This window comes from Micromonospora sp. NPDC093244 (genome assembly GCF_040683695.1).
Lineage (GTDB): Bacteria > Actinomycetota > Actinomycetes > Mycobacteriales > Micromonosporaceae > Micromonospora.
In genome coordinates, this window is record NZ_JBFBEO010000001.1 from 1,164,210 (window position 1) to 1,619,867 (window position 455,658).

At 71.6% G+C, this 455,658-nt stretch carries 407 protein-coding genes and 3 pseudogenes (2 of these 410 running past the window's edge); 218 read left to right on the forward strand and 192 right to left on the reverse strand.

Features of this window, described 5'->3' with window-relative positions; genetic code table 11:
* Window positions 1–882, reverse strand: the 5' portion of a protein-coding gene (locus AB0N27_RS05110) for a cytochrome P450 (protein ID WP_364363336.1). The gene continues 417 nt to the left of window position 1, outside the view; 882 of the gene's 1,299 nt are visible here — the first part of the coding sequence; it begins with the start codon at window positions 880–882; its stop codon lies off the left edge, out of view.
* 438 nt (window positions 883–1,320) lie between these two features.
* A complete protein-coding gene (locus AB0N27_RS05115) occupies window positions 1,321–3,675 on the reverse strand; it encodes an AbfB domain-containing protein (RefSeq protein ID WP_364363339.1) in 2,355 nt (784 codons plus the stop codon).
* A gap of 189 nt (window positions 3,676–3,864) precedes the next feature.
* On the opposite strand from AB0N27_RS05115, the gene AB0N27_RS05120 reads away from it, so the two are divergent.
* The gene (locus tag AB0N27_RS05120; RefSeq protein ID WP_364363342.1) at window positions 3,865–4,881 is read left to right on the forward strand and encodes a LacI family DNA-binding transcriptional regulator; all 1,017 of its coding nucleotides are present in this window, start codon (window positions 3,865–3,867) and stop codon (window positions 4,879–4,881) included.
* Between the two features lie 3 nt (window positions 4,882–4,884).
* Here the strand turns inward: AB0N27_RS05120 and AB0N27_RS05125 are convergent, their stop codons facing one another.
* The 3 genes from AB0N27_RS05125 to AB0N27_RS05135 form a co-directional block, all read right to left on the reverse strand.
* The gene (locus tag AB0N27_RS05125; protein ID WP_364363345.1) at window positions 4,885–6,294 is read right to left on the reverse strand and encodes a family 43 glycosylhydrolase; all 1,410 of its coding nucleotides are present in this window, start codon (window positions 6,292–6,294) and stop codon (window positions 4,885–4,887) included.
* A gap of 222 nt (window positions 6,295–6,516) precedes the next feature.
* Entirely contained in the window at window positions 6,517–6,789 is a 273-nt protein-coding gene (locus tag AB0N27_RS05130) for a hypothetical protein (protein WP_364363347.1), read from the reverse strand.
* A gap of 13 nt (window positions 6,790–6,802) precedes the next feature.
* Window positions 6,803–7,585, reverse strand: coding sequence for a hypothetical protein (locus AB0N27_RS05135; RefSeq protein WP_364363350.1), 783 nt, complete (start codon window positions 7,583–7,585; stop codon window positions 6,803–6,805).
* A gap of 180 nt (window positions 7,586–7,765) precedes the next feature.
* On the opposite strand from AB0N27_RS05135, the gene AB0N27_RS05140 reads away from it, so the two are divergent.
* Window positions 7,766–8,131, forward strand: coding sequence for a DNA polymerase ligase N-terminal domain-containing protein (locus AB0N27_RS05140; RefSeq protein ID WP_364363353.1), 366 nt, complete (start codon window positions 7,766–7,768; stop codon window positions 8,129–8,131).
* A 9-nt stretch (window positions 8,132–8,140) separates the two neighbouring features.
* Here AB0N27_RS05140 and rox read toward each other — a convergent pair whose 3' ends face one another.
* Together rox and AB0N27_RS05150 are read right to left on the reverse strand one after the other, a co-directional pair.
* Window positions 8,141–9,604, reverse strand: coding sequence for a rifampin monooxygenase (gene rox / locus AB0N27_RS05145; RefSeq protein ID WP_364363356.1), 1,464 nt, complete (start codon window positions 9,602–9,604; stop codon window positions 8,141–8,143).
* Window positions 9,605–9,822: 218 nt separating this feature from the next.
* Complete coding sequence (locus AB0N27_RS05150) at window positions 9,823–10,236, reverse strand: MerR family transcriptional regulator (RefSeq protein ID WP_364363359.1); 414 nt, start codon at window positions 10,234–10,236, stop codon at window positions 9,823–9,825.
* An 86-nt stretch (window positions 10,237–10,322) separates the two neighbouring features.
* Between AB0N27_RS05150 and AB0N27_RS05155 the strand changes: the two genes are divergently transcribed.
* Window positions 10,323–11,246 carry an oxidoreductase gene (locus AB0N27_RS05155; protein WP_364363362.1) on the forward strand — a complete coding sequence of 308 codons (924 nt, stop codon included), beginning with the start codon at window positions 10,323–10,325 and terminating at the stop codon, window positions 11,244–11,246.
* 84 nt (window positions 11,247–11,330) lie between these two features.
* On the opposite strand, the gene AB0N27_RS05160 is transcribed toward AB0N27_RS05155, so the two are convergent.
* From AB0N27_RS05160 to AB0N27_RS05170, 3 genes are all read right to left on the reverse strand, one after another.
* Window positions 11,331–12,212, reverse strand: coding sequence for a fructosamine kinase family protein (locus tag AB0N27_RS05160; RefSeq protein ID WP_364363365.1), 882 nt, complete (start codon window positions 12,210–12,212; stop codon window positions 11,331–11,333).
* 106 nt (window positions 12,213–12,318) lie between these two features.
* Entirely contained in the window at window positions 12,319–13,173 is an 855-nt protein-coding gene (locus tag AB0N27_RS05165) for an NADP-dependent oxidoreductase (RefSeq protein WP_364363367.1), read from the reverse strand.
* A gap of 94 nt (window positions 13,174–13,267) precedes the next feature.
* Entirely contained in the window at window positions 13,268–13,954 is a 687-nt protein-coding gene (locus tag AB0N27_RS05170; protein ID WP_364366074.1) for an HD domain-containing protein, read from the reverse strand.
* A gap of 181 nt (window positions 13,955–14,135) precedes the next feature.
* On the opposite strand from AB0N27_RS05170, the gene AB0N27_RS05175 reads away from it, so the two are divergent.
* The 3 genes from AB0N27_RS05175 (at window position 14,136) to AB0N27_RS05185 (ending at window position 16,122) form a co-directional block, all read left to right on the forward strand.
* The gene (locus AB0N27_RS05175) at window positions 14,136–14,741 is read left to right on the forward strand and encodes a class I SAM-dependent methyltransferase (RefSeq protein WP_364363370.1); all 606 of its coding nucleotides are present in this window, start codon (window positions 14,136–14,138) and stop codon (window positions 14,739–14,741) included.
* Between the two features lie 68 nt (window positions 14,742–14,809).
* A complete protein-coding gene (locus tag AB0N27_RS05180; protein ID WP_364363373.1) occupies window positions 14,810–15,016 on the forward strand; it encodes a hypothetical protein in 207 nt (68 codons plus the stop codon).
* Between the two features lie 167 nt (window positions 15,017–15,183).
* Complete coding sequence (locus tag AB0N27_RS05185) at window positions 15,184–16,122, forward strand: beta-ketoacyl-ACP synthase III (protein ID WP_364363376.1); 939 nt, start codon at window positions 15,184–15,186, stop codon at window positions 16,120–16,122.
* Between the two features lie 54 nt (window positions 16,123–16,176).
* Here the strand turns inward: AB0N27_RS05185 and bla are convergent, their stop codons facing one another.
* Window positions 16,177–17,118, reverse strand: coding sequence for a class A beta-lactamase (gene bla / locus AB0N27_RS05190; RefSeq protein WP_364363379.1), 942 nt, complete (start codon window positions 17,116–17,118; stop codon window positions 16,177–16,179).
* A 116-nt stretch (window positions 17,119–17,234) separates the two neighbouring features.
* Between bla and AB0N27_RS05195 the strand changes: the two genes are divergently transcribed.
* From AB0N27_RS05195 to AB0N27_RS05210, 4 genes are all read left to right on the forward strand, one after another.
* Window positions 17,235–17,924, forward strand: coding sequence for a type 1 glutamine amidotransferase domain-containing protein (locus AB0N27_RS05195; protein ID WP_364363382.1), 690 nt, complete (start codon window positions 17,235–17,237; stop codon window positions 17,922–17,924).
* Between the two features lie 381 nt (window positions 17,925–18,305).
* On the forward strand, window positions 18,306–21,305 hold the full coding sequence (locus tag AB0N27_RS05200; protein WP_364363385.1) for a glycoside hydrolase family 95 protein: 3,000 nt from the start codon (window positions 18,306–18,308) through the stop codon (window positions 21,303–21,305).
* A gap of 305 nt (window positions 21,306–21,610) precedes the next feature.
* Window positions 21,611–23,314 (forward strand): cellulose binding domain-containing protein, encoded by a 1,704-nt coding sequence (locus tag AB0N27_RS05205; protein WP_364363388.1) that lies wholly within the window; start codon window positions 21,611–21,613, stop codon window positions 23,312–23,314.
* A gap of 206 nt (window positions 23,315–23,520) precedes the next feature.
* Entirely contained in the window at window positions 23,521–24,414 is an 894-nt protein-coding gene (locus AB0N27_RS05210) for an SGNH/GDSL hydrolase family protein (protein WP_364363390.1), read from the forward strand.
* A gap of 81 nt (window positions 24,415–24,495) precedes the next feature.
* On the opposite strand, the gene AB0N27_RS05215 is transcribed toward AB0N27_RS05210, so the two are convergent.
* The 3 genes from AB0N27_RS05215 to AB0N27_RS05225 all read right to left on the reverse strand — a co-directional run bounded on the left by AB0N27_RS05215 (window position 24,496) and on the right by AB0N27_RS05225 (window position 27,829).
* The gene (locus AB0N27_RS05215) at window positions 24,496–25,803 is read right to left on the reverse strand and encodes a radical SAM protein (RefSeq protein WP_364363393.1); all 1,308 of its coding nucleotides are present in this window, start codon (window positions 25,801–25,803) and stop codon (window positions 24,496–24,498) included.
* Window positions 25,804–25,863: 60 nt separating this feature from the next.
* Window positions 25,864–26,268 carry a superoxide dismutase, Ni gene (gene sodN / locus AB0N27_RS05220; RefSeq protein ID WP_364363396.1) on the reverse strand — a complete coding sequence of 135 codons (405 nt, stop codon included), beginning with the start codon at window positions 26,266–26,268 and terminating at the stop codon, window positions 25,864–25,866.
* A gap of 196 nt (window positions 26,269–26,464) precedes the next feature.
* Window positions 26,465–27,829, reverse strand: a complete 1,365-nt coding sequence (locus AB0N27_RS05225; protein ID WP_364363399.1) for a pyridoxal-dependent decarboxylase — start codon at window positions 27,827–27,829, stop codon at window positions 26,465–26,467.
* Window positions 27,830–27,962: 133 nt separating this feature from the next.
* Here AB0N27_RS05225 and AB0N27_RS05230 point away from each other — a divergent pair, with 133 nt between their 5' ends.
* Entirely contained in the window at window positions 27,963–28,577 is a 615-nt protein-coding gene (locus AB0N27_RS05230) for a dihydrofolate reductase family protein (protein WP_364363402.1), read from the forward strand.
* A 115-nt stretch (window positions 28,578–28,692) separates the two neighbouring features.
* Here the strand turns inward: AB0N27_RS05230 and AB0N27_RS05235 are convergent, their stop codons facing one another.
* A complete protein-coding gene (locus AB0N27_RS05235) occupies window positions 28,693–30,051 on the reverse strand; it encodes a PHB depolymerase family esterase (RefSeq protein WP_364363405.1) in 1,359 nt (452 codons plus the stop codon).
* A gap of 260 nt (window positions 30,052–30,311) precedes the next feature.
* On the opposite strand from AB0N27_RS05235, the gene AB0N27_RS05240 reads away from it, so the two are divergent.
* The gene (locus AB0N27_RS05240) at window positions 30,312–31,310 is read left to right on the forward strand and encodes a PaaX family transcriptional regulator C-terminal domain-containing protein (protein ID WP_364363408.1); all 999 of its coding nucleotides are present in this window, start codon (window positions 30,312–30,314) and stop codon (window positions 31,308–31,310) included.
* An 83-nt stretch (window positions 31,311–31,393) separates the two neighbouring features.
* Complete coding sequence (locus AB0N27_RS05245; RefSeq protein ID WP_364363410.1) at window positions 31,394–32,212, forward strand: SAM-dependent methyltransferase; 819 nt, start codon at window positions 31,394–31,396, stop codon at window positions 32,210–32,212.
* 100 nt (window positions 32,213–32,312) lie between these two features.
* Here AB0N27_RS05245 and AB0N27_RS05250 read toward each other — a convergent pair whose 3' ends face one another.
* From AB0N27_RS05250 to AB0N27_RS05260, 3 genes are read right to left on the reverse strand one after another with little or no spacing between them, the layout of a single operon-like run.
* Window positions 32,313–33,017: an NAD(P)-binding domain-containing protein gene (locus AB0N27_RS05250; protein ID WP_364363413.1), complete on the reverse strand. Its 705-nt coding sequence runs from the start codon at window positions 33,015–33,017 to the stop codon at window positions 32,313–32,315.
* A 32-nt stretch (window positions 33,018–33,049) separates the two neighbouring features.
* On the reverse strand, window positions 33,050–34,081 hold the full coding sequence (locus AB0N27_RS05255) for an LLM class flavin-dependent oxidoreductase (protein ID WP_364363415.1): 1,032 nt from the start codon (window positions 34,079–34,081) through the stop codon (window positions 33,050–33,052).
* Window positions 34,074–34,526, reverse strand: coding sequence for a hypothetical protein (locus AB0N27_RS05260; RefSeq protein ID WP_364363418.1), 453 nt, complete (start codon window positions 34,524–34,526; stop codon window positions 34,074–34,076). The genes AB0N27_RS05255 and AB0N27_RS05260 overlap by 8 nt, the downstream gene beginning before the upstream one ends.
* A gap of 198 nt (window positions 34,527–34,724) precedes the next feature.
* On the opposite strand from AB0N27_RS05260, the gene AB0N27_RS05265 reads away from it, so the two are divergent.
* The 3 genes from AB0N27_RS05265 to AB0N27_RS05275 all read left to right on the forward strand — a co-directional run bounded on the left by AB0N27_RS05265 (window position 34,725) and on the right by AB0N27_RS05275 (window position 35,953).
* The gene (locus AB0N27_RS05265) at window positions 34,725–35,216 is read left to right on the forward strand and encodes a MarR family winged helix-turn-helix transcriptional regulator (protein WP_364363421.1); all 492 of its coding nucleotides are present in this window, start codon (window positions 34,725–34,727) and stop codon (window positions 35,214–35,216) included.
* Window positions 35,217–35,324: 108 nt separating this feature from the next.
* Window positions 35,325–35,792: a VOC family protein gene (locus AB0N27_RS05270; RefSeq protein ID WP_364363424.1), complete on the forward strand. Its 468-nt coding sequence runs from the start codon at window positions 35,325–35,327 to the stop codon at window positions 35,790–35,792.
* The gene (locus AB0N27_RS05275; protein WP_364363427.1) at window positions 35,789–35,953 is read left to right on the forward strand and encodes a hypothetical protein; all 165 of its coding nucleotides are present in this window, start codon (window positions 35,789–35,791) and stop codon (window positions 35,951–35,953) included. The genes AB0N27_RS05270 and AB0N27_RS05275 overlap by 4 nt, the downstream gene beginning before the upstream one ends.
* A gap of 13 nt (window positions 35,954–35,966) precedes the next feature.
* On the opposite strand, the gene AB0N27_RS05280 is transcribed toward AB0N27_RS05275, so the two are convergent.
* The gene (locus AB0N27_RS05280; RefSeq protein WP_364363430.1) at window positions 35,967–36,302 is read right to left on the reverse strand and encodes an L-rhamnose mutarotase; all 336 of its coding nucleotides are present in this window, start codon (window positions 36,300–36,302) and stop codon (window positions 35,967–35,969) included.
* Window positions 36,303–36,641: 339 nt separating this feature from the next.
* Here AB0N27_RS05280 and AB0N27_RS05285 point away from each other — a divergent pair, with 339 nt between their 5' ends.
* On the forward strand, window positions 36,642–38,030 hold the full coding sequence (locus AB0N27_RS05285; RefSeq protein ID WP_364363433.1) for an RICIN domain-containing protein: 1,389 nt from the start codon (window positions 36,642–36,644) through the stop codon (window positions 38,028–38,030).
* A gap of 74 nt (window positions 38,031–38,104) precedes the next feature.
* Here the strand turns inward: AB0N27_RS05285 and AB0N27_RS05290 are convergent, their stop codons facing one another.
* A complete protein-coding gene (locus AB0N27_RS05290) occupies window positions 38,105–38,875 on the reverse strand; it encodes a FadR/GntR family transcriptional regulator (RefSeq protein WP_364363436.1) in 771 nt (256 codons plus the stop codon).
* 146 nt (window positions 38,876–39,021) lie between these two features.
* On the opposite strand from AB0N27_RS05290, the gene AB0N27_RS05295 reads away from it, so the two are divergent.
* From AB0N27_RS05295 to AB0N27_RS05320, 6 genes are all read left to right on the forward strand, one after another.
* Window positions 39,022–40,284, forward strand: coding sequence for an extracellular solute-binding protein (locus AB0N27_RS05295; RefSeq protein WP_364363439.1), 1,263 nt, complete (start codon window positions 39,022–39,024; stop codon window positions 40,282–40,284).
* A gap of 4 nt (window positions 40,285–40,288) precedes the next feature.
* A complete protein-coding gene (locus AB0N27_RS05300; protein WP_364363442.1) occupies window positions 40,289–41,269 on the forward strand; it encodes a sugar ABC transporter permease in 981 nt (326 codons plus the stop codon).
* Window positions 41,269–42,096 carry a carbohydrate ABC transporter permease gene (locus AB0N27_RS05305; protein ID WP_364363445.1) on the forward strand — a complete coding sequence of 276 codons (828 nt, stop codon included), beginning with the start codon at window positions 41,269–41,271 and terminating at the stop codon, window positions 42,094–42,096. The genes AB0N27_RS05300 and AB0N27_RS05305 overlap by 1 nt, the downstream gene beginning before the upstream one ends.
* A gap of 1 nt (window position 42,097) precedes the next feature.
* Window positions 42,098–43,318 (forward strand): mandelate racemase/muconate lactonizing enzyme family protein, encoded by a 1,221-nt coding sequence (locus AB0N27_RS05310; RefSeq protein WP_364363448.1) that lies wholly within the window; start codon window positions 42,098–42,100, stop codon window positions 43,316–43,318.
* A 67-nt stretch (window positions 43,319–43,385) separates the two neighbouring features.
* Entirely contained in the window at window positions 43,386–44,411 is a 1,026-nt protein-coding gene (locus AB0N27_RS05315) for an alcohol dehydrogenase catalytic domain-containing protein (RefSeq protein WP_364363451.1), read from the forward strand.
* Window positions 44,408–45,166: an SDR family oxidoreductase gene (locus AB0N27_RS05320; protein ID WP_364363453.1), complete on the forward strand. Its 759-nt coding sequence runs from the start codon at window positions 44,408–44,410 to the stop codon at window positions 45,164–45,166. The genes AB0N27_RS05315 and AB0N27_RS05320 overlap by 4 nt, the downstream gene beginning before the upstream one ends.
* 78 nt (window positions 45,167–45,244) lie before the next feature.
* Here the strand turns inward: AB0N27_RS05320 and AB0N27_RS05325 are convergent, their stop codons facing one another.
* Window positions 45,245–48,799 carry a ThuA domain-containing protein gene (locus AB0N27_RS05325; protein WP_364363456.1) on the reverse strand — a complete coding sequence of 1,185 codons (3,555 nt, stop codon included), beginning with the start codon at window positions 48,797–48,799 and terminating at the stop codon, window positions 45,245–45,247.
* A gap of 525 nt (window positions 48,800–49,324) precedes the next feature.
* On the opposite strand from AB0N27_RS05325, the gene AB0N27_RS05330 reads away from it, so the two are divergent.
* The 6 genes from AB0N27_RS05330 to AB0N27_RS05355 all read left to right on the forward strand — a co-directional run bounded on the left by AB0N27_RS05330 (window position 49,325) and on the right by AB0N27_RS05355 (window position 57,310).
* On the forward strand, window positions 49,325–50,836 hold the full coding sequence (locus AB0N27_RS05330; RefSeq protein ID WP_364363459.1) for a sugar ABC transporter ATP-binding protein: 1,512 nt from the start codon (window positions 49,325–49,327) through the stop codon (window positions 50,834–50,836).
* A complete protein-coding gene (locus AB0N27_RS05335) occupies window positions 50,833–51,804 on the forward strand; it encodes an ABC transporter permease (RefSeq protein ID WP_364363462.1) in 972 nt (323 codons plus the stop codon). The genes AB0N27_RS05330 and AB0N27_RS05335 overlap by 4 nt, the downstream gene beginning before the upstream one ends.
* Window positions 51,805–51,806: 2 nt before the next feature.
* A complete protein-coding gene (locus AB0N27_RS05340) occupies window positions 51,807–52,790 on the forward strand; it encodes an ABC transporter permease (protein WP_364363465.1) in 984 nt (327 codons plus the stop codon).
* Window positions 52,791–52,814: 24 nt separating this feature from the next.
* Window positions 52,815–53,987 (forward strand): substrate-binding domain-containing protein, encoded by a 1,173-nt coding sequence (locus AB0N27_RS05345; RefSeq protein WP_364363468.1) that lies wholly within the window; start codon window positions 52,815–52,817, stop codon window positions 53,985–53,987.
* A gap of 6 nt (window positions 53,988–53,993) precedes the next feature.
* A complete protein-coding gene (locus AB0N27_RS05350) occupies window positions 53,994–54,845 on the forward strand; it encodes a sugar phosphate isomerase/epimerase family protein (protein WP_364363471.1) in 852 nt (283 codons plus the stop codon).
* Between the two features lie 68 nt (window positions 54,846–54,913).
* Window positions 54,914–57,310: a ricin-type beta-trefoil lectin domain protein gene (locus AB0N27_RS05355; protein ID WP_364363474.1), complete on the forward strand. Its 2,397-nt coding sequence runs from the start codon at window positions 54,914–54,916 to the stop codon at window positions 57,308–57,310.
* A gap of 310 nt (window positions 57,311–57,620) precedes the next feature.
* Here AB0N27_RS05355 and AB0N27_RS05360 read toward each other — a convergent pair whose 3' ends face one another.
* A complete protein-coding gene (locus tag AB0N27_RS05360; protein ID WP_364363476.1) occupies window positions 57,621–57,992 on the reverse strand; it encodes a metalloregulator ArsR/SmtB family transcription factor in 372 nt (123 codons plus the stop codon).
* A 262-nt stretch (window positions 57,993–58,254) separates the two neighbouring features.
* Between AB0N27_RS05360 and AB0N27_RS05365 the strand changes: the two genes are divergently transcribed.
* Window positions 58,255–59,955, forward strand: coding sequence for a hypothetical protein (locus tag AB0N27_RS05365; RefSeq protein WP_364363479.1), 1,701 nt, complete (start codon window positions 58,255–58,257; stop codon window positions 59,953–59,955).
* Between the two features lie 164 nt (window positions 59,956–60,119).
* Window positions 60,120–60,833: a GAF and ANTAR domain-containing protein gene (locus AB0N27_RS05370; protein ID WP_364363482.1), complete on the forward strand. Its 714-nt coding sequence runs from the start codon at window positions 60,120–60,122 to the stop codon at window positions 60,831–60,833.
* A gap of 210 nt (window positions 60,834–61,043) precedes the next feature.
* Here AB0N27_RS05370 and AB0N27_RS05375 read toward each other — a convergent pair whose 3' ends face one another.
* Genes AB0N27_RS05375 through AB0N27_RS05385 form a run of 3 tightly spaced genes read right to left on the reverse strand, consistent with a single transcriptional unit; the run spans window position 61,044 to window position 63,318 of the window.
* A complete protein-coding gene (locus AB0N27_RS05375) occupies window positions 61,044–61,625 on the reverse strand; it encodes a hemerythrin domain-containing protein (protein ID WP_364363486.1) in 582 nt (193 codons plus the stop codon).
* Window positions 61,618–62,832: a hypothetical protein gene (locus tag AB0N27_RS05380; RefSeq protein ID WP_364363489.1), complete on the reverse strand. Its 1,215-nt coding sequence runs from the start codon at window positions 62,830–62,832 to the stop codon at window positions 61,618–61,620. The genes AB0N27_RS05375 and AB0N27_RS05380 overlap by 8 nt, the downstream gene beginning before the upstream one ends.
* 9 nt (window positions 62,833–62,841) lie before the next feature.
* Entirely contained in the window at window positions 62,842–63,318 is a 477-nt protein-coding gene (locus AB0N27_RS05385) for an STAS domain-containing protein (protein WP_364363492.1), read from the reverse strand.
* Between the two features lie 192 nt (window positions 63,319–63,510).
* Here AB0N27_RS05385 and AB0N27_RS05390 point away from each other — a divergent pair, with 192 nt between their 5' ends.
* Window positions 63,511–64,428, forward strand: coding sequence for a pyridoxal-phosphate dependent enzyme (locus AB0N27_RS05390; protein WP_364363495.1), 918 nt, complete (start codon window positions 63,511–63,513; stop codon window positions 64,426–64,428).
* On the opposite strand, the gene AB0N27_RS05395 is transcribed toward AB0N27_RS05390, so the two are convergent.
* Window positions 64,400–65,038, reverse strand: coding sequence for an HD domain-containing protein (locus AB0N27_RS05395; protein WP_364363498.1), 639 nt, complete (start codon window positions 65,036–65,038; stop codon window positions 64,400–64,402). The two genes, AB0N27_RS05390 and AB0N27_RS05395, sit on opposite strands and share 29 nt — an antisense overlap.
* A 131-nt stretch (window positions 65,039–65,169) precedes the next feature.
* Here AB0N27_RS05395 and AB0N27_RS05400 point away from each other — a divergent pair, with 131 nt between their 5' ends.
* The 5 genes from AB0N27_RS05400 to AB0N27_RS05420 all read left to right on the forward strand — a co-directional run bounded on the left by AB0N27_RS05400 (window position 65,170) and on the right by AB0N27_RS05420 (window position 70,487).
* A complete protein-coding gene (locus AB0N27_RS05400; RefSeq protein ID WP_364363500.1) occupies window positions 65,170–66,165 on the forward strand; it encodes a DJ-1/PfpI family protein in 996 nt (331 codons plus the stop codon).
* A gap of 79 nt (window positions 66,166–66,244) precedes the next feature.
* Entirely contained in the window at window positions 66,245–66,487 is a 243-nt protein-coding gene (locus AB0N27_RS05405; RefSeq protein WP_364366077.1) for a cupin domain-containing protein, read from the forward strand.
* Entirely contained in the window at window positions 66,471–66,650 is a 180-nt protein-coding gene (locus AB0N27_RS05410) for a hypothetical protein (RefSeq protein WP_364366080.1), read from the forward strand. Before AB0N27_RS05405 ends, AB0N27_RS05410 begins: the two co-directional genes overlap by 17 nt.
* Before the next feature lie 62 nt (window positions 66,651–66,712).
* On the forward strand, window positions 66,713–67,225 hold the full coding sequence (locus AB0N27_RS05415; RefSeq protein ID WP_364363503.1) for a signal peptidase II: 513 nt from the start codon (window positions 66,713–66,715) through the stop codon (window positions 67,223–67,225).
* Between the two features lie 85 nt (window positions 67,226–67,310).
* Window positions 67,311–70,487: a BTAD domain-containing putative transcriptional regulator gene (locus tag AB0N27_RS05420; protein WP_364363506.1), complete on the forward strand. Its 3,177-nt coding sequence runs from the start codon at window positions 67,311–67,313 to the stop codon at window positions 70,485–70,487.
* A 1-nt stretch (window position 70,488) separates the two neighbouring features.
* Here AB0N27_RS05420 and AB0N27_RS05425 read toward each other — a convergent pair whose 3' ends face one another.
* Together AB0N27_RS05425 and AB0N27_RS05430 are read right to left on the reverse strand one after the other, a co-directional pair.
* Window positions 70,489–71,316, reverse strand: a complete 828-nt coding sequence (locus AB0N27_RS05425; RefSeq protein ID WP_364363509.1) for an ABC transporter permease — start codon at window positions 71,314–71,316, stop codon at window positions 70,489–70,491.
* A complete protein-coding gene (locus tag AB0N27_RS05430; protein WP_364363512.1) occupies window positions 71,313–72,293 on the reverse strand; it encodes an ATP-binding cassette domain-containing protein in 981 nt (326 codons plus the stop codon). The genes AB0N27_RS05425 and AB0N27_RS05430 overlap by 4 nt, the downstream gene beginning before the upstream one ends.
* Before the next feature lie 567 nt (window positions 72,294–72,860).
* Between AB0N27_RS05430 and AB0N27_RS05435 the strand changes: the two genes are divergently transcribed.
* Both AB0N27_RS05435 and AB0N27_RS05440 read left to right on the forward strand, forming a co-directional pair.
* Entirely contained in the window at window positions 72,861–73,466 is a 606-nt protein-coding gene (locus AB0N27_RS05435) for a hypothetical protein (protein ID WP_364363515.1), read from the forward strand.
* Between the two features lie 157 nt (window positions 73,467–73,623).
* Window positions 73,624–74,415 carry a serine protease gene (locus AB0N27_RS05440; protein ID WP_364363518.1) on the forward strand — a complete coding sequence of 264 codons (792 nt, stop codon included), beginning with the start codon at window positions 73,624–73,626 and terminating at the stop codon, window positions 74,413–74,415.
* Between the two features lie 55 nt (window positions 74,416–74,470).
* On the opposite strand, the gene AB0N27_RS05445 is transcribed toward AB0N27_RS05440, so the two are convergent.
* From AB0N27_RS05445 to AB0N27_RS05455, 3 genes are all read right to left on the reverse strand, one after another.
* On the reverse strand, window positions 74,471–75,406 hold the full coding sequence (locus tag AB0N27_RS05445; protein WP_364363521.1) for an acetamidase/formamidase family protein: 936 nt from the start codon (window positions 75,404–75,406) through the stop codon (window positions 74,471–74,473).
* A gap of 9 nt (window positions 75,407–75,415) precedes the next feature.
* The gene (locus tag AB0N27_RS05450; RefSeq protein WP_364363524.1) at window positions 75,416–76,294 is read right to left on the reverse strand and encodes an alpha/beta hydrolase; all 879 of its coding nucleotides are present in this window, start codon (window positions 76,292–76,294) and stop codon (window positions 75,416–75,418) included.
* A 123-nt stretch (window positions 76,295–76,417) separates the two neighbouring features.
* On the reverse strand, window positions 76,418–76,789 hold the full coding sequence (locus AB0N27_RS05455; protein WP_364363527.1) for a nuclear transport factor 2 family protein: 372 nt from the start codon (window positions 76,787–76,789) through the stop codon (window positions 76,418–76,420).
* A gap of 129 nt (window positions 76,790–76,918) precedes the next feature.
* On the opposite strand from AB0N27_RS05455, the gene AB0N27_RS05460 reads away from it, so the two are divergent.
* On the forward strand, window positions 76,919–77,713 hold the full coding sequence (locus tag AB0N27_RS05460) for a helix-turn-helix transcriptional regulator (RefSeq protein WP_364366083.1): 795 nt from the start codon (window positions 76,919–76,921) through the stop codon (window positions 77,711–77,713).
* 9 nt (window positions 77,714–77,722) lie between these two features.
* On the opposite strand, the gene AB0N27_RS05465 is transcribed toward AB0N27_RS05460, so the two are convergent.
* Both AB0N27_RS05465 and AB0N27_RS05470 read right to left on the reverse strand, forming a co-directional pair.
* Entirely contained in the window at window positions 77,723–78,724 is a 1,002-nt protein-coding gene (locus AB0N27_RS05465) for a hypothetical protein (protein ID WP_364363530.1), read from the reverse strand.
* A 61-nt stretch (window positions 78,725–78,785) separates the two neighbouring features.
* Entirely contained in the window at window positions 78,786–80,204 is a 1,419-nt protein-coding gene (locus AB0N27_RS05470) for a WGR domain-containing protein (protein ID WP_364363533.1), read from the reverse strand.
* A gap of 321 nt (window positions 80,205–80,525) precedes the next feature.
* On the opposite strand from AB0N27_RS05470, the gene AB0N27_RS05475 reads away from it, so the two are divergent.
* Entirely contained in the window at window positions 80,526–81,257 is a 732-nt protein-coding gene (locus AB0N27_RS05475; RefSeq protein ID WP_364363536.1) for a cellulose binding domain-containing protein, read from the forward strand.
* A 61-nt stretch (window positions 81,258–81,318) separates the two neighbouring features.
* On the opposite strand, the gene AB0N27_RS05480 is transcribed toward AB0N27_RS05475, so the two are convergent.
* On the reverse strand, window positions 81,319–82,116 hold the full coding sequence (locus tag AB0N27_RS05480) for an SAM-dependent methyltransferase (RefSeq protein ID WP_364363539.1): 798 nt from the start codon (window positions 82,114–82,116) through the stop codon (window positions 81,319–81,321).
* Between the two features lie 191 nt (window positions 82,117–82,307).
* Between AB0N27_RS05480 and AB0N27_RS05485 the strand changes: the two genes are divergently transcribed.
* Complete coding sequence (locus AB0N27_RS05485) at window positions 82,308–83,051, forward strand: hypothetical protein (protein ID WP_364363542.1); 744 nt, start codon at window positions 82,308–82,310, stop codon at window positions 83,049–83,051.
* Here AB0N27_RS05485 and AB0N27_RS05490 read toward each other — a convergent pair.
* A complete protein-coding gene (locus AB0N27_RS05490; RefSeq protein WP_364363545.1) occupies window positions 83,048–84,412 on the reverse strand; it encodes a serine/threonine-protein kinase in 1,365 nt (454 codons plus the stop codon). The two genes, AB0N27_RS05485 and AB0N27_RS05490, sit on opposite strands and share 4 nt — an antisense overlap.
* Before the next feature lie 79 nt (window positions 84,413–84,491).
* Here AB0N27_RS05490 and AB0N27_RS05495 point away from each other — a divergent pair, with 79 nt between their 5' ends.
* Together AB0N27_RS05495 and AB0N27_RS05500 are read left to right on the forward strand one after the other, a co-directional pair.
* Window positions 84,492–85,013, forward strand: coding sequence for an RNA polymerase sigma factor (locus AB0N27_RS05495; RefSeq protein WP_364363548.1), 522 nt, complete (start codon window positions 84,492–84,494; stop codon window positions 85,011–85,013).
* A gap of 103 nt (window positions 85,014–85,116) precedes the next feature.
* Complete coding sequence (locus AB0N27_RS05500; RefSeq protein WP_364363551.1) at window positions 85,117–86,559, forward strand: FAD-dependent oxidoreductase; 1,443 nt, start codon at window positions 85,117–85,119, stop codon at window positions 86,557–86,559.
* Here the strand turns inward: AB0N27_RS05500 and AB0N27_RS05505 are convergent.
* Window positions 86,543–88,081, reverse strand: coding sequence for a class I SAM-dependent methyltransferase (locus AB0N27_RS05505; RefSeq protein ID WP_364363554.1), 1,539 nt, complete (start codon window positions 88,079–88,081; stop codon window positions 86,543–86,545). The two genes, AB0N27_RS05500 and AB0N27_RS05505, sit on opposite strands and share 17 nt — an antisense overlap.
* 119 nt (window positions 88,082–88,200) lie before the next feature.
* On the opposite strand from AB0N27_RS05505, the gene AB0N27_RS05510 reads away from it, so the two are divergent.
* The 4 genes from AB0N27_RS05510 to AB0N27_RS05525 all read left to right on the forward strand — a co-directional run bounded on the left by AB0N27_RS05510 (window position 88,201) and on the right by AB0N27_RS05525 (window position 92,643).
* Window positions 88,201–88,932 carry a hypothetical protein gene (locus tag AB0N27_RS05510; RefSeq protein WP_364363557.1) on the forward strand — a complete coding sequence of 244 codons (732 nt, stop codon included), beginning with the start codon at window positions 88,201–88,203 and terminating at the stop codon, window positions 88,930–88,932.
* Window positions 88,933–88,934: 2 nt separating this feature from the next.
* A complete protein-coding gene (locus tag AB0N27_RS05515; RefSeq protein WP_364363560.1) occupies window positions 88,935–90,770 on the forward strand; it encodes a hypothetical protein in 1,836 nt (611 codons plus the stop codon).
* A 102-nt stretch (window positions 90,771–90,872) separates the two neighbouring features.
* Window positions 90,873–92,288: an SIR2 family protein gene (locus tag AB0N27_RS05520; protein WP_364363563.1), complete on the forward strand. Its 1,416-nt coding sequence runs from the start codon at window positions 90,873–90,875 to the stop codon at window positions 92,286–92,288.
* Window positions 92,272–92,643: a hypothetical protein gene (locus AB0N27_RS05525; protein ID WP_364363566.1), complete on the forward strand. Its 372-nt coding sequence runs from the start codon at window positions 92,272–92,274 to the stop codon at window positions 92,641–92,643. The genes AB0N27_RS05520 and AB0N27_RS05525 overlap by 17 nt, the downstream gene beginning before the upstream one ends.
* A 130-nt stretch (window positions 92,644–92,773) precedes the next feature.
* Here the strand turns inward: AB0N27_RS05525 and AB0N27_RS05530 are convergent, their stop codons facing one another.
* Window positions 92,774–93,238 (reverse strand): septum formation initiator, encoded by a 465-nt coding sequence (locus AB0N27_RS05530; protein WP_364363569.1) that lies wholly within the window; start codon window positions 93,236–93,238, stop codon window positions 92,774–92,776.
* A gap of 102 nt (window positions 93,239–93,340) precedes the next feature.
* Between AB0N27_RS05530 and AB0N27_RS05535 the strand changes: the two genes are divergently transcribed.
* The 4 genes from AB0N27_RS05535 to AB0N27_RS05550 all read left to right on the forward strand — a co-directional run bounded on the left by AB0N27_RS05535 (window position 93,341) and on the right by AB0N27_RS05550 (window position 96,549).
* Window positions 93,341–94,036, forward strand: coding sequence for a response regulator transcription factor (locus AB0N27_RS05535; RefSeq protein ID WP_364363572.1), 696 nt, complete (start codon window positions 93,341–93,343; stop codon window positions 94,034–94,036).
* Window positions 94,033–95,322: a HAMP domain-containing sensor histidine kinase gene (locus tag AB0N27_RS05540; RefSeq protein ID WP_364363575.1), complete on the forward strand. Its 1,290-nt coding sequence runs from the start codon at window positions 94,033–94,035 to the stop codon at window positions 95,320–95,322. The genes AB0N27_RS05535 and AB0N27_RS05540 overlap by 4 nt, the downstream gene beginning before the upstream one ends.
* A gap of 28 nt (window positions 95,323–95,350) precedes the next feature.
* Window positions 95,351–95,905, forward strand: coding sequence for a DUF5872 domain-containing protein (locus AB0N27_RS05545; protein ID WP_364363579.1), 555 nt, complete (start codon window positions 95,351–95,353; stop codon window positions 95,903–95,905).
* Window positions 95,906–96,012: 107 nt separating this feature from the next.
* On the forward strand, window positions 96,013–96,549 hold the full coding sequence (locus tag AB0N27_RS05550; protein ID WP_364363581.1) for a PepSY domain-containing protein: 537 nt from the start codon (window positions 96,013–96,015) through the stop codon (window positions 96,547–96,549).
* A gap of 85 nt (window positions 96,550–96,634) precedes the next feature.
* On the opposite strand, the gene AB0N27_RS05555 is transcribed toward AB0N27_RS05550, so the two are convergent.
* The 7 genes from AB0N27_RS05555 to AB0N27_RS05585 form a co-directional block, all read right to left on the reverse strand.
* Complete coding sequence (locus AB0N27_RS05555; protein WP_364363584.1) at window positions 96,635–98,527, reverse strand: ABC transporter ATP-binding protein; 1,893 nt, start codon at window positions 98,525–98,527, stop codon at window positions 96,635–96,637.
* Between the two features lie 51 nt (window positions 98,528–98,578).
* Complete coding sequence (locus AB0N27_RS05560; protein ID WP_364363587.1) at window positions 98,579–99,208, reverse strand: hypothetical protein; 630 nt, start codon at window positions 99,206–99,208, stop codon at window positions 98,579–98,581.
* A gap of 120 nt (window positions 99,209–99,328) precedes the next feature.
* On the reverse strand, window positions 99,329–100,579 hold the full coding sequence (locus AB0N27_RS05565) for a DUF222 domain-containing protein (protein ID WP_364363590.1): 1,251 nt from the start codon (window positions 100,577–100,579) through the stop codon (window positions 99,329–99,331).
* A gap of 252 nt (window positions 100,580–100,831) precedes the next feature.
* Window positions 100,832–101,179 carry a thioredoxin gene (trxA, locus tag AB0N27_RS05570; RefSeq protein WP_364363593.1) on the reverse strand — a complete coding sequence of 116 codons (348 nt, stop codon included), beginning with the start codon at window positions 101,177–101,179 and terminating at the stop codon, window positions 100,832–100,834.
* Window positions 101,149–101,541, reverse strand: a complete 393-nt coding sequence (locus tag AB0N27_RS05575; RefSeq protein WP_364363596.1) for a MerR family transcriptional regulator — start codon at window positions 101,539–101,541, stop codon at window positions 101,149–101,151. Before AB0N27_RS05575 ends, trxA begins: the two co-directional genes overlap by 31 nt.
* 134 nt (window positions 101,542–101,675) lie before the next feature.
* Window positions 101,676–102,884 (reverse strand): chitosanase, encoded by a 1,209-nt coding sequence (locus tag AB0N27_RS05580; RefSeq protein ID WP_364363599.1) that lies wholly within the window; start codon window positions 102,882–102,884, stop codon window positions 101,676–101,678.
* Between the two features lie 225 nt (window positions 102,885–103,109).
* Window positions 103,110–104,735, reverse strand: a complete 1,626-nt coding sequence (locus AB0N27_RS05585; RefSeq protein ID WP_364363602.1) for a glycoside hydrolase family 43 protein — start codon at window positions 104,733–104,735, stop codon at window positions 103,110–103,112.
* Between the two features lie 251 nt (window positions 104,736–104,986).
* On the opposite strand from AB0N27_RS05585, the gene AB0N27_RS05590 reads away from it, so the two are divergent.
* The 5 genes from AB0N27_RS05590 to AB0N27_RS05610 all read left to right on the forward strand — a co-directional run bounded on the left by AB0N27_RS05590 (window position 104,987) and on the right by AB0N27_RS05610 (window position 109,912).
* Window positions 104,987–106,279, forward strand: coding sequence for an extracellular solute-binding protein (locus AB0N27_RS05590; RefSeq protein ID WP_364363605.1), 1,293 nt, complete (start codon window positions 104,987–104,989; stop codon window positions 106,277–106,279).
* Between the two features lie 52 nt (window positions 106,280–106,331).
* The gene (locus AB0N27_RS05595; protein WP_364363608.1) at window positions 106,332–107,330 is read left to right on the forward strand and encodes a sugar ABC transporter permease; all 999 of its coding nucleotides are present in this window, start codon (window positions 106,332–106,334) and stop codon (window positions 107,328–107,330) included.
* Window positions 107,327–108,163, forward strand: coding sequence for a carbohydrate ABC transporter permease (locus AB0N27_RS05600; RefSeq protein ID WP_364363611.1), 837 nt, complete (start codon window positions 107,327–107,329; stop codon window positions 108,161–108,163). The genes AB0N27_RS05595 and AB0N27_RS05600 overlap by 4 nt, the downstream gene beginning before the upstream one ends.
* Before the next feature lie 16 nt (window positions 108,164–108,179).
* Complete coding sequence (locus tag AB0N27_RS05605; RefSeq protein ID WP_354828164.1) at window positions 108,180–109,199, forward strand: LacI family DNA-binding transcriptional regulator; 1,020 nt, start codon at window positions 108,180–108,182, stop codon at window positions 109,197–109,199.
* A 167-nt stretch (window positions 109,200–109,366) separates the two neighbouring features.
* Window positions 109,367–109,912, forward strand: a complete 546-nt coding sequence (locus tag AB0N27_RS05610) for a hypothetical protein (protein WP_364363614.1) — start codon at window positions 109,367–109,369, stop codon at window positions 109,910–109,912.
* Between the two features lie 3 nt (window positions 109,913–109,915).
* Here the strand turns inward: AB0N27_RS05610 and AB0N27_RS05615 are convergent, their stop codons facing one another.
* Genes AB0N27_RS05615 through AB0N27_RS05635 form a run of 5 tightly spaced genes read right to left on the reverse strand, consistent with a single transcriptional unit; the run spans window position 109,916 to window position 112,185 of the window.
* Window positions 109,916–110,260: a hypothetical protein gene (locus AB0N27_RS05615; RefSeq protein ID WP_364363617.1), complete on the reverse strand. Its 345-nt coding sequence runs from the start codon at window positions 110,258–110,260 to the stop codon at window positions 109,916–109,918.
* Window positions 110,257–110,538, reverse strand: coding sequence for a hypothetical protein (locus AB0N27_RS05620; protein WP_364363620.1), 282 nt, complete (start codon window positions 110,536–110,538; stop codon window positions 110,257–110,259). Before AB0N27_RS05620 ends, AB0N27_RS05615 begins: the two co-directional genes overlap by 4 nt.
* Window positions 110,517–111,452 (reverse strand): hypothetical protein, encoded by a 936-nt coding sequence (locus AB0N27_RS05625; protein ID WP_364363623.1) that lies wholly within the window; start codon window positions 111,450–111,452, stop codon window positions 110,517–110,519. Before AB0N27_RS05625 ends, AB0N27_RS05620 begins: the two co-directional genes overlap by 22 nt.
* Before the next feature lie 3 nt (window positions 111,453–111,455).
* Complete coding sequence (locus tag AB0N27_RS05630) at window positions 111,456–111,770, reverse strand: type VII secretion target (protein WP_364363626.1); 315 nt, start codon at window positions 111,768–111,770, stop codon at window positions 111,456–111,458.
* A complete protein-coding gene (locus AB0N27_RS05635; RefSeq protein WP_364363629.1) occupies window positions 111,757–112,185 on the reverse strand; it encodes a YbaB/EbfC family nucleoid-associated protein in 429 nt (142 codons plus the stop codon). Before AB0N27_RS05635 ends, AB0N27_RS05630 begins: the two co-directional genes overlap by 14 nt.
* Before the next feature lie 591 nt (window positions 112,186–112,776).
* Here AB0N27_RS05635 and AB0N27_RS05640 point away from each other — a divergent pair.
* The gene (locus AB0N27_RS05640; RefSeq protein ID WP_364363632.1) at window positions 112,777–114,843 is read left to right on the forward strand and encodes a cellulose binding domain-containing protein; all 2,067 of its coding nucleotides are present in this window, start codon (window positions 112,777–112,779) and stop codon (window positions 114,841–114,843) included.
* A 244-nt stretch (window positions 114,844–115,087) separates the two neighbouring features.
* Entirely contained in the window at window positions 115,088–115,513 is a 426-nt protein-coding gene (locus AB0N27_RS05645; RefSeq protein WP_364363635.1) for a hypothetical protein, read from the forward strand.
* A 73-nt stretch (window positions 115,514–115,586) separates the two neighbouring features.
* Here AB0N27_RS05645 and AB0N27_RS05650 read toward each other — a convergent pair whose 3' ends face one another.
* Window positions 115,587–118,388 carry a M14 family zinc carboxypeptidase gene (locus AB0N27_RS05650; protein WP_364363638.1) on the reverse strand — a complete coding sequence of 934 codons (2,802 nt, stop codon included), beginning with the start codon at window positions 118,386–118,388 and terminating at the stop codon, window positions 115,587–115,589.
* 168 nt (window positions 118,389–118,556) lie between these two features.
* Between AB0N27_RS05650 and AB0N27_RS05655 the strand changes: the two genes are divergently transcribed.
* Window positions 118,557–118,916 carry a hypothetical protein gene (locus AB0N27_RS05655; protein WP_364363641.1) on the forward strand — a complete coding sequence of 120 codons (360 nt, stop codon included), beginning with the start codon at window positions 118,557–118,559 and terminating at the stop codon, window positions 118,914–118,916.
* Between the two features lie 3 nt (window positions 118,917–118,919).
* Here AB0N27_RS05655 and AB0N27_RS05660 read toward each other — a convergent pair whose 3' ends face one another.
* The 3 genes from AB0N27_RS05660 to AB0N27_RS05670 form a co-directional block, all read right to left on the reverse strand.
* Window positions 118,920–120,242: a glycoside hydrolase family 18 protein gene (locus AB0N27_RS05660; RefSeq protein WP_364363643.1), complete on the reverse strand. Its 1,323-nt coding sequence runs from the start codon at window positions 120,240–120,242 to the stop codon at window positions 118,920–118,922.
* 150 nt (window positions 120,243–120,392) lie between these two features.
* Entirely contained in the window at window positions 120,393–120,812 is a 420-nt protein-coding gene (locus tag AB0N27_RS05665) for a PPOX class F420-dependent oxidoreductase (RefSeq protein ID WP_354828129.1), read from the reverse strand.
* A 35-nt stretch (window positions 120,813–120,847) separates the two neighbouring features.
* A complete protein-coding gene (locus AB0N27_RS05670; RefSeq protein ID WP_364363647.1) occupies window positions 120,848–121,831 on the reverse strand; it encodes a hypothetical protein in 984 nt (327 codons plus the stop codon).
* 304 nt (window positions 121,832–122,135) lie between these two features.
* On the opposite strand from AB0N27_RS05670, the gene AB0N27_RS05675 reads away from it, so the two are divergent.
* Window positions 122,136–123,020, forward strand: a complete 885-nt coding sequence (locus tag AB0N27_RS05675; protein WP_364363650.1) for an NAD(P)-dependent oxidoreductase — start codon at window positions 122,136–122,138, stop codon at window positions 123,018–123,020.
* Between the two features lie 6 nt (window positions 123,021–123,026).
* On the opposite strand, the gene AB0N27_RS05680 is transcribed toward AB0N27_RS05675, so the two are convergent.
* On the reverse strand, window positions 123,027–124,100 hold the full coding sequence (locus tag AB0N27_RS05680; RefSeq protein WP_364363653.1) for a glycoside hydrolase family protein: 1,074 nt from the start codon (window positions 124,098–124,100) through the stop codon (window positions 123,027–123,029).
* Window positions 124,101–124,291: 191 nt separating this feature from the next.
* On the opposite strand from AB0N27_RS05680, the gene AB0N27_RS05685 reads away from it, so the two are divergent.
* From AB0N27_RS05685 to AB0N27_RS05695, 3 genes are all read left to right on the forward strand, one after another.
* Entirely contained in the window at window positions 124,292–124,699 is a 408-nt protein-coding gene (locus AB0N27_RS05685) for a VOC family protein (RefSeq protein ID WP_364363656.1), read from the forward strand.
* An 85-nt stretch (window positions 124,700–124,784) separates the two neighbouring features.
* Complete coding sequence (locus AB0N27_RS05690; protein ID WP_364363659.1) at window positions 124,785–125,981, forward strand: low temperature requirement protein A; 1,197 nt, start codon at window positions 124,785–124,787, stop codon at window positions 125,979–125,981.
* Window positions 125,982–126,138: 157 nt separating this feature from the next.
* Complete coding sequence (locus AB0N27_RS05695) at window positions 126,139–127,032, forward strand: acetyltransferase (RefSeq protein WP_364363662.1); 894 nt, start codon at window positions 126,139–126,141, stop codon at window positions 127,030–127,032.
* A 148-nt stretch (window positions 127,033–127,180) separates the two neighbouring features.
* Here AB0N27_RS05695 and AB0N27_RS05700 read toward each other — a convergent pair whose 3' ends face one another.
* The 7 genes from AB0N27_RS05700 to AB0N27_RS05730 all read right to left on the reverse strand — a co-directional run bounded on the left by AB0N27_RS05700 (window position 127,181) and on the right by AB0N27_RS05730 (window position 134,329).
* The gene (locus AB0N27_RS05700; RefSeq protein WP_364363665.1) at window positions 127,181–127,786 is read right to left on the reverse strand and encodes a DUF305 domain-containing protein; all 606 of its coding nucleotides are present in this window, start codon (window positions 127,784–127,786) and stop codon (window positions 127,181–127,183) included.
* A 72-nt stretch (window positions 127,787–127,858) separates the two neighbouring features.
* Window positions 127,859–128,752 carry a DUF1996 domain-containing protein gene (locus tag AB0N27_RS05705; protein WP_364363668.1) on the reverse strand — a complete coding sequence of 298 codons (894 nt, stop codon included), beginning with the start codon at window positions 128,750–128,752 and terminating at the stop codon, window positions 127,859–127,861.
* 239 nt (window positions 128,753–128,991) lie between these two features.
* Window positions 128,992–129,651: a C39 family peptidase gene (locus AB0N27_RS05710; protein ID WP_364363671.1), complete on the reverse strand. Its 660-nt coding sequence runs from the start codon at window positions 129,649–129,651 to the stop codon at window positions 128,992–128,994.
* Window positions 129,652–130,288: 637 nt separating this feature from the next.
* The gene (locus AB0N27_RS05715; protein WP_364363674.1) at window positions 130,289–132,169 is read right to left on the reverse strand and encodes a Xaa-Pro dipeptidyl-peptidase; all 1,881 of its coding nucleotides are present in this window, start codon (window positions 132,167–132,169) and stop codon (window positions 130,289–130,291) included.
* A 186-nt stretch (window positions 132,170–132,355) separates the two neighbouring features.
* Entirely contained in the window at window positions 132,356–132,841 is a 486-nt protein-coding gene (locus AB0N27_RS05720; protein ID WP_364363677.1) for a DUF2231 domain-containing protein, read from the reverse strand.
* 103 nt (window positions 132,842–132,944) lie between these two features.
* Window positions 132,945–133,580, reverse strand: coding sequence for a LysE family translocator (locus tag AB0N27_RS05725; protein ID WP_364363680.1), 636 nt, complete (start codon window positions 133,578–133,580; stop codon window positions 132,945–132,947).
* Window positions 133,581–133,582: 2 nt separating this feature from the next.
* Complete coding sequence (locus AB0N27_RS05730) at window positions 133,583–134,329, reverse strand: metallophosphoesterase (RefSeq protein WP_364363683.1); 747 nt, start codon at window positions 134,327–134,329, stop codon at window positions 133,583–133,585.
* 91 nt (window positions 134,330–134,420) lie between these two features.
* Here AB0N27_RS05730 and AB0N27_RS05735 point away from each other — a divergent pair, with 91 nt between their 5' ends.
* Window positions 134,421–135,017 carry an ABATE domain-containing protein gene (locus AB0N27_RS05735; RefSeq protein ID WP_364363686.1) on the forward strand — a complete coding sequence of 199 codons (597 nt, stop codon included), beginning with the start codon at window positions 134,421–134,423 and terminating at the stop codon, window positions 135,015–135,017.
* 9 nt (window positions 135,018–135,026) lie between these two features.
* On the opposite strand, the gene AB0N27_RS05740 is transcribed toward AB0N27_RS05735, so the two are convergent.
* The 6 genes from AB0N27_RS05740 to AB0N27_RS05765 form a co-directional block, all read right to left on the reverse strand.
* Entirely contained in the window at window positions 135,027–136,040 is a 1,014-nt protein-coding gene (locus AB0N27_RS05740; protein WP_364363688.1) for an SEC-C domain-containing protein, read from the reverse strand.
* A 125-nt stretch (window positions 136,041–136,165) separates the two neighbouring features.
* The gene (locus AB0N27_RS05745; protein ID WP_364363691.1) at window positions 136,166–137,002 is read right to left on the reverse strand and encodes an aldo/keto reductase; all 837 of its coding nucleotides are present in this window, start codon (window positions 137,000–137,002) and stop codon (window positions 136,166–136,168) included.
* Window positions 137,003–137,125: 123 nt separating this feature from the next.
* Entirely contained in the window at window positions 137,126–138,958 is a 1,833-nt protein-coding gene (locus AB0N27_RS05750) for a DUF2075 domain-containing protein (RefSeq protein ID WP_364363694.1), read from the reverse strand.
* Window positions 138,959–139,171: 213 nt separating this feature from the next.
* The gene (locus AB0N27_RS05755; protein ID WP_364363697.1) at window positions 139,172–139,507 is read right to left on the reverse strand and encodes a nucleotide pyrophosphohydrolase; all 336 of its coding nucleotides are present in this window, start codon (window positions 139,505–139,507) and stop codon (window positions 139,172–139,174) included.
* Between the two features lie 224 nt (window positions 139,508–139,731).
* Complete coding sequence (locus tag AB0N27_RS05760) at window positions 139,732–139,926, reverse strand: DUF4926 domain-containing protein (protein WP_364363700.1); 195 nt, start codon at window positions 139,924–139,926, stop codon at window positions 139,732–139,734.
* A 4-nt stretch (window positions 139,927–139,930) separates the two neighbouring features.
* On the reverse strand, window positions 139,931–141,088 hold the full coding sequence (locus tag AB0N27_RS05765; RefSeq protein WP_364363703.1) for a DUF6883 domain-containing protein: 1,158 nt from the start codon (window positions 141,086–141,088) through the stop codon (window positions 139,931–139,933).
* A gap of 429 nt (window positions 141,089–141,517) precedes the next feature.
* Between AB0N27_RS05765 and AB0N27_RS05770 the strand changes: the two genes are divergently transcribed.
* Complete coding sequence (locus tag AB0N27_RS05770; protein WP_364363706.1) at window positions 141,518–147,523, forward strand: DUF4011 domain-containing protein; 6,006 nt, start codon at window positions 141,518–141,520, stop codon at window positions 147,521–147,523.
* Here the strand turns inward: AB0N27_RS05770 and AB0N27_RS05775 are convergent.
* Genes AB0N27_RS05775 through AB0N27_RS05785 form a run of 3 tightly spaced genes read right to left on the reverse strand, consistent with a single transcriptional unit; the run spans window position 147,520 to window position 150,860 of the window.
* A complete protein-coding gene (locus tag AB0N27_RS05775; protein ID WP_364363710.1) occupies window positions 147,520–148,290 on the reverse strand; it encodes a hypothetical protein in 771 nt (256 codons plus the stop codon). The genes AB0N27_RS05770 and AB0N27_RS05775 overlap by 4 nt on opposite strands.
* 36 nt (window positions 148,291–148,326) lie before the next feature.
* Window positions 148,327–149,655 (reverse strand): HEXXH motif domain-containing protein, encoded by a 1,329-nt coding sequence (locus AB0N27_RS05780; RefSeq protein WP_364363713.1) that lies wholly within the window; start codon window positions 149,653–149,655, stop codon window positions 148,327–148,329.
* A complete protein-coding gene (locus tag AB0N27_RS05785; protein WP_364363716.1) occupies window positions 149,652–150,860 on the reverse strand; it encodes an FxsB family cyclophane-forming radical SAM/SPASM peptide maturase in 1,209 nt (402 codons plus the stop codon). The genes AB0N27_RS05780 and AB0N27_RS05785 overlap by 4 nt, the downstream gene beginning before the upstream one ends.
* A 268-nt stretch (window positions 150,861–151,128) precedes the next feature.
* On the opposite strand from AB0N27_RS05785, the gene fxsA reads away from it, so the two are divergent.
* The 4 genes from fxsA (at window position 151,129) to AB0N27_RS05805 (ending at window position 157,436) form a co-directional block, all read left to right on the forward strand.
* Window positions 151,129–151,308: an FxSxx-COOH cyclophane-containing RiPP peptide gene (gene fxsA / locus AB0N27_RS05790; RefSeq protein WP_364363719.1), complete on the forward strand. Its 180-nt coding sequence runs from the start codon at window positions 151,129–151,131 to the stop codon at window positions 151,306–151,308.
* Window positions 151,309–151,368: 60 nt separating this feature from the next.
* Window positions 151,369–155,184, forward strand: a complete 3,816-nt coding sequence (gene fxsT, locus AB0N27_RS05795; RefSeq protein WP_364363723.1) for an FxSxx-COOH system tetratricopeptide repeat protein — start codon at window positions 151,369–151,371, stop codon at window positions 155,182–155,184.
* Window positions 155,185–155,196: 12 nt separating this feature from the next.
* Window positions 155,197–156,186: a hypothetical protein gene (locus AB0N27_RS05800; protein WP_364363726.1), complete on the forward strand. Its 990-nt coding sequence runs from the start codon at window positions 155,197–155,199 to the stop codon at window positions 156,184–156,186.
* 101 nt (window positions 156,187–156,287) lie between these two features.
* Entirely contained in the window at window positions 156,288–157,436 is a 1,149-nt protein-coding gene (locus AB0N27_RS05805) for a hypothetical protein (RefSeq protein ID WP_364363729.1), read from the forward strand.
* Here AB0N27_RS05805 and AB0N27_RS05810 read toward each other — a convergent pair.
* Window positions 157,415–159,547 carry an AAA family ATPase gene (locus tag AB0N27_RS05810; protein ID WP_364363732.1) on the reverse strand — a complete coding sequence of 711 codons (2,133 nt, stop codon included), beginning with the start codon at window positions 159,545–159,547 and terminating at the stop codon, window positions 157,415–157,417. The genes AB0N27_RS05805 and AB0N27_RS05810 overlap by 22 nt on opposite strands.
* A gap of 273 nt (window positions 159,548–159,820) precedes the next feature.
* On the opposite strand from AB0N27_RS05810, the gene AB0N27_RS05815 reads away from it, so the two are divergent.
* From AB0N27_RS05815 to AB0N27_RS05855, 9 genes are all read left to right on the forward strand, one after another.
* Complete coding sequence (locus AB0N27_RS05815) at window positions 159,821–161,701, forward strand: RyR domain-containing protein (RefSeq protein ID WP_364363735.1); 1,881 nt, start codon at window positions 159,821–159,823, stop codon at window positions 161,699–161,701.
* A complete protein-coding gene (locus tag AB0N27_RS05820; RefSeq protein WP_364363738.1) occupies window positions 161,698–162,210 on the forward strand; it encodes a hypothetical protein in 513 nt (170 codons plus the stop codon). Before AB0N27_RS05815 ends, AB0N27_RS05820 begins: the two co-directional genes overlap by 4 nt.
* Window positions 162,211–162,399: 189 nt before the next feature.
* Window positions 162,400–163,617: an MFS transporter gene (locus AB0N27_RS05825; protein ID WP_364363741.1), complete on the forward strand. Its 1,218-nt coding sequence runs from the start codon at window positions 162,400–162,402 to the stop codon at window positions 163,615–163,617.
* 92 nt (window positions 163,618–163,709) lie between these two features.
* On the forward strand, window positions 163,710–165,374 hold the full coding sequence (locus tag AB0N27_RS05830; RefSeq protein ID WP_364363744.1) for an ABC transporter substrate-binding protein: 1,665 nt from the start codon (window positions 163,710–163,712) through the stop codon (window positions 165,372–165,374).
* 6 nt (window positions 165,375–165,380) lie between these two features.
* Window positions 165,381–166,337, forward strand: a complete 957-nt coding sequence (locus tag AB0N27_RS05835) for an ABC transporter permease (RefSeq protein WP_364363748.1) — start codon at window positions 165,381–165,383, stop codon at window positions 166,335–166,337.
* Window positions 166,334–167,221: an ABC transporter permease gene (locus tag AB0N27_RS05840; RefSeq protein ID WP_354829143.1), complete on the forward strand. Its 888-nt coding sequence runs from the start codon at window positions 166,334–166,336 to the stop codon at window positions 167,219–167,221. The genes AB0N27_RS05835 and AB0N27_RS05840 overlap by 4 nt, the downstream gene beginning before the upstream one ends.
* The gene (locus AB0N27_RS05845; RefSeq protein WP_364363752.1) at window positions 167,218–168,240 is read left to right on the forward strand and encodes an ABC transporter ATP-binding protein; all 1,023 of its coding nucleotides are present in this window, start codon (window positions 167,218–167,220) and stop codon (window positions 168,238–168,240) included. Before AB0N27_RS05840 ends, AB0N27_RS05845 begins: the two co-directional genes overlap by 4 nt.
* On the forward strand, window positions 168,237–169,238 hold the full coding sequence (locus AB0N27_RS05850) for an oligopeptide/dipeptide ABC transporter ATP-binding protein (protein WP_364363755.1): 1,002 nt from the start codon (window positions 168,237–168,239) through the stop codon (window positions 169,236–169,238). Before AB0N27_RS05845 ends, AB0N27_RS05850 begins: the two co-directional genes overlap by 4 nt.
* Complete coding sequence (locus AB0N27_RS05855; RefSeq protein WP_364363758.1) at window positions 169,235–171,025, forward strand: gamma-glutamyltransferase family protein; 1,791 nt, start codon at window positions 169,235–169,237, stop codon at window positions 171,023–171,025. The genes AB0N27_RS05850 and AB0N27_RS05855 overlap by 4 nt, the downstream gene beginning before the upstream one ends.
* Here AB0N27_RS05855 and AB0N27_RS05860 read toward each other — a convergent pair.
* Entirely contained in the window at window positions 171,022–171,702 is a 681-nt protein-coding gene (locus AB0N27_RS05860) for a GntR family transcriptional regulator (RefSeq protein ID WP_364363761.1), read from the reverse strand. The two genes, AB0N27_RS05855 and AB0N27_RS05860, sit on opposite strands and share 4 nt — an antisense overlap.
* Window positions 171,703–171,769: 67 nt before the next feature.
* On the opposite strand from AB0N27_RS05860, the gene AB0N27_RS05865 reads away from it, so the two are divergent.
* Window positions 171,770–172,486, forward strand: coding sequence for a YoaK family protein (locus AB0N27_RS05865; protein ID WP_364363764.1), 717 nt, complete (start codon window positions 171,770–171,772; stop codon window positions 172,484–172,486).
* 4 nt (window positions 172,487–172,490) lie between these two features.
* Here AB0N27_RS05865 and AB0N27_RS05870 read toward each other — a convergent pair whose 3' ends face one another.
* From AB0N27_RS05870 to AB0N27_RS05885, 4 genes are read right to left on the reverse strand one after another with little or no spacing between them, the layout of a single operon-like run.
* Entirely contained in the window at window positions 172,491–173,117 is a 627-nt protein-coding gene (locus AB0N27_RS05870; RefSeq protein ID WP_364363767.1) for a response regulator transcription factor, read from the reverse strand.
* On the reverse strand, window positions 173,114–174,331 hold the full coding sequence (locus tag AB0N27_RS05875; RefSeq protein WP_364366086.1) for a histidine kinase: 1,218 nt from the start codon (window positions 174,329–174,331) through the stop codon (window positions 173,114–173,116). Before AB0N27_RS05875 ends, AB0N27_RS05870 begins: the two co-directional genes overlap by 4 nt.
* 32 nt (window positions 174,332–174,363) lie before the next feature.
* The gene (locus AB0N27_RS05880; RefSeq protein ID WP_364363770.1) at window positions 174,364–174,816 is read right to left on the reverse strand and encodes an ABA4-like family protein; all 453 of its coding nucleotides are present in this window, start codon (window positions 174,814–174,816) and stop codon (window positions 174,364–174,366) included.
* On the reverse strand, window positions 174,813–175,739 hold the full coding sequence (locus AB0N27_RS05885) for a hypothetical protein (protein WP_364363773.1): 927 nt from the start codon (window positions 175,737–175,739) through the stop codon (window positions 174,813–174,815). The genes AB0N27_RS05880 and AB0N27_RS05885 overlap by 4 nt, the downstream gene beginning before the upstream one ends.
* A gap of 171 nt (window positions 175,740–175,910) precedes the next feature.
* On the opposite strand from AB0N27_RS05885, the gene AB0N27_RS05890 reads away from it, so the two are divergent.
* Together AB0N27_RS05890 and AB0N27_RS05895 are read left to right on the forward strand one after the other, a co-directional pair.
* The gene (locus tag AB0N27_RS05890; protein WP_364363775.1) at window positions 175,911–176,663 is read left to right on the forward strand and encodes a glyoxalase; all 753 of its coding nucleotides are present in this window, start codon (window positions 175,911–175,913) and stop codon (window positions 176,661–176,663) included.
* A 77-nt stretch (window positions 176,664–176,740) separates the two neighbouring features.
* A pseudogene (locus AB0N27_RS05895) lies at window positions 176,741–176,836 on the forward strand (RNA-binding protein); the annotation flags it as partial.
* Between the two features lie 297 nt (window positions 176,837–177,133).
* Here the strand turns inward: AB0N27_RS05895 and AB0N27_RS05900 are convergent.
* Window positions 177,134–179,575 (reverse strand): DUF11 domain-containing protein, encoded by a 2,442-nt coding sequence (locus AB0N27_RS05900; protein ID WP_364363778.1) that lies wholly within the window; start codon window positions 179,573–179,575, stop codon window positions 177,134–177,136.
* 516 nt (window positions 179,576–180,091) lie between these two features.
* Between AB0N27_RS05900 and fdh the strand changes: the two genes are divergently transcribed.
* From fdh to nrfD, 3 genes are read left to right on the forward strand one after another with little or no spacing between them, the layout of a single operon-like run.
* Complete coding sequence (fdh, locus tag AB0N27_RS05905) at window positions 180,092–183,367, forward strand: formate dehydrogenase (protein WP_364363780.1); 3,276 nt, start codon at window positions 180,092–180,094, stop codon at window positions 183,365–183,367.
* A gap of 3 nt (window positions 183,368–183,370) precedes the next feature.
* The gene (locus tag AB0N27_RS05910; protein ID WP_364363782.1) at window positions 183,371–184,414 is read left to right on the forward strand and encodes a 4Fe-4S dicluster domain-containing protein; all 1,044 of its coding nucleotides are present in this window, start codon (window positions 183,371–183,373) and stop codon (window positions 184,412–184,414) included.
* Window positions 184,411–185,418 (forward strand): NrfD/PsrC family molybdoenzyme membrane anchor subunit, encoded by a 1,008-nt coding sequence (gene nrfD, locus AB0N27_RS05915; protein WP_364363785.1) that lies wholly within the window; start codon window positions 184,411–184,413, stop codon window positions 185,416–185,418. The genes AB0N27_RS05910 and nrfD overlap by 4 nt, the downstream gene beginning before the upstream one ends.
* Before the next feature lie 69 nt (window positions 185,419–185,487).
* Here nrfD and AB0N27_RS05920 read toward each other — a convergent pair whose 3' ends face one another.
* The 8 genes from AB0N27_RS05920 to AB0N27_RS05955 form a co-directional block, all read right to left on the reverse strand.
* Window positions 185,488–187,044, reverse strand: a complete 1,557-nt coding sequence (locus tag AB0N27_RS05920; RefSeq protein ID WP_364366089.1) for an OFA family MFS transporter — start codon at window positions 187,042–187,044, stop codon at window positions 185,488–185,490.
* 406 nt (window positions 187,045–187,450) lie between these two features.
* Window positions 187,451–189,031, reverse strand: a complete 1,581-nt coding sequence (locus AB0N27_RS05925; RefSeq protein WP_364363788.1) for an MDR family MFS transporter — start codon at window positions 189,029–189,031, stop codon at window positions 187,451–187,453.
* A 74-nt stretch (window positions 189,032–189,105) separates the two neighbouring features.
* Complete coding sequence (locus AB0N27_RS05930) at window positions 189,106–189,726, reverse strand: TetR family transcriptional regulator (RefSeq protein WP_364363791.1); 621 nt, start codon at window positions 189,724–189,726, stop codon at window positions 189,106–189,108.
* Window positions 189,727–189,767: 41 nt separating this feature from the next.
* Window positions 189,768–190,589 (reverse strand): alpha/beta fold hydrolase, encoded by an 822-nt coding sequence (locus AB0N27_RS05935; protein ID WP_364363794.1) that lies wholly within the window; start codon window positions 190,587–190,589, stop codon window positions 189,768–189,770.
* The gene (locus AB0N27_RS05940; protein WP_364363797.1) at window positions 190,586–191,458 is read right to left on the reverse strand and encodes an SDR family oxidoreductase; all 873 of its coding nucleotides are present in this window, start codon (window positions 191,456–191,458) and stop codon (window positions 190,586–190,588) included. Before AB0N27_RS05940 ends, AB0N27_RS05935 begins: the two co-directional genes overlap by 4 nt.
* Complete coding sequence (locus AB0N27_RS05945; RefSeq protein WP_364363800.1) at window positions 191,448–192,941, reverse strand: NAD(P)/FAD-dependent oxidoreductase; 1,494 nt, start codon at window positions 192,939–192,941, stop codon at window positions 191,448–191,450. Before AB0N27_RS05945 ends, AB0N27_RS05940 begins: the two co-directional genes overlap by 11 nt.
* Complete coding sequence (locus tag AB0N27_RS05950; protein ID WP_364363803.1) at window positions 192,941–193,240, reverse strand: DUF4873 domain-containing protein; 300 nt, start codon at window positions 193,238–193,240, stop codon at window positions 192,941–192,943. The genes AB0N27_RS05945 and AB0N27_RS05950 overlap by 1 nt, the downstream gene beginning before the upstream one ends.
* Window positions 193,237–193,965 carry a TetR/AcrR family transcriptional regulator gene (locus AB0N27_RS05955; protein ID WP_364363806.1) on the reverse strand — a complete coding sequence of 243 codons (729 nt, stop codon included), beginning with the start codon at window positions 193,963–193,965 and terminating at the stop codon, window positions 193,237–193,239. Before AB0N27_RS05955 ends, AB0N27_RS05950 begins: the two co-directional genes overlap by 4 nt.
* Before the next feature lie 48 nt (window positions 193,966–194,013).
* Here AB0N27_RS05955 and AB0N27_RS05960 point away from each other — a divergent pair, with 48 nt between their 5' ends.
* Window positions 194,014–194,904 (forward strand): diiron oxygenase, encoded by an 891-nt coding sequence (locus AB0N27_RS05960; RefSeq protein WP_364363809.1) that lies wholly within the window; start codon window positions 194,014–194,016, stop codon window positions 194,902–194,904.
* Window positions 194,905–194,934: 30 nt separating this feature from the next.
* Here AB0N27_RS05960 and AB0N27_RS05965 read toward each other — a convergent pair whose 3' ends face one another.
* Entirely contained in the window at window positions 194,935–195,534 is a 600-nt protein-coding gene (locus AB0N27_RS05965) for a winged helix-turn-helix domain-containing protein (RefSeq protein ID WP_364363812.1), read from the reverse strand.
* Window positions 195,535–195,729: 195 nt separating this feature from the next.
* On the opposite strand from AB0N27_RS05965, the gene AB0N27_RS05970 reads away from it, so the two are divergent.
* Window positions 195,730–200,142 (forward strand): S8 family serine peptidase, encoded by a 4,413-nt coding sequence (locus tag AB0N27_RS05970; protein WP_364363815.1) that lies wholly within the window; start codon window positions 195,730–195,732, stop codon window positions 200,140–200,142.
* A gap of 70 nt (window positions 200,143–200,212) precedes the next feature.
* On the opposite strand, the gene AB0N27_RS05975 is transcribed toward AB0N27_RS05970, so the two are convergent.
* Window positions 200,213–200,719, reverse strand: a complete 507-nt coding sequence (locus tag AB0N27_RS05975; protein ID WP_364363818.1) for a winged helix-turn-helix domain-containing protein — start codon at window positions 200,717–200,719, stop codon at window positions 200,213–200,215.
* Between the two features lie 238 nt (window positions 200,720–200,957).
* On the opposite strand from AB0N27_RS05975, the gene AB0N27_RS05980 reads away from it, so the two are divergent.
* The 5 genes from AB0N27_RS05980 to AB0N27_RS06000 are packed head-to-tail and all read left to right on the forward strand — an operon-like array spanning window position 200,958 to window position 204,621.
* Entirely contained in the window at window positions 200,958–201,899 is a 942-nt protein-coding gene (locus tag AB0N27_RS05980; protein WP_364363820.1) for a phosphatase PAP2 family protein, read from the forward strand.
* A 28-nt stretch (window positions 201,900–201,927) separates the two neighbouring features.
* Window positions 201,928–202,623: a response regulator transcription factor gene (locus AB0N27_RS05985; RefSeq protein ID WP_364363822.1), complete on the forward strand. Its 696-nt coding sequence runs from the start codon at window positions 201,928–201,930 to the stop codon at window positions 202,621–202,623.
* A complete protein-coding gene (locus tag AB0N27_RS05990; protein WP_364363825.1) occupies window positions 202,620–203,273 on the forward strand; it encodes a hypothetical protein in 654 nt (217 codons plus the stop codon). Before AB0N27_RS05985 ends, AB0N27_RS05990 begins: the two co-directional genes overlap by 4 nt.
* Window positions 203,213–204,079 carry a HAMP domain-containing sensor histidine kinase gene (locus AB0N27_RS05995; protein ID WP_364363828.1) on the forward strand — a complete coding sequence of 289 codons (867 nt, stop codon included), beginning with the start codon at window positions 203,213–203,215 and terminating at the stop codon, window positions 204,077–204,079. The genes AB0N27_RS05990 and AB0N27_RS05995 overlap by 61 nt, the downstream gene beginning before the upstream one ends.
* A complete protein-coding gene (locus tag AB0N27_RS06000; protein ID WP_364363831.1) occupies window positions 204,076–204,621 on the forward strand; it encodes a hypothetical protein in 546 nt (181 codons plus the stop codon). The genes AB0N27_RS05995 and AB0N27_RS06000 overlap by 4 nt, the downstream gene beginning before the upstream one ends.
* Here AB0N27_RS06000 and AB0N27_RS06005 read toward each other — a convergent pair.
* From AB0N27_RS06005 to AB0N27_RS06015, 3 genes are read right to left on the reverse strand one after another with little or no spacing between them, the layout of a single operon-like run.
* A complete protein-coding gene (locus tag AB0N27_RS06005) occupies window positions 204,614–205,618 on the reverse strand; it encodes a D-alanine--D-alanine ligase family protein (protein WP_364363833.1) in 1,005 nt (334 codons plus the stop codon). The genes AB0N27_RS06000 and AB0N27_RS06005 overlap by 8 nt on opposite strands.
* Window positions 205,615–206,757 carry an alanine racemase gene (gene alr / locus AB0N27_RS06010; protein WP_364363836.1) on the reverse strand — a complete coding sequence of 381 codons (1,143 nt, stop codon included), beginning with the start codon at window positions 206,755–206,757 and terminating at the stop codon, window positions 205,615–205,617. Before alr ends, AB0N27_RS06005 begins: the two co-directional genes overlap by 4 nt.
* The gene (locus tag AB0N27_RS06015; RefSeq protein ID WP_364363839.1) at window positions 206,754–207,881 is read right to left on the reverse strand and encodes an acyltransferase family protein; all 1,128 of its coding nucleotides are present in this window, start codon (window positions 207,879–207,881) and stop codon (window positions 206,754–206,756) included. Before AB0N27_RS06015 ends, alr begins: the two co-directional genes overlap by 4 nt.
* Before the next feature lie 148 nt (window positions 207,882–208,029).
* Here AB0N27_RS06015 and AB0N27_RS06020 point away from each other — a divergent pair, with 148 nt between their 5' ends.
* Window positions 208,030–208,899: an LLM class F420-dependent oxidoreductase gene (locus tag AB0N27_RS06020; RefSeq protein WP_364363842.1), complete on the forward strand. Its 870-nt coding sequence runs from the start codon at window positions 208,030–208,032 to the stop codon at window positions 208,897–208,899.
* 85 nt (window positions 208,900–208,984) lie between these two features.
* Here the strand turns inward: AB0N27_RS06020 and AB0N27_RS06025 are convergent, their stop codons facing one another.
* The gene (locus AB0N27_RS06025) at window positions 208,985–211,246 is read right to left on the reverse strand and encodes a catalase (RefSeq protein ID WP_364363845.1); all 2,262 of its coding nucleotides are present in this window, start codon (window positions 211,244–211,246) and stop codon (window positions 208,985–208,987) included.
* Between the two features lie 174 nt (window positions 211,247–211,420).
* Here AB0N27_RS06025 and AB0N27_RS06030 point away from each other — a divergent pair, with 174 nt between their 5' ends.
* The 10 genes from AB0N27_RS06030 to AB0N27_RS06075 all read left to right on the forward strand — a co-directional run bounded on the left by AB0N27_RS06030 (window position 211,421) and on the right by AB0N27_RS06075 (window position 222,813).
* On the forward strand, window positions 211,421–212,311 hold the full coding sequence (locus tag AB0N27_RS06030; RefSeq protein ID WP_364363848.1) for an alpha/beta hydrolase: 891 nt from the start codon (window positions 211,421–211,423) through the stop codon (window positions 212,309–212,311).
* A 132-nt stretch (window positions 212,312–212,443) separates the two neighbouring features.
* Complete coding sequence (locus AB0N27_RS06035) at window positions 212,444–213,226, forward strand: ATP-binding cassette domain-containing protein (RefSeq protein ID WP_364363851.1); 783 nt, start codon at window positions 212,444–212,446, stop codon at window positions 213,224–213,226.
* Window positions 213,227–213,284: 58 nt separating this feature from the next.
* Window positions 213,285–214,007: an ABC transporter ATP-binding protein gene (locus tag AB0N27_RS06040; RefSeq protein ID WP_364363854.1), complete on the forward strand. Its 723-nt coding sequence runs from the start codon at window positions 213,285–213,287 to the stop codon at window positions 214,005–214,007.
* Between the two features lie 30 nt (window positions 214,008–214,037).
* Entirely contained in the window at window positions 214,038–214,916 is an 879-nt protein-coding gene (locus AB0N27_RS06045) for a branched-chain amino acid ABC transporter permease (RefSeq protein ID WP_364363857.1), read from the forward strand.
* The gene (locus tag AB0N27_RS06050) at window positions 214,913–216,025 is read left to right on the forward strand and encodes a branched-chain amino acid ABC transporter permease (protein WP_364363859.1); all 1,113 of its coding nucleotides are present in this window, start codon (window positions 214,913–214,915) and stop codon (window positions 216,023–216,025) included. Before AB0N27_RS06045 ends, AB0N27_RS06050 begins: the two co-directional genes overlap by 4 nt.
* 84 nt (window positions 216,026–216,109) lie before the next feature.
* Window positions 216,110–217,393, forward strand: coding sequence for an ABC transporter substrate-binding protein (locus AB0N27_RS06055; RefSeq protein WP_364366092.1), 1,284 nt, complete (start codon window positions 216,110–216,112; stop codon window positions 217,391–217,393).
* 246 nt (window positions 217,394–217,639) lie between these two features.
* Window positions 217,640–218,251, forward strand: a complete 612-nt coding sequence (locus AB0N27_RS06060; protein ID WP_364363862.1) for a TetR/AcrR family transcriptional regulator — start codon at window positions 217,640–217,642, stop codon at window positions 218,249–218,251.
* Window positions 218,252–218,317: 66 nt separating this feature from the next.
* Window positions 218,318–221,137 (forward strand): AAA family ATPase, encoded by a 2,820-nt coding sequence (locus AB0N27_RS06065; RefSeq protein WP_364363864.1) that lies wholly within the window; start codon window positions 218,318–218,320, stop codon window positions 221,135–221,137.
* A 46-nt stretch (window positions 221,138–221,183) separates the two neighbouring features.
* Window positions 221,184–222,332, forward strand: coding sequence for an acyl-CoA dehydrogenase family protein (locus AB0N27_RS06070; RefSeq protein WP_364363867.1), 1,149 nt, complete (start codon window positions 221,184–221,186; stop codon window positions 222,330–222,332).
* Window positions 222,333–222,348: 16 nt separating this feature from the next.
* The gene (locus tag AB0N27_RS06075) at window positions 222,349–222,813 is read left to right on the forward strand and encodes a MaoC family dehydratase (protein WP_364363870.1); all 465 of its coding nucleotides are present in this window, start codon (window positions 222,349–222,351) and stop codon (window positions 222,811–222,813) included.
* A 51-nt stretch (window positions 222,814–222,864) separates the two neighbouring features.
* On the opposite strand, the gene AB0N27_RS06080 is transcribed toward AB0N27_RS06075, so the two are convergent.
* Window positions 222,865–223,860, reverse strand: coding sequence for an acetylxylan esterase (locus tag AB0N27_RS06080; RefSeq protein ID WP_364363873.1), 996 nt, complete (start codon window positions 223,858–223,860; stop codon window positions 222,865–222,867).
* A gap of 14 nt (window positions 223,861–223,874) precedes the next feature.
* Window positions 223,875–224,912 carry a LacI family DNA-binding transcriptional regulator gene (locus AB0N27_RS06085; RefSeq protein WP_364363876.1) on the reverse strand — a complete coding sequence of 346 codons (1,038 nt, stop codon included), beginning with the start codon at window positions 224,910–224,912 and terminating at the stop codon, window positions 223,875–223,877.
* Between the two features lie 313 nt (window positions 224,913–225,225).
* Here AB0N27_RS06085 and AB0N27_RS06090 point away from each other — a divergent pair, with 313 nt between their 5' ends.
* The 6 genes from AB0N27_RS06090 (at window position 225,226) to AB0N27_RS06115 (ending at window position 234,271) form a co-directional block, all read left to right on the forward strand.
* Window positions 225,226–227,604 carry a glycoside hydrolase family 3 N-terminal domain-containing protein gene (locus AB0N27_RS06090; RefSeq protein ID WP_364363878.1) on the forward strand — a complete coding sequence of 793 codons (2,379 nt, stop codon included), beginning with the start codon at window positions 225,226–225,228 and terminating at the stop codon, window positions 227,602–227,604.
* A 10-nt stretch (window positions 227,605–227,614) separates the two neighbouring features.
* Complete coding sequence (locus AB0N27_RS06095; RefSeq protein ID WP_364363881.1) at window positions 227,615–228,601, forward strand: ABC transporter permease subunit; 987 nt, start codon at window positions 227,615–227,617, stop codon at window positions 228,599–228,601.
* A complete protein-coding gene (locus AB0N27_RS06100; RefSeq protein WP_364363884.1) occupies window positions 228,598–229,506 on the forward strand; it encodes a carbohydrate ABC transporter permease in 909 nt (302 codons plus the stop codon). The genes AB0N27_RS06095 and AB0N27_RS06100 overlap by 4 nt, the downstream gene beginning before the upstream one ends.
* Before the next feature lie 41 nt (window positions 229,507–229,547).
* The gene (locus AB0N27_RS06105; RefSeq protein ID WP_364363887.1) at window positions 229,548–231,185 is read left to right on the forward strand and encodes an extracellular solute-binding protein; all 1,638 of its coding nucleotides are present in this window, start codon (window positions 229,548–229,550) and stop codon (window positions 231,183–231,185) included.
* 163 nt (window positions 231,186–231,348) lie between these two features.
* A complete protein-coding gene (locus tag AB0N27_RS06110; RefSeq protein WP_364363890.1) occupies window positions 231,349–232,038 on the forward strand; it encodes a YesL family protein in 690 nt (229 codons plus the stop codon).
* A gap of 94 nt (window positions 232,039–232,132) precedes the next feature.
* Window positions 232,133–234,271, forward strand: coding sequence for an alpha-glucuronidase (locus AB0N27_RS06115; RefSeq protein ID WP_364363892.1), 2,139 nt, complete (start codon window positions 232,133–232,135; stop codon window positions 234,269–234,271).
* 8 nt (window positions 234,272–234,279) lie between these two features.
* Here the strand turns inward: AB0N27_RS06115 and manD are convergent, their stop codons facing one another.
* The gene (gene manD, locus AB0N27_RS06120) at window positions 234,280–235,488 is read right to left on the reverse strand and encodes a D-mannonate dehydratase ManD (RefSeq protein ID WP_139586859.1); all 1,209 of its coding nucleotides are present in this window, start codon (window positions 235,486–235,488) and stop codon (window positions 234,280–234,282) included.
* A 300-nt stretch (window positions 235,489–235,788) separates the two neighbouring features.
* On the opposite strand from manD, the gene AB0N27_RS06125 reads away from it, so the two are divergent.
* Both AB0N27_RS06125 and AB0N27_RS06130 read left to right on the forward strand, forming a co-directional pair.
* Entirely contained in the window at window positions 235,789–237,135 is a 1,347-nt protein-coding gene (locus AB0N27_RS06125; RefSeq protein WP_364363896.1) for a PHB depolymerase family esterase, read from the forward strand.
* A 113-nt stretch (window positions 237,136–237,248) separates the two neighbouring features.
* On the forward strand, window positions 237,249–238,565 hold the full coding sequence (locus tag AB0N27_RS06130) for an endo-1,4-beta-xylanase (RefSeq protein ID WP_364366095.1): 1,317 nt from the start codon (window positions 237,249–237,251) through the stop codon (window positions 238,563–238,565).
* Between the two features lie 101 nt (window positions 238,566–238,666).
* Here the strand turns inward: AB0N27_RS06130 and sthA are convergent, their stop codons facing one another.
* From sthA to AB0N27_RS06145, 3 genes are all read right to left on the reverse strand, one after another.
* A complete protein-coding gene (sthA, locus tag AB0N27_RS06135) occupies window positions 238,667–240,070 on the reverse strand; it encodes a Si-specific NAD(P)(+) transhydrogenase (protein ID WP_364363899.1) in 1,404 nt (467 codons plus the stop codon).
* A gap of 94 nt (window positions 240,071–240,164) precedes the next feature.
* A complete protein-coding gene (locus AB0N27_RS06140; RefSeq protein ID WP_364363902.1) occupies window positions 240,165–240,803 on the reverse strand; it encodes a response regulator transcription factor in 639 nt (212 codons plus the stop codon).
* A complete protein-coding gene (locus tag AB0N27_RS06145; protein ID WP_364363905.1) occupies window positions 240,800–241,999 on the reverse strand; it encodes a histidine kinase in 1,200 nt (399 codons plus the stop codon). The genes AB0N27_RS06140 and AB0N27_RS06145 overlap by 4 nt, the downstream gene beginning before the upstream one ends.
* Window positions 242,000–242,145: 146 nt before the next feature.
* Between AB0N27_RS06145 and AB0N27_RS06150 the strand changes: the two genes are divergently transcribed.
* Both AB0N27_RS06150 and AB0N27_RS06155 read left to right on the forward strand, forming a co-directional pair.
* Entirely contained in the window at window positions 242,146–242,904 is a 759-nt protein-coding gene (locus AB0N27_RS06150; protein WP_364363907.1) for an ABC transporter ATP-binding protein, read from the forward strand.
* Window positions 242,901–245,435, forward strand: coding sequence for an ABC transporter permease (locus AB0N27_RS06155; protein ID WP_364363910.1), 2,535 nt, complete (start codon window positions 242,901–242,903; stop codon window positions 245,433–245,435). Before AB0N27_RS06150 ends, AB0N27_RS06155 begins: the two co-directional genes overlap by 4 nt.
* A gap of 48 nt (window positions 245,436–245,483) precedes the next feature.
* Here the strand turns inward: AB0N27_RS06155 and AB0N27_RS06160 are convergent, their stop codons facing one another.
* Together AB0N27_RS06160 and AB0N27_RS06165 are read right to left on the reverse strand one after the other, a co-directional pair.
* Window positions 245,484–245,804, reverse strand: a complete 321-nt coding sequence (locus tag AB0N27_RS06160; RefSeq protein ID WP_364363913.1) for a hypothetical protein — start codon at window positions 245,802–245,804, stop codon at window positions 245,484–245,486.
* 67 nt (window positions 245,805–245,871) lie between these two features.
* A complete protein-coding gene (locus AB0N27_RS06165; protein WP_364363916.1) occupies window positions 245,872–246,294 on the reverse strand; it encodes a DUF2000 domain-containing protein in 423 nt (140 codons plus the stop codon).
* 50 nt (window positions 246,295–246,344) lie between these two features.
* Here AB0N27_RS06165 and AB0N27_RS06170 point away from each other — a divergent pair, with 50 nt between their 5' ends.
* Entirely contained in the window at window positions 246,345–247,163 is an 819-nt protein-coding gene (locus tag AB0N27_RS06170; protein WP_364363919.1) for an AraC family transcriptional regulator, read from the forward strand.
* A 302-nt stretch (window positions 247,164–247,465) separates the two neighbouring features.
* Entirely contained in the window at window positions 247,466–249,046 is a 1,581-nt protein-coding gene (locus tag AB0N27_RS06175) for a DHA2 family efflux MFS transporter permease subunit (RefSeq protein ID WP_364363922.1), read from the forward strand.
* 51 nt (window positions 249,047–249,097) lie between these two features.
* Here AB0N27_RS06175 and AB0N27_RS06180 read toward each other — a convergent pair whose 3' ends face one another.
* Together AB0N27_RS06180 and AB0N27_RS06185 are read right to left on the reverse strand one after the other, a co-directional pair.
* On the reverse strand, window positions 249,098–249,559 hold the full coding sequence (locus AB0N27_RS06180; protein ID WP_364363925.1) for a DUF5709 domain-containing protein: 462 nt from the start codon (window positions 249,557–249,559) through the stop codon (window positions 249,098–249,100).
* A 114-nt stretch (window positions 249,560–249,673) separates the two neighbouring features.
* A complete protein-coding gene (locus tag AB0N27_RS06185; RefSeq protein WP_364363928.1) occupies window positions 249,674–250,033 on the reverse strand; it encodes an alpha/beta hydrolase in 360 nt (119 codons plus the stop codon).
* A 240-nt stretch (window positions 250,034–250,273) separates the two neighbouring features.
* Between AB0N27_RS06185 and AB0N27_RS06190 the strand changes: the two genes are divergently transcribed.
* Window positions 250,274–251,038 carry a DUF2071 domain-containing protein gene (locus AB0N27_RS06190; protein WP_364363931.1) on the forward strand — a complete coding sequence of 255 codons (765 nt, stop codon included), beginning with the start codon at window positions 250,274–250,276 and terminating at the stop codon, window positions 251,036–251,038.
* Here AB0N27_RS06190 and AB0N27_RS06195 read toward each other — a convergent pair.
* A complete protein-coding gene (locus tag AB0N27_RS06195; protein WP_364363934.1) occupies window positions 251,032–252,009 on the reverse strand; it encodes an aldo/keto reductase in 978 nt (325 codons plus the stop codon). The genes AB0N27_RS06190 and AB0N27_RS06195 overlap by 7 nt on opposite strands.
* 68 nt (window positions 252,010–252,077) lie before the next feature.
* On the opposite strand from AB0N27_RS06195, the gene AB0N27_RS06200 reads away from it, so the two are divergent.
* The 3 genes from AB0N27_RS06200 to AB0N27_RS06210 all read left to right on the forward strand — a co-directional run bounded on the left by AB0N27_RS06200 (window position 252,078) and on the right by AB0N27_RS06210 (window position 254,921).
* The gene (locus tag AB0N27_RS06200; RefSeq protein ID WP_364363937.1) at window positions 252,078–252,482 is read left to right on the forward strand and encodes a GNAT family N-acetyltransferase; all 405 of its coding nucleotides are present in this window, start codon (window positions 252,078–252,080) and stop codon (window positions 252,480–252,482) included.
* Window positions 252,483–252,539: 57 nt separating this feature from the next.
* Window positions 252,540–253,448 carry a hypothetical protein gene (locus AB0N27_RS06205; RefSeq protein WP_364363940.1) on the forward strand — a complete coding sequence of 303 codons (909 nt, stop codon included), beginning with the start codon at window positions 252,540–252,542 and terminating at the stop codon, window positions 253,446–253,448.
* A 93-nt stretch (window positions 253,449–253,541) separates the two neighbouring features.
* Window positions 253,542–254,921 (forward strand): cellulase family glycosylhydrolase, encoded by a 1,380-nt coding sequence (locus tag AB0N27_RS06210; protein ID WP_364363943.1) that lies wholly within the window; start codon window positions 253,542–253,544, stop codon window positions 254,919–254,921.
* Window positions 254,922–255,032: 111 nt separating this feature from the next.
* On the opposite strand, the gene AB0N27_RS06215 is transcribed toward AB0N27_RS06210, so the two are convergent.
* Both AB0N27_RS06215 and AB0N27_RS06220 read right to left on the reverse strand, forming a co-directional pair.
* Entirely contained in the window at window positions 255,033–255,239 is a 207-nt protein-coding gene (locus AB0N27_RS06215; protein WP_364363946.1) for a DUF397 domain-containing protein, read from the reverse strand.
* Window positions 255,232–256,119, reverse strand: a complete 888-nt coding sequence (locus AB0N27_RS06220) for a helix-turn-helix transcriptional regulator (protein ID WP_364363949.1) — start codon at window positions 256,117–256,119, stop codon at window positions 255,232–255,234. Before AB0N27_RS06220 ends, AB0N27_RS06215 begins: the two co-directional genes overlap by 8 nt.
* Before the next feature lie 322 nt (window positions 256,120–256,441).
* Here AB0N27_RS06220 and AB0N27_RS06225 point away from each other — a divergent pair, with 322 nt between their 5' ends.
* The 5 genes from AB0N27_RS06225 to AB0N27_RS06245 all read left to right on the forward strand — a co-directional run bounded on the left by AB0N27_RS06225 (window position 256,442) and on the right by AB0N27_RS06245 (window position 264,024).
* A complete protein-coding gene (locus tag AB0N27_RS06225; RefSeq protein ID WP_364363952.1) occupies window positions 256,442–259,111 on the forward strand; it encodes a carboxylate--amine ligase/circularly permuted type 2 ATP-grasp protein in 2,670 nt (889 codons plus the stop codon).
* A gap of 98 nt (window positions 259,112–259,209) precedes the next feature.
* Window positions 259,210–260,988 carry an N-acetylglutaminylglutamine amidotransferase gene (locus tag AB0N27_RS06230; protein WP_364363955.1) on the forward strand — a complete coding sequence of 593 codons (1,779 nt, stop codon included), beginning with the start codon at window positions 259,210–259,212 and terminating at the stop codon, window positions 260,986–260,988.
* The gene (locus AB0N27_RS06235) at window positions 260,989–262,824 is read left to right on the forward strand and encodes a prolyl oligopeptidase family serine peptidase (RefSeq protein ID WP_364363958.1); all 1,836 of its coding nucleotides are present in this window, start codon (window positions 260,989–260,991) and stop codon (window positions 262,822–262,824) included.
* A 17-nt stretch (window positions 262,825–262,841) separates the two neighbouring features.
* Window positions 262,842–263,396, forward strand: coding sequence for a hypothetical protein (locus AB0N27_RS06240; protein ID WP_364363961.1), 555 nt, complete (start codon window positions 262,842–262,844; stop codon window positions 263,394–263,396).
* 73 nt (window positions 263,397–263,469) lie between these two features.
* Window positions 263,470–264,024 carry a dihydrofolate reductase family protein gene (locus AB0N27_RS06245; RefSeq protein WP_364363964.1) on the forward strand — a complete coding sequence of 185 codons (555 nt, stop codon included), beginning with the start codon at window positions 263,470–263,472 and terminating at the stop codon, window positions 264,022–264,024.
* An 8-nt stretch (window positions 264,025–264,032) separates the two neighbouring features.
* Here AB0N27_RS06245 and AB0N27_RS06250 read toward each other — a convergent pair whose 3' ends face one another.
* A complete protein-coding gene (locus AB0N27_RS06250; RefSeq protein WP_364363967.1) occupies window positions 264,033–267,071 on the reverse strand; it encodes a BTAD domain-containing putative transcriptional regulator in 3,039 nt (1,012 codons plus the stop codon).
* A 59-nt stretch (window positions 267,072–267,130) separates the two neighbouring features.
* Here AB0N27_RS06250 and AB0N27_RS06255 point away from each other — a divergent pair, with 59 nt between their 5' ends.
* The 6 genes from AB0N27_RS06255 (at window position 267,131) to AB0N27_RS06280 (ending at window position 274,646) form a co-directional block, all read left to right on the forward strand.
* Complete coding sequence (locus AB0N27_RS06255; RefSeq protein WP_364363969.1) at window positions 267,131–267,898, forward strand: alpha/beta hydrolase; 768 nt, start codon at window positions 267,131–267,133, stop codon at window positions 267,896–267,898.
* Between the two features lie 79 nt (window positions 267,899–267,977).
* A complete protein-coding gene (locus AB0N27_RS06260; RefSeq protein WP_364363972.1) occupies window positions 267,978–268,250 on the forward strand; it encodes a GlsB/YeaQ/YmgE family stress response membrane protein in 273 nt (90 codons plus the stop codon).
* Between the two features lie 323 nt (window positions 268,251–268,573).
* Window positions 268,574–270,427 carry an adenylyl cyclase gene (locus AB0N27_RS06265; protein WP_364363975.1) on the forward strand — a complete coding sequence of 618 codons (1,854 nt, stop codon included), beginning with the start codon at window positions 268,574–268,576 and terminating at the stop codon, window positions 270,425–270,427.
* A gap of 341 nt (window positions 270,428–270,768) precedes the next feature.
* Window positions 270,769–270,915: a hypothetical protein gene (locus AB0N27_RS06270; protein WP_364363978.1), complete on the forward strand. Its 147-nt coding sequence runs from the start codon at window positions 270,769–270,771 to the stop codon at window positions 270,913–270,915.
* Entirely contained in the window at window positions 270,915–272,108 is a 1,194-nt protein-coding gene (locus AB0N27_RS06275; protein ID WP_364363981.1) for a putative sulfate exporter family transporter, read from the forward strand. Before AB0N27_RS06270 ends, AB0N27_RS06275 begins: the two co-directional genes overlap by 1 nt.
* A 156-nt stretch (window positions 272,109–272,264) precedes the next feature.
* Window positions 272,265–274,646 carry a discoidin domain-containing protein gene (locus AB0N27_RS06280; RefSeq protein ID WP_364363984.1) on the forward strand — a complete coding sequence of 794 codons (2,382 nt, stop codon included), beginning with the start codon at window positions 272,265–272,267 and terminating at the stop codon, window positions 274,644–274,646.
* A gap of 133 nt (window positions 274,647–274,779) precedes the next feature.
* Here AB0N27_RS06280 and AB0N27_RS06285 read toward each other — a convergent pair whose 3' ends face one another.
* Both AB0N27_RS06285 and AB0N27_RS06290 read right to left on the reverse strand, forming a co-directional pair.
* Window positions 274,780–275,688: an alpha/beta hydrolase gene (locus AB0N27_RS06285; RefSeq protein WP_364363987.1), complete on the reverse strand. Its 909-nt coding sequence runs from the start codon at window positions 275,686–275,688 to the stop codon at window positions 274,780–274,782.
* Entirely contained in the window at window positions 275,681–276,148 is a 468-nt protein-coding gene (locus AB0N27_RS06290; RefSeq protein ID WP_364363990.1) for a hypothetical protein, read from the reverse strand. Before AB0N27_RS06290 ends, AB0N27_RS06285 begins: the two co-directional genes overlap by 8 nt.
* A 137-nt stretch (window positions 276,149–276,285) precedes the next feature.
* On the opposite strand from AB0N27_RS06290, the gene AB0N27_RS06295 reads away from it, so the two are divergent.
* Window positions 276,286–276,579 (forward strand): DUF1330 domain-containing protein, encoded by a 294-nt coding sequence (locus AB0N27_RS06295; protein WP_357982076.1) that lies wholly within the window; start codon window positions 276,286–276,288, stop codon window positions 276,577–276,579.
* A 198-nt stretch (window positions 276,580–276,777) separates the two neighbouring features.
* Here AB0N27_RS06295 and AB0N27_RS06300 read toward each other — a convergent pair whose 3' ends face one another.
* Complete coding sequence (locus tag AB0N27_RS06300) at window positions 276,778–277,644, reverse strand: metallophosphoesterase (protein ID WP_364363994.1); 867 nt, start codon at window positions 277,642–277,644, stop codon at window positions 276,778–276,780.
* Window positions 277,645–277,838: 194 nt separating this feature from the next.
* Between AB0N27_RS06300 and AB0N27_RS06305 the strand changes: the two genes are divergently transcribed.
* Entirely contained in the window at window positions 277,839–278,690 is an 852-nt protein-coding gene (locus AB0N27_RS06305; protein ID WP_364363997.1) for an alpha/beta hydrolase, read from the forward strand.
* 90 nt (window positions 278,691–278,780) lie between these two features.
* On the opposite strand, the gene AB0N27_RS06310 is transcribed toward AB0N27_RS06305, so the two are convergent.
* From AB0N27_RS06310 to AB0N27_RS06335, 6 genes are read right to left on the reverse strand one after another with little or no spacing between them, the layout of a single operon-like run.
* Window positions 278,781–279,797, reverse strand: coding sequence for a methyltransferase (locus AB0N27_RS06310; RefSeq protein ID WP_364364000.1), 1,017 nt, complete (start codon window positions 279,795–279,797; stop codon window positions 278,781–278,783).
* Between the two features lie 42 nt (window positions 279,798–279,839).
* Window positions 279,840–280,469, reverse strand: coding sequence for a hypothetical protein (locus AB0N27_RS06315; protein ID WP_364364003.1), 630 nt, complete (start codon window positions 280,467–280,469; stop codon window positions 279,840–279,842).
* Window positions 280,466–281,872, reverse strand: coding sequence for a selenium-binding family protein (locus tag AB0N27_RS06320; RefSeq protein ID WP_364364005.1), 1,407 nt, complete (start codon window positions 281,870–281,872; stop codon window positions 280,466–280,468). The genes AB0N27_RS06315 and AB0N27_RS06320 overlap by 4 nt, the downstream gene beginning before the upstream one ends.
* 14 nt (window positions 281,873–281,886) lie before the next feature.
* Entirely contained in the window at window positions 281,887–282,618 is a 732-nt protein-coding gene (locus tag AB0N27_RS06325; protein WP_364364008.1) for an ABC transporter ATP-binding protein, read from the reverse strand.
* Window positions 282,591–283,424 carry an ABC transporter permease gene (locus AB0N27_RS06330; RefSeq protein ID WP_364364011.1) on the reverse strand — a complete coding sequence of 278 codons (834 nt, stop codon included), beginning with the start codon at window positions 283,422–283,424 and terminating at the stop codon, window positions 282,591–282,593. Before AB0N27_RS06330 ends, AB0N27_RS06325 begins: the two co-directional genes overlap by 28 nt.
* Entirely contained in the window at window positions 283,421–284,401 is a 981-nt protein-coding gene (locus AB0N27_RS06335; RefSeq protein WP_364364014.1) for an aliphatic sulfonate ABC transporter substrate-binding protein, read from the reverse strand. The genes AB0N27_RS06330 and AB0N27_RS06335 overlap by 4 nt, the downstream gene beginning before the upstream one ends.
* Before the next feature lie 176 nt (window positions 284,402–284,577).
* On the opposite strand from AB0N27_RS06335, the gene AB0N27_RS06340 reads away from it, so the two are divergent.
* Entirely contained in the window at window positions 284,578–285,753 is a 1,176-nt protein-coding gene (locus AB0N27_RS06340; RefSeq protein ID WP_364364017.1) for an LLM class flavin-dependent oxidoreductase, read from the forward strand.
* 19 nt (window positions 285,754–285,772) lie between these two features.
* On the opposite strand, the gene AB0N27_RS06345 is transcribed toward AB0N27_RS06340, so the two are convergent.
* Window positions 285,773–286,180: a hypothetical protein gene (locus AB0N27_RS06345; RefSeq protein ID WP_364364020.1), complete on the reverse strand. Its 408-nt coding sequence runs from the start codon at window positions 286,178–286,180 to the stop codon at window positions 285,773–285,775.
* A gap of 290 nt (window positions 286,181–286,470) precedes the next feature.
* Here AB0N27_RS06345 and AB0N27_RS06350 point away from each other — a divergent pair, with 290 nt between their 5' ends.
* From AB0N27_RS06350 to AB0N27_RS06380, 7 genes are all read left to right on the forward strand, one after another.
* Complete coding sequence (locus tag AB0N27_RS06350) at window positions 286,471–286,773, forward strand: urease subunit gamma (RefSeq protein ID WP_091398934.1); 303 nt, start codon at window positions 286,471–286,473, stop codon at window positions 286,771–286,773.
* Window positions 286,770–287,105, forward strand: coding sequence for an urease subunit beta (locus tag AB0N27_RS06355; protein ID WP_364364023.1), 336 nt, complete (start codon window positions 286,770–286,772; stop codon window positions 287,103–287,105). Before AB0N27_RS06350 ends, AB0N27_RS06355 begins: the two co-directional genes overlap by 4 nt.
* Window positions 287,102–288,805, forward strand: coding sequence for an urease subunit alpha (locus AB0N27_RS06360; protein ID WP_364364026.1), 1,704 nt, complete (start codon window positions 287,102–287,104; stop codon window positions 288,803–288,805). The genes AB0N27_RS06355 and AB0N27_RS06360 overlap by 4 nt, the downstream gene beginning before the upstream one ends.
* Window positions 288,805–289,509, forward strand: a complete 705-nt coding sequence (locus AB0N27_RS06365; RefSeq protein WP_364364029.1) for an urease accessory UreF family protein — start codon at window positions 288,805–288,807, stop codon at window positions 289,507–289,509. Before AB0N27_RS06360 ends, AB0N27_RS06365 begins: the two co-directional genes overlap by 1 nt.
* The gene (ureG, locus tag AB0N27_RS06370; protein ID WP_364364031.1) at window positions 289,499–290,272 is read left to right on the forward strand and encodes an urease accessory protein UreG; all 774 of its coding nucleotides are present in this window, start codon (window positions 289,499–289,501) and stop codon (window positions 290,270–290,272) included. The genes AB0N27_RS06365 and ureG overlap by 11 nt, the downstream gene beginning before the upstream one ends.
* Window positions 290,272–291,027, forward strand: coding sequence for an urease accessory protein UreD (locus AB0N27_RS06375; protein WP_364364034.1), 756 nt, complete (start codon window positions 290,272–290,274; stop codon window positions 291,025–291,027). The genes ureG and AB0N27_RS06375 overlap by 1 nt, the downstream gene beginning before the upstream one ends.
* 83 nt (window positions 291,028–291,110) lie before the next feature.
* Window positions 291,111–291,485: a cupin domain-containing protein gene (locus AB0N27_RS06380; protein WP_364364037.1), complete on the forward strand. Its 375-nt coding sequence runs from the start codon at window positions 291,111–291,113 to the stop codon at window positions 291,483–291,485.
* Window positions 291,486–291,502: 17 nt separating this feature from the next.
* Here AB0N27_RS06380 and AB0N27_RS06385 read toward each other — a convergent pair whose 3' ends face one another.
* Window positions 291,503–291,961 (reverse strand): MarR family transcriptional regulator, encoded by a 459-nt coding sequence (locus AB0N27_RS06385; protein WP_364364040.1) that lies wholly within the window; start codon window positions 291,959–291,961, stop codon window positions 291,503–291,505.
* A 96-nt stretch (window positions 291,962–292,057) separates the two neighbouring features.
* On the opposite strand from AB0N27_RS06385, the gene AB0N27_RS06390 reads away from it, so the two are divergent.
* From AB0N27_RS06390 to AB0N27_RS06425, 8 genes are all read left to right on the forward strand, one after another.
* Complete coding sequence (locus AB0N27_RS06390) at window positions 292,058–293,140, forward strand: substrate-binding domain-containing protein (protein ID WP_364364043.1); 1,083 nt, start codon at window positions 292,058–292,060, stop codon at window positions 293,138–293,140.
* Between the two features lie 410 nt (window positions 293,141–293,550).
* Window positions 293,551–294,795, forward strand: a complete 1,245-nt coding sequence (urtA, locus tag AB0N27_RS06395; protein ID WP_364364045.1) for an urea ABC transporter substrate-binding protein — start codon at window positions 293,551–293,553, stop codon at window positions 294,793–294,795.
* Window positions 294,796–294,870: 75 nt separating this feature from the next.
* Window positions 294,871–295,758: an urea ABC transporter permease subunit UrtB gene (gene urtB, locus AB0N27_RS06400; RefSeq protein ID WP_364364048.1), complete on the forward strand. Its 888-nt coding sequence runs from the start codon at window positions 294,871–294,873 to the stop codon at window positions 295,756–295,758.
* Window positions 295,755–296,888 (forward strand): urea ABC transporter permease subunit UrtC, encoded by a 1,134-nt coding sequence (urtC, locus tag AB0N27_RS06405; protein ID WP_364364051.1) that lies wholly within the window; start codon window positions 295,755–295,757, stop codon window positions 296,886–296,888. Before urtB ends, urtC begins: the two co-directional genes overlap by 4 nt.
* Window positions 296,885–297,775: an urea ABC transporter ATP-binding protein UrtD gene (gene urtD / locus AB0N27_RS06410; protein ID WP_364364054.1), complete on the forward strand. Its 891-nt coding sequence runs from the start codon at window positions 296,885–296,887 to the stop codon at window positions 297,773–297,775. Before urtC ends, urtD begins: the two co-directional genes overlap by 4 nt.
* On the forward strand, window positions 297,775–298,467 hold the full coding sequence (gene urtE, locus AB0N27_RS06415; protein WP_364364056.1) for an urea ABC transporter ATP-binding subunit UrtE: 693 nt from the start codon (window positions 297,775–297,777) through the stop codon (window positions 298,465–298,467). Before urtD ends, urtE begins: the two co-directional genes overlap by 1 nt.
* Before the next feature lie 91 nt (window positions 298,468–298,558).
* The gene (locus AB0N27_RS06420) at window positions 298,559–299,041 is read left to right on the forward strand and encodes a molybdenum cofactor biosysynthesis protein (protein ID WP_364364059.1); all 483 of its coding nucleotides are present in this window, start codon (window positions 298,559–298,561) and stop codon (window positions 299,039–299,041) included.
* 40 nt (window positions 299,042–299,081) lie between these two features.
* Window positions 299,082–299,612 (forward strand): SUKH-4 family immunity protein, encoded by a 531-nt coding sequence (locus AB0N27_RS06425; RefSeq protein WP_364364062.1) that lies wholly within the window; start codon window positions 299,082–299,084, stop codon window positions 299,610–299,612.
* 6 nt (window positions 299,613–299,618) lie between these two features.
* Here the strand turns inward: AB0N27_RS06425 and AB0N27_RS06430 are convergent, their stop codons facing one another.
* Window positions 299,619–299,996 carry a nuclear transport factor 2 family protein gene (locus AB0N27_RS06430; RefSeq protein WP_364364065.1) on the reverse strand — a complete coding sequence of 126 codons (378 nt, stop codon included), beginning with the start codon at window positions 299,994–299,996 and terminating at the stop codon, window positions 299,619–299,621.
* A gap of 167 nt (window positions 299,997–300,163) precedes the next feature.
* On the opposite strand from AB0N27_RS06430, the gene AB0N27_RS06435 reads away from it, so the two are divergent.
* Window positions 300,164–301,690, forward strand: coding sequence for a SpoIIE family protein phosphatase (locus AB0N27_RS06435; RefSeq protein WP_364364068.1), 1,527 nt, complete (start codon window positions 300,164–300,166; stop codon window positions 301,688–301,690).
* A gap of 18 nt (window positions 301,691–301,708) precedes the next feature.
* On the opposite strand, the gene AB0N27_RS06440 is transcribed toward AB0N27_RS06435, so the two are convergent.
* The 3 genes from AB0N27_RS06440 to AB0N27_RS06450 form a co-directional block, all read right to left on the reverse strand.
* Window positions 301,709–302,128, reverse strand: a complete 420-nt coding sequence (locus AB0N27_RS06440) for an ATP-binding protein (RefSeq protein ID WP_364364071.1) — start codon at window positions 302,126–302,128, stop codon at window positions 301,709–301,711.
* A complete protein-coding gene (locus tag AB0N27_RS06445; protein ID WP_364364073.1) occupies window positions 302,128–302,457 on the reverse strand; it encodes an STAS domain-containing protein in 330 nt (109 codons plus the stop codon). Before AB0N27_RS06445 ends, AB0N27_RS06440 begins: the two co-directional genes overlap by 1 nt.
* A gap of 247 nt (window positions 302,458–302,704) precedes the next feature.
* The gene (locus AB0N27_RS06450; RefSeq protein ID WP_364364076.1) at window positions 302,705–303,037 is read right to left on the reverse strand and encodes a nuclear transport factor 2 family protein; all 333 of its coding nucleotides are present in this window, start codon (window positions 303,035–303,037) and stop codon (window positions 302,705–302,707) included.
* Between the two features lie 164 nt (window positions 303,038–303,201).
* Here AB0N27_RS06450 and AB0N27_RS06455 point away from each other — a divergent pair, with 164 nt between their 5' ends.
* Window positions 303,202–303,588 carry a DUF2267 domain-containing protein gene (locus AB0N27_RS06455; protein WP_364364079.1) on the forward strand — a complete coding sequence of 129 codons (387 nt, stop codon included), beginning with the start codon at window positions 303,202–303,204 and terminating at the stop codon, window positions 303,586–303,588.
* 66 nt (window positions 303,589–303,654) lie between these two features.
* Here AB0N27_RS06455 and AB0N27_RS06460 read toward each other — a convergent pair whose 3' ends face one another.
* Together AB0N27_RS06460 and AB0N27_RS06465 are read right to left on the reverse strand one after the other, a co-directional pair.
* The gene (locus tag AB0N27_RS06460) at window positions 303,655–306,489 is read right to left on the reverse strand and encodes a ricin-type beta-trefoil lectin domain protein (protein WP_364364082.1); all 2,835 of its coding nucleotides are present in this window, start codon (window positions 306,487–306,489) and stop codon (window positions 303,655–303,657) included.
* Between the two features lie 268 nt (window positions 306,490–306,757).
* Window positions 306,758–307,582 (reverse strand): copper resistance protein CopC, encoded by an 825-nt coding sequence (locus AB0N27_RS06465; RefSeq protein ID WP_364364085.1) that lies wholly within the window; start codon window positions 307,580–307,582, stop codon window positions 306,758–306,760.
* A 124-nt stretch (window positions 307,583–307,706) separates the two neighbouring features.
* On the opposite strand from AB0N27_RS06465, the gene AB0N27_RS06470 reads away from it, so the two are divergent.
* From AB0N27_RS06470 to AB0N27_RS06480, 3 genes are read left to right on the forward strand one after another with little or no spacing between them, the layout of a single operon-like run.
* Window positions 307,707–308,171: a hypothetical protein gene (locus tag AB0N27_RS06470; RefSeq protein WP_364364088.1), complete on the forward strand. Its 465-nt coding sequence runs from the start codon at window positions 307,707–307,709 to the stop codon at window positions 308,169–308,171.
* A 5-nt stretch (window positions 308,172–308,176) separates the two neighbouring features.
* A complete protein-coding gene (locus AB0N27_RS06475) occupies window positions 308,177–309,517 on the forward strand; it encodes a hypothetical protein (protein ID WP_364364090.1) in 1,341 nt (446 codons plus the stop codon).
* A 36-nt stretch (window positions 309,518–309,553) separates the two neighbouring features.
* Window positions 309,554–310,324: a nucleotidyltransferase domain-containing protein gene (locus AB0N27_RS06480; protein ID WP_364364093.1), complete on the forward strand. Its 771-nt coding sequence runs from the start codon at window positions 309,554–309,556 to the stop codon at window positions 310,322–310,324.
* A gap of 136 nt (window positions 310,325–310,460) precedes the next feature.
* Here AB0N27_RS06480 and AB0N27_RS06485 read toward each other — a convergent pair whose 3' ends face one another.
* Together AB0N27_RS06485 and AB0N27_RS06490 are read right to left on the reverse strand one after the other, a co-directional pair.
* On the reverse strand, window positions 310,461–312,164 hold the full coding sequence (locus AB0N27_RS06485) for a hypothetical protein (protein WP_364364096.1): 1,704 nt from the start codon (window positions 312,162–312,164) through the stop codon (window positions 310,461–310,463).
* A 221-nt stretch (window positions 312,165–312,385) separates the two neighbouring features.
* Complete coding sequence (locus AB0N27_RS06490) at window positions 312,386–313,960, reverse strand: bifunctional NAD(P)/FAD-dependent oxidoreductase/class I SAM-dependent methyltransferase (protein ID WP_364364098.1); 1,575 nt, start codon at window positions 313,958–313,960, stop codon at window positions 312,386–312,388.
* 75 nt (window positions 313,961–314,035) lie between these two features.
* Here AB0N27_RS06490 and AB0N27_RS06495 point away from each other — a divergent pair, with 75 nt between their 5' ends.
* Complete coding sequence (locus AB0N27_RS06495) at window positions 314,036–314,629, forward strand: helix-turn-helix domain-containing protein (RefSeq protein WP_364364101.1); 594 nt, start codon at window positions 314,036–314,038, stop codon at window positions 314,627–314,629.
* Between the two features lie 15 nt (window positions 314,630–314,644).
* Here AB0N27_RS06495 and AB0N27_RS06500 read toward each other — a convergent pair whose 3' ends face one another.
* Both AB0N27_RS06500 and AB0N27_RS06505 read right to left on the reverse strand, forming a co-directional pair.
* Window positions 314,645–315,307, reverse strand: a complete 663-nt coding sequence (locus AB0N27_RS06500) for a response regulator transcription factor (protein ID WP_364364104.1) — start codon at window positions 315,305–315,307, stop codon at window positions 314,645–314,647.
* Window positions 315,304–316,434, reverse strand: a complete 1,131-nt coding sequence (locus tag AB0N27_RS06505; RefSeq protein ID WP_364364107.1) for a sensor histidine kinase — start codon at window positions 316,432–316,434, stop codon at window positions 315,304–315,306. The genes AB0N27_RS06500 and AB0N27_RS06505 overlap by 4 nt, the downstream gene beginning before the upstream one ends.
* Before the next feature lie 144 nt (window positions 316,435–316,578).
* Between AB0N27_RS06505 and AB0N27_RS06510 the strand changes: the two genes are divergently transcribed.
* Genes AB0N27_RS06510 through AB0N27_RS06520 form a run of 3 tightly spaced genes read left to right on the forward strand, consistent with a single transcriptional unit; the run spans window position 316,579 to window position 319,763 of the window.
* On the forward strand, window positions 316,579–317,568 hold the full coding sequence (locus AB0N27_RS06510) for a carboxymuconolactone decarboxylase family protein (RefSeq protein WP_364364109.1): 990 nt from the start codon (window positions 316,579–316,581) through the stop codon (window positions 317,566–317,568).
* A gap of 9 nt (window positions 317,569–317,577) precedes the next feature.
* Window positions 317,578–318,027, forward strand: coding sequence for a DUF6220 domain-containing protein (locus AB0N27_RS06515; RefSeq protein WP_364364112.1), 450 nt, complete (start codon window positions 317,578–317,580; stop codon window positions 318,025–318,027).
* Entirely contained in the window at window positions 318,024–319,763 is a 1,740-nt protein-coding gene (locus AB0N27_RS06520; protein WP_364364115.1) for a multicopper oxidase family protein, read from the forward strand. The genes AB0N27_RS06515 and AB0N27_RS06520 overlap by 4 nt, the downstream gene beginning before the upstream one ends.
* 64 nt (window positions 319,764–319,827) lie before the next feature.
* On the opposite strand, the gene AB0N27_RS06525 is transcribed toward AB0N27_RS06520, so the two are convergent.
* The 6 genes from AB0N27_RS06525 to AB0N27_RS06550 form a co-directional block, all read right to left on the reverse strand.
* Entirely contained in the window at window positions 319,828–321,795 is a 1,968-nt protein-coding gene (locus tag AB0N27_RS06525) for a discoidin domain-containing protein (protein ID WP_364364118.1), read from the reverse strand.
* Between the two features lie 156 nt (window positions 321,796–321,951).
* Window positions 321,952–322,131 carry a hypothetical protein gene (locus tag AB0N27_RS06530; protein WP_364364121.1) on the reverse strand — a complete coding sequence of 60 codons (180 nt, stop codon included), beginning with the start codon at window positions 322,129–322,131 and terminating at the stop codon, window positions 321,952–321,954.
* A gap of 19 nt (window positions 322,132–322,150) precedes the next feature.
* Window positions 322,151–323,029 (reverse strand): carbohydrate ABC transporter permease, encoded by an 879-nt coding sequence (locus AB0N27_RS06535; protein ID WP_364364124.1) that lies wholly within the window; start codon window positions 323,027–323,029, stop codon window positions 322,151–322,153.
* 11 nt (window positions 323,030–323,040) lie between these two features.
* Window positions 323,041–324,015 carry a sugar ABC transporter permease gene (locus AB0N27_RS06540; RefSeq protein WP_364364127.1) on the reverse strand — a complete coding sequence of 325 codons (975 nt, stop codon included), beginning with the start codon at window positions 324,013–324,015 and terminating at the stop codon, window positions 323,041–323,043.
* A 70-nt stretch (window positions 324,016–324,085) separates the two neighbouring features.
* Entirely contained in the window at window positions 324,086–325,408 is a 1,323-nt protein-coding gene (locus AB0N27_RS06545; protein ID WP_364364130.1) for a carbohydrate ABC transporter substrate-binding protein, read from the reverse strand.
* Window positions 325,409–325,585: 177 nt separating this feature from the next.
* A complete protein-coding gene (locus AB0N27_RS06550; RefSeq protein WP_364364133.1) occupies window positions 325,586–326,599 on the reverse strand; it encodes a substrate-binding domain-containing protein in 1,014 nt (337 codons plus the stop codon).
* 81 nt (window positions 326,600–326,680) lie between these two features.
* Here AB0N27_RS06550 and AB0N27_RS06555 point away from each other — a divergent pair, with 81 nt between their 5' ends.
* Window positions 326,681–328,504, forward strand: coding sequence for a glycoside hydrolase family 35 protein (locus AB0N27_RS06555; RefSeq protein ID WP_364364136.1), 1,824 nt, complete (start codon window positions 326,681–326,683; stop codon window positions 328,502–328,504).
* Between the two features lie 76 nt (window positions 328,505–328,580).
* Here AB0N27_RS06555 and AB0N27_RS06560 read toward each other — a convergent pair.
* From AB0N27_RS06560 to AB0N27_RS06570, 3 genes and pseudogenes are all read right to left on the reverse strand, one after another.
* Window positions 328,581–330,405, reverse strand: a pseudogene (locus tag AB0N27_RS06560) (glycoside hydrolase family 15 protein).
* A gap of 22 nt (window positions 330,406–330,427) precedes the next feature.
* On the reverse strand, window positions 330,428–330,904 hold the full coding sequence (locus AB0N27_RS06565; protein WP_364364139.1) for a hypothetical protein: 477 nt from the start codon (window positions 330,902–330,904) through the stop codon (window positions 330,428–330,430).
* 340 nt (window positions 330,905–331,244) lie between these two features.
* Window positions 331,245–332,561: a hypothetical protein gene (locus tag AB0N27_RS06570; protein ID WP_364364142.1), complete on the reverse strand. Its 1,317-nt coding sequence runs from the start codon at window positions 332,559–332,561 to the stop codon at window positions 331,245–331,247.
* A 218-nt stretch (window positions 332,562–332,779) separates the two neighbouring features.
* On the opposite strand from AB0N27_RS06570, the gene AB0N27_RS06575 reads away from it, so the two are divergent.
* On the forward strand, window positions 332,780–333,760 hold the full coding sequence (locus AB0N27_RS06575) for a DUF2804 domain-containing protein (RefSeq protein ID WP_364364145.1): 981 nt from the start codon (window positions 332,780–332,782) through the stop codon (window positions 333,758–333,760).
* Between the two features lie 15 nt (window positions 333,761–333,775).
* Here AB0N27_RS06575 and AB0N27_RS06580 read toward each other — a convergent pair whose 3' ends face one another.
* Both AB0N27_RS06580 and AB0N27_RS06585 read right to left on the reverse strand, forming a co-directional pair.
* Window positions 333,776–335,503, reverse strand: a complete 1,728-nt coding sequence (locus tag AB0N27_RS06580; protein ID WP_364364148.1) for a sulfatase-like hydrolase/transferase — start codon at window positions 335,501–335,503, stop codon at window positions 333,776–333,778.
* 194 nt (window positions 335,504–335,697) lie between these two features.
* A pseudogene (locus AB0N27_RS06585) lies at window positions 335,698–336,387 on the reverse strand (CDP-alcohol phosphatidyltransferase family protein); the annotation flags it as partial.
* A 94-nt stretch (window positions 336,388–336,481) separates the two neighbouring features.
* Between AB0N27_RS06585 and AB0N27_RS06590 the strand changes: the two are divergent.
* From AB0N27_RS06590 to AB0N27_RS06620, 7 genes are all read left to right on the forward strand, one after another.
* A complete protein-coding gene (locus AB0N27_RS06590; protein ID WP_364364151.1) occupies window positions 336,482–337,465 on the forward strand; it encodes a dehydrogenase in 984 nt (327 codons plus the stop codon).
* 2 nt (window positions 337,466–337,467) lie between these two features.
* Window positions 337,468–337,866: a 6-carboxytetrahydropterin synthase gene (locus AB0N27_RS06595; protein ID WP_364364154.1), complete on the forward strand. Its 399-nt coding sequence runs from the start codon at window positions 337,468–337,470 to the stop codon at window positions 337,864–337,866.
* Window positions 337,866–338,945: a glycosyltransferase family 4 protein gene (locus AB0N27_RS06600; protein ID WP_364366098.1), complete on the forward strand. Its 1,080-nt coding sequence runs from the start codon at window positions 337,866–337,868 to the stop codon at window positions 338,943–338,945. The genes AB0N27_RS06595 and AB0N27_RS06600 overlap by 1 nt, the downstream gene beginning before the upstream one ends.
* Window positions 338,942–339,760: a class I SAM-dependent methyltransferase gene (locus tag AB0N27_RS06605; RefSeq protein WP_364364157.1), complete on the forward strand. Its 819-nt coding sequence runs from the start codon at window positions 338,942–338,944 to the stop codon at window positions 339,758–339,760. The genes AB0N27_RS06600 and AB0N27_RS06605 overlap by 4 nt, the downstream gene beginning before the upstream one ends.
* Before the next feature lie 65 nt (window positions 339,761–339,825).
* Window positions 339,826–340,761, forward strand: a complete 936-nt coding sequence (locus AB0N27_RS06610) for a lysylphosphatidylglycerol synthase transmembrane domain-containing protein (protein WP_364364160.1) — start codon at window positions 339,826–339,828, stop codon at window positions 340,759–340,761.
* A gap of 58 nt (window positions 340,762–340,819) precedes the next feature.
* Window positions 340,820–341,503 carry a GTP cyclohydrolase II gene (gene ribA / locus AB0N27_RS06615; RefSeq protein ID WP_364364163.1) on the forward strand — a complete coding sequence of 228 codons (684 nt, stop codon included), beginning with the start codon at window positions 340,820–340,822 and terminating at the stop codon, window positions 341,501–341,503.
* The gene (locus AB0N27_RS06620; RefSeq protein WP_364364166.1) at window positions 341,500–342,201 is read left to right on the forward strand and encodes a dihydrofolate reductase family protein; all 702 of its coding nucleotides are present in this window, start codon (window positions 341,500–341,502) and stop codon (window positions 342,199–342,201) included. The genes ribA and AB0N27_RS06620 overlap by 4 nt, the downstream gene beginning before the upstream one ends.
* Here the strand turns inward: AB0N27_RS06620 and AB0N27_RS06625 are convergent.
* Together AB0N27_RS06625 and AB0N27_RS06630 are read right to left on the reverse strand one after the other, a co-directional pair.
* Entirely contained in the window at window positions 342,168–342,638 is a 471-nt protein-coding gene (locus AB0N27_RS06625) for a hypothetical protein (protein ID WP_364364169.1), read from the reverse strand. The two genes, AB0N27_RS06620 and AB0N27_RS06625, sit on opposite strands and share 34 nt — an antisense overlap.
* Window positions 342,631–343,947, reverse strand: coding sequence for a molybdopterin-dependent oxidoreductase (locus AB0N27_RS06630; protein ID WP_364364172.1), 1,317 nt, complete (start codon window positions 343,945–343,947; stop codon window positions 342,631–342,633). The genes AB0N27_RS06625 and AB0N27_RS06630 overlap by 8 nt, the downstream gene beginning before the upstream one ends.
* A gap of 144 nt (window positions 343,948–344,091) precedes the next feature.
* On the opposite strand from AB0N27_RS06630, the gene AB0N27_RS06635 reads away from it, so the two are divergent.
* The gene (locus AB0N27_RS06635) at window positions 344,092–345,159 is read left to right on the forward strand and encodes an NAD-dependent epimerase/dehydratase family protein (protein WP_364364175.1); all 1,068 of its coding nucleotides are present in this window, start codon (window positions 344,092–344,094) and stop codon (window positions 345,157–345,159) included.
* A 37-nt stretch (window positions 345,160–345,196) separates the two neighbouring features.
* Here AB0N27_RS06635 and AB0N27_RS06640 read toward each other — a convergent pair whose 3' ends face one another.
* Entirely contained in the window at window positions 345,197–346,591 is a 1,395-nt protein-coding gene (locus AB0N27_RS06640) for a hypothetical protein (RefSeq protein ID WP_364364178.1), read from the reverse strand.
* A gap of 145 nt (window positions 346,592–346,736) precedes the next feature.
* On the opposite strand from AB0N27_RS06640, the gene AB0N27_RS06645 reads away from it, so the two are divergent.
* Genes AB0N27_RS06645 through AB0N27_RS06655 form a run of 3 tightly spaced genes read left to right on the forward strand, consistent with a single transcriptional unit; the run spans window position 346,737 to window position 348,780 of the window.
* Window positions 346,737–347,411, forward strand: coding sequence for a glycosyltransferase family 2 protein (locus AB0N27_RS06645; protein WP_364364181.1), 675 nt, complete (start codon window positions 346,737–346,739; stop codon window positions 347,409–347,411).
* Window positions 347,408–348,088 (forward strand): DUF2064 domain-containing protein, encoded by a 681-nt coding sequence (locus AB0N27_RS06650; protein WP_364364184.1) that lies wholly within the window; start codon window positions 347,408–347,410, stop codon window positions 348,086–348,088. The genes AB0N27_RS06645 and AB0N27_RS06650 overlap by 4 nt, the downstream gene beginning before the upstream one ends.
* The gene (locus AB0N27_RS06655; RefSeq protein ID WP_364364187.1) at window positions 348,085–348,780 is read left to right on the forward strand and encodes a class I SAM-dependent methyltransferase; all 696 of its coding nucleotides are present in this window, start codon (window positions 348,085–348,087) and stop codon (window positions 348,778–348,780) included. The genes AB0N27_RS06650 and AB0N27_RS06655 overlap by 4 nt, the downstream gene beginning before the upstream one ends.
* A 7-nt stretch (window positions 348,781–348,787) precedes the next feature.
* Here AB0N27_RS06655 and AB0N27_RS06660 read toward each other — a convergent pair whose 3' ends face one another.
* Window positions 348,788–349,801 (reverse strand): HAMP domain-containing sensor histidine kinase, encoded by a 1,014-nt coding sequence (locus AB0N27_RS06660; RefSeq protein WP_364364190.1) that lies wholly within the window; start codon window positions 349,799–349,801, stop codon window positions 348,788–348,790.
* Complete coding sequence (locus AB0N27_RS06665) at window positions 349,794–350,486, reverse strand: response regulator transcription factor (protein ID WP_364364193.1); 693 nt, start codon at window positions 350,484–350,486, stop codon at window positions 349,794–349,796. Before AB0N27_RS06665 ends, AB0N27_RS06660 begins: the two co-directional genes overlap by 8 nt.
* 99 nt (window positions 350,487–350,585) lie before the next feature.
* Between AB0N27_RS06665 and AB0N27_RS06670 the strand changes: the two genes are divergently transcribed.
* Together AB0N27_RS06670 and AB0N27_RS06675 are read left to right on the forward strand one after the other, a co-directional pair.
* Window positions 350,586–351,047 carry a GNAT family N-acetyltransferase gene (locus tag AB0N27_RS06670; protein WP_364364196.1) on the forward strand — a complete coding sequence of 154 codons (462 nt, stop codon included), beginning with the start codon at window positions 350,586–350,588 and terminating at the stop codon, window positions 351,045–351,047.
* Window positions 351,048–351,117: 70 nt separating this feature from the next.
* A complete protein-coding gene (locus AB0N27_RS06675; protein WP_364364199.1) occupies window positions 351,118–353,739 on the forward strand; it encodes an Hsp70 family protein in 2,622 nt (873 codons plus the stop codon).
* Window positions 353,740–353,749: 10 nt separating this feature from the next.
* Here the strand turns inward: AB0N27_RS06675 and AB0N27_RS06680 are convergent, their stop codons facing one another.
* On the reverse strand, window positions 353,750–354,181 hold the full coding sequence (locus AB0N27_RS06680) for a Rieske (2Fe-2S) protein (RefSeq protein ID WP_364364202.1): 432 nt from the start codon (window positions 354,179–354,181) through the stop codon (window positions 353,750–353,752).
* A 141-nt stretch (window positions 354,182–354,322) separates the two neighbouring features.
* On the opposite strand from AB0N27_RS06680, the gene AB0N27_RS06685 reads away from it, so the two are divergent.
* On the forward strand, window positions 354,323–354,895 hold the full coding sequence (locus AB0N27_RS06685; protein WP_364364205.1) for a nucleosidase: 573 nt from the start codon (window positions 354,323–354,325) through the stop codon (window positions 354,893–354,895).
* Between the two features lie 9 nt (window positions 354,896–354,904).
* Here the strand turns inward: AB0N27_RS06685 and AB0N27_RS06690 are convergent, their stop codons facing one another.
* Window positions 354,905–356,089 carry a low temperature requirement protein A gene (locus AB0N27_RS06690; RefSeq protein ID WP_364364208.1) on the reverse strand — a complete coding sequence of 395 codons (1,185 nt, stop codon included), beginning with the start codon at window positions 356,087–356,089 and terminating at the stop codon, window positions 354,905–354,907.
* A gap of 164 nt (window positions 356,090–356,253) precedes the next feature.
* Between AB0N27_RS06690 and AB0N27_RS06695 the strand changes: the two genes are divergently transcribed.
* The 3 genes from AB0N27_RS06695 to AB0N27_RS06705 all read left to right on the forward strand — a co-directional run bounded on the left by AB0N27_RS06695 (window position 356,254) and on the right by AB0N27_RS06705 (window position 358,822).
* A complete protein-coding gene (locus tag AB0N27_RS06695; RefSeq protein WP_364364211.1) occupies window positions 356,254–357,105 on the forward strand; it encodes a S1 family peptidase in 852 nt (283 codons plus the stop codon).
* A gap of 87 nt (window positions 357,106–357,192) precedes the next feature.
* The gene (locus AB0N27_RS06700) at window positions 357,193–358,233 is read left to right on the forward strand and encodes a sugar kinase (protein WP_364364214.1); all 1,041 of its coding nucleotides are present in this window, start codon (window positions 357,193–357,195) and stop codon (window positions 358,231–358,233) included.
* A complete protein-coding gene (locus AB0N27_RS06705) occupies window positions 358,214–358,822 on the forward strand; it encodes a bifunctional 4-hydroxy-2-oxoglutarate aldolase/2-dehydro-3-deoxy-phosphogluconate aldolase (RefSeq protein WP_364364217.1) in 609 nt (202 codons plus the stop codon). Before AB0N27_RS06700 ends, AB0N27_RS06705 begins: the two co-directional genes overlap by 20 nt.
* A gap of 42 nt (window positions 358,823–358,864) precedes the next feature.
* Here the strand turns inward: AB0N27_RS06705 and AB0N27_RS06710 are convergent, their stop codons facing one another.
* From AB0N27_RS06710 to AB0N27_RS06730, 5 genes are read right to left on the reverse strand one after another with little or no spacing between them, the layout of a single operon-like run.
* Window positions 358,865–359,422 (reverse strand): GNAT family N-acetyltransferase, encoded by a 558-nt coding sequence (locus AB0N27_RS06710; protein ID WP_364364219.1) that lies wholly within the window; start codon window positions 359,420–359,422, stop codon window positions 358,865–358,867.
* Window positions 359,412–361,466: a penicillin acylase family protein gene (locus AB0N27_RS06715; protein WP_364364222.1), complete on the reverse strand. Its 2,055-nt coding sequence runs from the start codon at window positions 361,464–361,466 to the stop codon at window positions 359,412–359,414. Before AB0N27_RS06715 ends, AB0N27_RS06710 begins: the two co-directional genes overlap by 11 nt.
* Window positions 361,463–362,275 (reverse strand): ABC transporter ATP-binding protein, encoded by an 813-nt coding sequence (locus AB0N27_RS06720; protein WP_364364225.1) that lies wholly within the window; start codon window positions 362,273–362,275, stop codon window positions 361,463–361,465. Before AB0N27_RS06720 ends, AB0N27_RS06715 begins: the two co-directional genes overlap by 4 nt.
* A gap of 29 nt (window positions 362,276–362,304) precedes the next feature.
* Complete coding sequence (locus AB0N27_RS06725) at window positions 362,305–363,333, reverse strand: iron chelate uptake ABC transporter family permease subunit (protein WP_364364227.1); 1,029 nt, start codon at window positions 363,331–363,333, stop codon at window positions 362,305–362,307.
* Complete coding sequence (locus tag AB0N27_RS06730) at window positions 363,330–364,352, reverse strand: iron chelate uptake ABC transporter family permease subunit (RefSeq protein WP_364364230.1); 1,023 nt, start codon at window positions 364,350–364,352, stop codon at window positions 363,330–363,332. The genes AB0N27_RS06725 and AB0N27_RS06730 overlap by 4 nt, the downstream gene beginning before the upstream one ends.
* Before the next feature lie 156 nt (window positions 364,353–364,508).
* Between AB0N27_RS06730 and AB0N27_RS06735 the strand changes: the two genes are divergently transcribed.
* The 7 genes from AB0N27_RS06735 (at window position 364,509) to AB0N27_RS06765 (ending at window position 373,952) form a co-directional block, all read left to right on the forward strand.
* The gene (locus AB0N27_RS06735) at window positions 364,509–365,540 is read left to right on the forward strand and encodes an ABC transporter substrate-binding protein (RefSeq protein ID WP_364364234.1); all 1,032 of its coding nucleotides are present in this window, start codon (window positions 364,509–364,511) and stop codon (window positions 365,538–365,540) included.
* A gap of 162 nt (window positions 365,541–365,702) precedes the next feature.
* Window positions 365,703–367,238 carry an aspartate aminotransferase family protein gene (locus tag AB0N27_RS06740; protein WP_364366101.1) on the forward strand — a complete coding sequence of 512 codons (1,536 nt, stop codon included), beginning with the start codon at window positions 365,703–365,705 and terminating at the stop codon, window positions 367,236–367,238.
* Between the two features lie 26 nt (window positions 367,239–367,264).
* Complete coding sequence (locus AB0N27_RS06745; RefSeq protein WP_364364237.1) at window positions 367,265–368,542, forward strand: SidA/IucD/PvdA family monooxygenase; 1,278 nt, start codon at window positions 367,265–367,267, stop codon at window positions 368,540–368,542.
* Window positions 368,539–369,117, forward strand: a complete 579-nt coding sequence (locus tag AB0N27_RS06750) for a GNAT family N-acetyltransferase (protein ID WP_364364240.1) — start codon at window positions 368,539–368,541, stop codon at window positions 369,115–369,117. The genes AB0N27_RS06745 and AB0N27_RS06750 overlap by 4 nt, the downstream gene beginning before the upstream one ends.
* Window positions 369,114–370,940, forward strand: coding sequence for an IucA/IucC family siderophore biosynthesis protein (locus AB0N27_RS06755; RefSeq protein ID WP_364364243.1), 1,827 nt, complete (start codon window positions 369,114–369,116; stop codon window positions 370,938–370,940). The genes AB0N27_RS06750 and AB0N27_RS06755 overlap by 4 nt, the downstream gene beginning before the upstream one ends.
* A 31-nt stretch (window positions 370,941–370,971) precedes the next feature.
* Entirely contained in the window at window positions 370,972–371,460 is a 489-nt protein-coding gene (locus tag AB0N27_RS06760) for an anthrone oxygenase family protein (protein ID WP_364364246.1), read from the forward strand.
* 158 nt (window positions 371,461–371,618) lie between these two features.
* Window positions 371,619–373,952, forward strand: a complete 2,334-nt coding sequence (locus tag AB0N27_RS06765; RefSeq protein ID WP_364364249.1) for a beta-L-arabinofuranosidase domain-containing protein — start codon at window positions 371,619–371,621, stop codon at window positions 373,950–373,952.
* 22 nt (window positions 373,953–373,974) lie between these two features.
* Here the strand turns inward: AB0N27_RS06765 and AB0N27_RS06770 are convergent, their stop codons facing one another.
* Window positions 373,975–374,439 carry a MarR family transcriptional regulator gene (locus AB0N27_RS06770; RefSeq protein ID WP_364364252.1) on the reverse strand — a complete coding sequence of 155 codons (465 nt, stop codon included), beginning with the start codon at window positions 374,437–374,439 and terminating at the stop codon, window positions 373,975–373,977.
* Between the two features lie 138 nt (window positions 374,440–374,577).
* Here AB0N27_RS06770 and AB0N27_RS06775 point away from each other — a divergent pair, with 138 nt between their 5' ends.
* Together AB0N27_RS06775 and AB0N27_RS06780 are read left to right on the forward strand one after the other, a co-directional pair.
* Entirely contained in the window at window positions 374,578–375,138 is a 561-nt protein-coding gene (locus AB0N27_RS06775) for an NAD(P)H-dependent oxidoreductase (protein ID WP_364364255.1), read from the forward strand.
* 98 nt (window positions 375,139–375,236) lie between these two features.
* The gene (locus tag AB0N27_RS06780) at window positions 375,237–376,523 is read left to right on the forward strand and encodes an MFS transporter (protein ID WP_364364258.1); all 1,287 of its coding nucleotides are present in this window, start codon (window positions 375,237–375,239) and stop codon (window positions 376,521–376,523) included.
* A 12-nt stretch (window positions 376,524–376,535) separates the two neighbouring features.
* Here the strand turns inward: AB0N27_RS06780 and AB0N27_RS06785 are convergent, their stop codons facing one another.
* A complete protein-coding gene (locus AB0N27_RS06785; protein WP_364364261.1) occupies window positions 376,536–377,021 on the reverse strand; it encodes a GNAT family N-acetyltransferase in 486 nt (161 codons plus the stop codon).
* Between the two features lie 133 nt (window positions 377,022–377,154).
* On the opposite strand from AB0N27_RS06785, the gene AB0N27_RS06790 reads away from it, so the two are divergent.
* On the forward strand, window positions 377,155–377,817 hold the full coding sequence (locus AB0N27_RS06790) for a fasciclin domain-containing protein (RefSeq protein WP_364364264.1): 663 nt from the start codon (window positions 377,155–377,157) through the stop codon (window positions 377,815–377,817).
* 51 nt (window positions 377,818–377,868) lie between these two features.
* Here AB0N27_RS06790 and AB0N27_RS06795 read toward each other — a convergent pair whose 3' ends face one another.
* Both AB0N27_RS06795 and AB0N27_RS06800 read right to left on the reverse strand, forming a co-directional pair.
* Entirely contained in the window at window positions 377,869–378,882 is a 1,014-nt protein-coding gene (locus AB0N27_RS06795; RefSeq protein WP_364364267.1) for a phosphotransferase, read from the reverse strand.
* The gene (locus AB0N27_RS06800) at window positions 378,879–379,943 is read right to left on the reverse strand and encodes a LacI family DNA-binding transcriptional regulator (protein ID WP_364364269.1); all 1,065 of its coding nucleotides are present in this window, start codon (window positions 379,941–379,943) and stop codon (window positions 378,879–378,881) included. Before AB0N27_RS06800 ends, AB0N27_RS06795 begins: the two co-directional genes overlap by 4 nt.
* 92 nt (window positions 379,944–380,035) lie before the next feature.
* Here AB0N27_RS06800 and AB0N27_RS06805 point away from each other — a divergent pair, with 92 nt between their 5' ends.
* The 7 genes from AB0N27_RS06805 to AB0N27_RS06835 all read left to right on the forward strand — a co-directional run bounded on the left by AB0N27_RS06805 (window position 380,036) and on the right by AB0N27_RS06835 (window position 389,996).
* Window positions 380,036–380,380, forward strand: a complete 345-nt coding sequence (locus AB0N27_RS06805) for a hypothetical protein (RefSeq protein WP_364364272.1) — start codon at window positions 380,036–380,038, stop codon at window positions 380,378–380,380.
* Window positions 380,381–380,421: 41 nt separating this feature from the next.
* Complete coding sequence (locus AB0N27_RS06810) at window positions 380,422–381,573, forward strand: Gfo/Idh/MocA family oxidoreductase (protein WP_364364275.1); 1,152 nt, start codon at window positions 380,422–380,424, stop codon at window positions 381,571–381,573.
* Window positions 381,570–382,724, forward strand: a complete 1,155-nt coding sequence (locus AB0N27_RS06815; protein ID WP_364364277.1) for a dihydrodipicolinate synthase family protein — start codon at window positions 381,570–381,572, stop codon at window positions 382,722–382,724. The genes AB0N27_RS06810 and AB0N27_RS06815 overlap by 4 nt, the downstream gene beginning before the upstream one ends.
* Window positions 382,721–383,524 (forward strand): sugar phosphate isomerase/epimerase family protein, encoded by an 804-nt coding sequence (locus AB0N27_RS06820; protein WP_364364280.1) that lies wholly within the window; start codon window positions 382,721–382,723, stop codon window positions 383,522–383,524. Before AB0N27_RS06815 ends, AB0N27_RS06820 begins: the two co-directional genes overlap by 4 nt.
* Window positions 383,525–384,192: 668 nt before the next feature.
* Window positions 384,193–385,986: a PIG-L family deacetylase gene (locus AB0N27_RS06825; RefSeq protein WP_364364283.1), complete on the forward strand. Its 1,794-nt coding sequence runs from the start codon at window positions 384,193–384,195 to the stop codon at window positions 385,984–385,986.
* A gap of 159 nt (window positions 385,987–386,145) precedes the next feature.
* Window positions 386,146–386,715 (forward strand): hypothetical protein, encoded by a 570-nt coding sequence (locus AB0N27_RS06830; RefSeq protein ID WP_364364285.1) that lies wholly within the window; start codon window positions 386,146–386,148, stop codon window positions 386,713–386,715.
* A 275-nt stretch (window positions 386,716–386,990) separates the two neighbouring features.
* Window positions 386,991–389,996: a S8 family serine peptidase gene (locus tag AB0N27_RS06835; protein ID WP_364364287.1), complete on the forward strand. Its 3,006-nt coding sequence runs from the start codon at window positions 386,991–386,993 to the stop codon at window positions 389,994–389,996.
* A gap of 48 nt (window positions 389,997–390,044) precedes the next feature.
* On the opposite strand, the gene AB0N27_RS06840 is transcribed toward AB0N27_RS06835, so the two are convergent.
* The 5 genes from AB0N27_RS06840 to AB0N27_RS06860 form a co-directional block, all read right to left on the reverse strand.
* Window positions 390,045–390,821 (reverse strand): hypothetical protein, encoded by a 777-nt coding sequence (locus AB0N27_RS06840; RefSeq protein WP_364364289.1) that lies wholly within the window; start codon window positions 390,819–390,821, stop codon window positions 390,045–390,047.
* 109 nt (window positions 390,822–390,930) lie between these two features.
* The gene (locus AB0N27_RS06845) at window positions 390,931–391,137 is read right to left on the reverse strand and encodes a hypothetical protein (RefSeq protein WP_364364291.1); all 207 of its coding nucleotides are present in this window, start codon (window positions 391,135–391,137) and stop codon (window positions 390,931–390,933) included.
* A 22-nt stretch (window positions 391,138–391,159) separates the two neighbouring features.
* The gene (locus AB0N27_RS06850) at window positions 391,160–391,720 is read right to left on the reverse strand and encodes a GNAT family protein (RefSeq protein WP_364364294.1); all 561 of its coding nucleotides are present in this window, start codon (window positions 391,718–391,720) and stop codon (window positions 391,160–391,162) included.
* Window positions 391,721–391,772: 52 nt separating this feature from the next.
* A complete protein-coding gene (locus AB0N27_RS06855) occupies window positions 391,773–392,438 on the reverse strand; it encodes a uridylate kinase (RefSeq protein ID WP_364364297.1) in 666 nt (221 codons plus the stop codon).
* A gap of 54 nt (window positions 392,439–392,492) precedes the next feature.
* The gene (locus tag AB0N27_RS06860) at window positions 392,493–393,617 is read right to left on the reverse strand and encodes an FAD-dependent monooxygenase (protein WP_364364299.1); all 1,125 of its coding nucleotides are present in this window, start codon (window positions 393,615–393,617) and stop codon (window positions 392,493–392,495) included.
* 28 nt (window positions 393,618–393,645) lie between these two features.
* Here AB0N27_RS06860 and AB0N27_RS06865 point away from each other — a divergent pair, with 28 nt between their 5' ends.
* Window positions 393,646–394,362, forward strand: a complete 717-nt coding sequence (locus tag AB0N27_RS06865) for a TetR/AcrR family transcriptional regulator C-terminal domain-containing protein (RefSeq protein ID WP_364364302.1) — start codon at window positions 393,646–393,648, stop codon at window positions 394,360–394,362.
* On the opposite strand, the gene AB0N27_RS06870 is transcribed toward AB0N27_RS06865, so the two are convergent.
* On the reverse strand, window positions 394,349–395,320 hold the full coding sequence (locus AB0N27_RS06870) for a LysR family transcriptional regulator (RefSeq protein WP_364364305.1): 972 nt from the start codon (window positions 395,318–395,320) through the stop codon (window positions 394,349–394,351). The genes AB0N27_RS06865 and AB0N27_RS06870 overlap by 14 nt on opposite strands.
* Before the next feature lie 123 nt (window positions 395,321–395,443).
* On the opposite strand from AB0N27_RS06870, the gene AB0N27_RS06875 reads away from it, so the two are divergent.
* The gene (locus AB0N27_RS06875) at window positions 395,444–396,691 is read left to right on the forward strand and encodes an MFS transporter (protein WP_364364308.1); all 1,248 of its coding nucleotides are present in this window, start codon (window positions 395,444–395,446) and stop codon (window positions 396,689–396,691) included.
* A gap of 121 nt (window positions 396,692–396,812) precedes the next feature.
* Window positions 396,813–397,622, forward strand: a complete 810-nt coding sequence (locus AB0N27_RS06880; protein ID WP_364364311.1) for a hypothetical protein — start codon at window positions 396,813–396,815, stop codon at window positions 397,620–397,622.
* A gap of 30 nt (window positions 397,623–397,652) precedes the next feature.
* On the opposite strand, the gene AB0N27_RS06885 is transcribed toward AB0N27_RS06880, so the two are convergent.
* Both AB0N27_RS06885 and AB0N27_RS06890 read right to left on the reverse strand, forming a co-directional pair.
* Complete coding sequence (locus AB0N27_RS06885; RefSeq protein ID WP_364364314.1) at window positions 397,653–398,867, reverse strand: DUF6596 domain-containing protein; 1,215 nt, start codon at window positions 398,865–398,867, stop codon at window positions 397,653–397,655.
* Complete coding sequence (locus AB0N27_RS06890) at window positions 398,867–399,253, reverse strand: YciI family protein (RefSeq protein ID WP_364364317.1); 387 nt, start codon at window positions 399,251–399,253, stop codon at window positions 398,867–398,869. Before AB0N27_RS06890 ends, AB0N27_RS06885 begins: the two co-directional genes overlap by 1 nt.
* Before the next feature lie 200 nt (window positions 399,254–399,453).
* Between AB0N27_RS06890 and AB0N27_RS06895 the strand changes: the two genes are divergently transcribed.
* On the forward strand, window positions 399,454–400,395 hold the full coding sequence (locus tag AB0N27_RS06895; protein WP_364364320.1) for a DUF1731 domain-containing protein: 942 nt from the start codon (window positions 399,454–399,456) through the stop codon (window positions 400,393–400,395).
* Between the two features lie 27 nt (window positions 400,396–400,422).
* Here AB0N27_RS06895 and AB0N27_RS06900 read toward each other — a convergent pair whose 3' ends face one another.
* Window positions 400,423–401,982 (reverse strand): NAD(P)/FAD-dependent oxidoreductase, encoded by a 1,560-nt coding sequence (locus AB0N27_RS06900; RefSeq protein WP_364364322.1) that lies wholly within the window; start codon window positions 401,980–401,982, stop codon window positions 400,423–400,425.
* Window positions 401,983–402,150: 168 nt separating this feature from the next.
* Here AB0N27_RS06900 and AB0N27_RS06905 point away from each other — a divergent pair, with 168 nt between their 5' ends.
* From AB0N27_RS06905 to AB0N27_RS06920, 4 genes are all read left to right on the forward strand, one after another.
* Window positions 402,151–403,377, forward strand: a complete 1,227-nt coding sequence (locus tag AB0N27_RS06905; RefSeq protein WP_364364325.1) for a hypothetical protein — start codon at window positions 402,151–402,153, stop codon at window positions 403,375–403,377.
* A gap of 33 nt (window positions 403,378–403,410) precedes the next feature.
* A complete protein-coding gene (locus AB0N27_RS06910; RefSeq protein WP_364364328.1) occupies window positions 403,411–403,851 on the forward strand; it encodes a hypothetical protein in 441 nt (146 codons plus the stop codon).
* A gap of 81 nt (window positions 403,852–403,932) precedes the next feature.
* The gene (locus AB0N27_RS06915) at window positions 403,933–404,505 is read left to right on the forward strand and encodes a GNAT family protein (RefSeq protein ID WP_364364331.1); all 573 of its coding nucleotides are present in this window, start codon (window positions 403,933–403,935) and stop codon (window positions 404,503–404,505) included.
* A 42-nt stretch (window positions 404,506–404,547) separates the two neighbouring features.
* Window positions 404,548–404,961 (forward strand): type II toxin-antitoxin system Phd/YefM family antitoxin, encoded by a 414-nt coding sequence (locus AB0N27_RS06920; RefSeq protein ID WP_364364334.1) that lies wholly within the window; start codon window positions 404,548–404,550, stop codon window positions 404,959–404,961.
* A gap of 18 nt (window positions 404,962–404,979) precedes the next feature.
* Here AB0N27_RS06920 and AB0N27_RS06925 read toward each other — a convergent pair whose 3' ends face one another.
* The 6 genes from AB0N27_RS06925 to AB0N27_RS06950 all read right to left on the reverse strand — a co-directional run bounded on the left by AB0N27_RS06925 (window position 404,980) and on the right by AB0N27_RS06950 (window position 410,959).
* The gene (locus tag AB0N27_RS06925) at window positions 404,980–406,047 is read right to left on the reverse strand and encodes an ABC transporter ATP-binding protein (RefSeq protein ID WP_364364337.1); all 1,068 of its coding nucleotides are present in this window, start codon (window positions 406,045–406,047) and stop codon (window positions 404,980–404,982) included.
* Entirely contained in the window at window positions 406,044–406,859 is an 816-nt protein-coding gene (locus AB0N27_RS06930; protein ID WP_364364340.1) for an ABC transporter permease, read from the reverse strand. Before AB0N27_RS06930 ends, AB0N27_RS06925 begins: the two co-directional genes overlap by 4 nt.
* On the reverse strand, window positions 406,856–407,653 hold the full coding sequence (gene modA / locus AB0N27_RS06935; RefSeq protein WP_364364343.1) for a molybdate ABC transporter substrate-binding protein: 798 nt from the start codon (window positions 407,651–407,653) through the stop codon (window positions 406,856–406,858). Before modA ends, AB0N27_RS06930 begins: the two co-directional genes overlap by 4 nt.
* Window positions 407,650–408,066 (reverse strand): TOBE domain-containing protein, encoded by a 417-nt coding sequence (locus AB0N27_RS06940; protein ID WP_364364346.1) that lies wholly within the window; start codon window positions 408,064–408,066, stop codon window positions 407,650–407,652. The genes modA and AB0N27_RS06940 overlap by 4 nt, the downstream gene beginning before the upstream one ends.
* A gap of 182 nt (window positions 408,067–408,248) precedes the next feature.
* The gene (gene smpB, locus AB0N27_RS06945; RefSeq protein WP_355028660.1) at window positions 408,249–408,740 is read right to left on the reverse strand and encodes an SsrA-binding protein SmpB; all 492 of its coding nucleotides are present in this window, start codon (window positions 408,738–408,740) and stop codon (window positions 408,249–408,251) included.
* Window positions 408,741–408,772: 32 nt separating this feature from the next.
* A complete protein-coding gene (locus AB0N27_RS06950; protein WP_364364350.1) occupies window positions 408,773–410,959 on the reverse strand; it encodes a hypothetical protein in 2,187 nt (728 codons plus the stop codon).
* Between the two features lie 182 nt (window positions 410,960–411,141).
* On the opposite strand from AB0N27_RS06950, the gene AB0N27_RS06955 reads away from it, so the two are divergent.
* The 3 genes from AB0N27_RS06955 (at window position 411,142) to AB0N27_RS06965 (ending at window position 416,337) form a co-directional block, all read left to right on the forward strand.
* A complete protein-coding gene (locus AB0N27_RS06955; protein WP_364364353.1) occupies window positions 411,142–412,809 on the forward strand; it encodes an FAD-dependent oxidoreductase in 1,668 nt (555 codons plus the stop codon).
* Window positions 412,810–412,864: 55 nt separating this feature from the next.
* Window positions 412,865–414,322 carry an ATP-binding protein gene (locus tag AB0N27_RS06960; protein WP_364364356.1) on the forward strand — a complete coding sequence of 486 codons (1,458 nt, stop codon included), beginning with the start codon at window positions 412,865–412,867 and terminating at the stop codon, window positions 414,320–414,322.
* 74 nt (window positions 414,323–414,396) lie between these two features.
* Window positions 414,397–416,337 carry an ABC transporter ATP-binding protein gene (locus tag AB0N27_RS06965; protein ID WP_364366104.1) on the forward strand — a complete coding sequence of 647 codons (1,941 nt, stop codon included), beginning with the start codon at window positions 414,397–414,399 and terminating at the stop codon, window positions 416,335–416,337.
* Window positions 416,338–416,365: 28 nt separating this feature from the next.
* Here the strand turns inward: AB0N27_RS06965 and AB0N27_RS06970 are convergent, their stop codons facing one another.
* The 6 genes from AB0N27_RS06970 to AB0N27_RS06995 are packed head-to-tail and all read right to left on the reverse strand — an operon-like array spanning window position 416,366 to window position 421,514.
* Window positions 416,366–416,881, reverse strand: a complete 516-nt coding sequence (locus AB0N27_RS06970) for an NUDIX domain-containing protein (RefSeq protein WP_364364359.1) — start codon at window positions 416,879–416,881, stop codon at window positions 416,366–416,368.
* 33 nt (window positions 416,882–416,914) lie between these two features.
* A complete protein-coding gene (locus AB0N27_RS06975; protein WP_364364362.1) occupies window positions 416,915–417,556 on the reverse strand; it encodes an SRPBCC family protein in 642 nt (213 codons plus the stop codon).
* Complete coding sequence (locus AB0N27_RS06980) at window positions 417,556–417,921, reverse strand: metalloregulator ArsR/SmtB family transcription factor (RefSeq protein ID WP_088948476.1); 366 nt, start codon at window positions 417,919–417,921, stop codon at window positions 417,556–417,558. The genes AB0N27_RS06975 and AB0N27_RS06980 overlap by 1 nt, the downstream gene beginning before the upstream one ends.
* 28 nt (window positions 417,922–417,949) lie before the next feature.
* Window positions 417,950–420,040 carry a xanthine dehydrogenase family protein molybdopterin-binding subunit gene (locus AB0N27_RS06985; RefSeq protein ID WP_364364366.1) on the reverse strand — a complete coding sequence of 697 codons (2,091 nt, stop codon included), beginning with the start codon at window positions 420,038–420,040 and terminating at the stop codon, window positions 417,950–417,952.
* Entirely contained in the window at window positions 420,037–421,020 is a 984-nt protein-coding gene (locus tag AB0N27_RS06990) for a xanthine dehydrogenase family protein subunit M (protein WP_364364369.1), read from the reverse strand. The genes AB0N27_RS06985 and AB0N27_RS06990 overlap by 4 nt, the downstream gene beginning before the upstream one ends.
* Window positions 421,017–421,514 carry a 2Fe-2S iron-sulfur cluster-binding protein gene (locus AB0N27_RS06995; protein WP_364366107.1) on the reverse strand — a complete coding sequence of 166 codons (498 nt, stop codon included), beginning with the start codon at window positions 421,512–421,514 and terminating at the stop codon, window positions 421,017–421,019. The genes AB0N27_RS06990 and AB0N27_RS06995 overlap by 4 nt, the downstream gene beginning before the upstream one ends.
* Before the next feature lie 126 nt (window positions 421,515–421,640).
* Here AB0N27_RS06995 and AB0N27_RS07000 point away from each other — a divergent pair, with 126 nt between their 5' ends.
* A complete protein-coding gene (locus AB0N27_RS07000) occupies window positions 421,641–422,222 on the forward strand; it encodes a nucleotidyltransferase family protein (protein ID WP_364364372.1) in 582 nt (193 codons plus the stop codon).
* Here AB0N27_RS07000 and AB0N27_RS07005 read toward each other — a convergent pair.
* The 5 genes from AB0N27_RS07005 to AB0N27_RS07025 form a co-directional block, all read right to left on the reverse strand.
* Window positions 422,209–422,877, reverse strand: coding sequence for a TMEM175 family protein (locus AB0N27_RS07005; RefSeq protein ID WP_364364375.1), 669 nt, complete (start codon window positions 422,875–422,877; stop codon window positions 422,209–422,211). The two genes, AB0N27_RS07000 and AB0N27_RS07005, sit on opposite strands and share 14 nt — an antisense overlap.
* Before the next feature lie 105 nt (window positions 422,878–422,982).
* Window positions 422,983–424,359 (reverse strand): GH1 family beta-glucosidase, encoded by a 1,377-nt coding sequence (locus AB0N27_RS07010; protein WP_364364378.1) that lies wholly within the window; start codon window positions 424,357–424,359, stop codon window positions 422,983–422,985.
* A 29-nt stretch (window positions 424,360–424,388) separates the two neighbouring features.
* Window positions 424,389–425,228 (reverse strand): carbohydrate ABC transporter permease, encoded by an 840-nt coding sequence (locus AB0N27_RS07015; RefSeq protein WP_357981638.1) that lies wholly within the window; start codon window positions 425,226–425,228, stop codon window positions 424,389–424,391.
* The gene (locus tag AB0N27_RS07020; protein WP_364364382.1) at window positions 425,221–426,213 is read right to left on the reverse strand and encodes a sugar ABC transporter permease; all 993 of its coding nucleotides are present in this window, start codon (window positions 426,211–426,213) and stop codon (window positions 425,221–425,223) included. Before AB0N27_RS07020 ends, AB0N27_RS07015 begins: the two co-directional genes overlap by 8 nt.
* A gap of 70 nt (window positions 426,214–426,283) precedes the next feature.
* Complete coding sequence (locus AB0N27_RS07025; protein WP_364364385.1) at window positions 426,284–427,582, reverse strand: sugar ABC transporter substrate-binding protein; 1,299 nt, start codon at window positions 427,580–427,582, stop codon at window positions 426,284–426,286.
* 234 nt (window positions 427,583–427,816) lie between these two features.
* Between AB0N27_RS07025 and AB0N27_RS07030 the strand changes: the two genes are divergently transcribed.
* The 5 genes from AB0N27_RS07030 to AB0N27_RS07050 all read left to right on the forward strand — a co-directional run bounded on the left by AB0N27_RS07030 (window position 427,817) and on the right by AB0N27_RS07050 (window position 435,008).
* A complete protein-coding gene (locus AB0N27_RS07030) occupies window positions 427,817–429,016 on the forward strand; it encodes an ROK family transcriptional regulator (RefSeq protein WP_364364388.1) in 1,200 nt (399 codons plus the stop codon).
* A gap of 228 nt (window positions 429,017–429,244) precedes the next feature.
* Window positions 429,245–431,878 (forward strand): discoidin domain-containing protein, encoded by a 2,634-nt coding sequence (locus tag AB0N27_RS07035; RefSeq protein WP_364364391.1) that lies wholly within the window; start codon window positions 429,245–429,247, stop codon window positions 431,876–431,878.
* 362 nt (window positions 431,879–432,240) lie between these two features.
* Window positions 432,241–432,597 (forward strand): YciI family protein, encoded by a 357-nt coding sequence (locus tag AB0N27_RS07040; RefSeq protein WP_364364394.1) that lies wholly within the window; start codon window positions 432,241–432,243, stop codon window positions 432,595–432,597.
* Window positions 432,598–432,599: 2 nt separating this feature from the next.
* The gene (locus tag AB0N27_RS07045) at window positions 432,600–433,808 is read left to right on the forward strand and encodes an RNA polymerase sigma factor (RefSeq protein WP_364364397.1); all 1,209 of its coding nucleotides are present in this window, start codon (window positions 432,600–432,602) and stop codon (window positions 433,806–433,808) included.
* A gap of 66 nt (window positions 433,809–433,874) precedes the next feature.
* Entirely contained in the window at window positions 433,875–435,008 is a 1,134-nt protein-coding gene (locus AB0N27_RS07050; RefSeq protein ID WP_364364400.1) for a glutamate--cysteine ligase, read from the forward strand.
* Between the two features lie 12 nt (window positions 435,009–435,020).
* Here the strand turns inward: AB0N27_RS07050 and AB0N27_RS07055 are convergent, their stop codons facing one another.
* Both AB0N27_RS07055 and AB0N27_RS07060 read right to left on the reverse strand, forming a co-directional pair.
* The gene (locus AB0N27_RS07055; protein ID WP_364364403.1) at window positions 435,021–436,805 is read right to left on the reverse strand and encodes an N-acetylglutaminylglutamine amidotransferase; all 1,785 of its coding nucleotides are present in this window, start codon (window positions 436,803–436,805) and stop codon (window positions 435,021–435,023) included.
* A 118-nt stretch (window positions 436,806–436,923) separates the two neighbouring features.
* On the reverse strand, window positions 436,924–437,355 hold the full coding sequence (locus AB0N27_RS07060) for a MarR family winged helix-turn-helix transcriptional regulator (protein WP_364364406.1): 432 nt from the start codon (window positions 437,353–437,355) through the stop codon (window positions 436,924–436,926).
* A 96-nt stretch (window positions 437,356–437,451) separates the two neighbouring features.
* Between AB0N27_RS07060 and AB0N27_RS07065 the strand changes: the two genes are divergently transcribed.
* The gene (locus AB0N27_RS07065; RefSeq protein WP_364364409.1) at window positions 437,452–439,230 is read left to right on the forward strand and encodes an ABC transporter ATP-binding protein; all 1,779 of its coding nucleotides are present in this window, start codon (window positions 437,452–437,454) and stop codon (window positions 439,228–439,230) included.
* A 79-nt stretch (window positions 439,231–439,309) separates the two neighbouring features.
* On the forward strand, window positions 439,310–439,861 hold the full coding sequence (locus tag AB0N27_RS07070) for a hypothetical protein (RefSeq protein WP_364364412.1): 552 nt from the start codon (window positions 439,310–439,312) through the stop codon (window positions 439,859–439,861).
* A gap of 183 nt (window positions 439,862–440,044) precedes the next feature.
* Here AB0N27_RS07070 and AB0N27_RS07075 read toward each other — a convergent pair whose 3' ends face one another.
* A complete protein-coding gene (locus AB0N27_RS07075; RefSeq protein ID WP_364366110.1) occupies window positions 440,045–440,323 on the reverse strand; it encodes a hypothetical protein in 279 nt (92 codons plus the stop codon).
* The gene (locus tag AB0N27_RS07080; protein ID WP_364364415.1) at window positions 440,317–440,535 is read right to left on the reverse strand and encodes a DivIVA domain-containing protein; all 219 of its coding nucleotides are present in this window, start codon (window positions 440,533–440,535) and stop codon (window positions 440,317–440,319) included. The genes AB0N27_RS07075 and AB0N27_RS07080 overlap by 7 nt, the downstream gene beginning before the upstream one ends.
* 259 nt (window positions 440,536–440,794) lie before the next feature.
* Here AB0N27_RS07080 and AB0N27_RS07085 point away from each other — a divergent pair, with 259 nt between their 5' ends.
* Both AB0N27_RS07085 and AB0N27_RS07090 read left to right on the forward strand, forming a co-directional pair.
* Window positions 440,795–441,034 carry a winged helix-turn-helix domain-containing protein gene (locus tag AB0N27_RS07085; protein WP_364364418.1) on the forward strand — a complete coding sequence of 80 codons (240 nt, stop codon included), beginning with the start codon at window positions 440,795–440,797 and terminating at the stop codon, window positions 441,032–441,034.
* Between the two features lie 142 nt (window positions 441,035–441,176).
* Entirely contained in the window at window positions 441,177–442,721 is a 1,545-nt protein-coding gene (locus AB0N27_RS07090; RefSeq protein WP_364364421.1) for an NAD(P)-binding domain-containing protein, read from the forward strand.
* Here the strand turns inward: AB0N27_RS07090 and AB0N27_RS07095 are convergent.
* From AB0N27_RS07095 to AB0N27_RS07110, 4 genes are all read right to left on the reverse strand, one after another.
* Window positions 442,705–443,304 (reverse strand): nitroreductase family protein, encoded by a 600-nt coding sequence (locus AB0N27_RS07095; RefSeq protein ID WP_364366113.1) that lies wholly within the window; start codon window positions 443,302–443,304, stop codon window positions 442,705–442,707. The two genes, AB0N27_RS07090 and AB0N27_RS07095, sit on opposite strands and share 17 nt — an antisense overlap.
* Before the next feature lie 148 nt (window positions 443,305–443,452).
* Window positions 443,453–444,604, reverse strand: a complete 1,152-nt coding sequence (locus tag AB0N27_RS07100; protein ID WP_364364424.1) for a glutamate--cysteine ligase — start codon at window positions 444,602–444,604, stop codon at window positions 443,453–443,455.
* Between the two features lie 47 nt (window positions 444,605–444,651).
* Window positions 444,652–445,815, reverse strand: a complete 1,164-nt coding sequence (locus tag AB0N27_RS07105; RefSeq protein WP_364364427.1) for a M20 family metallopeptidase — start codon at window positions 445,813–445,815, stop codon at window positions 444,652–444,654.
* Between the two features lie 91 nt (window positions 445,816–445,906).
* Window positions 445,907–446,470 (reverse strand): carboxymuconolactone decarboxylase family protein, encoded by a 564-nt coding sequence (locus AB0N27_RS07110; protein ID WP_364364430.1) that lies wholly within the window; start codon window positions 446,468–446,470, stop codon window positions 445,907–445,909.
* Between the two features lie 769 nt (window positions 446,471–447,239).
* Between AB0N27_RS07110 and AB0N27_RS07115 the strand changes: the two genes are divergently transcribed.
* The gene (locus AB0N27_RS07115; protein WP_364364433.1) at window positions 447,240–447,767 is read left to right on the forward strand and encodes a DUF559 domain-containing protein; all 528 of its coding nucleotides are present in this window, start codon (window positions 447,240–447,242) and stop codon (window positions 447,765–447,767) included.
* Between the two features lie 56 nt (window positions 447,768–447,823).
* Here the strand turns inward: AB0N27_RS07115 and AB0N27_RS07120 are convergent, their stop codons facing one another.
* Entirely contained in the window at window positions 447,824–448,612 is a 789-nt protein-coding gene (locus AB0N27_RS07120) for a hypothetical protein (protein WP_364364436.1), read from the reverse strand.
* Window positions 448,613–448,777: 165 nt separating this feature from the next.
* On the opposite strand from AB0N27_RS07120, the gene AB0N27_RS07125 reads away from it, so the two are divergent.
* Genes AB0N27_RS07125 through AB0N27_RS07135 form a run of 3 tightly spaced genes read left to right on the forward strand, consistent with a single transcriptional unit; the run spans window position 448,778 to window position 450,877 of the window.
* Window positions 448,778–450,007, forward strand: coding sequence for a glycosyltransferase 87 family protein (locus AB0N27_RS07125; RefSeq protein ID WP_364364439.1), 1,230 nt, complete (start codon window positions 448,778–448,780; stop codon window positions 450,005–450,007).
* A gap of 59 nt (window positions 450,008–450,066) precedes the next feature.
* Window positions 450,067–450,516 carry a ribonuclease domain-containing protein gene (locus AB0N27_RS07130; protein ID WP_364364442.1) on the forward strand — a complete coding sequence of 150 codons (450 nt, stop codon included), beginning with the start codon at window positions 450,067–450,069 and terminating at the stop codon, window positions 450,514–450,516.
* Window positions 450,517–450,547: 31 nt separating this feature from the next.
* Complete coding sequence (locus AB0N27_RS07135; RefSeq protein ID WP_364364445.1) at window positions 450,548–450,877, forward strand: barstar family protein; 330 nt, start codon at window positions 450,548–450,550, stop codon at window positions 450,875–450,877.
* A 216-nt stretch (window positions 450,878–451,093) separates the two neighbouring features.
* On the opposite strand, the gene AB0N27_RS07140 is transcribed toward AB0N27_RS07135, so the two are convergent.
* From AB0N27_RS07140 to AB0N27_RS07155, 4 genes are all read right to left on the reverse strand, one after another.
* Complete coding sequence (locus AB0N27_RS07140) at window positions 451,094–451,819, reverse strand: HD domain-containing protein (RefSeq protein WP_364364448.1); 726 nt, start codon at window positions 451,817–451,819, stop codon at window positions 451,094–451,096.
* A gap of 157 nt (window positions 451,820–451,976) precedes the next feature.
* Entirely contained in the window at window positions 451,977–453,170 is a 1,194-nt protein-coding gene (locus AB0N27_RS07145; RefSeq protein ID WP_364364451.1) for a Gfo/Idh/MocA family oxidoreductase, read from the reverse strand.
* A gap of 28 nt (window positions 453,171–453,198) precedes the next feature.
* Window positions 453,199–454,692, reverse strand: a complete 1,494-nt coding sequence (locus tag AB0N27_RS07150) for a mannitol dehydrogenase family protein (protein WP_364364454.1) — start codon at window positions 454,690–454,692, stop codon at window positions 453,199–453,201.
* Window positions 454,683–455,658 carry the 3' portion of an enolase C-terminal domain-like protein gene (locus AB0N27_RS07155; protein ID WP_364364457.1) on the reverse strand. It continues 329 nt past the right edge of the window, so the window shows 976 of its 1,305 coding nt (coding positions 330–1,305); the start codon falls outside the window, past its right edge — the gene reads right to left on this strand; its stop codon occupies window positions 454,683–454,685. Before AB0N27_RS07155 ends, AB0N27_RS07150 begins: the two co-directional genes overlap by 10 nt.

Sequence of the window (455,658 nt, forward strand, 5' to 3'; positions counted from 1 at the left end):
GATGGCGGGCGCGAACCGGAGCGTCTCGGTGACGAAGGCGGGGACGAGCCCTGGGTCGGTGGCCATCGCCGACCATCGGTGCGGTGTGGACAGGGCCTGGTCGAGCGCGTGGGCGAGCAGTCCGGCAGTAGTCTCGTGGCCGGCTACCAGGAGATTGAACGCCAGGCTCGCCACCTCGGGCACCGTCAGTACGGCGTCGTCGTCGTCGCGGTAGGTCAGGGCCCGGCTGATGAAATCGTCGCCCCGGTGCCCGCTGTCCATCCGCTGGCGCACGAGATCCTGGCAGTAGTGCCAGAACTCCAGCAGGCCGCGCGCCAGACGTACCTGCTCGGCCGGGTCCGGTTGCCCCCAGATGAGAGCGATCTGACCGTCCGCCCACTGTCGGATCCGGGCGATGTCGGCGTCGGGTACGCCGAGGATGTCCAGGACCACGAGCAGGGGAAGCTCGGTGGCGAACTCGGCGACGAGGTCCACCTGGTCGCCCTGGCGGTCGACCAGCCGGGACACCAGCTGGTCGACCCGGCGGCGGACGATCGCGCCGTACTCGGCCTCGACCCGCTCGGGGGTGTTCGCGAAGGTGGCCCGCAGCGCCCGGCGGGTCCGGGGGTGCACCGGCGGGTCCGCCGCCGCCGTCGTGGGCGGCGCGTCGATCTGCGTGATCACGCTCATCGCCTCCGGGCAGACCTCGTAGACAGGTGCGAGGGTGAGGGCGTTGGCGAACGTCGAGGCGTCGCTGAGAGCCCGCCTGACGTCGGCGTGCCCGCTGATCAACCACATGCCCAGATCGTCGGCGTAGTGCACCCCGTCAGGATCGTCGAGAATGCGGCGCCACAATGCCGCCGGATCGTTGAGATAAGCTCCGGTGAACGGATTCAACCGCATGGAACGCCTCCTGATGCACGCGGCGCGAAACCGGCAGCGCGACTATTTGGCGAACCACGCCGATCGGGCCGACAATGTCACGCATCTGCCATGTCTCTTTACGGTCCGCTAATAGGCCGCGCAAGTCAAGATTGACGTACATCTAATTGATGGACGGTTATTTGCGTGCTGCAACGGATGGCTCATTCCCGGCCGGATGCAAGTTGCGAGCCGGTGCTTGCCCTGAGTTGATTCCAATGCGGCACTTCCCCCATGACCAGGAAACGACACCCGCTACGGCAGGTGACGGTGGTCGGTCACACGGAGCCGACTCAACGGAGAGACGACGCGGTGACCGACGTACCTGAAGGCACGCCGATCGACCGCGGAGGTTCCGGCCCGGCCGGAACCTCCGCGGTCGTCTGTCGGCGGCGACAGCCCGCCGCTGCCTCTGCCCGGTCAGGGCGCCCAGGGTGCGGCGATGGCCCAGGTGCTGTCGGCGGCCCACAACGCCGGCGTGTTGTACGCGTCGCCGCCCGTGCCGTTGCTGAGCCAGACCTCCGAGTCGTAGTGCCGCAGGTACCTGCCCCGGAAGTTGTACGACTCCAGTGACACACCCGAGCCGGTCAGTCCGACGCGCGCGCACCAGGTGGCGTCGGCGCGCATCAGCGCCGAGCCGTCGTCAGGCGAGTTGCGCACCCGGGAGTTCTGGTGGCGCAGGTACTGCCCGGGGAAGTTGACCGACTCGAACGAGTAGCAGCCGGTACCGGCCAGGCCGGCGCGGATGGTGTACGTGGCGTCGGCCTTGAGCAGGCTGGGGCTCGCGGCGTCGACGACCTCGGTGTACGCCAGGCTGTCCTGGTGGCGCAGGTAGCGGTTGGTGTAGCCGGGCGTGGTCACCTGTAGGGACCGCCGGGTCTCGACCGGCAGGGCGACGGGTGCCGAACTGCCGATGGTCTTCGACGCGTTGATCAGGGCGGTGTTGGCGGCGCGGACCCGCGCCTGGTCCATCTTGATCACCTGGCGGTCGTAGGTGACAAAGCCGTTCAGCTCGCCCTCCAGATCGGTGATCTCGGTGTAGACCGAGGCGCTGAGCCCCTTGCCGAGCATCAGGTTCTGGCTGCCCTGCACCAGCCCGACGTACCGGTCGGTGAGCGCTGTCGAACTGGCCTGCCACTCGTACGCGAAGAAGCTGCCGTTGGGGCTGTACTCGTGGCCCGGCGTGTGCAGGCCCAGGCCGCCGAACTCACCGAGCACGGCGATCCGGCTGCTCGACGGTACGGGGGAGTCCGGCCCGAGGTAGACGTGCCAGTCGTCGATGTCGCCGTTGCCGGGGTCGCCGAGCGACTGGCAGCAGTTGTGTCCGCTGTGCGGGTTGACCAGGCGTGTCGGATCCTGGTTCTTGATGTTCTGCGCGACCCGTCGCGTGTCGGCGAGGGACCGCTCGCCCCAGCCCTCGTTGTACGGGGTGTAGGCGACCACGGCGGGCGAGCTGCGGTGCTCGTCGACGATCTCGCGTGCCTCGGCCTCGAACTGCGCCTGCTGGGCGTCGGTGGGGTTGATGTCCTGCGCGGTCAGCGACGGGATGTCCTGCCAGACCAGCAGGCCGAGCCGGTCCGCGTGGTAGAACCAGCGCTGCGGTTCGACCTTGATGTGCTTGCGGACCATGTTGAAGCCCAGGTCCTTGTGCTTCTGCAGGTCGAAGGCGAGGGCGGCGTCGGTGGGCGCGGTGTAGAGCCCGTCCGGCCAGAATCCCTGGTCGAGGGTGCCGACCTGGAACACGAACTGGCCGTTGAGCTTGGGACGCAGCACTCCGTTCACCAGGCCGGTGGTGATCTCCCGCATGCCGAAGTAGTGAGTGGTCCGGTCCACGACGGCACCTGCGCCGTTGCGGAGGGTGACCCGGAGGTTGTAGAGGAACGGATCGTCGGGCGACCAGCGGCGCGCGTTGGGCACCGGCACGCTGAAGTCGGTGAAGCCGCCGGTGGCCGTACCCACCACTGTGCTTCCGTCGAGCGCCTCGGCGAGCACGCTGTGGCCGCTCACGTTTCCGCGGGTGAAGACCCGGACCCGCAGGGTGTTGGTGGTGAGGTTCGGGTAGACGTCCACGCTGCTGATGGAGGCGGTGGGCACCGGCTCCATCCACACGGTCTGCCAGATGCCCGAGCTGGGCGTGTAGAAGATCCCGCCGGGGGTCTTGGTCTGCTTGCCGATGGCGGGCAGGCTGCCGTTCTGCCGCGTGTCCGTGGGGTCCCAGACCTTGACGACGATCTCGTTGGTCCCGGCGGTGAGCTGGGGGGTCACGTCGAAGGTGAACGCGTCGTAGCCACCGGTGTGCGCGCCGACCCGTACGCCGTTGACCCAGACGGTGCTCTGCCAGTCGACGGCGCCGAAGTGCAGCAGGGTGCGCCGACCCGACCAGTTCGCGGGGATGGTGACGGTGCGCCGGTAGAACAGGTAGTTGCGGTTGTCGTTGGCGGCCCGCCCGATGCCGGACAGGGCACTCTCCACCGGGAAGGGCACGTTCACCCGCTCGGGCAGGGTGGTGCCGAACTGCGGGGCGTCGTCGGTGGCCGACTGGCGTAGCTGCCACTCGCCGTTGAGGTTGAGCCAGTCCGGCCTGGTCATCTGGGGTCGTGGGTATTCCGGCAGTGGTGTGCCGACCAGGGCCTGGCCGGTCCAGGGGGTGGTCAGTGGCGGTGTCTTGGCCGGCGCGGCGTGTGCCGCCCGGGTTGGCGCGGCGAGAACGCCGGCGACCAGGGCGAGGATGAGCAGCAGCGGCAGGGCGGGGCGGGTGGTGACCTGACGTGTCATGCCGTCTCCGGGGGGCGAGTCGCCACGGGCGGCGGTACGGCCATGCCCGAAGCGCGTGGGTGGTGGGCGTCGGCGATATTGACATGCATCATCGTCTGTATAACGTTATAGAGCCGCGCGGGCCGCCGCGTCAATCCTTGGTCATCGATGTACCGTCGCTCATCAGTCGAATTCGTGGAGGGTCGGCGGATGGCCGTCAGCCTGAAGGACATAGCCGAACGCGCGGGCGTCTCGCTGGCCACGGTCTCGAACGTGGTGAACGGATACCGGCCGGTGGGGGAGCGGACCCGGCAGCGCGTGCAGCAGGCGGTCGACGAACTCGGGTACAGCCCCAACCTCGGCGCCCGGCACCTCCGTCGGGGGCGTACCGGTCTGATCGCCCTTGCCGTCCCGGAACTGAACAACCCTTACTTCGCCGAACTCGCCGAGATCGCCATCGCCGAGGCCGCCGGGCTCGGCTACACGCTCGTCATGGAGAACACCGCCGCGGACCGGGACGCGGAGCTGGCGCTCCTCGGCGGCTCCCGGCGGCACATCATCGACGGCCTGATCCTCAGCCCGGTGCGGATCGGTCGGGAGGAGGTCCTGTCCCGGACCGCCGACAGTCCGCTCGTGCTGATCGGCGAGGGCGTGTACGACGTACCGCACGATCACATCGCCATCGACAACGTGGCCGCCAGCCACGCGGCGATCCAGCATCTCGTGACGATCGGTCGCCGCCGGATAGCGTTCATCGGCGCCACGCCGGGTGGTGACCGGCAGTCGGCGCACCTGCGGGTACGCGGCTACCGCGAAGCCCTCGCCGCCGCCGGCCTGCCGTACCGCCCACGGCTGGTCGCCCGCACCGACGCGTTCGGCCGACCCGACGGCATGCGGGCCATGCGTGAGCTGCTCTCGCTCGGTGAGCCACCGGACGCGGTGTTCGCCTACAACGACCTGGTCGCCGTCGGCGCGCTGCGGGCGTTGGCCGAGGCCGGCCACCGGGTGCCACAGGACGTGGCGGTGGTCGGCATCGACGATATCGAGGAGGGTCGGTTCAGTACGCCGACCCTCACCACCATCGCGCCTGACAAGAGGGAGATCGGCCGTCTGGCGGTGCGCCGCCTCATCGCCCGCATCGAGGGTGCGCAGGTCGCGGCGCCGCTGACCGTGCAGACGCCGTTCCGGCTCATCCGCAGGGAGAGCACCGGCACCACGGGCGGGTGACGACTACTCCAGGTGGAACGTGGCGGAAGCCCGCTCGGCGCTCGTGCCCACCGCCTCCACATAGAGCAGCCCGTCGCGGTGACGCACGTACCGCCCCGGGTAGTTCTGCGACTCCAGCGAGAGCCCGGCGCTGTCGGCGAGGCCGGACCGGCGCTGGAAGCTCGCGTCCCCGCCGAAGAGGGACGACCCGTCGCTCCTCTCGACGTACAGGGCGAAGCCCCTGTGGCGCAGGTAGTAGCCCGGGAAGTTGGTCGACTCCAGCGACACCGTGCCGCCACCGGCGAGGCCGTTGACGATCCGGAACTGTGAGTCGGCCAGGTTGGCCACGTTCGGCTCGATCCGGGCCCGGTAGTCGTAGTGCCTGATGTAGCTGCTGGTCAGATCATGTGACCGCAGCCGTACCGGTGTGGCTCCGTCGGGCACCGGGATGCCGAAGTTCGGCGTGCCGTCGGCGTTCCAGTACACCTTCTGGAGCCTGGTCCGCCGGTTCGGGTCGTTGAGCGGATCGCCGCTGATGTCCCGGTAGTTACGGTCGTGATAGACCAGGATGTCGCTCTGCCCGTCCTCCGAGACGGTGAACGAGTTGTGGCCGGGGCCGTACTGGCCGGTCGCCGCGTTGCTGGTGAACACCGGAGTGGGGCTCTTGCTCCAGGAGGCGGCGTCGAGCAGGTTCGCGGTGGCGGCGGCGCTCAGCATCCCGAGGCAGTAGTTGGCGTCCGTTGCGCTGGCCGAGTAGGTCAGGAAGAGGCGGCCGTTGCGTTGGACCACACTGGGGCCCTCGGCGACCCGGTAGCCGCGGGTCTCCCAGTCGTACGTCGGCACGACGAGCCGGGTCACCGTGCCCGTGATCTGCCACGGGTTGGCGCCCATCCGGGCGAGGTAGACGTTGGAGTTCGTCGAGATGCCCGGCTCCTGCTGCGCCCAGGTCAGATAACGCACCCCGTTGGCCACGAAGGTCGAGGCGTCCAGGCTGAAGGTGTCCCAGGGGGTCGTGATCCGGCCGCGTTCGGTCCACGAACCGGTGAGCGGGTTCGGGTTCGCGTTCTCCAGCACGTACATCCGGATCCGCCAGACGTCGTCGGTCCGGCCCGCGGCGAAGTAGACGTACCACCTGTTGTTTATGAAATGGATCTCCGGCGCCCAGATGTGGGCGCCCATCTCCCCGCTGGTGTGCCGGGACCAGATGGTCGTCTCCGCCGCTGTGGCGAGCCCCTGCAGCGTGGTCGCCCGTCGCAGTACGAGTCGGTCGTACTGCGGCACCGTCGCGGTCATGTAGTAGTAGCCGTCGGTGTGCCTGACGATGTGCGGGTCGGCCCGTTGGTTCACCAGTGGGTTGGTGTAGGCGACCGCCGGCGCCGCGTGCGCCGGCCCGGCCACCGGGAGGCCTGCCGACACGGCGAGCACGACGAGCATCGCGGCCAGGATCGGTCGGAGGCGTCGGGGGCTGTGACGGCCGACGCGCTCCGTTCCGATGGCGCGGCGGTTGGCTGGACCGTCCGGGTGCGGTGGCATCAGTCCTCCGGAGGGTGTGGAGCGCGGGAGACGCGGTCCCAGTGTTGGCGCTAACATCGACGAAAGTCAAGATAAGGGCACGGCGACGCGCCCCGTCCGGTGTGGACGGGGCGCGTCGTCGTGTCAGCCGGGGACCGGCCGGTCCTCGTCGATGGTCGGCTCCGGGGCGGTGGCCACCTCGATGCGGGGCGACCGGTCCGGCGGCAGGTGGGCGAGGTCGGCGATCACGACGACGTCCACCTCCCCGTCGATCATCGCCTGTTCGACAGTTTCCCACGGTGCCCGGACGATCCCGTTCGATCGGTAGTCGTGCCGGCGGAGGTGGGTGAGACACGCCGCGACGGCGGGCTCCGACGGCTCGATGTCGGCGGGGATCCAGATAACGGCGATTTCCATGACTTTCTCCTGATCAACGTCGTGGACGCGGGTGGGTGATCAGGAGTTGCCGGGGCGGGGGAGGACCCCGCTCCACGGGGCGGCTGGCAGCGCGCATGTCGACGGCGGCGACAGCGCGCCCCCGCCACAGCGGCGAGCTGGGCGGCGGGTCTTCGGTGGTCGATGTCGCGGGATCGGCGCCGCTGACGCCGGTGGCCGCGGTGACGGACGCCAGCGACCGTACGAGCGCGGGCAGCCCCGGCACGGGTCGGGCGGGCGGGGTGGGCGCGGGAGTCCTGGCAGCGGCCACCCGCTTTTTCGCGGGCACACGACCCTCGCGGGCGCGGGACACCGCCGCTGTCGCGGAGGGCGCAGGCGACGACAGCGCCGCGGTACGGCCCTTGGAGGCGGACGGGACGGGTGCGGCTGTCGGTCGGGGCGACGGCCGGGTCCTGGGCGGTCTGGTCGGTACCGCGACGGGCGGCGTGACCGACGTCGGCCTCGGGGCGGTGGTCGTGGGCCGGGGAACGGCCGAGGGCAACGGGACGGCCGACGGCAGTGCGATGGCCGACGGCAGCGGGATGGGGACCGTCAGCGGCGTCTCGACCACGTCCGGCACCAGCGCCTTGATGATCTTCGGCGGGGTGGCGGCCCGCGCCGGCGGGGGACCGGCCGGCAACGGCAGCGGCTCGGCGCCGGCGGGGTCGGCGCCGACGGCCGCGCCGAGCGCCGCCGCCCCGAGGGCCGCCGCGGGCAGGCAGTACCGCAGACGCATCAGTCGAGAGCCGGTGACAGTCGGGTCAAGGGGTACGCGCACTCCGATCCACCCTGTCGGTGCCGCCCGCCGAGCACCTGCTCGTCGCCACGCCGTCGCACCCATGGGTGGTTCTTGCCCCTCGGACGCGGGGGCTACACCTCGCATCGATGTGTCCGGGCAGCGGGCGGCACCCCGGCGTGAGCAGCAAGCGACAGGCGCGAGGGCCGACGATCGCCGACAATGGCGGACGTGGCACCTGCCTTCGTCCTGCACCACCACCGCAAACCACGACCGCACTTCGACCTGCGGCTGGAGGAGAACGGTGTGCTGCGCTCCTGGGCGGTGCCTCGCGGACTGCCGGCAAGTCCCCGCGACAACAGGCTCGCGATCGCCGTACCCGACCACCACCTCGACCATCTGACCTACGAGGACGCCGACAAGTCGATCGCCGACATCGGCACCTGGGAGGAGCACGACCGCACCGACCGCAGGATGCTGTTCACGTTGCACGGCCGCACCGGCCGTCGGCGGTACGCGCTCATCCGGACCGGCGAGGGATGGCTGCTCCACCTGACGAAGGAGCAGCCACCGGACGAGCCTGGATAGAAGCGTCCCTCACACCCGCGCGGGAGCGCCCTCGGCACCGAACCACCTGGTCAACGCCATGGTGAGCGTCTCCTGATCCTCGCCGACCCACGCGACGTGCCCGTCCGGCCGCAGCAGCGCCGCTGGCACGTCCAGTTCCTCGCTCGTGTCGACGACGTGGTCGACCCGATCGGTCCAGCCGTTGACCGAGAGTCGCCCCGTCTGGTCGAGCAGGAGCCCGCTGCCGGTACGCATCAGCTCGAACAGTCGCCCCTGCTTCACCTGGACGTCGCGCAGGCGCCGCCCCAGCAGGGCGTGCCCCTCCCCGAAGTCGTACCGGACACCTATCGCCGTGATCTTCTCGATCAGGAACCTGTTGACGTCCTCGAAGTCCATGAGCTGCGCCACCAACCGTCGGACCGCCTGCGGCCCGGGCTCGTTGGTCGTCAGCTCCATCTGGGCGCGGGTGTTGTCCAGCACGTCGGCGGCCACCGGATGCCGCTCGGACTCGTAGCTGTCCAGCAGGTCGTCGGGCGCCCAGCCGGCGACTGTCGCGGCCAGCTTCCAACCCAGGTTGAACGCGTCCTGGATCCCGAGGTTGAGCCCCTGCCCGCCCATCGGCGGATGGACGTGCGCGGCGTCCCCGGCCAGAAACACCCGGCCGGCCCGGTAGCGCTCGGCCTGCCGGGTCGCGTCGCCGAAGCGCGACAGCCAGCGGGGGGAGTGCGCGCCGAAGTCGGTGCCGGCGTACCTGCGCAACTGCCTCGTGAACTCCTCGAACGTGGGCGGCACCGAGCGGTCCTCGGCCACACCCTCCGCCGGTACGACAACCCGGAACACCCCCGGTCGACCGGAGGGGCCGATACCGAACCGCTTCTCGGTCTTGCGCACCTCGGTCATCACCGCCGTGGTCTCGTCCAGAGACGCTGTCACCTCCATCTCGCCCAGCAGAGTGTCGATCGTCGACGGCTCGCCCGGGAATCCGATGCCGGCCAGTTTCCGAACCGTGCTGCGCCCACCGTCACAGCCGACGACATACCGGGCCCGGAACGTCGTAGGGGTTGCGTCCGCGACGTGCACCGTCACCCGGTCGGCGTCCTGCTCCAGCCCGACCACCGCACCACCGCGCCGGATCTCCGCGCCGACGTCGGCCGCGTGTTCGGCGAGCAGTCGGTCGGTGAGCGTCTGCGCGATGCCGAGTACGTACCCGTGGGCGGTGTCCAGGCCGGCCGGAGCGGGTTTCTCGATCCCCGCGAAGAATCCTCGAACGCCGCCGGCGGTGATCGGATACGTCTTGCCGTTCTCCAGGAACCGCTCCAGCAGGCCTCGCTGATCCAGCACCTCGATACTGCGGACGTGCAGCCCGAGCGACCGCACGAACGGCGGCGGCTCCACCTCCTTCTCCACCACGAGCACGGTGACGCCCCGCAGCCTCAATTCGCTCGCCAACATCATTCCGGTCGGCCCGCCACCGACGATGATCACGTCGAACACGCAATTCCCCATGTCTGCCGATTTTCGCGGTCGGCCGACGATTGTGCGCCACAACCGGGGTCTTGCCACAAGCCCCGGTATGCGGTATATGTTGAAAGTGGCAAGGAGTTCCCCTCCTTGCCTTTGCTGTTTCCGGGGGCCCGTGCTGTTTCCCGGGCCTGTGCTGTTCCCCGGCCCGGCCGGCCCGGCCCGGACGTGGCGCCGGAGCGCCGCGCGGGTCAGGCGACCCGGTGGGCGTGCTCGTCCGGCGTCGACGGCGGTTGCTGCTGCCAGGGGTCCCCGGTGGCGCCGTCGGCGAGGTGCCGTTCGTAGCTGCTCACCTTGGTGTCGATGAGGGCGAGACAGTCGCCCAGCTGCGCGAGTTGCTCGGTGACCCGGCGCCGATGCTCGCGGAGCAGCTGGAGTCGTTCGACCTCGTTGCCGTCGCCCTCACGGACGAGCTGGGCCAGGCGGGCGATCGTCGTGAGCGGCATGCCGGAGGCCCGGAACTTCACGCAGTTCGCCAGCCACTCGACGTCCCAGGCGCGGTAGACCCGCCTGCCTGACGCGTCACGCCGCACGTCGCTGGCCAACAGTCCCTTTCGCTCGTAGAGCCGCAGGGTGTGCACGCTCAATCCCGTACGCTGCGCCACCTGTCCGATGCTCAGGTCCCGGTCCGCCACACCGTCGACAGTAGTCAGTTGACCTAGACCTCGGTCCAGCACCTAGCGTCCGCGGCATGACCAGTCACACGACGCACACGCCGTTCGGCGCCCACAGCACGGCCGGTGACGTCCTCGCCGGAATCGACCTCACCGGCACGATCGCCGTCGTCACGGGTGGCTCGTCCGGTCTCGGTCTCGCCACGACCCTCGCCCTCGCCCGGGCCGGCGCCCGGGTCGTCGTACCGGCACGGCGGCCGGACGTCGCGCAGCGGGCGCTCGCCGGTGTGACAGGGGTCGAGGTCGACCAGCTCGACCTTGCCGACCTCGACTCGGTCCACGCGTTCGCCGAACGTTTCCTGAGCAGGCATCGTGCCCTGGACATCCTCATCACGAGCGCCGGGATCATGGCCTGCCCACTGACCCGGGTGGGCCCCGGGTGGGAGGCGCACTTCGCGACCAACCACCTCGGCCACCACGCATTGACGAACCTGCTGTGGCCGGCGCTCACCACTCCCGGTGCGGCCCGTGTCGTCTCGGTCAGCTCCGGGCGCAACCCGACCTGGCGTATCCGGTGGGACGACGTGCAGTTCGAGCGCGGCTACGACAAGTGGGAGGCGTACACCCAGTCAAAGTTCGCGAACATCCTGTTCGCGCGCCACCTCGACCTGCTCGGCAGGCCGCACGGGGTCCGCGCCTTCTCGGTCAACCCCGGCTGGATCCTCACCGGCCTGCAACGACACCTCGACGTCGAGGAGATGGTCGCCGCCGGCTGGATCGACACGCACGGGACGCCCCGACCGGGCCTGTTCAAGACCGCCGAGCAGGGCGCGGCGACGCAGGTGTGGGCCGCCACGTCACCGCAGCTCGCCGCGAACGGCGGCGAGTACTGCGTGGACTGCCGGATCGCCGGAAGCGCCCCCACCGATAGCGGTGACGCGGCCCGCCTCTGGTCGCTCTCGGCGGACCTGACAGGTCTCGACCTCATCGGCAGAGGCTGAGCGTCCTTGGCGCACCGCCAGACCGCCTGACCGTACGGAGGCCGGCGGTCGTGGGGATCGGGGCGCCGCGCCGTCGAGCGCCTGTCAGGTCCGTTTCCGGAACGGGGCGAGGGTGGCCCGGATGTGATCGGCCGCGCCCCAGTCGTCGTCGAACTGGGCGAGCACGGCGAGGTGTTGGCGCAGTTGGACGATCGGCATGCGAGCCCGCCAGTCCTCGTCGAGCGCGGTCAGCTCCGCGTAGACCTCGAAGAACCGCTGTGCCTCCGGTGGGGGCGAGGTGGACCACACGTGGGCGAGGTCGACCTCGGCCCAGGTGTAGGACACGGCCGGGTCGATGAGCGCGGGCCGTCCGTCCGGCGTGGCGAGGATGTTCTGCGCCCACAGGTCGCCGTGCGTCAGACACGCCGGCCGGTCCGGCAGCAGGTCGGGCAGCCTGTGACACAGCCGCTCCAACGCGGCCCGGTCCGCGGCGTCCAGTGCCGCCTCGACGCGAGGCTGCCCGAGCCACCGGAGCAGCCGATGCTGGGCGAAGAACGCGAAGCCGTCGTCATTCCAGGTGTTGATCTGCCGGCGGCGGCCCAGCCAGTTGTCGTGGTGCCAGCCGAAGCGGGCATGGGTCGTACCCATGTGCATACGGGCCAACTCGTGCGCGAACCGCTCCCAGAAGGCCTCGCTGCGCGGCCTGGGCTCCAGCAGGGACAGCACGAGCAGTTCGCGTTCGGCCAGGATCACCTCCGGGGTCGCCACCCTGCCCAGTTCACGCAGCGCGGCCAGCCCTTCGGCCTCCGCGACGAAGACGTCGTCGCCCGGCGCCTCGGCGAAGGCCTTGACGAACACCGGCGGCCCGTCCCGTCGCGTGGCGGTGCCGGCGAGCGCCGCGAGCCCGCCCGACGCCGGCTCCACTGTGACGATCTCCCGCATCCCCGCCCGGAGCAGGCGTTCCCGCAGCAACGTGGTCGAGCGCATCAGGATGGGTCTCCTCCGCTCCCGGGTGCCAGTGGTGGCCTCGGCGGTGCCGAGAGGCGCACCGGCCGACGAGGAGGTCACCGTATCCGGCCCACCGCCATCGTGATCACCCGACCTTGATGATCGTCTTGCCGGGCGTACGGCGGTCGCGGGCGAACGCGGCGGGCGCTTCGGCAAGTGGTCGCTCGGCACCGACGATGGGCTTGAGCCGCCCGCTCCGGACGCGCTCGGCAAGGTCGGTGAGCCGGGCGCGATCGGGTTCGACGACGAAGAAGACGGCCCGTCCGTTCCTCGGCTGCACGGTCGGTGGCGTGGCGATGGTGACGACCGTGCCGCCCGGGCGTACCAGCGCCGTCGATCGTTCGAGGATGTCCCCGCCGATGACGTCGAACACCACATCCACCTCGCCGACGTCCCGCAGGTCGTCGGCGCCCAGGTCGAGGAAGGTGTGCGCGCCCAGGGCCAGCGCGAGGTCACGGTCGCCGGCTCGTCCGGCACCGATCACGTGGGCGCCCACCTCCCGCGCGAGCTGCACGGCGATCGAGCCGACCCCGCCGGTGGCGCCGTGCACCAGGACGGTCTGACCGGTGGTGAGGCGGCCGTGGTCGAAGAGCCCCTGCCAGGCGGTCAGCCCGGAGATGGGCAGCGTGGCGGCCACGGTGTGGTCGATGTCGGCCGCGAGGGGGGCCAGGTTGCGCGCCTCCACCGCTGTGTACTCGGCAAGCGACCCGTTGCGGGCCCAGTCGGTCAGCCCGAACACCCGTTGACCCACGGTGAGGCCCGTGGTTCCGTAGCCCAGCTCGGCCACGACTCCGGACAGCTCGTGCCCGGGGATGGTGGGCGTCCGGTCCCGGCCGGCCCGATCGGTCCAGGTGGCGGGCCAGTCGAGTTCGCCGGGCGTGAACCCGGCGGCGTGCACCCGGACGATGACGTCGTTCTCCGCGGCGTGGGGATACGGCATGTCGGTGAGGGTGAGACCACTGACACCCGCGTCCCGGTCTCGCACGACTATCGCTCGCATGATCAAAACCTTTCGGGAGGTACGTCGGATCGGGTCAGCTCGGCCAGGGCGAACCGGTTATGCGCTCGACAGTCGTCACCCGTCGCAGGCCGGGGATGAAGTGCTCGAGGATGTCGGAGTTCACTGTGCCGTTGGTGGTTTCGGGGCGGCCCTTCAACCCGTCGACCGTTGCTCGCAGAAACTCGTTGGTGAAATCCCCGCGCGGATGGGCGGCCAAGATCTCGGCCAGCTGATCGCTGTCCAGTCCGTCCAGGCCGAGACCGAGCACGTCGGTCAGGACACCGAGGTACGTGGTCGCGATTTCCGGGCCCATCCGGTCGGGGATGCCAGGCGTGGTGTGCAGCGCGATCGCCGTCCAGACGGTCTCGGCGGCGGCGGCGGAGAAACCCCGGTCCAGGAGGAACCGGCGCGCATGGTCGGCGCCGTCCACCTCGAAGCGCTGCTCGACATCGGAGAAGGGCGTCAGGAGGCCGCTGTCGTGGAACATGGCCGCCAGGTAGAGCAGTTCCGGATCCGGTTTCACCCCGAGCCTGGCGGCGTGGATCAGGCCGAACAGGTAGACCCGGCGCGAGTGGTGGTAGATGAGGGAGCTGGTCGTCTCCTGGATGTGCCGTGTCGCTTCCGCGACCGCCGCTGTCTCAGGAATCTCCCACCCCGCGATGACCTCTGGCATGGTGCATGGCCCTTCCGGAACGTGCGTGGACGCTGTTTCCACGCCCATGCTGCCCACTGATCCTCGTCCGTCGCCGCCTTTGTCTGGCCAGGTTCCCCTCAGATCAGGACAGGGGGCGTGCTACCAATAGACGGTGTCCGGTGGCGCGGACGCACCCGTCCGCGCCACCGTCGCCGCCGCCACGGCGGCGGCGCCGCAGCCGGCCAGATCGAGCCCCTATAGTCGCCAGGTGAACGTGGAACGGGTCCGGCAGGCGTACTCATCGGTCGCGGAGCTCTACATCGGGCTGTTCGGCAGCCGCGAGCAGGTACACCCCGACGACCTCGCCTTCATCGGGCGGCATCTGGCGGGCCGGCCCGGCGCGGTGCTCGACCTGGGCTGCGGGCCCGGCCACCTCACCGACCACCTCCGTTCGCTGGGGGTCGACGCGAGGGGACTCGACATGGTCCCGGAGTTCATCGACCACGCCCGGGCGACGCACCCGGGTGGCAGGTACCAGCTCGGGACCATCGACACCCTCGACGTCGCCGACGGTTCCCTCTCCGGGCTCCTGGCCTGGTACTCACTGATCCACTTTCAGCCGCCGCATCTCGACGGCGTGCTCGCTCGGCTCCGGCGGGCTGTGGCCCCGGGCGGGACGGTGGTGATCGGCTTCTTCGACGCCGACGAGGTGGGCGCGTTCGACCACAAGGTCGTTACCGCCTATCGCTGGCCGGTCGACGAATTCTCCGCGCGGCTGGCGCGAGCCGGCTTCACCGAAGTGGAACGCCTTCAGCGGCCCGGCGATGACACTCAGCGGCCGCACGCAGTCATCGCGGCCACCGCGACCGCCTGAGGATCGCCGACGACGCCCCGCGTCCATCGACGTTTGTGGCACCCGAGTGTCGGGCAACACCACTCGCCATGACGAATGAACGAGTCAGGTCCGTCGGCGGCTACTTCATGCGATTTCTCGGGGGAGTGGCGGTCATCGTGGGCATTCTGGGTTTCTTCGGCACGTTGACCGAGGGCAATCTGGTCGGGTTGATCCTCAGCGTCATCTTCGTCGTCGGCGGGGCCGTCGCCCTCAAGCGCTCCGGCGGGACGCGTCGCGCGAGAGAGGTCGCGTGAGGTATCGCCTCAGGTGACGGCCGGTCGTCAGGTCGGACGGGTGGGACTGTCGTCCAGCATGTGGTTACGGGCCGGACGCCAGGTCCACCGGTGGCATCCTGGGCGGGGAGCACTGTCGCTCTCCCCGTGCCACTCGCACGGTGCGCCGACGATCGGAGCAACAGCCCATGGGTGGCTCACGCATTCTCGCGCTCGGTCACTACCAGCCGGCCGCCGTGCTCACGAACGACGACCTGGCGCGCATGGTCGACACCAGCGACGAGTGGATCCGCAGTCGGGTGGGGATCCGTACCCGCCACATCGCCGACAAGGCCGAGTCCGTCGACCTGATGGCGACCCAGGCGGCCCGGCACGCTCTGGAGAACGCCGGCGTACGGGCCGAGGACGTCGACTACGTCCTGGTCGCCACCTGCACCGCCGAGGACCGGTCGCCCAACATCGCCGCCCGGGTGGCCGCGCGGCTGGGCCTGCCGAGTCCGGCCGCGCTTGATCTCAATGTCGCCTGCGCCGGCTTCACGCACGCCCTCGCCACCGCCGACCACGCCATCCGCGCGGGAGCGGCGCGCACGGCCGTCGTCGTCGGCGCGGAGAGACTCTCCGACTGGACGGACTGGTCGGACCGGAGCACCTGCGTGCTCATCGGTGACGGTGCGGGCGCCGCGGTCCTCACCGCCGCCGAGCAGCCGGAGGTCGGGCCCGTCGTGTGGGGCTCGGTGCCGGAGATGTCCGACGCCGTCCGCATCGAGGGACGCGACGGCACGTTCCAGCAGGCGGGGCAGACGGTCTTCAGGTGGACGACGACCGCCCTTCCGCGCATCGCCATCTCGGTCTGCGAGCGTGCCGGCATCGACCCGTCGGAACTGGCGGCGATCGTCCCGCACCAGGCCAACCTGCGCATCGTCGAGCCACTGGCCCAACGGATCGGCGCCGAGAACGCGGTGATCGCCAGGGACGTCGTCGACTCGGGCAACACCTCGGCGGCAAGCATCCCGCTGGCGCTGTCCAAGATGGTCGCGCGTGGTGAGATCCCCTCCGGAGGCTGGGTGCTGCTGTTCGGCTTCGGCGGTGGCCTGTCCTACGCCGGCCAGGTGGTGCGCTGCCCCTGATCAGCCCGGCTCCGCTCGCCGCCCGGGGGCAGCGCGCGGGCCGTGCCGCGACGCTCAGAGCTGCGCGATCGCCGCTTCGGTGGCCAGGGCTATGAGGGCGTCGTCGGAGGTGGCGTCCTTCTCGTCGCGGCTGGACAGCACGACGAGGACGATCGGGGCGCGATCCGGCGGCCAGATCACGGCGATGTCGTTGCGGGTGCCGTACCCGCCGGTGCCGGTTTTGTCACCGACGATCCAGCCGTCCGGAACGCCGGCCCGGATCAGGGTGCCGCCTGTGGTGTTGCCCCTCAGCCAGCCGATGAGGGTGTCGCGGTCGGTGGGTTCGAGGGCGTCGGCGACGGCGTACGCCCGCAGGTCGTCGGCCAGTGCCGTAGGGCTGCTGGTGTCCCGCCTGTCGCCGGGCGTCGCCTCGTTGAGGCTTGTCTCGTACCGGGAAGCGTCGGTGACCGTGTCACCGATCTTCCGCAGTTCGGCCTCGAACCGCTTCGGTCCACCGAGGTGCCGCAGCAGCAGGTTGCCGGCGGTGTTGTCGCTGTACCGGACTGCGGCGTCGGCGAGGGCGCGCAACGTCATCCCGTCGGCGACGTGCCGCTCGGTGATCGGCGAGTGCGTCACCAGGTCGCTCGCCGAGTACCGCACGACCTTGTCCAGTTCCGCGTCGGTGGTCGCGTCGAGGACCTCGGCGGCGGCGAGCGCCTTGTACGTCGAGGCGTACGCGAACCGCTCGTCGGCGCGGTAGCGCACCGTCCGACCCGTGCCTGTGTCGATGGCGTGGACGCCCAGCCGTGCCCCGTACGTCTTCTCCAGCCGGGGGAAGTCCTGGCTGCGGTCGGGGGTGGGGGAGGCGCTGGCCGGTGCCTCATCACGGTTGCGTACCGGTGCCTCGGCCGGCTCGGGGACGCTGCTGCACGCGGCCAGGGCGGCCACTGCCGCCGCCGCGACGGCCGCCGTCGTCAGACGTCCTGTCGGCCCGGCGTCGGGGCGGGAACGGAACATGACCCGAAACCCCCATTTGTGCTGGTGGCTGACGCTCGCGAACAGGGAGACGGCGGCCATAGTATCGCCCCCGCCAGCCGGGGTACCTGTCAGTGAGACTGCTGATGGGAGCGGACATGACGAAGGTTCTGATGGTGTTGACCTCGCACGACCAGCTGGGGGACACCGGAAACAAGACAGGCTTTTGGTTGGAGGAGCTGGCGACGCCCTACTACCGCTTTCGGGACGCCGGATGGGACGTGACGCTCGCCTCACCCAAGGGTGGGCGGGCGCCCCTGGACCCGAAGAGCAGGGAGCCGGATTTCCAGACGGATGAGACCCGCCGGTTCGAGGCGGACGCCGAGGCGGAACGCCAGCTCGGTTCGACGGTACGGCTCGACTCGGTGTCGGTCGAGGAGTTCGACACCGTCTTCTACCCGGGCGGCCACGGCCCGCTGTGGGATCTCGCCGAGGACGACACATCTGTCGAGCTGATCGAGCGGGTCGTCGCGGCGGGCAAGCCCATCGCGCTTGTGTGCCACGCACCGGGAGTGTTGCGGCGCTGTACGACGCCAGGTGGTGAGCCGCTGGTCGCCGGACGGCGGGTCACCGGTTTCACCGACAGCGAGGAGGAGGAGATGGGCCTGACGAAGGTCGTGCCCTTCCTCGTCGAGAGTGAGTTGACCGCCAAGGGGGCGGAGTTCTCCAAGGCCGGCAACTTCGAGCCGTACGTGGTGGCCGACGGTCTGCTCGTCACCGGTCAGAATCCGGCCTCGTCGGGTCCGGCCGCGGACCAGCTGATCTCCCTGGTCGCCCGGAACGGCTGACAGCAGCGCCGCCTTCGTCCGGTGGGGCCACGACCAGTGGTCCCGCCGGACGGAGTCGCTACACCCGCCGACTGTGACATCTGATGTATGCGCGTGGCGCTATGCGTGTCGGCCCCGCCCGCCTCTGCGGCCGCCAGCGAATCTCCTCTGAATCTTCCTGGTCACTGTGCTGGGGACGACAAGGTCCACATCGATCGATCATTGCCTATCTCGCGACCCCGGTGTAACGTTCGCGAAACACATCGTATGTTTGTCCGTCGATGGGTTGCCCAGGGCCCCACACGGCGACGTCGTGTTGTGGCACCACCGAGCGGATCCACTGTGGCTCTCATTCCTGTCGCGCGCGCGGGGTGGCCGGATCGGTCACCGTTTGGAGGATCGATGTCAGACCTGACCCGACGGCAGGCCCTGAAGATGGGCGCGGCCGGCGCGGGCGGCGCCCTGCTGCCGCTACCGTGGACGGCGGTGGCCCGAGGTGAATCCGCGGCGCCTCCAGCGGTGCTGGCGGCCGGGGATCTGGCGCTCTGGTACGACGAGTCGGCCGGCACCGACTGGCTCCGGGCGCTACCGATCGGAAACGGCCGGCTCGGCGCCATGGTGTTCGGAAACGTCGACTCGGAGCGGCTACAGCTCAACGAGGACACCGTCTGGGCCGGCGGCCCGCACGATCCCAGCAACACCAGAGGCGCGGGAGCGCTGGCGGAGATCCGGCGACTGGTCTTCGCGAACCAGTGGACCCAGGCCCAGAACCTCATCAACCAGAACATGCTCGGCAATCCGGTGGGGCAGTTGGCCTACCAGACCGTCGGCAACCTCCGGCTGACCTTCCCCACCTCGGGCTCCGCCTCGCAGTACGACAGGCAACTGGACCTGACCACCGCGACCACGTCGGTGACGTACGTGATGAACGGTGTGCGTTACCAGCGTGAGGTGTTCGCGAGCGCGCCCGACCAGGTCATCGCAATGCGCCTGACCGCCGACCGGGCCGGGTCGGTCACGTTCACCGCGACCTTCGACAGCCCGCAACGGACGTCGGTCGCCAGCCCGGACGGCACCACCATCTCGCTCGACGGCGTCTCCGGCAACCAGGAGGGGATCAACGGATCGGTCCGCTTCCTCGCGCTGGCCAACGCCACAGTCAGCGGCGGCACCGTGTCCAGCTCCGGCGGCACCCTGCGGGTCACCAACGCCACAAGCGTGACCTTGTTGATCTCCATCGGCTCCAGCTACGTCAACTACCGCAACGTCGGGGGTGACTACCAGGGTCTCGCGCGGGGGCGCCTCACCGCGGCGCGGGCGAGCAGCTACGACCAGTTGCGCGGCCGGCACGTGGCCGACTACCAGGCGCTGTTCGCTCGGGTCAGCCTGGACCTGGGCCGTACCTCCGCCGCCGACCAGCCGACCGACGTGCGGATCGCCCAGCACAACAGCGTCAACGATCCGCAGTTCTCCGCGCTGCTGTTCCAGTTCGGCAGGTACCTGTTGATCTCGTCGTCGCGGCCCGGCACCCAGCCGGCCAACCTCCAGGGCATCTGGAACGACTCGTTGACCCCGTCGTGGGACTCCAAGTACACGATCAACGCCAACCTGCCGATGAACTACTGGCTGGCCAACACGACGAACCTGTCGGAGTGTCACACCCCGGTGTTCGACATGATCCGGGACCTCGCGGTCGCCGGCACCCGTACGGCCCAGGTGCAGTACGGCGCGGCGGCCGGCTGGGTCACCCACCACAACACCGACGCGTGGCGGGCCACCTCGGTGGTGGACGGCGCCTTCTGGGGCATGTGGCAGACCGGTGGAGCCTGGCTGAGCACCCTGATCTGGGACCACTACCTGTTCACCGGCGACATCGAGTTCCTGCGGGCGAACTATCCGGCGATGAAGGGTGCCGCGCAGTTCTTCCTCAACACCCTGGTGACCGAGCCGACCCTCGGCTACCTGGTGACCAACCCGTCGAACTCGCCGGAGCTGAGCCACCACACGGACGCCAGCGTCTGCGCCGGCCCCACGATGGACAACCAGATCCTGCGGGACCTGTTCGACGGCTGCGCCCGGGCCAGCGAGATCCTCGGCGTCGACGAGACGTTCCGCGCCCAGGCGCGCGCCACCCGCGACAGGCTCCCCCCGATGAAGATCGGATCTCGGGGCAACATCCAGGAATGGCTCTACGACTGGGTGGAGACCGAGCGCAACCACAGGCACATCTCCCACCTGTACGGGCTGGCCCCGAGCAACCAGATCACCAAGCGGGGTACGCCACAGTTGTTCGAGGCCGCGCGCAGGACGCTGGAGCTGCGCGGCGACGACGGCACGGGCTGGTCACTGGCCTGGAAAATCAACTTCTGGGCGCGGATGGAGGAGGGAAAGCGGGCCCACGACCTGATCCGCTATCTCGCGACCGCGGCACGCCTCGCGCCCAACATGTTCGACCTGCACCCGCCGTTCCAGATCGACGGCAACTTCGGCGCCACCGCCGGCATCGCGGAGATGCTGTTGCAGAGCCACGCCGGTGAGCTGCACGTCCTGCCGGCGCTGCCGCCGGCGTGGCCGAGCGGCCGGGTGGCCGGCCTGCGCGGCAGGGGTGGGCACACGGTCGGCATCACCTGGGCCAACGGACAGGCCACCGAGATTCTCCTGCGGCCGGACCGCGCCGGTACGGTTCGCCTCCGGTCGCGGATCCTGACCGGCACCGTCACGGTTGTCGACACCGCCGACGGCACGGCAGCCCGGACCACGCGGATCGAGAGCGACCTGATCGACGTCACAGTGCAGGCCGGACGCACCTACCGGGTCACCAGTTCCGGCGCCACCACACCGACGTTGGAGCAGAGCTTCACCAACGCGGGCATCACCAACGACACCAACACGGGCGTCGGCAACTTCGACGGCAACGGGGCCACGCTCTCCGCGCAGGCGCTGGCGCAGGCCGGCGTCACCCCGGGCAGCACGGTGAGCCGCGACGGGGTCACCTTCCGCTGGCCCAACGTCAGCCCCGGAGTCGCCGACAACGCCATCGCCTCGGGCCAGTCGATAAGCGTGACAGGCACCGGTCGTACTCTCGGGTTCCTCCTGGCCGGCACGTACGGCGCGGTGTCGGGCACCGCCGCGGTGGTCTACGCCGACGGCACCCGTCAGACGTTCACCCTGAGTTCTCCCGACTGGTACGGGGGACCGAACTCCGCTGGTACGGCGGCCATCGTGACCGCGTACCAGAACCGGCCCGGCAACCAGCGTCAGGCCACGGCCGCCTGCATCTACTACGTCGGCGTGACGTTGCAGAACAAGGCGGTGGCCCGGGTGGAGTTGCCGAACATCAGTGCCCGGCCCGCATCCGGGGTGCCGACCATGCACATCTTCGCCATCGCGGTCGGCGCCTGACGGCGTCCGTACGCACCTGCCGACCACCCGGCCCCGCGCGTGTCCCATCCGGACGCGAGCGGGGCCGGGTGGCGCTTGACGGGCGACGGACTCATCGGTGAGAGTCTATGGCGCAGAGGTTGGCACGCTGTGGGAGCCCGGTGTGTCATCGGGCAACTGTGTACGCGGGTACGGGTGCGATCGGGCCGCACCTGTTAGCGCTAACAGCGGTGCGTTCACCACCGATCCGGTCGTGGACGGACGCCGATTCTCGTGCGTGACGCGTGTGAAAAAGGCTGCGTCACCCCAGCTCAGGAGAATGCTCTATGAGGAAATCCAGAGGGGCAAACCTCGCAGCGGTGTCGGCCGGTGCCGTTCTGCTGGCCTCGACGGCTGTCGCCATGGCGGTGCCAGCGGGTGCCGCAGCCGCCGGATGCTCGGTGGACTACAGCGTGTCGTCCCAGTGGCAGGGCGGCTTCGGCGCCAACGTCACGATCACCAATCTCGGCGATCCCGTCAGTGGCTGGACCCTGACCTGGTCCTACAGCGCCGGTCAGTCCGTCCAGCAGGCGTGGAACACGTCGTTGACCCAGAGCGGCGCCGCGGTCACCGCTCGGAACGTCGACTACAACGGGGCCATCGCGACCAACGGGACAGCCTCCTTCGGCTTCAACGGCTCGTGGACCGGCAGCAACCCCGCTCCGACCAGCCTCGCGCTGAACGGGGTGGCCTGCACCGGAGACACCGGACCGACCACCCCACCCCCGACCACCCCGCCCCCGACCACCCCGCCCCCGAACGGCCCTGCGGACATCACCGTGAACAGCGCCACCAGGTACCAGACGGTCGACGGGTTCGGGGCCGCGACGCCGATCTGGGGTGGCACCTGGTCGACTGCCGAGACACAGACGCTTGTCGGGATGGGCGCCAACCAGCTCGGTCTGTCCATCGTGCGGACCGGCCTCTCACCGGTCTCCAGTGAGTGGCCGACCCAGGTGAACGCCCTGAAGACGGCGAAGACGTCGGGCTCGGGGGTGAAGATCCTCGCGTCGCCCTGGACGGCGCCGGCCGCGTGGAAGACGAACAACAGCCGGACCAACGGCGGCAAGCTGAAGACCGACTACTACGACGACTACGCCAACCACCTGAACAGCTACGTCCAGTACATGCGTAACCAGGGTGTGGCCATCGACGTCACCTCGGTGCAGAACGAGCCGGACTGGCACCCGGACTACGACTCGATGGACTGGAGCGGCACCGAACTCCGCAACTTCGTCCGTGACCAGGGCGCGAGGGTGCAGAACACCAGGCTGATGGTCGCCGAGGCGGTGAACATGAACTACGGCTTCACCGATCCGACCCTGAACGACACCACCGCCCGGAACAACATCGGCTATATCGGCGGCCACCTGTACGGCACCGAGGACTCGGGTCGGCTGAGGCCGTACTCCCTGGCCGAGCAGTACAACAAGCCGGTGTGGATGACCGAGTGGAACTACCACGAGTCCGACGGCAGCGGCTCGAACATCTGGGGCAACCCCAGCAACCTCGCCGTCTGGAACGAGACGCTCGACGACATCATGCGGACAGTGCACAAGTCGATGGAGTCGAACTGGAGCGCCTACATCTGGTGGTACGGCAAGCGGTACTACTCCTTCATCGGCGACGGTGAGGCGGCGTACGGCACCACGGCCGGCGCCCCGCTCAAGCGCGGGTACGCCTTCTCGCAGTACGCCAAGTTCGTCCGCCCCGGCTACCAGCGGGTCGCCCTGACGAAGAGTTCCAAGGCCTCACCCCTGGAGGTGACCGCCTACCAGGGCGACGGGAAGATCACCCTGGTGATCCTCAACCGGTCGAACAGCGCGGTCAACAACGCGGTGATCCAGGCGCCGCAGAACGTCACCCGGGCGGAGCACTACCTCACCTCCCAGAACGCCAACGCGGCAAGCCAGCCGACGAGCGTGAACGGAGGGCAGGCCACCGTCAACGTCGGCCCGCGCAGCATCTCCACTGTGGTGTTCACCCTCTGACGGACACGCCGGGCCGGCCGGGAGTGCGGGTGTGGCGGATCGTCCGCACCCGCACGCCCCGATCGTGGTCCCGCCGGGGCGGGAGCGGCACCTCTCCGTCCCACACTCCACAGCGATATTTAGTGAGGATCGTCGATATTGACGTGAGCCGTCGGCGGCGACAGGATCTTGGCACCACCCCCACCGTGATCCGTCTGTGAGGCGTCATGACCCGTCCCCGCCTTCCGTTCCTGCGCGCAGCCGCACGCCTGGCCGCCCTCGCCACGGCCACCGCCGGCGTGCTGCTCACCGTCGCCACACCCGCGAGCGCCGCCGTGCCCACCGGCCGCTACGTCGCTCTGGGTGACTCGTACACCTCTGCCCCGCTGGTTCCCACCCAGACCGACCTGAACTGCCTGCGGTCCAACCGCAACTACCCGTCGCTGGTGGCCACGTCCGCCGGCACCTCGTCGTTCGCCGACGTGAGCTGCTCCGGCGCCACCACGGACGACATCCTCTACGGCGGCACCGGCCAGTTGGGCATCACGCTGCCGCCGCAGCTCAGCGCGGTCACGTCGAACACCGCCCTGGTCACCGTGCAGATCGGCGGCAACGACATCGGCTTCGCCGGCATCATCGGCGACTGCGCGGAGGCCAGCCTCAGCAGCCCGCTCGGGCAGCCGTGCAAGGACCGCTACACGGCCGGAGGCGTCGACCAGTTGCAGGCCCGGATCACCGCCACGGCGCCGAAGGTGACGAGTGTGCTCCAGGGGATCCGCCGGGCCGCGCCGGGCGCGCGGGTCGTGGTGCTCGGCTACCCGGCGATCGTGCCGGACAGCGGGTACGGCTGCTGGCCCGTCGTCCCGATCGCCTACCAGGACGTGCCGTACCTGCGTGCCGTCGAGAAGTCGCTAAACGCGATGCTTGCCAACACCGCGGCCGCGAACGGCGCCACCTACGCCGACGTCTACACCCCGTCGATCGGCCGCGACGCGTGCAAGAGCAGCGGCACCCGGTGGGTCGAGGGACTCGTGCCGCAGAACGCGGCCGCCCCGTTCCACCCGAACGCCCGTGGTGAGCAGGGCATGGCCACCGCGCTGCTCGCCCGTCTCAACAGCTGACCGGACACGCGATCGCCCGAGCCGGCCCCCCTTTTTCGCGAAGGCGGGCCGGCTCGGCCGCGTCGGCGCTGGTTCGGGCGATCAGGTGGGTGCGGGCAGGCTGTCCATGAACGAGCTGACCGAGAAGACGGCCCGACCCGCACCGGCCGGCCCGTAACCGGGAGGGCTGGAGAGGCCGTGGGCGTCCATCGTCGCCCGGTAGACCTCCAGCAGGCGGACGTGGTATTCCAGCGGCGCGCCCTCGGGGTTGGCCCGTCCGAGCGGCGTGGTGGGCTCCGGGCACCAGGTGGTGAACCGGGGCGTGATCCCGCGCGACATGAAGTACTCCAGCCCTTCGGCCGTGGAGTCGATCGCCTCCTCGACGCTCGTGAAGCCGTGCGGGGCGGCCATCTCGACGCCCGCCACGAAATTCGGGATCACGTTGCGCGGGCCGAACACCTCCGCGGAGTCGAGGATCCGGCGATGCCACTCCTCCCGGCCGACGTACCGCTCCTTGCCCGGGCAGTACAACTCGAACAACCGCTTGTCCCACACCTCGTAGTTGGGGTGGTAGATGCGGATCCCGTAGTCGTGGAACCGTTGCACGTCGGCTCGGGGGAGTGCCTGTGCCACGACCTTGCCGATCCACCGCCCTGGGAACCGTTCCTCGATCGCCTGCGCGTACTGGCCGTAGAAGTCCGCCTCGGCCAGCCCGCCGACGTGCGAGGTGATGCTGCCGCCGGTGAGGGTGTACGCCTGCGAGACCCGCTCGGTGTCGTACCGGTCGATGATCTCCAGGGCCTCCAGCACCTCGTCGACGGGCTTGACGCCGGTGTAGGGACGACCCGCCTGCTTGTGCTGCCGCCAGTTGTGGTTGATGTCGCAGTACTGGCACTCCTCCTTCGCCCCGAAGTACTGGCAGACCCGGAACGCGGTCAGGTAGATGAGGTAGCCCCACTGGATGGTCGGGGCGACCTCCATCACCGACTTCCCGTTGGCGAGGGTGTGCCGGTAGTAGTTCGGCATCGGCGGTAGTCCGACGTCGGCAATCGGCTGTCCGTCCAGGAACAGCCGCAGCCGCCCGTCACTGTCGGTGCGGACGCGGTACGGAGACCCGGGATTGGTCCGGACCGAGACGACGGTCCGGCGCAGCTCGTACGGCCCACCGGTGAGAACGATCTCCTCGGGCGGCCGGCGCAGCGCGGCGGTCCCCAGTTCCGGAAGCGTCCGGTGGTCGAAGGAGAAGATGAAGTACGACTTCGGCTTGACGTCGCCGTTCTCGTTGTCGGTCAACGCCGCGTCGTCGAAGGCGAGGCCGCCACGCAGCAGGTCCTCTTTGATGACCGCCTCGCGGGGCACCTGCGGGAATCGGCTCATCAGTTCTTCGACGAGGTCGGTACGCGACGTCATGCGGGTCCCTCCGATCGGGGTGCCGGACCGGGTGGCGCGCGGCCACCCGGTTTCGACGGTTCAGCTCTGCTTGGTCTCCCAGAAGATCTTCGAGATCTCGTCGATCTTCGCGAGCAACTGCTCCGCGACGGCCGGGTCCGCAGCCCCCTTCGCGCCGCCGGCGCCGGCGAGCTTGGTGGCCTCGTTGAAGAGACCGTGCAGGTGCGGGTACTTCTCGAAGTGCGGTGCCTTGAAGTAGTCGGTCCACAGCACCCAGAGGTGGTGCTTGACCAGCTCGGCCCGCTGCTCCTTGATGATCAGCGACCGGGTGCGGAACTCCGGGTCGTCGCTGGCCTGGTACTTCTCCGCGATTGCCTTGATCGACTCGGCCTCGATACGGGCCTGGGCCGGGTCGTAGACGCCGCACGGGAGGTCACAGTGTGCGCTCACGACGGTGCGCGGGCTGAACAGGCGGGGCAGATGCATCGGAATCCCTCCAACGGCGAGCAACGTGATCCACGGCGGAGGTTAAGACCTCAACCGCGCTTCATGTCAACCTCCGTCGTCGTCGGCCCGCCGTACACCGATTGTGCGCTCCTGCTCCGGCCGTACCTGGGGGAACCGCGTGTGAGAATCGTCGCCGTGACCGACGTGACGCGGAGCGCCTGGTTCCAGGTCGACGTCACGCGGCGAGGCGGGTGATCGCCGCGACCGACAGGTCCACGTCCGCCTCCGTGGTGGTGGCGTTCGACACCGAGATGCGCATGAGTCGCCGGCCCCGCCACGTCGTACCGCCAGCCCAGCAGGTCCCGTCCGCCTGCACCGCGGCCACCACCCGGTCGGTCCGCGCGTCGTCACCGAAGTCGACAAGCACCTGGTTGAGGACCACCTCGTTGACCACCTCGAACCCGGCCGCGGTCAGACCCTCGGCGAACCGGCGGGCCAGGGCGCAGCAGCGGTCCACCAGGGCCGCGAGCCCGTCGCGCCCCAGCTCGCGCAGGCCGGCCCAGACCGCGAACCCCCTGGCGCGGCGGGAGGACTCGGCGGTGAGCTCCGCGCCCGCCGGCACGCCACCGGAACCGACGAGGTACGCGGCGCTCAAGGACATCGCCGCCGCGTGCGAGTCGGGCCGGGCGCAGAAGGCGAAGGCGGTGTCGTACGGCAGGTTGAGCCACTTGTGGCCGTCGCAGGCCCACGAGTCGGCCAGCTCCAGCCCGTCCACGAGGTGACGGGTGGCGGGACTCGCCGCGGCCCACAGGCCGAAGGCGCCGTCGATGTGCACCCAGGCGCCGTGCCGGTGTGCCAGCTCGCAGGCTTCCCGCAACTCGTCGCAGGCGCCGGTGTTCACGTTTCCGGCCTGGAGGCACACGATGGTGGGGCCCACGGGGCCGGCCCGCAGGACGTCGCCCAGTGCCCCGGGGTCGATCGCGCCGTTCGGGCCGGCCGGCACCGGCCGCACGGCGTCCAACCCGAGGCCGAGCAGGCGCAGCGACCTGTCGATGGTGGCGTGTCGCTCCGCTCCGGCGACCACCCGGACCGGCGGCGCGCCGATCAACCCGCGTCGTTCGACGTCCCAGCCCGCGTCGGCCAGCACCTGGTGCCGGGCGGCGGCGAGCCCTGCGGTGTTGGCGGCCTGTCCGCCGGTGACGAAGCCGACCGACGCGGTCGTCGGGATGGTCAGCAGTTCCTTCAGCCACGCTCCGGCGGTGGCCTCGGCCGCGATGGCGGCCGGCGAGGTGACGGCGTTGAAGGCGAGCTGGTCCCAGCCGACGGCGAGCATGTCGGCGGCGGTCGCCGCCGGTAGCGCACCACCCACCACGAAACCGAAGTAGCGCGGGCCGGCGCTGGCGACCAGGCCGGGCTCGGCCGCGGCGAGCAGGTCCGTCACCACCCGCTGCGCCGGGGTCGGTGCGGCGGGCAGCGGACCGGAGAACGCCCGTGCCAGCCCGGCCTGGTCGGGCGGCGCGACGGGCCGGTCCGGCAGCGACAGTCGGTAGTCGGCGGCGTGGTCGGCGGCCAGGCGGAACAGCTGGGTCAGGTCCTCCATCGACGCACCCTATCCCCGGTCGGGAACCGGTCGACGACCACTGTCGCGGCGAGGTGTCCGTGGCCGGGCGAGGATTTTGCGATGCTGTGGCGGTTCACCTGATGACATCACCCGATTCGAAGGGGGCACCGCGATGGCGAAGGTCATCTCCACGCTGTTCATCTCGGCCGACGGTGTGGCCGAGATCGACCCCGACTGGCACTTCCCGTACTTCGACGACAACATGGGCCGCGCGGTCGGCGAGGACTACGACGCCGCCGACGTCCTGCTCATCGGCCGCGAGACGTACGACAGCTTCGCCGGCGCCTGGCCGGACCGGGAGGCCGCCGGCGGGGAGGACGCGTCGTTCGCCAAGCAGCTCGGCGACGTACGCAAGATTGTCGTCTCCCGCCAGCCGCTGACGTTCTCCTGGCGCAACTCGGAACTGCTGGCTGGTGACCTCGTCGACGTCGTGGCCGCGTTGCGGGCCGACGCCGGCAGCAAGGGTGTCCTGATTCCCGGGTCGATCTCGGTGGTGCAGCAGCTTCTCGCCGCTGGACTGGTCGACGAGTTGCGCCTGCTGGTGCATCCGGTCGCCGCGCGCAAGGGCCGCAGGTTGTTCGACGACGGCGAGACGCCGTACCACCTGAAGGTGACGGCGACCGAGGTGTTCCCGACGGGCGTGATCCGCGTGATCTACGCGCCGACCGCGGCGCCCGGCGCCGTCGGCTACGACGAGGTCAAGGACCAGGTGCCGGCAGGAAACTGACGTCGTCGCCGTCGCCCGTCCCGGCCCGCCGGGCCCCACTGGACGGTGACGGTTCGAACCGGCCCCGCCGCTGTGCGCGACGGGGCCGGTCGGAGCTGTCCGACGCTCGCCGTTGTCAGGCGATCGTGCAGGCCGCGCCGTTGAGGGTGAACGAACCCGGCCCGGCGGTGTTGCCGGTGTGCGTGGCCTGGAAGCCGATGGTGACCGACCCGTTCGGCGGGATGCCGCCGTTGTAGGCGACGTTGCGGGCCGTCACCTGCCCGGAGGTGGGGGAGTAGGTGGCGTTCCAGCCGGAGGTGACGCTCTGCCCGCCGGGCAGGGTGAACACCAGGGACCAGCCGTTGACGGCACTCGTGCCGGTGTTGGTGATGGTGATGTTCTCGGTGAGCCCGGTGTTCCAGGCGTTGATGGCGACACTCACCCGACAGGCGCCGGAACCCGGCGGGGGCGTCGTGGGCGGGGGCGTCGTGGGCGGCGGCGTGGTGGGCGGCGGCGTCGTTGGCGGGGGCGTCGTCGTGGGCGGCGGCGTCGTGGGCGGGGCGGACAGGCCGAAGAACGCGACGGCCGCTGCGGCCATGCCGCTGGCCGGCAGGCTGTGCCCGGCACCCTGGATGCTGTACGCCTCGACCTGGACGGTGCCGCTGGAGTCGGCGTACCTGCGCCGGTTCCAGTTGACCTGCGGCGTGTCGGTGGAGGTAGGTGTCTGGCTGAGCCCGAACACGTTCGTCCACTGCTCGATGGTCTCCTGAAGGAGCGAGTACGGCACGAGCGTGTCGCTGGTGCCGTGCCACAACTGCACCCGTGGGCGGGGGCCGGTGTAGCCGGGGTAGGCCTGGCGGACCGCGTCACCCCACTGCTGCGGGGTGCGGTTCATGCTGCCGCCGGTGCACTGGCTGCTGCCGGGCGGGTAGTCCGCCGCGTTGGCGAAGCAGTTGAAGGGCACTCCCATGAACGCGGCGCCGGCCTTGAACACGTCGGGGTACAGGGCAAGCATGTGGTTGGTCATCATGCCGCCGGACGAGCTGCCGGTGGCGTAGACCCGGTCGGCGTCGGCGCCGTACTGCTGCTGCGCGTACCGGATCATGGAGATGATCGACACCGGGTCGCTGCCGCCGCCGCGACGCTTGGCGGCGTCCGACCAGGTGTCGAAGCAGTTGCCGAACCCGGCCTGCTGGGTCGCGCTCGGGTAGATCACGATGAATCCGTACCTGTCGGCCTGTGCGGCGAACTCGCTGCCGGAGTAGAAGCCGGGGCCGGACCCGCCGCAGCCGTGCATGGCCACCACGACCGCCGGCCGGGCCGGACGGGTGTCCGGCACGTAGACGTGCATGCGCATCCGGCCCGGGTTGTCGCCGAAGCTGGTGACCTCGACCAGCGACGCGGCGTACGCGGGCCGGATGGTGGGAACCATCAGGCCGGCGGCCACCAGCGACACGGCGAGGCCCAGTAGTAGCAGTTTCCTTCTGATTGTCACGGGAACGACTCCTTCGATCACCTGTGCGGGCTGGGACTGGCCGCGCGTTCCGGTCGCGGGTGTGCCCGGCCGCCCGCGTGATCGCGCATTGCCTCGTACGTGTGCATGCCCTGCCGGCTCCGTACGGGATCGCGTAGCAGATAGTGTTCCCTCAGGACGGATAAGTGTCAATCGATACGCCTCGATCAAGAGGGTGGGCGGGTCCGCCGACGTTCGGTTTAGAGTCGGGACAACGTCCCCGAGTCGAGCCCGGAGGGCCTGTGGCGAGCCCGTTCGACATCGAGGAGATATATCCGGACGACGGGGAGCACTCGCTCCGGCTGCCCCGGCGCCAGGCCGGCAACTCGCCCCAGGGCGTCGCGGTGACCCTGCTCGCCGACTACACGGTGCGGACCCGCGCCGCGCTCCCGTCCGCAGCGATCGTCGCGTTGCTCGCCGAGTCGGGGGTGACCACCGCTGGCGCGCGGACCGCGATCAGCCGGCTCTCCCGTCGGGGTGTGCTGGAGGGCAGCCGGCACGGCAGGCGCAGCTCGTACCGGCTCAGTCGTGCCGCCGCCGCCAACCTGTCCGCCGGGGCACAGTGGATCCTGACCTCCACCGCCGCGACGACGCCGTGGGACGGGTGCTGGACGACTGTCGCCTTCTCGCTGCCACAGGACCACGGCGCGCAGCGGCGGGCACTGCGTGGCCAGCTCCGGTGGCTCGGGTACGCGCCGCTGTACGACGGACTGTGGATCTCGCCGTACGAGCTGACCCCTCCGGCGCGGGAACTGCTCGGTCAGCTGTCGGCGGGCCGGGTCACCGTGTTCCGCGGCCGACAGTCCGCGCTCGACACGACAAGCCAACGCGTGCCCATCGAGGCCTGGGACATCGAGGCGATCAGCGGACACTACGAGGTGTTCCTGCGGCGGTGGACGCCCCTGCTCCCACTCGTACGGTCGGGGCGGGTCGACGGCGCCGCCGCGGTGCGGGCGCGTACCGAGGTCATGGACACCTTCCGGCGCTTTCCCATCCTCGACCCGCAGTTGCCGCTGGAACTCCTTCCGGCGAGATGGCCCCGTCGGCCGGCCCGGGAGCTGTTCGCGGCCGTCTACGACGGCCTCGCCGAGCCGGCCGAGCGGCACGTCCGAGCGGTGGTCGCGCGGTTCACCGACGGCGCGGAGCCGGGCGTCCGGGCGCACACCACCACGGACCTCGTGACGGGAGTACGCGGCGACGAGAACCCGGGACATGGCTGCCGGGACGGGACGGCCGGTTGACTATCAGCGGGCCGTCGACAGGGCATCGCGTCGGTGGTGCGCTGTGTACCTTGTGGAGACGAGGTGGCGATGGGAGGCCCGGGGTGACGTTCCGCAGCGGAGAGCTTTCGGCGACAGACCGGATCGACACCACTGTCGCGCACCCCGCCCGCAGGTACAACTACCTGCTCGGTGGCAAGGACAACTTCGCCGCCGACCGGCAGTCCGGCGACGCCCTCGCGGCCGCCATGCCCACCATCCGGCTCGCCGCCGTGGAGAACCGGATGTTCCTGCACCGTACGGTGCGGTTCCTGGCGCAGCAGGGTGTCAGCCAGTTCCTCGACATCGGGACGGGCATCCCGACCGCCGACAACACGCACGAGGTCGCCCAGGCGATCGACCCGACGGCGCGGGTCGTCTACGTCGACAACGACCCGATCGTCCTCGCCCACGCCCGTGCGCTGCTCAACAGCACGCCCGAGGGCCGCACGACCTACCTCGACGCCGACCTGCGTGACCCCGAACGGATCCTCGCCCATCCGGATCTGCGCGCCACGTTGGACCTCACCCGGCCTGTCGCGTTGATGCTGGTGGCCATCCTGCACTTCATCCGCGACGACGAGGGCCCCAGGAGCATCCTCGACCGCCTCGTCGCCGCGCTTCCGTCCGGCAGCTATGTCGTCGCCTCGCACGTGACCTGGGAATATCTGCCGCCCGAGGTGACCGCGAAACTGGAGGCGAACAACCAGGACGGCCGGTTCCAGGCCCGCACCTCCGAGCAGTTCGCGGGCCTTCTCGACGGGTTGGAGCTCGTCGAGCCCGGCATCGTCTCGGTGTCGCGGTGGCGTGCCGACGACGCGCCCCAGCCGCGGCCGTCCGTGCGGGACGTGTCGTTCAACGGCGCCGTCGCCCGGGTCAGGTGACGGGCCGCAACCGATACGCGCTCCAGCTGTCGACCGCGCGCAGGAGGGCTCCGGCGGCTGACCCGTCGCGCTCGCACCGCCCCTGTTCCGGCGGTGTCCGTCACCCGGGCAGGTCGGAGCCGCGCGCGGAGGCGATGACCCGCCCGCGTTCCGACTCGGGAAACCGGTCGAGCATGGCGCACACCTCGGCGGCGCTCACGTTCGCTCCGAACAACTCGCTGCCCGGTTCTAGCCGTACCCCGTCGGCGAGAGCACCGGCGACGACCGGGTCGAAGCCGAGCGCGTCGACGAGGGACGCCACGGCGGCGAGATCAGCGGGGTCGTCCCCGGCGATCGCGATGGCCTTGCGGCCGGCGGCTCCGGCCGGCCGCGCCTCGTCCTCGAGATCGTGGTAGCCCATGTGGTTGAACGCCTTGACGACCCGCGCGCCGGCCAGGAACGCCTGGACGATCTCACTCGACGACGTGCGCGGATCGGTCAGGTCGTCGCGGATGCCGTCGACCTCCCACCAGTAGTTCATCGCGTCGACGACGAGCTTGCCGCGCAGCGCCTCGGCGGGGATCGCCCGGTACTTGCCCAGCGGCAGGGCGAGGATGACGACATCGGCGTCGGCCACGGCGTCGGCCGATGTCGTAGCGGTCGCCCCGGGGGTGAGCACCTCGATGGTGAGGGCGATCTTCGCCGGGTCGCCGGAGCCGGCGACGAGCACCCGGTAGCCTGCGGCGAGCGCGAGCCGGGCCAGGACGGTACCCACCTTGCCGGCCCCGAGGACGGCGAGGGTCTGTGGCCGATCGTTGGCGTTCATGTCTTTCCCCTTCAGGGTGCCGGTGCGGTGGTTCAGCCGGCCAGGATGTCGCGGACCATGGGGATCACCCGGGAGCCGTAGAGCTCCACGGCACGCATCCGGGCGCTCACCGGCTGGGCTCCCGCCGTGTAGATGAGGTCGAACCGGCCGACGCCGAGGCTGCCGATGGCGCGGGCCATCCGGCGGGCCACCGTCTCCGGTGAACCGATGTACAGCGAGCCGTGCTCCACCTCGGAGTCGAACTCCTCACGACGGATCGGTGGCCAGCCCCGCAACGCGCCGATCCGGTTCCGCATGACCCGGTAGTGCGGCCAGAACACCTCTCTGGCCTCCTCGTCGGTGTCGGCGATGAAGCCGGGTGAGTGCATCCCGACCGGGTGCGCGGTGGTGCCGAGCTGGTCGGCCGCCCGCCGGTACAGGTCGATGTAGGGCGCGAACCGCTCCGGAGCGCCGCCGATGATGGCCAGCATGAGCGGGAAGCCGTACTGCGCGGTGCGGACGACGGACTGCGGCGAGCCGCCGACACCCACCCAGGTGGTGAGGTGCCCCGATTCGGTCTTCGGGAAGACGTCGGCGTCCTTGAGGGGCGCACGGAGAGTGCCGCTCCAGGTGACCGGCTTCTCGTCGAGGAGCTTCGCGAACAGCTCGATCTTCTCCTCGAACAGCGTGTCGTAGTCCGCCAGGTCGTAGCCGAACAGGGGGAACGACTCGGTGAATGAGCCGCGACCGAGGATCACCTCGGCCCGGCCGTTGGACAGCGCGTCGACTGTGGCGAAGCGTTGGAACACCCGGACCGGGTCGTCGGAGCTGAGCACCGTCACGCCGGACGAGAGCCGGATCCGCGAGGTACGCGAGGCGATGCCCGCCAGCACGGTCTCCGGCGTCGACACCGAGTACTCCGGCCGGTGGTGCTCGCCGAGGGCGATCACGTCGACGCCGAGGTCGTCGGCCAGCACCGCCTCGTCGACGACCTGACGGATCGCCGCGGCGTGGGAAACCGGCCTACCGTTGTCGTCCTGCGGTACGTCGCCGAAGGTGTCGAGGCCGAACACGAGGTCAGACATGGGTGGGCTCCTTCGCCAACAGCTCCCGGACCCGCGGCGCGACCTTGCTGCCCAGCAGCTCGATGGTGCGCGCGCGTGCCTCGGGAGGCAGGTGCATGATGTCGTATTTGAGGTCGAATCGACTCAGTCGCAGATCACGGGCCATGGTGGCGATCTTCTGGGCGACCGTCTCCGGGGACCCGACGAACAACGCTCCGTTGTCGATTTCGGCCTCGTAGCGTGCGCGGTCCGGTTTGTGGAAGCCGCGCTCCTTGGCGAGCCGCTCCACTGTCGGCTGCCAGTACCGCCACCATGTTTCCACCGCCTCCTCGTCGGTGTCCGCGACAAGGCCGAGTGAGTGCTGCCCGATCGGCTGTACGGGGTTCCCGACCTGCTTGAGTGCCTGGAGGTAGAGGTCGACATGGCCGGCGAACCGCTGTGGCCGTCCGCCGATGATCGCGAGCATGAGCGGCAGTCCGGGGTCAGGGTCCGGTCGCCGTCGGTGGCCACCTCCCCGAACGAGTTCAGCCCCAGTTCGAAGCGTTGAGCCGTCATTGTCTCCTCCTCGGCGCTCCCGCCGGTGACCCGCGGGAAGCGGCCTTCCCTGTTGACGTGTCAATGATGCTAACCTGCCGATTGACACGTCAATTCCATGGAGACTGACATGACCAGCGCCACACCCGAGCGGCGGAGGGGACGCCAGCTGCCGACCGCGGACGAGCTACGGATCTGGCGGGACTTCATCGAGACGACCGAGGCCCTGAGTTCCCAGGTCAGCACCCGCCTCCAGGCCGACTCCGCGCTCTCGCCGGGGGACTACGTGGTGCTGCTCGCCCTCAGTGAGGCGCAGGACCGGCAGATGCGTTCCTCCGCGCTGGCGGCCCACATCGGCTGGGAGCGCAGCCGGCTCTCCCACCACCTGGCTCGGATGGAGCGCCGGGGGCTCATCCGCCGCCAGGACTGCCCCACCGTTCCCCGTGGGTCGGAGGTGCTCCTCACCCCGGCCGGAGCGGACGCCTTCCGGAACTCCACCTTCCCGCACCTGCGCGCCATCCGGGAGTTGTTCGTCGACGCCCTGACGCCGGATCAGCTCCGCGCGGCCGGCGAGATCGCCGCGGCGCTGCGCGCCCACCTCGGCGCATGGGGCGAGGACTGACGGCTACGACGTCGGCGGTGATGCGGTGAACGCGCACCGCGGCAGGGGTGCGGCCAGTAGCGTGGTGATCGTCGGCCGTGACTCCCGCACCCACACCAGGAGGCCGCGATGAGCCCGAAGGCCACGCCGGGCGACGCGAGCGCGATGTCGCGTATCGAGACCCTCGACGTGAAGGTCGAGGTGGTCGTCATCCCCGTGTCGGACGTCGACAGGGCGAAGCGGTTCTACGAGAGCCTCGGGTGGCGCCTCGACAAGACGCCCCCCGGCATCGTCCAGTTCACGCCGCACGGCTCCGCGTGTTCGGTGCAGTTCGGGTCGCAGCTCACGTCGGCGACGCCCGGCTCGGCAACGGCGTACCTGGTCGTGTCCGACGTCGAGGCGACCCGCGACGCCCTGCTCGCCGTCGGCGTCGAGGTCGGCGGCGTCTTCCACGTCGGCCCGGACGGGCCGGTCGACGGGCCGGATCCCGAGCGTCGCAGCTACTTCTCCCGCGCCACGTTCCGTGACCGGACGGCAACACCTGGCTCGTGCAGGAGATCACCAACCGGCTCCCCGGACGGATCGAGGGGGGCGTGACGTCGTACACCTCGGACAGCGACCTGGCGGGCGCGCTGCGGCGCGCGGCCGCCGCCCACGGCGAGCACGAGAAGCGCACCGGTACGACCGACGACAACTGGCCCGACTGGTACGCGGCGTACATGGTGAGCGAGCAGTCGGGGGCGAAGCCGCCCGAGTGATCCGGGCCGGCGGTCAGCCGTCCTTGTCGGCGAGGTGCCACACCTCCGGCACCGGAACCCACCAGTCGTCGCTTCCCTCCGGGGCCAGCGACTCCTGGCACGGCTCGGTCAACTTCCACCACTCCTGCGTCTGCGGGTCGGCGGCGATCCGCGCCTGGTCGGCGGCGTGGTCGTCGCCCACGTACTCGTAGTAGCCGAACAGCAGGTCGTCGTGCAGGAAGATGCTGAAGTTGCGCATGTTCGCCTGCCGCAGGGTCTCCTCGACGGCGGGCCAGACGGCGGCGTGCAGCCGAAGGTAGGTCTCCCGGTGCTCCGGCCGGAGCCGGATGACCATTGCGTGTCGTCGCATCTCACGCCTCCGCGATAGTGGACAGAGGCGTCGCGCGCGCCTGGGCGCACCCGTCCCTGCCGGACGCCGCGACCATACCGACCCGTCCGATGGCCGTCGAGACGCGCGCGGCATATCGATGGCAATCGTTTGACGTATGACGTTGTGAGCGCTAACTTCTGACTCGCGGGTCGCGTGGGCCGCCGGGGGCCCGGATGCGCCGCAGCGTTACACCGGGCCGGCCGCATCCCGCCCGCACCACACCCCCCACCGTGCTGACGCCACCATCGGACGCCGGCACACACGCCAGGGCACGCGCGTGCGTCTCGCCCGTGGGTGACCCCTACCGAAGGAGTGACCATGAAGGCCATCGGTGAGGCTCGTCCCGCCTCTCCACCGAGACGTCGCTGGCGGTCGGCGTCGGCCGCGGCGGCCGCCGCGGTCCTGACCGCCGGCACGCTCGTCGCGGTCGACGCGGCGCCCGCGGCGGCGGCGACCGTGGACACCAACGCCTCGTACGTCCTGGTGAACCGCAACAGCGGCAAGGCGTTGGACCTGTACGGCTCGGCCACCAACGACGGCGCGCGGATCACGCAGTGGACGCGCAACAACGGCGCGAACCAGCAGTGGCAGTTCGTGGACTCGGGAGGCGGCTACTACCGGCTGAAGTCCCGGCACTCGGGCAAGGTCCTCGACGTGTCCAACTTCTCCACAGCCGACGGCGGCGCCATCGTGCAGTGGTCCGACCTCAACGGCACGAACCAGCAGTTCCGGCTGGCCGACTCGGACGGCGGCTACGTCCGGCTCATCAGCAGGCACAGCGGCAAGGCTGTGGAGGTGCAGGGCGCCTCCACAGCCGACGGAGCGAACGTCGTGCAGTACTCCGACTGGAACGGCGCCAACCAACAGTGGCAGCTCGTCCCGACCGGCAGCACCGAACCGCCGCCGCCGTCGGGTGGCAGCGGGTGCGGCAAGGCGCCGACGCTGGCCAGCGGCACGCACACGATCCAGAGCAACGGCAAGAGCCGGACGTTCATCCTGCGGGTGCCCGCGAACTACAACAACAGCAACCCGTACCGGCTGATCTTCGCGTTCCACTGGCGGGGCGGCACCATGCAGGACATCTCCTCCGGCGGCACCAGCGGGGCCGCGTGGTCCTACTACGGGCAGCAGGAGCAGTCGAACAACAGCGCGATCCTGGTCGCGCCGCAGGGATTCGGCAACGGCTGGGGCAACGCCGGCGGCGAGGACATCACCTTCGTCGACGACATGATCAGCCGGATCGAGAGCGGCCTGTGTGTCAACCCGCGGCAGCGGTTCGCCCTCGGCTTCAGCTGGGGTGGCGGCATGAGCTACGCCGTGGCCTGCGCGCGGGCCACCGTGTTCCGGGCCGTCGCGGTCATCTCCGGCGCGCAGATCAGCGGGTGCAGCGGCGGTACGCAGCCCATCGCCTACTTCGGGCTGCACGGCATCTCGGACAACGTCCTGAACATCTCCCAGGGGCGGGCGCTGCGCGACACGTTCGTCCGGAACAACGGTTGCACCGCCCAGAACCCGCCCGAGCCGGCGGCGGGCAGCCGGACGCACATCACGACCACCTACTCCGGCTGCCGGTCGGGTTATCCCGTGCAGTGGGCCGCGTACGACAACGGCCACATGCCCGGACCTGTGGACGGGACGTACGCCGAGAGCGGCATCACGACCTGGACCAAGGGTGAGATCTGGAGGTTCTTCTCGCAGTTCTCGTGACGTCGGTCGGCGTCAGGCGGCGGCGTCCGCTCCCGTGTGCCGGGGGGCGGGCGCCGCCGTACCGTCCGCGACGGTCAGCGCTGGAGGCGGACCGGCTTGCCCGAACCGCTGCGGCGGACCAGCCACGCCTCGGTGATGTGGGTGAACATCGCCTCGGCGGCGCCGTCCGGATCCTGTGCGGCGATGCGCTCGTAGATGCGCCGATGCCCCTTGTTGGAGGCCACGCACAGGGACCGTTCGGTCCGCCCCATGTAGCGGGCGGTGTTGATGACCTGGCTCTCCAGAGCCCGTACGACGCCGCGGGCGATGCGGTTGCCCGACGCCTGCATGATCGTGTCGTGGAAGGCCCTGTCGTGCTCGTGGTAGGTGACCTGGTCGTCGACGAGTTCGTCCATCCGGTCCACCTGGGCGCGTAGCCGCTCGACGGTCTCCGCGTCGGCGAGCCGGGCGGCGACGTTCGCCATGTCGGACTCCAGCACCCGCCGGGTGACGACGAGGTCGTCGAGGATGGCGAGGCTGTCGTCCACGGCGATGGTGGCCGCCAGGACCAGCTCGTCGAGCATGTGCCAGTCCGACTCGGGGGTGACCATGGTGCCGGCGCCCTGGCGGACCTGGACCAGCCCCTTCTCCTGAAGGATCTTCACCGCCTCCCGGACGACGGTGCGGCTGACCGAGAAGGTCTCGCAGAGGATCGGCTCGGGAGGTAGCGACGTCCCGGACGGGTGCACGCCGCGGACGATGCGCTCCACCAGTTCGGCGGTGACCGCCCTGGCGAGGTTGGCCGGTCGATGAACCCACGCCGGGGTCGCCGAGTTGTTCAGGGCTGTCTCCTGCGGTGGCGTCATGTCCCCCTCCGAACTGCTCGCCGTGGCACGACGTCCGGCTCAGTGTACGGCCGACTATTGACGTCACACGTCATACGAGTTACCTTCCCGTCAATATTGGCTCGCGGGACGCCCGCCGGCCACCCCACTTTCAGAGGTGACAACTGATGAGACAGCGAGCAATGTGGTCGGCCGTCCTCGTTGTGAGCCTGGCCTTGGCCGGCTGTGGAAGTGCCAGCGATTCGGGAAAGTCCACCAGTTCGGACGGCAAGCTGGTGGTGTGGGACTTCAAGTCCGGTGAGGCATTCGCCAAATCCTATCTGGACAAGGCGAAGGCGGACTTCAAGAAGAAGCACCCGGACGTCACTGTCGAGTTCGTCGCGCAGCCCTTCGACCAGTACTACACGTTGCTCGGCGCGGCCATCCAGTCCGGCAAGGGCCCGGACGTCATGATGTTCAACGGCGGCGGCCAGATCCGCGACCGGGTGGACGCGCTCGTACCGCTCACCGACTACGTGGCCGAGGACAAGCAGCGCCTGGCCGGCTGGGACGCGTTCACCAAGGACGGCAAGATCTACGGCGGCCCGGTGACGCTGCAGGGCTATCCCATCTACTACAACAAGGGGATCTACGAGAAGGCCGGTCTCGACCCGGCGAGCCCGGCGACCACGTGGGACAGGTTCGTCGCCGACTGCGCCGCCGTCGCCAAGGCCGGCGCCAAGTGCTTCGCCCTCGGCAACAAGGAGGGCTTCGGCATCCAGTTCTGGCTCTCCAGCCTCGGCTCGACCACCCTCACCGCCCAGGAGTACGACGCCTGGATCGCCGGTAAGCGCGACTGGAACTCGGCGAACGTGAAGCGGATCTTCCAGCTCTGGAAGGAGGCCGGCGACCGGAAGATGAACAGCGACGGGGCCAACTCGACGGCCATGTTCAACGACTCCTTCGCGTTCTTCCAGTCCGGCAAGGCCGCCCACGTCATGGGCCTCATGTCGGACGTCGGGCACTGGCAGGACTTCAACGAGTTCCTGACCCCGGAGAAGCTGGGCGTCATGAAGCCGCCGATCGTCACCGCCGGCACCACGCCGAGCCTCCCGTACGACGGGGGCATCGGCTACGCGGTGGCGAAGTGGACGAAGGACCCGAAGGTGGCCGCCGACCTGGTGCGTTCCCTGACGTCGACCGAGGCGCTCAACGCCTTCTACTCCGGCGCGGGCGCGATCGTCGCCGACACCACAGTCGACGTGTCGCAGGCCGGCCCGGCCGCCGCCACTATCGTCGGCGAACTCAAGAGCGGTAAGCCCGCCCTGCACGTGGCGCTCTCCTCGAAGACGCTCGACCTGATGGGACGCCTCTCCCAGCAGCTGCTCAGCGGCTCGATCACCGTCGACGAGGTGGTGAAGCAGTTGGCCGCTTCCGACCAGGCGGGCTGAGCACGTGCCGATCGGAAACACGCACCCGTCGGTCCGTCCGGCTCCGGCCGGGCGGGCCGGCGGGCCCGCGGTCACCTCGTCCCCCCGGCGCGGCGGCGCCCTCCGCCGTCGCGCCGGCGGCGGTTCCGGGGCCGAGCGCCTCGCCCCCTACGTCCTGGTCGCCCCGGCCGTGCTGATCATCGTCCTGCTGCGGCTCTACCCGCTGGTCCTGGGGGTCAACTTCTCCTTCACCGGCGACGGCGCGCAGAACGGGACGGCCGTCGGGCTCGGCAACTACCGGGAGCTGTTCGCCGACCCGCTGTTCCGGACCGCGCTGAGCAACGTCGGTCTGCTGGTGCTGCTGCTGCCGGTGGCGGTGGCCATCCCGGGCCTGCTCGCCACGTTCATCTACCTGCGGGTGCCCGGGCACCGCTTCTACCGCAGCGTCTACTTCTTCCCCGCCGTACTGTCCCCGGTCATCGTCGGCGCGATCTTCAACCTGCTGCTCGCCTTCGACGGCCCCCTCAACGCCGTCCTCGGGGCGGTCGGGGTCGGCCCGATCGACTGGCTCGGCGACCCGGGTGTCGCGATGTTCATGGTGGTCGGCGTGCACATCTGGGCCACCTTCGGCATGGCTCTCGTGGTGTTCCTCGCCGGGTTCGCCACCCTGGACGCCGCGCTGCTGGACGCCGCACGTGTGGACGGCGCGTCGATGCCCCAGGTCGTCTGGCACGTGATCATTCCGAGCCTCTCGCGCACCATCCAGTTCGTCTTCGTGACCACGATGATCGGGATGCTGACCTCGATGTTCGGGCTGCTCTACGTGATGACAAGCGGCGGACCGGAGGGTGCGACGTACCTGCCGGAGTTCTACATCTGGAAGCAGCAGGGCCAGATGAACAGGCCGGCTCTCGCGTCGGCCGCGTCGACGGTCCTCTTCATGATCATGCTCGTCGTGGGGCTGTTGCAGATCAAGCTGCTCGAGCGCTCCGGAAAGGAGGACTGATGCCTCGCCTCCGCCTGGGAGGGTGGCTGATCGCCATCCCCATGTCGCTGCTCGCCGTGGCGACGATCTACCCCCTGCTGTTCACCGCCAACGTCGCGATGAAGACCCGCCGGGACTACATCCTGGACCGGTTCTCCCTGACCGACACCCTGCGGTGGGAGAACATCGACACCGCCTGGAACAGCGTCGGCATGGGCCGCTACTTCGCCAACTCGCTGTTCGTGGTGACCTCGTCGGTGGTCCTGCTGCTGCTGCTCGGGTCGATGGCCGGTTTCGCCCTGAGCCAGCTGCGGTTCCGTGGCTCGTCGACGCTGTTCCTGGGATGCCTGGCCGGACTCTTCATCCCGTTCCAGGTGATCATGGTGCCGCTCGCCAGGATCATGTCCGACACCGCGCTTGTCGACACGTACCCCGGTCTGATCCTCGTCTACGTGGCGCAGTTCCTGCCCTTCACCGTCTTTCTGATGACCAGCTACTACCGGGGCATCCCGCCGGAGATCGTCGACGCCGCCCGGATCGACGGCAACACCGTGTACGGCGTGTACCGCAGGATCATGCTGCCCCTGGGCACCCCCGCGCTGCTGTCGGTCGGCATCCTCAACGCCCTGTTCTGCTGGAACGACGTCCTCATGGCGCTGGTGATGATGCCCTCGGCCGAGCACCGGACGCTGATGGTCGGGGTGACGTCCCTGCGCGGGCAGTACTCCGACAACATCCCCACCTTCGCCTCGGGCGTTCTGATCGCCGCGATACCCGTCCTGTTGGTCTACCTGCTCCTCCAGCGCCAGATCGCCGACGGCGTCGCCGCCGGTTCCACGAAGGGTTGACATGCGGATCACTGGATATCGGACACTCGCCACGGTCCAGGAATGGGGGCGGCCCGTCGGCGATGCCAACGGCGTCTTCGCCGACGGGGTGGTCCCGGTGTCGATCGTCATCGTCGAGACCGACGAGGGCATCTCGGGGGTCGGCCTCGGGCCGCACGTCGAGATCGAGCGGATCTTCGCCGCCGTCGAGGGTGAAGATCCGCGGGCGGTGACCACGCTGTACGACCGCATGCTGCGGCACACCTTCAAGGCGGGCCACGCGGGCCCGGTGTTCGGCACCATCGGCGCCATCGACACGGCCCTGTGGGACATCAAGGCGCAGGCCGTCGGGGAGCCGCTGTGGCGACTGCTGGGCGGGCGCGACAGGCGCGTACCCGCCTACGCGTCCGGCCTCGACATCGGGCTCACCGACGACGAACTCGTCGCGGAGTACGAGGTCTACGCCAGCCACGGCCTGCGGGCCGCCAAGCTCAAGGGTGGCCTCGACATCGAGCGCGACAGGCACCGCCTCGCCCTGGTCCGGGACGTGCTGACCGAGGCCGGGAACGGGCTGCGTCCGGGTCTGATGCTCGATGTGAACGAGGCGTGGACCCGCAAGCAGGCGGTCCGGCACGTGGTGGAGATCGAGCGCGCCCTGGACCTGATCTGGATCGAGGAGCCGGTCCGGCGCTGGGACGCCGAGGGCCACGCGGCGGTCGGCCGGGGGATCAACGCGTCGGTCGCCACCGGGGAGAACCTCACCGGGCTCGAACAGTACCGGCCGCTGATCGCCGCCGGCGCGGTCGACATCGTCCAGATGGCCGCCGTCTGGGGCGTCACCCACTTCCTGCGGGCATCGGCGCTGGCACACGCCCACGACCTGCCGGTCAGCCCGATCGGCAACAGCCCGATCGGGCTGCTGCACGCGGCGACATCGGTCCCGAACCACCTGACCAGCGAACTTCAGGACCTGCGCCCACCGGTCGGCGTCACAGTCGACCACCACGTCGAGGACGGCGCGTTCGTTCTCGCCGACACACCCGGACTGGGAGTCCGCGTCGACGAGGAGCGGATCCGGGCGGCCAGCCGCCGCCCGCACGCGCAGACGGCCGAGAGCCCCAACGTCCGGCCGGAACGGGCCGGGCGCCGGTTGCTGGCAGGAGTCGACGCCGTCTCCGCCCGCAAGGTCCCCGTGGTGCCGCTGAACTCGCACAACGAGGTGTCGTCCACCGCACGTCACTGACAACACGTGAGCTGACCACCCACCCGGTCGGGACGAACGGCGTTCCGACCGCCGAGTTGGAGGATCGATGAAGGCAGTCGTCTACCGGGGCGCACGAGACCTCAGGGTCGAGGAACGGGCACCGGAGGCACCGGGCCGCGGCCAGGTGCGTATCGAGGTGGCCTACACCGGGATCTGCGGCACCGACCTGCACATCTACCACGGAGACATGGACGCGCGGGTCGGCGCGTCGGCGATCATCGGGCATGAGATGTCCGGACGGATCGCGGCAGTCGGCGAGGGCGCCACAGGCTTGACCGTCGGCCAGGCCGTCACCGTCATGCCGACCCGGCCGTGCGGGGAGTGCGCCGCCTGCCGACGCGGGCTCTCCCACATCTGCCACTCCATGAACTTCCTCGGCATCGACTCACCCGGCGCCATGCAGTCCTCCTGGACGGTGCCGACGGACCTGGTCCTGCCGCTGCCCGAGGACCTGCCCCTGGACCACGCGGCGCTCGTCGAACCGGTCGCCGTCGCGGTGCACGACGTCCGCCGGGGGAACGTGAGCGCCGACGACCAGGTGGTCGTGGTGGGCGGCGGTCCGGTCGGAGTGCTCATCGCCACCGTCGCGCGGGGTCGGGGGGCGCGCGTGCTCCTCGTCGAGCCGGACCCGTTCCGCCGCGACGTGGCGGGCAGGATCGGGGTCCAGGCGGTCGATCCGACGACGACCGACGTCGTGGCACTTGTCAACGACCGGACCGACGGCGCGGGCGCCGACGTGGCGTTCGAGGTCTCCGGCTCCGCAGGCGGTGTCGCCACCGCGGTCGACGTCCTCACCACCCGGGGCCGGCTGGTGATGGTGGCGATCCACCCCAGGCCGCGCGAGGTCAACCTGCACCGGTTCTTCTGGCGCGAACTGGAGTTGCTGGGTGCCCGCCTCTACCAGCGCGACGACGTGGTGGAGGCGATCCGGTTGGTCGCGTCCGGCGCGATCCCGGCCCGGCAGCTCATCTCCCGGGTCGAGCCCGTCGAGGCGGCCGACGCCGCGTTCACTGCGTTGGAGGGTGGCGGCGTCATGAAGGTCCTGCTCGACCTGTCGGAGGGAAACCGATGACCCTGTTCGACCTGACCGGACGGACCGCCGTGGTGACCGGCGCCCGGCGCGGGATCGGGCTCGCGATGGCCGAGGCACTGGCCCTGGCCGGCGCCGACGTCATCGGGGTCTCCGCCCAGCTCGAAGCCGACGGCAGCGAGGTGCAACGCCTGGTGCGCGCGGCCGGCCGCCGGTTCACCGCCCTGCGGGCCGACCTCGCCGACCGGGCAGCCGTGCACCGGCTGAGCCGGGACCTCGCCGCCCTCGGCCCCATCGACATCCTGGTCAACAACGGAGGCACGATCGCCCGTACGCCGGCCGTCGACCATCCGGACGAGATGTGGGACCACGTGATCGAGGTCAACCTGAGCAGCCAGTTCGTGCTGAGCCGGGAGATCGGCCGGACGATGGTGGAGCGCGGCCACGGCAAGATCATCTTCACCGCGTCGCTGCTGAGTTTCCAGGGCGGCATCACAGTCCCCGGCTACGCGGCGTCCAAGTCGGGCATTGCCGGGCTCACCCGCGCGCTGGCGAACGAGTGGGCCGGCCACGGGGTGAACGTCAACGCCATCGCCCCCGGCTACATCGCCACCGACAACACCCGGGCCCTGCGCGAGGACCCGGAGCGCGAACCGGCGATCCTCGCCCGGATCCCGGCGGGACGGTGGGGTCGCGCCGACGACCTCGGTGGTGCCACGGTGTTCCTGGCGTCGGCCGCGTCGGACTACGTCAACGGGATCGTGCTGCCCGTCGACGGCGGCTGGCTCGGCAGGTGACGGGAGCGCCCCGGCCGGGCCCGGCTCCGTTGCTCGGATGCCGGCCCCGACCGGGGCGCCTTCGTCAGTGCGGTTTCGTCACACCTGGGTGAACCTCCACTGCTGGTTGCTCGCGCCTTGGCAGGTCCACTGCAGGACCCGGGCGCCGTCCGCCGTGGAGGACCCGTTGACGTCCAGGCAGAGGTTGCTCTGCACGTTGCGTACCCTGTAGACCCCGGACGTCGTCGTGGCCGTGGCGGTGAACTTCTGCTGGTTGCTGTTGTTGCAGGTGGCCTGCTGGAGGAAGGCGCCCGCCGCGGTGGAGCCGCCGATCACCTCGGCGCACTTGCCGCTGTGCACCGCCTTGAGGTAGACCGCGCCACTGCCGGCGTCCACGGCCTGCCACTTCTGGTTGTTGCCCCCGGTGGCCGCCCACTGGTTGATCTGGGCGCCGTCGGCGGTGGAGACACCGCTGACGTCCATCAGCTTGCCGCTGTGCTGCGCGGTGAGCGTCCAGGTCTTGCCCGCCACGCCGGTGCCCGTGCCGGTGCCGGGAACGCCGACCCCTGCCCCGCCGAAGGTGTGCGAGTCGAGGTCGAACCAGTTGTTCGTGCTGCCCTTGAACACCATGTACAGCGTCTGCGTCCCCGCGAGGGCGGCGACACTCACCGGCGCCGTGGACTGGTAGTTGTCCCAGCCGCCGGTGCTCGGCACGGGTGTCGTGGCCAGCAGCGTTCCGGTGGGTGAACCGGCCCGCAGCTCGATCGTGCCGCCACCGGACGGCGACGACAGCCGGTAGCTGACCGTCGAGATGCCGGACAGGCTCATCGGGCTGAACGCGATCCAGTCGTTGTTGGAGATGTCACCGACGCGCTTGGTGCTCTCCGCCGCCGCCTGGTCGACGACCCGTACGCCGGACTGGCTGCTGAAGTACTCCGACTGCTTGTGCTTCGGCTGGAGGATCGCCTGCGCGGTGCCGGTGAGCGGAGCCACGCCACCCGCACCGCCGCTGTCGGTGTACCGCGCGTTCAACACGTAGAACAGGTTGGCGCCATCGGGGTGCCCGCCGAGCAGGTCGGTGGAGATGGTGCCCGAGCAACCCGGGTACTCAGTGGTCTCGTGCGCGTGGTCGTCGTGCCCCAGCGCCGGGTTGAGGAACACCTTCGAGCAGTCGACCGTCCCGCCGTCCGGATCGGTCACGCTGATCTGGTACGGCACCTTGTCACCGAAGGTGAGCATCCCGCCATTGGTCGGGGTGGTGATGGTGACCACCGGCGCGCTGTTGCCGACGGTGATCTGGACGTTGGCGAAGCCTGTCTTACCCGTGTTGTCGGTGACCTTCAACTGCGCCGTGTAGTTGCCGTTGGAGGTGTAGACGTGCGACGGGTTGGCGGCGGTGGAGGTGGTGCCGTCGCCGAACGTCCACTGGTAACTCAGCGTGTTGCCCGGGTCCGGGTCGGCGGTGCCCGCGCTGCTGAACTGGACGGTGAGCGGCGCGCTGCCGCTGGTCGGGGTGCCGGTGGCCTTGACGATCGGCGACCGGCCGCCCTGGATGTAGTCGATCCGGTAGAGCCCGGAGTCGCTGTTGCCGCCACCGAAGTTGGTGCCCCACTCCAGCAGGTAGAGCGAGCCGTCCTTGCCGAACTCCATGTCCATCGGCTTGTTGAAGCGCGTGTTGGGCAGGAACGGGTTGGTCCTGGTCACCGCCGTCGCGGAGTCGAAGTGCACCTCCTTGATGAAGCTGCGGGACCACTCGTAGAAGAAGTGCACACCGTCGTAGTACGGCGGGAACTTGGTAGCGGACGGGTTCGCCGGGTCGTACCGGTAGACCGGCCCGCCCATCGGCGCGGAGCCGCCGGAGCCCAGCTCCGGGAAGGTCGGCGAGGTGCCGTACCCGTACCAGATGTTCGGCGCGACGATCGGCTTGAGGCTGGTCAGACCTGTGTTGTTGGGCGAGTTGTTGACCGGCGCGTTGCAGTTGAACTTCGCGCCGACGACGCCCGTGTCCGGGTTGTACGGCGCGTAGGGCTGGTTGTCACCGTGGCAGAACGGCCAGCCGTAGTTGCCGGCCGACTTGATCACGTTGAGTTCGACGAGCCCCTCGGGCCCGCGGTTGGTGGTGGGCGGGTTCCGGTCCGGCCCGTAGTCGGCCAGGTAGACCCAGCCGTTGGCCGGGTCGATCGAGAACCGGAACGGGTTGCGGAAGCCCATCGCGTAGATCTCCGGCCGGGTCTGCGCCGTACCCTGGGGGTAGAGGTTTCCGGTCGGGATGGTGTAGCCGCCGCTGGCCGAGGGCTTGACGCGCAGCAGCTTGCCGCGCAGGTCGTTGGTGTTGCCGGCGCTGCGGGCGGCGTCGAGGTTGGACTTGCCCGAGCGCCAGTCCAGCGGTGCGTAGCCCTGCCAGTTGGGGTCGAGGTTCGGCGGCGTGTCGTCTCCGGTGGCGATGTAGAGGTTGCCGTCCGGCCCGAAGTCGATGTACCCACCGGTGTGGCCGGGCTCGGGGAACGTGCGGTCGCGGTAGGCGGGGATGTCGATGATCCGGGCCTCGCTGGACAGGTTGAGCGTGTCACCGGTGAGCGTGTAGCGCGATACGCGGTTGACGTCGGTGGTGCTGCTCGCCGGCGAGTGGTACAGGTACACGTACCCGTTGCTGGCGAAGTTCGGATCCAACGCCATGCCGGTCAGGCCGTCCTCACCTCCGGTGTAGACGCTGAGCGTGGCGGCGGTGATGGTGCTGTTTGTCGAGGGCTTGAAGATCTTGACCTGTCCGCCGCGCTGGACGTAGATGACACGTCCGTCAGGTGCCACGGCCAGCGCCATCGGGTCGACTGTGTTGTCGTCGAGGGTCCTCTTCTCGAAGTTGCCCCACACCGTGCCACCGCAGTCGCCGGGGACGTTCCCGGCGGCCCACTTGACACCACCGAGGACGTGGTTGCGGAAGTTCGTCTCGCTGTACGAGTCGATGGCGTGGCCCATCGCGGTCGCCCACACGCGACCGCCGCTGACGTTGCGGCACCAGGAGATCGGGTGGTCCGGGCCCATGGCCCGGGACCCCGGGTTGTACGTCCGCTCGTCGGCGGTCACCAGGACGTGGACGTTGCCGCGCGGGTTGCTGTCGAAGTTGTACCACTCCTCGCTGCGGTTCCAGCGGTCCGGCAGGCCCGCCGTCGACGGGTGCTGCTTGTCGGCGACGATGGCGGTGCCGGGCAGCACGCCGGGGGAGTGCTCGGGCATGTGGGCGCCACCGTTGACGGTCTGGTCCCACCACGGGTACTCCGATTCGATGCCCATGTCGGTGGCGTTGTGGACGCCGACGATGCCTTTGCCGCTGGCCAGGTAGCCCTCGACGGCCTGGCGCTGGGCGGCGGAGGTCCAGACCATGCCGGAGGTCTGGAACATGATGATGACGTCGAAGGTCGCGAGGTTGGCCGGGGTGAAGACGCTGGAGTCCTCGGTCTGCACCAGCTCGAAGTTGTTGGCCGCGGCCTGCTGCTGGAACATGGAGATCCCGGCGGGGATCGAGTCGTGCCGGTAGCCGACGGTCTTGGTGAACAGCAGGGCGCGGAAGGCCGGGGCCGCCGAGGCGGGTGGCGCGAGGCCGAGCGCCAGTAACAAACCGGCGATCATCGCGATGAGCAGTGTGTTGCGACGCATGGGCGTCTCCTAGGTCGGACGGGTAACTGCGATAGCGGCCATGGGCCCCGCGCCGCGCCAGGTTGTGCCTGGACGCGCGCGAGGGCACGACTGTGGTGGTCGGTCCCTCGTGCCGTTCGCCGAAGACGGCAGTCAGAACCGGGGGACGTCACCCAGCGTGATGAAGCTCGCGGGTTTCGTCTGATGATTCACGGGGTCAGGATGAGCCAGCAATAGGTAGCTGTCAATTGATGAACGTCGCCGCCATCCTGCCCAGTGGACGGCGAGCGAGATCGACCCGCTGGCGGAGAGGCCGCCGACGGCTCTACTGTGGCCCCGTCAATCAGCCCCGGTCGAGGATTGCGGACCCCTATCCAAACATCTATCTTCATACGTGTGATGTTTCGGCGATGTCAAGGGGATGTTCGTACCGCAAGAACGTAAGTATCCGTCGATGTCTACGAAAGTTCGATGTTCAGGTCCTTGACGTGACCGTAGGGTCACATCGAATCCTGTTGATGACTACTGTCTGCGAGGGCTTTCGGGATGTCAGACCCACGGCCGGCGCCGCTGCTCACCCTCAGGGGCATCGGCAAGTCCTTCCTCGGTGTACGCGTGCTCGACGGTGTCGACCTCGACGTCGCGCCGGGCGAGGTCCACGCCGTCGTCGGGGAGAACGGCGCCGGGAAGTCCACCCTCATGAAGATCGTGTCGGGCGGGTACGCCCCCGACGGGGGGACCGTGGAACTCGACGGCGAGCCACGTGTGTTCCGTGGACCGCGCGACGCCCAGCGGGCCGGCATCGGGATCATCCACCAGGAGTTCAACCTGCTGCCGGAGCGCACCGTGGCGGAGAACGTCTACCTGGGACACGAGCCGGTCCGCCGCGGGTTGGTCGACCGCCGGGAGATGCTCGACCGCACCTCTCGGCTACTCGCCTCGATCGGGGAGACCGCCCTGCCGGCCGACGCCCGGGTGGGACGTCTCGGGGTCGCGCAGCAGCAGGTCGTCGAGATCGCCAAGGCGCTCGCCCTGGACGCGCGCCTGCTCATCATGGACGAACCCACAGCGGCGTTGGCCGACCACGAGGTCGAGCTGCTCTACGGGCTGGTGCGCCGGCTCCAGGAGCGGGGGATCGGCCTGCTGTACGTCTCGCACCGGCTCACCGAGGTCTTCGACCTGTCCACCCGGATCACGGTCCTCAAGGACGGCCGCCGCGTCACCACTGTGGACACCGTCGCGACCACCGCCGACGAGCTGGTGCGGCACATGGTCGGCCGGGAGCTGTCCAGCTACTACCCCGACCGGGCCGCGCCCGACGACATCGGCCCGGTACGGCTCAGCGTCCGCGACGCGGGGAACCGGAAGCTGCGCGACGTCGGCCTCCAGCTGCGCGCCGGCGAGGTGCTCGGCATCGGCGGCCTCCAGGGCTCCGGACGCTCGGCGCTGGCCCGCGCGCTCTTCGGCGTCTCCCCGTTCACGACCGGCGACGTCACGCTCGACGGCCTACCGGTCCGGCTCCGCTCTCCGCGCACCGCGATGCGGGCCGGCATCGCCTACGTCACCGAGGATCGCAAGGGCGAGGGGATCGTGCCCCGGCAGTCGGTGCTCGACAACGCGCTGCTCGCCAGCCGGGCTGTCTTCGCGGCCCGGTCCGGTCACGCCGCCCGCACCGCACGGGTACGGGACCTGCTCGCCGCCGTGGAGATCCGCGGCGCAGGTGACGACCAGGAGATCCGCTTCCTCTCCGGCGGCAACCAGCAGAAGGTCGTCCTGGCCCGGTGGCTCGCGCTCAACCCACGGATCCTGCTCTTCGACGAACCGACCCGCGGCATCGACGTGGGAGCGAAGTCGGCCATCCACGACCTCGTCCGCCGTCTGGCCCGAGACGGCGCGGCCGTGCTGATGATCTCGTCCGATCTTCCCGAGCTGCTGGGGATGAGCGACCGCATCGTCGTCATGCGCGACGGCCGGATCGCCGGCGAACTGCCCGCCGGCGCGAGCGAGGAGGACGTCATGGCCCTGGCCGTCGGCACCGTACGCGAGGCCGCCGCATGAGTGCCCTGTCGCTGCTGCCGGCCCGACGCCCCGTGCCGGGCGTGTTCGTGGCCCTGACCCTCACTCTCGCCATCGGCTGGCTGGTCGTCCTCGTCGACGGTGGTCAACTGTTCAACCAGTCCACGACGGTGAGCCTCCTGCACGTCGCCGCCGGCCTCGGGCTCGTCGCCGTGGGTCAGACCCTTGTCATCCTCGGCGGTTCGCTCGACCTCTCCGTGGCGTACGTGATCAGCCTCAGCACCCTTGTCGCGGCCGAGACGATGAACGGCAGCGACGGCGCGCTGCTGCCGGCGATTCTCCTGGCGCTCGGGGTCAGCGCGGCTGTGGGGCTGCTCAACGGGCTTCTGGTCACGAAATTCCGGGTCAACGCGTTCATCGCCACCCTCGGCGTCGGGCTGCTGCTCAAGGGTTACCTCGACAGCGGCTACGACGGCCCTGCCGGCACCACCTCGCCCACGCTGGTGCAGACCCTCGGCTACCAGCGGATCGGTCCGGTGCCGTTGTCGTTCCTGCTGCTGGTCGCCGTGACCGGGGCGGCCTGGTTCGCGCTCTCGCGGACCCGCTTCGGCCACCACCTGGTCGCGGTCGGCGGTGACCCGGAGGTCGCCCGGCTCTCCGGCGTCCGCAACGACCGGGTTCTCGTCGCCGCCCACGTGCTGTGCTCGCTGTGTGCCGGGCTCGCCGGGATCTACCTCGCCAGTCGGCTCGGCTCGGGCGCCCCGCGGGTGGGCACCGAGGGCCTGTACGACCTGGAGTCGATAGCCGCTGTGGTGATCGGCGGCACCGCCCTCGCCGGTGGGCGCGGCGGTGTCGTCGGCACCGTCGGAGGCGTGCTGCTGCTCGCCAGCATCGACGCCATCTTCAACCAGCTCGAGGTCGACGCCTTCTTCAAGCAGGTGATCCGGGGCGCCATCATCATCGCCGCGGTCGCCGTCTACGCCCGCCGAGCCATGCGAAAGGCGGCCTAGCCATGCAGACCGTCCAGCCCCGTACGCTGCCGCTGCGGGTGCTCCGGCTCCGGCCCGGTGGTGTCCTGCCGATCCTCGCGATCCTCGCGGTGCTGCTGGTGCTCGTCGGCATCCGGCAGCCCGACTTCCTGGCCCCGTCGTCGCTGATGTCGTTCCTCGGTCGGTCAGCGCCGATCATCCTGCTCGCTGCCGGCCAGTACTTCGTGATCGTCTCCGGCGAGTTCGACCTCTCCGTCGGCTCGCTGGTCACCGCACAGGTGGTCGTGGCCGCCCGGCTGATCGACGGCGATCCGGCGCGTACCTGGCCGGTGGTCCTGCTGCTGCTCGCCTTCGGGGCGGTGGTCGGGCTGGTCAACGGCCTGATCACGACGCGACTGCGGGTGCCGTCGTTCATCACCACACTCGGCATGTTCCTGATCCTCGTCGGCGCCGTCTACCTGTGGTCCGACGGTGCGCCGAAGGGCCAGCTCTCCGAGGAGTTCCGGCGCTTCGGCAGGCGTGCCGTCGAGGACGTGCCGGTGCTCGGCCGCCTGCCGTACGCCCTGCTGGTCCTGCTGGTCCTCGCGGCCCTCGCCGTGCTGCTCATGCGGTCCGACTTCGGCCGGACGCTCGTCGCCGTCGGCGACAACCCGCGCACCGCCGAGCTGAGCGGAGTACGCGTCTGGCGTACCCGGACCATCGCCTTCATCCTCAGCGGGCTCGCGGCGGCCGTGGCGGCGATCCTCCTGGGTGGCTACAGCGGCGTCTCGTTCCAGGCCGGCGCGGGCCTGGAGTTCGGCGCGATCACCGCGGTCGTCCTCGGCGGTGTGGCCCTGGGTGGGGGTCGCGGCTCCGTCGTCGGCGCGATGCTCGGCGCGCTGACCCTCGAACTGCTGTTCGCCCTCATGAATTTCTACGGCGTCTCCGGCGCCCTCAGGTCGACCGTCCAGGGCGCGATCATCCTGCTCGCCGTGGCGGTCTCGGCAACCCGTTCTTCGTCGAGATAAGGGGAAACCATAGTGCGACGTTCCATGGCGGCTCTGGCCGCCGTCACCCTGCTGTCCCTCGCGGCGTGCGCCACGGACGAGCCGGCGGCGGGCCCCTCGGGCAGCGCCTCCGCCGCCGCCGGGTCGGGCACCGGGGACCAGTCGAAGTTCTTCGTGCAGGCCGACTACGACGCCGAGCTCGCGTTGCTCGACGCGGCCCCGACCGGCCCGGCCGACAAGCCGTGGGAGCAGGTGCTCAACCCGACGATGGTGGACACCGCCAAGTTCAAGAAGAACGGCCCGCACAAGATCTGCTTCTCGAACGCGGCGCTCAACAACCCGTGGCGGCAGGTCGGGTTCAAGACCATGCAGGCCGAGGTCGAGGCGCAGAAGAGTCGCATCAAGGAGTTCGTGCACGTCGACGCCGAAGGCAAGGACCAGAAGCAGATCGCGGACATCAACGACCTGCTCGGCAAGGGCTGCGACGCGCTCATCGTCTCGCCGAACACCACCGCCACCCTCACCCCTGCCGTCGAGGCGGCCTGCCAGGCGGGGCTGCCGGTCGTCGTCTTCGACCGTGGTGTCAACACGAAGTGCCCCGTGACGTTCATCAACCCGATCGGCGGCTACGGCTTCGGTCACGTCGGGGCCGAGTTCGTCAGCCAGAAGATGAAGCCCGGCGGCAAGGTCCTGGCCCTGCGGATCCTGCCCGGTGTCGACGTCCTGGAGACCCGCTGGTCGGCGGCGAAGGTGGCGTTCGACAAGGCGAAGGTCGACGTCGTCGGCGTCGAGTTCACCGACGGCGACCCCGCCAAGACCAAGAAGATCGTCGACGACTACATCCAGCGGTACGGCACCATCGACGGCATCTGGATGGACGCCGGAGCCGTCGCCGTCGCCGCCGTCGAGGCGTTCCAGGACGCGGGCAAGCCCGTTCCGCCGATCAACGGCGAGGACCAGCTCGACTTCCTGAAGATCTGGAAGGACAAGAAACTCACCGCCATCGCGCCTACCTACCCGACCTACCAGTGGCGTACGCCGATCATCGCCGCGCTGCGGATCCTCGACGGCGAGCAGGTCTCCAACCCCTGGAAGCTGCCCCAGCCGACCATCACCCAGGACAACCTGGACCGGTACCTCGACCCGAACATGCCACCGCTGCACTACGCGATGTGCGGCTGCACCGACCTGCCCGGTTACCCGCAGCGCTGGAAGTAGGTTCCGGTGTACGCCATCGGCGTCAACCCCTGGGTGTGGGCCTCGCCTGTCGACGACGAGGCCCTCGCCGAGCTGATTCCCCGGATCGCGTCGTTCGGCTTCGACGCGGTCGAGCTGCCGATCGAGCAGCCCGGGGACTGGGATCCGATCCGTACCCGGGACCTGCTGGCCACGCACGGTCTCGTCGCGGCCGGGGTCTGCGCGGTCACCCCGCCGGGTCGGGACCTGGTGGACGCCACCCCGGCCGTCGTCGAGTCGACAGTCGCGTACCTCATGGGGTGTGTGGCGAGCGCGGCGGCCGTCGGGGCGCCGTGCGTCGGCGGTCCCGTGTACGCATCGGTCGGCCGCACCTGGCGGATGTCGCCAGCGGCTCGCGCGGCCTGCTACGCGGACTTCCGGCGAGCCCTGGCGCCGGTCGCCGAGCAAGCCGGCGAGCTGGGCGTGAGCATCGGTGTCGAGGCGTTGAACCGCTACGAGACGAGCGTCGTCAACACCGTCGAACAGGCCCTCGACCTGATCGACGGACTGCCACCGAACGTCGGCCTCATGATCGATACGTACCACATGAACATCGAGGAGTCCGATCCCTACGCGGCCCTCGCCGTCGCCGGCGGGCACATCAAGCACGTCCAGGTCAGCGGCACCGACCGCGGTGCTCCCGGCACCGACCACTTCGACTGGCCCCGCTTCTTCACCTTCCTGTGCAACACCGGCTACCGGGGCGCCGTCTGCATCGAGTCGTTCACGGCGGAGAACGAGACCATCGCCACCGCCGCGTCGATCTGGCGACCGTTGGCACCCTCGCAGGACCGTCTCGCCACCGACGGTCTGCGCTACCTGCGGGAGGTGCTCGCCTGATCCGCCGCCGTGCTCGGAACCCGCGCCGTCCAGACGCCGCGCCCCTCTCACGTCAGGAGAACCCTCCCGTGCCCGTCCCGTCCATCGCAACGCCACGCCGGTTGCTGGCCGGCGCGGCCGCGACAGCGTTGACCGCGCTGGTCGCGGTGACCGCCTCGGCGTCCCCGGCCCAGGCGGCCACCACCACCCTCTACGCGTCACCCGCCGGCACCGGCACCACCTGCTCGGCCAGCCAGCCGTGTTCGCTGTCCGCCGCGCAGACCGCGGTACGGGCGGTCAACAGCGCGATGTCCGGCGACATCGGGGTGGAGTTGGCGAACGGCGCGTACCGACTCTCGTCGCCGCTGCGGTTCACCGCTGCCGACTCGGGCACCAACGGCTACCAGGTGATCTGGCGGGCGGCCTCCGGCGCACGTCCGACCATCACCGGCGCCCGGGCCGTCACCGGCTGGTCGCTCGTCGACTCCGGGAAGAACATCTGGCGGGCCAACGTTCCCGCCGGGCTCGACAGCCGTCAGCTCTACGTCAACGGGGCAGTCGCCACGCGGGCGCGCACCGCCGTGAACCGGTCCGACTTCACCTTCACCACGAGCGGCATGCGGTTCAGCGCCAGCGCGCTCAGCTACCTCAACAGCCTGGGCAACCAGAACCGCGTCGAGGTGGAGAGCGTCGGCTCGTTCACCGACCGGTACTCGCCTGTGCAGAGCATCAGCGGGAACGTCCTCACCATGCAGCAGCCCGCGTGGAACAACAACACGTTCGGCTTCGACACGCTCTCCAGCCCGCACCGGGCCGGGCCGTTCTACCTGACCAACGCGTACGAGTTCCTGGACTCGCCGGGGGAGTGGTATCTGAACCCGGGCAACGGCCAGCTCAACTACATCCCGCTCGCGGGGCAGAACATGAGCACCGTCGGCGTCGAGCTGCCGCAGTTGCAGTCCCTGGTCGCCATCGGCGGCACCTACGACGCGCCGGCGCACCACATCTCGTTCAGCGGCATCACCTTCACCGGCACCAGCTGGCTCGGCCCGAGCAGCAGCAACGGCTTCGCCGACCAGCAGACCGGCGCCCACATCACCGGCACCTGGTCCCGCCCGTCCGACGCACTGACGTCCTGCCAGGCCGGCTGCCCGCAGTTCGAGGCCACCCGGCCGAACTGGAACCAGATGCCCGCCGCCGTGCAGGTCTCCGCCGCCAACACCATCACCTTCGGCGACTCCCAGTTCGTCAACCTGGGGCAGACGGCCATCGGGATCGGTAACGACGCCAACGCCCACGCCAGCGGTGTCGGCCTGGGGGCCAGCAACATCACCGTCACCCGCTCCGAGATCGCCCGCAACTCGGCCGGCGGCATCGTCGTCGGCGGCGTGCGTGCCGACGCCCACCACCCCAGCGACCAGCGGATGGTCAACCGCAACATCACCATCAGCAACAACCGGGTGCACGATCTCGGGCTGGAGTACCGGGGCGTGGTCTCGATCCTGACCACCTACGTGAACACCGCGCTGGTCTCGCACAACGAGGTCTACAACATGCCGTACACCGGCCTGTCGGTCGGCTACGGCTGGGGCGCGAACGACGCGGGCGGCAGCCAGCACTACGCGAACCGGGGCCTCTACAACTACCAGCCCCGCTACACGACGGCCACCACCGCGGCAAACAACCAGGTGATCGGCAACTACGTGCACGACGTCATGCAGCAGATGACCGACGGCGGGTGCATCTACACGCTCTCGGCGAACCCGGGCGGGACGATCAACGAGAACCACTGCCTGCGTACGAACGGCTGGTTCGGGCTCTACTTCGACGAGGGCTCCCGCTACTACACCGCCCGCAACAACGTGTTCTCCTCCACCGGCACCTGGGCCACCGCCAACTACTGGTACGCGGAGAACATGGGCAACTTCACCGTCACCAACAACTGGGCGACGAACAACAGCACGAACGTGACCAACGGCGACCGCGGCAACGTGGTCAACGGCAACGTGACGGTCAGCAACGGCAGCTGGCCGGCCGGCGCGCAGACGGTGATCAACGCGGCTGGTGTGCAGAGCGGGGGCAGCACCAACCCGCAGAACGTACAGCTCGTGGGCGTCCAGTCGGGTCGCTGTGCCGAGATCGGCGGGTCCAGCACGACGAACGGCACGCAGGCCCAGATCTGGGACTGCATCAGTGGCGCCACCAACCAGCGGTGGACCGCCACCGCCAGCCGGCAGCTCGTGGTCTACGGCACCAAGTGCCTGGACGCCTCCGGCCAGGGCACCAGCAACGGCACCGCTGTGGTCATCTGGGACTGCAACGGCCAGGCCAACCAGCAGTGGACCATCAACGCCAACGGCACGATCACCGGGGTGCAGTCGGGCCTGTGTCTGGACGCGAACGGCGCCGGGACGGCGAACGGCACCAAACTGATCCTCTGGTCCTGCAACGGCGGCGCGAACCAGCAGTGGCAGCTGCGCAGCTGAGGTAGGAGCCGGAGACCGGCAGGTCCGGGCTCGGGGGGCGCACCCCGGCCCGGACCTGTCCGGTTAGCGCCCGCCGTTCGCCCGCGTCGGTTCCACGACCAGCCCGGTCGAGGCCCGGTACCGCACGGAAACGGGGTCGGTGAGCCCTCCGGCGGCGATGGTGGTGACCGCGCGTACGTCGACCCCAGGCATGGCGGTCCGCGCCCACGTCCTCGCGCACGAGCGTCTCGGCGCTCAGTAGGACCACGGCGGCGAGAGCGGCGCCGCCCACGATGGCGGGGCCGCTGTACGGAGGTGCTGCGTCAGGTGCTCAACGGGCCCTCTTCGTCGGCCGCTTACGCGGCGGCGTCAACAGGTCGGCGATCGCCCCGATCGCGGACGGCACCAGACTGTAGTACGCCCAGACGCCGCGCTTGTCACGCTCGAGCAGGCCGGCCTCGGTGAGGATCCGGAGGTGATGGCTCACGGTCGGCTGGGAGAGGCCCAGCGGCGCGGTGAGGTCACTCACCGACGCTTCGCCCTCCGGAGCGGACTGGATCAGGCTGAGAAGTCGCAGCCGAGCCGGGTCGGCGAGTGCCTTGAGCACCCCCGCCAGTCGCTCGGCGTCGACGCGCTTGATCGGCTCGCCGACCAGCGGCGAGATAGCAGGCATATCGGTTTTCGCAGCTCCCACGTATCCCATCGTCCCACCAACACCAGGGATAGACGGGTGGAACCGCCACGAGTACCTCGAAGGCGTCATCAGGTGGTGTCCACGTCGGCCACCGGACGCGCACGGGCGACGCACTCGTCGTCACGTATCGGATCGCGAGACCTGTAGCATGCGGCGGACGACGGGCGGCGGCCGGAGCGCGTTCCGGCACGACTCGCCGCGACCGTGCCGAACCCGGCGGTCGCGGCGCCGGTGCGGCCGGGGGTCGCAGTGAGAGAGGAACCTGCTCGGCGTGTTCCAGGAACCGGACCGGAGTCAGATGACCGGCGGAGAGCCACTCAACGGGACGCGCCGCGGCGCGTCGGACACCCCCACACCGGAGGCGTGGGACGCGGAACTCGCCCGGGCGGTACGGCGGGTCGCCGTGGTCCGTACGGGGTTCTACGTCGTCGTCCTGCTTGTCGCCCTCGGTGGCCAGGTGTCCGGGGCGATGGAACGGCTCGACATGCCCTGGTACGTCGCGCTCCCCGCCGTCGGCGCGCTGGAGCTGGGCGGTGTCGTGGTGCTGGCTAACGCCGACCTGCGGCGCCGGCTCGGCGAACAGGCGATCCTGTCCCGCGTGCTGTCGGCAGCCATCGCCGTCGCCGCCGTGGCCTTCAACTGGCTCGCGCACAGCAACCATCTCGAGGGCGGCTTCTACGCCGGCATGTCCCTGCTCGGCTATCTGGTCTGGCTGATGAATACCGGGAACCAGCGGCGGGACCGGCTGCGCGCCAAGCGGCAGCTGCCGCCCACGACGCCGGCGTACGAGCCGGTCGGGCACTGGTTGCGGCACCCGTGGCTGACCCGCCGTGCCCGCTCGCTGGCCAAGGCCGACCCGGGCCTCGGGCTGTACGCGTCGCTCGACGCGGCCCGTGCGCAGATCCGCGCGGAACGGCGGCAGGCCGCGCTCAGCAAGGTGCTGCACCGCAAGATCACCCGAGCGTTGGACGCCACCACAGCCGACATCGCCGTGGCGGTGTACGACCTCGACGAGATCGCCAGGCGGCTGGCCGAGCACGCGGACTACGACGGGCTGACGGCGCTGATCGCCGCCGATCTGGCACCCGCGCGGGTGCTGGCCGGAAACCTGCCGACGAACCGCCGCCGGCGACTGTGGCGTCGCTCGGCCCAACCGGACCCGGTCGCGCTGGCGTCGGCCGTGCGGCTGCTCGCCGACGCCCCGGAGCGGTTGCTCCCCGCCGTCCCCGAGCCGGTCGTGGTCGCGGCCCCCGAGCCCGTCACGCCCCCGGTCGACGCCGACCGGGACGGGCCGCCGGCTGACCTGTTCGAGCGTCCCACGACCATCGAGCGGGTCGGCGACGGCGCCGATCGACCGACGGCACGGCGCTCCCGGGCGACACCGGACCGTGGCGGCCAGCCGGCGACCCGATCGGAGAACCCGGACCGGGCCGCCTCGACCGGCGATCAGCCCGATCCGCCCCGCGCCTCGGACTGGGCCGCGCTGCACGCGGAACTCGCCCCGCTCCTGCCGGCCGCCGCGCCGCGCCGAACGACGCGCAACACGCCGGACCGATCGGACGCCAGCCGGCCGGAGGTGCCGCCCACCACGGACGCGGGGGTGGCCGAGGCAGCGCCCGCCGCCACAGCGCCGGCTGCGGCGAACCGTAGCGCCACACCGACGGCGCGAACCGCGACCGGACGGGCCCGGGTGGCCCGCGTCGTCGACCCGGTGGGGGAGCCGGGACCGCTCGCCGCACACACCCGGGAGCTGCCCCTGGTGGTCGGGCGGGACCTGCCGGACCTCGTGGACGCCGCGGCGAGCCGCGTCACGCCACCCACCGCGTCGTCCGACCCGGCGCAGGGTGCCACCGAGCAACGACCGGCGCCGCGACCCCGGCAGCGCCGGCGCGACGACGCGGATCCGCGACCGGCCTCGGAGACCCCTCGCCGCCGCGCGAGCACCCAGTCGGCCGAGGCCGGCCGAGCCTGACACGCGGTCGGCGCGAAGGCGGGCGGGTGTGAGCGGAGGACCCGAGGGGTAGGGACAACAGCCACGACGGCCGCTCCGGCGAGATGCTGCCAGACATCTGACGGGTGGTCGCCGGCCCGTGGCCCCGACCTGCCGGCGCACGCCGGCCGACAAGGACTTCCGCGATGACGCAGCCGAGTTTGGATCCGGCCGACGCGCTGGCCGAGTTGGGCCGGATCAGGCTTGACGAGACCAGCCTCGACGACATGTTGAGCCGCACCGCCGAGCTGGCCAGCCGGAGCGTTCCCGGTGCCAGGGAGGTGTCGGTGACGCTCGTACGTGGTCGGGCGGGTTGGACTGCGGCATTCACCGGTGACCTCGCGCGTGAACTGGACGAGTGGCAGTACGAGCAGAACCGGGGCCCGTGCCTGGACGCCTCCGCCAGCGGCGACACCATCTCGGTGCCGGACATGGTCGCCGAGCAGCGCTGGCCGACCTGGGCGGCCGTGGCCCGCACCGCGGGAGCCGGGAGTTCGCTGTCGATCGGTCTGCCGATCCAGCAGTCGGTGGTGGGTGCGCTGAACGTCTACGGTGCCGCACCGAACGCCTTCGACCCGTCGGCGATCGCCGTCGCGGAGGGCTTCGCCGCGTACGCGGCGGTGGCGCTGGCCAACGCGCACCTGTACGACAGCGCCGCCACGCTCGCCGAGCAGATGCGGGAGGCGATGCGGAACCGGGCGGTGATCGAGCAGGCGAAGGGGATCATCATGGGTGAGCGCCGGTGCTCGCCGGAGGAGGCGTTCGCGCTGCTGTCGAAGATCTCCCAGGACACCAACCGTAAGGTGCGAGACGTCGCTGAGGCGCTCGCCGCGAGGGCGGCGCGGGGCGCCCGGGTATGAGGGCGAGCCCGGACCAGCGATCCGATGACCTGTCGGAGGCGCTGCTCGCCCTCGCCAGCCTGCCCGACGACTCCGCGGCGCTGCCGGTGCACCTCGGCACGATCGTCCGGCTGAGCGCGTCCGTCAGTACGCGCATTGACGCGGGTGTGGTGACGGGCGAAGGGCCGACCGTGCGGGAGCACGGGCGGCCCTTCGCCGGATGGCCTCGGGTCAGCTGTCCGAGGGCCTGCGCACGGCGTCACGGACCCGGTCGATGACGGCGAGCGCCGGACCGACGGCCAGGTTGCCCGTCGCCGACTGGGTGCCGGGATGCGGCCGGGTCGGCGCGGTCTTCTCCGCCGCCCGGACGGCGGCGGCGAGGCTCCGCAGCCGCTCGGCCGGAACGTGCTGGCGTAGCAGGGGGAATTCGTAGCGTTCCTCGTAGCGGGCGTGGGTGAGGACCGCGTCGCGCAGCAGGATGATGCCTGTGTCGAAGCCGTCGGCGTCCACACCGCCCGCGATCAACGTCCGCAGTGTCTCCTTCGCCTGCCGCTCCTCCTCGAGCCGGTCGTCGACCATGGCGTCACCGCCACCGCCCGGCAGGCCACGCGAGAGCGGATGGATGACCTCCTCCTCGGCGGTCTCGTGCGCGGCGAGCAGCTTCACCAGGTCGTCGAAGGCCTCCCGGCGGGCGTCGCCGGTGCTGCCGATGACCAGCAGGAAGAGCTGCTCGACCTGAGCGTGCTGGGCGAGCAGGAGGTCCACCACGTCCTCCTCGGGACCCGGCGTGGCAGGGATGCCGGTCTCAGGCATGGCTGCCTCCCGTGGGACGCAGCGACTCGACCGGGTGCGGCCCCTCGGTCTCGATGCGGTACTCGTCGCCGAAGCGTTCCCGGTGCATGTCGATGACCTGCTCGCTGGGCGGCTTCTGGCCGTCGTGCAGCTGCTGCTGCATCCACTCGAAGCGCTCGTGGGCCTCCCGGACGTAACCCTCACCGAGCTTGTTCACGTCGATCTGGGTGGCCAGCAGGTGCCGCAGATAGTCCTTGTTGGGCTCGAACGTCAGCGGCTCCGGCAGTCCCGCGCTGCCGACGATCTCCTCGGGCTCCCGGCCGTCGTGTCGGCGCAGCAGGTCGGCGGCCTGCTGGAGGTGGGCCAGCTCCATCTGCAGGTGCAGCTCCCAGACCGCCTTGATCCGGCTGTCGCTCTCCTGCTCGAGGAACGAGTAGTAGAGCCAGCACTCGTTGTACTCGTGGGTGAGCAGCCGCTCCCACCAGTTCTCGCCCGGGTCCAGCAGCGACTCGTAGTGGGTGACGTGCTCCTGCTCGATCAGGCTGATCTCCTGGTAGAGCTGGCGTGCGATCGGCTCCATGTACTGCGGGCCGACGTTCATGTAGTAGAACATCACCTGCTGCTCCGCCGAGAGGATCGTCAGCGCGTGCAGCTTCGAACGCGGGTCCACCGAGTTGCGGTCGTACGGGGTGCGGACCTCGTCGAAGGGGTGCCGGTGCTCGACGATGGTCGGTCGCCCCGGCATGACCTCGGTGAGACCGTTGACAATCTTCTCCGCCTTGCGCCGTTCGACCATCTCGTAGAGGTTGGCGTAGCGGTACAGGTGGTCGAAGTCCTCGAGCACGCCGAACTCGTATGCCTGCTTCAGGTACGGGTCCGGCTCGTGCCGGGCCACCCAGGCGGTGAGGTCGACAGCCACCTGCTCGTAGCCGAGCGTCGTCTCCAGGACACTGGCGACACCGGGAAGCAGCCAGTTCACCACCCGCTGTTGCTGGCTCTCCACGTACCGGACGTAGGCGAGCTGCCGGCGGACCTCCTGGTCCGGACAGTTGCGGGCGAACTGGTGCTGGAAGTTGATCGCCTCGACCTCGATGCCGTTCATGGTGATGATCCGGCAGCGGGTGTAGGGGTCGACGGCCTCGGGGTCGATGGGCTCGACGTTCAGCTCGCGCCAGTTGCGGATCTGGCTCTCCAGTGGGATCCCCTTGTGATCCAGTGGATTGAACATGTCTCTCCTCTATCTGGGGGAATACGGGCGCTGTCCGGCCGCGCGGTTCGAGGACGGTCGCACCGCTGGGCGGCGGGCAAGCCGCAGGACGACGTCAGGGAGCGCGGCGCCGCGCGGAATGGGGGCGTCGTCGAGGGCCAGGTGACGCATCACCCCGGCCGCGCCGAGGACGCGGAGCACGAACGGTGAGGGGTCACGCAGCGTGAGCCGGGCTCCGGCCGAGGTGACGAGTTGGCTTGCCTGGAGCAGGGCGGTGATGCCGTGTGCGCCGAGGAAGCGGACCGCCGACAGGTCCACAGCGATCAGGGGTACGGGTGACTGGCACAGGAACTCCACCAGCTCGGTGAGCAGGTGGGAATTGCTCATGTCGATCTCACCGGCGACGGTGATCAAACTGGTGGAGTCGTCGCGGCTCCAGGCCAGGGACATGATCGGCGTGTGCAGGCCCGGTGGCAGCTGCCGGCGATCGGGGAATGGGTCTGTCACATGCTGTCTCCGCCCTCGACGAGGGTGGCCCACCCGCCGGGCGTGTGCCGAGGCAGGGGTGACCACTGGAGGGCGCATGTCTTGACCCGACAGTCACCCTACCCGCCGTCTCCGGAGGTGAAACAGCCGGTCGTCGGGGCGGCGTGTCGCCGACGGAGGCGCGTACCCCGGCCGGGGTGATTAGCTGTGTGGATGACGACCCCGGTCTCCCTCGGTACGTGGCCGACCCCCCTGGAGCCCGCGCCGCGCCTCGCCGCCCGGGTGGGGCTGGCGGAGTTGTGGTTCAAGCGCGACGACCTCAGTGGGCTCGGCGGAGGTGGCAACAAGGTCCGCAAGCTGCGGTACACCTGCGCGGAGGCGGTGGCCCTCGGTGCCACCACGGTGATCACCTCGGGTGGGCCGCAGAGCAACCACGCGCGGCTGACCGCCGCGGCGGCCGCGCGGCTGGGCCTGGCCTGCGTGCTGGTGCTCGCCGGCCCGCCCGCTCCGCACCGGCGCGGAAACCTGCTCCTCGACGAGCTGACCGGTGCGGAGATCGTCTGGTGCGGGGACCGCCCGCTCGCCGAGGTAATGGCGGTCGAGGCCCAGAGGCGGTCGGCGTACGTCATCCCGTTCGGCGGCAGCTCGCCCGCATCGGTCCAGGGGTACGTGGACTGCGGCCGGGAGTTGCGCGCCCAGGTGCCGGACATCGACGGGGTCGAGGTCGTGGTGGCGGTCGCCTCCGGCGGCATGATGGCCGGGCTGGTCCGTGAACTGGGCGCCGAGCGGGTGATCGGCGTGGACGTCGGCGCGGTACCCGATTCCCGTGCCGCCGTCGCCGGGCTGCTCGACGGCCAGGTCGAGCCGGCCGCGTTGCGCGTCGACGGATCACAGGTCGGCGCGGGTTACGGCACGTTCACCGACTCCGCGCGGGCGGCCCTGTACGCGACCGCCCGCGAGGAGGGCGTGTTCCTGGACCCGACGTACACGGGTCGGGCGATGGCGGCGTTGCTGGAAGGCAGCTTCCCGCACGGCGACCGGGTCGTGTTCGTGCACAGCGGTGGACTGCCGGGACTCTTCGGTCATGCCGAGGTCGGGGACCTCACTCCGGCCAGTCCGACTCCTCGATGACCCGGACGAAGTCGATGTGGCGGTAACCGGGCACGCGGTGCTCGAGCACGTCGCCGTTGACCGTCCCGAACGTGGTGTCCGGTCGGTGCCGGAACCCGTCGGCGAACGCGTCGACGATGGCGCGCTTGAAGTGCGGCCGTGGGTGCGCCGCGACCACCGCGGCGATGTCGGCGGGGGACAGTTCCCGGTAGCCGATGCCGAGCACGTCCGTCTCGACGCCGGCGCTGACGAGGGCGACCTCGGGCTCCAGCCGGTGCGGCACCTCGGGCGTGGTGTGCAGGGCGATCGCCTCCCACACGAGGCGCGTCTCGGGCTCGCCGATCCCGTGTGAGCGCAGGAAACGGCGTGCCTCGTCCGCGCCGTCCAGCTCGAAGCGCTGGTCGTCGCGACGGTACCGCGCGGTCAGGCCGAGGTCGTGGAACATCGCCCCCACGTAGAGCAGCTCGGGGTCGGCCGTCAGACCGAGCCGCCGGCCCTGGAGGGTGCCGAAGACGAAGACCCGGCGGGAGTGGTGGAACAGCAGGTCGTCGGTGGCGGCCCGGACCAGGTCGGTGGCCTCGGTGGCGAGGGGCGAGTCGGGGATCTTGACCCCCGCGATTGTCTGGATCATGGATGTCCTGTCGGTCCGGGGAGCCCGTGGCGTGCTCCGGTGCGTCAAGCGTCACGCCGGGAGGCCGTCCGCGGCCCTGTCCTGTCTGCCATGCTTCCCTCAGATCGGGACACGTCGGGGAGGGGCGCACGGTGACGGACCACGCGGAACGGGCGCACCGGGTCTGTGCCCTCGTCTTCGACGGGATGAAGATGCTGGACCTGGCCGGGCCGTTCGAGGTGTTCGCGGAGGCCGCCAGGTTCGGTGCCCGGTACGAGCTGGAGGTGCGGTCCGGCGACGGCGCTCCGGTCCGCTCCTCGACCGGCCTGCGCGTCCCCGTCGACGGGGACGTCGAGTCGGCGACGGATGTCGGAACCGCCCTGGTGGTCGGCGGTGACGACCTGCCGACGACGCCGATCAGCTCCGAGCTTCGGGCCGCTGCGGTGTCGCTGTCGCGCCGCGCCTGTCGTACCGCGTCGGTCTGCACAGGCGCGTTCCTGCTGGCCGAGGCCGGCCTGCTGGACGGCCGTCGGGCCACGACGCACTGGCGGCACACACGGCTGCTCGCCGCCGCCTTTCCGCGCGTGCGGGTGGAGCCCGACGCGATCTTCGTGGAGGACGGGACGATCATCACCTCCGCGGGCGTCTCCGCCGGCATCGACCTCGCCCTGGCGCTCGTAGAGCGGGACCACGGAGAGGAGGTGGCGCGATCGGTCGCGCAGTCGCTCGTGGTGTTCCTGCAACGGCCCGGCGGCCAGTCGCAGTTCTCGCCGTCACTGACCCTGCCCCGGCCGAGCAGCCCCGTCCTACGGCAGGTGACCGACGCGGTGGCCGCCGACCCGGCCGCCGACCACTCGGTGCCGGCGCTCGCCGCCCGCGCGCATGTCAGCCCCCGGCACCTCTCCCGGATGTTCCGGCAGGAGACCCGCAGCAGCCCCGCCAAGTACGTGGAGGGTGTGCGGGTCGACGCGGCCATCCGGCTGTTGCACGCCGGGCACTCGGTCACCACCTGCGCGCAACGGGTCGGCGTCGGCAGCCCCGAGACACTGCGCCGGATGTTCCTCGCGCGGGTCGGGGTCTCGCCGAGCGCCTACCAGCAGCGGTTCCGCACGTCGACGCGCGGCGCGGCGCCGGACGACGAGGACTGACCGTTCCCCGCCCGGTCGAGCCCGGAACGCAACAGATGGAGCCCAGACCCCGCAGCGCTTCCGTGGCGGGTCGGTCCGCATCACCGACTCGACCAACTTCGCCGCGTCCACCACGACCGCCGCCGCCCTCGTGGAGGTCGAACCCGGGAGGATACGCGAGCTGCACTGGCATCCGACCACCGACGAGTGGCAGTACAACATCTCGGGCACCGGACGGATGGGCGTGTACGCGGCCCAGGCCAGCGCCCGGACGTTCGACTTCCAGGGGCGACGTCGGCTACGTACCCTTCGCCTACGGCCACTACATCGAGAACACCGGTGACGAACCTCTGGTGTTCCTGGAGATGTTCAAGCATCCCCGGTTCGAGGACATCTCGGTGATGCAGTGGATGGCGAACACACCTCACGAGATCATCGCCGACACGATCAACGTCGAGAGGTCGATCATCGACGAGCTGCCGGCCACCAAACAGACACTGATCTGACGTGGGCGGGTGCGAAACTCTCCTGGTGGTGGGGCCCGAGAGTGACCGGCTAGGGTTCCGCTGTGTTCCGCATCGTCGTGATCATCGCCGCCGTGGTGCTCGCCGTGGACCAGGCGACGAAGTTCTGGGCCGAGTCCGCGCTCTCCGACGGGCAGGCCGTCTCCCTCGTGGGTGACCTCCTGCAACTACGGCTGGTCTACAACCCGGGCGCCGCCTTCTCCATCGGCTCGTCGTACACCTGGATCTTCGGGCTGACGGCGGCCGCGGCGGTCGTCGCGGTGACGGTCGTGGCGCGACGGGTCACCTCACGTCAGTGGGCCGTGGCACTGGGGTTGGTGCTCGGCGGGGCGGCGACCCATCTGCTGGACCGCCTCTTCCGGGAGCCCGGGTTCGCCCGGGGGCACGTGGTGGACTTCATCGACTACGCCGGGTTCTTCATCGGCAACGTCGCCGACATCGCGCTCGTCGTCGGTGTCGGCATCGTCCTGCTGCTCAACCTGCGGGGCGTACCGCTGCGGGCGCCGGCAGTGCCCGACGACGCCCGCGCCGACGAGCGGGCACTGCCGAATCCCTGACGTACGCATCGGCACGGCACCAGCTGACCGGCACGTCCCACGGGTTGCCGGCGGCCGGTGAATGTTGGTGGGGGATGCTTGTCGCGTGCAGATCACGATCCTCGGCCCGCTCGCCGTCGACGGTCGACCGGTCCGGGGCGAGCGGCTGGCGGCGGTGGTGCGCGCCCTGGTCGACGCGCGTGGGCGGGCGGTCTCCACCGCGCTGCTCGTGGACGCCGTGTGGGACGGCGTCCCGCCGGACGACGCGACGGGCGCCGTCCAGGCGCTGGTGTCGCGGGCACGCCGTCTCGGGCTGCCGGTCGTCGCGGTGCCGGGTGGATACCGGCTGCCCTCCGACGAGATCACCGTCGACGTGGTCGAGGCGCGGGCGCTTGTGGAGCGGGCGAACTCCGCGCTCCGGGACGGGGATCCGTCGGCCGCCCGGGACATGGCCGACCGGGCGCGGGCGCTGTTCCCCGAGGTCCCGGATCTCGACACCACCGAGGACGCCCGCCTGTTCGCCGACGTCGCCGCGCTGCGCGCGCGGGCGGCGCTCGCCGGTGCGGCGCCCTTCGACGAGGCGGACCTGCGCCGGCTCGCCGCGCGTACCCCACCGGACGAGCCGTCGGCCGCGCTGCTGGTCCGGGTGCTCGCCGCCCAGGGCCGCGACGCCGAGGCCCTGGAGGTGATCGAGCGGCTGCGCGCCGAACTGGCCGACCGGTACGGCACCGACCCGTCGCCGGTGATCGCCGAGGTCCACCTGGCCCTGCTGCGCGGCGAACTCACCACCCCGACCGTCGTGGCGCCGCCCCGGCAGCCGGCACGGATCACGCTGCCCGCCGCGTGGCGTCGGCCACTGACCGCCCTCGTCGGGCGGGAGCGTGACGTCGAAGCCGTCGCCGACGCGCTGACCGGGACGGCGCTGGTGACGATCGTGGCGACCGGCGGCGCTGGCAAGACCCGCCTCGCCGCCGAGGTGGCGCGGCGCGCGGCGGCGGCCGGGCAGGCGGTACGGGTGATCGAGCTGGCCGGCCTGCGCTCACCCGACGAGGTGCTGCCCACGGTGCTCGCCGCGCTGGGCGGTGCGGACACGACGGCGACCGGCGGCAACCTGGGCCTGGAACGGCGCGTCCTGAGCCCGGTGCAACGGCTGCGGGCCGTGGCGCCGGACCTCGACGGGCTGCTGGTGCTCGACAACTGCGAACACATCCTGGACGCGGCGGCCACCGTCGTCGCGGACCTCGTCGCGGTGGCGTCGCCGGAGGTCGCGGTGCTCGCCACGAGCAGGGCACCGCTCGGCCTGGCCGGCGAACTGGTGCACCGGCTAACCGCCCTGCCGGACGCCGACGCGCTCGCCCTGATCGAGTCCCGGGCGCGGGCCGGAGGCGCGGTGCCGACCTGGGACGACGAACGGGCACTCGCCCTGTGTCACCGGCTCGACAACCTGCCGCTGGCGCTCGAACTGGCCGCCGCCCGGCTGCGGCACATGCCGATCGACGACGTGCTCGCCGGTCTGACCGACCGGTTCGCGCTGCTCGACGACGCGCTGCGTGGCCTGCCGGAGCGGCACGCGAGCCTGTGGGCGATGGTCGACTGGAGCCGCGAGTTGCTCGCCCCGGCCGACCGTGAGCTGCTTCAGCGGGTGGCTGTCGTCCCCGCCGCGTTCACCGCCGATCTCGCCGCCTCGGTCGCGGGAACCTCTGACGTGCGGCGCGGTCTGGCGACGCTCGTCGAACAGTCCCTGCTGACCCTGGTCCAGGGGGAGGGGCCGCCGCGCTACCGGATGCTCGAGACCGTCCGCGAGTACGGCGAAGCGCGGCTCGACGCGGCAGGTGACCGGGACCGCACCATGGCCGGACTTGTCGACTGGGCGCGGGAGCGCGCCGTCGACCTCGGCGGCCGGTTCGTCGGCCCCGGCCAGGTCGAGGCGCTCGACGAATGCGCCACCGAGCAGGACAACCTGATCGCGGCTCTGCGCTGGGCCCTCGGGCACGACGACGAACCGGCCGCGGTCGACATCGCCACCGCGCTGCTGCACCTCTGGACGGTGCGCGGCCTGCACCTCGAGGTCACCGGGTGGGCGCGGGGCCTGCTGCACGTCGACGACCCGTGGCGGCGGCGACGCTCGGCGATCCAGGGCCGGGCCGTCGACCGGCCACTGCCCGACGCCGACCGCCTCGCCTGGCTGTCCCTGCTGATCGGGGTGAATGCCGGCATCAGCGGTGAACTGCGGCTCGCCGGACTGGCCCGGCGGGTCCTGCGGAGAGTCCTGGCCGAGCGGCCCGGCGAGTTGTCGCCCCGGATGACCGCGCTCGCGTCGGCGTTGCCCGGTTTCGACGAGTCCGACCTGGACAAGAGCCTGGAGAGCGCCACTGAGATGATCGCGCACCCGGACCCGTACGTGCAGGGGCTAGGCCTCTTCGCGCGCGCGGCGGTACGCGAGAACGGCGGCATGCCACAGGCGTCGATCGCCGACGCCGAGCGGGCGTACCGCCGATTCGAGGCGGTCGGCGACCACTGGGGCATGGCCATGGCGGCCGGAGCCGTGGGGCAGTTCGTGATGCCGGCCGGGGAGGTCCGGGCGGCCGACTGGCTGGCGCGCAGCGTCCAGCACATGGAGATGATCGGGGCCACGCAGGACGCCCGGTCCATCCGGGTGCGACTGGACATGCAGCTCGCCCTGACCGGGGACGCGGAGGCCGAGCGGCGGTTGACCGAGACCGCCACCTCGGGCCAGGCCGAGCAGATGGACGCCGCGCAGGCGCATCTCGGTCTGGCGCACCTCGCCTGGCAGCGGGCCCGGTACGACGAGGCGCTCGCCCACGCCGACGGCGTGGTCCGCACACTCAGCCGGGACGTCGGGCCGCCGCCGCAGCCGCGTGCCCTGCTCCGGGTCGCGGTGGCGATGCTGTGGCTGCGAGTGGCCGAGGTGTGCCGGACTCCGGCGGACGAGGTCGATCCGCGGGTGGCCGCCCTGTTGGCTGTCGCCGCCGACGACGCGCTCGCCGCACGGGACCTGCCGGTGATCGGGGCGTGGGCGCTGGGCGGGGCGGAACTCGCCGCGTACCGGGGCGACACCGGCATCGCCCGCGAGCTGTCCGCCCTCGGGACGCGGATCGGCAGCCACGTCGAGATGTTCTTCCCGCTCGGACGCGGCGAACGGCTCGACGCCGCCCTCGGGGACGAGGAGCAGCGTGAGCCGTTGCTTGCCGCGTGGCGCGGCCGACCGGTCGCCGTCGTGGTCGCCCGCATCCGCGAGTTGATGGACGACCTGCTGGCGTAGGTCAGATCTTCCTGCGGTACGCGCGCAGCGCCAGCGGCATGAACACCGCCACGAAGCCGACGCACCAGGCGAGGGTCCACCACACGTGCGCGCCGAGCGGAGTGCCGAGGAACAGCCCGCGTACCGAATCCACCAGGTGGGTCATCGGGTTGACGTCCACGAAGGCCTGCATCCAGCCGGGCAGGGTGTCGGCGCCGACGAACACGTTCGACGCGAAGCTCAGCGGCATGATCAGCGCGAACATCAGCCCCTGCACGGCGCCCGGGGTGCGGACCTTCATCGACACGTAGACCGGCAGCCAGCTGAGGCAGAGCGCGAACAGCACCGCGAGCAGGCAGCCGGCGATCGCCCGGAACGGGTCGGTCTCGATCCGGAACCCCATCAGGTAGCCGATCGCCAGTGTCGAGACCGTGACGATCACGTACCGGACGACGTCGCCCAGGACCGCGCCGACAAGCGGCGCGGAGCGCGGGATCGGCAGCGACCGGAACCTGTCGAAGATGCCCTTGGCGATGTCGGTGTTGAGGTTGACGCCGATCGCGATGGCCCCTGTCGCGATGGTTTGCGCCAGGATCCCGGGCAGCAGGAACTGTAGGTAGTCGTGGGTGGAGCCGGCGACCGCGCCGCCGAAGACGTACACGAAGATGACGAGGAACAGCACCGGTTGCAGCGTGACGTCGACCAGGGCCTCGGGCGTACGCCAGGTCTTGATGAGACTGCGCTTGGCGAGTGCCAACGAGTGTCGTACGAGCCGGAACGGTCGTGGGTTCGGGGCGACCGTCGACAGGGCGGAACTCGCCGTGGGTGGTGCGCCGACCAGGGTGCTCATGCCGCGACCTCCGTGCGGTGGGTGGTGTCGTCCTCGGATGCCGTACGCCCGGTGAGGGTGAAGAACACCTCGTCGAGGCTCGGCAGGTGCAGGGAGAGTTCGGTGACCGCGATGCCGGCGGCGGCGAACCGCGCGACGCTCCCGGTGAGCGCCCGGTCGTCGGTGACCGGTACCGCGAGTACGCCCTTGCGGATCTCGTCGGCCTGCGCGCCGGAGCCGACCTCGGACAGGATCGCCGCGATCCGGGGCAGGTCCGCGAGGTCGGACGGCCGGACCTCCAGGGTCTGCCCGCCGACCACCCGCTTGAGCCCTTCGGGGGTGTCGTGCGCGATGACCCTCCCGTGGTCGATCACCGTGATCGAGTCGGCGAGCGCGTCGGCCTCCTCCAAATACTGGGTGGTGAGCAGCACCGTCGAGCCGTTGGCGACGAGCGACCGGACCACCTCCCACATGTCCTCGCGCTTGGCCGGGTCGAGGCCCGTCGTCGGCTCGTCCAGGAAGATCACGTCCGGTGATCCGACGAGGCTGGCGGCCAGGTCCAGCCGCCGGCGCATGCCGCCGGAGTACGTCTTCGCCGGTCGGCCGGCGGCCTCGGTCAGGTCGAACCAGTCGAGCAGTTCGGTGGCCCGCCGCCGGGCGCCGACGCGGCCCAGCTCCAGCAGCGTCCCGAACAGTTCCAGGTTCTGCCGTCCGGTCAGGTCCTCGTCGACGGAGGCGTACTGGCCGGTGAGGCCGATGCTCTGGCGGACCCGCTCGGCGTCGCGGACGACGTCGAAACCGCCGATCCGGGCGGTGCCGGAGTCCGGGGTGAGGAGCGTGGAGAGGATGCGTACGGCGGTGGTCTTTCCGGCGCCGTTGGGTCCGAGGACCCCGAGCACAGTCCCCCGGGGTACGGCGAGGTCGACGCCCTGCAACGCCCTCGTCTTCCCGAAGTTCTTCACGAGGCCCTCGGCCTCGATCACCAGGTCAGCTGTCATGTCCCACAGCCTGCGCCGGGCTCCTGACACCGCGCCGACACGGCACCGACACCCCACCGATGCGAGGGCCGCGATACGATGACGGCGGTAGAGCGCCTGCCCGCGCCCGATGTGGTGGCCCACGCCAGACCACATGCTGGGGCCAAGAGTCACCGACTCCGCGCCGTCGTGTCGATCCTCGGCGTGCCCGTACGCCGGCTGTTCGGTGCCAGTGCGTGGGGCTGCACCGGAGGGCGTCATGTCTGAGCACGATCCACGCCGTGCCCGGGGCCGTGCCCGCAAGCGCGCCATCCGGGAGCAGGCCGCTCGCGCGGGAGTCGCCTACTCGGTGGCCGCGCGGCAGATCGAGTCGGTCGGTCTGCAACCGGGGAGACCCTCTCGACGTACGGGCGGACGATCTATCCGATCGGCGGCGACCCCCACCGCCAACTGCTCGTCGAACGCCGCGAGCGGCGTTCGCTCGAGGAACGGGCGGCGGACCTGCGGCGGGGCGCCAGCCTGCCGGACGGCCGCGCCCGGCACCTCGTCGAGCGTTTCCCGCCCGGCCGGGGGCGTCCGGGTACCGGCGTGGGTCCGCTCTACCACGGTGCGGATCGCGAGGACGTGCTCGCGCTGCTGTACATCGTGGTCGCGGCCGAGTCGCCAGGGCTGCTGCCGGCGGTGGGCGACCTCGTGTGGATCGCGGAGTTGGGTGAGGAAACCGCCCTCGACATGGCGTGCGCCGACGTCGACCGGGAGGTCCGCCGGCTGCTGGACCGGGAGCCGGTGCTGCTGTGGCCGGCGGTCGAGAAGGCGTTGGCCGCCGCCGAGCGCAGCGCGGACTGGCAGATCCGCCGGTCGGCGATCCGATACGACGCGATCCTTCGCGCGACGAGGACTCCACGGGTGGGACCGGCGGGTGAGCCGTACGTGCCGGAGCCGTCGATCAGCGGAGTCCGGCAGATCCTCGACGCGCTGCTCATCGTGGCCGACGACGGCCATGCGCCGGGCACGCGGGTACGCCTGCTCGGCGAGTCGAGCGAGGCGCGGACGGCCACCATCGTGGGCGCCTGCTGGGGTCGGTCGGGTCCGCCGGAGGGCTATCTCGTCTGGCTGGACGGGGCGGGCGCGTCGGTGCCGGCGCGCCCCGACGAGCTTGTGGTGCTGGCCGACCAGGAGTCCGTGGCGCGGTGAGCCGGACTCCGCTGCGGCGGGACCGGCGGCGGTGACCCATAACCCGGGGAGTACGACCCAGAGGGGATGACCCGCAACATCCACAGCAATCAATATGATGACCGCTATCCCGATCTGGTGCGCTCACGGGGCGCGCCGTAGCGATGCGGAGGAATGCATGGTTCGCTGGCGCACCCTCACCGGCCTGTTGGCCACCGCGCTGGCCGCGGTGACCGCGGGCAGCCTCACGCTCGCGGCCCCGGCCGCCGCCGACAGCCCGATCACCCCGAACGTCGTCGGCGGCACCCGCGCCGCCCAGGGCGAGTTCCCGTTCATGGTGCGTCTCTCGATGGGCTGCGGCGGGGCGCTGTACAGCCCCCGGCTGGTGCTCACCGCGGCGCACTGCGTGGGCGCAACGGGCACCAACACCAGCATCACCGCGACCCTCGGCGTGGTCGACCTCCAGTCGTCCAGCCGGATCACCGTCCGGTCGAACTACGTCTACCGTGCCCCCGGCTACAACGGCAGTGGCCGGGACTGGGCGCTGATCCGGCTGGCCACCCCCGTCACCGGCTTGAGCACCCTGCCGATCGCCAACACGACCGCCTACGACAGCGGCACCTTCACCGTCGCCGGCTGGGGCGCCGCGCGCGAGGGCGGCAGCCAGCAGCGCTACCTGCTCAAGGCGACGGTGCCGTTCGTCAGCGACTCGACCTGCAACTCCTATTACGGCGGCGACATCATCGCCGCCCAGGAGATCTGCGCCGGGTACGCCAGCGGCGGCGTCGACACCTGCCAGGGTGACTCCGGTGGCCCGATGTTCCGCCGCGACGCCAACAACGCCTGGATCCAGGTCGGCATCGTCAGCTGGGGCAACGGCTGCGCCCGACCCAACTACCCGGGTGTCTACACCCAGGTGAGCTACTTCGCCTCGACTATCGCCTCGGCCGCCGCGAGCCTCGGCGGCTGACCCGTACGGCCCAGCGGGCGGTCCGGACCACGCGGTCCGGGCCGCCCGAGGGTCGTCACCCGGGAAAGTGCAGCGCGTCGTCGCGCAGCACCGCGTGCGCGCCGACGGTCTCGTTGACGATCTGCGTCACCCGTACGTCGACCGCCACGCTGGCCAGCGCGGCGGCGTCCGCGCGGCTGACACCGTGCGACAGTTGCAGCAGGGTGAGCATCGAGTCCAGGGCCATGAACGTGGCGTCGTCGAGGGACGCGCCGACGCCGAGCGTCAACCAGGCGTCCGGGGTACGGGCCACGGGGCCGGTGATCGGGAAGTCGTCCCGCACGTCGAAGGTCAACGTCACCTCCTCCATCGGACACTCGATCGCGGTGCCGCCGACCTCCCCGTCGCCCTGCGCGGCGTGCCCGTCCCCGACCGAGAACAGCGCGCCGTCGACCGGGATCGGCAGCAGCAGGGTGCTGCCGGCCGTCAGGTCCCTGCAGTCCAGGTTGCCGCCGTGCGGTCGGGGTGGGGTCGTCGAGTGCAGTCCCGGCTCGGCCGGCGGCATACCGAGCACCCCCATGAACGGGCGGAGCGGGATCGTGTGGCCGTGCTGGTTGCGGCCGGTCATCGTCACCGGGTCCAGCTCCCACGAGTGCACCACCTGCTCGTGCACGACGCCGTAGCGCTCGTTGAAGCCGCTTGGCCAGCCACCGGCCACTGTGGTGCCCCAGGTGCCCGGGGTGATCGCGTCGACGCGTACCTCAAGGGTCTGACCGGCGCGGGCGCCGCGCACCGCGACCGGGCCGACCAGTGCGTGGCCGTGGTCCGGCTGGCGCTGCGGGACACGGGGGCGGTCGCGGTTGTAACCGCCGGGGTACGGGCCGGCCGACCACCAGCAGTCCAGGGTGCGGTAGGTGACGGTGTCGCCGGGGTCGATGGTCAGCACCGGCGGGAAGTCGACGGAGAAGTGACCGTGCAGGGTGTCGTCGTCGGGGGTGAGGGTGTGTCGCATCTGGGCAGGCTATGCCCCGCCGTCCAGGACGTCCCGCAGTCGGGCGGCGAACTCCTCGGGCTTGCCCGCGTACCCGGACTCGCCGCCGAGGAACCCGCCGTGGTGGCTGGGGAACACCACGGCCTCCTGGCCGAGCAGCGCCGCGGTGCCCAGGGCGGTACGCGCGGTGTACGTCCCCGCCGACTCCTCGCCGACGGCGATCACGATCCGGGTCGGGGCCGCGGTGAGCACTGTGGCGTCGGGACGGTAGTCGGTGATCGCCGACGATTTCCTCGACAGCAGCGGGTCGTCGCGGGTGCCGTCGTCCTCGGCCGGCAGCCCGAACATCGCCGGGTCGGGGGCGGGCTGGGCGAAGTAGGCGTCGGTGAACTCGCCCTGCCAGGACGTCATCGCGATGAACGAGGCCATTCCCGCGCCGCGACCCTTGGCCTGGTAGGCCTCGTGGCAGCCGGCCTGGGCGCGCTCGGCGGCAGTGGCGTCGGGAAGGACCGCGTTGATCGGTGGCTCGTGGGCCACAAGCGTGGCGACGTCCTCGGGGTGGGTGGCGACCAGTTCGAGTGCGGTCACCGCGCCGCCGCTGCTGGCGAACACGTCTACCGGCCCGGCGCCGAGCGCCTCGATAAGCGCGTGCAGGTCGGCCGCCTGCTGCTGTGGAGTCTGGTCGGACCGGCCGTCCGTGCGGACGCTGCGACCCAGGCCACGCGGGTCGTAGGTGAGGACGGTGCGGTCCGTGAAGTGCGGTGCGAGCGCTCCGAAGCCCTCCGCCGTCATCGGCTGGCCGATCATGAGCAGCGGACGGTGGCCGCCGGCGGGGGGCAGTGGGCCGCGTACGTCGTAGACGAGGTCGACGCCGGGGATGGAGAGGGTGTGCGTCCGGATGTCCGTCATGCGGGTGAGACTACGTCCGGCTGCTCCCGTTCCGGAGTGCGACGGGCGCGTGGCGCGCTGTTTTCGGCGCTGGTGCGCGCCCGTGGGCCGCGGAGGTGTCCGCGCATCCGCGGCCCACGGGAGTCACGACGTCGTGGGTACCCGGTCCAGGAAGCCCAGCACCTGGGTGAGCCTCCCGTCGTCGTCGGTCACCGCGACGTCGAATCCGGCGATCGGCGCCTCGCCGTTGTCCGGTCCGAGTTCCCAGGTGAAACGGGTCTGGTTGTGGTGGGAGTCGACAGGTCCGACCAACCGGAACGTCATGCCGGGGAACTGGCTCTGCACGGCGGCGATCGTCGCGTCGATCGCGTCGCGGCCCTCGGCGACGACCATCGGGTCGACGTAGCGCCCGTCGGGGGCCCACAGGTCGTCGATGTCGCGGCGCCGCTGCGCGGGGTCGGTCTCGTTCCAGGTCGCCATGTACCGCTCGGTCAGCTTGTCGAACGTGGTCGCCATTGGTTTCTCCTCGTCAGCCGGAATGGTTGTTCCGGTGATGAGCTTTCCCGTGCCGTGGTGGGCTGTCGATTACGTCGGAGGTAATGGCCCAGGCGTCGGCACGGAACTAGGGTCGGAGAAGTGACGATCATGACCAGGACCGGGCGACCGGTGGGGGAGCTGCTCCGTGACTGGCGTCGGACCCGCGGGCTGAGTCAGCTCGACCTGTCAATCGAGGCGGGAGTGTCGGCCCGGCACCTGAGCTTCGTCGAGACCGGCCGGTCCCGGCCGAGCCCGGACCTCATCCTGCGGTTGGCGGAACAACTGGACATGCCGCTGGCCGAGCGCAACACGATGCTGCTCGCCGGCGGCTACGCGCCCGCGTACCCGAGCCACGAGCTGAGCGATCCCGAGTTGGCGCCCGTACGTGCCGCCGTCCGGCAGATCCTCGACGGGCACCGCCCGTACCCGGCGCTGCTCGTGGACCGGCACTGGCACCTCGTCGACGCGAACCCCGCCGTGGGCCTGTTCACCGCGGACGCGCGGCCCCACCTGCTCACGCCACCCGTCAACGTGTTGCGGCTCAGCCTGCATCCCGACGGCATGGCGCCGCGCATCCTCAACCTGCCCGAGTGGCGCTCCCACCTGCTCAACAGGTTGCGCCAGCAGGTCGACGTGACCAACGACCCGGTCCTGTCCGACCTGTACGAGGAACTCCTCGGCTACCCCGGTGCCGACGCCGGCACGGCACCGGTCAGCGACGCCCTGTCCCGTGTCCTCGTTCCTCTGCGCTACCGACACGACGACCGGGAACTGGCCTTTGTCAGCACCACGACCCTCTTCGGTACGCCGTTGGACGTCACCGTCGCCGGGCTGGCCGTCGAGGCGTTCTTTCCCGCCGACCCGGTGACCACCGAGGCGCTGCGCGCTCTCGCCCCGTCGTGAGCCTCACCCCTACGGATCGCGCTGGCTAGGCAGCGGCTGGCGGAGTCGGTCGTCGATGATTCCCGGCATCCGCCGCGCCACCCCCGCGAGGAGGTCCGCGACCTGGACGCGCGGGTCGTCGCGGGAGTCGACCATGAGCAGGCCGGCCAGGGGTGACACCCCGGGCGGCAGCGCGTTGGCCACCGAAGCGCCGGCCAGTGCCCGCTGGAGACGGGTCAACCGGTCGGCGGTCAGGGCGCTCTGCTCGTCGTGCGTCACCAGCACCTGCCGCCGGCCGTCGCTCCACGACAGGACCGTCTCCGCCAATGCCGGGAGCAACGGCTCCAGCGGCGGGGGGATCGACCTGTCGTCCCCGTCGAGCCGGGCCACCAGGGCCCGCACGCGACGGGGGTCGAGCCCGTCGAGGACGGCGTCCGCCGCCGTGCCGAGCCGGTGACCCAGCAGCGCGTCCCGGGCCTCGAAGAACCGCCGCGCCGTCCGGTCGACAGGCAACCGCCGCTTCATCCGGACGAGATCGACGAACGCCGACAGGAAGAGCGCCCAGTCACTCCCGGCCGAGCGGCCGGCCTCGTGCAGCACGACTGCGGTCTGATGGTGGTCGCGGGCCAGGCGGGTGCCGGCCGCGTACGACGGCTCGGTCAGCATGAGGTCGACGATCCGGGTGACGAGGAAGAACTCCTTGTCGATCAGGTGGACGTGTGCGCGACCGGTCAACGCCGCGAGGAACCACTCCAGGGCCTCGTCCGCACCCGGTCGGCGCAGGAAGTGCCCGGACTTGAACTCGTGTGGCGAGAACCGGAACCCGGACCGCAGCGCGGTGATGAGCGCGACTGCCTCGTCGACGGCCAGGTCGACACTCGCGTGCGTGATCACCGGGGCGGTCGAGTGCAGCAGGTTGGTGCCCGAGAACCCCGACTCGTCGCAGGCGATCTGCACGACCGCGCCGACCAGCGGGCCGCTCGGCGGGAGCCCGCCCTGAAGTGGCGACCGCACACCCGAACCCCCGCCCATGCCGCCATGCTCGTCCGCACACCCGCGGCGGACAAGCCGATTGTGCACGGGGGGCCTGGGATCAGCGGAGCCGGCGGATGTCGCCGTACGCCCGGTAGAAGCCACCCCGGCCGGACTCGCGGACCTCGGTCACCAGGTAGCGGGCGCCCGGCTCCCGGATGCCCTTGGGGAACTGCACGGCCCAGTCCCGCCGATAGCCGTCTGACATCACCTGCACCCGCAGCCGTCCCCGGTCGTCCAGGCACTGCACCACGACCCCGGCGCCCGAGTCGCCGGTCACCTCGACGATCGTCGGCTGCACGGTACGCGGCGTCTCGCGGGGGGCCTTGATGTCGCGCACCTGCGGCACGTCGCCGACCTGGGCTGCCCGGATCGCCGGCTCGCTGGCGTCGACGCAGGCCAGGTGACCGCCGGTGGTCACCACATAGAGCCGACCGTCGTGGTACTGCATCGAGTACGCCGAGCCGCAGCCGGTGCCGAGCTTCCACAGGCGGGTGCCGGCCGCGTCGAAGCAGTAGATCGAGGACTGGCTGTCGCCGGCGAAGACGTACTCCCCGCCCTGGGCCGTCGCGCAGGAAAAGACCGGGGCGTCGCACCGGTAGCTGCGCTCGACGCGGCCGTCCTTGGCCAGGCGTACCACCTCACGGGTGCCCGTCCCGGCGAACACGCTGCCGCGCTCCTGCCAACCGAACAGCACCGAGCCGGTCCTGGTGTGCCACAGCTCCCGGCCGGTGCGCCAGTCGAAGCCGGTCACGCCCTGCGAGTGGCCGTGGTAGAGCGCGTCGGCGTCGCAGCGCACCATCCAGGCCGAGCGGCCCCGCCCGGGACGACGCCAGAGGAACTCGTCCTCGTGGTCGATGGCGGCGATCCCGCCGTCGGCGTCCGAGACGCCGAGGACGCCGTCGTGGATGTCGAGCCAGTAGATGTCGATCTCGGGGGCGATCGCGTAGGCGACCCGGGGCACCTTGCCGGAGAGGTCGTAGACGTTGCCGTCGTCGCAGCCGGCGTAGACCCAGGCGTCGTCGGCGACTATGCATTTCACCCCGTCGGGCAGGCGGACCTGGCCGCGCACCTGCGCGTCGTGCCCGAGGGTGGTGATCACCCCGTGTTCGTTGCCGACCATGCAGTGCTCGTCGTCGACGAAGATGCCGAAGGCGGGCGCACCGGAGTCGTACCGCCAGAGCACTGGCGCGGTGTGCGCAGTGGACCGGGTGCTGACGATCTGCCGCCGCGAGACGCTGCGCTTCTGGCGGACGCCGGGGACCGCCGGCGCGTACCCCTTGCGGACCTTCTCTCCGATCTTCTTCGCCGCGGCCGCGCGGGCGCGGGCGTTGTCCGGGTAGGCGCTCGCCTTGACCTGCCCCTGGTCGCCGATCCGGCCGTAGCGCACGGTCAGCGTGGCGTTGTCGACCACGACCTCGTAGAACTTGTGGGCACCGTCCACTTCGGACAGTTCGAGGTAGGTCGTCTCCTGGGACATCTGGGCCTCCGAGGGGGGTTCAACTACCGGCCCGACGTGGCCGGCGCGGCGACAGTGCCCACACGCTAACCGCCACCCCCGACAAGATCCGGCGCGCCGACGGCACCCCGGGTGACTGCCTTGTATCGATGGATGTCGACTGCCATGCTGAGGCTCGGTCGTGCTCGGGAGCCAGCGCGCACCGCGTCCTCTCCGGCCCACGGGACGTACGAGGTGGCCACGCCACCCGTACCGGGCAGTCCTCGTCGGCGGCCGGACACCCGTCTGCGGCACCGGCCGCCAGTTCGGTCGCCCGGTGCCCGGCAACCACCGGAGGTACCGATGCTCCGCATGTTTCTCGCCGCCACCACCCTGGCGCTGGCCGCTTGGACACCGACGAGCAGCGCCACCGAGGCGACGCCCACGCCCACGCCGTCGGTCACGCCGACGCCGACGCCCACGATCACCTGCCCGCCGGTGCTGCCCATCACCGCCACCGTGGCCGGGGCGACCACCACGAGCCTGACCATCTCGTACTCGATCTTCTTGGGGCCGCCCTGCGGCTACGACCCGCCGATGACCGTCCAGCTCTTCGCCAGCCGGGACGATGCCATGAAGCGGCTGAACCCGGTGGCCGAAGCGGTGTCCGGGCCGGAGCGCAACGGGACCGTCACCATCGGCCGGCTGACGCCTGATACCGAGTACTGGTACCGGTTCGGCGACGTCGAGGGCCGCCGCGACCCGTACATCGTCGGTGGGCCGGCCCGCACCCTCGCCGAGTCGACCTGCCGTGCCACGGCCACCATCGACGCCCGCTGGGGCACCGGCTTCGTCGCCACGGCCACCGTCCGCAACACCGGAACCGAGTCGATCGACGCGTGGCGGGTCTCCTGGCGCTGGTCCGGGGACGAGCGCGTCCAGACGGTCTGGGGCGGTGTGGCCGACACGGCCGGCGCCGACGTCACAGTGCGCAACGCCCCGTACAACGGGACGCTGGCACCCGGCGCCGCCACGACGTTCGGGCTGCTTGTGTCGACGAGCGCGGTGCCCGACGGGCTGACGCTCACCTGCTAACGGGTGAACGACGCCGCCCCGCTTCCGCCGTCGTGGCGAGAGCGGGGCGGCGGCACATCGGTCAGGGCTTGCGGGCCACCGCGCCGTACGCGTCGATACCCTCCGCGTCGGCCGCCTCGGGGCGCCACAGCGGGATCGGCACCAGGCCGGGCTCGACCATCGTCAACCCCGAGAAGCAGCTCGCGAGGTCCTGCGGGCTGCGCAGGATGTACGGCACACCGCCGGCCTGCGCCAGCCGTTCGGCCCCGGAGACCACCGACGGGCTGGTGTTGGTGCCGTCCCACAGCACCAGGTGACTGCCCGACGGCATCGCGTCCATCGTCCGCCCGACGATCGAGCGCACCACGTCCAGATCCGGCTCGTAACCCATCACGCCCATGTACATCACGGCGATCGGCTCGTCGAAGTCGAGAGTCCGCGCCGCCTCGGCGAGGATCTTCTCCGGGTCGTGGTAGTCGGCGGGTACGTAGGTGGTGACACCCTCGGACGTCGCGCTGGACAGCAGCGCCCGGGCGTGCACGAGGACCATCGGGTCGTTGTCGACGTAGACGATCCGCGCGTCGGGAGTGATGCCCTGGGCCACGGCGTGCGTGTTCTGCATGGTGGGCAGGCCGGTGCCGATGTCCAGGAACTGCCGGATGCCGGCCTCGGCGGCCAGGTAGCGCACCGCCCGCACGAGGAACACGCGGGACTGCTGCGCCATGAGGACGATCTCGGGGTAGACCTCGGCCACGGCGTCGCCGGCCGCCCGGTCGGACTGGAAGTTGTCCTTGCCGCCCATCCAGTAGTTCCAGATCCGCGCCGCGTGCGGCACGTCGGGCTGAAGCTTCGCGGCGAGTTCGGCATCCGGGCCGGCCATGCCAGGCTCCTATCGAGGGGTCGACGAAGGGACCTACAACAGACCGGGATCGTACCCCCCGTCGTCCACTGTCGACGTCCGTGTCGAAGACGAGTTGGCGGGAACCGACCGCGGGCGAGAAGCGGCGTGAACCGGCACCCGATCTGGGCCATCCAACTCTCTGACAGATCCACCAGAGGAAGGGAACGCCCATGCGCGCAAGACTGCTCGCCGGTGTGCTGTCCGGCCTGACAATCCTCGCCGGGTGCTCGTCGCCGATCGATCGTCTCGGCGGCGACGCGGCGCCAGCGGGCTCGCCACGCGGCACCGCCACCCTGTCGCAACCCTCGGCGTCGAGTGCGCCGGTGCCCGGTGCCACCGAGCCGAGTGCTTCGACAACCGATGGTTCCAGGACGGGCACGCCGGTAGCCCGCAGCGCCACCCCGGGTGCTCCTACCCCCGGCACCCCCCGCGCGGGTGTCCAGGCGAGCGACATCCGCGAGACCGACTGGCGCAACGCCGTGATCAGCAACCTGGGCTTCTGCGGGGCGCCGGGCGAGACTGTGACCTTCCGAGACGGGTCGAACGGCTACGACATACCGTGCACGATGCTGCCCGGCGGTGCGCAGCCGGTGTACGCCGAGTTCGTGGCCGAGGAGCCGGCCAACGCGCCGTCGACGGAGGACGCACTCGTGCTCATCGAACTGGGCAGTCCCGACGCCGCACGGCAGCAGGCCCTCGTGCCGGTCCAACTCTCAGACGACGGGCGGGGTCGGTACGCGTGGCCGATCATCAAGGGGGACAGGTCCAGTTCGACCGGCGCCCAGGCCATGACGTTCCTCTCGTACCGGGTGGTGGGGCAGAGCGTGGAAGCGACAGTCCGCACGCTGGACGGGAGCACCGAGACCCGTCGGTGGCGCAAGGCCGACGGCAGCGGGAACTGGGAGCGGTACTAGCTTTGTGCGGCCTCGGAACGGTCCACGCGCAACGTACTGAGGACCTCGTCGGTGCGATCCGTCTCCCCGATCTGTTTGACCTGGACGTAGACCCCGAAGGAGCCCTCGGCCGCGACAAGGGTGACCTCGCTGAAGGAGGTGGCGGTGTCACCGCACCGCGTCCACCGCCTGACGCTGCCGCTGAGGGTGCCGATGGTGATCTCGCGGTCGGCCTGACGGATGCAACCGCTGTGGTCGGGCAGCGTCGGCCGGTCCGCGTCGGTGAGGGACCGGCTCACCCCGGCGAAAACTCCGGACGTCTGGCTGTCCACGTCGGGCCAGACCCTGAGGTCAGGCCCGACGAGCAGGCCGGGTTCGCGTCCACCGGGCAGGCCGACCACGGCCGGGTTCCAGCCGGCATCGCGCAGTTGCCTGGCCCAGTCGTCGGGAACGGCGACGGAGACGGCGCCTGTCACGTCGCTCACCCGCATCCAGCCCGGTGGCGCCGGGGGAACGGCGGACGACCCTGCCGCGAGCAGCGTCGCGGCGACGATGCCGACGGCGGCGACGAGCCGGCGGGTACGCCGCAGCAGTGGCCGGGCCGGGACCCGCTGAGCCGCGAGCAGCTCCTCAAGCGCGGAGGCGTACGCGGTCGCGGTCGGCCAGCGGCGGTCCGGATCGCGGTGCAGCGCCCGACGTACGACCCGTTCGACGGCGGCCGGTGCGCGTCGCGCCGTCACCGCAGTCTGCCCCGGCGGCAGACCTGTCACCATGTGATGGGTCAGGGCGCCGATCGCGTACACGTCGGCCCGGGCGTCCAGCCCTCCGCCTGGGACGAGCTGCTCGGGCGCCATGTAACCGGGTGTGCCCGCGACCATCGTGAACCCGGAGGCATGCGCGAGTGTCTTGGCCAGGCCCAGATCGGCGACCAGCACCCGGCCGCCGGCGGCAGCGGTATCGAAGAGGACGTTGGAGGGCTTGAGGTCGCGGTGCAGCACTCCGGTGTCGTGCAGGACGGCGACCGCCCTGGCGATGTCCACGGCGATGCGCAGCGCCTCGTACACCGGCAGCGGGCCGCCGGTCAGCCGGTCGGCGAGAGTGCCGCCGCCGGCGTACGTCATCACCAGGTACGGCCGGCCGTCGGGCAGCTCGCCGACGTCCAGCACACGGACCAGGTGATCGGAATCGGCCTGTCGCATGAACCGGGCCTCCTGGCGGAAGCGCGCCCGGATGTCGGCACGCTGCGACCAGTTGTCGGCCAGCACCTTCACGGCAACGGGGGACTGCAACTCGTCGTCGTACGCCAGCCACACGGTGGCGAACGCTCCGGAGCCGACGGAGCCTACGACGCGATACCGGCCGACCTGTGACGGGATGGACACGACCGTATTATCCGATGACCGGTACGCCGGTGACGCACGAGCGGGGGCGCGGGTGGCGGACGGGTATGGCATCGAGGACATGGCAGCAAGGGCGGCGGCCGGCGACGGCGCGGCACTCGACGAGCTACTGGCCGTGATCGGGCCGCAGGTGCTCGACCAGTGTGCGCGGTTCCTGCCCTGCCGGCAGGACGCCGAGGATGCGGCCCAGGACGCGTTGATGCAGGTGGCCCGCCACATCGGCCGGTTCGAGGGGCGGTCGCTGTTCTCGACCTGGCTGCACACGGTGGTGGCCAACTGCGCCCGCCAGACCTACCGGTCGCTGCGGCGCCGAGCAGCCGAGCGGCCGAGCGCGCTGTTGCCCGTCGCGGTGGCCGACCCCCGTACGACGAGTGTCATCGCCGGATCGCGCCTCGATCTGCTCGACGCCCTGGAGCGGTTGGAGGCCCACCGACCGGAGTTGGTGACGGCACTGGTGCTTCGTGACGTGTGCCAACTGGACTACCAGGAGATCGCCGCAGAGCTCGGCATCCCGGTCGGCACGTTGAAATCCCGCATCCATCACGCCCGCAGACACGTCCGCACGACGTTGCAGGGCGGGTGAGCGTCGCCGGTCATGCCGATCGTCAGCGGCTCGGGCGGTGACTACTGGCGCGGAACTGGCTACGGTCGGGTGCCTGCTCTCCGCCCCATTCAGGAGTGACCGCATGCCGCTCTCCCCGTCCCGGGTGTTCTCGCAGCTGACGACCGCCGAACGACCGGCGCGGACGAGCGTGGTGATGCGGCGTGCGGTGGTGCTCGGAGGCAGCATCGCCGGCCTGATGGCCGCGCGGGTGTTGAGCGACCACGCCGAGGAGGTGCTGATCGTCGAGCGTGACCCGTCCGATGCCGACGGCGGCCCACGGCCCGGCGTTCCGCAGGGCAGCCAGGTGCACGCCCTGCTGCCCGCCGGCCAGGTGCAGTTGGAGCGCTGGTTTCCCGGCTTCGCCGAGGAGGCGCTCGCGCTCGGCGCGCCGCAGCCGCCGAGCGACGGCGGCGCCCGGGCGAAGATCTTCGTGAACGGCGAGCTGGGCCTGCCGCCGGCGCCGTCCGGCGCCGGACCTGCGCTGATCACTACGCGGCCGTTCCTGGAGGCGCTGGTCCGCCGGCGGACCCTCGCCGTCGACAACATCACGATGGTGTACGGCCGGGCCGACGGCCTGGTCTTCGCCGACGGACGCGTCACCGGCGCCCGGTACGTGCCCGAGGGCGGCGCCGAGCCGGTCGTCGAGTCAGCCGACCTGGTGGTCGACGCGATGGGGCGGTCCAGCCGACTGAGCGACTGGCTGGCCGACAACGGCTGGCCCCGGCCGCCGATGCGCCGAATGCCGATCAGACTGAACTACGCGACGGCGCTGTTCAGACGCGACGAGACGGTCAGCGACGCCTGGGTGGCGGTCTACCACACCATGGCCGGCAAGGGCCGTACCGCGCGCATCGGCGGGATCAACTCAGTCGAGGGGGACCGTTGGATCATGCTGGTGGCCGGCTACGACGAGGACCGGCCCAGCCGCGACGTCGCCGATTTCGTCACCCGCTGCCGCGAGCGCTATCCGCAGATGTTCGGCGACATCGCCGAGCGGGGGGAGATGCTCGGCGGCGTGGTCACGTACCACCAGGCCGACAGCCGACGGCGTGACTTCGACAAGCTCGACCGGCTGCCGGCCGGGCTGGTCGCGGCCGGCGACGCCGTCGCGTCGTTCAACCCGGTGTACGGCCAGGGCATGACCTCCGCGACGCTGCACGCCTCCTGCCTGTCCGCGTACCTGCGCTCCGGCCCGGCACCGCACGAGCAGCCGGCGCGGGCGTACTTCGAGCAGGTCCGCGTGGTCGTCGACGCCGCCTGGCAGATCTCCACGTCGGCCGACATCGAGCTGCCGCACGTCGACGGGCCGTACCCGCCTGGTTACCGGATCACCAAATGGTTCGGTGACCTGCTGTTCCGCACGTCGCTCACCGATCCGGTGCTCAACGACCGGCTGGGTCGGGTCACCACCATGCTGGAGCATCCGGCGACCCTGAGCCGCCCCGGCACCCTGCTGCGGGCGTTGCGGCTCGGCCTGTTCCGGCCGCGTCCGGCCGCGACGGCCGTCGTCACGGCTCCTCGGTGAGGGGCCGCCGGGCGATCCCCAGCAGGTGGGTGTCCGGCCAGTCCAGCGGCCGGCCGTCGGTGTCGGTAAGCGTTGCCACCGGGGCGATCCGGTTGTCGATCACCCAGTCGTTCCGCAGCGGCGCGGACGCCGGGTCGACCTCGAATCCGGCCTCGGCCAGCAGCTCCAGCCACTCGTCGAAGCCGAGGCCGCAGAACTGCTCACGTGTCTCGGACAGCCAGTTGTCGACGTAGTCCTTGCGGGTCAGGTAGTCCATCGCCGAGCCGAGTTCGAGCCGGACGGCGCTCTCGTCGACAACCTCGTACGCGAAGGGGAACGCGAAGTCGACGGCGAACTGGTCCAGCCGCGCCCGTGTCGACAAGCCGCCGACGTACCGCCTGACCTCGCCTTCGGAGAGTTCGGCGAGGTCGTGCCGCGGGGCCGGGGGGTTGGTGCCGTCCTCGGTGGCCAGGCGCAGGACCACCTGGCGTCGCCGGTCGGCCGGTCCGCACACGTCGCTGTTGATCCAGACTCCGCCCGGCACGGTGTGGTCGTGGATGCGGCGGGCGAACTGCAACAGCGACTCACGCTGACGCCCGTACGACCAGATCTCGTGGGTCAGGGCGAAGGTGAGCGTGGTGTCCACGGAACGGTCGGCGAAGATCGCGCCGCCGAGGACGTTGCGCTGGTAGAAGTACACGTTGGCGTTGCGGAAGACGCCCTGCGCCTTCTTGTGCACGCACTCCTGGTAGAGGTGCCGGGCGACCTCGACGCCGATCAGGTCACTCTCGTGCAGCGCGGCCTCCCGGTCGGCCAGCTCCAGCACGGAACCGGCGCCACAGCCGATGTCGACGATGCGCCCGGGCTGCACGTGCCGGCGCACGGCCGTCCATTTGCGCTCGGCGGCCTCGGTGAAGGCGTCGACGTACGTCCGGTAGTCCCGGGTGGCGGTGAGACCGCCCTCGTCACCGACGAGCGGATCGTTGACCACCGACCGGACCTGCTCGACCAGGCGGTAGCGCTCGAAGACGTCGATCGTCGCCGGGTGGGCCAGTGTGCGCCAGGCCGGGTCACCCGAGGCCAGGCGGAGCAGCACGTCCCAGGGGCGTTCGGGGACGGCGTCCAGCTCAGGGTCGGCCTCGACCTGTGCGATCGGGAAGCCGATCCGCTCGTAGAGCTTCGCGACGGCGGGCGTGGAGCAGGCCACGACGGTGTCGGCGGGGGTGAGGTCGAGGCCCGTGGCGACGGCGATGGTCTTGAGGGTCACCTCGGCGAAGGCGTCGGTGGGCGCGGTGTCGAAGACCGGCACGACCAGCGAACGCAGCCCGGTCAGCGCGCTGAACCGCTCGATCGCTGCCTCGCGACGGTGGTACGGAACCGGGTTGCGCCTGGTGTTGTCGTGGTTGGCGGAGGTCACCGCCCAGACGATCGTGGTGTCGCCGGAGCGGGCGAGTCGACCGAGGTAGTCCGCCTGGAAACGGGTCAGCAGATGGTGACGGCCCGGGAAGAGCACGAACCGTGGCGGCAGGCCGATCGTGATCACCCCATGTGATGCGGAGCCGAGTGGGACGCACGAGCATAGCGAGTCGGTACCGCGCGTCGCCTGAACGGGGGAGCACCGCGGGACCTCGCCCACGGCATCATGGCGGAGTGCGGCGGCGAATGAGGCACATCCTCGCGGACCTGCGGCACCGTCGGTTCATCGACCTGTACGCCACCACAGTCGTCGCGTTCGTCTTCGCGGCGTTGCTGCTGGTCGGCGCGGATCTGCCGGACAGCGTCCGGTGGTCGCTGCTCTTCGCCGCGTTGGGATTCCTGCTGCTGCGGCTGGCGTTCGCCAACCACCGGGAGGACCGGTTCCTGGACCGCAGTGACTACGACAGGAACCCGATCACCGAGGACCTCCGCACGGCCCGGGATGTGTGGATCTTCGCCCCGGTCGGTTCGAACTTCCTCACCGAGGAGCGCTGCGACGTGCTGCGCCGGGGCCCGCTCGCGCGGGCCGACGGCACGGTCCGGATCGTGGTGTTGCAGGAATTCGACGCGGGCGACCCGATTTCGGAGCAGCTCGACGCGCTGCTCGACTTCCCGGTGCAGCGGGCCGCCGACTCGCTGCGCGAGACCAGGGCGCGGCTCGCGTCGATGCGGCAGTGGACGGTGCAGGGCACCTTCGCCTGGGGCGAGATCGGATTCAACCCCGGGTTCAGCCTGGTCGCGGTGAATCCCCACGCCGCCGGCGGGTACGCGAACGTCGAGTTCCACGGCTTCCGCAACGACGCCATCCGCTCCCGCATGCACATCCACCTCACCCGCGACGACGGCCAGTGGTACACGTACTGGCTCGACCAGTTCGAGGAGATCTGGCGCTCGACCCTCGAAACCGACGGGTCGTGACTGTGGCTGGGCCCCGCGTCGCGCCGGCCGCCGTATTCACCGGGGCGGGCATCAGCGGTGACGAGCCAGCCGCCCTGCCCCGCGGGTTCGGCCTGCGCGACGACGTGCTGGCGACGATGCACCAGGCGGCCCGCCGTCGGCTGGCCGGCCTGGTCACCGACGTGCAGCTCGAGGCCGTGCGCGCGGAGTCGTACAAACTCGAGGTGGTCCTCGGCCGGCTCTGGGGCACCGTCGGGCCGGACGCGCTGAACTGCGTCTTCGCGCTGCGGGTGAGCGTACCCAACGAGGCGCACCTGCTGGCGGCGCTGCACCTGTTGCATGGTGGCACCCACGTCACCGTCAACTTCGACGTGGGGATCGAGCTGGCGTACGACCTGATCTGCGGCCGCGCGGACCTGCCCGCCGACGCGCCGCACGACTATCACGCCGCTCTCCCGGCCTGGCGGGCGCTCGCGCCGCCCGATCCGCCGGCGCTGCTCGCGGTCTCCAGCCACGAGGAGTTCGCCGACTGGCTGCGCGCCGGTCGACCTCCCGCGCTGCTGAAGGTTCACGGCGGCCTGGACCGGCGGCAGAGCACGCTCGCCGACGTGGTGGTGGTGGACATCGAGGAACTCGCCCAGCTCACCGCCGAACGGGCGGCGGCGGTCGAAGGTCTCGGCGACGCCGATCGTCTCCTCATCACCGGGTACTCCGGCGGCGACCCGGACGTGTACGGCCCGCTGCTGGCGGCGGGCGCGCGCACGCCCACCACCTGGTGCTGCCTGAGCCTGCCCGCCGCCTCGACAGTCCCGGCGGACGCGCGCCGGCACGGTATCGACCTGGTGCAGGGGGCGCCTGACGGACTGGCGGTCACCGCGCTGCGAGGGCTCCTCGGCGGGGTTCCGCCGCCGGCCTGGCCGTCGGTACGCCTCCCGGGCGACGGCTACCAGGTGCGCTTCGAGAGGTGGAGGCGGGGACTGCGAGCGGCGCATCCGGACGAGCTGGTCGCGCAGTCCTGGGCGTGGCTGATCGCCGACATCGGCGACCTGGACGCCGCCGAGGCGATGCTCAGCGCCCTGCCCGAGGACGCGCCGGGCGCGCGGCTGCGGCACGCGGAGATCCTCTACAACCGGGCCCGCGGCGACGACCGGGTCCGAGCCGGCCGGATGTTCCGCGCTGTGGCGGCCGGCGCGGCGGACGCGGCGACCCGGCTGCACTGCCTACTGCGGCTGGGCGACATCGCGCGGGGTCGGGCGGCGCGCGACGCCAGAGGCGTACGGATCGTGTCGGACCTGGTCGAGGCGTACGCGAGGCCGGCGCACGTCATCGTCGTCACCCGCAACGGTCGCCGTCAGCCGGAGGAGGCAGGCGACGCGTACCGGGCGCTGCAGCAGACATCACTGCGCCTGCTGGAACGACTGGTGCTTGTCGCGCCACGGCCGACCTGGCCTGTCGTCGCCATCCTCTGCCGGGGCGCCGCGGTCCTGGGTGGACAGGCGGCGCGCCTGGCCCGTAACGGCAACCGCCTCGCGCTGGTCCGGCAGCATCGGGGGCTGCTGCGGGCGCTGGCCGCCCTGCTAGGGGCCCGACCCGGCCCGGTGGACGTTCGCGACGACATGCGCGCGCTACGCGCCACCTACCGGGCCGCCGACGACCTGCCCGGCGCCGCCGGTTGTGCGGTCACCCTCGCCGTGCTGGCCGCCGCCGACGGTGACCTTTCCGGAGCCCGCGCCCTGGTCGCCGAGGCCCTTCGCGACTACGTCGCCGGTCGGCCCGACGGACGGCCCCTGTTCGCCGGTGAGGCGCTTGTCGACGTCGCGACCCGACTGATCGACCGGCTCGACGGCGTCCGGCCATAACGGACAGTTGGTCTCGCCGAGGGCAACTTAGTTACCGATAGGTATTGTTCGCCGTCCGAAGATCCAGACCAGCGCCGCTACTATGACGGCAGCCTTGCACAATTGATCAAGGTTGACGCGGAGGTTCCGGTGAGCCCTTACCTTCGGAACGAGATCGTGGAAGCAATCAGGCGCGGCGACGCGATCTTCATCGTCGGCGCGGGCGTCTCTCTGCTCGCCTCGGACGGCGCGGAAAGCGCGTCGTGGAAAGGGCTGATCCGGGCCGGCGTCGACCGATCCGCCGACCTCGACCAATCCCTTTCCGGGCGGTGGCGGTCGAGCAAACTGAAGGCCCTGTCGTCCACTGCCGACAGCACCCAGATGATCAGTGTGGCGCAGGAGGTGGAACGCCACCTCAAGCAGATTCCCGGTAACCACTACGGCAAGTTTCTCGCCGAGACGGTAGGCAGCCTGCCGATGGTCCGCCGGGGCATCATCGACGTCCTGAAGGACTCGGGAGCGCCGGTCCTGACGACGAACTACGACAGCCTTCTGGAACAGGGCACCGGTCGGGACGCCGCCACCTGGCAGCGGATCTCCCATCTCCAGGACGAGATCAAGCAGCCGGGCCGATTCATCGTCCACCTGCACGGGCACTGGCGTGAGCCGGAGACGATCGTCTTCGGTTACGAAAGCTACGCACGGGTCATCGGTGACTCGGAGTCGCAGGCGATGTTGCGCGCGTTGCTGGCCACCAAGGCGATCGTCTTCGTCGGTTTCGGCCAGGGTCTGGAGGACCCGAATTTCGCAGCCCTCACGACGTGGCTGACATCCACCCTCGGGTCGAGTGGTATCGCACCCGCTGTTCTGGTCAGAAACAGGGAACTCGCGTCCGCGCAGTCCCGATTCCGGGCGCTCGGTGTGAACGCTCTGGCCTACGGCGACGCGTACGACGATCTGGAGCTGTATCTGGCCGACATCGTGCGAGAGGCCAACGCGGTCCCGACACCGGGTATCAAGGAGTTCACCTGGGAGTCGCTGGCCCCCAAACTGATGCGACTTCACCGACGTATCGCGAGGAGTTTCGCCCCCGACTTCGTGGTGGCGATGTCGGGTCCGGGAAACTTCGCTCCGGCGTACTGCCTGGCGCACTCCAGCGAGGATCCGCCGCTGCTGGCGGCGGTGACGTTTCCCCGCCGACCCGATCGCAGCCGGCACAATCTGGCGTTCGAGAAACTGGCGTCCAACGGCGGCTGGCTCCACCACGAGTCCGACAAGTGGGACGTGTTCCTTCCCAATGTGATCCGGGACTTCCCGGCGGGCTCACGCGCCCTCATCTTCGACGACCGGGTTGTGGGCGGGCGGGTGCAGCACGCGATCGCCGAGATGCTCAAGGGCTTCGGCTACGAGGTTCGCCGTGCCGCCCTGGTGGTCGATCCCCGGCAGACATCCGCAGTGGACTTTTATGAGGAGGTAGTCGATGGAGACTTCGTCTTTCCCTGGGGTGGCAAGCACGGCAGGGGTGAGCCAGCTTCTTGAGCGGGCCGAGGCCGGCCTCGCCGCGATGCAGGAGGCACAGCGGGCGTACGACGACGCGATGTGGGACATCGAGGACCCCGCCTTCGCGAAGTTGCGCCACGTCCACATCCACCTGTCGGTCACGGTCGGAAAGATCGCCAAGCTCGTCGAGCCGGCGGACCACACGAACCACCGTGGCGAGCCGGTCGAGGTCGGCGAGCTGCGTGAGTCGCTGGCGTCCGCCGTCGCGGACCTGCTCATGCACTCGGCCCAGATCGCGAACCTCGTCGACGGCGACCTGGGGGAGTTCCTGCGGAACCGGTACCGGCAGAACGCGGCGCGCTTCGCGCCCGACTCGGACTTCGCCGCGCTGTAGGCGTCGCGCTCCGGGGAGTTGGAGGCGTACGCCAGCTGACCCTGCACGGCGACGGGACCGGCACGGAGTCTTCCGTGCCGGTCCCGTCGGCCCCGGCAGTGTCGAACGCCGTTCGCCTGACGCGGCGGGCTCAGTCGTCGGCGACCGCCACCGGTTCCGAGCCGATGCAGCGCACCTTCAGCTCGTGCTCTCCGGCCGACCCCGCGAAGGTGACCTCGACGTCGTCGTCCGGCCCACGGTCGACGTCCCGGACCCGGTAGCCCTGCGCGGGCGCCCAGGAGACGAGGCGTACGCCGCCGGTGCCGCACTCTGCCACCGCCGTGCCGCCGTCGGTGGCGAACACCCGGCGGACTCCGGAACTGGTGCTGGGCGCGACGGTCCCGGTGGACGTTCCGGGCGAGGCGCCGCCCGTGGCCCCGGTCGGCGCCGCCTCGGGCGAGGCGAGCGCCCGTTCGATCTCCGCCTCGCTTCGTACCCCGCCTGGGGTGCCGGTGATGCTCTCGCCGACCAGACGGATGGCGCCCAGCCCGATCAGGGTGGCGACGGCGGCGGTGGCCACCCACCCCGCGGTCATGAGGATCGAACGACGGCCCATCACCTGACTATCCCCGATCCACAGTTGTCGCCGGCACATCCGGACGCTAAGGCACGGTTAACGTGCGCCTCGCCGCCCGCGGTAGCGGTTAGCCTGCCACCTGTGGCCCGCCTACTGCTCGTCGAGGACGACCTGACGATTCGTACCCCGCTGATCCGGGCGCTGCGCGAACGCGGGCACGCGGTGGCCGCCGCCTCGACAGCGATGACCGGCCTCCGCGACGCCCTGGACGACCGGCCCGACCTCGTCGTACTCGACCTGGGCCTACCCGACCTGGACGGACGCGAGTTGCTGCGGATGCTGCGCGCGGTCAGTTCGGTGCCGGTCATCGTGGCCACCGCCCGCGACGACGACGCCGAGATCGTCCGGGTGCTCGACGCCGGTGCCGACGACTACGTGGTCAAGCCGTTCACCGCCGCGCAGCTCGACGCCCGCGTACGGGCGGTGCTGCGGCGTGGCCCCTCCGGCACCGACGGGCAGGACCCGTCGCTCGTCGTCGGCGGGCTGCGCGTCGACCCCCGGTCCCGGCAGGTCACCCTGGACGGGGTGGCGGTCGAGCTGACGCCCCGCGAGTTCGACCTGCTGCACCACCTCGCCGGCCGTCCCGGCCAGGTGGTCACGAAACGCGAGCTGCTCACCGAGGTCTGGCAGATCCCGTACGGCGGTGCCGACAAGACAGTCGACGTGCACCTGTCCTGGCTGCGCCGCAAGCTGGGCGAGAACGCCCAGCAGCCCCGCTACCTGCACACCGTCCGTGGCGTCGGGGTACGCCTCGAAGCGCCGGCGGCGCAGCCGTGAGGGCACGCCTGGCGCTGCTGGTCGCCGCCGTGAGCGTGCTCACCCTCATCGCGTTCCTGGTGCCGCTGGCGTTGCTCGTGCGCACCGTCGCGGAGGACCGGGCCACCGTCCGGGCCACCGCCGACGCGCAGAGCCTGGTGCCGGTGGTCGGCACCGCCGACGCGGCCACCATCCGCCTCACCGTCGAGCAGCTCGCCGCCGAGTCCGGTCGACCGGTGAGCGTCTTCCTGCCCGACGGCACGGTGCTCGGCGCGCCGGCGCCGCGTACGCCCGCGGTGGCCCTGGCCGCGCGCGGGCAGAGCCTCACCGGTGAGTCGGCGGCCGGGCGGGAGGTGGTCATCGCCGTGCAGGGCAGGGCGGACGGCACCGGCGTGATCCGTACCGTGGTGCCCCGGAACGAGCTGACCGCCGGCGTGACCAGGGCGTGGCTGGTGCTGGCCCTGCTCGGTGTGCTCCTGGTCCTGATCGGGCTGGCGGTGGCCGACCGGCTGGCGCGCACCCTGGTCCGGCCGATCAGCGACCTGTCCGCCGTGTCGCACCGGTTGGCCAACGCCGAACTGGACGCCCGTGTCACACCCGCCGGCCCGGCCGAGCTGCGCGAGGTGGCCGGTGCGCTCAACCACCTGGCCGGCCGTATCCAGGTGCTCCTGGTGCAGGAACGCGAGCAGGTCGCCGACCTGTCGCACCGGTTGCGTACACCGTTGACGGCGCTGCGGTTGGAGGCGGAGTCGCTGCGCGACAGGGACGACGCGGCCCGGATCACCGCCGCCGCCGACGGACTGGAACGCGCGGTCACCGGACTGATCAGGCAGGCCCGGTGGCGTCACTCACCGGCGGTGGCGCCGGCCGGTTCGGACGCGGCGGCGATCGTCGCAGAGCGGGTCGCGTTCTGGTCGGTGCTGGCCGAGGACACCGGCCGGGCCGTCACGCTCGACCTGGCCGCCGGGCCGCTCCCCGTCGGCGTACCGGCCGACGACCTGACCGCGGCCGTCGACGCCCTGCTGGGCAACGTCTTCGCGCACACCCCCGACGGGACGCCGTTCGCGGTCCGGCTCGCCCGGGAGGCGGGGGAGGTGGTCCTCACCATCGCCGACGAGGGGCCCGGAATGCCGGACGGCGCGGTCCGGCGGGGCGCGAGCGCGGCCGGGTCCACGGGTCTCGGCCTGGACATCGCCAGGCGTGCCGCGCAGGCCGGCGGTGGTCGCCTGGAGGTGCGGACCGGCCCGCGGGGTGGGGCGCAGGTGTTGCTTCGGCTCGGCCCCCCGACGTCGCGCCCGCAGGCATAGGCGCTGCGGTGCCGGGTAGCTGGCCCCTATGGCGCGGTATACGAAACCCGAGCTCAGAGAGCAGATCAAGGAAGAGATCAAGGCTTCCGACAAGGGCGGCAGGCCGGGGCAGTGGTCGGCGCGCAAGTCACAGCTGGTCACTCAGGAGTACAAGAGGCGCGGCGGGGGATTTCTCGGCGAAAAGGACGAGCGGCAGAAGGCACTCCAGCGCTGGGGCAACGAGAAGTGGCAGACCAAGGAGGGCGACACCCGGGCCCGCAAGGACGGTACGACGAGCCGTTACCTGCCCAAGAAGGCCTGGGACGAGATGTCGGAGAGCCAGAAACGCGCCACCGACACCAAGAAGCGCGAAGCCTCCCGGACGGGCAGGCAGTACGTCGCCAACACCGGGCCCGCCAAGCGAGCACGCCGGGACGCCACCACGGCCGGCCGCATGTCGGAGATGTCGGTGGCCGAGGCCGCCAAGCTGGTCCGTGGGCTCGATACCCGGCAGCTCAGGACCGCGCTGCGCAACGAGCGCGCCAGCAAGGACCGCAAGACGCTCGTCCAGCGGCTCGAAGCGGAACTCAACAGGCGCGGCTGACGTGCCCGTCGACCGCCTTAACCCGGCCTTAGCGTCCCGACAGCGCGCTGCTATCCCGATTTGACCGATCCTCGGAGTCGACAACCGAGGAAAGGTGGACACCCCCCATGAAGCGCACCAATCTGCTTCTGGCGACGGTCGGCGGTTCGGCGGTGCTTGCGGTGGCCGGGGTCGCGCTCGGCGTCAACGCCGCGAACGGCTCGCGGACCGGCGGCACGGCACTGGCCGCGGCGACCGTCGCGCCGACGGCCACGGACGCGCCCGGGGCCAGCGGTTCGCCGTCGGCCAGCGGCACGCCCTCGGCGGGCACCCCGTCGGGTACGTCGTCGGCCGGAACGTCGTCGGCCAGCACCTCGCCGGCGGGCGGCGCCGTCGACGAGAAGCGTGCCGGCGAGATCGCGCTCGCCAAGGCCGGCGGCGGTCAGATCGTCGAGATCGAGTCCGAGCAGGAGAACGGTCGACAGGTGTGGAGCGTCGAGATCGTCGCTGGCGACACCGAGCACGAGGTGGACGTCGACCGGGACAACGGCTCGGTGGTCAAGGCCGAGCAGGAGCCGGTCGACGACGACGATGACGCCGACGACAACGACGACAACGACGACAACGACGACGACAAGGACGACGACGACAACGACGACGACTGACCGTCCGGCGCCGCCGCCCGTCACGGGGATCCCCGCGACGGGCGGCGGCTCTGGTCCGGCAGCGGGCGCGCCCGGTGCGCCGGCTTCAGATGGCGACCCGTTGCTCCTTGACCGTCGGCTGGTCCTGGTCGAACTGGGTGCGGTACAACTCCTGGTACCGACCGCCGGCGGCGAGCAGGTCGCCGTGTCGCCCACGCTCGACGATGCGTCCGTCCTCGACGACGAGGATCTGGTCGGCCGCCCGGATGGTGGAGAGTCGGTGTGCGATGACCACGCTCGTACGGCCGGTCAGGGCTTCGGCGAGAGCCTCCTGAACCGCTGCCTCGGAGGTGGAGTCGAGATGCGCCGTGGCCTCGTCGAGGATGACCACGCGCGGGCGGGCCAGCAGCAGTCGCGCGATGGTGAGCCGTTGCCGTTCCCCGCCCGACAACCGGTACCCGCGTTCACCGACGACTGTGTCCAGCCCATCGGGAAGTGTGCGGATCAGGTCGTCGAGGCGGGCCCGCCGCAGGACCTCCCACATCTCGTCCTCGGTCGCGTCCGGCCGAGCGAACGCCAGATTGGCCCGGATGCTCTCGTGGAAGAGATGCCCGTCCTGAGTGACCACACCCAGCGCCGTCCGGATCGACTCGGCCGACAGGTCGCGTACGTCGACGTCGGCGAGCCGCACCGCACCGTCCTCGACGTCGTACAGGCGGGGGACGAGCTGCGCGATCGTCGACTTGCCCGCCCCGGAGGAACCGACGAGGGCGACCATCTGCCCCGCCTCGGCGCGGAACGACACACCGTGCAGCACTTCCTCGCCGCCTCGGGCGTCGAGCTTCGCCACGTCTTCGAGAGACGCGAGCGACACCTTGTCAGCTGACGGGTAGCCGAACCGAACGTCGTCGAACTCCACAGCGACCGGCCCGTCGGGAAGCGGCCGGGCGTCGGGCCGGTCAAGGATCAGCGGCTTGATGTCGAGGATCTCGAACACCCTCTCGAAGCTCACCAGCGCGCTCATCACCTCCACCCGGGCGCTGGCCAGCGAGGTCAACGGCGCGTAGAGGCGCGACAGCAGCAGCGCCAGGGCGACCACCGTCCCGGCGTCGAGGCTGCCCCCCAGGGCGTAGAGACCGCCAAGCCCGTAGACCAAGGCCAACGCCAGCGAGCCGACGACGGTGAGCGCGGTGATGAAGACCCACTGGAGCATGGCGGTGCGGATGCCGATGTCCCGCACCCGACGCGCCCGCGCCGCGAACTCGGCCGACTCCTCGGCCGGCCGCCCGTACAGCTTGACCAGGGTCGCGCCGGGCGCGGAGAAGCGTTCCGTCATCCGCGTGCTCATGGCCGCGTTGTGCTCGGCCGCCTCCCGCTGCAACTGGGCGAGCTTCGAACCCATCCGGCGCGCCGGGAGAACGAAGATGGGCAGCAGCACGAGCGCCAGCACCGTGATCTGCCACGAGAAGCTGAGCATCACGGCCAACGTCAGCATCAACGTGACGGCGTTGCCGACCACGCTCGACAGGGTGTCGCTGAAGGCCCGCTGCGCGCCGATCACGTCGTTGTTGAGGCGGCTGACCAGCGCACCGGTGCGCGTCCGGGTGAAGAACGCCACTGGCATGCGCTGCACGTGGTCGAAGACGGCCGTCCGCAACTGGACGATGAGCCCCTCGCCGATGCTGGCGGACAGGAACCGCGTCACCATACCCAGGCCGGCTTCAGCCAGGGCGATCACCGCGATCAGCACCGCCAACCGGATCACGACGCCGCTGTCGGCGCCGTCCACGATGGCCTCCACCACCCGTCCGGCGAGGACGGGCGCCGCCACCGTGAGGACCGCCGTCACCACGCTCAGCAGCAGGAACCTGACGATCAGGGCCCGGTGCGGCCGCGCGAACTCCACAATGCGCTTCAGTGTGACGCGGGACAGTGGTCGTTCTTGCTGCGCGTTCATCGCGTGGTGCAGAGACGTCCACGCGGCAAATTCCATGCTCATGCCTTACCTCCGATACCGGAGGTTAGGACCTCACCCGCGCTTGAGGTCAAGTCACCGCGCGGGGTGCTCCAGCTCGGTGCGGATCTGACCGAACACACCTCGCGGGTCGTCGGCCTTTGTGAAGTTCACGAAGGTCACCATGCCGATCGTGTGCTGATCACTCCACACGCAGACGTCGACCGGGATGCCCGTCCCGGCCTGACCGGTGCCGCAGCCGGCCACCCCACCCAGCGGGCCCGGCGCGACCGACCCCACGTCGGTGACCTTCGGCAGCCCGGCGAAGACCTTGTCCAGTGTCGCGGTCGGGTCGGTGATCGTGCCGGACACCGCGCTGATCTGGATGACCCGCTGGTCATCGCCGGGGATGTGCAGACCACGCTCTCCGGAGTACACCTCTTCGGCCCGGACGTAGGCGGTGCCCGTCGCGCTTGTGGGCCCGGCGGCGAGCAGCTTCGTGAACTTGCCCATGGTCTGCTCAGCCTGGCCGCGGATGACCCGATCCACGGACTCGGGCCAGGTCCCCAGGAGCTTGGCTGGCTTGTCGATGCGCATCGCCGCGGCGGGAGGCGACAACTGCGTAGCCGCTGCCGCCGGGGGAGTGTCGGACTGCCCCGAACACCCGGTCGCGAACAGCAGGATCGTCGACGTCAGCGTGCCGACGATCGCTGAGCCAGTCGGCATCGTGCGCATCATGAGTTCCGTCCCCGTGGTGAGTGTCGCGCGAAAGATATCGCCGTCGGCACAGGCGCGAATCGCGTGGACCCCGCCAGCGTGACCGAGCACTCTCTCCGCTGGCCGTGCCTACGTTCGTCGGTGGTAGTGGTTGCGGCGGGGAAGTTGGTCGGGGTCGAGCCAGGCTGGCGGGATGAACTCGGGGTGGTTGTCGTCACCAAGTCGCACGGTCCAGTCGCTGTGGTGCAGGTGGCGGTGGTGGTGGCCGCAGAGCAGGACGGCGTTGTGGAGGTTGGTGGGGCCGCCATCGGCCCAATGGTGGATGTGGTGGGCGTCGCACCAGCGGGGCGGACGGTCGCAGCCGGGGAAGGCGCAGCCGCGGTCGCGTAGCACGAGCGCTCGGCGCAGGGGGCCGGTGATGAGGCGGCGTTGTCGACCGACGTCGAGGACCTGACCGGCGCCGCCGAGCACGGTGGGCAGGATTGTGGCGTCGCAGGCAAGTCGGCGCACCGTCTCCGCGGTGAGTCGGAGGCCGAGGTCGAGGGTGCCGGCGGACAGCTGCCGGGTCAGCGCGTCGTAGTTGGTGGTGATGACGATCTGAGCGGCATCGCCACCGCCGTCGGGCAGCTCGCCGGTTCGGAGAGCGAGTCGGCACACGTCGGCGAGGGCGTCGTGGCGTCGTTGCCCGGGGGAGCGGCTGTCGTCGGCTCCGGATGGGGCGGTCAGTGGGTCGATGGCGGCGCGCAGCAGGCCGGCGGTTTCGGGGTCGAGGGTGCCGGTGAGTCGAAGTCGGCCATCGGTTTGCTCGGACAGGGTCAGGTGCCGGTCGCGGGCAGCGCGGCGTGCCTCGGCGTCGAGGGCGGCTTCGGCGGTGGCGTCGGCAATGTCGGGGGCGACGTGGTCGAGGATGCGGGTGCCGAGTTTGCGCAAGTGGGTGGGGTCGAACTGGGCGGCCCAGCCGACGAGCACAGCGACTGCATTGTCGGCGGTCTCGGTGTCGGCCGACGCGCTCATGGTGTCGATGGTGTCGACGATGACCCGGGCCTGGTCCAGGCTGACGGCGCCATCGGCCAGCGCTTGTCGGATGCCGGGGTTGCCGGTGTCCAAAGCGGCGGCGAGGTCGATCAGGCGGCGGGCGGCGGGAACGGTCAGCCGCAGTCGTTCGCGGAGCCACACCGCGGTGGAGGAGGCTCCTTGGGTGCGGGCGGTGCCGCGGCCGTCGACCTCACGGATCAGGGTGAGGGTGACGGCGGCGAGTCGTTGCTGAAGGCGGTGCGCGGCGTCGAGCGCCGCGATCAGGTCATGGTCCGGGAGCGGCCACGCGGGGGCGTCGACGCAGGCAGAGATCGCATCGTCTGCCTGCGCCAACTCCTCAACCATGACCCGAGACTAGAACAGGTGTACGACAATGTCGGTCATCATGATCGATGTGCCGGCTGGTCACCGGAGACTCGTCGGCGCTGGACTCCTCCCAGGCGACGACCGGGTCAGTTCACCCGCACATCACGACGCCGACGTCGGCGCCACCGGCAGTCGTCTCCGCCACTCGCCCGGGGAGGATCCGTGCCGCCACCGTGACGACCATCGTCGCACCGCTCAACAGCAGGGGCAGAAGACGAGCGGCGGCGGCTGTCACAGGCCGGCGTGCATGGTCAGGCTCTGCCGCAGGTGCAGCTTCGGCCGGGACCCGACGACCGAGCCGACGACCTCGCCCCCGCGGAACACCAGAAGCGTCGGCAGGGACATGACGCCGTAGCGGCGCGTGGTCTGCGGATTGTCGTCGGAGTTGAGCTTGGCGATCATCATCCGGTCGCCGAACTCCCCGGCCAGCTCGACGAGGCTCTTCTCGATCATCTTGCAGGGCGGGCACCACTCGGCCCAGAAGTCCACCACCACGGGCCGGTCGCTGGCCAGCACCAGCTCGGCGAACGTGTCGTCGGTGACGGTGATCAGGGACCCGACTGTCGTTTCCTGGGGCATGTTTCCTCCCGGTGCGCGATGGCGTGGCTGAGTTGGGTGTGCAACCGCTGACGGACCGCCGTGAGTCGATCGAGGTAGTCGTCGACCTCGGCGAGCTTGCGCCGCAGCACCTGCACCGAATCCGGACAGACGTCGCCGGACGTGTTGCCCGCTCGTAGGCAGGCGACGAACGGACGGACGTCGTCGAGGCCGAAACCGACGTCGAGCAGCGCCCGGATCTCCCGGACGACCCGCAGCTCCGCCTCGTCGTACACGCGGTAGCCGTTGGCCGAGCGCCGCGGGCACACCAGTCCGTGGGCCTCGTAGTAGCGCAGGGTCCGGGTGCTCGTGCCAGCCCGTTCCGCCAGCTCACCGATCAGCATCAGACCTCCTCGACCAGCCCGTCGCGACCAGGCTAAACCTTGTCGTCAGCGTCAAGGCAAGGGTCGTACCCGGGGTTCCCCGGGCACGACTCAGGGCGCCGCTGGGCGGCGCCCTGAGCGTCTGCGCGAGGGGTCTAGCCGATGCGGAACTGCTCGCCGTAGACGGCGAACACCAGCGGCGTGTTCAGGGTGAAGTTGCCGTTGTTGAGGAACACCCGCTGGGCCGTGTCGACGCGGGAGGTGTCCGAGTGGGCCTCCTCCTTCTTCATCTCGACGACCCGCTCGTCGAGGAACGCGTTGAGCCAGGTCCGCTCGTCGCCACCCTGGGCCGGCGGCTTGGCCCGGGCCAGGGCACGGTTGCGGATCTGGCGCATGCCCTCGTACCCGTGCATGACTGCCGCGTCGTAGTAGGCGAACTGGCCGAGCGCCCGGACCTGGTCGTTCTTGCCGTCGCGTACCGACGGGTTGAAGTAGACCCGGTCCCGCTCGGCCTCCTGGGCGGCCTGGAACACCTGGTCGTTGGCCGCCGTCCGCCAGTCCCGGGGGAAGTTCGGGTCGAGGCCGGAGTGCGACGGCGTGCCGTTGACGGCGCGCAGCGCCGGCAGGTAGCCGGCCAGCACGTTGCCCGGCTTGGTGCGGGTGTACGCCTCGACGAGTTCGAGCATGTCGCCGGTGCCGGAGCAGAAGCCGATGATGCCGGCGGTGTAGCCGCGCCCGTCGCCGATGTCCTCGATGTAGGAGAACTGCGCCCGCCAGTCGAGCGAGGAGTTCTCCGCAGCCGAGACGAGCTGCATGGCGACGTCCTTCTTCGCGGGGTCGTCGAGGTTGGCGCCGGTCGGCGTGGTGGGCGGGGGAGTGGTGGGGGTGCCGCCGGGCAGGGTCCACTGTTGGTTGGTGGTGCCGCCGCAGGTCCAGATCTGCAGGCGGGCGCCGTTCGCGGTGCTGCGGTCGGTGACGTCGAGGCACTTTCCGGAGCCGGAGTTGACGAGCGCGCCGTTGCTGGCGGTCCACTTCTGCGCACCTGTGTTGTTGCAGTCGTACAGCTGCACCTTGGCGCCGTTCGCGGTCGACGCGGCGGTGACGTCGAGGCATTTGCCGAGTGCTCGGATCGAGGCGTCGGAGTTGCCGACGGTCCACGTCTGGGCCGCGCTGCCGTTGCAGTCGTAGAGCTGGACCGGCGTGCCGTTGGCCGGGTTGGCGGCCGCGACGTCGACACACTTGCCGCCGAGGCCGGTGATCGGGCCGGCGGTTGCGGCGCTGGCCGACGGCAGGCCGTAGCCGAGCCCCGCGACCGCGAGCAGCAGGGCGCCGACGGCGTAGGCGGCCGTTCTCTTGTGAACCATGGGTGTTCCTCGGGGAAGGGGCGGCGTGCCGCCGGCCGGTCGGTGGCCCGGCGCGGCGGTCCGGCCCCGGCGGGCTACCGCGAGCATCAGGAAACTGTATTAACAGATACCAGTGCGTCGATTCCTCGTCAATCGATGACCGCGAGGCGTGACGGGCCCTGTTCAGTCAGTTGATGACCCGGCGCGCGTCGTCCCCGCCCAGGTCAGGCGGGGGCGACGCGCTTGTCACTGCTCCCGGTAGGTGGCCAGGTCGAAGTCGGCGTACACGCCGTCGCCGCCGAGGTCCTGCACCCAGAGGCCGAGGAACGCCCCGGTGAAGCCCCACGCCGCGGGCTCACCGTCGATGATCAACGCGGCGTGCTCGTCGGACAGGATCGTCGCGTCCAGGTCGACGGGCAACCGCTGCCAACCGGCACCGAGGTCGTAGTCGAAACGCACCACAGGCCCGTCGAACACCGCCCGCAGGCCGACCCGGGTGACGCCGCTCGCGTCGACAGTCAGTTCGGGGTACGGGGTGCGCCGTCCGTTGTCGGAGCTGAGCAGCTCCAGCACGGTGCGCCCGTCGTCCGCCCGGGTCAGGTAGAGGTGGTGCCAGTTGAGGGTGTTGTAGTAGGCGGTGACCCCGGCGAGCTGGCGGTGGTCGACCGGGTCGAACTCGACGACGGTCTCCAGCGAACATTGGGTGGCGCCGACGCGCCGCGCGACAAGACTGGGCGCCTGCCTGCCGACCGGCGACTGTCCACCATGGATACGCAGGTGTGACGGACGCGCCCGCAGGTCCACCCAGTCCGGGGTGGCCGGCCGGCGCAACGTCGACCAGCAGTGCCCCAGCTCGGCATCGTCGAAGTGGTCGGTGGCCGGTTCCGCCGGCCACGGGTGGGTGGGCAGGTCGGGTGCGGCCACCTCGTCGGCGGGTACCCCGCCCGGCACCCGGGGCCAACCGCCGGCCGGCCAGTCGACCCGCTGGATGGCGGTCTCCCTGCCCAGCACGCAACTGCCCAGCGGGGAGTAGGGGCGGCCGACCAGGTGCGCCAGATACCACTCGCCGTCCTGCGTACGGACCAGGCTGCCGTGCCCCGCCTTCTGCAACCGCAGATCCGGCCGGCCCACAGAGGTGAGCAGTGGCCCGTCCGGATCCACCTCGTACGGCCCGAACAGGTCGCGCGAGCGCGCCACGGTCACCTGGTGCTCCCAGCTCGTGCCGCCCTCGGCGGTGATCAGCCAGTACCAGCCGTCGTGGCGGTACAGGTGCGGCCCCTCGGTCACCCCGACCGGAGTGCCGGTGAAGAGAATGCGGGGCCTCCCGACGAGTGTGCGGGTGGCCCTGTCGTACTGCTGGATCTCGATGCCGCCGAAGCGGTCCCGCCCGGGTCGCCAGTCCGCGCTCATGCTCAACAGCCAGGTGGTGCCGTCGTCGTCGTGGAACAGCGCGGCGTCGAAACCGCGGCCGTGCAGTTTCACCGGATCCGACCAGGGGCCGGCGATGTCCGGTGCGGTGACCAGGAAGTTCTGCGGGTCCCAGTAGCCACTGGCGAAGCTCGCCACGTCGCTGTAGACGAGGTGGAACTCGCCGTCGTGGTACGTCAGGTCGGGCGCCCACACCCCGTTGGAGTCGCCGCAGCCCCGCAGGTCGAGCAGGCGGCGGTCGGTGATGACACCGCCGAGGGGACGCCAGTTGACGAGGTCACGCGAGTGGTGGATCCGTACCCCCGGATACCACTCGAAGGTCGAGGTGGCCAGGTAGAAGTCGTCGCCGACGCGCAGGATCGACGGATCCGGGTGGAACCCGGCGAGGACGGGATTGCGGATCGACCGGGCAGCGGTCGCCACGTCAGCGGTGTCGGTCGACACGAAGGCTCCTCTAGGTGACTCTGAAAACTTCCGGAAACTTGCGGTCCAGGATGACTGGAAGTCCTGCCTACGCTAGCCGGTCTTCGCGCGATAGGACAGAGGGTCTTGACCGGTGGGGAAACTGCTCGTAGCGTCCCCGCCATCGATCGGTAATACCGGCGAAGCAATGAAAGTTCCGGAGATCCAGGTTCGAACCCTTGCCGGCTCGGCCGGCGTTCCGAGCAACCCGTGAGTCCCCGAAGGGATGGATCATGACAGCGCACCTTTCCCGCCGAACGCTGCTCGGCCTCGCCGGCGCCGGCGCCGGCGCCTACCTGCTCAGCGCGTGCAGTGATGGAGAGTCGGCCGACCCCAACGCTCCGCAGACCATCAACTGGTGGCACATCCAGAACACCGAACCGATGCTGCCGGTCTGGGCGGCGATGGCCAACGAGTACAAGACCGCGCACAGCAACGTCACGTTCACCATCCAGCCGCTGGAGAACGAGGCCTTCAAGGCCAAGCTCACCACCGCCACGCAGGCCGGCGACCCGCCGGACCTGTTCCAGTCCTGGGGCGGCGGCGTGCTCAAGCAGCAGGTGGACGCAGGCCTGGTCAAGGACCTCACCGACGACGTGAAGGACCTGGTCGCCGGGATCCTGCCCGCCGCCATGCAGCCGTACACGATCGACGGCAAGATCTACGGCATTCCGTTCGACATCGGCATGGTCGGGTTCTGGTACAACAAGGAGCTCTTCGCCCGCGCCGGCATCACCGAGACCCCCACCACCTGGACCGGTGTGCTCGACGCGGTCCGCAAGCTCAAGGCCGCCGGCATCACCCCGGTCGCCCTGGCCGGCAAGGACAAGTGGCCGGCCCACTTCTACTGGTCCTACCTCGCGATGCGCATCGGCGGTGTCGACGCGTTGCAGAAGGCCGTGGACAGCAAGAACTTCGACACCCCCGACCTCGTCGCCGCCGGTGAGCGGCTCAAGGAGCTCGTCGACCTGCAGCCGTTCCAGAAGGGCTTCCTCGGCGCGGAGTTCGGCTCGCCCGACGGTCAGGCCGCCACCATGGGCAACGGCAAGGCCGGCATGGAGCTGATGGGGCAATGGGCGCCGGCGGTGCAGGCGTCCAGCTCCACCAGCAAGAAGGGCCTCGGCGACAAACTCGGCTTCTTCCCGTTCCCCTCCGTGGACGGCGGCAAGGGCGCGGCGACCGAGGTCTTCGGCGGTGGCAACGGCTTCGCCGTCGGCAAGGACGCGCCGGCCGCCACCATCGACTTCCTGAAGTTCCTGCTCAGCGTCGAGAACCAGAAGCGCTCCGCGCAGACCGGCGCGGTGCTGCCCACGGTGAAGGACGCCACCTCCGCGATCAGCGACCCCAACAACAAGGCCGTCGCGGAGGCCCTGTCCAAGAACACCGGCTTCCAGCTCTACCTCGACCAGGCGTACGCGCCCGCGCTCGGGCAGCAGATCAACGACAGCGTCGCGGAGATCATCGCCGGCAAGAAGTCCCCGGCGGCGATCGTCAAGGACATCACGCAGGTGGCAAAGACCGCCTGATCGTGACCCGTCACCCGTCCGTAGCCGGCCGTAGAACCCGAGTGGAGCAGGAATGACCAGGCCATCGACCGTGTCCGACCTGAGGCGCGGCGACACGGCGACCGATCCGCCGGCACCGGGGCCGGGCACCGCGCGCAAGCGTGGCCGCCAGCCCCGGCCGGGCCGGGGCGGCGTCCTCGCCGTGTTCCTGGCGCCTGCCCTGGCGCTGTTCGTGCTGTTGGTCCTCGCCCCCATCGTGGTGGCCGCCTACGCCAGCTTCTTCAAGTGGAACGGCTTCGGCCTGCCGGAGAACTTCATCGGGTGGGACAACTACACCCGTGCCTTCGGCGACCCGACGTTCCGCGGCGACCTGTGGCGTGGCCTGATTCTGGTGGTGCTGTCCCTGGTCGTGCAGCTGCCTGCTGCGCTGGCCCTGGCCATGCTCCTCAATCAGCCGCTTCGCGGGCGGGCCGTCTATCGGCTGATCTTCTTCGCCCCGTACGTGCTCTCCGAGGTCACCACGGCCGTCCTGTTCACCCTGGTGTTCTCACCGAACCGAGGGCTGGGCGAGGGCGTCGCCCAGTGGCTGGGCGCCGACGCGGGCACCGTCTTCGCCGACCCGGACACCGTGCTCTACGCCGTCTTCCTGGTGGTGTCCTGGAAGTACTTCGGCCTCTACATGATGCTCTTCCTGGCGGCCCGGCAGGGCATCCCGAAGGAACTGCACGAGGCGGCGGTCACCGACGGTGCCACCGGCTGGCAGGCGTTCCGACACGTCACCCTGCCCCTGCTCGGCCCGACGATCCGCATCAGCATCTTCCTGTCGGTCATCGGCACCATCCAACTGTTCGACATGGTGTGGGTGCTCACCGGTGGTGGGCCGATCCACTCCTCGGAGACGCTGGCCGTCACGATGTACCAGTTCGGCTTCCGTCGCTTCGAGGTCGGTTATGCGAGCGCCATCAGCATCGTGATGTTCCTGCTGAGCCTCGTCTTCGCCCTGTTCTACCAACGCATCGTCCTGCGTCGTGACACGGCGGGCGCGATCACCACCCAGGGAGGCCAGCGATGACCGCCACGGCGAGTCGCGCCCAGCGGACCCGCAGCGTCGTGCTGCACCTCGTCTGCATCGCCGTCGGCGTGCTCATCGTCGTTCCGGTGTACTTCGGCGTGCTCGGCGGCTTCAAGGACAACGGCCAGTTGTCCACCAACCCGCTGGGCTGGCCCGACCCGTGGGTACCGAACTACTTCGAGATCCTGGGCAACGGGGTGTTCTGGCGGCAACTCGGCAACAGCCTGCTCATCGCCGTGACCAGCACCTTCATCGTCGTCGGCGCGGCGGCGATGGCCGCCTTCGTCTTCGCTCGCTACGCCTTCCGGGGCCGCGAGTTCCTGGTCACCCTGTTCGCGATCGGTCTGATGTTCCCGTTCGCGGTGGCCATCCTGCCGCTGTTCGTCCTGCTGCGCGGCATGGGGCTGCTCGACAACCCGCTCGGCGTCATCCTGCCCCAGGCCGCCTTCGGGCTGCCGATCACCATCATCATCCTGCGGCAGTTCTTCCGTACCATCCCCGCCGAGGTCGAGGAGGCCGCCGTCCTCGACGGCTGCGGCTCCTTCGGCTTCTTCTGGCGGGTCCTGCTGCCGATGGCCCGCCCCGCGCTGGCCACCGTCTCGGTGTTGGCCATCGTGACCAGCTGGAACAACTTCATGCTCCCGCTGGTCGTCTTCAGTGATCAGAGCTGGTGGACCCTGCCCGTCGGGGTCCAGGCGTTCCAGGGTCAGTACGCCGACGACACCGCACGGGTGCTCGCCTACGTCGTGCTGTCCATGCTCCCGGCGCTGGGCTTCTACGCCGTGGCCGAACGCCAACTCATCGGCGGCCTGACCGGCAGCGTCAAGGGCTGAGAACGAAGGGCGGACCGTGGGCTCCGACAACGGCCGAAATGTCACCATCGCCATGATCGCGCGGCTGGCCGGTGTTTCGGTGCCCACGGTCTCCCGGGTCATCAACGGGCGCTCCGACGTCGCCCCCGACACCCGGGAACGCGTCGAGGCCCTGCTCAACCACCACGGCTACCGCCGGCGGTCACCGGCTCGGCGCGACGACGCCGCGCTCATCGACCTGGTCTTCAACGACCTCGACAGTCCGTGGGCCGTGGAGATCATCCGTGGCGTGGAGGACGTCGCCCGCAGCAGCGGCGTCGGTACGGTGGTCTCGGCCATCCACTGGCGAATCTCCTCTGCCAAGCAGTGGCTCGACAACATGCGTACCCGATCCACCGAGGGCGTCATCTTCGTGACCTCGATGGTCAACCCGCCACTGCAGGCCGAGCTGCGCCGGCTGCACCTCCCGGTGGTCATCATCGACCCCGCCGGCGTCGACCCGCAGGAGTCGCCGACCATCGGCGCCACCAACTGGGCGGGCAGCCTCAGCGCCAACCAGTACCTGATCGGGCTCGGCCACCGCCGCATCGGGTTCATCGCCGGGCCGCCGCACCTGACGTGCAGCAGGGCCCGACTGGACGGCTACCGGGCAGCCCTCGGCGCCGCCGGCATCGCCGTCGACGACGCCCTCATCCGACCCGGCAACTTCTACCACGAGGCCGGCTACACCGCCGGTACGCAGCTACTGGCACTGCCCGACCCGCCCACCGCCATCTTCGCCGCCAGCGACCAGATGGCACTGGGCGTCTACGAGGCGGTACGCAAACGCGGCCTGCGGGTGCCCGACGACATAAGCGTCGTCGGCTTCGACGACCTGCCCGAGGTCCGCTGGTGCTCGCCCCCGCTGACCACTGTCCGCCAGCCCCTCGCCGAGATGGGCATGATGGCCGCGCGGACGGTCCTGCGGCTCGCCGGGGGAGAGCGGGTCGAGAGCCCCCGCGTCGAACTCGCCACCGAACTCGTCGAACGCGACAGCGCCGCGCCACCCCGGTCGTGACGCGCGTCAGCCGTCGCGCAGCGCGTCGTCAATTCGCTGATCGGTCGATCAGCCGTCAGCGTCGGTCGAGGCGAGACGGGCGGTGGTATGGCCATTAGACTGTGTCGATTTTCATGGCCCTGAGGCGCGGAGCATGGCTCGGGGCGCACCCCTGAGAGCGAGCAGAGGTGGCTGTGGAGTCGGGATTCCGGCGGGCCGTGTATCGGGTGCAGTGGTATGCGCCGACCGTCATTCCGGTCCTGCTCATCGGTCTGAGCATCGCCGCCGGTGGGGGTCTGCTCTTCGGGGCCTTCGTCCTGCTGAGCGCGCCTCTCGGCCTGCTGCTGGCGGTGCCTCCCGCCGTGGGCAAGCACATCGGCCGGATGCGGACCAGCGCCGACATCACGCTGTGGTACGCCGTCTGCTCGGTCGGAGTGTGGGCAGGGTGTCTGGTGTACGGGCTGGTGCTCACCACTGATGTCGTGAACGGTTCGGGGCGATTCCTTCCGGTGGCGGTCCTGGTGCTGGTCGGCGTGGTGTGGGCTGCGCAGATCGTGGCCGCCGTGCTGGCCCGCCGACGGAACCACGGAACGGGCGGTGACCCCGCTGGCCCCGACTCGCCGCAGTCGGGCTCCACGCAGGTGCAGGGGGCGGAGCAGCCGGATACCGGCTGGCGGCGGATCTGGATACAGGACGCCGTCACGACTCGGTGCCGGAGGGCGAGCCGTCAGTGAACTTCACTTCCCAGGGTCACTCGGGTCTGACGACTCGGCCGCGTAGGTCGCGTCCACCAACTCCTGAAGGTGGCGGATAACGTCGGCCTTCTGTTCGGTCTCGGGGAGTTGCGCTTCGCCGGCCTCGACCAAGCCCTCGCGCCACAGCCTGACGATCTCCCGCTGTACCGCGGCGGGCAGATCGTCGAGCCAGAGCGAACCAAGATTGTTGTCGACGATCTCCTGTAGGTGGTCGACGGCCTGCCTGTCCGAGAGACGGGAGATCAGAAACTCCAGCGTCCAGTCGAACAACCCGCCCGTCGCGGTCCAGTCGACGCCGGGTTTGAGCACGATGAGGCCAGCCATCATTTCCCCACGATGAACACTCGAGGACCGAGGCCTCGGTCCGTGATGAACTGTTCGAGCTGCGCTACCTGCGCCGGCGTGAACGTCGAAACGTCCACCGGCACCAGGTCCGCCTTTTCCAGGTGCCGCACGATCTGATACTGCAGTTGGGGCCATTGGCGGTCAAAGAACTGTGCCGGAAAGTTGCCCACCGCATCGTAGGTCCGCGCAGCCTCGTCGACCCAGTCCGCCGACGACTCCACCGGAGCGCGAGTCAGCCTCACGCCCAGTTCCTGTTCCAACCGGGCAGCTGTCTCTGCCTCGCCGGGCCGGAACTTCCCAGTCGCCGGATCCATTCCGAGGTCATGAATCCGTTGCTGCTCCATCCTCGGAGGGGCGTCGGGTGTCTCGCGACGCGGATCAGGTCCGGGGCTGTGCCGGCCCGGTGGCGGCTCGTCCCTCCGGAGCCGTCGGAGGAGCTGGTGGAGTTCTCGATGAGTCCACCGAGTTGGCGGATCATCGGAATGAGTCGGCGGAGGCTGGTCAGCAGTCCGCGGAGCAGCCGTGCGATCCGTGCGCCCCAGGACGCCACAAGTGTCGTGACCTGTTCGGCGACGAGCGGTGCGGCGAGTCCGCCGGTGGCGACGAGTTCGCCGGCGTACACGATGAGGCGGGAGACGCAGGTGGCGATGGCGTCGCGGACGAGGAGCCGGACGGCAGCGACGAGGCCGGCGGCGCCTTCGGTGATCGCGGCCAGGGTGTCGGCGCCCCGGGCGAGCCCGATGATGGCCTGTTGCTGCTCTCCAGCCCAGGTGCGGTAGGCGGGGCCGGCGGTTCCGCCCCAGGCCGCCACGTCGGTGCGGACGGCGGCGGCCAGCCCGGCGGCGTCGTCGCGTAGCGAGGCTGCGACCCGGCGCCAGGTCTGGGCGTGGGCGGTGATCTCCGCCGGGTTGCCGGCGAGCCAGTCGAGGGCTTCACTTAGCGGTTTGACGTGCTCGATGAGCCAGGCGATCCCGTACTGCAGGAGCGCGCCGACCGGGTCGGACACGAGGGCGAGGGCGTCGAGGCCGGCGCTGACCACACCGAGGGTGCCGTCGATCCAGCTCCCGGTCCGGATGCCCTGGGCGATGAGGTCGATGTCCTCGCAGATCCAGATGCCGGCCCAGGGGTTGGGACCGGTGTCGGCGGCCGTGCCGATGAGCGGGTTGACCGTCACCGGTCAGCTCCGTGGGCGGCGCAGGCGTTGTTCGGCGCGGGCGTCGGATGCCCGGTAACGGTCCGCGCTGACGCGGAGTCGGTCGGAGGTGTCGCGCGCGGACTCGGCTGCCACGCCGATGCCGGCGACCAGGGTGCGCTGAAGACCGTCCAGGAGAATGGGCATGATCGCGCAGAGCTGCCCGTACGCGTCGGCATCCAACTGGACATGCTGGCCAGCTCGACGGGCGGTGTCGACACGGTCGGCGAGGCGGTCGGTGTGACGGGCGTGCGCGGTGAGGTCGTCCGGGTCGACGTGGATGCCGTCAGCGCCGGGCATCCGGCTCGTCCTCGCTGGGGTCCATCCGCCGCCGGTAGGAGTCGATGACGGCCTGCCCGGTCGGGTCGTCGGCGCCGAGGGTTTCGACTGTCGCGTCGTCGACCCGCTTGAGGAGGTCGGCGTTGGCGGCGCGGGTGGTTACGGTGATCTGCCGGGCGGTGCGGGTGGCGGGCTGCTGGCGGATCCGTTCGTCGAGGCGCAGGTCGGTCAGCAGGCCGTTCGAGTCGACTGTCACCTCGACGGCGCCGTCGGCGCTGGTGGCGGTGCCGGTGATCGGCCGCAGTCGGGTGGAGAGGGCTCGCGCGCGGGCGGCCCGCTCGGCCAGGGACGTCTCCCATTCGTCGAGGCGGCGGTCCGCCGCGTCCAAAGCGGCATCATCGGCCCACACGTCGACCCCCCGGACATCGGCGACCATCACCGCACAATCGTCGTCACGTTACCAACCGGTGGCGCTGCGTGGTGTCCCCAGCCGGGGGCGGTCCGTCGACTCCCCGCAGATGCATAAATACTTATCATCGTCTATCGACAGACGTATGCTGTTAGCGCTAACGTGACGGACGGTCGTCGATGTCGCATCCCACGTCGGCCCACCCTGACGGGCAGTCACCCAGGGGCAGCGCACCAATTGGGGTACGTCGTACGACGACGTCTCGGTGCCGGCCGCATGGCTGTCCCGCTGCTCGGAGTCCGGGCCCGAGCAGCGGGAACCGCCGCGGCGTGACGACGCCGAGTTCGGTGCCAGCAGCCGGTGTGGTGGCTGCTCGGACCGGAGTGGGGTGCACCCCTTGAGGTCCCCGATCCGGCCGTGACATTCTTGGCCGTCGATTACAGGCCACGCGCGGGCCGACGCCGTCCACTGGGCAACCGGGATCCGACCACGGATCGCGGGGGACGGGCACCAGCGACAGGGCACCGGGGCCTGTCCGTCCACGAGTCCGCCCGCCCTGCGCGGGGCGCCCTGCCGGCCGGGCGACTCACAGTCGTTCACCGCGAAGGAAACCCCGCCATGCGCATCCCCCGAAGCCGGGCGACGGTGCTGGCGAGCCTGCTGCTCGCCGCGACCGCTCTCTCCGGCGTCACCCCATCGACCGCCAGCGCGACACCCGAACCGGCCGCCGTCGCGGTCACCGTCAACGCCCGCGCGGGACTGGCCACCGTGCCCGACACGGCGTTGGGCGTCAACCACGCCATCTGGGACCAGAACCTGGGGACCGCCGAGACGTCGGACCTGCTGCGCAACGCCGGCGTGCAGATGATGCGCTACCCCGGCGGCTCGTACGCCGACATCTACCACTGGAAGGACCACACCGCACCCGGCGGGTACGTCGCACCGAACACCGACTTCGACACCTTCATGGCCGCGGCCCGGCGGGTCGGCGCACAGCCGATGATCATCGCGAACTACGGCACCGGCACGCCCGCCGAGGCCGCCGACTGGGTGCGGTACGCCAACGTGACAAAGGGCTACGGCGCGCGGTACTGGACGGTCGGTAACGAGAACTACGGCAACGGCCACTACGGCTCGGCGTGGGAGGCGGACAACCATCCGGACAAGAGCGCCAGCCAGTACGCGCGGCTGGTCGTCGAGTACGCCGACGCCATGAAGGCGGTCGACCCGAGCATCAAGGTCGGCGCGGTGCTGACGATGCCGGGCAACTGGCCCGACGGCATCACCGCCGGCAGCGACCCGGGCCCGTGGAACCAGACGGTGCTCTCCATCGCCGGCCCGAAGATCGACTTCGTGGACGTGCACTGGTACCCCGGTGGCACCGCCGCCGAATCGCTGGCCCGCGTCAACCATCTCCCGGACGCCACCTACCTGCTCCGGCAGCAGCTCACCCGGTACGCCGGCGCGAACGCGGACCGCATCGGCATCAGCTTCACCGAGCTGAACGTCGACGCGGGCCGGACCACCCAGCCGGCGGCGCTCTTCCTGGCCGACGTCTACAGCGGGCTGCTGGAGAGCGGCGTCTTCACCGTCCAGTGGTGGAACGTGCACAACGGGCTCGGCACGGTGACGCAGGTCGCCGGCCAGACCGACTACGGCGACTTCGGGATGCTCTCCAGCGGCTCCTGCAACGAGGACGGCTCGGTCTGCGAACCGCCGCTGAACACGCCGTTCGCGCCGTACCACGGGCTGAGCATGATGAAGCTCTTCGCCAAGACCGGTGACCAGTTCGTCCGTGCGGGCACCGACGAGCCCCTGGTCACCGCACACGCCGTGCGTCGGGGCAACGGTGACCTCGCCGTGCTGCTGGTGAACAAGGACCCGGACAACGAGCACCCGGTGACCATCGACTACGCCGGGTTCACCCCGTCGGCCGTCGCGCCGACGGTGTCCACATTCACCAACGGCGCCACAGGCATCGCCACCAGCCAGTCCGGGTCGGCGACCAGCCGTACGCTGCCGGCGTACTCGTTGACCACGATCGTGCTGCGACCGGCCGGCACGTCCGCCGGGCGCCCCTCGGCCCCGGGCCAACCCACCGCGAGCGGCGTCACCGACCGCGCCGCGACGATCACCTGGCCGGCGGCCGCCCCGGGTGGCAGCCCCATCGCCAAGTACGAGGTGTACCGGCAGAACGGCGCGGTGAGCGAGCAACTGGGCGAGACCAACGCGACCTCCTTAACCGTCGGCAACCTGGTGCCGGGCAGCAGGTACACGGTCAACGTGCTGGCCCGGGACACCGCCGGTCGGGTGTCCTGGTCCTCTCCGCCGCTCACCTTCGCCACCGGAAGCCCGACCACCAGCGCGTGCACCGTCCGCTTCACCACCGCCAACGACTGGGGCAACGGCTACATCGGCGGTGTCGAGATCACCAACAACGGAACGAAGCCGATCACCGGCTGGACGCTCACCTGGACCTGGCCGACCGGATGGCAGCAGGTGAGCAGCGGCTGGAGCGCCACCTGGGAACAGGTCGGCACCGCCGTGCGGGTCACCCCGACCGACGACAACCGGCAGATCGCGGTCGGCGGCAGCGTCAGCGCGGGCTTCGTCGGCGCGTACAGCGGGCCGAACGTGCTCCCCACGGCGTTCAGCCTCAACGGCACCGTGTGCGCGACCGGCTGACGCTGCCGTCGGGTGGCCGCCCCGCCCGCTCGTCGGGCCGGTCGGCCACCCGATCGACCGGGCCGGTCCTTTCCGGTCCACGCCCGGGGGCGGGCCGCTTCGGCGATCCTGCGCCGGCGCTGCCGTTCGACGACCGCGACCGAGGCCGAGGCGTGGATCCCGGCCTGACCGACGATGGTCGTCGCAGATGTGGACAACTACCATTTCAGGGTCAAATTTTGACGGGGCCACGATAGTGAGAACCATGAGTTGGTGGCAACGGTCCCGACCTGGCTATGCGGTCGACGGTGTCGAGCCGCAGCGCGTCGACGGCTGGGACGTCTTCGACGGTGGCGCGTTGGCCGGGTCACCCGCGGTGGCCGAGGCCGCCGCGCGCCTGCCGCAGGATCCGGCGCTGGAGGACCTGCCGGGCTATCTGGCCGTCTCCACCAGGGACGGCCGGGAGTGGACCCTCAGCTTCGACGACGGCAAGCTCAGCGTCCTCGGCCTGTCCCGACCCGGCAGCGACTTCTTCGAGCAGGTGCTGACGGCCGCCCCGTGGACCGAGTCGGTCGAACGCGTCGACCGCGAGGTCTTCCTGTTCACCACGGCCGGGGTGCGGACGGCCGACGTGGTGCTGGCGCACTGCGTCGACGTGTGTGGTGAGGTCTTCCGCCGGCTCGGCGCATAGTCCCCATCACCCGCGCGCACGACGGAGCGCCCGCCCCCACCACGGGGACGGGCGCTCTGTCGTGCCAGGTCCGTCAGGCGACCACGGACCGCAGCGGCACACCGGCAGCGCGCAGCGCGCGTACCAGATCCTTCGTGAACGGGTGTTCGTCGGCCTGAAGTCCCTGCGGGTTCGGGATCACCACGTACGCCGAACCGTCCTTCACGGACGTCTGGGCGTCGGTGGCGAAGCGTCCGACGATGGCCTGCGCGCGCGGCAGGTCCGCCGACGCCACCTCGATGGTGATCGGGCGCCACCCGCCGCCCAGGTCCGCCGCCACCGGCGTGGCGGCGGCGCTGGCGCGCGCCGCGTCGGGGCCCGTCGTCCGCCGGGCGTCCGGCGCGCCCGTCGGGTAGAGCAGCGCGTTCGCCACCAGGTGCAGACCATTTTCGTTGTACGCCCGGAAGAGCGGATTGAACGCGAACAGCACCGCCCGACCCGCGCCTGTCGGCTCGTCGACGACGGCGGCCGTGCCCTTGAGGATGTCCGCGCCGACGGTGTAGCCGTTGGCCCAGAACGTGTCGTCCGTCGGGTAGGTGAGCACGTTCGTCCCGGTGGTGCTCGGGTTGAGGATCGGGTCGCTGTTGTTGAACTCGAAGTCCTCCGCCGGGCGGCCCAGGGCGACCGGGTTGTCGGTGTCCACGTCGACCCGCAGGTGCGAGCCGATCACCAGGTAGTCGGCCGGTTTGGTCTTCTCGGTGGTGGAGGTGAGGCCTGCGGCGCGGGCCAGCCGGGTGCCCTCGTTGCGCAGCCCGACGTACGTGTGGCCCTGGCCGATCCAGTCACGCAGGTTGGCCTGCCCGGCGGCGGTCAGGCCGCCGGTGGGGCTGCTGCCGTCCGGGACCAGCAGCACCGTACGCCCGGTGAACGCCTCGGTGTTGTCGTTGATGTCGGCGGTGGTGACCGGCTTCAGGTCGAGGCCCCACCGCTTGCCGAGCACGTACCGGGCCTCGCCGTGCGAGCCGGAGGTGGTGGAGATGCCGGTGCCCTGGAACAGCCCGACATCCGGAAGGCTCAGCCGGGTGCCGGTGACCCGCCCCGCCGGGGTCAGGGTGACGCCGAGCGACTCCGCCAGGTCGTCGACAGTACGGCTCACCCTGGTCGCCGCCACTGCCACCGTGTTGGTCTCCAGGTCACGCGTGAGCGGCACACCGCGGCCCAGGAGAGTGAACGTGAACTCCGCGGCGGCCGCCGAATCCAGCTTGTACGTGTACGAGCCCCACGGCCACGCCAGCCCGCTGCGGCCGCCGGAGACCGTGCGGACCAGTTGGGCCTTCGGCCGGACGGCGTCTCCCGTGTAGAGGGCGTTGACGCCCATCAGCAGCGGGTTGCTCCAGGACGACACGTCGTAGAAGTACGGGAACGGGACGTACGGATCCTCACCCATGATCGCCTGGATCCAGTGCTTCTGCGGCTGGTCCATCGGGATCCAGTACGCCCCCTTGGGCACCGTCACGTTCGTGGCGCTGCGCCCGCCGAAGATCCGCGCGGTGGGCACCCGGGTGGCCTTCTGCACCTCGTACACCTCGACGTCCATCCGGCGCAGCCGCTCGACGAGCTGGCGGACGTCGGCGAGCTGCCGATCGGGAAGCAGGAAGTACGAGCGGATGGTGACGTCCGGCACCGGGAACTGGACCTCGTTGGTGGGCTGCACCACCTCGTTCGGCTCCAGGGCGCCCGCCCTGCCCTGGGCCAGCGCGTCGGTCCAGATGTCGAAGTAGTCGCTGAGCACCTCGCGCTTGTTCGCGGCGGCCCACCCCAGCGTCGACCACTGGGTGTGGAACTGCTGCTGCACCCGGTCCGCGACAGCCGACGCGCTGCCCTTCTCGTACGTCATGCCTGCCGCGCCGAAGCCGGTCGTCGGCACGGTGTCGCCGTAGCCCATGAAGAACATGTCGTACGTGTCGTAGTTGAAGTAGCACTCGGTCGTGACTGTGTCGTCGCAGGCGCCGTTGTAGCCGAAGCCGGCCTTGTTGGCCTCGCCGATCCGGTTGATCCAGTCCACCGCCTCGCCGGCGATCTCGTGGTGGATCGGGTCGGCGTTGGGCGGGAAGAAGTACTGCCGGCCACCCATCTCGTGGGCGTCGATGAACACCTGCGGCGGGTAGCGGCGCAGCAGTTCGAGCTTGCCGTCGGTCTCCTGCTGGGTACGGGCGAACCAGTCCCGGTTCATGTCGAAGCCGAACTCGTTCTGCCGTCGAGTCGCGTCGCGGCCGTCCGGGTTCTGCGTCGGCACGATGATGGTGACCAGGTTGTCGTTGCGCCGCGCGACCTCGCAGGACAGGCCGGCGGCCAACTCGTACAGCGTCTTGAGGGCGGCGTCGGTGCCGCTCTTCTCGCCGCCGTGCACGTTCGCGGTGACCCAGACGATGGCCGGGCTGTCCTTCGCCGTCCGGGCGGCGGTGCGCGCGCTGGTCCGGCGCGGATCACGCAGGTCGCGTACGTCGTCGGCGATCTCGCGCAGCGCGGCCGGCCGGACGTTGCGCTCGGTGGACACCACCGCGTACGGCAGTGGCTGCCCGAGCACGCTCGTGGCCATCACGCCTGTGACGACGCGGTCCGAGGCGCTGTCGACGGCCCCGAGGTAGGTGCGGACCTCGTCGTTGGTGACGACCCGCTCCTGGCCCAGCCCGAGCGGGAAGCCGAGCACCGACTCCGGGGTGGGTACGCCGCTCAGCCGGGCGGTCGGGTCGGTGCTGCACCTCGATGGTGGGGCGGCGCTCGCGGCCGACGGGCCGCCGAGCAGGGGCGTCATGCCGAGCAGGAGCGCGACGGTGGCGGCGCTCGCCAGCCGCTTCGGGGGGAGGGTCCAGAACGGACGCGACGATGGGGCCATGTCTCGGGTTCCCTTCTTGGGGGAAAGCCTCGCAGTGGCCGGAGCCTATGGACGGGCGGACGGGGTGGTCAAGCCTCTGATCGACTTCGGTGACTGCGTGGGATGCCGGCGCCGGGATCGGCTGGCAGGATGGTGGCGTGACCCGCTGTCGTCGGGAAGGAGCGCACCGTGCCGGAGGCGATCACGCTCACGGTCAGTCCGGATCTTCCGTCCGCCGACGCACAGCGTTCGCTGGCGTCCTGGCTGCGCGCCGACGACCGGCTGCGGGACGGGGTGACACCGACGCCGCCGGAGGGGACGGCCGAGAGCGGCGCGGACGTGCTGCGGGTGGCGGTCGACGACGCGGGTGCCGCCATGATCCTGGTCCAGGCGGTCGCCGGTTGGCTGACCCATCGCCGCGACGACGTGACTGTGACACTCGGTCGGGCCGACGGTTGGTCGGCCGAGATGGACGTGCGTCAGGCCCGTGACATGGGCCAGGTGACCGCGCTCATCGCCGAAGCGGTGCGCGCGGTCACCCCCGGGTAGCGGCTACCAGGTCGTCAGACCGAGGCCTATCGTCTTGGTGAGCGTGGCGTTGTCGTCGTCGCCGTCGAGCGACCAGATCATCGCGCCACCCAGGCCGGTGCGGCGGATGTAGAGCATCTTCTGCAGGACGACCGCCGGATCGTCGTACGTCCAGAACGTCGTACCGTCGAAGAGCCAGGCGTGCCCGGCGCGCAGGTCGCGGTGCACGGTGTAGCCGTTGCCGGCCAGGGTCTTGAGCTTCTTGTAGTCCTCGTACCCGGCCTCGAAGGTGGCCGGCGCGGGCGCGGCGGCCGGCCCGAAGAGGCCGTTGCCGCCGCCGGTGACGCCGGTCCAGCCGCGACCGTAGTAGGGGATGCCCAGGACGAGCTTGTCGCGCGGCGCCCCACGGGCGATCCAGCCGTCGACGGCCACCTCGACGGAGAAGTCCGGGTTGTCCGGCGAGCCGGCCGGAACGCGCAGCGCGGACTGCTGGTTGGCCACCGCCTCCCAGCCGCCGTGGAAGTCGTACCCCTGCACTGTCGCGAAGTCCAGGTACTTGAAGATCTTGCGGCCCTCGTAGCCGGCGTCCATGGTGGCCGGGTTCGCCGGCAGGAAGGCGGTAAGCGGGTGGTGCGTGCGGGTCGTGCGCCCGTACGCGTCGAGCTGCCTGCGGAACTCGGCGAGCAGCTTGGTGAAGTTCTCTCGGTCCTGCGGGCGGATGACGTTGCCCGGCTCACCGTCCCAGTTCGGCCACTCCCAGTCCAGGTCGATCCCGTCGAAGACGCCCGCACCGGCGCCCGGGGCGCCCGGGAGATTGCCCTTGAGGTAGAGGTCGATGCAGGACGCGACGAACGCCTTGCGGGAGGCGTCGGTGAGTGCGGCGTTGGAGAAGTACGTCGACCAGCTCCACCGGCCCAGCGAGATCAGCACCTTCAGGTCGGGGTGCTTGGCCTTGAGCTTGGCGAGCTGGCCGAAGTTGCCGTTGAGCGCCTGGCCCGGGGCGTCGGCGACGCCGTCGACGCTCTCCTCGGCCGGTACGGGACGCTGGTAGTCGGCCCACGCGTCGCCCTCGCCCGGCCCACCGTCCAGGTAGCAGCGTCCGTCCTCGCTGACGTTGCCGAAGGCGTAGTTGAGGTGGGTCAGGCGGCTCGCCGCCCCGGAGGTTTCGAGCTTCTTGACCGGGAAGGCGCGGCCGTAGATGCCCCACTGGGTGAAGTAGCCGACCCGGTGGTAGCCGGCCCGGTCGGGCTTGGCGCCCGCGCTCGCGGCAGCGGGCGGAGCAGCGGTGATCAGTAGGGTCGCCAGGGCGACGACGGCTGTGAGACGGCGGTGGCGGAGTTGTCGCATCGGCACACTCCCGGAAGAATCAATCAGATTAGTAAAGTTACTTATCTGATTGATGAAGCTAAGCCGACCACACTCGACGGTCAAGAGCCGTCCGGCCACCAGGGGGAGCGACACCCTGACGCCAGCGGCCAGGGCGTCGGGTCGGCGCGCTCAGCCGACCTGGCTGTTGTCCTTGAGCGACCCCCAGCCGTGCCACCTGTCGATCTCGATGAGGGCGCTGACCCGGGCCCGCTCCCGCCGCGGGTACGCGTTGCCCGTGTAATGCCGCGACAACCTGTCGATGTCGGCGAGATCCTCGTCGGCGCGCAGCTCCGCGACGTGCCCGATGATGCTGACGTGGGTGTACCAGCCGGCCTCGTCCAGCACCGTGAGGGACACCCGGGGGTCATTGCGGACGTGCTCCAGCCGACGGCGGCTCTCGTCCATGTTCACCAGGATCCGGCCGTCCTCCCACAGGTACCAGGTGGCGGCCGACACCGGCTGACCACCGTTGCGAAGCGTGGTCATGACTGCCGGATTCGGCTTGCGCAACATCTCGACCGCGGCCTCGGGAAGCGGTGGCTTGGACATACGTTCCTCCTCGCGTCAACGGTTACCCCTGCACGTTACGCACCCGGGGGCTCAGGTGCGCTCGGATGGGCGGGGCGGGAGCCGTCACCCCCGCTCACCAGGGGCGGGATCCCCGGGTGAAGCGGCTGCAACGGCCGTCGTCCACCGCCCTCCGACGGCGTGACGGTCGGGGTCACCTCGTCGGGGACGGCTGCGGCATCGACTGCCGCCGTCGTACGGGGTGATCCGGCCTCGCTGAAGTAGCGGCTGGCGGAGAACGCTGTCAGCAGGGCGAAGACCGCCACGAGCACAAGCGCCGTGACCGCGACCCCGGCCGGCACCGAGGTGTTCGTCTCGGTGAACGTGATCAGCGCGGACGAGCCCAGCAGTGACGCGAAGGACAGTTGCGTGGCGAGACGCGCGACCCTCGTGACCGTGTCGAAGCGACCGGACGGTGCCCTGCGGAAGAACAGCCGCAGCAGGCATGCCGCCAGCAGGGTCGCGACGAGGGCGGCGATCGCCACCCAGTCGGGCCAGCCGTAGAAAGCCTTGTCGCCCTGCCGTTGCTCGAGATGGTCCCGCAGGCCGCTCCACATCAGCAGGACGAGCACCGTGGGAAGGTACGAAACGATGATGGTACGCATGAACCTGATCGCGGCGATGCTCAGCGAACGGCTCAGCGGCGCGTCCTCCTGAAGATCGCAGAGCAGAATGTAGATCGCGTATATCAGCATCGCTCCGGCAATGCTGAACCCCATTCCGGCCACTGTCTGCAAGCTCGCCACCCGCGCCGAGCCGACCGGCTCACCGGTCACCAGGGCGTAGTCGAGACTGGCCGCCACCAGCCCGATGAAGGCGCTCACCAGTGGGCCGAGGCTGCGAACGACAGTCGTCGTCGCGTTACGAGCCGTCAGCTGGGTGGTGACCAGGCCGACCACGCCTGCGAAACCGAAACCGGCGAGGACCGCCGCGAGCTGCGAGTAGTAACCGGCAACAGCCGGAAGGTCAGGCACGTCCGCCGGCGACGGAGACGGCGTCATCGAACGACCTCGGCCGTCGCGCCGACGTTGATGAGGGGTGGGGTATCGAGCACAGTTTCCTCCCGATGGGAGCGCGGCTGCACATGTCCGGGCAGCGTGTCATTTCTGGCCCGGCGACTCCCATCGGCTGAAGGTTCCGTCACATTCGATGATTCAGCAGGAGGCCTGTCCGGATCACGCGGAGCGCTTCCGACGCGACATGCCTGCTGCTAATCTGCGCCGCTTCCACTGACGGCTCGGGCGGCCGGCGCCGGCTGGCGTACCCGCTCGTGCGGGGTGGCGTTCCGCCGGAGAGGATGGGGCCATGACCGATCCCGCACTTCCCGGACGTGTAGTCGTCACGGGCGCCACCGGCAAACTCGGCCGCGCCGTCGTCGCGCACCTGCGCGGCGTGGGCGTGGACGTCCTCGCCGTCGACCGCGTCGGCGGACGTGACCCGCGTGACGTGGAGGGCGAGTTCCTGCTCGTCGACCTGACCGACTACGGGCAGGTGGTGGAGGCGTTCACCGGAGGGGCGGACGAGCACGCCGGTGGGATCGACGCGGTAGTGCACCTGGCGGCCGTACCGGCGCCCGGGTTGATGTCGAACGCGACCACGTTCGCGAACAACTCGGCAGCGACCTACAACGTCTTCGCCGCGGCCCGGGCGGCCGGGATCCGGCGGGTGGTGTGGGCGTCGAGTGAGACGGTGCTCGGGTTGCCGTTCGACACCCCGCCGCCGTATGCCCCGGTCGACGAGGAGTACGCGCCGCGCCCCGAGTCGACGTACTCGTTGAACAAGGCCCTTGAGGAGGAGATGGCGCGGCACTTCTGCCGCTGGGATCCGGAGCTGGTCATGGTGGGTCTGCGCTTCTCCAACGTGATGGACGTCGAGGACTACGCGCCGTTCCCGTCGTTCGACGCCGACCCGACGCTGCGTCGGTGGAACCTGTGGGGTTACATCGACGCCCGCGACGGGGCGCAGGCCGTCGAGCGGGCCCTCGTCCACGACCAGCCGGGCGCTGACGTCTTCATCATCGCCAACGCGGACACCGTCATGACCCGCTCCAGCGCCAGCCTGATGGCCGAGGTCTACCCGGGCGTCGAGATCCGCAAGGAACTCGGCGAACACGAGACGCTGCTCAGCATCGACAAGGCACGCCGGGTGCTGGGATACGAGCCGCAGCACTCCTGGCGTGACCATGTCTAGGCCCGGTCAGCGCGCCGCCTGGTAGGCGCGGCCGACGGCGGTCGCCTCGCTGCCCGTTCGGAAGAGCCCGCTCCGGTCCTTGTCCGTGGCGGGCAGGCCGAACCAGGCGTACCTGTGCAGCCAGGGCAGGCCGCCCAGCATCCTGGTCGCCGCGGTGAGGAACGCCGCCTGCTGCTCCTGGCTGGGGAACCGTACGCCGTTGGAGAAGTCGATCAGGGCGAACTCGGTGAGCCAGACCGGCAGCCGGTACCGGTCGTGCACCGCCTGCAGGTACGACGTGAGCTGGCTGACCGCGTTCGCGGTGGTGAAGTCGCCGCCGTACCAGTGCAGGGCGATGAAGTCGACCCGGTAGCCGCGCTGCTTCGCACCGGTCATGAAACGGTCGAGCCACTCGCCGGGCCGGTCGCCGCCCCACGCCACGGCGGGGCTGCCCAGGGCAAGGCCGGTGGCCTCCAGTTGCGGCCACAGTTCCAGCGCCTGCTCCACGCTCATGTTCGCCTGACCGCCCATGTCCGGCTCGTTGAACCCGAGGAGCTGCCGTCCGTTCGTGCTGGCCTGACGCAGATTGCTGGCGGTGACGCTCTTCGCGCCCCAGATCATCGGGACGAACTCGGCGCCCTTCGGGCTGGTGACGCCCGGGTGGGCGACGTCCCAGGTGTAGTACCAACTCGCCCCGGAGCCGGCCAGCGCCCGGTCGACCCCGTCGAAGGTCCACACCCCGACGCCCTTGCGCCTGGACGTCACCGCGGCCGCCGTCGCGGCGGCCGGGCGTCCCGCCGTGGGCTTCGCCGTCGTGGGCGTCGGGACCGCCGTCGTCGGGCTCGCGGTCGCGGCGGGACTGGTCGGTGCGGGTGGGCCGGCCGCCGCGACGGCGGGTGGCGGTGTGTCGAGCGCCTGCGCCGCCGCCGGGGCCGGCGCGGGACCGGCGGGCTGGACCACGACGATCACCACGGCCACGAGTACGGCCACCGCGACGGCGACGGCGAACGGCCACAGCAACAGCGGTCCCCGTCGGGGTTTCGCGTGGACGCCCCGGGTCGCCTTCGCGGCGTCCGACTCACCCGGGTTGGTTGCGCGCATCGTCTCGGCTCCTTCGTCAGGTGTTCTCATCCGGCCGGCGGGCTGGTGGATCAACGCCCTCCCCTCAGGAGACCGGCGGTTCGGGCCGGGATAACGGTTTCTGGTGACGTCTCGGGCTACCGTCGGCGTCCACGGTGCGGTTCGCGTCCTCGGCGGACCCGAACCGGCTCCACAACAGGGGGGACGCTCGGATGAACTGGACGTTGGAAGTGGTGGTCGTACCGGTTTCGGACGTGGACCGGGCCAAGGAGTTCTACGCCGACCGGCTCGGCTTCGTCGTGGACCACGACACGGTCATCAACGACGAGGCGCGGATCGTGCAGTTGACTCCGCCCGGCTCGGGCTGCTCGGTCGTCATCGGCAGGGGAGTGGTGCCCGACATGCCGCCCGGGTCGCTCAAGGGGCTGCAACTGGTGGTGCCCGACCTGCGGCAGGCTCGCGCCGAGCTGGTGGAACGCGGTGTCGAGGTCAGCGAGATTCAGGTCCTGGGAGCCAATTCGCGGCCGGTGCCGGACCCGTTGGACAACGTGGGATTCATCTTCTTCACCGACCCGGACGGCAACGCCTGGGGGGTGCAGCAGATCTCCAGTCGGGCCTGAGTTCTGTCCGCGTACCCGCTGAGATCGTCGGCTTCCCCGATAAAATCGCTCAAAAGGGACCAGGCGGCGAGGAGGGCTCGGGGCGATGATGCGCGCCCGGATGCGCGGCCTCGGTGACAGCCGGAGCCCGCGTTCGGCGACCGTCCTGGAACTGCTGTTCGACATCGTCTACGTGTTCGCGCTCGCCCGCCTCGCCGGGCGGGTCGCGGACGACCTGACAATCGTCCGGCACACGCTGCTGTCCGAGGCCGGCCAGACGCTGCTGTTCTTCACGGCCATGTGGATGATCTGGTCCCTGAACGCCCTGCTGGCCAGCACCTACGATCCCCGGCGTGTCGATCTCCAGGTCGTCCTGCTGGCCACCATGTTCGGCACGCTGGTACTGGCCGTCTCGTTGCCGCAGGCGTTCGGCCAGCGTGGCGTGATCTTCGCGGCCACGTACGTGATCATCCAGGTCGGCAGACCTCTCTACCTTTCGCTCGCCCTGCGGGGCCACCCGGGCCGCGCGTTCGCGATCCGGGTGCTGACCTGGCACGTGGTCTCCGGCGGGCTCTGGATCAGCGGCGGTATCAGCGGAGGCCTCGGCCGAGGCGTCTTCTGGTCCCTCGCCCTCGCCGTCGAACTCATCGGCGCGTCCACCAACTGGCCGCTGCCCCGGTTCGGCCGTGAGCCGATCAGCAGCACGGTCACCGTCTCACAGGAGCATCTCGCCGAGCGGTACAACCAGTTCTTCATGATCGCGCTCGCCGAGGTGGTGCTCGAAGCGGGCGCCGCTGTGAGCTTCCCGGGCTTCTCGTTCGAGCGGACCGTCACCCTCGTCGCCGCGTTCGTGGCGACGGTCTCGTTCTGGCGGATCTACTTCTACCATGTCGGGCCCGGTCGGCACGCGACCTCCAGCCCCACGGGGGACGGGATACGGCTGTCCCGCTGGGCGAGCTACAGCCTGCTGTTCATCGTCGGCGGCATCATCTGCACCGCCGTCGGCTTCGGCCAGGTCATCGAGGACCCGCATCCGCCCATCGACTGGGCTCTGGTGGTCATCATCTTCGGCGGTCCGGTGCTGTTCCTGCTCGGGCGCAGCTACCTGGAGGAGGCGACCCCCGCCGCGCCGCACTGCCGGATGTTGTCCATCGGCGCGCTGGCGCTGGCCGTGGCGGCGGTGCCCACCGTGTTCCTTCCGCCGGTCGCCGTGGCAGGCGCGGCGGCACTGATCCTGGCCGTGATCGCGGTCCTCGACGGGCAGGCCCACCAACGCGGCTCGGCGACCAACCCGACGCTGTGAGCCGGGGCCGACAAACCCGTCGCGGGGCCGGTATCGTGTCGGGCACGCCGTCGAGCCGGGAGGAGGTCAGAACAATGTCCGATGTTCTGCGCCCCCTCCGCGCCCCGGCGTCCACGCGGATCTGACCCGGGGCGCTCGCTTTCCGGAGGACCAAACCATGACCGACCTGGTCATCCGTCCGCTCATCGCGGGCGAGGAAAATCTGTTCGACTCGATGCCCGATCCGCTGCCGTACCTGCGTCAGGTCGCCTACGCCGACGGGATCGCCGGCGGCGGCTACCGGCCCGAGACCACCTGGGTCGCCCTGCGGGCCGGCCGGGTGGTCGCCCGGGCGGCCTGGCTCCGCCCACCGGGTGCCGTCGGCGCCCCCTGGCTGGAGCGATTCGACCTGGACGCCGAGCCAGAGGTGGGGGCCGAGCTGCTGCGCGCCGCCCACGAGGCGCTGGGCGGCCCCACCCGGTACCACGCGGCCCTGCCGGCGCACTGGCGACGCCGACCGGAGGTGCTGGCCGTGGTCCGGGCTCCGATGGAGGCGGCCCGCCTCGCCGGCCTTGTGGAACGGGGGGAACGGCTCAGGTGCTCCTGGACGGGCACGCCCCTGCCGGCGTCCTCCGGACGGTACGACTTCCGCCCGCCCGCCGACGCGGCGGAGATCAACGAGCTGGTCGCCCGGATCGCCGAGCCGGACGTGCTGACCGGGGTCGAGATCGCCCGGGCGGTCGGCGGCGTCGACCTGGCCACCGACCCGCTGGCCTGGCTGGGCGAGGCGGTGCGGGGGTGGCGCGTCGCTTCGGCGGCCGGTGAACCGGTGGGCCTGGTCGGAACGGCCGGGGACGCCTGCTACCCGCTGCTGGCCTATCTCGGCCTGCGCGACGAGGCCGCCCGACCCGAGCTCCTGGCCGAGGCGGTCCGGGTGCTCGCCGCCGGTGGCGCCCGCGAGGTGATCGCCGACGTGGACGCCCACCGGGTGTCGGTGCTGGCGGAGCTGGAACGCACCGGCTTCCGGCAACTGCGCGCGCGGGTGCTGTTCGCGCCGGCCGACGAGGGCTGACGAGTTGGGGGTGCGCCCTGTCACCAGGGCGCACCCCTGGACCGGCCACCCCCGCGTCCGCTGCCAGGATCTGACCCGTGCCGGAGATCATCGCCCTCGTCGTCTCGGCGTAGCTCTGCGCCAACTGGCGGAGTCCGAGCCGAGGCGTTCATGCCGGTCGTGTCGGCGCCGGTGGGCGGTCGAGCCGGTCGAGGCGTGCGAGGTCGGCCGTGCCGGTCCGGACGACGGCGGTGGCCATCGCGGTGGTGCCCTGGTGGACGCCGCCCTGCTGCTCGGCGGTGGCGACCCGGACGGACTGCGCGAGGTGCGCGCGCAGATGCGCGGCGAGCAGCCGCTGAAAGGGCCTGCCGGTCGCCGACCGCAGCGCGGCCAGCTCATCGGCGGTGATCATGCCGGGCATGTCGTGGCCCTCGTGTGGGTTCGTCGCCGGCGCGCCGGAGTCGGCCAGAAGCTGGTGGGACCGTGCCAGGTCGGTGCCACTGCCGGCCCGCATCTGCGCGGCCAGGCGCCGCCACGCGGGGTCGGCGGTACGGGTCGGCACCAGGTCCAGTACGGGGAGCAGCCGTTGCGCCATCGCGACCGTCAGTTGCAGCCAGGCGATGTCGGTGGCGCTGAACGGTCCGGCGGCGCCCGTGGCCGGCGCTGTGGACACCACACCCGTGGACGGTGGCGCGCTGTCGTCGGCGACAGGTGTGCCGGTGGTGCACCCGGAGACGAGCGTCACCGCCACGAGCAGCGCGATCCGGACTCGCATACCGCCTCCTTCCGCCCGAGCCGGCGGGCCCAGTCGTGACCGGACCCGCCGCCTCGGGTGCGACCGGTCGGCTCAGATCGGCCGGCCGTCGTGACCGCACTTGATGACCGGGCGGATGCAGTCCTGGACCCGGCGGGCCATCTCCGCCACCGGCCAGGCGTTGAAGAAGTCGCCGTGCATGGTGTAGCCCGGTCCGGAGGCCAACCGGAAGTGCGACGGGTCACCGCTGACCGGGTACCGCAGAACCTGGCGCAACTTCGGCACGTGCACCGGGTGGGTGCTCGGGCAGGCCTGGTTCACCGGGTACGCCAGGTGGCTCTTGTGGTCCGGGGAGTCCAGGTCCCGGCCGTTCCAGCACTGCGGGAAGTCCAGGTACGACTCCAGCATCGTGCCGGCCGGGCAGTTGACGAAGTCCTTCGACGGTGGCACCTGCCCGGCGTGCAGACAGGACCAACGGGCGATGCTGTCGTTCGGTCCGGTGGCCTTCGCGTTGCCGGCGACCAAACGAAGACCCTGCGGGAACGGCTGGGTGTTCGCGACGACGTCTGCACGGACGCCCTCACCCAGGTAGTAGAACGTGGCGATCGCCGGCTCCACCGCGACGTTGTCCCGGTACAGGGTCGGCACCCAGTACGACGAGACGTCCACCTGCGGGTTGCAGGTGGTGGGGGAGGTGACCAGGTCCGGGAGCGTGGTGTTGGCGTTCGTCACCGTGCTGCCGAAGAAGCTGTGCATGTGCGAGGCGCCGGGCAGCCGGGGAAAGACGATCGGGTCGTCCGGCAGCCGGTGGCTGTAGGTGCAGTCGGCGGGGAACTCGGCAACCCGGATGACGTTCGCGACCGGGGCGGCGTCGGCCCGGTCGGTGGCGGAGACCAGGTACGTGCCGAGCAGTGCCAGCAGGGCGCCGATCGCCGTGGCGAGGCGCAGTCGGCGGGGGATGCCGGATAGGGGTGCGGCCCTGTCCATCTTGTGACTCCTGTCGGGAGGCCGGGTCAGGGACAGCTCCGGTGCCGCCGCCGAAGACAGCGGAGTGTCCTGGCCAGACGTGGTGGTGACCTGTTGAGCCAGTAGCAAGAGAGCGCTCTCTCTCCTTGTCCAGCCTCACCGCTATGTCGATCCTTGTCAATACATGCCGCAGTTGGTGGAAATGACGACGAAGGGCCGGTCCCCGTGGTGGGGTCCGGCCCTTCGTCGTTGGGTGGTGCTCAGCTGGTGGCGTAGCCGCGGGTGGCGATCCAGTCGGCGAGGTGCTCGACGGTCACCTCGTACGAGGCGGTGTTCGGGTCGGCGGAGTCGGCGATCTTCACCGTCTGGCCGTTGTCGCGGTAGCCGACGACGCTGATGTAGTGCCCGCCCTCGAAGGAGTGCACGCCGCCGTCGGTGTCGGTGGTGGTGCCGGCGATGTTGGCGACCACGGCGCGACCCTGGTCGACGGTCTTGACGATGTCGGCGCGCAGCTTGTCGGTCTGCTTGTCGTCGGCCGCCGGGGTGCTGATCTCGACGGAGCGGTAGGCGTCGTTCTTACCGGTCTCCTTGTTCAGCACCGGGGTGATGTCGTTGATGGAGTTGGTGCCGGCCTCGGTGGTGCCCATCTCCTTGGCCATGGCGTCGACGCTGATGTCCTTGCCCTGCACACTCAGCGCGTTGCGGGCGGCGGCGGGGCCGCAGTAGTAGAAGTTCGGCTGGGCCTCGTAGCGCACGCCCAGCTGACGCTCACCGTGACCGTTGCGGTCGGTTTGCGTCTGCGCACTGGGCTTGGCGTCCGACGCGGCATACGCGGTGGTGACCGGTCCGGCGATGGCGCCACCGGTGAACGCGAGGCCGGCGGCGGTCAGTGCGGTCTTACGAATCAGATCGGTACGCATGATGGCGTGCTCCTCTGCATGTCGGGGGATACACGGCACGCCAAAGGGGATGGGCGTGCCGCACGTGCAAGGGGGGAAAGGTCTTCGCTCCCGGCGGCCCCGGGGGCCGGCGTCGGGAAGGGTGTAACGGTGCCGGGGGGCGGGTCATTCCACCCGGGCTCCCGGCTTGTGGTGCTGGGGGGTGCCCCACGACCCGAGGTCGCGGCGGCATGCCAGGTATAACGACCCCGCCCGGCCCACGATTCCGCCGCCAGGGTGGTGGCGCCGGCCACGGGACACCGACACCCAGACCCGACAGCGGCCACCACGGGCGGATCCGCCGAACCGGACAGCGCGCCCATCCGCTGCCAGACCGGATCTCCCCCGACCGCCCCCCGAACCAGGCACCCTCACCGGAGTGCGCATCGAGGCCACGGACCGCACGAGGGGCCGTGATGACCACGACCGGAGGTCCATCGCCCACCCGACACGACCCCCAAGATCCCTACAACGTCAGGGAAACTGCTGCCTCACGGCGCGGGGAGGCAGCAACTTCCCGAAACTGCGCGGATCTTGACCGGCTGGTCGGCTCGCCCGACGCGCGGGTGGGGCAGCCCGACCATGTCGGACTGCCCCACCCGTGGCGCAATGGCGAAACTCAGAACCCGAGGGCGCCCCGCCCGCCGACGACAGGCAGTCGCAGCTCACTGTCGTTCGGCGCGACCCGCAGTTCGGTGCCACCCAGCGGCAGCAGGGTGTACTCCTGGTCGGTGGAGAACACGACCACGCCGATCCGGTGGCCCGCCGGGAAGATGTAGTCCTTCGGCTCCATGGTCCACCGGTAGTCGTACAGCTTGCCCTGGCGTACCGGCGATGTCCGGTCGGCGCTCTTGCGGTTCTGCGGGTCCATCCAGCCGCGCGTCACCACTGTGGGCGCGGCGGTCGACCCGGCGGGACCGTAGTCCACCAGGTACGCGGTGAGGTTCGCGTCCGGCTTGTTGTCGATGGCCATCCGTAGCCGCATTTCGGGGCGACCGGAGAACCGGACGTCCTGCGCCAGCGCGGGGGAGAGGTACGGGAGTCGGTTGGCGCTGGCCGTGTCCGGGTTGGCCACCAGGGTGCCCGGCGGGATGGTCCGGCCCTCGTCGACGAAACGCTGCTCGACCTTGGCCTTCGGCGGCCTGCCGGTGGTCAGCGTGCCGGGTGCGGTGGTGTCGGTGGCGGCGAACCGCAGCGCGACGTCGCGCGCGCCCGGGTCGGGCCAGTTGGCGTACGTGGTGTAGGCCCGGTTCTCACGCTGGATGACGGCGGTCGGCTCGTCCATGATGCCGTTGCGCACGTTCCACAGCCAGAAGTCGAACCAGCGGTTCTCGGTCTGCTTGTACGTCCAGGTGCGGCCGTCGGGCAGGGTGACCGACGCGCTGCTGCCGGGGCCGCCGTGCCCGCCCTGGTGCAGCCAGATCTTGCGGGGTACGTCCCGCTCGGCGAGCTGGTCCCACCAGTTGGCGAAGTGCCCGGTCTTCACGTTCCAGTCGTTGAGGCCGTGCACGACGAAGACGCTCGCCTTGACGTCGCGGGCGTCGAGGTAGTCGCGGTCGCGCCAGAACGGCGAGTAGTCACCGGTGGCCCGGTCCTGCTCCTCGGTGATCTTCGCGAGTTCGTCGGCGCAGGTGCCCTCGGCCCGTGCCTGCCCGGCCGTGTACTGGGCCAGGACGTCGAGGTCCTCACCCTGGAACGTCCCGGGTGCGACGACCAGACCGTTGGCGCGGTAGTAGTCGTACCAGCTGCTGATGGCGGAGACCGGCACGATGGTCTTCAGTCCCTTGACCCCGGTGGTGGCCACCTGGTTGGGCAGCGTCCCGTTGTAGGAGACGCCGGTCATGCCGACCGCGCCGGTGGTCCAGCCGGCGGTGACCGGGGCGCCGCTCGCGTCGTACCCCTTGGCGCGGCCGTTGAGCCAGTCGATGACGGCCTTGGTGCCGAGGGTCTCGGCCTGGTCGCCGCTGGTGGGGCAGCCGTCCGAGTCGCCGGTGCCGATGCTCTGGCCGAGCACCACCGCGTACCCGCGGGGCACGTAGTAGTCGTCGAGCGAGCCGGGCAGGTTGGCCTTCGCCTGGGCGCGCTGGGCGCCCACGTCCATCGCCCGACGGCCGGAGCCGGTCAGGCCGTTCTGCGGCAGGTCGTCGACAAGCACGCTCGGGTAGGGCACCTCGTCCCAGGTGCCCTTGCGGTACGGGCTGTGCTCGAAGATGACGGGCACCTTGAAGCCCTGGGTGGCGGTTTCCCGGGGGCGGGAGATGTCGATCGCGACGCGGTCGGGTCGGCCGTCGCGGTCGCTGTCCACAGGGGTCTGGACGAACACCCGCTCCTCGATCGCGTCGGCGAGCGAGAACACCGGTTGGGTCATGCCGTCGGCGACCACGATGCCGGTGGGCGTGGTGGCCGTGGGCGGGGCCGCCGCCGCGGTGGGGGCTGCGCTGAGCACCAGGGCGCCGGACACACCGACGCTCAGTAGGGCCAGATGGCGGGGTCGACGCATGCGCGTCTCCCTTCGGTCGGGCTGGTAGCCGGGTCTCGGCAGGACGAATCGTGAAGATCCATTCGTCCGTCATGCTAGGTGCGGGTGGGCGATCCGTCGATCCCTTCGGACGGGGATACGGCTTTCGTTCATATTGGAGGCTGCCCGCCGGGCGTGGTGACAGCTACCGGGTCGCACCACCGGTCGTCACTGGCCCTCCCAGACCGCCTTCGCGCCGGAGTCGCCGGTACGGATCACGTAGTAGACGGCGACGCCTGCGGCGACCACCGACAGCACCTGCAACGCCAGGGTCAGCGGCCGACCGGGGCGTACGTCCTCGGTGGCGCGCGGCGGCACGAACCGGACCAGCGCCAACGCCACCACCGCCAACCCGATCGTGGCGTAGAGGGTGAGGTCGCCGAAGTCCTGGTGCGCCTCCAGCTTCGGCACGAACTCCGGGGTGACCCGGTTGGCGGAGCGCATCCGCTCGAAGAAGGCGTCACCTGTGACCTTCGCCAGCAGCGCGGCGAGCGGGGCGCCCAGGGCGAGCAGACCCAGCACCCACCGCGTGTGTGGCCGGATCGGTGCGACGAGCGCGTAGCCGATCGTCAGGAGAGCCAGCAGCGGCACGAACACGACCGCTGCGTGCAGGACGAGAGGGTGGGCGGGGATGCCCATGAACTCCTCGAACATCGGCGTCTCCTCGGGTGGGGTCGAGTGGACGTCGATCGTGCAGCAATCAGCTGTCGCGGCGCAACGCGGCCAGGTAGAGGGCGTCGGCGGGGATCCAGTGTCCTCAGGTCACCGCGGCCCGCACACCGAGACCGACCAGGATCATCCCGGCCAGCCGATCGAGGATGCGACGGACACCTGCCGTACGCAGCAGCCGGGCGGCGGCGCCGGCGACGACTGTCCAGCCGGCGAGCCAGCAGGTGTGCAGGGCGGCGTGGGCCGTGGCGAGCAGCACCATCGGCACGAGCACCGGTCGGCCCGGCTCGAGGAACTGTGGTGCGAGGGTGAGGTAGACGGCGGCGGCCTTGGGGTTCAGCACGTTGCCCAGCAGTCCCTGAAGGTACGGGTGGTCGACGCGCCAGGGCAGCCTCCGTGCCCGCGTCTCCGGTGGCCGCCGCGACGCCGGGGGTCGGCGGGACGCGGTCCAGAGCAGCCAGGCCCCGAGCCCGACCAGGTAGGCGGCACCTACGAGTTTGACGACCCAGAACGCCTGCGACGAGCGGAGCACGAGCGCGGCCAGGCCGGCGGCGGCGAGAATGGCGTGCACGTAGAGCCCGGTGACCGTACCCAGAATCACCCACCACCCCTGCCGCCGCCCGCCGCTGGCGACCCGCGAGACGACAAGCGTCAGGCTCGTGCCCGGCGCGGTGGTGATCGGCGCGACCGCGACGAGGAAACCGAGCACGGCGACCGTCCGCACGCTCAGACCACCACCCGGTAGTGGGTGGTGAGCAGCCCGGTGTCGTCGTACACGTGGAAGGCGACGCCGGGCGGCTGGGTCTGGGTGGTCAACGGGCCCAGGCCCTCCCAGGGCATCCGGAGGGTGGACACCACACCCGGCGCGATCCGCAGTGGACGGCCGGCGAAGGTGCTCGCCGCTGCGGTGTGGAAGTGCCCGGTCAGCACGGCGACGACCTGCGGGTGGGCACTGACCAGCTCGGCCAGCGGATCGGCCGGCACCAGCCGCATCGGGTCGATGACCGGGTGGTGCAGCACGACCGGCGGATGGTGCAGGGCGACGAACGTCGGCGTGCCCGCCGGCACCGAGCCCAGCTCGTCAGCGAGCCACGCCAGGGTCTCCTCGTCGAGGTGGCCGTGGTCCTCGCCGGGCACCGAGGAGTCGGCCAGGAGGAAGACCGCGCCGGCCACGTCGTGCCGGGTGTTGATCGGGCCGGTGCCGCCACTGTCGTCGCCGAGCAGACCCTTGCGGTACGCGGCGCGCACGTCGTGGTTGCCGGGGCAGACCAGGACCGGCAGCGGGGAGTCGAAGAGCCTCGCGGCCGTCTCGTACTCGGCGATCTCGCCGTGGTCGGCGATGTCCCCGGTGATCAGGATGGCGTCGACAGGTCGCGGCAGGGCGTGCAGATGGTCCATCACCCGGGCGGTCCGTTCGGCCGACCGGGGATGGCTGTCGAGGTGGGTGTCACTGAGATGTGCGACGACCAGCACGATGCCTCCTAATGGTTAGCTGCACGTAAAGGCATTAGGGAAGGTACGCTCGCGTCCGTCGCCCGCACAAGCCACCACGGAGAGGACGCGCATGTCCGCGCAGCTCGCGCTCGCCCTGGTCAGCACCATCCGGCACGACGGCAACGGTGGCGTCGCCGACGACCTCGCCGACGTCCCCGGCCTGACCGCCTGGCTCGCCGAGCAGGCCGAACCCCTGCGGGAGTACGCGGGCGGGTGCCCGATCCACGGCGACGAGCGGACCCGACTCGACGTGGTGGCGGTACGCCGCGCCGCCCGTACCCTCTTCGCCCGGGCGGTCCAGCCCGGCCCGCCCAGCCGGGCCGACTCGTCGGCGCTGCTGCCCCCGCAGGAGGCGGTCGACAGGCTCAACCTGGCCGCCGCCGCGATGCCGGTCCGGCCGGTGCTGACCTGGCCCGACGAGAGCGCGCCGTCCCTCACCTGGCAGGGCGAGGCGGCCGACGCGCGCCTGGCGCTCACCGCCGGGCTGGCCCGCGCCGTCGTCGAGTTCCTCGCCGACCCCACCCGGTCGGAGTTGCGCGCCTGCCCCGCGCCGCGCTGCGTCCGCTACTTCGTCAAGGACCACCCGCGTCAGGAGTGGTGCAAGCCGTCCTGCGGCAACCGGGCCCGCGTTGCCCGCCACTACCAGCGTCGTGCCACCGCCCGTTGACAGGTGCCCTCAGCTGCGGGAACGCGGCAGGCAGTCCTTCTTGTACTTCAGGCCCGAGCCGCACCAGCAGGCGTCGTTGCGCTCCGGCGGCCAGGGCACCCGGGCGCTGGGCCGCGCCGCCACCTCGGCCGCGTAGCCGGCCCGGATCTGCGGATCGGACGGGTCCCCGTCGCGGCGCCTGGCGAACGCGTCCAACCCGGCCACCGTCGCGACGAACACACCCAACCCCGTGCGGCCGGCGCTCGCCAACTGGACAAGCGCCTTCTCCAGCCGGGCGCGGTGCGCGTCCCAGTCCGGTCCGTACACGTCGGTCAGCTCGGCGTGCTCGGCGAGCAGACGGTCGAACTCGTCCCGGCGCCAGAGGAGCAGATCCGAATCGCCGCCCTGACGCTCCGACGCCCGACGGACGAGCTGGTTCTCCAGCCGGTCGGCCAGGTCGTCCTGCCGGTCGTGCGGCAGGTTGAGATTCCGGCGTACCCGATGGCGCTGTTGCAGCAGGAAGAACGCGACACCTGGCGCATCCGGCGGACCGACCTCCGGGTCGGCCGCCGTGCCGCGCTCACCGAGCAGGCTGTCGACCGCCTCGCTCAACCACGTCTCGGCGATCGACGAACGACCACCGGCGTCCAACGCCGCGCTCAGGTACGCCGGCGCGTCGGGCTGCGTGAGCAGCAGCGGACGCAGCGCCGTCAGCTCCGCCATCGCCTCGTCGTCCCGACCACCGGCCCGGAACAGGGCCCGCGCCCGCAACGCGCGCGCCACCCCGGCCCGAGGATCATCACCCGACGGGTACGCCTGCACCGCCTCGTCCGCGTACCGCAGCGCGGCATCCGGCCTGGCCCGGATCTCCGCGATCTCGGCGGCAAGCGTCAGCGCGTCACCGGCGTCGTCCGGATCCTCCAGGCGGCCCTGCTCGGCGGCCTCGGCCAGGTCGGCGGCGACGCCCAGCGGATCGGCCGTCCCGAGCACCGAGCGGCGCAGTTCAGCCAGGTCAGCCTTGGTGATCACGTCTCTCGTCGGCACGACCTCACGGTACGTCGGGGCGCTCCCGGACGGCCCGATTATGGCCATCTGCCGTCGACAGCCGCGTCACCGCACCCGGTCGATGTCGTCACGTCCGTCGAGCACGCACCAGGGGACTCGGGCGGTCAGAACTCCTCGTACACCGCCGGGTCCTGGTCCGCGAGCCGCCCGTCGGGGCGACCCAAGGCGGTGATGGCCTCCACCTCGGCGTCGGTGAGCGTGATGCCGAAGACGTCCAGGTTCTCGACCTGCCGCTGCGGGGACGCCGCCTTGGGCAGCGGGATCACCTGACGCGCCACGTGCCAGGCAAGGATGGTCTGCGCCGGGCTGACGCCGTGGGCGGACGCGATCTCCACGATCGTGGGGTGCTGTCGCAGGTCGTTGCCGTGCCCGAGCGGACTCCAACCCTGCACGAGGATCCCGTGCTCCCGGTGGTAGTCGATCGCGTCCTGCTGCGGGAAGTACGGATGCACCTCGATCTGGTTCACCACCGGAGCGACCCCGGTCTCGGCCACCAACCGGTCGATGTGCTCCGGCAGGAAGTTCGACAGGCCGATGTGCCGGACCAGGCCACGCTCGCGCGCCTCGATAAGCGCCCGCCACGCCTGCACGTACCTGTCGACGTTCGGGTTGGGCCAGTGGATCAGGTAGAGGTCGACCCGGTCGAGGCCGGTGCGGAACACACTCTCCTCGATGGTGGTCAACGCCTCGTCGAAACGGTGGTGCCGCCCCGGCAGCTTGGACGTCACGATCAACTCGTCGCGTACGCCGCCGGCAGCCCGTACGGCCCGACCCACCGCGCCCTCGTTCTCGTAGTTCACCGCCGAGTCGATCAACCGGTAGCCCGCCCGGATCGCCTGGCCGATCGCGTCGACTCCCGCCGAGCCGTTCAGCTGGTACGTGCCGAGCCCGATCGCCGGCAGGGCGGTGCCGTCAGCGGCCGTCAGGTGGGGAATCGTCATGATCGGACCCTACCCGCGGGACGTCGGCGGGGGCTCGATGCTGAACGGGTGGCCGTTACCAAGGCCCGACACCTACCTCGCGCCCGCGTGCTACGTCGTCCCGTCGCGGGGCGCACCGGAGGATCAGCGCAGGTCGTCATCGGCCGTCTCGTAGACCGTCTCGACTGGTCTGATCACATTGACGAGCGAGGCGAGATACGCCCGTGTCTCCGGATCGGTGGAGTAGACGATCGTGCCCTGCATGCCGCGGGTCAGCAGGACCTTGTAGGTGTTGCGGATCAGCAGGTCCGCTTCGGCGTCGCTGACCGACTTGCGATTACGGAACGCAGGGTCCTTCGACTCCTCGCGCCGCGTCACCAACCGACCTTCCCGGGCAACCAGGTCGGGCCCCATGATGACGCCCGACCAGTCGTACTCGAAGCCCTGTGCCGTGTAGACGCAGCCCACCTGCCCGAAGCCGTTCGGGTCGGTGGCCCAGAACGCACTGCCCGGCGCTTCCCCGACGCTGCGGTCACTTTTGACGTTCCAGGGCCGGGACCAGCCACCGACTCTTACGTCCGCCACCAGGCTGTCGTCCGGGCGCGGATCGCTCCAGGGCCAGCAGTATCCTGCGGACATCCGCGCCGTCACGCCGGATGCCTGCTTCCCGGCGAGGAAAGCCTCCAACTCGGCGGGCGACTCGGCGAGACGAAGGTCGACCCTCCCGTCACCGGTCCAGACCGACGGTTCGCCGCCGTCGAGGCCGAGCAGGTCGACAACCCACTGCTCGTATGCCTCGCTGCCACCGCAGCGGAACTGGCTGTGCAGCGACACCACCTCGACATCCAGGTTGAGCTGTTTCGCGTAGGACGAGATGACGTCCACATTGCCCAACTCGCCCGGCTTCACCACCTGGTGCTCATCGAGCAGGAAAACCGGCACCCGAGCAGCGGCGATCAACTCGTCGACCTGCGGGCGCGCCTTGTCGCGCTTCGTCTTTGGTGTGAAGCGGTTGACGGAGGTCTCCCGGATGCGGTGTGCCTCGTCGCAGAGCAGCACGTCCAGACCATTGCGCTCGGCGGACATGAAGCTGTTGAAGTAGCCGAACAGGTTCTTCAGTCGGGTCGAGCCCTTACCAGCGTATCGACGCAGGGTCTGGGTGAACGATCGTGAGCCCGTCGCGTGCATGACGGACCGGTTCTGGCGTGCCAGCTCGCCAAGCACCGAAAGGGCGATCACGCTCTTGCCGCTGCCCGGTCCACCCGACACGACCACGACCGATTTGCGGTCGGCCGACCGGGCGCGCTCCACCGCGTGCAGAACCAGCTCGTACGCCACGCGTTGCTCATCCAGCAGAGTGAAGTGCGACCGATCCTTCAGCTCCTGTGCGGCGTACCTCAGCAGGTGCCGACTGGGCCGAACAGAGCTGGTGAGGAAGCGGTCTGCGGCGCCGGCGCCTGACTTCGGAGCCAGATGGGTGCGTAGGTAGTCGTGGAACTGGCCGCGCCGCTGCTTGGTGAAGATTCGGCTCTGCTCGGTCGCCTGGCGATCGAACAGGTCGCTGATGTCGCGGTCCACGGCGTTGTGCAGGTACGCCACACCCCGCACCGGATTCCGGTCTTCTGAGAGGATGCCGAGAAAGTCCGTCAGGTACTCGCAGTAAAGCTCGACCTGAACGCCGGGATGCAGCCGCGCGCCGCGTACCCGCTCCACTGCCACAAGGTTCTCAGCGCCCTCGTAGGATTCGGCGTAGGACCACTGTTTCAACTCCACAACGACGTAGGAGTCGTCGGATGTTCTCGGATCAACTCCTGCGAGCACAACGTCGACTCGTTTGCTTGTCAGCGGGAGCTGGTACTCGACAAGCATCTCCACCTGTCCGAGACCAGCATCGACGAGATCCTGCCCCAGCACGTCAAGGCTGCGTGACCAGGCACGGCGCTCTGCCGGGCTCACATCGTGGCCGAGCTGCTCCACGATTCGGTCTACGAGCATGCCGGCGTCAGCCAGGCGCAGCAGACCATCGGCGGACGTACGGAACGCTGACAACACTTGCCCCCGGGCAGCACGAAGTGATCGTGCGCATGGGGGGCGTGTCCGGCAATCGCCGGAAGCCCGTCGTGACGCGCTCCTACGGCAAGGACTGTAGCGAAGAGATCAACTCAACGCCATGCTGACATCGTTTCTTGCTTACCGCTTTGCCGCCGAACCGCGAGCCTGTTCCACGGGATAGCGGTGCGCCGAATCGTCGAGCTTTGTCAGGGCCGCTTCGATCAGGTCGACGCCGAGCACATCGGCGAGCCTGGTCAGGTAGATCATTACGTCGCCGATCTCGGCCTTCACTCGGCTGCCGGCATCCGGGTCGTTCATGACTGCCGAGGCCTCCGCGGGCGTCAACCACTGGAATTCGGCAATCAGCTCGCCGACCTCCCCGGCGAGGGCCATGGCCAGGTTCTTGGGCGTGTGGAACTGCTGCCATTCCCGCGCTTCAGCGAATGCTCGCACGCGATCCGTCAAGTCATCCATGGCATGGAGCATCGCAGGCTGCCCAACCGGTTGGACAAACGGTAGCTGCTCGGGTGCTCAGCTTGCGCAGAGGTGCCACCGCCGGAGAGTGCGCGCGGCTAGGACCTTCAGGGTCTCCGGGACGGGACATGTTCTCGCTACGTCAACCAGCGCTGGATTGGCACCAGGCGATGGTGCCCACGCGGTCACCGGAGCGCGGCGCGTGGGAACTGCGCCTCGCCCCACTACCCGTCGCGGCGAATCACCTGGTCAGGCCGGAGCGTGATCATGGTGACGGTGCGGCCATCGGCGTCGGTGAACTCGACTTCGTAGGCGGTCGAGGGGGCACTGAAGATGTGAACAACCGTCCCCACCGCGCCTGCCGGCAGATGTTCTCCCGGAATGGCTTCCTGGAGCTCCACTACGTCATACAGCTCCACCACGTCATCCTTCCTTGGGCGGGAACGAGATGGTCACCATCCGAGGTGCGGATGCTCCGGTTTCCAGTATCCAGGCTGTCCGGACGGTGATTGTGCCACCAGGCCCGGTCAGGGGAAGGTCCACGGAGAACCGTTCGCCGAACTCGTCCGTCTTGCCGGGCAGAGGCGTGCCCCCACGCACACCTTCGCGGATTTGCTGCATGATCACGTCGGCGTCCACCGGGCCGAGGCCAGTCGCGGAGTTGATGACGCGATACTTGTTCCTGCCGACAGGATGGTCCGGGTTCATGGCGTAGGCGGTGATCTTCCTCGGGTCGACCTCGGCTTCAGTGAAGTCCGGTCGTTCGGGGTCGTTCGGGAGCTTGGTTGGTCCGGGGCCGTCAGCCCTCTGTGGGTCCGGTGACTGCTTGCGGAGTCGCCCGAGCGCCTGCTTGAGCTTGTCGATGACGTCGCCGAGTCGGCGGATCTCCGGTATCAGCCGTCGCAGGCTGGCAAGCAGTCCGCGCAGCAGTCGTGCGATCCGCGCCCCCCATGACGCAACAGTCGCGGTGACCTGCTCCACGACCAGTGGTGTGGCCAGTCCGCCCGTGGCGAGGAGTTCGGCTGCGTAGACGATGAGGCGGGAGACGCAGGCGGCGATGGCGTCGCGGACGAGGAGTCGGACGGCGGCGACGAGGCCGGCGACGCCTTCGGTGATGGCGGACATGGTGTCGGCGCCGAGCGCGAGCCCGACGATGGCTTGTTGTTGCTCGGTCGTCCAGGCGCGATAGGCGGTTGCGGCTGCTCCGCTCCAAGCAGCTACGTCGGTGCGGGCGAGGGTGGCGGCTTCCTCGCGGAGCGACGTGGCGACGTTGTGCCAGGTTTCGGCGTGTGCGGCGATCTGCGCCGGGTCGCCGGCGAGCCAGTCGAGGACTTCGCTGAGGGGTTTGACGTGTTCGATGAGCCAGGCGATGCCGTACTGGAGCAGGGCGCTGGCGGGGTCGGTGACGAAGGCGAGGGCGTCCAGACCGGCGTTGATGACGCCGAAGCTGCCGTCGATCCAACTGCCGGTGCGGATGCCCTGGGCGATCAGTTCGATGTCCTCGCAGAGCCAGATTCCGGCCCAGGCGTTGGGTGAGGTGTCGGCTGCAGCGGCGACGAGCGGATTGGGCGTCACCGGCACCGATGCGCCCCATCAACCAGCGGCATGGCGTGGCCACGGGGTGCCGTTGGGGTCCGGTGCTGGTCTGCGACTGCCCGGGCGGTGTGCGCGGAGGGATGGTGTTGAACGTCCCTGTCGAGATGGCGTTCCATTGCGGCGAACGCCGGGTGGTGCGCCCACATGCGAACCTCCCCAGGGGACTGCCACCGATCGACACCAGCAGAAGCATCGATACGTTATCAACCGGTGGCGTTGCGTGTGCAGCCTCGTTCCCTGCGTAGCTCCCCCTGACTTGACCATCAGCGAGGTCGTGCTGGGTGCCTCGTCGTGCACGGCAGGTACCGCTTCGGACGTACAGGGCCCAAAGTGGTTGTACGGCCGGGGCCCTCTCCACCGGTGGGTTGACCAGTAGGCTGGCCCTCCCTGGTCTCGCCACCTGGAGAAACGCCCATGTCCGACAGCGTCTTCGCGCAGTTCACCGCCGACGACGACCAGCTCGAAGTCGGGCTGCTCGTGCAGCCGGCGATCAACGCCGCCCTGGTGCACAACCGGGTGCCGCTGGTCCGGCATCTCACCCTGGTCAACCGGGGCGCGGTCGAGCTGGCCGACGTGACGGTGACGTTGGAGCTGCGCGGCCCGGACGGCCCGTTGACCGAGCCGTGGACGCGTACGCTCACCGCGCCGTTGCCGCCGGGGGCGAGCACGAGTTGGGCCGACTTCCGCGACTTCACGCCCGACCGGGTGCTGCTGTACCGCACCGACGAGGCGTTCCCGGTCGACTACCGCCTCATCGTCGAGACAGCCGACAACGACTTGACGTTGGTCGCCCCGTCACGGGTGCTCGCGCACAACGAGTGGTTCAACAGCCCGGCCCTGTACGACAGCCTGGCGGCCTTCGTGCAGCCGAACACCCGGGCGGTCGACGCGGTCCTGCGGGCGGCTGCCCAGATCCTGCTCGCGCGCACGGGCTCCGGCTCGTTGCAGGGCTACCAGGAGGGTTCGGAGCGGGCGGCCCTGATCGCCGGCGCGGTGTACGAGGCGTTACGCCAACTCGAGATCACCTACCAGACCCTGCCGGCGTCGTTCGAGAACACCGGCCAGAAGGTACGGACGACAGCCGCGGTGCTCGACGGCCGACTCGGAAACTGCCTCGACCTGGCTGTCACGTACGCCGCGTGTCTGGAGGCGGCGGGTCTGCACCCGCTCATCTTCATCAGCGAGGGGCACGCGTTCGGCGGCTTCCTGCTGGAGGAGGAGCGGTTGGGTTCGGCCGCGGTGACCGAGCGCAATCTGCTGATCTCGATGGTGGACTCCGGCCGGGCGGTGCCTGTGGAGTTGACACGCATCGGGCCGGGCGCGCAGTCGGCGACCTTCACCGAGGCGGTACGGGTGGGGCTCGGCCATTTCCGCGGCGACGGTGAGCGCGTGCAGGGTCTCGTCGACGTGCACCTGGCCCACCGCTCGGGGATCCGACCGCTGCCGTCAGCCGACGAACTGGTCGCGCCCGCCGCGGTCGACGCCGAGGCGACGCTGGAGACAACAGCGTCCCTCGACCTTCCGGACGGCGTCGCCGCCGCGAAGCTGCGTCAGCTCGCCGACGACGGCGACGAGGTGGTGCAGCAGTCCGACGGCTCGCCGGCCCGGATCCAACAGTGGAAGAAGTCGCTGCTCGACCTGAGCCTGCGCAACCCGCTGCTCAACCTGCCCAAGCGGGGTCGCGGCCTGGACCTGCACGTGCCGGCGGGCGCGTTGCCGTTGCTGGACGACCTGATCCACGACGGCAAGCAGGTGCAGGTCATCCCGCAGGACGACATCAGCCACGTCCACGAACTGGCCGGGGCACGTCGGGCGCAGGACCTCGACGCGGAGATCCTGACCCGGGAGCTGCGTACCGACCGGCGGGTCTACGGCGCGGTCACCGAAGCTCGGTACAAGACGGCGATGCGGGCGCTGCAGCGCGAGGCGCGCACCATGGAGCAGGAGACCGGCAGCAACTACCTCTACCTGACCATCGGCACGCTTGTGCACACGAAGACGACAGGGGGAGAAGCGTACGCGCCGCTGTTCCTCCTACCGGTACGCGTCGAGGGCGGCACCGGCCGTCGCCCGTACGCGATGGTCATCGACGGCACCGAGGTCGCCAGCCCCAACCACTGCCTGGTCGAGTGGCTGCGGGTCAAGCACGGCGTCCGGATCCCGGAGTTGGAACGGCCGGTCCTCGACGGGCACGGCATCGACATCGCCAAGACTCTCGCCGCGATCAACACCGGCCTGGTCGACAACCGGCTCGACTACCGCATCGACGAGACGGCGAGCCTGCGGCTGCTGCAGTTCTCCACCTTCCAGATGTGGCGGGACCTCACCGATCACTGGCCCCGGTTCCTGGAGAACCCGGTCGTCCGGCACCTGGTCGACTCGTCAGGTGCCACCTTCGACGACCCCGCCCGTCCCGACGACGCCGAGGTGATGGTCGACGAGGCCGAGCTGCACCTGCCGATTCCCGCCGACGGCTCGCAGATGCAGGCCATCGTGCGCGCCGAGCGCGGCCACTCCTTCGTCCTGGAGGGCCCGCCCGGCACCGGCAAGTCGCAGACGATCACCAACATGATCGCCCGGGCGGTCAGCACGGGCCGGTCGGTGCTGTTCGTCGCCGAGAAGCAGGCCGCGTTGGAGGTGGTGAAGCGCCGCCTCAGGCAGATCGGTCTCGGCCCGTTCGCCCTCGACCTGCACGGGCGCAAGCAGTCGCTCAACGCCATCCGCCAGCAGCTGCGCGACGCCCTCGACCAGCACGACCAGGGCGGTGACGGCGGGTGGACGGCCGTCGAGACCGCGTACCGGACGCGGCTCGCCCCGCTGACCGAGTACCCGGCACAGGTGCACACCACCAACCCCGTCGGAATGTCGCTCTGGTCGGCCTACGAGCAGACCCTGGCGTACGGGGACGGCCCGGTCGCACCGATCCCGTCGAGCTACCTGCACGCGCCGGCCGAGGCGCGCGCGCCTGTCGAGAAGGCCCTGCGGGAGTTCCCGGCGGCCGCACGGTCGGCACGGCTCCGAGCCGGGCACCCGTGGGCGCTCAGCGGCTGCCGCACCCTCGACGGGCTGCACGGCGCCGCGGTCACCGAGATCGCCGCCGAACTCGAACGCCTCCGTGCCGACCTCGCGGCCCACCCGCAGGTGGTGGACCTGCTGCGGACGCTGCCCGCCCCGGAGACCGTGAGCGAGTTGCAGGCAGGGGCCTGGCTCGCCGTACGCGGACTGCTGCCGGACCGGGAGACCACCGTGCGGGCCGGCGACCGCCGGTGGGACGAGGCGGTGACCCGGCTCCAGGCGGACCTGGCGGCGTTCCGTCAGGGCTTCGCCGGCGAGCTGGCGACCTTCCGGCCTGACGTGTTCGCCAACCCGGACGTGACCGCCTGGCACGCCGAGGCGCAGGAGGCGGCCAGGAAGCTGTTCGGAAAGCGAAAGCGTCGGCAGGCCGTCGTGGACCGGTTGGCGGTGCACCTCGTCGCCGGCGCGACGCTCGACGTCGACCAGGTGGAGGTCACCACCGGTCGGCTGGTGGCCGCACAGGCGCAGGCGGCCTCGCTCCAGCAGGGGATTGTCGCGGTGGGCGGGCTGTGGCTGCCGCGGTGGCAGCCCACCGACCCCAACGCGCAGGAGCGGCTGGCGGAGGCGGTCGAGGCGACCCGGGTCGGGCGAACGCTCCTGGCCCGGCACCCACAGGCCTGGGAGCTGTTCCACGACGGGTTCACCGATGTCGGTGCGGGTCTTCTCGACCGCGTCGCCTCACGGTGGCGGGCCTGGCGCGGGGTCCTGCGGTCGGCCGGGCCGGAGCTGACCCTGTGGGCCACCGGATCGCACTGGGTCGACGCGTGGCAGCGTGACGGCAGTGCCTGGTTGCACGAGCTGCGGGCCGAGGAACTGTTCCCGCTGCGCCGCTGGGCGACAGTCCTGGCGCACGCCGACGTGCTGGCCTCGGCCGGCCTCACCGACTACCGCGACCAGTTGCTGCGCGCCGAGGTGACCGCGCAGCTCGCCGAGGAGGTCTACCGACGGGGAGTCGCGACCGCGTCCCTCACCGAACGGGTACGGGCCGGCGGCCTGCAGTACTTCGACCCGGAGTTGCACGACGACGAGATCAGCCAGTTCGAGGCGGCCGCCGGTGAGCTGCGGTCCGCGTTGCCGACACAGCTGCCGGCGGTGCTGGTCCGCCGACGCCCCTTCAGCCCGACCGACAGGCGGGGCCGCTTCGCCGACTTCGCCGCCGAGCTTCGCCGCAAGCGGGGCGGGCGGTCCTTCCGGGAGTTGTTCGAGCAGTACCCGGACGCCGTGCTCGCGCTGACCCCGTGCGTGCTGGTCAGCCCGGCGTCGGCGGCGAACTTCCTGGCACCGGGGAGCCAACGCTTCGACCTCGTCATCTTCGACGAGGCGTCGCAGATCCGCGTGGCCGAGGCGATCGGCGCGATGGGTCGGGGAAGCGCCGTGGTGGTGGTCGGCGACTCCCGACAAATGCCGCCGAGCAGCATCATGCAGGCCAGCCACAGCGTCGACGAGGTCGACGAGGGCGACGGCCCGGTGCCGGAGGACCTGGAGAGCATCCTCAGCGAGGCCGTCGAATCGGGACTGCCGCAGCGCTGGCTGTCCTGGCACTACCGCAGCCACGACGAGTCGCTCATCGCCTTCTCCAACCGCTACTACTACGACAACAAGCTCTCCAGCCTCCCGTCGCCCGGCGCGGCCAGCTCGGCCGGCGTCACCTGGCGGCGTGTCGACGGCCAGTACGACCGGGGCGGCTCGCGTACCAACGAGGTCGAGGCGCGGGCGATCCTCGGGGACATCACCCGCCGGTTGCACGATCCGGCGACCGCCACCCGGTCCGTCGGCGTGGTCACCTTCAACATCCAGCAGCGGGACCTCATCCTCAACCTGCTGGAGGAGAGCAGCGACCCGGTCATCCGCGAGCACCTCTCCGGCGCGGTCGCGGAGCCGATCTTCGTGAAGAACCTGGAGAACGTGCAGGGAGACGAACGTGACGTGGTCCTGTTCTCCCTCGCCTTCTCCACCAACCCGGAGACCGGCCAGCTTCCGCTGAACTTCGGCCCGCTCAGCCAGGCCGGCGGCGAACGGCGACTCAACGTCGCCATCACCCGGGCCCGCCGCCAGGTCGTCCTGTACTCGTCGTTCGACCCGTCGGACATCGACCTGTCCCGGACCTCCGCGCTCGGCGCACAGCACCTGCGGGCGTACTGCGAGATGGCCGCGGCCGGCGTGGGTCGACTCGGTGACCTGACGGCCAGCCGGGCCGAACGGCGCAGCCGGATCCGCGACGAGGTGGCGGCGGCGCTGCGCCAGCGTGGCCACGAGGTCGGTACCTCGCACGGCCTCTCCGACTTCACAGTGGACATCGCCGTCCGCACGCCGGGGACGCCTCGGTGGCAGGTGGCCGTCATGCTCGACGGTCCGGACTGGGGTGCCCGCCCGACAGTTGCCGACCGGGACTCCGCGCCCGCGCTGCTCCGGTCGATCATGGGCTGGTCGGAGGTGGTGCGCTTCTGGCTGCCGGCGTGGATCCGCGACCGGTCGGCCCTGCTCGACCGGGTCGACGAGGCGCTCACCCGAGCCGCGGCCACCACGTCCGTCGAACCGGAGCCCGAGCCCGTGGGGGCCGAGCCGCCGCACCACGACATCGCGCCGCCGCACCACGACATGGCGCCGCCGCGCCAACGCGTCGAGCCGGCACCGGCCGAGATGCCGCAGTCGCGTCCCGCGGCCGACGAGGAGCCCGGTCCGGGTCCGTCGCCGACATCAGTCACCGCACTCGCGCCGGCGTCCGCACCGCAGGCGGTCACCGTCGCGACGACAGCACCCGACGCCATCACGGCGAGCCCGTTCGTTCCGTACGTCCCGACGCCGCTCGGTGACCAGGCCGACCTCGACCTGCTCGCCACCGACCAGCGCGTACGCGGTCTGATGCGCGACGCGCTGCACGAGATCATCGAGGCGGAGGGGCCCGTGGAACAGCACCGCCTCGCGCGCCTGGCACTCGCCCGGTTCGGTTTCCTGCGCACCCGCGAGGACCGGCGCACCGCCGTACTCGCCCTCGTCGACGCCCGCCGGCTGTACCGGCATCCGACGCTTGGCGGGTACGCCTGGCCGGACGGTGTCGACCCGCAGGCATACCGCGCGTACCGGGTCACCCAGGCCAGCAACGACAGGGCGTTCGAGGAGGTGCCGCCCGAGGAGGTCGCCAACGCCCTCGTGCACGTGCTGCAGGGCGTACCGGGCATGGACGAGGAGCGGCTGCTGCGTGCCGGCCTGGAACGGCTCGGCTACCGTCGCCGTACCGAGAAGATCGACAAGCTCCTCCGGTACGGACTGCACGTGGCCCTGACCAGCGGCCGCCTTCGCCACGACCAGGAGGGACGCCTCGCCCTGGCGGGCCGGGACGCTTAGCCGGCGCCGTTGGAGCGCTGGATGAGGTGCTGGACCCACCTGTCGAACCTGCTGCTGGCCCCGCCGAGCAGGCCGACGAGGTCCTGTTCGGTCACCACCCCACGGTCGGTAAGCGACATGATGAGGCCGCGCAGCCGTCGGTGGTCGTCCGCCTCGGAGGGTTCAGCGGGGGCGGTGCCGCCCATGTGCCGTTGCAGGTCCTGGAGGATGTCCATCATCTGCGGCAGGGTCTCGATGATCTGTGACAGGCCGGTCTCGTGTGGGCTCGACGAGCCGCGCAGGTCCTGCAGGGTGAGGGCGACCGACATCGGGGTGACGATGTCGGCGTCGTCGGTTATCGAGTCGATGGCGCGGCCCAGCTGCTCCTTGGCGGTGTGTACGCTGCGCAAATTTGTGTGGTCGACCAGGATCGTGCGCATGCCCTGTACGTCGAAGGGGAGCTGCTGGTCCTTTGCCATGAGCTGCACGAACGGTTTACGCAGTGCGTGCCGCACGGCCAGCTCGTAGAAGACGTTCGCGTTCTGGTCGGTGAGGTCCGCGATGACCAGGTCGTTCTGGATGATCCGGTCGAGCACCTGTGAGGTGATCAGGCCGGCGCGTTCGATCTCGTCACCCCGGATCGCCTGGAATCCGCGGGCCTCGACCACCGGACGGATGACGTATTCGAGGATCTGGTCGCTGCGCTCGCGGATCTCGGAGCCCTCCGGGCCGATCGGCGCGATGACGAAGCATTCGCGCCGGTTGGGTTGCTCGTTGGCGTCCCCCATGCCGCCCAGGGTAGAGGAGATCGGCAAACCTCGCTGTCAGGCCGGTCGCGCTGCGGCCCGCTCCCAGGCGCCGCGGTGCGCGGCGAGCAGGCGCGCGGCGTCGGCCGCCGCGTCGGGCTCCACGGGTTCCCGCGCCCACCTGTCGATGACAGGTGCCATGCCGTCGATGAGACGCCTGCCGACGGGGGTCAGGCGGGGCTGCGCGGCCAGCACCCGCACTGTCTCTCCGACGGCCCGGGTCCACCTGACGAACTCGACCTCGGCGTGCTGGCGGGCCGCCCGGTCGCGTTCGGCGAGCCGTTGCCGGCGCCAGAAGCCGGCCACCCCCAGGTGGGCGTACGCGCCGTGCAGGAGGCCTTCCAGCGGGCGGGGGTCGGGCCGCCACGGCGCGTAGAACGACTCGTCGGGGCCGGGCTGCACGAGCGGGAACAGGTCGGTAAGCGCGGCCAGCTTCAGGTGTTGGATCTCGTGGGCGAGGGCGACCGCCGCCGTGCGGGCGTCCGGTGGCAGGGACAGCGCCACCGCGCCGAAGCCGTGGTGGAACGTGCCGCTGCGTACCCCGGCCCGGGGTGGGTTGAGCGGCACGAGCGTCCGCAGCGCCACCGACACCTCCTCGGCGACCGCCCGGTGCTCGTCGACGAGCAGGCGCCACGCCCCGCGCAGCCGGTGCTGCCAGCGGCCGAGGTCGCGGACGGAACCGGCGATCGGATGGGCGCCCACCCCGAGCGCCACCGGCACGTGCAGCCATGTGCCGGTGTCCAGCAGCAGCCGCAGCGTGAGCCCGCCGTGGGCGGCCCGCAGCTCCGGGTAGGGCCGCCAGCGGTGGTCGGGCGTGTGGTCGTACCCGATCTCGATCCGCTCCCCGGCGCAGCGCACCTCCGCGCGCCCGCCGACGCAGCGCACGTGGGCGCGGGTCGCCGTGGGGTCGACCCGCAGGGTGCCGAGGCCGGGCAGGTCCAGCCGGCCCGGCGTGGCCGGGTCGAGCGGCACGTCCAGGTCGGCGTCCGCGCGGGCCCGCACCGCCGCGGCGGCGGCGACCGCCGCGAGCAGACCGGGGTACGCCGCGGCGCGTTCGCCCCGGCTCAGCAGCGACGCGGTGCCGAAGGCCCAGGAGGCGACCGGCGGATGGCCCCACGCCGCCTCACGCTGGCCCCGCTCCAGGCCACCGACCAGCCGGTACGCGGCCTCGACAGCCGCCCGGTCCGGATGGTCCACGCGGTGGGTGAGGACGACGAGCGCCCGGATCAGGAGCAGGTTCTTGCTGTGCTGGGCGGAGCGCAGCAGGTCGACGGCGCCCGGCCCGCCCCCGCCCGCGGCGAGGGCGTCCAGGACGGCCCCGGGCAGCCGGTGCCCGGCCGGTGTCACCGGGACACCGCCCGCAGCGCCGCCACGTCCCGGCGCAGCGTCCGGCGGATGTGGCCGATGAGCCGGTACAGGTCGGGGCAGTACACCGACGGGTTGTCGAAGCCGCTGCCGGCGCGCCACCTGTGGGTGTAGAGGCCGCCGCCGCAGACCCGGTGCAGGTCGCACGCCTGGCACTGCGCGCAGAGCCCGGGCACTCCGGCCTGCTGGGCCCGGACACCTGGTTGCTCCAGGGCGGCGTCGAAGTCGTCCCGGTCGACGTGCAGGCCGGTGCGTCCGGCGCCGGCGTGGGCGGCGCCGAGCGTGTCGTCCATCTCGATGGCCCCGTCGGTCTCCACCACCGCCACCGCGACCGGGCTGATGCCCACACCGGACAGGCGGGAGGAGCCGCCGAGCAGCAGTTGGATGATCTCGTCGAACAGCCGGACGCCTGTCGACTGCCCACCGTCGGAATACCACTCGTCGAAGACCGCGCTCAGCCAGTCCGCGTACGGGGCCTGCCGGGCGTCGGCGCTGCGACCGGCGGGTGGCGTCGACCAGGTGCCGTGCGGCAGCAGGAAGTCCACCACCGGCGGCCGGTGGGCCAGCAGACTGCGGTACGTGGCGACCGGATCGTTGCGCAGGTCGACGGTGCAGAGCAGACCGTTGAACAACCGGGGGTACGACCCGGTCAGCCGCAGCAGCGCGGCCTCGACCCGGTCGTGGCTGCCCCGGCCGTCCGGGCCTCGCCGGTGCCTGTCGTGTGCCGTGCGGTCCCCGTCGAGGCTGACGCTGACCCCCACGTCGAGCCTGTCGAACAGGCGCAGGAACGCGTCGTCGAGGCGGACGCCGTTGGTCTGCACGGTCATCCGCACGGGCACCGGGGCGGCGCCGCGCCGCAGCAGCTCGACGGCCCGTTCGACACCGGCCACCCCGGCCAGCAGCGGCTCACCGCCGTGCAGGACGACGCTGACCTGGCGTAGCTGGTGCCGGCGGGCGTGCTCGCCGATGCGTTCACCGGTGCGCGCGAGCGTCGTCGCGGACATCGTCCGGGGTCGGGAACGCCAGCGCTGGTCGGCCATCGTGTAGACGTAGCAGTGGTCGCAGGCCAGGTCGCAGCGGCTGTGCAGCTTCACCACGAACTGCCGGAAGGGAACCGGGGGGCCCGGCGGCGCGGGGCGGGCCACCGTGCCGAGTGTGGGCCGGTGGTCGCCAACGGGTCCGGGCATCAGACGCTCCGCCGTCCTGTCGGTCACCGGTCGGGCCACCTACCAAAGTGGAGCATACATCGACGTGTGACGTTCCGGGTGCCCCCGCTGACCGGCCGGCGTCGGGGTGGAGCCGTCCTAGCTGGTCCGGCCGCCGTCCGGATGTCCGCCGGGGCGGCGGCGCACGGTTATCATGAGCACACTCAGCGGATCTGGCGACCGGTCAATGTCTGGCCCGGCGGTGGGGCCGACCGGTGCGGTGCGACACGGAGACAGGCGGTGGTCGGGGATGGACACCGGAGAGGACGACCTCCACTCGGAGTTGATCGACCTGACCGAGCTGGATCTTGCCGAGCTGGACGCCATCCCGAACGGCGTCCTCGTCGCCGCGCTGGGGCGACTCGACCGCCGCGCCGCCGCCGGTGACCAGTACGCAGCCTTCGAGAGTGCCCTCGATGGCAACGACTGACCCCACGGGCGCCGCGGTGACACCGGCGACCCGCACCACCGCCCGGGCCGGGGGAGACCGATGAAGATCAACAAGGATGGGCTGGCGGGGGCCGCCACGATCGTCTCGTTCGTGTCACCCGCCGACGACACCGGCCGCAGCAGCGCGGTCGCGAACGTGGCCTGGATCCTCGCCGGCAGCGGCAAGAAGGTGCTCGCCGTCGACTGGTGCCCGAAGACCCCGAGGGTGTACGACTTCCTGCGGCCGGTCCAGGTGGACGCCGTCCCGGCGGCCCGGACGCTCGGCGACGACCTCGCCGCGGTGCTCACCCCCGCATCTGACGCCCGGCCGGCGCCCCAGTCGACGGTGATCACGCCTGTGCCGCCCGAGCAGGGCACCCTCTACCGGTACGCGGTGTCCGGCTCGACCGCCACCTTCAGCATGGTCGGTCTCGACGCCACCACCGGAGGGCCGCTCACCGGGGACGCCATCGGGATCCGACACCTGCTCCAGCAGGCCGACTACGACTACGTCCTCATCGACGCCCCGGTGGACCTGAGCGCGCCGGGGATCACCCATACCGCCGTGCTCAGCGACGTCGCGGTGGTCTGCATGCCACCTCGTCGGGTGTTCGTCCAGCAGGCGGCGAGCCTGGCCAAGGAGTTGCAGCAGCAGGCCACCGGCGGAATCCGGGTGCTCGCCGCACCGACCCTGCACGAGGTTCCCGACCCCGGGCACGGAGGGTCCCGGGACTACGTCCGGCAGGCCTTCGCCTGGCTGCTGGAGGAGCCGGCCGGCGGGGCCGCGCCGACGGGGATCCTGGAGGTGCCGGCGCACAACTACGACACGTTCGAAGACGTGCTGTCCGTGCTCGCCGACGACCCGGACGACCCGAACAGCCCGCTGAGCGCGTACGAGCGGATCGCGGGGTGGATCACCGGGGGTGAGGTCACCAGGGCGGCTCCGGTGCCGGCGCGGATCCGCCGGCGCTACCGGCACGCGGTCCAGTTGGAGCAGGCGGAGAACCTCGGCGACACGGTCGTGGCGTACGACCCGGTCGACCGACCGTGGGCGGACTGGATCGCCGGGCAGTTGCGCCGCACCGGCATCCGCTCCCACCTGCGGCCGGTACGCCCCGGCGAGCAGCCCGATGTGGACCCGGACACCACGGTGCTGGCGGTTCTGTCGCCGGATCTCGCCGAGACGGGCCTGTCCCGGCTGCGTCCGGACACCGCCGACGCCTCGGCGGAGATGCTCGGTGTCCTGGTGGCGGGGGAGTCGTGGCGGGAGCCGTTCGCCCCCGAACAGGTCGTCGACCTGCGCGGCGCCGACGGCGTCCGGGCGCAGTCGTTGCTGCTGAGCCAACTGGGTCTGATCGCCCCCGCGCCACCCGTCGGCGACCGGCGCAACGTGCCGCGCTTCCCGGGGGACCGCGGCCGGCGGGTGCGCGTGAACGTTCCTCCCCGAAACTCCTCGTTCGTGGGCCGCGACGACTATCTGGAAAAGCTGCGCGATCACCTGACCAGCGAGGACGGCCCGGTGACCCTCACCGGCGGCGCGGGGGTCGGCAAGAGCGAACTGGCCCGCGAGTTCGCCCACCGGTTCGCGTACGACTACGACGTGGTCTGGTGGATCCCGGCGCAGGACCGGGAAACCGTGCAGAACGGCCTCGGCGCGCTCGCCGACGAGATCAAGGCGGTGGACAGCACCGGGGCGGCCGAGGCGGCGTTGAAGGCGCTCGCCGCGCCCGACGGCGCTTTCCCGCGCTGGCTGCTGATCTACGACAACGCCGACGACGCGGACGTGTTGAGAGGCTTTCTGCCGCGCGACGGCGTGGGGCACGTCCTGATCACGTCGCGGGACGACGGCTCCTCCGGGCTGCCCTCCCCGCTGGAGGTCGCCGCCCTGACCGGCGACGAGAGCGTGGCCATGCTGCGCCGGGTCCTCGGTATCAGCACCGAGGACGCCCGCTCGATCGCCGTGGCGCTGGAGCACCTGCCGCTGGCCCTGCGCCTCGCGACGGCCTGGATGCGGCAGCGCACCCTGGCGTTGGAGCGCGGCGGGGTGCCCAGCCTGGAGGCGGTGAGCCAGAGTGTCCGCGAGCTGCTGGCCGCGCTGGAACGGCAGTCCGAGGAGGAGCTGGGGGAGAGCATCCCCGGGTCGCACACCTCGAGCGTGGCCCGGGTCCTGCGGATCACGCTGGCCGCGTTGCGGGCCACCCCCTTCGGGGAGCTGGCCATCCGGTTCGCCGAGCTGAGCGCCTTCCTCTCCCCGGAGGGCATCGGGCTTCCGCTGCTGCGGTCCACCTCGATGCTGACCCAGCTCGCCGCCGCCGCCGGCAGGGACGCGGACGAGTTGCTGCTCGACGCCGGCGAGGTGGACCTCGTCCTCACCGTGGGCACCCGCTTCGCGCTCTACGACGTGGACTGGGGGCACGCGTCGGCGCTGCGCATGCACCGCGCCATCCAGGTGCTGCTGCGGGGTGCCATGCCGGAGCCGAAGCGGGGCGAGCGGCACCGGCAGGTCCTGCGGGGCCTCGCCGGCTACGCACCGACGGACCCGGAGGCGGACGACAGCCGCTACGCAGGCGTCTTCGACGAGTTGCAGCAGCACCTCGTCCCCTGCGGCGCGCTGGAGTCCGACGACCGGCAGGTCCGGCACTGGGTCGTCAAGCAGATCCGTCACCTCTACCTGACCAACGACAGCGACGCCTGGCGCTCGGCGCTGCGGTTGGCCTCGGCGACCTGCAAGCGGTGGGGCGGCGGCGAGGACCTCGACCAGTTGACCATGCGGCTGTTTGTCCAGACCGCGAACCTGAACCGGGCGCTCGGCGAATACCAGGAGGCGTTGCGGCTCGACGAGCTGGTCCTGAGCGAGCAGCGCCGCCGCTACGGCCTGCGCCACTTCCGTACCCTGGTCGCCGGCCGAGGTCGCGGCGGCGACCTGCGCGGCCTCGGCCGTTTCGAAGACGCCCTGGTCGAGGACCAGGCCACCTTCGAGGGTTTTCGCTCCCTGGTCGGCGACGACCACCCGAACACCCGGATGGCGGTGAACAACCTCGGCATCTCGTTCCTGCTCACCGGTGACGCCCGGGAGGCCCTGCGGCTGGCCCGTCAGGAACGCGATCGCCGGATGCTGCTCTTCGGCCCGGAGGACCCACGGACCTGGCGGGCGTCGTGCCAGGTCGGCACGTGCGAGCGGGAGGTCGGCGAGTACGACAGGTCGCTTGCCACCCTGCGCGAGGCGCTGGCGCGGATCCACGAGCTGCCCACCGGCAGCCTGCTCGACGAGTTGCGGGTCAACCGCAGCCTCGCCGTCACCGAGCGCCGCCTCGGCCTGGCCATCTCGGCGAAGAAGCGCAGCGCGGAGACGTACCGCGGCTATGTCCAGAACCTCGGCGAGGACCACCCGCTCACCCGCGGCAGCCTGCTCAGCCTCGCGGCCGACTACTACCGGGCCGGCGACGCCGGGATCGCCGTGAAGCACGCCACGCGTTGTCTGCGCGGCTACCTGCGGAAACTGGCGTCGGAGCACCCCTTCACCGCGGTCTGTTCGGTCAACCTCGGCCTGTTCCAGCGGGGCCTGGGGGAGTTCGACCAGGCCGTCTCGTCCGGCGAGAGCGGTCTGCGCCCCCTGCGGGCGAAGCTCGGCGACGCGCACCCGTGGACGCTGGCGGCGACGACAGCCCAGGCCGGCCACCTGGCCGCACGCGGCGACCTGGACGCCGCGTTGACGACGCAGGAGGAGGCGCACGGGACCGCCCTGGGTTACCTCGGCCGCGCCCACCCGGTCACCCGGGACGCCGCCGCCAACCTCGCGGCGATCCGCGCGCTCCGCGAAGGCGCCCCCGGTGCCGGCGCACTGACCGACTCCGACATCGATGTGCCGCAGGGCTGAGGGAGAGATCAGGTGACGGATCCGGAGCTGCACGACGCCCTGGTCGAGGAGACGGCCGAGCAGGACGTCCCGGGCTTTCTGAAGAAGCGGGACCTCTGCCGGGGGCTGCTGCTCAGCGGCTGCGGCGTCTACCACGTCGCCCACTACACGAGCGGGGTCCTCGACTTCGCACTGGACCTGCTCGACCACCCGTCGGTTCCGGTTCCGGTTCCGGACGAGGAGGACGCGTCGCAACGCCGCGAGGTGTACCGCCGGGTGGGTGCGCAACTCGTCTACCGGGTCAGCGAGCTGCACCGCCGGCTGGGGGAGTTGCAGACGGGAGCGCTGATCCGGACTGTCGTGCAGACCCGTACGGGTCTGGTCTTCTGCAACTCGGTGGTCGGCAACGAGCACATCGTGGGATTCGCCGCCGTCCCCGAGGCGGACACCGGGCCGGTGGCCGACCCGAGCCGGGTCAGTGTCGTCGACCGGGCCGCCGCGCATCTCGCCGGCGACCTGCGCAGGCTGCTGCGGCAGCGGTCGCAGAACCCGGGCGGCTGGGACGGCGACGAGGAGGCGCCACCACCGGCCACCGTGCCGGACGAGTTCCGCCCCCACCACATCGGGGCGCCGTCGCCGGACGGGACGCTCACCGCGTTGCGACCGCAGGGCCTGCACTACCTGAGCCACCACCGGATGGGTGATCAGGAGTGGGCCGTCGACATCCTCGACCACCCCGACCTGGACCCGTTCTTCAACAGGGGCGTCACGGTGGCCGATCGGCGGGACCGCTACCAGCGTCTCGCCGGTGACCTGTCGCTGCTGGCCCTGCAGGTGGGTCGGGACCTGCGCCGGGCCGTGGTCGGGAACGTGACCCGGCTGGTGCTCGACGTGGAGATGGGCGCCGTCTACTACTACCACCTCTCCCCGGACGACTACCTGGTCGGTGTGACCCTCGACCAGGATTCGGTCGCCCGCGCCGACGAGGACGTGGCGGCGGTGGCGCGACTGTTCACGGCCTGAATTGTCGCGAGGATTCACGCGGTTCGAGATTGAGGTGGTCGGCCCGCGTCGATATCCTCACCTCGGATCAACGGGGGGTTCGACGCGTCGGTTGGGTGGCCGTGACCGTAGTGGCGAGATCAGCGGCCGTGGCCGCCGCCGCCCTGGCCGGCCTGGTCGTGGCCTGGGCCGGCGACGTGGACGGGCTCGAACGCGCCCCCGCGTACCTGCTCCTCGCCTCGGTCCTGCTGGCGGTGGGCCTGGTCGGCAGCACCCGCGACATCAGTCTCGCCGAGGTACGCGCCCACCTGGGCACCGTGCTGCTGGCCGTCACCGTCGGTGTGGTCGCCAAGGCCGCACTCATCGCCGGTGTGATGGTGCTGGCCTTCCGCGACCCCGCGTTCCTGGTCCTCGGCGTGGCAGTCGCCCAGATCGACCCGCTCGCCGTGGCCGCCATGAGCCGCCCCGACCGCACCTCCGCGCGGGCCCGGTCCATCCTGTCCATCTGGGCGTCCTTCGACGATCCCATCACGGTGCTGCTCACCGTCTACGTCTCCGCGTTCGCCCTGGACCTCGGCGGCGGCGACGGGGGCGCGCTCGCCGGCGCCATCAGCGACCGCCCCCTGGACCTGCTGCTCGATTTGCTCGCCAACGTGGGCCTCGCCGTGGGGGCCTGGCTGGTGTGGCGACTGCTGCGTGCCGCCGGCCTACGCGAGGACGCGCACCGCCCCCGGCTCCGTACGGCGCTCAACTGGCTGGCGGTGGCGCTGCTGATCGCCATGGTCCTGGTCGCCGCGTGGCAGTTCCTCATGCTCGGCCTGGCGATCGCCGGGCTCTTCTTCCGCCCCCGGCTCGGCCCCGTCGTCGGCCGGTCCACCCAGGCGGCGTACCTGGTCGCTACGTTCCTGCTGGGCCTGCTGCTGGTGAACGGCGTCGACATCCTGCCCGGTGTGGTGCTCGGGCTGGCGGCGGTGGCGGCGCAACTGGTGGTGTCGGTGCCGATCACCCGTGGCCTGCCCGCGACCGACCGACGGTATCTCGCCTGGGGGCAGCAGAACGGCATCACCGCGGTGATCCTCGCCCTCGTCCTGGAACGGGACTTCCCCGGCACGGTGGGGATCGTGGCGACGGCCATCGTGGTCATCAACGTCATCCACGCCCTGGCCACGGCGGTGCTCGACAGGCGTCGACCCGGCGGCCCCGGCGACACCGCGCACCGACCGGACGCCGACCCGACGCCGCTCGGCGCTCAGCCGGCGAGCAGCAGCTGACGGACCCGGCCGCCCAGCCCGTCGAAGACCGACCGCGCCTGCGACCAGGTACGCGAGTGGTCGACCGGATCCACGCCGTCCTCGCCACCGCCACCGGCGGCGGCCAACCCGCTCAGCGTGTCCAACTGGAACAGCGGCAGGTACTCGGCTATCCCGTCGTACGTCTCGCAGAGCAGATCCAACCGCTCCGGGTCCGTCGGTTGGGGATCGGCGCGGTGGCCGGCGTACCACTGCTCCACGCCCTCGCGGAACGCCTCGATGAGGCGGCGCAGGACCACCGACGTGCCCACCGCCCGCTGCACGTCCCGCGAGCGCAACAGCGACCGTAGGGCCTGGCCGCCGTCCGCGCCGCCGACGGTCGCCACGCGGTGCGGGGCGAACGCGTCCCGCAGGCGGCGCTCGAAACCGGTGAGCTGGTCCAGGGCGTCGATGGCCTCGACGAACACCCGCGCGACACGCCCCGGCAGCGGCGGCGTCGCCCCCGCCTCCGGCTGGTGCTGCGGTACGACCCCGAGCAGACCGGCCGGACGCAGCTCGCCCCGGATCTCGTCGAGCTGGTACGACAGGTGCTCGATGGAGCGCTGGGTGTTGCTCTGCTGGCGGTGGATCCGTTCGACGCGCTGGCGTACCGAGGTCAGCGCGTCCGCGCCGATCGCCTGCTCCAGCCGGCGCATCAGGGCCTTGACACTGCCCGACAGGTCCTCGGCGAAGGACTGCGGGTCGTGCACGATGGGCTCGACGCTGAACGTGCCTGCGAGTTCCGCGGCGAACTCCGTCGGCAGGTGGCCGACGACGACGAGGATCACCTCGCTGTCCGGGACGGCCGCCCGGATCGCGACGACCCGTCGGTGCAGGTCGTCGACCTCCTCCGCCTTGAGGATCGACTCGCTGAGCAGCACGCAGCAGCCCGCGTTGCGTTCCTCCACTGGTATCCAGAAGTCGACAGGCAGGTCACGCATCGACCCGAGCAGATGGTCCCGCTGGTACGACCAGCCGTCCTGGGTGAGCACCCGCCGTACGTCGGCGGCGACGTCCTGCCGGTTGGCCAAATCGAACTGGACCCGCACGACCTCGCGGACCATGACGTGGGTGACGGGTGTGCCGGCCTGGGCGGCGCGCTGGAACAGGTGGTAGCAGAGCCGGATCACCCGCCGGGGCACCCCGTCGGCGAGGTTGGCCAGGTATTCGGTGGTCTCCACGGTGAACGGCGCGAGCCGGGCCTGGCCGAACGCCCGGAGCTGGGTCTGCCTGATGAACGTGCGCACGTCCTCGCCGGTGAGCGCGGACATCCGGACGATCGGCCCGATCCGCTGGCGTACCTCGGTGCTGAGCAGGTGCAGCATGTCGGGCAGCCCGGCGATCACCAGCAGGGCACCGGCGGAGGTGAACACGCCGAGCAGCCGTTGCAGGCGGGCCATCGTCTCCGGGCCGGGGCGGCCACCCGCGGTGAGGATCTTGTCGAGCTCGTCGAGGACCAGCACGAAGCGGTCGTGCCGTCGACCGTGCAGCAGGGCCAGCACGCCCATCGCCTCGACGGCAGTGGCCTCCACGTCCGTACTGGGAGTGACGCCGGCGGCGACAAGCGCCGGGCCCGGCGGATGACCCGACAGCCAGTCCCATGCTGCGGCCTCGGTGCCCGGGTCGAGCAGCATCGCCAACGCGGTGCCGAACGCCGGGTCGGTGGTGACCTCCGCCAGGTCCGCGCGAAGCCGCTGGACGAGCTGATCGGCCGAGGAGCCGGGCAGGTAGCCGGTCACCAGCTCACGGACCGCGTCCCGGGACAGTCGGGTCAGGAACCGGCGGTGCAGTGACAGGAACGTGTCGCCCGGCGCGTCCAGGTAGATGGCCTGCCCGGCCGCTCCGGTGACCCGTCGGGCGTGGGCCAGCAGCTCGACCGCGAGATGGGTCTTGCCGGTGCCGTAGTCACCGACGAGGGCGACCACGGCGCCGTCACCGGTGCGGAGGTAGTCGTCGAGTTGGTCGGTGGCGTCGCGGACGGCGGTGGTGACCACCGTGCTCCCGCCGGTGCCCTGCTCCGTCACACGGGCCACGGCCGTCGGGGAGAAGGGATTGACCGGGCCTGCCGCCGGTGGACCTTCGACTGCGTCCATCTCCGTGATCCTCCGGTAGCTCCGGCCTGGGCGCCAGGTGTCGGGGGACCCGAGGCCGACCCGTTCCTGCGCCCCCTCCGGCCCGTCTGGCAATCGTAACCCTCGGTGGCGAGCCAGGGGGACCGGTACGCATCCACCGACTGTGTCGTTCACCTGGGAAAAGAGCCGATCAGCCGGGGTGCCGATGGTCCGGTCGGATCGACTGCGTCGAATACGATACGAGGTGGCCCGGTCCCGTGGATCGCGGCGTCGCGCGGACGAGGGAGTTGGTCGATGACGGGTCCGGTCCCCGGCGCGTACCGCCCCGCCGGGAGGGCGCTGCGGATGGTCTTCGCGGTGATCGGCCTGCTCGCGCTGGTGCTCGGCTACGTGGGCTTCGACCGGATGCTGCGGGCCGAGCCGGGCAGCGGCTACGACCTGTACGACGTCGTCTACTACGACATCCAGCTCTTCGTGCTCGGCGCGGAGCCGTTGCAGGATCCCGGCCCCTACCCGTGGCAGTTGCAGGTCGCCCGGTTCGCGGCCCCGCTGTTCACCCTGCTCGCGGTGGTGGAGGCCAGTCGGTTGCTGCTGGCCGCCGAGATCCGCCGGTTGCGCGCCCGGCGGGCTCGCGGGCACGCGGTGGTCTGCGGCGACTCCCAGTTCGCCCACATGCTCGCCGACCGGCTCTTCAGCGAGGGCGAGCGGGTGGTCGTCGTACGCGCCGAGCCGTTCGGGCCGCTGGAGTACCGGCGGCGCCGCTACCTGGGGGTCACCGGCGACCCGACGAGCCCCGAGGTGCTGCGCGGCGCCGGTCTGCCGCACGCCCACACGGTCTACGCCTGCACGGACGACGACGACCGCAACCACGCCATCGCCAACGCGGCGAGTCGGTTGATCCAGGACCGGCGGCAACCGGCCCGGGTCTACGTGCAGGTCCACGACCCGGAGATGTGCCTGTCGTTGCAGGCCCGCCGGTTGGGTGCGGCTGGTTCGAGCCGGCTGCGGCTGGACTACTTCCACGTCGACGACGTCGCCGCCCGGGCCCTGCACCGGCACCACCCCCTTCCGACCCCGACGGGTCGACCGGTCCGGATCCTCATCGCCGGCCGGGGCAGCTTCCGCCGCGCCGCGCTGGTGGCCAGCGCCCGGCACTGGCAGCTGCGCCAGGCCGAGGCGCCGCCCGGTCGGCAGGTGCCGCCACTGCGCGTCGACCTGGTGGCGCCGGACGCGACGGTCGAACTCGAGCTGGCCACCGCCCGGCACCCGTTCCTGCCGGCCGCCTGCCAGGTCCGGGCGTACGACCTGGACCTCGACGGTCTGGTCGGGTCGGGGATGCTGCGCGGTGGCTACGACCGGCTCTACGTGTGCGCGGTGGACGAACGCAACGGCCTCCAGTTGGCGCTGGACACCCCGGCGCTGTGGCAACGGGCGGAGAGCACCGTCTTCGTACCCGTGTACCGGCAGGCGGCGCTCGCCGCCGCGTTCCACGGCGACCGGCGGCACGACCTGCTCGACGAGGTGCACGGCCGGCTCCAGCTCTACCCGGTGCTGACCCGGGCCTGCGACGCCCAGCTGATCGCCGAGGACCTCACCGAACGGCTGGCCCGGCAGATCCACGACAAGTACCTCCAGTCGCAGGCCGAGGCCGGCGTGCGCCGGGGTTCGGCGCCCGCCATGGTGGACTGGGCCCGCCTCCCCGAGTCGCTGCGCCGGGCCAACCGCGCCCACGTGCAGGACATCGCCGGGAAGCTGCTGAGCCTCGGTTGTGTGGTGGCGCCCCGGCACGGCACCACAGGCGGTACGGCGGATCCGGGCGCCAGCCGGGCGATCGACGACCGGATCGACGAACTGGCCCGGATGGAACACGAGCGGTGGTGCCGGGAACGGCGGGGGGAGGGCTGGGTGTACGGCGAGCCGCGCGACGACGTCCGCCGCCGGCATCCCACGCTGCGGCCCTGGGACGAGCTGCCGCCGGACGTCCAGGAGATGAACCGCAACGAGATCCGGGCGCTGCCGGAGGTGCTGTCCGACGCCGGCTTCGAGATGATCCGGCTGACCGCCGAGGGCGCCGACCCCGCCCCCGGCCCGCCCGCGCCGCCCCGGCAGAGCGGCGCAGCCGGTGAGTCCCCGCGTACGTCGGGCGGCGCGTCGGGGGAGATGATCGGCGGATGACGCTGGACCCTCGGCCGGTCCGGGTGGGGATCACCGGGCACATCAACCTGACCCCCGCCACCGAACGGCTCGTGTACGACGCGCTGCGTACCGAGCTGCGCCGGATCAGCGAGCGGCCGGTGCGGGGTGTGACCTGTCTGGCCGCGGGCGCCGACCAGGTCTTCGCGCGGGCGGTGCGTGCCACCGGCGGCGTGTACGAGGTGGTCCTGCCGGCGCCGGACTACCGAGAGCGGGCGATCCCGGTGGCGGGCCGGGCCGCCTTCGACGAACTGCTCGGCGGCGCGGTCGAGGTCGTCCACACCGGATTCCGGCACTCCGGCACGGCCGCGTACGTGGCCGCGAACCGGGAGCTGCTGCGCCGGGTGCAGCGTCTGGTGGCCGTCTGGGACGGGGAGCGCGGCTGCCACGAGGCGGCGACCGACCGTACCGTGGGCTGGGCGCGGCAGCGCGACATCCCGACGACGGTCCTGTGGCCGCCGGGTGCGCGCCGGACCGACTCGGCGGGCTGAGGACGCGGCGGGCTGAGGACGCGGCCTCTCCCGGCCGGCGCGGCCGGGTCTCACCCGGCAGGTGACGCCACCTGATGAGGGGCGTTTGCGGCAGTTACCGCACCTGGGCCGGTGGTCACGACCCATGCTGCACGGGGGACAGGAGGCGCGGCGGCCCGCAGCACGGGTCCGGACCCGGAGGGACTGACCATGTCCAAGGCCAGCGACGCCGACGGCGTCCGGGCTCGGTCGCGTTCCACGTCCGGCGCGGTACGCGTCGCGTTCGCCTTCTGGATCACCCTCGTCGGGACGACTGTGCCGACCCCGCTCTACCCGCTCTACGAGAGGCAGTTCGGCTTCTCGTCGTTGACGGTGACAGTGGTCTACGCCCTCTACGCGCTGGGGGTGGTCGTCGGACTGCTGGTGTTCGGCCGGCTCTCGGACCAGATCGGCCGTCGCCCGGTCATCCTGGCCGCGCTGATCCTCTCCGTCGCCGCCGACGCCGTCTTCCTGTTCGCCGTCGACCTCGCGATGATCATCGTGGGTCGGGTGCTCGCCGGCCTCTCGGCCGCGCTTGTCATCGGAGCGGCGACCGCCGCCCTGGCCGAGCTCATCGACCCCCGGCACCCCAAGCGTGCCGCCACCGTCTCGATCTTCGCGAATTTGGGAGGTCTCGCCGCCGGCACGCTGCTGGCCGGGGTCGTGTCGGACGTGGCACCCGAGCCGCTGCGGCTGCCCTGGGCCATCGTGCTGATCCTGGCGGTGGTCGCGATCGTCGCGCTGCGCGGGGTGCCGGAGACGGTGCGGGAGCGTTCCCCTGTGGCGATCCGGGTGCAGCGGCTGTCCGTACCGGCGAACATCCGCGGTGACTTCGTCCGTTCGGCGATCACCGGCGGTGCGGGCTTCGCCGCGCTCGGAGTGCTCACGTCGGTGACCGGGTTGTTCCTCGGCATGGTTCTGCACAGGACGTCCCACACGCTTGCCGCGCTCGTGGTCTTCCTGGCGTTCATCGGCGCGGCCTTCGGTCAGCTCCTGACCCGCGTCCTGTCGTCGCGCGCCGCGCTGGCGTACGCCTGCGCCGGTCTGGTCGTGGGGGCCGGTCTGCTCGGGTTCAGCATGTGGAGGGCGGTGCTGGCGACGCTGATGGTCAGCGCGGCGCTCATCGGGATCGCCGCCGGGGTGGCCGTCGGCGACGGCGTCGCGACGATCACGATGAGGACCGCGCCGCAGCACCAGGCCGAGGTGGTGTCGACCTTCTTCGCCATCCTCTTCGCCACGCTCGGCGTGCCAGCGGTAGGGGTGGGGCTGCTGATCCAGGCGACCGGGCTGCGTCCCGCCGGTGAGATCTTCAGCGGGGTGGTGGCGGTGCTCGCGCTGGGTGTCCTGTTCAGCCTGCTGCGCGGCGGCCGGACCCGGTCCCGGGGCTGATCGCGGGTCGGGTTCGTCTGGGGCGCGGAGGTCTTGCGGCGGTCATCGTATACAACATACGCTCCCCGAATCGCCCACTTGAGGAGCTCTCCATGACGAACCTCTCCGTCAGCGAAACGAGCCGTCTACTCCGGGCCGCGGTGGCGGTCGTCGCCGTCGCCTGCACCGTCGTCGCCTGCTCACCGGTGTCGGACGACGGGGGCGGCACCGGGTCCGGCGACAGCCGGTCGGCAGGCCAGGACTCCTTCGGTACGCCGGCCGACCCCGCCGCCGTCAAGCAGGGCGGAAAGCTGGTCATCGCCCTCTCCGCGGAGCCCGACGCGCTGGACCCGACACTCTCGCGCAGCCTCTACTCCCGGTACGTCTTCCAGGCCATGTGCCAGAAGCTCTACGACGTCAACGAGCAGGCGCAGGTCGTACCCCAGCTCGCGACCGCGCTGCCCACGACGAGCGGCGACGGGCGGACGGTCACCATCCCGCTGCGCCAGGGCGTGCGTTTCGCGGACGGGACCCCGTTCGACTCCGCCGCGGTCAAGGCCACCCTGCAACGGCACCTGACCAACGCCCGGTCGGCGCGCCGCAGCGAACTCGGCCCCATCGACGGCGTCGACACCCCCGACGCGCAGACCGTCGTCCTGCGGCTGAAGCAGCCGTTCGCGCCGCTGGTCGGCGCCCTCGCCGACCGCGCCGGCATGATCATGAGCAGCAGGGCGTTGCAGAGCCTGGGCGACGACTTCGCGTCGGCGCCGGTCTGCGTCGGCCCCTTCAAGTTCGCCAAACGGGTCCCGCAGAACTCGATCGACGTGGTGAAGGACCCGAACTACTACGAGGCCGACAAGGTCCACCTTGACGCGATCTCCTGGCGGATCCTCAGCGACGCCAGCATCCGGGCCGCCAACCTGCGCTCCGGCGACGCCCAGGTCGCCGACAGCGTCTCCACCCAGGACGTGGCGTCGCTGCGGCAGGACTCCTCGGTCTCCGTCCTGCAGTCGCAGTCCCTCGGCTACCAGGGCCTCACCATCAACGTCGGCAACGTCGACGGGGTCGGCACCGCACCCAAGCCGATCAACCGGCCGCTCGCGCAGAACGCCAAGGTCCGCCAGGCCTTCGAGCACGCCATCGACCGCAAGGCCCTCGTCGACGCCGTCTTCAACGGCGTGCACACCGCCGCCTGCTCGCCCATCTCGCCCGCCAGCCCCTTCTCGTCCCCCGAGGCCCAGACCTGCCCGGCGCACGACCCTGCCAAGGCCAAGCAACTGCTCACCGAGGCGGGCGTGCAGACGCCGTACCCGGTGACGATGCTCGCGTCGAACACACCTGACACGCTGCGCCTCGCCCAGGCACTCCAGGCGATGGTCAAGGAGGGCGGGTTCGACCTGAAGATCAACCCGGTGGAGTACTCGTCGCTCCTCGACGAACAGGACCGGGGCAACTTCGAGCTGCTGCAACTCGGGTGGAGCGGACGGATCGACCCGGACGCCAACATCACCAACTTCGTCGGCACCGGCGCGAGCCAGAACGTCTCCGGCTACAGCAACCCCCAGCTCGACACGCTGCTGACCCAGGCCCGGCAGGCCGGCGACGTCGAGGAGCGCAAGAAGCTGTACGGGCAGGCGGTCACGCTGCTCCAGCAGGACGACGCGCTCATCTACCTGTACCGGCAGCGCAACCTGACCGCCGTCGCCAAGCAGATCCAGGGTCTGCAGGTCTTCCCGGACGGCGTGATCCGGGCCGCGTTCGCCGGCTACACCAAGTAGGTCGCCGTGGCCCGATACCTGCTCACCCGCGCCTGGCAGTCGGCCCTGACCCTGCTGATGTCGACGATCGTGGTGTTCGTCGGCGTACGGGCGCTCCCCGGTGACCCGGCCCTCGCCCTGGCGGGGGAGGACCGGTCGCCGGAGGCCCTCGAGGCCATCCGCCGGCACTACGGCCTGGACCAGCCGCTGCCGGTCCAGTTCGCCCAGTACGTGGAACGCGTGGCGCAGGGCGACTTCGGTGTGTCGATCCGGACCGGCACGCCCGTCTCGTCGATGCTGACGACCGCCCTGCCGGTGACAGTCGAGCTGTCCGTCCTGGCGATCGCCATCGCCTCGCTGCTCGGCGTCGGCGCCGGGGTGCTCGCGGCGGTCCGCCGTGGCCGTCCGGCGGAGTGGTTCGCCAACGCGCTCGCCCTGATCGGACTGTCGGTGCCGCACTTCTGGCTCGGGCTGCTCGCGATCCTCTACCTGTCGGTGGCGACCGGCCTGTTCCCCGCGTCCGGGTTCGTGCCGCTGCTGGAGGACCCGGTCGACAACCTGCACCACATCGTCCTGCCGGCGGTGATCCTCGGCACCGGCCTGGCCGCCATCATCATGCGGCAGACCCGGTCGGCGATGCTCGACTCGCTCTCCTCGGACTACGTCCGCACGGCGAAGGCGAAGGGCCTACGCCCCCGCGCCGTCGTCACCAGGCACGCGCTGCGCAACAGCCTCATCGTGGTGGTGACCGTCGTGGGCCTCCAACTCGGAGGGCTGATCTCCGGCGCGGTCGTCACCGAGCAGATCTTCGGACTGCCGGGCTTCGGCAAGATGACGATCGACGCCGTGTTCCAGCGCGACTATCCGGTGATCCAGGCGGTCGTGCTGCTCACCGCGACGGCCTACATCGTGATCAACTTCTTCGTGGACCTGCTCTACTCGGTCATCGACCCCCGCATCCGGGTGACGGGAGATCCGGCATGACCGTCCTCACCGTACCGATGGCCGAGACCGACGCGGTGAGCATCACCCGCCGGACCCGCGTCCTGCGCCGGTTGCGCCGCAATCCGCTCGCCGTCGTGAGCTTCGTCGTCCTCGCACTCGCGGCCGCCGTCGCGCTGCTGTCGCCGTGGCTCGCCCCCTACTCCGTCGACCAGACCGACTTCGCCCGCACCTTCGCGCCCCCCGGGACATCCGGTCACCTGCTCGGCACCGACGACCTGGGGCGCGACGTCCTGTCCCGGATCATGCTCGGCGCTCGGGCGTCGTTGCAGGTGGGGCTGCTGGCCGTGGCCACCTCGCTTGTCATAGGCGTACCCCTCGGGCTGGCCGCCGGCTACTTCCGGGCCTGGGACGCGGTGATCTCGCGCTTCACCGACCTGCTTCTCGCGTTTCCGTTCCTGATCATGGCGGTGGGCCTCGCGGCGATCCGGGGCGCCAGCCTCGGCAACGCCGCGGTGGCCATCGGCATCGCCCAGATCCCCGGCGTGATCCGGGTGGTGCGGTCGGACACGCTGCGCCTCAAGTCGCTGGACTTCGTCGCGGCGGCCGTCGTGGACGGCGCCAGTGACCTGTGGGTGCTCGCCCGGCACATCCTGCCCAACGCGACGTCGGTGATCCTCGTGCAGGCCACTGTCGCGATCCCGGCGGCGATCCTCGGCGAGGCCGTGCTCTCCTTCCTCGGCCTCGGCATCCAACCCCCGGCCCCCAGCCTCGGCACCATGCTCGCCACCGCCCAGCAGTTCGCCGCCCGCGCGCCCTGGGCCGCCGTCCTGCCCGGCGTCGTGATCATGGGGTTGGCGCTGGCGTTCAACGTCTTCGGTGACGCCCTGCGCGACGCCCTCGACCCCAAGGGAGACAGGCGATGACCACGGCCCCCGCGAGCACCGCCACGAAGGTCCTGGAGATGCGCGACCTGTCGGTCTCCTTCCCGACCGAGACCGGCACCGTCTCGGCTGTCGACGGGGTCACCCTGGACCTGGCGGCCGGGGAGATCGTCGGGATGGTGGGCGAGTCGGGCTGCGGCAAGAGCGTCACAGGCATGAGCATCGCCGGTCTGCTCCCGGGCAGCGCCCGGGTCACCGGCTCGGCACGCCTCAACGGCACCGAGCTGGTAGGAGCCCGCGAATCCGCACTCCGTCGGGTACGCGGCCGGGAGATCGCGTACATCTTCCAGGAGCCGATGACGTCGCTGAACCCGGTGCTCACCGTCGGGCGGCAGATCGCCGAGGTGCTCCAGGTCCACGAGCGGATGTCGCGGCGGGCCGCCCACGCCCGCGGCGTGGAGCTGCTGACCCTCGTCGGCATCCCCTCCGCGGCGCACCGCGTCGACGCGTACCCCCACCAACTGTCCGGCGGCATGCGCCAACGCGTGATGATCGCGATGGCTGTCGCCTGTGGCCCGAAGGTGCTGGTGGCCGACGAACCGACCACCGCGCTCGACGTCACCGTCCAGGCCGGCATCCTCCAGGTCCTGCGGGACCTGCGGGACCGGCTCGGCACGAGCATCCTCATCATCACGCACGACCTCGGGGTGATCGCCGACATCGCCGACCGCGTCGTGGTCATGTACGCCGGCCGCGTGGTGGAACGGGCGCCGGTCACCGAGCTGTTCGCGCGCCCGTACCACCACTACACGGCCGGACTCCTGTCGGCGTCGCCGAAGCCGGGGCGACACGCCAGCACCGCGCGGCTGGCGGAGATCCCCGGTCTGGTGCCCGTCCTGTCGACCCAGCCGGACGCCTGCACGTTCGCCGACCGCTGCCCGGCGGCCGACGCGCGGTGCCGCGAGTCCGCGCCGCCGCTGGAGGTGGCGGGGGACGGGATCGACCACCTCGCGGCGTGCTGGCACCCGTGCCCGCCGCAACCCCGGGAGGCGAACCGATGACATCCCGACCGAACGCCCTGGAGATCGAGGACCTGGTGATGCACTTCGGCCCGGTCCGCGCCGTGGACGGGGTGTCCCTCACCATCGCCGCCGGCCGGGTCACGGCCCTGGTGGGAGAGAGCGGCTCGGGCAAGTCGACAGTCGGCAGGTGCGTCGTACGCCTCGTCGAACCGACGGCGGGCGTGGTCCGGATCGCCGGCACGGACGTCACCCACCTGTCCCGCCGGCAGCTGCGCCCGCACCGCGACGCGGTGTCGATCGTCTTCCAGGACCCGGCCGCCTCCCTGGACCCGCGCATGCTGGTGGGTGAGATCGTGGCCGAGCCGCTGCGGCTGGCCGGCCGGCGCGTTCCGCGGCGCGAGCGGGAGGCCCGCGTCGCTCCGCAGCTCGAACGGGTGGGCCTGCGCGCCGAGGTGGCGCGGCGTTACCCGCACGAGCTGTCCGGCGGGCAGCGCCAGCGGGTCAGCATCGCGCGGGCACTGATCTCCGAGCCGATGCTGCTCATCGCCGACGAACCCACGAGCGCGCTCGACGTGTCGGTGCAGGCCTCGGTGCTCAACCTCCTCGCCGACCTGCAACGCGACATCGGTTTCGCCTGCCTGTTCATCACCCACGACCTGTCCGCCGTCGAGTACCTGGCCGACGACATCGCCGTCATGTACCTGGGCCAGCTCGTCGAGAAGGGCTCCCGCGAGCGGATCTTCGCCCGACCCGCCCACCCCTACACGCAGGCGCTGCTGGCGGCCGCGCCGGTGGCCGACCCGGTACGCCAGCGCCAGCGCCAGCCGGTGCTGCTCGGCGACGACCTGCCGTCCGCGCTGGACCCGCCGTCCGGTTGCCGCTTCCGGACCCGGTGCCCGCTCGCGTTCGACAGGTGCGCGACAGAGGTGCCGCCGCAGGTGCCGATCGGCGACGGCATGGCAGCCTGCCACCTGGTCCAGCCGGACGGCACCGGCCCCGACGTCCGCACCGCAGATCCGAGTGAGGTGTTGTCATGACGTTCACCACCAGACCGACGTTGCAGGGCACGTTCGGCATGGTGTCCTCGACGCACTGGCTGGCCAGCCAGTCGGCCATGGGCATCCTGGAACGCGGGGGCAACGCCTTCGACGCGGCGGTGACCGCCGGGTTCGTCCTGCACGTCGTCGAGCCCCACCTCAACGGGCCGGGCGGCGAGGTGCCGGCCATCGTGGCGACCGCGCAGGACCCGACCCCGAAGGTGCTGTGCGGGCAGGGCCCGGCGCCGGCGGGTGCCACCATCGCGCACTTCCGGTCCCTCGGCATGGACCTGATCCCGGGCGCCGGGCCGCTCGCGGCTGCCGTACCCGGCGCCGTGGACGCCTGGCTCCTGCTGCTGCGCGAGCACGGCACGCTGTCCCTCGCCGAGGTGCTGGAGCCGGCCATCGGCTACGCCGCCGCCGGCCACCCCCTTGTGGGCAGGGTCGGCGACACCGTGGCGGCGGTGCGCTCGCTGTTCCAGGAGCACTGGCCCACGTCCGCCCAGCTCTGGCTGCGCGACGGCCGGCCACCGGCCGCCGGGGAGATGGTCACCAACCCGGCGTACGCCGACACCCTGCGCCGCCTCGTCGAGGCGGGACGGGCCGCCGGTCCCGACCGGGAGGCGCAGATCGAGGCGGCCCGTGGTGCCTGGAGCACGGGCTTCGTCGCCGACGCCATCGACAGGTTCAGCCGGCTGCCGTTCCAGGACTCCAGTGGACGCCCGCACGCCGGCCTGGTCACCGGCGACGACCTGGCCGCGTACTCGGCGACGTGGGAGGAGCCGGCCACCCTGGACTGGCACGGCTACTCGGTGGCGAAGACAGGCTTCTGGGGGCAGGGGCCGGTGCTGCTGGAGACGCTGTCGGTCCTCGACGCGCTCGACGATCCGGGCGCGTACGACCCGGCCACCGCGGCCGGCATCCACGCCCAGGTCGAGGCGCTCAAGCTCGCCTTCGCCGACCGGGAGGCCTGGTACGGCGACAGCGCCGACGTGCCCGCCAAGGCGCTGCTCTCACGGGAGTACGCGCGGGAGCGGGCCGCCCTGATCGGTGACCGTGCCTCGGCGGAGCTGCGTCCGGGGCGTCCCGACGGGGCGCGGCCGCGCCTCGCGGCTCACGTACGGCCGGGCGCCGGGCGTCGTGCCGACCCGGCGGACGCGACGACCGGTGAGCCGACTGTGCAGTCCGACGGGGTGACCCGGGGCGACACCTGCCACGTGGACGTGGTCGACAGGTGGGGCAACATGATCTCGGCGACCCCGAGTGGCGGCTGGTTGCAGAGTTCGCCCACCATCCCGGAGCTCGGGTTCCCGCTCGGCAGCCGCCTGCAGATGTTCTGGCTCCAGGAGGGTCTGGCGTCGTCGCTGGCGCCCGGCCGTCGGCCGCGTACGACGCTGAGCCCGACGATGGTGCACCGCGACGGTGAGCCGATCCTGGCGTGCGGCACGCCCGGTGGCGACCAGCAGGACCAGTGGCAGCTGCCGTTCCTGCTGCGTCACCTCGTCGCGGGGCAGTCCCTCCAGGAGGCGATCGACGCGCCCGCCTGGCACACGGTCAGCCTGCCTGGGTCGTTCTATCCGCGCGACATGCAGCCCGGCGTACTGGTGGTGGAGGAACGCCTCGACGACGACGTGCGGGAGGCACTGCTGTCGTACGGGCACGACGTGCGGATCTCCGACGCGTGGAGTCTCGGCCGGCTCTGCGCGGTCACCAGGGATCCGGGCACCGGCGTGCTCGCCGCCGGGGCGAACCCGCGCGGTATGCAGGGGTACGCGTGCGGTCGCTAGCGGGCGCCGTATCCGCCCTCGGCGTTCTCGTACGCCGCCGCGGAGGCCGCGTCGAGGTGGGCCAGCGCGGCCCGTTCGGCGCGGTCACCGTCGCCTGACTCGATGGCGTCGACAAGTTGGATGTGCTCGGCCCACGAGTGCGGCGCGCGTTGCTCGGCCCCCAGCCGGAAGACCCACTGGACGTGGAGGTACAGCGACTTGGCGATCGACGACAGCCAGGGGTTTCCGCTGATCTGGAGGATGCGCAGGTGCAGGGCGCTGTTCAGTTCGGCGACCCGGGGCAGGTCCTGCCGTTCGGTCGCCTCGCGGCCCTGGTCGAGCAGCGCGCGCAGGGCCGCGACGTCCGCCGCGCTCGCGCGTTCGGCGGCCAGCCGGGCGGCCAGCGCCTCCAGGCGCTCGCGGACGGCGAACATGTCCCCGATGGTGCCGCTGCTCGGCGAGGCGACGACCGCGCCCCGGCGGGGGAGGATCACCACGAAACCCTCGGCCTCGGCGACGCGCAGCGCCTCCCGGACGGGGTTGCGGGAGACGCCGAAGTCCTCCGCCAGCCGGTCTTCGGTCAGCCGCTCGCCGGGCAGGTAGTCGCCGTCGATGATGGCGGTCCGCAGCGCCGTGAGGACCTGGTCGCGTAGCGGCAGGTGCTGAGCGCCGAGCTTGTCCCGCAGGTCTTCCGCCACCTGGTCGCCTCTCCGTGATCCGTCCGGGAAAAGCGTATACGAAGAACAATTTTGGAGGACAGCGACAGTGTCGAGCACCGCGCCCCGCGTCACCAGTCCTCGCGTCGACCCCCGGGACGACGATCGTCTCCTGCGACGACGGCACGCCCTCGTCGTCCTGCTCACGTTCCTCACCGGAAGCGCCGACGCGGTCGGCTTCCTGTCCCTGGGCGGAGCCTTCTCCAGCGTCATGACAGGCAACATGGTCCTGCTCGGACTCTCGGCCGGCAGGGGCGACGCCGACCTGGCCCTGACCTCCGGATGCGCGATCGTCAGCTTCATCGTCGGCGTCCTGGCCGGCGCCCGCGTCGTCGGCTCACCACAACCGGACGATCCCGTCTGGCCCCGCAGGGTCACCTGGGCGCTCGTCCTGGAGCTGCTCGTGTTCGGTGTCTTCCTCGTCGTCTGGGTGGTCAACCTCCCCACCCACAGCGGCCGCGTCGACCTCGCCCTGCTCCTGCTGTCGGCGACGGCCCTCGGTGTGCAGAGCAGCGCCATCCAGCGCTTCGGCGTGCCCGGACTGTCCTCCACGTACCTGACCGGCACCCTCACGAGCCTCATCGCCGGTGTCGCCGCACGCAGCCCGTGGGGCGGCCTGCGGCCCAAGGCTCAGGTGCTGCTGGCCCTGATGACAGGCGCGGCGGTCGGCGCCCTGGTGGCCCTGCACCTGCCGTTGGCGGCGCCGGTGCTGCTGATCGTGCCGCTCGTGCTCGTCATCGCCCTGTCCACTCGGATCCGGGCCTGACCCCTCAGACGCCGCGCGCGAACAGCGCCAGGCGTACCCGGTTGGGGCTGCCGGTCTTGGTCATCAGGCTCGTGATGTGGGTCTTGACCGTGGTGACACCGATGTGCAGCCGGTCGGCGATCTCGGTGTTGGACAGGCCCTCGGCGACGAGCGCCAGCACGTCCCGCTCGCGGCCCGTGAGGCCTGGCGCCTGTCGCGGCGCCTCGGCGCGCGCGTCGACCGCACGCCGGACGAGGCGGCGCAGCACATCGGCGCTGAACGGACTGTCACCGACCGAGGCGCGGCGGATGCCGTCGAGCAGGTCGCCCGGGGGAGCGTCCTTGAGCAGGAACCCGCACGCCCCGGCGGTCAGCGCCGGGTAGAGGTGGTCGTCGTCGCCGAACGTGGTCAGCACCAGGACGCGGGTGGCCGGACGTTCGGCGAGGATCCGGCTGGTCGCGGTGATCCCGTCGACACCTGGCATCCGCAGGTCCATGACGACGACGTCGGGGAGCAGCCGCGCGGCGAGGGTGACCGCGTCGCGACCGTTGTCCGCCTCGCCGACCACCTCGATGTCGGGCTGGGCGTCGCAGAGCATGCGCAGCCCCGCGCGGATGAGGTGCTGGTCGTCGACCAGCAGGACGCGGATCACGCCGGCTCCGGCGTGGGCGACCCGGCGGCGGCGGTCCCACTGTCACGGGGAACCGGCGGAGCCGACGCCCCCGGGGCCAGCGTCGGAAGGACGGTATGCACCCGGAACCCCGTCCGGGTCGGGCCGGCCTCCAACCGCCCGCCGAGGACCTCGACGCGCTCGCGCATGCCGGTGATGCCGTGCCCGCCGCCGCCCGGGACCGCCGCCGGGTCACCCGCGAGCCCGTCGTCGGACACCTCCCAGTGCACAGCCCCATCCTCGACGGCGACCACGAGACGTGCCAGCGCGGACGTCCCGGCGTGCTTGGCCACGTTCGTCAACGCCTCCTGCGTCAGGCGCAGCACCGCGAGGCCCCGTACCGCGTCGATCGTGCCCACCGCCGGGTCGATGTCGGCCTCGACGGTGACGCCTGTCTGTCGGGCCCGGTCGACTGTCGCGCCCAGGGCCGCCGGCAGCGCCGACGGGTCGATGGCGGTCAGCGCCGCGTCACCGCGTACCCCGTCGGGGTCGCGCAGCACCGCGACCAGCCGGCGCAGCTCGGCCAGGGCCGCGGTGCCGGTGCCGTGCACGTCGTCGAAGACCGCGCCCACCCGGGGGTCGACGTCGGTGAGCACGTGCCGGGCCACGCCGACGCGCAGCACCATCGACGCCACGTGGTGCGCGACGACGTCGTGCAGCTCGCGGGCGATGGCGCTGCGTTCGTCGGCGCGGGCCGCGCGGCTCTCCGACTCGTGCCGCCGCTGCTCGGCGGCTGCCCGTTCGACCGCCTGCCTGCCGAGTTCCCGGTTGGCGCGGATGACCAGACCGAGCAGCACCGGCACGCCGACCTCCAGGGCCAGCCCGACGACGCCGGAGGCGACCCGGCGGGCCGGGTCGCCGATCGAATCGGTCAGGTCCACCACCACCAGCAGCGCGGTGGCCAACCAGATGACGCGGGGACGGCGGGCCCGCATGGTGACCTCGAGCAGCGCCCAGCTGGCGCCGACCTGGTTGATCGTGAAGTCGTCGACCAGCTGGACCGCGACCGCCAGCAGGGCTGCCTGCGCCACCAGGTTGACAAGCGGCCGGCGGTGCGCCAGCAGCGCCACGGCGAACGCGAGCACGGCGAGGGTCCACTGTGTCGCAGGCGGTGTGCGTGTGGAATGGGGACCGAAGAGCAGGTAGCCCACGCCGGTGAGGTCGAGCAGCACCATCCGCACGAGCGTGTCCCGCATGTCGAACACGCGCCGCGGCCACCCCACGGACGTCAGCCTAGGTGCTGCGGAACGGTCGTGGCGGCCGCCGGTGGCCGCCACCGGGTCCGGACCGCCAGGTACGCGGCGAGGCCGAGCGGTCCGAGCAGGATGGTCAGCACCAGCACCGGAGCCATGACCAGCGCCGGCACCCCCCGTTCCCGGCTGTCCAACCACGCCCACCGCCCGACGAACAGGTCGAACGCGATCATGTGCGCCCAACCCGCCGCCGCCCCGTCGGAGGTGCCCAGCAGGTCGCGCACTCCGGCCAGCGTCGGCCGCGCCACCGCCGGCAGCACCTCACCGAACGCCGGCAGCACCAGCAGCGCGTAGATCACCACGACCGGAAGCACTATCAGTGGCGAGCCGATGATCCGGGTGGTCCACGACCAGCGGGGCAGCAGGATCATCAACGCCCAGAACGGCGCGGCCACCGCGAACGTCAGGGAGAACAGCGCGGCGGTCATGCGACCAGCTCCAGTTCCGGTCGGCGTCGGCGGGCCAGCACCAGGCCGGTCGCGGTCGCCGACGCCACGACCAGGGCCGCGACCGCAGCGAGCGTGCCGGCGTCCGGGTGCAGCAGCGGCTGGCCGCGCAGTGCCTGCCAGGTCAACAGTACGGTGAGGACGCCGTACGCGCCGCCCGCGACCACCAGCAGCCGGACGCGGGTGCGCTCGTCCAGCCGCGTCGCGAACCGGCTCAGCAGAGTCGCCAGGATCGGCAGCGCCTGCAGGGCGTGCAACCCCACGAAGTGCCCGATCCGCAGGTCGCCGCCGGTGATGCTCCAGCCGACCACCGGCAGTCCCGGCCCACCGTCGGGCACGCCGACGCTGTGCGCCCCGGAGACCCCCTCGATCCCCGGGTCCTGCGTCGGCAGCGTCATCGGCACCGCCGCGAGCATCCCCAGCAGGGACAGGCCGAGCCCCCACCGGACGGCGGTCGCGGCGACCCGATCGGGGATCCGCCGGATCAACACGACGATCCCGAGGACGAGATGCGCGAGGAACAACACCATGATCGCCGCGCCCATCGCCGCGAACAGCGCGGTGTTCAGGGGAGTGCTGTCGTTGAAGTGGCTGGCCTGCCCGCGTACCACCTGACCGACGATCACCGCCATCTCGACCACCGCCACCGCGACGATGACGGTGACCGCGCCCTCGGCGATCCGGCTGCGTCGCGGCAGGAGCGAGAGCATCCAGGCGAGCGTCCCGCCGTACAGGACGAAGGACACCGCGAACTTGAGCGGCTTGAGCCAGATCGGCACTCCCGTGAGGACGCGTGGATCGACGAGAACGCCGACCGTGGCGACGACCGCGAGCACCGCCATCGCGCCGACCAGGACCATGAGTGGGCGGTTCCAGTGTGTCGCCCGGTGCAGAACGGTAGTCATGTCTGCAGATGCTCGTTGTCGTACCCGTCGGTCGCGTCCGACCCGGAGCCCCGTCCGCGACCCACGGTGGGAGGCGGCCTCCTCCCCGGGTAGGAGGCGACGAAATCTGTCGAGGCCGGGTCACGGGTGCTGGCACAATGGCCGGCCTGCCGAGCCGGACCGGGAGTGACGATGACGACCAATGAGGACCGTGTCCGCCCGAACGAGACGACAGTGCCGCTGCTGCCCTGCCCGGCGCCGCAGGAGACCCTGGCGTTCTGGCGTGCGCTCGGGTTCGAGGTGACCTACGAGCAGACCAAGCCGTACGTGTACCTGGCACTGCGGTGGAGTGGGTTCGACCTGCATTACGGCCCCGCGCCGAAGGACCTCGACCCGGCGAGGGAGCAGAGCGGCGGCTGCCTCGTCCTGGTGGACTCGGTCGCGCCGTACCACGCGGCGTTCACCGAGGCGATGCGCAGCGCCTACGGAAAGGTGCTGGTCAAGGGACTACCCCGGATCACCCGCTACCGTGCCGGCGCGTCGCGGTTCAGCATCGTCGACCCGTCCGGCAACACCATCGTCTTCATCCGCCGCGACGAGCCGCAGGACCTGGAGTACGGCGGGTCGAAGGAACTCGACGGACTGGCCCGGGTACTCGACAACGCGCGGATCCTGCGCGAGTTCAAGACCGACGACCGGGCGGCATACCGGGCGCTGGACTCGGGCATGCGTCGACGGGCCGCTGACGCTCCGGTAGTCGAGCAGGCCACGGCGCTCGCCGGGCTGATCGAACTGTCGGTCGCCCTGGGCAAGACCGATCGGGTGCCCGAATGGGGTGCCCGCCTTCGCGCGCTCACGCTGACCGAGCCGGAGCGTACGCAGGTCAGGAGCTACGTCGCCGACCCGGCCCTGCTCGAACCGTGGTGGCGGCCCGAGGAGACCTGACCCCTGGTCGCGCCGGCCCCGGTCGCTCCTCGGCCGGCACCGGTTTCCCCGTCCGTCGGTATCCTCCGCCGATGGACCTCGATGTACGCGCCGAGCTGGGCGACCCCGACTTCACCGTGGACGACGACACTCCGGTGGTGGTCGAGCGCTTCCGGCTGGTGCACGTCGTCTGAGCCTGGGTTCTCCTGGCCTTCTCGTGGCCTTCGTGGCCTCGCAGCCTTTTCGTGACCGGTGACCGGTGCCGGCCACCGCGCAGGCGGTCTTCGTTTCCGGGGCTGGCACACCGGAGAGACGCTATGGAGCTGATGTCGTAGACGAATCAGACGGTCCCGGCGCTTGCTGACGGGGCCGCCGGCACGCGATGTCACAGACGGTTCAGCTCAATGGCGTCCATCGGCCTGGGCCGGCCCGCGCCGCCCCCGATCGGTCTCTCGTCGGCCCCAGGCGTTGCGCGGTTGCCGTGGCCCCGGTCAGGGCTCGCGGCGGGTGCGTACGCGTACCAGGGCCAGCCCGGCAACCAGCAGGACACCCAGAGCAGCGGCGGCTGCTCCGACCGTCGTGAGGACTGTCAGACGGGTACCGGTGACCGGCAGGGGGGGAACAGGTCCGGCGAGGACCACGGTCGTCGAGCAGTTCGGCGTGCAGTCGGGGTCGGAGACACCCTCCGGTGGGGTGAGGGTGGCGGTGTTGGTCAGGTCACCGATGGTGCCGAACGGCACCTTGCCGGTGATGGTGTAGGTGAGTGTTCCGCCGGCCACGACGGTGACAGTGTCCTCGATGTCACCGGTGCCGGACGCGGTGCAGCTGCTACCGGCGGATGCCTCGCAGGTCCAGGTGAACCCGGCCAGTGGCGCCGGCAGCGGATCGCTGAGCGTGGCGCCGATCGCGTCGGACGGGCCGGCGTTGGTGACGGTCACCGTGAAGGTCAGCGGCGCGCCCGGCGCGTAGTGATTAGGCATCGCTGTCTTCGCGACGGTGAGGTCCACGACAGGTCCGGCGGGTGTGACGACAGTGGACTGGCAGGTCGGCGTGCAGTCGGGGTCGGTGACGCCGGCGGGTGGGGTGAGGGTTGCCGTGTTGGCCAGATCGCCCCTGGCGTCCGACGGCACCGTTCCGCTGATGGTGTAGGTCAGCGTTCCGCCGGCCAGGATGGTGACGGTGTCGGTGATGTCGCCGCTGCCGGATGCGGTGCAGGTGCTGCCGGCGGAGGCTTCGCAGGTCCAGGTGAATCCGGCCAGCGGTGCGGGCAGCGGGTCGGCCACTGTCGCCCCGACGGCGTCGGACGGTCCGCCATTGGTGACGGTCACCGTGTAGGAGAAGGGCGCACCCGGCACGTACGGATTCGGGGTTGCTGTTTTCACGACCGCGAGGTCCACGGTCCCCGCGGCGGGGGTGACGACCGTGGACTGGCAGCTCGGGGTGCAGCCCGGGTCAAACACTCCCGCCGGTGGGGTCACGGTGACCGTGTTGGTCAGGTCGCCCGTGGCGCTCGACGGCACGGTCCCCGTGGTCGTGTAGGTGAGAGTTCCCCCGCCCGCCACGGTGACGGTGTCGTCGATGCTGCCGGTGCCGGACGCGGTGCACGTGCTTCCTGCTGATGCCGTGCAGGTCCAGGTGAACCCGGACAGCGGTGCGGGCAGCGGGTCGGTGACCGTCGCGCCCACGGCGGCGGACGGGCCGCCGTTGGTCACCGTCACCGTGTAGGTCAGTGGCGTACCCGGCACGTACGGATTTGGTGTCGCTGTTTTCACGACCGCCAGATCCACCGTGGGAATGACGGTGAGGGTGGTGGAGCCGGGCGGGTTGAGCCCGATGATCGTGGGGAAGTTGCTCGCACAGCCGGGGATCGTCGAGCCGTCCGGCGCGATGCATCCGGTGTCGGTGTACGAGCCGACCACGTCGCTTGTCACCTGCACGGAGATCGTGCACGACGCCACGCCGGCGTCGATGTCGCCGGTGAAGGCGACGGAGGTGGCGCCGGCGGGCGCGGTTACGGTGGCGTCCGAGCAGGTCGTGCTGTTGACGCCGGTGGCTGTCACGTTGCCGGGAAGGTTGTCGGTGAAACTCATCCCGTTCTTGGCTTGCAGGTCGTCGGTGTTGGTGATGGTGAAGGTGAGCGCGGAGGTCTGGCCCTGCCCGATGGTGGTCGGGCTGAAGGCCTTGTCGAGTTGCGGGGTCACGTCGACGATCTGCGGAAGGTCGAACGCGACGTCGTTGCCGACTCCCGTCGCGGTTGCGTTGTAGAGGCGTACGCCAAGCGTTGGTGTGTCGACCACTGACAATTGCAGTGCCGACGACTGCAGCTTCGCTATCCATGTGTTGTTGACGATCACAGCGCCCGGATCGGTGCAGGGGCTCAGATCCTGGGCGAGCGCCGTGGGCGCCTCGTTGAGAACGAGATCGAACCGGAGGCGCGCCCGCTGCGCGCCGGGAACCGTGCAGTTCCTCTCAGCGAAGATCGCCGAGACCGCATAGAAGTGTCCGCCGATCGCCGGAATGGTATTGCTGTCGGTCTCCAGTAGGTATCCGGCGGCCTGTGCGCCTGTCAGGCTGTTGGTGTACTCGGTGAGTATCTGGTTGGTGGCTGCTTCGTCGGGGCTCTGCCCCTGAAACAACCCCATGTCGCGTGCCATCTCCTGGAGCCGACTCCATGCGGCGGAACGGCCGCACTGGTCGTTGTTCGTGACCGGCGGGCTGCCGCCGTTGGGCGGTAGCGGCGAGTCCGACCGCATGATCCAGCCGTTGCACGCGCCCGCACCGGGGCTCCACGCCGGGTCGGCGGTGTAGGTCTCGCTGTCCGCGCCGCTGCCGCCCGGCCCCGGCACATAGACCGATCCGGGCGAGCCGGTGTAGGAGCCAATGCGGATCGGTGCGGCGACCGCACTCTCGTTGGAGAAATCCTCGGTGAACACAGGCGTGCCGGGCTGCGGCGTTCCGGGGAGGCCCGGAACCGTCGCCAATGCGGGCTGGCCCGACACCACAAGGACAAGCGTCGAGGATGTCAGCAATGCGCCGACCGCCCCCAGCGCCGATGTGAACCAGCGGCGTCCCCCGCGAACCATTTTCATTTCCCCCGTTGTGCAGATTGCACTGACAGCGCTGCTTCCTCCGAACCGGGATCGACAATTTCAGAAGTGTGCAGTCCAGACCTAGTCCTGATAGGTGGTCACCCGATCGAGTGAGTCAGTGCGCAGTGAATTCACATTCCGTCAAGCGGTTCGCCGGCGGATGGTTTGCTGCGGCGGAAAGTGAGTTCGTAGGCGGGGAGAGGCGGGCATCCCGGTCACGGGCGGTCAAGCCGTGCGGCCGTGCCTGCGCGACGGTGCTCGCCGGTGGCATGGCTCTCCCGATCTGGCTGCGACCCGGCCAGCGCCTCGTCTAGTGTCGAAGCGTTCGCATTAGGTGCGATTAGTCGGGAAGGTGCTGCGATGGGGGTGCGCCGCTGGGTCCAGAGCTGGCCCCTCTACCGGCAGCTCACCGGCACGGACCCGCTCGGCCGGGGCGCTGCGGCCAAGTCCGCCGGCTCGCTGTCGCTGACCGCCCGCACCGACACCGCCGACTCGATGGCGCGCTCGGTCTGCCCGTACTGCGCCGTGGGTTGTGGGCAGCGGGTGTTCGTCAAGGACGGGCAGATCACCCAGATCGAGGGTGACCCGGACAGCCCGATCTCGCGGGGTCGGTTGTGTCCCAAGGGCTCGGCGAGCAAGAGCCTGGTGACCAGTCCGCTGCGGCAGACGACTGTCCGCTACCGCCGACCGTACGCCACGGAGTGGGAGGACCTTGACCTCGACACGGCGATGAACATGATCGCCGACCGGGTCCTGGCAGCCCGGGACGAGACCTGGGAGGACGTCGACGACGAGGGCCGACCACTCAACCGGACGCTCGGCATCTCCAGTCTGGGTGGGGCGACGCTCGACAACGAGGAGAACTACCTCATCAAGAAGTTGTTCACCGCGATGGGCGCTCTTCAGATCGAAAACCAGGCCCGTATTTGACACTCCGCCACCGTCCCCGGTCTGGGGACCAGCTTCGGTCGCGGCGGGGCCACCCAGTTCCAGCAGGACCTGTCGAACTCCGACATGATCGTCATCCAGGGTTCGAACATGGCCGAGGCGCACCCGGTGGGTTTCCAGTGGGTGATGGAGGCCAAGCGCCGCGGGGCGAAGGTCTTTCACGTCGACCCCCGGTTCACTCGGACGAGCGCTGTCGCTGACGCGTACCTGCCGATCCGGGCGGGCACGGACATCGCCCTGCTCGGTGGGGTGGTGCGGTACATCCTCGACAACGAGCTGGACTTCCGGGAGTACGTGGTCGCGTACACGAACGCCGCGACGATCGTGACCGGGGAGTACCGCGACACCGAGGATCTGCACGGCCTCTTCTCCGGCTTCAACGAGGACAACGCCAGCTACGACCAGAGCAGCTGGCAGTACGAGGGAACCGACGAGAACCCCTCAAGTGGCGACACCGAGACCCAGCGGGAAACGGCAGCCGGGTTGGAACACGAGTCGCACGGCGCGCCTGTGAACGGGCAGACCCAGCGCGACGAGACGTTGCAGGATCCGCGCTGCGTCTACCAGATCCTCAAGCGGCACTACGCCCGCTACACGCCCGAGATGGTGGAGCGGGTCTGCGGGATCCCGCAGGAGAAGTTCCTCGAACTGGCGCAGGCCTGGACGGCGAACTCGGGCCGGGAACGGACGAGCATGCTCGTCTACTCGGTGGGGTGGACGCAGCACAGCGTCGGTGTGCAGTACATCCGGACCGGAGCGATCATCCAATTGCTGCTGGGCAACATGGGTCGCCCGGGTGGCGGGGTGATGGCGCTGCGCGGACACGCCAGCATCCAGGGCTCCACCGACGTCCCCACCCTGTTCAACCTGCTGCCCGGCTACCTGCCGATGCCACACCACGCCGACCACCCCACCCTGGACGAGTGGGTGGACAGCATCCGGCACCCGGGGCAGAAGGGCTTCTGGGGCAACGCCCGCGCCTACGGGGTCAACCTGCTCAAGGCGTACTGGGGTGACGCGGCCACCTCCGAGAACGACTTCTGCTACGGCTACATGCCGCGGATGACCGGCGACCACGGTACCTACCAGCAGGTGCTCAACATGATCGACGGGAAGATCAAGGGCTACTTCCTGCTCGGGCAGAACCCGGCGGTCGGCTCCGCCCACGGCCGGGCGCAGCGGCTCGGTATGGCGAACCTGGATTGGCTGGTGGTCCGGGACCTGTTCATGATCGAAAGTGCGACGTTCTGGCAGAACGCGCCGGAGATCGAGACCGGCGAGATCGTGCCCGAGGCGTGCCGGACGGAGGTGTTCTTCCTGCCCGCCGCCTCGCACGTGGAGAAGGAGGGCAGCTTCACCCAGACGCAGCGGCTGTTGCAGTGGCGGGAGAAGGCCGTCGAGCCGCCGGGCGACGCCCGCTCCGAGCTGTGGTTCTTCTACCACCTCGGCCGCATCATCCGGGAACGGCTGGCGCAGTCGACCCGTCCCCGGGACCGGGCACTGCTCGACCTGAACTGGAACTATCCGACGCACGGTCCCACCGCGGAGCCGAGCGCCGAGTCGGTGCTGTACGAGATCAACGGATACGACGTGGCCAGCGGCCGCCCGCTGTCGAGTTACACCGAGATGAAGGACGACGGCTCCACCGCAGGCGGCTGCTGGATCTACACGGGCGTGTACGCCGACGGCGTCAACCAGGCGGCCCGGCGCAAACCGGGCGCCGAGCAGTCCCTGGTGGCGCTGGAGTGGGGCTGGGCGTGGCCGTCGAACCGCCGCATCCTGTACAACCGTGCCTCCGCCGACCCGGACGGCAACCCGTGGAGCGAGCGCAAGCGCTACGTCTGGTGGGACGCGGACAGGGGCGAGTGGACGGGCTACGACGTGCCGGACTTCGAGAAGACCAAGCCGCCGTCGTACCGGCCGCCGCCGAACACGGGTGGCGTGGCGGGCATCGCGGGCGACGACCCGTTCATCCTTCAGGGCGACGGCAAGGGCTGGTTGTTCGCGCCGAGCGGTGTCCTGGACGGGCCGCTGCCGACGCACTACGAGCCGGTGGAGTCGCCGGTGCGCAACCCGCTGTACCGCCAGCAGGCCAACCCGACCCGGAAGGTCTACACACACCCCATCAACACGCTGAACCCGAGCCCGCCGGAGGACCACAGTGACGTCTTCCCTCTCGTGTTCACTGTCAGCCGGCTCACCGAGCACCACACGGCCGGTGGGATGAGCCGTACGGTGTCGCCGCTGGCGGAGTTGCAGCCGGAGATGTTCGTCGAGGTGTCACCGGAGCTGGCCGCCGAACGCGGACTCGACCACCTCGGCTGGGCGCACCTGATCACCACCCGGGCGGCCATCGAGGCGCGGGTCCTGGTGACCGACCGCGTCACCCCGCTGCGGGTCGACGGCCGGGTCATCCACCAGGTCTGGCTGCCGTACCACTTCGGCTACGAGGGCCTGGTGACCGGCGACTCGGCGAACGACCTGTTCGGCATCACCCTGGACCCGAACGTGCTGATCCAGGAGAGCAAGGTCGGCACCTGCGACATCCGGCCCGGCCGGCGCCCGAGGGGACCGGATCTGCGGGACCTCGTGTACGACTACCGGCGGCGGTCGGGAGACCTGAGCCACCGCTATCCACCGTTGGTCACGACCGACGTCGCCGACAGCAGCAGCGACCAGGAGGGCTGACCGATGCCCCACGCCAACGCCCTGTACGGGCCGCTGGACCCGGCGCCCGACGCCGGCTATGTGGACGCGCCGCCCCGGATGGGGTTCTTCACCGACACCAGCGTGTGTATCGGGTGCAAGGCGTGTGAGGTGGCGTGCAAGGAGTGGAATCTCGTTCCGGAGAGCGGCCTGGATCTGCTGGGCATGTCGTACGACAACACGGGTGCGTTGACGGCGAACTCGTGGCGGCACGTCGCGTTCGTCGAGCAGCCCCGCACGACGGGCCAGGAGATCCCGGCGTTCGAGGGGCAACCGGACGGGCCGTCGGTCAGCGCGGCCACGGCGGCGGTCGGCGCGCGGACCGGCAGCGACACCGGAACGGTTCCGGGCCTTTTGCCCGGCTCGCCGGCCGTGGCGGCCCGCATGTCGGCCGGTCCGGAGTTTCTGGGGATGCCTGGTGCGCAGCCGCCGGGGCGGGGTTCGGGTGTGGAGGGGCGGACGGATTTCCGGTGGTTGATGATGTCGGATGTGTGCAAGCACTGCACTCATGCGGCGTGTCTGGATGTGTGTCCGACGGGGTCGTTGTTTCGGACCGAGTTCGGGACGGTGGTGGTGCAGGAGGACATCTGTAATGGGTGTGGGTACTGCATTTCGGCGTGTCCGTACGGGGTGATCGATCAGCGTAAGGGTGACGGTCGGGCGTGGAAGTGCACGTTGTGTTACGACCGGTTGGGTGCGGGGATGACGCCTGCGTGTGCGCAGGCGTGTCCGACGGAGTCGATCCAGTACGGGCCGCTCGACGAGTTGCGGGAACGGGCCGCAGCGCGAGTGGTGACGCTGCACGAGCGGGGGGTGCCCGAGGCGCGGTTGTACGGGCAGGACCCGAATGATGGTGTGGGTGGTGACGGGGCGTTCTTTCTGCTGTTGGACGAGCCCGAGGTGTACGGGTTGCCACCGGACCCGATCGTGACCACCCGTGACCTGCCGGCCATGTGGAAACGCGCAGGCCTCGCCGCGGTGACGATGGCCGCCGTCACCGTTGTCGCGTTCCTGGGCAGGCGGCCATGACCGACACGACATCGCCCGACGGGCACCGGCGGCGGGGACGCGCAGGCGGCGAACAGCTCGCCGTCCCGCCCGCCGACTTCAGCTCGTACTACGGCCGGCCGGTGCTCAAACCGCCGGTCTGGAGGTACGACATCGCGGGGTACCTCTTCACCGGCGGCCTCGCGGCAGGCGGTGCGCTGATCGGCGCCGGCGCCCAGGTGACCGGCCGTCCCGAACTGTGCACAGTGGGCCGTTGGACGGCCCTCGGCGGTGTCACCGCCAGCACGTACCTGCTGATTCACGACCTCGGGCGGCCGGACCGGTTCCACCACATGCTCCGGGTCGCGAAGCTGACCTCGCCCATGTCCGTCGGGACCTGGATCCTCGCGGCGTTCGGGCCGCTGGCCGGGGTTGCGGCTGTCGCCGAACTCGCGCCGCTGCTCCCACAGCACGGCGTGTTCGGCCTCGCCCGCCGGCTGGCGCCGCCGGTCGGCGCCGCCGCCGGCCTAGCCGCCGCCGCCGTCGCGCCGGCGCTGGCCACGTACACCGGGGTGCTGCTCGCCGACACGGCCGTGCCGTCCTGGCACGACGCCTACCCGTCGCTGCCGTTCGTCTTCGCGGGAAGCGCGCTCGCCGCCGCGTCCGGGGTCGGCCTGATCGCGGCGCCGGCCAGGCAGACCGCCCCGCTGCGGCGACTCGCCCTCGCCGCCGCGACGGTCGAGATGGCCGGCGGACGCCAGCTGGAACGGCTCGGTCTGACCGGAGAGCCGTACGCGCGTGGCCGCAGCGGCCGGCTGATCACCGCGGGGCGGGTACTGCTCGCCGTGGGCACCGCCGCCGCGCTTGTCAGTCGCCGAAGCCGGCTTCTGGCGGCGATCTCCGGCGCGGCCCTCGTGGCCTCGTCGGTGGCCACCCGGTTCGGCGTCTTCGAGGCAGGCCGCGCCTCGGCGCGCGATCCCAAGTACACGGTCGTACCCCAGCGGGAGCGACTCGAGGAGAAGAACGCGGCGGCGCCCCGATCCTGAGCGGCCGCGACGCGCCACCCGCAGGACGGGTCGCCGCCTCCGGACCTCGTCGGCGGCGACGCCACCCGCTCAGCCCGTGAACAGCTTCGCTGCGGTGATGGCGGTCTGGACGATGCCGTAGCCGAGCAGTGCCGCGACGAGCAGCCACGATATCCAGAGCCGCCCGGTCTGACTGCCGACGTGCTGCGGTACCGGGGGGTTGCTCTGCGGGCCGAGGGCGACCGGATCGGTGACGGTGGCCTTGGCCACGGGCGACGTCGATCCCCGGTCCGGCTCGTGGAACCGGTCGGGCACCGGACGCACGAGCAGGTTGGCGATGAAGCCGATGGCCAGGATGCCGACCATGGTGAACAGCGCGGGCCGGTACGACGAGGCGGTGAGGGTGCCCGGCTTGCCCTGGGTGTCGAGGATCCCGTTGACGATCAGTGGGCCGGCGACACCCGCTGCCGACCAGGCGGTCAGGATCCGGCCGTGGATGGCGCCGACCTGGAAGGTGCCGAACAGGTCGCGCAGGTACGCGGGCATGGTGGCGAAGCCGCCGCCGTAGAAGGAGATGATCGCGGCGGCGATCAGCACGAAGACTGCGGTCGCGGAGTGGCCGGCCACGGCGAGCAGCACGTACAGCACCATGCCGACGCCGAGGTACACCATGTAGATGGGCTTGCGGCCGATGAGGTCCGACGTCGTCGACCAGACGAACCGTCCCGCCATGTTGAACAGCGACAGCACTCCCACGAAACCGGCGGCCGCCGACACCGAGACGGCGGTGGACCCGTTGTCCCGGAAGAAGTCCTGGATCATCGGGCTGGCCTGCTCCAGGATGCCGATGCCGGCCGTGACGTTGCAGAACAGCACGATCCACAACAGCCAGAACGACCGGGTACGCACGGCGTTCGTCGCGGACACGCTCGCCCTGGTCACCAGCGGCCGGCTGGCGACGGTCGCCGGGTCGAACCCGGCGGGCCGCCAGTCGGGCGCCGGAACCCGGACGTTGAACGGACCGAACATCATGATCACGAAGTAGCCGATGCCGAACGTGACGAAGAGCGCCACGAGCGCGCTGCCCGACGCGACGGCCCCGGGGTTGGCGGGGTTGTAGTCCGAGTCGTAGAGCGAGAGCAGTTGGCGTGCGAGCGGGCCGGCGACCAGGGCACCGCCGCCGAAGCCCATGATGGCGAGCCCGGTGGCGAGGCCCGGCCGGTCCGGGAACCACTTGATCAGGGTCGAGACCGGCGAGATGTAGCCGATGCCGAGCCCGATGCCGCCGATGACGCCGTACCCGAGATAGAGCAGCCACAGCTGCTGGGTGGCGATGCCGAGCGCGCCGACGAGGAAGCCGACGGCCCAGAAGCACGCGGAGACGAACATCGCCCGGCGTGGCCCGTTGCGTTCCACCCACCGTCCACCCACCGCCGCCGACGAACCCAGCATGACGATGGCGATGCTGAAGATGGCACCGATCGCCGTCTGGCTGGTGTCGAAGTGCGCGATGAGGGAGTTCTTGTAGACGCTCGTCGCGTAGACCTGCCCGATGCACACGTGCACCGCCAGCGCCGCTGTCGGGATGAGCCAGCGGCTGTATCCCGGGGGAGCGACGGTGTGCCGAGGGTCGAATACCGACAGCATGGGCATCGTCCGCACCTCCTGCGGCTGAGCGGGCCGGCGGCGGGGCAGGGTTGCCCGTGCCGGTAGCTGACAGAGCGGTGCCGCCCTTAGTGGCGGCCCGGTGCCCGCCTGCGTCAGCCGTGGCCGGCTGCATTCTCACGTTACGTGGCGGCCGGTTCGCACCTCGTCGTAATGCGAAACACGGGCACGGGGACGCCGGCTCCGCAGACCGAGGGGTCGGCATCCGCTCGTAGCCTTTGCTCTGCTTCAACCGACGCAACACTTACGGCCCGAAACCATTGCGCGGCTTGAAGCAGAGCAAAGGCGGCAACGAATGCCCTCGCTGCCCGCCCGACCGGCCCGCTGGCGTGCCGGCACAGAAACGGGGGCGGGCCGACCGGCCCGCCCCCGACTGTGGTCCTTCGGCTCAGTGGATCGCGGCCTTTGCGGCCGCCTCCTCCTGGGCGCGTCGTTCGTCCCCGCTGACTGTGTGCAGCGGCTTCTCCTTGATGAACAGCACGACGATCAGCGCGAGCAGCGCGAACGGCGCGCCGACCAGGAAGAGGTCGGCGGTGGCGGTGCCGTAGACGTCCTGCACGATGCGGACCACCGGCTCGGGCAGGGTGGACAGGTCGGGCACCTCCGTGGAGCCGCCGCCGGCAGTCGCCGCCGGGCCGAGCCGCTCGGTCGTCAGCGAGGTCACCCGGCTGGCCAGGACCGCGCCCAGGGCACTGACCCCGATCGCGCCGCCCATGCTGCGGAAGAACGTCAGCACGGAGGTGGCAGCGCCGAGCTCCTGCGCCGGCACGTCGTTCTGCGCGGCGAGCACGAGGTTCTGCATGAGCATGCCGACGCCGACGCCCAGCACGGCCATGTAGACCGACAGGACGAGGACGCTGGTGTCGGCGTCGATGGTGCCCAGCAGCAGCATGCCGACGGTCATCACGGCGGCGCCGGCCACCAGGTAGGCCTTCCACCGTCCGTACTTCGTGATGAGCTGACCGGCCACCGTCGACGAGACCAGCAGACCGAAGATCATCGGGAGGCTCATGAGACCCGCGACGGTGGGCGACTTGCCGAGCGAGATCTGGAAGTACTGGGACAGGAAGACGGTGCCGCCGAACATCGCGACACCCACGAGCACGCTGGCGATCGTCGTCAGCGAGACGGTCCGGTTGCGGAAGATGTCCAGCGGGACGATCGGCTCGGCCGCCCGCGACTCGACCACGAGGGCCAGCGCCAGCAGAACCAGACCGCCGACGACCATCAGGGCCGTCCAGCCGGAGGCCCAGTCGAACTTGTTCCCGGCCAGGGACGACCAGATCAGCAGCGTGGAGACGCCCGAGGTGATGAGCAGGGCGCCCAGCCAGTCGATCTTCGCCTTGCGGCGGACGACCGGCAGGTGCAGGGTGCGCTGGAGCAGGGCGATGGAGATGATGCTGAAGGGGACGCCGATCAGGAAGCACCACCGCCAGCCCAGCCACGACGTGTCGACGAGCAGGCCACCGATCAGCGGGCCGGCGATGGTGCCGACCCCGAAGACCGCGCCGAAGATGCCGGCGTAGCGGCCCAGCTCACGCGGCGGGATCATGGCCGCCATCACGATCGTGGCCAGCGCCGTCATGCCGCCGGCGCCGATTCCCTGGACGATACGGCTGAGCAGCAGCACCTCGACGTTCGGCGTCAACCCGGCGATGAGTGAGCCCACCACGAACAGGCCCAGCGAGAGCTGGATCAGCAGCTTCTTGCTGTACAGGTCGGCCATCTTGCCCCACAGCGGCACCGTCGCGGTCATGGCGAGCAGTTCGCTGGTGACGATCCAGGTGTAGACGGTCTGGCTGCCGTTCAGGTCGGCGATGATCCGCGGCAGCGCGTTCGCCACGACGGTGGAGGCGAGGATGGACACGAACAGGCCGACCATCAGGCCGGACAGGGCCTGGAGAACCTCCCGACGCGACATACGCGTGCCGACGGCGGCGGTGTCGGCGGGCGGGACGGTTGTGGTCATTGACGCTCCCTTGTCGGGTTTGTGGCGGAGTGACTGGCCCCGCAGCTGATCTGCGGCGAGGCGGGATCCGGTGGTCAGGAGGCGGGCGGCGGGTCCGGCAGGCCGGCGGCCAGCGCGGCGAATGCCTCGTCGACGAAGTCGCGAAGCGGGCGTGTGTCGTCGCCGGCGGCCCAGCGCAGCATCGCGGTGTGGAACGCGGCGCTGGTGACGGCGGTGATCAGCGGCGGGAGGCCGTGGTCGGGCCCCACGCCGAGGCGGGTGGCGACGACCGAGACCATGGCCCGCTCGGTCGCGATGTTGCTGGACACCAGTCGAGGCAGCAGCGTGGGGTTCTGGGTGATGACCGCGAGCCGCAGCCGCCACAACTCCCGGTCGGCCTGGATCGTGTCGATCGCCTCGTCGAGGGCCAGCCGGACGGCACGCAACGCCGGTACGTGCGCGGGGACCGCCGCCAGACGTGCCACGACCGGGGTGCCGTCGAGTGCCGGATCGTCGGTGAGTGCCTCATCCTTGCAGGTGAAGTAGTTGAAGAAGGTACGCGAGGAGACGTCCGCGGCCTCGCTGATCTCCTCCACTGTCACGTGCTCCAGGCCGCGTTCGGCCACCAGTCGCAACGCGGCGGCGGTCAACGCGGCCCGGGTCTGTGCCTTCTTGCGGTCTCGACGCCCGATGGCAGCGTGGTCGGTGTCGGTCACGCGAGCGAGGCTAGGAGCAAACTTGCACAGCCTGCAAGTTTTTAGTCTGTGAAGTGATGTACCTGACCGCGGGGCACGGCCCCGGTGGTCTCCAGGATGAGCGCGGCGACCAGGTCCGGGTCGTCGCTCATCGGCACGTGCCCGCAGCCGGCCAGCGTCACCACCCGGGCCGCCGGCAACCCGGCCCGGGCGCGCTCGGCCTGGTGAACCCCGAAGATGCGGTCGCGGTCGCCCCAGCCGATCGTCACCGGCACGGACGCCTCGGCCAGCCGGAGGCAGTCGAAGCGGTAGTCGCGGGCGGCTCGGGCCACGGCGTTGAAGCCCACCGCTCGCCGCAGGGCCAGCGAGTCGCCCACCGCGCGGTCGACGTCCAACAGTGTCGGGCGGGCCATTAACGGCGCGAAGCACAACGCCCGCAGGTACGCCGACCGCAGCGCGACCCGCATGATCGGGGTGGGCAGGCGCGAGTTGGCCCGCAGCATCCTGAGGATGGCAAGCGCCCGGCGCCGCTCGGCGGGTGTGAAGAAGCCGGCGGGGGAGAAGGCGGTGGCCGACGCGACCGCGCCGGTGGCGGCGAGTTCCAGACCGATCGCCCCGCCGAGGCTGTAACCGGCCACATGCGGGCGCTCCAGCCCCCACTCGTTCAGGACGGGCAGCATCGCGGCGACGGTGGCGGCCATGTCGGCGGGCATCCCGGTGCCGGGCGCCGGCGAGTTCCCGAAGCCGGGCAGGTCGAGCGCGATCACGTCGTGGTGGGCGGTGAGTCTGTCGAACACCGGCTCCCACGCCTGGTGGCGGTGACCGATGCCGTGGATGAGCACGAGCGGTTCACCGCTGCCCGCGCGACGGAAGTGGATGCTCATCTGCGCACCTCCACCGACGACCTGCCGAAGGACCGGCCGAGCTGGCGTACCTCGTCCTCCATCTGACCGACCATCGTGCGGCCGCCGAACCTGGTGATCAGCGCGTCCGAGAGGCCGCTGAGCACCACCGGCCGCAGCGCCTGCACCAGGGCCAACGACCGTGGCACGTACACCTTGCGTCTGCGGCGTTCGATGCCGCTCAGCAGGGCGTCGACGCACTGCTCGACGGAAACCACAGTGGACAGCGGCCACGGCAACCGGCGCAGCGTGGCGTTGAACGACGCCAGGTCGGCACGGATGTCGCGGACCAGGTCGGTGTCGATCCAGATCGGGTGCGCGGTGCCGACGGTGACGCCCGCGGCGCGGGTCTCCAGGCGCAGCACGTTTGCGAACTGCTCCACGCCCGCCTTGGACGCGCAGTAGGCGGCCATGCCGGGCATCGCCGTGAAGGCGGCGGCGGAGGAGACGATCAGGACGTGACCCCGGGCGGCGGTGACGTGCGGCAGGGCCGCGCTGACCGTGCGGATCGCGCCGCAGAGGTTCACCTCGACGGTACGCACCAACGCGTCGACCGGTCCGACGGCCACGGTGCCCAGGTTCGCGATGCCCGCGTTCGCGACGACCACGTCGAGGCCGCCGAAACGGTCCACCGTGGAGGCCACCGCGGCGTCCAACGCCGCCTGGTCGGTGACGTCGCACTCGTGCCAGTGCGCGCCGAGCTCGTCGCCGAGCTGCCGGAGCCGCTCGCCCTCCAGGCCCGCCAGGGCGACCCGGGCGCCTCTGGCGACGGCCGTGCGGGCCAGTTCGGCACCGATGCCGCGTGCCGCGCCGGTGATGAAGATGGTCCGGTCCGCCAGGTCATACCGCATCGGCGTGCTCCCGTTCCGGTTCGTTGGGGCTGTGGTCGGCAGTGATGAGCCGGTGGTCGGCGGGGCGGAACCGGCGCAGGCGCATCCGGAAGCTGGTGGCGAAGCCCGGCCAGATGGTGGTGTTGCGGCCTGTGGCATCCAGGTACCAGCTCGAACAGCCGGTCTGCCAGACGGTGCCGGCCATCTTCCTGTCGATCTGTTCGGTCCAGCGTCGTTGTGCGTCCGTGGTCGGCTCGATGGCCTGCGCGCCGGTGGCCCGCAGGTGGCGCAGTGCCGCGAGCACCAGGCGCATCTGCGCCTCGATCATCAGCACCACCGAGGTGTGCCCGAGCCCGGTGTTCGGGCCGAGCAGGAAGAACAGGTTCGGGAAGCCGGCGATGGTCGTGCCCCGGTACGCGTGCATGCTCGGCGTCCAGGCCGTACCCAGGCTGCACCCGCCGCGGCCGTGGATGCGCCGTACGACGGGGGAGTCGGTGACGTGGAAGCCGGTGCCGAGGATGATCGTGTCCGCCGGGTGGTGCACGCCGTCGGAGGTGACCAGGCCGTCCGGCACGACCCGGGCGATGCCTTCGGTGACGACGTCGACGTTCGGCCGGGTGAGCGACGGCCAGTAGTCGTTCGAGATCAGGACCCGTTTGCAGCCCATCGCGTACCGGGGGGTGAGCTTGTCTCGCAGGGTCGGGTCGGCGACCTGGCGCCGCAGCGTCCGCAGGGACAGCCGCGAGGCGAGGCGGTTGACCGTCGGGTGCAGGAAGCCCAGGCCCATGGTCTCGCGGAGCAGGTAGAGCCCGGCCCGGGCGGCCCGCTGCGCGCCGGGCACGGTGCGGAACGCGGCCTGCTCGACCCGGCTGATGCGGCGCGAGCGTCTCGGCATGATCCAGGCGGGGGAGCGCTGGAACAGCGTCAGCCTCTCGACGGCCGGCTGGATCCGCGGCACGAACTGGACAGCCGACGCGCCGGTGCCGATGACCGCGACACGGCGACCGGTCAGGTCGTGGTCGTGCCGCCAGCGTGCGGAGTGGAAGACCGTGCCGGCGAATTCGTCGATGCCGGGCAGGTCGGGCGTGGCGGGCTCGCTCAGGGGGCCGGTCGCGCAGATCAGCACCCGGGCCGTGTGATCACCGCCGGAGGTCTGCAGCAGCCAGCGCTGGCGCTCGTCGTCCCAGCGTGCCTCGTGCACCTCGTGGCGCAGCCGCAGCTTCGGGCCGATCCCGAAACGGTCGACGCAGCCGCGCAGGTAGTCCCTGATCTCCGGCTGGCCGGAGAACGTGGTGGACCAGCGGGGATTGGGGGCGAAGGAGAAGGAGTAGAGGTGCGACGGGACGTCACAGGCACAGCCGGGGTAGGTGTTGTCCCGCCAGGTGCCGCCGACGTCGTCGCCCCTGTCGAAGACGAGATAGTCGGTGAAGCCGGCCCGTTGCAGGGCGATGGCCGCGCCCAGGCCGCCGAAACCGGCCCCGACGATGGCAACGTCTGTCTCCATCAGTCCTCCAGGTGTTCGGACGCGACGTCCGGTCCGGCCGGTGACGGCCAGGGCGGTTCGCCGACGCCGGTGATCCGTACGCCGCCCCACGGGTCGACCTCGGCCAGTCGGGCGGGGCGGGCCCGGTCGGCGATGCGCAGCTCGACGTCGCGGCGACCGGAGCGCAGCAGTCGTGCCACGCTCGGGTCGGGCTCGATGCGCCCACCCCAGTGGAAGCGGCCGTCGACGGGTTCCCACCGTCCGCTGAGGTGCGCCCGTACCGGGGTGCCCGCGATGCTCGCCGGGCCGTGGTAGCTCACGGCACGATCCGTTCGTGGGCGCGGGTCAGCTCGGGTGGCAGGTCGGCGCTTGCCCGGACGCCCTCGATTCCGCTCCAGAGCAGGGTGGTGAGGTAGTCGGTGAGGGCGCCGCGGCTGAGCGGCTGTCCGTGGGTGGTCCACCAGTCGCCGACCGCCTGCACGAACCCCACCAGGCCGTACGCCCAGGGCTCGGCCGGGCCGGCGTCCAGGCCGAGCGCGCGCAGCCGGTCGCCGATCACCCGGGCCAGCCCGGCTGCCACCTGCCGGCTGGTCCCGGCGACGACCTGGTGGATGCCGGGTTGCCCGGACTGGCTCATGAGGAACCGGTACAGCGCGGGCTGTGACTCGATCACGCCGAGGTACGCGTCGATCGTCGCCTCGACCAGGGCGCGTTCCTCGCGGACCTGGTCGATCGCGGGCGCGATGGCGTCGACGACCCGTGCCGCCACCACCTCGCTCACCGCGATCCAGAGCTGCGTCTTGTCGGTGAAGTAGCGGTAGAGCACCGGCTTGCTGACGCCGGCGATGGTGGCCACCTGGTCCATGTCGACCTCGGGTCCGTGCCGCAGCAGGGCCTGTACGGCGGCACCGACGAGTGCCTGTCTGCGCTGCTCGCGATGGTCGGCCCAGCGGTCCCGGCGACCGTTGCCCTTCGCTCTCGGTGCGTCGGCGCCGGACGCGTTCGGCGGGTCCGATCCATTGACATCCTTGCGCGGCGATTGCATGCTACTACTCGTAACAGTTACCGGTCGTCACGTCAATATGGAGGAACCATGGAGACGGCGGAACCCCAGGGCGCTGCGGTCGCCGAGCGGCTGCTCACCTCGTCCCTGCGGACCAGCTACGACCCCGTGGTCGAGATCGACTGGGACGCCCCGCACACCCCGGGCGCCTACTGGCTTCCGCCGCACCGCAGCAGCCTCTACGGCACCCCGCTCTGGTCCGGGCTGAGCGAGGAGCAGCGGATCGAACTCACCAAGCACGAGGTGGCCAGCGCGGCCAGCGCCGGGCTGTGGTTCGAGACGATCCTCATGCAGATGCTGATCCGGCAGTACTACGACGACGACCCGACCAGCCCTCAAGCCCAGTACGCGCTGACCGAGGTCGCCGACGAGTGCAGGCACTCGATCATGTTCGGCCGGCTCATCGAGGCGACGGGCTGCCCGGTCTACCGCGCGAACGCCGTCGACCAGTGGCTCGGCAGGTACCTCAAGGCCACCGCCAGCGGCCCCCGGATGTACGCCGCGATCCTCATCGCCGAGGAGATCCTCGACGCGTTCCAGCGCGAGATCATGGCGGACGAGTCGCTCCAGCCGCTGATCCGGATGGTCTCGCGCATCCACGTGGTCGAGGAGGCGCGGCACGTCAGGTTCGCCCGCGACGAACTGGCCCGCCAGGTCGACGCCACAGGCCCGATGGGCATGGCGTTCGCCCGGTTGCTTGTCGGTCGCGCCGCCTACACGATCGCCAACCGCCTGGTGAACCCGAAGGCGTACGCCGCGGTGGGCATCGATCCGCAGGTGGGCCGGGCGGCCGCCCGGGCCAACCCGCACTGGCGCGAGACCCTGCGCTGGTCGGCGTCGAGGGTGTACGACCACCTCGCGGGCGTCGGGCTGGTGGCCGGGCCGGGTCGGGTGCTGTGGACCCGTGCCGGGCTGATCTGATGCGCACGGGCTGCCCACATCAAGCAGGTGTCAGGCGCGGCCGATCCGGGGTTCCTGCCGGTCGGTGAGGAGCAGGCCGACGCCGCGTACCGCCTCGATCGTGGCGTTGGTGCCCAGGCTGAGCAGCTTGCGCCGCAGCCGCTTGACGAGGGACTGCACGTCCGCCTTGCGCTCGCGCCCCTCGTCGTGCCAGACCGACCGGTGCAGCTCGGCGTAGCTCCAGACCCGGACCGGCTCGGCGGTCAGGCAGGCCAGCAGGTCATGTTCCAGTCGGGTCAGGTCGACCTCGCGGCCCCCGTACCGTGCGGTGCAGCGGGCCGAGTCGATGACCAGGGCGGGTTCGCTGGTCGCGGCGGGCACCGGTACGGCCGGTGGCGCGGCCGCCGTTCCGGGCGGTTGCGCCGGCGCCGCGATGAGTCGGCGCAGTTCGTCGAGATCGGACACCAGCAGCAGGGGGGCGATGCCGTCGAGGCGCTCCGCGAGCCGGATGCGCTCGGCAGGTGACGGGGTCACCGCGATCAGCAGCGGGAACGGCTCGCCAGCCGGTGCCGCCTCGTGTACCGCAGCGTCCTCGTCCTCGGCCACCACACCGCCCGGGATCGAAGGGCATCCCTGCCCAGCTCTCGTCATGGTCCTGACAATGATGGGCAGGCGCCCCGCCAGCAAGGCAACCGTTAGCGACAAGTTGCTCACGGCAAGTTCTTGATCGTCCTTTCTTCTCGATCATAGTGTCCACTCGGGCAACCGGCGTGACCCGCGCGGTGCATGGGGGAGGTCCACCATGGCCCATTTTCACCCTGGGTCGTTCTGAGGGAGGCAGCACCGATGTTCAGACGTCCACAATGGAGACGCTCGGCCAGATCACTGGTGAGCGCCGGCGCGGCGATGATCCTCGCCGCCACATGTCTGGCGAGTTTCGGCTCGGGCGCGCAGGCCGCGCCCGGCGCGATGGGCGTGGGTACCGCGCCGGGCGACAAGATCCGTCCGGACCTCGCCAAGCAGCTCCAGGCCAAGAGCGAAGGGGACTTCTGGATCCGGTTCAAGGACCGGGCGGACCTGAGCAAGGCCAGCGCCGTCAAGGACTGGGCGAAGCGGGGCACCGCCGTCGCGGACGCGCTGCGCAAGACGGCCGCCGAGAGCCAGGGCCGGGTCCGCGCCGAACTGGACGGCTCGGGGGCGAAGTACCAGACCTTCTGGGCGACCAACGCCATCAAGGTCAGCAGCGGCTCGCTGGCGATGGCGCAGAAGTTCGCCAACCACGCGGAGGTCGAGGGCCTCTACGCCCCGGTCGCCTACAAGGTTCCCGAGACCGTCAAGGGCACCGACGAGAAGACAGTGAACGCCCTGGAGTGGGGCGTGGCGAACATCAACGCCGACGACGTCTGGTCCCAGTACGGCGTCAGGGGCGAGGGCATCACCATCGCCAACATCGACACCGGGGTCCAGTTCGACCACCCGGCGCTCGTCAACTCCTACCGGGGCAACAACGGCGACGGCACGTTCGACCACAACTACAACTGGTTCGACGCCGCCGGAACGTGTTCTGCCGCCCCCTGTGACAACGATGGACACGGCACGCACACGATGGGCACCATGGCCGGATCGGCCGGTACGAACCAGATCGGTGTCGCGCCCGGGGTGAAGTGGATCGCGGCGAACGGCTGCTGCCCCAGCGACGCCGCACTCGTCGAGTCCGGCCAGTGGATGCTGGAGCCGACCGACCTCACCGGCCAGAACCCGGACGCCAGCAAGCGTCCGAACATCATCAACAACTCGTGGGGTACGCGGGACCCGTCCAACGAGCCCTTCATGGAGGACGTGACGCTGGCCTGGGCCGCCTCGGGCATCTTCGGCGTCTGGTCCAACGGCAACAGCGGGCCGGCCTGCCAGACCAGTGGTTCGCCGGGCAGCCTGGTCAGCAACTACTCGACCGGCGCGTACGACATCAACAACAACATCGCCGGGTTCTCCAGCCGGGGCGCCGGGCAGAACGGCGAGATCAAGCCCAACATCTCCGCTCCGGGCGTGAACATCCGGTCGAGCATCCCGGGCAGTGCCTACGGCAGCATCAGCGGCACCTCGATGGCCGCGCCGCACCTGGCGGGCGCGATCGCGCTGCTGTACTCGGCGGCGCCGTCGCTTGTCGGTGACGTCACCGCGACCCGGGCGCTGCTCAACGGCGCCGCGGTCGACAAGTCCGACACCCAGTGTGGCGGCACGGCGGCCGACAACAACGTCTACGGCGAGGGCCTGCTGGATGCGCTCGCGCTGCTCAACGCCGCGCCCACCGGTGACATCGGCACGCTCGCCGGCACGGTGACCGACGCGGCCACCGGCGCCCCGATCGCCGGTGCGACGCTGACGCTCACCGGCCCGACCGCCCGGGAGATCACCACCGGGGCGGACGGAAAGTTCTCGACCCAGCTCCCGACCGGCGAGTACCAGGTCGCCGTGACGGCGTTCGGCTACGACGGCGCGACCAGGACGGCCACGGTCACCGACGGCGCGACCACGACACTCACCGTCGCGCTCACGCCGGTGCCGAGCGTCAACGTCACAGGCGCCGTGACCGACGGTTCCGGGCACGGGTGGCCGCTGTACGCGAAGGTCACCGTGACGGGCGTCTCGGGCGTCTACGACTACACCACCCCGTCGAACGGCCGCTACAGCATCAAGCTGCCGGCCGGGCAGACGTACACCCTGACGTACGAGCCGCAGTACCCCGGCTACCAGACCGTCACCAAGCAGGTGGTGGTCGGTTCGGGCAACACCACCGCCAACGTCGCCGTGCCGGTGGACACCACCACCTGCACGACCGCGCCCGGCTACACCTTCGGGTCCGACGGTGAGTACGAGACCTTCGACGGCACCACCACGCCGGCCGGCTGGACGGTGGTGGACAACGCGGGCAGCGGGCAGGTCTGGAAGTTCACCGACGACGGCGGCCGGGGCAACCTGACCGGCGGCAGCGGCAACTTCGCCATGATCGACAGCGACGACTACGGAGCGGGCACCAGCCAGGACACCTCGCTGGTCAGCCCGGTGGTCGACCTGACCGCCGTCACGGCCCCGGTCATCCGCTTCAACCAGGACTTCAACCAGCTGGACGACGACACCGCCGACGTCGACCTGAGCATCGACGGTGGCGCCACCTGGACGAACGTGCTCCGCCAGGAGACCGACGTCCGGGGGCCGAGGGTGACCGAGATCCCGATCCCGCAGGCGGCGGGCAAGGCCCAGGTCCAGGTCCGTTTCCACTACTACGACGCCTCGTACGAGTGGTGGTGGGAGGTCGACAACGTCCTGATCGGCAGCCAGGTCACCTGTGTGCCGGTCGACGGTGGGCTGGTCGTCGGCAACGTCCGCGACAAGAACGACAGCAGCTACGTCAACGGCGCGACAGTCACCAGCAAGGACCGGCCGGCGGAGAAGGCCGTCACCGTGGCGACCCCGGACGACCCGGGGCTGCCCGACGGCTTCTACTGGATCTACTCGACGCTCACCGGCACCCACCCGTTCACCGCGTCGGCAGGCAACTACGTCAGCCAGACCAAGCAGGTGGACGTGGAGGCCGACTGGGCGACCGCCGCGAACTTCCAGCTCGCGGCCGGCCGGCTGTCGGTGACGCCGACGCAGCTCAGCGCGACGCTCCAGATGCCCACCGGCAAGGCCAGCAGGACGTTCACGGTGACCAACACCGGCGGCGCGCCTGTCGAGGTCGGGTTCGGTGAGCGCGACAACGGGTTCGAACTCCTGCGGGCCGACGGGTCCACCGTCACCAGGGCGCAGGTGCTCGGCGGCAGCGGTGCGCCGGAGCAGCGGCTCAAGGTCGCGACCTCGGTCGCCGCCAGGGCGTCCGGCAAGGCGGCCACCGCGGCGGTCGCCGCGGACGGACCGCAGGCCGCGCCGTGGACCGACATCACCGACTTCCCGGCGAACATCATGGACAACCGGGTGGTCAACCTGGACGGCAAGGTGTATTCGATAGGCGGTGGCGACGGAAACGCCTCCACCACGAAGAACTACGCCTACGACCCGGTCGCGCAGACCTGGACGGCGATCGCCGACCTTCCCGGCGCCCGCAACGCCCTGACCGTGGGCGTCATCGGTGGGAAGATCATCGCGACCGGCGGCTGGGGCGACGCGGGCCCCGACGCCGCCACCTGGTCGTACGACCCGGGTGCGAACACCTGGACGGAGCTGGCCGACAACCCGGCGCCGCGCGCCGCCGCCGGGCAGGCCGTCGCCGACGGCAAGCTGTACGCCATCGGCGGCTGCACCACTGCGGAATGCCTGCCGATGTCGAACAGCGTCGTGCGGTACGACCCGGCCAGCGACAGCTGGGAGACGCTCGCCAACTACCCGAAGTCGGTGGCCTTCGCCTCCTGCGGCGGGATCGACGGCGTCGTCTACTGCACGGGTGGCAATGACGGCTCCGCAGCGCAGAAGGCCAGCTACGCGTACGACCCGGGTGCCAACACCTGGACCGCCGTCGCCGACGCTCCGGTCGACAACTGGGCCAGCTCGTACGCGGTCGCCAACGGCAAGCTCCTCGTCGTCGGTGGCTCGCAGGGTGGGGCCATCAGCAACGCGGGCTTCGCCTTCGACCCGGCCGTCGGTTCGTGGTCCAACCTGCCGAACGCCAACACGGCCCGCTACCGCGGTGCTGCGGCGTGCGGCTTCTACAAGATCGGCGGCTCGTCCGGCAGTTTCAACGCCGCGCCGGACAGCGAGGTGCTGCCGGGCTTCGAGGGCTGCGCCGAGGCGGCGGCCGACGTCAGCTGGATGACCATCGACAAGTCGACGGTCACCCTCGCTCCGGGAGCGAAGGTCACGGTCACCGTCGGGATGACGGCGAACGTCGACCAGCCGGGCACGTACTCCGGTGCGGTCACGATCAGGGAGAACACGCCCTACTCGGTGGCGCCGGTCGAGGTCACCATGACGGCGAACCCTCCGAAGACGTGGGGCAAGCTGATGGGTACGGTCACCGGCACCAGCTGTCAGGGCGCGTCCGCGCCGATCGCCGGTGCGCTGGTCCAGGTCGACTCGTGGGCCATGTCGTGGACCTTCACGACCGACGCCCAGGGCCGGTACGCCCACTGGGTGGACCGCCGCAACAACCCGCTCACGATGATCGTCGCCAAGGACGGCTGGAAGCCCCAGACCCGTCAGACGAGGATCGACACCACCACGCCCACCGTGGAGAACTTCGGGTTGGCGCCCGTGCGGTGCTGACAACTGAGCGGTAGCACACCGATCCCGGCCCGCCTGGTCGTCGACCAGGCGGGCCGGACCGTGCCGGGGATCAGACGGGGGCGAGCCGGAAGCCGACCCCGCGCACCGCGTGGATCGTCGCTGTCGTGTTCAGCCGGGCGAGCTTGCGGCGTACCCGCCGGACCACCGAGTGCATGTCCGACCCGCGACCGAGGTGGCGGTTGCCCCAGACCTCGAGGTGCAGCCGCTCGTACGTCCACACCTGCCCGGGGGCGTGGACGAGGCAGAGCAGGACGTCGTGCTCCAGCCGGGTCAGGTCGATCTCCTTGTCCCGCCACCGCACCACCCGGCGGTCGGAGTCGACGATCAGGTCGGCCGGTGGTGGTGGCTGGCTCGGCGTCGCGTCGGCGAGGACGGCCCGGGCCGGGGGAGGTGCGACGGGAGGCATCTCGACCACTCCGAGGAACTCCCGCGCCTGGTCGACGTTCGACACGATCAGGAAGGCGTCGCTCCCGCCGAGCAGTCGCGCCAGTTGTCGGCGTTCGGCCGGCGAGGACGCGATGCCGATGACCAGGGAGGCGACCGGAATTCCCGGCATGTTCTCCACCCCTTCCGGTTCCAGCTCACTCCGGATGGTGTTCGCATCACCGATCGCGCACATCGATCGGCGTCTTGACCCTAGTGGTGGTGCGTCTCGGCTGGGTAAAACATAGTTGCATGTAAGCATGTAAATTGACGCCCGGCCGCGACGCCGGTGCCGGCGCAGCCGGAAACTGTGACAGAACGAAGACAATCCGCGGACGACACCGGCACCTGCCGGGACGAGCATGCTCGACATGTCCATCGGATCGTCGTACTCCGTCGGTCGGGCGACTCCCGGCCCGCCGCCGCTGCCCGACACCCGCGCGGCCGTGTCGTCGAGCCCGAGGCTGCTCGCCGCCGCCGTGTGCGCACTGCTCGGCCTGGCGCTCACCGGTGCGTTCTTCGTCTGGACGTACCCCGGTCAGTGGCTGGACGGGGTGCTCCTGCCGCGCGCGGAGCGCGGCGGCGGGTACGCGCAGCAGAGCAGCCTGCTCGACCCGGCCCGGAGCGTGCTGGCCGCGTTCGGTAGGACGACGACGCTTGCCGGCCTGCTCGGCGCGGTGCTGCTGGTGGGTTTCGTCGGCCGGCGTCTGCTGGCCGGCCTCGCGGGTGTGGGCACGGTCGTCTGCGCGGTGCTGGTCGCGGGCGCGACGAAGTCGGCGCTGCTGCGCCCGGATCTCCAGGTCGAGACCTCCACCACCCACAACAGCTTTCCCAGTGGCCACGTGGCGGCGGCGATGACCCTGCTGCTCGCGTTCCTGCTGGTCCTGCCCGCCCGGGCGCGGTGGTGGCTGGCGTTGCCGGGCGCGGCGGGTGTCACGGTGATCGCCGGTGCCACCATGATCGCGGGCTGGCACCGGTTCAGCGACGCGCTCGGCGGCGTCCTGCTGGGGGTCGCGCTGTTCTGTCTGGCCGCGGCCGTGCTGGCGGGCCGGCCCGGTGCTGTCCGGTCCGCGCCCGGTGCCGCCGGCGCGGGCGTGGTCCGGCCCGGGCTCACCGAGGGGGTGGTCGGCCTGCTCGCTCTGGGGTGCGTGCTCCTGCTGGTGGTGCCCGGCCTGCGGGCGGCGATGCCGCCCGGGGCGCTCGTCGCCGTCCTGGCGGTGGCCGTACCCGTCGTCCTGGCCGTCGGGTCGGCGGTGTACCTGCTGCGGTCGGTCGACCTCGCCCGGCCGGTGAACCGATCGACGAAAGGCTAAGACCATTCATGATGCGATACTTGGTGACATGTCCCAGGTCCTGCTGATCGAAGATCACCAGACGGTGCGTGACGGACTGCAGTTGGCGCTGACCCGTCAGGGTCACACGGTCGACGCCGTCGCCACCGGTGAGCAGGGGCTGGAACGGCTGCGCGGGAGCTCGGCCGACGTCGTGGTGCTCGACCTGATGCTTCCCGGGATGGACGGGTTCGAGGTCTGCCGCCGGATCCGCCGGCTCGGCGACCTGCCGATCATCATGCTGACCGCGCGCAACGACGACATGGACGTGGTCGCGGGCCTGGAGGCGGGGGCCGACGACTACGTGGTCAAGCCGGTGCAGGCGCGCGTCCTGGAGGCCCGCATCCGTGCGGTGCTGCGCCGGACCGCCGGCGAGTCGCGGCGCGGCGGTGGCGACCGGTCCGGGCCGGAGCAGCACGGCGCCCTGCGCATCGACCGTGCCGCGCTGGTGGTCAGCAAGGACGGGGTGCCGGTCGGCCTCGCCCCGACGGAACTGCGCCTGCTTCTCGAACTGTCCCACACCCCCGGGCAGGTGCTGAGCCGCCAGCAGTTGCTGGAGGCCGTGTGGGAACACGGATACCTCGGCGACTCGCGGCTCGTGGACGCCTGCGTGCAGCGGGTCCGCGCCAAGATCGAGGACGACTCGTCCGCGCCGGTGTACATCCAGACCGTCCGCGGCTTCGGGTACCGGTTCGGGCCGCTGTGACACGGCGGCGCTGGGCCGACGCGCGCGCGTTCGGCCTGCGGGTACGGCTGCTGCTGGCCTTCGTTCTGCTGGGCGTCACCACCACGGCCGTGGTGGCCAGCGGCAGCTACTTCCAGGCCCGGACGGTCATCCTCCAACAGGCGCAGGACGCCGCGGTGATGTCGTTGACCGACCAACTCGCCCAGCTCTACCCACTGCGTCAACTTCCGCCCACCCAGGACGATCTCGACACGCTGGCCCAGCGCCTGTCCGACCGGGAGGGGTACGCCGTGGTCGTGTACCGGGACATGCGGGCGCAGGGCACCGAAGCGCCCGACCTGATCACCCCGCAGCTGCGCCAGGCGGTCCGCGACGGCGTGGTGGCCTGGCAACGCGTCTCGGTAGGTGGCGAACCGGTGCTGCTCATCGGCACCCAGCTGGAGCTGGACCGGCCCGACGGCGCGTCGCTGCCGTCCGGCCTGGAGGTCTACTCGGTGCGCAGCCTCGCCCCCGAGCAGCAGAGCATCGACAGGCTCGCCACGTTGGCCTGGCTGACCGGCGGGCTCTCCCTCGTGCTCGCCGTCCTGTTGGCCCTGCTGGCGGCCAGGGTGTGCTGCGTCCGGTACGCGAACTGGGGCGCGCGGCGCGCAGTCTGGGCGAGGGCCGCCTGACGACGCGACTGTTGGTGCGGGGCGCCGACGAGCTGGCCGACGTGGCGCGGACCTTCAACGACACCGCGGCGACCCTGGAACGACAGGTCGGCGAGCTGCGCCGGATGGAAGCCGACGCGCGCCGTTTCGTGGCGGACGTGTCGCACGAACTCCGTACGCCGTTGGCCGCGATGACGGCGGTCACCGACGTGCTGGACCAGGAGGCCGACCGGCTGCCCGGGGACGCCGGTCGGGCCGCGCGACTGGTCAGCCAGGAGACGCAGAGCCTCACCCAGCTGGTCAACGACCTCATCGAGGTCAGCAGGTTCGACTCGGGCACCGCCCGGCTCGCTCTCGACGACGTCGACGTGGCCGCCGCGGTGACCGCGACCCTGCGGCTGCGCGGCTGGACCGACCGGGTACGCGCGGACCTGCCGCCCGGTGTCGTGGCACGCCTCGATCCCCGCCGACTGGACGTCATCGTCGCCAACCTGGTCGGCAACGCCTTCCGGCACGGCGCCGAGCCGGTGTCCCTGCTCCTGCGCGCCGAGCCGGACTGGCTCACCATCGAGGTCGCCGACGAGGGGCCGGGTCTGCGACCGGAGGTGCTGGCGCACGTCTTCGACCGCTTCTACAAGGCCGACACCGCGCGGACCCGGTCCGAGGGCAGCGGCCTCGGCCTCGCCATCGCGTGGGAGAACGCGCGACTGCACCGCGCCCCCGGGCAGCAGGGCAGCCTCACCGCCGGCAACGCCCCGAACGGCGGCGCGGTGTTCACCCTCCGGCTGCCCCGGGTGGCGGCGGACGACACCGGGGAAACCCGGTGACGGCGCGACGGGCGGTGGTCCGCCCGCTGCTCACCGGCGGACTCCTGCTCACGCTGCTCGTGGCGGGCTGCGGGGTACGGCCCAGCGAGGTCATCGAGGGCCGCCCGGCGCAGTCCGGCCCGTCCCAGGGGATCCGGCTCTACCTGCTGTGGCGCGGGCAGGTCGCGGTTGTCGTCCGTGCGGCCAAACCGGACCGAACACCGTCGCCCGAGGCGTCGCTGGCCCTGCTCCTGGCGGGTCCGAACGAGAACGAACGACGCCAGGGGTTCACCAGCGAGGTGCCGGCGGGTCTGGGCCCGGTTCCCTCCGCGCCGCCGACAGGTGCCGCACCGGGTTCCCCGGCGGCGGTGTCGGGCGGACCGGACAGCCTCACGGCGACGGTGGCGGGTCCGGTGCGTCCACTGTCGACAGACGCGGCCGACCAGATCATCTGCACGGTGGCCGACGCCGCCGCGCAGGCCGGTCAGGCGGAGTACTTCGTCCCCGTCACCATCGTCGGGTCCGACGGCGCCCGTCCGGCCCAGCCCTGCTCGATCAGGTGACCGGGACGACCGTCCCGGGTCGGGCCCGGCCGTGGTCGGCCAACGCGCCGTCGACCAGGATGTCGAGCAGGTCGGCGAACCCCAGTCCCGCCCGCTGCCAGATCTGCGGGTACTGGGACGCGGTGGTGAAGCCGGGGAAGGTGTTCACCTCGTTCACGATGGGCTCGCGCCACCCGTGCTCGGGCAGGAAGAAGTCGACGCGCAGCAGGCCCCGGCAGTCCAGGGCGTGGAAGGCACGGATCGCCCGGTCCTGGAGCACCTCGGTCGTCGCCGCGTCGAGCGGGGCGGGGATCTGGAACACGGCCCCACCGTCGTACTTCGCGTCGTAGTCGAAGAAGCCCGTCCCGCTCACCCGGATCTCCAGCGGCGGGCCGGCCTGCACCCGGCCGTCGGGGTGTTGCAGGACGGCGACGTCGATCTCCCGCCCGCGCGCTCCCTGCTCGACCAGCACCTTCGGGTCGACCGCGCGGGCCCGCTCCAGCGCGGCGGGCAGGTCCGCCCAGTCGGTCACCCTCACCACGCCCAGGCTGGAACCCGCCCGCGCCGGCTTCACGAACACCGGCAGGTCAAGCCGTCCCCGGTCGGTCGCCGTCAGATCCTCGCCGGGGCGCAGGGTCACCCCGGGGCTGACCCGCAGGCCCTCCACGGCGAGCAGCCGCTTGGTGACACCCTTGTCCATGCCGGCCGCGCTGGCGAAGACCCCGTTGCCGACGTACGGCACGCCGAGCCACTCCAGCAGCGACGCGACTGTGCCGTCCTCGCCGTAGGGGCCGTGCAGGGCCGGGAAGACCACGTCCTGGGCGCGCAGCACCCGCAGCGCGTGGGGCAGCGGCGTCGCGCGGCCGTCGACGTGCCAGCCGCCGTCGCGGCCGATGAGCACCTCGGTGACCTGGTACCTGTCACGGTCCAGCCCGGCGAGGATGCTCGCCGCCGACCGGCGGGACACCTCGTGCTCGCCGCTCTGCCCGCCGTACAGCAGTGCCAGTCGGGTTGTCATGAACTCGTTGCCCCTTCGTGGTGGTGATCGCGGGCCACCCGGGCCCCGATGCCGGTCAGGATCTCGTGCGGGTTGGTGCGGGCCCACCGGGCCCACTCGCCGACAGTCGGTGGGGTCCGCTCACCGTCGGCGGGGCCGAACACCACCACCGGATCGCCGATCGACACGGGCAGGTCCCCGGCGTCGACGACGCACTGGTCCATGGCGACGCGCCCGACGACGGGGCACCGCCGACCGCCCAGCCACACGGCGGCACGGCCCTCGGCGGCCCTGGTCAGCCCGTCGGCGTAGCCGACCGGCAGCAGCGCCAGTGTGGTCGCGGCGCCTGTCACGTACTCCGGTCCGTAGGAGACGCCGGTGCCGGCCGGCACCCGCTTGACGTTGACCACAGTGGTCCGCAGCGTCATCGCGGCGTGCAGTCCGAACGTCCCGGGACCGGTCGCGCCGAACGGGTCCACGCCGTAGAGGGCGAGCCCGATCCGGCACAGGTCGTACCGGGTGGCCGGCGCCGACAGCGCGGCCGCCGAGTTGGCCAGGTGCACCAGCTCGGGGTCGAGGCCGGCGCCACGGGCGACCCGCAGCGCCTCCTCGAAGCTCGCCACCTGCCGGGCCAGGGCGGGACTGCCCGGCACGTCCGCGTCGGCCAGGTGGGACCACACGCCGCGTACCCGGACCGTGCCCTCCACCTCGTACTTGCGGGACCAGCCGACCAGCTCGGGCCACTCGTCGCCGTCGGCCCCGTTGCGGGCCAGACCGGTGTCGGCCTTGAGCTGCACAAGCGCTGGCGCGCCCAGTCGGTGGGCGGCCGCCGCGACCGCGTGCAGGTGGGTGGTCGTCGACACGCCGACGTCGACGCCGGCGGCGATCAACGACGCGAAGTCGTCGTCGGGGCGGTGCAGCCAGCTCAGCGTCGGGGCCGTGATGCCCGCGTCGCGCAGCGCCAACGCCTCGGACACCGAGGTCACGCCCAGCCAGCCGGCGCCGGCGCGCAGGGCCGCCCGGGCGACCGGGGCCGCGCCGTGGCCGAATCCGTCGGCCTTCACCACCGCCATCAGGTCGGTGCCGGTGACCGCCGCGATGGTCCGCACGTTCCTGGCGATCGCGCCGAGGTCGACGGACGCCCGCGCCAACGCGCTCATCGGGCCGGCTCCACCCGACGAGTCCCGGGCAGGGCGAACAGCCAGCCCGCGCGTACCGCCAGCAGGCCCCGATGAAGTGCCAGACTCGTGCCGATCACGACACCGGTCAGCACGACGGGGTAGCCGAGCACGATCAGACCCTGGCCGACATCCCCCAGCCCGGAGACCGGCCCGTGCAGCAACCGGTGCAGCACCGCCAGGACGGGCATGTGGATGACGTAGACGGGCAGCGTGACCTGGCCGAGCGTGGCGAGCCGGCCGCTGAGGGTGGGCCACCGCTCCAGCCGCGCGGCGGCGGTGACACCGAACGCGACAGCCACCACGGACACCAGCGGCCACACACCCCACCACCGTTGGGCGCCGGCCACCGCCATCGCGACGAGCGCGAGACAGTAGGCGCCCGAGGTCAGGACGAGCCGACGCCGGGTGGCGGTGGCCGCCCACCGCTCGATCTGCGGCCGCAGGTACAGGCCCGCGAGGAAGAAGACCAGGTTCTGGTACAGGCCCGCCCGGTTGCCAGGCGTCTCCAGCAGGCCGGCGGCGACGACCGCGGACAGCACCCCGGCGGGTACGACCACCAGCAGGCGAGGCGCCGTACGGGTCGCCTTCGCCAGGGTGAAGTAGAGCGCCAGGGCGTACAGGTACCAGAGGTTGGAGGGCGTGACGGTGAGCTGCTCCAGCAGACCGGGGACGGACGTGGCCCGGCCGGTCGGGAAGTCCGGCGCCACGGCGAGGACCACTGTGTGGATCAGCAGCCACAGGGCGTACAGGTAGAGGAAACCGGCGACCCGGCCGCGGGCGACGACCCGCCACGGCCGCTGGACGGCGTTCGCCGCGAAGACCCCGGAGATGGTGAAGAAGAGCGGCATCCGCAGCGGCAGGAACTGCTCGCCCAACGCCCCCCACAGGCCGGGCACCGGGACGCCGACGTGCCAGTCGACCCCCAGGTAGTCCTTCACCACGACGTGCCACAGGACGACAAGGATGATGCAGAAGCCCTTCGCGGCGTCGGCCCACCGGGCCCGTTGCGGCGCTCCAGCGGCCGGCCCGGTCCCGCTGCGGCGGTGGGACCGGACTCTCGCGGCGTCGGGCCGGTCGACGGTGGCAGTCGTTCCTCGGATCACCCGACCGACGGTGTCAGCCGGATATCCGCGCGTGATCCACGAATTGTCATGAACAGGTAATGGCCGTCGCCGGGCGGCTCGGCGCGTCGTCCCGGCGGCGCGCGCCACCCACGCGGTCTCACTAGGCTCGCCTACGGAGGTGCCGAACATGAAGCTCGGGCTGCACTACTGGAACTACTCGACTCCGGCCGATCCGGCTGCCATCGCGCCGACCCTCGCCGAGGCCGCCACCATCGCCGAAGAGGCCGGGGTGGCGTCCTTCACGGTGATGGACCACTTCTTCCAGATGGAGGCGATGGCCCCGGCCGAGGAACCGATGCTGGAGGCGTACACGACGTTGGGTTTCGTGGCCGGCAGGACGCGGCGGATGACGCTGGGTGTGCTCGTCACCGGTGTGATGTACCGCTATCCGGGGCTGCTCGCCAAGACCGTGACGACCCTCGACGTGCTCTCCGGTGGTCGGGCGCGGCTCGGCATCGGGGCGTCCTGGTACGAGCGGGAGCAGCGCGGTCTGGGTGTGCCAGTGGTGCCGGTGGCCGAGCGTTTCGAGCGGCTGGAGGAGACGTTGCGCATCTGCCGGCAGATGTGGAGCGACGACGCCGGGCCGTTCGAGGGGCGGCACTACCAGCTCACCGAGACGATCAACTCGCCGCAGCCGTTGAGCCGTCCGCACCCGCCCATCATGATCGGAGGCAGTGGCGAGAAGAAGACGCTGCTGCTGGTCGCCCGGTACGCCGACGCCTGCAACCTGTTCGGTACCGGCGCGCAGGGGGTGGCGCACAAGCTGGAGGTGCTGCGGGGGCACTGTGCCGCCGAGGGCCGCGACTACGACAGCATCGAGAAGACCGTGCTGGCGTCCCGGCCGCCGTTGGAAGATCTCGACGGGTTCCTCGCCGAGGTGGCCGACTACGCGGCGCTCGGGGTGAGTGAGGTCCAGGTCACGCCGGACCGGCACCCGGTGGAGTTCGCCCAGCGGCTCGGCGACGAGGTCCTGCCTCGACTGGCCGCCATCGGTTGACGGCTGCCGGCCGGGCCGTCGGCGCAGCACCGAGGGCTGACCTCCCCAGGTGGGGGAGGTCAGCCCTCGTGTACGTCCGACGGTGTCAGGCCACCGTGGCCGGGAACCGTTCCCACACCCGGTGCGCGGCCATCAACTGCTGTACCGCGGTCAGTGCCTCGGTGCCGGAGCCCGCCGTGACGATGCCGGGAGTGCCGGCCACGCCTGCCTGCTCCAGCACCGTGACACCGGCGCCCCAGGCGCCGATCGCCTTGACGTGCCGCCAGCACTCCTCGACCAGGAGCAGCACGCGCGGGTCCACGGTCGCCGGGCCCGGCCGGCCCGCCTTGGCGTCGCGGGCCGGGATCGCGTCCGGCGCGGGTGCCGGCGCGCCGGCCAGCAGGAGCGCGTCGAACTCGACGGACCGGCCGGTGGCGAAGGTGCGCTGCACCGGCAGGCCGCCCACCATGCCGCCGTGTGGGGCGATCAGCAGCGGCACCATGCCGGCCTCGAAGATGGCCCGCTGGACCTGACCGAGGTCGTCCAGGTCACCGTCCGGGTCCACGACGATGCCCACGGTACGGCCGTCGGTGGGCCACTCCCGGCCGACCTGCGACAGCGCGGGGCTGGGCGCGACGTCGGCGAGCGGCACGGTCGGCTGCGGCGCGGGCAGGCCCAGGCCGGTGGCGACCTGCGCGCACAGCACCGGGTCGATGTTGGCCAGGCTCTGCAGCTGGCGTTCCTTGATCGCCTGGTGGTAGCACTTGCCCAGCTCGAAGGTGTACGCGCGGATGATGTGCTCCTGCTCCACGGGCGACATGCTCAGCCAGAAGAGGCGGACCTGGCTGTAGTGGTCGTCGAAGGAGGCCGGGTTGGCGCGCACCTTCGGCGCCTGTGCCACGGTCACCGGTACGTCGACGAACGCGTTCTCGGCGTCGCCGGCCGGGAACGGGTTGCCGCCGTCCAGCGAGTTCGGCCGGTACGGCGCCACGCCCGCGTGCACGGCGTGTTGGTGGAAGCCGTCGCGCAGCATGTCGTTGACGGCCGCGTGCGGCCGGTTGATCGGGATCTGCGCGAAGTTCGGTCCGCCGAGGCGGGTGAGCTGCGTGTCGAGGTACGAGAAGAGCCGGCCCTGGAGCAGCGGGTCGTTCGTGACGTCGATGCCGGGCGGCAGGTGCCCGAGGTGGAAGGCGACCTGCTCGGTCTCGGCGAAGAAGTTCGTCGGCGTCCGGTTGAGGACCAGCCGTCCGATCGGCTGCACCTCCGCCAGTTCCTCCGGCACGATCTTCGTGGGGTCCAGCAGGTCGATGTCGCCGAAGGTCTCCTCCGGGGTGTCCGGGAAGACCTGGATGCCCAGCTCCCACTCCGGGTACGCGCCGGCCTCGATGGCGTCGTAGAGGTCGCGCCTGTGGAAGTCCGGGTCGATGCCGTTGAGCATCTGCGCCTCCTCCCAGGTCAGGGAGTGCACGCCGAGCTTGGGCTTCCAGTGGAACTTGGCCAGCACCGTCTCACCGGCCGCGTTGACGAGGCGGAAGGTGTGGACGCCGAAGCCCTCCATCGTCCGGTACGAGCGGGGGATGCCCCGGTCGGACATGTTCCACATGGTGTGGTGCTGGGCCTCGGTGTGCAGCGAGACGAAGTCCCAGAACGTGTCGTGGGCGCTCTGCGCCTGGGGGATCTCGCGGTCCGGGTGCGGCTTCGCGGCGTGGATGATGTCCGGGAACTTGATCGCGTCCTGGATGAAGAAGACAGGCATGTTGTTGCCGACGAGGTCGAAGGTGCCCTCGTCGGTGTAGAACTTCGTGGCGAAGCCGCGGGTGTCGCGGACGGTGTCGGCCGACCCGCGCGAGCCGAGGACCGTGGAGAACCGGACGAAGACCTCGGTCTCGCGTCCCTTCTTCAAAAAGCCGGCCCGGGTGACGGCCTCGGCGGTGCCGTACGCGGTGAAGACACCGTGCGCGCCGGCGCCCCGGGCGTGCACCACACGCTCCGGGATGCGCTCGTGGTCGAAGTGGGTGATCTTCTCGCGCAGGTGGTGGTCCTGGAGCAGGACCGGGCCACGGGGACCGGCCTTGAGCGAGTGGTCGGTGTCGCGCAGTCGCGCACCGTTCGCGGTGGTGAGGTAGGCGCCCTGCTGACCGTTCGCGGTCGTCGGCGCGCCGGTCTCGGCGCCGGTCGGCGTACGCGTCTGCGGCGCACCCTGTTCCGGCTTCGGCGGCAGGGGGTCGTGCGGGGCCGTCGGCTCATCGATCGTCGGCGGCGCACTTCCGGGAGCGCCGGGCACCTCCGGCGTCAACGCGTCGGCGATCTTCTCTGAGGCGGTCTTCACGACGTTCTTGACAGCCTCGGCGGGCTTGCTGGAATCCACTGGACGAACCCCTCCATGGAGCGCTTACGAGCGGGCGTTTGCCCTGCTACCCCCGGGCAGGGGGTCAAAACGCAATCGATGCCGCAGGACTGGTGATTTCACCGATGCGCAGGTGGGGCGGCGCGCTCAAAACTGATGAACGTCGATATCCCTCGACCCTAGGGAGTGCCCGACGTGTCATCACCAACCACCACCCGTCCCCGTTCCTTGGCGGCGCGGCTCGGCCTGGCCGCCGCCCTGGTCGCAGGTGCCGTCCTGGCCGGCCCGACCGGCGTCGCCCAGGCCGCGGGCCCGTACGAGCGGGGCCCGGACCCGACCACCGCGATCCTGGAGGCCAGCCGCGGCCCCTTCGCCACCGCGTCGCAGAGTGTGTCCTCACTCAGCGTCACCGGCTTCGGCGGCGGCGTCATCTACTACCCGACAAGCACCAGCGAGGGCACCTTCGGCGCCATCGCCATCTCGCCCGGCTACACCGCGGCCTGGTCCAGCATCAGCTGGCTCGGACCGCGGATCGCCTCGCACGGTTTCGTGGTGATCGGCATCGAGACCAACACCCGGCTGGACCAGCCGGACAGCCGTGGCCGGCAGTTGCTCGCCGCGCTTGACTACCTCACCGAGCGCAGCTCGGTGCGCAGCCGGATCGACAGCAGCCGGCTCGCCGTGGCCGGTCACTCGATGGGCGGCGGGGGCAGCCTGGAGGCGGCCTCGGCCCGGCCGTCGTTGCAGGCCGCGGTGCCGCTGGCGCCCTGGAACCTGGACAAGAGCTGGTCCGAGTTGCAGGTGCCGACGCTGATCATCGGTGGGGAGAGCGACAGCGTCGCCCCGGTCGCAACGCACTCGGTGCCGTTCTACACGAGCATCCCGGCCTCGGCCGAGAAGGCGTACCTGGAGCTGAACGGAGCGAGCCACTTCTTCCCGCAGACGGTGAACACGCCGACGGCGCGGCAGATGGTGGCCTGGCTGAAGCGGTTCGTCGACGACGACACCCGCTACGAGCAGTTCCTCTGCCCGGGGCCGAGCGGCTCGCAGATCGAGGAGTACCGCAACACCTGCCCCAGCGCCTGACCGTGGGGTTTCGGGGCGGCCGCCGGCGGGCGGCCGCCCCGTCCGCGTCCGATCATCGAAGGTCTTGACGCAATTCCCAAGAAACGTACACTGCGAGTGTAAATAACACCCGCCACGGCAGAGGGATGGGTGATGGAGCGAGGCCTCGAACTGCACCAGATCGGCGTCCGTTTCGGCGGCCTCACCGCCCTCGACGACGTCTCGCTGCGCGTGCCACCCAACCGGGTGGTGGGCGTCATCGGTCCCAACGGCGCCGGCAAGACCACGCTGTTCAACGTGATCTGCGGTTTCGTCGCGCCGCACACCGGTTCGTTGACCCTCGACGGCCGGCCGCTGCGGCCCCGGCCGCACCGGCTGACCCGGCTCGGCATCGCCCGGACCCTGCAGGGGACCGGACTGTTCGCCGGGCTCACCGTGCTGGAGAACGTGCTGACCGGCGCCTCGCACACCGCGCGTGCGGGATTCGCTGCGGCGCTGTTCGGCCTGCCGGCCAGCGACCGCGACGAGCGACGGCTGCGCCGGGAGGCCCTGGACATCCTCGACAGCCTGGGCATCGCCGAGCACGCCGACGCCGCGCCGGGCACGCTGCCCTTCGCCGTACGCCAGCGGGTGGCCCTGGCCCGCGCGCTCGCCGCGCGGCCCCGACTGCTGTTGCTTGACGAACCCGCAGGCGGTCTCGGCGCCGACGACATCGCCGAGCTGGCCGAGCTGGTCCGCCAGTTGCCCCGCCGCGACGACGACCCGTGCGCGGTGCTGCTTGTGGAACACCACATGGACCTGGTGATGGCCGTCTGCGACGAACTGGTGGTGCTCGACTTCGGTCGGGTGATCGCCGCCGGCACCCCGGACGAGATCCGCGACGACCCGGCGGTGACCGACGCCTATCTGGGCGCCCTGGTCGAGGAGGCACTGTGAGCGCGAGGAGTGAGCCGGGTTTGCGAGCCCCGCAGTCGCGAGCGAGAAGAGGTGCCGCGTGAGCGCGCCGGATCTGCTCGTGGTGCGTGGGCTGGTGGCCGGCTACGGAGCCGCGCCGGTGCTGCGGGCCGTCGACCTCACCATCCCGGCGGGCACGATCGCCGCCGTCGTCGGCGCGAACGGCGCCGGCAAGACCACCCTGCTGCGCACGCTCTCCGGCATGATCCGCCCGAGCGCCGGTCAGGTGGTCCTGGCCGGGGAGGACCTGCGGGGTACGCCCGTGGAGCAGCTCGTCCGGCGCGGCATGGCGCACGTGCCGGAGGGGCGGGGCGTGATCAGCGAGCTGACCGTCGACGAGAACCTGCGCCTCGGCGGGCTGTGGCGGCGTGACCGGGCCGACGCGGGCCGCGCCCTCGACGAGGTGTACGAGCTGTTCGAGCCGCTCGCCCGCCGCCGCCGGCATCTCGGGCATCAGCTCTCCGGCGGCGAACGGCAGATGCTCGCGCTGGGCCGGGCGCTTGTCGGTCGGCCGAGACTGCTGCTGCTCGACGAGCCGTCGCTCGGCCTGGCGCCCCGTGTGGTCGCCCGGACGATGGCCCTGCTGCGGCAACTGCGCGACCGGACCGGCCTGACCGTGCTCCTGGTCGAGCAGAACGTCCGCAGCGCGCTCGCCGTCGCCGACCAGGGCGTCGTGATGTCCCTCGGCCGGGTCGTCGTCGCCGCCCCGGCGGCCAGGTTGCGCGACGACGTCGACCTGCGCCACGCGTACCTCGGTTTCTGACCACCACCTCGTCCCCGGAAAGGAGGACTGTTGGACCGCTTCGTCTTCCTCACCGTCGACGGCCTGTCCCGGGGCGCGGTGTACGCCGCGTTCGCGCTGGCCCTGGTGCTCATCTGGCGGGCGGCGCGGGTCGTCAACTTCGCCCAGGGCGCGATGGCTGTCGCCGCCGCGTACGTCGCCTACTCGGTGTCCGCCGCGACCGGCTCGTACTGGTTGGGCTTCGGGGTGGCGATCGTCGCCGGGCTGCTGCTGGGCGCGCTTGTGGACCGCGTCGTGATGCGGCACGTCGACCACGCGTCACCGCTCAACCCGGTGATCGTCGCGCTCGGTCTGGTGCTGCTGATCCAGGCCGTGCTGGGCATGGTGTACGGCAACGAGTTCCGCCCCGCCGAGACGCCCTTCTCGCGCTCGGCCCTCACCGTGGGCGGGGTCGCGGTGCTGTCGCCGTACGACCTGTTCGTCTTCGCCACGATCGGGGTGGTGGTCAGTGGGCTGGCCTGGATGTTCGCCCGTACCCCTGTCGGTCTGCGGATGCGCGCGGCGGCCTTCGCGCCGGAGGTGTCCCGCCTGCTCGGGGTCAACGTCGGTGGCATGTTGACGCTCGGCTGGGCGCTGGCGTCCGGGGTGGGCGCGCTGGCCGCCATGCTTGTCATCCCGACCGAGCTGGGGTTGCATCCGCACGCGATGGACCTGGTGTTCGTCTCGGCGTTCACCGCGGCGGTGGTCGGCGGGTTGGACAGTCCACCGGGGGCGGTGGTCGGAGGGCTGGTGGTGGGCCTGCTGCTCTCGTACGTCAGCGGGTACGCCGGCAGTGACCTCACGCCCCTGGCGGTGCTGGTCCTGCTGCTGGCGGTGCTGCTGGTCCGGCCCGGCGGGTTGTTCGCCCCGGTCGCGGCGAGGCGGGTGTGAGCGCCACCGGGGCGGTCCTGCCGCCGAGACACCGCCCGGCCGAGCCGGGGGGCCGACCGGCCGACCGGCGCCGTGGCTCCACGCTGCTGCGTCACCTCGCCGTCGTGCTCGCCGTCGGGGTGCTGCTGGTGGCGGTCAGCTACACGGTCGAGCCGTTCCGCAACTTCCAGCTCGCCACGGTGGCCGCCTACCTCTGCGCGACCGCCGGCCTGACCGTCCTCACCGGGCTCAACGGTCAGCTCTCGCTTGGGCACGGGGCGTTGATGGCCGTCGGGGCGTACACAGTGGCCCTGTGCCAGAACGCGTTCGCCGACCGGGGGATGACCGGCGGCTGGCTGCTGCCGTTGTCGCTGGGAGCGGCGATCGTCAGCACTGTCGCGGTAGGCGCGGTGGTCGGCGTGGCCGCTGCCCGGCTGCGCGGCCCCTACCTGGCCGGGGTCACGCTCGCCGTGGCCGTCGTCGTGCCGGCGCTGGCCGTGACCTTCGACGGTGTCCTCAACGGCGAGCAGGGCCTATCGGTGCCTGTGGAGCCGCCGCCGGCGTCGCTCGGCCCGTACTTCCCCTACGAGCGGTGGCAGCTCTGGCTGACCGGCGCGGCGACCCTGCTCGCGTTGCTGCTGCTGGCCAACCTGATCCGCAGCCGGTACGGGCGTACCTTCCGGGCGGTCCGCGACGACGAGGTGGCCGCGCGCCTCGCCGGCATCCACGTGGCCCGCACCCAGGTCCTCGCGTTCGTGGTCAGCGCCGCCACCGCCGGTCTCGGCGGCGCGCTGCTGGCGGTGCTGGCGCAGAGCGTGTCGCCCGGCGCGTTCTCGCTGACCCTGTCGCTGTTCCTGCTGATGGCAGTCGTGATCGGTGGTCTCGGTCGGCTGACCGGCGCCCTGTGGGGCGCCGTACTGCTCGTGGCCCTGCCCGATCTCACCCACTCCGCGACGGAGCTGCTCACGCTCTCGCCCGCGGTGGCCCAACGGCTGGAAGGCAACCTCCCCCTGGCGATCTTCGGACTCACCCTGATCGTCGTCATGATCGCCGCCCCCGGCGGTGTGCAGGGCCTGCTGTCTCGTCTGGGCCGGGCACTGCTGGCCCGCTGGGCGGCCCGGCGTTCCTGAGCTGTTTCCGGCCCGGCCTCGGCCGGGCGCACCACCACCACACCGTTCCCGACAGAACCGGACCGAGAAAGGTCGGTGTTCCTCATGCACCGTACGGCACAACGCGGTCTCGCGATCGCCAGCACCATAGCCCTGTTGGTCGCCGCCGCCGCTTGCAGTGACGACGGTTCCGGCCCCGGCGGGGCAGCGGTGCCGGGCGTCACCGGCACCGAGATCGTCGTCGGCACCCACATGCCGCTGACCGGGCCGGCCTCGGCCGGATACTCGAAGATCGCTCCGGCGACGAAGGCGTACTTCGACTACGTCAACGCGGCCGGCGGCGTGCACGGCCGCAAGATCACCTACAAGATCATGGACGACGGCTACAACCCGGCGAACACCCAGCAGGTGGTCCGCCAGCTCGTCCTTCAGGACAAGGTCTTCGCCATCCTCAACGGCCTCGGCACGCCGACGCACAGCGGAGTGCTCGACTTCCTCAAGAGCAACCGGGTGCCCGACCTGTTCGTCGCCTCCGGCAGCCGCAGCTGGGACCAACCGGACAAGTATCCGGGCACGTTCGGGTTCAACCCGGACTACACGGTGGAGGGCAAGATCCTCGCCAACTACGCGAAGGCGAACCTGGCCGGACAGAAGGTCTGCTTCCTCGGCCAGGACGACGACTTCGGCCGGGACAGCCTGGTCGGCGTGGAGAAGGTCCTGGGCACCGGTGCGGTGGCGGTCAAGCAGACGTACGTCACCAGCAACACCAACGTGGCGCCGCAAATCGGCGCGTTCAAGGCGGCCGGTTGCCAGGTCGTGGTGCTCGCCACGGTTCCGGGCTTCACGGCGCTGTCCATCGGCACCGCCGCGCGGCTGGGCTTCAAGCCGCAGTGGCTGGTCTCCAACGTGGGCGCCGACCACCCCACCCTTGCCAAGCAGCTCGGCGCCGCGGCGCCGCTGCTGGAGGGCATGGTCGGCACCAACTACCTGCCGATGCAGAACGACACCGCGAACCCGTGGATCCAGCTCTTCATGAAGGTCAACAAGGAGCACAACGGGGACGCGCCCTTCGACGGCAACACCGTCTACGGCATGTCGGTCGGCTACCTGTTCGTGCAGGCGCTGCTCGCCGCCGGCAAGGACCTCACCCGGGAGAAGGTGCTCGAGGCCGTGCAGAAGGGCGGCTTCCAGGGCCCCGGGCTGGTGCCGCTGCGCTTCTCCGCGAACGACCACTCCGGCTACGGCGGCCAGCGGCTGAGCCGGGTGAGTGGGGGAGTGCAGACCTACTTCGGGCCGGCGTACGAGACCGACGAGGCGGACGGCGCGGTCAAGGAGTACACCGTGGCGCCTGTCGCGCCACCCGCGAACGGGGTGCCGACCGTCTCCTGACCACCCGTACCACCGGCCGTCGACCGGGTGTGGCCGCTCGTGACCACACCCGGTCGTACGGCTGCGCGGGCCCCGGTGCGGCGGCGGGGGGCGTTGACCGAGACAGATCAGCCCTCCTACTATCCGCACCATGGCTGCAAATTTATGTCCGCGCTCCATCGTCACCGGCCGCCACCGGCTGATCATCGCGTGGCTAGACTCGGCGACGCGGCGGGAGACGCCGTGGCGGTGAGGGGGCGAAGGCGGATGGAGACGGTCGAGGCGGCGGGGCGGGTCGACGGGCGGACCGCCCGGGCGGAGCGCACCCGGGCGGCCATCGTCGAGGCGCACCTCGCGCTCATCTCCGAGGGCGACCTGCGGCCGACCGGGGAACGCATCGCCGAACGGGCCGGCATCTCGCTGCGGACGCTCTGGACCAACTTCAAGGACATGGAGACCCTGTTCGAGGCGAGCGGCGCCGAGGTGCTCCGCCAGCAGGACTCCGCCTACCGACCGATCCCACCCGGGTTGCCGCTGGCCAAGCGGGTCGACGCGTACTGCCGGCAGCGAGCCCGGCTGCTCCAGCTCATCGCGCCGTCGGCGCGGGCCGCGCAGATGCGCGAGCCGTTCTCGGAACAGTTGCGCCGCAACCGCCTCAAGCACGTCGACCGGGTCCGCGAGGAGGTCGAGCACCTGTTCGCCGCCGAGCTGGCGCGGGCCGGACGAGGGCGGGAGCAACTGCTCAACGCGTTGATGGCGGCGAGCATGTGGTCGACCTGGTCGATGCTGCGCGACGGCCTCGGGCTCGGCGTGGACGCCGCCCGCGCGGTGATGGCCCGTACGGTGGGCGCTCTGCTGGCCGAGGTGGCGGCCGACTGACCCCGGCCCCGGCCGGCCGTCGTCCCCCTCTTTCCATCCGGTTACCGATGGGTGACACTGGGACGCATGGTTACTGCATCAAGAGTGCAACTAACCGTGCTGCGTGGCCGGGACGACGAGTGCCGGACCATCCGGGGCCTGCTCGACGGCATCACCGACGGCGGCGGTTCCCTGCTGGTGCACGGTGAGCCCGGATCGGGCCGCAGCGCCCTTGTCGCTCACGCCCACCGGCACGTCGAGGGCCGCGCCACCACAGTGCTCGCCGGCACCGGGCTCGCCGAGGAGGCCGCCCTGCCGTACGCCGGGCTGCAACGCCTGCTCGACCCGCTGCTCGACCGCACCGCCGTCCTGCCCAGGGAGCAACGGCACCTGGTGCGACGGGCGTTGGGCGGGGAGGACTGCCCCGACGCCCGCCAACTCGCGCTGTCGATGGGCGTCCTCGGGTTGCTCGCCGCCGCCGCCCGGGACCGTCCGCTGCTGGTCACGATGGACGACGTCGACCTGGGTGACCCGCAGACCGGACGGGTGCTGGCCTTCGCCGCGCGCCGCCTGCGGCGCCTGCCGGTCGCCGTCCTGCTCACCGCGGACGCCGCCACCACCATCGACGGGATACCGGCGTGCCGGCTCCGGCCGCTCACCGAACGGGAGAGCGCGGCCGTCCTGGCCGACCGGCTCCGGCTGCGGCGTCAACGGCAGGGTGAGACCGCCGGCACCGACCGACTGCCCGAGCGGCCCGCCGCGCCTGTGGTCGCCGCGCTCGGCGCGATCGGCGGCGGCAACCCGCAGGCCCTGGGGGATCTCGCCGACGTGCTCACCCCGGGGCAGTGGCGGGGCGAGGAGTCACTGCCCACCGCGCCACCGACCGACGGCGCGCTGGGCCGCGCCTACCGGGCCCGGCTGGACCGGCTGCCGCCGTCCACCCGCCGACTGCTGCTGCTCGCCGCGTTGGACGAGGAGAGCGGGCCGGGCGCGCCGGCGCGGGCCGCCGCCGAGGCGCTCGCCCCGGCGGAGGTCGCCGGCCTGGTCCGCGTCGAGCCCGGCGGCGTCACGTTCCACCACCCGCTGGCCCGCGCGATGGTCGCGGCCAGCGCACCGCTCGCGGAGCGTCGGGCGGCGCACCGGCTGCTCGCCGACGCGCTCGATCCGCGTACGCGGCGTCTCCGGCGTGCGATGCACCTCGCCGCCGCGGCGGAGGGCGCCGACCCCGCTCTCGCCGCCGAGTTGGAGCAGGCCGCGGCCGACGGGGAGCGGGACTGGTCCGCCGCCTCCGCCGCGTTGTGCCGGGCCGCCGATCTCAGCGCCGACCCGGCGCACGCCGCTGCCCGCCTGCTGTCCGCCGCCCGCTACGCCTGGATCGCCGGCCGACCCGATCAGGCGCGACTGCTGCTCGACCGCCTCCGTACCGCCCCCTCGGGGGTCGTCGACGGGCGCGCCGGCCTGCTGCGCGGGGAGTTGGAGCTGCGTTGCGAGCCGGCAGCGGACGCGTCGGCGACCCTGCTCGCCGCCGCCGACTCGGTCGCCGACGCCGATCGGGCCCAGGCGTTGACCGGTCTCGTCCGCGCCGGAGAGGCCGTCTGCTTCGCCGGCGACCAGTACCGGTACGCGGAGGTCGGGCACCGGGCGGCGGCGCTGCGGCGCCCGAACGACCCGCCGGCCCTGGAGCTGATGAGCTGTCTGGTCGCCGGGGTGGCGGCGACGCTGCGGGGCGATCACGAGCGGGGCGGCCCGGCGCTGCGCCGGGCGGTGGTGCTGGGCGGCCGGTTGACCGGCCCGGCGTTGACCCCCACCGCGCTCGCCTGCGCGGCGGCCGCCGGCCTGGTGGTAGCCGTCGACGGCGCCGCGCACCGGCTCGCCGAGCGGGCCGTCGCCCTGGCCCGGGACCGGGGCGAGCTGTCCATGCTCTCCCGGGCGCTGGAACTGCGGGCGGTCGCCGAGTACTGGCTCGGACGGCACGAGACGGCGGCGGAGACCTCCCGCGAGGGGCTGCGGGTCGCCCGCGCGAGCGGTCAGACCAACGGCGCGAACGTCCACCTCGGCATGCTCGCCGTGCTGGCCGCCGTCCGGGCCGACCGCGACACGAGCCTGCGGTGGATCCGGGAGATCGGTGAGGCGCCGACACCGGGCAGCCGCCCGCACGCGCTCGCGGGGTGGGCGCTTGCGGTCCTCGACCTGGTCGACGGTCGGCACGACGAGGCGGCGACCCGACTGGCGTCGCTGGCGCGGCTGGGCACCGGACGCGGGCAGGTCCTGGTGCAGGTGATGGCCACCCCGTACCTGGTCGAGGCGGCGGCCCACCTGGCCCACCGCCCGGCGGCGACGGCCGCGCTCACCGTGTTCGACCGCTGGGCCAGCAGCACCGCCAGTCCACTGCGTCGGGCGCTGTCCGCCAGGTGTCACGCGTTGCTCGCACCCCGGGGCAGCGTGGAGGCCGACCGGGAGTTCCAGGCCGCGCTGCGGCTGCACCCGACGGAGGCCGGCGCGTTCGAACGGGCGCGTACCGAGTTGCTCTTCGGCCGGGAGCTGCGCCGCAGCCGACGCCCCCGCGACGCCCGCGGGCACCTGCACCGCGCCCGCGAGACGCTCACCCTGCTCGGGGTGGGGTGCTGGGCCGAGCAGGCCACCTCGGAGCTGCGCGCGTCCGGGGAGTCGGTAGGGCCACCGGCTCTGCCTGCGGCACGGCTGCTCACCGGCCAGCAGCTGCGGATCGCCCAGCTCGTCGCCGAGGGCGCCACCAACCGGGAGATCGCCGCCCGGATGTTCCTGTCCACCCGCACGATCGACCACCACCTGCGCAACGTGTTCCACAGGCTCGGGATCCGTTCCCGCACCGAGCTGGCGCGCGCGTTCGTGGCGGTGCCTGGTCCGGGGTCCGACCCGGACCGGTGATCATCCGCTCTGGACGCGGTAAACTATCACCGCTAGTTTATGGGCCATGGAGCTCACCCTCTCCGCCGAACAGGTGGCCGTCCGACAACTCGCCGCCGAGTTCGTCGACCGGGAGCTGGTGCCGCACGCGGCCACCTGGGACCGGCGCGAGTCGGTCGACCCGGCAGTCGTGGGCATGCTCGGCGACCTGGGCTTCCTGGGCCTGACCATCGCCGAGTCCGACGGCGGCTCCGGCGGCGACCACCTCGCGTACTGCCTCGTCCTGGAGGAGCTCGGCCGGGGCGACTCGGCCGTACGCGGCATCGTCTCGGTCTCGCTCGGCCTCGTCGCGAAGTCGATCGCCGCCCACGGCTCCGCCGCGCAGCGGGCCGAGTGGCTGCCCCGGCTCTGCGCCGGCACCGCCCTCGGATGCTTCGCGTTGACCGAGCCGGACAGCGGCTCGGACGCGGCCGCGCTGCGGACCCGAGCGGTCCGCGACGGCGACGACTGGCTGCTCACCGGCACCAAGACGTTCATCACCAACGGCACCACAGCCGACGTGGCACTCGTCTTCGCCCGCACCGGCGGCCCCGGCCACCGGGGCATCACCGCCTTCCTGGTGCCCACCGACAGCGAGGGGCTGACCCGCCGGGAGATCCACGGCAAGCTCGGCCTGCGCGGGCAGGCCACCGGCGAGCTGCGCTTCGACGAGGTACGCGTACCCGACGCGGCACGCCTCGGCGCCGAGGGCGCGGGGTTCCGCCTGGCCCTGGCCACCCTGGCCAAGGGGCGGATGTCGGTCGCCGCCGGCTGCGTCGGCATCGCCCAGGGCTGCCTCGACGCCGCTGTCGGCTACGCCGGGCAGCGGACCCAGTTCGGCAAGCCGATCGCCGGCCATCAGCTCGTGCAGCAGTTGCTCTCCGCCATCGCGGTGGACACCGCCGCCGCCCGCCTGCTGGTGTGGCGGGTCGCCGACCTGATCGACCGTGACCAGCCGTTCGCCACCGAGGCGTCGATGGCCAAACTGTTCGCCAGCGAGGCCGCCGTACGCGCGGCCAACAACGCGGTCCAGGTCTTCGGGGGGTACGGGTACATCGACGAGTACCCCGTCGGCAAGTACCTGCGCGACGCCCGGGTCGCCACCCTCTACGAGGGCACCAGTCAGATCCAGCACCTCCTCATCGGACGCGCGCTCACCGGCGTCAACGCCTTCTAGCTCGAAGGAGCCCGGAATGAGAGTCTTCACCTCCCTCGACGAGCTGGCCGCCGCGGTCGGCGAGACCCTCGGTCCCGGTCCCTGGCAGCGGATCGAGCAGAGCCGCGTCGACCTCTTCGCCGACGCCACCGACGACCACCAGTGGATCCACCTCGACCCGGTCCGGGCCGCGGGGGGACCGTTCGGCGGGACGATCGCGCACGGCTACCTCACCCTGTCGATGCTGCCGGCGCTGGCCGGAGGGCTCTACCGGGTCGAGGGGGTGGCGATGGGGGTCAACTACGGCCTGAACCGGGTGCGTTTCCCCGCCCCGGTCCGCGTCGGCGCCGCAGTCCGGGCCACCGTCACCTTCACCGAGGTGTCCCCGGTCAGCGGCGGGGTGCAGCTGGTCGCGACGGTCACCGTGGAGAGCGACGGCGGTGGCAAGCCGGTCTGCGTCGCCGAGACGGTCAGCCGGCTCTACCGAGGTACGGCGGGCTGAAAGCGGCCGTCGCCACCCCTTCGCCTGTTTCGCGGGGCAGGATGCGCTCGCTCAGTACGTCGGACGGAGCCTCGCGCCGAGCCAGCGCAGCTGACGACGGACGTGGACTGCCTCGCCGCCCTCGTGGCCGTTGAACGGGTAGACGTGAATCTCCCGCTCCGGCGGGACCGGTCGGCCGGCCGCGGCGCCGTACTGGTTGTAGGCGGCGAAGCCGGTCCTCGGCGGGCAGACGGTGTCGCGCAGACCGATCCCGAAGTGCGCCGGCGCCGTGGCACGACGCGCGAGGCTGACCGCGTCCACGTAGGACAGCGTCCGCCACACCGCCTCCTCGGCCTCCCGGTGCACGGCCAGGTAGTGGGCGATCTCGCCGTACGGCGGGACGTCGCAGAGCTGGACGGCTCGTCGCATGTCGCAGAGGAACGGGGCGGTGGACAGCACCGCCGCGAGGTCGTCCACCAGGCCGGACACGGCAAGCGCGAGTCCGCCGCCCTGACTGTTGCCGACCACGGCGACCCGGCCCGCGTCGACCCCCGGCAGGGCGCGGACCGCCTCGACCGCCCGGACCGCGTCGGTGATCAGCCGGCGGTAGTGGTAGTCACGCGGATCGAGGATGCCCCAGGTGACAGGCCACGGGCCGCCGGGAGCGCCGTGCGGGTCGGGGGTGTCGCCGGCGCCGTACTGCCCCGCCTGGCCCCGGTTGTCCATCAGCAGGTGCGCGTACCCGGCCACCGGCCAGGTGAGCCGCTCGTGCGGTAGTCCACGGCCACGGCCGTACCCGGCGTACTCCACCACGGCGGGCAGTGGACCTCGCGCCCCTGCCGCACGGGTGTACCAGGCGCGGACCGGGTCGCCGCCGAAACCCGCGAACGTGACGTTCCAGCAGTCCAGCAGCGGCAGGTCGGTGGGCTCGGGGCGGACGTCGACGAGCACCGGTCGGGCGGCCGCCTCGGCGAGGGTGTCGCTCCAGAACTGGTCGAAGTCGTCGGGCTCGACGATCGTGGGCGAGTATCGCTCCAGGTCGTCGAGGTGCGGGGGTGGATGCGGCACGGGTCCTCACAGGGTCAGTGCGGCTGGGCGGGGGGCGCGGTGCTCTCCCGGACGACCAACTCGGTCACCAGGTCGATCCGGCTGGTCGCCGGCTCGTTGCCGCGCGCCACTTCGAGCAGCATCTGGGTGGCGATGCCGGCCATGTCGCGCAGCGGCTGGTTGATGGTGGTGAGAGGCGGGTCGGTCCAGGCCGAGACGGGCAGATTGTCGTACCCGATCACCGAAAGGTCCTCGGGCACGCGCAGGCCGCACTGCCGCGCGGCCCGGAGCACCCCCATCGCCTGGATGTCCGAGCCGGCGAAGATGGCCGTGGGCCGGTCCGCCAGCCGCAGCAGTTGCAGCCCGTGGCTGTGCCCGGCACCCGCCGAGAAGCTGCCGTAACGGGTCAGCTCGCGGTCGATCGGCACCCCTGCCTCCTCGTGCGCGGACTGGAAGCCGGCGGCGCGAGCGCGGCTGCAGAGCACGTCGGGTGGGCCGGAGATGATGGCGATCCTGCGGTGCCCCAGGTCCAGCAGGTGCCGGGCGGCGAGCAGGCCGCCGTTCCAGTTGTTGGACCCGACGGTGGGCACTGACGCCGAGGTCGCGCTGTCGGTGTCGACGACGACGAACGGGATGCCGTGGCGTCGCAGGTGCTGCTGCTGGACCTCGGCCAGGTGGGAGAGGACGAACACCACCCCCAGTGGACGGTCGGCGAGCAGCGCGTCCAGCCAGCGTGGCGGCGGTCGGTGCGCGCCGTCGAGTTGGGCGACGGACAGACCGAGCCCGGCGGCGCTTGTCACCGCCTCGACGCCGCGCAGGATCTCCATCGCCCAGCCGGTGTCGAACTCGTGGAACACGAGATCCACGCGCCCGCCGCCGGACGAGGACCGGCGGTTGCGGCGCTGGTACCGGTGGCGGTCCAGGCTCTCCTCGACCCGCGCTCTGGTGCCGGGCGCCACATCACCTCGGCCGTTGAGGACCTTGGAAACCGTCGCGACCGAGACTCCGACGTCATTGGCGATGGTCGCGATGGTGGTGGAGGCGGGTGGGTCGAGCGGGCGGTGCTCTGTCATCGCAGCCTCAACAGCATCCGAAAGTTTCGGAAGACCCTAACATGACGTGCCATTCACGCCAGCCGATCCGGCAGCCGATCCGCCCGTTCCCCGCGTCGGCGTCGTTCGCCCGCAACGGAGCGTCAGCGATCACCTGACGGAGCGCAGGAATCGACCCCACCGAGGCATCGATGAACCTCTTGACATGCCCCGACGGGGCACTTAGGTTGCCGAAAAGGTTACGCAGGTTTCCGGAAAATTTCGGATCGTGAAATGTCCGCCGCGAAGCTGGCCTCTCAGGGCGCGGATGTGGCCGGAGCTAAGGGGTCTCGGCATGAGAAGTCAGTCGCCCGTCGACAGCGGCGTCGCGCCGTGGCGCGATCCGCACCTGCCGCCTGCCGAGCGGGTCGAGGCACTCGTGTCGCTGATGTCGCTGGAGGAGAAGATCGCCCAGCTGGTCGGGGTCTGGGTCGGCGCCGAGGCGTCCGGCGAGGGCGTCGCTCCGCACCAGTCCGACATGATCGACGGTACGCCGCCCTGGGCCGAGATCATCAGGTACGGGCTCGGCCAGCTCACCCGCCCGTTCGGCACCGCGCCCGTCGACCCGGTGCTCGGCGCCCGGTCGCTTGCCGCGTCCCAGGCGCAGATCGTGGCCGCCAGTCGGTTCGGGATCCCGGCGCAGGTGCACGAGGAGTGCCTCACCGGCTTCGCCGCCTGGCGGGCCACCGTCTACCCCACCCCGCTGGGCTGGGGCGCGGCCTTCGACCCCGAACTGGTCGAGGAGATGGCCGGCCGGATCGGGCGGTCGATGCGCGCAGCGGGCGTCCACCAGGGGTTGGCGCCCGTCCTCGACGTGACCCGGGACTACCGCTGGGGCCGCACCGAGGAGACGATCGGCGAGGACCCGTACCTGGTGGGGACGACCGGGGCGGCGTACGTGCGCGGTCTGGAACGCGCAGGCGTCGTGGCCACCCTGAAACACTTCGCCGGCTACTCCGCTTCCCGGGGCGGGCGCAACCTGGCCCCCGTGCCGATGGGTCCCCGCGAGCTGGCCGACGTGATCCTGCCGCCGTTCGAGATGGCCCTGCGGCTCGGGGGCGCCCGCTCGGTGATGAACTCCTACGCCGAGATCGACGGCCTGCCCGTCGCCGCCGACGAGGAGCTGCTGACCGGTCTGCTGCGCGACGAGTGGGGCTTCACCGGCACCGTGGTCGCCGACTACTTCGCCGTGCGCTTCCTGCAGACCCTGCACGGCGTCGCCGCGGACGGCACCGACGCGGCCCGGCTCGCCCTGCGCGCCGGGATCGACGTCGAACTGCCCACAGTTGACGCCTTCGGCCCCCCGTTGGTGGCGGCGGTCCGTCGAGGGGAGGTCGACGAGACGCTGATCGACCGCGCGCTCCGCCGGGTGCTCACCCAGAAGATCGAGGTCGGCCTGCTCGACGAGGACTGGCGGGAACTGCCCGACGACGCGGCGGACCTGCGCCTCGACGACGAGACCAGCCAGGACGTCGCCGTACGCCTGGCCCGGGAATCAGTCGTCCTGCTGCGCAACACGGGCGTGCTGCCGCTGCCCGCCGGCCGGCGGGTCGCCCTGGTGGGTCCGCTCGCCGACGACCCGATGGCCCTGCTCGGCTGCTACACCTTCCCCAACCACGTCGGCGTGCACCACAGCGGGTACGGGCTCGGGCTGGACATCCCCTCGCTGCGCGACGAGTTGGCCCGCCGGGTCCCGCAGCTCACCCACGAGCCGGGTTGCGCGGTCACCGGCGAGGACACCTCGGGCATCCCGGCGGCGGTCGCCGCGGCCGCCGACGCCGACGTCTGCGTGCTCGCCGTCGGCGACCGGGCGGGCATGTTCGGCCGGGGCACCTCCGGCGAGGGCTGCGACGCCGTAGACCTGCGACTGCCGGGCGTCCAGGCCGACCTGGTCCGGGCGGTCCTTGCCACCGGCACCCCCGTCGTCCTGGTGCTGATGACCGGGCGGCCGTACGCGCTCGGTCCCGAGGTCGACGCGGCGGCCGCCGTGGTGCAGGCGTTCTTCCTCGGCCAGCGGGGCGGGCAGGCACTCGCCGAGGTGCTCACCGGCGAGGTGAATCCGTCCGGGCGCCTGCCGGTGAGCGTTCCCCGCGACGCGGGCGGACTGCCCGGCACCTACCTGATGCCGCCGCTGGGTCGCCGCAACGAGGTCTCGTCGGTCGATCCGACGCCGGCGTACCCGTTCGGCCACGGGCTGAGCTACACCACATTCGACTGGTCCGACGCCACGGTGCTGGGGCCGGCGGACGAGCAGGACCCCGCCGACCCGGCGGCCTGGCCGGTCGACGGTACGGCCCGGGTGCGGATCACCATCCGCAACACCGGCGCGCGGGCCGGCGTCGAGGTCGTGCAGCTCTACCTGCACGACCCGGTCGCGCAGACCACCCGACCGGTGGTCCGGCTGGTCGGCTTCACCAGGGTGCCGCTGGAGGCCGGCGAGGCGGCGCACGTGACCTTCGGCGTACCGGCCGACGTCGCGTCGTTCGTCGGGCTGTCCGGGCGACGCATCGTCGAACCCGGCGACGTCGAGCTGCGGTTCGGCAGGTCCAGTGGCGACGTGGCGGCCACCCTGCCGCTGCGGCTGACAGGCGTCGAGCGCCAGGTCGGCCACCAACGGGAACTGCTCACGTCGGTGCGGGTCCAGCCCCTCGTGGCCGTCCCGCACTCCGACTAGGAGGCCGAGGATGACATCGACGTTACGGCCTCCGCCGCCTGCCGCGCCCCGAGCTGCGGCGGGGTCCGCGCGCCCCGCGTCACACCCGCGGCGGCGCCGGAGCTGGCGCCAGGCCCTCCGTCGGGACTGGCAGCTCTACTCGCTGGCCGTCCTGCCGCTGCTGTTCTTCCTGATCTTCCGGTACCTGCCGATGGTCGGGAACATCATCGCGTTCCGGCGCTTCAAGCCCGGCGGCAGCATCTTCGGTGAGTACTGGGTCGGGCTGCGGTACTTCCGGATGTTCTTCATCGACCCGACGTTCTGGGAGGTCTTCACCAACACGCTGGTGCTCGGGGCGCTGACGCTGCTGTTCTGCTTCCCGCTGCCGATCGTGCTGGCGCTGCTGCTCAACGAGGTGCGCGCCCGCCGGTTCAAACGGTTCGTGCAGTCGGTGTCGTACCTGCCGCACTTCCTGTCGATCGTCATCGTGGCGGCGATGGTCACGCAGCTGACGTCCATCGACGGCGCGGCCAACCAACTGGTCCGGATGGCCGGGGGAGACCCGGTGGCGTTCCTGCAACAGCCGCAGTGGTTCCGCACCATCTACGTCTCGTCGGAGGTCTGGCAGACCGTCGGCTGGGGCACGATCCTCTACCTCGCCGCGCTCACCACGATCGACGAGGACCTCTACGAGGCGGCCCGGATCGACGGCGCCAGCCGGCTGCGGCAGACCTGGCACGTCACGCTTCCGGGGATCCGGCCGACGATGGTGACGCTGCTGATCCTCAACATCGGCAGTTTCATGGCTGTCGGGTTCGAGAAGGTCCTGCTGCTCTACAACCCGTTGACATACCCGACGGCGGATGTGGTCTCCACCTACCTGTTCCGGATGGGTTTCCAGTCCAGCAACTTCAGCTACGCGGCCGCGATCGGTCTCTTCGAGGCGGTGATCGGGCTGGTCCTGGTCCTGTCGGCGAACCTCATCTCCCGTCGCACGGTGGGCACGAGCCTGTGGTGATCCTCGGCCGGGAGGCGGACGCCCCGACGACGCGCGGGCCGGTGGACAGCCGCGGCTACCGGATCTTCCGGGTGGTCAACACGATCGTCCTGATCGGCGTCGTGATCGTGACGCTGTTCCCGTTCCTCAACATCGTGGCCCGCTCGCTCAGCGACGAGGCGTACCTCCTCGCGGGGAAGGTGAGCCTGGTCCCGCGCGGGTTCGACCTGACCGCGTACAAGCTGGTGATGTCCGACGCGATGTTCTGGACGAACTACCGCAACACGGTGGTGTACACGGTGGTCGCCACGCTCATCTCGATAGTGCTGACCACGTGCTACGCGTACGTGCTGTCCAAGCCGCAGCTCAAGGGCCGTGGCCTGCTCGTCGGCGTCGCGCTGTTCACCATGTTCTTCTCCGGCGGTCTGATTCCCAACTACGTGCTGGTGACCAGCCTGGGAATGAAGAACACCATCTGGGCGGTGGTAATCCCCAACGCGATAAGCGTGTTCAACCTGCTGGTCATGAAGGCGTTCTTCGAGAGCTTGCCGACCGAGTTGGAGGAGGCCGCCGCCGTCGACGGGCTTAACACGTACGGCATCCTGCTGCGCATCGTGCTGCCGCTGTCCAAGGCGATCATCGCGACGATGGTCCTCTTCTACGCGGTCTCCTTCTGGAACTCCTGGTTCAGCGCGTTTCTGTACTTCGACCGGCAGGAGCTGCTTCCGGTCACCGTCTACCTGCGCAACCTGATCGTCGGCGCCACCAGCGCCGAGTCGGCCGCCGCCGACGCCGACAAGGTCCAGGCGGGAGCCACGTTCCAGGCCGTGACCGTCGTGCTCACCACCCTGCCCATCCTGGCGGTCTACCCCTTCGTCCAGCGGTACTTCGTCCGCGGCGTGATGCTCGGGGCGGTCAAGGGCTGAGCGGCGCATCACCTTCCACCCCACCACCGAAAGGACGAGCCATGCTCTTCAAGCCGTGGCGTCGCGTGGCGACAGCCACCGCGGGTCTGCTCGCGCTCACAGTCATCGCCGCCTGCTCCGAGGATCCCGGCGAGTCGACTGACCTCTCCGGGAACAAGGTCGGCGCGATGGCCACCTACGGCGTCGGCGACCAGTTCAAGGCCACCGAGGCGCTGTCGTTCTCCACCCTCTACAACAACCACACCTTCTACCCGCTCAAGCAGGACTGGCTGTTCTGGTCCGAGCTGACCAAGCGGACGAACGTCACGATCGAGCCGGTCGCCGTCCCGTTGAGCGACTACGAGCAGAAGCGCAGCCTGCTGATCGGCGCCGGGGACGCCCCGCTGATCATCCCGAAGACGTACCACCCGCAGGAGAACGCGTTCGTGTCCTCCGGGGCGATCCTGCCGGTGAGTGACTACATCGATCTGATGCCCAACTTCAAGGACAAGATCGCCAAGTGGAACCTCAAGCCGGAGATCGACAACCTGCGGCAGTCCGACGGTAAGTTCTACCTGCTGCCGGGGATGCACGAGAAGCCCACGCAGGACTACACGGTCCTGATGCGGATGGACATCCTCCAGGAGCTCAACCTGGCGGTCCCGAAGACCTGGGACGACCTGTACACGGTGCTCAAGGCCATGAAGGCGAAGTACCCGAACGTCTACCCGTACTCCGACCTGTTCAGCAAGCCCAACCCGACGGGCGCCCTGCTGAACATCCTCGGCTCGGCCCACGGCACCCAGGCGGGTTGGGACTACCAGCACGCCACCTGGGACCCGGCGGCGAAGAAGTTCACCTACACCGGCGCGTCCGAGCAGTACAAGCAGATGCTCACGTACCTGCACAAGCTCGTCGCCGAGGGTCTGCTCGATCCGGAGAGCTTCACCCAGACCGACGACCAGGCCCGGCAGAAGCTCGCGAACGGCAAGTCCTTCGTGGTCACCGGCAACACGCAGACCCTTGTCAACAACCACCGGCCCGACCTGGCCAAGACCCTGCCGAACGCCAAGATGGCCAAGATCCCGCTGCCGATCGGCCCGGCCGGTGAGATCAACCCGTTCCCGCGCCTGGAGAACGGCATCATGATCTCGACGAAGGCCCGGGAGAGCAAGAACTTCGTGGCCATGATGCAGTTCATCGACTGGTTGTGGTATTCCGACGCCGGCCTGGAGTTCGCCCGCTGGGGCATCGAGGGCACCACCTTCACCAAGGACGCGTCCGGCAAGCGCACGCTCGACCCCGGCATCGACTTCCTCGGACTGCACCCGAAGGCGCCCAAGCACCTGCAGAAGGACTTCGGGTTCCACAACGGCGTCTTCGCCTACGGCGGCACCCCCGACCTGGTCCGAGGGTTCTTCTCCCCGGAGGAGCTGGAGTTCCAGAAGGTGATGGACGCCCGCAAGCCGAGGGAGGTGCCCCCGCCCGCCCCGTTGACCGACGAGGAGCGCGAGCAGGTGTCGCTCTGGGAGACCCCGCTGAAGGACTTCGTCACCCAGAACACGCTGAAGTTCGCCCTCGGCCAACGGCCCCTGAGCGAGTGGGACGCGTACGTGGCCGAGTTGAAGGCGAAGAACTCCGAGCAGTACATCGACCTGGTCAACAAGGCGTACGAGCGGTTCCAGAAGAACAACGGTTGACCTGTGGGGTCCGGTCGGGCGGCGCCCCGTCGCCCGACCGGACCCCGACGACCACGAGGACAGCGATGCGCATCACCGTTTCCGACGAGCACGCCGACGGCCGCACCGACGCCCGGCGGCACCGCGTCGAGCGCCCGCTTCGGGCCGACCCGGGACGCCGGCCGTGAGCGGCGCCGGGCACGCCTGGCGGCAGTTCGGCGACGGGCCGCTGTCCCGCACCGCCTCCCGGATCTACATCCTGCTCGTGGTCGAGCTGCTGCTCCTGCTCACCACACTGCCCGGCCTGCTCCCACTGCTCCTGCTCGGCCGTGACGCCAGCAACCTGCCGCTGGCGGCGCTCTTTCTGGTGCCGGTCGGTCCGGCAGTCGCCGCCGCCCTGTACGCGCTGCGCCACCAGCGCCCCGACCTGACCGAGCTACGCCCCGCCGCCGTGTTCTGGCGCGGGTACCGGGCCAACCTGGCCGGCGCGCTGCGGATCTGGGTGCCGACGCTGCTGTGGCTGACAGTGCTCGCCGTCAACCTCGCCTACCGGGACGCCGTCGGTATGCCGGGCTGGTGGACCGTGCCGCTGATCCTGATCGCGGTGGGTGTGACGCTCTGCGCGGCGAACGCCCTGCTGATCACCGCGCTGTTCGACTTCCGTACCCGCGACGTGCTCCGCCTGGCCGTGCACTTCCTCGTCCGTACCCCCGGTGTCACGGTGGGCAACGCCCTGCTGCTGGCCGCGGCGGCCGGCGTCACTGCGGTGTTCTCCGAGGCGGTCCTCGCGATGCTCGCCTCGGTGGCGGTCCTGGCGTTCCTGCGCGTCGGCGACCCGATGCTCCACCTGATCCGCAAGGAGTTCACCGCATGAGCCTTCCCGTCACCGCCGAGGTGCCCTTCGGGGGCGATCACGACCCCGAGGCCGGGCCGCACCCGGCGTACAGCGTCGTCGGGCGGGAGGACGGATGAAGGCCGACAAGTCCGTCGATGTGGAGCACCTGGTGTTCGTCGACGAGCCACTGGAAACCCACGAGCCGCGCGTGCACGCCGCCTGGCTGCCCCCGGAGGCGTTCCGGTCGCTGGGCGCGCGCCGCGTCCTCGTGCACGGCGAGGGCCTGCTCGTCGACACCGTCCTCGACGAGGTCTCGCGTGCCTGCGCGCGCTACGGCGGACGGGTGTGGCACTCCCCGTCGTGGGACGTCGACGTGGACCTGGTGCTCGCCCTGCGGGATGCCGGTGAGCTGCCCAATCCGGCGGTGGAGGCGGCACGGTCGGCGGGGGAGGCGGCGCTCGCCGAGATCGGCCGCGGCGAACCGCTCGGCGAGGAGGGATTCCTGCTGGCCCGCGAGGGCGAGGTGACTGTGGTGCTCGCCGACGCGCCCGCCGGCCTGCTGTACGGGCTGTTCCACGTGGTCCGGCTCTGCGCGGCGGCCTTCGACCCGGCCCGCCCGCCGGAGCGACACCGGCCGGCGCTGCGCCGGCGCATGCTGAACCACTGGGACAACGTGGCCGTGCACCCGGTGATGGGCCAGGTCGAACGGGGGTACGCGGGCGGCTCGATCTTCTGGCGCGACGGCCGTCCGCGCGGCGACCTGGCCCGGGTGCGCGCGTACGGGCGGCTGCTCGCGGCCAGCGGCGTCAACGCGATCTCGGTGAACAACGTCAACGTCGCCCGGACCGAGGCGCTGCTGCTCACCGACCGGCTCGGCGACGTGGCCGAGATCGCCGACGCGCTGCGCCCGTACGGCATCCGGGTGCACCTGTCGGTCAGCTTCGCCGCGCCTGTGCTCCTCGGCGGGCTGTCGACCGCCGACCCGCTCGACGAGGCCGTGCGCGACTGGTGGGCCGCCACCACCCGCCGGGTGTACGACCGCATCCCGGACTTCGGCGGCTACCTGGTCAAGGCCGACTCGGAGGGGCAGCCCGGCCCGTTCACGTACGGGCGCGACCACGCCGACGGGGCGAACCTGCTCGCCGAGGCCCTCGCCCCGCACGGGGGAGTGGTGCACTGGCGGGCGTTCGTCTACAACCACCACCAGGACTGGCGGGACAGGTCCACCGACCGGGCGCGGGCCGCGTACGACCATTTCACACCGCTGGACGGACGGTTCCGCGCCAACGTGGTCCTGCAGGTGAAGTACGGCCCGGTGGACTTCCAGACGCGCGAGCCTGTCTCACCGGTCCTCGCCGCGATGCCGGCGACCCGGCTGGCGCTGGAGTTGCAGGTCACCCAGGAGTACACGGGCCAGCAGCGGCACATCTGCCATCTGGGCCCCTGGTGGGGTGAGGTGCTGCGGTTCGCCCCCTGGGGGCCGGGTGGACGGACGATCGCCGATGTCGCCGTCGGGGAGGCGGGGGCCGGCGGTGGCCTGGTCGCCGTCGCCAACACCGGCGACGATCCGTTCTGGACCGGACACCCGTTGGCCCAGGCGAACCTGTACACCTTCGGCCGTCTCGCCTGGGACCCGTGGCGCGACCCGACGGAGATCCTCGGCGAGTGGATGACGCTCACCTTCCCGCCGTCGGCGACAGCCGACCCGGAACTGGTCCGGCGGACCCTGCACGAGATCATGGACGACTCGTGGCGTACCTACGAGCGGTACACCGCCCCGCTGGGCGTCGGCTTCATGGTTCACCCAGGTGACCACTACGGCCCCGACGTCGACGGGTACGAGTACTCACGGTGGGGCACCTACCACTTCGCCGACCGGGACGGCGTCGGCGTGGACCGCAGCCGCGCGTCGGGCACCGGCTTCGCCGGGCAGTACCCGCCGTACTGGGCGCAGGTGTACGAGTCGCCCCGGACCTGCCCCGACGAGGTGCTGCTCTTCTTCCACCACGTGCCGTACTCGCACGTCCTGCACAGCGGCTCGACAGTCATCCAGCACATCTACGACACGCACTTCGCGGGCGTCGAGGAGGTGGAGACGATGCGGCGCAGGTGGCAGACGCTCAACGGAATGATCGACCCGGCGGTGTACGAGCGGGTGTCCGAACGCCTCGACGAGCAGGTGCGCTGCGCCACCGAGTGGCGCGACCAGATCAACACGTACTTCTTCCGCAAGTCGGGTGTGCCGGACGCGCGGGGGCGACGCATCTACTGATCCTCCGGTCACCAGGGGTGGACGGTGCCGTCCTCCAACCTGTTCACCGGAAGGTACGCGGGCGCGTACGGATACCGTGCCGCCGCCTCCTCGTCGATGTCCACACCGAGACCGGGGGCCTCGGCGGGGTGCAGGTAGCCGTCGGCGTAGTGGTAGCCGTGCGGGAACACCTCGTCGGTCTGCGCGGTGTGCCGCATGTACTCCTGCAACCCGAAGTTGGGGATCGAGATGTCGAGTTGCAGCGCCGCGGCCATGCAGACGGGGGAGAGGTCGGTGGCCCCGTGCGAACCGCTGCGGACGTGGTGCAGCGCAGCCAGGTCGAAGATCCGGCGCAGGTGGGTGATGCCACCGGCGTGCACCACCGTCGTGCGGATGTAGTCGATGAGCTGCTCCCGGATGAGCTGGGCGGCGTCGAAGATGCTGTTGAAGACCTCGCCGACCGCCACCGGGGTGGTGGTGTGCTGCCGGATCAACCGGAAGCCCTCCTGGAGGTCGGCGGGGACCGGATCCTCCATCCAGGTCAACGCGTACGGCTCCAGGCTGCGCCCGAGCCGGGCGGCCTCGATGGGCGTGAGCCGGTGGTGCACGTCGTGCAGCAGCCGCAGGGTGGGGCCGAACTCGTCGCGGACCCGGGCGAACACCGTCGGCACGTGCGCCAGGTAGCGCTGCGTCGACCAGGTGGCCTCGCTGGGCAGCGCCGCGTCGGCCGGCTCGTAGAAGAGCTTGTCGGCGCTGACCCCGTACGTCTTCGGCAGCCCCGGGACCCCGCACTGCACCCGTACGGCCCGGTAGCCGAGGTCGACGTAGCGGGCGACCTCGACCAGCACCTCCTCGACGGTCTCGCCGTTGGCGTGGCCGTACACGGTGACGCCCTCGCGGGAACGGCCGCCGAGCAACTGGTAGACGGGTAGGCCGGCGACCTTGCCCTTGATGTCCCACAGCGCGGTGTCCACGGCGGCGATCGCGCTCATCGTGACCGGCCCTCGCCGCCAGTACGCCCCCTGGTACAGGTACTGCCAGGTGTCCTCGATGCGGGCCGGGTCCCGGCCGATCAGCAGCGGCGCCACGTGGTCGCGCAGGTACGACGCGACGGCCAGCTCCCGGCCGTTGAGGGTGGCGTCTCCGACGCCTGTGACGCCCTCGTCCGTGACGATCTTGAGGGTGACGAAGTTGCGGCCCGGACAGGTCACGATGACCCGGGCGTCGACGATCTTCACTCGATCTCCTTCGTGCCGGCGGGTCCTGTGTGGACGCGCAGGGGGTGACGCGAGGGATGTGGGAAGCCCGACACGTTTCGAGAACGCCCCGATGATAGCCCGCTCATCGATGTCCGGTCAGGGCTCCTCATGGCCAGCTCGCGCGCGATCTCACGTACCGAAAAGATTCCGGAAGTCTTGACAATCGAGTGTGCTCGATCGAAGCTGACGTGGTCACGCGAGCCGCGGTCAGGGTCGGGCGAAGGGCAGTCCTCGACTTACTCCCCTTCCATGCGCCAATTCCCCGAGGAATCGCGAACGATGACACTCAAGACAAGGCTGTTCGGCGCCCTCCTGGCGGTCCTCACGCTGGCCGCCGCCGCGCTGACGTTCGCCGCGCCGGCATCGGCGGCGACGCTGACACAGGTGACCGGCTTCGGCACCAACCCCACGAACCTCCAGATGCACCTGTACGTCCCGGACCGGGTGGCCACCCGGCCGGCCGTCCTCCTCGCTCTGCACTACTGCACCGGATCGGGCCCCGCGTTCCACTCCGGCACCCAGTACGCGTCCCTCGCCGACAGGTACGGATTCATCGTGATCTACCCGTCGGTGACCCGCAGCAGCAAGTGCTGGGACGTCGCCTCACCGCAGGCCCTGCGTCGTGGCGGCGGCAGCGACCCGGTCGGTCTCATGTCGATGGTCGACTACGTGAAGCAGCGGTACTCCGCCGACCCGGCCCGGATCTTCGCCACCGGCACCTCGTCCGGGGCGATGATGACGAACGTCATGCTCGGGGACTACCCGGACGTGTTCGCGGCGGGCGCGTCCTTCGCCGGAGTGCCGTTCGCCTGCTTCGCCACCGGGGGCACCTCGGAGTGGAACAGCGAATGCGCGAACGGGCAGCTCATCAAGACCGCACAGCAGTGGGGTGACCTGGTCCGTGGGGCGTACCCGGGTTACACAGGCCAGCGGCCACGGATGCAGATCTGGCACGGCACCAACGACGAGACACTGCGCTACCCGAACTTCGGCGAGCAGGTCAAGCAGTGGACCAACGTGCACGGGTTGAGCCAGACCCCGACGTACACCGACTCGCCGCAGTCCGGCTACACCCGCACCCGGTACGGCAGCAGCGGCCCGATGGCGCCGGTCGAGGCGATCAGCATGCAGGGGGTCACGCACAACCTGCCTGTCGACGCCGCGCAGGTGATCCGCTTCTTCGGGCTGGACGGCACCACGCCCCCGCCGACCACTCCGCCGCTCACGACCCCGCCGCCGACGACCACCCCGCCCCCGACCACCCCGCCCCCCACCACCCCGCCCCCCACCACGCCGCCGCCCACCAGTGGCGCCTGCCGGGTCGGATACACGGTCAACGTCTGGAACAACGGTCTCACCGCGAGCGTGACAATCACCAATGCCGGTACCGCCGCCGTGAACGGGTGGTCGCTGACCTTCACCCTGCCCGGTGGGCAGCGCATCACCGGCGGCTGGAACGCGCAGTACTCCCCGACCAGCGGCGCGGTGACGGCCCGCAACGTCTCCTACAACGCCACCATCGCCCCGAACACGTCTGTCGACATCGGTTTCCAGGCCACCCACGAGGGCGACACCGCAAAGCCCTCGTCGTTCGCCCTCAACGGTGCCACGTGTTCGGTCGCCTGACCCCCCTCTCCACACCACCATCACGAAGGAGTCGCACGATGAGAAACGCGAGATGGAAAGCGGTGACGAGAGCCGCCATCGCGCTGACCGGCGCCGGCACGCTCGCCGCCGGGATGGCGCTGGTGCTGACGGCACCCGCGTCGGCGGGCACCACGCTCGGCGCCTCCGCCGCGGAGAAGGGACGCTACTTCGGCACGGCGGTGGCGGCGTTCAAGCTGTCGGACAGCGCGTACACCACGATCCTGAACCGTGAGTTCAACATGGTGACGCCCGAGAACGAGATGAAGATCGACGCGACGGAGCCGCAGCAGGGCCGGTTCAGCTACAGCTCCGCCGAGCAGATCGTCAACCACGCCCGCAGCCGGGGAATGCAGGTACGCGGACACACCCTGGCCTGGCACCAGCAGCAGCCCAGTTGGATGCAGGGCATGAGCGGGAGCGCGTTGCGTCAGGCGATGCTCAACCACGTCACGCAGGTCGCGACCCACTTCCGGGGCCAGATCTACGCCTGGGACGTGGTGAACGAGGCGTTCGACGACGGCAACTCGGGCGCGCGTCGTGACTCGAACCTTCAGCGCACCGGCAACGACTGGATCGAGGCGGCGTTCCGGGCGGCGCGGGCCGCCGACCCCGACGCGAAGCTCTGCTACAACGACTACAACACCGACAACTGGACCTGGGCCAAGACCCAGGCCGTCTACAACATGGTGCGGGACTTCAAGTCCCGTGGCGTGCCGATCGACTGCGTCGGGTTCCAGTCGCACTTCAACAACGAGTCGCCCTACGTGAGCAACTACCGCACCACGCTGTCCAGCTTCGCCGCCCTCGGGGTGGACGTGCAGATCACCGAGCTGGACATCCAGGGCGCCTCGGCGACGACGTACCGCAGCGTGGTGGAGGACTGCCTCGCGGTCGCCCGCTGCAACGGCATCACGGTCTGGGGGATCCGGGACAGCGACTCGTGGCGCTCCTCGCAGACCCCTCTGCTGTTCGACAGCAACGGCCAGAAGAAGCCCGCGTACGACGCCGTGCTCGCGGCGCTGAACAACGGCACCACCCCGCCGACCACCGAACCGCCCACGACCCCGCCGCCGACCGACCCGCCCACCGACCCGCCGACGACCCCGCCTCCGGGCACGGGTGGCTGCACCGCGACGGTGACCGTGAACCAGTGGACCGGCGGCTTCGTGGCGAACGTCCGGGTGACGGCCGGCTCGTCGGCCCTCAACGGCTGGACGGTGACGGTCGCCCTGCCGTCGGGCGCGACTGTCACCAACGCCTGGAGCGCCGACCGCAGCGGCAACACAGGCACGACGAACTTCCGGAACGTGGCCTACAACGGCCAGGTCGGCGCCGGACAGTCCACGGAGTTCGGCTTCCAGGCCAACGGCACCGCAGGCACCCTGACCCCGACCTGCGCGGCGGGCTGACGTAGACACCGGCCGGTGTGGAGGGTGCCCGGAACCTCCGCGCCGGCCGGCCCACGCCCGGGGACGCCCTGAACGACCACCGACAGGCGGGAAAGACAGCGCTAGCCGTCGATGCGGCTGATGTTGCGGATCTTGTTGGACGCGTCCAGGGCGGCCACCTTGTACGCCTCGGCGAGCGTCGGGTAGTTGAACACCGCGTCGATGAGGTAGTCGATCGTGCCCCCGCAGCCGATCACCGCCTGGCCGATGTGGACGATCTCGGTGGCGGCGGTGCCGAACACGTGCACCCCCAGCAGTCGGCCGTCGTCGGGGGAGACGAGCAGCTTCAACATGCCGTACGAGTCACCCACGATCTGACCCCGGGCCAGCTCCCGATAGCGCGCGATGCCCACCTCGAACGGTGTCGAGCTGTCGGTCAGCTGCGCCTCGGTCTGCCCGACGAAACTGATCTCCGGGATCGTGTAGATGCCGATGGGTTGCAGGCCGTGCATCTCGCGGACCGGTTCGCCGCAGGCGTGCTGGGCGGCCAACCGACCCTGCTCCATCGAGGTGGACGCGAGCGCCGGAAATCCGATCACGTCACCGACGGCGTAGATGTTGTCGACCGAGGTGCGGTAGTTGGCGTCGACGCTGATCCGGCCCCGCCGGTCCGCCTCCAACCCGGCGGCGTCCAGCGCCAGGTCGTCGGTCTGGCCCTGCCGGCCCGCCGAGTACATCACCGTGTCGGCGACGATCTTCTTGCCGCTCTTGAGGATGCACAGCGCGGCCGTGTGGTGCTTCTCCACCGCGGCGACCTCCTCGCCGAAGCGGAACGCCACGGACAGGTCGCGCAGGTGGTACTTGAGCGATTCGACGACCTCGTCGTCGCAGAAGTCGAGCATCCGGTCGCGGCGTTCCACCACTGTCACCTTCGTGCCGAGTGCGGCGAACATGGACGCGTACTCCATGCCGATCACGCCGGCACCGACCACCACCATGCTGCGGGGCACGGCCTGGAGGTTGATGACGCCGTCGGAGTCGACGATGGTGCGGTCGTCGAAGTCGACGCTGTCCGGGCGGGCCGGACGGGTGCCGGCCGCGATGATGATTTTGTCGAAGGTCACTCTGGACTCGCGGCCGGAGCCGCCGTCGACCCAGATCGAGTGCGCGTCCGCGAAGCGTCCCGTTCCGGTGATCATCGCGACCCGGTTGCGGGCGAGCTGGTTGCGGATGACGTCGGTCTGGCGGGCGATCACGTGCTGGGTGCGGGCGGCCAGGTCGCTGACCGTGATCTCCTCCTTGACCCGGTAGCTGCTGCCGTACAGGTCGCGCTGGCTCAGGCCGGTCAGGTAGAGCACGGCCTCGCGAAGCGTCTTGGACGGGACCGTGCCGGTGTTGATGCACACCCCGCCGATCATGTCGCGGCGGTCCACGATGCCGACCCGCCTGCCGAGCTTGGCGGCGGCGATCGCGGCCTTCTGCCCGCCGGGCCCGGAGCCCAGCACCACCAGGTCGTAGTCATACACGAGGGTCAGCGTCGCAAGATGTCGGGGCGCGCGCCAGAGCTGGGCCGTGAGCGTTACTCTTCCGGCACCGCGCGGAGGTCGGTCACGGCGCGACCTAGCCGACGAGGCGGCGTTCCCAGGCCCAGGCGGCGATCTCGACCCGGTTACGGGCCGGCAGCTTCGTCTGCACGCTCGCCAGGTGGGTCTTGACGGTGCCGACCGCGATGAAGAGCCGGGCGGCGATCTCGGCGTTGGTCAGGCCCCGGGCCACGAGTCTCACGACGTCGAGTTCCCGTGGCGACAGTCCGGCGTCGTCGTACGCCGGAGCGGGCGAGCTGAGATGCTCCAGCAGCCGTACCGTGATGGACGGGCTGATCAGCGCGTCACCCGACACGGCCGCGCGGACCGCCTCGACCAGCAGCGCCGGCCCGGAGTCCTTGAGCAGGAAACCGCAGGCGCCGTTGGACAGCGCGGTGTGCACGTACTCGTCGAGGTCGAAGGTCGTCACCACGACGACCCGGATGGGCTCGGCGACACCCGGCCCGGCGAGCAGCCGCAGCGCCTCGAGGCCGTCGAGGCGCGGCATCCGGATGTCCAGCAGCACGACGTCCGGCCGCAGCCGCCGGGCCAGCTCGACGGCGGCGACGCCGTCGGCCGCCTCGCCGACCACCGCCATGTCCGGCTGCGCGCCGATGATCATGCCGAAGCCGGTACGGACCATCGCCTGGTCGTCAGCGACCAGCACCCGGATCACCGGGCCACCGCCGAGCGCAGCGGGAACGCGGCATCGAGCACCCAACCGCCGGCGACGCCCGGTCCGGCGGTGATCGTGCCGCCGAGGGCGCGTACCCGCTCGGTGAGGCCGATCAGGCCGAAGCCGTGCCCGCGGGCCGGCGAGGTGCGCGGGGTCGCGCCGTCGTCGGCGACGCGGACCAGCAGCCAGTCCGGGGTACGACGCACCGACACGTCCACCGCCCGCGCGTCCGGAGCGTGCTGCCGGGTGTTGGTCAGCCCCTCCATCACCACCCGGTACGCCGAGGTCGACACCTCGACCGGCAGCCCGTCCAGGTCGCCGTCGACGTGCAGCCGTGCCGGCGCGTTCGCCGTCCCGTTGAACCCGGTCAACAGCGGCACCAGGTCGGTCACTCCGGCCAGCGGGGCCAGCGGCGCGTCCGGCGGGGCATCCGGGTTGCGCAGGATCCCGACCATCCGCCGCATCGAGGCCATCGTCTCGGCACCGGCCCGCTCGATCTGCTCCAAGGCGACGATCACCCGCCGCGGGTCCTGCTCGGCGACGAACCGGGCGCCCTGCGCCTGCACCACGATGCCCGTCACGTGGTGGGCGATGAAGTCGTGCAGGTCCCTGGCGAACTCCGCGCGCTGCTCGGCTCTGACCAGCGCGATCGCCCGCTCCCGACCGGCGGCGACGACCCGCAGGTAGAGCCCCACCCCGGCGGCGCCGGCCGCCGCGAGCGCCTGGAGCAATCCGAAGATCACGAGCAGGCTGTCGGTGCCGAGGCGCAGCGGCATCGCCGCGACGGCGAGCCCGGCGGCCACCGCGGCCCCCAGAGCGGGCCGGGGTGCGCCCCAGCGCGTCACCACGAACACCACACCGATCAGCCCGGCCGACTCGGCGAGGCCCCAGGTGCGGGCGAGCAGGACGCCGCCCCCGGAGAGGAACACCATCGCCGCGGTCACGGCCAGTGAGGCCGTGGCGAGTAGCAGCGCGGCCAGCGGCAGCCGGCGGGAACCCAGCCGGTGGACCGGCAGCCAGAGCGGCACCGTCGCCACCGCCAGGCCCATCGGCACCGGCAGGAACAGGAGAGCGGTGACTCTGGGGATGTCCTGCGTGCTGGACGCGAAGTCGAAGAGGGCGAGCAGGCCAAAGGCCACCAGGCCGGCGGTCTGGGCCAGGCGTACCCACCAACGTCGAAGATCCGGCGCGCTCATGATGACCCAGCGTAGCCAGCGGCGTGTCGACGGCAGATCAGCCGAAAGACAGACCCGGCGTCGGCGATACCCGGCCCCGGACCGATGCGCCCACCCGCCGGTGGAGGCGACGCTTCCCGGGCCACATCGCAGCCACTGGAGGAACAATGACACCCCACGCCCCGCCGCGGACCACGCATGCGGCGGTCGCCGCCGTCGACCTGGTGAAGGTGTACGGCAGCGGCGACACCGCGGTCCGCGCGCTCGACGGGGTCTCGGTCGGCTTCGGCCGCGCCGAGTTCACCGCGATCATGGGCTCGTCCGGGTCCGGCAAGTCGACACTGATGCACTGCCTCGCCGGCCTGGACACGGCGACCTCCGGCCGCGTCCTGCTCGGCGGCACGGAACTCACAGGTCAGTCCGACCGGACGCTGACCCGGGTGCGCCGCGACCGGATCGGGTTCGTCTTCCAGGCGTTCAACCTGCTGCCGCAGCTCACCGCCGCGCAGAACATCACCCTGCCGCTGGACCTCGCCGGCCGGGAGCCCGACCGGCAGCTGCTGGAGCACCTGGTGCGGGTGCTGGGCCTGGGCGACCGGCTGGGCCACCGGCCCAGCGAGCTGTCCGGCGGCCAGCAGCAGCGGGTGGCGCTCGCGCGGGCGCTGGTGTCGCGGCCCGAGGTGGTCTTCGCCGACGAGCCGACAGGCAACCTCGACTCCCGATCCGGGGCGGAGGTGCTCACCATCCTGCGCGAATCGGTACGCGACCTCGGCCAGACAGTCGTCATGGTCACCCACGACCCGATCGCCGCCGCGTACGCCGACCGGGTCGTCCTGCTCGCCGACGGACGGGTCGCCGGGGAGATCGACAAGCCGGACCAGGACTCCGTTACCGACGCGCTCCGTGAACTGGCGGCCCGCGCATGAGGGCGACAGTGCTGCGTACCCAGGTGAGCGCCGCCGCCCGCCGCCCCGGCCGGCTGATCCTGACCGGCCTGGCCATCCTGGTCGCCGCGTTCGTCGTCTTCGGCACCGTGCTGGTGCAGGAGATCACCGAACGGACCGTGCGGGACAACCTCAGCGGCACGCCGGCCGCCACCGACCTGGTGATCGGTGACAACGAGCAGCCGCCACCCACCCTGGCCCAGTTGCAGCGGGCCCGGGCCGTGCCCGGTGTGGCCGAGGCGGTGGGCCGGCCGTCGGTAGGTGTCTCCTTCGGCGAGGGGTACCTCAATCTCCAGGGCGACCCCGGTGCCGGCCCGCTGGCCACGGTGCACGTGATCGAGGGCAGCTACCCGGACCAGCCAGGCGAGATCGCGATCACCCCGCGTACCGCCGAGCGGCTCGGGCTCGCGGTGGGCACCTCGACCAGCGGCACCGGCGGCGAACTCACCACGCCCGCCCGGCTCACCGTCACCGGCCTGGTCGACACCCCCGACGACGCCGGCCTGGACGCGTACGCGCCGGACAGCGCCGTGACCGCCTGGGCGCGCCTGAGCACCGTGCAGCGCATCGACGTGCGGGTGGCCCGCGGCGAGTCCGCCGATTCCGTCCGCCAACGGGTGAGCGCCGTGGTCGGCGCCGAGCAGCAGGTCCGCTCCGGGGCCGAGGTACGCGACGCCGAGGCCAACGAGGCCGCCGAGCAGGTCGGGAGGCTCTTCGTGCTGGTCGGCGTGTTCGTCGCGATCGCTGTCATCGCCGCCGCGCTGGTGGTCACCTCGACCTTCCGCATCGTCTTCGCCCAGCGGATGCGGCACCTCGCGCTGCTACGCGCGGTCGGTGCCGGGCGCGCGACCCTGGTGGGTGCGTTGACCGCCGAGGGAGCCCTGACCGGGCTCGTCGCCGGAGCCGTCGGCGTCGTCGGCGCGCTCGCCCTCGGGTACGCCCTGCCGGCGGTGTTGCGTGCGGCGGGCATGGCTGTCTCGTCGCCCGGCCTGCCGCTGGCGGCGGCGGTCGCGGTGATCGTCGGCGCCGTCGTGATCACCGTCCTGGCCGTGCTGGCGCCGGCGCTCTCCGCCTCCCGGGTCTCCCCGCTGGAGGCGCTGCGCACGGCGAGCACCACCGCCGGCCAGCGCGGTATCGGAGCGCTGCGCCTCGGCGCGGGCCTGCTGCTGGCCGTGTGCGCGGTCCTCGCGGCCATCGGGACGTGGCACCGGTTGCCCACGCCGGAGCAGGAGTCGTACGACCCGGCGATGCCTCTGCTCCTGCTGGTCGGCTCCGGCGCGCTGGCGTTCTTCGCGCTGGTGGCCCTCGGTCCGCTGCTGGTGCGGCCGGTGCTGGCCGTGGTGGGCTGGCCGCTGCGTCAGCTCGGCCCGCACGGCAGGCTGGCGGTCGGCGGGATCGGCGGTACGCCGCGCCGTGCCGCGGCCGTCTCCGTCGTGGTCGCGCTCGGGGTGACCCTGATCTCCGGGGTGGTCATCGGGGGAGCGTCGATGGGGGTGCTCGCCGACCGGGAGATGGCGCTGTCGGCGCCCACCGACTTCGAGGTCACCACGAACGGCGGGACGCTGCCGGCCTCGGTCGTGACCAGGGCCGAGACGGCACACGGGGCGCTGGCCCGGGTGGTGCCGTACCGGCGGGTCGACGGGATCACGCTGACGCGCGGCGCCGACCGGCTCGGCGACGCCGAGTCGAGTTACGCGACGAGTGATCTGGACGTGGCCGCGTTGCCGACGACCCGGAGCCTGGACGTGGCGCAGGGCTCCCTTGCCGACCGTGGGCCGGGCCGCGTCGTGCTCGGCAGCTGGGTGGCCCGTGACACAGGCCTGCGCGCCGGCGACACCGCCGCGCTCGCCCTCGGCGGCAGGACCGTCGACGTACGCGTCGCAGCGGTCCTGCCCGACCACGGCCCGCTGCACGCCGGCATCCTGGCCGACCGCGGCGACCTCGACCGGCTCGGTGTGCCCACGGCGTACACCGGTCTGCTTGCCGACGCGGCGGGTTCCGGCGAGGAGGGCCGCACGGCAGGGGTACGGGCGCTGCGGCAGGCGATCCAGGGCAGCGAGGGGGTGGGGCTTTCGGTGCTCGCCGACGAGCGGGACCGCAACGACGAGGTGCTGCGGACCCTGGTCCGGATCGCGGTAGGCCTGGTCAGCCTCACGGTGTTGATCGCGGTCGTCGGAGTGGGATCCACCACCGCGCTCTCGGTGGTGGAGCGCATCCGCGAGTCCGGTCTGCTCCGCGCGATCGGACTGTCCCGGGTGGGCCTGCGCACCATGCTGACCGCCGAAGCGGGCCTCTACGGGGTGATCGGCGCGACAATCGGTCTGCTGCTCGGCGTCCCGTACGCGTGGCTGGCGGTGCGGACGCTCGGGATCAACGCACCCCTGACCGTGCCGGTGCTGTCGCTGGTCGGGCTGTTCCTGGTGCTCGTCGCGTTGACCGCGTTGGCCGGGGTGCTGCCGGCGCGGCGGGCGGCGCGGGTCAGCCCGGTGGTGGCGCTCGGGGTGGACGGCTGAGCACGACTGTGGGTCGGCGCGCGGCGGCGCCGACCCACAGTCGTCCGGTCAGTTCGGGTTGTCGGCGTGGGTGAGCGTCTCCCAGGCGACGAAGAGGTTGTTGGTGCCGGCCGGCCGCTGCTGCAGCGTGAGGGTCTGCGTGTTGGTCATGACGTTGCCCAGCCCGTTGCTCATCGCGTTGAAGCCGACCTCGGTGATCGGGCCGAGGCCACGGGTGAGGCTGCCGCCGCAGAGCCAGGAGGGCGGCGCCTCGCCGAGCTGGTAGCGCGAGTGGAATCCGAGCGCCTGCCGCAGCCGCTCACCGACCTGGGGATAGAGATCCCGTCCCTGGGTCCGGAGGTCTCGGGGTCCTTCCGGGCGGCGAAACAACTGTAAAGTCTGTTAATCATTACAGTCATGCGCACCGATATCAATGTCTTCGCCGCAATTGCCGCCGTCAGGGATGCATTGTCGCTCCCTTGAGGACCTTGTCCACGACCGTGCGCCCCGCGTGCAGGGCCAACCCCACCAGGTCGAGCTTCTCCCGGCCGACCGCCTGCACGGCGGCCCGGTTGTCCCGGTCGTTGCCGGTGGCGAACAGCTCGGACGTGAACACCGCGAGCCGCAGCCCACGGGCGAGGGCCCGCGAGTGCGCGTTGGTCAGGGTCGCCCGGTCGCCGGCGAAGACCAGCACCGGCTGGCCGAACATCGGCAGGTACGCCGTACCGTCCGCGTCGCGGTACTCCTCGCCGAGCAGCTCCGGCTCGGCGTGCGCGATGCCACTTACCAGAAAGGCGGTGACGTTGAGTCGCTGCCAGCCGACCAAATCGTTGCGGAGCAGCACGGCGATCTTGGTGGGAAAGCGGATCGGTTCGTTCATGGCGCCGAGCCTGCCGGTGCCGGCACCCACCGGTCTTGTACGTTCTTAGCGTGGCCACCCGCCCGGCCGGCTCGCAGGTCAGCGCGTGGCGACCCGCCGTCGCCGGGGTCGCCGAGGTCTTCCACGCCCATTTCGTGGACCACGCGTACCCACGGCACGTCCACGACGTGTGGACGTTGCTGATCGTGGACGACGGCGCGGTCCGCTTCGACCTCGACCGGCACCGGCACGGCGCGCTGCGCACATCGGTCACCCTGCTGCCGCCGTACGTGCCGCACGACGGCCGCTCCGCCACGGCTAGCGGCTTTCGCAAACGGGTCCTGTACCTCGACACCTCTGCCCTCGCCCCCGACCTGGTCGGCCGGGCGGTGGACGAGCCGGACCTGGCCGATCCGCGCCTGCGGGACCGGATCCACCACCTGCACCACGTGCTCGCCACGCCTGGCGAGGAGTTCGAGGCCGAGAGCCGCCTCGCGCTCATCCTGGACCGGCTGCGCGCGCAGCTGTTCCGACGGACGTCGGTCGGCACCGTGCCGGCCGTGCCCGGCCTCGCCGACCGGCTCCGTGAGCTGCTGGACGCCCGGACCGTCGACGGCGTCACGCTGCGCGAGGCCGCCGACCTGCTGCACGCCCACCCGACCCACCTGGTCCGGACCTTCACACGCGCGCACGGGCTGCCACCACACTCGTACCTGACCGGTCGCCGGGTCGAGTTGGCGCGTCGCCTGCTCCTCGCGGGTCAGCGCCCCGCCGAGGCCGCAACGGCCGCCGGGTTCTTCGACCAGGCGCACCTGAGCCGTCACTTCCGGCGCTTTCTGGGCGTCAGCCCGGCCCGCTACCCGGCCGCGCCCCCAGGGTCGACGAGCTGATCCCGTGCACGCGGCCGAGGCCGGCCGCGTTGACCCTCCACACGGGCACTGCTCTGCCGACTCGTCGCCGGTGGGCCTCGGGCGACCCGCAGGCTGATCGCCACACCGACGATTGGTCGTAATCGCACGGCCGTTCGGATGCGGCAGCGGGCGGTCACGAAATCCGGCGGCGAACCGTCACAACTGGCGGTTACTCTGCCTCCGCGCGTCGTTGCCCCGGCACGCCGCGCCCCGCGCCTGGTCGGCGCGGCATCGCCGCCACCGCCCACCACTGGCCGGCTCATACGACATCAGGAGAGTTTGTGACACAGCAATCCGTCGCGACATCGGACAAACTCGACGCCGCGGTGCTCAAGGTGGCAGGCGTCGTGGTCCTCGGCGCGATCATGTCGATCCTCGACGTGACTGTGGTCAGCGTCGCGCTGCCCACGTTCCAGACGGAGTTCGACGCGTCCTACGCCCGCGTCGCGTGGACGATGACCGCCTACACCCTCGCCCTGGCCACCGTGATCCCGCTCAGCGGGTGGGCGGCCGACCGGTTCGGCACCAAACGCCTCTACATGGTGGCGTTGGCGCTCTTCACCATCGGCTCCGGGCTCTGCGCGACCGCCGACACGATCGGCGAGCTGATCGGCTACCGCGTGTTGCAGGGCCTCGGCGGCGGCATGCTCATGCCGCTGGGCATGACCATCATGACCCGCGCGGCCGGGCCGCACCGGATCGGCCGGCTGATGGCCGTCCTCGGCATCCCGATGCTGCTCGGGCCGATCGGCGGCCCGATCCTCGGCGGCTGGCTGATCGACACCGCGAGCTGGCACTGGATCTTCCTGATCAACCTGCCGATCGGTGTCGTGGCGCTCGTCTACGCGCAGCTCGCGCTGCCCAAGGACGCTCCCGAGCCGTCCGAGTCGTTCGACTTCGTCGGCATGCTCATGCTCTCGCCGGGCCTCGCCCTGTTCCTGTACGGGGTCTCGTCACTGCCCGAGGCGGGCACCTTCACCGAGGCCAAGGTGTGGGCCCCGATGCTGGTGGGTGGCGCACTGGTGGTGGCGTTCGTGCTCTACTCGTTCAAGCCCCGGCACCCGCTGCTCGACCTGCGGCTGTTCCGCAACCGCAACCTCACCATCGCCTCGGTGACGCTGTTCGTGTTCATCATCGCGTTCATGGGCGCCGGCCTGCTGTTCCCGAGCTACTTCCTGCAGGTGCGCGGCGAGTCCACGTTGGCCGCCGGCCTGCTGATGGCCCCCCAGGGCATCGGCGCGATGATCACCATGCCGATCGCCGGCACGCTGGCCGACCGGGTGCCGATCGGGCGTACCGTCCCGTTCGCGCTGGCCCTCATCGTGGCCGGGTTCTTCAGCTTCACCCAGGTCGACCCGCAGACCTCGTACTGGCTGCTCGGCGGGTCGCTGTTCGTGATGGGCCTCGGCATGGGCGGCACCATGATGCCGATCATGACCTCCGCGCTGCGGACGTTGCAGGCCCAGGAGGTGGCCCGGGGCTCGACGCTCGTCAACATCCTCCAGCAGATCGGCGGGTCGGTCGGCGCCGCCGTCATGTCGGTGATCCTCACCAACGAGCTGAACGGTTCCCGGCCGATCCCCGGCGCGGTGGACCCGAGCGGCAAGCCGATCACCGAGGCCGGGCTGGCCATCGCCGCCCAGCAGCGACCGGAACTGCTCCAGCAGACGCCCGTGGATCCGTCGCTCATCGAACGCGGGCTCAACTTCGCCGCCACGGCGTTCGCCCACACGTTCTGGGTCGCGTTCGCGCTCGTCGTGCTCACGTTCATCCCGGCCGCCCTGCTGCCGCGCCGGCGTCCCCCGGCGCAGCTCGACGACCAGCAGGTCGAGCAGCTCAAGACGCCCATCGCCATGCACTGAGCGTCCCGCCGCGCTCAGCTCCCCGTGCGGGCTGAGCGCGGCGGCCCGGCGTCAGCGAAGCGGGCCGTCGCCGGGTCCGTTCGGGTCGTCGACCAGGTGGATCGCTGCTTCCTCGGCGCTGGCGGCGCCCGCGTCGATCCCGGCGTCCCAGGCCACCGACTCGGCCTCGTCGTCCTCGCGGACACCCTCGTCGTAGGCGACGAGACGACCCGCGCGACCCTCGGCCTCGTACCCCCGTCGGGTCAGCTCGTCCTCGTCGTCGCCGGCCTCGGCGTACGGGTCGACGTCCGGCACCTCCTGGGCCAGGTACTGCTCCAGGGACTCCCCGGCCCGCTCCTCGGCAGGCGTGGTGCCGAACCGGTTCGCCGCCGTCCAGTGGTCCTCGGCCACGATGCCTGTGTCGAGCGGGTCGCCGACCCGGTCGTCGTCCAGCGTGTCGGAGGCGTCCAGGACGCCGTCGTCCTCGGCCACGTTCCACTCGTCGACGGAATCCATCCGCTCGGTCTGGCTCACGGCGGTCTCTCCTTCGTCACGGCGCAGCGAAGTGCCAAGCCTATGATCGTGCAACGCCGCCGCCTCCCGAGGCCTGCCCGCTGTGACGAACGGACCTCGGGCGCGGCGTACGCGTCAGCGCCGCAGCAGCTCCGCCACGGCCTCGGTGAACTCGGCGGGCTGCTCGATGTGCGCGAAGTGCCCGCTGCGCTCCAGCACCACCAGGCGCGAGTCCTTGACGCCCGCGTGCAGCTCCTCCGCGAAGCGGGACCCGCAGATGAAGTCGTACGCCCCCACGATCACCACGACCGGCACGGTGATCTCGCCGAGGTCGCCGCGCACGTCGAAGGGCGTGGGGTCCTGCGCGCCCGCCGGGGCGGACCAGACGCGCACCGCGGCCTGGAAGGGCGCGAACTCGTCCCGCCGACCCCAGAAGTCCGCGAAGTACACCGGGAGGGCCGCGCGTCCCGGCCTCGTGGCGGGCCAGCAGCACACCGAGCGCCCCAGCGTCCCCGGCCTGCGCGAGCACTACCAGATCGGCGTCACTGTGCGTCACGTGTACGTCCTCCCGCGCGTCCCGCGTCACCCTTTATGCGGGGTTCCAGGCGATTTCCGGGTGCCACCCATGCGTGCCAGCCTACGACCTGTGACTGCGCCGCCCCTACGGGCGAGGTCTCGTCGACGATCGGCACGGTCGGTGTCGGCCCGCACGGCTGAGCCGGGCACGATGAGGCGGTGCACATCGAACCGGTCGACCACTCGCCCCGACAGACGTTCTCCTGGGCGGTCCTGCGTCAACGCTGGGAGGACCTCACGTTCCTGCACTGGGCCGTCGATCCGGCACTCGTCGCACCGCTGCTGCCGCCCGGGACCCGGCCGGACACCCTGGACGGTGTCAGCTACGTCGGGCTCATCGGTTTCCGGATGGTCGGGTTGGGCCTCGGTCGCGGCCCGGGCATCCCGTACCTGGGCACGTTCTGGGAGACGAACGTGCGGCTCTACTCGGTCGACGACACCGGCCGCCGGGCTGTCGTGTTCCGCTCGCTCGACGCGTCCCGCCTCGTGCCGGTGCTTGTGGCGCGGGTGACGCTGGGTCTGCCGTACCTCTGGTCGTCGATGCGGTTGGACCGCGACGGCGACCTGCGCACCTACCGGTGCCGGCGTCGCTGGCCGGGCCCGGCGGGTACGACGAGCCGGATGGTGGTGCGGGTGGGGGAGCGGATCGACGAGCCGACGCCCCTTGAGCATTTCGTCACCGCCCGCTGGGGGCTGCACACCCGGGCGTACGGGCGCACGCTGCACCTGCCGAACTGGCATCCGCGCTGGCCGCTGCACCGGGCCGAGCTGCTGGGTCTGGACGACGAGCTGGTCGCCGCCGCCGGGCTGCCGGCGCCGGTCGGGCCGCCGGTAAGCGTGCTGTACTCGCCTGGTGTGCCTGTGGCGTTCGGTGCGCCGGTGGCGGCCCGGCCGGAGAGGGCCGGGCCGCTTGGCCCTCAGTAGCGACCGCCCTCGGGCGCGGGGAGCGCGTCCAGGTCGGCCAGGTCCTCGGCGCTGAGTCGCACGTCGCCTGCCGCGCAGTTGTCCACCAGGTACGTCGGCGTCTTGGTGCCGGGGATCGGGATGACGAGGCGGCCCTGGGCGACGACCCACGCGAGGGCGACCTGCGCGGGGCTGACCCCGGCCCGGTCGGCGATCTCGCGGACCCGCGCGACGATGGCGAGGTTGGCCCGCAACGCGTCCTGCTGGAAGCGCGGCAGGCCGCGGCGGAAGTCGTCGGCGGGCAGGTCGTCGAACGAGGTGAACCGGCCGGTGAGGAACCCCCGACCCAGCGGCGAGAACGGCAGGAAGGCGATGCCCTGCTCGGCGCAGTACGGCAACACCTCGGTCAGCGGGTCGCGGGTCCACAGCGACAGCTCCGACTGCACCGACGCCACCGGGTGGACCGCCTGGGCCCGCACGATCTGGGTCACGCTCACCTCGGACAGGCCGATCTGTCGCGCCTTGCCGGCCGCCACGACCTCCGCCATCGCGCCCCAGGACTCCTCGATGGGCACCTCCGGGTCGACCCGGTGCAGCTGGTAGAGGTCGACGTAATCGGTGCCGAGACGGCGCAGGCTGGCGTCGATCGCCGCCCGGATGTGCTCGGGACGGCCGTTGTTGCCGATCTTCGGCGAGTTGCCGGGGCCGCCGGTCGGGGACGTCGCCACCAGCCCGACCTTCGTCGCCAGGACGGCCCGTTCCCGGTGGCCGCCGGCCAGCGCCCGGCCGACCAGCTCCTCGTTGGTGTACGGCCCGTACACGTCCGACGTGTCGATCAGGGTGGCGCCCAGGTCGAGAGCCTGGTGGATGACCGAGATCGAGGTGTCGTCGTCGCGGGGGCCGCTGATGTCGTAGCCGTGGCTCATGCCCATGCACCCGAGACCGATGACGCCGACCTCGGGCCCCGCACTGCCCAGTGTGGTGGTTCGCATGCGCCCTACGCTACGACCGTTCCGCCCGCTGCGCGGTGCCGACCGGTGCCGGTCGGTATCGTCGGGCGGTGCGCGTGCGCGAGTTCACCTGGCCCGACTACGACGACGTGGCGGCACTGTGGACCGGGTCGGGACGGGACGTGCTGTCCCGCGCGGAGTTGACCGCGAAGCTGGTTCGGGATCCGCAGTTGTTCCTGGTCGCCGAGGTGGCCGACGCTGTCGTGGGAGTGGTGCTCGGCACCTACGACGGGCGCCGGGGGATGATCCTGCGGCTGGCCGTGGCTCCGGCGTACCGGCGCCGGGGCGTCGCCAGCACGCTCGTCGCCGAGGTGGAGAGGCGGCTCGCGGCGCTGGGGTGCCCCCGGGTGAACCTGCTGGTCCTGCCGGAGGACACTGCCGCGCTCCGGTTCTGGCAGGCACTGGGGTACGTGCCCCAGCCCGACGTTCTCTGCTCCAAGCCGCTCAGCCGGTAGGCGTCGAGCCGTGTTCGTCGCCGGGACGCCCGGTGGACGCCCCTAGAATCGATAGCCTTGACTGTCTGCGGTGTGGTGTCGCAGGTGGTCGGCGCGAAGGGGGTGCGGGAATTGGGACCTGACGAGCGAGGCAGGCTGTTCGAGCAGGCGCGGGAGCTGTCGCAGCGGCAGGATGCCTGGGCGGAGGCCGACCGCCTGTGGGTGCGGGTGATCGACGCCTACCGGCAGGCGGTGCGCGACCCGGGTCGGGCCGACCGCCGCGACCACCAGCAGTTGGCGCGGGCGCTGTGGCGACGCGGGATGCTGCTGTCCGCCCGTGGCCGCTCCGCCGAGGCGATGGCCCCCGGCGGTAAGGCGGTAGCCATCTTCGAGCGGGTGTACGACGCGGTGGCGGCCGAGGGTGGGAGCGTGACGGCCGCGCCCCGGGACGACGCGCTCGCGGAACTGGTCACCGCGCTCGTGGATCTCGCCGAGATCGCGTTCTCCGCAGGTCAGCCCGCCACCCGTCGGGACCTGCTGGAACGGGCGGTGGCGGTGGGTCTGACCTCGGCCGGAGACCCGCCGTCCGCCGGGCCGCGCACCCGGGAGGCGATGGGTACGGCCTACCACAACCAGGCGACGGCGCTGCTGCACCGGCACCTCACCCGGCCGTCGTCGGCGGACGGCGCCCAGGAGGCGGCGCTCGCGGCGTCGCGGGCCTGCGAACTGCGGCAGGGGCTGCTCGACCTGGCCCGCCCGCTGACCTTCTGGGAGATGGCCAACACCTACGGGGTGTACGCGCAGTGCCTGGTCCTGATCGGCGACCTCGACCGGGCGGCGATGGTGCTGGCGATGGGCAACCGGTTCGTGGAGACGCTGGGCCCGGCCGCCGAGGTGCCCGCCCAGAAGTTGCGGACCGCGACCGAGATGCTGGCCCGGGAGAGGGGCGGGACCACCCCACGTCGCTGGGGCTGGCGGCGGCGCTGACCCGCGCTTGCAAGACATAGCAGTCGATCGATACTGTGCGCGAAGGCGCCGCCCCGCCTCAGACCGTCACCGTCGATCCGAAGCGGGTTCCGCATGCGCACACTGAGACTTGTCACATCGCTGGCCGTCGCCGGCCTGCTCGTCGGAGCGGTGGCGATGACCGCCACGCCGGCCAGCGCGGCGACAGCCGCCTTCTCCGTGACGAACAACTGGGGCAGCGGCTATCAGGGCCAGGTCACCGTCACCAACGACACCTCCGCCCCGATAAGCGGTTGGCGTGTCGAGTTCGACCTGCCGGCCGGTACGACAATCAGCCAGTCGTGGAACGCGCAGCAGACGACCTCCGGCAACCACCACACCTTCGCCAACGTGTCCTGGAACGGCACCCTCGGGGTCGGCGCCTCGACGTCGTTCGGCTTCCTCGTCAACGGCTCCGGCACGCCTGTGAACTGCACGGTCAACGGCGCCTCCTGCGCCGGTGGCCCGCCGCCGACGACCCCGCCGCCCACCACCCCGCCGCCCACCACACCGCCGCCCACCACACCGCCGCCCACCACTCCGCCGCCGACCACCGGCACGCCCGTCGAGCGGTACGGACAGTTGCGCGTCTGCGGCACGACGATGTGCGACAAGAACGGCTCACGGGTGCGGCTGCGCGGCATCAGCAGCATGTGGCTCAACTGGGAGACCGCCCCGTACGCCGAGAACCTATCCGCGCTGACCTGGATGCGGGACAACTGGAACCTCCAGGTGATCCGCGCGGCGATGGGCGTCGAGCCCGCCGGGGCGTACCTGAGTGACCCGGGCAGGGCGCGGGCGCAGGTGGAGACCATCATCAACAACGCGGTCACCGCCGGCGTTTACGTGATCGTCGACTGGCACGCCCACGAGGCGCAGAACAACCAGTCCCAGGCGGTGGCGTTCTTCGGCGACCTGGCCCGCCGCTACGGGCACCTGCCAAACGTGATCTGGGAGCCGTGGAACGAGCCGCTGCAGTTCAGCTGGACCGGCGTCATCAAGCCGTACCACCAGGCGGTGGTGTCCGCGATCCGCGCCGCCGACCCGGACAACATCGTCGTGCTCGGCACGCCCACGTGGTCGCAGGACGTGGACGCGGCGGCGGCCAGCCCGGTCGCCGGCACCAACCTCATGTACACACTGCACTTCTACTCGTGCACGCACGGCGCGTCGCTGCGCGCCAAGGGTGACGCGGCGATCCGCGCCGGGCTGGCGCTGTTCGTCACCGAATGGGGCGCCAGCAACGCCGACGGCGGGCTCGACGGCCGGGCCTGCCTGCCGGAGGCGCAGTCCTGGATCGACTGGATGACGTCGAACGGCATCTCCTGGACGGCCTGGAAGCTCGACGTCGGCACGGACACCACAAACCTGCTGAGCCCCGGCGCGCCGGTGACCGGCGGATGGACCAACTACCTGCACGGCCACGCGCCGTTCGTGGTCGCCAACATGAGATGACACGGCCGCGCGCCTGATCGCCTTCAGGTCGCCGATGTCGGGGTGTCCGGGTCAATGGGATGCCCCGACATCGCCGATCCACCGGCAGCGTTTCGCGTCGACGCCCGCGGGTCAACCAACCGGCGGCCTCTCGACGCCTACCGACGCGACGAACGCCCGCCAGGCGGCAGGTGGGAAGAGCAGCGCCGGACCCCGCCGGTCCTTCGAGTCCCGCACGGGCACCACGCCGGGGAGATTGGTGGCGACCTCGACGCAGTTACCGCCGTTGTCGCCGCTGCGGGTGCTCGTGCGCCAGATGGCGTTGCTCAGATCAGTCATGCCGCATCTCCCCGATGATGGTCTTGATCATGTCGCTCGATTCTGCCTCGGGCAGCGCCAGCCTCCTCAGGCCCTGCCAGGCGTCCTCGTAGGCGCGTAGCTCGTCCGGCTTGTCGAGGTACAGCGCTCCGGTGAGGGATTCGCTGTAGACCACCGACGGCTCGGGAACCGCCCGGCCGCCGTCGCCTGCGGGAAAGTCGAGGATGACGAAGGAACCGGCTGCCGCCCCCGGGTGCGGCCCGGCGGCGAGCGGGACCACCCGCACCGACGCGTTCGGGAGTTCGGACACCTCGAGCAGGTGGGTGAGCTGCGCGGTCATCACGCTGCGACCGGAGACGACACGGCGGAGGGCTGCCTCCGAGAGCACCGCATCCAGGTGGGGAGGCTGGGGCAGACGACGCCTCAGCAACGCCTGCCGTTGCAGCCTCACCTCGACCGCCCGTTCGCGGTCCTGGGCGCTGATCCGGCTACTCGCCTGGTAGAGCGCGACGGCGTAGCTGCGGTGCTGGAGCAGTCCGGGGATCAGCGTCTCGCCGTACTCGCGCAGGCGGGAGGCGGCGGATTCCAGGCCGACGTACAGCTCGAACCAGCTCGGCACCGCGTCACCGTACGCGTGCCACCAGCCCTTGGACTTCGTCTCGACGGCCAGGCGGCGCATCGCGGCGGTCATCTCCGGCGGCACCCCGTACAGCTCGCACATCGCCTTGACGTCGAGCACCCGGACGGACCCGGTGCCGCACTCGATGCGCCAGATCTTCTGCCTGCTGTATTCCAGTGCCTCGGCGGCGGCGTCGAGTGTCACCCCTGCCTCGTTGCGGTACTGCCGCAGCAGCCGGCCGAGTTGCCGGCGCGGCACGGTCGATCCAACATCCTCGGCCATTCGCACACTCCCCGATTTCATGCCGCAACGCTGCGTCACGCCGCCCTGCAACACCTACGTGGTGCAGCGGCGAATGTCAATGCACAACAAGGGCTTCGCGGTTTACGGATGTTGCATGTGCGCTGCTGACCGTCACCGGACGACCACACGTCGACACGCCCCGGTCGGCCGCGACGAGGCCGACCCCGACGAGGCCGCTGTGTCCGAAGAGGATCAGCCGGCAGAACGGCGCGTCACCTTAACGCGCCGGAAACACCCCCGGCACCAAGCCTGGGAACGCTCGTCGGACAGTCGAGACACCGACACGCGAACCGGGGTGACCATGGCCGACAACACCACGAACGCGGCGACATTCGACGGGCCGGTGGGCCGATCCGGCAACGGCCGGGCCGTGCCCACGCCCCGCCCCGCCCCGGCCGCGCCGGTGCACGACGACGACCCGGCGGACCTCGCCACCATCGGTGTGGAGGAGGAGTTCCACGTCGTCGACAGGCACACCCGGGAACTGGTGCCCCGGGCCGGGGAGCTGCTCGACCGGCTGCCGGCCACGTCGTTCACCGCCGAGCTGCACCGCAGCGTGGTGGAGACCAACACCGAGGTCTGCCGCACCCTCGACGAGATCCGCGCCGAACTGACCCGGCTGCGCCGGTCGGCGGTCCAGGTCGCCGACCGGGCCGGGCTGGGCATCGTCGCGGCCGGCACGGTGCCGCTGCGCGCCGACGGCGACCCGAGCGTCACCCCCACCTCACGGTACCGACGGATGCTCGACGAGTACCAGATGCTCGCCCGCGAGCAGTTGATCTGCGGCGCGCAGGTGCACGTCGGAGTGTCCGACCGGGACCTGGCGGTGGCCGTCACCCGACGCGTCCAGCCGTGGCTGCCGGTGCTGCTCGCCCTGTCCACCAGCTCGCCGTACTGGATGGGTCAGGACAGCGGCTACGCAAGCGTCCGTTCGCTGGTCTGGCAGCGGTGGCCCACCGCCGGCGACCCGGGCGAGGTGACAAGTGCGGCCGACCACGAGGCGCTGGTCGCCGAGCTGATCTCCTCGGAGACCATCACCGACCCGGCCATGATCTACTTCGATGTCCGGCCGTCGGCGCACGTGCCCACCGTGGAGCTGCGGATCACCGACGCGAACGCCGACGTGGAGACGATCGTCCTGCTCACCGGGTTGTTCCGGGCGCTCGTACGGCGGGAGGTCGCCGCCCTGCGCGCCGGGGTCGAGCGCACGGCCGTCCGGCCGCCGGTGCTGCGCGCCGCCGTGTGGCGGGCCGCCCGCTCCGGACTGGAAGGTGACCTGCTGGACCTGCCCCGCTCGGCCCGGCCGGTGCCGGCCGCCGAGGCGGTCCGCCGCCTCGTGGCCGACCTGCGCCCACAGTTGGAGGCGACAGGCGACGCCGAGCAGGTCCGCGAGTTGACCCGGTACGCGCTGGAACGCGGCAGCTCCGCCGCCCGGCAGCGGCGGGCGTACGAGCGGCGCGGCCGGCTCGCCGACGTGGTCGACCTGCTGCTCGACGAGACCCGCGGCCGGGCGCGTACGCCCCTGCCCGGCGTGCCGCCACTGCCCGCGCTGTCCGCCTACGCCGATGCCGGCGACGAGGTCTTCGGGCCGGGCGGGCCGGCGCCCGCGTACCGTCCGCTGCTCGCGGCCCTGCGCACGCTCGGCGCCGCCGGCCTGCGTCGACGCGAGCACGACCGGGACGAGGAGCAGCGCGCCCGGGGCGTGACGTTCAGCGTGGCCGGCGAGGCGAGCACCAGGCTCTTCCCGGTCGACCTGGTGCCCCGGGTGGTGCCCGCCGACGACTGGCGGGTCCTGCGCACCGGCCTGGTGCAGCGCGCCCGCGCGCTCGACGCGTTCCTGCGCGACGTGTACGCCGACCGGGCCGTGGTGGCCGACGGGGTCGTGCCGGCCTGGGTGGTGGAGTCCTCCCCGGGGCTGCGCCCGACCGGGGCGCTGATGGGCCGGCGCGGTACGCGCGCCCAGGTGTCCGGAACCGATCTCGTCCGCGACCCGGACGGCGGCTGGTACGTGCTGGAGGACAACCTGCGGGTGCCCTCGGGTATCGGGTACGCCGTGCAGAACCGCCGGCTCACCCGGGCGGTGCTGCCCGAGCTGCCGGTGCCCGACGACCTGTTGCCCGCCGACGAGACACCGGCGATGCTGCGCCGGGCGCTTCTCGCCGCCGCTCCCGCCGCCGCCGGCGACCCCGCTGTCGTGGTGCTCAGCAGCGGGCCGGGCGATCCGGCCTGGTTCGAGCACAGGCTGCTCGCCGACGAGATGGGCGTGCCGCTGACCGAGAGCAGCGACCTGCTCGTGCAGGACGGCCGCGTCCACCTGGTCCGGGAGGGCCGCCGCAGCCAGGTCGACGTGATCTACCTGCGGATGGACGAGGAGGCGTTGCTGCACGCCCCGGGCGCCGACGGCGTTCCGCTGGGCTGGCCGCTGCTCGCGGCGGTGCACGCCGGGCGGCTCACGTTGGCCAACGCGCTGGGCAACGGCGTCGGCGACGACAAGGCGCTGTACGCGTACGTGCCCCGGCTCATCGAGTACTACCTGGGGGAGAAGGCGCTGCTCGGCGACGTGCCCACGTACCTGTGCGGGCTGCCCGAGCAGCGCGCCGAGGTGCTGGGCCGACTCGACGAACTGGTGCTCAAGCCGGTCGACGGGTACGGCGGCGACCGGGTGGTGATCGGCCCGCGCGCCGAGGCCGAGGAACTGGACGCCGTCCGCGAGCAGATCCTCGCCGCCCCGCACCGGTGGATCGCCCAGGAGATGGTCGCGCTCACCACGCACCCGGTCTTCGACGGCACGGCCCTCGCGCCGCGCCACGTCGACCTGCGGGCCTTCGTCTTCCTCGGCGAGACGGCCGAGGTGGCACCCGTGGCGCTGACCCGTGTCGCGCCGGCCGGCAGCATGATCGTCAACTCGTCGCGGGGCGGCGGGTCGAAGGACACCTGGCTGCTCGGCGGAACCGATCAGCCCACGGCGTAACTCACGCTTGACCCGGATGTCATCGGGACGCAACCCGGTCCGCCAAGCCTGGACCGGTCAGCGGCCCGAGCGGTCCGAGCCGATGAGAGGTGTGTGCCATGTGCGGTATCGGAGGCGAGTTCCGCCTCGACGGGGCGCCACCGGACATGGCGGCGCTGGAGCGGATGCTCCCCGTCCTGTCCTCCCGGGGCCCGGACGGCGAGGGGCGGTGGCAGCACGGCAACGCGGCGCTCGTGCACCGCCGGCTGCGCATCATCGACCTGTCCGACACCGGCGCCCAGCCGATGGTCGACACCGAGCTGGGCCTCGCCCTGGTCTTCAACGGCTGCATCTACAACTACCGGGAGCTGCGCGACGAGCTGACCACCGCCGGCTACTCCTTCCGGTCCACCTCGGACACCGAGGTGATCCTCAAGGCGTACCACAGGTGGGGGACGGCCTGCGTCGAGCGGTTCTACGGGATGTTCGCGTTCGCGCTTGTCGAGCTGGCCACGCACACCCTGGTGCTGGCCCGCGACCGGCTCGGCATTAAGCCGCTCTACCTGGCCGGGACACCGGGCCGGATCCGCTTCGCGTCGACCCTGCCGGCGCTGCTCGCCACCGGTGACGTCGACACCGACCTCGACCCGGTGGCGCTGCACCACTACATGAGCTTCCACTCGGTGGTGCCGCCACCGCGCACCATCCTGGCCGGCGTCCGGAAGCTGCCCCCGGCCACCGTGCGCGTGATCACCGCGGACGGCCGCAGCACCGACACCGTCTACTGGCGGCCGGAGTTCACCCGCGCCGCCGCGCCGGCCATGTCCGCCCAGGAGTGGCAGGAACGGATCATGGGGGCGCTGCGCACCGCCGTACGCCGCCGGATGGTCGCCGACGTGCCGGTGGGTGTGCTGCTCTCCGGCGGCCTGGACTCCAGCCTGATCGTCGCCCTGCTGGCCGAGCAGGGCCAGACCGGGCTGGCCACGTTCAGCATCGGCTTCGAGGCGGCGGCGGGGGAGAGCGGCGACGAGTTCCACTACTCCGACCTGGTGGCCCGCGAGTACGGCACCGACCACCACCAGATCCGCATCGGCGCGGCCCGGTTCGTGCCCGCCGTGCACGAGGCCATCGCGGCGATGAGCGAGCCGATGGTCAGCCACGACTGCGTGGCGTTCCACCTGCTCTCCGAGGAGGTCTCGCAGCGGATCACGGTGGTGCAGTCCGGGCAGGGCGCCGACGAAATCTTCGCCGGCTACGACTGGTACCCGCCGATGGCGAACGTGGCCCGCGCGGACGCCGTCGAGGCGTACGCCCGGGTGTTCTTCGACAGGCGGCACGACGCGCTCGCCGGGCACCTGGCGCCCGAGTGGATGCTCGACCACGACGCCAGCCTGGAGTTCGTCGCCGACCATTTCGGAGCGCCGGGCGCGGACACCGCGCTGGACGCGGCGCTGCGTCAGGACAGCCTGGTGATGCTCGTCGACGACCCGGTCAAGCGGGTCGACAACATGACGATGGCGTGGGGGCTGGAGGCCCGGGTGCCGTTCCTCGACCACGAGGTGGTCGAGCTGGCCGCCGCCTGCCCACCGGGGCTCAAGCTGGCCCGGGGCGGCAAGGGCGTGCTGAAGGCCGCGAGTCGGGGCATCGTGCCCGACGAGGTGATCGACAGGCCGAAGGGCTACTTCCCGGTGCCCGCCATCCGGCACCTGTCCGGCCCGCTGCTGGACGACGTCCGCGAGGCGTTGACCGCGCGACCGGCGCGCGAGCGGGGCCTGTTCCGCAAGGACTACCTGGAGGAGTTGCTGGAGGCGCCGAACGCCCGACGGACCACGTTGGGTTCCAACGCGCTCTGGCAGCTCGGGCTGCTGGAGCTCTGGTTGCAGCGGATCGGGGTTTAGATGAGCGTACGGATCGAGGTGCCAAGCCGGGTCCGACCCGTGCGTCACCGGCCGGCGGTGACCCTGCCCCCGGGCGAGGACTTCGCGCCCGCGCCGTCGCCGGACGGCCGGCGGGTGGCGTACGTGTCGGACCGGGCCGGAACCCCTGCCGTCTGGGTCCGCGACGTCGACGCCGCCAAGGCCGTCGCGCTGCCCTGCGGCGACGAACCGGTCCTGACGGTGAGCTGGTCCCCCGACGGGCAGTGGCTGGCCCTAGTCGTCGCGCCCGGTGGCGCGCCCCGCACGGAGCTGTGGGTGCTGCGCCCGGACGGCACGCGGCGCCGCCAGGTCGCCGGGTTCGGCCGCCGCAGCGCGACCCTTGCCTGTTGGCTGCCCGGCGGCGCGCTGATGGCGGTCACCGAGACCGCCGAGCGGGGTGCCGCCGTGCTTGTCGACGCGGGCACCGGGCACCGGCGGGTGCTCGCCGAGGACGACCTGCTCACCCTCCTGGACGTCACCCCGGACGGCGGGACCGCCCTGCTGCGCCGCGGCCCCCGCAACGCCCGCTGGCTGGAACTGCTCGACGTGGCCACCGGCGACCGGGTACGACTGTTGCCGGACACCGGCCGGGGCAGCACCGACCAGGGCTGGTTCGGCCCCGACGGGACGAGCGTGCTGGCGCGTACCGACGCGTTCTCGGAGCTGGCCGCGCTGGTGCGCGTCGATCCGACGCGACAGGCGCTGCCCCCGGCGCGGCTCGCCGCGCGGCCGGACGCCGAGCTGGAGCACGTGACGCTCAGCGCCGACCGGGGGAGCGCCGCGCTGCTGTGGAACACCTACGGCGGGCGCAGCGAGCTGAGCCTGCTCGACCTCGCCGACGGGGTGCAGCGGGCGGTGGCCGCCCCCGGGGAGGTGCTCGACGGCGCCGTCTTCGCCGCCGGCGGGGACCTGCTCTGCGTCACCGCGCAGGGGCCGGTGCAGCCCCGCGAGGTCTGGCTTGTCGATCCCGCGACAGGTACGCCACGCCCGCTGCGGCCGGACACCGGCGCCGCGCGTACGGGCGACGGCGGTGTCGCTCCGCAACTGGTCGACCTGCGTGCCCGCGACGGGTTGCCGCTGTCCGGCTGGCTGTACCGCCCGCCCGGCCCGGGCCCCTGGCCGACGGCGATCAGCCTGCACGGCGGTCCCGAGGCGCAGGAGCGTCCCGGCTACAACCCGCTGTTCCAGGCCCTCGTCGCGCAGGGCGTCGCGGTGTTCGCGCCTAACGTGCGCGGCTCGTCCGGCTTCGGCCGCTCCTTCGTCGCCGCCGACAACCTCGCCGGCCGGTACGGGGCCATCGCCGACGTGGCGGCGTGCGCCGAGCACCTGCTCGACAGCGGTGTCGCCCGGCCCGGCCAGCTCGGCTGCCTGGGCCGCTCGTACGGCGGCTACCTGGTGCTCGCGGTGCTCGTGAACTTTCCCGGCCTGTTCGCCGCCGGGGTGGCCGAGTGCGGCATCTCCGACTTCCACACGTTCTACGCCGGCACCGAGCCGTGGATCGCCGCCGCGGCCGTCAGCAAGTACGGCGATCCGGTGCGCGACGCGGAGCTGCTGCGGGACCTGTCGCCGATGACCCACATCGACCGGCTCGACGTGCCGGTGCTGCTCATCCACGGCGCGAACGACACGAACGTGCCGGCCGGGGAGTCGGCGCAGGTGGCGCGGGCCCTCGCCGCCCGGGACGAGCCGCACGGGCACCTGGTGCTCACCGGCGAGGGGCATGACTTCCTCGCCCGTGACAACGCCGCGACGGCGCGTACGGCCACCACCGCCTGGCTCACCCGGCACCTCGCCGCGCCGGCTGTCACCCGCGCCTGAGGCGTTATCCTGCGCCGGTGGACGTCACGGCGCAGGGCGAGCGGCTGGCCGCCGACCTGGGCCGGTGGCTGGCCGACCTGACGTTCGTCGACCTGGACACCGACGAGGTCACCGCGCGGGTCATCGACGCGGTGCAGCGGTGGGCGCAGGCGCAGGGCTGGCGGGTGTACCGGCGCGCGCCCAGCGTGCTGCCGCTGCCGCCGCCCCTCGAACAGCGGCACTCGGTCCTCGACGTGGCGTGCGCCCGCCCGGACGGCCCGCCCGTGGTGGTGGAGGTCGACCACACCGACCGGGCCCGTACGGTGCGGAAGCTGACCGCGGAGGCGGACGCCGGCCGGATCCCGATCTGGGTGCGCTGGGGCGTCGGGCGGTTCTCCGCGCCGCCGCCGCCGGTGCGGATGGTGACAGTCGAGGTGACCAGGCGCGCTGGCCCGGCGGGGCGTGGACGGCTGCACAGCCGTACCGGCGACCGCCCCGCGCCCGCGCACTCGACGGGCGGCGGAACGGTGGCCACGCAGGCGCTGCCGATTCCCCTTACCGACAGGCTTTCGGACCCCCGCAAGGGCACCTGAAGCGAATCGTAAGCGCGGCTCGGCAGAGTTCTGGGTGTCACCGGAGCACACGACGAACACCCAGGAGATTCCGATGCGCAAGCTCATCAACTCGACCTACATCACCCTCGACGGCGTCATCGAGAACCCGATGTGGACCGCGCCGTACTTCGACGAGGAGGCCATGGGCCTCGCCGGCGAGCAGACCGACGAGGCGGACGCGATGCTGATGGGCCGGGCCACCTACGACGGGATGTCAGTCGCCTGGCCGCAGCAGGACGAGAGCGACCCGACCACCGGCGCGGCGTACTTCAACAACGTCAAGAAGTACGTCGCCTCGACCACCCTCACCAACCCCACCTGGAACAACACGGAGGTGCTCCAGGGCGACCTGGTCGAGGCGGTCACCGCGCTCAAGGCCCGGGAGGGCAGGAACATCATCCAGTACGGCTTCGGCTCGGTCACCGCGCAGCTGATCGCGGCGGGCCTGGTGGACGAGGTCCGGTTCTGGATCCACCCCGTGCTGGAGGGCGCGGCCAGCCTGACGGTGCCGCTGACGGACTTCAAGGCGTCGTTCGACCTGGTCGACACCCGGGTGCACAAGAGCGGCGTCATCGTCGCCTCGTACCGGCCGAAGACGGCCGCCTGACCCGTCGATCAGAGCTGGGCCCGGGCCTCGCCCGGGCTCAGCTTCGTGCCCTCGTCGACAAGCGCGTCGAACCGGTCCCGCCCGAGGGTGGCCCGCACGCGTTCGGTCACCCGGTCGGTCTCGTCGCGTTCGGCCGGGGAGCAGGGCGCCCGCGCGGCGAGCCGGGCGGCGGCCGCCGCGCCGAGCAGCCGGGCCGCGACCTCCGGTACGCGCACCGCGGACGCCATCCCCTCCAGGGCGTAGATCGCGTCGCGGGGCGCGGCCATCGCCTCGGCGACCTCGAACGCCTCGACGTGCAGGGCCAGTGCGGCGTCCGCGTCACCGCCCTGCTCGACCGCGTGGCCCAGCTCGACCAGGACCGGCGGCAGGTAGAGCGCGGGCTGGGCCTCGGCGCGCCCCCGTTCGGCGAGGCGGGTCAGGTGGGTGACGGCCAGGTCGAGTTTGCCGTCGCGGCGGGCGGCCAGCCCGAGGCCCATCTCGGCGAAGACCAGAGCGCTGGGGGAGCTCTGCTCCGTGGCCAGCCGGTACGCGCGTTCGGCCAGTTCCCGGGCCTGCGGGTAGTCACGGGTCTGCACCGCCAGCCACGCCAGCCAGGACAGCTCGGTGCCGACCTGCGGCCACAGTCCCAGCTCCTCGGCCCAGCGCAGCCCTTCGGAGTGCAGGCCGGCGGCGCGTTCGTGCTCGCCGCGCATCTCGGCCAGCGCACCCGTCCACTCGGCGGCCTGGAGCCTGCCCCACCGGTCGCCGACCTGGGCGAACAGCACGGCGCTGCGGGTCGCGGCGCGTTCCAGCGTCGCCTGGTCACCCGCCACGTGTGCGATCTTGGCGCGGGAGGCGAGCACCGCGGCCTCGGTCCACGGATCGGCGGCGGCCGGCAGCAGCTCCGCCGAGAGGGTCAGGTCACTGTGGTCGATGAGCGCGTTCGCCGCGAACCAGGCGCCGCGGCCGTCCGGGTCGGCGGCCACCGCCGCGCGGACCTCGGCAGGCGCCACCGCCTCGCCCTGCACCAGCGCGAAACCGACCCGCCACGCCCCGGCGCGAGCCTCCTGCGCCGCGTCACCGGGCAGGGCGAGGGCGCGCCGCGCCTCGGTCAGCCGGCCGCGCAGGTACCAGTACCAGCTGAGCGCCACGGCCAACCGCAGCCCGCCGCCGTGGACCAGCGCGGCGCGCAGGTTCGCCGTCTCCGCGTCCAGCAGCGCCAGCCACCGCTGCTGGTCGGCGCCGCGCAGCTCCGGGTCGGCCTGCTCGGCCAACCCGGTGTAGTAGGCGGCGTGCCGCGCCCGCACGTCGTCCGCGTCGGTCAGCCGGTCCAGGCAGAACGCGGCGACCGATTCGAGCAGCCGGTAGCGCGGGGCGGCCCCGGAGTCGTCGAGCACCACAAGTGACCTGTCCACCAGCCGGGCGAGGGTGTCCAGGTCGGTGCGGCAGACCCGCTCGGCGGCCTGGAGGGTGCAGCCGTCGGGGAACACCGCCAGCCGGGCGAGCACCGCCCGGTCGGGCTCGTCCAGCAGGTCCCAGCTCCAGGCGACGACCGCGGTCAACGTCCGCTGGCGCTGCGGCACGTCCCGCTGGGAGGTGGTGAGCAGCCGGAACCTGTCGTCAAGCCGATCCACCACGCCCCGCACGCCGAGCGCGCGGACCCGGGTCGCGGCCAGCTCCAGCGCCAGCGGGAGACCGTCCAGGCGACGGCAGAGCTGCGCCACGGCCGGCGCGGTCCGCTCGTCCAGCCGGAAGCCGCGCTGCTGCGCGGCGGCGCGGGCGGCGAACAGGCGCGCCGCCGCCGAGCGCCGGACCGCGTCCAGGTCACCGTCCTCGGGCAGCGACAGCGGAGGTACCTCCCAGAGCAGCTCCCCGGTCAGGCCGAGCGGTTCGCGGCTGGTGGCCAGGACGCTCACCTCGGGCGCGTCGCGCAGCAGTCGGGAGACGAGCGCGGCCACCGGCTCGACGACGTGTTCGCAGTTGTCAAGCACGAGCAGCAGCTGCCGGTGCCGCAGGGCAGCCACGAGGTGGTCGGCTGCGGACAGGGCCGTGCCGGCGGCCTCGCGGACGTCCAGCACGCCGAGGATCTGCTCGGCGACACGCGGGTCTCCGGCCGGCAGGGGAGCCAGCTCCACCAGGTGGACGCCGTCGGGGCAGGACCGGGTGCGGGCCGCCTCGGTGGCCAGCCGGGTCTTGCCGACACCGCCCGGCCCGACAAGCGTCACCAGTCGTTGCCGGGGCAGCAGTCCGCGCAGCTCGGTCAGCGCCTCGGCCCGCCCGACCAGCTCGTCGAGCTGGGCCGGCAGGCTGTTGCGGATGATCGCTGCCTTCGGCGGCGCGCTCAGGCCGGCGTCCTGTTCGAGGATCCTGCGGTGCAACGCGACCAGCTCGGGGCTGGGATCGAGGCCCAACTCGTCCGCTAGCCGGTCGCGCAGGTCGGCGTAGCTGTCCAGCGCCTCGGACTGTCGGCCGGCCGCGTACAGCGCGCGCAGCTGCACCGCCCGCAGGCCCTCCCGCAGCGGGTGCCGGGCGACCAGCTCGGCCAGGTCGGCGGCGACCAGGTCGTGCTCACCCCGAGCCAGCCGGGCCTCGGCCAGCCGCTCGTGCGCCGCGAGGCGCTGCTCGGTCAGGCGCGTCGCCTCGGCGCGGACGAACTCGGCGTCTGCCACATCGGCGTACGCGTCGCCGCGCCACAGCGCGAGAGCCGCGGTCAGCCGGTCGACGTCGGTGCTACGGGTCAGCTCGACGAAGCGGTCCGCATCGACGCTGTCGGCCCGCAGCAGGTAGCCGGGCGGCCGTGACTCGACAAGCTCGCGGGCGCCCGGCTCGGCGTCGTTGAGCGCCTTGCGCAGCTGGGACACCCGCACCTGGAGGGCGCCGGCCGGGTTGGCGGGGGAGTCGTCGCCCCACAGGTCGTCGATCAGGCGGTCCGCCGAGACGACCTGGTTGCGGTTGGTCAGCAGGTCGGCCAGCAGCGCGCGTACCTTGGTGCCGGGCACCACCACCGGCTCGCCGGCGTCCGTGGTCACGGCGAGCGGCCCGAGCACCCCGAACTGCACGGCGGACATACTAGCGCCGGTAAGCCGACCTGAAGCGGACCGTAAGCGCGCTGGCGCACCGTGTGGGCATGGACATCTACCACGAGACGCACGGCGCGGGCGAGGGCCGGCCGCTGCTGCTGATCCACGGCGCGCTCTCCGGTATCGGTACGTCGTTCGGCACGATCCTGCCGTTGCTGGCGAAGAACCGGCGGGTGATCGCCGTGGAGTTGCAGGCCCACGGGCGCACCCCCGACGTGGACCGCCCGCTGACCGTGGAGCACTTCGCCGCCGATGTGGTGGAGGTGCTCGACCGGCTGGGCGTGGCGCGGGCGGACGTGTACGGCTGGAGCATGGGCGCGGCGGTAGCGCTGCGCCTGGGCACCCACCACGGCGAGCGGGTGGGCCGGCTCGTGCTCGCCTCGGTGAGCTACGACGACGACGGCCTGCACCCCGGACTGCTCGACGGCATCCAGGACCTGCAACCGGAGCATCTGCACGGTTCGGAGTTCCACGAGGAGTACCTGCGGACCGCGCCCGACCCGGCGGGCTGGGCCACCCTGGTCACCAAGATGAAGGTCCTCGACGCGAACCTGCCGCGCTGGACGCCCGAGCAGATCCGCGCGCTTGCCGCACCCACCATGATCGTGCTGGCCGACGCGGACATCGTCCAACCCGAACACGCGGTACGGATGTTCCGGCTGCTCGGCGGCGCGGTGCCCGGCGACCTGACGGGCCTGCCGGCCTGCCGACTGGCCATCCTGCCCGGCACCACCCACACCACGATCCCGCAGCGCGCCGACTGGCTGGCCCCGATGATCGACGAGTTCCTGGGCGACTGCGGGCCCGAGGCCTAGCGGTACCAGGGGTGTTTCGCGGCTAGTTGCTTGGGGCAATTAACTGTCGACGACATCCCCTCTGGAAGGACGGCTCCCCGTGGAGGTTTCCGGCTTCTTCGCCGCCATCATCATCGGTCTGGTCATCGGCGCGCTGGGCCGGTTGGTGGTGCCCGGCAAGCAGAACATCCCGATCTGGCTGACCCTGCTCATCGGTGTGATCGCGGCGATCCTCGGCACGCTCGTCGCAGGCGTCCTCGGCGTCGACGACACCAGCGGGATCGACTGGATCGAGCTGATCATCCAGGTCGTCTTCGCCGCTGTCGGGGTGGCGATCGCCGCCGGTGCCTACGGCCGCCGCCGGGTGCGCTGACCCCTCACAACGACCGTGCCGGCCCGCCCTCCCCAGGAGGGCGGGCCGCGCCGCGTCCGGACTGCGGACGGACGCCACCACCAGGCCCTGTTGGACATGCTGGCGCCGGTGCTGCCCGACTGAGTGCCGTCGGATCAGGAGCTTCTCGCCCGGCCGATGCGAAGTTCACCGTCTCCGGCATGGCGCGCGGCCGGTTGACCGGGTAGAAACATGTCGACCCCTTCGGCGCGACCCCACCTTCGTCCGCAGGGACCAGAGAGCGCTCTCACGCCGCCCCAGCTGCGCCTGACGACACGGTCCGGCCAGCGGAGAGGACGAACCACATGACAAGCCCGTCCCGACGTACCCTCACCCTCGCTCTGCTGGTGACAGCCGCCGTCACTATGACCAGCACCGCCGCCACCGCCGGCCGCCCCACGCCTGACACTCCCGACTTCGGCCCGAACGTGACGATCTTCGACCCGTCCATGCCGGTGGGCGAGATCCAGCGGACGCTCGACGCGGCGCACGCCCGCCAGGTCGACAACGAGATGGGCACCGAGCGGCACGCGTACCTGTTCAAGCCGGGCACGTACGGCACTGCCGAGCAGCCGTTGCAGGCCAAGGTCGGCTACTACACCGAGGTCTCCGGTCTGGGCGCCTCGCCCACCGACGTCGCGGTCAACGGCAAGCTCGAGGTGTACAACCGCTGCCTGGCCGACGGCGGCACCGGCAACTGCCTCGCGCTTGTGAACTTCTGGCGCACCCTGTCCAACCTCTCGCTCACCGTCAACGCCGCCGGCCAGGACGACTGCCGGTCGACGGCGAACTTCTGGGCGGTGTCCCAGGCGGTGTCGATGCGCCGGCTCAACATCACCGGCGGCGGTCTGTCGCTCATGGACTACTGCACGGCCGGCCCGCAGTTCGCCAGCGGCGGGTTCATCGCCGACTCGCGACTGCCGGCCACCACCAACGGTTCCCAGCAGCAGTGGCTGACCCGTAACAGTGAGGTCGCGAGCTGGTCCAACGCCGTGTGGAACCAGGTCTTCGCCGGGGTCGAGGGCGCCCCTGACGACGCCACGTTCCCCGACCCGCCGTACACCACCCTGGAGACCACCCCGGTGAGCCGGGAGAAGCCGTACCTGTTCGTCGACGGCAAGGGCCGGTACAACGTGCGGGTGCCCGCCGCGCGGCGCGACACCAGGGGCATCTCCTGGGCGGACGGCATGACGCCGGGACGGACCATCGGAATCCGCGACTTCTTCGTCGCCAAGCCGTCCGACTCCGTGCAGGTCATCAACAGTCAGCTCGCCCGGGGCAAGCACCTGCTGCTGACCCCCGGGACGTACGACATCGCCCGCAGCATCGAGGTGCGACGCCCCGACACGGTGGTGCTCGGGATCGGGCACGCCACCCTCACGGCGGTCAACGGCGCCATCCCGCTGGACGTCGCAGGTGTCCCCGGTGTGATCGTCGCCGGTGTCACGATCGACGCCGGCACCGTCGAGTCGCCAGTCCTGCTGCGGGTGGGTCGCCAGCACGGCCGCAACGCCAGCAGCGCGACCAACCCGACCACGCTGTCCGACGTGTACTTCCGGGTCGGCGGCCCGCACATCGGCCGGACCGACACCGCGCTGGAGGTCAACAGCGACAACGTGCTGATCGACCACACCTGGGTGTGGCGGGGTGACCACGGCGTCGAGGGCTTCACCGAGGGCGTCAACGGCGACACCGACCGCTGGCGTACCAACACCGGTCGGTACGGCGCCGTCATCAACGGCGACCACGTGACCGCCACCGGCCTGTTCGTCGAGCACTTCCAGCGCTACAACACGGTCTGGAACGGCGAGCACGGCACCACGATCCTGTACCAGAACGAGCTGCCGTACGACCCGCCGACGCAGGCCGACTGGATGAACGGCCCGGTCGAGGGCTTCGCCGGGTACAAGGTCGACGACCGGGTGCGGCACCACACCCTGTACGGCGGTGGCGTCTACGTCTTCAACCAGAACAACCCGTCGATCCACACCGAGAACGGGTTCGAGGTGCCGAACCGGCCGGGCGTGCGGCTGCACCACATCATGACCGTCAACCTCAGCGCCGGCACGATCGACCACGTGGTCAACGGCGTGGGTGAACCCGCCGACATGACCAAGGTGGGCGTACCGGTCTACCTCGCGCAGTACCCGACTCCGTAACCTCTCGGGGCGTCCCAGGCGGGGGTTGGAGCCGGTGCGGCTCCAACCCCCGCTGTCGTGTCCCGCTGCGCGAGAACCCACGCCCTCGCTCTTGAATTCCTACTGTGTCAGTAGGAAAATCGGAGAATGCCTGTCGGTCCGCTCCTCACCTCGCGTCGGGTCGTGGACCTGATGCGGGTGGCCTCCGAGCTCTGTCCGGGCTCCCCAGCGACCGACTGAGCACCCTCCACACCGCGTACCGCGTGGCCTGTCCGGTCACCCGGCGCCACCGTGTGCGCCCCCACGTCACTCCCCGCCGATCCGGCCTGGCCGGATCGGTTCACCCCCATTGGAGGTACGTCATGACCACCGATCAGCCACCGGCCACCCCACCAACCGCCGGGGAGTCCCGGCTCGCGTTCAACGAGGACTGGGTGGCGACCATCCTCGGCCTGGCCCTGCTGGCCCTTGTCCTGCTCGGTGCCATCCCCGCCGGGCTGGTGCCCTGATGACCGCCGACGCGACCCGGGCCGACGACACGACCCGCGCCACCGACGCTGTTGAGACGTCCCCCGACAGTGGGCCACCGGCCACCGACGACCCCGCCGCTCCGGTGGTGGTGCGCGACGGCAGGTTCTGGGCCTGGACGGCCGTGGGCCTGGTGATCGTTGTCGGTCTCGCCGCGCTCACCCGCTACCTGGAGCAGAACGTTCCCGCGTGGTCCGACGGCACCGCCGTCGAGGACATCGGGGCCGCGATCGAGTATCCGGTCTACGCCATCCTGCTGGGCCTGCTCGGTAACGCCGTCGTCACGCAGCTCGGCTGGCGGGACCGGATCGCCGCCGCGTTCCGGACCGAGTTCTTCATCAAGACCGGTCTGGTGCTGCTCGGGGCGTCGATCAATCTGGCCGTCATCGCCAGCGCCGCGGGCCCGGCCATCGCCCAGGCGATCCTGCTGATCAGCGGGGTCTTCCTGTTCACCTGGTGGCTGGCCGGCCGGTTCGGGCTCGACGGCAAGCTGCGCGCGTTGCTCGCCTCGGCGGTGTCGATCTGCGGGGTGAGCGCGGCGATCGCCGCCGCCGGCGCGGTCCGGGCCCGCCGGGAGCAGTTGGCCTACACGGCGAGTCTGGTCATCGTCTTCGCGTTGCCGTCCATCTTCATCCTGCCCTGGCTGGCCGACGTGCTCGGGCTCTCCGACGCGGTGGCGGGCGCCTGGATCGGCGGCAACATCGACACCACGGCCGCGGTCACCGCCGCCGGGGCGCTCGCCGGCGAGGAGGCGCTCCAGATCGCCAGCATCGTCAAGGTCACCCAGAACGCCCTGATGGGTGTGGTCGCGGTGGCGCTCACCGCGTACTTCACGCTGAAGGTGGAGCGGCGACCCGGCGCCGCCCGACCGGGCCTCGGCGAGCTGTGGCGGCGTTTCCCCAAGTTCGTCCTAGGCTTCATCGCAGCCTCGGTCATCGCCACCTGGTACCTCGACACGGCGGGCGCGGACGGCAAGGCCACCATCGCCATCGTCAACGACCTGCGCGTCTGGTTCCTCATCCTGGCCTTCGTCAGCATCGGCCTGGAGGTCCGGGTGGCCTCCCTGCGGGAGGCCGGCTGGCGTCCGGTCGCGGTGTTCGCCAGCGCCACCGTGTTCAACCTGGCGTTGGCGCTCGCCCTGGCGTCAGTGCTGTTCCGCGGCTTCTCGGCATGATCGGGCGCCCCGCCCCGCGACACCGAAGGGGCGGGGCGCTCGATTACTTCCGATCCTATGACGGATAATTTCATCGATCAGTCTCACTCTTGCGGGACGGTGGTCGCTGCTGCCACGATGGCCGTCAATGCCTTCCGTCCCGAAGGAGTGGTCGTCATGGCGGTCTCCCGCCGCAGGTTCGTCACGTCGGTGTTGGCCGGGTCCGCCCTCGCCGCCGCCTCCACCACCGATCTCCTCGCCCGCCCCGCGCACGCGGCCAGTCCTCCCGGCGACGTGGTCGGCAAGGTGACAGTCGGATACCAGGGCTGGTTCAGCTGCCCCGGTGACTCGGCGCCGATCGGCGGCTGGTGGCACTGGAGCCGCGACCGGTTCCAGCCGCCCTCGCCTGCCAACACCACAATCGTGTCCTGGCCGGACATGCGGGAGTACACGCGCAGCTATCCCACCGCGTACCCCAACCTCGGCAACGGTTCGCCGGCCACCCTCTTCTCGTCCTACGACCAGCAGACCGTGGACACGCACTTCCGCTGGATGCAGGAGTACGGCTGCGACACCGCCGCGCTGCAACGGTTCAACCCGACGGGCGACGAGGGCCCGACGCGCGACGCCATGACGCAGAAGGTCCGCTCGGCCGCCGAGCGCTACGGCCGCAAGTTCTACATCATGTACGACGTCACCGACTGGCTGACCATGCAGACGGACATCAAGACCGACTGGACGACGAAGATGTCCGCGTACACCGCCTCTGGCGCGTACGCCCGCCAGAACGGCAAGCCCGTCGTCTGCATCTGGGGCTTCGGCTTCAGCGAACCCAGCCGCCCCTTCACCCCGGGGCCGTGCCTGGAGGTCGTCAACTGGTTCAAGGCGCAGGGCTGCTACGTCATCGGTGGCGTGCCCACCTGGTGGCGGCAGGGCATCGAGGACTCCCGCTCCGGCTTCCTCGACGTCTACCACGCGTTCCACGCGATCTCGCCGTGGATGGTCTACCGGGCCAGGACCGTGGAGGAGCTGGACTCGTACTACGCCAACGTCAACGTCGGCGACATTGCCGACTGCGCGGCGCGTGGCATCGACTACCTGCCCTGTGTGATGCCCGGCGACCTCGCCGGGGGGCACCGCAGACACGGCGACTTCTACTGGCGGCACATCTACAACATGGTCCGGCTCGGCTCCCAGGGCCTCTACGTGTCCATGTTCGACGAGTACAACGAGGGCAACCAGATCGCCAAGACGTCCGAGACCCAGGCCACCACCCCGGCCGGCGCGAACATCCGGGCCCTGGACGAGGACGTCGTGGCCTGCTCCTCGGACTACTACCTGCGCATCACCGGCGACGGCGGGCGGATGCTCAAGGGACAGCTCGCGCTTACGGCCGTACGCCCGACGCCGCCGACACTCGGCACCCCGCCGCCGGCCACCGGGAACCTGGCCGCCGGCCGACCCACGTCGGCGAGCAGCCAGAACGGCCAGTTCGCGTCGGGGAACGCGGTGGACTCCGACGCCGGCAGCTACTGGGAGAGCGGCGGCGGCTCGTTCCCGCACTGGTGGCAGGTCGACCTCGGCGCCAGCCACCAGGTCAACAAACTCGTGCTGCGGCTGCCCGCCGGTTGGGGCGCGCGGTCCCAGACCATCACCGTGCTGGGCAGCGTGGACGGCAGCTCCTTCGCCACCATTGCCGGGGCCTCCGCGTTCGCCTTCGACCCGGCGACCGGCAACACCGTCACCCGCACGGTGCCGACCACCACGGCCCGCCACCTCCGGCTCAGCATCGCCGGCAACACCGGCTGGCCGGCGGGCCAGCTCTCCCAGGTTGAGGTGTACGCCGCCAGCGGCACCACGGACAACCCGCCGACCGCCCCGAGCGGCCTCACGGTGACCGGCCGGACGGCGAGCAGCGTGTCCCTGGCCTGGACGGCGTCGACCGACGACAACGGGGTGACCGGCTACCAGGTGCGCCAGGGCGGCGGCACGGTGGTCAGCACGGTCACGGGCACCACGGCGACCGTGAGCGGGCTCAGCCCGTCCACCGCGTACACCTTCACCGTCATCGCGCGCGACGCCGCCGGCAACACCTCGGCGGCCTCGAACGCGGTCACCGTCACCACCGACGCCCCGGCCAACGCCGACCTGGCCCGGGGGCGCTCCACAAGCGAGAGCAGCCACGTCCAGAGCTACGGCTCGGGCAACGTGGTCGACGGCGACGCGAACAGCTACTGGGAGAGCGCCAACAACGCCTTCCCCCAGTGGGTGCAGGTCGACCTGGGCGCGACGCGCACGGTCGGGCGGGTGGCGCTGAAGCTGCCGCCGTCGTCGGCCTGGGCCGCCCGCACGCAGACCCTAACCGTGCAGGGCAGCACCGACGGTGCCAGCTTCGGCACGCTTATCGGGTCGTCGGCGCGCACGTTCGACCTGTCGACGGGTAACCAGGTGTCGCTGACCTTCAGCGCCGCGCAGACCCGCTACGTGCGCATCACCGTGACCGGTAACACCGGCTGGCCGGCCGGGCAACTGGCGGCACTGGAGGTGTACGCCAGCTGACCGGGCGTGGGGCGGCCGCTCATCCCGTGAAGCCCCTGGCCACAAGGAGTTTGTTGTTCTCCAACCTGTCTGCTCGACGCCGCGCGGATTTACCTGCACGCAGGTGATCTGCGCGGGGCGGCGCGAGTCGCCCTCAGTCGTGAGGGCTGAGGAAGTCGGTGATGAGAGTGGCGAGCTCCTGTGGGCGTTCGGCGACCATCGCGTGGCTGGCGCCGGCGAGGTGCCGCACCCGCAGAGACGGGTTGTCCACAGTGGCAAGCCGTTCGGCGGTGACCTGGCGGTACGCCTCGTACAGGCCGTGGAACGGCTGTTGTTCGGGCAGGTCCTCGGTGGCGAGGACGAGCAGCAGCGGGCAGCGGGCGTCGCGGTAGGCGGGCGTCAGGTCGAGGGAGTCCATGGCGTCCCGGAGCTGCCGGGTGAGGGCCGGGGCGGGCCGCAGCCGGCTGCTGCCGTCGTCGCCGGGCACGAGGTTGCGTTCGAAGGCCGCCACCCAGTCGTCGGGTGCGGCGCCGTAGCGCTGGGCCATGGCCCGCTGCCCCGCAAGCATGGCGGCCACCTGTTCGGCGGTTAGCGGTTCGGCAAGCATCGCGGCCATCCCGTCGAAGACGGCCCGCAGCTTGGCCAGCTCGGTCTCGGCCTGCTCCGGATCCAGCCCGGAGAGCTGGTCCGGACGGTTCGGCGGCGGATTGCCGTCGAAGCTGACGGCACCGGGGCACTCCGGGTGACGCTGCGCCCAGAGGGTGGCGAGCATGCCGCCCAGAGAAACGCCGACCACCGCTGGGGAGACGAGACCGAGGTGGTCGGTGACGGCGGCCAGGTCGGCCAGGACGTCGTCCCAGCGCCACGGGCCGTCCCCGGACCGGCCGTGACCACGCAGATCGACGGTGACCACCCGGTGGGTCGGGCGCAGGTGTTCGGCGAGGGTGGCCATCTGGGCGAGGTTGCCGCCGGCGCCGTGAAGGAGCAGCAGCGGTTGTCCGGGTCCACCGAAGTCGCGGACCGCGATGGGTACGGTCCCGGAGTCGACAAAGGTCTCAGGCACGTCGGGTTCCTTCGTTGAGCAGTCGGTCGCGTACGGAGGCGGAGCGCACGCCGCCTTCGGGGTGGCGGGCGAGCTTGTCGCGGGAGACCAGGTCGTGGACGCCCTGGCGGGTGATCCCGAGCATGGCCCCGGCCACCGCATACGACACGGACTCGGCGGTCGGGTGGCCGACCCGTCGCGCGACGGCCTGGCCGAAAGGACTGCGCCACCAATCGATGGGCGGGTCGAACGGTCCGTCCCCCGGGTAGAGGGTGGAAATCGCGCGCATGACCACGCCGACGGCGGCCCGGTCGTCGCCGCTGACGATCGTGGTGGCCCAGGACCGGGCCCGCTCCCGGATGACGGCGCGCAGCGGGTCGATGGCGTCGTGGCCGTCGACCAGGATTTCGAGGGGGTCGAGCAGGCGGATGTCGATCAACCGGATGAGATGCTCGGTCAGGTCCTCGTCGGTTGGCGCCATGCTGCCTCCTCCGCTACTTGACGCCCATCGTCAAGTACTTGACGTCGAGTGTCAAGCACGATGGCGTGAGCACGGTGGGCGGTACTGTCGACAGGCGACCGGGCAACAGATTTGCTCACCCCAACACTGGAGGTTCCATGCCCAAGGGCTACTGGGTCAGCGCCTACCGCACCATTTCCGACCCGGAGAAGCTGGCTGCCTACAACGCGCTGGCCGGCCCGGCCGTTGCGGCCGGGGGCGGTCGGGTCCTGGTCCGTGGCGGTCGGGTCGTGGCGCATGACGCCGGCATCGCCGAGCGGACCATCCTGATCGAGTTCGACAGCTTCGAGCAGGCCGTCACGGCGTACGAGAGTGCGGCCTACCAGGAGGCGCTTGTCGCCCTCTCCGACGGCGTCGAGCGCGACTTCCGCATCGTCGAGGGCATCGACTGACCGACCGCGATGTCGGCGCGGGCGCCCAGCCTGCCTGGCCCAAATCGGTTGTTCACTCGGGCATGGGCCCGGTCGAGACCGGCCGCATCGAGGCGGACCGAGGTCCGGTGGCGGCCGTTGGCGCGTACTCTCATCGCGGTGTCGCCCGCGCGTCCCAGGGGCCGGCCGGCGTGGCGCCACAGGCGACGCTCGTCGACCTCAGCCGCTGACGGACGAGCGCCGCCGCAGGTCGTCCGCCGGGTCGATCACCCGCACCGCGCGCGGCACCGGCCCCCGCTGCTGCCACTCCCGCGGGTAGCCCAGCGAGACCTCCTCGAAGCGCACCCCGTCGTGGAACGTGGTGCGCGGGATGTGCAGGTGCCCGTAGACAACTGTGGACGCCCCGAACCGCAGGTGCCAGTCGCTGGTGCGCACCGTGCCGCACCACTGCGCGAACAGCGGGTACCGCAGCACGTCGGTGGGCTCGCGCACCAGCGGGTAGTGGTTGACAAGCACGGTCGGCAGCTCCGGGTCACGCTCGGCCAGCCGCCGTTCGGTCTGGGTGACCCGGGCGGCGCACCACGCCTCGCGGCTCGGGTACGGGTCGGGGTGCAGCAGCACCTCGTCGGTGCACACCACCCCTGCCTCGTACGCCAGCTCCAGCGACTCCTGCTGGGTGCGCGCCTCGGGCACCCGGAACGTGTAGTCGTACAGCACGAAGAGCGGGGCGATCGTGGCCGGGCCGCCCACGCCGTCCCACACCGGATAGGGATCCTCAGGGGTGACGACGCCCAACCGCCTGCACATCGCCACCAGTTCGCGGTAGCGGGCCTCGCCGCGCAGTGCCACCGGGTCGCCCGGGGGTGTCCACAACTCGTGGTTGCCGGGCGCCCAGACGACCTTCGCGAACCGGCTGCTCAGCACCGCCAGCGCCCACTCGATGTCGGCGAACCGCTCGCCCACGTCGCCGGGCACCAGCAGCCAGTCGTCGTCGTGGCCCGGGCGGAGTTCCTGGACGAACGCCCGGTTCTCCGGATGGCCGACGTGCAGGTCGCTGACGGCCCGGAGCCGGGGCGGATCACTCACGACCCCGAGAGTAGGCGGTCCGGGCGCGATCGGCACACCTCCGTCCTGCCGTGACCACCGTCGCAGGGCCGATGCGAGAAGGGGCGCCCGGTCGTCAGGCGACAGGGGTGGGTGGCGTCCATGACCGGCATATCCGCCGACCCGGCGGGAAAGCGGCAGGCGTCCGACAGCCCGAACCGGAGCAGGAGACGAACATGCCTTTCATCACCGTGGGTACGGAAAACTCCGCGCCCATCGACCTGTACTACGAGGACCACGGATCCGGTAAGCCGGTGGTGCTGATCCATGGTTTCCCGTTCAACGGGGCGACCTGGGAGAAGGAGACCACGGCGCTGCTCAACGCCGGATACCGGACGATCACCTACGATCGGCGCGGTTTCGGCAACTCCGCCCAGCCGACGTTCGGGTACGACTACAACACGTTCGCCGCGGACCTGGACGTGCTGATGACCGAGCTGGACCTCAACGACGTGACCCTGATCGGTCACTCGATGGGCACCGGTGAGGTCGTCCGCTACCTGGGCAACTACGGCTCGCAGCGGGTCAGCCGGGCGGTGCTGCTCAGTCCGTTGCAGCCCATGCTGGCCAAGGCCAAGGACAACCCGGAGGGTGTCGAAAGGAGCCTGTTCAAGGGCTTCCAGGACGCCATCATCAAGGACCGCTTCGCCTACCTGACGTCGTTCTGTGACGCGTTCTTCAACCCGGATCAGAACATGGGCAAGCGGGTCAGCGAGGAGGCGTACCGGGCGCACTGGCAGATCGGCGCCATGGCCTCCGCCAAGGGCACCCACGACAGCGTGGACGCCTGGCAGGAGGACTTCCGCCAGGACCTGCCGAAGATCAACATTCCGGTGCTGATCGTGCAGGGTGACCAGGACCGGGTGCTGCCCTACCCGGTGACCGGTCAGCGACTCGGACCGATGATGCCGACCGGCCAGCTCATCACGCTCAAGGGCGCGCCGCACGGCATCCCGTGGACCCACGCCGAGGACGTCAACAAGGCGATCATGGACTTCATGAAGCAGCCGGCCAAGGCTCGCGCCTGACCCGTACGGGTAGCCGATCGGACGCCGGCGCCATCACGGCGCCGCGACACCCGGCCCCCGGTTCGCACCGGGGCCGGGTGTCGTCGGCATTCAGGGCCTGCGGGCGACCACCGCGCCGTTGGCGCCGGGCGCGTCGAACGGTACCGTCCGCACGTCGACGAAGCCGGCGTCGGTGAGCCAGGCGGTGTACTCGGCGCCCGAGTAGTTCCGGCCGCCCTCGGTCTCGACGAGCATGTTCATCCCCATCAGGGCGGCCTCCGGTGGGCCTGTGCGTTCGTCGTTGAGCAGCAGTTCGCAGACGACTATCGCCCCGCCCGCCGGCAGCGCCGCATGGCACCGGGCCAGCAGCGCCCGGTTCGTCGGCTCGTCCCAGTCGTGCAGGATCATGCTGAGCAGGATGACGTCGTGCCCGTCCGGCAGCGCCGGGTCGGCAAGGAAGTCCCCGGCCACCGCGTCGATCCGTCCGCTCAGGTTGGCCTCCGCGATGCGCTCGCGCGCCCGTACGCACACGTGCGGCAGGTCCAGGACGGTCGCCCGCAGCTCCGGCAGGCGGCGGCAGAACTCGATCGGGAACGCGCCGGCCCCGCCCCCCACGTCGAGCAGCCGCCGGTGTGCGGAGAAGTCGTACGCGTCGGCCAACGCGCTGGCGGTGAAGCTCGACGTGGAGAACATCGCGTCCCAGAACTGCGCGAGCATCTCCGGGTCGGCGGTGTCGAACATCGACTGTTGGGCCTCCGGGTCCCAGGTCAGCGGCCGGTCCGTGCGCAGCGCCTCACCGATCCGGTGCCAGGGCAGGTAGGTGCGCAGGTCCGAGTAGCGGACCTGCGCGCCGAAGTAGTACGGGCGACCCTCGACCAGGAACTGCTCGGCCAACTCGGTGTTGCGGTAGCCGTCGCCGGACCTCTCCAGCAGCCCCAGCGAGGCGCTGGCGGCCAGCAGCAGGTCCGCCGGTCGGTCCGGCAGCCCGAACTCGGCGGAGGCCTGCTCGACGGTCATCGTCCGGCCGCCGGCGAGCCGGGTGAACAGACCGAGTTCGACGCCTACCGCGAGGGTCTTGAACCCCCACACACCGGCCACCAGGCGCATGAGGGGAGTGGGAGTGATCATGCCGACATGAAAGCACAGTTTGGACACTTCCACGATGGACTGTCAGGCCCGGATCAGCGTCACCAACCCCGCTGCCACCAGCACCCCGGCCCAGAGCCGGTCCACGTTGAACCAGGCCCGACGCAGCACACCGACTCCGAACACCTGATAGACCAGCATCGCGATGACCAGGGCCGTGCCGAGCATGGCCACGGTGTGCACCCCGGCCGCCGCGAGGCCGGACAGCGCACCCACCGGCGCGGCGGCCAGGTGCCCGGAGTGCCCCCCGGGCACCGGCTCGGCCACCAGCACCGGCAGGAGCATCAGCCCGGCGCCGTGCGCCGACGACATGAGGAACGACCAGCCGGCGAGCTGCGCCGCGGACAGCCGCATCCCGGCCCACCGGAAGTGGCGCTCGGAGAGCAGCCGCCACAGCCCGAACGCGACAAGCAGCACGCCGCCGGCCACCGCCAGGGCGGTGCTCGCCGTCACCGACCGGGTCGCCGTCACCAGCGCGGCGACGATCCCCACCGACGCGAGGTGCCCCACCGCGATCGGCGGCAGCGAGCGCAGCAGGGCCGACCGGCTGCGCTCCTGCAATCCCCGGGCGACCGCGAACAGCCAGCCCATCGCCGGGTTCAGGCCGTGGAACGCGCCGAGCGCCGCGAGCGTCACCACTGTCGCGACGGTCACGGAAAGCAGTACGAGTCGGAGGACGCGTCCCCGCCCTGCAACCGGGTCTGGTGCACCCGAAGACCCCGGAACTCCTCGCCGTGCGGGAAGAACCGCGCATCGGGGGTGAGCCCTCCGGCGTCGACGTCCACGTCGAGTTTCGCCAGCCAGGCACCCACCCCGTCGGGGTAGAACTGGTCGTCCCACGAGCCGTAGAGGGAGTTGCTGACGTAGACCCGCCGCCCGTCCCGGCTCACCTCGACCATCTGCGGTCCACCGGCCAGCGCCTCGTCGGGCGCGGACGGGTGCGCCGTACGGCGGACGATCCCACCAAGGCGCACCGAGCCGGTCTGCACCGGGTGCAGCGGGTCGCTGACGTCGTACTGGCGCAGCTCGCCGGTGCCCCAGCAGGACACGTAGAGGAACCTGTCGTCCACCGACAGGTCGATGTCGGTCACCAGTGGTGGCACCGCGCCGAACGGCTTGAGCAGGTCGGGCAGGTCCGCCGGGTCGGCCGGCTCGGCCGGGATGTCGATCACCTTGGTGACCGCCCAGGCGTCGCCGTCGCGGTGCCACAGCCAGACCGAGGCGGACAGGTCCTCGACACTGATCACCACCCCGACGAAGCCGTACGACCTCGACGGGTCGTGCGCCGGGCGCAGCTCCAGCGGCATCTGGTACTGGTCGCCGAGATCGACCCGCTGGACGTGTCGACGTTTCGCGAGGTCCCAGAAGTGGATGGCGTGCCCGTACCGCCGGCCCAGCAGCAGCTCGCCGATGATGCCGTCCTCGATCATCGACGGGGTGCCCCACTCGCTTGTGACAAGCACGTCCTGGGTGAGATGCCACCACACGTCGTACGCCAGGAACTGCGGGCCCCGGTCGGCCTCCCACGCCCCGCGTACCTCGAAGGTGGTGTGGTCGAGGATCGCGATGCCGCCGGGCCCCTCCTCGCCGTCGGCGCCGCCGAGGGCGGAGAGGTAGATGCCGTCCGGCCCACAGTGCACGGTGTGTGGCCGGGAGTAGCCGGCCCGCTTCGCCAGCTCCTCCGGGCCGATCACCTTGACGACCTGCGGCTGGCGCGGGTCGGGCTGGGTGTCGAGCACGTGGATCCGCGACGACCGCAGGCCGGGCACGATCAGGTAGCGCCGCTCGACGTGCGGGTGCGGGGCGGTCGGGCAGAGCGCGCTGCTGCACGCGTTCCAGCCCAAGTGGTGCAGCTCGTCACCGACGTACGGCAGGTCGGTCCAGCCGACGACACGGCCGTAGTCGGGGGAGTCGGGGTCGGTGTCCAGCACCACGATGGCGTCCGGGCGGCTGGCGGTGCGGTCGAAGGCCGCCACGTAGGCGAGCTTCTCCACAGGTGCGGTCACCGCGTCGCGGGGCGACGGGTAGAAGGTGGGGTCGGGGGTCCAGCGGGTCATCGCGTCTCCGCTCGTCAGGTGGTGGGAACGCCGAGCCGGTCGAGCAGGTGGCGGCGCAGCGCGCCGAAGGCCGGGTCGTCAGGAGTACGGGTGGGGGCCAGGTCCACGGGCAGGTCCGCGGCGATGCGGCAGTCGTCGAGCAGCAGGATCCGGTCGGCGAGCAGCAGTGCCTCCTCCACGTCGTGGGTGACCAGCAGGGCGGCGAAGCCGTGCTCGGCGCGTAGGCGGCGCAGCAGGATCTGCATCCGCAGCCTGGTGAGCGCGTCGAGGGCGCCGAACGGTTCGTCGAGCAGCAGCAGGTCCGGTTCGCGGACCAGCGCCCGCGCCACGGCCACGCGTTGCGCCTGCCCGCCGGACAGTTCGGCAGGCCAGGCGCGGTGCCGGTCGGCGAGCCCGACCTCGGCCAGTGCCCGGTGGATCCGTCCGGTGGCGTCCGCACCGGACAGCCCCAGCCCGACGTTGTCGGCCACCCGTTTCCACGGCAGCAGCCGGTGTTCCTGGAAGACAACGGCTGCGGTGCCGTGCACGACGACCGTCCCGCTGGCCTCGCCGTCCAGGCCGGCGAGGATCCGCAGGAGGGTGCTCTTGCCCGAGCCGCTGCCGCCCAGCAGGGCGACGACCTCGCCGCGGGCGATGCTCAGGTCGACACCGGCGAGCACGACCGTCGGCCCGAACGCCCGGCGCACCGCGTGGGCGGTGAGCACCGGCGCGGTGCCGTTCAGGTGGCCCGCAGTCCGCGACGCCATGTCAACATCCTCCTCTCCAGGACACGCAGCGCACTGTCGGATATCAGCCCGAGCAGCGCGTAGACGAGCAGGCCGAGCACCACCACATCGGTCTGGCTGAACTCCCGTGCCTCCATCATCAGAAAGCCGATCCCGGTCTGGGCGTTCACCTGCTCGCCGACGACGAGGCTGAGCCAGGCCGCCCCGATCGCCAGCCGGAGCCCGAGGAAGAGGGACGGCAGCGCGCCGGGCAGCACCACGTGGCGCAGGCGGGCGGCCTGCCCCAGGCCGCAGGTGCGGGCCGCCTCCACCAGCCGCTCGTCGATGTCCCGGATGCCGGCGTACGTGTTGAAGTAGATGGGGAAGAACGCGCCGAGGGCCACCAGGCTGATCTTGAGTGATTCGCCGATGCCGACCCAGATGATCAGCAGCGGGACGAGGCCGAGGTGCGGCAGCATCCGGGCCATCTGCACAGGCGGGTCGACCAGGTCGTCGCCGAGTCGCAGCAGCCCTGCCACGGTGCCCAGGATCAGCGCCAGGACACCGCCGACAAGCAGTCCCGCGCCGGCGCGGGTGAGGGAGTCCAGCAGATGCACGGCGAGGGTGCCGTCGCGGGTCAGCCGCCAGCCGGTGGCCAGGACGGCGCTGGGCGCCGGCAGCTTCTCGGGCGCCAGCAGCCCGGTCCGCGCGGCCACCTCCCAGCCCAGGATCAGCGCCACCGGGCTGACGAGCCGCCACCACCGGCGGGTCGGGCGCTGGCGGACGGGGACCACCGGGACGACCGAAGCGACCTCGCCGGGCGGCTCGGCGAGCGTCGTACGGCTCACTGGAAGACCTCACTGAACCGGCTGTCCACCCGGGACCGGAGGTCGACCGGCCCGGGGATGAGCCCCAGGGCGATGAAGCTGTCGGTGATCGCCTGGAGTTCGTCGCCGATGGCCGTGGTGACCGGGGCCAGCGGCCTGGCACTGCGGTCCAGGGCGCGAGCGGTGACGTCCTGCGCGATCTTCAACTCCGGCGCGAGGGTGGCGGCCCGCTCCTCGGGGTGGGCGATGCCCCAGTCGGTCACCTCGCGGTAGCTCTTGAGGAAGGACCGGATCTCGTCCGAGCGCTTCGCGACGGCGTCGGGGCTGGCCAGCACGTACTCGCGGTTGCTGGCCAGGCCCGTGGCGTCGGCGAGCACCTGGACCCCCGGCTGCTCGGCCAGGGCGAAGTACGGGTCCCAGATGACCCAGGCGTCGACCTGGCCGCTGTCGAAGGCGGGCCGGCCCTCGGCGGGCTTGAGGTACTTGACCTGGATGTCCTTGAGGGTCATGTGGTTCGCCTCCAGCAGCCGGACCAGCAGCCAGTGCACATTGGAGCCCTTGTTGAGGGCGACCGTCCGGCCCTTGAGGTCGGCGAAGCTGCGAAAGCCCCGGTCGGCCTTGACCAGCACGGCCTCACCCTGCGGGATCGGCGCCGAGGTGCCGATGACGGAGAACGGGATCTTCCCGGCGGCGGCGAAGACCGGTGGCGCCTCGCCGACCTGCCCGATGTCGATGGAGCCGGCCTTGAGCGCCTCGGTGAGCGCCGGGCCGCTCTCGAACAGCGACCACTCGACGTCCGGCGTGGCGCCGCGCGCCTTGACCAGGCTCAGCCCGCCGAAGCGCTGGTACCCGATCCGGAGCTTTCCCGTGTCGCCCGCGGCGCCGGCGGACCCGCCGCAGGCGCTCACGGCTGCCGTGGCGAGCAGAGCGACTGCCGTCAGCGCGGCAGTGACCAGTCGACGGCGGTACGGGGGAGGGCTGATCGAGGGGGTGCGCATGGCGGCTCCTTGGTCGAACGGTGGGCCGGGCCGCGTTGACCGGCGTGACTGCGTGGGCGGTAGCCTACTAACCCGATAGGTTTTATGGGTAGGCTGTCGGCGGGATCGTCCCACCCCTCAGGAGGCGCCCGCCTCGCCGCGCGCGCCGACCGCCCCGCCGACGGAAAGAGCCCCCGATGACCCTCACCTTCCACTGGTTCCTGCCCACCAACGGCGACAGCCGGGACATCGTCGGCGGCGGCCACGGCGTACCGACCGGGGCCGCCGGAGGCGCCCGCCCGGCCAGCGTGGCGTACCTCGGGCAGATCGCCCGCACCGCCGAGCAGCTCGGCTTCGTCGGCGCGCTCACCCCGACCGGCGCCTGGTGCGAGGACGCCTGGCTGAGCACGGCGATGCTCACCGAGGTCACCGAGCGCCTCAAGTTCCTGGTCGCGTTCCGGCCCGGCCTGCTGGCGCCCACCCTCGCCGCCCAGATGGCCTCCACCTTCCAGCGGCTGTCCCGAGGTCGACTGCTGCTCAACGTGGTCACCGGCGGCGAGTCGCAGGAGCAGCGGGCGTACGGCGACTTCCTGGACAAGGACGCCCGGTACGCGCGAGCCGACGAGTTCCTGCACGTGGTACGCGCGCTGTGGCGGGGCGAGACGGTCGACCACGCGGGCACCCACGTGCGCGTCGAGCAGGCGCGACTGCACCGGCTACCCGAGCCGGTGCCGCCCGTCTACTTCGGTGGCTCGTCCACCGCCGCCCTGCCGGTGGCGGTGCGCCACAGCGACGTCTACCTCACCTGGGGCGAGCCGCCGGCCCAGGTCGCCGACAAGGTCAACCGGGTCCGCGCGTTGGCGGCCGACGCCGGACGCGAGATGCGCTTCGGCATCCGGCTGCACGTCATCGCCCGGGACACCGCCGAGCAGGCGTGGACGCAGGCCCGCCGCCTGCTCGACGGCATCGCCGAGGCCGACATCCAGGCCGTGCAGGACGGACTGCGCCGCAGCGAGTCCGAGGGGCAGCGCCGGATGCTCGACCTGCACGGCGGCTCCCGCGACCGTCTGGAGGTCGCGCCCAACCTGTGGGCCGGCGTCGGGCTGGTCCGCGGTGGGGCCGGCACCGCCCTGGTCGGCAGCCACAGCGAGATCGCCGACCGGATCGCCGAGTACCACGCGCTCGGGATCGACGAGTTCATCCTCTCCGGCTATCCCCACCTGGAGGAGGCGTACTGGTTCGGCGAGGGTGTGCTGCCGATCCTGCGTGACCGTGGCCTGTGGCGGCACCCCGACGGCCGGTCGGGGTCTACGGGGCAGGTCGACATCCCCTTCGCCGGGGTGCCGACGCGGGAGCCCGCAGCGGCCCGCTGACCGGGCCGCACGCCACGACTCAGCCGGGCCGGCCGGCCAACCTCCGCCGGCTCACCCGGCGGGCGGCGACGCTGACAAGCGTGCTGCCTGCCGCCATCGCGACAAGCACCAGACCCGCGCCGACCGGCCACAGCCCACTGTCGTCGGTCGACGCGGCCCGCCATGACCAGGCTGCCGTGAAGGCCACAGTCATCACCGGCGCCACCAGCCACGGGCTGAGCCGGGTACCGGCGAGCGCGGCCAGCAGCACTAGCGTCAGCACACAGCCGACCACCTGCCACGGCGCGTACGGGCCGCTCGTCGCGTCGGTCTGCGCGTCGACCGTGTACCCGGTGTCCCAGCTCAGCCAGAGCAGCCACACCCCGACCGTGGCCGCCGCCAGGAACAGAACACCGAGCAGTGCCCGCGTACCCCTCGTCGCCGTCATCCGGCGATCATGCCTCGCGTTCCGGCGTGCCGGAATGGCGGCCGGCCTGTTGCCCGGCCGGTGACGATCCTCTACGGTCGGCTCAAGCGGTGGGCGGTGCGGTCCGCATCCGACCGGACACCGCCGGATGCCCGTCGCGCGGGCCGGGATGGTGGAGTCCCGGAACGCCCCGTCAGCGGCGAGCCCGGCGGTCGTGTGACTCCAGCTCGTCTTCCGGGTGTTGCCGCCCGGCGTGGCTCCGTGCGGAGCCGACGGCGAGCCGGGCACGCCGATCCCCACCGGGAGAGCCCGTGTTCCTCAGCCCGCACGAGCAGGACCGCCTGCTCGTCCACGTCGCGGCAGATGTCGCCCGCGCCCGCCGCGAACGCGGCCTGCGCCTCAACTATCCCGAAGCCGTCGCGGTGATCACCGCGTTCCTGCTCGAAGGGGCCCGCGACGGCCGGTCCGTCGTCGACCTGATGTCGGCCGGTCGGACCGTGCTCGGCCGTGACGACGTCCAGGACGGCATCCCCGAGCTGCTGAGGGAGGTGCAGGTGGAGGCGACCTTCCCGGACGGCACCAAGTTGGTGACTGTGCACCACCCCATCCCGTGATCCCGGGGGAGATCCTGCCGGCCGCCGGCCCGGTCGAGATCAACGCGGGCCGGCCGGTGACGACGCTCGTCGTGGTCAACACCGCCGACCGGCCGGTGCAGGTGGGCTCGCACTATCACTTCGCCGAGACCAATCCGGGCCTGTCGTTCGATCGGGACGCCGCGTGGGGACAGCGTCTCGCGGTGCCGGCCGGCACCTCGGTCCGGTTCGAACCGGGAGTCAGCCGCACCGTCGACCTCGTCCCGCTCGGTGGCGCGCGCGTCGTGCCGGGCCTGCGCGCGGAGTGCGCCGGGCCACTGGACACCCCGACGACCGACGGGCCGGCGCGGTGAGCGCCGTGCGGCGCGACCGCTACATCGACCTGTACGGACCCACCGTCGGTGACCGGATCCGGCTGGCCGACACGAACCTGCTGATCGAGGTGGAGACCGACCACTGCGTGGGCGGCGACGAGGTGGTCTTCGGCGGCGGGAAGGTGATCCGCGAGTCGATGGGGCAGTCCCGCGCCACCCGCGCCGAGGGCGCGTTGGACACCGTCATCACCGGCGCCGTCGTGCTCGACCACTGGGGCGTGGTCAAGGCCGACGTTGGGCTGCGCGACGGACGCGTCGTCGCGCTGGGCCGCGCGGGCAACCCGGACACCATGCCCGGCGTCCATCCCGACCTGGTCATCGGCCCGGCCACCGAGGTGATCGCCGGCAACGGCCGGATCCTCACCGCCGGGGCTGTCGACACCCACGTGCACTTCATCTGCCCGCAGATCGTCACCGAGGCGCTGGCCAGTGGCATCACCACCCTCGTCGGCGGCGGCACCGGGCCGGCCGAGGGGACGCGGGCCACCACCGTCACCCCGAACGCCTGGCATTTGGCCCGCATGCACGAGGCCCTGGACACGCTGCCGGTGAACGTGCTGCTGCTCGGCAAGGGCAACACGGTGTCCAGCGAGGCGCTGTGGGAGCAGCTGCGCGCCGGTGCGGGCGGCTTCAAACTGCACGAGGACTGGGGCACCACACCTGCCGCGATCGACGCCTGCCTGCGGGTGGCCGACGCGTCAGGGGTGCAGGTCTCCATCCACACCGACACGCTCAACGAGGCCGGATTCGTGGCCGACACCCTGCGCGCGATCGGCGGCCGGGCCATCCACTCGTACCACACCGAGGGCGCGGGAGGCGGGCACGCGCCGGACATCATCACCGTGGCCGGTGAGCCGAACGTGCTGCCGTCGTCGACAAACCCGACCCGGCCGTACACCGCCAACACCCTCGCCGAGCACCTGGACATGCTGATGGTCTGCCACCACCTCAACCCGTCCGTGCCGGAGGACCTGGCGTTCGCCGAGAGCCGGATCCGACCGTCCACGATGGCCGCCGAGGACCTGCTGCACGACCTCGGCGCCATCTCCATCATCGGCTCCGACGCGCAGGCGATGGGCCGGGTCGGCGAGGTGATCCTGCGGACCTGGCAGAGCGCGCACGTGATGAAGGACCGGGTGGGCGCCCTGCCGGGCGACGGCCCCGCCGACAACCACCGGGCCCGGCGGTACGTGGCCAAATACACGATCTGCGCGGCGATGGCCAACGGGCTGGAACGGGAGATCGGCTCGGTCGAACCGGGCAAGCTCGCCGACCTGGTGCTCTGGGACCCGGCGTTCTTCGGCGTACGACCGCACCTGGTGCTCAAGGGCGGCATGATCGCGTACGCCCAGATGGGTGACGCGAACACCTCGATCCCGACCCCGCAGCCGACTCTGCCGCGGCCGATGTTCGGCGCGTACGGCGTCGCGGCGGCGGCCACCAGCCTGGCCTTCGTGGCGCCGGCTGCCCTGGACGCCGGGCTGCGCCTGGACGTGCGACGCCGCGTGGTGCCGGTGACGGACGTACGGTCGCGGGGCAAGGCCGACCTGCCGGAGAACAACGCCATGCCGCGGATCGAGGTGGACCCGGACACGTTCACCGTCCGAATCGACGGGCAGGTGGTGGAGCCGGACCCGGTGACCAAGCTGCCGATGGCGCAGCGGTACTTCCTGTTCTGATGACGACGTCCAGCCTGATGCTGCTGCTGGCCGACGGGCGCTTCCCGGCCGGGGCGCACGCGCACTCCGGCGGTCTGGAGGCGGCCGTCGCCGCCGGCCGGGTCACCGATCTGGCCTCGCTGGAGGCGTTCCTGGCCGGACGGCTGGCCACCGCCGGTCTGGTCGGTGCGGCGTTCGCGGCGGCGGCGCACCGGGCGGCGGTGGCCGTCGACGCGGCCGAACCGGGTCCGTCCCGACCGGCCGCGCTGGCCCGGCTCGACGCCGAGCTGGACGCCCGGACCGCCGCGCCCGCGCTGCGGGCGGTCTCCCGCCGGCAGGGTCGTGCCCTGCTGCGCGCGGGACGGGAGATCTGGCCGGACACGCCGTTCGACGACCTGCCCACCGAGCCCGGGGGAGCGCACCAGCCGCTGGTGCTCGGGCTGCTCTGCGCCGCCGCCGGACTGAGCCGCTCCGACACCGCCACGGTCGCCGCGTACGCCACGGTGACCGGGGCCGCCAGTGCCGGTGTACGCCTGCTCGGCCTCGACCCGTACCGGGTCCAGGCCCTGCTTGTCGGCCTTGCCGACGCCTGCGACGGCACCGCCGCCGACGCGGCCCGCGCCGCCGACGACCCACCGGAGCGGCTGCCTGCCGCCGCCGCCCCGCTTGCCGACATCCACGCCGAAGTCCATGCCACCTGGGAGGTGCGTCTCTTTGCGTCCTGACACCGTCGTGCCCACGACCGACCCGACCCCACCGCCATCGCCCGCCGCGCCGCACGACGAGACCGTTCCCCACACCCATCCCGAGCCGGGGGTGGACCCGCATCCGCCGTTGGCGCGCGCCGGCCGGGCCCTGCGGGTCGGCATCGGCGGGCCGGTCGGGTCGGGCAAGACCGCCCTGGTGGCGGCGCTGTGCCGGGCCTTCGCCGACGAGCTGCGGCTCGGGGTGGTGACCAACGACATCTACACGACCGAGGACGCCGACTTCCTGAGGCGGGCCGGCGTGCTGGACCCCGCCCGGATCCGCGCGGTGGAGACCGGCTGCTGCCCGCACACGGCGATCCGCGACGACATCGGCGCGAACCTGGACGCCGTGGACGAGCTGGCCGAGGCGGTCGGTCCGCTGGACCTGGTGCTTGTGGAGAGCGGCGGGGACAACCTGACCGCCACCTTCAGCCGTGGGCTGGTCGACAGGCAGATCTTCGTGGTCGACGTGGCGGGCGGGGACAAGGTGCCCCGCAAGGGCGGGCCGGGCGTCACCGCCGCCGACCTCCTGGTGATCAACAAAACCGACCTGGCGCCCATGGTCGGCGCGGATCTGGGGGTGATGGACCGCGACGCGCGGGCCCGGCGTGGTGACCTCCCGACCATCTTCCTGTCCATCGTGGGAGACCCCACGGCGACGTCGGTCGCGGACTGGATCCGGCACGAGCTGGCTCACCACGCCGCCCTGCACCCTCTGGCCGCCCCGGTCGGCCCAACCTGATGCGGGCGCTCGCCCGCCTCGTCGCCCGGGCCGACGGTCGGGGCGGCACCGCCCTTGTCGAGCTGCGCGGCGAAACGCCGTTGCTGCTGCGCCAGACCCCGGCCGACCGTGGTGTCGCCACTGTGTACATCGTCGGCGGGGCGGCCGGCCCGATCGCCGGGGACGACGTGCGCCTGGAGATCGAGGTGGGTCCGGGCGCGGCGGTCCGGGTGCACAGCGTCGCCGCGTCGATAGCCCTGCCGGGTCGCGTGGGCGCCGTGTCCCGGATGGCGGTGCGGGCGGTGGTGCACGCGGGCGCCACGCTGCACTGGCTTCCGGAACAGGTGGTCGCGGCGGCCGGCTGCGCGCACCTCGCCGAGTCGCGCGTCGAGCTGGCCGCCGGCGCGCGCCTGCGCTGGCGCGACGAGCTGATCTGCGGCAGGTACGGCGAGACGCCCGGCGGGGCCGTCATGCACACCCACGTCGACTACGCGGGCCGACCACTGCTGCGCCAGTCGCTTGCCGTCGGGCCGCACGCGCCCGGCTGGGCCGGCCCCGCCGTGCTCGGCGGCGCGCCGGCCGCCGGCTCGCTGCTGCTGGTGGACCCGTCACGACCGGCCGAACCCGCGATCGCCGACGGCAGCGTCGCCCGGCTGCCGCTGGCCGGCGGTCCGGCGACGCTGTGGACCGCCACCGCCCCCGACGCGCACACCCTGCGCGCCCACCTCACCGTGCCTGGAGGTGCCGCAGCCGTTGTTGGCGGTCTTCGTCCCTGACGGGCGGGCGGGCCCCTATTCTCGAGAGAAACCCACCCACCGCAGCGATTCGCCGTTCGCATGACGGCTCACAGGAGGCCGTGATGAGTGGCGACGACCGGCCCGAGGGCATCAGCCCGACAGCGGTGCAGGGCGCGCCAGGGCTGTGGCGTGTCGACCTCCAGCGACACGACCTCAGCATCCCGGGACGCGAGGTCGTCCAGAGCCGGGTGGAGTTCACTCCGGACTCGCCGCCGTTCAAGCACTTCCACCCCGGCGAAGAGATCATCTGCGTCCTCCAGGGCTCCCTGGAGTACACGCTCGAAGGTCAGCCGCCCGTGGTGTGCAACGCCGGTGACGCGCTGACCGTGCCGTACGGCGTCCACCACCAGGCACGCAACGTCGGCAGCGGCATCGCCGTCGAGTTGGCCACGTACGTCGTGGAGAAGGGTAAGCCGCTGCTCACCAAGGTGGAGTGAACCAGCTCGGGACGCCGTCAGCGGCGTGAACCTGTCGCGTCGGCACTGTCGCGATTGCGGGCCGGGTCGAGGCGGGCCACCAGATAGTCGAGCTGGTCGACCAGGTCGGGCGGGACGCCCAGCTCGGCGAGGCTTTCCCGGACCCGCGCGTCGACCCGCTGGTGCTCGCTGCGGCCCCGGATCGTGAGGTACGCGCGGATCCGGCGGCGGTCGAACGGGTCGACCCGACGAAAGACGAGGTTGCTGTCCACGAGCTGGTCGACCAGTTTGGTGAGCGTGCCCGGCGGCAACGACGCCTCGGCGGACACCTCGCTCATCGGATGGCCCTGGCCGTCGGCGAGCAGGCAGAGCACCCGCCACGCCTCGACGGTCAGCCCGGCCTCGGCCAGTACGACACCCAGCCGGCGGGAGAGCAGCCGTTCGGCGCGGGTGAGCGAGCGCAGCAGGTCCGCTGGCGCCCCGGGCACGTCTGACATGGAACTCCCTGGTCCGGTGGCGCTGCCATCGTAGCGAGTCGTCCCGGTCCGTGGTGAGCTCTGGTCTTCCGTGGTGGGCCGGGCAATCATGTGCTCATGTCCGAGCCGGCGCCTGCGTGGCTCACCGTCGACCGGGGCGTGGTCAGCATCGCGCTCGTCTATCCGATGCGCGGCCCGGCGGGGATGTTCGGTCCCACCTGTGAACTGTGCGCCCAGCTCGCGGTCGAGGAGATCAACAGGTGCGGCGGGGTGCTCGGCCGGGAGGTGCGGCTGGTGCCGGTCGACGGCGGTGCCCCGCCCGCCGAGGTGGCAGCCGAGGTCGAGGCGCTTGTCTCGCTCGGGGCCGTGCAGGGGGTGACCGGCTGGCACATCTCCTCGGTACGGCAGGCGCTGGCGCCCCGGGTCGCGCACCGCGTCCCGTACGTCTACACGGCCCTGTACGAGGGCGGTGAGCGGACCGAGGGGGTGTACCTGACGAGCGAGACGCCGGACGCCCAGTTGTGGCCGGCCATGCGGCTGCTCGCCGGGGAGCAGGGGGTGCGTCGCTGGTTCCTGGTCGGCAACGACTACGTGTGGCCCCGCCGCACCGCCCGGGCAGCCCACAGGTACGCGTTGCGCGCGGGCGGGCGGGTGGTGGGTCAGGCGTTCCTGCCGTTGGAGGCGCACGACTTCGACGAGGTGCTGCGGCGCATCGAGCGCAGCGAGGCGGACGCGGTGGTGATGCTGCTGGTGGGTGCGGACGCGGTGCGGTTCAACAGGGCGTTCGCCCGCGCCGGTCTGGACCAGCGCTGTCTGCGGTTGAGCACGCTCATGGACGAGAACATGCTGCTGGCCAGCGGCGCCGGCGCGACCCGCCGGCTGTACAGCACGGCGGGCTTCTTCGCCGGCCTGGTGACACAGGAGAACCTGGACTTCCACGGCGAGTTCGCCAGTCGGTTCGGAGTGGAGGCGCCGCCGCTGGGCAGCCTGGGGGAGTCCTGTTACGAGGGAGTCATGCTGCTCGCGGCGCTGATCGGGCAGGCTCGCACGCTCGACGTACGGGCCATCGAGACGGCTGCGGACACGGTGGCGTACCACGGGCCGCGGGGGCGGCTGCGGCTGCGACGCCGGCACGTGCGTCAGCGCATCTACCTCGCCGAGGCGGACGGTCTCGACTTCCGGGTGCTCGCGCAGCTCTGACCGGCGGCCGGCCCGGGCCGACCCTTGACAGTCGCACCGGCGGCGACCCTAAGATGCTTCCTGCGTGAAGTATCTGCCCCGGGGGGCGGATGCTCATCATTCCGCGTCCGTGGTCGGCGAATCGCGCGCCGACCAATGTGGCGGCAATTCTCTCCGACGATTCCACAACGGTCGGCACCGTCTTTCCTCGACGGTGCCGACCGTTTCCTCGTGGGTGTGCGGGACACGGTGGGAAACAGTCAATTAAGGGCCGGGAAACACGAACGCAACGATGCCGGTCGACGCTTTGCCTGCCCGTACCCGATGCGGTGCCGTGGTGGCGTCCACCCGTCGACCGCGGCATCGCCGACAGTTCCAACGGACCGCACCGACCGTCCATTCGCCACTTGAGCGCACCGCAGGGAGAATAGATGTCACTGTTCCGGGGCCGCCGCATCCTGGCGGGTGCCATGACCCTCATCGCCGCGGCCGCGATGACCGCGTGCGGCAGCAAGACCACCGACGAGGGCGGCGCGGCGGGCGTCAGCGCGGACGTCTCCAGCGACACCGTCAAGGTGGGCCTGCTCAACTCGCTGTCGGGGACCATGGCGATCAGCGAGGTCACCGTCCGCGACTCCATCATGCTGGCCGTCGAGGAGATCAACGCGGCGGGTGGTGTCCTCGGCAGGAAGATCCAACCGGTAGGTGAGGACGGGGCCTCGGACTGGCCCACCTTCGCCGAGAAGGCCGAGAAGCTCATCTCCGAGGACCGGGTCGCCGCCGTCTTCGGCTGCTGGACCTCGGCCAGCCGCAAGGCCGTCAAGCCGGTGTTCGAGAAGAACAAGGCGCTGCTGTTCTATCCGGTGCAGTACGAGGGCCTGGAACAGTCGCCCTACATCTTCTACACCGGAGCGACGACGAACCAGCAGATCGTTCCCGGGCTCGACTACCTCAAATCACAGGGGGTGAAGTCGGTCTATCTGGTCGGCAGTGACTACGTCTTTCCCCGGACAGCCAACAAAATCATCAAGGCGTACGCGACGGCGAACGGGATGACCGTACGGGGCGAGGATTACGCGCCGCTCGGGTCGACCGAGTTCGGCACGATCGTCAACAAGGTCAAATCGTCAGGCGCGGACGCCGTCTTCAACACCCTCAACGGCGACAGCAACGTGGCGTTCTTCAAGGAGTACAAGTCGGCCGGGCTGAGCGCCACCGCGATGCCTGTGGTGTCCGTGTCGATCGCCGAGGAGGAGGTCAAGGGCATCGGCACCCAGTACCTCCAGGGCCAGTTGACCGCCTGGAACTACTACCAGACCACGCCGGGCGCGGCGAACTCGAAGTTCGTGGCCGCGTACAAGGCGAAGTACGGCGCCGACAAGCCGACGAGCGACCCGATGGAGGCCGCCTACGTCGGTGTGTACCTGTGGAAGGCGATGGTGGAGAAGGCCGGCGCCTTCGACGTGGAGAAGGTCCGCGCCGCCTCGGACGGGATCACCTTCGACGCGCCGGAGGGCCTGGTCACCGTCGACGGGGAGACGCAGCACATCGCCAAGACCGCCCGGATCGGCAAGATCGGCGCGGACGGGCTGATCACCGAGGTGTGGAACTCCGGCAAGCCGGTCCAGCCCGACCCGTACCTGAAGACCTATCCGTGGGCGAGCGGCCTGAGCTGACGACGCCGGCCCGGGCGGGACGCGTCACCGCGCGTACCGCCCGGGCCACCCGACCAGCAGTACGGAGTACCCACCGTGACAGTCCTCTTCGGCCAACTCTTCACAGGCATCAGCATCGGCGCGGTGCTGCTGCTCATCGCGCTCGGGCTGGCGCTGACGTTCGGCCAGATGAACGTGATCAACATGGCGCACGGTGAGTTCATCATGGCCGGCGCGTACACCACCTACGTCCTGCAACAGAGCATCACCGGGGCCGGGTTGTCGCTGCTGGTGGCGCTGCCGGTGGCGTTCGTGGTCGCCGGCGCGATGGGCGTGCTGTTGGAGGTCCTGCTCATCCGCCGGCTCTACGCCCGACCGCTGGACACCCTGCTGGTCACGTGGGGTGTGTCCCTGATGCTGCAACAACTGGCCCGGGACGTGTTCGGTAGCCCGAACGTGCAGACCCGCGCGCCGGAGGTGCTCACCGGCAACGTGGAGCTGCCCGGTGGGCTGACCATCGCCACCAACCGGCTGTTCATCCTGGCCCTGGCGTTGGCCGCCGTCGCGGCGCTCACCCTGGCGCTGCGGCTCACCCCACTGGGGCGGCGTATCCGCGCGGTGGTGCAGAACCGCGACCTCGCCGCCGTCTCCGGCATCGCCACCTCCCGGATCGACCGGACGACCTTCTTCGTCGGCTCCGGCCTGGCCGGGCTCGCCGGGGTGGCGCTCACCCTGCTCGGCCCGATCGGCCCGACCATGGGCACCAACCTGATCATCGACGCCTTCCTGGTCGTCGTGGTCGGTGGGATCGGGCAACTCAAGGGCAGCGTGCTCGTCGCCTTCGCCCTCGGTGTGCTCCAGGCCACCGGGGAGTACCTCACCACCCTCAGCGTCGCCAAGGTGATCGTCTTCGTGGCGATCGTCGCGTTCCTCCAGTGGCGACCTCAGGGCCTGTTCACCCTGCGGACCAGGAGCCTCGCATGACCGCCGTGACACCCGCGCCGCCCGGCACCACCGCCCGTGCCGCGTCACCCGGCGACCCACCCCCGGGTCGGCCCGCGGCCCGTTCGCGGCTGCGGGCGGCGGCCGGGTTCGCGTTCGGCGCGGCGCTGCTGTTCGCCGTCGCCCCGCTGGTGCTGTCGGACTTCCGGCTGGCCCTGCTCGCCAAGTACCTCTGCGTCGCCATGGTGGCGGTCGGCATCGGGATCGCCTGGGGTCGGGGCGGCATGCTCACCCTCGGCCAGGGCGTCTTCTTCGGCCTCGGTGGCTACGCGATGGCCATGCACCTCAAGCTCGCCGACGCGGGTCCCGGTGGGATGCCCGACTTCATGCAGCTGTACGGGCAGCTCGACGAACTGCCGCTGTGGTGGCGGCCGTTCGCCAGCCCGTGGTTCGCGCTGCCCGCCACGGTGCTGCTGCCGATGGCGGTCGCCTTCGGGCTCGGCTCGCTGGTGTTCCGTCGCCGGGTCCGGGGGGCGTACTTCGCCATTCTCAGCCAGGCCCTCGCCGCCGCGATGGTGATCCTGCTGATCGGGCAGCAGGGCACCACGGGAGGCACCAACGGGCTCACCGACATCAAGGGCTTCTTCGGGTACGACCTGGACGATCCGGTCAACAAGCGGATGGTCTACCTCATCATCGCCGGCGCACTGCTGGCCCTGCTCGCGTTGGCCCGCCAACTCATCCACAGCCGCTACGGCGAACTGCTGGTGGCGGTCCGCGACGGCGAGGAGCGGGTCCGTTTCCTCGGCTACGACCCGGCGTCGGTCAAGCTCGTCGCGTACGTCGTGGCGGCAGGTATGGCGGGGTTGGCCGGGGCGCTGTTCGTGCCGGCGGTGGGCATCATCTCGCCCGCGCTGATCGGCATCGTCCCGTCGATCGAGTTCGTCATCGGCGTCGCGGTGGGTGGCCGGGCGACACTGCTCGGGCCGGTACTCGGCGCGGTCGCGGTGGCCTGGGCGCGTACCGCTCTGTCGGAGCGTTTCCCGGGCACCTGGACGTACCTTCAGGGGTTGCTCTTCGTGGTGGTCGTCGCGTTCCTGCCCGGCGGCCTGGCGTCGCTGTGGGCGCTGGCCCGGCGACGCGCCGGGCGGACGGAGGTGCCGGCGGCATGAGCGAACGCACCGAGCGCAGCGAGGGCCGTGAGCGCATGCCCAGCCAGCACGGCATGAGCGAACGCACCGAGCGCAGCGAGGGCCGTGAGCGCATGCCCAGCCAGCACGGCATGAGCGACGGGCGGCTGGACGGGTTGTCCGTCCGCGACGTGCGGGTCAGCTTCGACGGCTTCACCGCCGTCGACGGCGTCTCGTTGGAGGTGCCTGCCGGTGACATCCGGTTCCTGATCGGGCCGAACGGCGCCGGCAAGACGACACTCGTCGACGCGATCACCGGGCTGGTCCGGGCCACCGGTTCGGTCCGCTTCGGGGACCACGAGCTGCTGGGTCGCCCGGTGCACCGGATCAGCAGGCTCGGCGTCGGACGCACGTTCCAGACGTCGTCGGTCTTCGAGGAGCTGTCGGTGGTGCAGAACCTCGACATCGCGGCGGGCGCCCGACGCGGCTGGGCGACCCTGGCCCGTCGCCGACGGGGTGTGCCCGCCGAGGTGGCTGCCGCGCTGGAGACCATCGGATTGGCCGCGCGCGCCGAGCAGCTCGCCGGGACGCTCGCGCACGGCCAGAAGCAGTGGCTGGAGATCGGCATGCTGCTGGTGCAGGACGCGCGGCTGCTGCTGCTCGACGAGCCGGTCGCCGGGATGAGCCACGAGGAGCGCGACGCGACAGGCGCCCTGCTGGAGACGGTGAGCCGGGACCGCACGGTGGTGGTGATCGAGCACGACATGGACTTCCTGCGCCGGTTCGCGCGCAGCGTCACGGTGCTGCACGCCGGTCGGGTGCTCAGCGAGGGCACCGTGGCGCAGGTCCAGGCGGACCCGCGCGTTCAGGAGGTCTACCTTGGCCACCCGGTCGACGCCGGGTCGGCCCCCACGGCTCTGGAGGCATGATGCTGACGCTGCGCGGGGTGCACGCCGGGTACGGGCGCTCCCGGGTGCTGCACGAGGTCGACCTCGCCGTCCCGCCGGACGGGGTGGCCGCGGTGCTGGGGCACAACGGCGCCGGCAAGAGCACCCTGTTGCGGGTCGCCGCCGGGCTGCTGCGCCCGAGCGCCGGCGTCGTCGAGCTGGACGGCGAGGACGTCACCCGCCTCGGGCCGCACGAACGGGTGGCGCGTGGGATGGCGTACGTCCCGCAGGGGCAGCAGTGCTTCCCGCACCTGACCGCCGCGGAGAACCTGCGGCTGGTCGCCGACGGCAGGCGCGACGGTGCGGTGGCCACGGCGGAGGCGCTTGATCTGTTCCCGGCGCTGCGCCCGCTGCTGCGGCGCCGGGCCGGTCTGCTCTCCGGCGGTCAGCGCCAGCAGTTGGCCATCGCCCGCGCCCTGATCACCCGCCCGCGGCTGCTGATGCTCGACGAGCCGACCGAGGGCATCCAGCCGTCGGTGGTCACCGAGATCCAGGAGCGGATCGTCGAGCTGACCCGGCAGCCCGGCTTCAGCGTGCTGCTCGTCGAGCAGCACCTGGGTTTCGCGTTGCGGGTGGCCGGTCGCTACCACGTGCTGGAGTCCGGTCGGGTCACCTCGCGCGGCGACGGCGGTGTCACGGCCGAACGCGAGGTCCGGGCGGCCCTGGCGGTCTGAGCCGCGACCCGGCGGACCTCTCGACCGTGCCCGGCGCCGGTGTCCACCGACCGGCCCCGGAAAACCCGGTCCGGTTCGTAGAATCCCTGCCATGCCGGAGATCGTCGAGTTGCTGGCCTCGCCCGTGCACCGCTTCCTGGGCCGGCCCGCCGACGGCCCGGCCCCGGCCCCGCCCGGCGAACTGGTCGACGTGGTCCGCATCCGGTCCGGCCTCGGCATCGTCGGCGACCGCTACTTCGGCCAGCCGGCGCACCGCGACGCGAGCGTGACAGTCATCGCCCAGGAGTCCCTGCCAGCGGGTGTCGGTCTCGCGGAGGTCCGCCGCAACATCCTGACCAGCGGCATCGCCGTGGACGAGCTGATCGGCAGGGTTCTGGTGCTGGACTCCGGAGACGGCCCGGTCAGCCTGCGGGTCAACCGCGCCGCGCGGCCGTGCGCCTGGATGGACGTCACAGTCGGCCCGGGGGCGTGGAAGGCGCTACGCACCACAGGCGGCATCAGGTGCACGCCCCTGGACGACGGCACCCTGCGCGTCGGTCCGGTCGACATCACCGTCGGGCCGGTGCGCGCGTGAGCCGTCCGGGGACAGCGCAGGATCATCCGGAGGTGGTGGAATGACTCCCGAGCTGCGTCAGCTCATCGGGGAACTGCGGGCCGACCTGGTCGAGGACGAGCCGGCGAGCCTGGAGTACGCCCACTTCGGCGAGGGTGCCGCTATCGACTCGGTGCCCGCGGGCCTCCCGGCCGACCTGCGGGACCTGCTGCTGGTGGCCGACGGCCTGCGGGCTGGCCGGGTCGAGCTGGCGTCCACGTCGACCCTCGCCGGCATCCAGTACCACCTCGACTACGCGCCGGACTTCTCGGCCATCCCCGATGACCGGGCGGGTTGGTTGGTGATCGGCACCTGCGGCGACGACCCGATCTTCCTGGACCGCGGCACCGGCGCCGTCTGGTACTTCCCGCCGACCGGCACCGAGTGGTTCATGTCGGACGCGTTCGAGGAACTGGCCCCCGACCTCGGTTCCTTCGTGGATTACCACGTGCTCGGCCCGGGCTACGCCGAGCTGACCCCGGCGGACGACAGGTGGTTCGCGTTCCTCGACGAGCAGGGCCTGCTCGACGACGAGGAGGACGAGACCCCGTGACGGCGGTCAGACCGGACTGATGTGCGCGGCGAGGACCCGCCAGCCGTGCGGGTCGTCGTGGACCCAGGTCCGGGTGTAGCGCAGGCGTGCCGACATCCGCACCCCGTCGAACACGCCTGCCACCCGGCCCAGGAAGAACGTCGCCCCGGTCGAGCCGACCACGAGCAGGTCCAACTCCTCCTCCACCAACTCCTCGATCACCGAGGTGCGGTTCCGGTACGCGGCCAGGTCGTCCTCCTTGCGGTACACGCGGCCGTCCGGACCGATGGCGAGCAACTGGTCGACGAGCAACTGGTCGAGGGCTGCGACGTCACCGGCCCGTTGGGCGGCCTGAAGGGTGCGCTCGGCATCGAGCAGCTCCGCCTCGCGTTCACTGTCCGGCATGGGCCGTCCTCCCGATCGGGTCCACCCGGGGCCATCGTCCGACCGGGCTGTCCGCATTGTGGCAGCAGGACGGCCCGCCCACGTGCGGATCGCGGGCGCGTCGCCGCCGGACGCTCCGCCCCCGCCGACCCGGTAGACGTTCCCGGTCGGAGCACTAGGCTGCTGGCGTGACTGACCGAGGCGCGCGGGCCGCCGACCCGGCGCCCCGCGTCGAGGACGTCGTCCGGGAGGTCCTCGCGGTCGTCCCGGCCGGGTGCAGCTGGCTGCGGCCGGTGCGCGACGCCGGGGTGGTCGCCGACTTCCGGATCGAGGCCACCAGCGGGCAGGACATCTACGGCCGCGGGGTCGGCCGGGTCGGCCTTCTGCTCAGCGAGCTGTACCCGAGGATGGTCGACGGTCCACTCTGGCAGCTGTACCAGGAGGTGCTCGCCACCGGAACGCCCGGCCGGCTTGCCGACTTCCGGTACGCGGAGGAGAGCGCGGGCGTCGTCGCCGAGTCGCTGTTCGACGTGCGGGTGGACCGGGTGCTCGGTGGGCTGCTGGTCGCCTGGCGCCGGCTGGACGAGGACCAGCGGAGGGTGGCGCGTACCGAGCTGTTGGGCAGCCTCGGCTGGGCCGAGTACGACCTGGCCAGCGGGGTCAGCGAGTGGTCACCGGGGATGTACCGGATCTTCGAGCGGGACCCGTCGCTCGGTCCGCTGTCCCGGGCCGAGCAGGCGGCGGCCATGCTCCCCGACGACCAGATGTTGGGCGAGGTGGCCTGGCAGACGCTGGACAGTGGGGCGTCCTCCGATGTCACGGTCCGGTTCCAGGCGCCGAGTTCGGTGAAGTACCTGCGGATCCTCTCCGACGCCTCCCGGGACGCGGCCGGCGCACCGTTGAAGATCCACGCCGTGGTGCAGGACGTGACCGCGCGGGTGGATTCACGGACCGCCATCGAGCAGCTCAGCGACCAGCTCCGGACCCGGGAGACCACTGCGCTCGCCGAGCACCGGCTGGCCGGACAGTTGCAGAACCTGATCCAGCCGGTGCCCCGCGACGTGTTCGGGCTGGCCGGCCTGGAGGCGATGGTCACCTACCAGCCGGCGGAGAGCGCGGCCCGCGTGGGCGGGGACTGGTACCACGCGCAGACCCTGCCGGACGGCACCGTCGTGCTCGCCGTCGGCGACGTCGCCGGTCACGGGCTCGACGCGGCAAGCGGGATGGCGCACCTGCGCTTCGCCCTGGTGGCCTGGCTGTCCATCGGCATCCACGACCCGGCGGAGCTGGTCGGCCACCTCGACCGTCTGTGCGGGCAGCTCGCGATCACCGCGACCGCGGTCGTCGCCGTCTACGACCCGGCGACCCGGGAGCTGTGCTGGGCACGCGCCGGGCACCTGGCGCCGCTGCTGTCCCGCGCCGGCGAAACCGGCCCGCTCGACCTCCCGCCGGGTCTGCTGCTCGGCGCCGACGCCGGCGCCGCGTACGGGGTGCGTGCGGCACGCCTGCGCCCCGGTGACCTGGTGCTGTTCTACACCGACGGGCTGGTGGAGCGGCGGGTGCCCGCCGACGCCCCGCTGGAGCAGGTGGTGGTGACGCTGTCCGCGTTCACCGCCGGGCCGGGGGAGCCGGCCCTCGGCCGACTGCGGGAGCTGCTGCACCACCCCAACCCGGACGACGACACCTGCACCCTGGCCGTGCGCGTCCTGCCCTGACCCGACCACCCGGCCGGGTCACAGCTCCAAGCGGATCCGTACGACGGTGCCCTCCGGCGCGCCGAACAACGCCACCTCGTCGCAGACCTGCTCCACGATGGCGAGGCCGCGCCCCCGTACCGCCTCGGCGGCCGGCATGGGCCGACCGAGCGCGCGCGCCGGTCCCTGGTCGATGACGTCGCAGACCAGGTGGCCCGCCTCGGTCCAGAGCCGGACCTGGCCGCCGCCGGTCGTGTGCTGCAGCGTGTTGGTCGCCAGCTCACTCACGGCCAGCGCCAGCAGCTCCGTTCGGTGCGGTGCCAGACCGCGGGCCGACGCGCCGGCGCAGACGAACGCGCGCAACGCCCGCAGATCCGTCGCCACCTGGTACGACATGGTTTCCGTGACAGGGGCGGACGCGTCCCGCTCGGTCACGATCTCTCGCCGGTCGGCCGGCATCAGCCGGCCACCTGCTCGTCGGCGGGTGGGCTCAGCAGCTCGCCCACGCCTGTGATGTCCAGCACCTCGGCGACCGCGCCGTCGGCGTTGACCACGTAGAGCCGCCTACCGTCGCCGCGCGCGGACTGGTGGGCGGTCACCAGGGTGTGCAGGCCTGTGGAGTCCAGGAACCGCAACCCGCCCACGTCGACCACGACGACCGGCGCGCCGCGCACCGCCGAGGCCAGCACGGCGGTCAGCTCGTCCCGGGCGGCCAGGTCGCACTCGCCGGTCAGGGTGACCACGATCCGCCCGGGTGCGGTGGACGTCCGGGCCTCGAAGTGGGGCATCGGGCAGCAACACCCTTCCTGGTAACGACGGCCGTTGTCGGCACATCATGCCACCCCCCACCCGACAGACCGTGTCGTCCGTTCGGCGGTGATCAACAACGGTCCGTTCCCGACCGTCCGGCCGGTCGGCGGCGGGTCAGGGCGCGGCGTCGATGGCGATCGACTCGCTCAGGTCGCGGCCACCTGGAACAGCCGGTGACCATCCAGACCCGCGACAACGCCGTCTCCTCTGGTGGGGTGCACGAACCTACGGGCGGATGTCCAGCGCGCCGATCAGGCCGTCGCGCAGCGTGAACCGGTACCGCAGCTCGACCGGGCTGCCGGGAAAGGTGCCGCTCACCCGGACGAGGACCTGGTACGAGTCGCCCGCCTGCGGCGTCACCCGCAACGGCTCGGCCGTGTACGAGTACGCGTCCATCGACTTCTGTCGCCACGCGCGGATCGAGGCCCGCCCCTCGTACAGCCGGTCCTCGTCGGCCACGCTCGCCGTGTCGGCGAAGCACGCCACGAAGGCGTCCAGGTCGGCGTCGTCGACGGCTCGGAAGTACCTGTCGAGCACCTCGGGCAGGTCGACCGCCATCTGCTCCTCCTGCGCCGCGGGCCACTCTCGGGCGGCCGCTGTTTCCCGGTCCACCCCACCGTACGAGACCGGGTCGGAGCCGTGCGGAGCAACGAACAGAACGCGCCTGGTTTGCCGCTGGTCGACCCGGGTAGCCACGCGTTTCCGGAACGAGAGGCGGGGGCATGGCCGAGCTGACGTTCGTCGAGAAGGTTGCCGCACGGGCGGGTGTGTCGCCGCAGCAGGCGCGCCCGCTGACCGAGGCGGTCCTTCGCACCCTCACCGAGCGGCTCAGCGGCGGAGAGGCCGCCGCGCTCGCCCCCCACCTGGCCCCCGAGCTGAGCCCGCTGCTGGTCAAGGCCGCCGAGGCGCCCGACGCGTTCGGGTTCGACGAGTTCCTGCGCCGGGTGGCCGACCGCGCCGGCGTCGACCGGTCCGCCGCCGAGCGCGGCACCCGGGCCGTGCTCCAGACCATGCACCGGGTGGTCGGGCACCGGGAGTTCGAGGACGCGCTGTCCCAACTCCCGGCGGACCTGCGGGCGTTGTCCCAGCCGCTGCCGCACGGCCCCTGACCACGCGTCGGGTCGACCGCCGTGGGCGGGGCCCGGCCGTCGACCGGCTGGACCCCGCCGTCGGCTCTAGCTGGCGTTGACCACCCACTTCTGGTGCGCGCCACCGGAGTTGGTGCCGATCTGGATCTGGGTGCCGTCGGCGGTGCCCGCGCCGGCTGCCTCCAGGACCTTGCCCGACTGCGGGTTGCGGATCGACCCGTCGGCCTGCGGTTGCCACACCTGCGCGCCGGTGCCGTTGCACGTCCACAACTGCACCTTGGTGCCGTCGGCGGTGCCCGCGTTGTCGATGTCCAGGCACTTGCCGAGGACCCGGTAGGTGTCACCGACGCGGCTCCACGACTGGGCGCCGGTGCCGTTGCACGTCCAGAGCTGGATCTTCGTACCGTCGGCGGTGCCGGCGTTGTCGACGTCCAGGCACTTGCCACCGACACCCGTGATGCTGCCCGCAGCACCGCTGGCGCTCGCGTACACCTCCAGTTCGTAGATCCGGGCTGCCGGGTCGGTGGTGCTGGTCGGCGCGGTGATGGCCAGCCGGACGTGGCGGGTGCCCGCAGCGACGACGTCGTGCGTGGTGGTGCTCGCCGTGTTGCCGGTCACCGTGGCCCGGGTGGTCCAGGTCGTGCCGTCGGGGCTGGACGCGATCGTGAAGTCCCTGGTGTTCCAGGCGGTGTTCTCACCGCCCGCGCCGGCGTGCTTGACCACCACCCGGTTCACCGCGTACGGGGCGCCCAGGTCGACCTGGAGGTACTTCGTGGTGCCCTTGGAGCACCACTTGTCGCCGTTGCCGCCGGAGACGCTGCCGTTGACGGCCTTGGCCGGGCTCTCCGTCGTCGAGCAGGAGCTGTCCGCGGTGGCCGCCTTGTTGAGCGCCAGGTTGGTCCCGCCACCGGGCGGCGGGGTGACGCCCGGGATGGCGTTGAGCGTGTACCACGCCTCGGTGCTCCACAGTGACTGGCCGCTGGTGGAGGTGAACGGGCGCGGCGAGCGCAGGTGGACCACCCGGCCGGCCTTGCGGCCGTCGACCGCGAGGGTGACCTTCCTGCCGTCGGCCGAGAGGGTGGCCGAGGTGACGGTCAACGTCTCCTCGTCGATCTTCGGGCCGCCGTAGCTCGACGTCGCCACGTACCGCCATTGCTTGATCTTGTAGTGCGCGGCCAGGTCGGCTGCCGTCTCCGCCGACACGGGCTGGGTGTACTCCACCTCGAACCCGGCGGTGGTGGCCCGCATGGCGAGCATCTCGAACGCCGTGGTGCTGTTCGGCGTGAGCTTCTGCAGGCCGTACGACAGTTTGCCGGTCTGGCCCCAGTTGCCGCCCGCGCCGAGCCCGCCGACGTAGATCGCGCCGTCCGGACCGACGTTGACCTCGGAGACGCCCGCCTCCAGACCCTGGGTGAGCCGGAACAGGGCGCCCTGGTACTCGCCGTTGACCTTCTCCACGTACGCCCGCTGGAGGCCGCCGTAGGTGACGTCGCCGATGACGAACTGGCCGGCGTAGCGGCCGCTGGTCAGGTACATCGGAGTGCTTGGCGAGTTGGCGATCTCGTTCTGCGGCATCCAGAGCACCGGCGCGGTGACCGGGTTGGCGTCGAACGGGCCCGCCGGGTTGGTGTAGTGGTTGAAGAAACGGCCCTGCTTGACGTGCAGCAGCTTGGACGACGGCAGCCAGCCACCCTGGTTGTCGGTGACGAAGAGGCCACCCTCCGGACCCCATCCGATGCCGTGCGGGGTGCGCAGGCCGCCGGCGACGTAGCTGACCGCGCCGGTGTCCTTGTTGACCTTGAGGGTGGTGCCCCGGTTGACGGCGGGCTGCGGGTTGGTGGTCGCGCCACCGGAGTTGATCGACACCGACAGGTTCAGGTAGAAGAACCCGTCCTGGTAGAGCAGGCCGAACGCGAACTCGTGGAAGTTCCCGCCGTACGGCCAGGTGGCCACCGTGTCCAGACGTTCGGCCACCTCGTCACCTGTGGTGCTCACCAGCCGGGTCAACCGCTGCTTCTCCGAAACGTAGACCACCCCGTCGACGACCTTGAGCCCCATCGGCTCCTTGAGGCCACCGGCGATCTTCTTGGTGGTCACCGCGCCCGGGGTCGTCGCCCCGCCGGTGTTGCCGAGGATCCACACCTCGCCGTCCTGGGACGTGCCGGACTGGTCGCTGCCGCCCCAGGTCGAGATGACCAGCCGGCCGTCGGGCAGCCAGTCCATGCCGGTCACCTTCGGCTGGAAGCCGCTGGGCCGCAGGTCGGTAAGCGTGTAGCCGGGGTGCACGCCGGTCAGCGGCAGGCCGTCGCCGGGGGAGTCGGTGACGCCCTCGCACTCCTTGCGACCCGGCGCGGTCACCCGCACCACGCCCGCGTCGGTGCTCAGCACCGAGTTCGGTACGACCACGAAGGACGACGAGCCGGGCGTGCGCCACTCCAGGGTGATCTGCTGCCCACCGTCGCGCTCGAAGTGGTCGATGCGCAGCGGGTGCAGACCGGCGGCGAGGGTGACGGTGCCCTCCTTGGGCGGGGTGGCGCCGTGCAGGCCGTCGTGGTTGATCACCACGCTGTTGTCGATCGCCAGCTTGGACCCGTCGTCGCTGCTGAGGCGGAACGTGTAGCTGCCGGCCTGGGTGATGGTGATGTTGCCGAGCACCTGCGAGACGAAGTAGTTGTCGAAGCCGAAGTCGGCTGTCGACGTCCAGTTGATCGTGGACATCAGCTTGTCCACGTTCGGGGTCTGCGCGGGCTTGAGAGTGCAGATCTCGGAGAGCGGCACCTGTACGTCGAAGACGCGCAGGGTGACGCCCGGTTCCTGCTCGGGGGCGGCGCTGGCCGGGGCGGCCCAGAGGCCGCCGGCGAGGACGAGTGCCAGCGCACCCAGGAGGGGACTGCGGAGTCGGCGTAGCAGCCGTGTGCCCATCGTTCCTCCAGGAGGGATCGGAGTGTCCGACGGCCGGCGTGCGAAGCAGTGGTGTGAGGCGGTGGCCGCCGGCCCGGCTCCGAAACGTCCTCGACGCCGACGAGTGACGATCCGGAAAAACCGGGGTTGATGGGTCGAGACATTAAGGGGTTTCGATTGCGCTGTCCATGGCTTCGCGTCGATACATCAAAAGTTCCACATGTTCGTACGAAAGTCGGGGCCGGACGCGCCGAACCGTCAGGTGTGTCGGGTGGGCTGTCGGGCGGTTCTAGCGCCGGCCCCGGCGAGCCGGGTTACGGCTCGTGACGCCCTTGCGACCCGTGGCGTCGCCAGGCCGGCGGGCGGCGTCGCCAGGCCGGCGGGCGGTGCCGGCGGGCCGACGGGCGGCGCCGGTCGACCGGGCGGAGGCGGGCTTGCGCCGGGCGGCCACCACGACGATCGCGCCGACGACGAGCACCACGCCGGCGGGGAGCAGCCAGGGCGGCAGGCCATCGTCCGCCGGGGGAGCGGGAGGCCCGGCCACCGGCGCGCCGGTCGTCGCCGGTGCGGCTGTCGCGGCCGAGTGGTCGCCCTCGGCCAGCGCCAGCAGCGCCGGCTCCGGCCCGTTCGTGGGCGCCGACCAACCGGCCGGCGCGGCCGTGCCCCGGCCCTGGTAGTCGAACGTGACCTCGCCCCGCACCGCCTCGCCGTCGGAGGCGACGGAGAGGTAGCTGGCGGTGTAGCGGCCCTTCGCCGGCCAGTGCGCCACGGTCACCATGGCCGGGAAGCCTGTGTGGTACAGCCGGGGCTCGAACACGCCGTTGACCATGAAGTACTCGGTGACCGGCTTGTCCAGCCGCTTCGGCTCACCGAACGACCAGCCGTTGTCCACACGCGACCCGTTCGGCCCGGTGATGGTGAAGTGCGCGTTCGGGGCCGGCTTCTCGGTGAAGTACAACGCCAGCTGGGTCAGCGGCTCGCGTACCACGGTGCCGGTCAGCGGGGTGGACGTCGCCAGCTGGCCGTGCGCGGACGCCGGAGCGGCGGGCAGTGCCAACGACACCACGGCCGTCGCGGCCACCCCGGCCGCGACCCGGCTCAGGACCCTACGCACAGTGACCAGCCTCGATCGCATTCGTTCATCATGGTCATTTCCCAGTCGCCGAACAAGACGTAGAGTTCTCATCCCCGACGATCGGTTCCACCCCCGTCCCCCTCGCGTCGTTCGGAGTCCGCCCGTGCCCGTCCGTACCTCCGCTCTCCGTACCTCCGCCGCTCTCGCCGCCGGCCTGCTCGCCACACTGCTCGCCGCCGGTTGCGGGGAGAGCGACGACCCGTCCGTGGCGACCTCCTCGACGCCGACGACGGCCGCCGCGTCGCCGAGCGCCACCACCGCGGCGGCCAGTCCGACACCTGCCGCCACCGCCAGCATCCCGAGCGCGGACGTTGAGATCATCTTGCGGATCACCAAGCGGCGGGTCGATCCGCCGACCGGCCGGGTCACCGTCGCCAAGGGCGAGCTGGTCCGGATCACCGTCACCTCCGACGTGCCTGACGAGCTGCACGTGCACGGGTACGACCTGGGCGCCCGACTGCCGGCCGGCACCCCCGGCTCGGTCGAGTTCCGCGCCGACAAGACCGGGCTGTTCGAGGTGGAGACGCACGAGAGCGAGCTGGTGCTGGTCCAGCTCGTCGTCCGCTGAGCGCAATGACCGCCACTCCCACGCTGCTGGCGCACGGCGTCGGCGGCCGGCAGGACCTGCCGATCACGCTGCCGCAACTCGTCGTCGCCGCCGCGCTGACCCTCGTCGTCACGTTCCTCGCGCTCGGTCTGCTCTGGCGTGAGCCGCGACTGGACCGGGACGCGACAGGTGGCCGCCCGGTGCCCCGATGGCTGGCCGGCCTCGTCGACGCGCCCGCGTTCCGGTGGGTGCTGCGCGGCCTCGGCCTGCTCGCCGCCGCCTGGTTCTGCGTGGGTCTGCTGGCCGGGCCGGACACCGCCGACAACCCGACGGCCGGGGCGCTCTACGTGCTGCTCTGGGTCGGGCTGGCACCCGTGTCGCTGCTGCTCGGGCCGGTCTGGCGGGCCGTCAACCCGCTGCGGACCCTGCACCTGCTCGCCACGCTCGCCGCCCGACGCGATGCACGGCGCGGCATCCGGGAGCTGCCGGCCGGCGTCGGGATCTGGCCGGCCGCCGGAACCCTGTTCGGGTTCGTCTGGCTGGAGCTAGTCGCACCCGACCGGGCCGCCCTGCCGGTGATCACCGTCTGGCTGGCCGCGTACGCGACGGTCATGCTGGTCGGGGCCGCGCTGTTCGGCGCCGGATGGTTCGACCGGGCCGACCCGTTCGAGACGTACAGCACGCTCATCGGTCAGCTCGCGCCGATCGGCCGCGCCGACGACGGCGTGCTGGTGTGGCGCAACCCCCTCGACGGCATCGCCGGGATGCGACCCCGTCCCGGGCTGGTCGCCGTGGTGGTCGTCCTGCTCGGCTCCACGATGTACGACAGCCTCTCCAACGCGCCCGGTTGGCTGCGCTTCAGTCAGGAGAACGGGCTGCCCCCGGTGGTCACCGGCAGCACCGGGCTGGTCCTTGTCATCGGTGCCGTCGCCGTCGCGTACCTCGCCGCCACCGGGGCCGCGGCCCGGATCGGCCGCGCCGGCCCCGCCGAGGCCCGTGCCGTACCCGGCGAGATCGCCCACTCCATCGTGCCGATCGCGGTCGGGTACGTCGTGGCGCACTACTACTCGCTGCTGATCCTGGAGGGCCAGCGCACCGTCGCGCTGCTGTCCGATCCCCTCGGCACCGGCGCGAACTGGCTCGGCACGGCCGGTTGGCAGCCGCACACCGGGCTGGTCACGCCCTCCGGGGTCGCCACCCTCCAGATCACCGTGATCATCCTCGGGCACCTGCTCGGCACCCTGCTCGCCCACGATCGCGCCCTGTACCTGTTCCCCAGGGCCCGTGCCGTCGCCGGCCAGCTGCCGCTGCTGGCGTTGATGGTCGCCTACACCGTCGCCGGACTGCTGCTGCTCTACGCGGGGTGACCCGACGCGGTTCCGGCAGGTGCGTCACGATGGCTCGTGGACTCCGATCTTCAGCAGTATCTCGACGACCTGGTCGCCGCCGCCCGGGACGTGCTCGGCACCGAGCTGGTCGGCGCGTACGCGGCCGGGTCGGTGGGGCTCGGCGCGTACCAGGCCAGGCGCAGCGACGTCGACGTGGCGCTTGTCAGCGCCGGTCCGCTGACCGAGGAGGCGAAGCGGGCGCTGGTGGGGCGGCTGCGGCACGAGTCGCTGCCCTGCCCGGCGCGCGGGCTGGAACTTGTCGTCTACCGCCGCGCGGTGGCGGCGTCGGGCACCCCGGAGCCGGGTTTCGAGGTCGAGCTGAACACCGGGGCGACGATGCCGTTCCGGTGCACGCTGGACCCCGCCGACCGGCCCGCCACCGACGGCCGCTTCTGGTACGGACTGGACCGCAGCATCCTGCACCAGAGCGGCCTGCCGCTGCTCGGGCCACCGGCGGGGGAGGTCTTCGCCGACCCGGCCCCGGCCGACCTGCGTCGACTGATCATCGAGGCGCTGTCCTGGTGGCTCGCGTTGCCGACCCAGCCGGACGACCGGCAGGCGCCGGGCGCCGAGGACGCCGTGCTCGGCGCCTGCCGATCGCTGGTGCGCCACCGCGACGGTGTCTGGCTGGCGAAGGTCGCCGCCGGGCGGCGACTCGTCGACGGCGGCGACGCATCCGAGGTGGTCCGCCGGGCGATCGCGGCGCGACACGGTGGACCACCGCCGACCGGAGGTCAGGCTCGCGCCTTCCAGCGGCGGGTCCGCGACGAGATCGCCGGTACGTGAGGCAGGCGTCCGTCACCGCACCGGGCCGGCGGGTCGCCGCCGGCGCACGACGACCCGCCCAGCCTGCCAGCTCCGCCGACCCGTCGAGCCGGTTCCGCGCGGAATCCGCCCTGCTCACCGCCGACGCGGCAGGCGGTCAGTGCCGGGCCGTGCCGTTCTCGCTGACCGGCTGGCCGAACGCCAGGAACGGCACCGGCGTCGGTACGTCGGTGCCGATGTGCCGCGGGTAGGTCGGCCGGGCGTCGGCGGGTGGCGCGGAGGCCTCCGGCTCGTCGGCGGCGTCCGAACCACCGGGCTCGGCAATGACGTCGCCCTCGACCGGCTGCTCGACGGGCGCCCGCTCGGCCACGTGTTGCGCGGCGCGCTCGTGCTCGTCGACCTGCTGCTCGGCGCGGGCCTGGTCGGGCGTGGGTTGCTCGGCGCGGGCCTGGTCGGGCGTGGACTGCTCGGCGCGCGCCTGGTCGGCCGGGGGCTGCTCGACGGCGGGGCGGTCCAGGCTGATCAGGTTGGCGCCCTGCCGCTCCGGCACCGACCGGTCGGAGGTGGCCCGGTCGGCGTGGGAACGCGTGCCCACCATCGGGTACTCGGCGGTCTCCGTCCCGCCGGCCGCCGCGGCCATCACCGCTGCGGCGGCCAGGTCGGCCACCCGCTTGGCCTCCCTCTGCACCCGGGCGCGTACCTCCTTGGCGTGCCGCTCGGCGGAGTCGCCGGCACGCCGGGCCTCCTCCAGCCGGGCGCTCTCGGCGGTGAGGTCCCGGCGGACCTCGTTGAGCCGCTGCTGCATCCGGGACAGCTCGTTCTCCAGCGTCTCGCCCTCCTCGCGGATCTCGGCGAGCTGCTGACCGGCGGTGTCCAGTTCGGCGTTCAGCGCCGCGGCCTCCTGCCGACGCTCCCCGATCTCCTGCTGCAACGCGGCGAGCTGCTCCTGGTGGCTGGCGGCCTGCTCGTCGGCCCGGTTGCGCAGCTCGGTCACGTGCTGCTGCGCCTCAGCAAGCAACTCGGCGATCTGCTGCTCGGTGGCGCTGCGCTGCTCGGCCAGCTCCTGCTCGGCGGCGGCCCGCTGCTCGGCGATCTCCTGCTCGGCGGCGGTCCGCCGTTCGTTGACCTCCCGCTCCACGCCGGCCTGCCACTGCGCCATCTCCTGCTGGTTCTTGGCCCGGGCCGCCTGAAGCTCCTGCTGGATCTGCGTACGTGCCGACTTCATCAACGCGTCGGCGGCCACCCGGGTCTGGTTGAGCTGCTGCGCGCTCTGCTCGGTGATCCGCTTCGCCTCGTGCTGGGCGCGCTCGTGCGCGGTCTCACCGTCGACGCGCAGCTGCTCCGCGTGCTCGCGGATCGCTGTCAGCTCGGCCTCGGCCAGGGTGCGCCGCTCCTCGTGGGCCTGCTCCTGCTCGGCGCGTCGGTTCGCCAGCTCCTCGGCGAGGTCCTGGCGGGCCTGAGCGGCGCGTTCGCGGGTGTCGACCAGGATCCGCTCCGACTCGGTACGCAGCTCGTTGGCCCGGTCGGTGGCCGTTTCGATGATCATCGCGGCCTGCTTCTCGGCGAGAGCCATTATCTCGCCGACCATCGGGCCCAGATCCTGGAACGAGGCCCGGTCCACCTGCACCGGCTGCTCCTGGAGCTCGGCCAGCTCGGCGCGCAGGCGCTGCACCTCGGCGGTCAGTTCGCGGACCCGCACGGCCGAGCGCCCGTGTTCCTTACTGAGCATGGTGAGCTGGCCGTCGAGCTGCTCCAGGTGCCTGTCCACCTGGCGTTTGTCGTAGCCGCGCAGGGCGAGCTCGAAGGTTGGCCGAGAGGCCGCATCGTCGCGTACTGCGAGCGGCTCAGCGCCGATGGACATGCACGATCCTCCGTACGATCGGGCGCCAGGGGGCCGGCGGTCCGTGAGTGTGGCGCAACGCTACCGCCGCGCCCACCCCCGTGCGAAGCCCCGCCCCCGCCTCCCCACGCGACCCCGGCCCCCGCCTTCGTCGATCGTGGACGGGTGGTGCCCGGAAGGTCGCGGTCCGCCGGCTTTGTCACCCGACCCCCCTTGACGATCGACGCACGTGGCGGTGGGAATCAGCGGCGGCGGGCCACCAGAACCGCGTCGTGCAGGGTGACCGGGTTGCCCTCCGGGTCGGTGGCGGCGCGCGGGCGGGCCTCGGCGGTCACGATCTCCCAACGGGACGGGTCCAGGGAGGCGGCGACGTCCTCGGCGGTGTACATCATGTCCGGCAGGTGCATCCGCCGCGCCGACGTCCACAGGTCCGACGGGTGGTGCCCGACGATGAGCAGGATGCCTCCCGCGGCCACCGCGGCGGCCAGCCGGTCGAACAGCTCCCGCCGCTGCTCCGGAGGCAGGTGCATGAACTGCGCCGACACCAGGTCGTACGCGTCCTCGGCCGGCGGCTTGTCGCGCAGGTCGGCGTGCGTGAACTCGATCCGGTCGCCGACCCCGACGGTGTCGGCGTGCTCGGCGGCGCGGGCCAACGCCGTGGTCGAGATGTCCACGGCGGTGACTCGCCAGCCCTGCTCGGCCAGCCACACCGCGTCCGCGCCCTCGCCGCTGCCCACGTCGAGTGCGCGACCGGGGGGCAGATCGGCGGCCTCGGCGACCAGTTGCGGGTTCGGTCGTCCGCTCCACACCGCCGGCTTGGACAGGTAACGCTCCTCCCAGGCCGGCTCCTCGAACGCCGTGGCCACCATCTCCCGGTAGGCGCTCACCGCCGCGCGGGTGTCCTCGGCGATCAGGTCCGCGTTGATCGCCGCGCCGGCGGTGAGGCCGGCCGCGGCGGACGCGATGACCTGGCCACGGATGTCGGCCACGTTGCCCGCCACCCAGACTCCCGCGACGGTCGTCGCGCCTGTGGCGTCGGCCGGGATCTGGGTGCCGACGACGTGCCCGCCCATCGTCACCTCCTCCGGCGCCAGGCCCAGAGGGACCAACAGGTCGGCGCGGGGAACCGTCCGGCTCGCGACCACTACCGCGTCGAGCGCCACCACCCGGCCGTCCGCGAGGCGTACGCCGGACAGCGCGTCCCCTGTCACCTCCAGTCCGGCGACCGGTCCCGGCACCACGGCGATGCTCCGCGCGGCGAGCCGCTCGGCGGTCTCCTCGTCGGGTGCGGGGGCGTCGTGCAGCAGGAGCAGCACGTGTGAGCTCCACTGTCGCCACATCTCGGCCTGGTGCACACCCATGGGCCCGGTCGCCAGCACGCCGATCCGCCGGTCCTGCACCTCCCAGCCGTGGCAGTACGGGCAGTGCAGCACGTCGCGGCCCCACCGCCGGGCCAGTCCGGGGACGTCGGGCAGTTCGTCGGTCAGTCCGGTCGCCACCAGCAGCCGGCGGGCCCGTACGGCGCTCCCGTCGTCGAGGGTGAGCAGGAACCCGTCGCCGTCGCGGGTGGCGGTCCGCACCTCGCCGGTGCGGAACCGACCGCCGTACCCGGCCACCTCGCCCCGCCCGATGGCGAGCAGCTCGCCCGGTGGGGTGCCCTCGCGTCCGAGGTAGTTGTGGACGTGGCCGGCCGGCGCGTTACGCGGCTCGCCGGAGTCGACCACCAGCACCGATCTGCGGGCCCGGCTCAGGGCCAGCGCCCCGCTGAGCCCGGCGGCGCCGCCGCCCACCACCACCACGTCATATGTCTCGTCCACGGGTTTCTCCCTCTGTCGGTCGGTTCCGCCCCACCATCCGTCGCGGCCGAACCGATGGCAACTATCCTTGCCGTTATGGCAAACGACGACTCCGCCGCGCTGGCCGCCGTCGGCCCCCGGCTGCGGGCCCTGCGCCACCGGCGCGGGACCACGCTGACCCAGCTCGCCGAGCTGACCGGCATCTCGGTGAGCACCCTGTCCCGGCTGGAGTCCGGCAGCCGCAAGCCCACCCTGGAGCTGCTGCTCCCGCTGGCCCGGGCCTACCAGGTGGCGCTTGACGAGTTGGTGGACGCCCCGGCCACCGGCGACCCCCGCGTACGCCCCAAACCGATCGTCCGGCACGGCATCACGTTCCTGCCGCTGACCCGCCGACCGGGCGGCCTCCAGGCGTTCAAGGCGATCTTCCCGACGGACGCGCCCACCGGCGACCGGACCCAGCAGACCCACGAGGGCTACGAGTGGCTCTACGTGCTCTCCGGCCGGCTCCGGCTGCTGCTCGGCGACCGCGACCTGACGCTCGACCCGGGCGAGGTGGCCGAGTTCGACACCCGCGTCCCGCACCGCATCCTCAACTCCGGCCCCGGGGCCGCCGAGGCCCTCGTCCTCTTCGGCCCGCAGGGCGAACGGCTGCACGTGCGCGCCCGCCCCGCGAACGCCGAGCAGCGGTAGGCGCGCCGGAGGGCGTCACCGGCGTCGTGGTGTGACGAGTCCCGACTCGTACGCCCACACGACCAGCTGGGCGCGGTCGCGGCAGTGCAGCTTCGCCATCGCCCGGTTGACGTGGGTCTTGGCGGTCAACGGGCTGATCACCATCCGCTTGGCGATCTCGTCATTGGTCAGTCCCCGGGCGACGAGTTCGACGATCTCCTGTTCGCGGGCGGTCAGCACCTCGCGTCCGGCCGCCGGCTCGGCAGGCGGCGGGCCGGTCACGAACTCGCTGATGAGCGTCCGGGTGACGGCCGGGGCGAGCAGCGCGTCGCCGCGGGCCACGACGGCGACGGCCCGCAACAGGTCGGCGGGGTCGGCGTCCTTGAGCAGGAAACCGCTGGCGCCCGCCCGGAGCGCGGCGAACACGTAGGAGTCGAGCCCGTAGTTGGTGAGGATGAGGACGCGGACGGCGGCGAGGTCGGGATCGGCGGCGATGCGCCGGGTGGCGTCGATGCCGTCGAGCCCCGGCATCTGCACGTCCATGAGCACGACGTCCGGGCGCAGGCGTCGCGACAGGTGCACCGCCGAGGTGCCGTCGGTGGCTTCGCCGACGACCTCCAGGTCGTCCTCGGCGTCCAGGAGTGCCCGGAATCCGGCCCGCATCAGCGCTTGGTCGTCGGCGAGCAGGACCCGGATCACGCCGCGCCGTCCACCGGGAACGTCGCCCGTACCGCGAATCCGTTGTCGTCGCGGGCGGCGGCCCGCAGGGTGCCACCCAGCCCGGTCACCCGTTCCCGCATGCCCCGCAGGCCGACGCCCGGCGTGGGGGTCCGGTCCGGCGACGCCTGGCCGTCGTCGGTGACCGAGACGGTCAGCTCCGCCGCTGCGTACTCGACGTGGATCTGCGCGGTGGCGGGGCCGGCGTGGCGGGCCACGTTGGTCAGGGCCTCCTGGACGACGCGGTACGCGGCCTGGTCGACCTCGGCGGGCAACTCGCGTGGCTGACCGGTGACCGTCACCCGCACCGGTACGCCGGCCGCCCGGGTCCGCTCGGCGAGTTCGTCCACCAGGCCCAGCCCCACGCCGTCCCCGTCGGTGGGGGAGCGCAGGACGTCGAGAGTGGTACGCAGCTCCCGCATGGCGGCGCTGCTGGCCTCCTGGATCGCCAGCAGCGTGGCCGACGGTTCCTCGCCGTGCTTGCGGGCCAGGTGCACGGCGATCCCGGCCTGCACCTTGATTACCGAGATGCTGTGGGTCAGCGAGTCGTGCAGGTCCCGGGCGATGCGCAGGCGCTCCTCGCCGGCGCGACGCAACGCCATCTCCTCGCGGGTGCGCTCGGCCTCGACGGCCCGCTGCTCGACCTGCTCCAGGTACGCCCGGCGCTGCCTCGCGACGAGCCCTGCGACGTTTGCCGCCACGAACCAGCCCAGCAGGAGAGCGGTGCGCTCGACGATCAGCTGACCGGGCCGGTCGGCGGGGGCGACCGAGATGTCGCGGGCCAGGAAGCCGCCGAGGAAGACGACGCTGGCGACCGCGGCGGCCGACCGGTGCCCCCGCCAGGCGGCGATGTAGACCGCGCCGAGGACGGGGAACGCGGCGGACACTCCGGGGTGGACCCGGACGTGCAGGGCCAGCATGGCGGCGGTCACCACGCCCAGCGCCAGCACCGGGTGCCGCCGGCACACCGCCAGGGCTCCCGCCATGGCCAGGACCAGGACGACGTCGAGCGTACGGATCGTCGCCGCGTCCGGCGCGAGCGCGGCGTTGCCGAGCAGGAGGCCGCCGAGGGCGAGGCCGCTGAGGGCGTACGGCAGGTCGCGGCGCATGTGTCGAACTGTAGAACGGGCAGTCGCCGGGGAGCATCCACCGCCCGTGGTAGGAGGACGTACCGCGGGCGCGGTACCGGCGACCTCGCAGGTGTCTGCGGCGGCACGACGTTTTCCCGGCCCGTCGCGGCGAGCATCGAGCCCATGACATACCGCTTCTTCACCCCCGCTCCGGCGAAGGCCGCGACAGGTCTGACCGCTGAGGTCTACCGGCAGTTGTCTGACGACTTCCTCGGGCCGGCGCCGACGTTCCAGGCACTCGCGGCCGTACCGGAGGTGCTGGCGGCCACCTGGGCGCTGATGCGCGAGGCCCTGCTCGCCGGGGACGTGTCCCGGGTCGACCGCGAGCTCGTCGCGTCGGCGGTGTCCCGGGCCAACCGCTGCCCGTTCTGCGTGGACGCCCACGTGATGCTGCTGCACGCGCTGGGCGAGCACGAACTGGCCGAGACCGTCGCCCGGGGTGGGACGCCAGCCGAGCCGAGGCACGCCGAGCTGATCGCCTGGGCCGAGGCCAGCCGCAGCCCGACAACCACCGGCTGGACCAGCAGGTACGCCCCCGAGGTCACCGGCACCCTGCTCGCCTTCCACTTCATCAACCGGGTCGTCTCGGCGCTGCTCGACGCCGATCTGCTGCCCGGCGGGCTGCAACGCTCCTCAGTGGTGCGCTCGGTCGCGGGCCGGCTCTACGCCCGCACGGCCCGGGGGCCGAAGGAGCCCGGACGCAGCCTCCCGCTGCTCGACGTCGGTACGACGGAACCACCGGCCTGGGCGGGGGAGAGCCCTGTCGGCGTCGCGTACGCGGCGCTGAGGAACGCCGCCACCGGGTGCGGGGACCTGCTGGGCGACGTGGCGCGCCAGACCGTCACGGCCACCGTGCGCTGGGAGGACGGGCGGTACCCGGCCCGGCCGTCGGACTGGGCGGTCGACCTGGTCCGGGACGTACCCGGCAACGACCGCGTGGGGACCCGGATCGCGTTGCTCGCGGCGTTCGCGCCCAGCGCGATCAGTGTGGGCGACGTCGCGCTGTGGCGGCTCTCCCATCCGCAGGACGCCGACCTCGTGCGGCTCGTCGCGTACGGGGCGATCACCGCCACCGACCACGTCGCCCGGGCCCTGACCTCGGCGCACCTCTAGGAGGTCAGCATGCGCAAGGCATTCGTCATCGTCAGCATCCTTTTGCTCGTCTCGTTCGCCCTGCAGTTCGTGTTCGCCGCCGTGGGCGGGTTCACGAAACCCGGTGGCGACGGCGCGTACGCCCTGCACAGCGTCAACGGCATGGCGGTGATCCCCGTCCTCACAGTGTTCACCGCCCTGTTCGCCGCGCTGGCGAGGGCACCGGGCCGGATCATCGGACTGGCGGTCCTGCCGATCGGGCTCGTCGTCGTGCAGGCGCTCATCGCCATGCTCGCGAACGCGTCCACCGACGCCGCCGGCGCCAGCACGCCGCTCGGCCTGACGATCGGCGGGCTGCACGCGGTCAACGGAATCGTCGCGGTGCACGTCGTGGTCGGCGTGCTGAGGGCCGCGCGACGGCTGGACCGACCGGAGCCGGCCGTCGCCCCCGTGCCCGTGCGCGAGGGAGAGCCGGCATGACCACCGGTTCGCTGCTCGCGGCTGATCTCGTGATCGCGGTCCTGGCGGCCGCCGGATTCCTGGGCGGTGGCGCGGCGTCCGCCGCGCGGCGCCGCCCGCTCGCGCTGGGGCTGGCGGTCTTCGCGCTGCTCGCCACACTCGCCCGGGCGGTCACGATCACCGCGCTCGCCCGCGCCGGTTGGTGGTTCGCGGCGGAGAAGGTGCTCATCGCCGGCCCCCTGTCGCTCGCGGCGGTGGCAGTCGCCGGGCCGCGGCTGCCGCGGGCCCCGGGCGACATCCGGTCCGTCGCGGTTGCGCTCCTGTTCGCCGGGTACGCCCAGAGCAGCGCCCTGCTCGTGACGCTCCTGCACGGCTATCCCGCGTCGGCGGGCGTGGGACTGCTGGCCCTCGCCGGTGTGCTGGCGGCAACGGCGCTCTCCTGGCTCGCCCTGGGCGCGCGCCCGTCCCGGACGGTGTCCCGGGTGGGCCTCGGGATGGCTGCCGCAGCGCTGGTCACCGGAACCGGTCTGGTGGTCGCCCCGGCCGCCGCGCCAGGCGTACCCCACGATCATGGATATGGGGATGCGCGGACCATCGGCGAACCGACCAGGCGGTTCACCCTGACGGCCGCGACCGCCACGGTCCGGGCGGGCGGCCGGGACGTCGCGGCGTGGGCGTTCAACGCGCAGGTCCCCGGGCCGGAGCTGACGGCCACCGTCGGCGACGTCATCGAGGTGACCCTGCGCAACCGGGACATCGCCCGGGGCGTCACGCTGCACTGGCACGGGTACGACGTGCCGAACAGCCAGGACGGGGTGCCCGGCGTGACCCAGTCGGCGGTCCGGCCCGGGCAGGAGTTCGTCTACCGGTTCCGAGCCGATCAGGTCGGCACGTACTGGTACCACACGCATTCGGCCTCCGACGTCGGCGTGCGGATGGGCCTCTACGGTGTCCTGGTGGTACGCCAGGCGCCTGTGACAGGCGTCGACGTCACGGTGCCGGTGCACACCCTGGCCGGTGTGGCGCTACCCGAGCCGAGAACCGAGCCGGTCGAGGCGGGCGTGCCCGTGCGGCTGCGACTGGTCAACACCGACAGCACGACCCACAGGTACGCCCTGGCCGGGACACCGTTCCGGGTCGCCGCGATCGACGGATCCGACCTGCGGGGCCCGACCCCGCTCGTGGACACCGCCCTGCTGATCCCGGCCGGGGGTCGCTACGACCTGGTGTTCACCGCGCCCGCCACGCCTGTGGCGTTGTTCGTCGACGGACGGGCCGTCCACTCGACCGGGCCGGTGTCGGCGACGACCGCCGCCTGGCCGGTGCTGGACCCGCTCACCTACGGTGCCAGCTCTGCGGCGCCGTGGTCCCGGTTCGACAGACGGTTCACCCTCGTCCTCGACCGCGGCCTGGACCTACACGGGTTGCTTCCGCGCTACGCCCACACCGTCAACGGCGCGGCCGACCCGGACATCCCGCCGCAGGTCGTACGCCTCGGTGAGGCCGTGACGTTCACTATCGTCAACCGGTCCCAGACCATGCACCCGTGGCACCTGCACGGCCACCACGTCCTCGTGCTGTCCCGCAACGGCAGGCCGGCGACCGGCAGTCCGTTGTGGTGGGACTCCTTCGACGTACGCCCCGGCGACGTGTGGGAGGTGGCGTTCCGGGCGGACAACCCCGGAGTGTGGGCCAACCACTGCCACAACCTGGCGCACGCCGAAGCCGGGATGATCCTGCACCTGATGTACTCGTGATCCTCCTTCCACGGGTACGCGGGGAGCCTCCGGCGCGATGCCGGAGGCGCCCCGGTGTGCCCGGTCAGTTGAGGGCGTAGATCTCCGCGGCGGTGGTCCACGGGTTGCCGTTGACCTCGCTCAGGGCGCGCAGCCGCAGGTACTGCCCGGTCTTCGCGGTGAACCGGACCTCCTTCTGGCTGGCGTTGTTGGCGAAGGTGCCCGTGGCCACGGCCGTTCCCCAGTTGACGCCGTCGGTGCTGACGTAGACCTCGTACTGGCCGATGCGTCCGTTGGCCGCGCCGGAGCCGCCGTCCTGCCGGGGCAGGTAGCGGATACCGGAGACGGAGTAGCTGGCACCGAGATTGATCTGGATCTCGTGGGGCATCGGGGCGTTGCCGCCGGTGTACTTCGTGTGCCAGATCGTGCTGAGGTTTCCGTCGAAGGCGTTGGTAGCAGCGCCGTTCTCGGCGGTCGTCTCCTGGCTGTCCACGTACTTCAGAGACCATCCGGTACGCGGGATGACGCCGGCGCTGGGCACGCAGACCGTGCTCAGCTGGTGTGCGCCCCGGTCGGGACGGCACCCCTGGGTGACCGCGCCGCCGAAGTAGTCCCGGCTGCCGGGGTTGGTCATGGCCTGGCCATTGGCCAGTGCCGGGGAGCCGGTGCGGAGCCGGTAGCCGCCGGCGTCACTGATCGAGGTGGCGGTGCCAGGCGCGACGAACAGCGGATCGGCCGTGATCTTGTTCGGGTCGGTGGGCTCACCGGCCGGGTGCTGGCCGTAGAACACGTTGGAGTCGAACAACAACGCGCCGGCGTTGTAGGTGGCCTGGGTCGTGCTCACGTAGAAGATGTTGTTGTAGAACTCCGCGTTGGCGCCTGTCGAGCCGTTGCTGTTGTTGATGATCTGGGCTGCCTGGCCGACGTAGAAGACGTTGTTGTAGATCTTCGTGTTGGTGAGCTTGCCGCACACGAGGTCGAAGATCTGGCCGCGGTCGTTCTGGCTGATGTTGTAGCGCACGATGTTGTCTTTGGTGGTGGAACCCCCGCCGTTGCACAGCAGGATGAAGCCGCCCTCGTTGTCGTGGCTGTAGTTGTACTGGTAGATGGTGCGGATGTTGCCCTCGTCCAGGTCGAAGCCCTGCCCGTCGCAGGTGCTCCGACCGCCGCTGACCTCGTTGAACTGGAACAGGGCGTCGTTGATGTTCCAGCCCCAGATGCCTGCGGCGCACTGCGCGGGCTCGCGGACCCGGAAGCCGTCGACCCGGTTGTTCTCGACAAGGGCGCTCTGCGTGTGGTGCACGTCGATGGCGTCGCCGCCGATGTCGGTGACCGTGTTGCCGCGTACGACGACGCGGGTCTGCGGCAGCCAGTTGCCGCAGGTCGAGCCGCAGTTGGGGTTGGCCAGCTCGGGCCGGACCATCCAGCGGGTCCAGAAGTGGATGCCGTAGCGGTCGACGGTGCTTATCGTGTTGTTGTTGATCAGCACGTCGTCGAACTTCGTCTGCGTGGTGTAGCCCAGAACCTCGAAGAAGATGCCGGCGCTGGCGTCGTCGTCCTTCTTGGTCTGGTTGCCGTTGACGTCGTGCACGCTCAGGCCGGTCACCCGGTAGTAGGTGCCGGTGCCGGAGTTCTCGCGGATGATGTGCACGCCCCGGCGGGTGGCGATCGCCGACCCCTTGTTGGAGATGTCCAGGTTGCGGATCTCCCAGTACTGCTGGTTGTAGAGCTTCACGACGTCGACGACCGCGCCGTTGCCGGCCAGCACCGGCTTGGCTCCGCTGCCGTAGGCGTCGATGACGATCGGTGCGCCGGAAGCGCCCGAGCCCTTGGGGAAGAGCTGCTTGTTGGCGCACGTGGTACCCCGCCGGATCAGGATCTGATCTCCGGCGGCGAACGTCCTGGCGTTGACCGGCGTGAAGCTGTTCCAGGGGCTGGCCTGGGTGCCGCTGCCCGACGTGCTCGCGGAGCAGTCGACGTAGTAGTTCGTCGCGGCTGCCGCGGCGGGGGGCGCGGCGACCAGTATGGCGGTGGCTAGCGTGGTCAGAGCCACAAACGAGGACCTGAACAAGCGCATCGAGAGTCCTAACCGTGGGGGTGGTCGGGGGAGCGGTTCACTTGCGTGTAGCTGTCCTGCGCGTACGACCGGGAGGTGTCGCCAGCGACGGACCCGGGGGACCGCGGGCTCGTCGGCCGGCGCCGGCCCGGTTCACCGGAACTTTCGGTTGTAGTCCGCGAGAAGACCGATCAGGACGGCGAGCGCCACGAGCATGATCGCGAGGCTTCCCCAGCCGACCGTGGGCCGGACGACCACCACCGTGACGACGCAGGCGAGCGCGACCAGAATCCGGGCGACGACGAGCACTACGACACGCGTCGGTTCCTTCATGACATCCCTTTCTCGGGCCTCAGCCCTTGACGCCGCCGGCGGCCATGCCCTGGATCAGGCGGCGCTGGATCAGCGCGTACAGGAGCAGCACCGGCACGATGACGATGACCATGCCGGCGTAGAGCCGCCCGGGGTCCGCGGCCGCCTTCTGCGCGGCCATCAGGTTGAGCAGGCCGACCTGCAACGTCTTGCCCTCACCGGGCAGCAGCGTCAGCGCGATGATGAAGTCGTTCCAGTACGCCAGGAAGTTGAACAGGATCACCGTGGTGACCGCCGGACGGGCCATCGGCAGCATCACCCGCGTCATGATCCGGAAGCGGGACGCCCCGTCCAGCAGCGCCGCCTCCTCGAAGTCCCCCGGGATCGACCTGAAGTACGCGCTCAACAGGTAGATCGTGAACGGGATCGAGGTCGCCGCGTAGACAACCGAGAGCATCGCCGGGTTGTCGAGGAAGAACCCGTCCGGGAACACGTCGACAAGCGCGCGGTCCCAGTCGACGAGCATCAGGAAGATCGGCACCACGATGTAGTTCACGTTGACGAAGAGCCCGGCAAGCAACGCCAGCTCGACGATGCTCTTGCCACGGAACTCGTACCTGGCGACGACGTACGCCGCCGGCACCGAGACGGCCAGCACGAAGACCAGGCCGAGGACTGTGACAAGCACCGACGTGGCGAAGTAGCGGCCCATGTTCGCGCCGCCGAACGCGTCGACGTAGTTCTGCAGGTGCAGGCCCTCGGGCAGGGTCCAGGGGCTGCCGAAGAACTCGCTCTTGCGCTTCAGCGAGGCCACCAGCACCCAGGCGACGGGGATCACGATGAGCACTGTGATGCCGCCGACGAGCAGGTGGGTGAGGCCCCGGCCGGGCCGCGGACCGGATTTGTTGATCGTGGTCATGGGAGTGTCCTCTAGAACTGGAGGGGCTCACGCCGGGTCGCGCGGCTCACCAGGAGCGACACGAGGAACGAGAAAGCGAAGATCACCACGCCGATGGCCATGCCGTAGCCGTAGGCCGAGTTCGTGTAGGCCTGCTTGTACATGTAGCTGAGCAGCACCTCGGAGGCGCCGTCCGGACCGCCACCTGTCATCGCCCGGACCAGCACGAAACTGAGGTTGACCGCGCTGAGGATGAAGAACGTCAGCGTCGTGCGGAGGTTCTGCCAGATCAGCGGCAGTGTGACGGCGAAGAACTGCCGAGCGGCCGACGCGCCGTCGAGCGCCGAGGCCTCGTACAGCTCCTCCGGGATGCTCGCCATGCTCGACATGTAGATGACCATGTAGTAGCCCAGCGACTGCCACAGCATCGCGATCGCGACCGAGTAGAGCACCAGCTTCTGGTCACCCAGCCACACCCGTTGCAGGCCGTCCAGCGACAGCAGCCGGAGTGTGCCGTTGAGCAGGCCGTTCTCCTGGTCGTAGACGGCCGAGAAGATGGCCGCGATGACCACTACCGACAGCACGTTCGGGACGTAGAGCACGAACCGGTAGAGGGTGTGGCCGCGCAGCTTCTGCCGGGTCATGACGGCCGCGAGGAACAGGCCCATCCCCATCGTCACCACTGTCACGACCACGAGCAGTGCGACGGTGTTCTGGAACGCGCGCAGGAACTGCTCGTCGTCGAGGAGCTTGCTGAAGTTGTCCAGGCCGACGAACCGCATCTGCGTCGAGAAGCCGCTCCAGGTGTAGAGCGACATCCGGAACACGTTCACCGTCGGCCAGATCATGAACAGGGCGAACAGCGCCAGCGCCGGTAGCAGACAGGCGGCGACGAACCGGCCGTCGCCGCGCCGGCCGCGCGCGGCGGTACCGCGCGTCGACGCCGGGGATCGACCGGACGCCCGCTTGCTGGCGCCCGGGGTTGGTGGAGTGAGGGTCGTCGTCACCGTGACCAGTCCTTGGCTCTCGCAGGGGGAGGGAACGGCGGCAGCCCGGTTTCCGGGCTGCCGCCGGGCGTCACTTGCCCGCCTGCCGCAACTTCTCGCTGGCGTCGTTCAGCGCGGTCTGCCACTGGTCGACGGTCTTGTCGCCGCTGATGATGCTGTTCGCGGTGTCGAAGAGCGCGCCCTTGATGTTCACGCCCTCTACCGGCGCGGTGCTGGCGAAGCCACCGACCAGGGCGGTGATGCTCGGGTCCTCGTAGAGCTGGTAGAACGGGGCGATCTCGGCGGGCAGCGTCGCGGCGATGCCCTTGATCGGCTGGATCGCGTTGGCCTTGGCGAAGATGCCGGCGGCCTCGTCGGAGTAGAGGTACGCGACGAAGTCCTTCGCGGCGTCCTTGTTCTTCGCGTCGCTCGGCACCCAGACCGACTCGACGATCGTGGTCAGGTAGCGCTTGCCACCGGCGGAGACCGCCGGCAGCGGGGCCATCGCCCACTCGAAGCCCGAGGCGCGCGGCGCGTCCTTCATCTCGCCGACGACCCACGTGCCGTTCGGCATGAAGAGGGTCTTGTTGTCGAGCAGAGACTGCTGGTTCTTGGTGAAGTCCTGCTCGTTCGCGTACCCGACCGTGGTCTTCGCCGCGTAGCTCAGCAGCTTGGCGGTGATGTCCAGGACCTGGCGCGCCTGGGCGGTCTTCCAGACACCCTCGGAGTACGTCATGGCGTCCTTGTAGAACTGCTCACCGCCGACGTCCGCGAGCAGCGCGAAGAAGAACGAGTCCAGGTAGCCCGCGGTCGGGTACGTGAACAGCGCGATGCCCTCGGCCTTGGCGGCGTCGCCGAGCTTGAACATGTCGTCCCAGCTGGTGGGGACCTGCCAACCCTTCTGCGCGAAGAGGCCCTTGTTGTAGACCAGCCCGGTCGGCGCGTAGTACATCGGCATCAGGTAGGTCTTGTCGTCGTTGTACGGGTTGGTGCTCAGGTTGCCGACGATCCCGTCGGCGAGCTTGGCCCGCACTGTGGACTGTTCGCCCGGGACGGTCATGTCCAGGACGCCTGTGAGGTCCTCCAGCGCCCTGTCCTTGACAAGCGTCTCGGCGAGCGCGGCCTTGCGGCCCTGGGGCAGCACCACGACGTCGGGGAACTTGCCGGCCTTCATGTTGGGGCTGATCTCGTCCTCGAGGGTCTTCGAGAGCTGCAGCTGCACATCCACGTCGGGGTGCTTCGCCTTGTAGGCGTCGACGACCTGGACGTACATGTCGCGGCCGTAACCACCCTCGAAGGCCGCGATCTTCAGCGTCTTCCTGCCGTCGGCGTCGTCGCCGCCTCCGGAACAGCCGGCGAGCAGGCTCAGCGCTGTCGCCGCGGCGACCGCTAGGACGATTGGTCTTCTCAACATGGGGGGTCCTCCATGGGCGGTGCGCACGGCGGTGCGGGATTGAGCGGCGTGGACGGGGCATGGCATAGGCCCACAAGATCGCGGGCGGGGCCAATGCGTTGTTACTGTGGCACCCGTAACATGAGCCGTCAAGAACGATGTGCCGACAGCGCCGACAGCGCCGAGGGGGTCGGGGGGTCAGCGGGACCGCGGCGCGGCGGTCGACTCCCGGACGATGAGGCTCGGCTGCGCCACCGATTCCCCGGCGTCCTCGGTGCCCAGCAGGAGCGCGACGGCGGCGGCCCCGGAGCTGTAGAAGTCCTGGCGGACGGTGGTGAGCGGCGGGTGGCAGTACGCCGCCAGCTCGATGTCGTCCACGCTCACGATCGACACGTCCGCGGGCACCGACCGCCCACGCTCCCGCAGCGCCCTGATCACCCCGAACGCCATCTCGTCGCTGGCCACGAAGATGGCCGTGACCTCGGGAATCATCGCGAGGATCTGCCCCTGGCGGTAACCGGACTCGGGCGACCAGTCGCCCTCCAGCGGCGGCGGCGCGTCGATCCCGGCGGCCCTCAGGCACTCCTGCCAGCCCTGCCGGCGCTGACGGGCCTCGATCCACTCGTCCGGCCCGGCCACGTGCCACACCTGGCGGTGCCCGGAGTCGAGCAGGTGCTGGGTGGCCATGCGCCCGGCCTCGTGCTGGTCGATGCCCAGCACCCGGGCGCCTGTGGTGCGTGAGCCGTCCACCGTGACCGTGGGGATGTCCCTGGTGATGTCCTCCATCCGCTGGGTCACGGAGATCAGCGGGACCGCGATGATGATGCCGTCGACGCCCTGGTCGGACAGCTTGAGCAGGGACTTCTCCATCATGGCGGTGTCCAGCTCGGCAATCGTCGCGATGCTCACCGAGTACCCCGCCTGCCCGGCCGCCGCCTCCACCCCGGCGGTCACCGCCGAGCGCGAGTAGTAACCGCCGGACTGGAGCAGGACCAGGCCGAGCGTGAAGCTGCGGCCGGACGACAGCAGCCGGGGGGCGCCGTTGTACCGGTACCGGAGCTGCTCGACGGCGGTGAGCACGCGCCGGCGGGTCTCGGCGTTGACGTTCGGCGAGTCGCGCAGGGTGCGGGACACCGTCTGCGCCGACACGCCGGCGGCGCGTGCCACGTCAGCCATGCTCGGCTGCTTGCCACGCATCGTCGCCTCGGTCATCCGTGCCGCCCTCCTGGAAACCTGTACTGGCGCATCCTATCGGCATTGTTAGGAATGGCACGGGTAACATAGGCTGCCGCCATGATCGAGACGACCCGGCGGGGCAGCGCGACAGCGCCGCCGACGAGACCCTCTCCCGCGCTCGGCTGGCACGACCGCCAGCTCTACCGGCACGGGGTCCCGCACCGCATCCTGTCCGGCGCCCTGCACTACTTCCGGGTCCACCCCGAGTTGTGGCGCGACCGGATCCGGCGGCTGGCCGACCTGGGTCTGAACACCCTCGACACGTACGTGCCCTGGAACTTCCACCAACCGCACGCGGACCGCGCACCCCGCTTCGACGGCTGGCGTGACCTGGAGGCGTTCATCGCGCTCGCCGGCGAGGAGGGCCTCGACGTCGTCCTGCGGCCCGGCCCGTACATCTGCGCGGAATGGTCGAACGGTGGACTGCCGGCCTGGCTCACCGCCCGCGACGTGGCCCTGCGCACCTCCGACCCGGCGTTCACCGAGCCGGTCGAGCGGTGGTTCGACCACCTCATCCCCCGCATCGCGCGCCAGCAGACGCACGCCGGCGGACCGGTCGTGGCGGTACAGGTCGAGAACGAGTACGGCAGCTACGGCGACGACGAGGCGTACCTGCGCTGGAACCGCGCCGCCCTGCTCGACCGCGGCATCACCGAACTGCTGTTCACCGCCGACGGTCCCACCGAGCTGATGCACGACGCGGGTACGGTGCCCGGAACGCTCGCCGCCGCCACCCTCGGCTCGAAGCCCGAGGCCGCCCGTGCCCTGTTCGCCGAGCGCCGGCCCGACGAACCGTTCGTGGTCGCCGAGTACTGGAACGGCTGGTTCGACCACTGGGGCGAGCGGCACCACGTCCGCGCCGTGGACAGCGCCGTCCGCACTCTCGACGCCATCATCGCCGAGAGCGGAAGCGTCAGCCTCTACATGGCGCACGGCGGCACCAACTTCGGGCTGTGGGCCGGCGCGAACGCCGAACGAGGCCTGCTGCAACCCACAATCACCAGCTACGACTCGGACGCGCCCATCGCCGAGGACGGGACACTCACCGCGAAGTTCCACGCCATGCGCCGGGCACTTGGCGCCACCGGGCCACTGCGGGTGGCCGAGCGGATGCCTGTCCTCGCGCCGGCGCGGGTGCCGTTGACCCACCACGCCGACCTGATCGCCGGCCTGCGCGCCGTACCGGCACCGGAGTCGACAGGGCCACGGCCGGCCACCTTCGAACAGCTCGGCCTGGACGCCGGGATGGTGCTGCTCACCGCTCACCCGAAGATCCCGCCGGGCGGGCACACGATCGTCCTGACCGACGTCCGTGACCGGGCCGTCGTCTTCGCCGACGGTGTACCGATCGGAGTGGCAGACGGTGAGCGTCCGGAGCTACCGATCCACGGCACCGGGGCGACGGTGCGCCTGGAGATCCTTGTGGAGAACCTGGGCCGCATCAACTACGGCCCCCTTGTCGGACAGCACAAGGGCCTGCTCGGTCCGGTGCTCGTCGATCGCCGGATGGTGCACGGTTGGACCAGCTCGCCGATCGCCCTGACCGAGTGGACACCTGACGACCTGCGCCGTGCGACAGGCGCAGGACCGGCCAGCACCGGCGCCGGTTTCGCCGTCGCGACGGTACGCCTCGACGAGCCCGCCGACACCTTCCTGGCCCTGCCCGGCTCCGCGCACGGCCTGGTCTGGGTCAACGGGTTCCTGCTCGGCCGCTACTGGGACATCGGCCCGCAGGTCACCCTGTACTGCCCGGCGCCACTGCTGCGCAGCGGCGAGAACACGGTGATCGTCCTGGAGACCGACCGACTCGGCTCCGTCCTGGAGCTGCGCGACCGGCCCGAGTTGGGCCCCACCGAGGAGTACGTCGAGGAGTTCGACTGACCGACAGGCGGGCGTACGGTGCCGCGCGTTCAGCCCGGTCGCGGCACCGAACCGCCCTCCGTGCCTCGGGGCGTGGTCATTCCCCGGCCCCCTTCTCGGCGGCCGGGGCGTCCCGGATCGCGAGCGCGGCCTGGATCAGCGCGGCGTGGGTAAGCGTCTGGGGGTAGTTGCCGAGGAACGCCCCGGTCTCCGGGTCCACCTCTTCGCCGTAGAGGCCGAGCGGGTTGGCGCGTCCGAGCAGTTCCCGGAACAACTCGACAGCCTCGGCGCGTCGTCCGGTGTGCGCGAGGGCCTGCACGAGCCAGAACGAGCAGGGCAGGAACGCGCCCTCGGAGCCGGGGAGACCGTCGCGCCCCGGCGGATAGCGGTAGCGGGCCACCGGCGGAGAGCCGGTCGCGAATGGCGTCGACAGTGCCGCGTACCCGGTCCGACCCGATGTCGTCGACACCCAGCAACGGCAGGACGAGCAGAGCCGCGTCCAGCTCGGGCGAGCCGTAGCTGCGGACGTAGCTTGCCTGCGACGGGTCGAACGCCCGGAGCCGGACATCGGTGGCGATGGCATCGCGGGCGCGCTGCCACCGGCGGCGTCGTCGCTCGGAGAGCCGGTGGGTGTCGGCGATGCGCAGGGCACGGTCGACGGCGAGCCAGCCCATGAGCTTGGAGTGCACATGCTGAACGGGTTCGCGCACCTCCCAGATGCCGGCATCGGGCTCGGGCCACCGTCGGGCGACCAGATCGGCGAAGCCGCGTACCGCCCGCCACGTCTCCGAGTTCAGTCGGTGGCCCGCCCGTACGAGCACCCACGCGGCATCGACCACCCAGCCGTAGCCGTCGAGCTGGTGCTGCTCGGCGGCGCCGTTGCCGACGCGTACCGGCACGCTGTCGAGGTAACCACGCCAGCCGGGCAGCTCCCGCTCTCGCGGCACGTGGCGGCCGTCAAGTGTGAACAGCGCCGGCAGGCGTGGTCGCTGTAGCCGGCTGGCATGCAGCAACCAGGCGAGGAACCCGTTGGCCTCGTCGAGTTTGCCGACGCCGAGAAAGGCGTTGACACCGATGCTGGCGTCCCGCGGCCAGACGTAGCGGTAGTCCCAGTTGCGCTCCCCGCCGGGATCCTCAGGCAACGAGGTCGTCGGCGCGGCCACCGGTGCCTGCGAGGGCGAATAGGTCAACAGCCGCAGGGTCAGCAGGCTGCGCACGACGCTCTCCCGGAACGGCAGCGAGGCGTCGATGCCCGCCGCCCAGCGTCGCCACCTGTCCTCGTCGGCGAGGAGAAGCTCCCAGGCCGCGGCCGGCGCGACGTGGACCAGCGGTTCCCGATGGGCGATGGCCAGCACCAGGGTGACCGGATTGCCCGGCGTGACGGTGAGCGCGGTGGGCGTACCCGGCTCGACGGTGATGTCGGTTGCGCAGCCCAGGGACACCGCGAGGGACCCCCACTCACACACGAGGTCCCGGCCCCGGCGCTGGACCCTCGGTCGGCGGCGCCGGTCGCCGAGCCGGGGGTCGAAATCCACAACGGCGTCGACCGGGCCTCCGTCGGCCGACAGGCGTCGCACGAGCACAGTCGTGGGCAGCAGCCGTCCGGCGAGTTCGGCCACCATGCCCTCGGTCAGGGTGAGGCGGCTGCCGTCCACCGCCCACGTCGTCTCCAGCGTGGCGCTGTGCCGCCGGTAGCGCCGTTCGACGACCGGGGTGGGCGCGGCGGGGCCGACCCGGAAGGCCCCCGCCGCCGGCCCACCGACCAGCCGGCCGAACAGGGGGTCGCCGTCGAAACGGGGTACGCAGAGCCAGTCGATCCCGCCGTCACCGGCGACGAGGGCAGCGGTACGGGTGTCACTCAGCAGTCCGTAGTCGGCGATCGGCGTCGGAGGCCGCTGCGGGGTCTCCGGGACGGTGGTCATCGCGAACCTCGGCCGCCGCGGGTCAACGAGCCTGGAGAAGCAGCCCGAGGACCACCCCGTAGATGACGTGGACGACAACCGTGACAGCCGGGGTCTGCACGCCGTAGTTGAGGGCGAACAGGCCGGGCGGCTCCAGCGTGGCGGTGCTGGCCGGCCCGGCCCGGTGCGACGCCATACGGGGATGGACACCTGGCAGCAGGGGCAGGAGCACGGTCAGCGCTATCGCCACGTGCAGCGTGCCGAGCAGCCCACCGATCCACCAGTCGGCGCGACGCAACAAGGCGAACACGGCGGCGTACCCCAGAGCGAAGCCCTGACCGGCGGTGAGGTGGATGAAGAACCCGACGACCCGAGCCCGGTCGGGATCCTCGGTGATGATGGTCCCGAGCACCAGGGGAAGATCGAGACGGGTGAGCCCGGCCATCTGAGCGCTGATCATCGTCGCGGTCAGCGCCGCGGTGGCGACGATCCCGAACAGCGCCCATCCCGCCCAGTCCATCTCAGCGGGGGCCGGCGTCGTCGGCCGGCCGCGTGTGACGGGCGCGTGCGGGTGAGCCTGCCGGCACCTGTCGAACGAGCGTGGCGCCGCCCGCCCGTACGCGGCAAGGCCAACTGACCCCGGACATCGCACGCCTTCCGGCTAGCACGGGAGAGGCTGGTACGGCGCCGTCCGTGGCGCGATTGCTCGCTCGGCTCTGCGCCACGGTGTCGCCGGGACCTACCTTAGGCGCACGACACCCGCCGGACTGACGGTTCGCCGGACAGGGGTGGCGAACGACGATGACCGGGCCCCGGTCGCCCCGCCGTGGGGGCGGTGCGTCCGGGGCCCGACAGGCCGGTCAGGTGCGCCTGCGGCGACGCTTCAGCAGGAGGAATCCCACGCCGGCCGCCAGGAGGGCGGCACCGCCCCCGGCGGCGAGCGGCAGGGCGGTCGAGCGTTCGCCGACGGCGGCGAGGTCCCCGGAGTCGACAGCGGAGACCGCCGTGGATTCGTCGGTCACGGCTTCGGTGTCGGCGCTGGCGCTCGCGCTGGGCGTGGGGGTGGCGGCGCTGGGGGTGGGGGTCGCTGACTTCGAGGGGGCCGCGTCGATGGCGGAGAGCGAATCGCCGTTGAGCGCGACCTTGACCTTGGCCTGGCCGCCGCCGGAGGAGACGACGGCGACGGACACCTTGCTCGCCTTGTCCGTCAGTTTCGTGATGGCGTCCGTGTTGCTCGGCGCGTTGTTGGCGGCCGTCTTGTTCTCCACGGTGGTGTCGATGAGGGAAGAGGCGCCGTAGGAACCCTTGGGGACGCGGTAGGCGTGCACGCCCTCGATCTTCGCGTCGAAGTTGCCGGCCGCGTGGCGGTACTCGATGACGAGCCGGTCGCCGCCCAGCGCGATGTCCAGGGCGCGGGTTCCGCTGCCCTTGCCGTGCAGGGAGCGCAGCGTGTAGGTGCCTGACTTGGTGACCTTGAGAGACGCCCCGCCGGAGAGCCATCCGGCGCGGATCAGTTCGGGCGCGGAGAAGCCGGATGCCCGGTAGCCGGCGCCCATGATGCTCTTGTAGCTGGAGCCTTCCGACTTGCAGGCGCCCAGGTTGCCGCCGGTGCACAGGAGGCGACCCTGGTGTCCGAAGCCCAGGTTGTGCCCCAGTTCGTGGCCGACGACGTCGATGCCACTGGCGGTGCCGTACAGGTTGATCCAGGTGGTCGGGCCGGGCAGGGTGGCGAGGCCGGCCCAGGGGCAGTTCGTCTTCTGCGCCGGGAAGACGATGGAGAGGCTCTCGTAGTCCTTGCCCGCGACCAGACCCCGCTTGGTGAGCTCCTCCCTGGTCAACTGGTTGATCTTGCTCTGCGGGCAGCCGGCGGCGCTCAGGTTCAGCTTGATCGGGCCGAGGAACTGTTCCTTGACGGCGGGCACCAGCGTGTACTGCCCGCGCGACACCTCCGACAGGAACGACGCGGCCGAATCGCTCTTCGCCCCGAAGTAGGTGTCCGGCGTGGACGCCTTCACCTTCTCCGGGAACTCGAAGGACGCGTCGCTGAACTCCACCAGGACGGGGAGGATCTTCCTCTTCACCGGTGCGGCGGCGGCCGGGGTACCGGGGAGCGTGGCGGTGGCCAGCACGGCGATGCCTGTGGCCAGAGCGATGCGGCCGAGGGCAGACAGCTTCATGGGGTCCTGTTCCTTCAAGGGGGATGCCGGCGGTCAGGGACGCCGGTGTCCGTGACAGTGCCGTTTCGCCTGGATATCCATCGTGGAGTGGCAGGGGAGGGCAGCCAGATCAGGTGCCAGCTATCCGGACATCCAATGTCTGATGTCGTATGACCGTAGGGGGCGTCAATATCTGCGTCAAGTGCTCGCCGAGAACGGCGGCGGCTATCGTGCACGGCGTGACGCACGAACGTGAGCTGGTCTCACCTGTCGACCTGTGCCAACCGGACGGGCGGCTCAACCCGGCAGCGGTGGGCTGGAGCCGCCGCCCGCTGCACACCGCGAACCTGCGCGGCTGGGGCCGGACCAAGCGGTGGGAGTACTGGGGCATCGTGACCCCACGGCACATCGTCGGGCTGGTCGCCTCGTCGCTCGACTACGCAGGTGTGCACAGCGTCTACGTGCTCGACCGGGACAGCGGCACCGAGACCAAGGCCGAGGCGGTGGTGCCGCTGGCGCGCGCAGCGGTGCTACCGCCACGGTGCGGCGTGGGCGAGGCGGGCGCGCGGGGCGGTGACCTGGCGATCCGGATCACCCAGCGGCCGGACGGCACCGCCATCTCGGCGAGCGCCCCCGGCGTACGACTGGAGGTGGACGTGCCGTTGCCGGCCGGCCACGAGTCGCTCGGCGTGGTCGTGCCGTGGAGCCCCACGCGATTCCAGTACACGGTGAAGGACCTCGGCCGCCCGGTCCTCGGCACGCTGGAGCTGCACGGCCAGACGTACGAGATCGGTGGACCTGACGCGTTCGCCGTGCTGGACCACGGTCGCGGCAGGTGGCCGTACTCGATCACGTGGAACTGGGCCGCCGGCGCGGCGCCGGGACGGGCGATCCAGCTCGGCGGCAAGTGGACCGACGGCACCGGCGTCACCGAGAACGGCCTGTTCGTCGACGGCCGCCTGCACAAGATCGGTGAGGAGCTGCGCTGGACCTACGACCGGTCGGACTGGCTGCGCCCCTGGCGGATCAGCGGGGAACGGGTCCAGGTCGAGTTCCAGCCGTTCCACGAGAAGGTGGGCCGCACCAACCTGGGTGTGGTGGCGAACGAGACGCACCAGTGTTTCGGGCACTTCTCCGGCTGGGCGACGACCGACGACGGGACGACTGTGAGCCTCGACGGGCTCGTCGGCTGGGCCGAGGAGGCCCGCAACCGCTGGTAGTGGCGCCTGTCGAGGTCAGCGAGGAGCGGCGATCGGCGGCGTCGACGGTCCGAAGGTGGTCAGGAACCGGTCCCGGAAGGTGTCCATCGGCCACCTCGGGGCGTCCGGTCCCGGGCGCAACCCGGGCTGCCAGCCCCAGCCCGACACCCGGTCCAGTACCGCCGGGTCGCGCGCGACGATGGTGATCGGCACGTCCCGGCTGGCCCCCTCGCCGGTGACCACAGGCGCGGGCTGGTGGTCACCGAGGAAGACGAGCACCAGGTCGTCGTCCCCGTAGGTCCGCACGTAGGAGATCAACGTCTCCAGGGAGTACGCGATGGCCTGGCGGTAGCCGGCCCGGGCCCGGCCGGTGTCGTCGGCGTCGCCGTCGTCCCGGGCCGCCTGGTCGCGGTACACCGAGCCGTCACCCACCTGGTCCCAGCCGATCATCCGGGGCACCGCCGTCCACGGCGAGTGACTGGAGATCAGCGGGATCTCCGCCATGACCGGTCGGTCCGCGTCGGCGCGTACCGTCCGCTGGAAGAACGACAACGTGTACTGGTCGGGCATCGGCGCGTAGCTGAACTTCGGCCCCCGGTAGCCCATCGCCTCGGCGTCGTAGTAGCGGTCGTACGAGAAGAAGCCCTGCTCCGGCCAGGGTTGGGTGGCGGCCGGCAGCACCCCGACGGTCTGCCAGCCGGCCCGGCGGAACGCGCCGTTGAGGGTGAGCCGGTCGCTGGCCAGCAGGCTGCGGTGCCGTTGCTCGTTGTCCGTCCACAACCCCGACAGCAGCGTGTCGTGCGCCAGCCAACTGCCGCCGCCGAAGGTGGGGGAGGTGAGAAAGCCGCTGCGGGCCTGGTATCCGGCGGCGCGCAGCCGCTCGGTCCCACCGTCGAGCACCGGGTTGACCTGCGGCGCCAGCTCCGGATCCTCAATGGCGTCGCGGCCGTAGCTCTCCACGAACGCGAGGACGACGTCCTTGCCGCGCAGCCCGGTGAGCAGGCGGTCACCAGGGACGTCCTGGAACGGGTCGGCGGCGATCTGGGCGGTGAACCGTTCGCGGTCCCGCAGTCGCGCGTCCACCTGCTCGGCGTGCGCGCCGACAAGCGCGGTGACCCCGGTGTCGGCCACCGGCACGCCCGGAACGATCCGCACGCCCACCACGGCGCAGACCACCCAGCCGACGGTAAGCGCCGCCACCACCCGGGTCGCGGCCCGCTCGTGCTGGACCAGCAGCGCCGCCACCCGCCGCAGCGCCACTGTCGTCAGCAGCAGCAGCACGCCGATCAGCACCACCGCGCCGACGGCAGCGCCCACCGCGCCGGCCCGGCCGGCCGAGTCCCTGACGAAGCCGAACGCGTCGTCCAGCAGCAGCCAGTCCAGCACCAGGTCGAACGGCCGGTCCAGGGTCGTGCGGAAGCCCAGGTCGGCGAGCTTGACGACGGCCAGCAGGCCCAGCAGCGGCCCGACCACGGCCACCACCACCCGCCGGGGTCGCGCCGGGAGCGCCAGCAGCAGCGCGGCGACCAGCAACCCCTCCAGGGGGATGCGCAGCAACGCGCCGGGCGTCAGCTCGCCGAGCCGGGCCGGACCGGCGAGCACGGCGTACACCAACCCCACCGCCAGCACCGCGCCCACCGCGCGCCGCGCACGGCCGCGCCCCACCTGCGACACCCCTGGGGTACGCGGGGACGCGTCGCCGGCCACAGCGGAGCGCGGGCGCAGCCGGCCGACCATCCGGCGCAGCCGGGCGGGAAGGGTCATCACAGCCTCCAGTCGGAGTGGACCGTACCGCCCGGGCGGACCGCCATCGCGCGCACCGGCAGCAGCGGCGGCACGACGACAGGCGTGTGCCCACCCGAGGGCAGCAGCGGCAACGCCACCGGAGCGATGGCCAGCGGCGCGACGACGGTCGTGGGGGCCGCGACGGAGACCGACGCCTGGCGGAGCCGCCGGGCCGCCGGACGGTGCCGCCACCGCCACGCCACGTCCCGGCCGAACGACTCGATGAGCAGCGCCAACGCCACCACCAGCACCAGCGTCGTCCACGGCTCCGGCAGCACCCGGGCCGCCGCTACGGTCAGCAGGACGCCCTGCGCGGCGGCCACCACCTTGCGCCAGAAACGCGGCGGCAGCGGACCGTCCAACCACGGCAGCACAGGCATCGCGGCGACGAACGCGTACCGCATCGCGCCGATGGCCAGCACCCACCCGCCCTGCGAGGACGCGACGTACCCGCTGAGCACCAGGATGAGGAACGCGTCGACCTCCATGTCGAAGCGGGCGCCGAGCGCGCTCACCGTGCCCGTGCTCCTGGCCACCCGGCCGTCGACCGCGTCCAGGAGCAGCGCCACAGCGCTCACCGCCACCAGCAGCGGCACCGGCGTGGGCCGACCGAACGAGTCCGCCACCAGCGCGGTGACCGCGCCCACCAGGACGCCCCGGGTCAGCGTGACCCGGTCGGCGGGGCCGAGTCGCGACGCGCCGGCGCGGCCCAGCCCCCGACTCAACGCGAGGCAGGTGACCACCGCGTAGGCCGACCCGACCAGCCAGCCGGCACCACCCAGCCCCACCGTGGTGGCCAGCGCCGCCAGCACGGCCAGTTGAGCGCTCAGCCCGATCACCGGACCACTTCGAACTGTGGGCACCGTACCTCCGTGTTTATGATCGACGACCCCGACAGGGAACACGGAAACCAGGTCCGTTCGGTTCGACAGGGACAAAAAGGTGAGGTGCGCGACGGTGATCCGCGAGGCGTACGCCTGCTGGGTGCGCGAACCCGGCGTGGCCGAGATCCGGCAGGTGTCGCTGCCCACGCCGGGCCCCGACGAGGTGCTGGTACGGGCGCGCTACTCAGGCGTCAGCAGGGGCACCGAGACGCTTGTCTTCGCCGGTCGGGTGCCCCCCGACCAGTACGCGGCGATGCGCGCGCCCTTCCAGGAGGGCGACTTCCCCGGGCCGGTGAAGTACGGCTACCTCAGCGTCGGCGTGGTCGAGCAGGGGCCGGTGGAGCTGCTCGGGCGCACGGTCTTCTGCCTGCACCCGCACCAGAGCGCGTACGTCGTGCCGGCAAGCGCCGTGGTGCCCGTGCCGGACGACGTGCCGCCTGCCCGGGCCGTACTCGCCGGCACCGTGGAGACCGCAGTGAACGCGCTGTGGGACGCCGCGCCGCTGGTCGGCGACCGGGTCAGCGTCGTCGGCGCCGGCATGGTGGGCTGCTGCGTGGCCGCGCTGCTCGCCCGGTTCCCCGGCGTGCAGGTCGAGCTGGTCGACACCGACGCGCGCCGCGCCGGGGTCGCCGGGGCGTTGGGCGTCGGGTTCGCCAGGCCCGCCGACGCGACAGGCGACCGGGACCTCGTCGTACACGCCAGCGCCACCGCCGCCGGGCTGCAACAGTCACTGGACCTGCTCGCGCCCGAGGGCACGGTGATCGAGCTGAGCTGGTACGGCGACCGCCAGGTGCAGGTGTCGCTGGGCGGGGCGTTCCACTCCGGACGACTCACCGTACGCAGCAGTCAGGTCGGCATGGTGGCGCCCGCGCGACGGGGGCGGCGCAGCTACTCCGACCGGCTGGCGCTCGCCCTGGACCTGCTCGACGATCCGGCCTTCGACGCGCTGATCACCGGCGCGTCGCGGTTCGCGGACCTGCCCGGCGTCCTCGCCGACCTCAGTACGGGCGACCTGCCCGCCCTCTGCCACCTCATCACCTACGACGACGGGGAGTGACCGTGTTCAGCGTGACCGTTCGGGATCACATGATGATCGCCCACAGTTTCCGGGGCGAGGTGTTCGGCCCGGCCCAGCGCCTGCACGGCGCGACGTTCGTGGTCGACGCTACGTTCCGCAGGCCCGACCTGGACGCCGACGGCATCGTGGTCGACATCGGCCTGGCCACCGAGCAGCTGCGGACGGTGCTCGGCGAGCTGACGTACCGCAACCTCGACGACGAGGAGGCGTTCGCCGGGGTGAACACCACCACCGAGGTGCTGGCCCGCACCATCGCCGACTGGCTGGCCGAGCGGGCGCACGCCGGCCAGCTGGGCGCGGGCGCGCGCGAGCTGACCGGCATCACCGTCACCCTGCACGAGTCACACATCGCCTGGGCCAGCTACGAGCGGTCCCTGTGATCGTCGCGGGCCGGACGGCGCCCACCGGCGGGCCGGGCACGACCGGCCGTACGGTGCACGTCGTCCTGCCCGGCGACATCGACGATCCGGCCACGCCCAGCGGCGGCAACGCGTACGACAGGCGGGTCTGCGCGGGGCTCGGCGAGCAGGGCTGGCCGGTGCGCGAACACCCGGTCCCCGGGGCGTGGCCACACCCCGGTCCGGCCGACCTGGCGCGGCTGGCCGGGCTGCTCGCCGCCCTGCCGGACGACGCGGTCGTGCTGCTCGACGGTCTGATCGCCTCCACCGTGCCGGACCTGCTCGCCCCGCACGCCCGGCGGTTGCGCCTCGTCGTCCTCGTGCACCTGCCGCTCGACGACGAGGCAGAGGCCCGCGCGCTGGCCACCGCACGGGCCGTGGTCACCACGAGCGAGTGGACCCGCCGGGCTCTGGTGGCCCGCCACCCGTTGCTGGCCGACCGGATCACGGCCGCGCCACCGGGCGTGACACCGGCGCCGCCCGCGCCTGGCTCCGCCGCCGGTGACCGGCTGCTGTGCGTCGCGGCGGTCACCAGGCACAAGGGACACGACGTACTCGTCGACGCGCTGTCCACCCTCGCCGGGTCGCCCTGGACGCTTGTCTGCGCGGGCACCCTGGACCGGGAGCCGGATCTCGTGCACCGGCTGCGCGCGCGGCTGGCCGGCGCGGGCCTCACCGAGCGGGTCCGGCTGGCCGGACCGCTGACCGGTGCGGCGCTGGACGCCGCGTACGCCGCCGCCGACCTGCTGGTGCTGCCGTCGCGCGGCGAGACGTACGGCATGGTCGTCACCGAGGCGCTGGCCCGGGGTCTGCCGGTGCTGGGCACCGAGGTCGGTGGCCTGCCGGAGGCGCTCGGTCACGCCCCCGACGGTGACCTGCCAGGGCTGCTGGTCGCCCCGGACGACCCGGCGGCGCTGGCCGGCGCGCTGGCCCGGTGGCTGGCCGACGACGCCCTGCGCGCCCGGCTGCGGCGCGCCGCCCTGGCCCGACGCGACACCCTGACCGACTGGCCGGTGACGATCGCGTCGCTGGCCGCCGTGCTGGAGGAGGTGGCGGCATGACCGTCCAGGAGACCATGCCGTTCGCCGACTGGCTGCGGCTGCGCGAGCCCGCCGACGCGGCGGCCCGCGCCGAGGACCTGCTGGATGCCGTCCGGGCGCGGCTCGCCGGCGACCGCCCGGCTGTGGTCCACGACCTGGGCAGCGGCACCGGCTCGATGAGCCGCTGGTTGGCCGCCCGGCTACCCGGCCCGCAGCACTGGATTCTGCACGACCGCGACGCCGACCTGCTGGCCCGAGCCGCCGAGGGCATGACCGGCGTGGCCTCCGCCGACGGTGCCCCGGTCACCGTCAGCACCCGCTGCGGGGACCTCACCCGGTTGACCGCCGCCGACCTGGCCGACGGCTCGCTGGTCACCGCGTCCGCGCTGCTGGACATGCTCACCGCCGAGGAGGTCGACCGGGTGGTGGCCGCCTGCGTCGGCCGGCCCACCCTGTTCGCGGTCTCCGTGACCGGGCGGGTCCGGCTCACCCCGGGCGACCCGCTGGACGAGGCGGTGCAGGACGCGTTCAACGACCACCAGCGTCGTACCGTCGACGGCCGCCGGCTGCTCGGACCGGACGCCGCCGCCGTCACCGCCGCCGCGTTCGCGCGCCGGGGTGTCCAGGTGTGGGAACGCCCCAGCCCGTGGCGGCTCGGCCCCGAACACGCCGACCTGGCCGCCGAATGGTTCCGTGGCTGGCTCGGCGCGGCCCGCGCCCAGCGTCCCGACCTCACCGGCCCGACCCTGGCGTACGCCGAGCGCCGACTGGCCGACGCGGCGGCGGGCCGGCTCACCGTCCTGGTCGAGCACCTCGACCTGCTCGCGGACGGATGAACTGATCTCGCCCTGGGTACGTGGACTAGGGCAAGTGGACGATCTTCATAGGGAGGCCGGCGCCGATGGTCTGGGCCTGGGCACGAGTGGTCGGCGGGGTGGGTCTGCTCGCCGTCCTGCTGTGGCAGGTGGGTGGCGGCCCGTTCCTCGCCGGGGTACGCCTGATCGACGCGCCCGCACTGGCCGCGGCGCTGGTCATCGGCGTGCTCACCACGGTCTGCGCGGCCTGGCGGTGGAGCCTCGTCGCCGGTGGCCTGGGCGTACGGCTGCCGTTGGCGACGGCTGTCGCGCACTGCTACCGGGCCGTCTTTCTCAACGCCACCCTGCCCGGCGGGGTGCTCGGCGACGTGCACCGGGCGGTGCGCCACGGCCGCGACGCGGGCGACGTCAGCAGGGGCATCCGCGCGGTCGTCTGGGAGCGCACCGCCGGCCAGGTCGTCCTCGTGGGCGTGGCGCTCGTGGTGCTCGCCGCGTTCCCGTCGCCGGTGCGGTCGTACCTGCCGGTCGCCGCCGCGCTGCTTGTCGTCGCGGGACTGGCAGCCGTGCTTGCGGCGCGGGCCCTGCCGGACGGCGGCCGGTCGCGGTGGGTGCGGGCGCTGCGGACCGCCGTGAACGACGTACGGGCCGGGCTGCTGGCCCGGCGCACCTGGTTCGGGGTGGTGGTCGCCTCCGCCGTGATGGTGGCCGGTCACCTGGCCACCTTCCTGGTGGCGGCGCGGACCGCAGGTGCGGACGCCCCGCTGTCCCGGCTGCTGCCGTTGACTCTGCTCGCCCTGCTGGCCATGGGGCTGCCACTGAACATCGCCGGGTTCGGGCCACGCGAGGGGGTTGCCGCGTGGGCTTTCGGGGCGGCGGGCCTCAGCGCCGCCCAGGGTGTCGCCACCGCCACCGTCTACGGGGCGCTGGTGCTGGTCGCGAGCCTTCCCGGCGCCGCCGTGCTGCTGACGCGGCGGACCCGGATTCCCCGCACCCGGGAAGTCACGTCCGGCGATGACTGTTGAGCCGGTTGTGAGACGGTACGCGTCGCCGTGGGACGGTGACGCCGGACAAAGGAGTCCCATGCCCGAAGCACTGCCCGTCGCCACGATCCGTACGCAGGTCACGGTGCCGCTGGTGTTCCCGGACGGCTACGCCACGACCGTGCGGGTGTTCACCTTCAAGGGCCTTGTGGACGGGCGGGAGCACCTCGCTCTCGGCCTCGGCGACTGGGCGGGCGCGCTGGACCGTCTCGCCGCCGGCGGCGAAGCCCCCCTGGTGCGCCCGCACAGCGAATGCCTGACCGGCGACGTGTTCGGCAGCCAGCGCTGCGACTGCGGTCCGCAGTTGCGCGAGGCGGTGCAGCGGATCACCGAGACCGGCGGGTTCCTGCTCTACCTGCGCCAGGAGGGCCGGGGCATCGGCCTGTACGCCAAACTCGACGCGTACGCCCTGCAGGACGCCGGCCTGGACACCTACCAGGCGAACGTCGCGCTGGGCCGGGGCGAGGACGAGCGGGACTACAGCGCCGCCGCGCAGATGCTTGTCACCCTGGGCGTACCCCGGATCCGGCTGCTCAGCAGCAACCCGGACAAGGCCGAGCAGCTGACCCGCCTCGGCGTGGACGTCGCCGAGCGCGTACCCACAAGCGTCTTCCTCTCCCCGGCCAACGCCGGATACCTGGCGGCGAAGGCGGCCAAGGCGGCGCAGACGGAGGCGGCCGAGGCCCTCGCGGGCCTGACGTCCGAGCGGCCCGACGTCCCGTGAGCGGCCGGCCGGCGCGGCCGTACGTGCTGCTGAGTTGCGCCACCTCGATCGACGGGTACATCGACGACTCGTCCGAGCAGCGGCTGCTGCTGTCCAACGAGGACGACCTGGACCGTGTCGACGCGGTCCGGGCCAGCTGCGACGCGATCCTGGTCGGTGCCGGCACGGTCCGGCGGGACGATCCCCGGTTGCTGGTGCGCTCCGCCGTACGCCGGGCGGAGCGGGTGGCCGGTGGCCGGCCGGCCTCACCCGTGAAGGTCACGTTGACCGCGCGGGGTGACCTCGACCCGACCGCCCGGTTCTTCACTGCCGGGGACGCAACCCGGCTCGTCTACTGCGCCACGTCGGCGCTGGACAAGACCAGGGAACGGCTGGAGCGGGCGGCCACCATCGTCGACGCGGGCGAGCCGATCGACCCGGCCTGGCTGGTGGCCGACCTCGCGGCGCGGGGCGTACGGCGGCTCATGGTGGAGGGCGGCGGGACGGTGCACGCCCAGTTCCTCACCGCCGGCCTCGCCGACGAGTTGCACCTGGTGGTGGCCCCGTTCTTCGTCGGCGACGGCCGGGCGCCCCGCTTCGTCGGCGAGGGGAGCTTCCCGTGGCACGCGGGCCACCGCGCCCGGCTGGCCGAGGTCCGGCAGATCGGCGACGTGGTCCTGCTGCGCTACGCGCTGTCCGACCGCTTCGGCGAGGCCTGACGACGCCGCAGGAGGTACGTGACCGCGCTGAGTCCGAACAGCGCCGCGCTGAGCAGGATCCACCGCATCAGGTACGGCCGCTGGTCCTGACCGGTGGCCGCCAGGTGGGTGGTCTCGCCCAGGCGCAGGATGCCCGGGGAGTAGACGAGGAACAGCAGGGCGCTGCCGAGCGCCGGCGCCCGGAGGTGGTTGAGCAGTGTGACCCGGCCGCGTGCCACCGCGCGCAGCAGGCGGTCGACTGCCGCGTAGACCGGGAAGAGCACCAGGTCGTGGGCGATGACCGCGCCGAGGAACCACAGCAGCATCCGGCCGGCGGTCGCCTCGTGGGCCACCCGCAGCGCCACCCAGCCGGCCAGCACGAGGGCCGCGGTCACCACGACGAGGTGCCAGGGCGCGGCGCCGTAGCGGTCGCGCATCCGGTCAGCCCGGTCAGCCATCGGCCCGGCCCTGGAAGTCGATCTCGGCGACCCACTTCGTGCAGTGCACTCCGGGCAGGGCCGGCACGATGACCCGGGCCGGGTAGCCGTGGTCGGGGGAGAGGTCGACGCCGTTGACCCGCAGGGCGAGCAGTGCGTCCGGGTCGAGGACCTGGTTGGACGCGAGTACCGCCGTGCGGAACAGTCCGGCCTGCTCCAGCGACGACATCCGCGCCGAGGCCGGGTCGGGGACGCCGGCCCGGGCGGCCAGGTCCCGCAGCCGTACGCCGGTCCAGGTCTGCCGGGTCGACCAACCCTCCACGCACGAGATCGGCAGCGCGGCGGTGTGCTGCGCCATGGCCAGCAGCGCCGACCGGTCCAGGGTCACCGTCCGGCCGCCGCCGCGCAGGGTGAGCCGCCACCCGGCCCCGGTCTGCTCCGGGCGTACGCCTGCGGCGGCGACCGTGCGGTTGACCGGGAAGCCGTTCGGTCCCGGGCCGGGCTGCCGGCCCCGGGGCAGCAGCAGCGCGGTGCGGCGCAGCGGACCGTCCAGGCTCTGCCCGATGGTGAGGACGGCCAGCAGCAGCGCCCCGCCGCCGACCAGGCCGACCGCGCCGCGTCTGCTGACGGTTGCCGGCCCGGGTTCGGTGGCGACCAGCCCGTCCGGGTCGGGTGGCTCGGGTCGGGTCGCGGCAGGTGAGGTCCGCAGCTGCGCGCCGAACGGTCGGGACCGCAGCGCGGTCACCAGCCGGGGGAACTTGATGACCACGTGCGCCACGAACGCCCCGGTGAAGATCCAGGCGCCGAAGTAGTGGGCGGTGTAGAAGTCGAAGCCGAACCCGTACGAGTACTGGATGTTGAGCAGGCCGGTGGCGATCTGGAAGAGGATGCCGCCGACCAGCAGCAGCAGGGTGAGCCGTTCCAGCGCCTGGGCCAGCGAGCGGACCGGCGGCCAGTCGAACAGCTTCGGCAGCACCGACCACAGCTTGCCCAGCACCACAGGGATGAGCACGATCCCGAGCGTCACGTGCAGACCCTGGGTGACCCGGAACAGCCAGGACGGCCGCGTCGGCCAGTCGAAGGCGGGCAGCCGCAGCCAGCCCACGTCGGTGGGGAACGCCTGGTCGAACTGGGGACCGTAGGCGGCGTAGTCGAGCAGCCCCGTGATGATCACCAGGGGCAGCGCGACGAGGAGCGCCGTGCCGTACACCGCGGTGAGCCAGGGGCCGCGCAGCGGACTGCGCCAGCTCCGCTCGATCGTGTCCACCCCAGGTGGTTTCGGAGGCACCGCCGCTCCTTCCTGACCGCCGTGGTCGGCGGTGGGACGCACTGCGGGCAGGCTAAACCGCGCGGGTACGGCCCGGTCGGGTTTGCCGCATTACCGAACGCTTACCGCACCGGCAGCTGTTGTGAACTCCTTACGGGTCGGGCGAACGGGCCCGCGGGGCGTCCCTCCCGCCCTACCGTGACCGGAATGCGGGTACTGGTCACCGGCGCGGCCGGGTTCATCGGATCGCAGGTCGTCGACCTGCTCGTCGAGCGGGGCCACGAGGTGGTGGCGCTGGACGCGCTGCTGCCCCAGGCGCACGGCGGGGAACTGCCCGTCTGGTCGCGCGGGCATGACGTGGTGCGCGGCGACGTGCGCGACGGCCCTCTGCTGGACCGGCTGCTCTCCGGGGTGGACGCGGTCTGCCACCAGGCGGCGATGGTCGGGCACGGCCTGGACCCGTCGGACGCCCCCGACTACGTCACGCACAACGACTACGGCACGGCGGTGCTGCTGGCGGCGATGCACCGCTCCGGGATCGGCCGGCTGGTGCTGGCCAGCTCGATGGTGGTGTACGGCGAGGGGCGTTACATGTGCGCCGCGCACGGCCCGGTACGCCCCGCGCCCCGGCGGCCCGAGGACGTGGCGGTCGGCCGGTACGACCCGACCTGCCCGCACTGCGACAGCGGCCTTGACCCGGCGCTGGTGCCCGAGGACGCTCCCCTGGAACCACGCAGCACGTACGCCGCGAGCAAACTCGCCCAGGAGCACCTGGCGGCGGCGTGGGCGCGGCAGACCGGCGGCGGGGTGTGGGCGTTGCGCTACCACAACGTCTACGGTCCCCGGATGCCCCGCGACACCCCGTACGCGGGGGTGGCGTCGATCTTCCGGTCGGCGCTGGCCGCCGGCGAGGCGCCCCGGGTGTTGGAGGACGGCCGGCAGCGACGCGACTTCGTGCACGTCACCGACGTGGCGCGGGCCAACCTGCTGGCTCTGACGACCACCGCGCCGCCGGCCACGCTCACACCCGTGAACGTCTGCTCGGGAGAACCGCACACAGTCGGCGAGCTGGCGGTGACCCTCGCCGAGGCGATGGGCGGCCCGGCCCCGCAGGTGGTCGGCGGCGCCCGGGCGGCCGACGTGCGGCACGTGGTGGCCGACCCGACCCGCGCCGCCGTCCTGCTCGGCTACACGGCCCGGGTCGGTTTCGCCGAGGGGGTGGCCGGCTTCGCCACCGACCCGCTGCGCGAACCCGCCGCCGTCGCCCCGGTCTGATGCCGTTCGCCGTGGCGGTACCGGGATGCGCGCGGAGCTAGGACACCGTCCAGATCAGGTGGTTGACGGCCAGCGCGGTGACCGCCTGCGCGGCCAGCCACCAGCGCCGTGATCCCGCCGGAAGGTGAGCGGTGGCTACCAGCAGCCACACGACGAACGGTAGCCAGATCCGCTCCACCTCGGCCTTGCTGAGCCCGGACAGGTCCGCCCCGAGCACCGCGACAACCGCCGCCAGCGGCAGCAGCACGGTCGGACCGGCGGCCCGGGCGGTCGCGACCACGCGGGCCGGCAGCCGTCCGACGGCCCCGGTCCACCCCGCACGGGCAGCCAGCGTCACCCGGCGCAGCGCCGGCCCGAGCACCGGCCCGGCGCTGAGCAGCAGCGCCGCCAGGTTGGCCCACACCCAGTAGGCGTACGGGCGGTCGGCGGCCCAGCCCTGGTAGTACCGCTCGACGACCAGCTGGTAGCCGACCCACCACTGGAAGCCCGCCGCGACGAAGACGGCAGTCACGGCGGCCACGCCGGCGCCGGCGGCGAGCAGGGCACCCCACCGGTGGGTACGACGCAGCGCCAGCACGGTCAGCGCCAGCACCCCGACCAGCAGAAACCCGTACGACAGGTGCAGCGCGAAGCCGAGCGCGACGCCACCGGCCGCGGCGGTGACCCGGCCGCGTACCGCCACCAGGGCCAGCCCGGCGGCGACGACGGCGGCGAAGATCCCGTCGGCGGAGGCGCCCACCCAGACCGCGCCGGGCAGCAGCACCAGGAACGGGACGACCGCGCGGGCGGCGTCGGCCGCGCCGAGAGCCCGCAGCGTCACCGGCACCGACACCGCCACCGTGGCGCCGAGCAGCACGCACGCCAGCGCGGCGGCGGTGCCCCCGCCGAGGCCGACCCGGTCCAGCCCGACGAAGATCAGCAGCGCGCCCGGGGGATGGCCGGCGGTGTGGGTGGACCAGGAGTCCGGTTGGAAGTCCACGATCCGGTTGGTGAATCCGGCAAGCATCGCCGGGACGTCGGTGACCCGTGGAACCTCGTGCAGGTACTCGGCCTGCGGCGTCAGCCGCTGCGCCAGGCCCGCCGACCAGCCGTCCACCAGGGCCAGCGACAGCGTCCACGCCACCGCCGTCAGCCACGCGACGACCAGCAGGAGACCCCAGCGGGCCGTGCGGGCCCACTGCGCGCCCCAGCCCACCACCCCGACCGCGATCAGCAGCGCGACCGAGCTGCCCCAGCCGACGTGCGGACGCCACGTCCCGTACAGCGGGGCGGCGTCGGCGTGCAGGCCGGCGCCGCGCGCGTTCAGCACCGCGCCCACCACCACGGCCGCGGCGAGCAGCGCCGCCTCCACGCCCAGCACCAGCAGGTCCCCCGGACGGCGGCGGGTAGGCGTCCGCCCGGGGGCGGTGGGGGAGGCGGTGGTCGAGGTCATGACCACCGGACGGTACGGCGACAGCCGACCCGCGCGCCGTGGAACCGCCGGCCCGTCACCGGACGGTAAGAAATGTCCAGGTGGTAAGGGTTCGGTAAGCACATTCCGGCCTCCGCCCACCGGGTGCCGTCCTAGCGTCGGCGGTATGGCGACTCAGATCGACGTGGTGCTGCCCTGCCTGGACGAGGCGGCCGCGCTGCCCGGTGTGCTCACCGCGCTGCCGCGCGGCTACCGGGCCATCGTTGTGGACAACGGCTCCCGCGACGGCTCGCCCGAGGTGGCGGCCCGGCACGGCGCGCGGGTGGTCCACGAGTCCCGCCGTGGCTACGGCGCGGCGGTGCACGCAGGCCTGGAGGCCGCCGACGGCGACCTGGTGTGCGTCCTGGACGCCGACGGCTCGTTCGACCCGGCCGAGCTGCCCGCGCTGGTGGCGCCCGTCGCGGCCGGTGTCGCGGACCTCAGCGTCGGCCGGCGGCGACCGGTGGGCGCCGGGGTGTGGCCGTGGCACGCCCGCGTCGGCACCGCGCTCGTCGCCGCGCTGCTGCGCCGCCGGGGCGTACCCCTGCGGGACCTCAGCCCGATCCGGGTGGCCCGCCGCGACGCGCTGCTCTCCCTCGGGGTCACCGACCGGGCCTTCGGCTACCCCCTCGAACTGCTGATCCGGGCCGCCGCCGCCGGTTGGCGGATCCACGAACTGGACGTCACCTACGCGCCCCGGGCCGCCGGCACCCGCTCCAAGGTGTCCGGTTCGGTCCGGGGCACCCTGCGCGCCACCCGCGACTTCGCCGGCGTGCTGCGGACCGTGGACGGCTCCCGGTGACAGTCCTGCTGGTGGTCGCGAAGGCGCCGCTGCCCGGTGCGGTGAAGACCCGGCTCTGCCCGCCGGCCACGGTCGAGCAGGCGGCCCGGATCGCCGCAGCCGCGCTGCGCGACACCCTGGACGCCGTCCGCGCCACGCCCGACGTCACTCCGGTGCTGGCCTGCGCGGGCCGGCTGACCCAGGCCCAGGACGCCGCCGCGTTGGCCGCGGCGCTGATCGGCTGGGACGTGCTGGACCAGCGGGGCACCGGACTCGGTGACCGGCTCGCCAACGCGTACGCCGAGGTGGCCGAGGCGTACCCGGGTCGGCCGGTGCTCCAGATCGGGATGGACACCCCGCAGCTGACCCCGGCCCGCCTGACCGCTGCCGTACGCCGGTTGCGTACCGCCGACGCGGTCCTCGGTCGGGCCGCCGACGGCGGCTGGTGGTCGCTGGGGTTGCGCGACCCGCGACACGCGGGCGTGCTGCGCGACGTGCCGATGTCGACACCGCACACCGGCCGGGACACCTGGGCCGCGTTGGGCGGGCGAGGACTACGCACCGCGCCGCTGCCGGTGCTGCGCGACGTCGACGAGTGGCCCGACGCCCTCGCCGTGGCGGTGCAGGCGCCCGGGGGCCGGTTCGCCAGGCAGGTCGCGGCGGTCCGGCTCGCCCTGGTGCCGGGCGGCCGGCGGTGAACCCGGTCGACACGGCCGCGCGGGTCGCCGAGTCGACGGGAAACGCCGGCGCGGACGGCTTCGCCGCCGTCCTCGCCGACGGGGCGGCCGACGGGCGGTGGCTGGTGGACGGCGACGGCGTGCGCAGACCACTGCCGGTGGCCCGCTGGCACGGCGACGCCGAGCCGGCTGTCGCCGCGCTTGTCGGCCGCTGCGCCGGGCCGACGCTGGACCTCGGCTGCGGGCCGGGCCGGCTCACCGTCGCGCTGACCCGGGCGGGCCGCACGACTGTCGGCGTGGACGTGTCGGCCACTGCCGTGCGGCTCACCCGCGCCCGTGGTGCGGTGGCGCTGCACCGTGACCTGTTCGACCCGCTGCCCGGCGAGGGCCGGTGGGCGCACGCGGTGCTCATCGACGGCAACATCGGCATCGGCGGTGAGCCGATCGAACTGCTGCGCCGGTGCCGGGAACTGCTCGACTCCGGGGGCACGGTCCTGGTCGAGCTGGAGCCGCCCGGGGCCGGGCTGTGGCAGGGTCAGGCCCGGGTGGCCGCCGCGCACGGGACCGGCCGGCTGCTGCTGGGCCCGGCGTTCCGGTGGGCCCGCCTCGACGTACGCGCCGTCCACCCGGTGGCCGAAGCGGCGGGGCTCGCGGTGCGGCAGGTGTTCCGGCGGGGGCGGCGCTGGTTCGGCGAGCTGACGCCCGGCCGATGACGACAGGTCAGGCGACCGGAAGGTGGACCACGAAACGGCAGCCACCGACGACGTTCTGCACGTCCACCCGGCCGCCGTGCGCCTCGACCAGCCCCCGGACGATCGCCAGCCCAAGCCCGCCGGAGCCCTCCCCGCCCGGGTCGGGCGTGCGGGCCGGCTCGCCCCGGAACGCCACGTCGAACAGCAGGGGCAGGTCGTCCTCCGGGATGCCGCCGCAGGTGTCGGCGACCGCCAACCAGGCGGCGTCGCGTTCGCGCCCGGCGTCCACCCGGACGGTGCCGTCACTCGGGGTGTAGCGCACCGCGTTGAGCAGCAGATTGCCCACCACCCGGGCCAGTTCGGGCTCGCTGGCCCGCACGGTGGGCCACCCCGACTCGGCGGCCACCAGGCGGATGCGCCTGGCCTCGGCCAGCGGCGCGGTGCCGGACAACGCGTCGGAGACCACCTCACCCAACGGAACCGCCGACATCGTCAGCCGCAACGCCCCGGCGTTGATCCGGGACAGCTCGAACAGGTCGTCGACGAGACGTGTCATCCGGTCGGTCTGCGTACGGATGCGCCTGTGGTACTCGGCGACCGTCGCCGGGTCGTCGACCACCCGGTCCTCCAGCGCCTCGGCCATCGCCCGCAGCCCGGCCAGCGGCGTGCGCAGGTCGTGCGACACCCAGGCCACCAGGTCCCGGCGGCCCTTCTCGACCCGCCGCTCCCGGTCCCGGGCCTGGTCGGCCCAGACCGCGGCCGTGGCCAGCCGCCGCCCGAAGTACCAGCCGACGGCGAGACTCACCGACGCCGCGGCGGCCACGGTGAGCAGGACGACCTGGAGGTCGTGCGGGGACAGGAACATCGCCCGGGCGACCACCACGACACCGGCCACCACTGCGCCGACGGTGATCGTGAGCAGGACGCAGACGTGCACGGTGATCGAATGGTCGCGCAGCAACCGCAGTGTCAACGCCCCGAGCAGACCCACGCCGAGAGCCGCCGCGAGCGCCGCCGCGAAGATCAGCGCCAGGTCACGCATCGGCCGGCTCGTACCGGTAGCCCACGCCCCAGACCGTGACGATCCGGCGCGGCTCGGCCGGGTCGTCCTCGATCTTCTCCCGCAGCCGCCGCACGTGGACGGTCACCGTGGACTCGTCCCCGAACGTCCAGCCCCACACCCGTTGCAGCAACTCGGTGCGGCGAAATGCCCGCCTCGGGTGCCGCATCAGGTGCGCCAGCAGGTCGAACTCCCGGACCGTCAGGGCCAGCTCGCGGCCGTGCAGCCTGGCGATCCGCGGCCCCGTCGCGACCTCCAACCCCGCGTCGGCGAACAGTTCGGCAGCCGGCCCGGCCGGTTCGCCGGCCCGGCGCAGCACGGAACCGACGCGCAACACCAGCTCCCGCGGGGAGAACGGCTTGCCCAGGTAGTCGTCAGCGCCCAGTTGCAGGCCGAGCACCCGGTCGGCCTCGTCGCCGCGCGCGGTCAACATGATGATGGGTACGCCGTCCGGCCGCTCGCGCAGCCGCCGGCACACCTGCAACCCGTCCAGCCCGGGCAGCATCAGATCCAGCACCACGAGGTGCGGCGGCTTGTCCCGGACGGCCTCCAGGGCGGCCAGCCCGTCCCCGACGTGGCTCACGTCGTACCCGGCGTGCTCCAGATATCGGCAGACCACGTCGCTGACGGTCCCGTCGTCGTCGACCACGAGCACCCGCTGCGCCACCGGCCACCTCCCCGGCCAGCCTAGCCAGCACCGGCGAGGGCGAGGACAGCACAGATCTTGCGAACCTCTTACGTTCCGCCGCTCGATAGGGTGGCCGTCGTGCCGGAACTCGTGACCATCACAGCGGACAATGTCGAGGCCGCGTGCCAGCTGGCCGTCCGACCGGACCAGGAGAGGTTCGTGTCCCCTGTCGCCTGGTCCCTCGCGGAGGCGTACGCGCAGCCGGAGGTCGCCTGGCCCCGTCTGATCGTCGAGGGCGACGAGATCGTCGGCTTCCTGATGGGCTTCTTCGACATCGTCTGGGACCCGGCCCGCCCGGACGACAGGCGCTCGGGTCTGTGGCGGCTGAACATCGCCGCGGACCACCAGGGTCGAGGGTACGGGCGCTTCGCGGTGCGGGCCGTCGACGCCGAGGCGCGGGCACGGGGACACGACCGCGTGTACACGACGTGGGAACCGGGGCCGGACGGTCCTGAGGGTTTCTACCTGAAGCTCGGGTTCCGCCCGACCGGGGAGACCAGCGGTGGCCAGACCGTGGGAGTGCGACGACTGACCGAGTGATCAGCCGGGCGGCGCGGCCTGCGTACGATGCGGGGTCGAGTTTTCCTCGTCGCGGCGGAGGTAGCGGTAGATGGCAGCCCAGCACGAGGGTTTCGCCCTCGGCGTCGACCTCGGTACGTCCAACACGGTCGCGGTGCTGCGCTGGCCGGACGGGCGGACCCGTCCGCTGCTGATGGACGGTCAGCCGGTCAGTCCGTCCGCCGTGTACGCCGACCCGGACGGCACCCTGCACGTCGGCTGGGACGCGCGACGGTTGGCGCTCACCGATCCGGCCCGGCTCGAACCGAACCCGAAACGTCGGGTCGACGAGCCGACCGTGCCGCTGGGTGACCGCTCGTACCCGCCGGCGGATCTTCTCGCCGCGGTGCTCGCGGCGGTGGCGCGGGCCGCGGTCGGCGCCGTCGGTTTCCTGCCGCCGGCCGTGTTGACCTGCCCGGCCGCCTGGGACTCGGCGCGGCGGCAGGTGCTCGCGGACGCGCTGCTGCGGGCGGGCTGGCCGCAGATCGCCGAGCACACCATGGCCGGGCCGACCCCGCCGGGCACCCGGTTGCTGCGCGAGCCGGTGGCCGCGGCCCGCTACTACACGCAGGTGCTGCACCGGCCGGTGCCGGTCGGCGGCGCGATCGCGGTGTTCGACTTCGGCGGCGGGACGCTCGACGTCGCGGTGCTGCGCAACGAGGGCGCCGACCCGTGGGGTGACTCCGGGTTCAGCGTGGTCGCCGACGGCGGGCTGCCCGATCTGGGCGGCCTGGACCTCGACGCCGCGCTGGTGCGGCGGGTCGGGGAACTGGTCGGTGAACGGTACGCCGCGCAGTGGGCCCGGCTGGTCGAGCCGGCGGACGCGGCGCAGCGCCGCGACCAGGTCCGGCTGTGGGACGAGGTACGGGGTGCGAAGGAGACGCTGTCCCGTTCGATGGTGGCGCCGGTCGCGGTGCCGGGGGTGCCCGACGCGGTGCAGCTGACCCGGTCCGACGTGGAGCGCGTCGCCACACCGTTGCTGCGCCGGGCTGTGGACCGCGCCCGGGAGGTGACCGCCGCCGCCGGGCTGCGTCCGGACCAGCTCGCCGGGTTGTTCCTGGTCGGTGGTTCGTCGCGGATCCCGCTCGTGGCCCGGATGCTGCACACCGAGCTGGGGGTGGCGCCGACGGTGCTGGACCAGCCGGAGCTGCCGGTGGCCGAGGGCGCGCTCACCGATCTACCCCTGCGTCCGGCGCAGCCCGCGTACGCCGGACCGCCCGTCGCCGCGCCACCGCCCGCTCCGGTGCCCGGCACGCCGCCCGGGCCGCCGTGGCCGGGTTCGCCTCCACCGGCGGCTGCGCCGGCGGGCGGTGGGCCGCCTTGGCGGCGCGCGCGGTGGATGGTGCCCGCGGCGGTGCTCGCCCTCGCCGCCGTGGTGACCGCGACGACGCTGTACCTCACCCGGGACCGCTACCCGGGCCTGGAGTTCGGGCCGCTGCGCGAGCTGTCCCGCCCGGCGGCCGGCAGCGAGCGGCCGGACGCCATGTGGACGGCGGTGCTCGGCGACCGGGCGTACCTCGGCCACCCGCTGCCCGACGACCGGCTGGAGGTGGTGGCCGTCGACGCCGGCACCGGCGACGAGCTGTGGCGCAGGGCGACCGACGTCACCGCCGGCGACTGGAAGGCACTTGTCGCCCTGCCCGGCGCGGTCGCGGTCCTCGCCGACGCCCCGGGCGACAGCACTCCCCGGCCGCTTGCCGTCCTCGACGGCCGTTCGGGCGCCCAGCGCTGGCAGCGGTCGGTCCGGGGCGACGACGACATCTTCTTCTCCGACGACACGGCGGTGCTTGTCGACCGGGCCGCCAACCGGCTGGTCGGTCTGCGTCTGCGCGACGGCGACGAGGCGTGGACCACGCTCAGTCCCACCGACCAGTACGGCGGCGTCCGTACCGTCGTGCGACAGGTCGGCACCGACGAGGCGGCCGGCGGCCCGGCGTTCCTCGACGGCGCGCCCCGCGACCCGTGGGCGGGCAAGGGACGCCGACTCGTGCAGGTCGGCGCGGACCGCTCGGTGCGGCTGCTCGACATGGCCTCCGGTGCCGTCCTGCGCCAGTGGGGCAGCGTCGCCGACCTCGACGACCTGGTGGTGGCCCACGAGGACCGCATGTACGTGGCCGCGAACGACACCGGGTACCAGTTGCTGTCGTACGACCTGGGCTCCGACGCCGAGCCGGTGGTCCTCTTCCGGTCCGGGGACGACGAGTACCGCCCGAAGGAGTTGGTGGCCTGCGGCGAGCGGCGGGTGTGCCTGGTGCAGGTGCCGGGCGGTCAGGCCGAGCGGACCGAGGTGGTGGCGGCGACCGAGGGTGAGCGTGCGATTCGCTGGTCCGCCCCGGGCGTGACAGGCGTGATCCCGCTGGGTGAGCGGCTGCTCGCCCAGCGGGAGTACCCGAAGCCCGCAGTGACCATCTTCGACGCCGCCGGCAAGCCCGTGCTGCGCGACAGGGGTGGCGTGGCGGCCCGACTCGACGCCGGCAACCTGCTGGTGTTCGCCACGGCCCCCAGCACCGTCGCGGACAACCGGGTGCTGGCCGGCGTGTGGGCCGGGTCCGGCGACGTCGACGAGCTGGGTGAACTCCAGGACGTCCGCAGCGCGTCGTGCTCGTGGAACACCCGGGTCATCGCCTGCGGCGCGGACAAGGACTTCGTGCTGTACCGCTTCGCCGACGAGTGACCGGGCGGGGTCAGGCTCGGACGATCGACGTGCCGTCGACAGTGATCGGGATCTCGGTGAGCCCCCGGGTCGCGGGGCCGCCGAGGCGGGCGCCGTCGGCTACCGCGAAGGTGGAGTTGTGCGCCGGGCAGGTGATCACCCCGTCGCTTGGCGCGCCGACCCGTACGCCCTGGTGCGGGCAGGTCGTGTCGTACGCCCTGAACGTGCCGGCCTCCGGTTGCACGACCAGGACGCCGCTGCTCACCGTTCCTCCGCCCACCGGTACGTCGGCGGTGCGGGCCAGCACGGTTCCGGGAGTGGCGGCCGCCTGACCGGTCGGGCCGTCACCGGCGCCGCAGGCGCTGAGCAGCCCGGCGGCGCCGACCGCGCCGGCCCCGGTGAGCAGGGCCCGCCGACTCAGGCACCAGCGGTTGTCGCGGAGGAAGTCCTGCCCGTCGTACACAGTCGTCGCCTCTCTCGTCGCGGCCCGGGCCGCCGTCGCCCGGGCTCGCCGGACCAGCCTGCCCCACCGCCCTGAACGCGCGATGCGAGCGGGCTGGACGGTGCCTGGGTGCGCGCGGCGGGCGGCCCGTACGATGCTCCGGTGATTCTTCGGGGTACGGTCCGCGCCGATCGTCCGCTGGTGGTGCTCGCCGTGGGGGAGGAGGCCCGCTACCTCCCACCGGATCTGCCGGTGCTGCTCACCGGCATGGGCAAGGTCAACGCCGCCAGCGCGGTGTCGGCGGTGCTGGCCGCCGGGCCGCGCCCCAGCCTGCTGCTCAACCTGGGTACGGCCGGTGCGCTGCGCCCCGGGTGGGCGGGCATCCACGAGGTCGCCACCGTGCTCCAGCACGACCTGGACACGGCCCTGCTGCGCACGCTCACCGGCGAGACCTGCGGGGCGCCGCTCACGCTGGCCGCCGAGGGGGCCGTGCTGGCCACCGGCGACACGTTCGTGGCCGACGACGACGCGCGGGACCGGCTGGCCGAGCGCGCCGACCTGGTCGACATGGAGGGGTACGCGGTGGCGTGGGCCGCCGCGCAGGCAGGCGTGCCCTGCCGGCTGGTCAAGCAGGTGAGCGACGAGGCGGGCGACGGCGCCGCCCGGACCTGGAAGGAGTCGGTGGACGCGTGCGCCCGGGACCTCGCCGACTGGGCCGCTAGACACGTCGCCTGACCGTCGCGGTCAGCCGGCGGGCCGGGGTCCGAGGCCTCGCCTGGTCTCCCGACGGTCGCTGCGGGGGACCAGGACGTGCGCGGCCAGGGCGAAAGCGACGATCGCGGTGACGAGTACCGGTGGCCAGCCACCGGCCCAGGGCAGCAGCAGCAGGGGCAACAGTTGCCAGGCCATTCGTCCCCACGGCACGCGGCCGGACAGCAGGTAGGCGAACAGTGCCCGACCGAGCACGAACACCAGCGGCCCGCCGATGATCAACATCAGCCACCGCGCCGGGGTCGACCCGGTCGGACGGTCGACGACCAGGTCGACGGAGGCCGCCGTGACGGCCACGCCGACCAGCAGCACCAGATGGGTGTACGGGGCGATCCGCGTGGACCGGCCGGGCACCGACGCGGCGGCGGTCTCCAGCAGCTCGCCGGCACGGTAGACGTAGATCTGCCAGAGCAGCAGCATGATGACGAACGCGCAGAGCAGGGCGGTGATCCGGAGACTGTCGAATTCGCTGCGGCTGAGTTCCAGGGTGGGCACCAGGATGATGTCGCCGAGGGCCAGGATGACGAACTGCTGGTACCGCTCGCCGAGGTGTGCGGTGGTCCGGTCGTACTGGTCCAGGGGCACCCGGCCCAGCCACGGCGTGGGGTAGCGCGCCGCCGCGGAGAGCAGGTCGATAGCGATCGCGATGGTCCAGATCCACCAACGGTCGGCGTCGGTAGCCGCGCCGATGATCCAGAGGACGCCGGACACCAGGAACCAGAACAGGAACCGGGTGGCTCGCGCCATGGCCGATCGGTGGTGCTGCCGGTACAACGTGCCGACCAGGACGACGCCGCGCACCACGTGGGTGCCGACGTAGGCGAGCGCGAAGGTCGCCGCCTGCCCTGGGGTGATCATCGGCAGTGCGGCGGCCATCCCGACCGATCCGACCATGGCGACCATGAGGATCAGCTGGATGGGGCGCTGCTGCGGGTCGTAGAACTCGGTGGTGGTGGAGGTGACCGACCAGGTCCACCAGATGGCGACGAGCATCAGCGCCACCGACCCGCTGCGGGGCCACGACATGTCGTCGGCGAGGAGCTTGGAGGTCTGCGCGAGCGCGGCCACGAAGACCACGTCGAAGAGCAGCTCCAGCAGCGTCGCCCGGGTCGAGCCGTCCAGGCGGCGTACCAGCGCCGGGGTACCTCTGGTGGTCATGCCCGGCCTCCCGCCGCGTCCTCCGGAATTATCGGCGGCGTCGGCGGCACCCGTCCGAGGATCGGCGATTCCCGCAGGTGCGACGCCGGCGCGAGGTTGCCACGGCGCCGGCCTCGGGGCGATGCTTGCTGCATCCACATATCTCGATCTCTGCGGAGGTTCGGATGCGCCGCTCCCCGCTCGTCGCCCTCGCCCTGACCGTCCTCGTCCTCGTCGCGCCCGGCACCGCGCAGGCCGGCGTCCCCGACCGGTCCACCGCCGAGCCCGCCCTCGTGCTGGCCGCGGTCCGTACGGCGGGCACCGCCTGGGGCCTCGACCCGGCCACCGGCCGGATGACCCTCACCGTCGACGACACCGTCGCCCCCGCCGACCGGGCGGCCCTGCGGGCGGCGGCCGACCGGGCCGGCGCGCTGCTGCGCCACGAACCCGGAACGCTGCGGACCCTGATCGCCGCCGGCCAGGGCATCTACGGCAGCGGCAGGCGTTGCTCGCTCGGCGCGAACGTGCGCAGCGGCAGCACCTACTACGTGATCACCGCCGGGCACTGCACCGCCGCCGTCAGCTCCTGGTACGCCGACAGCGCGCAGACCACCGTGCTCGGCACCCACACCGGCACCAGCTTCCCGAGCAACGACTACGGGCTGATCCGCTACACCGGCCGCATCGCCCATCCCAGCGCCGTCTACACCTATCCCGGACTGCTCACGATCTACGGCGCCGGCAACGCGTACGTGGGTCAGGCGGTGTGCCGCAGCGGCGTCACGACCGGGGTGCGCTGCGGCACCGTCACCGGGCTCAACCAGACGGTCAACTACGCCGAGGGCGCGGTCTACGGCCTGATCCGCACCAACATCTGCGCCGAACCGGGAGACAGCGGCGGCCCGCTGTACGTGGCGTCCACCGGCACCATCATCGGCATCCTCTCCGGTGGCAGCGGCAACTGCACCTCCGGCGGCACCAGCTACTACCAGCCGATAACGGAGGTGCTCGCCGCGTACGGGCTGACCCTGCCCTGATCCCCGCGGGACGCCTTGCCCGCCGCGCGCGGCACGTCCTAGGCTCGGTGGCGCCCCGGCCCCCTGCCCGTGAGGACGTGCGCCCCCATGCCATCGGACCTTCGGCCCGACCGTCCGAGTGGCCCGGCCAGCCCGGTGTCGGTCGAGGTGGCGGCGGTGGGGGAGACAATGGTGGTGCTCTGCCCCGCCCCCGGTGTGCCACTTCAGGACGCCGAACGGGTCGCCGTCTCGGTCGGCGGCGCGGAGTCCAACGTGGCCGGTTACCTGGCCCGGCTCGGGCACCTGGCGACCTGGGTGAGCCGGGTCGGCGACGACCCGTTCGGCAGGGCCGTCGTCCGGCACGTCGCCGCCGCCGGCGTACGCGTGGACTCCGTACGGGTCGACCCGGGTGCCCCCACCGGTCTGTACGTGAAGGACCCAGGCCCGGCCGGCACCGCCGTGCACTACTACCGGGCCGGTTCGGCGGCCTCCCGGATGGACACCGGCACGCTCGCCGACCCCCTGCTGGCCGGCGCCCGGGTGCTGCACCTGACCGGGATCACCCCGGCGCTCTCGGCCACCTGCCGGGCACTGACCGAGCACGCGGTGACCGACCGACCGCTGCCGGGCGCGCTTGTCAGCTTCGACGTCAACCACCGGGCCCGCCTCTGGCCGGTCGACGAGGCCGCGCCGGTGCTGCGTGACCTCGCCGACCGCAGCGACCTCGTCTTCGTCGGCCAGGACGAGGCGTACGCCCTGTGGGACACCGCCGACCCGACGGCCGTACGCCGGCTGCTGCCCGGCCCGGGGACAGTGGTGGTCAAGGACGGCGCGGTGGGCGCCACCGCGCTGTGCCGTGACGCCGAGCCGGTCTTCGTGCCGGCACCCCGGGTGAACGTGGTGGAGCCGGTCGGGGCCGGGGACGCGTTCGCCGGTGGCTACCTGGCCGGGCTGCTGCGCGGCCTCGACCTGACGGGGCGGCTGCGCCTCGGTCATCTCGTCGCCGCGCAGGCGTTGGGCAGCATCGGCGACAACGTCCCGCTGCCGCAGTGGTCGTGGTTCGAGCGCCTGCTCGACGCCCCCGACGACGCCTGGTCACCTCTGGATCTGACCTCGGATGGAGTGGACCATGACTACAACGGACTTTGAGCAGATCTTCGGCGGCGCTCGGGTGATGGCGATCCTGCGCGGCCTGCCGGTGGCCGAGACCGTCCGGCTCGCCGTACGCGCCTGGGATCTCGGCATCGACGTGGTGGAGGTCCCGGTGGCCACTGCCGACGCGGTGCCGGCGCTGCGCGCCGCGGTCGAGGCCGGTGCCGAGCGTGGCCGGATCGTCGGGGCCGGCACGGTCCTCGACGGTGGGCAGGTCGCGGCGGCGGCCGACGCGGGGGCCGCGTTCACCGTGGCACCCGGTCTCGACCTCGCCGTCGCGGACGCCGCAGCCGCGCGCGGCCTACCGCACCTTCCCGGTGTGGCCACCCCGACCGAGGCGCAGCAGGCGCTGCGGCACGGCCTCACCTGGCTCAAGGCGTTCCCGGCGATCTCCCTCGGGCCGGCCTGGTTCCGGGCGATCGCCGGCCCCCTGCCGCAGTTGCGCTTCGTCGCCACCGGCGGCCTCGACGCGGGCAACGCCGCCGCGTTCCTCGACGCTGGCGTACGGGTGGCGGCCGTGGGCTCGGCCCTGTCCGACCCCACCCAGCTCGACGCGCTGGCCAAGCTGGCGACGCACCCGCGCTGAGCCGCCGACCGCGCCGTTCCGGCCGGCGGCGGTCCGGTGCGGTCAGCCGGTGGTCGCCGGCCGGTCGAGGAAGAGCAGCCGGGCGCGTTTCTCCGGCAGGTCGATCAGCGGTCCGGTCCGGAACCCGGCGCGCAGGAACCGGTTGACGGCGCGGTCGTTGCGGGCGTCGGGTTCCATCACGACCCGCAGCCGGTCCGTGTCGGCGAGGACGAAGTCGAGGATCGCGCCGAACAGCGTGCCGGTGAAGCCGTGCTCGACCGCCACCGGCGGCCCGATGAGCAGGTGCACGCCGATGTCGCCGGGGCGTACGTCGTAGCAGTCGCCGACCGGGTCGGCCTCGGGCTGGTAGGTCTGCGCCAGCGCGACCGGTACGCCGTCGCGGTGCACCAGGTACGCGTGGTGGGTGTCTAGCGAGTCGAGGTACGCGTAGATTTCCCGCACCCGCTCGCGGCTGGCGTCCCGCATCCCCCAGAATCGGGCCCGCTCCTGGGTGACCCAGGCGTGCAGCAGGTCCACGTCCTCGTCCGGCCGCACGGGGCGGATGGTGACCACACCGAATCCGTCGACGTCGCGCCGGTGGTGGTGTCGATCAGTGATCATGCGTCTCCTCCACGAGGTGATCCCAGTCGGTGACGACCGGCAGCAGTTCGCCGGCCAGCCAGGCGTCGCTCTGGTCGTCGTGGTGCGGGTCGTCGGGCACCCCGCAGGCGCCCAGCGGGACCACCCAGCGGCTGTCCTCGCGCCGCGCCAGGTCCCAGACGAACCGGGCGGCCGGCCCCCGGAAGCACCTGTGGGTGACCCCGGGCACGCTCGAGGTGGCGAGTACGCAGTCGTGGTCGCCGTCGAGCCCGGGCCCCGGGCCGGCCTGCGGGTCGGGCAGCGCCCGCCACGGCGCCAGCCGGTGCAGGTCCCCCCAGCGCGTGGACCCGTCCGCCGTGCCGGCGACCTCCGCGAGAGCCGCGCCGACAAGCGCGGCGATGTCCACGTCGGGCAGCCGGGTGCCGTCGAGCAGATGCTCCAGCGCGTAGCCGACCCGCGGCGTCAGCGCCAGCCACGGCGCGAACACCTCCGGGTACGCGGGCGGCTCCGCCACCGCCGCGAGGGCCGGGTGGGCGGCGATCCGGCGTACGACAGCCGCGCGCAGCGTGGCGAAGTCGGCGGCGTCGGTGCTGTCGGCGGCCATCCGGCGGTCCCAGCGCAGCAGCCGGTCGCGCAGCGCGGTGGCGTCCGGGTCGAGCCCGGTCAGTCCGGCGAGCACCGCCAGCAGTGGGCCGGCCGAGGCCAGGTGCGTGTCGGTGTGCACGGTTGCCATCCGGTCGGCAGTCCAGTCCCCGTCGGCGGCGAGCAACTCGGCGATCCGGCGCGCGCGGTGCGGCGGCGCGAACTCGACGCCGAGCGGCGCCGACAGGCCGCGTTCGTTCGCCATCACCGCCTGCCCGGTCACCTCGGCGCGGGGCATCGGCGCGTACCAGCCCTGCCAGGCGTGCCGCTCCTCCCAGGCGGGGACCACCCGGCGGCCGTTGTCCGGATGCCGTACCGGCACCGCTCCCGCCACCCGGTGCAGCAGCCCACCGGCGGTGTCCGCCGCCTGCACCACGTTGACCGGCTCGACCCAGTGCCGCAGCGCCCGGTCCACATCGGCCACCGTACGGGCGCGCAGCAGCTCCGGCAGGGCGGCGAAGCCCAGTTCGGCGCGGACCCGTGGCGGGTAGCGCAGGCTCAGCGCGGTGGGCTCGTCCGGCCCGCCGGCGATCACCGGACCCCTGTCGGTCTCCAGCACCTCCACCTCGACCGGCGATGCCCCGGCAACCTCGACCGTCTCGACGTGCCGGTGCGCCGGCCGCCAGCCGTCCGGGCCGAGCGCCCGTACGCCGGGGCCGTCGCGGCGCAGCCGCTCGGCGTACACGTCCTGGTAGTCGGCCATCGCGTTGGTGATCGCCCACGCCACCGCGCCGGTGTGGCCGAAGTGGGCGATGCCCGGCACTCCCGGCACCGCCAGGCCGACCACGTCGTACTCCGGGCAGGCCAGCCGGATCTGCTGGTAGACGCCCGGGTCCTCGATGAACCGGTGCGGGTCGCCGGCGAGAAGCGCCGCGCCGGTGCCGGTGCGTCCGGCGGCGAGCAGCCAGCCGTTGCTGCCGGCCACGGCCGGCCCGTCGGTGGCGAACATCTCCGTCGCGTCCGGGCCGAGCCGCTGCGCCACGTACGTCCGCCAGAGCTTGCCCGGGAACCCGGCGAACATGATGTGGTGGCCCAGCCAGACCGCGAGCGGCGTCCACGGCTCCCACCGGCCCGGTGCCAGCCCGGTGGCGGCGAACTCCGGCGCCCGGGCGGCCCCGGCGGCCAGGCCGGCGTTCACCCCTGCCGCGTACGCGCCCACCCACTCGGCGGTCGCCGTGTCCAGGGCGGCGTGGCAGCGGCGGGCGGTGTCGTCGAGGCGTACCTGCCGGGCGAACAGGTCCCAGGCGAGCGCGTCGGGGCCGAGGAAGGCGGCGCTGGTGCCCTGCGACCTGTGCCGTTCCACCTCGATCTGCCACGCCCGGTCGTACGCGGTCACCCGGCCCTGCTCGGCCGCAAGGGTCAGCGCGTCGTCGGCGCGCAGGTGCGGCACGCCCCACCGGTCGCGGAACCGGCGCGTGCTCACGCCGGCTCGGTGGCTCGGCGGCGGGCGGCGGGGACGACGAGGGGTGTGCCGGTCTCCGGGTCGTCGATCACCCGGCAGGGCAGCCCGAACACCTCGTGGACCAGGTCGGCGGTGACCACCGTCGCCGGGTCGCCGGCGGCCACCACCCGGCCGTCGCGCATGGCGATGAGGTGGGTGGCGTAGCGGGCCGCGTGGTTCAGGTCGTGCAGCACCGCGACGAGGGTGCGGCCCTGCTCCTCGTGCAGTCGGGCGCAGAGGTCCAGGATCTCGATCTGGTGGGCGATGTCCAGGTAGGTGGTCGGCTCGTCGAGCAGCAGCAGCGGGGTCTGCTGGGCCAGCGCCATGGCCAGCCACACCCGCTGCCGCTGCCCACCGGACAACTCGTCGACGAGCCGGTCGGCGAGGTCGTCGACCCCTGTTGCGGCCATCGACTCCTGGACCACCCGCTCGTCCTCGCGGGACCACTGCCGCAGCAGCCCCTGGTGGGGGTAGCGGCCCCGGGCGACCAGCTCGGCGACGCTGATGCCGTCCGGCGCGATCGACGACTGCGGCAGCAGGCCGAGGGTACGGGCCACGGTGCGGGCGGACTGGTCGTGGATGTCCCGCCCGTCCAGCAGCACCGCGCCGGCGTTCGGGCGCAGCATCCGCGACAGCGCGCGCAGCAGCGTCGACTTGCCGCACGCGTTCGGACCGATGATCACCGTGAACGACTGGTCCGGAATGGCAACTGTCAGGTTCTCGGCGATGACGCGCCTGTCGTAGGCGAGCGTCAGCGCGGTGCCGCCGAGCCGGGTGCTGCCGGGGTGCATCTGTGCTCCTTCGAGGGGATCGCGGGTGGTCACAGTCGACCCGCCCGCCGTTCGACGGCCAGCAGCCAGACCAGGTAGCCGCCGCCGATCACTCCGGTCACGACGCCGACCGGGAGTTGGTGCCCGGTGAACGCGCGTTGGGCCAGCAGGTCGGCGCCGACCAGCAACGCCGCGCCGACCGCCATCGACGGCAGCAGGTTGGGGCCGGGTGCCCGGGTCAGCCGTTTGGTGACGTGCGGCGCCACGAGCGCCACGAACGACACCGGCCCGGCGGCGGCCGCCGCGAACGACACGAGCAGCACCGCCGAGGCGAGCAGCACCAGACGCAGCCGGACGACCGGTACGCCGAGGGCGCTCGCGGTGTCGTCACCCAGTTCCATCATCCGCAGCGCCGCCGCGCAGCCGACCAGGACAACAGGCGCCAGCACGGCCGTGACGGCGAGCAGCGGGCCGGCGTTGGCCCAGCCGCGCCCATCCAGGCTGCCGGTGAGCCAGAGTACGGCGCGAGCGGCGTCCATCAGTGGCGCCCGGGTCAGCAGGTAGCCGTTGACGCCGGTGAGGATCGCGGCGACGCCGATACCGACGAGGATGAGCCGGTAGCCGTGCACGCCGCGTCGCCAGGCGAGCGCGTAGATCACCAGGCCGGTGGCGAGCCCACCGACGACCGCCGCGCCCGCGAGGGCGAGGCTGCTGCCGCCGAGGACGACGACCACCAGCGCGCCTGTCGACGCGCCCTGGGTGAAGCCGAGGATGTCGGGGCTGCCCAGCGGGTTGCGGACGAGGGACTGGAAGATCGTGCCGGCCAACGCCAGCGCCGCGCCGACCAGCAGGGCGGTGACCAGCCGGGGCAGCCGCAGTTCGGTCACGATGAACTGCTCCGCCGGGCTGCCGCCGCCGGTCAGGGTGCGCAGCACGTCGGCCGGGCCGATCGGGTAGTCGCCGCTGCCGATGGCGACCAGGCCGAGCCCGGCCGCGAGCAGGGTTGCGCCTGCGCCGACGGCCAGCGCCCGGGGGCGGAACCGCACTGACAAACCGCCTGGGGTACGGAGAACGCTCACGGGTGTGCCACCCGCGATCGGCTGACCAGCCAGAGGAAGAGCGGGCCGCCGAGCACGGCTGTCACCATGCCGACCTGGAGCTCACCGGGGCGGCCCAGCACCCGGCCGAGCACGTCCGCGCCGAGCAGCAGCGCCGGCGCGAGCACCGCGCAGTAGGGCAGCAGCCAGCGCAGGTCGGGACCGGTCAGGGCGCGTACGAGGTGCGGCACCAGCAGTCCGACGAACACGATCGGGCCGCAGGCGGCGGTGGCCGCGCCGCAGAGCAGGGTGACCGCGACGATCACGGCGGCGCGGATCAGCGCCGGTCGGGCACCCAGGGCGCGTGCCGTGTCGTCGCCGAGCGCGAGGGCGTTCAGCGGTCGCGCGGCGGCCAGGGCCACCAGCAGGCCGGCCAGGATGAACGGCGCGACCCGGGTCACCGTCGCCGCGTCCGCGCTGGCCAGCGAGCCGACCGTCCAGAACCGCAGCCGGTCCAGCGAGGCGGCGTCGAGCAGCATGACCGCGCTCACGAACGAGTAGAGGGTGGCGTTCAGGGCCGCCCCGGCCAGTGCGAGGCGGGCGGGGGTGGCGCCGCGTCCGCCGCCCACGGCGTAGACCAGGGCGGTGACCACGGCCGCGCCGAGCAGCGCGAACCAGACGTACCCGCCGATGGCGGTGACGCCCAGGAAGGCGGCGGCGGTGGCGACGGCGGCGGACGCGCCGGCGTTGATGCCGAGCAGCCCGGGGTCGGCCAGGGGGTTGCGGGTGAGGGCCTGCATCACCGCGCCGGCCACGCCGAGCGCCGTGCCGGCGAGGAGCCCGAGCAGGGTACGCGGCAGGCGCATCCGGTGCACCACCGCGTACTCGGTGGCGTCGCGGTCCAGCAGACCGGACCAGACGTCGGCGAGCGGTAGCGACTTCGCGCCGACCGCGATGCTGAGCAGCAGGATCACGCCGAGCAGCGCCACGGCGCCGAGGAGCCCGGCGGCGCGGGCCGCCCGGCGCCGCACCGGGGGAGGGGCCGTGGACCTCGTCGGCACGGGTGGTGCCGCTCTGGTGACGGTGGGTGTGGCGTCCAGTGTGGGCTCCGGGGTGTGGCGACACGGCGTACCGCTGTTGACAATGACCGAGGTTAGGCTAACCTAACCCCGCTGTCCTGGTCGACCCCGACCCTCCCTTGATCGAAAGACGACACCATGCCCGATGCACTGTCCTCCCGTCGCCTCTCTCGTCGTGGCCTGCTGGCCGCTGGCGGCGCCGCCACGCTTGCCGCCCTGCTCGCCGGCTGCGGTAAGGACGATGCCGCCAAACCCGCCACCAGCAACGGCGGTGGCCCCTGGTCGTTCACCGACGACCGCGGCAAGAAGATCGAGGCAGCGGCCCGCCCGGCCCGGGTGGTGGCCTTCACCGGCGTGGCGGCGGCTCTTGTCGATTTCGGTCTCGACAAGCAGCTCGTCGGCGTGTTCGGCGAGACCAAGCGCACCGACGGGACCGTCGACCCGCAGGCGGGGGACCTGAACGTCGAAGCCGTGGAGATCATCGGCAACGTGTGGGGCGAGTTCAGCCTGGAGAAGTACGCGGCGCTGCGCCCCGAGCTGCTGGTCACCCACATGTACGACCCGGATGCCCTCTGGTACGTGCCGGACGAGAGCAAGGACAAGATCCTGCCGCTCGCGCCGAGCGTGGCCGTCACCACCGCCCGGGTGCCGATGACCAAGCCGATCGAGCGGTACGCCGCGCTTGCCGAGTCGCTCGGCGCGGACCTCTCGGCGAAGAAGGTCACCGACGCGAAGACCCGCTTCGACGCCGCCGCCGAGGCGGTCCGCCAGGCGGTCAAGGCCAACCCCGGCATCAAGGTGATGGCCTGCTCCGGCAGCCCCGACCTGTTCTACGTCTCCAACCCGAAGGTCAGCACCGACCTCATGTACTTCGCCGAGCTGGGCGTGGACATCGTCGTTCCGACCAAGCTCGAAGCCGGCGACTACTTCGAGGCGCTGAGCTGGGAGAACACCGGCAAGTTCCCGGCCGACCTGATCCTGCTGGACAACCGCAGCACGGCGCTTCAGCCCAAGGACCTCGCCGCCAAGCCGACCTGGCAGCAACTGCCGGCGGTCAAGGCCAACCAGGTCACCCCGTGGGACGCGGTGCCCCGCTTCTCGTACGCCGGTGCCGCGCCGTTGCTGGAGAACCTCGCCACCGCCATCCGGAACGCGAAGAAGGTCAGCTGACGCCCGGAGTGAACTCCGCCGCCGGTCATCGGCGGCACGGAGTCGCTGCGGTGGCCGCCTGAGCAGCGACCCCATCGACGGCAGCACGACCCCCGGCGCGACAACGCGCCGGGGGTGGGTTCCGGCTGCCCATCGCCGAGAACGTGGAGGACATCCGTGACCGTGCCGACGTACCCCGTCGAGACCACCGCGCCGCCACCGGCGCCGGCGACCGCCCCGGCTGCGCAGCTGCTGAACCAGGGCTCCGTCGAGCAGTACCGACAGGCGATCGCCGCCGGCGTCGACCGGGTCGCCCGCCGGGTGGCCGACGTGGACCGTCCCGGCACCGGCGTGACACCCGCCGACCTGGCGCCGCTTGTCGACAGTGTCGACCTGGACCGACCGCTCGGTGAGGCCGGCGCCGCCCTGGACGAGCTGGAGGACGTCTACCTGCGCGACGCCGTCTGGTTCCACCACCCCCGTTACCTCGCCCACCTCAACTGCCCGGTGGTCATCCCGGCGCTGCTCGGCGAGGCAGTGCTCACCGCGGTCAACTCCTCCCTGGACACCTGGGACCAGAGCGCCGGAGCCACCCTCATCGAGCGCCGGCTGATCGACTGGACCGCCCGACGGATCGGCCTCGGCCCGGACGCCGACGGGGTGTTCACAAGCGGCGGCAGCCAGTCCAACCTCCAGGCGCTGCTGCTGGCCCGGGAGGAGGCGTGCGTCGACGCCCTCGCCCCGGCGGCCCGCGCCGAGCTGCTGCCCCGGCTGCGGGTGCTCACCTCGGCGGCCGGTCACTTCAGCGTGCAGAAGTCCGCCAAGCTGCTCGGGCTCTCCCCGGACGCGGTGATCGCCCTCCCCACCGACGCCGGGCGGCGGATCCGCCCCAGCGCGGTCCGCGAGGAGATCGCCAGGTGCCGGCAGGCCGGGCTGGTGGTGATGGCCGTCGTCGGCACCGCCGGCACCACCGACTTCGGCTCCATCGACCCGCTCGCCGAGCTGGCCGGGATCTGCGCGGCGGCCGGCGTGTGGCTGCACGTGGACGCCGCGTACGGCTGCGGTCTGCTCGTCTCGCCGACGCGCCGGCACCTGCTCGACGGCATCGAGCGGGCCGACTCGGTGACCGTCGACTACCACAAGTCGTTCTTCCAGCCGGTCAGCTCCAGCGCGCTGCTGGTCCGCGACCGGCGGGTGCTGCGGCACGCCACCTACCACGCCGACTACCTCAACCCGGCGCGGATGGTGGAGCAGCGCATCCCCAACCAGGTCGACAAGAGCCTGCAGACCACCCGCCGCTTCGACGCGCTCAAGCTCTGGCTGACGCTGCGGGTGATGGGCCCGGACGCGCTCGGCACGCTCTTCGACGAGGTGGTCGACCGGGCCGCCGACGCGTGGCGGCTGGTCGACGAGGACCCCCGCTTCGAGGTGGTCACCCGCTCACAGTTGAGCACAGTGGTGTTCCGCTACCTGCCCACCGGCCCGGGCCGCGACCTGGCCGACGCCGCCAACCTGCACGCCCGCGAGGCCCTGGCGGCGTCCGGCCTCGCCGTGGTCGCCGGCACCCGCGTGGACGGCAGGCACTTTCTCAAGTTCACCCTGCTCAACCCCGCCACGACAGTCGACGACATCGGCCACGTGCTGGACCTGATCGCCGGCCACGCCGGGCGGTACGTGCGCGACCACGTCGCGGCCGACCTGACCTGCCCCGTCGGCTGACCCCGAACCCGCGCCTGGAGAAGAAGATGTCCACCCACGACTTCGTCGCCATCGGCCTCGGCCCGTACAACCTGGGTCTGGCCTGCCTCACCGCGCCGATCGACGAGCTTGACGGCGTGTTCCTGGAGGCCCGCCCGAGCCTCGCCTGGCACCCCGGCATGCTGCTGGAGTCGGCCCGGTTGCAGACCCCGTTCATCGCCGACCTGGTCAGCCTCGCCGACCCGACCTCGCCGTACTCGTTCCTCAACTACCTCAAGGAGATCGGCCGGCTCTACCCGTTCTACATCCGGGAGAGCTTCTACCCGCTGCGCAGCGAGTACGACGCGTACTGCCGGTGGGCGGCGGCGAAGGTGCCGAACCTGCGCTTCGGTCAGACGGTGACCACAGTGGAGTTCGACGCGGCCGACGACAGGTACGTGGTACGGGCCAGCACCGGCGAGTCCGAGAGCGTCGAGTACCGGGCCCGGCACCTGGTGCTCGGCACCGGCACCCCGCCGCACCTGCCCGACGCCGTCGCCGGCCTGCCCGGCGACGCCGTGCACAACTCGCGCTACCTGGAACACCGGGACGCGCTGCGCACCAGGCGGAGCATCACGGTGGTCGGCAGCGGGCAGAGCGCCGCCGAGATCTACCACGACCTGCTCGGGGACATCGACAGGTACGGCTACCAGCTGAACTGGGTGACCCGCTCGCCGCGGTTCTTCCCGCTCGAATACACGAAGCTGACGCTGGAGATGACCTCACCGGACTACGTGGACTACTTCCACGCGCTGCCCGAGGTGACCCGTTACCGGCTGGAGGCCGAACAGAAGGGCCTGTTCAAGGGGATCAACGCGGACCTGATCAACGACATCTTCGACCAGCTCTACGCGCACAGTGTCAACGGGCCGGTGAACACGCGGCTGCTCACCAACACCGAGCTGGTCGGCGCCGAGCACCGGGACGGCGCGTACGCGCTGCGCCTGCGTCAGGTGGAGCAGGAACGCGACTTCACCCTGCGGACCGAGGGACTGGTGCTGGCCACCGGCTACCGCTACCGGGTGCCGGAGTTCCTCGCACCGGTGGCCGACCGGATCCGCTGGGACTCCCACGGCCGCTTCGATGTGGCCCGCAACTACAGCATCGACCACGACGGGCGGGGGATCTTCCTGCAGAACGCGGGCACCCACACGCACAGCATCACCTCGCCGGATCTGGGCATGGGCGCGTACCGCAACTCCTGGATCATCCGTGAGCTGCTCGGCCGGGAGCACTACCCGATCGAGAAGAGCATCACCTTCCAGGAGTTCGGGGTGACGTCGTGACGGGCGTCTTCACCCGCGTCGACGACCGGCTCGGCGAGTTCGCGCTGCGAACGCTCGACCCGGACGCCGACGCCGCGCTGCTGCACGGCTGGGTGACCCACCCGAAGGCGTCGTTTTGGCTCATGCAGGACGCCGACGAGGCCGAGGTGGCGAAGGAGTACCGGCGGATCGCCGCGCACCCGCACCACGACGCGTACCTGGGCCTGTGGCGGGGGAGTCCGGCGTTCCTGGCGGAGCGCTACGACCCGGCGTACGTCGAGCTGGTCGGCCGGTACGACCACCAGCCCGGCGACGTGGGCATGCACTTCCTCTGCGCGCCCGTCGACACTCCGGTGCACGGCTTCACCCGCGCGGTGCTCACCACTGTCATGGCGTGGCTCTTCGCCGACCCCGCCACGGCGCGGGTGGTGGTCGAGCCCGACGTGCGCAACACCGCCGTGCACGCGTTGAACGCCGCCGTCGGCTTCGAGGTCGTCGGCCCGATCGCCAAGCCCGAGAAGGACGCCCTGCTCAGCGTCTGCACCCGCGCCCAGTTCCACGCCGCCCTCACAAACCTCGAAGGAGCCCAGGCGTGACCGTCACCGCCGTCCCGACCCCCGCCGTCGCCGACCCGGTCGGGCATCTCACCCCGCGGCGCTGGGCCCGGGCGAACCGGCTGCTGGTCCGCAAGGCGCTCGCCGAGTTCACCCACGAACGGCTGCTCGCCCCGGAGCCGGTCCCGGGCGACGACGACCGGCAGTGGTACGAGGTCCGCAGCGACGACGGCGCGGTCACCTACCGGTTCGCGGCCCGGGTGCTGGCCCTGGCGCACTGGCAGATCGACGCGGACAGCATCACCAGGCACCGCGACGGCGTGTCGCTGCCGCTGGACGCGGTGGACCTGATCGTCGAGCTGCGCGGCTCCCTCGGGCTCTCCGCGCGGGTGCTGCCGGTCTACCTGGAGGAGATCACCTCCACCCTCGCCGGCACCGCGTACAAGCTGGCGCGGTCCGCGTCGAGCGCCGCCGAGCTGGCCGGCGCGGACTTCCAGACCATCGAGACGTCGATGACCGAGGGGCATCCCTGCTTCGTGGCCAACAACGGCCGGCTCGGCTTCGGCGTCGACGAGTACCACAGGTACGCCCCGGAGGCCGCCGAGGCGGTACGGCTGGAGTGGCTGGCCGCGCACCGGGACCACTCGACGTTCAGCAGTGCCGCCGACCTCGACTACGACACGCTCATCGAGAGCGAACTGGACGCGGAGACCAGGGCCCGGTTCGCGGCCACGATGGCAGGCCTCGGCCTGGATCTGGCCGACTACCACCTGATCCCGGCGCACCCGTGGCAGTGGTGGAACAAGCTGGCCGTCACCTTCGCCGGTGAGCTGGCCGAGCGTCGGCTCGTGCACCTCGGCCCCGGCCCGGACGCGTACCTCGCGCAGCAGTCCATCCGCACCTTCTTCAACGTCACCGAGCCGCGCCGGCACTACGTGAAGACCGCGTTGTCGGTGCTGAACATGGGCTTCATGCGGGGGCTGTCCGCCGCGTACATGGCCGCCACGCCCGCCATCAACGACTGGCTGGCCGACCTGATCGCCGGTGACGAGGTGCTGACCGGAACCGGGTTGACGGTCATCCGGGAGCGGGCGGCGGTCGGCTACCGGCACCGGCAGTACGAGGCGGCCACCGAGCGCACCTCCCCGTACCGCAAGATGCTTGCCGCCCTGTGGCGCGAGAGCCCGGTGCCCGACCTGGCGCCGGGGGAGCGGCTGTCCACCATGGCCGCGCTGCTGCACGTGGACCACGACGGCGGTTCGCTGGCGGCGGCCCTGATCGACAGGTCCGGGCTGCCGGCCGAGGTGTGGCTGCGCCGTTACCTGGACGCGTACCTGACCCCGCTGCTGCACAGCTTCTACGCCCACGACCTGGCCTTCATGCCGCACGGCGAGAACGTCATCCTGGTCCTCGACGAGCGGGACACGGTCGTACGGGTGATCTTCAAGGACATCGCCGAGGAGATCGCGGTGATGAGCGCCGACGTCGAGCTGCCGGAGGCGGTGCAGCGGATCCGTGTCGACGTGCCCGACGACACGAAGCTGCTGAGCATCTTCACCGACGTGGTGGACTGCTTCCTGCGGCACCTCAACGCGGTGCTTGTCGAGGCCGGCGTGCTCGGCGAGGACGACTTCTGGCGTACGGTCGCCGCCTGCGCGGCCGACTACTTCGACCGGGTGCCGCACCTGGCGGACCGGGTCCGGCACTACGACCTGTTCGCGCCGGAGTTCACGCTCTCCTGCCTGAACCGGCTCCAGTTGCGCGACAACCAGCAGATGGTCGATCTGGCCGACCCGTCGGCCTCGCTCCAGTTCGTCGGCACCCTGACCAATCCGCTGGCCGCGTACGCCCCGACCGTCAGGTGACAGGGCCGGCGGCAGCGGGTGAGATGGGGGTATGGGCTTCCTGCGTACCGCGAGTCTGTTCGCCGCCACCCTGACCACCGGTCTAACCGCCGGCCTGTTCACCGCGTTCGCCTACGCGGTGATGCCCGGTCTCGGTCGCGCCGACGACCGGACACTCGTGCTCGCCATGCGGCGGATCAACGAGTCCATCCTGAACGGATGGTTCGCGCTCTGTTTCGGGGGCGCGCTGGTGTTCACGCTGCTGGCGGCGGGGCTGCACCTGGGTGACGGGCAGCGGGCGGTGCTGCCGTGGATCGTGGCCGGGCTGGTGTCGTACCTGGTGGTCCTCGGCCTCACGGCGGTCGTCAACGTGCCGCTCAACAACGCGTTGGCCCGGGCCGGCGACGCCGACCCGGCCGCGGCGCGGGCCGGCTTCGAGCGACGGTGGGTACGCGCCAACGTCGTGCGCGCCGTCGCCTCGACGGCCGCGTTCGGGCTGCTCGCCTGGGCGTTTGTGGAGGCCGGCCGACAGTCGCACTGAGGTGCGCTGTTATCGATAACATCCATCCGGCAAAATCACCACCTTGAATGCCTGGGGTCTCTGGCCGTAACATGCCGGACACGATGTGAACGCTAACGTTCGCCTCGAACCGTCCCGCCGAGCCCGCCTCGCCCGGCTGTGCTGCCCGTGGAGGTTCCATGTCCCCCCTGCCCATCAGCCGGCGCCGTGTGCTGCAAGCCGCCGGTGCCACAGCAGTCATGTCCGCGACCGGAGCGACGGTGCTCGGCCCGAGCCCGGCCTCGGCGGCCGTGGTCCCGCCGGTCCGCGCGGACATCGGTGTCTCGGCGTACCCCTTCGACCCGGGTGAGGTACGGCTCACCACCGGCCGGTGGATGGACAACCAGAACCGGACCCTGAGCTACCTGCGCTTCGTCGACGTCGACCGGCTGCTCTACAACTTCCGGGCCAACCACCGGCTGTCCACGAACGGCGCCGCCACCAACGGAGGCTGGGACGCGCCGAACTTTCCGTTCCGCACCCACATGCAGGGGCACTTCCTGAGCGCCTGGGCGTACGCGTACGCGGTGCTCGGCGACACCACCTGCCGGGACAAGGCGAACTACATGGTGGCCGAGCTGGCCAAGTGCCAGGCCAACAACGCGGCGGCCGGGTTCGGCACCGGCTACCTCTCCGGCTTCCCGGAGTCCGACTTCACCGCGCTCGAGGCGCGGACGCTGTCAAACGGCAACGTGCCGTACTACTGCATCCACAAGACCCTCGCCGGGCTGCTCGACGTCTGGCGTCACACCGGCAGCACGCAGGCTCGCGACGTGCTCCTGCGGCTCGCCGGCTGGGTGGACACCCGCACGTCCCGACTGAGTTCCAGCCAGATGCAGTCCATGCTGGGCACCGAGTTCGGTGGCATGAACGACGTGCTGACCGACATCTACCAGCAGACCGGCGACGCCCGGTGGCTCGCCACCGCGCAGCGGTTCGACCACGCCGCCGTGTTCAATCCCCTGGCGGCGAACCAGGACCAGCTCTCCGGCCTGCACGCCAACACCCAGGTGCCCAAGTGGATCGGCGCCGCCCGCGAGTTCAAGGCCACCGGGACGACCCGCTACCGGGACATCGCCAGCAACGCGTGGAACATCACCGTGGGCGCGCACACCTATGTCATCGGCGGCAACAGCCAGGCCGAGCACTTCCGGGCGCCCAACGCCATCGCCGGGTACCTCAGCAACGACACCTGCGAGCAGTGCAACACCTTCAACATGCTCAAGCTGACCCGGGAGCTGTGGCTGCTCGACCCGAACCGGACCGACTACTTCGACTTCTACGAGCGCGCACTGATCAACCATCTGATCGGCGGTCAGAACCCGGCCGACAGCCACGGTCACATCACCTACTTCACCCCGCTGCGCCCGGGTGGGCGGCGGGGCGTGGGTCCGGCCTGGGGCGGCGGCACCTGGAGTACGGACTACAACTCGTTCTGGTGCTGTCAGGGCACCGGCCTGGAGATCAACACGAGGTTGATGGACTCCATCTACTTCCGCAACGGCACCACGCTGACCGTGAACCTGTTCGCGCCGTCGGTGCTGACCTGGTCGGAGCGCGGCATCACTGTCACGCAGAGCACCAGCTACCCGGTAAGCGACACCAGCACCCTCACCCTGTCCGGCACGATGAGCGGCTCGTGGAGTGTCCGGGTCCGCATCCCGGCGTGGACGAGTGGCGCGACGGTGAGCGTCAACGGTGTCGTGCAGACCGTCACCACCACCCCGGGCAGTTATGCCACGATCACCCGGACCTGGGCGTCCGGCGACACCATCACTGTGCGCCTGCCGATGCGGGTCGTGACGCAGCCCGCCAATGACAACCCTGGCGTCGCGGCCGTCACGTACGGCCCGACTGTGCTGTGCGGCAACTACGGCAACACGTCGCTGAGCGCGCTCCCGTCGCTGAACGTCTCGTCGATCGCCCGGACCAGCACCAGCACGTTGGCGTTCACCGCCACGGCGAACGGCTCCACTGTGAACCTCGCGCCGTTCTACGACGCCCACGGCTACAACTACACCGTCTACTGGAGTGTCAGCGGCAGCAGCGGTGGCGCCAGCCACCGACTGGTGAACGTGGGCACCGGCCTGGTGCTCGGCATCCAGAACATGTCTACCGCCGACGGCGGGCTGGCCGTGCAGTGGGGTGACAGTGGCACCGCCGACCACAACTGGGTAGTGGTGACCGACGGCGCTGCGGTCAGGTTCCGCAACGTCAACAGCGGGAAGGTCCTCGGGGTGGAGAACATGTCCACCGCCGACAACGCCCGCGTCCTGCAGTGGGCGGACAACGGCACCGCCGACCACAGGTGGACGCTTGTGGACAACGGCGACGGCACCTACCGGATCCGCAACGTCAACAGCGGCAAGCTGCTCGGCATCCTGAACGGCTCCACCGCGTGGGGCGCGCAGGCCGTCCAGGATCCGGACAACGGCAGCGCGGACAACAGGTGGAGGCTCGTGCCGAACGCCTAGGGCGCAGCGGCTCCGGCCTGGCTCAGCTGACCGTCCCCGCGCTGCGGAAGGCGCGGGCCAGCTGAGCCAGGTCGAAGCCCTCGAAGTGCGCGAGGAACCGCCTGCGGATGGCGGCCAGGTGGCTGGGCCAGGACTCCTCGAGGCGGGCGAAGCCGGCGTTGGTGAGGACGGCGTTCCAGCCGCGGGCGTCCTGCTCGCACCGCTCCCGCTTCACCAGGCCCTGCTTCTCCAGCCGGATGATCGTGCGGGTCATGCCGCTGAGCGAGAGGTGGCAGAGCGCGGCCAGCTCGTGCATGCGCATCCGCCGGTCCGGCGCCTCGGAGAGGTTCATCAGGGCGATGTACTCGGTGAGCGGCAGTCGCCGGTCACTGATCATGTCGCCGTCGATCGTGCGGGGCAGCACGTGCATCACCTGGCCGAGGGCGCGTACCAGTGCCTCTTCGTCAGGTGTGAGCGGTTTGGGACGCTCTGGGGGAGTGCTGACCATGCGCCTCAGCGTAGTTGCTTGATCTGTCAAATGCCCACTCTCGGTGTGGGGACAACCACATCAGAGCTATTTGCTTGACCAAGCAATGACCCGCTAGCGTCGGCGCGTCCGCCAGAACCACTCCTGAAAGGCGCCACCATGATCAGGATCGGCATCATCCTCGGCAGCACCCGCCCCGGGCGCAACGGCGAGGCTGTCGCCCGCTGGGTCCTCGAGGTCGCCAAGCAGCGCTCCGACGCGGAGTACGAGCTGATCGACCTGCTGGACTACCAGCTGCCGCACCTCGACGAGGCGTACCCGCCGTCGATGGGCCAGTACACCAAGCCGCACACGCTCAAGTGGGCCGAGACGATCGCCTCGTACGACGGGTTCGTCATGGTGACCCCCGAGTACAACCACTCCACCTCGGGCGCCCTGAAGAACGCCATCGACTTCCTCTACGGCGAGTGGAACAACAAGGCCGTCGGGTTCGTCAGCTACGGCTCGGTGGGCGGGGCGCGTGCCGTCGAGCACCTGCGCCTGATCGCCGGGGAGCTCCAGATGGCCGACGTGCGGTCCCAGGTCGCCCTGTCGCTCTTCACCGACTTCGAGAACTTCAGCGTCTTCAAGCCCAACACGTTCCACGAGGACGCGCTGAACACCACACTCGACCAGGTGGTCGCCTGGAGCGGCGCGCTCGCTCCGCTGCGCAAGCGCTGACCCGAGCGGATCCGGAGCCGGTCGCGGGAATCCCTCCCGTGGCCGGCTCGGCCCGCCAGGGGCCGTGCGCTGGGGGACGGCGTACTAACCTCGGCGCCATGAGCCGACCTGCCGGCACCGGCCGACCGTCGCTGTGGCGGGACCGCACCTTCGGCACGTACTGGATCGCGCAGTCGCTCTCGGCGGCCGGTGACGCGTTCGCCTACCTGGCGGTGCCGCTGCTGGTGCTCCAGGCGACCGGGTCGGTGGCGCGGATGGGTCTGCTCACCGCCGTCGCGGGCGCCGCGTCCGTCGTGGCCGGCATCTTCGGCGGGGTGCTCGTCGACAGGTACGACCGCCGCGCCCTGATGATCGCGGCGGACCTGGCCCGGCTGATGCTGTACGCCCTGGTGCCGCTGGCGTGGCTCGCCGGCCCGCAGGTGTGGCTGCTCTTCGTCGTGCTGCCGATCTGCGAGGCGGCGGGCATGGTGTTCCAGGTCGCCGCGGTGACGGCGGTGCGCAACCTCGTCGACTCCGACCGGATCACCGAGGCCAACGGCCGGTTGCAGGCGACGTACGCGGCGATGGCCGTGCTGGGGCCGCTGCTCGCCGGTGTGGTGTCGGCCCGCTTCGGCCCGGCGACAGCCATCGCCGTCAACGCGGGAAGCTTCGCGCTGTCCGCGGCCGGTCTGTGGCTGATCCGACTGCGGCCCGTCGAGGTCGGCGACGACGTCACGGCCGTGCGTCAGCGCCCGCTTGCCGAGTTCCTGGCGGGGGCGCGGTTCCTGTGGCGACAGCCCGTGCTCCGGGCGCTGACCGTGCTGCTGTCGGTGTTCATCTTCCTCACCTACGGCTTCACCGACGTGTTGATCTATCACGTCACGCACGACCTCGGCGGTTCCGAGGGCACCGTCGGCACGGTGCTCGGGGTGGCGGCCCTGGGAACGGTGGCCGGCGCGTTGCTGGTGGCCCCACTGCGTCGCCGGCGCGGCTTCGGCGTCACCTGGATCAGCGCGCACACGATCTGCGGGTGCGCGGTGGCCGGCGTGGGCGTCGCGACGAGCGTCCCGGCGGTCACCGCGCTGACCGCGGTGTACCTGTGCTGCCTCAGCATCGGCGGGATCTGCTCGATGTCGCTGCGCCAGGAGATCACCCCTGACCACCTGCTCGGTCGGGTCACCTCGGCGTTCTGGAGCACGCACTACTCGCTGGGGCCGGCAGGTGCGGCGGTGCTGACCTGGTCCGCCGGCAGGTACGGAGTCCAGGCCGTGATGCTCGCGGCGGGCGCCGGGTGCCTGCTGGTCGCCGTCGGTGGGTTGTTCACACCGATCCGCCGCGCCGGCGCGGAGCCGACCAGCGGCCACCGGGTGCTCCGTCCCGCGCCGGCCGGCGGCTCGACCGGTTGAGACGAGCCCCGCTCAGAACTCCAGGTACATGACGTGCAGGCCGACCCGGCCGAGGGTGGGGTGGCGGAACGCGCCGGGCACCGTACCGACCACCTCGAAGCCCTCCCGCCGGTAGATGTCGACCGCCGACCGGTTGCTCTGCGCCACGGCGTTGAACTGCATGCCGGCGTACCCCCGGGCGCGAGCCCAGGCCAGCGCGTCGCGGCACAGCGCGGTGCCCACGCCCCGCCCGCGCGCGTCGGCGGCCACCATGAAACTCGCTGTGGACACGTGCGCGCCGGGCCCGGGGCGGTTGGTGCCCATCTTCGCGGTGCCGAGGACCCTCCCGCCGTCGACCGCGACGACCGTCCGACCCGGCGGGGACTCCACCCACATGGCGTACGACTGCTCGGCGGTCATCTCGGGGTCGTAGGTGAACGTCTCCTGTGCCCGGATCACCTCCTGGATGACCGGCCACACCTGCGCCCAGTCCTGGTCGACGAACTCCCGAATCAGCACCGGGCGAGGTTAGGGCCCCGCACGAGGCTCGGACAATCCGTTTACGGCAGGTGCATCCGTGGGGCGTACCCGGTGCGAAGCATGGGTCGTGACGAGACGTCACGGATCCGTCGCTTCGACGAAAGGCCCGCTGATGAAGATCGCACGACTCGCCGCCAGGATGGCGGTGGGCGCCATGGCCACCGCGCTGGCCACCACGGCCGTCGCCGTGCCGGCCGCCTCGGCGACCGGTAAGGCCAAGCCGCTCGGCACGACGTCCCTCGCCCAGGTGCTCACGAAGGACACCAGCGGCTTCGACCGCAACTCGCGTGACTTCGACGTGCTGACCGCGGCCGTGCTGGCCGTGCTGGAGGCCAAGCCGAACTCGCCGGTCAAGGTTCTGACCGACGGCACCGTCGCGCTTACCGCGTTCATCCCCACCGACGCGGCCTTCCAGCAGTTGGTACGCGAGATCACCGATTCCACGAAGCTGCCGAGTGAGAGCGCCGCGTTCGCGGCGGTCGCCGGTCTGGGCATCGACACCGTGGAGAACGTCCTGCTCTACCACGTGGTGCCGGGCGCGACGATCGACCGCAACACGGCGGTCCGCGCCGACGGCACGGACCTGACCACCGCGCTCGGCGCGACCATCGAGGTCGACGTGCGCACGTACCTGTTCTTCTTCCGGCAGGTGCGGCTGGTCGACGCGGACACCAACGACCGCAACGCCCGCGTGGTCAGCTTCGACGTCAACAAGGGCAACCGGCAGATCGCGCACGCCGTGGACCGGGTGCTGCGCCCGATCGACCTGCCCTGAGCAGGGACGGGCGGCGTCCGGCCTCGCGCCGGGCGCCGCCCGCGTCGGTCGTCAGACCGGACCGAGCGCGGTGATCTCCTCGTCGAGCAGGGCCGTCAGCCGCTCATGGCGCCCCGGGTGGCTGCCCGGGGTCATGCCACGGCTGGGCATCTCCACGGTCATCAGTAGGTACAGGTGCAGCCGGTACAGCGCGAGGCGGCGCCGCGCCGAGTCGTCCAGGACCAGCGGTTCGGCGCTGGCGGCCCGGTAACCCTCCAGCAGGGGATGGTCCGGCTCGTCCTCGACGCGGCGGAACAGCCGTGGCGAGACCAGGTCCAGCAACGGGTCCCCGTAGAGGTACCGTTCGCCGTCGACCAGGCCACGCAGCCGCAACCTGCCGCTCTCGTCGGGCTCGGCCAGCACGTTGCCGTCCCAGCAGTCGAAGTGCAGCAGAGCAGGGCGGCGTACCTCGTCCAGCACGTCGGCGTGCCGCCGCACCAGGGCGTGCAGGTCGTCCCCGGTGACGGGCAACCGGACGTTCCAGTCGGCCGCGTCGGCGAGCAGCTCGTCGAGCATCGCGGTGAACGCCGCCCGCCACGTCGCCCCGCCGGCCCGCCCACCGTCGTAGCCGAACCGGTCGCCGGTGACCCGGTGCAGCGCGGCGAGGGCCACTCCGAGGTCGTACCGCGCCGGGCCGTCGTCGACATCATGCCCGGACAACTCGGACAGGGAACGGCCGGGCAGCATCGCGGTGACAAGCCACTCGCCGTACGCCGGATCGCTGCCGTGGTGCAGCACCGCGGGTACGGGCACCTGCGGCGCCCGCTCGGCGACCAGCCGGAAGTATCGGGACTCGGCCGCGCAGAGCCCTCGTTCGTAGCGCAGCAGCGGCGTTCCGGCAGGTGGGGCCACCTTGAGCACCACCCGACGGCCGTCGTCGAGCGAGGCCCACCACACGGTGGCGTACCCGCCGCCGGTGAGCGGGCCCGCCTCGACGACCCGGGACCGTGGGCCGAACGACGCGCGGACCAGGTACGCCACGTCGTCGGTCGTGAGGGGACGCTGGGTCGGGCTGACCACTGTCATGACGCCGTGTCGGCCCGCCGCGCCCGGGGCGCCGGCCTGCTCGTCGGACGGGCGGCGGGGCCCGTGGTGTCCCGGCGGACCAGCTCGGCGGGCAGCACCTCGACCCGGGGGGACAGCGTCTCCGCGCCGAGCACCAGCGACATCGCCCGTACCCCCATGTCGACAAGGGGCAGCCGCACGGTGGTCAACGGCGGGGTGACGTCCCGGGCGATCGGCATGTCGTCGAAGCCGATCACGGAGACCCGCTGCGGCACGGGCAGCGACCGGGCCCGCAGGGTGGCGAGCGCGCCGATGGCCATCGAGTCGTTGAGCGCCACGATCGCGGTCAGCTCGGGGTCGGCGTCCAGGAGGCGGGCGGTGGCCTCCGCGCCGCCGTCGCGGTCGAACTCGGCGTACCGGATCCGCCGCTCGGGCAGGTCCCGGCCCTGTTCGCCGAGGGCCTGGCGGAGCCCGGCCAGCCGGTCGGTCGTGGTGGTGAGGATGCGTGGGCCGGCGACCACGCCGATCGCCAGGTGCCCCAGCTCGCACAGCTCCCGGCCGGCCAGGTAGCCGCCGGTCCGGTTGTCGGGCATCACCGCGTCGCCGGAGTGCTCGTGCCGGCCGATCACCGCGACCCGCCCACCTGTCGCCTCGTACGCGGCGAGCTTCTCGTTGAGCTGCCTGGTGAACGCCTCGTCGTGGTAGCCGGAGCCGGCGAGGATCAGCGCCGCCACCTGGTGGCCGCGCAGCAGCTCCACGTACTCCAGTTCGCGGTCGGGGTCGCGGTAGCTGTTGCAGATCATCAGCAACCGGCCCTGGTCGGTGGCGACGCGTTGCAGGCCACGGGTGATCTCGGCGAAGTACGGGTCGGAGACGTCGTGCACGATCACGCCGACGGCGCTGCGGTGCGAGCGGGCCAGCAGTTGGGCGTGCGCGTTCGGCACGTACTGCAACTCGGCGACGGCGGCCAGCACCCGTTCGCGCAGCTCGTCGGTGACCGGTTTGCTGCTGCCGTTGATCACGCGGGAGGCGGTGGCGGGTGAGACACCCGCGCGTCGCGCCACGTCGGACAGGGTCGCCATGGCCGCCCCCTCGTTCTGTTGACGGCTTTTCGCCGTGCCGGCTAGCGTCACGGTACCGCAGTGAAAGCCCTTTCCCGCAGGGCGGCCCGGCCGTGTCCGATCGCCTCGCGGTACGCCGGCCCGATCCTCTCGCCGCGCTGCCCGGCGGCATCGGGGTGTCCCGGCTGCGGGTCTACGACACGGCTGACCGTCCCGCAGGGGTTGTCGCGCCGGCGGCGCAAACACATCGAGGAAAGGCCTTGCCTGGTTTTCGGGTGCCGCCTACGCTCCAGGAAAGCGTTTGCCTGATCGCCGATCGGCCCGGCCCGATCATCCGCACCTTTGCGGTCGAGCTGCCGACGCACCGCGACTACGCGCAGGTGATGTCGGATCCCCGCTTCGACCGACTCGCCACCGACCTGCGCGGGTTGCTCGGCAGCGCGGCCGCCAACCACTGAGGACGCGGGATCGGCACGACCAGCACGACGGAAGGACCACCATGACCCGCAGGTCGATCGGCATCATCGTCAACGGCGTGACCGGAAGGATGGGTTACCGGCAGCACCTCGTACGCTCGCTGCTGGCCATCCGCGAGTCCGGCGGCGTGACGCTGACCGACGGCACGACCATCTGGCCGGAACCGGTCCTGGTCGGGCGCAACGAGACGAAGCTCCGCGAGCTGGCCGAGCGGCACGGCCTGACCGACTGGACCACCGACCTGACGTCGGCGCTGGCCCGCGACGACGTCGAGATCTACTTCGACGCCCAGGTCACCCAGCAGCGGGAGAAGGCCATCCGGCAGGCCATCGAGGCCGGCAAGCACATCTACACGGAGAAGCCCCTCGCCGAGGACACGGCCGCCGCGCTCGACCTCGCCCGGGCTGCCGACGCGGCGGGCGTCCGCACCGGGGTCGTGCAGGACAAGCTCTTCCTGCCGGGGCTGCGCAAGATCAAGCGGCTCGTCGACGGGGGCTTCTTCGGCCAGATCCTGTCGGTGCGCGGGGAGTTCGGCTACTGGGTCTTCGAGGGCGACTGGCAGCCGGCGCAGCGTCCGTCGTGGAACTACCGGGCCGAGGACGGCGGCGGGATCGTGGTGGACATGTTCCCGCACTGGCACTACGTGCTGGAGGAGCTGTTCGGCCGGGTGAACGCCGTGTCCTGCGTCATCGCCACGCACGTGCCCGAGCGGGTGGACGAGGCCGGCAGCACGTACGCGGCCACCGCCGACGACGCCGCGTACGCCGTCTTCGAACTCGACGGCGGGGTGATCGCGCAGATCAACTCGTCCTGGACGGTGCGGGTGTACCGCGACGAGCTTGTGGAGTTCCAGGTCGACGGCACCGAAGGCAGCGCGGTGGCCGGCCTGCGCACCTGCCGGGTGCAGCACCGGGCGGTCACCCCGAAGCCGGTGTGGAACCCGGACCTGCCCCTCACCGAGGACTTCCGCGCCCAGTGGACCGAGGTGCCCGACAACGAGGAGTTCGACAACGGCTTCAAGGTGCAGTGGGAGGCGTACCTGCGGCACGTCGTGGCCGGCGAGCCGTTCCGGTGGGACTTCCTGGCCGGCGCGCGCGGCGTGCAGCTCGCCGAACTGGGGCTGCGCGCGGCCCGCGACGGCGTCCGCGTCGAGGTGCCGGAGCTGCGGGCGTGAGCGCCGCCGAGGTCGTACTGCCCGGAGGGCGGCGTCACCTGCTGACCGGGGGCGGTGGGTTCGCCAGGCCGTCGACGCCCGCGACCAGTCGCGTCGCGTACGCCGCCGCGCACGTGGTCGCCGACCCGGGCGCCGAGAATGCGCCGGGCGCCCCGGCGGCCGTGGACTGGGACACCACGCTCGCGTTCCGGCGGCACCTGTGGTCGTACGGGCTGGGGGTTGCCGAGGCGATGGACACCGCCCAGCGGGGGATGGGGCTGGACTACCCGGCGACCAGGGAACTGATCGGGCGCAGCGCCGCCGAGGCCCGCGCGGTGGGCGGCCGGATCGTCGCCGGTGTCGGCACCGACCAGCTGCCGGCCGGCCCGGCAACCCTTGCCGCGGTGACCGCGGCGTACGCCGAACAGCTCGACGACGTGGGCGCGGCAGGCGCCCGGCCGGTGCTCATGTGCAGCCGGCACCTGGCCGCCGCGGCGCGCGGCCCCGAGGACTACCTGCGGGTGTACGACGAGCTGCTGAGCGCCGCCGACGAACCTGTGGTGCTGCACTGGCTGGGCCCGATGTTCGACCCGGCGCTCACCGGCTACTGGGGCGCGGTCGACCTGGACCTGGCCGCCGACACGGTGGTCGAGCTGATCAAGGCGCACCAGTCACGGGTCGACGGCATCAAGGTGTCGCTGCTGGACGCCGACCGGGAGGTCGCGTTGCGCCGTCGGCTGCCGGCCGGGGTGCGGCTCTACACAGGCGACGACTTCCACTACCCGGAGCTGATCCGGGGCGACGAGGTGGGCCACTCCGACGCGCTGCTCGGGGTGTTCGCGGCCATCGCGCCGGCCGCCGCCGCCGCGCTGGCCGCCCTGGATCGGGCAGACGTGGCGGCGTACGACGAGATCTTCGCGCCCACCGTGCCGCTGGCCCGGCACCTGTTCGCGGCGCCGACCTGGCACTACAAGACGGGGATCGTGTTCCTGGCCTGGCTGGCCGGGCACCAGGACCACTTCACCATGGTCGGCGGCGCGCAGTCCGGCCGGTCTCCGGCGCACCTCGCCACCCTGCTCACCCTTGCCGACGCGGCCGGGTTGCTGCCCGACGCCGAGCTGGCCGCCGCCCGCGCCCGAGCCTTGTTCACGGTGGCGGGGGTGGAGCAGTGAGCCTCGCGCGGTTCTCGTTCAACCAGGCCACCGCCCAGCGCTGGCCGCTGCCCGAGGTGGTGGCCGGCTGCGTGGCGGCAGGTGTGCCGGGCATCGGCCTGTGGCGGGAGCCGGTGGCCGGGTACGGGCTGGCCCGCTCGGCGAAACTGGTCCGCGACGCCGGCCTCACCGTCACCTCGCTGTGCCGGGGCGGCTTCTTCTCCGCCGACGACTGGCGTGCGGAGAACCTGCGGGCCGTCGAGGAGGCGGCCACCCTGGGCGCCCCGGAGCTGGTGCTGGTCTCCGGCGGGCTGCCGGCCGGCAGCCGGGACGTCGACGGCGCCCGACGTCGGGTCGCCGACGCGATAGGCGAGCTGGCCCCCCACGCGGCGGCGGCCGGGGTACGACTGGCCATCGAGCCCCTGCACCCGATGTTCGCCGCCGACCGCTGCGTCATCGCGACCCTCGGCCAGGCGTTGGACATCGCCGAGCGGTTCGACCCGGCGGTGGTCGGCGTGGTCGTCGACGCGTACCACGTCTGGTGGGACGACACGGTTTACGCGCAGATCGCACGGGCCGGCGCGCGCATCGCCGCGTTCCAGGTCTGCGACTGGGTGACCCCGCTGCCGGAGGGGGTGCTGCTCGGTCGGGCGCTGCCCGGCGAGGGGTGCATCGAGTTGCGCCGGCTGCGCGAGGCGGTGGACGCGGCCGGTTACGCCGGGCCGATCGAGGTGGAGGTGTTCTCCGCCGAGGTGTGGGCGCGTCCGGGCGCGGAGGTGCTGGACGCGTCGGTCGCCGGCTACCTGCGCCACGTCGTCTGAGCGACAGTCGGACGGCGGGCCCCGCGGCGGGGCCGCGCCGCGCGGACCGTGCCCGCCTGGTGCCTGGTGCCTGGTGCCGGGTGCCGGATGCCGCCGGCGGTGCTCGCGGTGACCTGTGCGCTCGCCGGGGTGGATTCCGCCCCGCTGCTGGGGTTGCTGCTCGCGGGGCGTGCACGGCGCTCTGGCGGCGCCGCCTCACCGGTCTGCGGAATCGCCTACGACCATCGCCCAAACCTGAAAACCCTTTCGGATCAGGTCAGGCGACCGTCCGGTCACACGTGAATGTCGAGGTGGCTCGAGCCTGGACCGGCCGGTCGCCGCCGCCGTCTCTCCCGCCCGTGCCACCGGCCCGCGCCGTCGCCGCCTCCATCGAGAAACCCACGTCGATATCTCCGATCACGAACCCCGAGGTGGGACCACATCGTGCCCGGCGATCAGTCACGCCGTGCCGCCGTGCCGCCTCCGTTCGCCCGATGACCTGCGCCGACAGGGGCTCCGAACGGATCGCGCCGACGGCCGTGCCGGGCACGCCAGACACCGGAAAGCGGGGTAGCGCGGCCCAGAACGATCATGCAATGCTGGCCGCCCTTCCAGACCCGGATCGGGCACCGCCACCTGTGGCGGTGCCCTGATTCGTCGTGCGCTAGCCCGGAAAGGTGCAGATCGCCATGCCAAGTCTGATCATGCAGGTTGTCGCGCACGAGGACGACGACCTGCTGTTCATGAACCCCGACGTGAGCGCGAGCATCGCGGCCGGCGTTCCCAGCGTCACCGTGTACCTGAGCGCCGGCAACCTCACCGGCACCGGCACCACCGACGCGCAGCGGACCCGCAACCGGCAGCGGGGGGTCCAGGACGCCTACGCCCGCATGGCCGGCGTGACGACCATCGCCCCGGGTCAGGCCGACTGGCGGGGGGACCTGCTCACGATCGCGGGTAGGCAGGTGGAGCGCTACCGGTTGACCGCCCGCCCCGACGTGGCGCTTGTGTTTCTCAACCTGCACGACGGCCAGTTGGCCAACATCTACAGCGGGACGACAGACACGTCCGTCATTCCGGAGACCGGGGTGGTGACCACGTCGTTCTCCTACAAGCGGGCCGACGTCACAGCCGTGCTCAGTGGCCTGCTCGCGACGTACCAGCCGACGGTGCTGCGGTTTCAGGACCTCGACCCCGATGTCCGGTACGGCCCGCAGGAACACCCCGACCACCGCGCGACGGTCCGCTTCATCACCGATGCGGCCACGTCGTCGTCGAGTAAGGCGATCCAGGTCAGCTACCGGGACTACGAGATCAGCCAGTCCGTGGCCAACCTGTCGGCCGCGGCGGTCGCCGACAAGACCGCCACGCTCAGCCTGTACGCGAACTACGACGTGAAGTACGCACCGAACAACTGGCCGGCCCGGGCGTACCGCAGGTGGGCTCGGGGGACCGCCTGGGTCAATCGCAACGCGGACGGACGGCTCCAGACGTTCGTCGTCCGCAACGGGGTCGTCCACACCCAGTGGCAGACCGTTACCGGCAGCTGGTCGGCGCCCCTCGCCATGAATGGGGCCGGCGGTCCGCTCGCGCCGACCCTCGCCGTGGGCAGCAACGCCGACGGCCGCCTCGAGATCTTCGCCCGCCGCCTCTCGGACCACCACATCGTCACCACCTTCCAGACCCAGCCGAACGGCGGCTGGCTCACGTCGTGGGTGGATTTCGGCAGCCCCAACGCGGGATTGAGCAACGCCGACCAGATCGGCGTCCCGACGGTCAGTCGGAACGCGGACGGCCGGATGCAGATCTTCCTGAAGAACGGCGGCGGAGGGCTCAGCGCCAAGGCCCAGACCAGCGCCAACGGCAGCTGGGGCGGCTGGACCGACCTGCGGGGCACGGACGCGCAGGACGCCATCGCCGCGATTCTCAACCCGAACGGCCGGATCGAGGTGTTCGCCGCCACCAGGACCGGAGTCCTGCACTGGGCACAGACCCAGCCCAACGGAGCTTTCGCCCTCAACACCCTTCCGACCCCCGCTCCCGCGAGCTCGCCGCAGGTGGCCATCGGAGCGGACAACCTCCTGCGGCTGGCCTACCGGCTGGAGAGCAGCGCGGAGGTGGCGATCTTCCGCCAGGTGTCGTCAGGCGGCACGTTCGACGCGACGCCGACGATCGTGACCGGCCCGACGGGAACGGGTGAGGTGGCGATCGTCAGCAACCCGTCCGACGGCAACGCGCCGGTCACCCTCTTCGCGCTGGGCTCGGACACGGCGGTGAGCGTGAACATGGAGTCGACATCGGGCGGCTCGTACGACGACGCCTGGACCCCGCTGGACGGTCCGACCATCGACTTCGCCGCCGCGGTGGACGCCGCCGGCCTGATCAACGTCTTCCGCATCGGTGTGGACGGTCTGGTCAACGCCAGCCGCCAGGACAGCGTCGGCGGGCGCACGTTCGATTCCTGGCAACCGCTTCCCGCGTAGCTCCCCGGCATCCGGCCAGCCCGGCCGGCGTCGGGAGCGACGTACCGAAAGAACCCTGGAGCGCCCGCTCCGGGGATGCCACCGACTGCCCGGGGCACGGGCACGATTCGCACGGGGGAACGCACAATGCGTCGTCGCAGCTTCGTTCTGACGTCTGCCATGACCGGTGTCGGATGGAAGATCCCACTGCGGGAGCCGACGCCTTCGCAGCCCGCCGGGCCGGCCTCCGCGACGGCCGTCCCGGAGTCCGCCTCGACACCTGGCGCCTTCGGTCGGGCCGGGGTCTTCGTCCGTCGCGCCGAGATCCGGCATCCGACCCCCGACACGCAGCGGCAGGCGGCCCAGCCGATGCCGCGCCTGCAGGGCATCCGTCTGGCGGACAACCGTGGCGCCGGCTACGTCCGGTCGGTCCTCGACTTCGCCCTGCCCGGTCCGGCGACTGCCGCCCCTGCCGCGCTGGCATCGCTGCGCTTCTACACGGTGCTGGCCGACCCTGACCCGCAGCTGCGGCGTCCGATCGTCGACGCGCCGTACACCGTGCACCTGGAGGTCGGGCGCAGCGACACCATCCTTGGGCAGCGGCCTGTGCCGCAGCGGGACCCGTTGGTGCTCAACACCGCGGTCTGGCACGCCGAGGGCATGTGCTTCGTCCAGTTCGGACTCGCCCGGCCGGTGAAGTTCCGGGTGACCGAGAAGGGTGATCAGCTGCTCGTCGACTTCCAGGCCTGACGGGCCCTCGCCGGGGCGTACGCCCTGCTCCGGCCGCGCCGTAAGAAAGTGATCTAGGCGCGGCTGACACATCGTGATCTTATGTGCACCAGCGATCCGTAACACCGCGCAAATCGTCGATTAACCATCGACGGCTTAGGTGGGGGAGCGCTCCCACTGGCGGATCGCGATCGATGAGGGCAGCTCCACAGGGAGCAGGCGGAAGGAGCCTCGTGGCTAACGGCACGAGCGGGAACAGGCTGCGAAGACTGGCGTTACCGGCGCTGGTCGTCGCCATGATCACCGGCACAACCGGTGTAGCGGGACCGGCGTCGGCGGCCCCCGGAGACGGGCCGCCCCACAACGGCGTGGGCTACTTCTCCGGCGGGTCCGACCGGAAGGTCACCCTGACCGACGGGGCGGACCGTCGCCCCGACAGCGAGCGCGCGGACAGCCCGAAGGCTGCCGTCGACGCGACCGGAACGGGCGTGTACGTCGTCCAACTGGCCGAGGAACCACTCACCACGTACGTCGGCGGGACCTCGGGGCTGACGCGGACCCGGCCGACGCCCGGCAACCGCCTGGACGTCACGTCGGGGCCGGCGCAGGCGTACCGCCGACACCTCGACGCCCAGCGGACCGCCGTCGCCGGCGCGGTAGGTGTGCAGGTCAAGGCCGCGTACACCACCGCCTTCAACGGGTTCTCGGCGAAGCTGACAGCCCAGCAGGCGACCGCGTTGCGGGCGGACAAGCGTGTCCGTGCCGTCACCGCCGCGCAGGCCCTCGGCACCCGCTCGAAGGCGCCACTCGCGCCTGCCCCCGGCACCTCGGCCCCCGCCACCACGGCCGGGGCCGACCCGACGACGGCCGAGGGCGCGGCCAAGCCGGCCAAGCCGGCCAAGCCCGGCCCCGCCACCGGTGCGGGCATGGTGATCGGCGTCCTGGACACCGGCATCTGGCCGGAGAGCGCGTCGTTCGCCAGGAAGATGCCCGCCCCCGCCGGCTGGCGCGGCACCTGCCAGACCGGCGTCGCGTTCGTGGCCGAGCACTGCAACGGCAAGATCGTCGGCGCCCGGTACTTCGCCGACACGTGGCTCGCCGGCGGCGGCTCCGTACCCGAGGGCGAGGTGCTGTCCGCCCGCGACATGGCCGGGCACGGTACGCACACCGCGTCCACGGCGGCCGGTCTGCCGATCTCGGACGTCACCATCGACGGCCGGCGCTTCGACCCGATCTCCGGGGTGGCACCGGACGCCCAGATCGCCGTCTACAAGGTGCTCTGGGGCGGTATGGGCTACGACGCCGACATCATCGCCGGCATCGACGCCGCCGTCGCCGACGGCGTGCAGGTCCTGAACTTCTCGATCGGCTCGGAGCTCGGCGACTGGGAGGCGAACACCCCCATCGGCATCGCCTTCCTCAACGCCACCCTGTCCGGGGTCTTCGTGGCGGCGTCGGCCGGGAACACAGGCATCGTGAGCGGTGCCATCAGCAACGCGGCGCCGTGGGTGACCACTGTCGGCGCGGCGGTGACGCACCTCGACGAGGCGACGGTCAAGCTGGGTGACGGCACGAAGCTGGTCGGTGGCTCGCTCGACGCGTTGCCCGGTGGTGCCTCGCGCGCGATGGTCTTCGGCGAGCGGGCCGGATCACCGGATCTGGGCGCGGTGTACTGCGAACCGGGCAGCCTCGACCCCGCCAAGATCAAGGGCAAGGTGGTCGCCTGCGCGCTGTCCGACACGTTCGGCTCCGCCGCCGAGGTCAAGGAGAAGGGCGGCGCCGCGATGGTGCTGTTCGACCCGGTCGGCAACTACCGGGTCAACTCGATCTACAACTTCCCTGTGGTGTACCTGCCGACCGAGAAGCAGGCCGGCATCCTCTTCAACTACCTGATGCGCCACCCCGCCGACGCGACTGTGTCCCTGCGCAGCGGCGGTGACGGCTCCAGCGTCCCCGGCGTACCAAGCGTCGCGGACTTCTCCTCCACCGGACCGGACAAGGTGACCTTCGGCGTCTTCAAGCCGGACCTGGTCGCGCCGGGGTCGGACATCATCGCCGCGGTGTCACCGGCGGGCAACTTCGGGCGGCAGTACGACGCGTACTCGGGCACCTCGATGGCCTCGCCGTACGTGGCCGGCGCGGCGGCGATCCTGCGCGCCACGCACCCGGAGTGGTCGCCGGGCGCGGTCGCCTCGGCGCTGCGGACCACCGCCACCGACACCGTCGGCACCAGCAGCCCTCTGGACCAGGGCAGCGGCTTCATCAACCTCGCCCGGGCCAAGGACCCCGGACTGGTCATCGAGCCGACGGCGGCGGAGCTGACCGAGTTCAGCGAGACGGCCGCACCCGACGGCAAGGAACTCAACCTGCCGGCCATCTCGCTGCGCGAGTACGACGGGACCCGTCCGGTGACCGTCACCCGCACCCTGACCAACGTGGGCAGGGAGCGGGAGACCTACCGGTCGGCGGTGTCCGGCCTGGCCGGCATGAAGGTCACCGTCACGCCCGCGTCGGTGACGCTGGCGCCGGGCAGGTCCGTCACGGTGACCATCACGCTGCGCCGGGGGAGCGCGCCCTTCGACCGGTACGTGACCGGGTCGATCACCTGGAAGGGCAGGGCGCACAACGCCCGGATCCCGGTCGCCGCCCGCCCGTGGGGGATCAGCCCCCGGCCTTACGGGGACGACGGCGAGGAGTTCGGCCGGATGACAAGCGGCTCCTTCGGCATGATCCAGCCGGGCTTCACCGGGCCGCTCGCGGGTCGCAGCACCGGCTACACGCCGGTGCGGCGCACGTCGTACTCGATGCCGGCAGGCGTCTACGGCGGCGTGTTCGACCCGAGCGCCTCCGGCGTGAAGAAGGTCGACTTCACCGTGCCGGCGAACACCGCAGGCATCATCGTCGAGGCCGACACCGAAGACCCGAACACGAACCTCGACCTGTACCTCTACAAGGGCGACACCCTGGTCTACAGCAGTGACAGGTACTGGACCAGCCTGGAGCAGGCGTACAAGTTCCTGCCCGAGCCGGGGCGCTACACCGCGTACGTGTTCGCGCAGGTGCCCGGTGCCCCGGTCGTCGACTTCGAACTGCGGCACACCATCATCGGTCGCAACGCGACGTATTCGCCCGCCACGTTGACGCTACCGCCGACGACGGAGCGCGGTCAGAGCGTCAACTTCACGTTGAAGCCGAACGGGCCACTGGCCGAGGGCGACTTCTGGGCGTACACCGAGTGGCGCACCAACGGCACGGTCATCCCCGGCAACCTCGTCTCCACCCAGCAGAGTGCCTGGCAGTAGTACATGAGAAAACGCGGGGCGGTGCCGTCGGGCACCGCCCCGCGTTTGTCAGCGCTGCCAGGCGTCGATGCTCTTCACACCGTCGCGCACGGTGCGGTCCAGGATGGCGGGGTTGCCGCTGCTGCCTTCCCAGCCCTGGTCGTCGAACACGGTGACGACTCCGTCGACCCGCGCCACGGCGATCTGGCTGGAGGCGTCGCCGCCGGTCCGCTCGCCGTTGAGGCTCGTCTCCGCCCACGCGCGGGACACCAGCAACGCCTCGTCACCGACACCCGGCAACACCTGGCTCTTGACCGCTACCGGGTTGTCGCCCTGGTCGTACGAGGGGCACGCCTTCACCGCGTCGCGGAGGCGTTGCAGGTAGGCCACGGCGCCGTCACCGTCGAAGGTGAAGATGGTCTGGTGGATCATGCCCTGCGGCACGTTGGTGTCCGGCTCGCCGGCCTTCTTGTAGGTGACGGTCATCGCCGCGCTCGCGGTGACCTGCCGGCCACCGGTGCCGAACTCGTTGCCGCACAGCTTCGGTAGGGCCTCGGCGACGGGCGTCGTGCGCCGGGGCGACTTGCGCAGCTCGGCGGGCAGCTCGACGAAGGCCGACGTCGGAATGGTCGTCGGCGCGCCGGGGCTCGCGGACGGCTGGTCCGTCTGGCTCGGGGTGGCCGTCGCCGTCGTCGCTGTCGTCGGCGACGAGGTCGACGACACCGCGTCGGTCCCCGCGTCGCCCGCCGTGCACGCACTGCCCAGCGTGACGGTGCCGAGCAACGGCAGGACGATGGCGAGCACCCGCGGCGCTCGGATGGTCGGTGGCGGTGTGTGCCGGTTCATCATTTCCCCCTCGCCTCTGCCCGACCAGTGCCCCCCGCCCGCCCAACGGAAACGCGTGCACGACGGTGACGGGCGGGCGGACGACCGCCCGCCCGTCACCGGCCCGTGATCAGGTGACAGCGACGGTCAGGTTGATCGAGCGGGTCTCTCCGCTGGTGCAGGTGGCCTTGCGGGGGTAACTGTGACTCGTCGACCGCAGCGTCGCGCCGTGGGTGATCGCGCTGTTGACGCCGAAGTCCCACGCGTAGTCGGTGATGCTCTGCCCGGACGGCGCTGCGGCGGTGGCGCGCCAATTCCTGCCCGGGGCCTCCCGCATGCCTCAGGTTCTTCGGCTGCTCCTACCGTGTCGCCTCCCGACGCCAGGTCTCGGCGAGGAGGCCGTAGGTGTAACCGTCCACCCAGCCCCGCTCAGCGTGCCAGGAATCGCCGACGCCGTGCTGCTCACGACGCATCCCGACCTTCTCGAGGATGCGCACCGAGGCGAGATTGTCCGCGAAGCAGCCGGCGGTGATCCTCCGGACGCCCAGCTGGCCGAACGCATGCGCCACCATCGCGGTGACCGCCTCTGTCGCGTAGCCGTGGCCGCCGTAGGCGGGATCGAACACATAGCCGAGCCGGGCCTCGGTCCGCGATGGCATGCCGGGTTGGCCCATGCCGTCGACGACGTCGAGCGAGACCGTTCCGATCACCACACCGTCGAGCGTGACCGCCATGCTGTGGTCGTCGGGGTCCGCCGCCGCGCGTTGCCACGCCGCGCGGAAGGAAGCCGGGTCGACCCGCGTACGGAGTAGCCAGCGCGTGACCTGCGGCAGATTGCGGTACTCCAGGATCCGGTCGACGTCCTCGTCCCGCACCGGACGGAGCTCCAGGCGTTCGGTGCGTACGGCGGTTTTCTCCATGAGGCGGCACGCTAGCCGACGCGCCCCTGCGGGACGCCCGATTATCGGGCCGTCAGGAGTCTGCTCGGATCTCCCAGGCTGGTCGTTGGGGCTCGTCGTTGTGCACGACGATGTCGGCGTGATCGGTCGGGTGGGCCGTGGCGAAGTAGAGCTGTTGGGAGGGGATGTAGCGCTCGCGCCAGCGCCGTTCGACGTCGGGCCGGCGTTCCCAGACCAGCGCGCGCTCAACTGTCCTGTCGAGCGTGGTCGACACGAAGACGCGCAGGTCCCACCTGTCGATCAGTTCCGGGCGCAGGAGGAAGACGCCGTCGAAGAGCAGAACGGCGTCGGCGGGGGCGGTCGTGACCGGCGGGGACAGGACGCCGTCCGTCGTGTGGTCGTAGACAGCGGGTTGGAAGCGCCGGTCTCCGCCCGGGCCGAGCGGGTCGAGCAGGACCCGGTTCAGCGCGTCGCGGTCGTGGGTGTCGTGGTAGCAGCCCTCGGCCGAGTACTCGCCGCGCGGATAGCGCTGCGCCCTGGGGAAGAGGAAATCGTCGACGGTCGCCCGGATGACGTCGCGGCCCCGTTGCCGCAGGACGAATGCCAGTTCGTCGGCGAGGGTGGTCTTGCCTGTCGCTGGCGGTCCGTCGACGGCGACCCGCGTCGGGTGGGCGACCGCGACGCTTGCGACCGCGTCGGCGAGGCGGCGCAGCATCTCGTCGCGGGTGCCGTGCTCCATGTCCTGCCCCGTCCTTGCCTGGCGAAGGGACGCTGTGTCCGGCGGCACGGCGCCTCAGGTGGTGGACGCCGGTTCGGCGGGCCGGCGCGTGAAGAAGCGGACGATGTCGTCCGCCGCGGTGGGGGACAGCATCATCGCCTGCACCCGTGCGGACATCTCGGCGATCGGGTGGATCCGGGCGAACATCGCGTCCTCGTACGTCCGGATCGCCGCGTCCGGATCGGCAGGGTCGGCGGCGAGTCGGGCGGCGAGTTCGGCGGCGTCGAGCATGGCCTGGTTGGCGCCCTCGCCGACCGGCGCCATGAGGTGCGCGGCGTCGCCGATGAGCGTGACACCCGGCCGGCTGGACCAGCGCGTGTCGGTGGGCGTCGCCTCGATCGCGCGCGGCGTCGGCGGGCTGTCGGCGGCCTCGATGAGCGCGGTGAGGCGGGGGTCCCAGCCGGCGAAGATGTCCAGCAGCGCGGACTTGTCACGGAGGGCGTCGAGGGGGTGGTCGCCCGCGCGCAGCGAGATCCCGACGCGGAGGCTGCCGTCGCCGAGGCGCTGCGCGGAGAGTATCTGGTTCACGCCGACGGCCCACAGGTTTCCGGGGCCGACCAGGTCGGCGAGGTGGGGGTGCCGGCGGTCGACGTCGCTGACGGCCAGCTCCACCACAGTGGACACCGGGGAGAGTGGGACGTCGACGAGCAGCGGTCGGACGATCGAGCGTGCGCCGTCCGCGCCGACGAGGATGTCGCAGTCGCTCCGGTGGCCGCCCTGGAACGTCAGCTCCCAACCTCCGGCAGGTCGCGGGGTCGCCGCGACGAGCCGGCGCTGCCAGACGACCGTGTCGCCCGGGAGGGAGTCGAGCAGGAGGTCCCGCAGCGCGCTGCGGTCGATCTCGGGACGCCCGGAGAACGATCCTGGTTGCGGCTCGTGGTGCACCAGGACCCGGCCGTTCGGGTCGAGGATGCGGTGCTCCTCGCCCTCGGGCCGTGCCTGCGACCGGAAACTGTCGGCGAGGCCCGCCTCGGCCAGGGCCCGTTGCCCGGACTCCGGGTGCAGGTCGAGCGTGCCGCCCTGCGACCGGGCGGTCCGGTCCGCGTCGCGCTCGTACACCACTGAGCCGATGCCGTGGAGGTGCAGGACCCGCGCCAACGTCAGCCCGCCAACTCCGCCACCGGCGATCGCGATTCGCATCTTCGTCCCCTTGCCGTACACTGTATTGGTGGATACACCGTACGGTAGCGCGGCGTTGCCCGTCTGGGAACGGCCCGAGCCCCAGCCGCGGGCGGTTCCGGTGCCGCTGAGCCGCGAGAAGATCGCCGCGGCGGCGATCCGGCTCGCCGACGCGCACGGCCTCGACGGGCTGTCGATCCGCAAGATCGCCAAAGAGCTCGGGGTCGGCCCGATGCGGCTGTACGACTATGTGCTCAACAGGTCCGAGCTGCTCGACCTCATGGTCGACGTCGTCTACGCCCGGATAGCCGAGGTCGACCAGCACCAGGAGTGGCGGGCCACGGTGCTGGCCATCGCCCACGCGACCCGCCGCGCCGCCCTCGACCACGAGTGGTTCTCCGACCTGCTCGGCGCACGGCCGCATCTGGGTCCTCACGCGCTCGCCGTGGGCGAGGCGACCGCGGCGGCGCTGAGCCGGTCACCCCGGGTGCGCGACGTCGGCGATCTTCAGCGGGCACTGGGCGCCCTCAACGGCTTCCTCGTCGGGGCGATCCGCAGGGAGGTCACCGAGCGTCGCACCGCCCGCTCCACAGGCACCGACGAGGCCGCCTGGCAGGCCAGCCTCGGCCCCTACCTCACCCGCATGCTGGAGACCGGCAGGTATCCCACAGTCGCCCGGCTGGTCATCGACGGCGCGCACCTCGATGCCGAGGAGACCTTCAGCCACAACCTGACCACCGTCCTGGACGGTGTCACCGGCGGATGACCGGCGGGCGTTCGTCGCAACCCGGATCGGCCGTCGCCGCCCAGGAGGGACGCCAGGTGTCCGGCGGGAGCGGTGGCAGGCCCCGCAGGTGCGCGATGACGGCCCGCAGACCGGGGTGCGGATTCGCGCGCGGCAGGAGGAGTGAGAGCGGGTAGGCGAGCGTCGGGCCCACGATGGGGATGCGGCGCAGGTCGTGGCCTGCCGGCCACAGGTACCTGTCGCGCGAGCCGACGAGGGTCGCCACGTCGGCGGAGTCCGCGAGGACGTCCAGCAGCACCTCGTCGCCGAAGTGCGGCCCGGCCGCGTCGACGCGCAGGTCGAAGTGGGTGACGAGCTGGTCGTAGAAGTCCGCCCACTCGCTGCGCGGCGCGATACCGGGCACCCAGATCCGGTGCCGGCGCAGCTGGGCGGGTGTCAGCGTCCGTGCGGAGGCGAGCGGGTGTCGCGGGCCGACGAGGAGTTCCAGCGGGGAGTCGAACGCGTGGATCATCCGTACGTCGCGCGGCAGCGTGGCCCTGTCGGTCACCGAGCGGAACGACGCGTCGACCTCGCAGGCCTGGACCGCGGCGACCGCCGCGCGCGGGTCGTCGACGCGCAGGGTCACCACGTCGAGGGCGGTTTCCGGGTGCGCGCGCCAGAAGTCGTGCAGGACCACGGCCTGCGCGGACCGCAGGCCGAGAACGTCGATCCGCAGGGCCCGCGAGCCCGGCCGGATCGCGGCGATGGCGCGGTCGGCCCCCGCCACGACGGCCCGGGCGTGCGCGAGGAAAGCCTGGCCGTCGAGCGTCAGCTCGACCCCTCGGGCGGTACGGGTGAACAGCCGCACGCCGAGTTCGCGTTCGAGAGCGGCGACCCGCTTCGACACGGCCTGCTGCGTCACGCCCAGCTCGTCGGCCGCGTGTCGCAGTTGCCCGAGTTCCGCCGCGCGGACGAACGACCGCACCCCCTCGGTATCCACCTGCCCATTATGCGAACGCACAACCGATGGTTGTGGCTCGCCGGCCTGGCGGTTGTTTGACCTGCGGCGGGTGCGCCAGGTGTGCTGCGCAGGCCCGGACATCGGTTGTGGCGAGGGGGTCGCATGCGCGTACGGTTGGGCCCCGACTGCGGGTGGCTGTGGTCGGCGTACGCGATCAGCACCTACGGCACGTGGATCGCCTTCGGAGCGTTCCCGCTGATCGCGGTGAACGTGCTGGGCTCGCCGGCGTTCGCCGTGTCGCTCCTGGACGCGGCAGGGCTCGCCGTCTCGGCGACTGTCGCCGTCGCGCTCGGGCCGTGGGTCGAGCACCGGGCCAAACGGCCGGTGATGATCGTGATGGACCTCACCCGGTTCGCCGCGATGGCGAGCGTGCCCGTCGCGTACGCCCTGGGTCTGCTCTCCTACGGCCACCTGCTTGTCGTCTCGGTCATCTCCGGGACGGCGGGCATCACCTTCGCCGCCGCGTCCGGCGCGTACCTGAAACACCTCGTCCGCCGCGACCACCTCCTGGTGGCGAACGGGCGGTTCGAGGGCACGAGCTGGGTGGCGACCGCTGCCGGTCCGCCCCTCGGTGGCGCGCTCGTCGGACTGCTCGGACCGGTCGTCACCGTCCTGGCCGACGCCCTGAGCTACCTGCTGTCCGCGATCGCGGTCGGACGCGTCGGCGGAGGTGACGTCGCGGCGCCCCGGGACCGGGTCACCCGGCTGCGCGCCGTCGACCTTCTGCGGGGCTGGCGTTTCATCCTCGGCGACCGCGTCCTGCGGGGCCTGTTCCTCAACTCGATAGTGGTCGGTGGCCTCATCATGGCCACCGCTCCGCTGCTGGCCGTCCTCCTGCTGGGCGAGTACCACCTCCCGGCCTGGCAGTACGGTCTCGCCTTCGGCGTTCCGGCGCTCGGCGGCTTCGTGGGCGCGCGGCTGTCCGCGCGTCTGGTGGCCCGCCACGGTCGGCACCGGGTCATGATCGTCTCCGGTTGGCTGCGGTCGCTCTTCCCACTCGGTCTGGCGTTCGTCGGCCCCGGCATCCCCGGCCTCGTCACGTTGATCCTCGTCGAGGGCCTGCTGATCACCTGCATGGGCATCTTCAACCCGGTCTCCGCCACCGAACGCCTGCACCGCATTCCCGCCGACCACACCGCGCGGATCCTCAGCACGTGGAGCGCCACGGGCAAACTCCTGCAGGCCGTCCTGATGGTGATCTGGGGTGTTCTGGCCACCCTCACCAGCCCGCTGGCCGCCATCACCATGTCCGGCGTCCTCCTGCTCGCCACCCCGCTCCTGCTGCCCGGACGGACACACTGGTCCGCCCCCGAGCCGGCCTCACCCGCCCAGGACGTCCGGGTCGCCTGACCCACGGCGACGCACCGCGTGCCGCAGACTGTGCAGATGTCCGACGTGACGACCCCTCCCCGGCACACGTCGCCGCTCGGGGCGCCGACCTCCCTGCCCCTGCGAACCGAGCAGCCCACGGGTGCGCGTCAGCCTGGCGACGAGCGCCGGTAGGGCCGGCCGGCCGAACGAGGACTTCGTCGGTGCTGTTCCGGGCGCTGTCGTGCTGCTGGACGGCGCCGGCATCCCGGGCGCCGAAGCGCTCTGCTCCCACGGCGTCGTCTGGTACACGCGTCGCCTCGGCGGCACGCTGCTCGGCCACCTGTCCCGCGACGACGGACGGGACCTCGGGGCCATCCTCGCCGCCGCCATCGGCGAGACCGCCGCCGAGCACGCCGACACCTGCGACATCGCGGACCCCGCCAGCCCGCAGTCCACTGTCGCGCTGGTCCGCGTCCGCCGGGGACGTCTGGACCATCTCCTGCTCGCGGACTCCTTCCTCGTCCTCGACCACTCCCGCGCCGGCCCGCTGGTGATCACCGACGAGCGTGAGGTGAGCGCCAGGCGCGAGTGCGCGGCACCCCTGGACGGCGTCGCGCCGGGAACACCTGAGTACGACCGCGTCCACGCCTCCTGCGTCGCCGCGCTGCGGGCGCGGCGCAACAGGCCAGGTGGTTACTGGATCGCGAAGGACGACAGGCGTGCCGCGCGGGAGGCGGTGACCGGCAGCAGCTCCCTCGCCGACCTGAACGCTGTGGCGTTGGTCAGCAACGGCGCCAGCCGCGTCGTCGACCCGTACGGCCTCACCGACTGGCCCGGCCTCCTGGAACAGCTGCGCGCCGGCGGGCCGGCCGGCGTCATCGCCCGCGTCCGGCAGGCCGAAGCCCGGGATCCCGGCGCTCAGGTCCCGGACGACGCCACAGTCGCCCACTGCACGCACCTGCGTCACTAGGGCTGGGCGACGGACGGCCTTCGGTTCGAGTCACTCCAGCGCGGCCACCTTGCGCAGCAGCACCGAGCGTTCGCGCTGGTTGGCGCAGAGCCCGGCCGCCAGCTCCAGTTCGGCGCGCGCCTCCGATCGCCGCCCGAGCCGTACCAGCAGTTCCCCGCGTACCGTCGGAACCAGATGCGAACCGGGGAGCCGGTCCGCGGCGACCAGGTCGTCCACGATGGCCAGGGCGGACGCCGGATGAGAGGCCATCGCCACGGCCACCGCCCGGTTGAGCTCGACCACCGGCGAGGGCGCGACCCGGCCGAGCGCCTCGTAGAGCGCCACGATCCGGTCCCAGTCGGTCTCCTCGGCCGAGGGTGCCGACGCGTGGGTGGCGGCGATCGCGGCCTGCAGGCCGTACGGGCCGAGGCCGCGGGTCGACGCCCGGGCCAGCGCGGCCAGCCCACGGCGGATCGCCGCGACGTCCCACAGTCGGCGATCCTGGTCCTCCAGCAGGATCGGTGAGCCGTCCGGGGCGGTCCGGGCCGGGAAGCGGGCGGCCGTCAGCTCGCACAGCGCGAGCAGGCCGTGCACCTCCGGCTCGTCCGGCTGGAGGGCGGCAAGCGTGCGGGTCAGCCGGATCGCCTCGGACGCGAGGTCGGGGCGCAGCAGGTTGTCGCCCGACGTGGCAGTCGACCCCTCGGTGAAGATCACGTACAGGACGCTGAGCACGCCGCCCAACCGCTCCCGGCGCTCGCCTGCGGCCGGCGGTTCGAACGGCACGCCGGCCGCCGCGATCGTCTTCTTGCCTCGCGTGATGCGGGCCTGCACGGTGGGCACCGGCACGAGGAACGCCCGGGCGATCTCCTCGCTGGACAGGCCGCCGACCACGCGCAGGGTCAGCGCCACCCGGGCGTCGCGGGAGAGCACCGGGTGGCAGCTGACGAACATCAGGGCCAGGACGTCGTCGTCGATCCGGTCCGGGTCGATGTCGTCGTCGACCGCCGGGTCGGCCGCCAGCAGTGCGTACCGGTCCCGCAGGGCGGTCCGGCGACGGATCGCGTCGATCGCCCGGCGGCGGGCCGTGGCCATCAGCCAGCCGGCCGGATTGGCCGGGGCGGCCAGCGGCCAGGACACCAGCGCGTCGGCTACCGCCTCCTGGGCCGCGTCCTCGGCAAGGCCGAAGTCGCCGGTGAACCGGGTCAAGGCGGCGACGATCCGCGCCGACTCGGCCCGCCAGACGGCCTCGACGTCGGCCGTACCCATCAGACCTGGCCGTTGCTCTCGTTGAGCCGCGGCACCTCGTCGGCCTCGGCCACCCGACGGACCTCGAGCTTGGTCCCGCGGATCGCCGGGAACCGTCGGGCCCAGTCGACCGCCTCCTGCTGCGAGGCGACGTCGAGCAGGAAGTAGCCGCCGAACAGTTCCCTCGTCTCTCCGTACGGCCCGTCGGTGACAACCGGGGTCTCGCCGCTGAAGTCGACGACGACGCCCCGGGCCGGATCGTCCAGCCCCTCGGCTGCCAGCAGGACGCCCGCTTTGATCATCTCTTCGATGTACCGGCCGGTCGTGGCCATCGCCTCGTCGATCGACGCCATCACCGCCGCGTTCGACTCGTCGGTGCCCCGCATGATCAGCATGAATTTCGGCATCGCGTTCTCCTCGTCCGGCGGGGCCGCCTCTCAGCCCTCGCACCGTACGTCGAACGAGCGGGCCGCGGATCGACACGACGCTCGGGAAATCTCCCGCCGTGACGCAGCCGCTTCCTCGGGCCGGCGGTCCGGGCGGTCGAGGCGTACCCTCGGAGGTGTTGTTGAACATGTTCAAATAGAGTCTCCGATGTGGAGGGACCGTGAAGGTCGTCATTCCCGGTGGGACCGGACAGGTCGGCACGATCCTCGATCGGGCGTTGACCGCGGCGGGCCACGATGTCGTGCTGTTGACGCGCTCACCCCGGGGCCCACGTCAGGTCCGCTGGGACGGCGTAACCCCTGGTCCCTGGGTCGAGCAGATCGACGGCAGCGATGTGGTCATCAACCTGGCCGGGCGCAGTGTGAGCTGCCGGTACACGCCGGCGAACCTCGACGCCATGATGTGCTCGCGGGTCGAGTCGACACGGGTGGTGGGCGACGCCATCGCCGCGGCGGCCCGGCCACCCCGGGTGTGGTTGCAGATGAGCACCGCGACGATCTACGCCCACCGCTTCGACGCGGCAAACGACGAGTACGACGGTCTGATCGGCGGTGGCGAGGACGGGGTGCCCGGCTACTGGGGCTACAGCGTCGAGATCGCCCAGAACTGGGAGGCCGCTCAGGAGCGGGCGGCGACCCCCGACACGCGAAAGGTCGCGTTGCGCTCGGCCATGGTGATGAGCCCCGGCCGGGGTGGGGTGTTCGACGTGCTGAGCTGGCTCGCCCGACTCGGACTCGGCGGACCGGTGGCGGGCGGCCGGCAGTACGTCTCGTGGATCCACGACCTCGACTTCGTCCGGGCCGTGGAGTTCCTGATCGACCGCGACGACCTGAGCGGCGCGGTGAACCTCGCCGCCCCCGGCGCGTTGCCGCAGGGCGAGTTCATGCGGGAGCTGCGCTCGGCGTGGCGGGTGCCGGTCGGCCTGCCGGCCACCAGGTGGATGGCCGAGATGGGCGCGTTCGTGCTCCGGTCGGACACCGAACTGCTGTTCAAGAGCCGGCGGGTCGCCCCGGCTCGGCTCTCCGACGCCGGGTTCGCCTTCGACCATCCGCGGTGGCCGGCCGCGGCGACGGACCTGGCGACACGGCGCCGGCGAGGCTGATCGCGAGTCGATCGGCCGAGGCCCCGGTCACGCCAGCGGCACCTGCGCCGACCGGCCGCCGTCGCCGGCGGGGCGTACACCCTCGGGGACGGTGATCGGGGCGGCGACGATCCGGCTGGGCAGCACCGGCGCGTCCCGGCCCGTGCCGCGCCGGCCGTCGCCGCCGGACGACTGCTCGTGGTAGTCCTGCTCCACGTTCACCGACCAGACGTCGTGCGTACTGCCGGTGGCGATGTTCTCCGCCGTGAGCATCGCGGTCAGCATCGAGTGGTCCTGGTTGTTGTAGCGGTGCATGCCGTTGCGGCCCACCGGGTGCACGTTCGGCACCGCCTCGGCCAGCCACGCGCGGATCACGTCGACGTTGTGCTGGTAGCTCTCGTCGTACACCGGGTAGGCCTTCGGCATGCGCACGACGTAGCCGGCCTCCACCACGCCGGGCTGGACCAGACCCAACCGCTCCAGCTCCGCGGTGGCCAGGGCCACCAGGTCGGCGTCGGGGGTACGCCACATCTCGTCGTCCTCGAACACGAAGTACTCCAGGCCCAGGCAGGTGCGACCGTCCTTGACGAGGTACGGCGACCAGGACCCGAAGTTCTGGATCCGTCCCACCCGTACCCCCGGGTCGTGCACGTAGATCCAGTTGTCGGGGAAGGAGAACTCCGCGGGCACCACGAGCGCGACGGTCAGGAAGTCGCGGTAGCGCAGGTCGGCGGCGCAGGCCAGCACCTCCGGCGGCGCCGGCGGGCGCAGCGCGGTCACCAGCTCCGAGATCGGCATGGACGAGATCACGTGGTCGGCCGGTTCGGTGCGCTGCCCGCCCGCCCCGTCGACAGTCACGCTTATCGCCCGCCGCCGCTCCGGGTCGCGGTGCACGGCGGTCACCCAGGTGCCTGTCGACAGCCGCCCGCCGCGCTTGCGGACCTGTTCGGCGCAGCGTTCCCACATCATCCCCGGCCCGTACTTCGGGTACTGGAACTCCTCGATCAGGCTTGTCACGTCGGTGCGGCGGCCGCCGGGCAGCAGCGCGTTGCGGATCGCCGTGGCAAGCGACAGGTTCTTGATCCGCTGCGCGGCCCAGTCGGCCTGCAACCGGTCCGCCGGCATGCCCCAGACCTTCTCGGTGTACGTCTTGAAGAAGATCGAGTACAGCCGCCACCCGAACCGGGCCGACACCCAGCCCTCGAAGTGCGACTGGTCCCGGGGTGGTCGCAGCCGGGCCCGCGCGTACGAGCCCAGGCAGCGGACCGCCTCCGGCAGTCCCAGGTTGCGCAGCGCGTTCATCGCGCTGAGCGGGTAGTTGAACAGCGCGCCCCGGTAGAAGATCCGGCTCATCCGGGGCCGGGTCAGGAAGTCCTCGTCGGGCAGGATCTCGTGCCAGAACGCCTCGACCCGGGGCACCTTCGTGAAGAACCGGTGCCCGCCGATGTCGAACCGCCACCCGTCGCGCTCCACGGTCCGGCTGATGCCGCCGACCACCTCGTCCGCCTCGAACACCTGGACCGACCGGCCGTGCCGCAGCAGCTCGTACGCCGCCGTGAGCCCCGCCGGCCCCGCACCGATGACCACCGTGCCGTGCTGCTCGCTCATGCCGCCGTACTCCCTGATCACCTGCAATGGTTGAGGCGCGGCGCGTACCCGTTCTGCCCGGAATGTCACCTCGGGGTCGTGGCGTTTCCGCTCCGGCGGGGTGCGCGGCGGCGTACAACGAAAAGGGCGGCACCCCCACGCGGCGGGTGGGTCGGGGAAGCGGGGCGGATGCGCGGGTGGCGACGTGGCGCGGCGGCACTGGCCTCCCGGCTGGCCGGCGCCGGGCGGGCCGGGGCGCGGCTCGCCCGCCGCGTCCCGCAGCCCTGGCCGTACGTGATCGCACTGTTCGTCGGCGCGAAGGTGCTGCTCACGCTGCTCGGGCTGCTGGTGCTGCACGCCTGGGACGGCATTCCCGGCGCACCGCCCGCCGACGAGGCGCTGATGTGGGCACAGCAGCGGGAGGTCTCCGGGCACCGGTGGATCTCCTTCTGGTTCGCCTGGGACGCGCTGCTCTACCTGCGGCTGAGCGAGCTGCCACTGAGCGGGCCGTGGCGGGATTTCGGCTTCCCGCTGCTGTACCCGTTCCTGGCCCGGCCGGTAGGCGCGCTGCTCGGCGGCAACAACGCCCTGGCCCTGCTGCTGATCAGCAACGTCGCGTTCCTGCTGGCCCTCGCCTACGGCTACCGGTTGGCCGAGCTGCTGCTCGGCGACGTGGACGCGGCCCGCCGGTTCACCAGGTACCTGGTGCTGCTGCCCACCGCGTTCCTGTTCCAGGCCGCGCTCACCGAGTCGCTGTTCGTCTGCCTCGCGCTGGCCGCCTTCTACCACGCCGAACGGCGGCAGTGGCTGCTCGTCGGTGTGCTCGGCTACTTCCTGGCGATGAGCCGGTCGGTCGGCCTGCTCGTCGTGCTGCCGCTGGCCCTGGTGCTGCTGCGCCAGCACGACTGGCGGCTCGGCCCGCGCGCCCTGCTCGGCTACCTGCGGACCGGGTGGCCGTTGCTGCTGCTGCCCGCCGGATGGTTCACCTTCATGGCGTACTGCCGGTGGCGGGGCGGGGACTGGTTCGCCTACCAGCACGCCCAGCGGACCGGGTGGGGGATCGAGGTGCAGAACCCGGTGCCGGTGCTGCTCGACGGCCTGGCCGGGGAGCCACGCGACGCCGCGCGGGTGTGGTTCGCCGTGGCCGTGCTGGCCGTGCTGGCCGCCGGCTTCCGCCGCCGGGAGCTGGCCTACCTGGTGTACGGCGTCCTCATGGTGCTGGTGCCGCTGTCGATGGGTCCGGCGGTCTACAAGAGCCTGCTGCGGTACCTGCTGGCAGCCTTCCCGGTGGCACTGGTGCTGGCCCGCTGGTCCCGCCGCGCCGGCGTCGACGTGTGGCTGACGGCGGCGCTCGCCGTGACACAGGGCGCGTTGTTCGTCCTCTGGCTCACCTACTGGACCCACATGATCATCTGATTGGGACCGCCGCCGGGCGGGCAGGATGAGCGGATGACCGAGCCACGGGTACGCCTCGACGACCTGGGCGCCTGGCTGATCAAGGGCAACGCCGACCTGGTCGACCTCACCGGCCGGTTCGCCCGCGATCCCCTGGTGACGAGCTGGTGCGTACGCCCCGGCTACCGCGCCCGCCTGATGCGCGCCGGGCAGCCGGTGGTCTTCTGGGCCAGCGGCAGCCGCGGCCGACTGCCGTACGGGGTGTGGGGCGTCGGCCGGGTCACCGGGGAGGCCGAGCCGGGCCCGCCGGGGCAGCAGTGGTCGGTGCCACTGGAGCTGCCCATCCTCGCCGAACGGGACCGGGTGCCCCGGGCGCTGCTGCGCGCCGACGACCGGCTCGCCGCCCTGGAGGTGTTCCGCCAGCCGCAGGCCGCCAACCCGTCGTATCTGACAGTTGCCCAGTTCGCCGCCCTGCGTACCCACCTGCCGGCCTGAGACCGCCCCGGCCGGCACCCGACCTCCGCCCTGTGCGAGCCTGCTACCCGTCGTCGCACACGCACCTTCGGGGGAGGCCCGGTGTTCGCCCTGCCGCTGACCGAGGACGTCGAACTGCGCCCGCTGGACCCGTGGCGGGCCGAGGAGTTCCTCGCCAACCTGGACCGGGCCCGCGAGCACATCAGCCCGTGGGTCGCGTCCTCCTTCGTCGCCACCGACCTGCCGTCGGCCCGTGCGGTGTTGCAGCGGTACGCCGAGCGCTGGGCCAACGACAGCGGCGGCATCTGGGGCCTGTGGTGGCGCGGCACGCTTGTCGGCGGCGTCATGTTCGTCTCGTTCGACGCGACCCTGGGGGTCTGCGAGGTCGGCTGCTGGGTGGAGCCGGCGGCGCAGGGCAGGGGCATCGTCGCGCCGGCGGTCCGCCGGATCATCGACTGGGCGGTCCGCGAGCGCGGCATCCAGCGCGTGGAGTGGCGTACCAACGCCGACAACACCCGCAGCAAGGCCCTCGCCAGCCGGCTCGGCCTGCGCCTGGACGGCACGCTGCGCCAGCTGTACCCGGGCCCGCGGGGACGCATCGACCTGGAGGTCTGGTCGGTGCTGGCGGACGAATGGCTGGCCGCGCCCACCGCCTCGTCACCCACCGTCCACTGACGACAGCGAATTTCTGTCGTACCCGCGCGGCACCATGCATCCATGGCCGTCCCCGCGCTCACCCCACACCCCGACCCGCCGCGTTCCGTGCCGCTGCGTGAGGCGCGCACCCGGTTCAGTCAGCTCGTCGCGCTGGCCGAGCTGACCGACGCGGTAACCGTCGTCACCCGCGACGGCGATCCACGCCCGGTCGCCGCGATCGTTCCCGCCGCGGCCGCCCGCAGCGGCGCACAGGCCCGCGCCGACGCCGACCGCCTCGCCGCGGTCACCGCCGGTTGGGCCCGCCGCCTCGACGAGCAGCACCGCCGCAGCAGCCAGCGGCACGCCGCCGAGCTGGGCGCGGTCCGCACCGCGCTCGCCGAGGTGTGGGCCGAGCTGGACCGTCGGGTCGTCCCCGGCAGCGACCCGGCGCTGGCCCGGCTGCGCGCCGCGCACAACGACCTGCTCGCCGACTGACAGGCGTCCGTCCCGCCGTCAGGCGGTGGCCGGGTAGGCGTGCGTCTCGGTCGCCTTGAGCGCCACCCAGACCCGCTGACCGGGGGTCAGCCGTAGCTGGGCGGCGGCCGCCGGCGTCACGTCCGCCGCCACCCCGATCGGCCCGTCCAACTGCACCCGCACGTTGTCGCCGTGCCGCTGCACGCCGACGACGGTGCCTGCCCAGGTGTTGCGAGGGCTGCCCTCGGGCCGGGCCCGATGCAGGGCCACCGACGCCGGACGGAACGCCACGAACGCCTCGCCCGCCAACCGGTCCGCGACGGCGAGCGTCAGATCCGGCGCGACGCGTACCTCGTGCCCGTCGGCAAGCCCCCGGTAGAGGTTCAACCCGACGAGTCGAGCGACGTAGTCGGTACGCGGACGGGCCGTGACGCTCGGCCCGTCACCCTCCTGCACCACCCGTCCCCCCTCCACGATGACCAGCCGGTCGGCCAGCGCGAGCGCGTCGAGCGGATCGTGGGTGACCAGCACCGTCGCACCCGGGTGGGCGGCCAGGTGCCTGTGCAGTTCCGCGCGGGTGTCCAACCGGGTGCGGGCGTCCAGCGCCGCGAGCGGTTCGTCCAGCAGCAGCAACGCCGGCGCCACGGCCAGCGCGCGGGCCAACGCCACCCGCTGCGACTGACCGCCGGACAGCTGCCGGGGCCGACGCGACGCCTGATCGGCCAGCCCCACCCGATCCAGCCAGTCCCGGGCCGTGGCCCGCGCGGCGCGTCTGTCGACGCCGTGCCGGCGCGGCCCGAAGGCCACGTTGTCGAGTGCGCTCAGGTGCGGAAACAGCAGGTAGTCCTGGAAGACCACGCCCACCGACCGCCGTTCGGTGGGCACCCAGCCGCCGGTCGTCGGCCGGTCCAGGTCGGTGCCGTCGAGCGTGACGTGCCCGGCCGAGAGGGCGTGCAGCCCGGCCAGCGCGCGCAGCGCTGTGGTCTTGCCTGCGCCGTTCGGGCCGAGCAGCGCGACCACCTCGCCGGGCGCGACCCGCAGCGGGACGTCGAGCCGGAAGGCGCCCCGGTCGACGATGATCCGGGCGTCCAGCAGCGGACTGCTCATGCGCTCGTCATCCAGCGGTCCCGCAGGGCCACCAGGATGCCCACCGACACGACGAGCAGCACCAGACTGAGCACGATCGCGGACTCCAGGTCGGTCTCCAACGCCAGGTACACGGCGAGCGGCATGGTCTGCGTCCGACCGGGATAGTTGCCGGCGAACGTGATGGTGGCGCCGAACTCGCCGAGAGCCCGCGCCCAGCAGAGCACCGCCCCGGCGGCCAGCCCCGGCGCCACAAGCGGCAGCGTGACATGGGTGAAGGTGGTCCACCGGCCGGCGCCCAGCGTGGCCGCCGCCTCCTCGTAGCGGTGGTCCGCCGCCCGGAGCGCGCCCTCCACCGCGATGACGAGGAACGGCATGGCGACGAACGACTCGGCAAGCACCACACCGGCGGTGGTGAACGGCAGCGTGACGCCGAACGTGGCGTCCAGCCAGCCACCGAGCAGCCCGCGCCTGCCGAAGACCAGCAGCAGCGCCACGCCACCCACCACGGGCGGCAGCACCAGCGGCACGGTGACCAGGGCGCGGACCAGACGCCGGCCGGGGAACTCGACACGCGCCAGCAGCCACGCCAGTGGCACCCCGAGCAGCAGACAGAACGCGGTGGCCAGCGTCGCGGTCTGCACCGACAACCGCAGCGCGGTCAGCGCGCCCGGCTCGGTGAGCCGCTGCGGCAACGTCGCCCACGGCGCCCGGAGCACCAGCCCGGTCAGCGGCAGGACGAGAAAGAGCAACCCCAACCCGGCCGGGATCAGCAACGCCGCCGGAACGCGTCCCCGCCGCCGGGGCACGACGGTGCCGAGGGCCCGACTCACGGCGCCTGGAAGCCGGCCTCGGCGAGGACCGCCTGGGCCGGCGCCGAGCGGACGTACGCGACGAAGGTGCGGGCGCCGGCCCTGTTCGGCGCGTCCTTCAGCGCGACGATCGGGTAGTCGTTGACCGCCCGCGCCGACTCGGGAAACTCGACACCCGTCACGTCGGCGCTCGCCGCCCGCGCGTCCGTGCGGTAGACCAGGGCCGCGTCGACCTCACCGAGCTTCACCTTGGCCAGCGCGCCCCTGACGTCCTGCTCCAGGGTCACCGGGGTCAGCGTGACGCCTGCCGCGTCGAGGGCCGACCGCGCCGCCGCGCCGCAGGGCACCTGGCCGGCGCAGAGCGCCACCTTCACCCCCGGGCGGGTCAGGTCGGCCAGCCCGGTGACCCCGGCCGGGTTGCCCCGGGGCACCGCGATCACCAGTTGGTTGCGCGCGAAGACGCTCGGAGTGCCGTCGGCGTTGCCGGCCTCGGTCACCGTCGACATGTTCTTCGGCGCTGCCGAGGCGAAGACGTCCGCCGGCGCGCCCTGGTTGATCTGGTTGGCCAGGGCGGAGCTGCCGGCCAGGTTGAGGGTGACCGTGGTGCCCGGGTTGGCGGCCTCGAACTCCCTGCCGATCCGGGTGAACGACTCCGTCAGCGACGCGGCGGCGAACACCGTCACCGTGCCGGTGACCCGACCATCCGGGACCGCGCCGTCAGCTCCCCGATCGTCGCCACCGCCGCAGCCGGCCGCCGCCAGCACGGCGAACGCCGCCACGGCGGCCAGGCGCGTCCGCCCACTCGGCCCGGTCATTCCCCGGCCCCCGGCCTGGCCGGTGCGGCCCGCTCCACAAGCACCGTGGTCGACTTGATGACCGCGACCGCCACCGAACCCACCCGCAGGTCCAGGTCGTCGACGGCCTCCCGGCTCATCAACGACACCACCCGGAACGGGCCGGCCTGGATGTCGACCTGTGCCATCACCGTGTCCTTACGGACGTCCACGACGATGCCGCGCAGCCGGTTGCGGGCGGAGGAGAACTTGGCGCCCGCGTCCGGGTCGGCGGCCTGGGCGCGGGCGAAGGCGGCCAGGTCGACGCCCTTGATGATCCGATGACCGTGGCCGTCGCGGCCGGCGGGCAGCCGCCCCGCGTCCACCCAGCGGCGGATCGTGTCGGCGCTGACCCCGAGCACCTCGGCCGCCGCGCCGATCCGGAAAGTCGTCACCGGCTCACCCTAACCTGGCATCCGCAAGGCCAACAGACCCAACAGGCCAGCATCCACACAGGTGACCGCATGATTATCCTGGCACCTGCGTCCCGCTCGCATGATCGTGCTCGATCCAGGATCCAGTGGTGACAGCGTGTCGCTGAGGCCGCCGACAGCGCTCCCCGTCGACAGCCGGCGGGTCAGGGGCGGCGGGGGTGGCCCTTGAGGTGTCGACCCAGCTCGCGGGCGATCTCGCGGTTCGCGTCCCGCTCGGCGAGCGTCTGCCGCTTGTCGTAGGAGCGCTTGCCCTTGGCCAGGGCCAGCTCGACCTTGGCGTACCCGTTCTCGAAGTACATCGACAGCGGCACCAGTGTCACACCGCCCTCGCGGACCTTGTCCAGGATCCGGTCGATCTCCGCGCGGTGCAGCAGCAGCTTGCGGTTGCGCCGGGGAGCGTGGTTCGTCCACGTGCCGTACGCGTACTCGGCGATGTGCAGGCCGTACAGCACGATCTCGCCGTCACGTTCGTGCGCGAACGCGTCCACCAGCGAGGCCCGCCCCTCGCGCAGCGACTTCACCTCGGTGCCGACAAGCACGATGCCCGCCTCGTAGGTGCGCAGCACCGTGTACTCGTGCCGGGCCTTCTTGTTCGAGGCGATCAACCGGCGCTCGGGCTGCTTGGACGGGCTCACCCGGCGACGATATCCGCCCCGGCGTCAGCCGGTCACCGGGCGGTCGTGCGCAGCCGCGCCGTCAACTCCCGTACCGCGTCGGCGAACGCCTCCTGCGACTCGCACGGCCAGTGCCCCATGATCGGCGGCGGCACACTGTCGCTGGGCGGCGCCACCACATCCTCCGGGTCGACCAACCGGCGGTCGACGCTCGCCGCAGGCCCGGTCAGGTTCTCGACCTCGCCCGGCCGGTGCGACGCGAAGATCCAGCCGCCGATCGGGTCGGTGTCCCGCCACAGGTTGAGCCACCGCCAGCCGACCCGCTCACCGATCGCCCGCAACGCCGCGTCGTCGGCGTACGCGGGGAACAGCCGCGAGTACAGCCGACCCAGGGGAGACCCGTAGGTCAGCAACGCGACCCGGTCGGTGATCCGGGGCGGCAGTTGCAGCACCGTCGCGGCGAGCAGCACCGAGCCGTGACTGTGCCCGGCGAGCAGGACCCGATGACCCTGCTCGACCAGGTAGGAGATCCGCTTGGCCAGCTCCGGCACTGCCCGCTCGGCGTAGCAGGGCGGCGCGAAGGGGTGTGCGCCGCGGGGCCAGAAGGTGCCCAGGTCCCACAGCACGCCCACGTACCGGCGGAACCCGGCCGTCCGGTACGCGAAGAGACCACCGACGACCAGCCAGAGGAGAAGCCCGGCGATCAGGTAGCTGCCCGAGTCGATCAGGAAGCTGACCATCTTCTCGGGCACCCCGACGAAGCGCTGCGCGATGTCACCGGGGTAGAGCTGGAGCAGCCCGAGCACGCTCGTGGCCAGACCGAGCGCGGCCAGCGCGGCGTACACCACCGAGAGCGGCTCCAGCCGTTCGGTGAACCGGGCGCGGGCCACGGCCTGCTCCACCCGCCGCAGCCGGTCCGCCGCCTCCGGCGGCGCGTGCGGGAAGTCGGCGGCCACGATCGCCCGAGCGGCCCGCCGTCGCCCCGGCGCGGTCAGCACGGTCAGTGCGGCGGCCACCACCAGGGCGCTCAGCACGGCGAGGAGAAAACCGAAGATCGCCCACGTGTACGGCAGGGGAGGGCTGGTGGCCATCCGGTCCGCGGTCGTCCCCTCGCGGTCGAGCAGGTCCGCGACCCGGTAGACCAGTTCCGCGGCGAAGGCCACGGCGAGGCCGGCGGCGATGGTGACGAAGACAGGTGCACCCAGCGCCCGTATCGCCGCCTTGCGCTGCCCGTCGCCGCGCCGCCAGAGCACCTCCACGGCCAGGGCGGCGACAAGCACGGTCTGGCTCACGAACAGCCAGGCCACGAGCGCGCCGTAGCCGGGCAGCGCGCCGCGCTGCGGCCATGGAGCCGGACTGACGACGACGTGCACGATCACCAGGATGGTGAGGCCGCAGGCGATCGTGCGCAGCCCCCGGGTGGCGCCGTCCACGCCCGGCGCCGCCCCCGGCCGGTCGATGTTCGGCACCACACTCAGGAGGAGCACACAGGCCACCAGTACCGCCCCGGTGGCCACCACCAGCACCACCATCACCCGCGAGGCGTGCTGGCTGGCCCGCGCCGTCAGCAGGCTGGCGTCGAGCGTGGCGAACGCCGCCGCCACGTGCACCGACCGCAGCCGTCCCACCAGGGGTGCGCCGTCCCACTGACCGACGGCGCTCAGCCGGTGCTTCGAGGCCCGCGGTGGGGCGTTGGTCCGGAACGCGTCGAACTGGTGGCTGGGTCGGGCGCCCAGCCACCAGACGAGTCCGATGGCGGCGACCGGCACCAGTGCCAGCACGCCCAGGCGGACACCGACCGGACGCCCGCCGAGCCAGGACAGGGAACTCCGGCCGGCCAGGCACGACGGCATGCCCATGCAACGCCAGGCGATCAGGTCCAGCGCCACCCCGACGATGGAGAGCACGTAGAGCATGGTGAGGGTGAGGGCGAGCACGCGACACAGCGCCATGAAGCCGTACTTCGCCGACGGGTTCGCCGGGCGCATCCAGAGCGCCACGTTGCACAGCATGAACGGCAGCAGGAACACCAGCGACAGCGTCCGCGCGGCCGTGCCGGACGGCAGGTCACTCCAGCGGTACGCCTCGAGCGTCACCCCGTCCGTCCCGGTCGAGTCGGGGTAACCCGGACGCGGCCGGTAGAACCCGCCGCTGCGGTCACCGGCGACCTGGTGCACGTACGGCCGGTTCAACACCCGGTCCGCACCGGCCCCGGAGACACCGTGCACGCGCAGCTCCACGATCCTGTCCGTCGTCGTCGGTCCGGTCGGCGCCGAGTCCGCCATGGGCCCCCCGAGGTGTGCGCGGCAACCAGGCGGGTCGTCGGCCGCCCGCGCGGCTCCGCGGCTTACCCGGGTTGACGCTGATCAACCGTGCGTCGCGCGCCACGCGATGGTGCGGCGCACACGCCGCAGGTGGTTTCATGGGCGCCATGGCAAACCCGGTGATCCTGACCGTCGACGACGACCCTGTGGTGTCCCGGGCCGTGGCTCGGGACATCAGGCGCCGCTACGGCGACCGCTACCGGGTGCTGCGCGCCGCCTCCGGCCCGGAGGCGTTGGACGCGCTGCGCGAGGTGAAGCTGCGCGGCGAACAGGTGGCGCTGCTGCTGGCCGACCACCGGATGCCGGAGATGACAGGCGTCGAGTTCCTGGAAGCGGCGATGGACATCTTCCCGGCCGCCCGCCGGGTGCTGCTCACGGCGTACACGGACACCGACGCCGCGATCGAGGCGATCAACGTGGTCGACCTGGACCACTACCTGCTCAAGCCCTGGCACCCGCCGGAGGAGAAGCTGTACCCGGTGGTGGACACCCTGCTGGAGGCGTGGTCGGTCACCCCGGACGCGGCGAGCGCCGAGATCCGGGTCGTCGGGCACCGCTGGTCCGCCCCGTCGTTCAAGGTCCGTGACTTCCTGGCCCGCAACCTGGTGCCGTACCGGTGGCTGCTGGCCGACGACCCGGAGGGGGCACGGCTGCTCGACGCCGCCGGCGCCACCGAGGCGGACGTGCCGCTTGTGGTGACCGCCGAGGGCAAGGCGCTCGTCGCACCCAGCGAGGCCGAACTTGCCACCCTTGCCGGATTGACCGTGGTGCCGGCGTCGGACTTCTACGACCTGGTGGTGATCGGCGGCGGGCCGGCCGGCCTGGGCTCGGCGGTGTACGGCGCCTCGGAGGGGCTGCGTACGGTGCTCGTCGAGCGCCGCGCCACCGGCGGGCAGGCCGGTCAGAGCAGCCGGATCGAGAACTACCTGGGTTTCCCCGACGGCGTCTCCGGCGCGCAGCTGACCGACCGGGCCCGGCGGCAGGCGGTGAAGTTCGGCGCCGAGCTGCTCAGCGCCCGGGAGGTGATCGGGCTCAGCGAGGCGGGCGGCGCCCGGCTGCTGCGCTTCGGCGACGGCACCGAGATCGCCGCACACACGGTGGTGCTGGCCACCGGCGTCTCGTACCGGGTGCTCGACGCGCCCGGGTTGGCCGACTTCACCGGCCGGGGCGTCTTCTACGGCGCCGCCGCGACGGAGGCGCCGAGCTGCGTCGACCAGGACGTCTACATCGTGGGCGGGGCCAACTCGGCGGGCCAGGCCGCGGTGCACTTCTCCAGGTACGCCGCCCGGGTGCACCTGCTGATCCGCGGCGCGGACCTGACCGCGTCGATGTCGCGGTACCTGATCGACCAGCTGGAGCGGATCGACCGGATCACCGTGCACCCGCACACGGCGGTGACCGGCGCGGCGGGGGAGGGGCACCTGCAACAGCTCACCCTCTGCGACACCCGTACCGGCCAGTCCCGCTCGGTGGACACGTCCTGGCTTTTCATCTTCATCGGGGCGGAGCCCCGCACCGACTGGCTCGACGGTGTTCTGGTCCGCGACGGGCGCGGGTTCATCGTCACCGGCCCGGATCTGCTGGCCGGGGGGAGGCGGCCGCCCGGCTGGTCGCTGTCGCGTGACCCGTACCACCTGGAGACGAGCGTGCCTGGGGTGTTCGCCGCCGGTGACGTGCGGGCCGAGTCGGTCAAGCGGGTCGCCTCGGCCGTCGGCGAGGGCGCGATGGCCGTCTCTCTCGTGCACCGCTATTTGGAGGCCCAGTGAGTGCGAGGAGTGAGCCGGGTTTGCGAGCCCCGCAGTCGCGTACGAAGGAGGTCCAGTGAGCGGTCAGTCGGACCGGTTGACGCCGGCGCAGCTGCGTACCCTGTTCCTGTTCGAAGCTCTGGACGACGGTCAGCTCGACTGGCTGGCCGAGCGTGGCCGCGTCGAGCAGCGTGGCGGCGGCACCCTCGTGTACGGCGAGGGTGAGCCGGCGACGTGCTTCTTCGTGCTGCTGCGGGGTGCGGTGGCCCTGAGTCGGCAGGTGCGCGGCGACGATGTGGAGGTTTCCCGGACCGACCAGCGTGGCGTGTACGGCGGGGCCACCCAGGCGTACCTGGGCGACCAGGTCGATCAGACCTACCGCAACAGCCTGCGGGCGGTGACCGACGCGGATTTCTTCGTGCTGCCGGCGGAGGACTTCGCCTATGCCCTGCGGACCTGGTTCCCGATGCCCATGCACCTGTTGGAGGGGCTGTTCTTCGGCATGCGGGACTCGCAGACCATCGTGGGGGAGCGGGAGCGGCTGCTGGCTCTCGGTTCGCTCTCGGCGGGGCTGACCCACGAGCTGAACAATCCGGCGGCGGCGGCGGTGCGGGCCACCTCGGTGCTGCGTGACCGGGTCGCCGGTATGCGTCACAAACTCGCCATGATCGCTGACGGTCGGCTCGACGGCAGCGCCCTGCACGGCCTGGTCGCGTTCCAGGAGGAGGCTGTCGCCCGGGTGGCCACCGCGCCGACGTTGACTCCGATGGCCACCGCCGACGCCGAGGACGCGCTCACCGACTGGCTGGAGGAGCGCGGCGTAACGGACGCCTGGGACCTGGCGCCGATACTGGTCGGGGGTGGCATCGACGCGGCCTTCCTGGCGCGGATGAAGGCGGCGGTCGGTCCGGCCGACCTGGAGGCGGCGGTGCGGTGGCTCACCTACACGGTGGACACCGAGCTGCTGATGCGGGAGATCGGCGACGCGGTCACCCGGATCTCCGGCCTGGTGGGGGCCGCCAAGCAGTACTCGCAGTTGGACCGTGCGCCGCACCGGGTGGTGGACGTGCACGATCTGCTCGACGCCACCCTGGTGATGTTCAAGGGCAAGATCCCCGCCGAGGTCAAGCTGGTCCGGGAGTACGACCGGAGCCTGCCGCCGGTTCCGGCGTACGCGGCCGAGCTGAACCAGGTGTGGACCAACCTGATCGACAATGCGCTGGGTGCGATGGGGGAGAAGGGCGTGTTGACCGTCCGCACCGGACGCGTCGACGACCTGCTGACTGTGGAGATCACCGACACCGGGCCGGGCATTCCGCCGGAGGTGCGTCCGCGCATCTTCGAACCGTTCTTCACCACCAAGCCGGTCGGCTCGGGCACGGGGCTGGGGCTGGACATCTCGTACCGGATCGTGGTGCACAAGCATCACGGCGACATCCGGGTGGAGACCGAGCCCGGGCGCACGACGTTCCGGGTGCTGCTCCCGGTCGCCGGGGGCGCACCGGACGCGCCGCACGACGCGCCGATCACCTAGAGACAGCGCCTGGTTGCTGGCAGTAGTCTCGGCGCGATCGTGATGCCCGCCCCCGAGGAGGGTCCGTGGAGTCGATGGCCCGCCAGCGCACCCCCGTCGAGGACGACGCCAACCCGGACGATCCACCGGACACGATGCTCCCGGAGCTGGAGGATCGCGAGTGGCTGCACCACGCCCAGGAGTTCGCGCACACCAGCTTCTGGGCGGTGGCCCGCCGGCTGCCCCGGCTGGTCCGCGAGGCGGTCGGGCTGGCCTGGTCCACCAACCGCCGCGACACGGTCACCTCGATCGGCCTGAACATCGCGGCCGGGGTGATGACCACGTTCGGCCTGCTCGCCACGACGAGCGTGCTGCGGGAGCTGTTCGCCGCCGGTCCCACCCCGGACCGCGTCCGATCGGCCCTGCCGGCGCTGATCGTGGCCGCGTCGGCGGTGTCGGCGCGGGGCGGCCTCACCATCGCGGCGGGCTGGGCGCAGGCACGGCTGACCCCGCAGATCAACTACCAGGTGGAGCTGCGGCTGTTCGAGGCCACCACGGCGGTGGACCTCGCCGCGTTCGACGACGCCGGTTTCGCCGAGGAGATGGACCGCGCCCGTGACCGGGGGATGGCCGAGGCCGCGTGGATCGTCGACCACACGGTCAACCTGGTCACCGGCGTGGTCGGGATGCTCGCCACCGCCGTCGCGGTGACAGTCATCCAGCCGTTGCTGCTGCCGTGCCTGCTGCTCGCGGCGGTGCCCCAGGCGGCCACCGCGGTACGGATGGCCCGCCGGGAGTACCTGGCGATGCTGGCCCGGATCACCAGGCGCCGCCGGATGTGGATGCTGGCCCACCTGATGGCGAACAGGCGTACCGCGGCCGAGGTGCGCGCGTACCAGATGCGCGACTTCCTGCTCGCCGAGTACCGCGGGGTGATGGCCGTCGAAACCCGGGCCGAGCTGCGGCTGGTCCGTTCGCAGACCGGCACCCGGGTCGTCGGGGCGACGATGGCGGGGCTCGCCACCTTCGGGGTGTACGCAGTCCTCGGCGGGCTGCTGCTGGCCGGGATGGTCGCCCTGGCCGCCGCCGCGACCGCCCTGCTCGCCCTGCAGTCCGCGCGCACCAGCATGGGCGTCGCGGTGGTCGCCACCAACTCGCTGTACGAGGACGCCCTCTACTACCAGGACTACCGGGACTTCCTGGCTCGTGCCCACGCCCGGGTGCCGGTCGGCGGCGACCTGTCGACGGACGGTGTCGACGTGATCGAGCTGGACGAGGTGAGCCTGCGCTACCCGGACACCGACACCCCGGCGGTGGACCGGGTCAGCCTCACCATCCGGCGGGGCGAGGTGGTGGCGCTCGTCGGCGAGAACGGCTCGGGCAAGACCACCCTGGCCAAACTGATCGCGGGGTTGTACCAGCCGACCGGCGGGGTGATCCGGTGGGACGGCGTGGACGCCGCCGAACTGGACCCGCGTGCCCTCGGCGCGCAGGTGGCCGTGATGACCCAGGAGTGGTGGAAGTTCCCGTTCACCGCCGGGCAGAACATCCGCGTCGGCCGGCACGACCGTCCGCCGGACCGACCCGGCCCGAGCGTGCAGGAGGCGGCCGGGGCGGCAGCCGCCCACGACATGATCGTCGGCCTGCCGCACGGCTACGACACGCTGCTCGACCGGGAGTTCAAGGACGGCCACGAGCTGTCCGGTGGCCAGTGGCAACGATTGGTCGCCGCGCGCGGCCTCTACCGCGACGCGGCCCTGCTGATCTGCGACGAGCCGTCGGCCGCCCTGGACGCCCGCGCGGAGCACGCCCTGTTCCAGCACCTGCGCCGTCACCCAGACCGGGCGGTCGTGCTGATCACCCACCGGCTGGCGAACGTGCGGCACGCCGACCGGATCTTCGTGCTCGACCAGGGACGCCTCATCCAGCAGGGCAGCCACGACGAGCTGATGGCCGCCGGCGGCCTCTACCGCGAGCTGTTCGAGCTGCAGGCCGCCGGCTACCGGGCCGGGACCGACGAGGCAGTGCCCCGCTGACCCGTGGCCGTGCTGATGTCGGGCGGGATCAGGCCGGGTGGTCGGGGCGCAGGAAGTCGGCCAGGACCCGGGTGTGGGTGGAGAACGCCAGCTCGACCGGGTCGGTGAGCACCAACCACTCGGTCGCCTCGTCGGTGGGCGCCGAGGGCGGCAGATCCTCCGCCACCTGCTCGGGCAGCACCCCGAAGACCATCATGGTGCCGCCCGCCGGTGCGCCGTGCACCGCGAACAGGCGCGCGTCCCCGGCGGCGGCCACCAGCCCGGTCTCTTCGCGCAGCTCCCGCACGAGCGCGTCGGACCACTCCTCGCCGTACTCGATGAAGCCGCCGGGCAGCGCGAGCTGCCCACGGGCGGGTTCGATGTCCCGGCGGACCACCACCACGCCCAGGCCGGTGGCGGTGCGGACCGGCAGCACCGCCACCGCGACGGGCAGGGGGTTGCGCCAGACGGTCTCGCCGCAGACCGCGCAGACCCGCGGCCACCCGGCTGCCGCCGGGTAGGCCGCGCCGCAGTAGGAGCAGTGTGAGTACGGCGTACCGGTCATGCCCCAGCACGTTACCCGGCCGGCGGCGGCGCCTCAGGCGGCCGGCGCCCCGGTGTAGAAGGCGGTCGTGCGCTCGGCGGCGGCCCGCGCCTGGTCGGGGTCGGTGCCGGCGGCGACGCTGGCCTCGCCCCACAGTCGGCTGCTCAGCTCCATGGCCCGCCGGCCCTCGTCGGAGGCGACCCATTCGGCGCTGTCCTCAGGGCGGACGCCGCTGCCGTCGCCGGACAGGTGGGTGGCCAGGCCGAGCAGCCCCAGGTCCCAGCCGACGCCGACGGCACCGGGCCCGAACTGGGCCCAGCGGTCCTGGTCGACGTGGGCGATGTGGTCCAGTTCGAAGCGGGTCCGCTCCTCGTCGACCGGGGTGAGTCGTACCTCGATCCAGCTCACCTCGCCGCCGAACTCCCAGGTGGCGGTGAAGCCGTGCGGCGGGTCGCAGCTCTGCACGGTGCCCCCGGCGTTGCCCTCCAGCTGGTACGTGCCGTGCAGTCGCAGGTCGCCGCTGATCGGCAGGAACCAGCGCGGGATGCGCTCGGCGTTGGTGCAGGCGTCCCACAGGTCGTCGAGCGTCGCCTGGTAGGTCTGGCTGATCGTGGCCACCCGGGCCTCGCCGGCCTCCAGGGTGCGGTTGCCGACCTTCCGCTGGACGGCGTTGATCTGCTCGGTCGCGTCGAACATCAGGTGTTCCTCTCGTCGGGTGGGTCGGCGGGCCCGCGCAGCCGACGCTCGCGTCGGCCCCGGGCCAGCTCGGTGGCGAGTGCCGCCAGGGGTGGGGTCCAGAACCGGCGGAAGTGCTCCAGCCAGCCGTCGACCTCGCGCAGTGGGCGCGGGTCGACCGCGTACAGCCGCCGGGTGCCTTCCGGTCGTACGGTGGCGAATCCGTTGTCCCGCAACACCTTCAGGTGCTGGGACACGGCGGGCTGGGAGATGCCGAACTCGTCGCGGATGACAGCGCTCACCGCGCCGGCGGTCTGCTCACCGTCGGCGAGCAGTTCCAGGATGCGGCGCCGGACGGGGTCGCCCAGCACGTCGAAGGCGTGCACGACGACAGTTGTATCACCGCTGGCTTATTTAAGCCAAATCTGAAACTCCGACGAGCTTGTCCAGTCGGATCGGCAGGTCCCGGATCCGGACGCCCGTGGCGTGGTACACCGCGTTGGCGACCGCCGCGGCGGCGCCCACGATGCCGATCTCGCCGATACCCTTCACCCCGGCCGGGTTCAGCTCACCGTCGTGCTCGTCCAGCCAGTACGCCTCGATGGACTCCACGTCCGCGCAGCCGGTGATGTGGTACGTGGCCAGGTCGTGGTTGACCCAGTCGCCGTAGCGTTCGTCGAGCAGACCCTCCTCGTGCAACGCCATCGACAGCCCCATCGTCATGCCCCCGATGAGCTGGCTGCGGGCCGTCGTCGGATTGACCACCCGGCCCGCCGCGAACACCCCGAGCATCCGGTTGAGCCGTACCTCGCCTGTGGTCGCGTCCACCCGGACCTCGGCGAACTGCGCCCCGTACGCGTACCGCGGCAGGCCGGGCTGTCCGCCGACCTCCTCGGAGGTGTCCGCCTCGGCGCTCACCTCGGCATCGGTCGGCACGCCGTCGCGCAGCTTCCCGCGCAGCGCCTGGCAGGCCCGGATCACCGCCCAGCTCCAACTCGCGGTGCCCATCGAGCCGCCGGCCACCGGCGCGTTCGGCAGATCGCTGTCGCCGATGCTGATCCCGACCCGTTCCGGCGGCACCCCCAGCGCGTCGGCGGCCACCTGCCACAGCGCCGTCCGGGCGCCGGTGCCGATGTCGGTGGCGTTGATGCGGACGTGGAAACCGCCGTCTGGCCTCGCGGTGGCCGTGGCGCAGGACGGCCTGGCGCGGGCCGGGTAGCTCGACCCGGCCACGCCGGACCCGATGAGCCAGCGCCCGTCGCGCCGCGCCCGGGGCGCGGGATCCCGGTCGGCCCACCCGAACCGCTGGGCCCCCTCGCGCAGGCAGGCCGCCAGGTGCCGGCTGGTGAACGGGCGCCCCTGATCGGGGTCGACAGCCGTGTCGTTGCGGATGCGCAGCTCCACCGGGTCGATACCGACGGCGACGGCCAGTTCGTCCATCGCCGACTCCAGGGCGTACGCACCGGGACACTCGCCAGGCGCCCGCATCCAGAACGGCGTCGGCACGTCGAGACGGACCAGCCGGTGGGTGGTGCGACGGTGCGGTGCGGCGTACATGCTGCGGGTGTAGACGGCGGTCTGCTCGGCGAACTCCAGGATGGTCGAGGACTGGCTCATCGCGTCGTGGCAGATCGCGGTGAGCCGCCCGTCGGCGTCGGCCGCGAGGCGGACACGCTGGATGGTGGGGGTGCGGTAGCCGACCGGCCCGAACAGCTGCTGGCGGGTCAACGCCAGCTTGACCGGACGGTCCACGTGCCGGGCGGCGAGGGCGGCCAGCACCACCGACGCCTTCGCGTACCCCTTGCTGCCGAAGCCGCCGCCGACGTGCTCGGTGACCACCCGCACCGACTCCCGGGGCAGCTCGAACAACTCGGCCAGCGCCGCCCGCACCGACGACGCGCCCTGGTTGGAGTCGTGCACCAGCAGCCGCCCGTCCTGCCACCGCGCCGTGGTGGCGTGCGGCTCCATCGGGTTGTTGTGGTACGCAGGCGTCCGGTAGGTGGCGTCCACGCGCACCGGGGCGGCCGCGTACCCGGCGTCGAAGTCGCCCTCCTCGGCGTCGGTCGGATAGCTGGGGTTGACGTGGTCCGGCTTGTAGAGGCCCGGATGGTCCTCGGTGAGCACCGTGCTGTGCGGTCCGGCGTCGTAGTCGATCCGCACCAGCCGGGCGCCCTCCCGGGCCGCCTCCAGACTGGTGGCCACCACGACGGCGATCAGCTCCCCCCGGTAGTGCACAGTCGGTTCCTGGAGCAGCCACAGGTCCGCCTCCAGGCCGGGCGCGAGCCGGGGCGCGTTGCCGTGGTGCACCACGGCCAGCACGCCTGGCGACGCCAGCGCCTCCGCCGTGTCGACCCGCGTGATCCGGCCCCGCACCACGGCCGAGGGCACCGCCCAGCCGTAGGTGACACCGTCGACGGGGTACTCCACCGCGTACCGGGCCGTGCCCGTGACCTTCTCCCGTCCCTCCAGGCGGGGGTACGCCCGGCCGACCGCGTCGGTGCTCACGACGACGCCAGTTCGGTGAGCACCCGTACGGTGATGGACCGGGTCAGCGGCAGCTTGAAGCCGTTGTGCCGCAGGGGACGCGCCTCGGCCAGCTCGGCGTCGGCGGCCGCCGCGGCCAGCTCCGCGCTGAACTGTCGACCGCGTAGCTCCTCCTCGGCCCGGTACGCCCGCCAGGGCCGGTGGGCCACCGCCCCGTACGCCAGCCGCACGTCGCGGACCACCCCGCCGTCCAGGTCCAGCACGGCGGCCACCGAGCCGGCGGCGAAGGCGAACGACGCCCGGTCGCGCACCTTCAGGTACGCCGAACGGCGCGCGGCCGGCAGCGCCGGCAACCGCACGGCAGTGATGAGCGTGCCGCGGGCGAGGGTGGTCTCCCGCTCCGGATGGGTGCCGGGTGAGCGGTGCAGGGCGGCGAGCGGGACGTCCCGTGGGCCGTCGGTGTCGTGCACCTCCACCACCGCGTCCAGCGCGGCGAGGGCCACCGCGAGGTCCGACGGGTGGGTGGCGACGCACTGCTCGGACCAGTCCAGCACCGCCAGGTCGCGGTTCTGGCCGTGCACGGCCGCGCATCCGCTGCCCGGGTCGCGTTTGTTGCACGCCTTGCCGGTGTCCTGGAAGTACACGCAGCGGGTGCGCTGCAACAGGTTGCCGCCGGTGGTGGCCAGGTTGCGCAGCTGCCCGGAGGCGGCGGCGAGCAGGGCGCGGGCCAGCACCGGGTAGTCGCGGCGGACCGCCGGGTGGGCGGCGAGGTCGCTGTTGCGCACCGTCGCGCCGATCCGCAGTCCGCCGTCGGGCAGCTCCTCGACGGTGTCCAGCGGCAGCCGGGTCACGTCCACCAGCACGTCGGGGCGCTGCACCCCGAGCTTCATCAGGTCGACGAGGTTCGTCCCGCCGGCCAGGTACGCCGCCTGCGGCTCGGCCGCGAGCACGGCGACCGCCTCCGCCACGTCGGCGGGCCGGTGGTAGCGAAAGGGCCTCACCGCGCGGCCGCCGTTGCCCGGACGGCCGCGACGATGTGCGGGTACGCGGCGCAGCGGCACAGGTTGCCGGCCATCCGTTCACGGATCTCCGCGTCGGTCAGCTCCGGCGGCGCGGCCAGGTCCTCGGTGACGGCGCTGGGCCAGCCCCGGTCGATCTCGTCGAGCATTCCCCGGGCGGAGCAGAGCTGCCCGGGGGTGCAGTAGCCGCACTGGAACGCGTCCTGCGCGATGAACGCGGCCTGCAACGGTGACAGCTCGTCCGGCCCGGCCAGCCCTTCCACGGTGACCACCGACCGGCCGTCCAGGGTGACGGCGAAGATCAGGCAGCTCTTCACCCGGCGCCCGTCGAGCAGGACCGTGCAGGAGCCGCACTGGCCGTGGTCGCAGCCCTTCTTCGCCCCGGTCAGGTCGAGGTGCTCGCGCAGCGTGTCGAGCAGCGTGGTGCGGTTGTCGAGCGTCACCTCGCGGGGGACGCCGTTGACGTCGAACGCCACCCGGGACGAGTGCCGCTCGTCGGTGGTCGTCGCGTTCTCCGGTCCGGCCTGCACCGGCCCAGACTAGCTTTGTCGGTATATCGCGGGGCGAATAACGCAAAGCACTCTGGACGGGAGGTGAGGCGGGTGACCGCCGGGCTGCTGCTGGCCGCCGGCGCCGGACGGCGGTACGGCTGCCCGAAGGCCCTCGTGGAGTTCGACGGCGAGCCCCTGCTGCGGCGGGCCGTCCGGCTGTTGAGCGACGGCGGGTGCGTACCCGTGCACGTGGTGCTCGGCGCGGGCGCCGACGAGGTGCCCGACGTGCCCGGCGCGGTGCCGGTACGCCACGACGGCTGGGCAGAGGGCCTTGGCTCGTCGCTGCGCCGGGGCCTGGCCTCGCTGGGCGCGGACGTGCCGGCCGCGGTCGTGGCCCTGGTGGACCAGCCGCTGCTCAGTCCGGTCGCGGTGCGCCGGGTGCGCACGGCCCACGCCGGCGGAGCGGTCGTCGCGGTCGCCACCTACGCGGGCCGGCCGGGGCACCCGGTCCTGCTCGGTCGAGAGGCCTGGCCGCTGCTGGACCGGTACGCCGTCGGCGACCGGGGCGCCCGCGACCTGCTGCGCGACCATCCGGACCTGGTGGTCGAGGTGCCCTGCGACGACGTCGGCTCCCCGGTCGACGTGGACACACCGGCCGACCTGCTGCGGCTACGGGCCCTCAGTGACGGGTGAGCCAGCGGGGCAGCCCCTCGCTGGTCACGGCGTGATAGGTGATCATGATGATGACGGCGATCAGACCGAGCAGCGGGTTGACGAACCAGCCGAGCAGGCCGCCCAGCCCGTACAGCACCAGCCCGGTGATCGGTCGCAGGCGCTGCCGGCGCGCGAAGTCGGGGGTGATCCGGCGGTGCAGCAGCGCCGGGTGACGGTGCAGGTAGCTGAAGAACACCAGCCAGGGGGCCGACATCAGCGCGGCGCTCAGCGCGTACAGGGCCACGGCCGCGCGCTGGTCGTTGGTGTCGCCGTGGGTGAACGCCGACGCCAGCACCGCCGTGGGAAACGGAATGATCACCGCGCCGAAGAGGACGCCGAGGTTGATCCAGCTCAGCGTGAGGGTGGTGCCGCGGATCAGCCGCAGCAGGGCGTGGTGGTTGAGCCAGAGCACGCCGACGTAGACGAAGGACACCACGAAGGCCAGGTACGAGGCGCCCTCGCCGAGCAGGCCGTCCAGCAGCTCGCCCTCGTGGTACTCCGGCACCCGCAGATCGATGACCAGCAACGTGATGACGATGGCGAAGACGCCGTCGCTGAAGGCCGTCATCCGGTCGGTGCCGGACACCCTTGCTCCGGCGTCGGGCTGCTCGATCTCGTCGGGTGCTGCGGACATTGCCGCAGGCTAGCCACTGCGGACGGCGGTCGGCGGCGTTTCGTCCGATCCGGACGGGAGCGGCCGCCCGGGTCACCCCGGGCGGCCGGCCGGACGGCCCCCGTCTCACGCCACCGGCGCGGCCGTCCCGGTCGTCCCGGCGAGAGCCTGGTGGGCGCGGATCAGCTCGGCGTAGCGCAGACCGCTGGCCTTCACCGTCCGGCGCTGCGTGGCGTAGTCGACGTGCACCAGCCCGAAGCGCTTGTCGTAGCCGTACGCCCACTCGAAGTTGTCGAGCAGCGACCAGACGAAGTAACCGTCCAGCGGCACGCCCCTCGCCACCGCCGCCGCGCAGGCCGCCAGGTGCTGCTCCAGGTGGTCGGTGCGCTCCTTGTCCTCCACGGCGCCCTCGGCGGTGACCTCGTCCGGCCACGCCGAACCGCTCTCGGTGACGATGATCCGGCCCGGCCGGTACTCCTCGTGCACGTCGACGAGCAGCCGCTCCAGGCCCGCCGGGTACACCTCCCAGCCCATCGCGGTCTCCACCGAGCCGGGCACCGGCACCTGCTTCGCGAACGGCGCCGGACCTGTCGGATCGTCGACCACCAGCTGACGGAAGTAGTAGTTCACCCCGAGGAAGTCCGTCGGCGTGGCGATCACCGCCAGGTCGTCGCCGCGTACCGGCGGCTCGACCCCGTAGGTGGCGATCATGTCGGCGGGGTAGCCGCGCCCGTGGATCGGGTCCAGCCACCACCTGTTGACGTGCCCGTCTGCCCGCCGCGCCGCCGCGACGTCCTCGGGGCGGTCGGTGGCCGGCTCGATCGGGCTGAGGTTGAGCACCAGGCCCACCGAAGCCGGGCGGGCGGCGTTGGCACGGATCGCCTGGGTCGCCAGGCCGTGCCCGAGCAGCACGTGGTGCGAGGTGTGCACCGCGCGGGTCAGGTCCCGCTCGCCGGGGGCCATGTTGCCCTCCAGGTGCCCGATCCAGGACACGCAGAGCGGCTCGTTGACCGTGCACCAGTCGGCCACCCGGTCGCCGAGACGGTCGGCGACCACCGCCGCGTAGTCGGCGAACGCCTCGGCGGTTGCCCGCTCCGGCCAGCCACCCCGATCCTGGAGGATCTGTGGCAGGTCCCAGTGGTAGAGGGTGACGAACGGCCGGATCCCGTCGGTGAGCAGCGTGTCGACGAGCCGGTCGTAGAAGTCCAGCCCGGCGGCGTTGACCCGCCCGACGCCGTCGGGCATCACCCGGGGCCAGGCCACCGAGAACCGGTACGCGTCCACGCCGAGCCGGCGCAGCAGCGCCAGGTCCTCCGGCCACCTGTGGTAGTGGTCGCACGCCACCGCGCCGGTGTCGCCGTTGTCGACAGTGCCGGGGGTCGCCGAGAAGGTGTCCCAGATGGACGGCGACCGGCCGTCGACGTCGACGGCCCCCTCGATCTGGTACGCCGCGGTGGCCACCCCCCAGAGGAAGTCGGGTGGCAGGTTGGACAGGTCGGGCACGGGACGGTTCTCCTCTGGGGTTGGATGGCTCACTTGACCGCGCCGGCGGTGAGGCCGGCGACGAAGTACCGCTGAAGGGCCAGGAATCCGGCGACGACCGGGATGCTGACCACGAGCGAGGCGGCCATGATCTGGTTCCAGTAGACGTTGAACTGGGTGGAGTAGCCCTGCAGGCCGACGGCCAGGGTGCGGCTGCCCTCGTCGGTCATCACCGAGGCGAAGAGCACCTCACCCCAGGCGGTCATGAACGCGTACACGGTGACCGCGACGACGCCCGGCACGGCGGCCGGCAGGATGACCCGGAACAGGATGCGCAGCGGCCCGGCCCCGTCGACCTGCGCCGCCTCGTCCAGCCCCCGGGGGATCGAGTCGAAGTAGCCGACAAGCATCCAGATCGAGAACGGCAGCGAGAACGTCAGGTACGTGATGATCAGGCCGGTACGACTGGCGTACAGCTCGATGCCTGTCGCGTTGCCCAGGTTGACGTAGATGAGGAACAGCGGCAGCAGGAACAGGATGCCGGGGAACATCTGGGTGGACAGCACCGTCACCGAGAAGACCCCCCGACCCCGGAACCGGTACCGGCTGACCGCGAACGCGGCGAAGATGGCCACCGCCACCGAGCAGATCGCCGCGATGCTCGACACCACGAGGCTGTTCACCAGGTACCGGGCCAGCGGCACTGTGCTCCACATGTCGACGAACGGTTGCAGGGTGGGTCGACTGGGCCACCAGGTGAAGCCGTTCTGCACGTCCTGCAACGGTTTCGCAGCCGAGGTGACCATCACGTACAGCGGGATGACGACGAAGAGGGTGAGCAGGGTCAGCACGATGCGCCGGCCCCAGCGCTCACCGGCGGTCTCACGCATGGTCGTCCCTCCGACGGTTGGTGATCAGCAGGTACGCGGCCGAGACGACGAGCAGGAACAGCAGCAGTGCCACCGACATGGCCGAGCCGGAGCCGAAGTCCCAGGTCTTGAAGGAACTGCGGTAGATGTGGATGGAGATCAGGTCGGCCTGCTCCGGGGCGGAACCGCCGAACAGCACGAACGGCGTGTTGAAGTCGTTGAACGTCCACAGGAACAGCACCAGCAGCAGCACCAGGTTCACCGGCCGCAGCATCGGCAGGGTGACCGAGCGCAGCCGGCGCCAGAAACCGGCGCCGTCGATGGCGGCGGCCTCGTACAGCTCGCCCGGCACGTTCTGCAGGCCGGCCATCAGGCACAGGAACGCGAACGGCCAGTTGCGCCACACCGACACCACGAGCAGCGAGGCGAAGCTGTTGTCGCCGATCAGCCAGAACGGCCGTTCGTTGAGCAGGCCGAGCTGGTCCACGAGGACGTGGTTGACCAGGCCGGTGTCGCGTTGCAGCAGGAAGCTCCAGGTGATCACCGCGGCGTAGACCGGCAGCGCGTACGGGGTGAGGAACAGCGCCCGCAGCAGGGCCCGTCCCCGGAACGGTCGTTGCAGCACCACCGCCGCCGAGATGCCGAGAAGCCAGGCGAACCCGACCGACAGCAGGCTGTACGCCAGGGTGATCCAGAACGAGTGCAGCAGTTCCTTGCCGGCGGCGCTGTTGATGTCGAGCGTCGCCCGGTAGTTGTCCCACCCGACGAAGGGTGCGGTGGACCAGTCGCGGATGTGGAACTGGGTCAGCTCCAGCAGGCTCATCCAGACGCCGACCACCATCGGGATCACGTGGACGGCGAGTTCCAGCACGACGGCCGGTGCGAGCAGCAGGTACGGCAGGAGTGAGCGGCGCGGGCCGCGGGGCCGGCGGGCCGGCTCCCGGGCGGGTGTCCCGGCCCGGGGTTCGCGCCGGCCGGCGTCCGGCGCGGTGGTGCTGGTTGCCATCGGGGTCCTCTCGGAGGCGGTGGCCGTGGCCGGGCTCGACGCCCGACCACGGCCACCTGTGACGCCTGGGTCAGCGCATCTTCTGCTGCGCCTCGGTCAGCTTGGCCTTCACCGATGCCTCGGTGACCGGCTTGCCGCTGGCCGCGTCGGCGAACAGCTCCTTCATCGCGGTGCCGACCAGGGTCTCGAATGTGCTCTCCTCGGGCACCTGCGGCAGCGGCGCCGCGGTGGTGACCAGGGTCTCCTGGATGGTCTTCTGCTCCGGGGCGGTGAACGCCGGGTCGGAGCCCGCGGTCTTGACCGCCGGCAGCGAGCCGTACGTCTTGTTGAGGATCGTCTGCTCCTCGTCGCTGGTCATGAACTTCACGAAGCTCAGCGCGCCGTCCTTGTTCTTGGTGTGCTTGAAGACCGCCATGTTGATCCCGGCGACCATGCTGTTGACCTTCTTGCCGCCGGCCGGCGGGCTGGCCAGGAACGGCACCGGGGCCACCCCGTACGCGTCGGCGGGCATGTTCTGCGTCTTGAGGTTGGAGCCGGCGGACTGCCAGAGCAGCATGGCGGCCTTGCCGTTGGCGAAGTCGGAGACCGACTGGTTCTGCGCGTACTCGGCGTTGCTCGGGTTGGTGATCTTGTCTGCGGCCATGAAGTCGATGTAGCGCTTGATGGCCGAGACGTTCTGCGGCGTGTCGAAGGTCGGCTTGCCGGCCGAGTCGAACCACTCGCCGCCGTACTGCTGGCTGAAGGTGAAGGCGTGGTGGGCGTTCTCCGACGGGTTGGCCCCCTCGATCGCGAGGCCCCACTTGCCGCCGGTGGAGAGCTTCTTGCCGTACTCGGCGACCTGCTCCCAGGTGGTCGGCGGCGCGGTGATGCCCGCGTCGGCGAACATCTTCTTGTTGTAGTACAGGCTGTACGCCATGCTGTAAAGCGGCACGGCGGCCGGCGGCTCGCCGGGGGCGCCGGCGGCGGCGAGCGCTGCGGGGACGATCCGGTCCTTGCCGCCCACGGCCTGCAGGGTGGCGTCGTCGAACTCGACGAGCGCGCCGGTGGCCTGCAACGACGCCGACCAGGTGTTGCCGATGTTGACCACGTCCGGGCCCTTGCCGGAGGTGGCGGCGGCCAGCAGGCGGTTGAGCAGGTCCGACCAGGGGACCACCTCGACGGTGACCTTGATCCCGGTCTGCTTCTCGAACTTGTCCAGCTCCGGCTGGAGGATGGTCTTGTCCGCCTCCAGGCTGGCGCCCTGGTTGCTTGCCCAGTAGGTGAGCGTCTTGGGCGATGCGGCGGAGTCGTCGCCGGAGCCGCCGCAGGCGGTGAGCGATGCGGCTGCCAGTACGGCGGCGGTGAATATCCCGAGGTGTCGTCTCGACACGGTCTGCCCTTCCGGTGCGTGGTGGGGGTCCGCCGGCCTTCGTCACCGATAGGGGTGGGCGACGGGCGGCCGGCCGCGGACAGGGTTCGGGGGTGCGCCGTCGGGGTCCGTCGGCGTTTCCCGGGAGTTACATCACGGCTTAATTTATGTCGTCATTAAAGTTGCTGGTCGGTGGGTCGTCAAGCACGGGGCGGTTACAGTCGCCTCGAACGGCCGACGGGAACGAGGTGACGAGTGGAGCTGGCGCGTGCCACCAACCGCAGCGTGCGGCTGCGCAACAGGTCCGCCCTGCTGACCAGGCTCTTCCTCGACGGTCCGCTCACCCGCCAGGACCTGGTGCGCAGCACCGGGCTCAGCCAGCCGGCGGTGAGCAACGTGGTGGCCGACCTGATCGACGAGGGGTTGGTCGCCGAGGCGGGAGCCGCCGAGTCCGACGGTGGCCGGCCCAGCATGCTGCTGCGGATCGCGCCCCGCTTCGCGTTCGTGGTCGGCGTGGACGTCGGCGAGACCCGGGTCCGCGTCGAGCTGTTCGACTTCGCGATGACCCTGCTGGCCAGCATCGAGTACCCGCTCGACCCGGCGCGGACCGAGCCGGACGTCGTGGCCGGGCACGTGCTGGCCGGCATCGACGCGGTGACCGGGGAGGCCGGCGTGGCCCCTGCCGACGTGCTCGGCGTCGGCATCGGTGTCTCCGGTGTCGTCGAGCAGGGCGTCGAGGCTGTCGTGCACGCCCAGGCCCTCGGCTGGGACCGGGTGCCGCTGGAGCGCCTGATCAGCGCGGGCACCGACCTGCCGCTGCACATCGACAACGGCGCGAAGACCCTCGGTCAGGCCGAGATGTGGTTCGGCGCCGGGCGCGGTGCCCGGCACGCCGTCTTCGCGCTTGTCGGCTCCGGCGTTGGCGCGTCGGTGGTGACGAACGGCGCCACCTACCGGGGGGCGTCCAGCAGCGCGGGGGAGTGGGGACACACCACGCTGGTGTACGGCGGCCGGGCCTGCCGGTGCGGTGCCCGTGGCTGCCTGGAGGCGTACGTGGGCGCCGAGGCGATCATCGAGCGCTACCGGGAGGCGCGTCGGGGGCGAGCGGTGCCGGGCGAGGACGAGGAGTCCCAGCTCGCCGCCCTGGTGGCCGCCGCCGGCACCTCGGCCACCGCCCGGCGGGTGCTTGACGAGACAGCCGGCTACCTGGGCGCCGGGGTGGCCAACCTGATCAACCTGTTCAACCCGCAGCGGGTGGTGCTCGGTGGCTGGGCGGCGATGGCGCTGGGCGACCTGCTGCCGGCCGTGCGGGAGGCGGCCGGTCGGCAGGCGCTGCGCCAGCCGTACGAGCAGGCGTCGATCGAGCTGTGCCGGCTCGGCGTGGACGCGGTGGCGCTGGGGGCGGCGACCCTCCCGATCGCCCGCTTCCTCACCGAGGGTGGCGTCCGCCGCTGAGCGGGAGCGACCGCGCGGCCGGCCAGCAAATTACACAAAAAAGCATCCTCGGGATAAATAACAAAGTTATAGATCGATGTCTTGACGTCGTCGCAATCTCGCCGCAACACTCCTACGAAAGCGCTCTCCGACCCGCGACGCCGCATCGGCGGCACCACCCACGGCGCCACGGGGCGAGCCGATCCCACCCGCGCGGCACCCCCGTAACCCCTAGCGACAGGCGATGTCATGACATCTCGTGCTACATCCGTACGTCCGCGCCCCCAGCGTCCCGTCCGGCACCTGCTCGTCGGGCTCACCGTGGCACTGGTCGCGGCGCTCACGCCGACCGGCGGCACCACCCCGGCGCAGGCCGCCCCCACCCTGCTCTCCCAGGGCCGTCCCGCCACCGCCTCGTCCACCGAGAACGCCGGCACCCCGGCCGCCGCCGCGGTCGACGGCAACACCGGCACCCGCTGGGCCAGCGCCTTCAGCGACCCGCAGTGGCTCCAGGTCGACCTGGGCGCGCGGGCCACCATCAGCCAGGTCAACCTGCTCTGGGAGGGCGCCTACGGGCGGGCCTTCCAGCTCCAGACCTCCGACGACGGCGCCACCTGGACCACCATCTACTCGACCACCACCGGCGCCGGCGGCACGCAGAACCTCACAGTCACCGGCGCCGGCCGGTACGTGCGGATGTACGGCACCGCCCGGGGCACCGGCTACGGCTACTCGCTCTGGGAGTTCCAGGTGTACGGCGAGACCGGCGGTAGCACGCCCACCTGCGGCAGCACCAACGTCGCGCAGGGCAGCCCGGCCACCGCCTCGTCCACACAGGACGCGGGCCTCGCGGCGTCCGCCGCCGTCGACGGCAACCCGGGCACCCGCTGGGCCAGCGCCGCCAGCGACCCGCAGTGGCTGCGCGTCGACCTCGGCAGCACCCGCACCATCTGTCGGGTGACGCTCACCTGGGAGGCCGCGTACGCCCGGTCCTTCCAGCTCCAGACCTCGGCCGACGGGACCACCTGGACCACGATCTACTCGACCACCACCGGCACCGGCGGCACGCAGAACCTCACCGTCAGCGGCAGTGGCCGTTACCTGCGGATGTACGGCACCGCCCGGGGCACCACGTACGGCTACTCGCTGTGGGAGCTGGCGGTGAACACCACGGGCGGCACCACTGAGCCCCCGGTCGGCACCACCGACCCGTACAACCCGAACCTCGGGTCGAACACGTTCGTCTTCGACCCCAGCACGCCGACCTCGACCCTCCAGAGTCGACTGGACACCCTCTTCACCCAGCAGGAGACCAACCAGTTCGGCCCGCAGCGGTACGCCGTGCTGTTCAAGCCGGGCACCTACACGGCCGACGTCAACCTCGGCTTCTTCACCCAGGTCGCAGGCCTCGGCATGAGCCCCGACGACGTCAACCTCAACGGCCACGTCCGCACCGAGGCGTTCTGGATGGGCGGCAACGCCACCCAGAACTTCTGGCGGGCCGCCGAGAACCTCTCGGTCACCCTGCCCGCCGGGCAGACCGTGGAACGCTGGGCGGTGTCCCAGGCCGCCCCGTACCGGCGGATGCACCTGCGCGGCGCGCAGAACCAGATCCAGCTCTGGAACGGTGGGGACGGCTGGTCCAGTGGCGGTCTGCTGGCCGACACCCGTGTCGACGGCCTGGTCGTCTCCGGCTCGCAGCAGCAGTGGTACTCGCGCAACAGCGAGTTCGGCAACGGCTGGACCGGCTCGGTGTGGAACATGGTCTTCCAGGGCGTCGTCGGCGCTCCGGCGCCGAGCTTCCCCAACCCGTCGCACACAGTCATCGCGCAGACCCCGCAGGTCCGCGAGAAGCCGTTCCTGTACGTCGACGGCAGCGGTGAGTACCGCGTCTTCGTGCCGGCGCTGCGCACCAACTCCACGGGCACGAGCTGGTACAACAAGACCCCGGCCGGCTCGTCCATCTCGCTGTCGCAGTTCTACGTCGTCCAGCCCGGCACCAGCGCCGCCACCATCAACGCGGCCCTCGCCCAGGGACGGCACCTGCTCTTCACCCCGGGCGTGCACCACGTCACCGAGCCGATCCAGGTCAACCGGGCCGACACGGTCATCCTCGGCCTGGGCCTGGCCACCATCCAGGCCGACAACGGCAGCGTCGGGATGCGGGTGGCCGACGTGGACGGCGTCAAGGTCGCCGGGCTGATGTTCGAGGCCGGCACCACGAACTCGCCGGTGCTCATGGAGGTCGGGCCGTCCGGGTCGGCCGCGAGCCACGCCAGCAACCCGACGTCGCTGCACGACGTGTTCTTCCGCATCGGCGGACCCCACGTCGGCAAGGCCACCAACACGTTGACCGTCAACAGCGACAACGTGATCGGCGACCACATGTGGCTGTGGCGGGCCGACCACGCGGCCAGCGGCGTGCCCACCGGGTGGACGCTGAACACCGCCGACACCGGGCTCACCGTCAACGGCGACAACGTCACCATGTACGGCCTCTTCGTCGAGCACTACCAGAAGTACCAGACCATCTGGAACGGCAACGGCGGCCGGACGTACTTCTACCAGAACGAACTGCCGTACGACCCGCCCAACCAGGCGGCCTGGATGAACGGGTCGACCCGGGGGTACGCCGCGTACAAGGTTGCCGACTCGGTGACCAGCCACCAGGCGTTCGGACTGGGCAGCTACAGCTACTTCAACGTCAACCCCGCGGTGGTCGAGGAGCGGTCGTTCGAGGTGCCCGTCAACCCGAACGTGCGCTTCACGAACATGGTCACCGTCTCGCTCGGTGGCGTCGGCACCATCAACCGGGTGATCAACAACGCCGGTGGCACCGCGAACGCGGCCAACCAGACGGTGTACCTGACCACCTACCCCTGACCCGGGCGCCCGCGCCGACCCGATCGTCCCACGGACCGGGTCGGCGCGTGTCGCACCGAGGGCCGAGCCGGCCCGGTCCCGCCGAGACCGGGCCGGCCTCGGTCGTGCCGGTCACCGCGTCAGCACCTCGGACGCCGCCCGCTCACCGGCGCGCACCGCGCCCGACCACGACCACCCGGATGCCGTCGGCCACACCGGCTTCTACCCGCAACCGTGGCGGGTATGGCTGGCGGCCGCGGCACCGCCACCACCGGGCTGGGCCGGCCGCCGAGAATTTTCCACAGACGTGTCGATTCGGGCGGCGGCCGATCGTGTGGAGGATGAGAGGTCGGCGACGGGCCGGCCGCCCACGAGGAGGACCGATGACGTTGTACCTGCTCAGCCTTCACCAGCCGCAGGGCGAGCTGCCACCGGACCCGGAGTTCCTGGCCGGGGTGATGCGCCAGCTCGGCGAGCTGCGCGACGAGTTGGCGTCCACCGGGTCGTGGGTCTTCGGGCAGGGCCTGCACGGCCCGGAGACGGCCACCGTGCTGCGCCCCCGCGACGGCGAGGTCCTCATCACCGACGGGCCGTTCGTGGAGGGCAAGGAGTACCTGGGCGGCATCACCATCATCGACGTGCCGGACCTGGACGCCGCGCTGCACTGGGGTCGCCGCTACGCGCTGGCCACCACCCTGCCGATCGAGGTCCGCCCCTTCCAGGGTGGGGCCGGGAACTGACAGTGCCCGACGTGGATGCGGTGTTCCGCGCGGAGTACGGCCGCGCGGTCGCCGTCCTGGTGCGCCTCCTCGGCGACATCGACCTTGCCGAGGAGGCCGTCCAGGACGCCTTCACCGTGGCGGTGGCGCAGTGGCCGCGAACCGGCCCGCCGCCCAGCCCCGCCGGGTGGATCATCACCACGGCCCGGAACCGGGCCATCGACAGGCGGCGCCGGGAGGCGAACCGGGCCGACCGGCACACCCAGGCGGCACTGCTGTACGCCGCCGACCCACCCGGCGAGGAGGGACCGGTGCGCGACGACCGGCTACGTCTGATCTTCACCTGCTGCCATCCGGCGCTCGCCCCGACCGCCCGGGTCGCCCTCACCCTGCGCCTGCTCGGCGGCCTGAGCACCGCCGAGATCGCCCGCGCCTTCCTGGTGCCCGAGCCGACGATGGCGCAGCGGCTGGTCCGCGCCAAATCGAAGATCCGCAACGCGGGCATCCCGTACCGGGTGCCCCGCGACGCCGACCTGCCCGACCGGCTGCACGCCGTCCTCGCGGTGCTCTACCTGATCTTCAACGAGGGGCACACGGCCAGCGGCGGACGGCACCTGGTCCGCGCCGAGCTGTGCGCCGAGGCGATCCGTCTGGCCCGCCTGCTCGTCGAGCTGATGCCCGACGAGCCGGAGGCGCTCGGCCTGCTCGCGCTGATGCTGCTCACCGAATCCCGCCGTCCGGCGCGGACCACCGCCGAGGGCGACCTGGTGCCGCTACCCGAGCAGGACCGAGGCCTGTGGGACACCGCCCTGAGCACCGAGGGCCGGACGCTGGTACGCCGCTGCCTGCGTCGGGCCCGGCCCGGCCCGTACCAGATCCAGGCCGCGATCGCCGCCGTGCACAGCGTCGCCGAGCGCGCCGCCGACACCGACTGGGCGCAGATCCTCGCGCTGTACGACCAGCTCACGGTGGCTGCCCCCGGCCCGGTGGTGGCGCTGAACCGGGCCGTCGCGCTCGCCGAGGTGGCAGGCGTGGCGGTCGCGCTGGCCGAGGTGGACCGCCTCGACCTGGCCGGCTACCACGTGTACCACGCGGTCCGCGCCGACCTGCTGGCCCGGCTCGGCCGCAGCGGGGAGGCCGTCGAGGCGTACCGGACAGCTGCCGCCCGGACGGACAACGCGGCCGAACGGGCCTTCCTCACCGCTCGCGCGGCGGCCCTGGTGGGGGTCTGAGCGCGTTTGCCGCGCGGGCGGCCGGGAAACCGAGGCGCCGCCGCAGCAGTGGATGGGGGAGGGGACATGGCGTACCGCTCGACCGTCGTCGCCACCGTGCCGGACCTGTCCACCCTCACGCTCGGCGTCGAGGAGGAGTACCTGCTGATCGACCCGGACAGCGGCCGGAACCTGCCGGTGGCCGACCAGGTGCTCGCCGCACTGCGTGGGCCAGCCCGCGACCAGAGCCGCCAGGAGTTCCGGCACAGCATGGTGGAGATGGTCACCCCGGTCTGCGCCGACCTCACCGAACTGCGCGCGCACCTGGTGACGCTGCGCCGCTCCGCCGTCGAGGCCGCCCGGTCGGCCGGCGCGCGACTGGTGGCGGTGGGCGCCACCCCGCTGGCCGAGCCGCACCGGACGGTGCCCGACGAGCCGCGCTACCACGCGATGTCGCGCCGGTACGGGCCGGTGGCGCACGACCCGGCGGTCTGTGGCTGCCACGTGCACGTCGGGCTGCCCGACCGGGAGCTGGCCGTGCAGGTCTGCAACCACCTACGGGTGTGGCTGCCCGTGGTGCAGGCGATCACCACCAACTCGCCGCTGCACGACGGGTACGACACCGGTCACGCCAGCTGGCGGTCGATGCAGCTGGAACGCTGGCCCAGCATCGGACCGACGCCGTACTTCGACTCCGCCGCCGACTACGACCGCACCGTGAACGAGCTGATCGCCGCCGGCATCATGCTCGACGCCGCGATGGTCTACTGGTACGCCCGGCCGTCGTCGGCGTATCCGACGGTGGAGGTGCGCGTCGGCGACGTCTGCCCGGACGTGGACGACGCGGTGCTCGTCGCCGCGCTGGTCCGGTCCCTCGTCGCGACCCTCGCCGACGACGTACGCGCCGGCGTGACCGCCCCGCCCGTACGGGACTGTCTGGTCGCCGCGGCGCACTGGCGGGCCGCCCACGACGGCCTCGACGGCGACCTCATCGACCTGCGCGCCGGCGGCGCCCGGCCCGCCTGGGACCTGGTCGACGACCTGATGGCGATGATCGCGCCCGCCCTGCTGCGCCACGGCGACCTGGGGTACGTGCTGGCGCAACTGGCCCGGCTGCGGCGCGACGGCACCGGCGCGACCCGGCAGCGTCGGGTGCTGGAGCGCACCGGCGACCTGCGTGCCGTCATCGACGACCTCGCCGCCCGCACCGCCGCCGGCTGACCTTCCCGGCGCTCAGCGGATGTCGTGGGTCTGGAGCCACAGCTCCAGCAGACCCAGCTGCCACAACTTGTTGCTGCCTGCCGCCGCCTCGGCCCGGTCCGGCTCGGCGAGCAACCGCGCCACGTACTCGCTGCGGAACAGCCCGCGCTCGCGGGCCGCCGGTGCCTGCAACGCCTCGGCAACCAGCTCGCGGACGGGACCGTCCACGTTGCGCAGCGCCGGCACCGGGAAGTAGCCCTTCGGCCGGTCGATCACCTCGGCCGGCAGGACCTCCCGGGCGACCTCCTTGAGGACGCCCTTGCCGCCCTGGGCGACCTTGTGCTCCGGCGGGCAGTGCGCCGCGAGGGTCACCAGGTCCTGGTCGAGGAACGGGGTGCGCACCTCCAGGCCCCACGCCATGCTCATGCTGTCCACCCTCTTGACCGGGTCGTCGGGCAGCATCAGGTGGGTGTCCAGGCGCAGCACGGCGTCCAGCGCCGTCTGCGCCCCGGGCGCGGCGAGGTGTTCGGTGAGCAGGTCCCGGCTGGCGTCGTGCTCCAGCGCGTACGCCGGGCCGACGATGCGGCGCAGCTCGTCGTGGTCCCGGTCGAAGAACGCGGCGGCGAACGTCTCGGCGGCGCTGTGCCGGGGTGCCTCGACCAGCGGCTGGTGGTAGCCGTAGCCGGCGAACACCTCGTCGGCGCCCTGCCCCGACTGGGCCACCTTCACGTGCCGCGCCACCTGCTCGGACAGCAGGTGGAAGGCGACCACGTCGTGGCTGCCCATCGGCTCGGTCATCGCCAGCACGGCACGGCGTACGGCGGGCACCAGGTCGTCGTCGGCGAGCCGGATCCGGTGGTGGTCGGTGTCGTACGCGCGGGCCACCAGGTCGGAGTAGTGGAACTCGTCGCCGGACTCGTCGCCCCGGCTGTCGAAGCCGATGCTGAAGGTGCGCAGGTGCTCCTGGCCGGCCTCGGCGAGCAGTGCCACGATGAGGCTGGAGTCCAGCCCGCCGGAGAGCAGCACCCCCACCGGCACGTCGGCGACCAGCCGTCGGCGTACCGAGGTGCGCAGGGCCTCCCCGACGGCGTCCCGCCATTCGGCGGCGTCCATCCCCGCGTCGGCGGGCTCGCGGACGTAGTCGGGCCGCCAGTACACCTCCTCGCGGCTGCGCCCGTCCGCCTCGATCACCCGCAGGGTGGCCGGCGGCAGCTTGCGGACGCCGCGCAGCACTGTCCTCGGCGCGGGGACGATGGAGTGCCAGGACAGGTAGTGGTGCAGGGCTACCGGGTCGATGCCGGTGTCCACGTCGCCGGCACGCAGCAGCGCGGGCAGGGTGGAGGCGAATCGCAGCCGCCCGGGTGTCTCGGCGAGGTAGAGCGGTTTGATGCCGAGCCGGTCGCGGGCCAGGACGAGGCGCCGCCGGTTCCGGTCGACGAGGCCGATCGCGAACATGCCGACCAGGTGGTCGACGAACCGCTCACCCCAGTGCGCGTACGCCACCAGGATCACCTCGGTGTCGCTGGTGGATCCGAAGGTGTAGCCGGCGTTCTGGAGCTCCTCGCGCAGTTCCGGGTAGTTGTAGACACACCCGTTGAAGACCAGCGCCAGGCCCAGGTCGTCGCGGACCATGGGCTGCCCGCCCGCGTCGGACAGGTCGATGATGGTGAGCCGGCGGTGCCCGAGGGTCACCCAGCCGTCGGTGAACAGCCCCTCGTCGTCCGGGCCGCGCGAGCGCATCGCCTCGGTCATCCGGGTGACCGCCGCCGCGTCGGGTGGCCGGCCGTCGAACCGCGCCTCTCCGCTGATCCCGCACATCAGGTGGGGTGGTGGTGGTTCAGGGCAGACATGAGCGCCTCCTGTCGCGTCTCCCCGGCTGGTGGTGGCGGGGGTCCGGCGGACGAACGGGGCGGCTGGCTACCCGCGCGTGGCGCGGTTATGCGCGAAGGGTGCGCAGGATGCGGGCCAGTTCGGCGCGGTCGGCGTCGGGCAGGTGGCCGAAGAAGCGGTCGGCCTCGGCTCGGCGGGCGGCCCGGATGGCGGTGCTGATCCGGTCGCCCTCCTCGGTGAGGGCGACCAGGGTCGCCCGCCGGTCGGCCGGGTCGGGTCGACGCTCGACGAGCCCTCGGGCCTGGAGGTCGTCGATGACCTCGGTGGCCGAGCGGGGCGCGATGCGCAGGTGCTCGGCGAGGGTGCCGGGGCGTACCTCGCCGTGTCGGGCCAGCACGCCGAGGGCCCGGGACTGGCTGGGCGTGACGTCCCAGGGCGCCAGCGAATCGCGCGTCTGACGGCGCAGACGGGACGCGACGGCCCAGAACGTCTCCGCCAGGCTCTCGTCGTCCGCGCTGTCGGCGGTGTCCCCGATCACGGGAATACGGTAGCAGCCGATCCGGTTGTACCCTCATGTTGAGGTAACCTCAGCATGTCTCCCACGAAAGGCAGTGCCCCTTTGGAACCCACCCCCATGGGCCGCGACCGCGGCCACCGCACCGTCAGCGACGAAGAGAAGACGCAGGCCCGCCAGGTGTCCCTGCGCCGCATCGGCCGCCTGTTCACCCCCCACCGACCCGCGCTTGCGGCCGTCACCGCGATCATCGTGCTCTCCTCGATCATCGCGATGGCCAGTCCGTTCCTGCTGCGAGAAACGATCGACACTGCCCTTCCGCAGGGCGACGTGACACTGCTGGTCTGGCTTGTCCTCGGCATGGTCGCCGTCGCGGCGGTGACCTCCGCCCTCGGCGTCGTGCAGACCTGGATCTCCACCCAGGTCGGGCAGCGGGTCATGCACCGGCTGCGCACCGACGTCTTCAGCCACCTCCAGCGCCAGTCGCTCGGCTTCTTCACCCGCACCCGCACCGGCGAGGTGCAGTCCCGGATCACCAACGACATCGGCGGCATGCAGTCGGTGGTCACCTCCACCGCCACCGCCGTCGCGGCCAACCTCACCACAGTTTTCGCCACCGCCGTCGCCATGATCGCCCTGTCCTGGCAGCTCTCCCTGGTCTCCCTCGTCGTGCTCCCACCGGCCATCTGGCTCACCCGCCGGGTCGCCCGGATGCGCCGCGAGATCACCGCCCAGCGCCAGCGCGAACTCGCCGACCTCAACGTCACGGTCGAGGAGGGCCTGTCGATAAGCGGCGTACAGCTCGCCAAGACCCTCGGCACCGGCCCCGCGCTCATCGACCGGTTCACCGTCTCGTCGGAGCGCCTTGTCGACCTGGAGTTGCGCAGCGAGCTTGCCGGCCGCTGGCGGATGGCCTCGATGAGCATCATCTTCGCCGCCGTACCCGCGGTCATCTACCTCGCCGCCGGCCTGCCCGGCGCCGCCGGCACGCTGAGCATCGGCACCCTCGTCGCCTTCACGGCCCTGCAGGGTGGGCTGTTCCGACCGCTGATGGGCCTGCTCAACGTGGGCGTCTCGCTCACCGCGTCGCTGGCGCTGTTCGCCCGGATCTTCGAATACCTCGACCTGCCGGTCGACGTGGCCGACCCCGCCGAGCCGGTCCGCATCGACCCCACCCGGGTCCGCGGGCACCTGCGACTGGAGGACGTCACCTTCGGCTACCCGGGCAGCGACACCGCCGCGCTCGCCGGGATCACCCTCGACGTCCCCGCCGGCACCAGCCTCGCCCTGGTCGGCGAGACCGGCTCGGGCAAGAGCACCCTCGCCGGGCTGATCAGCCGGCTGCACGACCCGAACGCCGGCCGGGTCACCATCGACGGTGTCGACCTGCGGGACCTGCGCCTGGCCGACCTGGCCTCCATCGTCGGCGTGGTCAGCCAGGAGACGTACCTGCTGCACACGACGGTGCGGGAGAACCTGCGCTACGCCCGCCCGGACGCCACCGACGCCGAGATCGAGGACGCGGCCCGCGCCGCCCAGATCCACGACCTCATCGCCGGGCTTCCCGACGGGTACGACACGGTCGTCGGCTCGCGCGGCCACCGGTTCTCCGGCGGGGAGAAGCAACGCCTGGCCATCGCCCGTACGCTGCTGCGTGACCCGCGCGTCCTGGTCCTCGACGAGGCCACCAGCGCGCTGGACACCGAGACCGAACGCGCCGTGCAACGGGCCTTCGACGCGCTCGCGCAGGGGCGTACCACGATCACCATCGCCCACCGGCTGTCCACCGTCCGCGACGCCGACCAGATCGCGGTGCTCGACCACGGCCGGATCGTCGAATCCGGCGACCACGACAGCCTGCTGAACCGCAACGGCCGCTACGCCACACTCGCGGCCTGAACCGGCTTCGCCCTCTTGATCGTGCGTCGCCGGCGAGTACGAGGAGAACAACGCGGTGGCGAGGTGACAGGCTCAGTACATGGAGAGTGTTCTGACGCAGTTGCCCGCCCTGCTGGGCGTGTTGGTCGGCACCATCGGCACCATGGTTGCCACCACGGTTACCGAGCGTGGCCGCTGGCGGCGGAGCCAGACGGTCCGCTGGGACGAGCGGCGGCTGGACGCGTACGCCGACTTCACCCGAGCGGTCAAGGAGATCCATCTGCTCTCCCTGGGGATGTTGAGCGGTCACCGCCCCGGCTCCCGTACCCCCATCCTGGACCGCGAGGACGGGCTGGCCCGGTTGGTCGAGGCGGACGTGCGCCATACCCTGACCTGGGAGGCGGTCTTGCTGCTCGGTGACTCGGCCACGGTACGAGCGGCCTCCGCCTGGCGGCGCGCCGTACGGAACCTGGAGCAGGCGGCGCGGAGTCTGCCGGATCCACCGGACAACCTCGCAGCCATGGTCCAGCAGGCCGACGAGACCCGCGACGACTTCTACCAGGCAGCGCGGAGCAGCCTCGGCGTACGCGGCGGGACCGTCGAGCAGTTTCGGCGTCCAGCCGAGGGTCGGATCCCGACGGCACGGAACTGAGCAGTGTGGAAGTGACACGAGCGGATCGCTCGCCGTTCATCGGCCGGCTGCAATGATGGGCCACGGCGACCGTCTGGGGCGTCTCTTCCCGGTGACGTCGAAACGACCACAGTCATGCCGTGCTTCGGTGCTCGCCTGGCCTGGCCCGGTGACCTCCTCTGCAGAGGTTTCAGGAGCGAGCGTTCAACGGCGGGCTCGGGGCCGGCGGCCGCGCCCTGCCTGAGTCGGCGTGACGGGTACGGCGGGTCGGAGTCCAGCGAGTTGCACGAAGACCTCTCGCTTGGCTGTCGCGTCGCCGCGACTGTTGAGTACGTAGCCGGTCAACCAGACCCAGCCCTGGTATGTCGGCTGGTCCGACACGGAGACGACGCGGAACGTCAGCGCACGATCCCCGGCGAACTGCACCGAGGCCCGGCCGTCGATGACGAGCAGGTCGCCAGGGGACGGACGCGCGGTCACCAGGGGCCGGGCGGTCGGCACTCTCGCGCGTGCATGCGCTGCCAGTCCCGTAGTGCCCGTCCGAGCCGGTCGTTCTCCCGGCTGAGCAGCCGTACCGTCTCGTTCAGCGTGCTCAGCTCGTCGGCCACGCGGGCCTGGAACTCGCGTACCTCATCCGGGTCGACGCCGCGCCGACGCGCGGCGAACTCGCGGGTCCGCACCTCGTACGGCGTCAACCGGGCCGGGTAGCCGCCAGTGTGGGGCTGGCTTCCTCGATACACCTGAGCCACGACGGTCCTGTCTGCGGGAGGGTCAGTCCGGAGGGTCGGGACGGGCACACGCACCCGCCCCGACCGAGGGGATGCCCCTGCACCTTGTTGCCACGCAAGGGGAGGGGCGCACCTCAACTTAGCTGTCCCAGTCACCCTAGTCAAACGATGAGTTGTTGTGGGGTGTCGTTGCGTGATCGAATTGGCGTGCCACGCAGGGGGAGTCATGCCAATTACCGCCGACTACATCCGCATCGCCGATGAGATCGTCGCTGACATCAGAGCGAAGAAGCTCAAGCCGGGTGACAAGCTGCCCTCAATTGCGCAGCTCGCGACCACCTACAAGGTCAGCCCGTCCACCGTCAAGCAGGTCTACGTGCGACTGGAGGCGCTCCGCGTCATCTGGCGGCACCAGGGCAAGGGCGTCTTCGTCAACGACCCGAAGCTCTGGATGCGCGAGCCGTAAATCGCGGACCGGGACTCCCGCCGGGCGTTGGGCTTCCGGCGTGACGGTCTCTCCTCGCATTCGCGCGGTGACGAACGGGATTGACATAGATCGCTTGGCATCCCATGGTCGATGGATCATCACTCCGTCGAAGGGCCGCAGGATGGTCAGCAGCGAACACCGGTACGTCATCGTCGGCGCGGGACCTGCCGGACTCCAACTGAGCTACTACCTCCAGCAGCAGGGTGCCGACTACCTGACCCTGGAGCGCGGCGACCAGCCCGGTGACTTCTTCCGGCGGTTCCCTCGACACCGCCGGCTCATCTCGCTGAACAAGGTCCACACCGACAGCGACGATCCGGAGATCCGCCTGCGCTGGGACTGGAACTCGCTGCTCAACGACGACCCGGACCTGCTGTTCCCGCGATTCAGCAAGGAGTACCTGCCGGGCGCCGACGACCTGGTCCGCTACCTCGCCGAGTTCCAACGCGTGCACCAGCTCAACATCCGCTTCGGTACGACAGTCGAGCGGATCACCCGTACCGACGACGGTTTCACGGTGAGCACCGACCAGGGGGAGGTGCGGGCGCGCTGCCTCGTCGTCGCGACCGGCTGGGGCAAGCCGTTCGTGCCGGCCATCAAGGGCATCGACCACGCCATCGGGTACGAGGACATGGTCGTCGACCCCGCCGCGTACGAGGACCAGCGTGTGCTGATCATCGGCAAGGGCAACTCCGCCTTCGAGACCGCGTCGTCCATCCTCGGCCGGGCGTCCATGGTGCACCTCGCCAGCCGGCAGCCCCTGCGCCTGGCCTGGAACACCAAACACCCGGGCGACGTGCGGGGCCAGTACGGCGCGATCCTCGACAGCTACCAGTTCAAGACCCTGCACTCGGTGCTGGACTGCACCATCGACGAGATCCGACCCGTCGACGGGCGGTTCCGGGTGTCGATCACGTACACCCACGCGCAGGGTGAGACCGCCGAACTCGACTACCACACGGTCCTGAGGTGCACCGGTTTCCGGATGGACACGAGCCTGTTCGACGAGACGGCCCGCCCGGACATGGTGCGCGACGGCCGGATGCCGGGGCTACGCCCCGACTGGCAGTCCAGCAACGTCGACGACCTGTACTTCGCCGGCACCATCGCCCAGGCCCGGGACGTCAAGCACGCGTCGTCGCCCTTCATCGACGGCTTCCGGTACAACCTGCGCACGTTCACCCGGATCCTGCGGGAGCGGTACGACGGCGTGCCGCTGTCGTACACGACGACGCCCGCCGACGCCGCGTCGCTTGCCAAGCTGATGCTGGACCGCGTCAACTGGTCCTCGGCGCTGTGGACCCAGTTCGAATACCTGTGTGACGTCTTCGTCCGCGACGACGCGACGGGCGACTTCCACCACTACGAGGACCTGCCTGAGGACTACGCCGTGGAGCGCTTCGCGGACGCGACCCAGTGGTACACCCTGGCGTTGCGCTGGGGCCGCGACGACTACGGCGACGTCTTCGCCATCGAGCGGCACCCGACCCCCGACCGGGCCCGGGAGAGCGCCTTCATCCATCCGGTGATCAGGCGCTACCGGGGCGCCGAGCTGCTCGCCGAGCAGCACCTGCTGGAGGACCTGCTGGCCGAGTGGCGCCGCCCGGACCGGCACGTCGAGCCGCTTGTCGAGTTCCTGGACGCGGACCTCACCAGCGCACCATGACCTCGTCGAGGGGTTTGCGGGTCAGGTCCGGGACGTGGGCGTGCGGCGCGGGATACCCGACGGGCATCACCACGTAGGGGCGCTCCTCCGGCGGCCGCTCACACACCTCGTTGAGGAACCGCATCGGGCTGGGCGTGTGGGTAAGCGTGACCAGACCGGCGTGGTGCAGCGCGGTGATCAGCAGGCCGACAGCGATCCCGACGGACTCCTTGACGTAGTACGGCTTCGGACTGTTGGGGCCCTGGTGCACCTCGAACACGACGATGACCGCCGGTGCGGTCTCCAGGAACGGCTTGCGCCAGTCGGTGCCGAGCCCGGCGATCGCACCGAGCCACTCCTTCGACGCACGGCGGTCGTAGAACTCCCGTTCCTCGGCCTCCGCGGCCTCGCGGAGCCGGCGCTTGCGGGCCGGGTCGGTGAGCACGACGAACCGCCACGGCTGGATGTTGGCGCCGCTGGGCGCGGTCGACGCGGCCCGGATTGCTGCCTCGACCACCCCGTCGGGCAGCGGATCGTTGGCGAAGTCCCGCACCGAACGGCGCTGCGCCATCCGGTCGGCGAACGCCTCCACCTCGCGCACCATCTCCGCCGGAGGCCGTCGCCGGTGCCGGATGGGGACCGTGGGTAGCAGGTCCGCGTCGTTCACCTGTGGCCTCCCTGATCGGGTGTGCCGGGTCCACGGCGGGGCCGCCCGGCCGCCTCCAGCATCCCGGAGAACGGGCCGCCTGTCCTTACGCCCGCGTGCTCTCTTCGCCCGTCAGCACACCAGGCGCGGTCCAGGCGGCGATGTCGTCGACCACGTCGGTCAGTCGTCCGCGCCGTGCCGCGGCGGCCCGCTGACGCGTCGCGCCGTCACCGTCCGCCGTCAGCCCCTTGCGCCAGGCCTCCACCCGCTCACGGTCGCCCGCCTCGTCCAGCGCCGGTCCGGCGCGCTCGACAAGCCGATCGGCGAGGACCGCCGCCGGCAGCAGTCGGCCGGTGCCGACGTCCACGCCGTGGCCGCCCATCCCGTCGCGGGCGGCCCGCCAGTACGCGAGCCGCATCAGCTCCGCGCTCAACTCCGGCCCCTCGTCGCCCCTGTCGACAGCCTCCCCGGCGACGACCACCAGGGCGCGCACCAGGGCGGCGAGCGCCGCCGACTCGACGGACGTCAGGGGTACGTCGGCGACCCGTACCTCGATCGTGGGGTGGGTCCTGGACAGGCGTAGATCCCAGAAGATCGTGCCGTGGTCGACCAGCGCGCCCGCGTCGAGCAGCATGTCCACGTGGTCGTCGTACTCCCGCGCGGACAGCAGGAACGGCGGCGGACCGGCCACCGGCCAGCGCCCCCACGTGACGGTCCGCCAACTCGCGTAGCCCGTGTCGCGCTCGGACCAGTAGGGCGAGTTGGCCGTCAGGGCCACGAACACCGGCAGGTGCTGGCGCAGGTGGTTGCCGATCAGCACGGCGCGATCCCGGTCGGGCTCCTGCACGTGGACGTGTACGGCGCAGATCGCCACCTCGTCGTGCAGCCCTCGGAAGGTGGCGGTGCCCCGGTCCTGGCGCGGGCCCTCCGTGATCGGCGGCGGCACGGCACAGCCGAGCACCGGCGAGCCGCTGGCGATCACCCGCAGGCCCGCCGAGCGGGCCGCGCCCTGCACGGCGGCGCGACCGTCGGCGAGCTGCGCCGAGAGGTCGTCGACACTCAGGCACGGGTCGGTGCGCGTCTCCACCTGGAGCTTGGTGATCTCACCACCCACCCGGTCGCCGAGCGTCGGGCGGGCGCCGTCCACGACAGTCGCCGCCTGCGGCACGACCTCGCCCCGGTCGGCGTCGACAACGAGGAACTCCTCCTCCACACCGAGCAGGGGAATGGACGATCCCGAACGCTGTCCCGTAGTCATGCCGACGATGACCCCTCGCTGCCGGTCGTTCGCCGGCAGTGAGCACGTTACGGGATCTCGTCGATGGGTCGCGATCCGAAATACTCCATGGTGGACAGCGCCTCGACGAGCCCGGCCAGCAGCGCCGTCCGCTCGGGCATCCGGTCCAGGCAGACGTACTCCTCGGCGGAGTGCGCTCCGCCGCCGACCGCGCCCAGGCCGTCCAGGGTCGGTACGCCCAACGCGGCGGTGAAGTTGCCGTCGGACGCGCCGGCGGCGTACGCGCCGACGAGGCCCGGGATGCCGAGCTGGCCGGCGATCGACTGGGCCAGTTCCAGCAGCGGCCGCGACAGCTCCGCGGACATCGGATAGCGGTTGATCCCGCCCTGCACGTCGAGCGTCGCCTCGGGCAGGAACGGCACCAGCTCACGGATGGCGTTGTCGACGCGTTCGAGCTCGTCACTGGTCCAGGCCCGCACGTCCACCGCCAGGCTGGCGCGCTCGGGCACCGTGTTCGTCGTCGTGCCGGAACAGAGCAGCGTCGGGGTGACCGAGGTGCCACCGCTGTCCGCCGCGCCGAGCGCGCCCAGCGAGAGCACCTGATGGGCGACCTCGACCGTGGCGTTGACCCCGCGCTGCGGTTCCACACCCGCGTGCGCGGCGCGACCGGAGACGATCAGGCGGTAGACCGAACCACCCTTGCGGGCGACCTTCACGTGCCCGTCCGGGGTGGCGGCCTCCAGGACGAGAACCGCGCCCGACCGCCGCGCCTCCCGTTCGATAAGCGGCCGTGACGTGACGGACCCGGACTCCTCGTCGCAGGTGAGCAGCACACCGACAGTCGAGGTGTCGCCGACCAGGCGCAGCGCCGTGAACATCTGCACGATGCCGGCCTTCATGTCGCACACGCCCGGCCCGGTCGCCATATTCCCACTGACGGTGAACGGCCGGGACCCGATCGTCCCGACCGGGAACACGGTGTCGAAGTGGCCGAGCAGCAGCACCCGCTGGTCGACGGCCGGCCACAGCAGGTGTGGCAGGCCGTCCACCACGACCCGACGGGCCGGCCGGCCGAGCACCTCCTGCCCCCAGCGGGCGAGCAGGTCGGCACAGGACTCCAGATGGGGCAACGAGCCAGGTGCCGACTCGCGTGCGACGAGCGTGCCCAGCCGGTCGACCATGTCGGTGTGGAGCCGCTCAGCGGCGTTCAGCAGGCTGCGTGGGTGATCCATCGGTCCCTCCGACTGCACGGCTGATGGGGCTGGCCAGGCATCTCCATCGACAGTCGCAGAGGGAACGGACAGCGGTCACCCTCGACCGTGCTCAGGCTGCCGGAGGTCGCGCCGCCGCCCCGTAACCGACCTCGATGATCCGGCGGGTCGTCTCGGCGTACGCGTCCTGACCGGTCGGCGCGAAGGTCCCCAGACCGTCGACGTACCTGTTGAACATGCAGAACGCGGCGGCGATCAGAACCGTGTCGTGGATCTCCACGTCGGTGGCACCCTGGGCGCGGGCGCTCTCGACCAGCTCGGCAGTGACGTTCCGGCCGCTGATCTGCACCGCGCCCGCGATGCGCAGCAGCGCCCGCAGCTTGGCTGAGATCGGAGCGCTGTCAAGGTCCGCGCGTACCTGGTCGACGAGGTGCATGCCCTCGTCGAGCTGCGCCGCCGCGAACGCCGAGTGCGACGCGCAGCAGAACGTGCACTCGTTACGCCCGGACACGTACGCCGCGATCAGCTCCCGCTCACCTGCCGGAAGCGAGTTCGGGGAACGCAACAGCACCTCGGCCAGCTCGTTGAGCGGCTTCGCGGTCTCCGGACGGTACATCATCGGACCGCTGATGCCGGGAAACTGCTTCTCGTCGACCCCGAGATCGATGTGCGCCATGTGACATGTCCTCCAACCGATGACCGGGCCCCGACCGGACGACGCCTCAACGCGGGCGACTGTCCGATGGAGACGGCGCGGCAGACGCCGTGCGGCCACGATCTCATCCCGTACGCCGTTCGGGTTCCTTCCTTCGTGCTCTTTTCATCGATCGGCCGACATGTCCGTCGCGCAAGGGCGTTGGGGCGTCGCCCGAGTGCACCTGGGCGGATCTCCGGCCCTGACCGTGGTACGCCATCGGGCGGGCGCGTAGCACACCCGGACCGGAGTTGGGTCGTCGTCCACAGGTGCTTTCGCTGTCCACAGCGGCCCAACCTGCGACAGCGTGCGGCGGCAAGGTGGGCCGGTGGACGCTTGCCTGCAATCCCTGCTCGATCGGAGCGGTGGCCTGGCCGTGAGACAGGACGTTCTCCGAGTGGCGCCGCCATGGACACTTCAGGGCGCTTGTCGGTCTGGTCGGCTGCTCCGGCTCCTTCCGGAGGTGTTCGTCGACGCCGCGCTCGTTCGCGATGCCGATAGCGAGCTGCCGATTCTCGCGCGGGTCGAGCCGGAGTTGGCTCGCCGCGCTGTGCTGGTGTACGGAGGCGGACGCGGCGCGCTCAGCCGACTGACCGCCCTCGACGTGTGGGGCCTGCGCCGTCAGCCACCGGGGGAGCCGTTGCATCTCGACCTGCCCGTAGGGTCGGGCTTACGTGGTCGGCCGCACCTGCTGGTGCGTCACCGCGCCGGTTTCACGGTTGGGCCACCGGACGCGGTGGTTCGGGGAGGAATGCCTGTCACCCGGCTCGACCGGACGTTGGTGGACTGTTGGCCGCTGTTGCCGGCGGTCGACCGGCCGGGACTGGTGATCCGCGTGGTCAACGATCGCCTGACCACGCCGCAGCGTCTCGTCGCCGCACTCGCGGAGGTGCCGAGATTGACCGGCCGGGCGGCGATGCGGGGTTTGCTCGACCGGCTCGCCGCCGGCTGCCGCAGCCCGTTGGAGATCTGGGGCCACGACCACGTCTTCATCGGCCCGGGCATGCCCGCGTTCGCTCGGCAGGCGCGGGTACGGGTCGGTGCTCGGACGATCTACCTCGACATGTTCGCCGAGACCGAGCGGGTCGACATCGAGTTGGACGGCGCAACAAGCCACGGGAACCCCGCGGAACGCGAGATCGACCTGCGCCGCGACGCCTTGCTCGCCACCGTCGGGATCCTCGTCGTTCGGTTCAGCCACCGGCGGCTCCTGACCGACCCTGCCCAGGTCCGCCAGGAGACCCGCGCCATTCTCGCCAACCGCCGCCCTCGCCCATGATCACTTGATGCTCTGTAGCTGCGCACGGCTCCGCACAACTACCCAGCATCAAGTGATCATGAAACGGGGGGCGTGGGTGTGGCGGGGTGTTCGTTGTGGTGGTGGAGCAGTTCGGTGATCCATCGTGCGGCTTCGCGCTGGGTGCTGAGCAGGTGGTTGCGGGCGTCGGCCACCTCTCGGTCGTCGGCGTCGTCGGTCAGGATGGCCACCCATCGTCGACTCAACTCCTCGGCGTACCGGGCTCTGCGCATCTGCTCGTCGAACTGGTACTCCAGCTTCACCATCCGGTCGACGTGCGGCTGGAGCGCCGGCATGATGCGGTCGTCGAGTCGGACGGCGGCGTCGGGCCGGCAGGTGACGGTGATTTCGCCCCGCCGGTAGGTCCACTCCGGATCCTCGGCGAGGGCCTGCTGCAACGCCACCTCCAGGTCGCCCGCCCGGTGTGGTGGCAGGTCCCGGGCGGCGTCGGCGGCGAGCCGGGTCAGCCGTTGGATCGCGTGGGGCTGGAAGTACTGCACGTACCAGCTCAGCACCTCGGAGCGCAGGCTCGCTGGCGACGACCAGGCGAACGTGGCGCGGACGTGGAACGAGTACACGTAGCCTCGGGCCGGGACGGTGATCAGCCGGGGCGCGTCGCGTTGTTCGACGAGGGGGCCGGACGGCGACGGGTCGGCCCCGGACCCCACGGGAGCCTCGTCCTGGAGAGCCGCGACCAGCCGGTCCCAGCTTCGCGCCCACCACCGCCACCCACGGACGCTCACGTCGCGGACGACGGCGAGCCCGCGTACGCCCCGCTGCCGCCACTGGTCCGCGGGTCTCGGCCTCCCATCGGGGGCGTCCGTCATGGCACCCCTCCATGGTCACGGATCCGCACGTCACGCTAACAACAGGTGACCGATATGCCCGCCGCCACGCCGCACGGCGGGGTCGCCCGCGTGACCTTCTCGTCCCCTGCAACCGGTCGCCGGAGCGCACAATGAGGCGATGATGCTGGGGCTGTCGGTGACCGGGTGAGCAGACTGCGGACCGGGCGGCGGGTGGCGACGGTGGTCGGCTTGGTCACCGTGCTGGCGGTGGTGATCGCGATGCTCCCCGGGCGTCGGGGCTGGTTCGACGTCGGGGTCTACCACGGTGCGGTCGGGCACTGGGTTAGCGGCGGCGACCTGTACGCCTGGAGCACCCACAACGGGTACGGCTTCACCTATCCGCCGTTCGCCGCGGTCAGCATGTCACCGATGGCGGCGCTGGCCTGGTATCCGACGATCGTGGCGCATCTGCTGCTCACCGTGCTGGCCGTCGCGTTCCTGCTGCGCCTGCTGGTGGACCCGCTGGCGCGACGACACGGCTGGAGCCGCTGGTACGCGCTCGCGTTGACGTGCTGCCTGCTCGCGGGGCTGAACCCGGTCCGGGACACCGTGGGCTTCGGGCAGGTCAACCTGCTGCTGGTGGCGCTCGTCTATGCGGACCTGTGGCTGCTGGAGCGGGGCAGTCGGCTGGCCGGCATCGGCACCGGGCTGGCAACGGCGGTGAAGCTCACCCCGGCGGTCTTCGTCGGGTACCTGCTGGTCACCGGGAGGTGGCGGGCGGCGGGTACGGCCGTGGCCAGCGCCGTCGGCGCCACAGTCCTCGCGGTGGTGCTCGCCCCGCGGGCCAGCCGGACGTTCTTCACCCAGACGCTGTGGGACACCGACCGGATCGGGCGGTTGGAGAACGTGGCGAACCAGTCGCTGCTCGGCCTGGTGGCCCGGCTCGACCCGGCGCACCCGGACCGGCGACTGTGGCTGGTGCTGGCGGTCGCCGTGTTGGCGGTGTGGGTGATGCGGGTGCGCCGGGCCGTGCGGCTGGACGACGAGCATGCCGGTTTCGCGTTGACAGGTGTCGCCGCGTGCCTGCTCAGCCCGATCACCTGGGTGCATCACCTGGTGTGGCTGGCGCCGGGGCTGGTGGTGCTCGTCGCGTCGACGCTGCCCTGGCCGCCGGTGGACCGGGCGGCGCGTTGGCGGCTGGGCGGCGTCGCTGCCGCGTACGTGGTGCTGTGCAGCGGGCTGGTTTGGATGTTCAGCAGCGGCTGGGCCGGGCCTGTGGGTTTCGTCGGCGCGAACGCGTACCTGTGGGTGAGTGTCGGAATGCTCGTGCTCCTGCCGGTGGGACGGGCCGCGGGGGCGGATCATCAGGGGTTCACCGAGCATTGTGGAGGCGTTGTGCCGCGAAGGGGTGTCGCCGTCGACCGCCAACGGTGAGACTGGGTCCGATCCGACAGTCACGCGGATCGATGGATTGGATGGTCTGGAGGCAACCTGTGTCCACCCCCGTGTCCCCGCTGGCCACGCTCGGCGCGATCCGCCGGCGTACCACCACCGTCGCCCTGCTCCTCGCCATGGTCGCCGCCGCGCTGGTCGGCCCGTCCGTGGTGGCCCCCCGGCTGACCGACTCCGCCTCGGCGGCGGTCTACAGCTCGTGCACCGTCAGCCGCTGCGCGGACGCCCGCACCGCCCGCTCGGGATGGTCCGCCAAGGGCTTCCCCACGAGTCGGGGCTGGTATTCCTGGAGCGGAGGGTTGTCCAACTTCGCCGGCGGCCGGTTCTACAACTACGAGGGACAACTGCCCACCAACGCCACCTACTACGAGTACGACGTCTACCCGCGTACCCAGGGCGCGGCCCGCGACGCGTACCGGATCGTGGTGAACCGCAGCACCGGCGCCACCTGGTTCTCGCCCAACCACTACACCGACTTCTACCGGCTCTGAGCGAGCGGCGGCCGGCCGGTCCGGGAGGTACATGATGGTCGACGAGGACGAGAACCTGACCGGCGCGACGGTGCTGGTCGGGGCGGCGGCCCGGACCCGGCGGGCGCTGTTCGCCGCGCTGGCCGAGGCGCTGGCGCTGCCGGCCCACCTGGGGAGCACCTGGGACGCCCTCGCCGACGTGCTCCGGGACCGGCTGGACGCCGGGCCGCTCACCCTGCTGGTCACCGACGCCGGTCAGCTCCTCGCCGACGAGCCCGCCGATCAGTACACCCTGCTGCTCGCCGTGCTCGACGACCTCGCCGCCACCGCCCCGCACCCCCTGCGCGTCGTCCTGCGCGACGCCCCTCCCGCCATGGGCTGACCGTCAGTTGTCACCGATGCCGTGACGGCGGTCGAGGAGCGACGGCGCGCTTCGCGCGGTCGACCCGGTCGCCTGTGGCGCCGGGAAGCGTATGACTCTGCGGTATGAATATGACTGTGAGGTATACCGCTTTCAGAGGAGCCCGGTCCCCGGGACCGGGCCGAGCTGAGCGGCTCACCGCGCGGGGCAGGTACGGCGGGGCGGAGTGGCGGGGCGTCAGTTCGGGGCGGGCTGATCCAGGATCGCGCTGAACCGCTCCTCGGCCAGGTCTAGCTGGCCGAAGATGTGCCGCTTCACCGCCGCCGACAGCGGGGTGTCCGGCCGGCCGATCAGATCGCGGAACAGCGGCACCAGCGGCCGGTACTTACGGGCCGAGGAGACGACCTTCGGCCCGGTCGTGTGGATCACCCCGACGCCGTTGTCGGTGAAGTCCGACACCTTGATCACCCGAGCCCACGGCTCCCGCTCCAGGCTGACAGCCAGGTGTTCCCGGTACTGCTCGTTGCGGTCGCGCTCCGGGTCGTACACCGGATTGGTGACGGCGGCGACAAGCGTGGCCACCCGCGGCCCGAACCGCGCGGCCAGTGCGGCCAGCGCGGCCCTGGTCTGGTCGGTGCCGGCGGCACCGTCCGCCAGCTCGGCCGGATGGTCCTCCACCGAGTCGTGCAGCAGACCGGCGACGATCACGTCCACGTCCCGCACCTGGTAGTGGTGCATCAACCGGATGGCCACCCGCAGGAGGTGGTTGAGGTACGGCTCGCGCACCCGACGATCGTCGCGGTGCAGGTCGCCCGCGAGGTCAAGGGCTGCGGTGAGCCTCGCGCGGGCCTCGGCGTCGAACTGCTGGATCTCCAACCGGAAGCGCTCCAGCAGACCCGGCTCACCGTGGATCTCGGTGATCGCGTGCATCGGCATGCTGCCCAGGTGCGGCGGGAAGTCCATCCGTCACTTATAGCCGATCATCACCGTGTCGGCGGCCCCGGCACGACAGGTCGGCTGTTCACATCGCCAGCCGGTCGGCGGCGGCGATCGGGCCGACCACGATGCGTCCAGCGAACCGTCGCGCACCCGGCACGGCCGGCCGAAGGGGACCGGCCGGTCAGTGGTGGCGGTTCGGGCCGCTGTCGGTCAGGTCGGCGCGGTACGCGGGCACCGCCCACGGCACACCCAGTTCGCTGGGCAGCGCCCCCTGCTCGGCGGACCGGCGCAGCACGTCCACGACGCCCCGCAGGTGGCGGACCCGATCGCCGCCGTCGCCCACACCGACGACCAGGTCGCCGTCGAGCAGTCGTGGCTCCGGCGCGGCCCGCAACGCGTCAAGCAGCGCGGTGAACGGGGCGGTACGGGCCAGCGGCGCGATGAGCGGCACCCCGAGCGGATCGGCCCGGTGCGCGAGCAGGTTCTCCAGCAGACCCTGCCGGCCGGGGACCCGGCGGGTCACCACGTCCCCGGGCAGCCGCAGCCGGTCGGTCGGGTACTCCAGCACCGCCCGCCCCCCGGTGCCGGTCACCACCACCTCACCTGCCACGAACTCCTCGGCGGCAAGGGTGACCGCGGCGAGCACCGCAGGGCCGGCGCGGAACCGGACCCGCAGCACCGCGGTGTCCTCCACCTCGATGGGTCGGACCCGGTAGCGCTCCACCTCGATCGCGACCGGCCAGGGCGGCGCCCCACCGAGCGACTCGGCGACGGCGAGGCACTGCATCACCGCGTGCGCCAACGGGTTGGCCAGTGCGCCGTCCAGCACCGGCCGCCCGTTCAGGGTGCGCCGGCCGGCCCAGGAGGAACGGGCGTAGTAGGCGTCCGGGCGCTGCCAGGCGGCGACTGTCGCGATCCCGGTGACCGTGCCGAGACGGCCGGCGGCAAGTGCGTCGGTCAACGCGGTCAGCGCCGCCGAACCGAGCGCCTGGAAACCGACCTGGGCCACCCGACGGGCGGTGGTCAACGCCCAGGTCAGCTCGTCGTGCTCGGCCAGGGACAGCACCGGCGGTTTCTCCAGCAGCAGGTCCGCGCCGGCGGTGAGGGCGTCGCGGGCGATCGGCAGGTGCGTGTGCGGCGGGGTGCAGATGACCACCACCTGCGGCCGGGTGGCGGCGAGCATCGCCCGGTGGTCGGTGAACACCTGGACCCCGGGCGGCAGTGGCGCCTCCGGGTCGTCCCGCACCGGCTCGACGTCGACGAGCGCGACCAGACGCAACAGGCCGCCGGCGTGCAACGGCGCGATCACGCGTCGGTGCCACCGGCCGTGCCCGTTCGCCCCGATCACCGCCACCCGCGTCGGCTCCCCGTTCACCGGGCACCGACCGGCGGGAGCTGCCCGTTCACCTGACACCGGCCAGGGTGGCCTCGACGCCGTGGCGTGCCAGGGCGGTCAGCCAGGCGGTCACCTCGGCGCGTACCTCGTCGTCGCCGGCCACCTCGGCCGGGATGACCTCGCGCAGCGCGAACACCGCGTCCACCGCGCCGGCCGGGCTCTGCGCGCCGGAGTCCAGCGCGGCCCGGATCGGCCCGGCGAGAGGGTCCTGGAAGGGCAGCGGCCGGCCGTCGTCGGCGTACCCCAGCGCGAAGCGCAACCAGGCCGCCACGACAAGCGCGCCCCAGCGCGCGGACCGGCCGGCCGCGCGCAGGTCGGCGATGGTGTGCAGGACCCGCTGCGGCAACTTCTGCGAGCCGTCCATCGCGACCTGAAGGGTGCGGTGGTGGATCGCCGGGTTGCCGAACCGGGCGAGGGCCTGCTCGCCGTAGTCGACCACCCGCACCCCGTCGGGCGGCGTGAAACTGGGCGCGACGTCCTCGGCGATCAGGCGGCGCAGCACGTCGGTCAGGTGCGGGATCTCCAGGGCGTCGGCGATGGTCTCCCGGCCGGCCAGGGCCCCCAGGTACGCCACGGCCGAGTGCACCCCGTTGAGGCCGCGCAGCTTCAACCGCTCCCACGGGCCGGCGTCGTCGGTGAGGACCGCTCCGGCGTGCTCCCAACCCGGCCGTCCGCCCGGGAAGTCGTCCTCGATGACCCACTGCGCGTACGGCTCGGCGGCCACCGCCGCCAGGTCGGTCACACCCAGCGCCCGGCGGGCCGCGTCGATGGTGTCGGGGGTGCTGGCCGGCACGATGCGGTCCACCATGGTCCCCGGGCAGGTGACGTTGCCGGCGACCCAGTCGAGCAGCCCGGCGGGCACACCTGCCGCGCGGCCGACCGCCTGGTCCACCAGACCCCGCAGCCGGCGACCGTTGGCGGGCAGGTTGTCGCAGCTCACCAGGGCCAGCGGTCCGGCGTCCGCGGCGGCCCGGGCGGCCAGCCCCCGCAGCAGCAGCCCCGGCACGGTGGTCGGCGGGCGGCCACCGGCCAGGTCCGCGGCGAGTGCCGGATCCGGGGACAGCTGGCCGGTCACCGGGTCGAGCTGGTACGCCTTCTCGGTGACGGTGAGCGTCACCACCCGCACCGCCGGGTCGGCGAGCAGCGCCACCACCGCGTCCGGGTCGCTGGCCGCGTGGCGTACGCCGCTCAGCGCGCCGACCACCCGCGTCGTGCTGCCGGCCGCCGAGAGGGTGCTGACGCTGAACAGGTTGTCCTGCCCGGCGAGGGCCTCCACCAGCGCCGTGCTGCGCGGGGCGACCGCCACGATGCCCCAGTCGCCGCCGACCGCACCCATCGCCGCCTCGGTGTAGACGGCCTGGTGCGCGCGGTGGAACGCGCCCAACCCCAGGTGGACGACGCCGGCCGGCACGGTGCCCGGCCGGATCAGCGGGCGGGCCTCGACGGGCAGCTGGCGCAGCACACCCAGGCCGAGCCGGGAGGCGCCGCCGGTCACCGCCACGCCGGACCGTCCGGGAAGCGGAACTCGGCGACCGACGCCTGCTTCATGGTGGCGCTGTAGCCGGGCTGCTCCGGCAGCAGGTACCTGCCACCGCGGGTACGCACCGGGTCGACGAAGTGCTCGTGTAGGTGGTCGACGTACTCGATCATCCGTCCGTCCAGGCTGGCGCCCACCCGCAGGTAGTCGAAGATGGCCAGGTGCTGGACGTACTCGCAGAGCCCGACCCCGCCGGCGTGCGGGCAGACCGGCACCCCGAACTTGGCCGCGAGCAGCAACTCGGCGAGTACCTCGTTGACGCCGCCGACCCGGCACGCGTCGACCTGCATCACGCCTATCGCCTCGGCCTGGAGCAACTGCTTGAAGATCACCCGGTTGGCGGCGACCTCGCCGGTGGCCACCCGGCACCGGCCGCCGGTCAGCTCGGTGACCGCGCGGGCGATCCGGGCGTGGCCCAGGATGTCGTCGGCGTGCGTCGGCTCCTCGATCCAGTACGGGTCGACCTCCGCGAGGGCGGTCATCGCGGTGATCGCCTCGTCGACGTCCCAGACCTGGTTGGCGTCCATCATCAGCAGCGCGTCGGGGCCGATCTCGGAGCGGATGATCCGTGCCCGGCGACTGTCGTCGGCGAGCGGGCCGCCGACCTTCATCTTCATCGCCCGCCAGCCGTCGTCGTACGCCCGCCGGGTCAGCGCCCGCACCTTGTCGTCCGGGTAGCCGAGCCAGCCCACCGAGGTGGTGTACGACGGGAAGCCGTCGCGCTCCAGCGTGGCCAGCCGGTCGGCCAGCCCGTCGCGTCCCTTGTCGAGGATGGCCGCCGCCTCGTCGGCTGTGAGCGCGTCGGTGATGTGGTGGAAGTCGACGCTGGCGACGAGCTCGTCGGTGGGCAGTTCGGCGAGGAACCGCCACATCGGTTTGCCGGCCACCGTGGCCCGCAGGTCCCACACCGCGTTGACCAGAGCGCCGGTC

Coding starts and splice junctions, on each gene's coding strand:
- AB0N27_RS05910 (WP_364363782.1), top strand. CDS start 183,371: ATGCCCCACGCCAACGCCCTGTACGGGCCGCTGGACCCGGCGCCCGAC.
- AB0N27_RS06775 (WP_364364255.1), top strand. CDS start 374,578: ATGATCAGGATCGGCATCATCCTCGGCAGCACCCGCCCCGGGCGCAAC.
- AB0N27_RS06890 (WP_364364317.1), bottom strand. CDS start 399,253: ATGCCGAAATTCATGCTGATCATGCGGGGCACCGACGAGTCGAACGCG.
- AB0N27_RS06695 (WP_364364211.1), top strand. CDS start 356,254: ATGCGCCGCTCCCCGCTCGTCGCCCTCGCCCTGACCGTCCTCGTCCTC.
- AB0N27_RS05695 (WP_364363662.1), top strand. CDS start 126,139: ATGACCGACCTGGTCATCCGTCCGCTCATCGCGGGCGAGGAAAATCTG.
- AB0N27_RS06070 (WP_364363867.1), top strand. CDS start 221,184: ATGGAGCTCACCCTCTCCGCCGAACAGGTGGCCGTCCGACAACTCGCC.
- AB0N27_RS06385 (WP_364364040.1), bottom strand. CDS start 291,961: ATGTCAGACGTGCCCGGGGCGCCAGCGGACCTGCTGCGCTCGCTCACC.
- AB0N27_RS05770 (WP_364363706.1), top strand. CDS start 141,518: ATGTCCGACAGCGTCTTCGCGCAGTTCACCGCCGACGACGACCAGCTC.
- AB0N27_RS05310 (WP_364363448.1), top strand. CDS start 42,098: ATGCGGATCACTGGATATCGGACACTCGCCACGGTCCAGGAATGGGGG.
- AB0N27_RS06855 (WP_364364297.1), bottom strand. CDS start 392,438: ATGGAGCACGGCACCCGCGACGAGATGCTGCGCCGCCTCGCCGACGCG.
- AB0N27_RS05265 (WP_364363421.1), top strand. CDS start 34,725: ATGACCAGCGCCACACCCGAGCGGCGGAGGGGACGCCAGCTGCCGACC.
- AB0N27_RS06760 (WP_364364246.1), top strand. CDS start 370,972: ATGGGCTTCCTGCGTACCGCGAGTCTGTTCGCCGCCACCCTGACCACC.
- AB0N27_RS05120 (WP_364363342.1), top strand. CDS start 3,865: ATGGCCGTCAGCCTGAAGGACATAGCCGAACGCGCGGGCGTCTCGCTG.
- AB0N27_RS06430 (WP_364364065.1), bottom strand. CDS start 299,996: ATGCCGGACAGTGAACGCGAGGCGGAGCTGCTCGATGCCGAGCGCACC.
- modA (WP_364364343.1), bottom strand. CDS start 407,653: ATGACCGGGCCGAGTGGGCGGACGCGCCTGGCCGCCGTGGCGGCGTTC.
- AB0N27_RS07110 (WP_364364430.1), bottom strand. CDS start 446,470: ATGGCGCACATCGATCTCGGGGTCGACGAGAAGCAGTTTCCCGGCATC.
- AB0N27_RS05615 (WP_364363617.1), bottom strand. CDS start 110,260: ATGATGGCTGGCCTCATCGTGCTCAAACCCGGCGTCGACTGGACCGCG.
- AB0N27_RS06245 (WP_364363964.1), top strand. CDS start 263,470: ATGCGCAAGCTCATCAACTCGACCTACATCACCCTCGACGGCGTCATC.
- AB0N27_RS06765 (WP_364364249.1), top strand. CDS start 371,619: ATGTCCCCCCTGCCCATCAGCCGGCGCCGTGTGCTGCAAGCCGCCGGT.
- AB0N27_RS07085 (WP_364364418.1), top strand. CDS start 440,795: ATGCCAATTACCGCCGACTACATCCGCATCGCCGATGAGATCGTCGCT.
- AB0N27_RS05495 (WP_364363548.1), top strand. CDS start 84,492: ATGGCAGCAAGGGCGGCGGCCGGCGACGGCGCGGCACTCGACGAGCTA.
- nrfD (WP_364363785.1), top strand. CDS start 184,411: ATGACCGACACGACATCGCCCGACGGGCACCGGCGGCGGGGACGCGCA.
- AB0N27_RS06105 (WP_364363887.1), top strand. CDS start 229,548: ATGCTCTTCAAGCCGTGGCGTCGCGTGGCGACAGCCACCGCGGGTCTG.
- AB0N27_RS06900 (WP_364364322.1), bottom strand. CDS start 401,982: ATGAGCGAGCAGCACGGCACGGTGGTCATCGGTGCGGGGCCGGCGGGG.
- AB0N27_RS06555 (WP_364364136.1), top strand. CDS start 326,681: ATGATCGAGACGACCCGGCGGGGCAGCGCGACAGCGCCGCCGACGAGA.
- AB0N27_RS05890 (WP_364363775.1), top strand. CDS start 175,911: ATGACGACCAATGAGGACCGTGTCCGCCCGAACGAGACGACAGTGCCG.
- ribA (WP_364364163.1), top strand. CDS start 340,820: ATGCCCGAAGCACTGCCCGTCGCCACGATCCGTACGCAGGTCACGGTG.
- AB0N27_RS05430 (WP_364363512.1), bottom strand. CDS start 72,293: ATGACAGCTGACCTGGTGATCGAGGCCGAGGGCCTCGTGAAGAACTTC.
- AB0N27_RS05140 (WP_364363353.1), top strand. CDS start 7,766: ATGGCGGACGTGGCACCTGCCTTCGTCCTGCACCACCACCGCAAACCA.
- AB0N27_RS05830 (WP_364363744.1), top strand. CDS start 163,710: ATGACGAACCTCTCCGTCAGCGAAACGAGCCGTCTACTCCGGGCCGCG.
- AB0N27_RS05485 (WP_364363542.1), top strand. CDS start 82,308: ATGCGCGCAAGACTGCTCGCCGGTGTGCTGTCCGGCCTGACAATCCTC.
- AB0N27_RS06085 (WP_364363876.1), bottom strand. CDS start 224,912: ATGACAGAGCACCGCCCGCTCGACCCACCCGCCTCCACCACCATCGCG.
- AB0N27_RS06520 (WP_364364115.1), top strand. CDS start 318,024: ATGACCACCGGTTCGCTGCTCGCGGCTGATCTCGTGATCGCGGTCCTG.
- AB0N27_RS07035 (WP_364364391.1), top strand. CDS start 429,245: ATGACATCTCGTGCTACATCCGTACGTCCGCGCCCCCAGCGTCCCGTC.
- AB0N27_RS05815 (WP_364363735.1), top strand. CDS start 159,821: ATGACGGGTCCGGTCCCCGGCGCGTACCGCCCCGCCGGGAGGGCGCTG.
- AB0N27_RS05255 (WP_364363415.1), bottom strand. CDS start 34,081: ATGTCTGACCTCGTGTTCGGCCTCGACACCTTCGGCGACGTACCGCAG.
- AB0N27_RS05200 (WP_364363385.1), top strand. CDS start 18,306: ATGTCAGACCTGACCCGACGGCAGGCCCTGAAGATGGGCGCGGCCGGC.
- AB0N27_RS06380 (WP_364364037.1), top strand. CDS start 291,111: ATGAGTGGCGACGACCGGCCCGAGGGCATCAGCCCGACAGCGGTGCAG.
- AB0N27_RS06610 (WP_364364160.1), top strand. CDS start 339,826: ATGGTCTGGGCCTGGGCACGAGTGGTCGGCGGGGTGGGTCTGCTCGCC.
- AB0N27_RS06335 (WP_364364014.1), bottom strand. CDS start 284,401: ATGCGCACCCCCTCGATCAGCCCTCCCCCGTACCGCCGTCGACTGGTC.
- AB0N27_RS05130 (WP_364363347.1), bottom strand. CDS start 6,789: ATGGAAATCGCCGTTATCTGGATCCCCGCCGACATCGAGCCGTCGGAG.
- AB0N27_RS06220 (WP_364363949.1), bottom strand. CDS start 256,119: ATGGCCGAGGATGTTGGATCGACCGTGCCGCGCCGGCAACTCGGCCGG.
- AB0N27_RS06835 (WP_364364287.1), top strand. CDS start 386,991: ATGATCACCGGCACAACCGGTGTAGCGGGACCGGCGTCGGCGGCCCCC.
- AB0N27_RS05555 (WP_364363584.1), bottom strand. CDS start 98,527: ATGAGCATGGAATTTGCCGCGTGGACGTCTCTGCACCACGCGATGAAC.
- AB0N27_RS06075 (WP_364363870.1), top strand. CDS start 222,349: ATGAGAGTCTTCACCTCCCTCGACGAGCTGGCCGCCGCGGTCGGCGAG.
- AB0N27_RS06195 (WP_364363934.1), bottom strand. CDS start 252,009: ATGCGAACCACCACACTGGGCAGTGCGGGGCCCGAGGTCGGCGTCATC.
- AB0N27_RS06795 (WP_364364267.1), bottom strand. CDS start 378,882: ATGACAGTGGTCAGCCCGACCCAGCGTCCCCTCACGACCGACGACGTG.
- AB0N27_RS05820 (WP_364363738.1), top strand. CDS start 161,698: ATGACGCTGGACCCTCGGCCGGTCCGGGTGGGGATCACCGGGCACATC.
- AB0N27_RS07065 (WP_364364409.1), top strand. CDS start 437,452: ATGGGCCGCGACCGCGGCCACCGCACCGTCAGCGACGAAGAGAAGACG.
- sodN (WP_364363396.1), bottom strand. CDS start 26,268: ATGCATCTGCCCCGCCTGTTCAGCCCGCGCACCGTCGTGAGCGCACAC.
- AB0N27_RS07105 (WP_364364427.1), bottom strand. CDS start 445,815: ATGGATCACCCACGCAGCCTGCTGAACGCCGCTGAGCGGCTCCACACC.
- AB0N27_RS06550 (WP_364364133.1), bottom strand. CDS start 326,599: ATGACCGAGGCGACGATGCGTGGCAAGCAGCCGAGCATGGCTGACGTG.
- AB0N27_RS05295 (WP_364363439.1), top strand. CDS start 39,022: ATGAGACAGCGAGCAATGTGGTCGGCCGTCCTCGTTGTGAGCCTGGCC.
- AB0N27_RS06445 (WP_364364073.1), bottom strand. CDS start 302,457: ATGCCCCACTTCGAGGCCCGGACGTCCACCGCACCCGGGCGGATCGTG.
- AB0N27_RS05180 (WP_364363373.1), top strand. CDS start 14,810: ATGACGAATGAACGAGTCAGGTCCGTCGGCGGCTACTTCATGCGATTT.
- AB0N27_RS05170 (WP_364366074.1), bottom strand. CDS start 13,954: ATGGGCGTGGAAACAGCGTCCACGCACGTTCCGGAAGGGCCATGCACC.
- AB0N27_RS06095 (WP_364363881.1), top strand. CDS start 227,615: ATGACATCGACGTTACGGCCTCCGCCGCCTGCCGCGCCCCGAGCTGCG.
- AB0N27_RS05705 (WP_364363668.1), bottom strand. CDS start 128,752: ATGGACAGGGCCGCACCCCTATCCGGCATCCCCCGCCGACTGCGCCTC.
- AB0N27_RS05270 (WP_364363424.1), top strand. CDS start 35,325: ATGAGCCCGAAGGCCACGCCGGGCGACGCGAGCGCGATGTCGCGTATC.
- AB0N27_RS05250 (WP_364363413.1), bottom strand. CDS start 33,017: ATGAACGCCAACGATCGGCCACAGACCCTCGCCGTCCTCGGGGCCGGC.
- AB0N27_RS06250 (WP_364363967.1), bottom strand. CDS start 267,071: ATGTCCGCCGTGCAGTTCGGGGTGCTCGGGCCGCTCGCCGTGACCACG.
- urtD (WP_364364054.1), top strand. CDS start 296,885: ATGAGCGAACGCACCGAGCGCAGCGAGGGCCGTGAGCGCATGCCCAGC.
- AB0N27_RS06035 (WP_364363851.1), top strand. CDS start 212,444: ATGGAGCGAGGCCTCGAACTGCACCAGATCGGCGTCCGTTTCGGCGGC.
- AB0N27_RS05985 (WP_364363822.1), top strand. CDS start 201,928: ATGTCCCAGGTCCTGCTGATCGAAGATCACCAGACGGTGCGTGACGGA.
- AB0N27_RS05650 (WP_364363638.1), bottom strand. CDS start 118,388: ATGGCCCCATCGTCGCGTCCGTTCTGGACCCTCCCCCCGAAGCGGCTG.
- AB0N27_RS05580 (WP_364363599.1), bottom strand. CDS start 102,884: ATGGTTCACAAGAGAACGGCCGCCTACGCCGTCGGCGCCCTGCTGCTC.
- AB0N27_RS05125 (WP_364363345.1), bottom strand. CDS start 6,294: ATGCTCGTCGTGCTCGCCGTGTCGGCAGGCCTCCCGGTGGCCGGGCCG.
- AB0N27_RS07135 (WP_364364445.1), top strand. CDS start 450,548: ATGATGGTCGACGAGGACGAGAACCTGACCGGCGCGACGGTGCTGGTC.
- AB0N27_RS05595 (WP_364363608.1), top strand. CDS start 106,332: ATGACCAGGCCATCGACCGTGTCCGACCTGAGGCGCGGCGACACGGCG.
- AB0N27_RS05745 (WP_364363691.1), bottom strand. CDS start 137,002: ATGACGATTCCCCACCTGACGGCCGCTGACGGCACCGCCCTGCCGGCG.
- AB0N27_RS05670 (WP_364363647.1), bottom strand. CDS start 121,831: ATGACGCCGTCTCCGTCGCCGGCGGACGTGCCTGACCTTCCGGCTGTT.
- AB0N27_RS05465 (WP_364363530.1), bottom strand. CDS start 78,724: ATGGGCGGGGGTTCGGGTGTGCGGTCGCCACTTCAGGGCGGGCTCCCG.
- AB0N27_RS06425 (WP_364364062.1), top strand. CDS start 299,082: ATGACTCCCGAGCTGCGTCAGCTCATCGGGGAACTGCGGGCCGACCTG.
- AB0N27_RS05460 (WP_364366083.1), top strand. CDS start 76,919: ATGACCAGGACCGGGCGACCGGTGGGGGAGCTGCTCCGTGACTGGCGT.
- AB0N27_RS06235 (WP_364363958.1), top strand. CDS start 260,989: ATGAGCGTACGGATCGAGGTGCCAAGCCGGGTCCGACCCGTGCGTCAC.
- AB0N27_RS05735 (WP_364363686.1), top strand. CDS start 134,421: ATGTCCGCGCAGCTCGCGCTCGCCCTGGTCAGCACCATCCGGCACGAC.
- AB0N27_RS05720 (WP_364363677.1), bottom strand. CDS start 132,841: ATGTTCGAGGAGTTCATGGGCATCCCCGCCCACCCTCTCGTCCTGCAC.
- AB0N27_RS06965 (WP_364366104.1), top strand. CDS start 414,397: ATGGCCCGCCAGCGCACCCCCGTCGAGGACGACGCCAACCCGGACGAT.
- AB0N27_RS06055 (WP_364366092.1), top strand. CDS start 216,110: ATGCACCGTACGGCACAACGCGGTCTCGCGATCGCCAGCACCATAGCC.
- AB0N27_RS06780 (WP_364364258.1), top strand. CDS start 375,237: ATGAGCCGACCTGCCGGCACCGGCCGACCGTCGCTGTGGCGGGACCGC.
- AB0N27_RS05565 (WP_364363590.1), bottom strand. CDS start 100,579: ATGGTTGAGGAGTTGGCGCAGGCAGACGATGCGATCTCTGCCTGCGTC.
- AB0N27_RS06790 (WP_364364264.1), top strand. CDS start 377,155: ATGAAGATCGCACGACTCGCCGCCAGGATGGCGGTGGGCGCCATGGCC.
- AB0N27_RS06365 (WP_364364029.1), top strand. CDS start 288,805: ATGACGACGTCCAGCCTGATGCTGCTGCTGGCCGACGGGCGCTTCCCG.
- AB0N27_RS05945 (WP_364363800.1), bottom strand. CDS start 192,941: ATGGAGACAGACGTTGCCATCGTCGGGGCCGGTTTCGGCGGCCTGGGC.
- fxsT (WP_364363723.1), top strand. CDS start 151,369: ATGAAGATCAACAAGGATGGGCTGGCGGGGGCCGCCACGATCGTCTCG.
- AB0N27_RS06280 (WP_364363984.1), top strand. CDS start 272,265: ATGGCGGTCTCCCGCCGCAGGTTCGTCACGTCGGTGTTGGCCGGGTCC.
- AB0N27_RS05880 (WP_364363770.1), bottom strand. CDS start 174,816: ATGACCGCCGCGCTGTTCTCCCTGACGTTCGCGGTGGCCGCGCCGTTC.
- AB0N27_RS05345 (WP_364363468.1), top strand. CDS start 52,815: ATGGCGGCTCTGGCCGCCGTCACCCTGCTGTCCCTCGCGGCGTGCGCC.
- AB0N27_RS05315 (WP_364363451.1), top strand. CDS start 43,386: ATGAAGGCAGTCGTCTACCGGGGCGCACGAGACCTCAGGGTCGAGGAA.
- AB0N27_RS05550 (WP_364363581.1), top strand. CDS start 96,013: ATGAAGCGCACCAATCTGCTTCTGGCGACGGTCGGCGGTTCGGCGGTG.
- AB0N27_RS05685 (WP_364363656.1), top strand. CDS start 124,292: ATGAACTGGACGTTGGAAGTGGTGGTCGTACCGGTTTCGGACGTGGAC.
- AB0N27_RS06420 (WP_364364059.1), top strand. CDS start 298,559: ATGCCGGAGATCGTCGAGTTGCTGGCCTCGCCCGTGCACCGCTTCCTG.
- AB0N27_RS06675 (WP_364364199.1), top strand. CDS start 351,118: ATGGCAGCCCAGCACGAGGGTTTCGCCCTCGGCGTCGACCTCGGTACG.
- AB0N27_RS05840 (WP_354829143.1), top strand. CDS start 166,334: ATGACCGTCCTCACCGTACCGATGGCCGAGACCGACGCGGTGAGCATC.
- AB0N27_RS07095 (WP_364366113.1), bottom strand. CDS start 443,304: ATGGTGCGCGAGGTGGAGGCGTTCGCCGACCGGATGGCGCAGCGCCGT.
- AB0N27_RS05285 (WP_364363433.1), top strand. CDS start 36,642: ATGAAGGCCATCGGTGAGGCTCGTCCCGCCTCTCCACCGAGACGTCGC.
- AB0N27_RS05660 (WP_364363643.1), bottom strand. CDS start 120,242: ATGCGACAACTCCGCCACCGCCGTCTCACAGCCGTCGTCGCCCTGGCG.
- AB0N27_RS05755 (WP_364363697.1), bottom strand. CDS start 139,507: ATGGATGACTTGACGGATCGCGTGCGAGCATTCGCTGAAGCGCGGGAA.
- AB0N27_RS05600 (WP_364363611.1), top strand. CDS start 107,327: ATGACCGCCACGGCGAGTCGCGCCCAGCGGACCCGCAGCGTCGTGCTG.
- AB0N27_RS05260 (WP_364363418.1), bottom strand. CDS start 34,526: ATGCTCGCGATCATCGGCGGACGGCCACAGCGGTTCGCCGGCCATGTC.
- AB0N27_RS05560 (WP_364363587.1), bottom strand. CDS start 99,208: ATGCCGACTGGCTCAGCGATCGTCGGCACGCTGACGTCGACGATCCTG.
- AB0N27_RS05690 (WP_364363659.1), top strand. CDS start 124,785: ATGATGCGCGCCCGGATGCGCGGCCTCGGTGACAGCCGGAGCCCGCGT.
- AB0N27_RS05545 (WP_364363579.1), top strand. CDS start 95,351: ATGGCGCGGTATACGAAACCCGAGCTCAGAGAGCAGATCAAGGAAGAG.
- AB0N27_RS06310 (WP_364364000.1), bottom strand. CDS start 279,797: ATGATCACTCCCACTCCCCTCATGCGCCTGGTGGCCGGTGTGTGGGGG.
- AB0N27_RS06270 (WP_364363978.1), top strand. CDS start 270,769: ATGACCACCGATCAGCCACCGGCCACCCCACCAACCGCCGGGGAGTCC.
- AB0N27_RS07115 (WP_364364433.1), top strand. CDS start 447,240: ATGCCTGTCACCCGGCTCGACCGGACGTTGGTGGACTGTTGGCCGCTG.
- AB0N27_RS06225 (WP_364363952.1), top strand. CDS start 256,442: ATGGCCGACAACACCACGAACGCGGCGACATTCGACGGGCCGGTGGGC.
- AB0N27_RS06825 (WP_364364283.1), top strand. CDS start 384,193: ATGCCAAGTCTGATCATGCAGGTTGTCGCGCACGAGGACGACGACCTG.
- AB0N27_RS05970 (WP_364363815.1), top strand. CDS start 195,730: ATGTTCAGACGTCCACAATGGAGACGCTCGGCCAGATCACTGGTGAGC.
- AB0N27_RS05640 (WP_364363632.1), top strand. CDS start 112,777: ATGCGCATCCCCCGAAGCCGGGCGACGGTGCTGGCGAGCCTGCTGCTC.
- AB0N27_RS05885 (WP_364363773.1), bottom strand. CDS start 175,739: ATGACTACCGTTCTGCACCGGGCGACACACTGGAACCGCCCACTCATG.
- AB0N27_RS06460 (WP_364364082.1), bottom strand. CDS start 306,489: ATGGGCACACGGCTGCTACGCCGACTCCGCAGTCCCCTCCTGGGTGCG.
- AB0N27_RS05785 (WP_364363716.1), bottom strand. CDS start 150,860: ATGCCCGGACCCGTTGGCGACCACCGGCCCACACTCGGCACGGTGGCC.
- AB0N27_RS06155 (WP_364363910.1), top strand. CDS start 242,901: ATGAGGGCGACAGTGCTGCGTACCCAGGTGAGCGCCGCCGCCCGCCGC.
- AB0N27_RS05850 (WP_364363755.1), top strand. CDS start 168,237: ATGACATCCCGACCGAACGCCCTGGAGATCGAGGACCTGGTGATGCAC.
- urtA (WP_364364045.1), top strand. CDS start 293,551: ATGTCACTGTTCCGGGGCCGCCGCATCCTGGCGGGTGCCATGACCCTC.
- AB0N27_RS05340 (WP_364363465.1), top strand. CDS start 51,807: ATGCAGACCGTCCAGCCCCGTACGCTGCCGCTGCGGGTGCTCCGGCTC.
- AB0N27_RS06495 (WP_364364101.1), top strand. CDS start 314,036: ATGGCAAACGACGACTCCGCCGCGCTGGCCGCCGTCGGCCCCCGGCTG.
- AB0N27_RS06800 (WP_364364269.1), bottom strand. CDS start 379,943: ATGGCGACCCTGTCCGACGTGGCGCGACGCGCGGGTGTCTCACCCGCC.
- AB0N27_RS06210 (WP_364363943.1), top strand. CDS start 253,542: ATGCGCACACTGAGACTTGTCACATCGCTGGCCGTCGCCGGCCTGCTC.
- AB0N27_RS05675 (WP_364363650.1), top strand. CDS start 122,136: ATGACCGATCCCGCACTTCCCGGACGTGTAGTCGTCACGGGCGCCACC.
- bla (WP_364363379.1), bottom strand. CDS start 17,118: ATGTTCCGTTCCCGCCCCGACGCCGGGCCGACAGGACGTCTGACGACG.
- AB0N27_RS06505 (WP_364364107.1), bottom strand. CDS start 316,434: ATGCGCCGCGACCTGCCGTACGCCCTCAGCGGCCTCGCCCTCGGCGGC.
- AB0N27_RS05290 (WP_364363436.1), bottom strand. CDS start 38,875: ATGACGCCACCGCAGGAGACAGCCCTGAACAACTCGGCGACCCCGGCG.
- AB0N27_RS06255 (WP_364363969.1), top strand. CDS start 267,131: ATGGACATCTACCACGAGACGCACGGCGCGGGCGAGGGCCGGCCGCTG.
- AB0N27_RS05775 (WP_364363710.1), bottom strand. CDS start 148,290: ATGGGGGACGCCAACGAGCAACCCAACCGGCGCGAATGCTTCGTCATC.
- AB0N27_RS07120 (WP_364364436.1), bottom strand. CDS start 448,612: ATGACGGACGCCCCCGATGGGAGGCCGAGACCCGCGGACCAGTGGCGG.
- AB0N27_RS06905 (WP_364364325.1), top strand. CDS start 402,151: ATGCGCGGGTGGCGACGTGGCGCGGCGGCACTGGCCTCCCGGCTGGCC.
- AB0N27_RS06290 (WP_364363990.1), bottom strand. CDS start 276,148: ATGGCGCCAACCGACGAGGACCTGACCGAGCATCTCATCCGGTTGATC.
- AB0N27_RS05330 (WP_364363459.1), top strand. CDS start 49,325: ATGTCAGACCCACGGCCGGCGCCGCTGCTCACCCTCAGGGGCATCGGC.
- AB0N27_RS06735 (WP_364364234.1), top strand. CDS start 364,509: ATGCCCGATGCACTGTCCTCCCGTCGCCTCTCTCGTCGTGGCCTGCTG.
- AB0N27_RS05635 (WP_364363629.1), bottom strand. CDS start 112,185: ATGGTCGCCGATGTCCGGGGGGTCGACGTGTGGGCCGATGATGCCGCT.
- AB0N27_RS07005 (WP_364364375.1), bottom strand. CDS start 422,877: ATGTCCGCAGCACCCGACGAGATCGAGCAGCCCGACGCCGGAGCAAGG.
- AB0N27_RS05630 (WP_364363626.1), bottom strand. CDS start 111,770: ATGCCCGGCGCTGACGGCATCCACGTCGACCCGGACGACCTCACCGCG.
- AB0N27_RS06530 (WP_364364121.1), bottom strand. CDS start 322,131: ATGAAGGAACCGACGCGTGTCGTAGTGCTCGTCGTCGCCCGGATTCTG.
- AB0N27_RS05590 (WP_364363605.1), top strand. CDS start 104,987: ATGACAGCGCACCTTTCCCGCCGAACGCTGCTCGGCCTCGCCGGCGCC.
- AB0N27_RS05510 (WP_364363557.1), top strand. CDS start 88,201: ATGAGGCACATCCTCGCGGACCTGCGGCACCGTCGGTTCATCGACCTG.
- AB0N27_RS05225 (WP_364363399.1), bottom strand. CDS start 27,829: ATGGAGGACCTGACCCAGCTGTTCCGCCTGGCCGCCGACCACGCCGCC.
- AB0N27_RS05370 (WP_364363482.1), top strand. CDS start 60,120: ATGACGCAGCCGAGTTTGGATCCGGCCGACGCGCTGGCCGAGTTGGGC.
- fxsA (WP_364363719.1), top strand. CDS start 151,129: ATGGACACCGGAGAGGACGACCTCCACTCGGAGTTGATCGACCTGACC.
- AB0N27_RS07040 (WP_364364394.1), top strand. CDS start 432,241: ATGACGTTGTACCTGCTCAGCCTTCACCAGCCGCAGGGCGAGCTGCCA.
- AB0N27_RS05360 (WP_364363476.1), bottom strand. CDS start 57,992: ATGGGATACGTGGGAGCTGCGAAAACCGATATGCCTGCTATCTCGCCG.
- AB0N27_RS06475 (WP_364364090.1), top strand. CDS start 308,177: ATGACCGCCACTCCCACGCTGCTGGCGCACGGCGTCGGCGGCCGGCAG.
- AB0N27_RS06485 (WP_364364096.1), bottom strand. CDS start 312,164: ATGTCCATCGGCGCTGAGCCGCTCGCAGTACGCGACGATGCGGCCTCT.
- AB0N27_RS06005 (WP_364363833.1), bottom strand. CDS start 205,618: ATGACAACCCGACTGGCACTGCTGTACGGCGGGCAGAGCGGCGAGCAC.
- AB0N27_RS06580 (WP_364364148.1), bottom strand. CDS start 335,503: ATGACCCTTCCCGCCCGGCTGCGCCGGATGGTCGGCCGGCTGCGCCCG.
- AB0N27_RS05500 (WP_364363551.1), top strand. CDS start 85,117: ATGCCGCTCTCCCCGTCCCGGGTGTTCTCGCAGCTGACGACCGCCGAA.
- AB0N27_RS06390 (WP_364364043.1), top strand. CDS start 292,058: ATGTCCGAGCCGGCGCCTGCGTGGCTCACCGTCGACCGGGGCGTGGTC.
- AB0N27_RS06115 (WP_364363892.1), top strand. CDS start 232,133: ATGAAGGCCGACAAGTCCGTCGATGTGGAGCACCTGGTGTTCGTCGAC.
- AB0N27_RS05700 (WP_364363665.1), bottom strand. CDS start 127,786: ATGCGAGTCCGGATCGCGCTGCTCGTGGCGGTGACGCTCGTCTCCGGG.
- AB0N27_RS05710 (WP_364363671.1), bottom strand. CDS start 129,651: ATGCGTACCGATCTGATTCGTAAGACCGCACTGACCGCCGCCGGCCTC.
- AB0N27_RS06565 (WP_364364139.1), bottom strand. CDS start 330,904: ATGGACTGGGCGGGATGGGCGCTGTTCGGGATCGTCGCCACCGCGGCG.
- AB0N27_RS06810 (WP_364364275.1), top strand. CDS start 380,422: ATGACCCGCAGGTCGATCGGCATCATCGTCAACGGCGTGACCGGAAGG.
- AB0N27_RS05875 (WP_364366086.1), bottom strand. CDS start 174,331: ATGCGGGACACGCTCGTGCGGATGGTGCTGCTCGACCTCACCGGCGTG.
- AB0N27_RS06705 (WP_364364217.1), top strand. CDS start 358,214: ATGACTACAACGGACTTTGAGCAGATCTTCGGCGGCGCTCGGGTGATG.
- AB0N27_RS05845 (WP_364363752.1), top strand. CDS start 167,218: ATGACCACGGCCCCCGCGAGCACCGCCACGAAGGTCCTGGAGATGCGC.
- AB0N27_RS05380 (WP_364363489.1), bottom strand. CDS start 62,832: ATGTTCAATCCACTGGATCACAAGGGGATCCCACTGGAGAGCCAGATC.
- AB0N27_RS05470 (WP_364363533.1), bottom strand. CDS start 80,204: ATGTCCCAGGAGACGACCTACCTCGAACTGTCCGAAGTGGACGGTGCC.
- AB0N27_RS05975 (WP_364363818.1), bottom strand. CDS start 200,719: ATGCCGGGAATTCCGGTCGCCTCCCTGGTCATCGGCATCGCGTCCTCG.
- AB0N27_RS05980 (WP_364363820.1), top strand. CDS start 200,958: ATGTCCATCGGATCGTCGTACTCCGTCGGTCGGGCGACTCCCGGCCCG.
- AB0N27_RS05165 (WP_364363367.1), bottom strand. CDS start 13,173: ATGCCGTATCCCCACGCCGCGGAGAACGACGTCATCGTCCGGGTGCAC.
- AB0N27_RS05375 (WP_364363486.1), bottom strand. CDS start 61,625: ATGCCTGAGACCGGCATCCCTGCCACGCCGGGTCCCGAGGAGGACGTG.
- urtC (WP_364364051.1), top strand. CDS start 295,755: ATGACCGCCGTGACACCCGCGCCGCCCGGCACCACCGCCCGTGCCGCG.
- AB0N27_RS05210 (WP_364363390.1), top strand. CDS start 23,521: ATGACCCGTCCCCGCCTTCCGTTCCTGCGCGCAGCCGCACGCCTGGCC.
- AB0N27_RS06305 (WP_364363997.1), top strand. CDS start 277,839: ATGCCTTTCATCACCGTGGGTACGGAAAACTCCGCGCCCATCGACCTG.
- AB0N27_RS05940 (WP_364363797.1), bottom strand. CDS start 191,458: ATGCGGTATGACCTGGCGGACCGGACCATCTTCATCACCGGCGCGGCA.
- AB0N27_RS05715 (WP_364363674.1), bottom strand. CDS start 132,169: ATGCGTCGACCCCGCCATCTGGCCCTACTGAGCGTCGGTGTGTCCGGC.
- AB0N27_RS06455 (WP_364364079.1), top strand. CDS start 303,202: ATGGCCGAGCTGACGTTCGTCGAGAAGGTTGCCGCACGGGCGGGTGTG.
- AB0N27_RS06745 (WP_364364237.1), top strand. CDS start 367,265: ATGTCCACCCACGACTTCGTCGCCATCGGCCTCGGCCCGTACAACCTG.
- AB0N27_RS07090 (WP_364364421.1), top strand. CDS start 441,177: ATGGTCAGCAGCGAACACCGGTACGTCATCGTCGGCGCGGGACCTGCC.
- AB0N27_RS06850 (WP_364364294.1), bottom strand. CDS start 391,720: ATGGAGAAAACCGCCGTACGCACCGAACGCCTGGAGCTCCGTCCGGTG.
- AB0N27_RS05445 (WP_364363521.1), bottom strand. CDS start 75,406: ATGCGACACACCCTCACCCCCGACGACGACACCCTGCACGGTCACTTC.
- AB0N27_RS05480 (WP_364363539.1), bottom strand. CDS start 82,116: ATGGCCGGCCCGGATGCCGAACTCGCCGCGAAGCTTCAGCCCGACGTG.
- AB0N27_RS06640 (WP_364364178.1), bottom strand. CDS start 346,591: ATGACCTCGACCACCGCCTCCCCCACCGCCCCCGGGCGGACGCCTACC.
- AB0N27_RS05305 (WP_364363445.1), top strand. CDS start 41,269: ATGCCTCGCCTCCGCCTGGGAGGGTGGCTGATCGCCATCCCCATGTCG.
- AB0N27_RS06450 (WP_364364076.1), bottom strand. CDS start 303,037: ATGGCGGTCGACCTGCCCGAGGTGCTCGACAGGTACTTCCGAGCCGTC.
- AB0N27_RS06605 (WP_364364157.1), top strand. CDS start 338,942: ATGACCGTCCAGGAGACCATGCCGTTCGCCGACTGGCTGCGGCTGCGC.
- AB0N27_RS06265 (WP_364363975.1), top strand. CDS start 268,574: ATGACAAGCCCGTCCCGACGTACCCTCACCCTCGCTCTGCTGGTGACA.
- AB0N27_RS05160 (WP_364363365.1), bottom strand. CDS start 12,212: ATGCGCTCGACCACGTTGCTGCGGGAACGCCTGCTCCGGGCGGGGATG.
- AB0N27_RS06060 (WP_364363862.1), top strand. CDS start 217,640: ATGGAGACGGTCGAGGCGGCGGGGCGGGTCGACGGGCGGACCGCCCGG.
- AB0N27_RS05155 (WP_364363362.1), top strand. CDS start 10,323: ATGACCAGTCACACGACGCACACGCCGTTCGGCGCCCACAGCACGGCC.
- AB0N27_RS06700 (WP_364364214.1), top strand. CDS start 357,193: ATGCCATCGGACCTTCGGCCCGACCGTCCGAGTGGCCCGGCCAGCCCG.
- AB0N27_RS06130 (WP_364366095.1), top strand. CDS start 237,249: ATGGCGCTGGTGCTGACGGCACCCGCGTCGGCGGGCACCACGCTCGGC.
- AB0N27_RS06295 (WP_357982076.1), top strand. CDS start 276,286: ATGCCCAAGGGCTACTGGGTCAGCGCCTACCGCACCATTTCCGACCCG.
- AB0N27_RS06020 (WP_364363842.1), top strand. CDS start 208,030: ATGAAGCTCGGGCTGCACTACTGGAACTACTCGACTCCGGCCGATCCG.
- AB0N27_RS06515 (WP_364364112.1), top strand. CDS start 317,578: ATGCGCAAGGCATTCGTCATCGTCAGCATCCTTTTGCTCGTCTCGTTC.
- AB0N27_RS05855 (WP_364363758.1), top strand. CDS start 169,235: ATGACGTTCACCACCAGACCGACGTTGCAGGGCACGTTCGGCATGGTG.
- AB0N27_RS05955 (WP_364363806.1), bottom strand. CDS start 193,965: ATGCAATCGCCGCGCAAGGATGTCAATGGATCGGACCCGCCGAACGCG.
- AB0N27_RS06125 (WP_364363896.1), top strand. CDS start 235,789: ATGACACTCAAGACAAGGCTGTTCGGCGCCCTCCTGGCGGTCCTCACG.
- AB0N27_RS06570 (WP_364364142.1), bottom strand. CDS start 332,561: ATGAAGCTGTCTGCCCTCGGCCGCATCGCTCTGGCCACAGGCATCGCC.
- AB0N27_RS05450 (WP_364363524.1), bottom strand. CDS start 76,294: ATGACGGACATCCGGACGCACACCCTCTCCATCCCCGGCGTCGACCTC.
- AB0N27_RS05925 (WP_364363788.1), bottom strand. CDS start 189,031: ATGACCACAACCGTCCCGCCCGCCGACACCGCCGCCGTCGGCACGCGT.
- AB0N27_RS07015 (WP_357981638.1), bottom strand. CDS start 425,228: ATGCGTGAGACCGCCGGTGAGCGCTGGGGCCGGCGCATCGTGCTGACC.
- AB0N27_RS06635 (WP_364364175.1), top strand. CDS start 344,092: ATGCGGGTACTGGTCACCGGCGCGGCCGGGTTCATCGGATCGCAGGTC.
- urtE (WP_364364056.1), top strand. CDS start 297,775: ATGCTGACGCTGCGCGGGGTGCACGCCGGGTACGGGCGCTCCCGGGTG.
- AB0N27_RS05325 (WP_364363456.1), bottom strand. CDS start 48,799: ATGCGTCGCAACACACTGCTCATCGCGATGATCGCCGGTTTGTTACTG.
- AB0N27_RS06860 (WP_364364299.1), bottom strand. CDS start 393,617: ATGCGAATCGCGATCGCCGGTGGCGGAGTTGGCGGGCTGACGTTGGCG.
- AB0N27_RS05575 (WP_364363596.1), bottom strand. CDS start 101,541: ATGCTGATCGGTGAGCTGGCGGAACGGGCTGGCACGAGCACCCGGACC.
- AB0N27_RS06320 (WP_364364005.1), bottom strand. CDS start 281,872: ATGACCCGCTGGACCCCCGACCCCACCTTCTACCCGTCGCCCCGCGAC.
- AB0N27_RS05195 (WP_364363382.1), top strand. CDS start 17,235: ATGACGAAGGTTCTGATGGTGTTGACCTCGCACGACCAGCTGGGGGAC.
- AB0N27_RS06535 (WP_364364124.1), bottom strand. CDS start 323,029: ATGACCACGATCAACAAATCCGGTCCGCGGCCCGGCCGGGGCCTCACC.
- AB0N27_RS05280 (WP_364363430.1), bottom strand. CDS start 36,302: ATGCGACGACACGCAATGGTCATCCGGCTCCGGCCGGAGCACCGGGAG.
- AB0N27_RS05115 (WP_364363339.1), bottom strand. CDS start 3,675: ATGACACGTCAGGTCACCACCCGCCCCGCCCTGCCGCTGCTGCTCATC.
- AB0N27_RS05680 (WP_364363653.1), bottom strand. CDS start 124,100: ATGCGCGCAACCAACCCGGGTGAGTCGGACGCCGCGAAGGCGACCCGG.
- trxA (WP_364363593.1), bottom strand. CDS start 101,179: ATGCCCCAGGAAACGACAGTCGGGTCCCTGATCACCGTCACCGACGAC.
- AB0N27_RS05185 (WP_364363376.1), top strand. CDS start 15,184: ATGGGTGGCTCACGCATTCTCGCGCTCGGTCACTACCAGCCGGCCGCC.
- AB0N27_RS06345 (WP_364364020.1), bottom strand. CDS start 286,180: ATGACGGCGACGAGGGGTACGCGGGCACTGCTCGGTGTTCTGTTCCTG.
- AB0N27_RS06510 (WP_364364109.1), top strand. CDS start 316,579: ATGACATACCGCTTCTTCACCCCCGCTCCGGCGAAGGCCGCGACAGGT.
- AB0N27_RS06840 (WP_364364289.1), bottom strand. CDS start 390,821: ATGAACCGGCACACACCGCCACCGACCATCCGAGCGCCGCGGGTGCTC.
- AB0N27_RS06090 (WP_364363878.1), top strand. CDS start 225,226: ATGAGAAGTCAGTCGCCCGTCGACAGCGGCGTCGCGCCGTGGCGCGAT.
- AB0N27_RS05530 (WP_364363569.1), bottom strand. CDS start 93,238: ATGGGCCGTCGTTCGATCCTCATGACCGCGGGGTGGGTGGCCACCGCC.
- AB0N27_RS05425 (WP_364363509.1), bottom strand. CDS start 71,316: ATGAGCACCCTGGTCGGCGCACCACCCACGGCGAGTTCCGCCCTGTCG.
- AB0N27_RS06660 (WP_364364190.1), bottom strand. CDS start 349,801: ATGCGTGACCTGGCGCTGATCTTCGCGGCGGCGCTCGCGGCGGCTCTC.
- AB0N27_RS06885 (WP_364364314.1), bottom strand. CDS start 398,867: ATGGGTACGGCCGACGTCGAGGCCGTCTGGCGGGCCGAGTCGGCGCGG.
- AB0N27_RS05965 (WP_364363812.1), bottom strand. CDS start 195,534: ATGACGAGAGCTGGGCAGGGATGCCCTTCGATCCCGGGCGGTGTGGTG.
- AB0N27_RS06710 (WP_364364219.1), bottom strand. CDS start 359,422: ATGATCACTGATCGACACCACCACCGGCGCGACGTCGACGGATTCGGT.
- AB0N27_RS07140 (WP_364364448.1), bottom strand. CDS start 451,819: ATGGACTTCCCGCCGCACCTGGGCAGCATGCCGATGCACGCGATCACC.
- AB0N27_RS06875 (WP_364364308.1), top strand. CDS start 395,444: ATGCGCGTACGGTTGGGCCCCGACTGCGGGTGGCTGTGGTCGGCGTAC.
- AB0N27_RS05205 (WP_364363388.1), top strand. CDS start 21,611: ATGAGGAAATCCAGAGGGGCAAACCTCGCAGCGGTGTCGGCCGGTGCC.
- AB0N27_RS05440 (WP_364363518.1), top strand. CDS start 73,624: ATGGTTCGCTGGCGCACCCTCACCGGCCTGTTGGCCACCGCGCTGGCC.
- AB0N27_RS05320 (WP_364363453.1), top strand. CDS start 44,408: ATGACCCTGTTCGACCTGACCGGACGGACCGCCGTGGTGACCGGCGCC.
- AB0N27_RS05215 (WP_364363393.1), bottom strand. CDS start 25,803: ATGACGTCGCGTACCGACCTCGTCGAAGAACTGATGAGCCGATTCCCG.
- AB0N27_RS06690 (WP_364364208.1), bottom strand. CDS start 356,089: ATGACCACCAGAGGTACCCCGGCGCTGGTACGCCGCCTGGACGGCTCG.
- AB0N27_RS05335 (WP_364363462.1), top strand. CDS start 50,833: ATGAGTGCCCTGTCGCTGCTGCCGGCCCGACGCCCCGTGCCGGGCGTG.
- AB0N27_RS05475 (WP_364363536.1), top strand. CDS start 80,526: ATGCTCCGCATGTTTCTCGCCGCCACCACCCTGGCGCTGGCCGCTTGG.
- AB0N27_RS06845 (WP_364364291.1), bottom strand. CDS start 391,137: ATGCGGGAGGCCCCGGGCAGGAATTGGCGCGCCACCGCCGCAGCGCCG.
- AB0N27_RS06440 (WP_364364071.1), bottom strand. CDS start 302,128: ATGCCGGCCGACCGGCGAGAGATCGTGACCGAGCGGGACGCGTCCGCC.
- AB0N27_RS06545 (WP_364364130.1), bottom strand. CDS start 325,408: ATGTTGAGAAGACCAATCGTCCTAGCGGTCGCCGCGGCGACAGCGCTG.
- AB0N27_RS07100 (WP_364364424.1), bottom strand. CDS start 444,604: ATGACTACGGGACAGCGTTCGGGATCGTCCATTCCCCTGCTCGGTGTG.
- AB0N27_RS06275 (WP_364363981.1), top strand. CDS start 270,915: ATGACCGCCGACGCGACCCGGGCCGACGACACGACCCGCGCCACCGAC.
- AB0N27_RS05935 (WP_364363794.1), bottom strand. CDS start 190,589: ATGAGCATCCACTTCCGTCGCGCGGGCAGCGGTGAACCGCTCGTGCTC.
- AB0N27_RS06230 (WP_364363955.1), top strand. CDS start 259,210: ATGTGCGGTATCGGAGGCGAGTTCCGCCTCGACGGGGCGCCACCGGAC.
- AB0N27_RS06920 (WP_364364334.1), top strand. CDS start 404,548: ATGGCCGTCCCCGCGCTCACCCCACACCCCGACCCGCCGCGTTCCGTG.
- AB0N27_RS05455 (WP_364363527.1), bottom strand. CDS start 76,789: ATGGCGACCACGTTCGACAAGCTGACCGAGCGGTACATGGCGACCTGG.
- AB0N27_RS06975 (WP_364364362.1), bottom strand. CDS start 417,556: ATGTTCGACGCGACCGAGCAGATCAACGCCGTCCAGCGGAAGGTCGGC.
- AB0N27_RS05825 (WP_364363741.1), top strand. CDS start 162,400: ATGTCCAAGGCCAGCGACGCCGACGGCGTCCGGGCTCGGTCGCGTTCC.
- AB0N27_RS05920 (WP_364366089.1), bottom strand. CDS start 187,044: ATGCTGTCGGTATTCGACCCTCGGCACACCGTCGCTCCCCCGGGATAC.
- AB0N27_RS06720 (WP_364364225.1), bottom strand. CDS start 362,275: ATGCACCCCGGCAGCACCCGGCTCGGCGGCACCGCGCTGACGCTCGCC.
- AB0N27_RS06340 (WP_364364017.1), top strand. CDS start 284,578: ATGACCCTCACCTTCCACTGGTTCCTGCCCACCAACGGCGACAGCCGG.
- AB0N27_RS06925 (WP_364364337.1), bottom strand. CDS start 406,047: ATGAGCAGTCCGCTGCTGGACGCCCGGATCATCGTCGACCGGGGCGCC.
- AB0N27_RS05390 (WP_364363495.1), top strand. CDS start 63,511: ATGACGACCCCGGTCTCCCTCGGTACGTGGCCGACCCCCCTGGAGCCC.
- alr (WP_364363836.1), bottom strand. CDS start 206,757: ATGAGCGCGTTGGCGCGGGCGTCCGTCGACCTCGGCGCGATCGCCAGG.
- AB0N27_RS05645 (WP_364363635.1), top strand. CDS start 115,088: ATGAGTTGGTGGCAACGGTCCCGACCTGGCTATGCGGTCGACGGTGTC.
- AB0N27_RS06645 (WP_364364181.1), top strand. CDS start 346,737: ATGGCGACTCAGATCGACGTGGTGCTGCCCTGCCTGGACGAGGCGGCC.
- AB0N27_RS06165 (WP_364363916.1), bottom strand. CDS start 246,294: ATGAACGAACCGATCCGCTTTCCCACCAAGATCGCCGTGCTGCTCCGC.
- AB0N27_RS07055 (WP_364364403.1), bottom strand. CDS start 436,805: ATGTGCGGGATCAGCGGAGAGGCGCGGTTCGACGGCCGGCCACCCGAC.
- AB0N27_RS07050 (WP_364364400.1), top strand. CDS start 433,875: ATGGCGTACCGCTCGACCGTCGTCGCCACCGTGCCGGACCTGTCCACC.
- AB0N27_RS06970 (WP_364364359.1), bottom strand. CDS start 416,881: ATGACCGGTACGCCGTACTCACACTGCTCCTACTGCGGCGCGGCCTAC.
- AB0N27_RS06375 (WP_364364034.1), top strand. CDS start 290,272: ATGCGGGCGCTCGCCCGCCTCGTCGCCCGGGCCGACGGTCGGGGCGGC.
- AB0N27_RS05810 (WP_364363732.1), bottom strand. CDS start 159,547: ATGGACGCAGTCGAAGGTCCACCGGCGGCAGGCCCGGTCAATCCCTTC.
- AB0N27_RS06215 (WP_364363946.1), bottom strand. CDS start 255,239: ATGACTGATCTGAGCAACGCCATCTGGCGCACGAGCACCCGCAGCGGC.
- AB0N27_RS06065 (WP_364363864.1), top strand. CDS start 218,318: ATGGTTACTGCATCAAGAGTGCAACTAACCGTGCTGCGTGGCCGGGAC.
- AB0N27_RS05665 (WP_354828129.1), bottom strand. CDS start 120,812: ATGTCCAAGCCACCGCTTCCCGAGGCCGCGGTCGAGATGTTGCGCAAG.
- AB0N27_RS05230 (WP_364363402.1), top strand. CDS start 27,963: ATGGCGAAGGTCATCTCCACGCTGTTCATCTCGGCCGACGGTGTGGCC.
- AB0N27_RS06830 (WP_364364285.1), top strand. CDS start 386,146: ATGACCGGTGTCGGATGGAAGATCCCACTGCGGGAGCCGACGCCTTCG.
- AB0N27_RS05395 (WP_364363498.1), bottom strand. CDS start 65,038: ATGATCCAGACAATCGCGGGGGTCAAGATCCCCGACTCGCCCCTCGCC.
- AB0N27_RS06145 (WP_364363905.1), bottom strand. CDS start 241,999: ATGAGCGCGCCGGATCTTCGACGTTGGTGGGTACGCCTGGCCCAGACC.
- AB0N27_RS06955 (WP_364364353.1), top strand. CDS start 411,142: ATGGGCGCCATGGCAAACCCGGTGATCCTGACCGTCGACGACGACCCT.
- AB0N27_RS06625 (WP_364364169.1), bottom strand. CDS start 342,638: ATGGCTGACCGGGCTGACCGGATGCGCGACCGCTACGGCGCCGCGCCC.
- AB0N27_RS06325 (WP_364364008.1), bottom strand. CDS start 282,618: ATGGCGTCGCGGACTGCGGGCCACCTGAACGGCACCGCGCCGGTGCTC.
- AB0N27_RS06910 (WP_364364328.1), top strand. CDS start 403,411: ATGACCGAGCCACGGGTACGCCTCGACGACCTGGGCGCCTGGCTGATC.
- AB0N27_RS06150 (WP_364363907.1), top strand. CDS start 242,146: ATGACACCCCACGCCCCGCCGCGGACCACGCATGCGGCGGTCGCCGCC.
- AB0N27_RS06770 (WP_364364252.1), bottom strand. CDS start 374,439: ATGGTCAGCACTCCCCCAGAGCGTCCCAAACCGCTCACACCTGACGAA.
- AB0N27_RS07070 (WP_364364412.1), top strand. CDS start 439,310: ATGGAGAGTGTTCTGACGCAGTTGCCCGCCCTGCTGGGCGTGTTGGTC.
- AB0N27_RS07020 (WP_364364382.1), bottom strand. CDS start 426,213: ATGGCAACCAGCACCACCGCGCCGGACGCCGGCCGGCGCGAACCCCGG.
- AB0N27_RS05960 (WP_364363809.1), top strand. CDS start 194,014: ATGGAGACGGCGGAACCCCAGGGCGCTGCGGTCGCCGAGCGGCTGCTC.